The 459530-nt window shown below is 64.1% G+C and carries 405 protein-coding genes, 3 tRNA genes, 1 other RNA gene, 3 pseudogenes and 1 riboswitch (1 of these 413 running past the window's edge); of the genes and pseudogenes, 219 read left to right on the top strand and 193 right to left on the bottom strand.

Translation table 11 applies throughout. The features are described from left to right. Window positions 1-192: 192 nt before the first annotated feature. The 3 genes from AB7008_RS48350 to AB7008_RS48340 form a co-directional block, all read right to left on the bottom strand. The gene (locus AB7008_RS48350) at window positions 193-864 is read right to left on the bottom strand and encodes a dienelactone hydrolase family protein (protein WP_304492131.1); all 672 of its coding nucleotides are present in this window, start codon (window positions 862-864) and stop codon (window positions 193-195) included. Window positions 865-977: 113 nt separating this feature from the next. Further along, on the bottom strand, window positions 978-1313 hold the full coding sequence (locus tag AB7008_RS48345; RefSeq protein ID WP_028151120.1) for a hypothetical protein: 336 nt from the start codon (window positions 1311-1313) through the stop codon (window positions 978-980). A 24-nt stretch (window positions 1314-1337) separates the two neighbouring features. Next, window positions 1338-2102 carry an alpha/beta fold hydrolase gene (locus AB7008_RS48340; RefSeq protein ID WP_304492130.1) on the bottom strand — a complete coding sequence of 255 codons (765 nt, stop codon included), beginning with the start codon at window positions 2100-2102 and terminating at the stop codon, window positions 1338-1340. A gap of 521 nt (window positions 2103-2623) precedes the next feature. Between AB7008_RS48340 and AB7008_RS48335 the strand changes: the two genes are divergently transcribed. From AB7008_RS48335 to AB7008_RS48325, 3 genes are all read left to right on the top strand, one after another. Next, window positions 2624-3115, top strand: a complete 492-nt coding sequence (locus AB7008_RS48335; protein ID WP_304492129.1) for a (2Fe-2S)-binding protein — start codon at window positions 2624-2626, stop codon at window positions 3113-3115. Further along, window positions 3112-5394: a molybdopterin cofactor-binding domain-containing protein gene (locus AB7008_RS48330; RefSeq protein WP_441261167.1), complete on the top strand. Its 2283-nt coding sequence runs from the start codon at window positions 3112-3114 to the stop codon at window positions 5392-5394. Before AB7008_RS48335 ends, AB7008_RS48330 begins: the two co-directional genes overlap by 4 nt. Window positions 5395-5771: 377 nt before the next feature. Then, entirely contained in the window at window positions 5772-6866 is a 1095-nt protein-coding gene (locus AB7008_RS48325; RefSeq protein ID WP_014491025.1) for an HD-GYP domain-containing protein, read from the top strand. Window positions 6867-7028: 162 nt separating this feature from the next. Here AB7008_RS48325 and AB7008_RS48320 read toward each other — a convergent pair whose 3' ends face one another. Beyond that, a complete protein-coding gene (locus AB7008_RS48320; protein ID WP_041957129.1) occupies window positions 7029-7439 on the bottom strand; it encodes a VOC family protein in 411 nt (136 codons plus the stop codon). Between the two features lie 126 nt (window positions 7440-7565). Between AB7008_RS48320 and AB7008_RS48315 the strand changes: the two genes are divergently transcribed. From AB7008_RS48315 to AB7008_RS48290, 6 genes and pseudogenes are all read left to right on the top strand, one after another. Continuing rightward, window positions 7566-8540: a Bug family tripartite tricarboxylate transporter substrate binding protein gene (locus AB7008_RS48315; protein WP_028155356.1), complete on the top strand. Its 975-nt coding sequence runs from the start codon at window positions 7566-7568 to the stop codon at window positions 8538-8540. Window positions 8541-8690: 150 nt separating this feature from the next. Continuing rightward, window positions 8691-8969 (top strand): DUF3551 domain-containing protein, encoded by a 279-nt coding sequence (locus AB7008_RS48310; RefSeq protein ID WP_028155355.1) that lies wholly within the window; start codon window positions 8691-8693, stop codon window positions 8967-8969. 86 nt (window positions 8970-9055) lie between these two features. Then, entirely contained in the window at window positions 9056-9343 is a 288-nt protein-coding gene (locus AB7008_RS48305; protein WP_306328643.1) for a DUF3551 domain-containing protein, read from the top strand. 100 nt (window positions 9344-9443) lie between these two features. Continuing rightward, window positions 9444-9908: an ArsR/SmtB family transcription factor gene (locus AB7008_RS48300; RefSeq protein ID WP_041957127.1), complete on the top strand. Its 465-nt coding sequence runs from the start codon at window positions 9444-9446 to the stop codon at window positions 9906-9908. Window positions 9909-9919: 11 nt separating this feature from the next. After that, a pseudogene (locus AB7008_RS48295) lies at window positions 9920-10252 on the top strand (SRPBCC family protein); the annotation flags it as partial. Between the two features lie 16 nt (window positions 10253-10268). Next, on the top strand, window positions 10269-11006 hold the full coding sequence (locus tag AB7008_RS48290; RefSeq protein ID WP_028155352.1) for a DUF899 domain-containing protein: 738 nt from the start codon (window positions 10269-10271) through the stop codon (window positions 11004-11006). A gap of 237 nt (window positions 11007-11243) precedes the next feature. Here the strand turns inward: AB7008_RS48290 and AB7008_RS48285 are convergent, their stop codons facing one another. Further along, window positions 11244-12488: a S1C family serine protease gene (locus tag AB7008_RS48285; protein WP_041957123.1), complete on the bottom strand. Its 1245-nt coding sequence runs from the start codon at window positions 12486-12488 to the stop codon at window positions 11244-11246. 205 nt (window positions 12489-12693) lie between these two features. Between AB7008_RS48285 and AB7008_RS48280 the strand changes: the two genes are divergently transcribed. The 5 genes from AB7008_RS48280 (at window position 12694) to AB7008_RS48260 (ending at window position 15665) form a co-directional block, all read left to right on the top strand. Beyond that, window positions 12694-13311 (top strand): hypothetical protein, encoded by a 618-nt coding sequence (locus tag AB7008_RS48280; protein WP_038935828.1) that lies wholly within the window; start codon window positions 12694-12696, stop codon window positions 13309-13311. Then, entirely contained in the window at window positions 13298-13672 is a 375-nt protein-coding gene (locus AB7008_RS48275; RefSeq protein ID WP_014491036.1) for a winged helix-turn-helix domain-containing protein, read from the top strand. Before AB7008_RS48280 ends, AB7008_RS48275 begins: the two co-directional genes overlap by 14 nt. Before the next feature lie 29 nt (window positions 13673-13701). Next, the gene (locus tag AB7008_RS48270; protein WP_304492126.1) at window positions 13702-14442 is read left to right on the top strand and encodes a di-trans,poly-cis-decaprenylcistransferase; all 741 of its coding nucleotides are present in this window, start codon (window positions 13702-13704) and stop codon (window positions 14440-14442) included. 121 nt (window positions 14443-14563) lie between these two features. Next, on the top strand, window positions 14564-15100 hold the full coding sequence (locus AB7008_RS48265) for a GNAT family N-acetyltransferase (protein WP_304492125.1): 537 nt from the start codon (window positions 14564-14566) through the stop codon (window positions 15098-15100). Window positions 15101-15176: 76 nt separating this feature from the next. Continuing rightward, window positions 15177-15665 carry a Crp/Fnr family transcriptional regulator gene (locus AB7008_RS48260; RefSeq protein ID WP_028155347.1) on the top strand — a complete coding sequence of 163 codons (489 nt, stop codon included), beginning with the start codon at window positions 15177-15179 and terminating at the stop codon, window positions 15663-15665. Here AB7008_RS48260 and AB7008_RS48255 read toward each other — a convergent pair. Then, window positions 15604-16431 (bottom strand): metallophosphoesterase family protein, encoded by an 828-nt coding sequence (locus AB7008_RS48255; protein WP_304492124.1) that lies wholly within the window; start codon window positions 16429-16431, stop codon window positions 15604-15606. The two genes, AB7008_RS48260 and AB7008_RS48255, sit on opposite strands and share 62 nt — an antisense overlap. 213 nt (window positions 16432-16644) lie before the next feature. Here AB7008_RS48255 and AB7008_RS48250 point away from each other — a divergent pair, with 213 nt between their 5' ends. The 3 genes from AB7008_RS48250 to AB7008_RS48240 all read left to right on the top strand — a co-directional run bounded on the left by AB7008_RS48250 (window position 16645) and on the right by AB7008_RS48240 (window position 18151). Then, complete coding sequence (locus AB7008_RS48250; RefSeq protein WP_304492123.1) at window positions 16645-17334, top strand: DNA-3-methyladenine glycosylase I; 690 nt, start codon at window positions 16645-16647, stop codon at window positions 17332-17334. A gap of 24 nt (window positions 17335-17358) precedes the next feature. Continuing rightward, on the top strand, window positions 17359-17652 hold the full coding sequence (locus AB7008_RS48245) for a DUF1330 domain-containing protein (protein WP_304492122.1): 294 nt from the start codon (window positions 17359-17361) through the stop codon (window positions 17650-17652). A gap of 205 nt (window positions 17653-17857) precedes the next feature. Next, the gene (locus AB7008_RS48240) at window positions 17858-18151 is read left to right on the top strand and encodes a hypothetical protein (RefSeq protein ID WP_441261166.1); all 294 of its coding nucleotides are present in this window, start codon (window positions 17858-17860) and stop codon (window positions 18149-18151) included. Window positions 18152-18276: 125 nt separating this feature from the next. Here AB7008_RS48240 and dinB read toward each other — a convergent pair whose 3' ends face one another. Further along, window positions 18277-19377, bottom strand: coding sequence for a DNA polymerase IV (gene dinB, locus AB7008_RS48235; RefSeq protein ID WP_441261165.1), 1101 nt, complete (start codon window positions 19375-19377; stop codon window positions 18277-18279). A gap of 43 nt (window positions 19378-19420) precedes the next feature. Here dinB and AB7008_RS48230 point away from each other — a divergent pair, with 43 nt between their 5' ends. After that, window positions 19421-19864, top strand: coding sequence for a TspO/MBR family protein (locus AB7008_RS48230; protein ID WP_441261164.1), 444 nt, complete (start codon window positions 19421-19423; stop codon window positions 19862-19864). Between the two features lie 94 nt (window positions 19865-19958). Beyond that, window positions 19959-20168, top strand: a complete 210-nt coding sequence (locus AB7008_RS48225) for a hypothetical protein (protein ID WP_014491045.1) — start codon at window positions 19959-19961, stop codon at window positions 20166-20168. A 36-nt stretch (window positions 20169-20204) separates the two neighbouring features. Here AB7008_RS48225 and AB7008_RS48220 read toward each other — a convergent pair whose 3' ends face one another. Further along, a complete protein-coding gene (locus tag AB7008_RS48220; RefSeq protein WP_441261163.1) occupies window positions 20205-21137 on the bottom strand; it encodes a ferritin-like domain-containing protein in 933 nt (310 codons plus the stop codon). 846 nt (window positions 21138-21983) lie between these two features. Here AB7008_RS48220 and AB7008_RS48215 point away from each other — a divergent pair. The 9 genes from AB7008_RS48215 to AB7008_RS48175 all read left to right on the top strand — a co-directional run bounded on the left by AB7008_RS48215 (window position 21984) and on the right by AB7008_RS48175 (window position 35749). Next, complete coding sequence (locus tag AB7008_RS48215; RefSeq protein WP_441261162.1) at window positions 21984-23243, top strand: hypothetical protein; 1260 nt, start codon at window positions 21984-21986, stop codon at window positions 23241-23243. A gap of 495 nt (window positions 23244-23738) precedes the next feature. Beyond that, window positions 23739-24089, top strand: a complete 351-nt coding sequence (locus tag AB7008_RS48210; protein WP_441261161.1) for a hypothetical protein — start codon at window positions 23739-23741, stop codon at window positions 24087-24089. Window positions 24090-24102: 13 nt separating this feature from the next. Next, entirely contained in the window at window positions 24103-25737 is a 1635-nt protein-coding gene (locus AB7008_RS48205) for a recombinase family protein (protein WP_441261160.1), read from the top strand. A 174-nt stretch (window positions 25738-25911) separates the two neighbouring features. Continuing rightward, the gene (locus AB7008_RS48200; RefSeq protein WP_441261159.1) at window positions 25912-27180 is read left to right on the top strand and encodes a tyrosine-type recombinase/integrase; all 1269 of its coding nucleotides are present in this window, start codon (window positions 25912-25914) and stop codon (window positions 27178-27180) included. Between the two features lie 90 nt (window positions 27181-27270). Beyond that, a complete protein-coding gene (locus AB7008_RS48195) occupies window positions 27271-28023 on the top strand; it encodes a hypothetical protein (protein ID WP_441261158.1) in 753 nt (250 codons plus the stop codon). A 2373-nt stretch (window positions 28024-30396) separates the two neighbouring features. Next, window positions 30397-30990 (top strand): hypothetical protein, encoded by a 594-nt coding sequence (locus AB7008_RS48190; protein ID WP_441261157.1) that lies wholly within the window; start codon window positions 30397-30399, stop codon window positions 30988-30990. Then, window positions 30983-31960, top strand: a complete 978-nt coding sequence (locus tag AB7008_RS48185) for a hypothetical protein (protein WP_441261156.1) — start codon at window positions 30983-30985, stop codon at window positions 31958-31960. The genes AB7008_RS48190 and AB7008_RS48185 overlap by 8 nt, the downstream gene beginning before the upstream one ends. Window positions 31961-32131: 171 nt before the next feature. After that, window positions 32132-34045: a LysM peptidoglycan-binding domain-containing M23 family metallopeptidase gene (locus AB7008_RS48180; RefSeq protein WP_441261155.1), complete on the top strand. Its 1914-nt coding sequence runs from the start codon at window positions 32132-32134 to the stop codon at window positions 34043-34045. Between the two features lie 1032 nt (window positions 34046-35077). Further along, on the top strand, window positions 35078-35749 hold the full coding sequence (locus tag AB7008_RS48175; protein WP_441261154.1) for a peptidoglycan recognition protein family protein: 672 nt from the start codon (window positions 35078-35080) through the stop codon (window positions 35747-35749). A 40-nt stretch (window positions 35750-35789) separates the two neighbouring features. Here the strand turns inward: AB7008_RS48175 and AB7008_RS48170 are convergent, their stop codons facing one another. Continuing rightward, window positions 35790-35984 (bottom strand): hypothetical protein, encoded by a 195-nt coding sequence (locus AB7008_RS48170; RefSeq protein WP_441261153.1) that lies wholly within the window; start codon window positions 35982-35984, stop codon window positions 35790-35792. A gap of 287 nt (window positions 35985-36271) precedes the next feature. Between AB7008_RS48170 and AB7008_RS48165 the strand changes: the two genes are divergently transcribed. Next, window positions 36272-38839: a hypothetical protein gene (locus AB7008_RS48165; protein WP_441261152.1), complete on the top strand. Its 2568-nt coding sequence runs from the start codon at window positions 36272-36274 to the stop codon at window positions 38837-38839. A gap of 853 nt (window positions 38840-39692) precedes the next feature. On the opposite strand, the gene AB7008_RS48160 is transcribed toward AB7008_RS48165, so the two are convergent. From AB7008_RS48160 to AB7008_RS48150, 3 genes are all read right to left on the bottom strand, one after another. Continuing rightward, a complete protein-coding gene (locus tag AB7008_RS48160) occupies window positions 39693-40499 on the bottom strand; it encodes a peptidoglycan recognition protein family protein (protein WP_441261151.1) in 807 nt (268 codons plus the stop codon). Between the two features lie 121 nt (window positions 40500-40620). Beyond that, a complete protein-coding gene (locus AB7008_RS48155) occupies window positions 40621-42315 on the bottom strand; it encodes a hypothetical protein (RefSeq protein WP_441261150.1) in 1695 nt (564 codons plus the stop codon). A gap of 97 nt (window positions 42316-42412) precedes the next feature. Then, window positions 42413-45427 (bottom strand): nSTAND1 domain-containing NTPase, encoded by a 3015-nt coding sequence (locus tag AB7008_RS48150; RefSeq protein WP_441261149.1) that lies wholly within the window; start codon window positions 45425-45427, stop codon window positions 42413-42415. A 771-nt stretch (window positions 45428-46198) separates the two neighbouring features. Between AB7008_RS48150 and AB7008_RS48145 the strand changes: the two genes are divergently transcribed. After that, window positions 46199-46732 carry a hypothetical protein gene (locus tag AB7008_RS48145; RefSeq protein WP_441261148.1) on the top strand — a complete coding sequence of 178 codons (534 nt, stop codon included), beginning with the start codon at window positions 46199-46201 and terminating at the stop codon, window positions 46730-46732. A 353-nt stretch (window positions 46733-47085) separates the two neighbouring features. On the opposite strand, the gene AB7008_RS48140 is transcribed toward AB7008_RS48145, so the two are convergent. Genes AB7008_RS48140 through AB7008_RS48130 form a run of 3 tightly spaced genes read right to left on the bottom strand, consistent with a single transcriptional unit; the run spans window position 47086 to window position 53070 of the window. Next, on the bottom strand, window positions 47086-50262 hold the full coding sequence (locus AB7008_RS48140; RefSeq protein ID WP_441261147.1) for a type I restriction endonuclease subunit R: 3177 nt from the start codon (window positions 50260-50262) through the stop codon (window positions 47086-47088). After that, window positions 50259-51494: a restriction endonuclease subunit S gene (locus AB7008_RS48135; protein ID WP_441261146.1), complete on the bottom strand. Its 1236-nt coding sequence runs from the start codon at window positions 51492-51494 to the stop codon at window positions 50259-50261. The genes AB7008_RS48140 and AB7008_RS48135 overlap by 4 nt, the downstream gene beginning before the upstream one ends. Beyond that, window positions 51484-53070: a type I restriction-modification system subunit M gene (locus tag AB7008_RS48130; RefSeq protein ID WP_441261145.1), complete on the bottom strand. Its 1587-nt coding sequence runs from the start codon at window positions 53068-53070 to the stop codon at window positions 51484-51486. Before AB7008_RS48130 ends, AB7008_RS48135 begins: the two co-directional genes overlap by 11 nt. 410 nt (window positions 53071-53480) lie before the next feature. On the opposite strand from AB7008_RS48130, the gene AB7008_RS48125 reads away from it, so the two are divergent. Together AB7008_RS48125 and AB7008_RS48120 are read left to right on the top strand one after the other, a co-directional pair. Continuing rightward, complete coding sequence (locus AB7008_RS48125) at window positions 53481-53972, top strand: hypothetical protein (protein WP_441261144.1); 492 nt, start codon at window positions 53481-53483, stop codon at window positions 53970-53972. A 76-nt stretch (window positions 53973-54048) separates the two neighbouring features. After that, window positions 54049-54774, top strand: coding sequence for a TIGR02391 family protein (locus tag AB7008_RS48120; RefSeq protein ID WP_441261143.1), 726 nt, complete (start codon window positions 54049-54051; stop codon window positions 54772-54774). A gap of 2 nt (window positions 54775-54776) precedes the next feature. On the opposite strand, the gene AB7008_RS48115 is transcribed toward AB7008_RS48120, so the two are convergent. From AB7008_RS48115 to AB7008_RS48055, 13 genes are all read right to left on the bottom strand, one after another. Then, window positions 54777-55529 (bottom strand): HIRAN domain-containing protein, encoded by a 753-nt coding sequence (locus tag AB7008_RS48115; protein ID WP_441261142.1) that lies wholly within the window; start codon window positions 55527-55529, stop codon window positions 54777-54779. A 1-nt stretch (window position 55530) separates the two neighbouring features. Further along, complete coding sequence (locus AB7008_RS48110) at window positions 55531-56475, bottom strand: HipA domain-containing protein (protein WP_441261141.1); 945 nt, start codon at window positions 56473-56475, stop codon at window positions 55531-55533. Window positions 56476-56549: 74 nt separating this feature from the next. After that, window positions 56550-56626 (bottom strand) — tRNA-Arg (locus AB7008_RS48105). Window positions 56627-56684: 58 nt separating this feature from the next. Next, a complete protein-coding gene (locus tag AB7008_RS48100) occupies window positions 56685-57734 on the bottom strand; it encodes a sensor domain-containing diguanylate cyclase (protein ID WP_441261140.1) in 1050 nt (349 codons plus the stop codon). 1 nt (window position 57735) lies between these two features. Next, window positions 57736-60846: a bifunctional diguanylate cyclase/phosphodiesterase gene (locus AB7008_RS48095; protein ID WP_441261139.1), complete on the bottom strand. Its 3111-nt coding sequence runs from the start codon at window positions 60844-60846 to the stop codon at window positions 57736-57738. A 175-nt stretch (window positions 60847-61021) separates the two neighbouring features. Further along, window positions 61022-62107 (bottom strand): branched-chain amino acid ABC transporter permease, encoded by a 1086-nt coding sequence (locus AB7008_RS48090; RefSeq protein ID WP_028149341.1) that lies wholly within the window; start codon window positions 62105-62107, stop codon window positions 61022-61024. Further along, window positions 62104-63114, bottom strand: coding sequence for a branched-chain amino acid ABC transporter permease (locus AB7008_RS48085; RefSeq protein ID WP_014491075.1), 1011 nt, complete (start codon window positions 63112-63114; stop codon window positions 62104-62106). Before AB7008_RS48085 ends, AB7008_RS48090 begins: the two co-directional genes overlap by 4 nt. Continuing rightward, the gene (locus AB7008_RS48080) at window positions 63111-63833 is read right to left on the bottom strand and encodes an ABC transporter ATP-binding protein (protein ID WP_014491076.1); all 723 of its coding nucleotides are present in this window, start codon (window positions 63831-63833) and stop codon (window positions 63111-63113) included. Before AB7008_RS48080 ends, AB7008_RS48085 begins: the two co-directional genes overlap by 4 nt. Next, window positions 63830-64594 carry an ABC transporter ATP-binding protein gene (locus AB7008_RS48075; protein WP_441261138.1) on the bottom strand — a complete coding sequence of 255 codons (765 nt, stop codon included), beginning with the start codon at window positions 64592-64594 and terminating at the stop codon, window positions 63830-63832. Before AB7008_RS48075 ends, AB7008_RS48080 begins: the two co-directional genes overlap by 4 nt. A gap of 63 nt (window positions 64595-64657) precedes the next feature. Next, window positions 64658-65842: a substrate-binding domain-containing protein gene (locus AB7008_RS48070; RefSeq protein ID WP_354113292.1), complete on the bottom strand. Its 1185-nt coding sequence runs from the start codon at window positions 65840-65842 to the stop codon at window positions 64658-64660. A 345-nt stretch (window positions 65843-66187) separates the two neighbouring features. Then, window positions 66188-67630: a sigma-54 interaction domain-containing protein gene (locus AB7008_RS48065; protein WP_248880548.1), complete on the bottom strand. Its 1443-nt coding sequence runs from the start codon at window positions 67628-67630 to the stop codon at window positions 66188-66190. Window positions 67631-67898: 268 nt separating this feature from the next. Continuing rightward, entirely contained in the window at window positions 67899-69635 is a 1737-nt protein-coding gene (locus AB7008_RS48060; RefSeq protein ID WP_441261137.1) for a putative bifunctional diguanylate cyclase/phosphodiesterase, read from the bottom strand. Window positions 69636-69841: 206 nt separating this feature from the next. Beyond that, a complete protein-coding gene (locus AB7008_RS48055; RefSeq protein ID WP_441261136.1) occupies window positions 69842-70807 on the bottom strand; it encodes a sensor histidine kinase in 966 nt (321 codons plus the stop codon). A gap of 179 nt (window positions 70808-70986) precedes the next feature. Here AB7008_RS48055 and AB7008_RS48050 point away from each other — a divergent pair, with 179 nt between their 5' ends. Continuing rightward, on the top strand, window positions 70987-71826 hold the full coding sequence (locus tag AB7008_RS48050) for an SDR family NAD(P)-dependent oxidoreductase (RefSeq protein ID WP_441261135.1): 840 nt from the start codon (window positions 70987-70989) through the stop codon (window positions 71824-71826). Window positions 71827-72107: 281 nt separating this feature from the next. On the opposite strand, the gene AB7008_RS48045 is transcribed toward AB7008_RS48050, so the two are convergent. From AB7008_RS48045 to sthA, 3 genes are all read right to left on the bottom strand, one after another. Then, a complete protein-coding gene (locus AB7008_RS48045) occupies window positions 72108-73481 on the bottom strand; it encodes a cytochrome P450 (RefSeq protein WP_441261134.1) in 1374 nt (457 codons plus the stop codon). A 150-nt stretch (window positions 73482-73631) separates the two neighbouring features. Next, window positions 73632-74867 carry an LLM class flavin-dependent oxidoreductase gene (locus AB7008_RS48040; protein WP_304492113.1) on the bottom strand — a complete coding sequence of 412 codons (1236 nt, stop codon included), beginning with the start codon at window positions 74865-74867 and terminating at the stop codon, window positions 73632-73634. 270 nt (window positions 74868-75137) lie between these two features. After that, window positions 75138-76529 (bottom strand): Si-specific NAD(P)(+) transhydrogenase, encoded by a 1392-nt coding sequence (gene sthA / locus AB7008_RS48035; RefSeq protein ID WP_441261296.1) that lies wholly within the window; start codon window positions 76527-76529, stop codon window positions 75138-75140. 159 nt (window positions 76530-76688) lie between these two features. On the opposite strand from sthA, the gene AB7008_RS48030 reads away from it, so the two are divergent. Next, entirely contained in the window at window positions 76689-78101 is a 1413-nt protein-coding gene (locus tag AB7008_RS48030) for an MFS transporter (protein ID WP_441261133.1), read from the top strand. Between the two features lie 139 nt (window positions 78102-78240). Further along, on the top strand, window positions 78241-79413 hold the full coding sequence (locus tag AB7008_RS48025) for an extracellular catalytic domain type 1 short-chain-length polyhydroxyalkanoate depolymerase (protein WP_304492111.1): 1173 nt from the start codon (window positions 78241-78243) through the stop codon (window positions 79411-79413). Between the two features lie 44 nt (window positions 79414-79457). Here the strand turns inward: AB7008_RS48025 and AB7008_RS48020 are convergent, their stop codons facing one another. Continuing rightward, a complete protein-coding gene (locus AB7008_RS48020) occupies window positions 79458-79760 on the bottom strand; it encodes a hypothetical protein (protein ID WP_304492110.1) in 303 nt (100 codons plus the stop codon). Between the two features lie 200 nt (window positions 79761-79960). On the opposite strand from AB7008_RS48020, the gene AB7008_RS48015 reads away from it, so the two are divergent. After that, entirely contained in the window at window positions 79961-80329 is a 369-nt protein-coding gene (locus AB7008_RS48015) for a winged helix-turn-helix transcriptional regulator (RefSeq protein WP_304492109.1), read from the top strand. Between the two features lie 3 nt (window positions 80330-80332). On the opposite strand, the gene AB7008_RS48010 is transcribed toward AB7008_RS48015, so the two are convergent. After that, on the bottom strand, window positions 80333-81001 hold the full coding sequence (locus AB7008_RS48010; RefSeq protein ID WP_028155324.1) for an MBL fold metallo-hydrolase: 669 nt from the start codon (window positions 80999-81001) through the stop codon (window positions 80333-80335). A 173-nt stretch (window positions 81002-81174) separates the two neighbouring features. On the opposite strand from AB7008_RS48010, the gene AB7008_RS48005 reads away from it, so the two are divergent. Both AB7008_RS48005 and AB7008_RS48000 read left to right on the top strand, forming a co-directional pair. After that, window positions 81175-82779: an alpha-amylase family glycosyl hydrolase gene (locus AB7008_RS48005; protein WP_441261132.1), complete on the top strand. Its 1605-nt coding sequence runs from the start codon at window positions 81175-81177 to the stop codon at window positions 82777-82779. A 232-nt stretch (window positions 82780-83011) separates the two neighbouring features. Beyond that, window positions 83012-83503, top strand: a complete 492-nt coding sequence (locus AB7008_RS48000) for an MmcB family DNA repair protein (protein WP_028170389.1) — start codon at window positions 83012-83014, stop codon at window positions 83501-83503. Window positions 83504-83829: 326 nt separating this feature from the next. Here the strand turns inward: AB7008_RS48000 and AB7008_RS47995 are convergent, their stop codons facing one another. Together AB7008_RS47995 and AB7008_RS47990 are read right to left on the bottom strand one after the other, a co-directional pair. Continuing rightward, window positions 83830-84384 (bottom strand): ActR/PrrA/RegA family redox response regulator transcription factor, encoded by a 555-nt coding sequence (locus AB7008_RS47995; protein ID WP_014491094.1) that lies wholly within the window; start codon window positions 84382-84384, stop codon window positions 83830-83832. A 102-nt stretch (window positions 84385-84486) separates the two neighbouring features. Beyond that, the gene (locus AB7008_RS47990; protein WP_028155321.1) at window positions 84487-85809 is read right to left on the bottom strand and encodes an ActS/PrrB/RegB family redox-sensitive histidine kinase; all 1323 of its coding nucleotides are present in this window, start codon (window positions 85807-85809) and stop codon (window positions 84487-84489) included. A 106-nt stretch (window positions 85810-85915) separates the two neighbouring features. Here AB7008_RS47990 and AB7008_RS47985 point away from each other — a divergent pair, with 106 nt between their 5' ends. From AB7008_RS47985 to AB7008_RS47970, 4 genes are all read left to right on the top strand, one after another. Then, window positions 85916-86719, top strand: coding sequence for an ABC transporter ATP-binding protein (locus AB7008_RS47985; RefSeq protein WP_041957085.1), 804 nt, complete (start codon window positions 85916-85918; stop codon window positions 86717-86719). 130 nt (window positions 86720-86849) lie between these two features. Next, the gene (locus tag AB7008_RS47980; RefSeq protein WP_441261131.1) at window positions 86850-87668 is read left to right on the top strand and encodes an ABC transporter permease; all 819 of its coding nucleotides are present in this window, start codon (window positions 86850-86852) and stop codon (window positions 87666-87668) included. A gap of 121 nt (window positions 87669-87789) precedes the next feature. Then, window positions 87790-89118, top strand: coding sequence for a polyhydroxyalkanoate depolymerase (locus AB7008_RS47975; protein ID WP_028155318.1), 1329 nt, complete (start codon window positions 87790-87792; stop codon window positions 89116-89118). Between the two features lie 310 nt (window positions 89119-89428). Continuing rightward, entirely contained in the window at window positions 89429-90268 is an 840-nt protein-coding gene (locus tag AB7008_RS47970) for a M48 family metallopeptidase (RefSeq protein WP_441261130.1), read from the top strand. Between the two features lie 355 nt (window positions 90269-90623). Here AB7008_RS47970 and AB7008_RS47965 read toward each other — a convergent pair whose 3' ends face one another. Both AB7008_RS47965 and AB7008_RS47960 read right to left on the bottom strand, forming a co-directional pair. Next, window positions 90624-91289 (bottom strand): hypothetical protein, encoded by a 666-nt coding sequence (locus AB7008_RS47965; protein WP_028155316.1) that lies wholly within the window; start codon window positions 91287-91289, stop codon window positions 90624-90626. Between the two features lie 506 nt (window positions 91290-91795). After that, on the bottom strand, window positions 91796-94012 hold the full coding sequence (locus tag AB7008_RS47960) for a transglycosylase domain-containing protein (protein WP_441261129.1): 2217 nt from the start codon (window positions 94010-94012) through the stop codon (window positions 91796-91798). 168 nt (window positions 94013-94180) lie between these two features. Here AB7008_RS47960 and AB7008_RS47955 point away from each other — a divergent pair, with 168 nt between their 5' ends. Then, complete coding sequence (locus AB7008_RS47955; RefSeq protein ID WP_028149366.1) at window positions 94181-94606, top strand: DUF1330 domain-containing protein; 426 nt, start codon at window positions 94181-94183, stop codon at window positions 94604-94606. Window positions 94607-94742: 136 nt separating this feature from the next. Here the strand turns inward: AB7008_RS47955 and AB7008_RS47950 are convergent, their stop codons facing one another. The 3 genes from AB7008_RS47950 to AB7008_RS47940 all read right to left on the bottom strand — a co-directional run bounded on the left by AB7008_RS47950 (window position 94743) and on the right by AB7008_RS47940 (window position 97969). After that, window positions 94743-95969, bottom strand: coding sequence for an ABC transporter substrate-binding protein (locus AB7008_RS47950; protein WP_441261128.1), 1227 nt, complete (start codon window positions 95967-95969; stop codon window positions 94743-94745). Between the two features lie 269 nt (window positions 95970-96238). Beyond that, window positions 96239-97465 carry an ABC transporter substrate-binding protein gene (locus tag AB7008_RS47945; RefSeq protein WP_248880533.1) on the bottom strand — a complete coding sequence of 409 codons (1227 nt, stop codon included), beginning with the start codon at window positions 97463-97465 and terminating at the stop codon, window positions 96239-96241. A 147-nt stretch (window positions 97466-97612) separates the two neighbouring features. After that, window positions 97613-97969 carry a DUF1304 domain-containing protein gene (locus tag AB7008_RS47940; RefSeq protein ID WP_187388035.1) on the bottom strand — a complete coding sequence of 119 codons (357 nt, stop codon included), beginning with the start codon at window positions 97967-97969 and terminating at the stop codon, window positions 97613-97615. A gap of 97 nt (window positions 97970-98066) precedes the next feature. Between AB7008_RS47940 and AB7008_RS47935 the strand changes: the two genes are divergently transcribed. Continuing rightward, on the top strand, window positions 98067-98597 hold the full coding sequence (locus AB7008_RS47935) for a methylated-DNA--[protein]-cysteine S-methyltransferase (RefSeq protein ID WP_441261127.1): 531 nt from the start codon (window positions 98067-98069) through the stop codon (window positions 98595-98597). Window positions 98598-98739: 142 nt separating this feature from the next. Here the strand turns inward: AB7008_RS47935 and AB7008_RS47930 are convergent, their stop codons facing one another. Next, on the bottom strand, window positions 98740-101529 hold the full coding sequence (locus AB7008_RS47930; RefSeq protein WP_041957072.1) for a [protein-PII] uridylyltransferase: 2790 nt from the start codon (window positions 101527-101529) through the stop codon (window positions 98740-98742). Between the two features lie 188 nt (window positions 101530-101717). Here AB7008_RS47930 and AB7008_RS47925 point away from each other — a divergent pair, with 188 nt between their 5' ends. The 6 genes from AB7008_RS47925 (at window position 101718) to AB7008_RS47900 (ending at window position 106928) form a co-directional block, all read left to right on the top strand. After that, entirely contained in the window at window positions 101718-102689 is a 972-nt protein-coding gene (locus tag AB7008_RS47925; protein ID WP_441261126.1) for an aliphatic sulfonate ABC transporter substrate-binding protein, read from the top strand. A gap of 225 nt (window positions 102690-102914) precedes the next feature. Further along, entirely contained in the window at window positions 102915-103760 is an 846-nt protein-coding gene (locus tag AB7008_RS47920; protein ID WP_441261295.1) for an ABC transporter permease, read from the top strand. A 4-nt stretch (window positions 103761-103764) separates the two neighbouring features. Then, entirely contained in the window at window positions 103765-104550 is a 786-nt protein-coding gene (locus tag AB7008_RS47915) for an ABC transporter ATP-binding protein (RefSeq protein ID WP_441261125.1), read from the top strand. A 54-nt stretch (window positions 104551-104604) separates the two neighbouring features. Next, window positions 104605-105114 carry an OsmC family protein gene (locus AB7008_RS47910; protein WP_014491112.1) on the top strand — a complete coding sequence of 170 codons (510 nt, stop codon included), beginning with the start codon at window positions 104605-104607 and terminating at the stop codon, window positions 105112-105114. Window positions 105115-105294: 180 nt separating this feature from the next. Further along, entirely contained in the window at window positions 105295-106110 is an 816-nt protein-coding gene (locus AB7008_RS47905; RefSeq protein WP_028155305.1) for a hypothetical protein, read from the top strand. 104 nt (window positions 106111-106214) lie between these two features. Beyond that, complete coding sequence (locus AB7008_RS47900) at window positions 106215-106928, top strand: hypothetical protein (RefSeq protein WP_248880527.1); 714 nt, start codon at window positions 106215-106217, stop codon at window positions 106926-106928. A gap of 121 nt (window positions 106929-107049) precedes the next feature. Here the strand turns inward: AB7008_RS47900 and mutS are convergent, their stop codons facing one another. Further along, window positions 107050-109785, bottom strand: a complete 2736-nt coding sequence (mutS, locus tag AB7008_RS47895; protein WP_304492095.1) for a DNA mismatch repair protein MutS — start codon at window positions 109783-109785, stop codon at window positions 107050-107052. Between the two features lie 216 nt (window positions 109786-110001). Here mutS and pcaF point away from each other — a divergent pair, with 216 nt between their 5' ends. The 6 genes from pcaF (at window position 110002) to AB7008_RS47865 (ending at window position 116768) form a co-directional block, all read left to right on the top strand. Then, on the top strand, window positions 110002-111210 hold the full coding sequence (gene pcaF, locus AB7008_RS47890; RefSeq protein ID WP_028149379.1) for a 3-oxoadipyl-CoA thiolase: 1209 nt from the start codon (window positions 110002-110004) through the stop codon (window positions 111208-111210). Between the two features lie 159 nt (window positions 111211-111369). Next, entirely contained in the window at window positions 111370-112314 is a 945-nt protein-coding gene (locus AB7008_RS47885) for a dioxygenase family protein (RefSeq protein ID WP_441261124.1), read from the top strand. A gap of 68 nt (window positions 112315-112382) precedes the next feature. After that, complete coding sequence (gene pcaH / locus AB7008_RS47880; RefSeq protein ID WP_028155300.1) at window positions 112383-113084, top strand: protocatechuate 3,4-dioxygenase subunit beta; 702 nt, start codon at window positions 112383-112385, stop codon at window positions 113082-113084. Continuing rightward, a complete protein-coding gene (gene pcaG / locus AB7008_RS47875; protein ID WP_028149382.1) occupies window positions 113085-113675 on the top strand; it encodes a protocatechuate 3,4-dioxygenase subunit alpha in 591 nt (196 codons plus the stop codon). It abuts the gene before it with no gap. A 264-nt stretch (window positions 113676-113939) separates the two neighbouring features. Further along, the gene (locus AB7008_RS47870; RefSeq protein WP_441261123.1) at window positions 113940-115631 is read left to right on the top strand and encodes a methyl-accepting chemotaxis protein; all 1692 of its coding nucleotides are present in this window, start codon (window positions 113940-113942) and stop codon (window positions 115629-115631) included. Window positions 115632-115679: 48 nt separating this feature from the next. After that, on the top strand, window positions 115680-116768 hold the full coding sequence (locus AB7008_RS47865; RefSeq protein ID WP_441261122.1) for a phosphotransferase: 1089 nt from the start codon (window positions 115680-115682) through the stop codon (window positions 116766-116768). A gap of 198 nt (window positions 116769-116966) precedes the next feature. On the opposite strand, the gene AB7008_RS47860 is transcribed toward AB7008_RS47865, so the two are convergent. Genes AB7008_RS47860 through AB7008_RS47850 form a run of 3 tightly spaced genes read right to left on the bottom strand, consistent with a single transcriptional unit; the run spans window position 116967 to window position 120166 of the window. Continuing rightward, a complete protein-coding gene (locus AB7008_RS47860; protein WP_014491123.1) occupies window positions 116967-118523 on the bottom strand; it encodes an MDR family MFS transporter in 1557 nt (518 codons plus the stop codon). A 4-nt stretch (window positions 118524-118527) separates the two neighbouring features. Next, entirely contained in the window at window positions 118528-119691 is a 1164-nt protein-coding gene (locus AB7008_RS47855) for an HlyD family secretion protein (RefSeq protein WP_441261121.1), read from the bottom strand. Further along, entirely contained in the window at window positions 119684-120166 is a 483-nt protein-coding gene (locus AB7008_RS47850; RefSeq protein ID WP_014491125.1) for a MarR family winged helix-turn-helix transcriptional regulator, read from the bottom strand. Before AB7008_RS47850 ends, AB7008_RS47855 begins: the two co-directional genes overlap by 8 nt. Window positions 120167-120321: 155 nt before the next feature. Here AB7008_RS47850 and AB7008_RS47845 point away from each other — a divergent pair, with 155 nt between their 5' ends. The 4 genes from AB7008_RS47845 (at window position 120322) to AB7008_RS47830 (ending at window position 124260) form a co-directional block, all read left to right on the top strand. Further along, window positions 120322-120816 (top strand): Fur family transcriptional regulator, encoded by a 495-nt coding sequence (locus AB7008_RS47845; RefSeq protein WP_039154954.1) that lies wholly within the window; start codon window positions 120322-120324, stop codon window positions 120814-120816. 34 nt (window positions 120817-120850) lie between these two features. After that, window positions 120851-121804, top strand: coding sequence for a DMT family transporter (locus AB7008_RS47840; RefSeq protein ID WP_441261294.1), 954 nt, complete (start codon window positions 120851-120853; stop codon window positions 121802-121804). 12 nt (window positions 121805-121816) lie between these two features. Further along, entirely contained in the window at window positions 121817-123100 is a 1284-nt protein-coding gene (gene ispG / locus AB7008_RS47835; protein ID WP_441261120.1) for a flavodoxin-dependent (E)-4-hydroxy-3-methylbut-2-enyl-diphosphate synthase, read from the top strand. Between the two features lie 263 nt (window positions 123101-123363). Next, the gene (locus tag AB7008_RS47830) at window positions 123364-124260 is read left to right on the top strand and encodes a TauD/TfdA dioxygenase family protein (RefSeq protein ID WP_304492087.1); all 897 of its coding nucleotides are present in this window, start codon (window positions 123364-123366) and stop codon (window positions 124258-124260) included. 39 nt (window positions 124261-124299) lie between these two features. On the opposite strand, the gene AB7008_RS47825 is transcribed toward AB7008_RS47830, so the two are convergent. Beyond that, window positions 124300-127032, bottom strand: a complete 2733-nt coding sequence (locus tag AB7008_RS47825; protein ID WP_441261119.1) for a hypothetical protein — start codon at window positions 127030-127032, stop codon at window positions 124300-124302. Window positions 127033-127237: 205 nt separating this feature from the next. On the opposite strand from AB7008_RS47825, the gene AB7008_RS47820 reads away from it, so the two are divergent. Together AB7008_RS47820 and AB7008_RS47815 are read left to right on the top strand one after the other, a co-directional pair. Beyond that, window positions 127238-127441, top strand: a complete 204-nt coding sequence (locus AB7008_RS47820; protein WP_441261118.1) for a hypothetical protein — start codon at window positions 127238-127240, stop codon at window positions 127439-127441. A 3-nt stretch (window positions 127442-127444) separates the two neighbouring features. After that, window positions 127445-128260 carry an N-acetylmuramoyl-L-alanine amidase gene (locus tag AB7008_RS47815; protein ID WP_441261117.1) on the top strand — a complete coding sequence of 272 codons (816 nt, stop codon included), beginning with the start codon at window positions 127445-127447 and terminating at the stop codon, window positions 128258-128260. 91 nt (window positions 128261-128351) lie between these two features. Here the strand turns inward: AB7008_RS47815 and AB7008_RS47810 are convergent, their stop codons facing one another. The 3 genes from AB7008_RS47810 to AB7008_RS47800 form a co-directional block, all read right to left on the bottom strand. Continuing rightward, entirely contained in the window at window positions 128352-129962 is a 1611-nt protein-coding gene (locus AB7008_RS47810; RefSeq protein WP_441261116.1) for a Na+/H+ antiporter, read from the bottom strand. Between the two features lie 46 nt (window positions 129963-130008). After that, complete coding sequence (bla, locus tag AB7008_RS47805) at window positions 130009-130878, bottom strand: class A beta-lactamase (RefSeq protein WP_304492083.1); 870 nt, start codon at window positions 130876-130878, stop codon at window positions 130009-130011. A 105-nt stretch (window positions 130879-130983) separates the two neighbouring features. Then, window positions 130984-131358, bottom strand: a complete 375-nt coding sequence (locus AB7008_RS47800; protein ID WP_007598116.1) for a nuclear transport factor 2 family protein — start codon at window positions 131356-131358, stop codon at window positions 130984-130986. A 94-nt stretch (window positions 131359-131452) separates the two neighbouring features. Between AB7008_RS47800 and AB7008_RS47795 the strand changes: the two genes are divergently transcribed. Together AB7008_RS47795 and AB7008_RS47790 are read left to right on the top strand one after the other, a co-directional pair. Next, entirely contained in the window at window positions 131453-131881 is a 429-nt protein-coding gene (locus AB7008_RS47795) for a GFA family protein (RefSeq protein ID WP_014491136.1), read from the top strand. Window positions 131882-132053: 172 nt separating this feature from the next. Beyond that, window positions 132054-133856: a caspase family protein gene (locus AB7008_RS47790; RefSeq protein ID WP_304492082.1), complete on the top strand. Its 1803-nt coding sequence runs from the start codon at window positions 132054-132056 to the stop codon at window positions 133854-133856. A 16-nt stretch (window positions 133857-133872) separates the two neighbouring features. Here AB7008_RS47790 and AB7008_RS47785 read toward each other — a convergent pair whose 3' ends face one another. Together AB7008_RS47785 and AB7008_RS47780 are read right to left on the bottom strand one after the other, a co-directional pair. Beyond that, window positions 133873-134559, bottom strand: a complete 687-nt coding sequence (locus AB7008_RS47785) for a DUF1345 domain-containing protein (RefSeq protein ID WP_304492081.1) — start codon at window positions 134557-134559, stop codon at window positions 133873-133875. A 214-nt stretch (window positions 134560-134773) separates the two neighbouring features. Next, window positions 134774-135697 (bottom strand): polyprenyl synthetase family protein, encoded by a 924-nt coding sequence (locus tag AB7008_RS47780; protein ID WP_441261115.1) that lies wholly within the window; start codon window positions 135695-135697, stop codon window positions 134774-134776. Between the two features lie 161 nt (window positions 135698-135858). Between AB7008_RS47780 and mtgA the strand changes: the two genes are divergently transcribed. The 3 genes from mtgA to AB7008_RS47765 all read left to right on the top strand — a co-directional run bounded on the left by mtgA (window position 135859) and on the right by AB7008_RS47765 (window position 137664). Next, window positions 135859-136533, top strand: coding sequence for a monofunctional biosynthetic peptidoglycan transglycosylase (mtgA, locus tag AB7008_RS47775; RefSeq protein WP_014491140.1), 675 nt, complete (start codon window positions 135859-135861; stop codon window positions 136531-136533). A 169-nt stretch (window positions 136534-136702) separates the two neighbouring features. Beyond that, window positions 136703-136885 (top strand): 50S ribosomal protein L32, encoded by a 183-nt coding sequence (gene rpmF, locus AB7008_RS47770; RefSeq protein WP_007598106.1) that lies wholly within the window; start codon window positions 136703-136705, stop codon window positions 136883-136885. 143 nt (window positions 136886-137028) lie between these two features. Further along, entirely contained in the window at window positions 137029-137664 is a 636-nt protein-coding gene (locus AB7008_RS47765; protein ID WP_028155282.1) for a hypothetical protein, read from the top strand. 22 nt (window positions 137665-137686) lie between these two features. Here the strand turns inward: AB7008_RS47765 and AB7008_RS47760 are convergent, their stop codons facing one another. Then, on the bottom strand, window positions 137687-137947 hold the full coding sequence (locus AB7008_RS47760) for a hypothetical protein (RefSeq protein WP_028155281.1): 261 nt from the start codon (window positions 137945-137947) through the stop codon (window positions 137687-137689). Window positions 137948-138168: 221 nt separating this feature from the next. Between AB7008_RS47760 and AB7008_RS47755 the strand changes: the two genes are divergently transcribed. Further along, entirely contained in the window at window positions 138169-139863 is a 1695-nt protein-coding gene (locus tag AB7008_RS47755) for a bifunctional diguanylate cyclase/phosphodiesterase (RefSeq protein ID WP_248880509.1), read from the top strand. A gap of 217 nt (window positions 139864-140080) precedes the next feature. Here AB7008_RS47755 and AB7008_RS47750 read toward each other — a convergent pair whose 3' ends face one another. Then, on the bottom strand, window positions 140081-140449 hold the full coding sequence (locus AB7008_RS47750) for an antibiotic biosynthesis monooxygenase family protein (RefSeq protein WP_304492078.1): 369 nt from the start codon (window positions 140447-140449) through the stop codon (window positions 140081-140083). Between the two features lie 97 nt (window positions 140450-140546). Here AB7008_RS47750 and AB7008_RS47745 point away from each other — a divergent pair, with 97 nt between their 5' ends. Continuing rightward, complete coding sequence (locus AB7008_RS47745; RefSeq protein WP_304492077.1) at window positions 140547-141011, top strand: MarR family winged helix-turn-helix transcriptional regulator; 465 nt, start codon at window positions 140547-140549, stop codon at window positions 141009-141011. 103 nt (window positions 141012-141114) lie between these two features. Here AB7008_RS47745 and AB7008_RS47740 read toward each other — a convergent pair whose 3' ends face one another. From AB7008_RS47740 to AB7008_RS47710, 7 genes are all read right to left on the bottom strand, one after another. Beyond that, window positions 141115-142623 (bottom strand): tripartite tricarboxylate transporter permease, encoded by a 1509-nt coding sequence (locus tag AB7008_RS47740; protein ID WP_441261114.1) that lies wholly within the window; start codon window positions 142621-142623, stop codon window positions 141115-141117. Window positions 142624-142627: 4 nt separating this feature from the next. Further along, window positions 142628-143113 (bottom strand): tripartite tricarboxylate transporter TctB family protein, encoded by a 486-nt coding sequence (locus tag AB7008_RS47735; RefSeq protein WP_039154928.1) that lies wholly within the window; start codon window positions 143111-143113, stop codon window positions 142628-142630. A 174-nt stretch (window positions 143114-143287) separates the two neighbouring features. Continuing rightward, window positions 143288-144262 carry a tripartite tricarboxylate transporter substrate binding protein gene (locus AB7008_RS47730; protein ID WP_248880504.1) on the bottom strand — a complete coding sequence of 325 codons (975 nt, stop codon included), beginning with the start codon at window positions 144260-144262 and terminating at the stop codon, window positions 143288-143290. A gap of 206 nt (window positions 144263-144468) precedes the next feature. Continuing rightward, on the bottom strand, window positions 144469-147336 hold the full coding sequence (locus AB7008_RS47725; RefSeq protein WP_441261113.1) for a PAS-domain containing protein: 2868 nt from the start codon (window positions 147334-147336) through the stop codon (window positions 144469-144471). 205 nt (window positions 147337-147541) lie between these two features. Then, a complete protein-coding gene (locus AB7008_RS47720) occupies window positions 147542-148417 on the bottom strand; it encodes an acyl-CoA acyltransferase (RefSeq protein ID WP_212095213.1) in 876 nt (291 codons plus the stop codon). A gap of 95 nt (window positions 148418-148512) precedes the next feature. Beyond that, window positions 148513-149493, bottom strand: coding sequence for an amino acid--[acyl-carrier-protein] ligase (locus tag AB7008_RS47715; RefSeq protein WP_028155272.1), 981 nt, complete (start codon window positions 149491-149493; stop codon window positions 148513-148515). A gap of 66 nt (window positions 149494-149559) precedes the next feature. Next, window positions 149560-150777 (bottom strand): acyl-CoA dehydrogenase family protein, encoded by a 1218-nt coding sequence (locus AB7008_RS47710; protein ID WP_441261112.1) that lies wholly within the window; start codon window positions 150775-150777, stop codon window positions 149560-149562. Between the two features lie 359 nt (window positions 150778-151136). Between AB7008_RS47710 and AB7008_RS47705 the strand changes: the two genes are divergently transcribed. From AB7008_RS47705 to mtnA, 3 genes are all read left to right on the top strand, one after another. Continuing rightward, window positions 151137-151409: a phosphopantetheine-binding protein gene (locus AB7008_RS47705; protein WP_441261111.1), complete on the top strand. Its 273-nt coding sequence runs from the start codon at window positions 151137-151139 to the stop codon at window positions 151407-151409. Window positions 151410-151678: 269 nt separating this feature from the next. After that, on the top strand, window positions 151679-152554 hold the full coding sequence (locus tag AB7008_RS47700; RefSeq protein ID WP_014491154.1) for an S-methyl-5'-thioadenosine phosphorylase: 876 nt from the start codon (window positions 151679-151681) through the stop codon (window positions 152552-152554). 18 nt (window positions 152555-152572) lie between these two features. After that, complete coding sequence (gene mtnA / locus AB7008_RS47695) at window positions 152573-153682, top strand: S-methyl-5-thioribose-1-phosphate isomerase (protein WP_441261110.1); 1110 nt, start codon at window positions 152573-152575, stop codon at window positions 153680-153682. A gap of 131 nt (window positions 153683-153813) precedes the next feature. Here the strand turns inward: mtnA and AB7008_RS47690 are convergent, their stop codons facing one another. Beyond that, window positions 153814-154449, bottom strand: coding sequence for an HAD-IA family hydrolase (locus AB7008_RS47690; protein WP_304492071.1), 636 nt, complete (start codon window positions 154447-154449; stop codon window positions 153814-153816). Between the two features lie 108 nt (window positions 154450-154557). Between AB7008_RS47690 and AB7008_RS47685 the strand changes: the two genes are divergently transcribed. Further along, on the top strand, window positions 154558-155316 hold the full coding sequence (locus tag AB7008_RS47685) for a S1 family peptidase (protein WP_304492070.1): 759 nt from the start codon (window positions 154558-154560) through the stop codon (window positions 155314-155316). Between the two features lie 125 nt (window positions 155317-155441). Then, window positions 155442-156944: a flavin-containing monooxygenase gene (locus AB7008_RS47680; protein ID WP_304492069.1), complete on the top strand. Its 1503-nt coding sequence runs from the start codon at window positions 155442-155444 to the stop codon at window positions 156942-156944. 228 nt (window positions 156945-157172) lie between these two features. Here AB7008_RS47680 and AB7008_RS47675 read toward each other — a convergent pair whose 3' ends face one another. Next, a complete protein-coding gene (locus AB7008_RS47675; RefSeq protein WP_304492068.1) occupies window positions 157173-158099 on the bottom strand; it encodes a response regulator in 927 nt (308 codons plus the stop codon). After that, on the bottom strand, window positions 158083-161454 hold the full coding sequence (locus AB7008_RS47670; RefSeq protein WP_304492067.1) for a hybrid sensor histidine kinase/response regulator: 3372 nt from the start codon (window positions 161452-161454) through the stop codon (window positions 158083-158085). Before AB7008_RS47670 ends, AB7008_RS47675 begins: the two co-directional genes overlap by 17 nt. Before the next feature lie 170 nt (window positions 161455-161624). On the opposite strand from AB7008_RS47670, the gene urtA reads away from it, so the two are divergent. The 9 genes from urtA to AB7008_RS47625 all read left to right on the top strand — a co-directional run bounded on the left by urtA (window position 161625) and on the right by AB7008_RS47625 (window position 172823). Continuing rightward, the gene (urtA, locus tag AB7008_RS47665; RefSeq protein WP_028155262.1) at window positions 161625-162884 is read left to right on the top strand and encodes an urea ABC transporter substrate-binding protein; all 1260 of its coding nucleotides are present in this window, start codon (window positions 161625-161627) and stop codon (window positions 162882-162884) included. Between the two features lie 124 nt (window positions 162885-163008). Next, a complete protein-coding gene (gene urtB / locus AB7008_RS47660) occupies window positions 163009-163935 on the top strand; it encodes an urea ABC transporter permease subunit UrtB (RefSeq protein ID WP_304492066.1) in 927 nt (308 codons plus the stop codon). 18 nt (window positions 163936-163953) lie between these two features. Continuing rightward, the gene (gene urtC / locus AB7008_RS47655; protein WP_304492065.1) at window positions 163954-165096 is read left to right on the top strand and encodes an urea ABC transporter permease subunit UrtC; all 1143 of its coding nucleotides are present in this window, start codon (window positions 163954-163956) and stop codon (window positions 165094-165096) included. Between the two features lie 64 nt (window positions 165097-165160). Then, entirely contained in the window at window positions 165161-165916 is a 756-nt protein-coding gene (urtD, locus tag AB7008_RS47650; protein ID WP_011083791.1) for an urea ABC transporter ATP-binding protein UrtD, read from the top strand. Window positions 165917-165986: 70 nt separating this feature from the next. Further along, window positions 165987-166676 carry an urea ABC transporter ATP-binding subunit UrtE gene (gene urtE, locus AB7008_RS47645; RefSeq protein WP_028155259.1) on the top strand — a complete coding sequence of 230 codons (690 nt, stop codon included), beginning with the start codon at window positions 165987-165989 and terminating at the stop codon, window positions 166674-166676. 27 nt (window positions 166677-166703) lie between these two features. Beyond that, a complete protein-coding gene (gene fmdA, locus AB7008_RS47640; RefSeq protein WP_441261109.1) occupies window positions 166704-167933 on the top strand; it encodes a formamidase in 1230 nt (409 codons plus the stop codon). Between the two features lie 94 nt (window positions 167934-168027). Further along, on the top strand, window positions 168028-168405 hold the full coding sequence (locus AB7008_RS47635) for an FmdB family zinc ribbon protein (RefSeq protein ID WP_248880492.1): 378 nt from the start codon (window positions 168028-168030) through the stop codon (window positions 168403-168405). Window positions 168406-168460: 55 nt separating this feature from the next. Next, on the top strand, window positions 168461-169501 hold the full coding sequence (locus AB7008_RS47630) for an aliphatic amidase (RefSeq protein WP_248880490.1): 1041 nt from the start codon (window positions 168461-168463) through the stop codon (window positions 169499-169501). 187 nt (window positions 169502-169688) lie between these two features. Beyond that, complete coding sequence (locus AB7008_RS47625) at window positions 169689-172823, top strand: autotransporter outer membrane beta-barrel domain-containing protein (protein ID WP_441261108.1); 3135 nt, start codon at window positions 169689-169691, stop codon at window positions 172821-172823. Window positions 172824-173021: 198 nt separating this feature from the next. On the opposite strand, the gene AB7008_RS47620 is transcribed toward AB7008_RS47625, so the two are convergent. The 5 genes from AB7008_RS47620 to AB7008_RS47600 form a co-directional block, all read right to left on the bottom strand. Next, window positions 173022-173852, bottom strand: a complete 831-nt coding sequence (locus tag AB7008_RS47620) for an MlaD family protein (protein ID WP_264621648.1) — start codon at window positions 173850-173852, stop codon at window positions 173022-173024. Between the two features lie 144 nt (window positions 173853-173996). Continuing rightward, on the bottom strand, window positions 173997-176216 hold the full coding sequence (locus AB7008_RS47615; RefSeq protein WP_441261107.1) for an acetate--CoA ligase family protein: 2220 nt from the start codon (window positions 176214-176216) through the stop codon (window positions 173997-173999). Window positions 176217-176423: 207 nt separating this feature from the next. After that, window positions 176424-177416, bottom strand: coding sequence for a glycosyltransferase family 2 protein (locus AB7008_RS47610; protein WP_441261106.1), 993 nt, complete (start codon window positions 177414-177416; stop codon window positions 176424-176426). Window positions 177417-177569: 153 nt separating this feature from the next. Next, complete coding sequence (locus AB7008_RS47605; RefSeq protein ID WP_441261105.1) at window positions 177570-178139, bottom strand: class GN sortase; 570 nt, start codon at window positions 178137-178139, stop codon at window positions 177570-177572. Between the two features lie 127 nt (window positions 178140-178266). Next, window positions 178267-180531 carry a marine proteobacterial sortase target protein gene (locus tag AB7008_RS47600; protein WP_441261104.1) on the bottom strand — a complete coding sequence of 755 codons (2265 nt, stop codon included), beginning with the start codon at window positions 180529-180531 and terminating at the stop codon, window positions 178267-178269. Window positions 180532-180718: 187 nt separating this feature from the next. Here AB7008_RS47600 and AB7008_RS47595 point away from each other — a divergent pair, with 187 nt between their 5' ends. Together AB7008_RS47595 and AB7008_RS47590 are read left to right on the top strand one after the other, a co-directional pair. Further along, window positions 180719-181489, top strand: a complete 771-nt coding sequence (locus AB7008_RS47595; protein WP_441261103.1) for a helix-turn-helix transcriptional regulator — start codon at window positions 180719-180721, stop codon at window positions 181487-181489. Between the two features lie 48 nt (window positions 181490-181537). Beyond that, complete coding sequence (locus AB7008_RS47590) at window positions 181538-183028, top strand: glycosyltransferase family 2 protein (RefSeq protein WP_441261102.1); 1491 nt, start codon at window positions 181538-181540, stop codon at window positions 183026-183028. On the opposite strand, the gene AB7008_RS47585 is transcribed toward AB7008_RS47590, so the two are convergent. Next, a complete protein-coding gene (locus AB7008_RS47585) occupies window positions 183025-184245 on the bottom strand; it encodes an ABC transporter substrate-binding protein (protein WP_028155247.1) in 1221 nt (406 codons plus the stop codon). The two genes, AB7008_RS47590 and AB7008_RS47585, sit on opposite strands and share 4 nt — an antisense overlap. 88 nt (window positions 184246-184333) lie before the next feature. Further along, window positions 184334-185884, bottom strand: a complete 1551-nt coding sequence (locus AB7008_RS47580; RefSeq protein ID WP_441261101.1) for an acyl-CoA synthetase — start codon at window positions 185882-185884, stop codon at window positions 184334-184336. A 266-nt stretch (window positions 185885-186150) separates the two neighbouring features. Between AB7008_RS47580 and AB7008_RS47575 the strand changes: the two genes are divergently transcribed. From AB7008_RS47575 to AB7008_RS47540, 8 genes are all read left to right on the top strand, one after another. Next, complete coding sequence (locus AB7008_RS47575; RefSeq protein ID WP_264621642.1) at window positions 186151-187287, top strand: acyl-CoA dehydrogenase family protein; 1137 nt, start codon at window positions 186151-186153, stop codon at window positions 187285-187287. Window positions 187288-187404: 117 nt separating this feature from the next. Further along, window positions 187405-188568: an acyl-CoA dehydrogenase family protein gene (locus AB7008_RS47570; protein WP_441261100.1), complete on the top strand. Its 1164-nt coding sequence runs from the start codon at window positions 187405-187407 to the stop codon at window positions 188566-188568. Beyond that, the gene (locus tag AB7008_RS47565) at window positions 188568-189224 is read left to right on the top strand and encodes a glutathione S-transferase family protein (protein ID WP_212095198.1); all 657 of its coding nucleotides are present in this window, start codon (window positions 188568-188570) and stop codon (window positions 189222-189224) included. Before AB7008_RS47570 ends, AB7008_RS47565 begins: the two co-directional genes overlap by 1 nt. Before the next feature lie 209 nt (window positions 189225-189433). After that, the gene (locus tag AB7008_RS47560) at window positions 189434-190234 is read left to right on the top strand and encodes a helix-turn-helix domain-containing protein (protein ID WP_014491182.1); all 801 of its coding nucleotides are present in this window, start codon (window positions 189434-189436) and stop codon (window positions 190232-190234) included. A 200-nt stretch (window positions 190235-190434) separates the two neighbouring features. Continuing rightward, window positions 190435-191301, top strand: a complete 867-nt coding sequence (locus tag AB7008_RS47555; RefSeq protein ID WP_028155241.1) for a 3-keto-5-aminohexanoate cleavage protein — start codon at window positions 190435-190437, stop codon at window positions 191299-191301. 90 nt (window positions 191302-191391) lie between these two features. Then, window positions 191392-193008: an acyl-CoA carboxylase subunit beta gene (locus tag AB7008_RS47550; RefSeq protein WP_441261099.1), complete on the top strand. Its 1617-nt coding sequence runs from the start codon at window positions 191392-191394 to the stop codon at window positions 193006-193008. Beyond that, on the top strand, window positions 193005-194978 hold the full coding sequence (locus AB7008_RS47545; protein ID WP_441261098.1) for an acetyl/propionyl/methylcrotonyl-CoA carboxylase subunit alpha: 1974 nt from the start codon (window positions 193005-193007) through the stop codon (window positions 194976-194978). Before AB7008_RS47550 ends, AB7008_RS47545 begins: the two co-directional genes overlap by 4 nt. Before the next feature lie 247 nt (window positions 194979-195225). Continuing rightward, complete coding sequence (locus AB7008_RS47540; RefSeq protein WP_441261097.1) at window positions 195226-196044, top strand: hypothetical protein; 819 nt, start codon at window positions 195226-195228, stop codon at window positions 196042-196044. On the opposite strand, the gene AB7008_RS47535 is transcribed toward AB7008_RS47540, so the two are convergent. The 7 genes from AB7008_RS47535 to AB7008_RS47505 form a co-directional block, all read right to left on the bottom strand. Continuing rightward, window positions 196016-197002 carry an ABC transporter ATP-binding protein gene (locus AB7008_RS47535; RefSeq protein WP_038935745.1) on the bottom strand — a complete coding sequence of 329 codons (987 nt, stop codon included), beginning with the start codon at window positions 197000-197002 and terminating at the stop codon, window positions 196016-196018. The two genes, AB7008_RS47540 and AB7008_RS47535, sit on opposite strands and share 29 nt — an antisense overlap. Further along, complete coding sequence (locus AB7008_RS47530) at window positions 196999-198006, bottom strand: ABC transporter ATP-binding protein (RefSeq protein WP_028149097.1); 1008 nt, start codon at window positions 198004-198006, stop codon at window positions 196999-197001. Before AB7008_RS47530 ends, AB7008_RS47535 begins: the two co-directional genes overlap by 4 nt. Continuing rightward, window positions 198006-198899: an ABC transporter permease gene (locus AB7008_RS47525; protein ID WP_041957043.1), complete on the bottom strand. Its 894-nt coding sequence runs from the start codon at window positions 198897-198899 to the stop codon at window positions 198006-198008. Before AB7008_RS47525 ends, AB7008_RS47530 begins: the two co-directional genes overlap by 1 nt. A 9-nt stretch (window positions 198900-198908) precedes the next feature. Beyond that, window positions 198909-199856 carry an ABC transporter permease gene (locus AB7008_RS47520; protein WP_014491190.1) on the bottom strand — a complete coding sequence of 316 codons (948 nt, stop codon included), beginning with the start codon at window positions 199854-199856 and terminating at the stop codon, window positions 198909-198911. Window positions 199857-199891: 35 nt separating this feature from the next. Continuing rightward, window positions 199892-201490, bottom strand: a complete 1599-nt coding sequence (locus AB7008_RS47515) for an ABC transporter substrate-binding protein (protein ID WP_441261096.1) — start codon at window positions 201488-201490, stop codon at window positions 199892-199894. Between the two features lie 364 nt (window positions 201491-201854). Further along, window positions 201855-203405, bottom strand: coding sequence for an AMP-binding protein (locus tag AB7008_RS47510; protein WP_441261095.1), 1551 nt, complete (start codon window positions 203403-203405; stop codon window positions 201855-201857). Between the two features lie 18 nt (window positions 203406-203423). Next, window positions 203424-204578 (bottom strand): iron-containing alcohol dehydrogenase, encoded by a 1155-nt coding sequence (locus AB7008_RS47505; protein ID WP_441261094.1) that lies wholly within the window; start codon window positions 204576-204578, stop codon window positions 203424-203426. Window positions 204579-205054: 476 nt separating this feature from the next. Here AB7008_RS47505 and AB7008_RS47500 point away from each other — a divergent pair, with 476 nt between their 5' ends. The 3 genes from AB7008_RS47500 (at window position 205055) to AB7008_RS47490 (ending at window position 210929) form a co-directional block, all read left to right on the top strand. After that, on the top strand, window positions 205055-206260 hold the full coding sequence (locus AB7008_RS47500) for an efflux RND transporter periplasmic adaptor subunit (RefSeq protein WP_441261093.1): 1206 nt from the start codon (window positions 205055-205057) through the stop codon (window positions 206258-206260). After that, window positions 206257-209427, top strand: a complete 3171-nt coding sequence (locus AB7008_RS47495; RefSeq protein WP_441261092.1) for an efflux RND transporter permease subunit — start codon at window positions 206257-206259, stop codon at window positions 209425-209427. Before AB7008_RS47500 ends, AB7008_RS47495 begins: the two co-directional genes overlap by 4 nt. Window positions 209428-209735: 308 nt before the next feature. Beyond that, window positions 209736-210929 carry an ABC transporter substrate-binding protein gene (locus AB7008_RS47490; protein ID WP_028155231.1) on the top strand — a complete coding sequence of 398 codons (1194 nt, stop codon included), beginning with the start codon at window positions 209736-209738 and terminating at the stop codon, window positions 210927-210929. Between the two features lie 204 nt (window positions 210930-211133). Here AB7008_RS47490 and AB7008_RS47485 read toward each other — a convergent pair whose 3' ends face one another. From AB7008_RS47485 to AB7008_RS47470, 4 genes are read right to left on the bottom strand one after another with little or no spacing between them, the layout of a single operon-like run. Continuing rightward, window positions 211134-211520 carry an MAPEG family protein gene (locus tag AB7008_RS47485; RefSeq protein ID WP_441261091.1) on the bottom strand — a complete coding sequence of 129 codons (387 nt, stop codon included), beginning with the start codon at window positions 211518-211520 and terminating at the stop codon, window positions 211134-211136. Between the two features lie 26 nt (window positions 211521-211546). Further along, window positions 211547-212629: a lipocalin-like domain-containing protein gene (locus AB7008_RS47480; RefSeq protein ID WP_441261090.1), complete on the bottom strand. Its 1083-nt coding sequence runs from the start codon at window positions 212627-212629 to the stop codon at window positions 211547-211549. Then, a complete protein-coding gene (locus AB7008_RS47475) occupies window positions 212619-215081 on the bottom strand; it encodes an FtsX-like permease family protein (protein ID WP_441261089.1) in 2463 nt (820 codons plus the stop codon). The genes AB7008_RS47480 and AB7008_RS47475 overlap by 11 nt, the downstream gene beginning before the upstream one ends. Then, window positions 215078-215731, bottom strand: a complete 654-nt coding sequence (locus tag AB7008_RS47470) for an ABC transporter ATP-binding protein (protein WP_028169958.1) — start codon at window positions 215729-215731, stop codon at window positions 215078-215080. Before AB7008_RS47470 ends, AB7008_RS47475 begins: the two co-directional genes overlap by 4 nt. A 146-nt stretch (window positions 215732-215877) precedes the next feature. Between AB7008_RS47470 and AB7008_RS47465 the strand changes: the two genes are divergently transcribed. After that, entirely contained in the window at window positions 215878-217215 is a 1338-nt protein-coding gene (locus AB7008_RS47465; protein ID WP_304492044.1) for an MFS transporter, read from the top strand. Between the two features lie 188 nt (window positions 217216-217403). Here the strand turns inward: AB7008_RS47465 and AB7008_RS47460 are convergent, their stop codons facing one another. The 11 genes from AB7008_RS47460 to soxX form a co-directional block, all read right to left on the bottom strand. Further along, window positions 217404-219119: an N-acyl-D-amino-acid deacylase family protein gene (locus AB7008_RS47460; protein ID WP_441261088.1), complete on the bottom strand. Its 1716-nt coding sequence runs from the start codon at window positions 219117-219119 to the stop codon at window positions 217404-217406. A 206-nt stretch (window positions 219120-219325) separates the two neighbouring features. Next, on the bottom strand, window positions 219326-220534 hold the full coding sequence (locus AB7008_RS47455; protein ID WP_441261087.1) for an MFS transporter: 1209 nt from the start codon (window positions 220532-220534) through the stop codon (window positions 219326-219328). Between the two features lie 279 nt (window positions 220535-220813). After that, entirely contained in the window at window positions 220814-220981 is a 168-nt protein-coding gene (locus tag AB7008_RS47450; RefSeq protein WP_248880468.1) for a hypothetical protein, read from the bottom strand. 82 nt (window positions 220982-221063) lie between these two features. Further along, window positions 221064-222101 carry an MBL fold metallo-hydrolase gene (locus AB7008_RS47445; RefSeq protein ID WP_212450360.1) on the bottom strand — a complete coding sequence of 346 codons (1038 nt, stop codon included), beginning with the start codon at window positions 222099-222101 and terminating at the stop codon, window positions 221064-221066. 358 nt (window positions 222102-222459) lie between these two features. Next, window positions 222460-222915 carry a DsrE family protein gene (locus tag AB7008_RS47440; RefSeq protein ID WP_304492041.1) on the bottom strand — a complete coding sequence of 152 codons (456 nt, stop codon included), beginning with the start codon at window positions 222913-222915 and terminating at the stop codon, window positions 222460-222462. Further along, entirely contained in the window at window positions 222912-224663 is a 1752-nt protein-coding gene (gene soxB, locus AB7008_RS47435) for a thiosulfohydrolase SoxB (RefSeq protein ID WP_441261086.1), read from the bottom strand. Before soxB ends, AB7008_RS47440 begins: the two co-directional genes overlap by 4 nt. A gap of 56 nt (window positions 224664-224719) precedes the next feature. Beyond that, on the bottom strand, window positions 224720-225025 hold the full coding sequence (locus tag AB7008_RS47430) for a hypothetical protein (protein ID WP_028151965.1): 306 nt from the start codon (window positions 225023-225025) through the stop codon (window positions 224720-224722). Further along, the gene (soxA, locus tag AB7008_RS47425) at window positions 225022-225885 is read right to left on the bottom strand and encodes a sulfur oxidation c-type cytochrome SoxA (RefSeq protein WP_441261085.1); all 864 of its coding nucleotides are present in this window, start codon (window positions 225883-225885) and stop codon (window positions 225022-225024) included. The genes AB7008_RS47430 and soxA overlap by 4 nt, the downstream gene beginning before the upstream one ends. Continuing rightward, window positions 225885-226196 (bottom strand): thiosulfate oxidation carrier complex protein SoxZ, encoded by a 312-nt coding sequence (soxZ, locus tag AB7008_RS47420; protein WP_304492038.1) that lies wholly within the window; start codon window positions 226194-226196, stop codon window positions 225885-225887. Before soxZ ends, soxA begins: the two co-directional genes overlap by 1 nt. Window positions 226197-226292: 96 nt before the next feature. Beyond that, window positions 226293-226778, bottom strand: coding sequence for a thiosulfate oxidation carrier protein SoxY (gene soxY / locus AB7008_RS47415; RefSeq protein ID WP_028155217.1), 486 nt, complete (start codon window positions 226776-226778; stop codon window positions 226293-226295). Between the two features lie 25 nt (window positions 226779-226803). Then, window positions 226804-227160: a sulfur oxidation c-type cytochrome SoxX gene (gene soxX / locus AB7008_RS47410; protein WP_028151969.1), complete on the bottom strand. Its 357-nt coding sequence runs from the start codon at window positions 227158-227160 to the stop codon at window positions 226804-226806. Between the two features lie 247 nt (window positions 227161-227407). Between soxX and AB7008_RS47405 the strand changes: the two genes are divergently transcribed. Then, the gene (locus AB7008_RS47405) at window positions 227408-228079 is read left to right on the top strand and encodes a DUF938 domain-containing protein (RefSeq protein WP_441261084.1); all 672 of its coding nucleotides are present in this window, start codon (window positions 227408-227410) and stop codon (window positions 228077-228079) included. 115 nt (window positions 228080-228194) lie between these two features. Here the strand turns inward: AB7008_RS47405 and AB7008_RS47400 are convergent, their stop codons facing one another. After that, complete coding sequence (locus tag AB7008_RS47400; RefSeq protein ID WP_441261083.1) at window positions 228195-230261, bottom strand: prolyl oligopeptidase family serine peptidase; 2067 nt, start codon at window positions 230259-230261, stop codon at window positions 228195-228197. Window positions 230262-230447: 186 nt separating this feature from the next. Between AB7008_RS47400 and AB7008_RS47395 the strand changes: the two genes are divergently transcribed. Beyond that, the gene (locus tag AB7008_RS47395) at window positions 230448-231695 is read left to right on the top strand and encodes an MFS transporter (RefSeq protein WP_441261082.1); all 1248 of its coding nucleotides are present in this window, start codon (window positions 230448-230450) and stop codon (window positions 231693-231695) included. Between the two features lie 275 nt (window positions 231696-231970). Further along, the gene (locus AB7008_RS47390) at window positions 231971-233209 is read left to right on the top strand and encodes an MFS transporter (RefSeq protein WP_441261081.1); all 1239 of its coding nucleotides are present in this window, start codon (window positions 231971-231973) and stop codon (window positions 233207-233209) included. A 127-nt stretch (window positions 233210-233336) separates the two neighbouring features. On the opposite strand, the gene AB7008_RS47385 is transcribed toward AB7008_RS47390, so the two are convergent. Continuing rightward, window positions 233337-233831 carry a VOC family protein gene (locus tag AB7008_RS47385; RefSeq protein WP_441261080.1) on the bottom strand — a complete coding sequence of 165 codons (495 nt, stop codon included), beginning with the start codon at window positions 233829-233831 and terminating at the stop codon, window positions 233337-233339. A gap of 90 nt (window positions 233832-233921) precedes the next feature. Next, window positions 233922-234467, bottom strand: a complete 546-nt coding sequence (locus AB7008_RS47380; RefSeq protein WP_014491220.1) for a carboxymuconolactone decarboxylase family protein — start codon at window positions 234465-234467, stop codon at window positions 233922-233924. A gap of 136 nt (window positions 234468-234603) precedes the next feature. Here AB7008_RS47380 and AB7008_RS47375 point away from each other — a divergent pair, with 136 nt between their 5' ends. Both AB7008_RS47375 and AB7008_RS47370 read left to right on the top strand, forming a co-directional pair. Next, window positions 234604-235803: an acyl-CoA dehydrogenase family protein gene (locus tag AB7008_RS47375; RefSeq protein ID WP_212107960.1), complete on the top strand. Its 1200-nt coding sequence runs from the start codon at window positions 234604-234606 to the stop codon at window positions 235801-235803. Between the two features lie 123 nt (window positions 235804-235926). Further along, a complete protein-coding gene (locus tag AB7008_RS47370; RefSeq protein WP_028151977.1) occupies window positions 235927-237066 on the top strand; it encodes an acyl-CoA dehydrogenase family protein in 1140 nt (379 codons plus the stop codon). Between the two features lie 290 nt (window positions 237067-237356). Here the strand turns inward: AB7008_RS47370 and AB7008_RS47365 are convergent, their stop codons facing one another. The 10 genes from AB7008_RS47365 to AB7008_RS47320 form a co-directional block, all read right to left on the bottom strand. After that, window positions 237357-238394 carry an amino acid ABC transporter substrate-binding protein gene (locus tag AB7008_RS47365; RefSeq protein WP_028155208.1) on the bottom strand — a complete coding sequence of 346 codons (1038 nt, stop codon included), beginning with the start codon at window positions 238392-238394 and terminating at the stop codon, window positions 237357-237359. Window positions 238395-238479: 85 nt separating this feature from the next. Further along, entirely contained in the window at window positions 238480-239073 is a 594-nt protein-coding gene (locus AB7008_RS47360; RefSeq protein WP_014491224.1) for a L,D-transpeptidase, read from the bottom strand. A gap of 312 nt (window positions 239074-239385) precedes the next feature. Continuing rightward, on the bottom strand, window positions 239386-240360 hold the full coding sequence (locus AB7008_RS47355) for a hypothetical protein (protein WP_264621627.1): 975 nt from the start codon (window positions 240358-240360) through the stop codon (window positions 239386-239388). Window positions 240361-240444: 84 nt separating this feature from the next. Continuing rightward, window positions 240445-241008, bottom strand: a complete 564-nt coding sequence (locus AB7008_RS47350) for a redoxin domain-containing protein (RefSeq protein ID WP_441261079.1) — start codon at window positions 241006-241008, stop codon at window positions 240445-240447. 30 nt (window positions 241009-241038) lie between these two features. Next, on the bottom strand, window positions 241039-241737 hold the full coding sequence (locus tag AB7008_RS47345) for a cytochrome c biogenesis CcdA family protein (RefSeq protein WP_441261078.1): 699 nt from the start codon (window positions 241735-241737) through the stop codon (window positions 241039-241041). A 318-nt stretch (window positions 241738-242055) separates the two neighbouring features. Continuing rightward, window positions 242056-242667 (bottom strand): sigma-70 family RNA polymerase sigma factor, encoded by a 612-nt coding sequence (locus AB7008_RS47340; RefSeq protein WP_014491228.1) that lies wholly within the window; start codon window positions 242665-242667, stop codon window positions 242056-242058. Between the two features lie 433 nt (window positions 242668-243100). Further along, the gene (locus AB7008_RS47335) at window positions 243101-243832 is read right to left on the bottom strand and encodes a response regulator (protein ID WP_028155204.1); all 732 of its coding nucleotides are present in this window, start codon (window positions 243830-243832) and stop codon (window positions 243101-243103) included. A 24-nt stretch (window positions 243833-243856) separates the two neighbouring features. After that, entirely contained in the window at window positions 243857-245602 is a 1746-nt protein-coding gene (locus tag AB7008_RS47330; RefSeq protein WP_028155203.1) for an ATP-binding response regulator, read from the bottom strand. After that, the gene (locus AB7008_RS47325) at window positions 245572-247572 is read right to left on the bottom strand and encodes an ATP-binding protein (protein ID WP_441261293.1); all 2001 of its coding nucleotides are present in this window, start codon (window positions 247570-247572) and stop codon (window positions 245572-245574) included. The genes AB7008_RS47330 and AB7008_RS47325 overlap by 31 nt, the downstream gene beginning before the upstream one ends. Window positions 247573-247655: 83 nt before the next feature. Next, window positions 247656-248627 (bottom strand): TRAP transporter substrate-binding protein, encoded by a 972-nt coding sequence (locus AB7008_RS47320; protein WP_441261077.1) that lies wholly within the window; start codon window positions 248625-248627, stop codon window positions 247656-247658. Between the two features lie 201 nt (window positions 248628-248828). On the opposite strand from AB7008_RS47320, the gene ugpB reads away from it, so the two are divergent. The 10 genes from ugpB (at window position 248829) to AB7008_RS47270 (ending at window position 259957) form a co-directional block, all read left to right on the top strand. After that, window positions 248829-250154: a sn-glycerol-3-phosphate ABC transporter substrate-binding protein UgpB gene (gene ugpB, locus AB7008_RS47315; RefSeq protein ID WP_441261076.1), complete on the top strand. Its 1326-nt coding sequence runs from the start codon at window positions 248829-248831 to the stop codon at window positions 250152-250154. 189 nt (window positions 250155-250343) lie between these two features. Then, the gene (locus AB7008_RS47310) at window positions 250344-251291 is read left to right on the top strand and encodes an aminoglycoside phosphotransferase family protein (protein WP_248880452.1); all 948 of its coding nucleotides are present in this window, start codon (window positions 250344-250346) and stop codon (window positions 251289-251291) included. 245 nt (window positions 251292-251536) lie between these two features. Beyond that, a complete protein-coding gene (locus AB7008_RS47305; protein ID WP_248880451.1) occupies window positions 251537-253159 on the top strand; it encodes an ABC transporter substrate-binding protein in 1623 nt (540 codons plus the stop codon). A 290-nt stretch (window positions 253160-253449) separates the two neighbouring features. Then, on the top strand, window positions 253450-254463 hold the full coding sequence (locus AB7008_RS47300) for an ABC transporter permease (RefSeq protein ID WP_248880450.1): 1014 nt from the start codon (window positions 253450-253452) through the stop codon (window positions 254461-254463). A 3-nt stretch (window positions 254464-254466) separates the two neighbouring features. Then, complete coding sequence (locus tag AB7008_RS47295; RefSeq protein ID WP_014491237.1) at window positions 254467-255366, top strand: ABC transporter permease; 900 nt, start codon at window positions 254467-254469, stop codon at window positions 255364-255366. Between the two features lie 121 nt (window positions 255367-255487). Continuing rightward, window positions 255488-257224: a dipeptide ABC transporter ATP-binding protein gene (locus AB7008_RS47290; RefSeq protein WP_304492026.1), complete on the top strand. Its 1737-nt coding sequence runs from the start codon at window positions 255488-255490 to the stop codon at window positions 257222-257224. A gap of 19 nt (window positions 257225-257243) precedes the next feature. Beyond that, window positions 257244-257423 carry a DUF4089 domain-containing protein gene (locus AB7008_RS47285; RefSeq protein WP_008140250.1) on the top strand — a complete coding sequence of 60 codons (180 nt, stop codon included), beginning with the start codon at window positions 257244-257246 and terminating at the stop codon, window positions 257421-257423. A 7-nt stretch (window positions 257424-257430) separates the two neighbouring features. Next, entirely contained in the window at window positions 257431-258825 is a 1395-nt protein-coding gene (locus tag AB7008_RS47280) for an AtzE family amidohydrolase (RefSeq protein ID WP_028155193.1), read from the top strand. 12 nt (window positions 258826-258837) lie between these two features. Then, window positions 258838-259230, top strand: coding sequence for an oxalurate catabolism protein HpxZ (gene hpxZ / locus AB7008_RS47275; RefSeq protein WP_014491241.1), 393 nt, complete (start codon window positions 258838-258840; stop codon window positions 259228-259230). 4 nt (window positions 259231-259234) lie between these two features. Further along, window positions 259235-259957, top strand: coding sequence for a GntR family transcriptional regulator (locus AB7008_RS47270; protein WP_014491242.1), 723 nt, complete (start codon window positions 259235-259237; stop codon window positions 259955-259957). 152 nt (window positions 259958-260109) lie between these two features. Here the strand turns inward: AB7008_RS47270 and atzF are convergent, their stop codons facing one another. Then, entirely contained in the window at window positions 260110-261915 is a 1806-nt protein-coding gene (gene atzF / locus AB7008_RS47265; protein WP_441261075.1) for an allophanate hydrolase, read from the bottom strand. Between the two features lie 204 nt (window positions 261916-262119). Beyond that, window positions 262120-262626, bottom strand: coding sequence for a MarR family winged helix-turn-helix transcriptional regulator (locus tag AB7008_RS47260; RefSeq protein ID WP_441261074.1), 507 nt, complete (start codon window positions 262624-262626; stop codon window positions 262120-262122). Between the two features lie 149 nt (window positions 262627-262775). Here AB7008_RS47260 and AB7008_RS47255 point away from each other — a divergent pair, with 149 nt between their 5' ends. Next, a complete protein-coding gene (locus AB7008_RS47255) occupies window positions 262776-264626 on the top strand; it encodes a feruloyl-CoA synthase (RefSeq protein WP_441261073.1) in 1851 nt (616 codons plus the stop codon). A gap of 343 nt (window positions 264627-264969) precedes the next feature. Here the strand turns inward: AB7008_RS47255 and AB7008_RS47250 are convergent, their stop codons facing one another. Next, complete coding sequence (locus tag AB7008_RS47250; protein WP_063979940.1) at window positions 264970-265476, bottom strand: MarR family winged helix-turn-helix transcriptional regulator; 507 nt, start codon at window positions 265474-265476, stop codon at window positions 264970-264972. Between the two features lie 83 nt (window positions 265477-265559). On the opposite strand from AB7008_RS47250, the gene AB7008_RS47245 reads away from it, so the two are divergent. The 3 genes from AB7008_RS47245 to AB7008_RS47235 are packed head-to-tail and all read left to right on the top strand — an operon-like array spanning window position 265560 to window position 268368. Then, window positions 265560-266768 (top strand): cytochrome P450, encoded by a 1209-nt coding sequence (locus AB7008_RS47245; protein WP_441261072.1) that lies wholly within the window; start codon window positions 265560-265562, stop codon window positions 266766-266768. Window positions 266769-266780: 12 nt separating this feature from the next. Further along, window positions 266781-267104 (top strand): 2Fe-2S iron-sulfur cluster-binding protein, encoded by a 324-nt coding sequence (locus AB7008_RS47240; RefSeq protein ID WP_208067634.1) that lies wholly within the window; start codon window positions 266781-266783, stop codon window positions 267102-267104. Between the two features lie 52 nt (window positions 267105-267156). Beyond that, the gene (locus AB7008_RS47235) at window positions 267157-268368 is read left to right on the top strand and encodes an ABC transporter substrate-binding protein (RefSeq protein WP_441261071.1); all 1212 of its coding nucleotides are present in this window, start codon (window positions 267157-267159) and stop codon (window positions 268366-268368) included. 205 nt (window positions 268369-268573) lie between these two features. On the opposite strand, the gene AB7008_RS47230 is transcribed toward AB7008_RS47235, so the two are convergent. Continuing rightward, window positions 268574-269836, bottom strand: a complete 1263-nt coding sequence (locus AB7008_RS47230) for an NAD(P)/FAD-dependent oxidoreductase (RefSeq protein WP_038933439.1) — start codon at window positions 269834-269836, stop codon at window positions 268574-268576. Window positions 269837-270152: 316 nt separating this feature from the next. On the opposite strand from AB7008_RS47230, the gene AB7008_RS47225 reads away from it, so the two are divergent. After that, a complete protein-coding gene (locus tag AB7008_RS47225) occupies window positions 270153-271325 on the top strand; it encodes an ABC transporter substrate-binding protein (protein ID WP_248880442.1) in 1173 nt (390 codons plus the stop codon). 209 nt (window positions 271326-271534) lie between these two features. Next, window positions 271535-271825 (top strand): hypothetical protein, encoded by a 291-nt coding sequence (locus AB7008_RS47220; protein ID WP_028155184.1) that lies wholly within the window; start codon window positions 271535-271537, stop codon window positions 271823-271825. Window positions 271826-271866: 41 nt separating this feature from the next. Here the strand turns inward: AB7008_RS47220 and AB7008_RS47215 are convergent, their stop codons facing one another. From AB7008_RS47215 to AB7008_RS47175, 9 genes are all read right to left on the bottom strand, one after another. Then, a complete protein-coding gene (locus tag AB7008_RS47215; protein WP_441261070.1) occupies window positions 271867-273738 on the bottom strand; it encodes a bifunctional sugar phosphate isomerase/epimerase/4-hydroxyphenylpyruvate dioxygenase family protein in 1872 nt (623 codons plus the stop codon). Beyond that, a complete protein-coding gene (locus tag AB7008_RS47210) occupies window positions 273735-274472 on the bottom strand; it encodes an ABC transporter ATP-binding protein (protein ID WP_028155182.1) in 738 nt (245 codons plus the stop codon). Before AB7008_RS47210 ends, AB7008_RS47215 begins: the two co-directional genes overlap by 4 nt. Before the next feature lie 9 nt (window positions 274473-274481). Then, a complete protein-coding gene (locus tag AB7008_RS47205; RefSeq protein WP_028155181.1) occupies window positions 274482-275225 on the bottom strand; it encodes an ABC transporter ATP-binding protein in 744 nt (247 codons plus the stop codon). Further along, window positions 275222-276220 (bottom strand): branched-chain amino acid ABC transporter permease, encoded by a 999-nt coding sequence (locus AB7008_RS47200; protein WP_028155180.1) that lies wholly within the window; start codon window positions 276218-276220, stop codon window positions 275222-275224. The genes AB7008_RS47205 and AB7008_RS47200 overlap by 4 nt, the downstream gene beginning before the upstream one ends. Next, window positions 276217-277092: a branched-chain amino acid ABC transporter permease gene (locus tag AB7008_RS47195; RefSeq protein WP_014491257.1), complete on the bottom strand. Its 876-nt coding sequence runs from the start codon at window positions 277090-277092 to the stop codon at window positions 276217-276219. The genes AB7008_RS47200 and AB7008_RS47195 overlap by 4 nt, the downstream gene beginning before the upstream one ends. 189 nt (window positions 277093-277281) lie before the next feature. Continuing rightward, a complete protein-coding gene (locus AB7008_RS47190) occupies window positions 277282-278412 on the bottom strand; it encodes an ABC transporter substrate-binding protein (RefSeq protein ID WP_441261069.1) in 1131 nt (376 codons plus the stop codon). A gap of 57 nt (window positions 278413-278469) precedes the next feature. After that, a complete protein-coding gene (locus tag AB7008_RS47185; protein ID WP_441261068.1) occupies window positions 278470-279348 on the bottom strand; it encodes a shikimate dehydrogenase in 879 nt (292 codons plus the stop codon). A 144-nt stretch (window positions 279349-279492) separates the two neighbouring features. Further along, window positions 279493-280431 carry a LysR family transcriptional regulator gene (locus tag AB7008_RS47180; RefSeq protein ID WP_038933431.1) on the bottom strand — a complete coding sequence of 313 codons (939 nt, stop codon included), beginning with the start codon at window positions 280429-280431 and terminating at the stop codon, window positions 279493-279495. A 249-nt stretch (window positions 280432-280680) separates the two neighbouring features. Then, complete coding sequence (locus AB7008_RS47175; RefSeq protein ID WP_441261067.1) at window positions 280681-280857, bottom strand: hypothetical protein; 177 nt, start codon at window positions 280855-280857, stop codon at window positions 280681-280683. A 165-nt stretch (window positions 280858-281022) separates the two neighbouring features. Between AB7008_RS47175 and AB7008_RS47170 the strand changes: the two genes are divergently transcribed. From AB7008_RS47170 to AB7008_RS47130, 9 genes are all read left to right on the top strand, one after another. Then, a complete protein-coding gene (locus AB7008_RS47170) occupies window positions 281023-281760 on the top strand; it encodes a helix-turn-helix transcriptional regulator (protein ID WP_014491262.1) in 738 nt (245 codons plus the stop codon). An 83-nt stretch (window positions 281761-281843) separates the two neighbouring features. Further along, window positions 281844-282503 carry an acyl-homoserine-lactone synthase gene (locus AB7008_RS47165; RefSeq protein ID WP_014491263.1) on the top strand — a complete coding sequence of 220 codons (660 nt, stop codon included), beginning with the start codon at window positions 281844-281846 and terminating at the stop codon, window positions 282501-282503. A 1-nt stretch (window position 282504) separates the two neighbouring features. Further along, window positions 282505-282723, top strand: a complete 219-nt coding sequence (locus AB7008_RS47160) for a hypothetical protein (protein WP_014491264.1) — start codon at window positions 282505-282507, stop codon at window positions 282721-282723. Between the two features lie 297 nt (window positions 282724-283020). Then, window positions 283021-283938, top strand: a complete 918-nt coding sequence (locus AB7008_RS47155) for a branched-chain amino acid ABC transporter permease (protein ID WP_028148057.1) — start codon at window positions 283021-283023, stop codon at window positions 283936-283938. Then, complete coding sequence (locus tag AB7008_RS47150) at window positions 283935-284879, top strand: branched-chain amino acid ABC transporter permease (RefSeq protein WP_014491266.1); 945 nt, start codon at window positions 283935-283937, stop codon at window positions 284877-284879. The genes AB7008_RS47155 and AB7008_RS47150 overlap by 4 nt, the downstream gene beginning before the upstream one ends. Then, window positions 284872-285639: an ABC transporter ATP-binding protein gene (locus AB7008_RS47145; RefSeq protein ID WP_028155176.1), complete on the top strand. Its 768-nt coding sequence runs from the start codon at window positions 284872-284874 to the stop codon at window positions 285637-285639. Before AB7008_RS47150 ends, AB7008_RS47145 begins: the two co-directional genes overlap by 8 nt. Then, entirely contained in the window at window positions 285632-286360 is a 729-nt protein-coding gene (locus AB7008_RS47140) for an ABC transporter ATP-binding protein (protein WP_441261066.1), read from the top strand. Before AB7008_RS47145 ends, AB7008_RS47140 begins: the two co-directional genes overlap by 8 nt. A 152-nt stretch (window positions 286361-286512) precedes the next feature. Beyond that, a complete protein-coding gene (locus AB7008_RS47135) occupies window positions 286513-287400 on the top strand; it encodes a helix-turn-helix transcriptional regulator (protein WP_441261065.1) in 888 nt (295 codons plus the stop codon). A gap of 104 nt (window positions 287401-287504) precedes the next feature. Continuing rightward, window positions 287505-289796: a TonB-dependent siderophore receptor gene (locus AB7008_RS47130; protein ID WP_441261064.1), complete on the top strand. Its 2292-nt coding sequence runs from the start codon at window positions 287505-287507 to the stop codon at window positions 289794-289796. A 308-nt stretch (window positions 289797-290104) separates the two neighbouring features. Here AB7008_RS47130 and AB7008_RS47125 read toward each other — a convergent pair whose 3' ends face one another. Beyond that, window positions 290105-291541, bottom strand: coding sequence for a glutamine synthetase family protein (locus AB7008_RS47125; protein WP_028155173.1), 1437 nt, complete (start codon window positions 291539-291541; stop codon window positions 290105-290107). 199 nt (window positions 291542-291740) lie between these two features. Continuing rightward, window positions 291741-293099 (bottom strand): aromatic ring-hydroxylating dioxygenase subunit alpha, encoded by a 1359-nt coding sequence (locus AB7008_RS47120; protein ID WP_014491272.1) that lies wholly within the window; start codon window positions 293097-293099, stop codon window positions 291741-291743. Between the two features lie 112 nt (window positions 293100-293211). Between AB7008_RS47120 and AB7008_RS47115 the strand changes: the two genes are divergently transcribed. The 4 genes from AB7008_RS47115 to AB7008_RS47100 all read left to right on the top strand — a co-directional run bounded on the left by AB7008_RS47115 (window position 293212) and on the right by AB7008_RS47100 (window position 296431). Beyond that, on the top strand, window positions 293212-293997 hold the full coding sequence (locus AB7008_RS47115; RefSeq protein ID WP_248880433.1) for an IclR family transcriptional regulator domain-containing protein: 786 nt from the start codon (window positions 293212-293214) through the stop codon (window positions 293995-293997). Between the two features lie 68 nt (window positions 293998-294065). Further along, entirely contained in the window at window positions 294066-294398 is a 333-nt protein-coding gene (locus AB7008_RS47110) for a PRC-barrel domain-containing protein (protein WP_014491274.1), read from the top strand. An 85-nt stretch (window positions 294399-294483) separates the two neighbouring features. After that, window positions 294484-296220 carry a YbaL family putative K(+) efflux transporter gene (gene ybaL / locus AB7008_RS47105; RefSeq protein WP_441261063.1) on the top strand — a complete coding sequence of 579 codons (1737 nt, stop codon included), beginning with the start codon at window positions 294484-294486 and terminating at the stop codon, window positions 296218-296220. After that, complete coding sequence (locus AB7008_RS47100) at window positions 296171-296431, top strand: hypothetical protein (RefSeq protein ID WP_155255873.1); 261 nt, start codon at window positions 296171-296173, stop codon at window positions 296429-296431. The genes ybaL and AB7008_RS47100 overlap by 50 nt, the downstream gene beginning before the upstream one ends. 109 nt (window positions 296432-296540) lie before the next feature. Here the strand turns inward: AB7008_RS47100 and AB7008_RS47095 are convergent, their stop codons facing one another. Then, window positions 296541-297221, bottom strand: a complete 681-nt coding sequence (locus AB7008_RS47095) for a transglutaminase-like domain-containing protein (protein WP_441261062.1) — start codon at window positions 297219-297221, stop codon at window positions 296541-296543. A gap of 181 nt (window positions 297222-297402) precedes the next feature. Between AB7008_RS47095 and AB7008_RS47090 the strand changes: the two genes are divergently transcribed. Next, window positions 297403-298182, top strand: a complete 780-nt coding sequence (locus AB7008_RS47090; protein ID WP_441261061.1) for a cobalamin B12-binding domain-containing protein — start codon at window positions 297403-297405, stop codon at window positions 298180-298182. A gap of 6 nt (window positions 298183-298188) precedes the next feature. Here the strand turns inward: AB7008_RS47090 and AB7008_RS47085 are convergent, their stop codons facing one another. Further along, window positions 298189-298584: a group II truncated hemoglobin gene (locus AB7008_RS47085; RefSeq protein ID WP_441261060.1), complete on the bottom strand. Its 396-nt coding sequence runs from the start codon at window positions 298582-298584 to the stop codon at window positions 298189-298191. A gap of 219 nt (window positions 298585-298803) precedes the next feature. Further along, a complete protein-coding gene (locus AB7008_RS47080; protein WP_441261292.1) occupies window positions 298804-299721 on the bottom strand; it encodes a helix-turn-helix transcriptional regulator in 918 nt (305 codons plus the stop codon). A 127-nt stretch (window positions 299722-299848) separates the two neighbouring features. On the opposite strand from AB7008_RS47080, the gene AB7008_RS47075 reads away from it, so the two are divergent. From AB7008_RS47075 to boxB, 5 genes are all read left to right on the top strand, one after another. Further along, window positions 299849-301390, top strand: a complete 1542-nt coding sequence (locus AB7008_RS47075) for a benzoate-CoA ligase family protein (RefSeq protein WP_441261059.1) — start codon at window positions 299849-299851, stop codon at window positions 301388-301390. 128 nt (window positions 301391-301518) lie between these two features. Further along, window positions 301519-302337: an alpha/beta fold hydrolase gene (locus AB7008_RS47070; protein WP_441261058.1), complete on the top strand. Its 819-nt coding sequence runs from the start codon at window positions 301519-301521 to the stop codon at window positions 302335-302337. An 18-nt stretch (window positions 302338-302355) separates the two neighbouring features. Next, a complete protein-coding gene (locus AB7008_RS47065; protein WP_441261057.1) occupies window positions 302356-302883 on the top strand; it encodes a DUF309 domain-containing protein in 528 nt (175 codons plus the stop codon). A 116-nt stretch (window positions 302884-302999) separates the two neighbouring features. Then, entirely contained in the window at window positions 303000-304688 is a 1689-nt protein-coding gene (boxC, locus tag AB7008_RS47060) for a 2,3-epoxybenzoyl-CoA dihydrolase (RefSeq protein ID WP_441261056.1), read from the top strand. Between the two features lie 147 nt (window positions 304689-304835). After that, window positions 304836-306287 (top strand): benzoyl-CoA 2,3-epoxidase subunit BoxB, encoded by a 1452-nt coding sequence (gene boxB, locus AB7008_RS47055; protein WP_441261055.1) that lies wholly within the window; start codon window positions 304836-304838, stop codon window positions 306285-306287. 190 nt (window positions 306288-306477) lie between these two features. On the opposite strand, the pseudogene AB7008_RS47050 reads toward boxB, so the two are convergent. Further along, window positions 306478-307280, bottom strand: a pseudogene (locus tag AB7008_RS47050) (SDR family oxidoreductase). Between the two features lie 104 nt (window positions 307281-307384). Next, window positions 307385-308443, bottom strand: coding sequence for a polysaccharide deacetylase family protein (locus AB7008_RS47045; RefSeq protein ID WP_304492006.1), 1059 nt, complete (start codon window positions 308441-308443; stop codon window positions 307385-307387). Between the two features lie 164 nt (window positions 308444-308607). On the opposite strand from AB7008_RS47045, the gene AB7008_RS47040 reads away from it, so the two are divergent. From AB7008_RS47040 to phoB, 13 genes are all read left to right on the top strand, one after another. Then, window positions 308608-310002 (top strand): OmpA family protein, encoded by a 1395-nt coding sequence (locus AB7008_RS47040; RefSeq protein WP_304492005.1) that lies wholly within the window; start codon window positions 308608-308610, stop codon window positions 310000-310002. Window positions 310003-310004: 2 nt separating this feature from the next. Next, the gene (locus tag AB7008_RS47035) at window positions 310005-310301 is read left to right on the top strand and encodes a hypothetical protein (protein ID WP_028155158.1); all 297 of its coding nucleotides are present in this window, start codon (window positions 310005-310007) and stop codon (window positions 310299-310301) included. Window positions 310302-310558: 257 nt separating this feature from the next. Continuing rightward, entirely contained in the window at window positions 310559-311149 is a 591-nt protein-coding gene (locus AB7008_RS47030) for a TetR/AcrR family transcriptional regulator (RefSeq protein WP_304492004.1), read from the top strand. Then, window positions 311146-312078: a haloalkane dehalogenase gene (locus tag AB7008_RS47025; protein WP_304492003.1), complete on the top strand. Its 933-nt coding sequence runs from the start codon at window positions 311146-311148 to the stop codon at window positions 312076-312078. The genes AB7008_RS47030 and AB7008_RS47025 overlap by 4 nt, the downstream gene beginning before the upstream one ends. An 11-nt stretch (window positions 312079-312089) precedes the next feature. Then, a complete protein-coding gene (locus AB7008_RS47020; RefSeq protein ID WP_304492002.1) occupies window positions 312090-312221 on the top strand; it encodes an Rdx family protein in 132 nt (43 codons plus the stop codon). 536 nt (window positions 312222-312757) lie between these two features. Then, window positions 312758-313813, top strand: coding sequence for a lysylphosphatidylglycerol synthase domain-containing protein (locus AB7008_RS47015; protein ID WP_028155154.1), 1056 nt, complete (start codon window positions 312758-312760; stop codon window positions 313811-313813). A 32-nt stretch (window positions 313814-313845) separates the two neighbouring features. Beyond that, window positions 313846-315144, top strand: a complete 1299-nt coding sequence (locus AB7008_RS47010) for an ATP-binding protein (protein WP_014491294.1) — start codon at window positions 313846-313848, stop codon at window positions 315142-315144. Window positions 315145-315288: 144 nt separating this feature from the next. Then, the gene (gene pstS / locus AB7008_RS47005; RefSeq protein WP_014491295.1) at window positions 315289-316302 is read left to right on the top strand and encodes a phosphate ABC transporter substrate-binding protein PstS; all 1014 of its coding nucleotides are present in this window, start codon (window positions 315289-315291) and stop codon (window positions 316300-316302) included. 143 nt (window positions 316303-316445) lie between these two features. After that, window positions 316446-317435, top strand: coding sequence for a phosphate ABC transporter permease subunit PstC (pstC, locus tag AB7008_RS47000; RefSeq protein WP_028148027.1), 990 nt, complete (start codon window positions 316446-316448; stop codon window positions 317433-317435). A 4-nt stretch (window positions 317436-317439) separates the two neighbouring features. Further along, entirely contained in the window at window positions 317440-318285 is an 846-nt protein-coding gene (gene pstA / locus AB7008_RS46995; RefSeq protein WP_014491297.1) for a phosphate ABC transporter permease PstA, read from the top strand. Next, the gene (gene pstB / locus AB7008_RS46990; RefSeq protein ID WP_014491298.1) at window positions 318282-319103 is read left to right on the top strand and encodes a phosphate ABC transporter ATP-binding protein PstB; all 822 of its coding nucleotides are present in this window, start codon (window positions 318282-318284) and stop codon (window positions 319101-319103) included. The genes pstA and pstB overlap by 4 nt, the downstream gene beginning before the upstream one ends. Window positions 319104-319114: 11 nt before the next feature. Further along, a complete protein-coding gene (phoU, locus tag AB7008_RS46985; protein WP_028155152.1) occupies window positions 319115-319831 on the top strand; it encodes a phosphate signaling complex protein PhoU in 717 nt (238 codons plus the stop codon). A gap of 14 nt (window positions 319832-319845) precedes the next feature. Continuing rightward, on the top strand, window positions 319846-320553 hold the full coding sequence (gene phoB, locus AB7008_RS46980) for a phosphate regulon transcriptional regulator PhoB (RefSeq protein ID WP_014491300.1): 708 nt from the start codon (window positions 319846-319848) through the stop codon (window positions 320551-320553). A gap of 103 nt (window positions 320554-320656) precedes the next feature. Here the strand turns inward: phoB and AB7008_RS46975 are convergent, their stop codons facing one another. Next, window positions 320657-321169: a GcrA family cell cycle regulator gene (locus tag AB7008_RS46975; RefSeq protein ID WP_014491301.1), complete on the bottom strand. Its 513-nt coding sequence runs from the start codon at window positions 321167-321169 to the stop codon at window positions 320657-320659. A 456-nt stretch (window positions 321170-321625) separates the two neighbouring features. Here AB7008_RS46975 and AB7008_RS46970 point away from each other — a divergent pair, with 456 nt between their 5' ends. The 3 genes from AB7008_RS46970 to AB7008_RS46960 all read left to right on the top strand — a co-directional run bounded on the left by AB7008_RS46970 (window position 321626) and on the right by AB7008_RS46960 (window position 325020). Next, window positions 321626-322834: an aspartate aminotransferase family protein gene (locus AB7008_RS46970; protein WP_028155151.1), complete on the top strand. Its 1209-nt coding sequence runs from the start codon at window positions 321626-321628 to the stop codon at window positions 322832-322834. Continuing rightward, window positions 322834-323757, top strand: a complete 924-nt coding sequence (argF, locus tag AB7008_RS46965; protein ID WP_014491303.1) for an ornithine carbamoyltransferase — start codon at window positions 322834-322836, stop codon at window positions 323755-323757. The genes AB7008_RS46970 and argF overlap by 1 nt, the downstream gene beginning before the upstream one ends. A gap of 255 nt (window positions 323758-324012) precedes the next feature. Next, window positions 324013-325020 (top strand): Hsp33 family molecular chaperone, encoded by a 1008-nt coding sequence (locus AB7008_RS46960; protein ID WP_304492000.1) that lies wholly within the window; start codon window positions 324013-324015, stop codon window positions 325018-325020. A 168-nt stretch (window positions 325021-325188) separates the two neighbouring features. On the opposite strand, the gene apaG is transcribed toward AB7008_RS46960, so the two are convergent. Continuing rightward, on the bottom strand, window positions 325189-325581 hold the full coding sequence (gene apaG, locus AB7008_RS46955) for a Co2+/Mg2+ efflux protein ApaG (RefSeq protein WP_014491305.1): 393 nt from the start codon (window positions 325579-325581) through the stop codon (window positions 325189-325191). A gap of 179 nt (window positions 325582-325760) precedes the next feature. On the opposite strand from apaG, the gene AB7008_RS46950 reads away from it, so the two are divergent. Genes AB7008_RS46950 through AB7008_RS46940 form a run of 3 tightly spaced genes read left to right on the top strand, consistent with a single transcriptional unit; the run spans window position 325761 to window position 328807 of the window. Then, a complete protein-coding gene (locus AB7008_RS46950) occupies window positions 325761-327026 on the top strand; it encodes an OpgC domain-containing protein (protein WP_028155148.1) in 1266 nt (421 codons plus the stop codon). Next, entirely contained in the window at window positions 327026-327805 is a 780-nt protein-coding gene (locus AB7008_RS46945) for an SGNH/GDSL hydrolase family protein (protein WP_248880419.1), read from the top strand. Before AB7008_RS46950 ends, AB7008_RS46945 begins: the two co-directional genes overlap by 1 nt. A 12-nt stretch (window positions 327806-327817) precedes the next feature. Then, a complete protein-coding gene (locus AB7008_RS46940; protein ID WP_248880418.1) occupies window positions 327818-328807 on the top strand; it encodes an SGNH/GDSL hydrolase family protein in 990 nt (329 codons plus the stop codon). Window positions 328808-328931: 124 nt separating this feature from the next. On the opposite strand, the gene AB7008_RS46935 is transcribed toward AB7008_RS46940, so the two are convergent. Then, window positions 328932-330119 (bottom strand): O-succinylhomoserine sulfhydrylase, encoded by a 1188-nt coding sequence (locus AB7008_RS46935; RefSeq protein ID WP_304494295.1) that lies wholly within the window; start codon window positions 330117-330119, stop codon window positions 328932-328934. A 74-nt stretch (window positions 330120-330193) separates the two neighbouring features. Then, a riboswitch (SAM riboswitch) is annotated at window positions 330194-330273 on the bottom strand. Window positions 330274-330382: 109 nt separating this feature from the next. On the opposite strand from AB7008_RS46935, the gene AB7008_RS46930 reads away from it, so the two are divergent. From AB7008_RS46930 to AB7008_RS46915, 4 genes are all read left to right on the top strand, one after another. Next, window positions 330383-331489 (top strand): 2'-deoxycytidine 5'-triphosphate deaminase, encoded by a 1107-nt coding sequence (locus AB7008_RS46930; protein WP_014491310.1) that lies wholly within the window; start codon window positions 330383-330385, stop codon window positions 331487-331489. 243 nt (window positions 331490-331732) lie between these two features. After that, window positions 331733-332146, top strand: a complete 414-nt coding sequence (locus tag AB7008_RS46925; protein ID WP_304491999.1) for a PAS domain-containing protein — start codon at window positions 331733-331735, stop codon at window positions 332144-332146. A 104-nt stretch (window positions 332147-332250) separates the two neighbouring features. Continuing rightward, complete coding sequence (locus AB7008_RS46920) at window positions 332251-333303, top strand: hypothetical protein (RefSeq protein ID WP_304491998.1); 1053 nt, start codon at window positions 332251-332253, stop codon at window positions 333301-333303. Between the two features lie 162 nt (window positions 333304-333465). Next, entirely contained in the window at window positions 333466-334911 is a 1446-nt protein-coding gene (locus AB7008_RS46915) for an MATE family efflux transporter (protein WP_304491997.1), read from the top strand. Here AB7008_RS46915 and AB7008_RS46910 read toward each other — a convergent pair. The 5 genes from AB7008_RS46910 to AB7008_RS46890 all read right to left on the bottom strand — a co-directional run bounded on the left by AB7008_RS46910 (window position 334908) and on the right by AB7008_RS46890 (window position 337976). Then, on the bottom strand, window positions 334908-335405 hold the full coding sequence (locus tag AB7008_RS46910) for a hypothetical protein (RefSeq protein ID WP_304491996.1): 498 nt from the start codon (window positions 335403-335405) through the stop codon (window positions 334908-334910). The genes AB7008_RS46915 and AB7008_RS46910 overlap by 4 nt on opposite strands. 100 nt (window positions 335406-335505) lie before the next feature. Beyond that, window positions 335506-335907: an SRPBCC family protein gene (locus AB7008_RS46905; RefSeq protein WP_041957366.1), complete on the bottom strand. Its 402-nt coding sequence runs from the start codon at window positions 335905-335907 to the stop codon at window positions 335506-335508. Between the two features lie 143 nt (window positions 335908-336050). Then, window positions 336051-336410 (bottom strand): VOC family protein, encoded by a 360-nt coding sequence (locus AB7008_RS46900; RefSeq protein WP_248880415.1) that lies wholly within the window; start codon window positions 336408-336410, stop codon window positions 336051-336053. Between the two features lie 55 nt (window positions 336411-336465). Next, window positions 336466-337305, bottom strand: coding sequence for a helix-turn-helix transcriptional regulator (locus tag AB7008_RS46895; protein ID WP_304491995.1), 840 nt, complete (start codon window positions 337303-337305; stop codon window positions 336466-336468). A gap of 95 nt (window positions 337306-337400) precedes the next feature. Next, the gene (locus tag AB7008_RS46890; RefSeq protein ID WP_028148010.1) at window positions 337401-337976 is read right to left on the bottom strand and encodes a methylated-DNA--[protein]-cysteine S-methyltransferase; all 576 of its coding nucleotides are present in this window, start codon (window positions 337974-337976) and stop codon (window positions 337401-337403) included. 173 nt (window positions 337977-338149) lie between these two features. Here AB7008_RS46890 and AB7008_RS46885 point away from each other — a divergent pair. Both AB7008_RS46885 and AB7008_RS46880 read left to right on the top strand, forming a co-directional pair. Then, window positions 338150-338223: transfer RNA gene (locus AB7008_RS46885), tRNA-Gly, on the top strand. A gap of 78 nt (window positions 338224-338301) precedes the next feature. Continuing rightward, window positions 338302-339078, top strand: coding sequence for a hypothetical protein (locus AB7008_RS46880; protein WP_441261054.1), 777 nt, complete (start codon window positions 338302-338304; stop codon window positions 339076-339078). 184 nt (window positions 339079-339262) lie between these two features. Here AB7008_RS46880 and benC read toward each other — a convergent pair whose 3' ends face one another. From benC to AB7008_RS46865, 3 genes are read right to left on the bottom strand one after another with little or no spacing between them, the layout of a single operon-like run. After that, window positions 339263-340288 (bottom strand): benzoate 1,2-dioxygenase electron transfer component BenC, encoded by a 1026-nt coding sequence (gene benC, locus AB7008_RS46875; protein WP_304491871.1) that lies wholly within the window; start codon window positions 340286-340288, stop codon window positions 339263-339265. A gap of 20 nt (window positions 340289-340308) precedes the next feature. Next, window positions 340309-340800, bottom strand: coding sequence for a benzoate 1,2-dioxygenase small subunit (gene benB / locus AB7008_RS46870; RefSeq protein WP_304491870.1), 492 nt, complete (start codon window positions 340798-340800; stop codon window positions 340309-340311). Continuing rightward, on the bottom strand, window positions 340797-342134 hold the full coding sequence (locus tag AB7008_RS46865) for a Rieske 2Fe-2S domain-containing protein (RefSeq protein ID WP_304491869.1): 1338 nt from the start codon (window positions 342132-342134) through the stop codon (window positions 340797-340799). The genes benB and AB7008_RS46865 overlap by 4 nt, the downstream gene beginning before the upstream one ends. Window positions 342135-342558: 424 nt before the next feature. Here AB7008_RS46865 and AB7008_RS46860 point away from each other — a divergent pair, with 424 nt between their 5' ends. The 13 genes from AB7008_RS46860 (at window position 342559) to AB7008_RS46800 (ending at window position 354679) form a co-directional block, all read left to right on the top strand. Then, complete coding sequence (locus AB7008_RS46860; RefSeq protein ID WP_304491868.1) at window positions 342559-343524, top strand: helix-turn-helix domain-containing protein; 966 nt, start codon at window positions 342559-342561, stop codon at window positions 343522-343524. Between the two features lie 40 nt (window positions 343525-343564). Next, window positions 343565-344203, top strand: coding sequence for a hypothetical protein (locus AB7008_RS46855; RefSeq protein ID WP_441261053.1), 639 nt, complete (start codon window positions 343565-343567; stop codon window positions 344201-344203). Window positions 344204-344305: 102 nt separating this feature from the next. After that, on the top strand, window positions 344306-344887 hold the full coding sequence (locus AB7008_RS46850) for a helix-turn-helix domain-containing protein (RefSeq protein ID WP_028160282.1): 582 nt from the start codon (window positions 344306-344308) through the stop codon (window positions 344885-344887). Next, entirely contained in the window at window positions 344887-345399 is a 513-nt protein-coding gene (locus AB7008_RS46845) for a GNAT family N-acetyltransferase (RefSeq protein WP_304491866.1), read from the top strand. Before AB7008_RS46850 ends, AB7008_RS46845 begins: the two co-directional genes overlap by 1 nt. Window positions 345400-345401: 2 nt before the next feature. Beyond that, window positions 345402-345866: a GNAT family N-acetyltransferase gene (locus AB7008_RS46840; RefSeq protein WP_304494282.1), complete on the top strand. Its 465-nt coding sequence runs from the start codon at window positions 345402-345404 to the stop codon at window positions 345864-345866. An 88-nt stretch (window positions 345867-345954) separates the two neighbouring features. Next, complete coding sequence (locus AB7008_RS46835) at window positions 345955-346998, top strand: LacI family DNA-binding transcriptional regulator (RefSeq protein WP_304491865.1); 1044 nt, start codon at window positions 345955-345957, stop codon at window positions 346996-346998. Window positions 346999-347082: 84 nt separating this feature from the next. Further along, window positions 347083-348540: a xylulokinase gene (gene xylB, locus AB7008_RS46830; protein WP_304491864.1), complete on the top strand. Its 1458-nt coding sequence runs from the start codon at window positions 347083-347085 to the stop codon at window positions 348538-348540. Then, entirely contained in the window at window positions 348537-349859 is a 1323-nt protein-coding gene (xylA, locus tag AB7008_RS46825) for a xylose isomerase (protein ID WP_441261052.1), read from the top strand. The genes xylB and xylA overlap by 4 nt, the downstream gene beginning before the upstream one ends. A 12-nt stretch (window positions 349860-349871) precedes the next feature. Beyond that, the gene (locus AB7008_RS46820; protein WP_441261051.1) at window positions 349872-350630 is read left to right on the top strand and encodes an ATP-binding cassette domain-containing protein; all 759 of its coding nucleotides are present in this window, start codon (window positions 349872-349874) and stop codon (window positions 350628-350630) included. After that, window positions 350630-351712, top strand: coding sequence for an ABC transporter permease (locus AB7008_RS46815; RefSeq protein WP_028160276.1), 1083 nt, complete (start codon window positions 350630-350632; stop codon window positions 351710-351712). The genes AB7008_RS46820 and AB7008_RS46815 overlap by 1 nt, the downstream gene beginning before the upstream one ends. A gap of 94 nt (window positions 351713-351806) precedes the next feature. After that, window positions 351807-352739 (top strand): sugar-binding protein, encoded by a 933-nt coding sequence (locus AB7008_RS46810; protein ID WP_026312292.1) that lies wholly within the window; start codon window positions 351807-351809, stop codon window positions 352737-352739. Window positions 352740-352845: 106 nt separating this feature from the next. After that, entirely contained in the window at window positions 352846-353823 is a 978-nt protein-coding gene (locus AB7008_RS46805; RefSeq protein ID WP_441261050.1) for an aldo/keto reductase, read from the top strand. Window positions 353824-353827: 4 nt separating this feature from the next. After that, window positions 353828-354679 carry an amidohydrolase family protein gene (locus AB7008_RS46800; protein ID WP_441261049.1) on the top strand — a complete coding sequence of 284 codons (852 nt, stop codon included), beginning with the start codon at window positions 353828-353830 and terminating at the stop codon, window positions 354677-354679. Between the two features lie 182 nt (window positions 354680-354861). On the opposite strand, the gene AB7008_RS46795 is transcribed toward AB7008_RS46800, so the two are convergent. The 4 genes from AB7008_RS46795 to AB7008_RS46780 form a co-directional block, all read right to left on the bottom strand. Then, a complete protein-coding gene (locus AB7008_RS46795; protein WP_441261048.1) occupies window positions 354862-355227 on the bottom strand; it encodes a nuclear transport factor 2 family protein in 366 nt (121 codons plus the stop codon). Between the two features lie 155 nt (window positions 355228-355382). Next, window positions 355383-355733, bottom strand: coding sequence for a RidA family protein (locus AB7008_RS46790; RefSeq protein ID WP_014491332.1), 351 nt, complete (start codon window positions 355731-355733; stop codon window positions 355383-355385). Between the two features lie 80 nt (window positions 355734-355813). Beyond that, entirely contained in the window at window positions 355814-356731 is a 918-nt protein-coding gene (locus AB7008_RS46785) for an alpha/beta hydrolase family esterase (protein ID WP_441261047.1), read from the bottom strand. Window positions 356732-356734: 3 nt separating this feature from the next. After that, complete coding sequence (locus AB7008_RS46780) at window positions 356735-358393, bottom strand: FAD-binding dehydrogenase (RefSeq protein ID WP_304491860.1); 1659 nt, start codon at window positions 358391-358393, stop codon at window positions 356735-356737. 249 nt (window positions 358394-358642) lie between these two features. Between AB7008_RS46780 and AB7008_RS46775 the strand changes: the two genes are divergently transcribed. From AB7008_RS46775 to AB7008_RS46755, 5 genes are all read left to right on the top strand, one after another. Then, complete coding sequence (locus AB7008_RS46775; protein WP_028160270.1) at window positions 358643-359164, top strand: hypothetical protein; 522 nt, start codon at window positions 358643-358645, stop codon at window positions 359162-359164. 121 nt (window positions 359165-359285) lie between these two features. Continuing rightward, window positions 359286-359480 carry a hypothetical protein gene (locus AB7008_RS46770; protein ID WP_441261046.1) on the top strand — a complete coding sequence of 65 codons (195 nt, stop codon included), beginning with the start codon at window positions 359286-359288 and terminating at the stop codon, window positions 359478-359480. A 24-nt stretch (window positions 359481-359504) separates the two neighbouring features. Beyond that, the gene (locus AB7008_RS46765; protein WP_014491337.1) at window positions 359505-360095 is read left to right on the top strand and encodes an SCO family protein; all 591 of its coding nucleotides are present in this window, start codon (window positions 359505-359507) and stop codon (window positions 360093-360095) included. A 217-nt stretch (window positions 360096-360312) separates the two neighbouring features. Then, entirely contained in the window at window positions 360313-361248 is a 936-nt protein-coding gene (locus AB7008_RS46760) for a transporter substrate-binding domain-containing protein (RefSeq protein WP_028160268.1), read from the top strand. A gap of 159 nt (window positions 361249-361407) precedes the next feature. Next, window positions 361408-363051 carry a lysine--tRNA ligase gene (locus AB7008_RS46755; protein WP_441261045.1) on the top strand — a complete coding sequence of 548 codons (1644 nt, stop codon included), beginning with the start codon at window positions 361408-361410 and terminating at the stop codon, window positions 363049-363051. A gap of 105 nt (window positions 363052-363156) precedes the next feature. Here AB7008_RS46755 and AB7008_RS46750 read toward each other — a convergent pair. Together AB7008_RS46750 and AB7008_RS46745 are read right to left on the bottom strand one after the other, a co-directional pair. Continuing rightward, window positions 363157-363249: pseudogene (locus tag AB7008_RS46750) on the bottom strand (carbonate dehydratase); the annotation flags it as partial. Between the two features lie 11 nt (window positions 363250-363260). Further along, window positions 363261-363914: a S24 family peptidase gene (locus tag AB7008_RS46745; protein WP_028160266.1), complete on the bottom strand. Its 654-nt coding sequence runs from the start codon at window positions 363912-363914 to the stop codon at window positions 363261-363263. 293 nt (window positions 363915-364207) lie between these two features. Here AB7008_RS46745 and AB7008_RS46740 point away from each other — a divergent pair, with 293 nt between their 5' ends. Continuing rightward, window positions 364208-364552 (top strand): DUF952 domain-containing protein, encoded by a 345-nt coding sequence (locus AB7008_RS46740; protein WP_441261044.1) that lies wholly within the window; start codon window positions 364208-364210, stop codon window positions 364550-364552. Then, window positions 364549-365646 carry a quinone-dependent dihydroorotate dehydrogenase gene (locus AB7008_RS46735; RefSeq protein WP_441261043.1) on the top strand — a complete coding sequence of 366 codons (1098 nt, stop codon included), beginning with the start codon at window positions 364549-364551 and terminating at the stop codon, window positions 365644-365646. The genes AB7008_RS46740 and AB7008_RS46735 overlap by 4 nt, the downstream gene beginning before the upstream one ends. Window positions 365647-365748: 102 nt before the next feature. Here the strand turns inward: AB7008_RS46735 and AB7008_RS46730 are convergent, their stop codons facing one another. The 5 genes from AB7008_RS46730 to AB7008_RS46710 form a co-directional block, all read right to left on the bottom strand. Next, window positions 365749-367074: an MATE family efflux transporter gene (locus tag AB7008_RS46730; RefSeq protein WP_441261042.1), complete on the bottom strand. Its 1326-nt coding sequence runs from the start codon at window positions 367072-367074 to the stop codon at window positions 365749-365751. Between the two features lies 1 nt (window position 367075). After that, window positions 367076-367810 carry an MBL fold metallo-hydrolase gene (locus AB7008_RS46725; protein ID WP_441261041.1) on the bottom strand — a complete coding sequence of 245 codons (735 nt, stop codon included), beginning with the start codon at window positions 367808-367810 and terminating at the stop codon, window positions 367076-367078. Between the two features lie 21 nt (window positions 367811-367831). Then, window positions 367832-368137, bottom strand: coding sequence for a DUF6460 domain-containing protein (locus AB7008_RS46720; RefSeq protein ID WP_028160261.1), 306 nt, complete (start codon window positions 368135-368137; stop codon window positions 367832-367834). A 72-nt stretch (window positions 368138-368209) separates the two neighbouring features. Continuing rightward, window positions 368210-369898 (bottom strand): cisplatin damage response ATP-dependent DNA ligase, encoded by a 1689-nt coding sequence (locus AB7008_RS46715; protein WP_441261040.1) that lies wholly within the window; start codon window positions 369896-369898, stop codon window positions 368210-368212. Beyond that, window positions 369895-370932, bottom strand: coding sequence for a ligase-associated DNA damage response exonuclease (locus tag AB7008_RS46710; RefSeq protein ID WP_441261291.1), 1038 nt, complete (start codon window positions 370930-370932; stop codon window positions 369895-369897). Before AB7008_RS46710 ends, AB7008_RS46715 begins: the two co-directional genes overlap by 4 nt. 133 nt (window positions 370933-371065) lie before the next feature. Here AB7008_RS46710 and AB7008_RS46705 point away from each other — a divergent pair, with 133 nt between their 5' ends. The 5 genes from AB7008_RS46705 to AB7008_RS46685 all read left to right on the top strand — a co-directional run bounded on the left by AB7008_RS46705 (window position 371066) and on the right by AB7008_RS46685 (window position 377550). Continuing rightward, entirely contained in the window at window positions 371066-371992 is a 927-nt protein-coding gene (locus AB7008_RS46705) for a class I SAM-dependent DNA methyltransferase (protein WP_041957356.1), read from the top strand. A gap of 116 nt (window positions 371993-372108) precedes the next feature. Further along, window positions 372109-373338: an ABC transporter substrate-binding protein gene (locus AB7008_RS46700; protein ID WP_028160257.1), complete on the top strand. Its 1230-nt coding sequence runs from the start codon at window positions 372109-372111 to the stop codon at window positions 373336-373338. 159 nt (window positions 373339-373497) lie between these two features. After that, complete coding sequence (locus AB7008_RS46695) at window positions 373498-376074, top strand: ligase-associated DNA damage response DEXH box helicase (RefSeq protein WP_441261039.1); 2577 nt, start codon at window positions 373498-373500, stop codon at window positions 376072-376074. Between the two features lie 53 nt (window positions 376075-376127). Next, window positions 376128-376799 (top strand): ligase-associated DNA damage response endonuclease PdeM, encoded by a 672-nt coding sequence (gene pdeM / locus AB7008_RS46690; protein WP_441261038.1) that lies wholly within the window; start codon window positions 376128-376130, stop codon window positions 376797-376799. Window positions 376800-377118: 319 nt separating this feature from the next. Then, window positions 377119-377550, top strand: a complete 432-nt coding sequence (locus AB7008_RS46685; RefSeq protein ID WP_014491352.1) for a hypothetical protein — start codon at window positions 377119-377121, stop codon at window positions 377548-377550. A 135-nt stretch (window positions 377551-377685) separates the two neighbouring features. Here the strand turns inward: AB7008_RS46685 and AB7008_RS46680 are convergent, their stop codons facing one another. Beyond that, complete coding sequence (locus AB7008_RS46680) at window positions 377686-378468, bottom strand: DUF2865 domain-containing protein (RefSeq protein WP_038959907.1); 783 nt, start codon at window positions 378466-378468, stop codon at window positions 377686-377688. A gap of 236 nt (window positions 378469-378704) precedes the next feature. Next, a complete protein-coding gene (gene pyrE / locus AB7008_RS46675; protein ID WP_014491354.1) occupies window positions 378705-379268 on the bottom strand; it encodes an orotate phosphoribosyltransferase in 564 nt (187 codons plus the stop codon). Window positions 379269-379439: 171 nt separating this feature from the next. On the opposite strand from pyrE, the gene AB7008_RS46670 reads away from it, so the two are divergent. Continuing rightward, a complete protein-coding gene (locus tag AB7008_RS46670; protein WP_039154700.1) occupies window positions 379440-380066 on the top strand; it encodes a glutathione S-transferase family protein in 627 nt (208 codons plus the stop codon). A gap of 190 nt (window positions 380067-380256) precedes the next feature. Here the strand turns inward: AB7008_RS46670 and AB7008_RS46665 are convergent, their stop codons facing one another. From AB7008_RS46665 to AB7008_RS46655, 3 genes are all read right to left on the bottom strand, one after another. Further along, window positions 380257-380892 carry a LysE family translocator gene (locus AB7008_RS46665; RefSeq protein WP_028160252.1) on the bottom strand — a complete coding sequence of 212 codons (636 nt, stop codon included), beginning with the start codon at window positions 380890-380892 and terminating at the stop codon, window positions 380257-380259. A gap of 180 nt (window positions 380893-381072) precedes the next feature. Continuing rightward, window positions 381073-384153 (bottom strand): DNA polymerase I, encoded by a 3081-nt coding sequence (polA, locus tag AB7008_RS46660; protein WP_304491857.1) that lies wholly within the window; start codon window positions 384151-384153, stop codon window positions 381073-381075. 236 nt (window positions 384154-384389) lie between these two features. Continuing rightward, a complete protein-coding gene (locus tag AB7008_RS46655; RefSeq protein WP_441261037.1) occupies window positions 384390-385457 on the bottom strand; it encodes an acyltransferase family protein in 1068 nt (355 codons plus the stop codon). Between the two features lie 192 nt (window positions 385458-385649). Between AB7008_RS46655 and AB7008_RS46650 the strand changes: the two genes are divergently transcribed. The 4 genes from AB7008_RS46650 (at window position 385650) to AB7008_RS46635 (ending at window position 391920) form a co-directional block, all read left to right on the top strand. Then, window positions 385650-386966: a UDP-glucose dehydrogenase family protein gene (locus AB7008_RS46650; protein ID WP_441261036.1), complete on the top strand. Its 1317-nt coding sequence runs from the start codon at window positions 385650-385652 to the stop codon at window positions 386964-386966. 124 nt (window positions 386967-387090) lie between these two features. Next, window positions 387091-389568 (top strand): ATP-dependent helicase HrpB, encoded by a 2478-nt coding sequence (gene hrpB / locus AB7008_RS46645; RefSeq protein ID WP_304491854.1) that lies wholly within the window; start codon window positions 387091-387093, stop codon window positions 389566-389568. A gap of 129 nt (window positions 389569-389697) precedes the next feature. Beyond that, the gene (locus tag AB7008_RS46640) at window positions 389698-390210 is read left to right on the top strand and encodes a TIGR02281 family clan AA aspartic protease (protein WP_080751989.1); all 513 of its coding nucleotides are present in this window, start codon (window positions 389698-389700) and stop codon (window positions 390208-390210) included. Window positions 390211-390420: 210 nt separating this feature from the next. Continuing rightward, window positions 390421-391920, top strand: coding sequence for a phosphomannomutase/phosphoglucomutase (locus AB7008_RS46635; RefSeq protein WP_085398210.1), 1500 nt, complete (start codon window positions 390421-390423; stop codon window positions 391918-391920). 155 nt (window positions 391921-392075) lie between these two features. Here the strand turns inward: AB7008_RS46635 and AB7008_RS46630 are convergent, their stop codons facing one another. The 13 genes from AB7008_RS46630 to AB7008_RS46570 all read right to left on the bottom strand — a co-directional run bounded on the left by AB7008_RS46630 (window position 392076) and on the right by AB7008_RS46570 (window position 404143). After that, the gene (locus tag AB7008_RS46630; protein WP_212100179.1) at window positions 392076-393545 is read right to left on the bottom strand and encodes a methyl-accepting chemotaxis protein; all 1470 of its coding nucleotides are present in this window, start codon (window positions 393543-393545) and stop codon (window positions 392076-392078) included. Window positions 393546-393561: 16 nt separating this feature from the next. Next, window positions 393562-393894, bottom strand: coding sequence for a hypothetical protein (locus AB7008_RS46625; protein ID WP_304491853.1), 333 nt, complete (start codon window positions 393892-393894; stop codon window positions 393562-393564). 138 nt (window positions 393895-394032) lie between these two features. Beyond that, complete coding sequence (locus tag AB7008_RS46620; protein ID WP_028160118.1) at window positions 394033-394542, bottom strand: Lrp/AsnC family transcriptional regulator; 510 nt, start codon at window positions 394540-394542, stop codon at window positions 394033-394035. Between the two features lie 97 nt (window positions 394543-394639). After that, window positions 394640-395563, bottom strand: a complete 924-nt coding sequence (locus AB7008_RS46615) for a sugar kinase (RefSeq protein ID WP_041956876.1) — start codon at window positions 395561-395563, stop codon at window positions 394640-394642. Between the two features lie 13 nt (window positions 395564-395576). Further along, window positions 395577-396521, bottom strand: coding sequence for an NAD(+) diphosphatase (gene nudC / locus AB7008_RS46610; protein ID WP_304491852.1), 945 nt, complete (start codon window positions 396519-396521; stop codon window positions 395577-395579). Window positions 396522-396530: 9 nt separating this feature from the next. Next, window positions 396531-396950 carry an HIT family protein gene (locus AB7008_RS46605; protein WP_028160121.1) on the bottom strand — a complete coding sequence of 140 codons (420 nt, stop codon included), beginning with the start codon at window positions 396948-396950 and terminating at the stop codon, window positions 396531-396533. Between the two features lie 255 nt (window positions 396951-397205). After that, window positions 397206-398333 (bottom strand): muconate cycloisomerase family protein, encoded by a 1128-nt coding sequence (locus AB7008_RS46600; RefSeq protein WP_441261035.1) that lies wholly within the window; start codon window positions 398331-398333, stop codon window positions 397206-397208. Further along, complete coding sequence (locus AB7008_RS46595) at window positions 398330-399085, bottom strand: SDR family NAD(P)-dependent oxidoreductase (RefSeq protein ID WP_441261034.1); 756 nt, start codon at window positions 399083-399085, stop codon at window positions 398330-398332. Before AB7008_RS46595 ends, AB7008_RS46600 begins: the two co-directional genes overlap by 4 nt. Continuing rightward, window positions 399085-399891 carry an amino acid ABC transporter ATP-binding protein gene (locus AB7008_RS46590; RefSeq protein WP_304491849.1) on the bottom strand — a complete coding sequence of 269 codons (807 nt, stop codon included), beginning with the start codon at window positions 399889-399891 and terminating at the stop codon, window positions 399085-399087. Before AB7008_RS46590 ends, AB7008_RS46595 begins: the two co-directional genes overlap by 1 nt. Next, complete coding sequence (locus AB7008_RS46585) at window positions 399888-400550, bottom strand: amino acid ABC transporter permease (RefSeq protein ID WP_028149000.1); 663 nt, start codon at window positions 400548-400550, stop codon at window positions 399888-399890. Before AB7008_RS46585 ends, AB7008_RS46590 begins: the two co-directional genes overlap by 4 nt. A 123-nt stretch (window positions 400551-400673) precedes the next feature. Further along, window positions 400674-401522, bottom strand: coding sequence for a transporter substrate-binding domain-containing protein (locus AB7008_RS46580; RefSeq protein ID WP_028148999.1), 849 nt, complete (start codon window positions 401520-401522; stop codon window positions 400674-400676). Between the two features lie 441 nt (window positions 401523-401963). Continuing rightward, window positions 401964-403445 carry a catalase gene (locus tag AB7008_RS46575; RefSeq protein WP_441261033.1) on the bottom strand — a complete coding sequence of 494 codons (1482 nt, stop codon included), beginning with the start codon at window positions 403443-403445 and terminating at the stop codon, window positions 401964-401966. A 56-nt stretch (window positions 403446-403501) separates the two neighbouring features. Continuing rightward, on the bottom strand, window positions 403502-404143 hold the full coding sequence (locus tag AB7008_RS46570) for an HD domain-containing protein (protein ID WP_248880386.1): 642 nt from the start codon (window positions 404141-404143) through the stop codon (window positions 403502-403504). A gap of 103 nt (window positions 404144-404246) precedes the next feature. Here AB7008_RS46570 and AB7008_RS46565 point away from each other — a divergent pair, with 103 nt between their 5' ends. From AB7008_RS46565 to AB7008_RS46540, 6 genes are all read left to right on the top strand, one after another. Further along, window positions 404247-405248 carry a GlxA family transcriptional regulator gene (locus tag AB7008_RS46565; protein WP_441261032.1) on the top strand — a complete coding sequence of 334 codons (1002 nt, stop codon included), beginning with the start codon at window positions 404247-404249 and terminating at the stop codon, window positions 405246-405248. Between the two features lie 106 nt (window positions 405249-405354). Continuing rightward, window positions 405355-405451, top strand: an RNA gene (gene ffs, locus AB7008_RS46560) — signal recognition particle sRNA small type. A 94-nt stretch (window positions 405452-405545) separates the two neighbouring features. Beyond that, window positions 405546-407384, top strand: a complete 1839-nt coding sequence (locus AB7008_RS46555) for a DNA polymerase III subunit gamma/tau (protein WP_441261031.1) — start codon at window positions 405546-405548, stop codon at window positions 407382-407384. 122 nt (window positions 407385-407506) lie between these two features. Next, window positions 407507-407827: a YbaB/EbfC family nucleoid-associated protein gene (locus AB7008_RS46550; protein ID WP_441261030.1), complete on the top strand. Its 321-nt coding sequence runs from the start codon at window positions 407507-407509 to the stop codon at window positions 407825-407827. Between the two features lies 1 nt (window position 407828). Next, complete coding sequence (gene recR / locus AB7008_RS46545; RefSeq protein WP_028160129.1) at window positions 407829-408431, top strand: recombination mediator RecR; 603 nt, start codon at window positions 407829-407831, stop codon at window positions 408429-408431. A gap of 27 nt (window positions 408432-408458) precedes the next feature. After that, the gene (locus tag AB7008_RS46540) at window positions 408459-408896 is read left to right on the top strand and encodes a hypothetical protein (protein ID WP_441261029.1); all 438 of its coding nucleotides are present in this window, start codon (window positions 408459-408461) and stop codon (window positions 408894-408896) included. Window positions 408897-409036: 140 nt separating this feature from the next. Here the strand turns inward: AB7008_RS46540 and AB7008_RS46535 are convergent, their stop codons facing one another. From AB7008_RS46535 to AB7008_RS46525, 3 genes are all read right to left on the bottom strand, one after another. Next, complete coding sequence (locus AB7008_RS46535) at window positions 409037-410401, bottom strand: AmpG family muropeptide MFS transporter (protein WP_253572915.1); 1365 nt, start codon at window positions 410399-410401, stop codon at window positions 409037-409039. A gap of 180 nt (window positions 410402-410581) precedes the next feature. Next, complete coding sequence (locus AB7008_RS46530; RefSeq protein ID WP_166348306.1) at window positions 410582-410884, bottom strand: GIY-YIG nuclease family protein; 303 nt, start codon at window positions 410882-410884, stop codon at window positions 410582-410584. A gap of 132 nt (window positions 410885-411016) precedes the next feature. Continuing rightward, window positions 411017-412216 (bottom strand): DNA recombination protein RmuC, encoded by a 1200-nt coding sequence (locus AB7008_RS46525; RefSeq protein ID WP_264621609.1) that lies wholly within the window; start codon window positions 412214-412216, stop codon window positions 411017-411019. 170 nt (window positions 412217-412386) lie between these two features. Here AB7008_RS46525 and def point away from each other — a divergent pair, with 170 nt between their 5' ends. From def to truA, 3 genes are all read left to right on the top strand, one after another. Continuing rightward, entirely contained in the window at window positions 412387-412911 is a 525-nt protein-coding gene (gene def / locus AB7008_RS46520; protein WP_014491383.1) for a peptide deformylase, read from the top strand. 164 nt (window positions 412912-413075) lie between these two features. Further along, window positions 413076-413999: a methionyl-tRNA formyltransferase gene (gene fmt / locus AB7008_RS46515; RefSeq protein WP_264621608.1), complete on the top strand. Its 924-nt coding sequence runs from the start codon at window positions 413076-413078 to the stop codon at window positions 413997-413999. Window positions 414000-414189: 190 nt separating this feature from the next. Continuing rightward, window positions 414190-414927 carry a tRNA pseudouridine(38-40) synthase TruA gene (gene truA, locus AB7008_RS46510; protein ID WP_441261028.1) on the top strand — a complete coding sequence of 246 codons (738 nt, stop codon included), beginning with the start codon at window positions 414190-414192 and terminating at the stop codon, window positions 414925-414927. 133 nt (window positions 414928-415060) lie between these two features. On the opposite strand, the gene dapE is transcribed toward truA, so the two are convergent. The 11 genes from dapE to rpmH form a co-directional block, all read right to left on the bottom strand. Next, window positions 415061-416227, bottom strand: a complete 1167-nt coding sequence (gene dapE, locus AB7008_RS46505) for a succinyl-diaminopimelate desuccinylase (RefSeq protein ID WP_304491844.1) — start codon at window positions 416225-416227, stop codon at window positions 415061-415063. After that, a complete protein-coding gene (locus tag AB7008_RS46500) occupies window positions 416224-416862 on the bottom strand; it encodes a DUF805 domain-containing protein (protein ID WP_248880379.1) in 639 nt (212 codons plus the stop codon). The genes dapE and AB7008_RS46500 overlap by 4 nt, the downstream gene beginning before the upstream one ends. A gap of 240 nt (window positions 416863-417102) precedes the next feature. Further along, entirely contained in the window at window positions 417103-417948 is an 846-nt protein-coding gene (gene dapD, locus AB7008_RS46495) for a 2,3,4,5-tetrahydropyridine-2,6-dicarboxylate N-succinyltransferase (protein WP_248880378.1), read from the bottom strand. A 204-nt stretch (window positions 417949-418152) separates the two neighbouring features. Beyond that, window positions 418153-418842 (bottom strand): pyrimidine 5'-nucleotidase, encoded by a 690-nt coding sequence (locus AB7008_RS46490; protein ID WP_441261027.1) that lies wholly within the window; start codon window positions 418840-418842, stop codon window positions 418153-418155. A 195-nt stretch (window positions 418843-419037) separates the two neighbouring features. Continuing rightward, window positions 419038-420024, bottom strand: coding sequence for a DUF1036 domain-containing protein (locus tag AB7008_RS46485; RefSeq protein WP_304494279.1), 987 nt, complete (start codon window positions 420022-420024; stop codon window positions 419038-419040). A gap of 155 nt (window positions 420025-420179) precedes the next feature. Beyond that, the gene (gene argB, locus AB7008_RS46480) at window positions 420180-421067 is read right to left on the bottom strand and encodes an acetylglutamate kinase (protein ID WP_011090823.1); all 888 of its coding nucleotides are present in this window, start codon (window positions 421065-421067) and stop codon (window positions 420180-420182) included. 191 nt (window positions 421068-421258) lie between these two features. Continuing rightward, entirely contained in the window at window positions 421259-421627 is a 369-nt protein-coding gene (locus AB7008_RS46475) for a DUF423 domain-containing protein (RefSeq protein WP_248880377.1), read from the bottom strand. Then, window positions 421624-422277, bottom strand: a complete 654-nt coding sequence (gene yihA / locus AB7008_RS46470; RefSeq protein WP_038957746.1) for a ribosome biogenesis GTP-binding protein YihA/YsxC — start codon at window positions 422275-422277, stop codon at window positions 421624-421626. Before yihA ends, AB7008_RS46475 begins: the two co-directional genes overlap by 4 nt. Before the next feature lie 117 nt (window positions 422278-422394). Beyond that, on the bottom strand, window positions 422395-424236 hold the full coding sequence (gene yidC, locus AB7008_RS46465; protein ID WP_028160144.1) for a membrane protein insertase YidC: 1842 nt from the start codon (window positions 424234-424236) through the stop codon (window positions 422395-422397). 16 nt (window positions 424237-424252) lie between these two features. Further along, window positions 424253-424654 carry a ribonuclease P protein component gene (gene rnpA, locus AB7008_RS46460; RefSeq protein WP_014491396.1) on the bottom strand — a complete coding sequence of 134 codons (402 nt, stop codon included), beginning with the start codon at window positions 424652-424654 and terminating at the stop codon, window positions 424253-424255. 28 nt (window positions 424655-424682) lie between these two features. Beyond that, on the bottom strand, window positions 424683-424817 hold the full coding sequence (rpmH, locus tag AB7008_RS46455) for a 50S ribosomal protein L34 (RefSeq protein ID WP_008542748.1): 135 nt from the start codon (window positions 424815-424817) through the stop codon (window positions 424683-424685). A gap of 362 nt (window positions 424818-425179) precedes the next feature. Here rpmH and AB7008_RS46450 point away from each other — a divergent pair, with 362 nt between their 5' ends. Both AB7008_RS46450 and AB7008_RS46445 read left to right on the top strand, forming a co-directional pair. Continuing rightward, entirely contained in the window at window positions 425180-426679 is a 1500-nt protein-coding gene (locus AB7008_RS46450) for an ATP-binding protein (RefSeq protein ID WP_028160145.1), read from the top strand. Window positions 426680-426984: 305 nt separating this feature from the next. Next, window positions 426985-427061 (top strand) — tRNA-Arg (locus AB7008_RS46445). 62 nt (window positions 427062-427123) lie between these two features. Here the strand turns inward: AB7008_RS46445 and AB7008_RS46440 are convergent. Continuing rightward, window positions 427124-427540, bottom strand: a complete 417-nt coding sequence (locus AB7008_RS46440; protein ID WP_304491840.1) for a VOC family protein — start codon at window positions 427538-427540, stop codon at window positions 427124-427126. Between the two features lie 249 nt (window positions 427541-427789). Between AB7008_RS46440 and AB7008_RS46435 the strand changes: the two genes are divergently transcribed. The 3 genes from AB7008_RS46435 (at window position 427790) to AB7008_RS46425 (ending at window position 429761) form a co-directional block, all read left to right on the top strand. Next, entirely contained in the window at window positions 427790-428131 is a 342-nt protein-coding gene (locus AB7008_RS46435; RefSeq protein ID WP_441261026.1) for a hypothetical protein, read from the top strand. Between the two features lie 383 nt (window positions 428132-428514). Next, window positions 428515-429297 carry an alpha/beta fold hydrolase gene (locus tag AB7008_RS46430; RefSeq protein WP_304491839.1) on the top strand — a complete coding sequence of 261 codons (783 nt, stop codon included), beginning with the start codon at window positions 428515-428517 and terminating at the stop codon, window positions 429295-429297. A gap of 65 nt (window positions 429298-429362) precedes the next feature. Continuing rightward, window positions 429363-429761 carry a hypothetical protein gene (locus tag AB7008_RS46425; RefSeq protein WP_028160509.1) on the top strand — a complete coding sequence of 133 codons (399 nt, stop codon included), beginning with the start codon at window positions 429363-429365 and terminating at the stop codon, window positions 429759-429761. 137 nt (window positions 429762-429898) lie between these two features. Here AB7008_RS46425 and AB7008_RS46420 read toward each other — a convergent pair whose 3' ends face one another. The 6 genes from AB7008_RS46420 to AB7008_RS46395 all read right to left on the bottom strand — a co-directional run bounded on the left by AB7008_RS46420 (window position 429899) and on the right by AB7008_RS46395 (window position 437984). Continuing rightward, on the bottom strand, window positions 429899-430318 hold the full coding sequence (locus tag AB7008_RS46420; protein WP_304491838.1) for a CBS domain-containing protein: 420 nt from the start codon (window positions 430316-430318) through the stop codon (window positions 429899-429901). Window positions 430319-430447: 129 nt separating this feature from the next. After that, window positions 430448-430918, bottom strand: coding sequence for an aminoacyl-tRNA deacylase (locus tag AB7008_RS46415; RefSeq protein ID WP_028160507.1), 471 nt, complete (start codon window positions 430916-430918; stop codon window positions 430448-430450). Window positions 430919-431193: 275 nt separating this feature from the next. Then, window positions 431194-431445: a hypothetical protein gene (locus AB7008_RS46410; RefSeq protein WP_041956860.1), complete on the bottom strand. Its 252-nt coding sequence runs from the start codon at window positions 431443-431445 to the stop codon at window positions 431194-431196. A 128-nt stretch (window positions 431446-431573) separates the two neighbouring features. After that, window positions 431574-431894, bottom strand: a complete 321-nt coding sequence (locus AB7008_RS46405; RefSeq protein WP_028160506.1) for a hypothetical protein — start codon at window positions 431892-431894, stop codon at window positions 431574-431576. A 51-nt stretch (window positions 431895-431945) separates the two neighbouring features. After that, window positions 431946-436772, bottom strand: a complete 4827-nt coding sequence (locus AB7008_RS46400) for an NAD-glutamate dehydrogenase (protein WP_304491837.1) — start codon at window positions 436770-436772, stop codon at window positions 431946-431948. Window positions 436773-437207: 435 nt separating this feature from the next. Then, complete coding sequence (locus AB7008_RS46395; protein ID WP_441261025.1) at window positions 437208-437984, bottom strand: IclR family transcriptional regulator; 777 nt, start codon at window positions 437982-437984, stop codon at window positions 437208-437210. 159 nt (window positions 437985-438143) lie between these two features. Between AB7008_RS46395 and AB7008_RS46390 the strand changes: the two genes are divergently transcribed. The 3 genes from AB7008_RS46390 to AB7008_RS46380 are packed head-to-tail and all read left to right on the top strand — an operon-like array spanning window position 438144 to window position 442083. Continuing rightward, a complete protein-coding gene (locus AB7008_RS46390) occupies window positions 438144-438935 on the top strand; it encodes an enoyl-CoA hydratase/isomerase family protein (protein WP_028160503.1) in 792 nt (263 codons plus the stop codon). 3 nt (window positions 438936-438938) lie between these two features. Further along, window positions 438939-441026, top strand: coding sequence for an acetate--CoA ligase family protein (locus AB7008_RS46385; RefSeq protein WP_441261024.1), 2088 nt, complete (start codon window positions 438939-438941; stop codon window positions 441024-441026). Window positions 441027-441048: 22 nt separating this feature from the next. After that, window positions 441049-442083: a tripartite tricarboxylate transporter substrate binding protein gene (locus tag AB7008_RS46380; RefSeq protein ID WP_441261023.1), complete on the top strand. Its 1035-nt coding sequence runs from the start codon at window positions 441049-441051 to the stop codon at window positions 442081-442083. 36 nt (window positions 442084-442119) lie between these two features. Here the strand turns inward: AB7008_RS46380 and AB7008_RS46375 are convergent, their stop codons facing one another. Further along, the gene (locus tag AB7008_RS46375) at window positions 442120-442473 is read right to left on the bottom strand and encodes a hypothetical protein (RefSeq protein ID WP_441261022.1); all 354 of its coding nucleotides are present in this window, start codon (window positions 442471-442473) and stop codon (window positions 442120-442122) included. Window positions 442474-442712: 239 nt separating this feature from the next. Between AB7008_RS46375 and AB7008_RS46370 the strand changes: the two genes are divergently transcribed. The 4 genes from AB7008_RS46370 (at window position 442713) to AB7008_RS46355 (ending at window position 447386) form a co-directional block, all read left to right on the top strand. Beyond that, complete coding sequence (locus AB7008_RS46370; protein ID WP_441261021.1) at window positions 442713-444875, top strand: GumC family protein; 2163 nt, start codon at window positions 442713-442715, stop codon at window positions 444873-444875. 142 nt (window positions 444876-445017) lie between these two features. Further along, a complete protein-coding gene (locus AB7008_RS46365; RefSeq protein WP_166104648.1) occupies window positions 445018-445176 on the top strand; it encodes a hypothetical protein in 159 nt (52 codons plus the stop codon). 284 nt (window positions 445177-445460) lie between these two features. Further along, window positions 445461-446780, top strand: a complete 1320-nt coding sequence (locus AB7008_RS46360; protein WP_441261020.1) for an aminotransferase class V-fold PLP-dependent enzyme — start codon at window positions 445461-445463, stop codon at window positions 446778-446780. Between the two features lie 216 nt (window positions 446781-446996). Continuing rightward, entirely contained in the window at window positions 446997-447386 is a 390-nt protein-coding gene (locus tag AB7008_RS46355) for a hypothetical protein (RefSeq protein ID WP_441261019.1), read from the top strand. A gap of 40 nt (window positions 447387-447426) precedes the next feature. Here AB7008_RS46355 and AB7008_RS46350 read toward each other — a convergent pair whose 3' ends face one another. Beyond that, window positions 447427-448449 carry an LLM class flavin-dependent oxidoreductase gene (locus AB7008_RS46350; RefSeq protein WP_441261018.1) on the bottom strand — a complete coding sequence of 341 codons (1023 nt, stop codon included), beginning with the start codon at window positions 448447-448449 and terminating at the stop codon, window positions 447427-447429. Window positions 448450-448479: 30 nt separating this feature from the next. After that, window positions 448480-449409: a LysR substrate-binding domain-containing protein gene (locus AB7008_RS46345; protein ID WP_441261017.1), complete on the bottom strand. Its 930-nt coding sequence runs from the start codon at window positions 449407-449409 to the stop codon at window positions 448480-448482. A gap of 119 nt (window positions 449410-449528) precedes the next feature. Between AB7008_RS46345 and styA the strand changes: the two genes are divergently transcribed. Further along, the gene (gene styA, locus AB7008_RS46340; protein WP_441261016.1) at window positions 449529-450779 is read left to right on the top strand and encodes a styrene monooxygenase subunit StyA; all 1251 of its coding nucleotides are present in this window, start codon (window positions 449529-449531) and stop codon (window positions 450777-450779) included. A 24-nt stretch (window positions 450780-450803) separates the two neighbouring features. Then, window positions 450804-451289, top strand: coding sequence for a styrene monooxygenase NADH-dependent flavin reductase subunit StyB (gene styB / locus AB7008_RS46335; protein ID WP_039154610.1), 486 nt, complete (start codon window positions 450804-450806; stop codon window positions 451287-451289). Window positions 451290-451327: 38 nt separating this feature from the next. On the opposite strand, the gene AB7008_RS46330 is transcribed toward styB, so the two are convergent. Further along, window positions 451328-452398, bottom strand: coding sequence for an AraC family transcriptional regulator ligand-binding domain-containing protein (locus AB7008_RS46330; RefSeq protein ID WP_441261015.1), 1071 nt, complete (start codon window positions 452396-452398; stop codon window positions 451328-451330). Between the two features lie 228 nt (window positions 452399-452626). On the opposite strand from AB7008_RS46330, the gene AB7008_RS46325 reads away from it, so the two are divergent. Together AB7008_RS46325 and AB7008_RS46320 are read left to right on the top strand one after the other, a co-directional pair. Continuing rightward, the gene (locus AB7008_RS46325) at window positions 452627-452965 is read left to right on the top strand and encodes a hypothetical protein (protein ID WP_441261014.1); all 339 of its coding nucleotides are present in this window, start codon (window positions 452627-452629) and stop codon (window positions 452963-452965) included. A gap of 751 nt (window positions 452966-453716) precedes the next feature. Next, complete coding sequence (locus AB7008_RS46320; protein ID WP_441261013.1) at window positions 453717-454463, top strand: hypothetical protein; 747 nt, start codon at window positions 453717-453719, stop codon at window positions 454461-454463. Window positions 454464-454956: 493 nt separating this feature from the next. Here AB7008_RS46320 and AB7008_RS46315 read toward each other — a convergent pair whose 3' ends face one another. Continuing rightward, window positions 454957-455298 carry a cupin domain-containing protein gene (locus AB7008_RS46315; RefSeq protein WP_248883509.1) on the bottom strand — a complete coding sequence of 114 codons (342 nt, stop codon included), beginning with the start codon at window positions 455296-455298 and terminating at the stop codon, window positions 454957-454959. A 158-nt stretch (window positions 455299-455456) separates the two neighbouring features. After that, complete coding sequence (locus AB7008_RS46310) at window positions 455457-456770, bottom strand: serine hydrolase domain-containing protein (RefSeq protein WP_441261012.1); 1314 nt, start codon at window positions 456768-456770, stop codon at window positions 455457-455459. A 287-nt stretch (window positions 456771-457057) separates the two neighbouring features. On the opposite strand from AB7008_RS46310, the gene AB7008_RS46305 reads away from it, so the two are divergent. Together AB7008_RS46305 and AB7008_RS46300 are read left to right on the top strand one after the other, a co-directional pair. Next, window positions 457058-457957 (top strand): alpha/beta fold hydrolase, encoded by a 900-nt coding sequence (locus AB7008_RS46305; protein WP_160300656.1) that lies wholly within the window; start codon window positions 457058-457060, stop codon window positions 457955-457957. Window positions 457958-458409: 452 nt separating this feature from the next. After that, window positions 458410-458703: a DUF718 domain-containing protein gene (locus AB7008_RS46300; protein ID WP_441261011.1), complete on the top strand. Its 294-nt coding sequence runs from the start codon at window positions 458410-458412 to the stop codon at window positions 458701-458703. Window positions 458704-458721: 18 nt separating this feature from the next. Here AB7008_RS46300 and AB7008_RS46295 read toward each other — a convergent pair whose 3' ends face one another. Further along, window positions 458722-459530 carry the end of a YgiQ family radical SAM protein gene (locus tag AB7008_RS46295; RefSeq protein ID WP_441261010.1) on the bottom strand. It continues 1213 nt past the right edge of the window, so 809 of the gene's 2022 nt are visible here — the last part of the coding sequence; its start codon lies off the right edge, out of view; its stop codon occupies window positions 458722-458724.

Below are 459530 nucleotides of genomic sequence, written 5' to 3'. Positions count from 1 at the left end.
ATGCAGCCACCCGTTTCCCGCTTTGAGGAACGGTGCCAATCTCTCGTCTCGTCATTCAGGGGCGCGACGAAGTCGCGAGCTATGATGCGCAATTGCGCATCTGAGAATCCATAACCCCAGTTCGTGGTTATGGATTCCGGGCCTGCACCGCTTCGCGGCGCATCCCGGAATGACGGAAGAAAGATGTGCGCCTTACGTCAGATGCTTCGCGAAAAACGCCAGGCTGCGCGGCCAGGCGATATCCGAGCTCGCCTTGTCGTAGCTCGGTCGCTCGTCGCAATGGAAGCCGTGCTGGGCGCCCGGGTAGATGAAGACCTCCACATCAGGCCGCTTCGCCTTGACGGTCTCGACGTCGGTCAGGGGAATGCCGGCATCCTTCTCGCCGAAATGCAGCTGTGTCGGCACCTTCGGTTTCTCGTCAGCGAAGCGCACCACGGCGCCGCCGTAATAGCCGATCGCGGCCTTCAGGCCCGACAGCCGCGTCGCCGCGACAAAGGCGACGCTGCCGCCCAGGCAAAAGCCGATGATGCCGACCGGCCCGACGCTCTTCACCGCGTCGATCGCGGCCTGGGTGTCGCGCAGCATCGCGTCCCAGTCGGGACTGGCGACGAACTTGCGTGCCTCGGCGATCTCGTCGGGCGTGTAGCCCGACTGGAAGTTCGGCGAGGTCCGGTCGAAGATCGACGGCGCGATGGCGACATAGCCTTCCTTGGCGATGCGGTCGCAGACCGAGCGGATGTGGTGATTGACCCCGAAGATCTCCTGGATCACCACCACCGCGCCCTTCGGGGCGCCTGAGGGATCGGCGCGATAGGCGCCGAGCTGGAAATTGTCGGAAGCCCTCAGCTTGATGTCTTGTCCCACGCGGGTTGTCCTTCTTGGTTGGTCGTCGATCGGGAATTCGCTCGTTCCACGAACTCGTCATGGCCGGGACAAGCCCGGCCATGACGATCCGGAAATGTCGGCGCACAACGCTCTCACTCCCACATCCAGTTCTCGCCGTAGTCTTCCTTCCATCCCGCCAGCCGTCCGTGACGGAATTGCAGGAACAGGCGATGGCGGTAGGGGATCAGTCCGCTGCCGCCGAGGTTGCGAAGCGCGAGATAGATCTCGTTGCCGGGCCGCCCGCGCACATATTGCAGCGGCTGCCCCAGCGCTCGCGCGGTCTGCTCGGCATCCATGCCGAAGGCGAGCGGCGTGTTGTTCGACAAGGTCGCAACGAAGGGCCGGCGCGGCGGCGTGCCGCCGAACGGCTCGGCCTGTGCAGACATCGATAGCAGCACCGCGCTCGCAGCCAGTATCGCTTGCTTCATTGCCAGTGTCCCTGTCCGACCGTCCTATCCCGGCAAGTTCTTCAGGAAAGGCGTCACCGCGTCAATAAAAGCCTTGGGCTGATCGATGTTGACGGCGTGACCGGCGGCGGGGATCACGACCTTTTGTGCGCCGGGGATCTTTGCGGCCATGTAGTCGGACGCCGCGAGGAACGGCGCGTCGTCGGCGCCGACCACGATCAGCGACGGCACCGTGATGTCGGGGAGCAGCTCGATCACGCGGGCGTCGCGCTGGGTCAGCATGCCGCGTGCGGCGAGCGCCAATCCCCTGGCGTTGCGATGGCGCGCAGTGGCGCGCTCGCGTGTCGCCGACTTCAGCATGTCGAGACCTTCATGGTCGAGCTTGTCGGCGGTCGCAAGCGCCCGTGCATTCCAGGCCTCGCGCGCGTCGTCCTTCTTGAAGCCGGGGCCGGTGTCGATGATCAGCAGGGCACGGGCGCGTTGCGGATAAGCGCGATAGAACGCGAGCGACATGTAGCCGCCGAGCGAGAGCCCGCCGATGATCGCGCGCTCGGTGCCGACCGCGTCGAGGATCGCGGCGATGTCGCCGACGGTGAGCGCTTCGCTATAGGCATGGGGATCGTCGGGATAGTCGGACTGGCCGTGGCCGCGCATGTCCCACAGGATCAGCTTGTGGTCCTTCGCGAGCGCGTCGACCTGGCCATGCCACATCGCCGAGGTCGAGGAATAGCCGTGGGTGAGCAGCAGTGGCGGACCCTCGCCGTGAACTTCGTAGTAGATCCCGACGCCGTCCCGATCGATCCTTGGCATTGCTTCCGCCCTTTCTTTTTATTCTAGCCGCGAACTCGGTGCTTCACCTCCCCTGGAGGGGTCCGGGACGAGCGTAGCTCGCCCGTGGGTCGGCTCACATTGAGCGCAGCGAGATGTGAGACGGGGTGGGGTGACGGTCTCTCCATCTCGAACAGTGTTCCTCGCGGAGAGATCACCCCACCCCGCTCGCGCTCCGCGCAATCGACCCTCCCCCTCCAGAGGAGGGTAAGCGTTCGCCCGTGGCTGCACTCTACTTTGCCAAGTTACCTCTGAGAAACTGCCTGAACGTGATGGCACGCATGTGCGACGCGCTCGCTGTTGCGTCCAGTCGCTGCATCAACGCCGCTGTCGCAGCGCACAACGAGCGAGTGCCGCGATAGTTTCGATCGATTCCAAATTGCATTTGCCTCTGGCTGCGAACCCGATCATTCTCGCGCTCAAGGTGGGCGCCAGCCCGGTGGGCGTCCACTGTTCAAGTTGCCGCCGTAAGCGGCTTCATGCACCGGCAGGGGAAGACGCCTATGCCAACTCTCACCATCAACGGGCGGAGTGTGTCCGTGGATGCGGCGAACGACACGCCGCTCCTCTGGGCGATCCGCGAGCAATTGCAGATGACCGGCACCAAGTTCGGCTGCGGGGCCGGGCTGTGCGGTGCCTGTACCGTGCACGTCAACGGCGAGGCCGTGCGCTCGTGCCAGACCATGCTCAGTGATGTCGCCGGCAAGAAGATCACCACCATCGAAGGCCTTTCCGCCAAGGGCGATCATCCGCTCCAGAAGGCGTGGATCGCCGAGCAGGTGCCGCAATGCGGCTACTGCCAGTCCGGGCAGATCATGCAGGCGGCCTCGCTGCTGGCCAAGAATGCCAATCCGACCAAGGAGGAGGTCGTGGCGCATATGGACGGCAATCTCTGCCGTTGCATGACCTATTCGCGGATCCAGAAGGCGATCATGCGCGCTGCCACCGAGATGCGCACCGCATCCGTCTCCGGCAACGAACGGAGGCCCACATGAATAAGCACGTGAACACCATTACAGCCGAGACGACCGATCTCAGCCGCCGCTCCTTCCTGGTCCGCACGGCAGCGACCGGCCTCGTGCTCGGCTATGCCGGCGTGCCCGGCATCGGTGAGGCGCTCGCTGCGCCTTCGAACTTCGAGCCGAGTGTCTGGTATGCGATCGCGCCCGATGGCCTGGTCACCGTGACCTGCGGCAAGGCCGACATGGGCCAGCACATCGCCTCCACCATGGCGCAGATCGTCTGCGAGGAATTGGGCGCGAAGTGGAGCGACATGCGCGTCGCGCTTGCCTCCAACGATCCGAAGTTCAACGACCCCGTGCTGGGTGCGCAGATCACCGGCGGCAGCTGGTCGACCATGATGAACTTCGACGCGATGAGCCGGGCCGGCGCAGCCGGACGGGCGGCATTGACGGAAGGCGCGGCCGCCGCGATGGCCGTGCCGGCGTCGGAGCTCGTGGTGCGCGATTCCGTGATCTCGCATCCGAAGTCGAAGAAGCAGATGTCGTTCGCCGATGTCGTGAAGAGCGGCAAGGCGACCAAGACCTTCACGCCGGACGAGCTGAAGGCGATCAAGCTGAAGACGCCGGACCAGTACACCATGATCGGCGTGTCGGTGCCGCAGCTCGACATCCCCTCCAAGACCAACGGCACGGCCAAGTACGGCATCGACGTGATGCTGCCGGGCATGGCCTATGGCGCGGTGGTGACGCCGCCGGTGCGCTTCGGCGCTACCGTGAAGTCGGTCGACGACTCCGCTGCGAAGAAGGTGCCGGGCTTCATCAAGGCCGTCACCCTCGATGACAAGACCGGCACGACATCGGGCTGGGTCGTCGCGGTCGCCAGCACCTATGCCAACGCCAAGAAGGCGGCGCAGGCGCTGAAGATCGCCTATGACGGCGGTCCGAACGCGAAGGTCTCGAGCGAGTCGCTGCTCGACGAAGCCAAGCGGCTTCAGAAGCTCGACGATTCCGGCCAGTTCTTCGTCAAGGATGGCGATCCCAACGCGGCGTTCGGCTCAGCCGCAAAGGTGCTGGAGGCGGAGTACACCACCAGCATCAACATCCACGCGCCGATGGAGCCGATGAACGCCACCGCGGAGTTCAAGGGTGACATCCTGCACATCTATTCCGGCAACCAGTTCGCGACGCGCTCCGGCGCGATTGCGGCAGGCGCCGCCGGAATCGATCCGAAGTTCGTGGTGATGCACCAGATGTGGCTCGGCGGTGGTTTTGGCCGCAGGCTCGACGCCGACATGATGGTGCCGGCGGTGCAGGCGGCGAAGGCCATCGGCAAGCCGGTGAAGGTGATCTACACGCGCGAGAACGACATGACGATGGATTTCTCGCGTCCGCTCACCTACCAGAAGGTCAAGGCCGGCGTGGACGGCGACGGCAAGCTCGTCGCGCTCAGCCACGACGTCGTCTCGGCCTGGCCGACCGCGCGCTGGGGCATCCCCGATTTCCTGACGCCCTCGGTCGACAAGAAGGGGCCGCTCGATTCCTTCACGGTGAACGGGGCCGACTTCTTCTACACCGTGCCCAACCATTATGTGCGCGCGATCAAGAACGAGCTCGCGCACAATGCGACGCCGTCCGGGCAGCTTCGCTCGGTGGCGCCCGGCTGGACGTTCTGGGCGGTCGAAAGCATGATCGACGAGATCGCGGCTGCGACCGGCAAGGACCCGGCGCAGTTCCGCGTCGCGCTGCTCGACGGCAAGGGCAAGAACGATGGCGGTGCGCAGCGACTGCGCAACACGCTGCTCGCCGCGATGGGTCTCTCAGGCTACGGCACCAAGCAATTGCCGAAAGGTGAGGGCATGGGCGTGGCCTGCGTCTCCTCGCAGGAACGCGCGACCGCGAGCTGGACGGCGTGCGTCGCCCATGTCGCGGTGGCGCCGTCGGGCGAGGTGACCGTGAAGAAGCTCACGGTCGCAACCGACGTCGGCACGCAGGTGCATCCCGACAACATCCGTGCCCAGGTCGAGGGCGCGGCGCTGTGGGGGCTGTCGCTGGCGATGTACGAGAAGGCGACGCTCAAGGACGGTGGCATCGAGCAGACCAATTTCGACAGCTACACGCCCTTGCGCATGAGCCAGATGCCCGAGGTCGCCGTTGCCGTGATCGCCAACGGCGAAAAGGCCACCGGCGTCGGCGAGCCCGCGGTGACGGTCATCGCCCCGGCCATCGGCAACGCCATCTTCAACGCCTCAGGCGCCCGCATCCGGGCCCTGCCGATCACGGCCGAGGCCGTGAAGGGGGCGATGAAGGCGTAAGGCTGAGCGTATTTGCGAGGTAAGTGATCCGCCGGAGGCCAACCTCCGGCGGATTACTTTTGGGGTTTCCTGTATCTCGACATTCACCGTCATGCCCGGCTTGTCCCGGGCATCCACGTTCTTCGTGCCGTGCGTCAAGGCGTGGATGGCCGGGACAAGCTCGGCCATGACGGAGAAAAATTCCCCTTTGTCATCAATGCCCCTTCTACTGTGCATGGGGTTGTTTTCGCCGTTTTGACTGGAAGCAGGGCAGGGACCCCAATTCCCTAAAATTGCACCCAATTCCGGAGGGTTCCGTTGAGCACGCCTCTTAAGGGCCGGAGAACCTGATCCGGCTTAGGCTGACGCCAAATCCAGTCCCGTGCTCTGGGGAAGCCATGAACGCGCCAGCCAAATCCGCCGCCAAACGCCGGCTCTTGCTCGCTTCCGACCGGAGCGACGAGAGCACCGAGCTTGCCAGCATCCTGAAGGCCGTGGGCGACGTTTCGACGGTGACGACGCAGGACATTCCCGAGCAGCCATCGCGCGATCTGTCCGGTCTCGTGGTCGACATCAATCTGCGTTCGCCCGAGAGCGTGCAGCGGGTGCGCAACAAGCTGCGCGGCGACGGTTATCGATCGATGCCGCGCCTGTTCGTGCTCGCCGATGCCCTGCATCACGGCACCATGCAGGCCTGGGCGCTGGGCGCCACCGACACGATCTCGCGGCCGCTTCAGCCCGATGCGATTCTTCAGCGCATCCGCGCCGCATTCCCCGACACCGCCACCTATGACGCGACCGATCGCGGCAAGACGCTCAACCGCGGCGTCGAGGCAGCGCATGCGGTGCTGGCGAAGATGTTCGAGAAGCTGCCGCTCGGCGTGCCCCTGACCTTCGACGACGTCATCGCCGCCGAGAGCAAGATCCTGAAGGCGATCAAGCACTCCTCGCTGCGCGAATGGCTCACCACCGTCGGCTGCCATCATGTCGGCAGCTACCGCCACTGCCTGTTCGTCACCGGCTTCGCCGTCGCCTTCGCGCAGCATCTCGGCATGCGCGAGGACGACCAGCGTCGCCTGACTCGCGCCGCGCTGCTGCACGACGTCGGCAAGGCCTTCGTTCCCTCCGCGCTGCTCGACAAGCCGGGCAAGCTCACCGACGAGGAGATGGCCGAGGTGCGCCAGCACCCGCGCCGCGGCTATGATGCGCTTGCGGAGCAAGGCGGCTTCCCGCCGGAGATGCTCGACGTCGTGCTGCATCACCACGAATTCCTCGACGGCTCCGGCTATCCGAACGGCCTGTCGTCGAACCAGATCAGCGACATCGTGCGGGTCACGACGATCGTCGACATCTACGCCGCACTGGTGGAGAAGCGCGCCTACCGCATGCCCTTCACCCACTCGCGCGCCTTCACGATGATGGAAGGCATGGGCGGCAAGCTGGATCAGCAACTGCTGCAGGCGTTCCGGCCGGTGGCGCTGGGATCGTTCTGAGCGAGATGCCGTAGGGTGAGCAAAGGCGCGCCCTTCGCGCGCCGTGCCCACCATGCTTCGGTTTGTTGACGTGGCATGAAGCCTCCCGTGCAGGCCCGCATCTTGATGGCGGCCGCTTTGGGATGATCGCGTCTTCCTGCCATCGGTTGGCGCCGGAGAGCCTCAATCCTCGTACGACGAAATCTCGATCAGACTGCCATCCGGATCCCGGCAATAGACCGAGCGCAGCGTGCCGCGGGCGCCCTGCTTGGGAACCGGGCCTTCCTCGATCGCGACGCCATGTGCCTTCAAATGCGCCACCACCTCGTCGGGCGCGGCAGAGGTAAGGAAGCACAGATCCTCACTGCCGGCGGTCTGATGGTCCGCGGTGAACCATTCCACCTTGTCGGCATCGCGCGGCCGGACGTTGATCTTCTGGTTACCGAATTGCAACGAAGTCCGCGGCGCTTTGCCGCCGCCGGGGTCGAACACCTTGACTTCCATGCCGAGAATCTTGCGGTACCACTCGGAGGTCACTGCGACGTCGGCGACGTTGATGACGAGATGATCGAGGGCTTCGACCTTGACCGGCATGCCTTATCCTTTCGTCGTGATGCGCCGGGCGCACTTTCCGCCTGCGGCAAGCTTTGTTACAACCGCGTCGACGCCACTTTGAAGCCATCTGGCTTTCAAGAACAACACGTTGGGAGAACCCTTGAGATGATCACTCGCCGTACCGCGCTGGGCCTGCTCGCCGCCAGTCCGCTTGCAGCCACCCCGCTGTCGAAGGCCCTTGCCGCCGACTATCCGGCCCGGCCCGTGAAATGGGTGGTCGGCTATCCGCCGGGCGGAGCCACCGACATCCTGGCGCGGCTGATCGGTCAGCGGCTGTCGGAACGGCTCGGCCAGCAATTCGTGATCGAGAACAAGCCGGGCGCCGGCAACAATATCGGCACCGAATCGGTCGTCAATGCCGAGCCCGACGGCTACACGCTGCAACTGGTCAATCCGGCCAACTTCATCAACGCTTCGCTCTACGCCAACCTCAAATTCAACTTCGTGCGCGACATCGCACCGGTCGCCTCGTTCCAGCGGGTGCCGAACGTGATGACCGTCAACAAGGACGTTCCGGCCAAGAACGTCGCCGAGTTCATCGAATATGTGAAGGCCAATCCGGGCAAGGTGAACATGGCTTCGTCCGGCAACGGCACCTCGGTGCATCTGTCCGGCGAGATGTTCATGGCGATGACCGGCTGCAAGATGCAGCACGTGCCCTACCGCGGCGCGGCGCCGGCGATCACCGACATGCTCGGCGGCCAGGTGCAGGTGATCTTCGACAACATGCCCTCGATCATCCAGCACATCCGCTCCGGCTCGCTTCGCGCGATCGGCGTCACCACCGCGGAGCGCTCGCCGCAGCTGCCCGACGTGCAGGCGATTGCCGAGACCGTGAAGGATTACGAGGCCAGCGCGCTGTTTGGCATGGGCGCGCCGAAGAACACGCCCAAGGAGATCATCGCCAAGCTCAACAATGAGATCAATACGCTCATGAAGGAGCCCGACATGACCAAGCGCCTGGTCGAACTCGGCGGCGAGCCGCGGGTGCAGACGCCGGAGGCGTTCGGCGAGGAGATCAAGGCCGAGACCGAGAAGTGGAAGAAGGTCGTCGAGTTCGCCGGCCTGAAGGTCGAGTAGTGATCTTGTGACCCCTGAGATCGGAGCCCTGCCGCCTGGCAGGGCTTTTTTCTTGCGTACTTCGTTCCGTTGATCTGGAATAAAATGGCGCGGCGAAACCATGATGATACATGGCGCGTATCTCGCGCCGTGCAGAGAGGAGTCTTGATCATGCGCAAGACGCAACTGGCGCTGCTGACGCTGGGCGCGACGGTCCTTGCCGGCTTCGTCACCATCACGCCCGCGGCGGCCCGCGACTATCCCTGGTGCGCCCAGGGCGGCGAGTATGACTATCCCGGCGAATGTGCCTACAGCACCTATGAGCAATGCCAGGCCAGCGTGTCCGGCCGCTTGCTGTTCTGCGGGCCCAATCCGTTTGTGGCCTATGGTCAGGCGCCGCAGCCGCAACCTCGACCGCACCGTCGCGCGCGGCACGTTGCACCGTACTAGCCGCGTGCGCGTTGCGCGGCCGCGTATTTTTGCGCGATCGCTCCGGAATAAACCGGCTCCGCGAGCCTTTCCCTCTATGAGGTCGCATGTCGCGCGGCGAACATGGGAGATCGGTCATGCGCAAGGCGCAATTTGTGCTGGGCACCATAGTCCTTGTGTGGCTCGCTGGCGGGAGCCCGGCGCGCGCGGACTATGATTACGCGTGGTGCATTCAGAACTCGGAATACGGCTATCCCGGCGACTGTTCCTATCAGACCCGCGAGCAGTGCCTGATGAGCGCGTCGGGCCGTAAGGGCTATTGCGCACAAAATCCTGGCTACACGGCCGTGCGGTCTCAGCCGTCACTACGCGGTCGGCGCGTTCCGCCATACTAGTCGCGCCTCACACCGACCTCTGCCTGATCACGCAGTCGTGCAGATCCGGACGCGCGGGTTCCTGCTTGACGCTTTCTCGCTCATGTCTATACTAAACCATATGGTTAAGTATAGAGACGAGACGCTCGACCGGACCTTTGCGGCGCTGTCCGATCCGACGCGGCGTGCCCTTCTCGCGCGGCTCGGCGAGCGGGACGGCCTGTCGGTGAGCGAGCTGGCCGCGCCGTTCCCGGTCTCGCTGCCGGCGATCATGAAGCATCTCGACGTGCTCACGGATGCGGGCCTGATCGTGCGGGAGAAGACCGGGCGCACGGTGTCCTGCCGGCTCACCGCGCAGCCGATGGAGCAGGCGATGAACTGGCTCAATCGCTACGCGCAATTCTGGTCCGAGAAGTTCGACCGCCTCGCCGCTTTCGTGGAGGACAAGACATGGCCAACGCAGCCGTCAACGCCGATCCCGGCACAACCGAGCGTCCAAGCGAACGTCCAAGCCTCACGCTCACGCGCCGGCTCCGCGCACGGCCGGAGAAAGTCTACGCCGCTTGGACGCAAGCCGCGCAGCTAGTCCAGTGGTTCGGGCCGCCGAACATGAAGCCGGCGACGCTGGACGCCGAGCTCGATGTCCGTACCGGTGGCCGCTACCGCATCAGCTTCACCGGCGGCGACGACGAATATTTCGAGGCCGGCGGCATCTATCGCGAGGTCGTGCCGAACGAGCGGCTGGTGTTCACCTGGGCCTGGCATTCGACGCCGAAGCGCGAATCGCTGGTGACGATCACGCTGAAGCCGGATAGCGCCGGCACGCTGATGATCTTCCATCACGCCCAGTTCTTCGACGAGACCGCACGCGACAATCACCAGCGCGGCTGGAGCTCGTCCCTCGACAAGCTCGACGCCTTCGTCGCCTGACACCATGGAGGATACCGTGCAGCAACATCAGATCGTCTCGCGCGAGCAATGGATCGCGGCCCGCAAAGCCCACCTGGCGCATGAGAAGGAGCTCAGCCAGGCCCGCGAGCGCCTCGCCGAGCAGCGCCGCGCGCTGCCCTGGGTGAAGGTCGACAAGAACTATGTGTTCGACGGACCGAACGGCAAGGTGACGCTCGGCGATCTCTTCGGGGGCCGCCCGCAACTCGTGGTGCAGCACGTGATGTTCGCACCCGACTGGGAGGCCGCATGCAAGAGCTGCTCGTTCTGGGCCGACGGTCTCGATCGCATGGTGCCGCACCTCGCCGCCCGCGACACCTCCGCGGTTGCGATCTCGCTAGCACCTAGCGCCAAGCTCGAGGCCTTCAAGAAGCGGATGGGCTGGACCTTCGACTGGGTCTCGTCAGGAGGCAACGACTTCAACTACGACTACGAGGTCTCGTTCACGCGCGAGCAGATCGACAAGGGCGTGCCCAAATACAATTTCGGCACCACGCCGTTCTACGGTCCGGAGCTGCCCGGTATCAGCGTGTTCTATCGCAACGAGGTCGGCGAGATCTTCCATACCTATTCATGCTTCGCGCGCGGTCTCGACATGATGAACGCGGCCTATCAATATCTCGACCTCACCCCGCTCGGTCGTCATGAGGACGGCCTGCCCTATCCGATGGACTGGGTCCGCCTGCGCGACCAGTACGAGCCGCAGGCGGAGAAGGGGACCTGCTGCCACGGGTGAGGGGAGCGGGTGCGCTGTGCCCACACCAACGGTGTCATCGCCCGGCTTGATCGGGCGATCCGGTATTCCGAGTCGTTCGTGGTTCATCGAGAGGCCGCGGCGTACTGGATTCCCCGCTTGCCGCCTACGCTGAAGCTTCGGCGCCCCTAGACTGAAGCCCCGGCGAAGCCTTGGCGTAGCCGGGTCGCGGGGAATGACAGCGGAAGTCGGTACCACGCTGTCCCTTTGCGCTCCACTTCACCGCTTGGCGTCGGCCTGCTCCGTGCCATTGCACGAGATCAGCATCGTGTACGGCCGCGCGTTGCCGGCGATGTCGGTGGTTTTGAGCTCACCCTTCGGCTCGGCGGTCTGGTAGGGCACCACGGAATTGTCGAGAAAGTCGCGCAGCATGCCGGTCTTGATGGCGAAGTTGATGTTCTCCGGAATGTTGCCGGTCGCAGCGACGATGCGCAGTGCGGGGATCTTTGCGGTGACCACGCCCACGATCTGACCGGTGGTGTCGAACAGCGGGCCGCCGCTATTGCCGGGCTGCACGGGCGCGCTGATTTGCAGGAAACGCGTGTCGTTGCGCATGCCGCTGAGCGAGCTCGCGATACCGGTCGTCACGGTGAAGTCCGACGTGAGCAAGCCATGGAAGGGAAAGCCGATGACGATGACGGAATCGCCGGAGCGAATCGAGCGATCGCGGATCCGCGCAAAGTCCTTGAATGTCGTCGTCGACGGCGCCTGCAGCAAGGCGAGATCGTTGTTGACGTCGCTCGATACGACGCGCAGCACCATCGCGGCCTCACCGGTGAGGTTGCCCTTGATGTCGCCGACGCAGCCGTCGATCACATGGTTGTTGGTGACGACGTGGCCGTTCGCGCTGACCACGAAGCCAGTGCCGGTCTTGGTCCTGGCAACTTTGCCGCCGGCCGGCGGCGCCTGCTTGTCCGGCGCAGGCTGCGGCTTGGCGGCGATCCTGGTGAAGTCGCCGGCCTTGTCGAGCCCGTCGGCTTTTACCTTGGTCACGCAATTGGCCAATGCGGCGATCACCGGCCCGGTCGAGGTCAGATCGAAGTTCAGAACGGCGCGGCCGGCCGTCGCCACCATCAGGCTCGCCTTCTGAAACGTACGCACAACATTGACCGGCATGATGGCCGTGAGCATGTTGGGCTGGTACGCCGTGGCGAAAAGCCTGGCTTGCTCCTGCCCGTCAAAGGTCACGTCGATCGCGGCGTTCTCGCCCTTGTTGAAGCGGTAGCTGGGACTCGCAAAGGCGAGCGACCATGTGCCGGCGGAATTTTGGCTCACGACGAGGATGACGCCGTTCGCATAAGGCGTCGTCGCGGCGCAATGGGAGAAAGCGCCCGTCTCGTCATTGCTGAAGGCGCCGCCGATCCAGTTGCCGACATTGACGCTGCCGAATGGTCCCTTCGCATGCGCGATGCCGGCGACGCTCACCTGCAACAGAGACGCAACGATAAATGACTTAAGCCACATACTTCCTTCCCCCCCGGAATGGTTTTGAAGCCATCTTATCCGCCTGCAGTCATGCGGCGCAACCGACAGTTGTCTACGTGGATCGGACCATCCGGCTGCGACTTCCGGGCTTGCCTTTACTTTGCGGTGCGATATACTTTGCGATACAAAGTAACGGGACGGGCGGTCCCGGTTGATTGGGCGGAGCGGGGTTTTGGCGTTGCCAATGCGCGATCTCGACAAGGCACTGGCCGACATCGTGGCGATCCGCAACCAGATTGCGGCGGGCACGGCGTTCCGCGGCTATGGTCCGGCGACGATCGCTGCGACGGGCGCCGTCGCGCTTCTGACCGCAATCCTCCAATTCTGGCTGCTCGGCGATCCCACCAGCGAGCCGGTCGGCTTCTTCTTCGGCTGGTTCATGGCCGCGGTGCTCTCCGTTCTGATGATCGGCATCGAGATGCGCGCGCGGTCGCGCCGTCATCATTCCGGCCTGGCCGATGCCATGATCCACCAGGCGGTCGAGCAGTTCCTGCCCGCAGGCGTCGCCGGCGTGCTGCTCGCGGTGGTGATGTGGAAATTCGCGAGCGAGACGCTGTGGCTGTTGCCCGGCCTGTGGCAGATCCTGGTCTCGCTCGGCATCTTCGCCTCGGTTCGCTCGCTGCCGCGCACCGTCGCGCTCGCCGGCGCCTGGTATTTTGTGTCGGGCTTTGCTGTGCTGGTCCTGGCGAGCCAAACCCACACGCTGTCGCCATGGACCATGGGGCTGCCCTTCGTGATCGGGCAGTCGGTGATGGCAGGCATTCTGTATTTCGCGTCCGGAGACCATGATGTCGAAGACTGACAGCGCACCCTTTTCCTATGAAGGGCTCGACCGCGTCATCCACGAGAAGGCGCGGCTCGGACTTCTGACCTCACTGATGGCGCATCCGAAGGGCCTGGCATTCGCCGACCTCAAGCAGCTCTGCGGCCTCACCGACGGCAATCTCAGCCGGCATCTCGCCGTGCTCCAGGAGGCCGGCCTCGTCGAGGTGACCAAGGGCTATGAGGGCAACCGCCCGCACACGACCTGCCGCCTGACCAAGGCCGGCCGCCGCCGCTTCCTCGACTATCTCGCCGTGCTCGAGCGGCTGGTGCGCGACGCCGCCAAGGCCGCCGGCCGCGACGCGCCGCCGCTTGGCCGTCTCGGTATCGTCTCGACCTGATCCCCCCTTTTTTGACCGGAGACTTTGCAATGCAAAGCGACATGACCTCTCGCAACGAGAAGCTTCACGTCGGCATCATCATGGACGGCAACGGGCGGTGGGCGACGCGCCGCGGCCTGTCGCGCGTGCGCGGCCACGAAGCCGGCGTCGAGGCGATCCGCCGCATCGTCGAGGCCGCGCCCAAGCAGGGCATCGGGACGCTGACGCTCTACGCCTTCTCCACCGACAATTGGCGCAGGCCGAAAACCGAAGTCGCGGCGCTGATGACGTTGCTGCGCTTCTATCTCGCCAACGAGGTGCAGAGCCTCGCGAGGAACGGCGTGCGGCTCACCGTGATCGGCCGCCGCGACCGTCTGCCCGACGGCATCGCCAATGCGATCGCGCGCGCGGAAGCCGCCACCGCGCACGGCAGCACGCTTCACCTGCGCATCGCGGTCGACTATTCCGCCCGCGACGCCATCCTCAACGCTGCAGCGAAGGCGGCGGCACTGACGAGCCTCACCCGTGAAGCCTTCTCGCAGCTCGTCACCGGCGAGGCCGGCCTGCGCGACGTCGATCTCATCATCCGCACCTCCGGCGAGAAGCGGCTGTCGGACTTCCTGCTTTGGGAAGGTGCCTATGCCGAGCTGCACTTCACCGAGCGGATGTGGCCCGAATTCGACGCGAGCGATCTCTCCGCGGCTCTGGCGTCGTTCCACGGCCGCGAGCGCCGCTTCGGCGGCCTCCAGGCGATCATGCCCGACGAGGTGCCGTCACTCTCCCGGGTGTGATGCACGCCACGGGACAACGAGCTGTTCGTTTTCAGCCGCATGATTGGCAGTGGTGTCCAAGCCGCGGACGCGCGGTCTCGGTTAGGTGTGCGGTCCACGCAACCTGCCGAGAGCATCACGCATGTCAGAGCTGTTTCCGGGAGCCGTCGCCGAGCCGGTCGGACTGGCCGAAGCGAAGGGGATGGTCTGTATCAGGACCGCCCGCGTATCCGATGTCGAGAACCTGTCGGTCTATTTCACCGGCCTGTCCACGACGTCGCGCAACAAGCGCTTCATGGGCGCGCGTACCGACTTCGCCCTTGTCGCGGCCGAATGCGTGGCGAGGACGGGCCGTCCCGGTCATTTCACCCTGCTCGCCGAAGTCACGCAGCAAGGGCAGCAGACCATCATCGGCGAAGCGAACTACGCCTATGATGCGACTGCACGGCATGGCGAGTTTGCCATTTCGGTCGCCGATGCGTTCCAGCGCCTGGGCCTCGGCTTGCAGATGATGACGGCGATGGAGACGCGTGCGGCCGATCTTGGCCACGAGACGATCGCGGCCGAGACTGCGCGGACAAATGCCGAGATGCGCGGTCTGGCAAAGAAGGCAGGCTTCCGGGATACCGGTCTCGGAGACTGGCAGTCGGTTCACCTCGCAAAGCGCTTGTCGCGGTAGCCGTCCGCGCGTTGCCGCCTGGCACGGATCGTGCTCTAGTATCGCCTGGATTTCCCCAGCGATGGGAGCTTCGGCGATGCGCGCAGTTTTGGATCATTGCACCGGCGGAACGGAGCGGCAGGTTGCGGCCGGCACGCTCGTCGTCACGGAGGGTGGAACCAGCAGCGGCCACCTCTACGTGCTCGTCGAGGGCAAGCTCGACGTGCTCAAGGGCGACATGGTGGTCGCCACCATCGCCGAGCCCGGCGCCGTGTTCGGCGAGATGTCCGTGCTGCTCGGGCTGCCGCACACCGCGACGGTACGGGCCAGCTCGGATTCGGTCATCTATGAGTTCGAGGACGCGGCGTCATTCCTCATACAGAAGCCGGAGGTGGCGCTGCTGCTCGCGCGCACGCTGGCGCAGCGGCTCAACGCCGCCAACACCTATCTCGCCGATCTGAAGCGGCAATATGCCGGCCACGGCACCCATCTCGCCATGGTCGGCGAGGTGCTCCAGAGCATGATCAACCTGACGCCGCTCGAGGTCTCGCCAGGCTCGGATCGGCAATCCGATCCAAGGATGTGAGCCAGTCCGGCGGCTCCTCGATGGTGTTTGCGGGCCGCTTCAGCGGTGCGCCGAGGTCGATCCATTGCGCTTGGCCCGCGGCCAGCCAGAACGCCTTGTCCGCAGCGAGATCGAGCACGATATGCGTCGGCGGCCGTCCCGGTTGCAGGCCGACGTTGAAGACCCAGGTCTGCCCGAGCCGGTCGAACCACGAGCCGTCGGTGATGAAGGGCGACTGGTGCACATGGCCCGAGATCACCATCGACGGCTGATACTGCATGATCCACTGCACCAGATCGACATCGCCGAAGAAGCGCTTGCCACCCCAGCTGGTCGGCGAATTCGCCGGCGGCGCATGATGCGCCCAGATCCAGCGGCGCGGGCGGCTTTCGGCGGCGGCGCGCAGCTGCTCGACGATGCGCTGCTTGACCAGCGGGCCATCCCACCACGGGCACACCGTGAACAGGGTGTCGCCGATGGTGAGGCTGTCGCCGTCGCAACTGATCCCAATCTCCCGCACCTCCGAGATCCAGCGCGAGATCTTTTCGCCCTCCACATTGCGTTCGTCGAGGTCGTGATTGCCGGAGCAGAGGATCACGCGGGTCTGCGCCGCGAGCAGCGCGAGGTACTTCTTCACCACCACGATCTGCGCGCGAAAATCCACCATCGAGCCGATGTCGAGGGCATCGCCGGCAAAGATCACGAGGTCGAACTGCGGCGCCGCGCTGACCAGCCAGTCGAGCTGCGGCAGCGAGTAGTGCAAATCGGCCACGACCAGGCAGCGCATTGAAAATCCATGGGCGGGTTTGAAAATGTCTGGGAATTCCAAAACGCTATTTATAAAGCAAGAAGCAGACCAGAATGGCGGCCTCTCGTCGTCAAGCCAATGGCCGGCCGCATGCTGCGGCGCATTGGCGTGCGCAGGTGGCCGGGCACCGCAGGGCTGGACCGTGCCATCGAATTCTGATGTCGTGGCGCATCCTCAAACGCCCGTAGCCGCATGACCTCCTTCAAGACCATTCGTGCCCGCGCCGAGAAACGCAAGGGCGGCCCCAAGGCGCTCGACAAGCTGATGCCCGAAAAGCCCGACCTGAAGGGGCTGGCCAAGCTCGGCGACGATCGCATCCTCGCCGAGATGACCAGGCGGGTGTTTTGCGCCGGCTTTGCCTGGAGCGTGATCGATTCGAAATGGGACGGATTTGAAGCGGCGTTCCTGCATTTCCAGCCGGCCAAGCTCACTTTCCAGCCCGAGGACTATTGGGAGGGCCTCTTGCGCGACGCGCGCATCGTGCGCAACGGCGCCAAGATCATGTCGGTGCGCGACAACGCCAGCTTCGTCCAGGAGATCGCGAAAGAGCACGGCAGCTTCGGCAAGTTTCTGGCGAAATGGCCGCCATCCAACGAGGTCGGCCTGCTCGATCTCCTGACCAAGCGCGGCAGCCGGCTCGGCGGTAACACCGGGCAGATGCTGCTGCGCTTCGTCGGTTGGGATGGTTTTGTCACTTCCAGGGATGTCGTCGCCTGCCTGCGCGATGCCGGCCTCGACATCGCCGAAGAGGTCAAATCAAAGGGCGATCTCGCAAAAGTGCAGGCACAGTTCAACGCCTGGGCTGAGGAGACCGGTCTGCCCTACACATATCTGTCGCGCATCTGCGCGCTCTCGGTTGGCGAGAACCGAAGCGAGCATTAGGTCACGAGAACAAGGAGAAGCAAAATGGCAAAAGCCTATTGGGTTGCGACCTACCGCGCGATCAAGAGTTCCGACGCCATGGCGGCCTACGCCAAGCTGTCGCGTCCGGCCATCGAGGCCGCCGGTGGACGCGTGCTCGCGCGCGGGATGCCGGTTGCGGCCTTCGAGCACGGCCTGATGGAACGCGTCGTTCTCATCGAGTTCGACAGCGTCGAGCGCGCCAAGGCGGCGTATGAAAGTCCCGCCTACAAGGCCGCTCACGACCTGCTCGGCGACGGTGCCGACCGCGACATCCGGATCGTCGAAGCCGCCGAATAGCGGCATCGACAGGCGGATCGTGTGCATCGTGTGGCGATCCCGTGCCGTGAGCGCGGCGGATGAAACTCACGATCACGAAATGCATTTTTCCGGAACATTCGTGCGCAACATCCGTTCGGGAATTTGAGCCAGGCGACACAGGCGCAGGGAACGCCCGTTTTGGCTCAATTCACTGAAACCCGGCACGACAGAAACGGAGCAGCTCATGAAGCTCACATCCGAACAGGTGAAGCGGACCGTCAACCAACTCGGCGCCCAGGTGCTGCCCGACGAACATCCCGCCATGCCGCAGCTCAACAGCATGTTCGGCGAGCACACCTTCTTCGTCGACGAGACAGGCTTGAAGGTGCTCGAGCCGACCCCGTCGGTCGGCGCCGAGCGCCAGACCGGCGAAGTCGTCAGCCTCGCCGACTGGAGCGATGCCGATCTCACGCGCCTGATGGCCCATGAGCCGGAGCCGACGGGTGTGATCGTCGTGTTCGAGCATGTGAGGCATTGATTGGCCCGAGCGGATCGGCCTTCATCGGTGGCGGGTCTGAAAATCCCGCCACCTTCTTCATGACGGGTCTGGAGCCGCGCCGCGGGCAGAGGTCTCGCCTTCGCGGCGGGCCTTTCTGGGCTGGTTCAAATACCGAAAGTCAGCTGCGGCTCCGCATCGTCCCCGTCCTGGAGGGCAGACAGCGATACCCCCAGGAGCCTGACGCGCTTGGGCAGCGGCATCTCGGCTTCGAGCAGGCCGCAGGCCAGCCGCTCCAAGTCGTCCCGGCCTGCAACCGGCGCTGTGACGGACCTGCTGCGCGTGATGATCTCGAAGTCGGCGAACTTGACCTTCAGGGTGACGGTTCGGCCGCGGTTGCCGGTCGTCTCGCAATGGCGCCAGACCTTGTCGACGAGCGGCTTGAGCTCGACGGCCAGCGCGCCGTATTCGTCGAGGTCGGTCGAGAACGTCGTCTCCGCGCCGATCGACTTGCGAATCCGGTTGGCCCGGACCGGCCGCTCGTCGACGCCGCGTGAGATCCAGTAATAATAGGCGCCCGACTTGCCGAAATTCGCATTCATGAACTCCAGCGTCTGGTTGCGGATGTCGAGGCCGGTGAACAGGCCGAGCGCATTCATCTTCGCGCTGGTCGCCGGGCCGATCCCGTGGAACTTGCCGACGGGCAGCGTCTCGACGAAAGCGGGCCCCATGTCCGGCGAGATCACGAACTGACCGTTGGGCTTGCGATGATCGGAGGCGAGCTTTGCAAGAAACTTGTTGTAGGAGATGCCCGCCGAAGCGTTGAGGCCGGTCTCGGCCTTGATCTTCTCGCGGATCAGCAAGGCGACGTCGCGCGCCAGCGGGATGCCTTGCAAATTCTCCGTCACGTCGAGATAGGCCTCGTCGAGCGACAATGGCTCGATGATGGGCGTGTGCTCGGCAAAGATGTCGCGGATCTGCCTGGAGATCGCCTTGTAGACCTCGAAGCGCGGCCTGACGAAGATCAGGTCGGGACATTGCCGCTTCGCCGTCACCGACGGCATGGCGGAGCGAACGCCGAACTTGCGGGCCTCGTAGCTCGCGGCCGCGACGACGCCGCGTTCCGCGGAGCCGCCGACGGCAACCGGCTTGCCGCGCAGCTCCGGATTGTCGCGCTGCTCCACCGACGCATAGAAGGCATCCATGTCGATATGGATGATCTTGCGGACGGGCGAGGCGTCGCCAGTCGCCGTGTCGGATTCGCTCATGGGACGATGATACAATTGCCCGAAGAGAAGCGCGAGGTGATGGATGCTTCAGCTATTGGTCTTCGTCGTCGCTGTGGTCGGCATCGGCTGGTTGATCGGTGCGACCAATCTTCCCGGCGCGTGGTACGCCGGCCTCGCCAAACCGGATTTCGTGCCGCCGAACTGGGCGTTCCCGGTGGCGTGGACTATCCTTTACATCATGATCGCGGTTGCGGGATGGCGGACTTTTCGCCGTGAGCGATCGGGTCGAGCGATGCTTGTCTGGGCCGCGCAACTGGCGCTCAATTTCGTCTGGTCTCCGGTGATGTTCACGATGCACCAGATCGGCGCCGCGCTCGTCATCCTCATTTGCCTGTTCGTCGCGATCGTGACCTACATCAGTCTCGAGACATCACGGGACAGGCTGGCAGCCGCGTTGTTCGTGCCTTACGCAGCCTGGGTCGCCTTTGCCGGCGTGCTCAATGCGGCCATCTGGCGCTTGAATTGAGGCAATTTGTCCAAGGTTTATCAAAGAGCAATCTCAGGCTTGTGAGTGGCGAGCCTAGGCCCGCGTTCCTATATCGGAACGCGGAGGACAGCCAATGCAATACAGCTCCGAACTCATTCAGACCATGCGCCAGGCCCTCGAGACCGTGATGGCGAGCGTACCGGCCGATCAGTCGGTGTTCGGTCTGAAAGCCGCTGTCGCCGAATGCATTTTGAAGGCTGCTGCGCACGGTCATACGTCGTATGACGCCCTGGTGACGTCCGCCTCCGATCAGATCCAGTCGATCATCTCGATGCTGACCTGAGTGCTTGCTCTGGGAGGCGGGCGGCAGATCCGGAGTTCATGCCGAGGGAGGCGCCCATAGGAACTCAGGACGAATGCCCTGCTGGATGAGGTCCGTGCCAAGCGACTGAAGTGTGAACATGGCGCCGATGCTGGGTCTTGCACCGCTTGTCCAGCACGTTTGAAGGCCGATCAAGAGCTGCGACAGGGCCTGATTGAACGCAAGCGACGGACTCGGTGTGACGGTCGATTGCTGAAAATCGAACCAGGTCGGAAACGGAATTGGTGCTCCCGTAAAGCTCCAATGGCCAGCCGCATCCCGCACCAGCGTTTTCTCGGTGTAGATTTCCTTGAAGACATAATAGTGGGCGAACGTTGCATTGCCGGTTGGGGGTTGGTTAGGAGAGCCTTCGGTACCTTCACCTTCGCCCTTGATCAGCAAGATCGCCGCCTGCGCATCGGCGATGCTCTTGACCGGCGTTGCTTCCCCCGAATTGACCGCGAAAGCGCTGGCATTGATCGCGGGATTGACTGTGGTGAAACCCTCGGCGATCGCATCGTAGAAATCACCGATCGTCGCGGGTCCCGTTCTTGCGGTGAGCGCGACCGGTGGAAATTCCGGATACTCGATCTGCATGAAGACCTGAACTTGATCTGGCGTAAGCGGCTTCAGATCAACGGGCAACTTTTGCAGAATTCCTCCGGGCAGGACGTTGGTCGGGTAGCTCGGAATGAAGGCCGCATTGGCAATGGATGGCACGCCGCCGATCGCGGTCAGCATGTTGCCTGCCAGGGCAAAGTGATACATCTCCTGCACCACAATGTCCTCAATCATACCGCCGACGCCGCCCGGGTCGCTGTTGATCGACCATTGCGCGCAAAGATAAGGCGGGATGGTGGAGAACTCCAATTGCATCGCGGTCTGGAGTGCGTCTTTCAGGTCGGAAAGCGTCGCAATGCGATCCTCGACGAACTGGGCGATGGTTTTCATCTGAAGCACCCCTCCCGACTCGGTTGATTGCGAAGCCCTGCTCCTGGCGCCGCCACTGGGCCGACGTCGTCAAGCAGGTTCCGTGCTGGCTCATTGCATGCGGGACGAGCGCTCCTGGGTGATTCAGTGCGACAATAACCGGATATCGGTCTGCGACATCACGCCTGCAATCGGGCCTGCCCCGATGATCGCGACCAGAAACATGCTGCGATCAGGCTCATTTTCCGCAACGCATAACCAATAGTACAATTTAAGGGTGCAATCAATTGCGCAGTTGATCAGAGATTTGTGACTGCTTTTCCATTCGACGTGCTTAGCAGCCGGACGCGCGCGCGACGTCGCGAAGGCCAGAGTGCGATCCGCAACATTTGATGGATGGTGCCGTCACAGCGTCAAAAGCCGGCACACAGTCTCGGTAAAGAGCAACTCGGTAAAGAGTAAGGAGACTGGCGCGCCACGGCCGATGAAGATGGGCACTACAGCTTCGCCGTGGCGCTATGATCTCGCAGCCGCTCGAGCGATCTGGCCGAATAGACCGCGACAGACTGCGATCTTGCGCTACTCCTCGTGGGCGGCTGTCTTCCCGATTTCGCAGGAGGTCCGGTTAGCCCTCGACAGCGGCCCTTTCGATCGATCTCGGAAACGGCGCGATGGGCCACAAGCGGACTCGCGGTCTGCGAACAGCGGTCGCTAGCCTTCACAGAGTTTCGCGCATGACATTGGCTAACGATTGGTGAAAACGTAGTCGCAAAAGATCTAATGTCGCCAATCAGTTCCACAACCTCTATTTGCTATGCGGCTGCAGTGCTACATCAGCCTGCCCGCAACCGACCATCATAAGTGGACATGAAGACATTACCCAGCTTGCTCTTCGGAAGCGTTGTCGTTTTACTCGGCTTGGGGCTTATGCTGTTGTTTTCGCAACCTTGGCTCGTCTTCGGCGCCCTTATGAGTTTCACGAAGTCGGTTAAGGTCACCACACCCGACCAGGATCGCGCCTACTATTACAGATTCAAGGCGAGCTACGCCTACAAAGGCGAGCCGCTTGATTTCGATATCGTGGTCGGTTGCCGCGTCAAAACCACCACCTACAAGGATAACGACCGAACAGTCGAAGTTGGCGTTGTCCCCACGATCTTCGGGCTCAAGACAAAAGATGAGCACGGTGTGGTTGTGCACTTGCCTCAAGCCTGCAATGGCGAGACCACACAGAACGGCAGAGTCCCCAAAACATTACTGCCGCTCGTGATCACTTACCAAAGTGCTGATGAGCCATGGTCTGGCGTCGCTTATGCATCGGAGGATGCGTACGACAGTCCGCGTTCCGAATTGAAGTTCCTGGGTGCCACAATTGCTCGAGCAACGCGCGAAGAATGGCAAGTGTGGCGCGAGACCGACGCGCAAAAGAATTTCATCACTTACGAGCTGCTGGGTATCAACCCGGTAAATATGTGGACTTTTCCTAAGTGGAAGCCGGGGCTTCGCGTGATGGCCTCGCAGTGCCTCAGCATCTCAAGAATGAAGCTCTCCGACGCGGTGCGCGATGTCGTGACGTCTGGCTGGCCTCCCAGCAGACCAGCCTATTGGTTTCCTGATGAGCGGACGCGACAATCACTTTGGGATATCGCTTATGGGCCCAACAAGCCTCCGCTCATCGAAGGGAACCGGTTCCAAGATTACTTTTCTGGTGCCTCTTCGGGCAATAACGGATTGGCTCGACGCGAACCCGGCGCGGTCATTTTCTTCAATCGCCAAGTCGAAGGCGATGTTTATCCAGCCCACACAGATCTTTCGATTAACCGGCTGGAGCCTACCGGCGAACTTCCAGCCGAAATGAGCGCAAAAGAACGCTTGGATTATTCGGCAGCCGAGATTAAGCCGGAACTGCGCGGCTTTGCTTTTTGCGACAGTGCAATCGTCTCGATTGACGGCGCGCCACAGTGGCCCCCCCGATATCTTTATCGCAATGCGAACCGGATTAACGGCGAGGCAATCAGCGAACAACTCACGAAGTGGGGCACCAACTACCTCATCGCATTCGAGCGCGACGAGTACATCATCTTTTTGCGAACGTACGAACTTGCAAGCAGCTTTGCAAAGTTGTGAAGGGAGCCGACTAAGTGTGAGCGATCGTACTCGCATGCGCCTTCGACCACGAGTCAGCTATGGGTCATTCGCGTCGATATTGCCACGTCCGCTCTCTCGTCCGCTATCGGCAATACCGGACCAACCGCGTCCGACCCAGCGAAGTCGGCCAGAGAAGACGGCTAGATAAAAGCGACGGTGTCGCTCCGGGCCGTCGGGGGTCGTAAGTGTTTGTCTGCACATTGTTTTGGATGGCACTGCAGCGGCACCGTATGAGGCGGCCTGGTGCCGTTCGAACCGAAAACGCATTCAAAATCAACGTTCCGAGCGCCATCGTTCGCAGCGTAGCGTCGTGTTGCGCAAGCTCGGTATGGATGCCCGCCATGATCGCATGGGAGACCGCTGCCGGACCAACGCAACGCCGTCAAGGCTCGCGCTTCGCGCGCCCGGCTCCGCCGGCTTGCGGCCTTGACTGCGCTCCGATGGCCCGGCTCTTTGCTGCCAAGCGATCATGGCTTGCTCTGCGCGATTGCGCTCACGCGGCAGACGAAGCGCGAGGTCGGAGCACCGCAGCGTGATGTGGCGCGCACTTCGGCTGTTCAGTGGATCGGCCAGGCTTGCCACAATGGCGCCATGGCTCGCTCTCAAGAATCGCAGCGGCGCGTATCGACCAACGCGCAATGCGACGATCTCTACGACTATGCAGTGACGGCCGCGCGTCCTGGCCGGCGACGAGCGAAGCGCACTTCGGTGACATGGACGGTGACGGATGACTGGCCGGAAGACGTGCCGGTTGCTGAAGCCGAGATCGCCGTCTTTGAGGCTTGGTTCGGCGACCTGTTCGACGAGCTGTTTGGAGACGGCTAAGGGGGACATCACCATGGCAGCGGCGGTTCGGGCGGCTCTCTATCTGCGGGTCTCGACGGGACGGCAAGCCGACAGCGATCTTTCCATCCCGGATCAGCGCCGCCAGGCGAAGGGTTATTGCGCGGCGCGTGGGTGGGAGATCGTCGCTGACTATATCGAGCCCGGCGCGTCCGCGACCGACGATCGGCGGCCGGAGTTCCAGCGCATGATCGACGCGGCGACGGTCAAGCCGCCGGCGTTCGACGTGATCCTGGTCCATAGCTTCAGTCGCTTCTTCCGCGACCAGTTCCAGCTTGAGTTTTATGTCCGCCGGCTTGCCAAGAGCGGCGTGCGGCTGGTGTCGATCACCCAGGAACTCGGCGATGATCCGATGAGCAACATGATCCGCCAGATCATGGCGCTGTTCGACGAATATCAGTCCAAGGAGAACGCCAAGCATACGCTGCGAGCGATGAAGGAGAATGCACGCCAAGGCTTCTGGAACGGCGCGCTGCCGCCCATTGGCTACCGCATCGTGGAAGCCAGCGAGCAGCGTGGCCACCGCACCAAGAAGACACTGGAGGTTGATCCCATCCAGGCGGAGACCGTGCGGCTGATCTATCGCCTGGCACGCGAAGGAAACGGCTCCTCCGGGTCGATGGGCGTCAAATCGATTGCCAAGCATCTGAATGAATCCGGCATCCGAACCCGCGACGGCGGCCGCTGGGGCGTCGATGCCGTGCACAAGGTGCTGACGCGAACGACGTATATCGGCCGCCACCGCTTCAACACCAAGTATTGGAAGACTCGCGAGCGAAAGCCCGATGCCGAGATGGTCGAGATGGCAGTGCCGCCAATCATCGATGCGGCCGAGTTCGAGACCGTGCAGACGCTGCTCAAGACGCGTAGCCCCGCAATGACAGCGCCGCGCGTTGTGAGCGGTCCCACTCTCCTTACCGGCATCTGCTTTTGCGCCGCCTGCGGCGGGGCGATGACGCTGAGGACCGGGAAGAGTGGAAGGTACAGATATTACACTTGCTGCACCAAGGCCCGACAGGGCGAAATCGGCTGCAAGGGCCGCACCGTTCCGATGGAAAAGCTCGACAGTGTCGTGGCCAAGCATATCGAGCAGCGCCTGTTGCAGCCCAAGCGTCTCGAGCAAATCCTATCGGCCGTCCTGCATCGCCGGAAAGAACGCGCCGAGCGCCGAACGACGCATATCGCCGAATTGCGCAAGCGTGCGGCCGAAGCAGAAGCCAAACTCAAGCGATTGTACGACGCCATCGAGAACGGAATCGCCGACGTATCCGATCCGATGCTCAAGGAGCGCGTGACCGAGCTGAAATCTGTCCGCGATCAGGCCCGCGCCGACGCAGAGCGGGCTGAGGGTGCGCTTGATCGGGCTGGGCCGAGCATCACACCCCAGGTGCTGAAAACCTTCGCCAGTCAGGCCCGCAAGCGGATGCGGACCGAGGCGGGCGGCTATCGGCGCGACCACCTCCGCGCGCTCGCCCAGCGCGTCGAGGTAGACGCGAAAGAAGTTCGTATCATGGGGTCGAAAAGCGCGCTGCTGGGCACGCTGGTCGCCGCGTCGAGCGCAAAAACGGCAGGTTTTGGAGTGCCCAGTTTTGTACCGAAGTGGCGCACCCGACACGATTCGAACGTGTGACCTTTGCCTTCGGAGGGCAAGGGTGAATAGATTACCCTTGCTTACCTGAAATCCCTTGGAATTGATGGCGCCCGGATATAGGCTGAAATCAGCCTGATTTGGGGGCTACGGTCGTTACCGCAGATTTCCCTCGTTTTCCGGCGCCTGCTTACCCGGTGCTTACCCGAGGGAAAATTGCCGAAGCTTACGAAACGCGCGGTCGATGCTGCGGAAACGATGGGAGCTGACGTCTTCCTCTGGGACGACGAACTGCCGGGCTTCGGGCTGCGCGTGAAAAAGAGCGGCGCCAAATCCTTCCTGGTGCAGTATCGCAACGCCAACGGTCGCAGCCGACGGTTAACCCTGGGCCGGTACGGTGTCCTGACCGCCGAAGAGGCTCGTAGAGAGGCTAGGCTGGCTCTGGCGGATGTTGTCCGGGGCGCAGATCCCGTCGAGAGCAAGAGGCTCGCCCGCGGCGCCATGACGGTGGAAGAGCTATGCAGGGAGTACCTGGACAAGGCCGAACGCGGCCTGATCCTCACCCGCCGGGGCGAGACGAAGAGCAAGACGACCCTGTACAGTGACAAGGGTCGTATCGAGCGGCACATCGTCAAGCTCGTCGGCAAGAAGACGGTGAAGGGCTTCACCTCCACCGACGCCAAGGGCCTTCAGCGCGACATTATTGCCGGCAAGTCCGCCGCCGACGTGAAGACCAAGACTCGAGGCCGTGCGATTGTGACGGGCGGGAAGGGGACCGCGGCTCGCACGATGGGTCTCCTCGGCGGGATATTCAGCTACGCGATCGATGAAGGTTACCGACCGGACAATCCGATCAACGGCATCAGACGGCCGAAGGATCAGACCCGGGAATGGCGTCTGGACGACGTCGGTTATCGTCGTCTCGGGAAATGTCTCACCGCGGCTGAGGCAAACGGCGAGCACTGGCAGAGGATCCTCGCAAGCCGCACATCAGCGATGACAGGTTGCCGCCTGGACGAGGTGGAAAGCCTTCTGAAGACGGAAGTCGATCCAGTCGGGATGGCTCTTCGTCTGGGAAACAGTAAATCCGGAAAGAGCATTCGCCCAGTGGGGCCGGCCGTCATTGCAATCCTGAAGATGGCGATGGCCAGGTCCAAGTCAAAATATGTGTTTCCTGCCATCACAACCGAGGCGAAACACCACACAGGTTTGACGCGATGGCTTCAGAAGGTGTCGGCAAAGGACGTGCCAGGGATCACCAGCCATGGGTTGCGGCATTCATTCAGTTCGACTGCTGACGATCTTGGCTATTCACTTCCAACCATCAAAGCCTTGGTAGGTCACTCCCGCGCAAGCGTTACCGAGGGCTACATCCACAAGATCGACTCTGCATTGTTGGCCGCCGCGGACAAGATTGCGCGCCACATCGAGGAGGCCATGACTGGAAAGAAATCGAGCAAGGTAGTCCAGTTACGATCAGCCTGACCACCAGCCCCGCGGCTCGGGTACTCCCGCAAGGATGGTCCCGCACCAACCTGCCGCACTGGCAACAAGTGCACACCAGCGGAGCTACGAATGTTCCCTTTGTCGGCGAAAAAATTGGCTCTCTACGAAATTGCAGACTTCTGGTCCCGCGAAATCTACCCTCCTGCATCGAAGAAGGAACTGTTGGCTCTGCTGGAATCCGCATGGTGGCTTGGCGAAATCACCGGCGATTCGGCCGGCGCGCGACTGAGATATCTCGGCAAGATTTTCGACTACAGGATGCAATCCGGCCCGCAACCCATCGTTTTCACTACGTCCTCGAACGAAGGACTAGAAAGATACCTTCACTTCGCGAATGGCGAGGTCGTCGTCGACATACGGCCCAGAATAAGCGTGCCCCCGAATAGGCAGAGGTGGTCCGAGGACTCATGTCGCGCCGCGTTCGCTATACTGGCCAAGATGCCTTCCTCTGAGTACTTTCCAGAACTCAGTTTTGGACTGCACTACATCGAGCTTTCCGAAGACGAATTTTCTGGGTGGATCGACAAGCGAGGTTTTGTACCACCGAAGTTTTGGAAAAGAACGGCCGCAGTGCAGGTCACACAGGAGCCGGACGTCTCCATCAATTTGCAGGCCACGTCAACGTTCCCGCCGACTGGGCGGGGCTCAAAAACACGAGCGATTCAGCGGGCGTATGCATATCTGAGATCCAGCGGCAAGATTCATGCGGGGACCCCTTCGAAGCAACGAAATGATTTTATTTTGAACAAGTTGAAAAGCGACGGCTACAACCCGCTACCGCACGAAAGGACGATTGGACGAGCGATCAAGAAGCTTAAGTAAAACTGATCAGCCAGATGTCTTCAAATGCCGTGAAATGCCGCGAACGACCGCATGACGAATACCAGTATTCGCCCCATTACTCCTTTCATCGGCGGGCATTGCTCCGCGAAGATGCGAGGCGCAGATGGATACCCTTCTCAGACATTCTGTTAAACTGGATCGTCTTCTAAGGCGGACGGACGCGGCTAAATACGTCAACGACACATATGGAATTCCCTGTTCGCCTAAAACACTCGCAAAAATTGCCTGTGTAAGCTCTGAAGGTCCGCCCTTTAGGCTTGCTGGTCGCGTGCCATTGTACCCGACGTCCGGCCTCGATGAATGGGCGCAGGGCAAGATCGGGCCGTTAGTTCGGTCAACTTCTGAAGTCCGCCGCCCGCCACATCGCAAGGTCCGCAAGTGATGACGGAGGTCGTCATCATCGTTTCGCCATCGCTCGATGATCGCGGCAAGCGCCGTCATGATCGATTCGACGCTCGCGTCAGGGACACCGACGAGGTGATATGCCGGGCTACGCGGCAACCTGTATTGGATGGGAGTCGAGTTCTACTCGACAAAGGGCATAGGCCTTCCACCGTAATTCGCATGGCCTACGCTCACGCGCCTGCTGTGATTACTGGTTGGGCAATCATCGGCGAAGCCGCTCAATATGACGTCATGGGCGAGAAGTTTGTCCGGCGAAAGACGACTGCAGGGTCTATGCCGAGCGCGCCCATCAAAATCGACGTATCGGCTGGGCCGAGGCAGCCCCTCGGCAAAATGGCGGCTGCAGGGGCTCGGCATAACGATTCGGCTCGATTTACTACCGCGCCGCCGATCACCTCGCGACCAACAGCACTGCCGGTCCCCGTCACGGTCAGAGACCGAAAATGAAAATGCCGACGTGAGAGGAAGCTCACGCCGGCGAAATGTCGTCCCTCAACCGCAAAGCAGAGACACAACAGTGCGGAAGATACTGCGCAATCGGATACCACGCAATCGGGTACAAAGTCAGTCCTCCTTCGATCTGACTCCTCTCGGCCAATATGCAGCCAATCGTGACGCCGTCGTCCTAACGCCGGCCGGGCGATATGTTCAGCGCCGCTGCAACTTGCCAGGAAACCTCGCGAATTTATATGCCGCCATAAACGGCCTTGGCGAGGTGTGATGACCCGATCGATTCGTACACCGAGACGTCAGAATGACAAACCGGCGTGATTACCATCAGCGCACCCGAAAAGACGTGCGAGCGCGCGGGCGCTTTGTCAGTCTTACGGAACACATGCTCGGTTCGGTAGCGTGGCAGGCGCTCGATGGCAATTGCAGAGCGCTCTACGTTGAGCTGGCGAGGCGTTACAGAGGCCCGAACTCTAACAACGGTAAAATCCCCTACAGCGTTAGAGAAGCCGCCAAGGCTCTTAACGTCGGACGTAGTACGGCGCAGCGCTGCTTTCAGTGCCTAGTTGCCCATGGCTTTATTAGGGTAAGCAAGAGAAGCGGTTTCAGCATGAAGGGCCGCGTTTCAACTGAATGGCTACTGACAGAGTTTCCGGATGACACTCAAACCACATTTACGACACCGAGCATGGATTTCATGAGATGGACACCCGATAATTCATTTCACAGTCCCATGTCAGACACGAACAGTCCCATGCCAGGGCCAGGAATGGCCCTCAGGAGGGACCGTGTTGCGTAGGCGCCACTTTTATGGCGCTCAGACGGGACTGTGATGCTGCATTCGTCACTTTCACAGTCCCATCACAAGGACACTACTCAATTTACCATGTGGTGTGTCTTGTTTAGGCTGGGCTGGATCAACGTTGGCCACATCGATTTCCGATGCTGCCGACCTCACGCGCCATCTCTGCCGAATGCGCGCTGGCGTTACGCGACAATCGTCGCGTGCTTGGCTCTCCAGGAGGGCTGGTCGGTTGAAACCATCAGCCATGCTTGGCTCACCACGGACGTACAGGCGTCCAGCCGACTTGGTGCAAGACGATTGCGGCTCACGAAGTCAGACAATGCTTACTCTGATTTGACCGTTCTCAAGTCGCACCGCCATCTGCCCATCATAGGCCGTCTTGGCTTTAGCGGCTTGACGTGCTTTCTCCCGGACTCAGGCGCGGCATTTCCGGTGGCTTCTCTTTGAAGGCCTATGACCAAAGGACTGCTTACTTTGTGCGTAGGTCCGCCCGCGGTGGCCTCATCGACTTGATAGGCATCTTCGAATACTGCGGTTTGGTGTCGGTGACCCTGGTCGCAGCGATTCTTGGCGATGTGCAACGCGATCCGTCTCCATCGGAGTAAGATGAGCCAAGATCGCGCCTGTAACCAACAGTACCCTCTGGTTGCAATCTGCCGCTCGCCAGTCTAAGCTTGCCGGGGGACCATATCATGGGTACTGAGGTTAGCTCAGTTGCAAGTCAGCAGTTTTGGCGCCGTCGGCTCGCGAACCTTCGACGGAGGCGACCAAACGCTTCCTCTCCCGTACTTGCGGCTACCGATGCCAACCAGCGCTCGCACGTCGGTGTGGACGACATCCCTAAAATTCGTCTCGAAGATGTCCCGCACCGGCACGAACTTGAGTTGTCAGACAGGCCAAAAGCGCCGCAGGCGTCACCGCCACTCGCCGGCGATAACCGCGACCGGAAGGCGCCGCGCCCACGTCGCGCGCGCCGGCCGAATACTAGCGAGTCACAACATACCTTACCGATCCTCAGCACGAATGCCCGCGACGTGCTTCTTGCAGAAGACGTAAGAACGCTCAGCGGTTTATTTCAGTTGCTGAAGTACGACATGTTGCATCTGGCCTTGGAGAGCAGGCAAAACCTTTACGATAGAAAGCTAAATGCGCATCTCTATCCAAATCACCAATTTAGCAAGATTCTGCTTTTTGCGTCCATGTTACTATTTCTGTTCGGCGCATCATTAGGCGGTGTCGTTATCTTTCTGGCCGCATTTTTATGGCGAGAACGCCTCGATGGGTAAACTTGCCCTGACTTTCTCTGCTTCTATGGCGCTCGTCGTAACGTTTCTCACCTCGATCATCGGGAAATTCCCGGATTGGGTTACGAACAACATTCTGTCGAAAGGAAGCTCGCTACACTATCTTCTTTTCAGCGAGCTGAAATACGATCTGTTGGCGATTGCTGCTCTCGCAGCGCTCTCACCTCAAATTCTAGCCGCCGCTAAATGGTCACTAGACACCTCTATCAGGCTTACGTTCCACGGTTCCTATTGCCTAATCCGTCGCGAACGAAGACTGACCGGCATTTTTCTGATCGCATCACTACTCATCGCAGCGCTTTCATTGGGCCTATTTTTGCAGGCAGTCGAATCCTACGCTTTCGTGGCGGCGCGGGAATACCACTACAGTGGGCAAATAAACCATAACCGGATGATCGATCAGGCAAACGCTCTGGGTAAGACCCACCTCTCGGACTCGATCGCACTTCTGCGGGAAATAGGAAAATCGGACCCTGACAATCCCGACCGCGCCATCGACGCCTACATCGAAAGATACGAAAAGATCAGATCAAGTTCAGATCAACTCGCTCAAGCCGGTGAAAGTCTCGCTCAGCGGAACAGCTACGCGCTAGCGATTGTCTATTATCAACTGGCCGTCCGAATTTTTAGAGACAACCAATTCGCAAAAGACAGGATCGCCAAATACAAAGACAGATTCGACGGCTCAAAAGCGAATCTGGAACAGTTCTTTCTTCTTTGCAAAGATCAAGGTAATCTTCGTACACTCGTCGACCGTATAGACGATTTTGGATTCGCCGTGCGCGAACCCGCCTCAGTCAGGCGACTGAAGGCCAAAGGCATGGACGACGACACTGCCGGTCGGATCTATCTGCAGCTGTGCGCCGACGCTCTGCATCACAAAAGTCCAGAGGAATACATCGCGAGCCTCCGGACCCAAATTTTCGGCCCTGATCGAAAGGCTGGAACGTGAGGAGAAGTCTTTCAGCGGTATTTGTCTTACTGATACTTGTCGCAGGCACAGCGCTAGTAGTGGCGCCACCGGTCGCGCTCGGATACCGCTACAACGGAGATCTCGTAGTACACAGGGTTCGTTCTTTGATTCCCGCGACGAAGCGTTCGAGCGCGATTGGGGACGTGTCGAGTGAAAGTGGCGCAAAATAGCTCGCTCCTGCGGTTGGCTTTGGCGATTCTCTGCGTCGCTCTTGCGGGAATAGCGGTGAGCGATTTTTTGAGAGAGCACTCACGCACCGTAAGAAAGACTCAGAACCACTACATCGAGGGGAGCGGCGGCGGCGTTGCGGATAACGTAGCTCTCGATGATCAGAACCTAGACGAACCTGCCAGCCTGCGAAAATTACGCGAAGCCAATTTCTTCACCGACACCGTTCGGGAATCAGCCGCCGTGCAAAAAGTGAAGCCGTTTTTGGGAGCGCAGTATCGCGATCGATATTTCGGAACGCTTTGGGACCTGCTTTGGTATTTGGATTTCATGGGCACCGAGCCCGTTTTTTACACGGCAGTAAGATCTGCATTAACATCCGGCGCGTTGAAGGAAAGCAATCCCATCTGCGAAAAGATCACGGACTGCGAGCCCGTCGACAAAACCGTGACACTGAATAACCTGAACGCGCGCACGCTCTTCGACATCCTTAAGAGAAGATACGTCGATCGTGCGGTGAGAGCTTATGAAGACCTTGCATTGGCCGAAGCCCGCCAACTCGTTCTGGACGGGATGAACCTCAGCCGGCTCTTTCGCATCTCGAGCGATACTGACGAGGCAACCGTGGGTGCGTACAACGAGTTGGTAGTTCCGCTCGTGTTTCTCTCCAAGTACGCTACCACGAACTCGCTACCAAAGAGCAGCGATCTTCGTGCACTGACCAATCCGGAGGACCGGAACGTCGACGACATTTTAGATGGCGACATCAAAACATACTACAGCGCCTTGGCGTTGATGTACGAAGGTTGTTTCAGCAAATCGTCCGTGGCATTCGCGCAAGGCGCGGCATCGGCGAACGCGGGCATGGTCAAGGAGCTTTTGTCGTTCATGGCACTGCGCTCGCTGACGACACCCTTTCTAGCGATGCATAGGCGCAAGCATTTGCAAACGGATGAAACCAAACCTGATACGGTGTTTGTCTACGATTGCGAGGAGACGATCGACGCCAGTCATTTCCTGAAAAGCTATTCAGACTTTGGAGCGGCACTTAAGCAAAATATCACCCATCCAGGACTCTCCGCCGACCTCGAATATTACAAGACCCTTGTACCTATCAGCGCCGGTGCACTGGCATCTTTGCGGGCCGACTTATTGAAGACACATCAGCAAAATGCAACTAGCAACAACGGCGACAAAAGGATCGCCGATGATTCAGCCTGGTCCTGGGACGGCGGCCTAGCTTACGTCGTCAAGGGCGACGATACTTTTGATAGCATTTCTAACAAATGGAGCGTTCCGGTTCAAATCCTGAAAAAGCTCAATGGACTGAGCACCGATACAACGCTCGTGGTCGGTTCGCATCTAATAATTCCAAAGAGGGCGAACAAAGCGGATCAACGGTCGGACACATTGGGCAGCCCCACTCAGGTGTCGGCAAAACAATCAAGCGGGCAATCTCCGGAGGCCGATCCGAAACAAACCGATCCTCCTACAAGAGATGACGATGAGGTGGATGTTGCAGGGATGTTTCGCTGGCCCGTGCGCGGAAAGGTCGTCGCTGCCTACCATTCGAAACAAGCTAATAACAAGAACAACGATGGCATTAATCTGGCCGTGCCGGAAGGAACACCCGTTAAAGCAGCGGACGACGGTACCGTCGCATATTCGGGGAGCGAATTGAAAGGCTACGGGAATCTCGTATTAGTTCGTCACTCGAACGGGTTCACTACGGCATACGCGCACAACAGTGATTTGCTTGTAAAACGAGGCGATACCGTCAAACGAGGGCAGATCATCGCCAAGTCAGGCCAATCTGGTGAAGTTTCGGAACCACAGCTGCATTTCGAGATCCGAAAGGGTTCTGCGCCGGTTGATCCCGTTCGGTATCTCAATTGAGCCAAACACATCGCGCGGTGCTTTGCAGTCGAACGGCCTCCACGCCATCAGGTGGCTGAGATAAGCTTACTCTATGATTTCCGCGGCTGCCGTGGGCAGAATTTTCTCAAGGCGGCAGCCGTAGTAGTTTCGGCGTAGCACACTTGGCTGCAAAGAGCTTTAAACTGCTGCTTAAGCTCAGGATGCTTATAGGCTAAATTGCGGTAGTCGCTAGCCTCGCGGATGGTCGTGAATGGTTCGCAGTCTGGCGATGAATTCTCTTCGAGACCGGCGCAATTGCCGAGCAGCTGTTCAATGAACTCGCAATCGCCTCGCGTGTAAGGCGCGCTCGTAACTGATGCCGAAGATAAAGCGAGGGACAAGGTAACGACCACAAGGTATCGCATAACGCGCAGTTCCACATAAGTTGAGTATATGTGACAATAGCGGAACTGCACTGAATATCAAAGCTAGTGACACTCACTCTGAGGCGGGCCGGTCGTCGATAAGTGGAGTGGACGCGGCAGCCGGATGGAGGAAGCTTGATCTGGGGTGCTGCCGTCAAGGCTCGAGTGGGACGCCGGGCAACGGCTGAACCAGTCGAGCACGACCGCGAGATAGACGAAGCCGCGCTCCGTCGTCATGTAGCGGATGTCCATCTGGTCTGCGAAGGCAAAATTGGACAGTTTTGGCTAGAGTTTTCCGACCTGATTCCCAGGCTGACCGGGGCGCAGCGAACAACGATGAAAGCCTCCAAGTTTTCGTACCCCAGAAGGCGTTCATTTCAAAGCAGGGGCCATAACGGCGTTGCCGCTAGCGGCATGGCCCGGTGCCGCTGCGCTCTCCCCGCCTGCAGCCAAGCCAGCGAGTACCGCCAACATCGCCGACGCTCAAGCTCGCTATATCCGTTCTCAAGGCGTTAGCCGGTGACGGGATACAAGCTCGCTCTGCTCGATGGCGTCGTTCAAGATTTGTCCGATAAGGGCGGGCGGCGAAAGAGGCGGGAATGGCGGCATCTGGACATTTCCGTGCGCCTATATTCTAAGTTGTGGGATGACCAAACATTTGACGGCCGTTGTCTACCTATTTGCAATTTGCACGCAGGCCGCGGCGCAGACCGCCGCCGACCCCACACAAGCCATCGGCACTCCAGACATCCCCGGGCTCAACATCGTCTGGCTGGCCCCGTGGGGAAGGCCGGAACTGGCGCGTCCGTGGCGTAACATCATCGTGCACCAGTCTGAAGGCCCGCCCGGTTCGGCGCAGCGCATGGCGCTCAAACAGATGGAGACGCCTGACCGACGCGGCGCGACGGTCTGGGTCGAGACTGACGGCACCGTCTATTGGTCGGTGGTCGAATTCGCCGCGCCTAAGCATGTCAGGGGCAACCGCGACGACAGCAAGTACATCGATAACCGCGCCACCTTCCACCAGATAGACAATGCGGATTCGATCGCCGTGGAATTCGTCGGAAACTATCCTAACGTGCGGCGCCCGGTTACGCAGGCCCAGGCCGACGCCTGGCTGATTTTGGCGAAGGTGCTCCTAGCTAGATATAGTATTCCGGCCGAGAACATTTACGCCCACGCATGGGTCGATTACAAAGACCGGAGGTATTGCGAAGGATGCGAACTTGCGGCGTTGGCTAGGGCTGGCCGGAAGATTCTAGGGTCTCGGCTGGCCAGGGCCCACTCAGGTGGCCCTTCCCCTGAAAGTTTGAGGTAGCTGCGAATCCCTGTCTACATTATTCTATGGACGCGGAAAACTATGCGATCCCGGATGATCTTCCTGACAGACTCTTAGAAAATCGTGGATCGGTATTATACTGGTCCGACGATAAGACCTCAGTCACTTGCATAGAGTCGACAAAATGCCCGGCTCTTCTGATTTTCTTGTCGACGCTGTCAGTGCCGAGTAGCCAGTTTCCAATCTTTGCGTATCGACAAACTTTCGGCTGCAAGTTGCGACGGCACAAAATCCATAGAAGTCCTTCCAGCTTGCCGAGGCCAGCGTCGTCCTCGTAGATGTGACTTATGAAAACGTTCTTCGTAAGCTCTGCTATGGAAATCTGCGAACCTGCCCATAAACAAATCTATTGCTCGCATTGCGCGAATTTCTATCTACCCAAGGATAAGTTGCGTCGAGCGCGCGGCGACGTCGCTAGTCTAGGTATCACCGGCTGAAGTTTAGAAGTCGCCTATCACGTTCACGCTTTTGCACTTGCGGCACATCAAAGGGGGATGTTCATTGGGCGCACCAATTTCTAACGTCACCTGGAGGCAGCATCTCGCAACGCTTGAACCAAAAGTGTCGAACGCGTTTGATGTCGACTTTCACAATCGCTATGGCGACCGCCTGTGGCTCCCGTCTGATGCGGACAAAGTAGCCGCGCACACATTCCATATCGAGCTCGTCTCTCGCGTAGCTACTCAACCCCTTGGTTATTCAAGCGGCGTCGAGCAACAGGCGCTGGCGAGCATCTTCGAGTTGTTCGGTCACGCGAGAGCTACCACACAACAATGGCCCGACTGCCAGACGTTCGAAACCATCGTGTGGTATGTGCTGAATATTTACGTAAGACCGTTCACCGCAAAATGGCACTCGCGAAGCGAGTCGGGGGAGCTCAACGCTCTAGACAGTTCCGATATTTTTCGTGCCGAGCTGGCACTTGTCAGAGGACGCTTGATCGAACTTGATCGCGTCTTGAACTCTATCCGCGATTGCGATGGGTTCGCGACGCTGATCGCGGGCCAATCAATCAATCGCGCGGTCGAGACGGAAATGGACCGAACGGTAGGATGGCGGCCTATGGGCGAAACGATGCACGAGCCTCGTTCGAACTTAAGTGAAATGGAAGAAGAGAAAGTCCGCGAACGGCGAAAGTTTTACGATGTTTGCGAACGCGACTGGGCTGCAGGCTTGGCATTGTCTGGTGGCGGCATCAGGAGCGCAACCTTTGCCATCGGCATCATGGTCGCTCTTTCGAAACGCGGCCTGCTTCCGCAGTTCGATTACCTTTCGACCGTCAGTGGCGGAGGCTACGCTGGCTCCTTCCTGACTCAGCTATTGGGGACCGCTACTTCTGGAAGTAATCTAAGTCTCCGGAGATTGGACCTACCTTTCAAACGAAGTGAAGGAGAATCCGAACTCTTGCGCCGCATCCGACAAAGCTCGAGTTATCTCTCTGGTTCAGTTTGGGAACGTTTCACATTGGTGATGGCTCAAGCACAAGGTATCTTCTTAACCTTGGTCATTGTGCTTTCGTTGATCTCTGTCGTCGCTTTCGGTGATTATTTGCTTCGCTATGAAATTTCAGACGAAATATGGCGGCAAATCGCGCTGTTTTCCTCTGCCGGGCTGATCGCCCTCTTTCTGGTCGTGCCTTTACTTCGCGGGTGGGCCGGTCAGTCACTCTCCGGTGGAACAAACTGGCTGGCTCTTCTCGGAGCGCTGTTTGTGATACCGCCGCTATGGGTTGGCTTGGGCAGCATGCATCACCTGTTCGATGTCCTCCTGTCGGAGAGCTTAGGTGTCGCGCAGCTGATCATCATCTGGACGGTGGTCGGATCATTGGTCATTGTCATCGGCGCCACATTTGGACGAATTAGCTTGTCTCGCCCGATCGTTCTTTCGGCCATTAGCATTGTGATACTCGCGGTGGCTGAAGCATCGGCATACAGAGTCTTCCAAGTAGCGGGCGTTGGTTCAGCCGCGATGTTCACGACGGGATCAGTACTAATCTCGATCGCGCTATGGTTCGTTCTGGATATCAATACGACGTCGTTACACAACTTTTATCGGACTAAGTTGGCAAAGGCGTTTCTGGTTGATGAGCAATGTCAGCCGGCGGAGCCCGCCAAGTTAAGCAATCTTGACTGCTCCCGGTCTTTGTTTCCGATATTGAACTGCGCGTTGAACGTTCCGGGGTCAATTGATCCGAAGATGCGAGGTCGTCATGCTGACATTATGTCATTTACACCTGTGGCAGCCGGGGCTTCTCTCATAGGTTATTCGTCAATAACGGATTGGGAGGAGGCAAATTCGTCGCTTGATCTTGCAACCGCTATGGCTCTGTCCGGCGCCGCGGTTTCGCCTCAGTTGGGCTTGCAAACTCGACGGTACAGTAGCTTCTGGCTGACCGTTCTAAATTTGCGCCTGGGTGCGTGGCTCAGGAATCCAAAGGCGATTGGTCGAAACATCAAACGCCCAACTGTGAAGAACTTGCTTCAAGAACTGCTCGCAATGGCTGACGAGAAGGGGGCCTACGTCCAGATCTCGGACGGAGGGCACATTGAGAATCTCGGGGTGTACGAGCTCTTGCGCCGCAGGTGCCGATTTATCATAACAGTTGATGGAGAGCAGGATGAGAAAATGACGTTTCACGGGCTAACGAATTTGCAACGTCTTGCTTACATCGATTTCGGAATCGCGATCGAAGCTAATCTCGAGGATCTACGAATTAGCAATGAAGGTCTGAGCCGATCTCATTTTCGCTTTTGTCGTATCAAATATCCGACAGGAGAATCGGATCGAGGAGAAGAGATTGGGTATCTCGTCTATCTGAAGCTTTCTTTGACAGGCAATGAAGGGGAGTTCATCAGACGATACAAATTGGATGAGCCGGCGTTTCCTCATCATTCAACAGCGAATCAATTCTTCACCGAGGTTCAATTCGAAGCCTACCGAGCTCTGGGCGAGCACATAGGTGATAAATTGTTTTTGCCGGCCATCACTGGTCTAAGCGACGGTCCTGCGATCGACATAGGGGATTGGTTTATCGGGCTGGGTAGCGCGTTTCTTGATCCGTTGCCGTAGGAACCCAATCAAATTATGCGCGAGAAAAGAGACGCTACGCCACAACGATTAGCATTGTCCATTTTCGAATGTCCGCGCGTACCGCCAGCGGCGGTTGCCCGAAGCAGTTCGTTCGTAATCCCGCAAATTCCATGAAGCCAGCTGGATTAGCGTCGACTTGGTGAGATCTATGATCTGCATCGACGACTTGCAAGGTCGAGTACTTGAGGTGCTATTTCGTTTGGGGGCAGTTCACTTGAGCTCACAGACAAGACGACAGGAATGATACTTCTAACTGAAGGCGTCGACTTGATCTAACTCGGTCAGGCTTTATTTCGATCGCCAATATTGACGTGTCCGCAGTACAAGCATCGTTCTCGAACTATCGATCGCTGTATTTGGTTGCTCGATTAATTGATCGCCGGCCCTGATCTCGCTCGTGTCCATGAAGAGCTTTACGCGCTCACGTCCCTCGCATCGATCGTACCTCACAAAAGCGTCGAAGTCGCACTCGTTGCTTTCGAGCTTCAGATCTCTTGGTTTATCTGCAGCGGTCGTTGCTTCAGCCTGCGAGCCGACTAGCGAAGCCCAGTCTTTAAAATCGCTGGCAAAGAAAAAGGGGAGTTGTGGGGTCGACTAATCCCTGCACTATTGCGGCTAGCGTTTTACCGCCAAAGTAGGAACGCTGAGGGATCTTAAGCTTCTCGACGATGGTTCGAGGATCTGTCGAGCGAGTAAGCCAATCGGCGTAGACTTCTTGGACGCCTCCAAGACCCGTCCATCCATATTTGCGCTTCTTGGACATCTCCCAGATCCGCGCGCTGATGGCCCAGCCAAACAAAGAGCTAAAGCGCGATGAGGACTCGTCCAACGGTCAGCGCGTTTCGGGCAAACCTGGTTTGAGCGGTTGTCCATTTTCTGGCGAGGTATTCGGAGGGGCTGGGCATTGAGACTGTGTCTTTTCGGAACCGGGCCCGGATCGAGGGCAGCTATTCTTGGCCGCGTGTTGAAGCCGGCCCCTAACGTCGGCCAGCAGGGCGGGGAAGATGGCCATGAAGTTTCGCCCGGGGCAATCCGTCGGCGCATGATCCATATGCACGCTGACCCGCTCAGGAGGCAAAGTCCAACTCGTCAACAGCGCTATCAGAAGACTCCGAAGCGCAATCAACTGCGCTTCATCGGGTTTCTCCTTCTCGAAATCCCCTTCAAGCACGACCTGGATATAGCCTTCGGTGTCGTAACCTGTGTTAGTATCGCCCGCAAAATGCACATCACGTCCTTCGGCAATGGTGCCGCGGTCATCGATATAAAAGTGGTAGGGAACGTCGGGCCATGCAGGCTTGTCCTTCTTCGCCGAGACCTTTCCGGGGCGTTGTGAGAAATTTTGGAGGCCGCGCATTTTCGCTTCAATTGAAACGGCTCGATTCATCCGGACGCCCGTATGATGTAGCACGATTCCGGTGACGTGCTGCTCCTTCATGCCCGGAAGCGGCGGCTTGGCGCCCCATTCACCGCGCGTGCGGATTGAAGGGGCCGGCGGCAACGCTTCTGTGGCCCCAACTGGGTACTGCTGATCTTCGGGCTGTTTCGGCTCTGCGGCAAGCGGGGCGGAACTGCAACTGTCGGAAATGCTGAGCAGGAATCCGAAGATTAAGGCGGCCTTCATGAACGGGGCCAACATGCGTCTATCTGTGAGTGAGGCAGTTGCGTTGTGAGCGCCGTCAGTGCGTCGCATTTTACGATACTTCATCCTGGCTAATTTGACTACCGCCAATCGTTCCCAACCAGATCGTGTCGATCGGTCAGCGCTGCGCGAATGGTTTGCCGCATGGGTCCTTCTGTTCCACTCGGAGCACTTTCGTCAGTTGAAATCTGTGCGCCTGCACCAGCGTCCAATAAGGGGACACGTTCTGGAAGCCTGATCGAGTGGGAATCCTGATCTCGAAATGCAAATGCCGCGCGGTCTGATCGTAGAACGTGTTACCGTCCCGCAAGCCTGTCTTTTTATTGTTCTTCGATTCCAGGCCATCAGCATACGCTAACACACACCCCTGTTTGACATCTTTCGGGACCGAACTCGGAATGCCATGCCTTGTCAATTCCGATGGCCTCATGTGACGATAGATGTAGTCAATATTGCTCCCGTTAATGTCGGATATCGTCACGGCCGGTTGATCCGGGAAGCGACGAAAGGCAACACCGTCCACCACGGCCCTGAGCGGAAAATGCGCGGTACGTTTGTTCCAGTTTTTGCCCCATACATCCTGCCCCGCATGCCCGTGGCCGTCGCCATCTGGACAGGTGTACAGCCGATTGGCTTCCCGATCCTCGCAAAAGTTATCACGCCAATTTCCGACTTCAGCTTTTTTGATTTCGATTCCGTTATGCAAGCAGGTGTGACCTTGGTCCTTGTCACCGGGATAGCACCTCTGATCTTTACGATAGATTACGGTCTGTGCCGCCGCACGGAGATCGGTCGGAAACAAAAGTTGGCCATAGAGATGAAAATCTTCCGAGCCACCGCCTCCCTGTACACCCGACCCCGGAAGAAGGTCGCCGGGCCGACTGTAGGACGGTAGTCGGATTCGTCCTGCGTTCGCGGCGTCGTACTCAAGCGAATTCACGGAGTTTGCCAGCTTGTGCAACGGGTCGTTTACGGCGGGGTTTGTCTTCGACCTCGGTGACCCGCCAATGAATGTCAGTCTGCTGAATACTAATCGTGCCAAGTCGCGAACCTGACAGTCTGGATCCCCCGCAGCGTCGCACAGAATGTCGACCTCAATGAGGGCTCCGGCGAATAGGCAAGAAATGGCCGCTTCGCGCGTACCGAAACGTCTGTCGTCTATCAATCCGAGGCGTCGGCTGTATTCGCGAAGATACGTGTAGAATTGTCTATTCGCAGCCTCGTCGTTGCTTGCGGTCTTATGAGCGTTGGTCGCAATAGTTCCGCAACTGTCGAGAATTGGGAGTCGCCCACCGGCGACGTCCGACAAATCGTAGAAGACACTGGATCCGGAAATCACGACGGTCGAGGTGTTTTTCAACCTGAAATAAGCTCTATACCCATAGGGACCAGGGTAGAACGCTAAAGAACCCAGTGGAGCAAAATAAGAGTCCGGCCCATCCTTATTCTTGATCTGACCCGACGCGATTATCTCGCCAGCGAGTCTTTTGAAGTCGATTGGCAGCAGCACAGGTGCACCTGCCAGAAATACGTTTGGCCGAAGAGTTGACGCGATCACGTTTATGGTCTGCAACTCGGTGGACATCACCGCGCCGACAATTGCCGGACCTACTTTCCTCGCTTCCGAGTCATACCCCCTCAATTTCCGAACGGCGGTCAGGATATCTCCATTGGTGTCCACGAAGGTCTTCACGGCAGCGTTCCAGTCGATGTTGGCAAGTTCGTAGGGCGCCATCTCCGCTCGCGCATTGGGGATCAACGAACCAATGATCAGCGCAGCTATAAGCCTCACCAGGGTGCGCAGCAGTTGCATAAAAAATCTCCAATTTAAAGCAACACTACGACAGAGAAAAGAAGATGCGCCAAATGGCGTCGTCAATAACGTCGGGTATATTCGCTACGGGAAGTCACTATTTTGTAGTGCTCGCTTCAACTGGCGATTGTCTACTTTGGACAGTCTTCAGCTTTTCCTGCGCGTCCGAAAGACTGTGCTGCCAAATTTTGTTTTCGGGATCCTTATTGACGAGCTTCTGTCTGATCTTGACGGCCTCATGATAGTATTGAACGGCCTCTTCGAATTTCTTGTCCGCCTCAAAAAAATTTCCTAGAGAAGTGAAGCTGGACGCGAGATGCGTCTGGTACAGGGTATTGCTCTGGTCGTTCTCAGTGAGCTTCTTCCTGATGTCCATAGCCGTGTTGAGTGCGTCGAAGGCGCCGGCACGGTCATTGAGCTTCACTAGAGTTGCCCCAATCCTGCTGTAACGTACCGCGAGAGTGACGCGACGTCCCAGATCTTGAGGCTCACGTTGAGCGACTTCCTTCGAAAGATTCATGGCGGTCCGGTATTGTTCTAGCGCCTTGTTTGAATCGCCCTGATCGGCAATGGCGTCTCCGATCCTGTTCCGAGTCGCTGACATGCGGTGTTTGAACGAAACCTTGTCGGGATACTGCTTGATCAAACGCTCTTCTATCTCGATCGACTTATCATAATGTTCTAGGGCGCCCCTCGTGTCGCCATCCATTCTCAGCGCCTCGCCGAGCTTGTCATGAAGGAAAAGCAGGTGATCCTGCCAGCCTGCGTCGTCTGGTTTTAGAGCGGCAAACCGTTCCGCGATATCCAGCCCCAGTTGGTAATTTTTACGTGCGTTGGCTTTGTCACCCTTTTCGATCAGGGCGTCTCCAACTCGAAAATAGCTTCCCCAAAGAAGTTGTTGCGTTTTTTCGTTGTCGAACCCAGCGTTGGCGAGAAGCTGATTGGCCAGTGAAGCTTTCTCGAGCGCTGTCGTATTGTCTCCCAACACTACATAGACGTCCGAAACCGTTAGCAGAAAACCAATCTGCTGGTCTTTGAGATCTTGCGTCGAGTCGATATTTCTTAATTTACTCAGTGCGGTTTCCGCTATTCCCAACAACTCCTGCACTGCCCTGGTCGAAACGGCGCCACTATCGAGATCTTCGCCAGCCTTCTCGATGATCCCCGTCGAAAATTCTATCGTTATTTTGGCGTGCCGTTCCGCAGTATCTCGCGCGCGGTATGCGACCCATGCCGATAATCCGACGCCAATGGCAAGCAAGATAATTGCGGCCGCAAGGCGCTGCGTTCGGATCAATGCCCGTCGTATCCCGTCCTGCTTCTCCTTTTCCGCTCTTGCAAACCCTTCCTGTCTCGCTTTTTCCGACTTAATCGAGGCGTCGATGTAGGTATGTATCCGGGCTCCGATCCGCTGCGGGCGCTCAGACAGTAGTTCTTCCGCCTCCACGAGACGCCGGCCTGCAGGCAAGAGTAGGCTAGGATCCTGTCCACCCGATTGCCAGACCGCCTCATCTTGCTCGACTCTCCGCAGGGTCCGGAGGAATTCCCGATCCTCGTTGACCCATTGGCGCAACCGATCCCATTCACGGATCAAGGCTTCGTGTCCGACTTCGACGACATCTCTGCCGCTGGGATCTCTCGTCGTTACGAGCAGCCGGTCCGCAGTGAATTTCGCGATGACGGCGCGTTCCGCGGTAGTAAGATCGTTTAAGTCAGCACGACGGCGGGTATCCGCCGTGCCTTCCCCGGGCACGACAAGCGCCGACAGGGCCGACCGTGCAGCCTCTCGCTCGACATCGCTGTTCAGGCGTTCGAACGTTTTTTCGGCCTGTTCGGCGATGGCTCGGCGAACGCCACCGATGGCCTCATATACCGTGAGCTCGAGTTCCAAGCCGTGGCGCTTCTCCCAAAGCTCGGTCAGCAAGAATTCTAAGAGCGGAAGATTGCCCGGCTCCCGTCCAACGTCATCGAGAATGCGGCCGACAAGGCCGTCTTCGAACCGAAGGCCGTTCTTTGCGGCGGGCTCTGTGATCGATCTGCTGAGCTCATCGCGCGTCATCGGCCCGATATTGACGACGCCATCTCCTAATCGATCGGACAACGTTCGATCGTCCACCACGCGGTTGTAGAAGTCGGCGCGCAACGTGAGGATCACAAAGCAACGTCCGCTTGCCATCGCGTCAATGAGGTGAGCGATGAACCGTTGTCGCGTCGTCTCGTCGTTGCAGAGCGTGTAAAGCTCTTCCCATTGATCGACCACCAGCAGCAATCGATCCGTGCCCGGCTGTTTGGCCAGAATCTTCTCGACGACATCGCGCAGGTCCAGGGGGCTGTCCGACAACGAGCCCGCGAGTTTTGCCGTCTCGTGAAGCTGATCGACCTCCGAAAGCTGCGGAGCCAGCAGCGGAATGAGCCCTGCCGCCAGATTGTAGAGAGGGCGGTCCTGCGGCCGGATCGTAATGAATTCCCAGATGAAGTCGCGCCTGCGCCGGAGATTCGGAACGAGGCCGGCACGAACGACCGACGACTTCCCGCTCCCGGAGGCCCCGACAAGCGCGATCAAATTGTGCTTATTTACAACGTCGACAAGTTTGTTCGTGAAGGCTTCCCGACCGCAGAAGAATGCTTCGTCTTCCTCGCGGAATGGGCGCAGCCCTCGGTAGGGGCAAATTGCATTCCAGGTGGCGGCGACGCGCTCCGCAAGGTCAGCACCTGGGGCGTTTCCCTGGACCGCCATTGCGAGAATCTCTAGCGCCTCGGGTGTGACGTCTTCCCGAAGATCAACCCAGGTATTCTGCGACAGGAAGCCGAGCGGCGGATCGGCGCCCGGCAGGAGCACCGGGATAACCGGAAACGAATGATCCTTAGTCTGCCGGTCGAGCGCTAAATCCCTCTCTCGTTGCTGCCATCGTCCAAGGCCGTGGAGGCCTAGAAAGATTGCAGCCGAGCGGCACTTCGCAAGAGGCTTTTCCAATGCATCGACCCAGGATATCCCGGGAACCAAATACCATCGGTCCAGATAAGGTGCGAGCCCGCGACCGCGTAGCGCCTCGGCCACCTTTACGACGGCCTCGTGATCGAGCGAGTTGTAACTTATGAAGACATCGTACATCGGACCAAGTCCCGCACATATCTCCAGTTCAAGCTCCTAGCACTACCAGAGGACGAGCGCCGGCCTCGATGTGCGACAATAAAGGATTGATCCTTTTGTGTTTGTGCGCTCGCCCATACTGCTACCGACCCGAAACGATAGCGCGAGATTCCAAGAGTGAGATGTGAAACAGTTCACAGTTGACCCAATTTTCAGGTCACCGCCCTAGGTCGGCCGTCCGGTCCAGGTCGGCAGTGCAACGCGACTTGGTTATACCACCGTGCGGCCGGCGAGGCCTCAGCGGTCAGCGCTACACGCCGAAAATAAAACAGCGGGCGATGCCCTTCTTGTGCGAGTTTCACTAATTCCATTTCGATCAAATGAGGGTGCGGCGGACCGTCCTCGCATTGGCGGTCTTCACGGCCCCGGCCATTGCGGCGCGCTGAAGATCGACGGCTCTGATTTGCGCGTCAAGGTTTAGTCAAAGCCATTCAAAGTCTCTTGCGTATCGAGACGACCACTTAGACGCACATCTGGCAGCTCGCTATCGAGCGAGCTTTGCTTGATAATCCGCGAAACGCGACACTATCCGGTCTGTCCTAGATAGTCTCCGCTTGGTCAGCGGCTATGGGGCGCGGATTATATCGGTGCTAAGCAATGAAAGGCCCTCGTGGGGTGAGCCGCGCTTAGGACCAGCCGCGACACGTCACTACGTCGCCCGTTGACTCGGAGTGGGAGGACATGGATCAGATAAATTTGTGATAAACGTGGATAAGGACAACGAGACGCCCGATGCCCATACTATCGAAACCGAAGCACGAAATTATCGCCAACGCTCTTGCTTCAGGGAAGAGCCAGGCGGAGGCCTACCGGGCGGCTGGTTACGTCTATAAGCCAGCGAATGCGAGCAGGCTCTGTAGGAAGCCATCCATCGAAGCTCGAGTTCGTGAGATCGTAAGCGAGCGCACCAACAGCGAGGCCAAAGCGCGGGAAATCGGAATAGCGCGAGCCGCTCTTACGGAAGAGTGGATCATTCTCCGACTGAAGCATGTAATTGATTTGTCGATCCGCGGGCTCCCAGTGCGCGACCGGAATGGCGATGCGACAGGAACCTTCAAGCCGGAACTGGATGCAGCCATAAGCGGGTTGAAGCTGGCCGCGAAGATTGCGGGACTTCTTGTACACAGACATGAGATTGACCAGCCTGGAGCATTTGCGCGAATGACGGATGCAGAGCTGGATCGCGCGTTGGCCGAACAGTTTAAAGCGCTCGGCCTGTCCGAACGTGCGATGCTGGAGATTCGGGCATCTGTCTTCGCCGAATGATCGGCAGCCTCAAGGCGTACGGCGGTTCAGGTTGAAGCGTGACGCACGTCCGACGCCTACCACCGAAAGCACAAGTGCTAAGCGACGGACTTGCGTCATTATGGCAGCCTCATAGAGCGTCCGCCGGTGGTGCCCGCCAGTAACCAGCCGCGTTGGAAATGAGCGACGAGAGAGGCTGCCATAGGCCCTAGAACCGGGATCGGAACGAAGCGACCAGCTAAGCCTGTTATGAGAGTAAGCAGACGGGCTCGTTGCGCTCCAGCATCACGGAACGCGCGTCGACCGTCAATTGCGACTTGTGGGCCGGCAGCCGTTGCACCACCGCGAGTACGCGCCAAGGTAGCCATCGACGGCTAGGCGGCCCAGGCCTCCGACAATGCCTCGGCTTGTTTCAGCACCGTCTCAGTCGCCTCTTCCTGCTTGTCCGGCGGGTACTTGTAGCGGCGCAGCAGCGTCTTCACCATCACCCGAATCTTGGCGCGCACCGTTTCTCGCTTGGCCCAGTCGACCGTTACCGACTTGCGTAGGCTGAGCGTCAGCTCTACCGCGATCTTCTTGAGCGTGTCGTCACCCAGATCGCGCACGGCCGCCTCGTTGGTGGCCAGCGCATCATAGAAGGCCAGTTCGTCAGCGTTCAGGCCCAAGTCCTCGCCCCGCCGGGCCGCCTCCTGGAACCTCTTGGCCATCGCGATCAGCTCTTCGATGATCTGCGCCGTCTCGACCGCGCGGTTGCGGTAGCGCGTCAGGCTCTGCTGCAGCAGGTCGGAGAACTTTGCGGACTGCACCACGTTGGTCTTGAAGCGCGACTTGATCTCGCCCCTGAGCAGCCGCTCCAGCAGCTCGACAGCGAGATTGCGCTCCCTCATGTGGCGCACATCCTCCAGAAACTCGTCGGAGAGCACGCCGATATCCGGTCGCTTCAAGCCGGCGGCCGAGAAGATGTCGACCACCTCGTCGCTGACCACTGCGCGGCTGATGATCTGCCGCAGCGCGTGCTCCTTCTGCTCGTCCGTGAGTCTCTTGTCGCTGCCGCCGTGCTTGGTCAGTGCAGCCTTCACCGCCTGCAAGAAGGCAAGTTCGTCGCGGTAAGCCAGCGCGGCGTCCAGCGTGCAGCACAACGCAAAGGCCTTGCTCGCCGCCAGCACCGCATCGGCGAAGCGCTTCTTGCCGTCGTCCAGGCCCAACACGTGGTTGGCCACGGCCGGCAGCAACTGCCATGCCTTGCTGTGGAATTCGCCGTACTCCACTCCGTGCAGCATGCCGTGCAGCACATCCATCTGTTCCCGCAGCACGGCGAGCGCGTCGTGGGCATCGATGGTCGGCTTGCCGCGCCCGTGGGCCTGGGTGTAGTCGGCCAGCGCCGCTTTCAGTTCGTTGGCGATGCCGATGTAGTCCACCACCAGGCCGCCGGGCTTGTCCTTGAAGACGCGGTTCACCCGGGCTATCGCCTGCATCAGGTTGTGGCCGCGCATGGGCTTGTCGACGTACATCGTGTGCAGACACGGCGCGTCGAAGCCGGTCAGCCACATATCCCGCACGATCACCAGTTTGAACGGGTCGGCGGGGTTCTTGAAGCGCGTCTCCAGGCGCTTGCGCACCTCTTTGGGGTAGATGTGCGGCTTGAGCAGCGCCTTGTCCGAGGCCGAGCCGGTCATCACCACCTTGATGACGCCCTGCATGGGGTCTTCGCTGTGCCACTCGGGCCGCAGCGCGACAATGGCGTTGTAGAGGTGCACGCAAATGTCGCGGCTCATCGCCACGACCATCGCCTTGCCGTCCATCGCGGAAAGGCGGTTCTCGAAGTGGGCCACGATATCGGCCGCCACCTTCTGGATGCGCGGCGGCGCGCCGACCAGTTGCTCCAAGGCAGCCCAGCGCCGCAGCTTGGCCACTTTGGCGGCATCGCCTTCCTCGTCCTCGGTCAGCTCTTCGACCTCGCTGTCGAGCTGGGTGACATCGGCCTCCTTCAGCTCCAGCCGGGCCAAGCGGCTTTCGTAGTAGATGGGCACGGTGGCGCCATCCTTCACCGCCTGCTCGATGTCGTAGATGTGGACGTAGTCGCCGAACACAGCGCGCGTGTCGCGATCATCCAACGACACCGGCGTGCCCGTGAAGGCAACGAAGGTGGCACCGGGCAAGGCGTCACGCAGGTACTGGGCGTACCCGTAGCGCACCGCTTTGGAGCCGGCGACGGCTGGCGCTGTCGTGCCCTTGCCCTCACCTGCCGCCGCCTTCATGGCGCCGTTGGACATGGGCTCACCGGAGAGGCGCGCCTCGAAACCGTATTGGCTGCGGTGCGCCTCGTCGCAAATGACGACGATGTTGCGCCGGTCCGAGAGCACGGGAAACGTGTCCTCGTCCTCGCCCGGCGTGAACTTCTGGATCGTGGTGAAGATGATGCCGCCCGAGGGCCGGTTGGCCAGCAGCCGGCGCAGCTCGGGCCGGGTGTCGGCTTGCGCGGGCGTCTCGCGCAGCATCTCGCTCGCAGCCGCGAACACGCCGAAGAGCTGGTTGTCCAGGTCGTTGCGGTCGGTCACCACCACCAGGGTCGGGTTGCCCATGTCCGGGTGCGCCATCAAGGCGCCGGCCAGGCAGGTCATCTCGATGCTCTTGCCGGCGCCCTGCGTGTGCCATACGACGCCACCCTTGCGGGAGCCGCCGGGCGCCGAGGCCTTCAGCACGCTCTGCACCACCGCCCGCACCGCGTGGAATTGATGATACCCAGCCACCTTCTTGACGAGGCGACCGTCGTCCTCGAACAGCACGAAGTGGCGCAGGTACTCCAGCAACAACTCGCGCCGGCATAGGCCCAGCACCAGCGTCTCCAACTCGCGCATTGCGCCCAGCGGGTCGGTGGCCACGCCGTCGATGGTGCGCCAGGCCATGAAGCGCTCGCGGTCGCTGGTGAGCGAGCCTATGCGGGCCTGGATGCCGTCGCTGATGACCTGCAGCGCGTTGGCGTTGAACAGGTCGGGGATGTCTTGCTGGTAGGCCTGCAACTGGTTCCAGGCCGCCCAGATGTCGGCGTCCTCGTCGCCGGGGTTCTTCAGCTCGACGACGACGAGCGGCAACCCGTTAACGAACAGCACCACGTCAGGTCGGCGCGTCAGCTTCGGGCCCTGCACGCTGAACTGGTTGACGGCCAACCAGTCGTTGGCGGCCACGTCGGTGAAGTCGATCAGACGCACGCGGTCGCCGCGTGTCTCGCCATCCTTCTGGAATTCGACCGGCACGCCGTCGACCAGCCAGCGGTGCACCTGGCGATTGGCGTTGACCAGGCCGGGGACGTTTGAATTCAGGACGCGGCGCAGAGCATCGTCGCGGGCACCAGCGGGGATGTGCGGGTTGAGACGAGCGATGGTGTCTTGCAGCCGCCCAGCCAGCACCACCTCGCGGTAGCTGGCGCGCTCGGTGCCCGGCGTTCTGGCGTCTGGCGGAGAGATGTCGGGGCCGTGCGCGGTGGACCAACCCAGGCCCGACAACCATTGGAGCATCGCCTGCTCGACATCATCCTCGCTGATGCCGCTCATTCAGCGGCCTCTTGGAGCTTGGCTTCGGCTTCAGGCAGGCGGAGTTTGCCAGATATGAGGCGGGGGAGCAGGGTGTCTCTGAGGCCCGCAAGCACCCGTTGGCGCGTGTCGTTGCTTAGAATTGCTGCGCGCAATGAGCCGGCCAACTCATTAAATGCGCGTAGGACGGCATCGGACGGACGAACCAGTTCAATCCTATAGGCGTTCTCGCGATTCAATCCTGGAACCGCCGCGTCTGTGTTCATGGTTTCAAGCCCAAGACGCCGCATTGCGTAGTAGCAAAACGTCAGAGGGACTGACTTTGGTCGCACATAGAAGGTCGTATCGATGGGAAAAAAAGGCCCATCTTCCCAGTACAAGCTCCCGACAGTCCCTTTTCTTCCCACGATCACCGAGCCTTCGTGGACTAGGGGCTCGTCGTGGTAGCCAGTGATGCCGCCAGACCCATAGACGGGTATGAGACCTTCGCGGCGCTCCGTCGCCTTGAGTGCCTTGCCGTATAAGAGATCAATGATGCCGCCGAGGCGCGCAGGCGCCCATCCCTTCGGAATCAATCCCAGCGCTGAATCCTCGAACTCTGCCGGAAAAAGCGCTGCCGTGGCAGCATCCATGCCTTCCGGCTCGCGGCCATCCGCTTTCGCACGCACCGGATCGAAGTCGATGAACCAGCTCGTGAACAGCGCTTGGGCGATGGATTCGAGGGTGGCGTTGGTTTGGCGAAGGAGGTCGATACGGTCGTCGATGGCTCCAAGCAGTCCCGAAATGGCCCTCTGATGCCTTGGAGACGGCAGCAGAATCTCGATAGAGCTAAAGGTCGTCTTGTTGACGATGGGAGTGCGTGTTGAAGTGGCGCCTAACTCAAATATCTTGTCTCGGATGGAAGCCAATGAGTAGTAGAGGAAAAGCCGGTCTATCAGGTTCTCATCGGGAACTATGGTGTTGATTTGTTGATTGGTGACTGTCGGCTCGTCGACTAGCACCGATTTCCCCATCTGCCAGCCAATACAGGAAACCGCTACGCCTCGAGGGACGAAGCAGTTTTTCACCAAAGAAGCTCCTTGCCGAGAAAGTGTGCGAGCGGTCTTTACTCGTCTTTGACCATCCACAAAGTCCGATGGGGTGAGGAATGGAATCGTTCCCCCAAAGTTGTCAGCATCTTCCGTTGCCGGCGTCTTACCGGTAACGATTCTTCCAAGCTCTCCGAGGCGTGCGCTCTTCCACTCAGATCGCATACCCCATCCCCCCAAGCTTCTCCCGAATCACCGCATCGAGTTCCGCTCCCTTAGCCATTTGCTCGGCCAGCTGCGCGGTCAGCCGCTCCATCTTCTCGTTGAAGGTCTCGTCGTCGTCTTCAACCTCCTCGGCGCCCACATAGCGCCCTGGCGTCAGCACATGGCCGTGCTCAGCGATCTCGGCCAGCTTCACGGGGCGGCAGAAGCCGGGCGCGTCGGCATAGGGTTCATCGGCGCCGTCCTCGCCATCGGCGCGCCAGCGATGCACGGTCGCCGCGATGCGCGCCACATCTTCATCGTCGAACACCCTGTTCACGCGCGTCGCCATGCGGCCGAGCTTGCGCGCGTCGATGAACAGCACCTCGCCGCGCCGGTCACGCCCCTTCTTGCCGCCCGGCACCGCAGCACCGCTCTTGTCCTTCGCCAGGAACCACAAGCACGCCGGGATCTGTGTGTTGAAGAAGAGCTGCGGCGGCAGCGCCACCATCACGTCCACCACGTCGGCTTCAACCATCGCCTTGCGGATGGCACCTTCGTTGTTCTGGTTTGAGCTCATGCTGCCGTTGGCCAGCACCACGCCGGATTGGCCGCGCGGGCTAAGGTGGTGCAGGATGTGCTGCAGCCAGGCGAAGTTGGCATTGCCGGCCGGCGGCGTGCCATGCGTCCAGCGCCGGTCGTCAGCCAGCCGCTCGCCGCCCCAATCGCTGATGTTGAAAGGGGGATTGGCAAGCACGTAGTCGGCCCGCAGGTCGGGATGCTGGTTGCGGTGGAAGGTGTCCGCCGGCTCCTTGCCCAAATCCGCCGCGAAGCCACGAATGGCGAGATTCATCGCGACCAGGCGCCAGGTGGTCGGGTTCGCCTCCTGGCCATAGATGCTGATGTCGTCGGCCTTTCCGCCGTGCGCCTCGATGAACTTCTCGCTCTGCACGAACATGCCGCCGGAGCCGCAGCAGGGGTCGTAGACGCGGCCCTGGTGCGGCGCCAGCACCTCGACCAGCACCTTGACTACCGACGCTGGCGTGTAGAACTGGCCGCCCTTCTTGCCCTCGGCGCTGGCGAACTGGCCAAGGAAGTATTCGTAGACCTCGCCGAGCAGGTCTTTCGCCCGGTGGCCCTCGCCGAAGCCGATGGTCGAAATGAGGTCGACCAGTTCGCCCAGGCGGCCGGGTTCGAGCTGGGTGCGGCCGAAGCGCTTGTCGAGAATTCCTTTCAAGCGCGGGTTGTCGGCCTCTATGGCTTCCAGCGCGGCGTCGATGCGCACGCCAATGTCGGCCTGCTTGGCCTGGGCGCGGATGGCTTCCCAACGCGCCTCGGCCGGCACCCAGAACACGTTGGCCATGGTGTAGTAGTCGCGCTCCTCCAGCGCGTCCGCATGGTCGGCGGGATCCGGCAGGTGGAGATCACTGGCCTTGTCGCGGAAGGCTTCCAGAAGTTGCGTGCGGCGCTCGTCGAAGGCGTCGCTGATGTACTTGAGGAAGATGAGGCCCAGGACGATGTGTTTGTACTCGGCCGCGTCCATGCTGGAGCGCAACTTGTCTGCGGCCGCCCAGAGGGCTTTCTTGAGGTCTTGATTCATTCAGATGGACACCCCTGCCTGCGCCCATCGATGGGCCCACCTTGCCTTGATACCCGTAGCCGATCTAATAGACCACGAAAAATCGTTAAGCCTTAAGTTGCGTGTCCTCCCACCGCGAGAAGCCGATTTGCCGGCAGACGAGCGCTGCGCCAAGCGAATCTAGACCGCTTGGCCGGAAGCTTGATGCGATAGATGGCGCGTACATTAGTGCCGATCCTGCGCCTGTCGGTCTTCAAATCCAGAGCAACAGGCGAAGAAGCGTATCCGCGGCTTGATTGACCACGTCAAGCATGCAACTGACAAGATCAAAGGCGACTCTTGTTTTGGAAAAGTTTCATGGGAGGAGGGAGTATCCTCGCTACTTCGGATAAAGAACTTATTTGGCGGTCGATATGCTGAGAGGCAGGTGAATGGAGTGGCAAGACGCCGTGTCGATAGCGGGATGGGCCTTCATCGGCCTGATCGTGTTTGATCATTTCGTTGTCGAGGACCCGAGGAAGAGTTCGGACGTCGCGGCGTCAATTATGCGGACAGTCATAATGATGGGTGTCGCGCTTGCGTTGGTCTACACATGGTCAGGCAGGAAAGACATCAAGTTTTGGAATCTGGCCGAAGTCAGTGTCTTGTACGGCTTAGGTTTGTTTGTGCTCCTAAGTGATGCGTTAAGGCATGGCCTTGGTGCAAAACTAACCCGATGGAGAGGATCAAACTGGGTGAAGGAGTTAGACTACGTCTATCTTTGTTTGGGCGGCGTTGGTGCACTGACCTCGCTCAATAGGCTAGAGACGGTGTCGGACAAACTTGGGGTGTCCGACATTTATGGCCCTATTATTTTGACAACAGCTCTAGTGATCAGAGCAATCAAAACGCGATCTGAGATCAATAAGTGGAATGAAGCCTGAGGGCTAAACACGCTCCTTGAAGGTCGATTGGTATTTGGGCCTGGGGCTGAATTAACTACAGCGAGTGAGGCTTATAGTGCCAAAACTTTTCAATCACTCCTTTAAGTCAACTGCGCAGCTGAACCAAGCTTCGCCAGAACAGGTCGGCATCGCAATCGTGCTTCACATGCAGGTGCAGCACGGGCGCTTCTCGCCGCACAACTTTCAGACAGACATCAACCATTGGTTCGCCAACCAGGGTTCTCCGCCTTGGCTCATGCAACGGATTTCGGAAGGCATGATGTGGGCCCAACAGATGCTGCTCGCGGTGCCGGATCTAAGCCAGTCGTCGGGAGCCTGGTACGTCCTCAGCAGGGCGGGGAGTGAGTTTGAACCGGAAGCCGATCTCGAAAGATTTCAGATCGAACGGCTTCTTCCTGAATTTCTATTGCATCCAGACGTGCGAAACGCATCAGCGGAGATATTCAAGATCGGCCGCTACGATGCTGCCGTGTTCGAGGCATTCAAGCTAGTCGAAACCGAAATACGAGAGGCTGCCGGCCTCTCGGCCGAGGCCCATGGCATGCCCATGGTGGCCAAGGCATTCAATGCTGAAAACGGTCCGCTGATGCTCGCCTCCGACCCGGCCGGTGAACGTCAGGGTATGCAGCAATTCATGGCCGGCGCCGTCAGCGTCTTCAAGAACCCGAGAAGCCATAGGAACGTTGACTTATCTGACCCGAAAGAAGCGGCAGAGATGTTGATAATTGCGAGTCATCTTCTGCGCATTGTCGGCAGTAGGCGAGCTCAATCAATCTCGTAAGCTCACGCCGCGATGCTGGAAGCCTTGGGGCGGATTCTTGTGAATATAAACGCGCGCGGCTTAGTTGCAGATCCATTCAAACGTTCGATCACGGCCGATACGCGACGATCTGGGAGCCACCGCAGAAAGGTCTGGCATTGAAGCCGGTTAATGTTGCCGATCTTTCGGCCGTCGAGGCAAACCTTTACGGCGTTCGGGTCGAACTTGCTCTCGGGCTCCGCTGCTATCGTGACGACGTCGCCAATGTTCGGCCTTCGAGGCAGGTCGGCCACATAGTATCTAAAGCCAGCAATTTCGAGCATGAGCTCGCATTCCGTCTCGCCCGCGTCGAGCGGATCCACTAACGAAAAGCCGTCGCTTGGAAGCTTCGCTTCAGTGACGCCTAGTAGGGAGAAATCGGAAAGCATTACTTCGGGAGCAAGCCTGAACTGCTGCTTGTACTCGCCAAAGTCGGACCGTGTGCGTGGTGGGAGCCGACGCATAAAAACGCTGCCGATATCGCCTTTGTAGACTTCGTCCCTTATCTTGAACGCTGGGTATCCATCATAGCCGAGCGATCGAATTTCCGAGAGCGTGCGGCCTTGATTGGCTGCTTCAAACTCTGGACCTTCTTTCAAATAGCGGAAGGCAAAGTCGCTGCCATCACGGCGGAGGACGCCAATTGCCCAACGAAAGCGATCCCCGAACTGATCAGGCGCCTGCCATGCTAGAAACAGTTGGGAGGGCTGGGGGGCCTTCCTGATCCAGTTTTCCATCTCAGTCTCCGAAAGCGACTGATAATTGGCGTCTGCGCTCCAGTATCAATTTCAAGACCATGTCGGCCCTCGGGGGGCTGAATGGAACCGTAACATTGAATTTAGTGCAGGACTCCAGGATCGCGCTGATTTGAGCTTCTTCGAATCGAATCACATTTTTCATCGCTGCGCCAGCCTCCGGAAAGCTAGAGAGGTAGCGCGCACACAGGTCTATATGTGGAGCTCCCTTTATCTCGTCTAGCTCCCAGCCGCAGTGGTGTCGTCCTTTCGCTATGTATTCTTTGAGCCGCTCGGCCGCGGCGGCGCCTTGTAGAGCCTGATCAGTGATTTCGTAAGCTAGGCTTGTGCCGTTATCAAAGGCAGGTGCCATGGTTACGACCAGCTTTTCGCCCGGCTTCCTATCAAACAGAAAGCCCCAATTCTCTGTATGTCGATCGGTGTTGCCTATGAGAGCGTCAAAGGTGAGCGTTCTTCCCCACCACTCGACCTCGGCGCCGACCTTAAATGCGCGCGCGATGAGTACGTTGGCTCTAACGCCGTGCGTTCTTCCTGTGTCAGATCCCAGCTTCAGGCGCCGCATTATGTCGATGCCATGGACCAATCGCTTTGTATCTTGCCCAGGGTATCCAAAGAAGAACTCGATCAGCGCACCGACCTCGCCCGTTTTGCTGTTTATGGCCAAGTAGCAAGGAGGCACATCTAATCCTGCAAGAGCTCCAATCCTGTAGGCAATAAATTCAGACCAAAGCTGTTGAGCCCGCCAGGCGTGAGCGACCTTAAAGAGATATGCGTGTCCAGGGATGAGGAATGGCTGTGGGGCTGGATCGGGACACTGCACCATCCGCTTCGGCTTCGAACCAACAGGATGTACCGCGAAATCTGGGTCGACATTCCAAGCCGCTACATCGACCGGTTCGCTTTGGGGGAATTGGTCAAATGGTTGCAAGTTCTGGTGCTTACCCTGTGCTTACCCGGCCCTGCATTCGGAGCGGCAATATAACAGCAAGTGCTTGATTTTGCTGGCGCACCCGACACGATTCGAACGTGTGACCTTTGCCTTCGGAGGGCAACGCTCTATCCAGCTGAGCTACGGGTGCAGCGGAGTTCATTTAGCCGATTGGCGTGGGGCGGGCAACCGCTTCTCGCCGGCCGTTTTCAGGCCGATTTGCGCGCGGCGTGGCCAGGAACCGGCTCCCGGCCGTGACAGGCGAATTCGGCAAGCAGGCGTTCGGAGCAGATGACGCGGTTGCGGCCGAGCCGTTTTGCCGCATAGAGCGCCCCGTCGGCCGCGCCCAGCAGCCGGTCGGGGCTGCCGTCGGCCTCGGTCGGAATATGACTGGCGACGCCGACGCTGAGGGTGACATGGTCGCCGGCGCCAGCAGCGCCATGAGCGATCCGCAAGGCCATGACGGCAAGGCGGATCGCCTCGGCGATGGCGCAGGCGGCATCCCAATCCATCTCGGGCAGGATCAGCGCGAACTCTTCCCCGCCATAGCGGCTGGCAAGGTCGAGCGGGCGTACGGCATGGCGGCTGACGACATCAGCGACCGCACGCAGGCATTCGTCGCCGCTCTGGTGGCCGTGCCGGTCGTTGAACAGCTTGAAATGATCGACGTCGACGAACAGTAGCGCCATCGGCTTCTGCGTCCGCTGGGCGCGGGCCCATTCGCTCATCAGCACCTGGTCGAAGGCGCGCCGGTTCGACAGGCCGGTCAGCCCGTCCTTGGTGGCGAGCTCCTTCAGCGCCATCTCGGCGCGCTTCTGATCGGTGAGGTCGCGCAGCGTCTCCACCACGGCGATCAGCTGGCCGGCCTCGTCGTGGATGGGGCCGGCGTCGATCGCGAGATAGAGCTGGCTGCCGAGCTTGGGCATCACGCACCAGTTCTCCGCGGAAAAGCCGAGCCCGTTATGGCCGCGTGCGGCATATTCCGAATAAAACTCCGGCAGCTGCTCGGGACGGTCGAGCGCGACCAGGTCGGCGAGGCAGGGGCGCCGGGTCTCGTAGAAGGCCTGCCAGTGTTTCGTCGTGCCGATCACCTCCGCGGCGGGGACGCCGGTCAGCCGCTCGCAGGCTCTGTTCCAGATCACGACGCGGCGCTTGGGGTCGATCACGAAGGTCGGCACCACCAGATGCTGCATCAGCCGCACGGCATAGGAATCCGCGACGTCGACGGCTTTTGCTGACGTTTTCCGCGGCTTCGCCATCTCAGGCCACCGCCGCCACCGGCGCGGCATCGTTCGGACCGAACAGCTTTCGCACCTCGGCGGCCGGCTTCGGCTTGCTGAACAGATAACCCTGCATCTCCGTGCAGCCGAGCGCGCGCAGCATCTCGCGCTGCGCCTCGGTCTCGACGCCCTCGGCGACGGTGGTCATGTGGCTCGCCGCGGCGATGTTCACCACCGCCTGCACGATCACGGGCGCGCCGCTGGTCTCCGCGATGTCGGCGACGAAGCAGCGGTCGATCTTGATCTTGTCGAACGGGAAGCGCTTCAGATAGCTCAGCGAGGAATAGCCGGTGCCGAAATCGTCGAGCGCGATGCGCACGCCGATGGCACGGAGCTGATGCAGGATCGAGAGCGCGGCCTCGTCGTCGCGGATCAGCACGGCCTCGGTGATTTCGAGCTCGAGCCGGGAGGGAGCGAGCCCGGAGGCGGCAAGTGCGCCGGCAATCCGCAGCGCCAGCGTGTCGCATTTGAGCTGCACCGGCGAGACGTTGACCGCAATCCGCACATGCGCCGGCCAGGTCGCGGCCTCGTTGCAGGCCATGCGCAGCACCCAGTCGCCGAGCTCGTTGATCAGCCCGGTATCCTCGGCGATCGGAATGAACTCCGCCGGCGACACCCAGCCGCGTTCGGGATGCCGCCAGCGCAGCAGCGCTTCGCAGCCCGACACGTCGTTGGTGCGCAGGTCGACCAGCGGCTGGTAGTGGATCTCGAAGCCGCCGTTCACCAACGCCTGGCGCAGATCCTGCTCCATGGTCAGGCGCGCCTTGGCGCTCGCATCCATCGCCGGCTCGAAGAAACGATGGGTGCGGCGTCCTTCGGCCTTGGCGCCGTACATCGCAAGATCGGCGTGCTTGATCAGCTGGTCGAGGTCGGTCCCGTCCTGCGGCGCCAGCGCGATGCCGATGCTGGCGTCGGTGGAGAGCTGATGGCCGAGGCAGTGATAGGGCTGGCGGATCGCCTCGTAGATCCGCGTCACGAATGACAGCACATCCGCAGAGGACTGGATTCCGCTCTGGATCACGGCGAATTCGTCGCCGCCGAGCCGTGCGATCAGGTCGCTCTTCTTGAGGCAACCGCGCAGGCGGATCGCGATCGCCTTCAGCAGCTCGTCGCCGACGTGATGGCCGAGCGAATCATTGATGCCCTTGAATTCGTCGACGTCGATATAGAGCAGCGCGAACTGCTCGCCGCCGGCGACCTTCGCCAGCTCGCGTTCGATCTGTTCGCGGAACAGCGCGCGGTTCGGCAGGTCGGTCAGCGCATCGTAATGCGCCATATGCGCGATCTTCTCATGGGCGCGCCGCCGCTCGGTGACATCCTCGACGACGCTGATGAGGTAGCGCGGCTCGCCGGACTTGTCGCGAATGCCGATCCGGGTCGAGGTGATGTAGCGCGGTCCCTTGGTCTGGCTCTGCCAGGCGTGCTCGTCCTTGAACAATCCCCCCGGCGCCTGCAGCGCCTTGCTGTCGTCGTCGGTGACGATCCTGGCGGCGGCCTCCGGATACATGTCGAAAGGAGTCTTGCCGACGATGACGTCACCCGACTGGCCGAACTGCTCCTCGGCGGTCCGGTTGACCAGCAGATATTGCCGCGTCAGGGCATCCTTCACCGTGATCTGCGAGGGGATGTGATCGATGATCTCGCGCAGGAACATATAGTTGCGGTCGCGTTCCTGCTCCAGATTGCGCCGCTCGGTGATTTCCTCGATCGTGGCGACCCATCCGCCCTGCGCCAGCGGGGTGTTGATGACCTGGAAGGCGCGGCCGTTGGGCAGTTCATGGATCCTGCTGGAAACCTTGCCCTCGGCGACGACCCGCATCACATCGGCGCAAAACGTCTCGACGTCGCCGCCGAACGCGCCACGCTCCTTGCGATGCTGCATCGCCTCGCGGATGTGACAACCGGGCTTGATGACGTCGTGGGACAGGCCGAACATCTCGGAGTAGCGGCGGTTGCAGGTGACGATAAATCCGGCGGCGTCGTACAGGATCAGCCCTTGCGACATGTTGTTCAGGGCGGTGTCGAGCCGCAGCCGTTCCGCTTCGATCCGCTCCTGGGCTTCCCGGTTCTGCCGGCTGATCTGGCGGATGATCAGGAAGAGGATCAACGCGATCACGATCGCCGAAAGCGTTGCCGTGGTGACCATGAAGCCGGTCTGCTGACGCCAGTCGGCCAGCGCGGCGCTCGTGGTGTTGGTCGCGACGATGACCAGCGGGAAATGCGACAGCGAGGCCCCCGAGCCGAGGCGGTCCTCGCCGTCGATCGGACCCTTGACGCGCAGCGTGTGCCGGCCGCCCTCGGCCAGCATCTTGCGCATCAGCGGCGCGTCCTTGAAATTCCTGCCGATCAGCTCTTCGACATGCGGATAGCGCGCCAGCATCTTGCCTTCGCGATCGAACAGCGAGATCGCCGTACCCTCGGCAAGCGCGACAGATGCGAAATACTGCTGGTAGCTGTCCGGATCAATCCGCCGGACCATGGCGCCGAGGAAGGTGCCGTCCGCGCCGCTCAGCCGCCGCGCGACGATCGTGGTCCATTTGCCGATGATGAAGCTGCGGACCGATTCCAGGATGACCGGTTCGGCCATCGGATCGGATTTGAACGTCTGGAAATAGGCGCGCGAGGAGACGTTGATCTTGGGCAGCGGCTGGGCCCGCGACCAGTTGATCAGCTCGCCGTCGGCATCGTAGATCGCGATGTCGCCGAGATAGGAGACGGAGCTGATCTTGCTCCGCAGCATCTGGTTCGTCGTGAGCCCGGACATGCGCTCGCGGAACATCGCCGGCGAGGTGATCTCCGGCAGGTTCATCTGCCCGATCAGGTCGGCGGCGACGACGTCGGAATCCTGGAATTGCTGATCGAAGTGCCGCGCGATCAGCTGCACCGTGTTTTCCAGCTCGCGCTCGCGGTTGGCCAGGGTGCGTTCGCGGAATTCGCCGACGGCCATGGCGGTCACGGCGAAGATCCCGGCGACCAGCAATACGCCGCACAGGGTCAGCCACAGGACAGGACCACGCCGCGCCAAGGCCGCCCAGCCGTTGGTCGCGGCTGATGACATTCCGGCTGTCGCCGTGGAAAAGACCTGGCGCATTCCCCCCTCCCTGGAAGGACAGGAATACACCGCACAAATGGCGCAAACCTTAGGAAAGCCAGTTACCTAAGCATTAATCCGGTTGTGTAGTCGCACCCGTATGCAGTAGGGCGAGAATCACGTCGCGGTTGTGCCGCGTCCATCACAACCGCTGCGCTGCATCATTAATGCCGGCTTAATGCGAGGCGCCCGCGCTCTTGTCGCGGCCGGCATTGCGCAGACGTCCGACGACGCCGGTCGGGAAGAAGTAGACGCTGGCGATGAACAGCAGCCCGAGCCACAGCAGCCAGCGGTCGGGATGCAACAGCCCCGGCAGCAACGGCAGGCCGGCTTCGCTCGCCGCCTTGGAGGCGACGCCCATCAGCGATTGCAGATAGTTCTGGGCGAGGATGAAGATGGTGGCGCCGATGATCGCGCCGTAGATCGTGCCCATCCCGCCGATCACCACCATCAACAGAATGTCGAGCATGATCGAGAAGCTGAGCGAGGTGTCGGGGCCGGCATAGCGCAGCCACAGCGCGTTCAAAATGCCGGCGCTGGCGGCGACCAGCGCGGCGAGGCAGTTGGCGTAGGTCAGGTGGAAGACGGTGCGAAAGCCGAGCGCCTCGGCGCGAAAGCGGTTCTCGCGGATCGCCTGGAGCACGCGTCCGAACGGCGAGTTCACGACGCGCAACAGAGCGAGGATCATCAGGGCCGAGACGGCGAACACCAGGTAGAAGGTGAGGATGCGGCCGTTGATCTCGAATCCGAACAGGTTTTTGGAGATCAGCACCGTGCCGGGCCGCAGCAACTCCGGCAGCTGGAAGCTGCGCCCGTCCTCGCCGCCGGTCAGCCAGGAGAGCTGCGAGGCCAGCACCTGGAAGGCGGAGGCAACCGCGAGCGTGATCATGGCAAAGAAGATCGCAGCGACCCGCAGCGAGAACAGGCCGATCGCGAGCGCGAGCAGCGCCGCGAGCGGCAGGCCGACGACGATGCCGGTTGCGACCGCGGCCCAGTTCGGACCCATCCCGTATAGCGCGATCGCGATGGCGTAGCTGCCGATGCCGTAGAACATGGTGTGGGCGAAAGACACCGAGCCGGTATAGCCGAGCAGGAGGTCGTAGGAGGCGACGAGCGCAGCGAAGACGCAGATCTTGGCCGCGACGTTCAGGGCCTTGGCGCCGGGAAACAGGAACGGCGTCGCCGCCAGCGCCAGGATGATGACGATGAGGAGTAACGTGAGCACGCGGCTCTTCGGCGGATCGCCCGACAGGAGCATCATCGGCTGGTCACCGCATAGAGGCCGCGCGGCCGCCACATCAGAATGGCGACCATCAGCAGGATGTTGGAGACGAGGGCGAGTTTTGGCACCAGGAAGCCGCCGTAATTGGCCACCATCGCGACCAGGATGGCGCCGATGAAACAGCCACCGATCGAGCCGAGGCCGCCGATGATGACGACGATGAAAATCAAGACGGTGAGGTCGTCGCTCATGGAGGCGTGGACCTGCTCGCGATAGAGTGCCCACATCACGCCGCCGAGGCCGGCGAGCGCCGATCCCGTCATGAACACGCCGAGGAACAGCCGGCGGATGCGATAGCCGAGCGCCTCGACCATCTCGCGGTTCTCGACGCCGGCGCGGATCAGGAGGCCGAGCTTGGTGCGGTTGAGCACGAGCTGGATCGCGATGAAGACGGCAAGCCCGATCAGCATCGCCAGCACGCGGTATTTGGCGATCGCGACGTCGCCGAGGATGAAGGAGCCTCGCAGCGATGTCGGCAGCGGCATCGGGATGATCTGCGGCCCCCACAGCGCATAGAGCGTCTGTTCGGCGACGATCAGGCCGCCCGTCGTCATCAGAATCTGCTTCAGATGCTGGCCGTAGACGGGCAGGATCAGCACGCGCTCGACGACCAGGCCGAGCGCGCCGGACACTGCCATCGACAGCAGCGCTGCCGGTGCCAGCACTGCGAGGTTCATCCACAGCGAATCCGCCTGCATCGAGGCCGCGAATGGCGCCAGCACGAGGGTCGCGACATAGGCGCCGACGGCGATGAAGGCGCCATGGCCGAAATTGAGCACGTCCATCAGGCCGAACACCAGCGTCAGCCCCGAGGCCATGATGAAGATCATCATGCCCATGGCGAGACTCGCGGCGGTCAGCGTCAGCCAGGTGCTGGGTGACCCCACCAGGGGAATCATCGCAAGCGCCAGCGCGATCGGCAGCAGGATCGGCGCGAGATCGCGCTTCGGCTTCGGCAGCGGATCATTTGCGGCGAGTTCAGTCACTGATGCGCCTCCAGGCTCAGGCCGAGCAGCCGCTCCTGCAGCGGCACGTCGGCGGCGAGCGCCGCCATCTCGCCGCGATGGACGATGGTGCCGTTGTCCATGACCAGCACGTTGTCGCCGAGCTCGCGAGCGGCGAAGAAATTCTGTTCGACCAGCAGGATCGTCGCGCCCTTGCGCTTGATCTCCTTCAGGCACTCGATCAGCGCCATGACGATCGCGGGCGCCAGCCCCTTGGTCGGCTCGTCGATCAGCAGCAGCTTGCGCGGCTCGACGATGGCGCGCGCGATCGACAACATCTGCTTCTGCCCGCCCGAGAGGCTTCCGGCGCGCGACAGCCAGAACCGGCGCAGCGCGGGGAAGAAGCCGAAGATCCAGTCGAGCTGGGTATCGTCGAGCGGCCCGTCGCGCGCTGCCAGCACCAGGTTTTCCTTTACCGTGAGGTCGGAAAACACCGCCATGCTCTCCGGCACGTAGCCGACGCCGAGCCGCGCGATGTCGGGCGTGGCGCGGCTCTCGATGCGCTCGCCTGCGAGCGTGATTTCGCCGCTGGAGGCCTGCCACAGGCCCATGATGGTGCGCAGCGTCGTGGTCTTGCCGGCGCCGTTGCGCCCGAGCAGCATGGTGGTCTGGCCCTGCGGGACCGCGAGGTCGATGCCCTGGAGGATATGGTAGCGGCCGATATGCGTGTGCACGCCGGATAGTTTGAGCAGATCGGTCATGCGGCACTCTTTGGAGCAACGCCGAGATAGGCTTCCTGCACGATCGGCGAGGCGATCACCTCCGCCGGCGGCCCGTCGGCGACAAGTTGTCCGTTGTGCAGCACGATGATGCGGTCGGCGAGCGAGCGCACCACGTCCATCTTGTGCTCGACGAGGAGGATGATCTTGCTCTTGTCCTGCTTGAGCTGCGCGATCAGGTTCAGCACGACCGGCACCTCGTCGATGCTCATGCCCGCGGTCGGCTCGTCGAACATGAACACTTTGGGTTCGAGCGCGATCATCAGCGCCACCTCGAGCTTGCGCTGGTCGCCATGCGACAGCGCAGTGGCGGCGACGCCGCGGCGATTGCCGAGTGCGACCTGGTCGAGGATGGCATCGGCGCGGGCGATCAGGTCGCGGCGGACCATCCAGGGCCGCAGCATGTCGTAATGGGTGCCGCTGGCCGCCTGCACCGCAAGGCGGACGTTCTCTTCGACCGTGAGGTTCGGAAACAGATTGGTGAGCTGGAAGGCGCGGCCGAGGCCAGCGCGGGTGCGCAGGGGTGCGGATTGCTGGGTGATGTCGGTGCCGTCGAACAGGATGCTGCCGTGTGAAGCGCGCAGCTGGCCCGAGATCAGGTTGAAATAGGTGGTCTTGCCGGCGCCGTTCGGCCCGACGATGGCGGTGAGCTCGCCCGGGCGGAACGTGCAGGTGACGTTGTTGACCGCGACATGGCCGCCGAAGCGGATGGTGAGGTCGCGCGTCTCTAGCGTCAGGGCCATCAGGATAACTCTGGAAAAGGGAAGAAGCCTCTCCCCGCCGGTGCGGGGAGAGGAGGTTTGACATCAGCGCTTGTTGCGGACCGGAACGTCCATGTCCTCGATCTTCAGCTCGCGCACCGGCTCGAGCACGGCCCAGGCGACGTTCGGATCGACCTTGACCTTGAAGTGATACATGCTCTGCAGCGCCTGATGGTCCTCCTTGCGGAACACCATCTTGCCCTTCGGCGTGTCGAACTCCAGGCCTTCCATCGCCGTGATCAGCTTCTCGGTGTCGGTCGACTTCGCCTTGGTGACGGCGGCGACGACGGACATCGCGGCGGCGAAACCGCCCGCGGTGAAGAAGTCCGGCGGCGCGTTGAAGCGCTTCTGGTGCTCGGCGACCAGCCAGTCGTTCACCGGGTTCTTCGGGATCTCGTAGTAGTAATAGGTGGCGCCTTCCATGCCGGGCAGGCCCTTATACGCCGCGAGCGCCGGCAGGATGTTGCCGCCGGTCGAGAGCTCGATGCCGTAGCGCTTCGGGTCCATGTCCTGGAGTTTCGCCAGCGGATTGCCGGCGCCGGCCCAGATCACCCAGATCACCTTGCGGCCGGGCTTGTCCTTCAGCGCGTCGAACAGGCGCTGGCCGACCGCGGTGAAGTCGGTGGTGTTGGTCGGGGCGTATTCTTCCGCGGCGAGTGTCGCGCCGGTCTTGGCGAGCGCCTCCTTGAAGGCGGCGACGCCGTCGCGGCCGAAGGCGTAGTCCTGCGCCAGCGTCGCCACGGTGACGCCCTGCTTGCCGATCGCGACCGCGTTCGAGATCGCGTCCTGCGAGGAGTTGCGCGCGGTGCGGAAGATGTAGCGATTCCACTTCTCACCGGTAATCTGGTCCGCGACCGCGGGCTCGACGATCAGGATCTTCTTGTTCTCCTCGGCGACGGGCAGGATGGCGAGCGCCGCGGCCGACGAGGTCGTGCCGATCGCGATGTCGGCCTTGTCGTCCTGATAGGCTTCCGCGAGCGCGGCCTTCGACAGATCCGGCTTGCCCTGGTCGTCCTTGGTGATGACGACGATCTTGCGGCCGTCGAGCATCATGGTGCCCTTGGTGGCGTACTCAAAACCCATCTGCAGGCCGGTTTCGGTCTGCTTGGCATAGGCTTCGAGCGGGCCGGTCTTGCCGTAGATCAGCGCGACCTTGAGGTCGTCGGCCTGCGCGGAGGTGTTCGCGGCCAGGCCGAGGATGGCTGCCGTGAGAATGAGTGATCGACGCACGATGATTTCCTCCTTGAATGAACTGCCTTGATCACAGCGATTTGCACAAGTGTGCATACATTGCAATTCCACCTTCCGGCGGAGCTTGCACGAGGCGCATGTGACAGTCTCTTGACGTGCGCGTGCCGGATCGTCGCAGGCTCGCGACGAGTTCGCGTTAACGATCCCCCGGCTTCACATCAGCCCTTGCGTTTCCTCGGGCCGCCTCAGAGCAAGCCCTGCGCCAGATCCGGAGCTTTGCGCGGAATGCCTGAAAATGCGGCCGATCATGCGAGAATGCCACAGGCGAGTGCCGATATGATGGTGTCAGGAGTCCGAGACTCCGGACACGTGCCGTCTCGAAAGTCAGACAGGCGGCGATCCGGACGCCAGTCCGAACTTGGCGAGCTTCTTGTAGAATGTCGCGCGCGAGATGCGCAGCATCCGCGCGGCTTCCGAGATCTGGCCGTTGCTGGCGGCGAGCGCATGCTCGAGCGTCTGCTTCTCGAACTCCGCCTCGGCTTCGGCATAGGGGACGACTGAGCCGGTCATCTGCGGCGCCGGTCCGGGGCCGGCATCCGCGCTGACCGGCAGGATGTGAACGAAATCGTCGCCGGTCAGGCGACCGGAATCGCTGAGGATCAGTGCGCGTTCCAGAATGTTGCGGAGCTCGCGGACGTTGCCGGGCCAGTCGTAGCGCGCGAGCGCCGACAATCCGCTCGGCGTGATCCTGGCATTGAGGAAGTCGCCGGAGGCGCTGATGTCCTCGATCAGCCGCGCGCAGATGTCGGGCAGGTCGTCGAGGCATTTTCTCAGAGGCGGCAGGTCGATCGAGAGCACGTTGAGGCGGTAGTAGAGATCGGCGCGGAAGGCGCCGTCGCTGACGCGCTTGCGCAAGTCCACATTGGTCGCGGCAATGACGCGCACATCGACCTTGCTGATCTTGTCCGAGCCGAGCGGCTCGATCTCGCGCTCCTGCAGCACGCGCAACAGCTTGGCCTGCAATTGCAGCGGCATCTCGCCGATCTCGTCGAGGAACAGCGTGCCGCCATCGGCGATCCGGAACTTGCCCTCGCGCCCCCTGCGATCGGCGCCGGTATAGGCGCCAGGCGCAGTGCCGAAGAATTCGGACTCGATCAGCGTTTCCGGGATCGCCGCGACATTGACGCTGACGAACGGTCTTTCCGCGCGCGAGGACGCATTGTGGATCGCCTGCGCCAGCAGCTCCTTGCCGGTGCCGGTCTCGCCGGTGAGCAGCACGGTCACGCTCTGCCGTGCCGCGCGCCTGGCGAACTCCTTGGCCTGCGCGATCGCCGGTGTCGTGCCGACGAAATCGGCAAGGGTGAAGCGCGCCGCGCGGGCGTTGGACAATTGCCGCCGCGCCAGCCGCAGATCGCTCTCGAGCTGGGTGACGCGGGCGAGCAGCGGCTTGAGGCTCTCGAGATGATCGTAGAGCACGAAGCCGATCGCGCCGATGACGTTGCGGTCCTCGTCCTCGATCGGCATCCGCGTCACCACGAGCTGCTCGCCGCCGAGCTCCATGATGTCGAGCAGGATCGGCTCGCCGCTCTCGGCGACGTTCCGCATCAGGCTGTTCGGGATGATCTCCTCGATCGGCCGGCCGATCGCTTCGGTGGTGTGCTTGAGGCCGAGCGATGCCAGATATTTCTCGTTGACGTAGATCACCCGCCCGCCGCGGTCGATCGCGATCGCGCCCTCGCACAGATGCTCCAGCCGCTCGAACAGCGTCACCATCGCCCGCGCGCGGACATAGGCGGGATCGCTGACGTTGACAGAGGATGGTGACATGGCGTGCCTCGGGGAGGTCCGCCTGTTTCTTACCAAAAGCGTAGCGATTTCAAAGGGGAATCGGTGTGACGGGGTTAACGCTGCCGGCCGCGCCCTCAATCGTCGTCCCGGGGCGCGAAGCGAACCCGGGACCCATACCCCCAGGACAAGATTTGGCGAAGACTCGGAGTGGGAGCCTCGCGTCGCACTCCTCCCTGTGGTTATGGGTCCCGGGCTCGCGCTTCGCGCGCCCCGGGACGACAGCTGTATGTGCTGCGCCGCTGTCGGCCTACCGCCGATACCCGCTCGCCCGCGAATAGCCCTGGCGGTTCTGCTGCGTCGGGCGGCTGGACACGCCGGGGCGGGCTTCGCTGGAGGCTGGCGTGGCGAGCTTGAGCTCCTCCAGGAAGATCGGCCGGGCGAAATAATAGCCTTGCGCGTAGCGGATCTTGGTCGCGGCCTGCAGATAGGCCAGCTCCTCGTAGGATTCGAGACCTTCGGCGATCACGGTCATGCCGAGCGCCTCGCTCAGGGATTCGATCGCGCGCAGGATGCCCTGGCTGCGCGGACGCTTATGGATGTCGGTGATGAACGAGCGGTCGATCTTGATCTCGTCGGCGGTGATGTCGGCGAGCGCCGAGAGCGAGGAATAGCCGGTGCCGAAATCGTCGATGGAGATGCCGACGCCGAGCTTGCGGAACATCGGCAGGATCTCGGCCTGGAAATGATTCTTGGCGACGAAGGCCTCTTCGGTCAGCTCGATCATGAAGCGCTGCGGAAAGCCGGTCTCGTCCAGCGCTCGCGCGAAACTGCGCATGAATTCGGGGTTGCCGGCCTGCTTGGCGGCGACGTTGATGCTGATGGTCGCTTTCGCCCCGAAGCTGTCGTTGATCAGGTCGATCGACTTGACGATCTCGGCAAGCACGAGATGGGTGAGCTCGTCGATCAGACCCAATTCGCCGGCAAGGTTGATGAACGAGCCCGGCGCCTGGATCACGCCCTCGTCGTCGCGCAGGCGCACCAATGCCTCGATGCCGGTCACGGCCTGGGTGCGGATGTCGACCTTGGACTGGAACGCGCAGCAGAAGCGCTTTTCGAGGATGGCGAGCCGCAGCGACTGCTCGATTTTCATCCGCGCCAGCGCCTCGCGCTCCATGCTGGCGTCGAAGAAGGCCGCCGAGCCCTTGCCGTTGTTCTTGATGCGGTACATCGCAATGTCGGCGTTCTGGCGCAGCGTCTCGAAGCTGCGGCCATGGTCGGGATAGAGGCTGACGCCGACGGAGGTGGAGGCGAAGACCTCCGAATTGTCGATGAAGAACGGTGCGGTCAGCCGCTCCAGCGTCGCTTGCATGAATTCGGCGACTTCCTCCTGGCTCTGGATCGGGGAGAGCAGCAGCAGGAATTCGTCGCCGGAGATGCGCGACAGCATGTCGGAATCGCGCAGGTCGCGCCCGAGCCGCTTCGACAGCTCGACCAGCAGCGCGTCGCCGACGGCGTGGCCGTAATAGTCGTTGATGTGCTTGAAATTGTCGACGTCGAGAAAGGCGAGCGCGAACCGCTCGCCTTTGCCGTCGCGCGCGAGCAGGCTGCCGGCGCGATGCTCGATCACGCGTCGCGAGGGCAGGCCGGTCAGCTCGTCGAAATAGGCCGAGCGGAACAGCTGGTCCTCGAAATTCTTCTGTTCGGTGATGTCGGAGGACGCCGAGATCAGCAGCTCGCGCCCGGCGACGCGGACGGGGCGATGGGTGGTCAGCAGCACCTGGCGTGCAGCTCCGTCGTGGAGCGCTTCCTCGGAGATGACCGCCTCGCCGGACCTCAGTGCCCGCTGGCAGGCTTCCCGGCGCGGCTTCAGATCGGGCGACGGACGGCTGCCGTCCATGCCGAGCTGGGCGGCCGCGACATCGTTAACCAGGAGAAGCTCGCCCTGCGCATCCTGCACGGTCAGACCGGCAGGCAGCATTCTAACGATTTCCTTGAGAAATCCGAGTTCGGCTTCACTCGCGCCGGAATATCTGTTGTCGTTCATAGAAGTCATGAATCTTGTTGTTTCAGCGCGCCTTTGCAATGGACGCGATCTTGCGCAGTTCCCTCTTAGGTTTGGTTAAGGGGTACGGAGAAATACGGGAGTGTTTTGCGGCGATGCGACGCGCCCGACCCATCGTCATTAACGGAGCGTCAACGCGCGCAGCGAAACTGCGAGCGGAGCGTGCGTCGCTTGCGCTCGTATCGCGTCTAACCGTTCTGCGGGATGCGGCATTGCATGATGCAATGCAGGCCGGTCTTGAGATACGAGACCTCGGACTTGCCGTCGAAAGCCGACAGCGCCGACTTCAGCAGCTTCGTGCCGAAGCCGGGCTCGGAGACCTTGTCGATGCTCGGGCCCTCGGTTTCGTCCCAGGTGACGGTCAGACGGTCGCCGCTGACGGTCCACGACACCTGCAATAATCCGCGCGGCGCGGAGAACGCGCCATATTTGCCCGCGTTGGTGGCGAGCTCGTGAAACATCAGCGACAGCGTGACGGCGAGCTTCGGCGGCAGGAACAGGCGGTCGCCGTTGAGCGTGAAGCGGACATGGCCGTAAGGTCCGAGCTCCGCGATCAGGAGATCGCGGATATCGCAGCCGCCCTTGTCGATCCGCGAGATCAGATCGTCGGTTGCGGCCAGCGACCGTAGCCGCGGATCGATCCGGGCCCAGACCTGCGGCTGGTCGTGCAGCACCTGGTGCAGCACGGCGTGCGCGGTCGACAGCTTGTTCTTCAGCCGGTGCTGGAGCTCGTCGACCAGCAGCTTGCGGTATTCTTCTTCCTCGATCAGGCGTTTGGAGATCCGGCGCTGTTCCGCCAGCATCCCGCGATAATGCTCGACGCCCCAGATGGTGAGTGCGGAGACGCCCCAATAAAGGGTCAGCAAGGTGAACCTTGAGCGATCGGCAAAAGCGTCGCTGAAATTGACGACGACGCCGAGCACGCCGCCGACCAGCGCGGTGATGATGCCGATCCGCAAGCCGCCGAATGCGGCGGCAAAGAACACGGCCGGAAAGTACGGGGTGAAGTAGACGTCGGGCCGCACATGCGCGAGACCCCAGCGCGCGACCGTCGCAACCAGCAGGCAGGCGACCGCGAAGCCGAGGCTCAGAGCGAGCGATGGCGGCGCAACGCCCTGCCAGCCCTTGCGGAATTCGTCGATCAGCTTCTCCATGCCCGGCCCGGTTGCGCTATGCGCGCGTAAATCGAGAAAGGAGCGGGAATGTTACGCATGTCGCATGCACAAGCAAAGCTTGCCTTGTCGCGGACCGGCAGGAATAGTGACTGTCGCGGCGCCGAAATCGATCGGCGCCCGCCATTTGGCATCAAATCATTCGAGAACAGGAGCATTCCATGGGTAGGCTGGATGGCAAGGTTGCGGTGATTACAGGCGCGACGAGCGGGATCGGCTTGCGTACCGCGGAAGTCTTCGTTGCCGAAGGTGCCAAAATTGTGATCGCGGGGCGGCGCATAGCGGAAGGCGAGGCGCTGGCGAAGCAGCTCGGGGCCGCCTGCATCTTTCGCCAGACCGACGTGACGGTCGAAGCGCAGATGCAGGCGCTGATCGCACTCGCGGTGGAGAAGTTCGGCCGGATCGACTGCCTGTTCAACAATGCCGGCGGCCCGGCGCAGACCGGGGGCATCGAAGGCCTCGATGTCGAGCGGTTCGACGCGGCGATGGCGACCCTGGTGCGCAGCGTCATGCTCGGCATGAAGCACGCCGCGCCCGTCATGAAGAAGCAGGGGTCTGGCAGCATCATCAACAATGGCAGCATCGCAGGCCGTCTTGCCGGCTTTTCCTCCTCGGTCGTCTACGGTGCGGCCAAGGCGGCGGTGATCCATCTCACCAAATGCGTAGCGATGGAGCTCGGCGAGTCCAACGTGCGCGTCAACTCGATCTCGCCCGGCGCGATCGCGACCGGCATTTTCGGCAAGGCGCTGGGGCTCACGACCGATGCGGCAGAGGCGACGCCCGCCATGATGCGCGAGGTCTTCAAGACAGCACAGCCGATCCCGCGCGCGGGCCTCCCCGATGACATCGCGCAGGCCGCGGTGTTTCTGGCGAGCGACGAATCCAGCTTCGTCAACGGACACGATCTCGTCGTCGACGGCGCCGTCACCGGCGGCCGCAACTGGAGCCAGCAGCAGCAGGGCTACGTCGCCATGCGCAAGGCGTTCGATCAGGGGGCGTAGAAGCGGCAGGCGACAGTGCCGTAGGGTGGGCAAAGCGAAGCGTGCCCACCAATTCTCTCTTCGCGAGGAATCGTGGGCACGGCGCTGCGCGCCTTTGCCCACCCTACGAGACCAGCGCTCGCGGCAGGTCTCGCGCCCCGGACGCAGCGCAGCGCTTCTTCAGCGGTGCGCTGCAGAGCCGGGGCCCATCTCTCCGAGCGGACGGTGTCGCAAGATTCTGGGTCCCGGCTCTGCGCAGCAGCGCTACGCGCTGCAGCGCGCCCGGGACACGAGAGCGGTGCCTACACCGCCTTCACCCGCACCCTCAACCCATCCCGCGGCTTCGGGATCGGCCACATCTGCCAGTCCGGCTTGTAGCCCGGCTCCAGCGACACCTCGATGTTCTGCAGGAAGTGCCGCGCGAAGCATTTTGCCTGCATGTAGGCGAAGTGCAGGCCGAGGCACATATGCGCGCCGCCGCCGAACGGCACCCAGGCGAAGCGATGCCGGTTGCGCTGGGCTTCCTCGGTGAAGCGCAAGGGATCGAAGCGATCCGGCTCCGGCCAGATGTCCTTCATGTGGTGGGTGTAGAGCGGATTGATGCCGACGGCGGTGCCGGCCGGAATCGTAAAGCCCTTGAAGGTGAAATCGCGCATCGCGCGGCGCGGCATCGACGGCACTGGCGGCTTGATCCGCAGGGCCTCCTTGAACGCCATCTCCGACAGCGGCATTTTTTCGAGGTCGTCGAAGCTGCTCGGCGAACCCGGTGCGAGCTCCAGCGCAAGAACCTCCGCGCGCAATCTATCCTGCCAGTCCGGATTGGCGGCGAGCTCGCCGATGAAGGAGGTCAGCGACGAGGTCAGCGTGTCGTGCGCCGCCATCATCAGGAAGCTCATATGGTCGATGATGTCCTGCTCGGAGAGCAGGGCGCCATCCTCGTGGGTGGCGCGGCAGAGTTGCGAGAACAGATCGTCGCCGCCGTGATTGCCGCGTCGCAGCGGGATCTGCTCGCGGAAATAGGCGACGATGCGCTTGCGTCCCTTCACGCCGGCGCCCATTTGCGTGCCCGGCAGCGGCCGGCGGATCGGGGCGACGGCGGCCGCGACCATGTCGACGAACGCGCGGTTGATCTCGTCGACCTCCGGCCCGATATCGGCGCCGAGGAACGACGCCGCCGCGAGGTCGAGCGTGAGCTGCTTCATCGCCGGATAGAGCTTCATCTCGCCAGGCTTCGCCTTCCACTGCGCGACGCGCGCGGCAATGCCGCGGTCGAGATCGCTCAGGTACGACTTCATCGGCCCCGACTTGAACGCGACCGACAGCGCCTTGCGGTGCAGCCGGTGCTCGTCGAAATCGAGCAGCATCAGACCGCGCGGGAACAACAGGCCGAGCACCTTGTTCCAGCCGTGCGTCGAGGAGAACAGCTTCTGCTGGTCGAACAGCACGAGCTCGTTGGCCTCGGGGCCGAGCAGCACGACATTGGTCTCGCCGAAAATATGGGTGCGGTAGACCGGGCCGTATTTGGCGCCGTTCGCCTCGATATGTCCCTTGGGGTCGGCGAGCACCTGAAAGGTTTTGCCGATGATCGGCCAGCCCTCGTCGCCGGGGATGTGCGTCAGCTCGTTGCGCCTGGGGGCGATGAACGGAAGCGCAGGGACGACATTCTGCATCGACATGACGATTGCTCCGGTTGACCGACCGAACAGCCGCGCGAACACAGATGACTGCGGCCCGCGCCAGCTGACCGGGGTCAGCATAGCACAGGCCGGTATGTCTTTCTTATGAACGTCCTTGTGAACGTCGTTACAAGCGTAATTCCGACGGGCCTACCGCTTCGCCGCTTCCTTCTGCAAATCCGGGGCGTTGACGGCGGGAATGGCGACGCGGCCGGCGCCGGTCACCTTCAGTGCCTCTGCAGCCTTCTCGTTCTCCATGATCTTCGCCATCACCGCCTGCCCGGCGCGTTCGAAGATCGCACGGTTCTCGATCACGAACTTTTGCGACTTGCGCAGTCCGTCGATATAGCCGTTGATCTCCGGCACGACGTAACGCGCCACCAGGTCCCAGCTTCGGCGGGTATTCTCGGGATTGGCCCAATCGTGCACGAAGCCGATCACGGCGCCGACGCCGCCCGACACCTGCATCACGTTCTTGATCATCTTGACGAGGTCGTCGGGCGTACCGATCACGGAGGCCGCACCGTCGACGAAAGCGGTCTTGTCCACGGCCTCGTCGGGCGAGGCGAATGCCGTCAGGCCCGGCCGCTGCAGCGTGCCGACATTATATTCGTTGTGCCAGCGCATCAGGCCGGCGCCGGCTTCGCGGCGGGCCTGCTCGCGGGTCTCGGCGAGGTGCCAGGTCAGCAGCACGCGCCAGTTCGCCCGATCCACTTTGGTGCCGTGCTTCTTGGCGGCGTCCTCGGCGAACTGCCATTGCTGTTGCAGAGACATCAACCCCTGCGTCGTCATCGAGCCCAGCGAGATGATGCCGATGCCGTATTTGCCGGCGAGCGTCATGCCCGAGGGAGAGATCTGCGAGGCCACCACGAACGGCATCTCCTCCTGCAAGGGCAGGATCTGGAGCGCGGCGTCGTTCATGGTGAACCAGTCGCTCCTGGCGGTGACGCGCTCGCCGTTGAACAGGCGGCGGATCACGCCGATGGCCTCGTCCTGGCGGTCGCGCTGCGTCATCGGGTCGATGCCGAGCGTGTGCGCGTCCGACGCCAGCGCGCCGGGGCCGGAGCCGAAAATGGCGCGGCCGCCGGTCATGTGGTCGAGCTGCACCATGCGCTGGGCGACGTTGAAGGGATGATGATAGGGCAGCGACACCACGCCGGTGCCGAGCTTGATCCGCTTGGTGCGCTCGCCGGCCGCGGCCAGAAACATCTCGGGCGAGGCGATCATCTCCCAGCCGGAGGAATGATGCTCACCGCACCAGAACTCGTCATAACCGAGCGCGTCGAGTTGCTCGACCAGGTCGAGATCGCGCCGGAACTGCAGCATCGGATGCTCCCCGATCGGGTGATGCGGGGCAAGGAAGGCTCCGAACTTCAGGCGCGCCATGGCGTTCTCTCCGGCTGAATTTTCTGTTTGTTGAGGCGATGAGGCTACGTGCTGGCGATAGCGAACGCAATCGCGCGGTGTCCCGCGCGGCGGAATGCAGGCATGCGCAGCGAAGACCGCTCTGTTCTCCTTCTCCCGATTCTTGCGTGCAGACGCTTCCACACCGTCATGGCCGGGTCTGTCCCGGCCATCCACGACCTTTGCGGCGCTACGAAGAACGTGGATGCCCGGGATAAGCCCAGGCATGACGAGAAGAGGGCGAAGAGAACATCACCGCGTCATCCTGTTCCACGCGTCCAGCCCGGCGATCTTGTACGCCTCCGCCAGCGTCGGATAGTTGAACGTGTTCTGGATGAAATAGTCGATGGTGCCTTTGAGGTTCAGCACGGCCTGGCCGATATGGATCAGCTCGGTGGCGCCTTCGCCGAGGATGTGCACGCCGAGCAGCCGGCGTGTCTTGGTCGAGAAGATCATCTTCATCATGCCGCTGTTCAGCCCCATGATGTGGCCGCGGGAGGTCTCGCGGAAACGTGCGATGCCGACCTCGTAGGGAATGCCGCGCGTGCGCACCTCTTCTTCGGTCAGCCCTGCGGTCGATATCTCCGGCACCGAATAGATGCCGTAGGGGAAGAACTCCGGCCGCGCGAGCGGCTCCATGCCGAGCGCGTGGCAGGCGGCGACGCGTCCCTGCTCCATCGAGGTGGAAGCAAGGCTCGGAAAGCCGATCACGTCACCGGCGGCGTAGATGTGCGGCACGCTGGTCTGCAAGGTCACGGGATCGACGGAGATGCGGCCGCGATGATCGACGACGATGCCGGCGGCCTCTAAGTTGAGCCGGTCGGTCGCGCCGACGCGCCCCGCCGCGAACAGCAGCATTTCCGTGGTGACGTGCCGCCCGTCGGACAAATGCGTGACGATGCCGCCCTGCGCAGTCTTCTCGATCGAGTTGACCTTGGCGCCGAGCCGCAGCGCGACGTTGCGGTCGCGCAGCTCGTGCACGAATTCGTCGATCAATTCCTTGTCGATGAAATCGAGGAAGGTCGGCCGCGGTTCGATCAGGGTCACCGGTACGTCGAGCGCGCTGAAGATGGTGGCGTATTCGACGCCGATCACGCCGGCGCCGATCACAGCCAGGCTGCGCGGCAGCTTTGGCAGCTCGATGATCTCGTCGCTGTCGAGCACGGTGGTGCCGTCGAAAGGCACGTAGTCGGGACGGAACGGGCGCGTGCCGCAGGCGATCAGGATGAAGGCGGCCGACACCACCTTTACCTCGCCAATTGAGCTCGTGATCTCGACCTCGTGCGGTGAGACCAGCCGCGCCTCGCCATTGGCGGTGCGCACCAGATTGCGGCTGAACTGATGCTCCAGCACCTCGACCTCATGGTCGAGCGTCTTCTGCAGACGGATCATCAGGTCGCTCGCCGCGATGTCCTGCTTCACCTTGTAGGAGCGGCCGTAAAAGCCGCGCTCGCGCCAGCCGGAGAGATTGAGCACGGTCTCGCGCAGGGTCTTTGAAGGAATCGTCCCGGTATGGACCGAGACGCCGCCGACCCGCCGGCCCTTCTCCACCACCAGCACGGCCTTGCCGAGCTTGGCACATTGCACCGCGGCCCGGCGCCCCGACGGGCCCGAGCCGATCACCACCATGTCGTAGTCGTACATCCGGAAGACTTCCGAGCCCGCAAAACCAGCGGGAATTGCCATGCAGCAATCGGGCCAAAGCGGCAAGGGGAAAGCAAGTCCTACCTCGGAGGTAATCGCACCAATGACGCCGATCTGCGAGTTTTGCGCGCAAATAAATCGCTGAAAGCTCGCGCGAAAATGCATCAAACCGTCACAAAACAAGTCGATTCGTCGCGGCGCTGGGCCGTGCTGGCGATCGTCGTCGCTGCTCAATTCATGTTCGGCGTCGACGCCTTCATCGTGAACGTCGCCATCCCGACCATCGCGGTCGATCTGCATGCGACGCCGGCGCAAATCGAATCCGTCATCGCGATCTATCTGATCGCCTACGCCACGCTGGTCGTCACCGGCGGCCGCCTCGGCGACATCCATGGCACGAAGAATGTCTTCCTGGCCGGCGTGCTCGGCTTCACGGTGACCTCGCTGTGGTGCGGGTTGGCGCAATCGGGCGCGGAGCTGATCATCGCGCGGCTGGCGCAGGGCGCGACTGCAGCGCTGATGGTGCCGCAGGTGCTGGCGACGCTGCATCTGCTGTTCACCGACGAACAGCGCAGCCGTGCCTTCGCCATCTACGGCATCGTGCTCGGGCTTGCGGGCGCCGCGGGCTTCCTGCTCGGTGGTCTCCTGGTCACGATCGATCTCGCCGGTACCGGCTGGCGCTCGGTGTTCTTCGTCAACGTGCCCTGCGGCCTCGTTATTGCGGTCGCCGCCTGGCGCATCATGCCGTCAGTGCCGCGCCGGGCCGGCACGCGGCTCGACATCAAAGGGAGCATCGTGCTGTTCGCGGGGCTGTTGTGCCTGATCGGACCGCTGCTGTTCGGTCACGATGTCGGCTGGGCGCCGTGGTTATGGGCCGTGATGGCAAGCGGCGGCGCGATCCTCGTCGCCTTCTTGAAGCTCGAGCATGCGGTGGCGCGCGCCGGCGGCATGCCGCTGATCGATCTGACGCTGCTGTCCGACGCAGCCTTCCTGCGCGGGCTCGGCGCGGCGTTCTTTTTCTTCGTCGCCAATCTCTCGTTCTATCTCGTCATGACGCTGTTCATGCAGCGCAGCCTGAAGATCGCGCCGCTCGCAGCCGGCATGGCCTTCATTCCGCTTGCGCTGGCTTTCGTGGTCGCATCGCGTCACAGCGGCGCGCGGGCGCGCCATCGCGGCACCAAGGTGTTGATCGAAGGCTGCATGTTGCAGATCGCGGGCCTCGCGGCACTCGCGCTGGTCACGGGCTATATCGATGCGCCGGCACCGATCCTGCTCGCACTCGTCATGATCATCTTCGGCTACGGGCAGGGGCTGGTGATGGCGCCGCTATCCGGTGCGGTGCTCTCGACGGTGAAGCCTGTCGCGGCAGGCTCGGCGTCCGGCATGTACGGCACGACGGCGCAGATCGGAAATGCGGCCGGAGTGGCCGCAATCGGCGCGGCGTTCTTCGCGGTTGAAGCGTTGCAATCGGCGCGCGCAGGCTTCTTCGTTTCGCTCGCCGCGTTTGCGGCGTTAATCACGATCTGCGCCGCATTTCTGGCGTGGATGCGCCGCGTCTCTGCACGAAGTTGAGGCATTGCGGTTAATTCATGCGGATTCCTGCGGAATTTTGCGTGATTCCGGGTGATAGACAGCACACGGGCTTTTTATTTTGCACCGCAGCAACTATTTGGTTTGGGTGAACGTTGAACGTCGCCTGCCAGGAGTTGCCGTGTCGCTTGCCAAAAATCTCGCTCTCTTGAGACATCTGCCAAAGGTGGATGGTCTGCGCCTTGCCGAATTCGGCCGGAGCGCGGACGTGTCCAGCCCGTTGGAAGAAGTCACGGGCTTCGGCGACAATCCCGGAAACCTGCGCATGTTCGCGTTCGTGCCGGCGCAGCTCCAGAAGCCGCGCGCGCTCGTCGTCGTGCTGCATGGCTGCGGCCAGACCGCCGCCGCGTACGATCTCGGCGCGGGATGGTCGACGCTCGCAAGGCATTACGGCTTCGCGCTGGTGATGCCCGAGCAGCAGCGCGTCAACAACGGCAACACCTGCTTCAACTGGTTCAATCCGGAAGACACTGCGCGGGACGGCGGCGAGGCGCGGTCGATCCGCGAGATGATCGCGCATATGGCCGAAGCGCACCGCATCGATCCCAGGCGCGTCTTCATCACCGGTCTCTCCGCCGGCGGCGGCATGACGTCGGTGATGCTCGCGACCTATCCGGAAGTCTTTGCGGCCGGTGCGATCATCGCTGGACTTCCCTACGGCATCGCGTCGAATTTGCGCGAGGCGCTCGACGGCATGTTTCATTCGCCGCAGCGGCCGGAGCGCGAACTCGGCGACTTCGTGCGGCGGGCCTCGAACCATCGCGGGCCGTGGCCGAAGATCTCGGTGTGGCACGGCAGCGCCGACCGCACCGTCAATCCCGGCAACGCCAGCGAGATCGTCAAGCAGTGGCTCGATTTGCACGACCTGCCGGCCGTGCCGATGGCGGAGACCATTGTCGATGGCTATCCGCGCCAGGCCTGGTGGAACAAGGACGGCGAAACCCTGGTCGAGTCCTACGCCATCACCGACATGGCCCACGGCACGCCGCTCGGCTTGGCCGACAATGATCAGCGCTACGGCATCGAAGGCGCGTTCCTGATCGAGGCCGGTATCTCCTCGTCGTACCACATCGCAAAGTTTTTCGGCCTCACCGGCTGGATTCCGGACGCGGCCGGGAAGAAGGCCGGACCCGCGACGTTGAAGCCGGCGCTTTCACCCGCACCGCATCTCGCCCGCTCGATCCGTGCCACTGTTGCCGAAGAGCCGGCCGAGCCGAAGCGCGAGGCCGCTCGCGGCTTCGATCTCGGCCAGATCATCACGCGCGCACTCACCGCCGCGGGATTGATGAAGTAGCCCTCGTCCCGGGGCGCGACGTAGTCGCGAGCCCGGAATGACGGCTACGCCGTCTGATCGATCCATTCGATCGGCGCCACCGTCACCTCGCCGCCGGCGACCTTCCGCGTCATCTCCTGATAGGCCTTGAAGAAGTCGCGCGATTGCAGCGCTTTTTGCGCGGCCTCGTCGGTGACGCTGGCGAGGTGGAAGTAGCTGGCGTCGTCGCGGTTCTTCAGGACCCGATAGCCGATCCGCCCCTTCAACTCCGGATCGCCGTCGATCGCCTTGATGAAGCGGCCGATCTCCTTGTGCCAGGCTTCCGTCGTGCCGTTCCTGAATTCGTACCTGATCATGAAGTGCTTCATGTGACGCTCCCTGTTCGTCATTTGCGCCATCATCTGCGCCTTGCAGGCGATCCTGCAAGTATGGACAAAATTGATAGTATGGACTTTTTCGACGTCGCTCCTATCCTTATCGCATAGCGTTTTCGAGCGAAGTGGATACCGGTTCGCGTAAAGAAAACGCGTCAAAACAAGAATGGCTGGCTGCGCATGGAGGAGACGACATGGCAAGGGCAAACCCGGCGCGCACCTGTCCGGTTGCGGCCTTTCAGAAGATGATCAGCGGCAAGTACAAGCTCCGCATCGTCTGGGACCTCAGGGACGGCCCGCGCCGCTATGGCGAGATCAGGAGCGGCCTGCTGCGCGGCACGGCCGGCAGCGCCGAGATCACCCCGCGCGTGCTCAGCCGCGAATTGAAGGCGCTGACCCAAAGCGGCCTGATCGACCGCAAGGATTTTGGCGAGGTGCCGCCGAAGGTCGAGTATCGCCTGACCCGCAAGGGCAAGAGTTTTGTGCCGGTCGTTGCGGCCATCCGTGACTGGGGCGAGCGCAACCTGAGCGAGGCGACGGCGCTCGTAGACGCCGCCGAATAAAACTCACATCTCGCCGGTGATGAACGGATTGGTCATCCGTTCCTGGCCGATGCTCGAGCCGGCGCCGTGGCCGCAGATGAAGCCGACGTCGTCGCCGAGCGGCAGGAGCTTGGTCTTGATCGAATTGATCAGCGTGGCGTGACTGCCGCCGGGCAGATCGGTGCGCCCGACCGAGCCCGCAAACAGCACGTCGCCGACATGGGCAAAGCGCAAGTCCTTGTTGAAGAACACCACGCTGCCGGGCGAGTGGCCGGGGCAGTGCAGAATGTCGAACTGCAGGCCGCCGATCGACACGCTGTCGCCCTCGTCGAGCCAGCGGTCCGGCTCGAAGTTGCGGCCGCCGGTCATGCCGAAGCGCGCGCCGCTCTCGACCACGTTGTCGAGCAGGAATTTATCCGCGACATGCGGGCCCTCGATCGGCACCTTCAGCGCGTCGCGCAATTCGGCCGCGCCGCCGACATGGTCGATATGGCCGTGGGTCAGCCAGATCTTCTCCACGGTGACGCCGGTCTGCTTGATCGCGTCCAGGATCTTCGGCACGTCCCCGCCGGGGTCGATCACCACGGCCTTCTTGCCGGGCTCGTCCCAGATGATGGTGCAGTTCTGCTCGAACAGCGTCACGGGGACGATGATCGCGCCGGCCTTGGCTTGAGTATCATTTTGCTCGGTCATGGGCGCCACAATGCCGATTTTTGCCATGCCGCCAAGCAAAAGATTCGTGCCTCGCCCGGGAACAGCCGCACCCGCCGTCACACGGCCGTCCCAATTCGCTTGCTGGTTTGAACCGCAGGGTTCGTTCCGCGTTCGCTCGCGCGAGACGCAGATTTTTGGGTGGGTTTTCCGGCATGGCTCAGGGCGGCGACAATTGGTGGCGCGACGGCATCTTCTATCAGATCTACCCGCGCTCCTTTCAGGACTCAGACGGTGACGGCGTCGGCGATCTCGCCGGCATCTTGCGGCGGCTGCCTTACGTGAAATCGCTCGGCGTCGACGCGATCTGGCTGTCGCCGATCTTTCCCTCGCCGATGGCCGATTTCGGCTACGACATCTCCGACTATACCGGCATCGATCCGCTGTTCGGCACGATGGAGGATTTCGATGCGTTGCTCGCGGCCGCGCATGACAACGGGCTGAAGCTGATCCTCGACCTCGTGCCGAACCACACATCAAGCCAGCATCCCTGGTTCGTCGAGAGCCGGTCGTCGCGCGATAATCCCAAACGCGACTGGTACGTCTGGCGCGATCCGGCCGCCGATGGCGGTGTCCCGAACAACTGGCTGTCCGAATTCGGCGGCAGCGCCTGGCAGTTCGACGAGACGACGGGTCAATATTACTACCACGCCTTCCTTGCCGAGCAGCCGGACCTCAACTGGCGCAATCCGGATGTCCGCGCGGCGATCTACGACGCGATGCGGTTCTGGCTGGAGAAGGGCGTCGACGGCTTCCGCGTCGACGTGATCTGGCACCTGATCAAGGATGCCGAATTTCGCGACAACCCGCCGAACCCGCATTACGTCGAGGGCCGGCCGCCGAACGAGAGGATCCTGACGCAATACTCCACCGACCAGCCGGAGGTGCATGACGTCATCGCCGAGATGCGGCGCGTCACGGGCGCGTATCGCGATCGCGTGCTGATCGGCGAGATCTATCTGCCGCTGCACCGGCTGATGGCCTATTACGGCAACGATCTCACCGGCGCGCAGATGCCGTTCAACTTCGCGCTGCTCTCGACGTTCTGGAGCGCGCGCTCAATCGAGACAATCGTCGAGGATTACGAGAAGGCGCTGCCGAAGGGCGCCTGGCCGAACTGGGTGCTCGGCAATCACGACCGTCCGCGCGTCGCAAGCCGCGTCGGGCCTGAGCAGGCCCGCGTCGCCGCCATGTTGCTGCTGACGCTGCGCGGCACGCCGACGCTCTATTACGGCGATGAGATCGGCATGCATCAGTTGGCGATCTCCCCTGAGGACGTACGCGATCCCTTCGAGAAGAATGTGCCCGGCATCGGGGTGGGGCGCGACGGCTGCCGCACACCGATGCAGTGGGATGGGTCGCCGGCCGGCGGCTTCTCCGGCGTAAGGCCGTGGCTGCCGCTGCCGGAGGACCATATCCACGAGAACGTCGCCAATCTCGAGGCCGATTCGCGTTCGATCCTCAGCCTGTACAGGCGGCTGATTGCTTTGCGGAAGGCTTCTCCGGCGCTGGTCGCGGGCGACTATCATCCGATCGCCGCGCAAGGCGATCTGCTGGTCTATCGCCGCGAGGCCGAGGGCACCGCGATCATCGTCGTGCTCAATCTCGGGCCCGACCCGATCGCCGTGACCACCAGCGCGATCCGTTTCGGCAGCGAGATCTTGCTGTCGACGTTCCTGGATCGCGAGGGCGAGAGGCTGGAAGGCGTGCTGGATCTGCGCGGCAACGAGGGCGTGGTGGTGATGCAGCCACACATCTAGCTGTCGTCCCGGGGCGCGCGAAGCGCGAGCTATGATGCGCAATTGCGCATCTGAGAATCCATAACCACAGGAAGTGGTTTGGCGAAGATTCGGAGTGACCTGCTCGCGCCACACTCCTCCCTGTGGTTATGGATTCTCAGATGCGCAATTGCGCATCATAGCTCGCGCTTCCGTACGCCCCGGAATGACGGATGGAGTGTCCGCGCCCATCGGAATCGGCTAAGCTCCCCCCATGGACAGCACCGCCCGCAACATCGCCCTGGTTCCGCCGCCCGACCGCCGCCAGTCCGAGACGGCGCTGGCGATCGCGCGCGGCACGGCGCGGCTGCTGCGCTCGCTCGGCTTTACCTGCATCAGCGAATTGCCGCTGCCGTCGGGCCGGCGCGCCGATCTGGTGGCGCTCAACGAGCGCGGCGAGATCTGGATCGTGGAGATCAAATCGTCGGTCGAGGATTTGCGTGCCGACCAGAAATGGCACGAGTACCGTGCTCATTGCGACCGGCTGTTCTTCGCCTTCACGCAGGATCTGCCGTGCGAGATCTTCCCGCAAGACACCGGCCTGATCATTGCGGACGCCTATGGCGCGCACATGCAGTGCGAGGCGCCCGAGCACAAGATCGCCGCCGCCACGCGCAAGCAGATGACGGTGCGTTTCGCGATGGCGGCAGCGCTCCGGATCAACCGTCTGGTCGACCCGCAGGGCCACGCGGATTTTTGGGAGTAGGCCGTCTCGTGTCCCGGACGCGCTGCAGCGTGCAACGCTGCTGCGCAGAGCCGGGACCCAGTGCCGTAGGGTGGGCAAAGCGAAGCGTGCCCACCACCTCTTTCCAATCCAGACAGATCGTGGGCACGGCGCTGCGCGCCTTTGCCCACCCTACGATATTACGAATCTGCGCATTCAGCGAGGCTCTATCCCCGTCATCCTGAGGTGCGAGCGCAGCGAGCCTCGAAGGATGCACGGCCGCGATGCAACCGGGCCGTCGCCCTTCGAGGGCCGCCGAAGAGGCGGCCACCTCAGGGTGACGGTGAGGGATTAGTGATTGCCGGAAATTACCGCGGCGCGCGCTTGGCCAGAATCCGCTGCAACGTACGACGGTGCATATTCAGCCTGCGCGCCGTCTCCGAGACGTTGCGGTTGCACATCTCGTAGATGCGCTGGATGTGCTCCCAGCGGACGCGGTCGGCGGACATCGGGTTGGTCGGCAACTCGGATTTCTCCGAGCTGGTCGAGAGCAGCGCGGCGACGACGTCGTCGGCATCCGCGGGCTTCGACAGATAATCGATCGCACCCATCTTCACGGCGGTCACGGCGGTGGCGATGTTGCCATAGCCGGTCAGCACGATGGCGCGGGCTTCGGGGCGCTTCTTCTTCAGCGCGGAGACGACGTCGAGACCATTGCCGTCGCCGAGCCGCAGATCCACCACGGCGAATGCGGGCGCGGCCTTGCCGATCTGCGCGAGGCCATCCGAGACGGTGTCACACGACGTCACCGCAAAGCCACGGGTCTCCATCGCGCGCGACAACCGCTCCAGGAACGGCTTGTCGTCCTCCACGATGAGAAGCGAGCGGTCGGTTTGTTCGTTCAGTTCGGCGATGGCGTTCAAGGTGTTGTCCTCTCTCTGCACATCTACATATGGCGTCGCAATCAGGCGGTGCCAAGGCCGCAAATAGTCGATCGGGCCTCTCGTGCGACGCAAGGTCGCGGCCTATCCTATTGTTTCTTCGAGCGTCTCGATAGTCTCAAAACGCTCTCTCGGCCAAATGATGTGAACCACCGCACCGTGTTCCGGAAAGGTCCGGTTGGTAAACGAGACCTTGGCCCCGGTGCGTTCCAGCAAGGTGCGCGCGATGAACACGCCGAGCCCGAGCCCACGCCGCTCGCCGCCGCCGTCATCCAGATTGCGCCGCCGCGACAAATAGGGCTCGCCGATCCGGTTAAGGATGTCGGGCGGAATGCCCGGGCCGTCGTCGGAGATCACGAGCTCGATCGTGTCCTTGTTCCACCATGCATTCACCTCGACGGTGGTGCGGGCGAAATCGACCGCGTTCTCGACGATGTTGCCGACGCCGTAGAGGATCGCCGGGTTGCGCGAGCCGATCGGCTCGGCGAAGGCCGCCACCGCGATCCGCACCTTGATGTCGACGCCGAAATCGCGGTGCGGGGCCACCACCTCCTCGATCAGCTCCGACATTTTCATGCGGTCGAACGGCGCGCCTTCGGAGGAAAGCTGGGTGATCTTGCTCAAGATGTCGCGGCAGCGCTGGGTCTGCTCGCGCAGGGTCTTCAGGTCGGCGGCGAAGCTCGGGTCCTTCACCGTCTTTTCCAGCTCGCGCGAGATCAGGAAGATGGTCGCGAGCGGCGTGCCGAGCTCGTGCGCGGCTGCCGCAGCCAGGCCGTCAAGCTGGGTCAGATGCTGCTCGCGAGTCAGCACCAGCTCGGTCGCAGCCAGCGCGTCGGCGAGCTTGCGCGCCTCCTCCGTCACCTGGAACGAGTAGAGACTGGTGACGCCGATCGCGAGCACGATCGAGAGCCAGATGCCGATGAGATAGATCGGCGGCAGCACCAGGGGATCGTCGGAATCCCAGGGCAGCGGCAGATGGAAGAAGAACAGGACCGAGGCACAGGCGACCGCGAGCAGGCCGAGGCCGAAGGTGAGGCGGGCCGGCAGCGCCGTGGCCGAGATCAGCACGGGCGCGAGGAACAGGAACGAGAACGGGTTCTGCAGACCGCCGGTGAAGAACAAGAGCCCCGCCAGCTCCACGATGTTCAGCGCGAGCAGTCCGGCCGCCTGCATCGGCTTCAGCCGTTGCAGCGGATTGGACACGGTCTGGAGCGCCAGGTTGAGCGCCGCCGACAGCGCGATGATGCTGACGCAGGGGACGATCTCGACGTTGAACTCCAGCCCCTGCGCCACGATGAAGATCGCGGCGAGCTGGCCGAGCACCGCCAGCCAGCGCAGCCGCAGGATCGTGTCCAGGCGGATATGCCGCTGTGCGTGGCGGAAGTCGGTATCGGCGGTCTCAGTCATCTCGGCCAATGTGGCGGTGCCTTCTCGGTCACAAACGCGGGGCTCGCGGAACCACCCGGATTACAAGCCTTGCGCTATCCGCTGCAATAGCAGAAGAACGGCTAGCATGACCGGGAACGACAAAGCTTCAAGTCCGCCGACTGTCGCGGAGCGCGGCTCCTCTGCGGCCATTGCGGTCGATCACCTCGTCAAGGTCTACAAGCAGACCCGCGCCGTCGACGATATCTCCTTTTCGCTGCCGCGTGGCAGCATCACCGGGCTTCTGGGCGGCAACGGCGCCGGCAAGACCACGACCATCGCGATGATCATGGGCCTGGTGCTGCCGACCTCCGGCCGCGTCAGGGTGCTCGGGCATCGGATGCCGGAGGAGAGCGCGGCGGTGCTGGGGCGGATGAATTTCGAGAGCCCCTATGTCGACATGCCGATGCGCCTCACGGTGCGGCAGAACCTCACCGTGTTCGGCAAGCTCTATGCGGTGAAGGACGTCTCCGATCGCATCGCCAGGCTGGCCGACGAGCTTGATCTCACCGAATTCATCGACCGCGCCAACGGAAAGCTTTCCGCCGGGCAGAAGACCCGCGTCGCGCTGGCGAAGGCGCTGATCAATCAGCCCGAGCTGCTGCTGCTGGACGAGCCCACCGCCTCGCTCGACCCGGATACGGCCGACTGGGTGCGGGCGCATATGGAGCGCTATCGCAAGGAGAACAACGCCACCATCCTTCTGGCATCGCACAACATGCTCGAGGTCGAGCGGCTCTGCGACCGCGTCATCATCATGAAGCGCGGCCGCATCGAGGACGACGACACGCCGGAGGCCATCATGGCGCGCTACAACCGCACCACGCTGGAGGAGGTGTTCCTGGACGTCGCGCGCGGACGCGCGAACGGTGCGAAGGAGGCGGCAAGATGAGCCGTAGCGGTAGTCGTAGCCCGGATGGAGCGAAGCGTAATCCGGGACCCCTGTCGCTCGTGGCACGATTCCCGGATTGCGCTGCGCTCCATCCGGGCTACGGGCTGCGACCGGGCTGCGGATCGCGGCCATGACCGACCTCTCCCTCCACCGCGGCGTTTCCATACATCGCATCGGCGCGATGATCCTGCGCTACTGGTATCTGTTGATGTCGTCCTGGCCGCGGCTGCTCGAGCTGCTTTATTGGCCCGCGCTCCAGGTCATCACCTGGGGCTTTCTCCAGCTCTACATTGCCGAGAACGCCAATTTCTTCGCGCGCGCCGGCGGCACGCTGATCGGCGCCGTCATCCTCTGGGACATCCTGTTCCGCGGCCAGCTCGGCTTTTCCATCTCGTTCCTGGAGGAGATGTGGGCCCGCAACATCGGCAACCTCATGATGAGCCCCTTGAAGCCGATCGAGTTTCTGCTGTCGCTGATGATCATGAGCATGATCCGGCTCGCGATCGGCGTCATCCCGATGACGCTGCTCGCGCTGTTCCTGTTTCACTTCAACGTCTACGCCCTCGGCCTGCCGCTGATCGCATTCTTCTGCAATCTGATCTTCACGAGCTGGGCGGTCGGCATCTTCGTCTCGGGGCTGGTCTTACGAAACGGCCTCGGCGCCGAGAGCATCGTCTGGACCCTGATGTTCGCGATCATGCCGCTCGCCTGCGTCTACTATCCCGTCAGCGTGCTGCCGGGATGGCTGCAATACGTCGCCTGGTCGCTGCCGCCGACCTATGTGTTCGAGGGAATGCGGGCGCTCCTGATCGAGCAAACCTTCAGGACCGATCTGATGTTGCGTGCGTTGGCCATCAATGCGGTGCTGCTGGTTGCATCTTTTGGGGCATTCCTTGCCCTTTTGCGGAGCGCCAAGAAACACGGCTCGCTGCTCTCGAGCGGTGAATAATCTCACTTTCCCGTGGATTCAGGCTGATTTAGCCGTTCCGGCTACGTAGATGTACGGAACCATGCATTGACGCAATATTACGCATTCGGCAGTATGTTGCGATGCGAAGAGGATTTTAGTGATGCCTATTGGTGAGTTCGGCGGCGCGCCGCCCTTGGCGGCCGAAGGCAGTCCGGTCCTGACGACGCCGATGTACTGGATGTACGAGATGGCGCAGGCCTCTCTCAATCCGGCGCGTGCGGTCACCGACGCGACCAGGCTCCTGTTTCAGAATCCCCTCAATCCGTGGACGCGCACCGAGGTCGGCAAGTCCGTCGCCGCGGCCTGCGAATTGTTCGAACGCACCACGCGCCGTTACGGCAAGCCGGAATGGGGTCTCAACGACACCGAGGTCAACGGCATCCGCGTCCCCGTCGAGGTTCGCTCGGTCTGGGAAAAGCCGTTCTGCAAGCTGCTGTACTTCGATCGCAAGTTCGCCCGTCCGTTGCGCAGCCCGCAGCCGCGCGTGCTGATCGTGGCACCGATGTCCGGCCACTACGCGACGCTGCTGCGCGGCACGGTCGAGGCCTTCCTGCCGGCGCATGAGGTCTACATCACCGACTGGGCCGACGCCCGCATGGTGCCCCTGAGCGAAGGCCGCTTCGATCTCGACGACTACATCGACTATGTCATCGAGATGCTGCACGTCCTTGGCGGCAACACCCATGTCATGGCGGTGTGCCAGCCCTCCGTTCCCGTCGTTGCCGCCGTCTCGATCATGGAAGCGCGCCGCGACCCCTTCGTGCCGACCTCGATGACGCTGATGGGCGGCCCGATCGACACCCGCCGCAATCCGACCGGGGTGAACAAGCTCGCCCAGGAGCGCGGCATCGAATGGTTCCGCAACACCGTCATCACCAAGGTGCCGTTCCCGCATCCGGGCATGATGCGCGACGTCTATCCGGGCTTCCTGCAGCTCAACGGGTTCATCAGCATGAACCTCGATCGGCACATGGACGCCCACAAGCGCCTGTTCGCCAATCTGGTGAAGGGCGACGGCGACCTCGTCGACAAGCATCGCGACTTCTACGACGAATATCTCGCGGTGATGGATCTCTCTGCCGAGTATTACCTGCAGACGGTCGACACCGTGTTCGTGAAGCATTCGCTGCCGAAGGGTGAGATGACCCACCGCGGAACACGCGTCGACCCCTCGAAGGTCACGCGCGTGGCGCTGATGACGGTCGAAGGCGAGAACGACGACATCTCCGGGCTCGGCCAGACCGAAGCAACGCACACATTGTGCAGCTCGATCCCCGATCATCGCCGCGTTCATTACGTCCAGAAGGGCGTCGGGCATTACGGTGTGTTCAACGGCTCGCGCTTCAAGTCGGAAATCGTGCCGCGCATCCATGACTTCATGGTCTCGGCTGCGAATCCGAGCTCGTTGCAGGCTCTCGCGGCCGAATAGAGCGTTTTCGAGCGAAGTGGCGACCGGTTCGCATAAGAAGACGCGTCAAAATAGGAATCCAGAGCCGTTCCTATTCCATCGGAACGGCTCTGGGCGCGTTTTTCGGCTTTCCCGCTGAAAATCGACGCCCTGTCGGGGGTTCCGGCAGGGGGTAGTTCCCTCCAGATTCGTGGTATTTAGGTAGCTTTATAGGAGTGAGTCCAACCTCACCCCTTGGGGGTGCCGCATGCGTCCAGCGAGGGCGAAAAAACCGGGTTCCAACCCCAGTCTGTAGGGTCTCCCGGACGCTAGACCGCTGTATATTGGGCAAATGATTTGTTTTTGCGCCGAGCGCTTTCCCTGGCGGCGGTTATGGCAGAATCCGGGCGCCCTCCTGCCCTCCGGACTGACAGACATGGCCACTCGCGCACTCCTCTATCGTCGGCCCCACGAGCCGAAGACCCTGGTCATCACCCATGGATCGCAGTTTTTTGCGATTCGATTGCGCCGGCACCGCCGCGCGCGCCGCTACACGCTCAGAATCCATCCGAGCGATCGCGAAGCCATCCTCACCATCCCGCCGCGCGGCACGCTGGCCGAAGCCAAGGACTTCGCGCAGCGTCACGGCGCATGGATCGCTGCACGTCTCGGCCGTTTGCCGAAGGCCGCGCCGTTCCAACCCGGCACAGTGATACCGCTACGCGGCACGCCTCATCGCATCGTTCATCGTGCCGGCACGCGCGGCACGGTATGGACAGAAGTGCGCGACAGCGGTGAACGCATTCTCTGCGTCGTCGGCGGGGTCGAGCATGTCGACCGCCGCATCAACGACTTCCTCAAGCGCGAGGCGCGCCGCGATCTCCAGCGCTCGGCGGAAGCCTATGCCGTCGAACTCGGCGTCAGGGTCAAGCGCCTCTCGATCCGCGATCAGTCCAGCCGTTGGGGTTCCTGCACCTCGGCCGGCTCGCTGTCGTTCTCCTGGCGTCTGATCCTCGCGCCGCCCTTCGTGCTCGACTACCTCGCCGCGCACGAGGTCGCCCATCTCGTCGAGATGAACCACTCGGCGCGGTTCTGGCGCGTCTGCGGGAAGGTCTGCCCGTCGATGGAGCGCGCCAAGAAGTGGCTCGATACGTATGGCAACGACCTGCACCGGTATGGCGTCGAGGATTAGGGCGCGCTGCTAGCCCAACACTCACTGTCGTCGCCCGGCTTGACCGGGCGACCCAGTATTCCAGAGACCGATGTTGTTGAGCCGCGACGCCGCGGCGTACTGGATTCCCCGCTTTCGCGGGGAATGACAGCGGAGAACGAGGCGACATCAGTGCGTCTCGTGCCACGCTTCCCGATTTTCCCGAACGACCGACCATCTGACTATCCAGGCGAGCAGCTCTCGCCGCGCGACATCGCGGGCGTTGAACGCCGACGACGGCTGCTCGTTGTTCGGCGTTAGCCGGGATGATCTTGCTTGATGTGCTTTGACAAAATTCGTCGCCCGGATGCCGCGCGTCCTCGAACCATCTCTCAGGTCAGGCGCTGATATCTGCGCTTGTCCCCGGCTGCGCGCGTGTGGCGAGATAGGACGATTGCAGTTGCGCGGCGGCCTTCTGGCCCTCGGCCAGCATCGCCTGGAAGGCCGCGTCGAGTTGATCGCGACTATAGGTCGCGGAATTGCTTTGACGCGGTGTCCATTGCGATTGCGTGATCGCGGTGGAAGCTTTTTCGACGGTGCCGCCAAGCAGCCTGGCGTAATTATCGGCCCGCCATTGCGCCAGATCGGGTCCGCTCAGACCGGGAGGATCGTCGAGCTTGCCGATCTTTGCGGCCGCCGCGTTGGTCATCGTCGAGGACCCGCCATTGTACAGTGTGGCCACCACTTTGCCGTCAACCTTCACCTGGGCATAGGTGTTCTCAGGCGCATCGTCCGAGACGGCGGGTTGAGTCGCGTTCGCGCCATGGGTCATCAGCCAATTCGTTGCCATCAGGTCGCGCAGGACCGGGTTATCCGCCACCGAGATCGGCTTGGCGCCTTGCAGCGGCTTGAGTTGCGATACGCTGATTCCGGGGCTGCCGGTCGCAGCGTCATTCGCAGTCGACGCCTCCGGCTGGAGACCTGATGTCGTTGTCGCATTGGAACCGGACGTTGATGCAGGACGCAGATAGGGCAACGCCGCGCTGGATAGACCTGCAATCATGGAACGCTCCTTCCCACTAAACCCGGGTTGTCGGAACTCAACCTAAGAGAGCAATTCCTAGGCCGATGTCGGAGCCTTGAAGACACTGGTGTTTTGGCGTTCAGAGATATTTCGGCATCGGTAAATCTTGCCGTCTTGGGCAGGACTTGCCGAAGCCTAGAAAAATGTCATCGCCCGCGAAGGCGGGCGATCCAGTATTCCAGAGGCTGTCGTGATTGAACCGATAGGCCGCGGTGTACTGGATTCCCCGCTGGAGCCTGTCATCGGGCTCGCCGAAGGCGAGACCCGGTGGCGGGGAATGACAGTTGAGAGTGGTGCGACGTCAGCGCGCTTTGCGCGATCCCCGCCATACTTCGCGACGATTGCGCGGCACGCTCGATTTGTCCCGCCGGATCAAACGTTTCCTACAATCCACCGCGCATCACGCCTGATATCACCGGCTACTGTGCATGGGGTTGTTTTCGCGTTTTTTGTTGTGAGGCCCTCGGGGGGACCTCAGCTCGAAGCTACCGGTTTCCGCCGAACAGCCGGTCCATCAGCCAGCCGTCGAGCCCTGCGGCGGCTTCCGGCCGCACATTGGCGCGCGTCGGAGGCGGGCGATAGCCGCCATTGCTCGCCGGTGCCGGCCCGGACGCTGTCGTTGCCGTCGACGGCGATACCTGCGATGCCGCCTGCGCGAGGTTCGAGAGGCCCCAGCTCGCTTGCGAGTTCGGCAAGGCGGCCACCGCCACACCCTCGTGCGCCGTGCGCATGAAGCGCGACCAGACTTCGACGGGCAGGCCGCCGCCGGTCGCCTTCTTGGTCGGCGAGTTGTCGTCATTGCCGAGCCAGACGCCGGTGACGAGGTTGGCGGTGTAGCCGATGAACCAGGCGTCGCGGTAATCCTGGCTGGTGCCGGTCTTGCCGGCGGCCGGCCAGCCGGGGATCTCCGCCTTCTTGGCGGTACCTGATATCAGCGTCTCCCGCATCATCGTGTTCATCATGCCGACATAGCGCGGGTCGATCACCTGGTTGCGCTCTTCCGCTTGCCGCATGTAGAGCAGCTTGCCGCCGAGCGTCCTGATCCGCGTGACGACGTGCGGCGCCACCGCGAAGCCGCCATTGGCGAAGGGGGCATAGGCGCCGACCAGCTCGACGACCGAGACTTCGGAGGTGCCGAGCGCGATCGAGGCATTGGGCTCGAGCTTCGAGGAGATGCCGAGCCGGTGCGCGGTGCGCACCACGTTCTTCGGTCCGACCTCGAGACCGAGGCGGATGGCGACGGTGTTGAGCGACATCGCCAGCGCCTGCGTCAGCGTCACCGCGCCGAAATATTCATGGGTGTAGTTCTCGGGCTTCCAGCCCTTGACCTCGATCGGCGCGTCCTGGCGCACCGTGTCCGGCGTCAGCCCCTGCTCGAGCGCGGTCAGGTACACAAACGGCTTGAACGAGGAGCCCGGCTGGCGCTTCGCAGTGACCGCGCGGTTGTACTGGCTGTCGGAATAGTTCCGCCCGCCGACCATGGCGCGTACCGCGCCGTCAGGCGTCATCGCCACCAGCGCGCCCTGGCTGACATTGAACTTCACGCTCTTGGCCGCGAGCTCGTCGATGATGGCGGCTTCCGCCACGCTCTGCAGCTTCGGATCGATCGTGGTCTCGACCTTGATGCTCTCGTCGATCTGGCCGACCAGATCGTCCAGCACCTCGCCGATCCAGTCGGCGACGTAGTTGAGCGTGCCGGCGCCGGCCGGCTTCACGTTGTAGGAGGGGTGGCCGATCGAGGCCTGTGCCTGCGCTTCGGTGATGAACTTGGCATCCGCCATCGCCGCGAGCACGATCTGCGCGCGCGCTTCCGCGCCTTCCGGATTGCGATTCGGCGCCAGCCGCGACGGCGATTTGACGAGGCCCGCCAGCAGCGCGGCCTCGGCGACGGTGACGTCCTTCGCCGACTTGCCGAAATATTTCTGCGCCGCGGCCTCGACGCCATAGGCGCCCGAGCCGAAATAGACGCGGTTGAGATAGAGCTCCAGAATCTCGTTCTTGGAATGCTTGCGCTCCAGCCAGATCGCGAGCTCCGCCTCCTGGAGCTTGCGCGCCATGGTCCGCTCCTGGGTCAGGAACAGGTTTTTCGCGAGCTGCTGCGTCAAGGTCGAGCCGCCTTGCGAGACGCCGCGATGGAGCACGTTGGTGACGAGGGCGCGCAGGATGCCGACCGGGTCGATGCCGAAATGCGAGTAGAAGCGGCGATCCTCGATGGCGATGAAGGCCTTCGGCAGATAGGGCGGCAGGTCCTTCAGCGAGACGTTGGCGCCGGCCATCTCGCCGCGCTGCGCCAGCATGCTGCCGTCGATGCCGACGATCTGGATCGTCGGCGGCCGCTTGGGAATCTCCAGCGACTGGATCGGCGGCAGATGGGCGCCGACATAGATCACGACGCCGATCACTGCGATCATGCCCCACAGGCCGAGCACCGCGCCCCAATAGACGAGGCGGCCGAGGCCAAAGCCTCCGCCCGACTTCGGCCGGCGCTTGACGCCGCTGCGGCCGGCTTGTGCCTTCCGCTCGCGCGGTGGCTCGTCGCCGGCATCCTCGCTCTTGCGCTTGGCGGATGCTTTCGTTGATTTCTTCGGCTTGTCCTCGCCGCCGGGGACGCGGTCGGCCGCGGTCAGGCGCAGATCGGCGAGCGCAGCAGGCAAGCCGAACAACGGCTCCTTCCGCCCACCCTTTTTCTTTCCCCACGCCATACGCAAAACGCCCGGTCAGCCCGCCCCACCGCACGCTACCGGTCGCTGTTTAAGGCCCGGTTACCCAGAGCTTAACGCGCGATTAGGAGGTGCGGCATTCGCCTGCCGCAGTTCCGCTCGCCGGGCGGCAGAGCTAGGATCGCCCGCATAAAACAAGAGGGAACCGGCATGGGCCATATCGATCCGAGCAAGGAGATTTTTGCGCAGTTCCGGGACAACGACCGCCCCGGCCCGATCCACATGCTCAATCTGGTGCGTTTGCGCGAAGAGGCGGCCTATCCGGACGGACGCAAGGCGAGCGGCGCGGAAGCCTATGCCGCTTATGGCCGCGAGAGCGGCCCGGTGTTCGAGCGCCTCGGCGGCCGCATCGTCTGGCAGGGCAAATTCGAGCTGATGCTGATCGGCCCGCAAGAGGAGCGTTGGGACCATTGCTTCATCGCCGAATATCCAAGCGTTGCCGCCTTTGTCGAGATGATCCGCGATCCCGTCTATCGCGAAGCGGTGAAGCATCGCCAGGCCGCGGTGGAGGATTCACGGCTGATCCGGCACGCGGTGCTGCCGGTGGGGAAGAATTTCGGGGAGATACCGGAGTAGATGTCTCCGCGCGCATCTCCCTCCGCCGTCATGGCCGGGCTTGACCCGGCCATCCACGCCTTCGTTGTCGCTCCAAGAACGTGGATGCCCGGGACAAGCCCGGGCATGACGTCGTTGAGGCCGTTGTTTTCAACCACTAACCCGCCGGGCCCGAATCCTCCAGGATCGGGCCGAACAGCTCCCAGCGTTCGCCGTTGAACTTCATCATCTGAAGCTGCTTGTTGACACGGTAGTCGGTCGGCGAGGTGTTGGCCTTGATGCCGGGAAGCGCAGTGTCACTGACGACGTCCTTCAGTGACGCGGCCTGCTTCATGACGTTCTCGCGCGTCAGGTCGTCGCCGCACTGCTTCAGCACATGGACCAGGAGCTGCGCCGTGCTGTAGCCGTAGGTGTTGAAGTTCGAGTCCTTGTCGCCATCAGGATAGTACTTCGCCATGAAGTCGAAATACCTCTTCAGGCCGGCATCGTCCTTCCAGGTCGGATCCAGCGGCTCCTTGCCGTAATTGACGCTGATCAGGCCCTTGGCGGCATCGAGGCCAGCGGGCTTCAGCACCGCGCCGACCGAGGTGGCGTTGATGTCGACGATCTGCACCGGATGCCAGCCCATCTCCGCGATCTTCTTGATCGCCTGCGCGGCCTGCTTCGGCGTCGTCGCACTGAAGAACAGATCTGCGCCGGCGTCCTTGATCTTGAGGATCTGGGAGTCGACGGTGGGATCGGACACCTCGTAGGACGCTTCGGTCACGATCATCTTGGCGGCCTTGTCGCCGAGGCCGGCCTTGAGGCCGTTCAGATAGTCCTTGCCGAGGTCGTCGTTCTGATAGAGCACGCCGATCTTCGCGTTGGGATGCTCCTTCAGAATGTACTGGCCGTAGATGCGGCCTTCGACGAAGTAGTTGGGATTGAAGCCCATGGTCCACGGGAAGTTCTTCGGATCGGTGAACCTCGAGGCGCCGGTGGCCGCGAACAGCTGCGGCACCTTCTTGGAGTTGAGATATTTCTGGACGGCCGCGTTCACCGGCGTGCCGATGATCTGGAAGGTCAGCAGCACCTCGTCGCTCTCGACGAGCTTGCGGATCTGCTCCACGGCCTTCGGCGGCGAATAGGCGTCGTCATACTGGATCAGATTGATCTTGCGACCATTGATGCCGCCCTGGTCGTTGATCATCTTGAAATAGGCGGCCTGGGTCTTGCCGATCGACGAATAGGCCGACGCAGGTCCCGAGAACGGCATGGTCTGTCCGACCTTGATCTCGGTGTCGCTGGCGCCAGGATCATATTTTTTCTGGGCACTGGCCGCGGTGACCGACAGCGCCAGGGTCAGCGCCGTTGCCGTGACCAGATGCAGCATTCCATTCCTCATTCGCAATTTCCTCAGCTTGTTATTGCCGATGATCTGCCCGGGTGCTCTTGCGCACAGGACGTCACCGCTGAGGGCGATTGTGGATGAGGCGTTGCTGCAACGCAAGGTGGGTGGAGACGCGCAGTTCGTAGGGTGGGTCAGCCTTGCGGCTGCGCGAAGCGCAGTCCGCCAGGCGTAACCCCTTCTGTTGCCCCGGATGTCGAAGAGGTGGATTACGCCGAGCAGATGCGCTTTGCGCATCTGCAGGGCTAATCCACCCTACGCAGTTACTAACCCGCCGGGCCGTTGTCCTCGATGATCGGGCCGAACAGCTCCCAACGCTCGCCGTTGAACTTCATCATCTGCATCTGCTTGTTGACGCGATAATCGTTCGGTCCGGTGTTGATCTTGATGCCGGGCAGCGCGAAGCTCGGGGTGAAGTCCTTGATGTTGGCGACCTGCTTCATTACGTTCTCACGCGACAGGTCGTCGCCGCACTGTTTCAGCACCTGCGTCAGCAACTCGGCGACCGAATAAGCATAGGTGTTGACCGTGTTGAGCTTGTCGCCTTCGGGGAAATACTTGTCCATGAAGGCGAAGAACGCTTTCACGCCCGGATCGTCCTTCCACTGCGGGTCACTCGGCTCCTTGCCGTATTGGGTCGAGATGATGCCTTTGGAGATGTCGAGGCCGGCCGGCTTCAGCGTCGCCGAGATCGGGCTCGCATTGATGTCGAGGATGTGCACCGGCGTCCAGCCGAGCTCGGCCACCTTCTTGATGGCCTGCGCCGCGAACTTCGGCGTCGAGGCATCGTAGAAGAGATCGGCGCCGAGCGACTTCAGCTTGACCACCTGCGAGTCGACGGTCGGGTCGGTGACCTCGTAGGACACCTCGCCGACGATCATCTTGGCGGCCTTGTCGCCGAGGCCGCTCTTGAGACCGGCGAGATAGTCGCGGCCCATGTCGTCGTTCTGGTAGAGCACGCCGATCTTGGCATTGGGGTGATTGGCGAGAATGTACTTGGCGTAGATGCGTCCCTCGGACACGTAGTTGGGATTGTAGGCGATGGTCCAGGGATAGTTCTGCGGATCGTTGAAGCGTGCGGCTCCGGTGGAGGCCAGCAGCTGCGGGATCTTCTTGCCGTTGAGATATTTTTGCACGGCGGCGTTCGCGGCCGTGCCGATGATCTGGAAGGTGAACAGCACCTCGTCGCCTTCGACGAGCTTGCGCACCTGCTCGACCGTCTTCGGCGGCGAATAGGCATCGTCATACTGGATCAAATTGATCTTGCGGCCGTTGATGCCGCCCTGATCGTTGATCATCTTGAAGTAGGCGGCCTGGGTCTTGCCGATATTGGCGTAGACGGAATAGGCGCCGGAGAACGGCACGGTCTGGCCGATCTTGATTTCGGTGTCGCTCGCGCCGGTGTCATATTTCTTCTGGGCGAAGGCTTGGCTGGCGGAGAACGCGAAGGCGAGCGCCGCCGTGGCAGCTATGAAGGCTCTGCGATTGTTCATCTTGGTTGTTCCTCCTGACGGAATTTTCGGTCGACGGTCTTTTCCCGTTGATTGCAACGGTCGCCATCGCTGCCGAAGAGTGTGGAGGAAGGTCCGGCGCCGCGCAAGGATCGCGACGCTGCGCTGTAGCGTCTCAGGTCAGGAGAATCAGGTCAGAAACAGCGCAACCAGCGCGATCGCCGCCGGCAGCGCCTGCACGAGCAGGATGCGGGTGCTGACGGTCGCCGCGCCGTAGGCGCCGGCCACGATCACGCAGAGCAGGAAGAATGCCTTGATCTGGAATGCGAAGGCCGGGTTGCCGTGGACGAGGCCCCAGATCAGGCCGGCGGCGAGGAAGCCGTTATAGAGCCCTTGGTTGGCCGCCAGCACCTTCGTGATCTCGGCCTTTTCAGGCGTATTGCGGAATGTCTTCAAGCCAAGCGGCTTGTCCCAGAGAAACATCTCCAGGATCAGGAAGTAGGCGTGCAGTGCGGCGACCAGCGCCACCAGGACATTGGTGATCAGAATCAAGTTGAGCCCCCCAAAGCGTCAGCTTTCGGGTGGACGTTAGCACGGCCGGCATGGCAAGTGCGATGGCGTGTTTCGATGGCCTGGTGTCGCAATGCCCGCTCGATCAACCAAACCGCCTGAACGATTCGGCCTCGATCGCCTGACGACGCCGATCGGGATCGCGCTACTCGTCACCGATGCCGAGGGCGCCTTGCGTGCGCTCGACTGGGACGACTACGAGCATCGCATGCGCGAGCTGTTGCGCCTGCAATACGGCACCGTGGATCTGGTTGGTCAGTCCGCGCCGGCGGCGATGAAGACCGCGCTGTCAGCATATTTCGAAGGCGATCTCGGCCAGCTCTCGGGCGTCGCATGGCGTATCGCCGGCACGCCGTTCCAGCAGAAGGTCTGGACTGCGCTCGCAAAGATCCCTGCCGGCACCACGATGAGTTACGGCGCGATGGCCGCAAGGATTGATATGCCAAAAGCCATTCGTGCCGTCGGCCATGCCAACGGCTCCAATCCGATCAGCGTGGTGCTGCCCTGTCACCGCCTGATCGGCGCCGACGGCTCGCTGGTGAAATATGGCGGCGGTCTCGAGCGCAAGCGCTGGCTGCTCAGGCATGAGGGGGTGGAGGTTTAGGTCTCTCCCCTCGTCATTCCAGGGCGCGCGAAGCGCGAGCCCGGAATCCATTTATCCGCGTCACCAGTGGTTCGATGGATTCCGGGCTCGCCGCTGCGCGGCGCCCCGGAATGACGGAGGAGGGAGACGGGCGCGACCGCCCTCACGCCGCCGGCTGCACCGCCTTGTCGCCGGCCATCACGTGGGTCAGCGCGCTCTTGATCGCGGACTGCCGCGTCGGTGCGTTGATCTGCGCGCCGAGGAGGTCGGTGACGTAGAACACGTCGCGGGCGCGCTCGCCGAAGGTCGCGACATGGGCCGAGGCGATGTTGAGGTTGAGCTTCGAGATCGCGGTGGTCAGCTCGTAGAGCAGGCCGGGGCGGTCGAGGCCGGAGACCTCGATCACCGTGTAGCGGTCGGACCACTGGTTGTTGATGGTCACTTCCGGCTCGATCACGAACGGCCGCGCCTTGCTGCGCACCGTGCGCCGCGCCACCACTTCGGGCAGACGCAGCTTGCCTTCCAGCACGTCCTCGATCATCTCGCCGATGCGCGTGGCACGCCTTCCCTCGTCCTCGTCGCGATCGTATTCCCTGGAGATCGAGATCGTGTCGAGCGCGCGGCCGTCGGTCGTGGTGTAGATCTGCGCGTCGACGATGTTGGCGCCGGCCGAGGCGCAGGCGCCGGCGATGATCGAGAGCAGCCAGGGATGGTCGGCGGCGAAGATCGTGAGCTCGGTGACGCCGCGCACCTCGTCGAAGCCGACATTGATCGCGAGCTTGTGGCCGGCCTGTTCGCTGGAGCGGACGAAGCGGGCATGGCGGATCTTTCGCGGCAGCTCGACCTTGAGCCAATAGGCGGGATAGTGCCGGCCGATATAGGCATCGAGCTCGTCCGCCGGCCACTCGGCGAAGGCCATGCGGAATTCGGCGTAGGCGGCCGTCAGCCGCTTGCCGCGGTCGACTTCCGAGAAGCCGCCGGTCAGCACCGGTTCGGTTTCATAATAGAGCGAGCGCAGCAGCTGCGCCTTCCAGCCGTTCCACACGCCCGGGCCGACGCCGCGGATGTCGGCGGTGGTCAGGATCGTGAGCAATTTCATCTGCTCGACCGACTGCACCACGGCGGCGAAGTTTTCGATGGTCTTGCGGTCGGAGAGGTCGCGCGACTGTGCGACCGTCGACATCGTCAGATGCTCCTCGATCAGCCAGGCCACGAGCTCGGTGTCGGCCGCGCTGAAGCCGAGCCGCGGGCACAGCCGGCGCGCCACCTTGGCGCCAGCGATCGAGTGATCTTCCGGCCGTCCCTTGGCGATGTCGTGCAGCAGCGTCGTGATGTAGATCACCGCACGGTGCTCGGGCCGGATCTTGCGGAAGAGATCGCTGGCGAGCGTGAACTCCTCGATGCCGCCGCGCTCGATGTCCTGCAGGAAGCCGACGCAGCGGATCAGATGCTCGTCGACGGTGTAGTGATGATACATGTTGAACTGCATCATCGAGACGATCTTGCCGAAGGCGCGGATAAAATGGCCGAGCACGCCGGTCTCGTTCATCCGACGCAGCACGATCTCGGCGTTGTCGGAGGTCAGGATCTCCATGAACAGCCGGTTGGCTTCCGGGTTCTCGCGCAGCTGCGCGTTGATCAGTCCGAGCGAGCGCGTCACGTCACGCATCGCGTCGGGATGGAAGGCAAGGTTGTTCTTCTGCGCAAGGCGGAAGATCCGGATCAAATTGACCGGATCGTGCTTGAACACGTCGGGCGCGGCGACGTTGATGCGGTTGTTGTCGACGAGGAAGTCGTCGCTGTCGGGGACGCGGCGCTTAGCGGGGGCGGGGCGCAGCCGCGCCATCATCCGGCTCAGCACCGGCGCGGGCTTGGCCTGCTGGTCCTCGAGCTTGGCGCAGAGGATGGCGGTGAGGTTGCCCACTTCCTTGGCGACCAGGAAGTAGTGCTTCATGAAGCGCTCGACGTCCTGCATGCCGGGATGCGAGGTGTAGCCGAGCCGGACCGCGATCTCGCGCTGGAGATCGAAGGAGAGGCGCTCCTCCGCGCGGCCGGAGTAGAAGTGCAGATTGCAGCGCACCGACCAGAGGAAATCGGCGCAGCGGCGGAAGGTGCGGTATTCCTGCGCGTCGAACACGCCGCGCTCGACCAGCTCGTCGGTATCACGGACGCGGTAGACGTATTTGGCGATCCAGAACAGCGTGTGCAGGTCGCGCAGGGCGCCCTTGCCGTCCTTGACGTTGGGCTCGACCAGGTAGCGCGACTGGCCGCCGCGGCGGTGGCGCTCCTCGCGCTCGGCGAGCTTTGCGGTGACGAATTCGGACGCCGTACCCTGCACCACGTCCTTGTCGAAGCGCGCGACCAGTTCGTCATAGAGCGGCTGGTCGCCGGTCAGGAAGCGCGTTTCCAGGATCGCGGTGCGGATGGTCATGTCGCCGCGCGCCTGCCGGATCGATTCATCGACCGAGCGCGTGGCGTGCCCGACCTTCAGCCCCATGTCCCAGAGACAGTAGAGAATGGCCTCAGCCACCTGTTCACCCCAGGCGGTCTGCTTGTAGGGCAGGATGAACAGGAGATCGATATCGGACTCCGGGGCCATCAGGCCGCGGCCATAGCCGCCGGTCGCGACCACCGCCATGCGCTCCGCGCCGCTCGGGATCGGCGAGCGATAGAGATGCCGGGTCGCCGCCGAATACAGGATGCGGATGATCTCGTCCTGCACGTGGCACAGCCGCTCGGCGCAGCGCCTTCCGTGACGGTCCTTCAGCAGGATCGCCTGCGCCGCGGCGCGCGCCGCGATCAGCTCGGCCTTCAGCATTTGCGCCATGGCCGTGCGGAACGTGTCCTCACGTCCCTGATGTTTCTCGGCAAGCGCATCGACCGCGGCGGTGATCCGCGCGGTGTCGAAGCGATCGTCCACCTCTGGCTTATACTCAGTCGCGACGCTGTCCATGTCTCACCGGATATAAGAGGTGACAGGCGCTGTCACCCGCCATTCTCTGGCAATAGTCGTTCCATGCTGGAAAAGGCCGGCCTCGGGCAAAATCGTTCTCGGCCGAGGGGCTTTCGGGATAGCGATTTTCTCATTGACCTCTAGAAATAACTCATTGAAAAACAATGAAGTTTTTGAGGAGGCTGGGCATGACCGGGATTACACGACGCATTCTGTTGGCGGGGGCTGTTGTGCTCGCCATGACCCCTGCAGCACGGGCGGCGGATCCGCTCAAGGAAATCCGCATCGACTGGGCGACCTACAATCCGGTGTCGATGGTCCTGAAGCAGAAGGGCCTGCTGGAGAAGGAGTTCGCCAAGGACGGCATCAGCATCATTTGGGTGCAGTCGGCCGGCTCCAACAAGGCACTCGAATTCCTCAACGCCGGCTCGATCGATTTCGGCTCGACCGCGGGCTCGGCGGCGCTGGTGGCCAAGATCAACGGCAACCCGATCAAGTCGATCTACGTCTATTCGCGCCCTGAGTGGACCGCGCTGGTGACGGCCAAGGACTCCAAGATCGCGAGCGTTGCCGATCTCAAGGGCAAGCGCGTCGCGGTGACGCGCGGCACCGATCCGCACATCTTCCTGGTGCGCGCGCTGCTTGGTGCCGGCCTCACCGAAAAGGACATCACGCCGGTGTTGCTCCAGCACGCCGACGGCAAGACCGCGCTGATCCGCGGCGACGTCGATGCCTGGGCCGGCCTCGATCCGATGATGGCGCAGGCCGAGGTCGAGGAAGGTGCAAAACTGTTTTATCGCAAGGCGGATGCCAACACCTGGGGCATCCTCAATGTGCGCGAGCAGTTCTTGAAGGACTATCCGGACGTCGCCCGCCGCGTGCTCGCGGTCTACGAGGAAGCGCGCAAATATTCGCTGGCGAATTACGATGACCTGAAGAAGACTTTCATCGCCGTGACCAACCTGCCGGACGCCGTCGTCGACAAGCAGCTCAAGGAGCGCACCGAGCTAACCCACAGCCGCATCGGCGCGCCCCAGCGCGAGTCGATCCTCGCCGCCGGCCTTGCCCTGCAGCAGGCCGGCGTCGTCGACGCCAAGGTCGACGTGAAGGCGACGCTGGATGCCCTGATCGACGACCAGGTCCCGCTGCCGACGAATTAGTTCGGCAAGCGCGCGCGGCAAACTCCACTGTCGTCCCGGGGCGCGAAGCGAGCCCGGGACCCATAACCACAGGGCGTGGTTTGGCGCGAAGGCGGTCACTCCGGGTCCCCGTAACCATATCGCCTGTGGTTATGGGCCCCGGATCTGCGCTTCGCTTGTCCGGGGCGACAGTGGAGTTTGCCGCGCGCCCTTGCATTCCCCGACCAGACGCGCTTCCTACCGGCCATGATCTCCGACGCGCCAGTGCTGCAACAGACATCGGAACCGGCCGAGAGCGCCGCCGCGCCCTCGCGGCTGTCGCGCTACGCGCGGCCGGTGCTGGGACTGTTGCTGCCGCTGATCCTCGCGCTCGGCTGGGAGCTCGTGGTCTGGCTCGGCTGGTCCAACGGCCGTCTGGTGCCGCCGCCCTCGCGCGTGTTTGCGACCATCACCGAGCTCGCCCGCTCCGGCGAACTGGTCCGCCACATCGCCGCGACGCTGTGGCGGGTCGGCCTCGGCTTCGCCTTCGGCGTGGTCGCGGGCACCGTGCTCGGCGCCATTTCCGGCTATTGGTCGCTGGCACGCCGGCTGCTCGATCCGACCGTGCAGGCGCTGCGTGCGATCCCTTCGCTCGCCTGGGTGCCGTTGTTCATCCTCTGGCTCGGCATCTTCGAGACCTCCAAGATCGCGCTGATCGCGGTCGGCGTGTTCTTCCCGGTCTATCTCGGCGTGATGGGCGCGATCCTTTCCGTCGATCGCAAGATCGTCGAGGTCGGTCGCACCTTCCGTCTCTCCGGGGTTGCCATGATCCGCCGTATCCTGCTGCCCGCGGTGCTGCCGGCCTATGTGGTGTCCTTGCGTGTCGGCCTTGGTCTGGGCTGGATGTTCGTGGTGGCGGCCGAGCTGATCGGCGCTTCCGAAGGCCTCGGCTATCTCCTGCTCGACGGCCAGCAGCTCGGCAAGCCCGCGCAGATTCTCGCCGCGATCGTCATCTTCGCCATTCTCGGCAAGCTCACCGACTGGCTGATAGAGGTCGCAGCCGCGCCGTTCCTGCGCTGGCAGGACGCCTTCGGGCGTGCGAGGGGAGCGTAACGCGATGCTGGCGCTCGAGCGGGTCAGCAAGACCTATCCCAACGGCGTGCAGGCGCTGGCGCGTTTCTCCGCCGAGATCAAACAGGGCGAGATCGTCGCCATCATCGGCGGCTCCGGCTGCGGCAAGTCCACGTTGCTGCGTGCCATCGCCGGCCTCGATCGCGCCAGCGGAGGTACGGTGACGCTCGACAGCGAGGCGATCAGTTCGCCGCACGCAAAAATCGGCATCATCTTCCAGGAGCCGCGGCTTTTGCCCTGGCTCAGCGTCGCCGACAATATCGGCTTCGGCCTTGCCGACCTGCCCGCGGCCGAGCGGCGCGAGAAAGTGGCGCGCGCGCTAGCCCGCGTCGGGCTCGCCGACAAGGCACAGGCCTGGCCGCGCGAGCTCTCGGGCGGGCAGGCGCAGCGTGTCGCGATCGCGCGTGCGTTGGTGCCGCAGCCCGAAGTGCTGCTGCTCGACGAGCCGTTCTCCGCGCTCGACGCCTTCACCCGACGGGATCTCCAGGATCATCTGCTCGACCTCTGGGCCGACACGCGGCCGACCTTGATCCTCGTCACACATGACGTCGACGAGGCCGTGGTGCTGGCTGATCGCGTTTTGGTGATGCGGCCGCGGCCGGGCCGGCTGTTCGACCAGATCGAGATCAATCTCGGCCGGCCGCGCGACCGCAATTCGCCGCTGTTCGAGAATTTCAAGCGAAGTGTGCTGACGTCACTCGACCGTTCGCTCGACCGCAACGTGCCCGACCGTGACGCAACCCAGGGTCCCGGTCAGGCCATGTGGTGGTGACATTTTCTCTCTGAGCCGGTACATCGAGGGACGATTTTTCCGGGAGAGAACAAGATGGACGCTGCAGCACTGCGCCAGATGCAGGCCCCGATCAAGGAACGCTACAAGACCGATCCCAAGACCGCGATGATCACGCTGAAGGCCAAGGGCTCGACCGACAGCGAAGGCATCGCCTGCAAGGTCGAGACCGGCCGCGCCATCGCAATGGCGGGCCTGCATCCCGCCACCGGCGGCTCCGGCCTCGAGCTCTGCTCCGGCGACATGCTGCTGGAAGCCTTGGTCGCCTGTGCCGGCGTCACGCTGAAATCGGTCGCGACCGCCATCGAGATCCCGCTGAAGACCGGCAACGTCTATGCCGAGGGCGATCTCGATTTCCGCGGCACGCTCGGCGTCGACAAGGAGACCCCGGTCGGCTTCGCCGAGATCCGCCTGCGCTTCGAGGTCGACACCGACGCGCCGCAGGACAAGCTCGATCTCCTGCTCAAACTCACCGAGCGCTATTGCGTGGTCTACCAGACCATCAAGAACGGCCCGAAGGTTTCGGTGTCGATGCAGCGGATCTAGCTCTCTTTACCCTCCCCTGGAGGGGGAGGGTCGACCGCGCGCAGCGCGAGCGGGGTGGGTGACGGTCTCTCCACGTCGCACACTGCCCGTGTTGAGAGATCACCCCACCCCGTCTCGCACCGCTGACGCGCTGCGAACCGACCCTCCCTCTCCAGGGGAGGGTGAAGAGCACCGCGCGGAATGCCCCCCGAGCTCCACTTCATCATCCTCCTCGTCCTGCGCATGGCGATCGCCGCGGCATTTGTCGTGTCAGCGTCGTTCATTGCAGAGCGCACCGGCCCGGTGATCGGCGGACTGGTGGCGACCTTGCCGATCTCGGCCGGTCCTTCCTACGTCTTCCTCGCGCTCGACCATGACGCCGCCTTCATCGCGCAGGGCGCGCTGTCGAGCCTTCCGGTCAACGCAGCGACGATCTTCATGGGGCTCACCTATGTCGTACAGGCGCAGCGGCGCAGTTTTCCGGCGAGCGTCGGCAGTGCGGTCGCGGTGTGGATCGTGCTGGCCTCCATCATCCGTCTGTTCGACTGGACCTTGACGGCGGGACTTGCCGTGAATCTGGTCGCCTTCGGCATCTGCATTCCGCTGCTCGCAAAATATCGCCATGTGAAGATGCCGCTGGTGACACGCCGCTGGTACGACATCCCATTCCGCGCCTCGCTGGTCGCGACGCTGGTTGCGATCGTGGTCTCGACCTCGGGCTGGGTCGGCCCTCGGGTGAGCGGCGTCATCGCGCTCTACCCGATCGTGTTCACCAGCATGATGGTGATCCTGCACCCGCGCATCGGCGGCCCGCCGACCGCCGCCGTGCTCGCCAACTCCGCCTGGGGCCTGCTCGGCTTCGGTCTGGCAATTGCGGTGCTGCACGTCGCCGTCACGCAGTTCGGCTCGGCGATCGGCTTGAGTTGCGCACTCGCCACCTGCATCGGCTGGAACCTGACGCTGTGGTGGATGGGACGACGGAAGAGGCCGATGCATCAGCCGCGCCGCGCTTCCTAAGGCGAGGTACGCTACGCTTGGGACCTCAGCCCTGCGTCAGGATAGTTAGTTACCGGGGCCGGCAGACCCGCTAAGCTGGCGCCAGAGCAAGATCGGGGCGTGCAGTGGAGGGATTGTACAAGGTCGAATACGATATCAACGACGGCTCCGGCCGCAGCGTGCTGTACGCCCATGCCGGGAAAATGCTTGGCGGCAACACGGCCTTCGCCCACCTCGGCACCTACGAGATTGTGAACGGCGAAATCGTCGCCAGGCTCCGGACCAAGCGCCACAGCCGGTCGCCGCAGCACAGGTCGCTGGTCAGTTCCGACGCCGTCACAATCAGCATTCGCGGTCGACAGCAGGGCAAGCTCTACCGCTTTGAGGGAGAAGTGGTCGAGGACGCCTCGGTGTTTCGCGCCGTGATGACGCCGCTCGGCGACGATGACGTTCCGCCGCCCGGTGCGGTCGGCGAGGGAGGCATCGTCAGCGGACTCTATTCGATCGACATCCGGATGCTGGATGGAATTACCGGTGGCCATACCGGCGTGATGTTGCTGCGCCACGGCCGCATCCTCGGCGGCGATGCCTTCTTCTATTATCTCGGCGCCTATTCTTCGGCGAACGGTCGCTGGAAAGGCGAATTCGTCAATCAGGAACACACGCTGGCAAAGAGCGAGCATCCCTTGTTCGGTGGCTATGAGGTGGGCATCGGGTTCTCCGGCCACTGCGATGACAAGGGCGCCGACATGGAAGCGATCGCGCTCGCCGGCAAGCGCAGCATCCGCCTCGCCGCCACCTTGAAGCTGATCGAGCCGTTTGCCAGGGCGGGCCGCTGACGGCCAGGACGCCGGCGAACACGGCGAGGCCTTCGCAATTCCGCCTGCGGCACACAGCATCGCGGCTCGCCTCATGGCTTGTCGGCCAGAGTAACCGCTGGAGGCGGAAGGTTCGCTGGCGCTACTTCGGCAGCTTGGCCTTCAACGCATAGAGCGCATCCAGCGCCTCGCGCGGGGACATCTCGTCGGGGTGCAGCGCCTTCACCGCGTCCATCAACAGTTCGGCCTCGCTCGGCGGCGCGGCTTCGGCGGCGGCGCGCGAGGGTACGGCGAACAGCGGCAGATCGTCGGCCAGCGCCCGCGCGGTCTGGCCGCGATCCTGGGCCTCGAGTTTTGCCAGCACCGATTTGGCGCGCGTGATCACGGCCGGCGGCAGGCCGGCGAGCTTGGCGACCTGGATGCCGTAGGAGCGGTCGGCGGAGCCCGGCAGCACCTCGTGCAGGAACACGACATTGCCCTGCCATTCCTTCACCCGCACCGTCGCGTTGAACATGCGCGGCAGTTTTGCCGAGAGCGCGGTCAGCTCGTGATAATGCGTCGCGAACAGCGTGCGGCAGCGGTTGCTCTCGTGCAGATGCTCGATCGCGGCCCAGGCGATGGAGAGGCCGTCGAACGTCGCGGTGCCGCGGCCGATCTCGTCGAGGATCACGAGCGCGCGCTCGCCGGCCTGGTTCAGGATCGCCGCGGTCTCGACCATCTCCACCATGAAGGTGGAGCGGCCGCGCGCGAGATCGTCGGCGGCGCCGACGCGCGAGAACAGGCGGTCGATGATGCCGATCCGCGCCCGCGTCGCCGGCACGAAGCTGCCGATCTGCGCCAGCAGCGCGATCAATGCGTTCTGGCGCAGGAAGGTCGATTTACCGGCCATGTTGGGACCGGTGAGCAGCCAGAGCTGGCCGGATTTTTGCGCCGGTGTTGGCGAGAGATCGCAGGCATTGGCAATGAACGGCTCGCCATTGCGCTTGAGCGCCTGTTCCACGACGGGATGGCGGCCGGCCTCGATCGCAAAGCCGAGGGAGTCATCCACGTCCGGCCGCACATAATTGTCGTCGACCGCGAGCTTGGCCAGCGAGGTCGCAACGTCGAGCAGCGCAAAGGCGTGGGCGGCGGCGCGCAGATCGTCGCTGATATCAAGCGCCTTCGCGGACAGCCGTTCGAAGATCTCGAGCTCGAGTCCGAGCGCGCGGTCGCCGGCATTGGCGATCTTGGCCTCGATCTCGCCGAGCTCCGAGGTGGTGAAGCGCACCTGTCCGGCCAGCGTCTGGCGATGGATGAAGGTCGCATTCAGCGGCGCCGACATCAGCTTGTCGCCGTGCTGCGCGGTGACCTCGACGAAATAGCCGAGCACGTTGTTGTGGCGGATCTTGAGGCCCTTCACGCCGGTATGATCGGCGTAGCGCGCCTGCATCGAGGCCACCACGAGGCGCGAGGCATCGCGCAGGCTTCGCGTTTCGTCGAGCGCGGGTTCGTAGCCCTGGCGCACGAAGCCGCCGTCGCGCTTGATCAGCGGCAGCTGGTCATCGAGGGCACTTGCGAATTCAGCGGCGAGCTCGCGCGACGGACGCTGCAAGGCCGCCATCACCACCGCGATCTCCTGCGGCGGCTGGTCGAGCTCGGAAAGCCGCATCAGCACCTGGTCGGCGGCGATGATGCCGTCGCGCAGGCCGGCGAGGTCGCGCGGCCCGCCGCGGCCGACCGAAAGACGGGCCAGCGCCCGGGACATGTCGGGCGCGCCGCGCAGGATGCTGCGGATGTCTTCACGCGCAGCGGAGTCCGCAACGAAGGCGCTGACGGCATCGAGCCGCCGCGCGATTGCGGGCGCGTCCGTCAGCGGCGCGGCCAGGCGCTGGGCGAGCAAACGCGAGCCGGCCGAGGTCACCGTGCAGTCGATGGCGTCGAGCAGCGAGCCGCGGCGTTCGCCCGCGAGCGTTCGCGTCAGTTCGAGATTGGCGCGGGTGGCGGGGTCGATCGCCATGGTCGCGCCCGAGGCCTCGCGCGCGGGCGGCGACAGCGGCGGATGTTTGCCGACCTGGGTGCGGTCGACATAGGTGACGGCGGCGGCGGCGGCGGTCGCTTCGAGCCGCGTGAGCTGCGCGAGCCCGTCCATGGTCGCGACGGCGAAATAGTCGCACAGGCGCTTTTCGGCGGTGGCGCCGTCGAAGACATCGCGGGTCAGCGGCGTCACCGCCGGCAGCTCGCGCAAGGTCTGTCCGAGCTCGCTGTCATTGTAGAGCGCGTCGGTGACGATCGCCTCGTTCGGATTGATGCGCGCCAGCGTCGCGGCCAGCTCACTGCCCGAACATTCCATCACCGTGAATTCGGCGGTCGAGATGTCGATCCAGGCAAGCCCAAAACGGTCGCCGCCACCTGAGGCGCGGGCGCGCGCGATCGCCAGCAGATAATTGTTGGCGCGCGCATCCAGCAGCGTGTCCTCGGTCAGCGTACCCGGCGTGACCAGCCGCACCACGCCACGGCGCACCACGCTCTTGTTGCCGCGCGCTTTGGCGGCGGCGGGATCCTCGGTCTGCTCGCACACCGCGACCCGGTGGCCGGCGCTGATCAGGCGATGCAGATAGTCCTCGGAACGCTCAACCGGCACGCCGCACATCGGGATGTCGGCGCCCTGATGCTTGCCGCGCTTGGTCAAGACGATGCCGAGCGTCTTCGAGGCGATCTCGGCATCCTCGAAGAACAGCTCGTAGAAGTCGCCCATCCGGTAGAACAGCAGCAGTCCCTGATGCGCCGCCTTGATCTCAAGGTACTGTTCCATCATCGGCGTGACGCGCGCGATGGCTTCCGCCGGCGGCGTGGGTGCTTCGTCAGGGGGCGGCACAGGTATCGGCTGTTGCATTGTCATGGGCGGCGCAACCTACAAAATTTCGCCCCGTGCTCCTATCGCTTTGGCCGAACGGGGCGGGTTTTCCACGTTGTCCGCACCGCGGCATGCGCTAGCCGCGTGCTCGCCCTCCGGAACACGCAAGAAACCGTCAATTGACCTGCCGCGGGCGCGCTCCTAAAACTCCGCGGACATTGAAGAATTTGGGCCGGACCGCGGCATTCAGGGAGAACAACGATGCGTGACGTCTTTATCTGCGATGCCGTGCGGACCCCGATCGGCCGTTTCGGCGGCTCGCTCGCCAAGGTGCGCGCCGACGACCTCGCGGCGGCCCCGATCAAGGCGCTGATGGCCAAGCATCCCAATCTCGATTGGGCACAGGTCGACGAAGTCTTCTTCGGCTGCGCCAACCAGGCCGGCGAGGACAACCGCAACGTCGCGCGCATGGCCCTGCTGCTCGCCGGCCTGCCGGATTCGGTTCCCGGCCAGACCCTGAACCGGCTCTGCGCCTCCGGCCTCGATGCGGTCGGTGCGGCCGGCCGCGCCATCCGGTCCGGCGAGATCGAGCTTGCGATCGCCGGCGGCGTCGAATCCATGACCCGCGCGCCCTTCGTGATGGGCAAGGCGCAGGAAGCATTCTCGCGCTCTGCCGAGATCTTCGACACCACCATCGGCTGGCGTTTCATCAATCCACTGCTGAAGGCGCAGTATGGCGTCGACGCCATGCCGGAGACCGGCGAGAACGTCGCCGAGGAATTCCAGGTCTCGCGCGCCGACCAGGACGCCTTCGCGATCCGCTCGCAGCAGCGCGCGGGCGCGGCGATCGCGGCGGGTTATTTCGCCGAGGAAATCACGCCGATCACCATTCCCGGCGGCAAGGCCGGCCCGATTACGGTCGACAAGGACGAGCATCCGCGCCCGGAGACGACGCTGGAAGGCCTCGCAAAACTGAAGCCGATCGTGCGCAATCCCGGCACCGTGACCGCCGGCAACGCCTCCGGCGTCAATGACGGCGCGGCCGCGATGATCCTGGCCTCTGAAGCCGCCGTGAAGAAGCATGGCCTCACTCCGCGCGCCCGCATCCTCGGCCTCGCCTCGGCCGGCGTGCCGCCGCGCATCATGGGCATCGGCCCGGTGCCGGCGACCCGCAAGCTGATGGAGCGCCTCGGCAAGAAGATCAGCGATTTCGACCTGATCGAGCTCAACGAGGCCTTCGCCTCGCAGGGCATCGCCTGCATGCGCCAGCTCGGCGTTGCCGACGACGCCGATTACGTCAATCCGCATGGCGGCGCCATCGCGCTCGGCCATCCCCTCGGCATGAGCGGCGCGCGCCTCGCGCTCACCGCCGTCCACGGCATGGAAAAGCGCGGCGGCAAGCTCGCGCTGGCCACCATGTGCGTCGGCGTCGGCCAGGGTGTTGCCGTTGCGATCGAGAAGCTGAACTGACGGGCCACCAAGTGGCCCGTCATCCCGGGGCGGTGCACTTGCACCGAACCCGGGATCTCGAGATTCCCCGGTGCGCAATTGCGCACCTGAGGTCTGGTCCTTCGGACCATCCCGGAATGACAGTGTTGGAGTTACGCAGGTCGCTTCAAGGACCGTCCCATGATCATCGAGCGCGAGCAGGACGTCACGGCCGCTGCACTGGCGGTGATGGAGCGGACGACCGATCCGCGGCTGCGCCAGATCATGGTCTCCCTGGTCAAGCATCTGCACGGCTTCGTCCGCGATGTCCGCCTGACCGAGAAGGAGTTCCGGGACGCGACCGCGATCGTGGCCGAGCTCGGCAAGCTCACGACCGACACGCACAACGAAGTCGTGCTGATGGCGGGCTCGCTCGGCGTCTCACCGCTGGTGTGCCTGCTCAACAACGGCGATCAGGGCAATACCGAAACCGATCAGTCGCTACTCGGCCCGTTCTGGCGGCTGAACTCGCCGCGGGTCGAGAATGGCGGCTCGATCGTCCGCTCGGAAACGCCGGGCGCGCCGCTGTTCGTCAGCGGCCGCGTCGTCGACAGGGACGGCCGTCCCGTCGCCGGTGCGGAGGTCGATGTCTGGCACGCCTCGCCGGTCGGTCTCTACGAGAACCAGGACCCTGATCAGGCCGACATGAACCTGCGCGGCAAGTTCACGACCGACCAGGACGGACGCTTCGCCTTCCGCTCGGTGATGATGGTCGGCTACCCCATCCCGACCAACGGCGTGGTCGGCCGCCTGCTCGAGGCGCAGAGCCGGCATCCCTATCGGCCCGCGCATCTGCACGCGCTGATCTTCAAGCCCGGATTCAAGGTGCTGATCTCGCAAGTCTACGACCCCGCCGACCCGCATATCGACAGCGACGTGCAGTTCGGGGTGACGCAGGCACTGATCGGCAAGTTCCAGCGCCACGACACGCCGCATCCGACCGCACGAGACGTCCCGACCCCCTGGTATTCGCTCGACCACACCTACCGGCTGGAGGCCGGTGAGGCCGTGCTGCCACGTCCGCCGATCAAATACGGCGGTCCTGCCGGGCGCAGGACGCCTGCCAAACCCGCTTCCCTAGATTAGTTATGTTCTATAATGATCGGGGGAAGCGTTGACCGGCCGGAGCAAAATGGCCGGGGAGGAGTTCGCCAATGACATTCATCTATCCCGTCGACAGCAACAAGGCGCATCCGCTGCCGCTGTCGCCCGAATACAAGAGCTCGATCAAGCGCGCGCCGAACAAGCCCTTGATCCCGATGCGCCACACGCTGTCGGAATTGACCGGCCCGGTCTACGGCCACGAGACCGTGCGCGAGGGCGATGCCGATCTCACCACCCAGCATACCGGCGAGCCGATCGGCGAGCGCATCATCGTGCATGGCCATGTGCGCGACGAGGACGGCCGCGGCGTGCCGAACTCGCTGGTCGAGATCTGGCAGGCCAATTCCTGCGGCCGCTACGTCCATGTCCGCGACCAGCACCCGGCGCCGCTCGATCCGAATTTCACCGGCGCGGGCCGCACCGTGAGCGACGCCGCCGGCTACTACCGTTTTGTGACGATCAAGCCCGGCGCCTATCCCTGGGGCAATCACCACAACGCCTGGCGTCCCGCGCATATCCATCTGTCGGTGTTCGGCCATTCCTTCGTCACGCGCCTCGTGACGCAGATGTATTTCCCGAACGACCCGCTGTTCCCGTTCGACCCGATCTTCAATTCGGTGCCGGACGAGAAGGCGCGGGCGCGGATGGTGTCGTCATTCGACCTCGAGAACACCCAGCCTGAATGGGCGCTGTGCTACCGCTTTGACATCGTGCTGCGCGGCAAGAACGCCACGCCAATGGAGAACACTTAAGTGCAGGACAACGGTATTACCCCATCGCAGACCGTCGGTCCGTTCTTCAAGTACGGCCTGACACCGACCGGCGAATACGCCTGGAACGACGCGTTCACCAATTCGACGCTGACGCCCGACGTCACCGGGGATCGCGTCCGCATCGAAGGCCGCGTGTTCGACGGCGACGGCGTCGTGGTGCCCGACGCCATGCTGGAGATCTGGCAGGCGGATGCGCAGGGCCGCTTCGCCGACCCCCAGGACAAGCGCGCATTGCCGAATGCGAGCTTCCGCGGCTTCGCCCGCTGCGGCACCGACAAGGACGGCAATTATTCCTTCGACACCATCAAGCCGGGCGCGGTGCCCGATCCCGACGGCAAGCCACAGGCGCCGCACATCGTGCTTGCGGTGTTCGGCCGCGGCATGCTGCGGCATCTCTACACCCGCATCTATTTCAGCGACGAGGCCGGCAATGCCGCCGATCCCGTGCTGGGACTGGTGCCGGCCGATCGCCGCGCGACGCTGATCGCGGCGCGCGAGGCGGGGAAGGCGGTCTATCGGCTCGACCTGCGGCTTCAGGGCGACGACGAGACGGTCTTCTTCGACATGTGAGGCTGCAACGCGTGGCGGCGATATCGACAGCCGCCACGCGTTTCTCATCCAGCGCAACTGAGCTGGTTGCTGGGTTGCATCGGGCCTGAGACGTTTCTGTTCGTGCCCCGAGTTGGTCTCGCTGACTCAAAACCGACCGATTGACGTTCTGTTTCCGTAATTTTCCGGTGCCCGCGGGATACAATTTCCGCGCGAAGCAATCCCGTGTTTACCGCAGTTGTTTAGGGTCCGTTCGGATTTCGACCTGCGCCATTGGATTGTTCCATGAAAATTCGTCTCTCGCTTTCTTCTGCAGTCATTGCATTCGGGATTGTTCTCGCCATCGGCTTTACTGCTGTCGTCTCGACCAGCCTTTACGCCCTGCGCGAGCTCAAGGTCGGCGGTCCGCTTTATTCCGACATCAAGCTGGGCAACGACCTCATCGCGGACATCCTGCCGCCGCCCGAATATGTGATCGAAGCCTATCTCGAGGCCACGCTCGCCATGCGCGAGCCGGACCAGCTGTCGGCCCATGGCGAACGCCTGGTCCAGCTCCGCAAGGATTACGACGAGCGCAAGGCATTCTGGACGACCTCCAGCCTCTCCACCGATCTGAAGACGGCACTGGTGTCGAAATCCGACGCCGAGGTGCAGAAGTTCTGGAAGCTCTTGTCCGACCAGCTCCTGCCGGCCCTCAAAGCCAAGGACGTGGCCGGCGCCGAACGCGCCTATGCGCAGCTCAAGGGCGCCTATACCGCGCACCGCGCCGTCATCGACAGCATCGTCGAGAGCGCCAACAAGCAGAATGCGGACATGGAGAAGCTGGCCGCCGAGCGCGACAGCTCGATCCTCTACATTCTCCTCGGCGTCTCCGCAGCCGTCCTGGCCTTCATTGCCGCAGGCCTGCTCGGCGTCGCGCTTGGCGTGGTGCGCCCGATCGTGCGCATGACGGACACGATGCAGAAGCTCGCGACCGGCGATCTCGCTGCCGACATTCCGTTCGCGCATCGGCAGGACGAGGTCGGCTCGATGGCGGGCGCGCTCCAGGTGTTCAAGCAGGGGGCGATCGAGAATTCGCGCCTGCGCGAGGAGCAGTTGCGGAAGGAGCAGGAGGCCGCGACGGCCAAGCGTGGCGCCCTGCACCAGATGGCCGAGACCGTCGAGCGCGAGACCGGCCGCTCGGTCGATTCCGCGAGCGTGGCGAGCCAGGGCGTCGAACGGGCCGCCTCCAGCCTGTCCGAGATCGCCCGGTCGCTGTCCGCGGAGTCGCAGGCGGTGGCCTCGGCGTCCACCCAGGCGCTGGGCAGCTCGCAGACCGTCTCGGCCGCCGCCGAACAACTGAGCGCCTCGATCCGGGACATCGCAACGCAGGTGGCGCGGACCAGCACGGTCACGAAATCGGCGGTCGCGGGCCGCGAGCAGGCGCGTTCGACCATCCAGGCGCTGGCGGGCGCGGTGAAGAAGATTGCGGAGGTCTCCGACCTCATTGGCGGCATCGCCGGCCAGACCAACCTCCTGGCGCTCAATGCCACGATCGAGGCCGCGCGGGCCGGCGAGGCCGGCCGCGGCTTTGCGGTGGTTGCGGCCGAAGTGAAATCCCTGTCCGACCAGACCGCCAAATCCACCGAGGAGATCGGGCGCCTGATCGCCGAGGTGCAGGCCTCGACCCAGGCCGCAGTCGATGCCGTCGAGACGATGGGAGGCCACATCGTCGAGATCGACGGCGTGGCGACCTCGGTCGCGGCGGCGATGGAAAAGCAGGACTCCGCAACGCGGGAGATCGCGCGGTCGATTTCCGAATCGGCATCCGCTGCGAAGGAGGTCTCCGCCAAGATCGCCAATGTCAGCCGCGACGCCGCCTCGGTGGACGAGCGCGCCACGGAGGTGAGGCAGGCGATCGCGGGCATGGCGGCCAACCTGGAATCGCTGCGGTCGGTCGTGGTGAGGACCGTTCGCGACTCGACCGCTGCGGCTTGAGTCGGGTGCGAGGTCTGCGGCTGGTGCGCGGGGGCGTGATCGTGCAGTATGGCGCGGGACAGGGGCATCGTGGTCATGACACCTCCACAACTGCCGGCGGTCGTTGAGCCCGCCCAACTGACGGCTGCGCTGCGCAGGGGTGGCGTGCTGGACGCTGGCGCGGTGCGCGAGGTGAAGGTGCTGCATGAGCGTGACACGATCCTGTCGCACATCGTGCGACTCGGCTTGCGCTATGTCGGGGAGTCTGCGGGTGCGCCGCAATCCCTGATCCTGAAGACCGCGCATTCCGCCTTCGCGAAGACGCTCGCAAACGGCGGGCTGCGCGAAGTGGCCTTCTATACGAAGCTTGCGCCGCAGATGCCTCCGGGGCTCGTACCGCGCTGTTTCGACGGTCATTTCGACGAAGAGAGCCAGACCTGGCATCTACTGATCGAGGACCTCACCGATAGTCATGAGATCGCGACGCAATGGCCGCTGCCGCCCTCGCGCGCGCAGGCGATGGCGATCGTCACCACGCTGGCCCGCATGCATGCGACGTGGTGGGACCATCCCGGTCTCGGCGAGACCGTCGGCGCCTGGGCGAGCGCTGAGGACAGCGCAAGCCACATGGAGACCTTCGCCGGCCATTACGATCGCTTCGCCGACCTGCTCGGCGATCGCCTCAGCGAAGAGCGCCGCATCCTTTACCGCCGCCTCATCGATCAGTCGGCCCGGCTATCCCAGCGTTACCACTCTCGCCGCCACGCTACGATCACTCACGGCGACGCGCATACCTGGAATTTTCTGCTTCCGCGAGCCGGCGTCGCGGATAGCGTGCGCATCTTCGATTTCGACCTTTGGGGCATCAACGTGCCGACCACCGACCTCGCCTACATGATGGCGATGCAATGGTATCCGGATCGCAGGCAGGCGCTCGAGCGGGCGCTGCTCAATCGTTACCACGAGACGCTGATAGCCAACGGCGTCAGCAGTTACACGCGCGGCGCGCTCGATCAGGACTATCGTCTGTCGGTGCTCTGGCACATCACCAAGCCGGTCTGGCAGTGGAGCATCAACATCCCGCCGTTGATCTGGTGGAACAATCTGGAGCGGGTGATGATGGCGGTGGACGATCTGGGCTGCGAGGAGTTGTTGTAGAAGCTCGTGCCGCCTGTTCGCTGTCGTCGCCCGGCTTGACCGGGCGACCCAGTATTCCAGAGACGGTCATGGGATTCGGAGAAGCCGCGGCGTACTGGATGCCCCGGTCCGGGCTCCGCCAAGGCTACGCCGGGCCACAAGCTCGCCCGGCCGCCGAAGCTTCAGCGAAGGCGGCAAGCCGGGGCATGACACCTGTGGCTACTCCATCACCGCATGTTCCGGCCCGGCGGCCTGCTTGCGCAGCGTGGCCTTGGTCGAGCCGATCAGCAAGGCGAGCGGGATGGTGCAGAGGATGAAGATCATCACCAGCATATAGTCGTGCGCGAATGCGATGATCTGGGCCTGCACGCTGACCATTCTGTCGGCCATGGCGCGGCCGGCGTCGGTGGAGAGATTGATCATGCCGCTGACGCTGGGCATCTGGAGCGCGTGGTTGAACGGGTTGATGTACTCGGACAGGATCGCGTAGGTCCGCCGCGTTCCCTGCGTCAGCTCGGCGATGACGACGGAGATGCCGACAGAGCTCGCGACGTTGCGCATCAAGGTCAGCATCGCGGTGCCGTCGGTCCGCAGCTCGTTCGGCAAGGTCAGGAACGCCACGGTCGAGAGCGGCACGAAGACGAGGCCGAAGCCGAAGCCCTGGATGACGCTGACGGTGACGATCTCCGGCACCTGGGTCAGGTCGGTCCACCCGGTCATCTGGAACAGCGAGCCCGCGGTCAGCGTCAGGCCGGTGATGATCAGCGTGCGCGCCTCGATATAGCGCATCATGCGGCCGACCAGCATCATGGCGAAGAAGGTGCCGAAGCCGCGGCTCGCCAGCAGCAGGCCGGCGGTGATGATCGGATAGCCGATCACGTTCTGCATGTAGGGCGAGGCCAGCGCCATGGTCGAGAACAGCACGAGCCCCATCACGATCATGAACATGCAGCCGGTGACGAAGTTGCGATCCTTGAACAGCGCGAAACGGATGAACGGCGTCGAGGTCGTGAAGGAGTGCGCGACGAAGAAATAGAAGGCGACGGCCGAGACGATGAACTCCGCGATGATCTCATTGGATTCGAGCCAGCCCAATTGCTCGCCCCTGTCCAGGGCGAGCTGAAGCGAGCCGATCGCGATCGCCAGCGCGGCAAAGCCGAACCAGTCGAATTTGAGGCTGATATCCTTCCTGGTCTCGTCCATGAAGATGATCAGCCCGAGCACGGTGATCACGCCGAACGGCAGGTTGACGAAGAACACCCAGTGCCAGGAATAGGTCTCGGTCAGCCAGGCACCGAGGGATGGGCCCATGATCGGCCCCATCATCACGCCCATGCCCCAGATCGACATCGCCTTGGCGCGTTCCTGGAGCGTGTAATAGTCGAGCATGACCGATTGCGACAGCGGCACCAGGGCCGCGCCGAACACGCCTTGCAGCAGGCGGAACAGCACCATCTGGTTGATGTCCTGCGCGAGCCCGCACAGCACGGACGCGAAGGTGAAGCCGGCCGAGCAGATGATGAAGATGCGCTTGCGGCCGAAGCGGTTGGCAATCCAGCCCACCGGCGCCGTCATGATCGCGGCGGCGACGATGTAGGAGGTCAGAACCCAGTTGATCTGGTCCTGCGAGGCCGACAGCGTGCCCTGCATGTAGGGCAAGGCGACGTTGGCGATGGTGGTGTCCAGTGCCTGCATGATGGTCGCGGTCATGGCGCAGATCGTCACCATGTTCCGGCGCAGGCCGGGGACCATCAGGCTGGCATTGGGGCCGGACATCGGATCAGTCCTTGTCCTGGTTCGCCGTCGCCGACAATCCGAACAGGCCGGCGAGCGAGCGCTTGTGGCCGGTGTCGATGGTGGCGTAGACGCTCATGCCGGCCTTCAGCTTCCGCACGTATTTGTCGGTCTCGTCGAAATAGATCCGGATCGGCACGCGCTGCACCACCTTGACGAAATTGCCGGTGGCGTTCTGCGGCGGCAGGATCGCGAATTGCGCGCCGGTGCCGGGCGAAAGCGAGCCGATCTTGCCCTTGAAGACGTGGTTCGGGAACGCGTCGACCTCGAGGGTCACGGGCTGTCCCTCGGTGACGTAGGTGAGGTCGCTCTCCTTCGGATTGGCGTCGACCCAGGGATGGGCGACGTCGATGATGGAGAACACCGGCGTGCCGGCGGTGACGTAGCGGCCGAGCTGAATCTGCTCGACCTGCGTCGCAACGCCGCTCATCGATGCCCGCACCACGGCGTGGTCGAGATTGCGTTCGGCATTGTCGAGCTTGGACTTGGCCTGCGCGTAAGGCGGGAACTTCTCCAGCGGCAGGTCGGTGTCGCCGAGCAGCTGCGTCTTGGCCGTCGAGATCTGCTGCCTGACATATTGCGCGATCGAACCTGACGTGACCAGCGCGTTCGCCGCGTTGTCGAGGTCGAGCTGCGAGCCGTAGCTGTTCTTCACCAGCGCCTGCTTGCGCTCGACATCGCGCTGCTTCAGGTCGACGCCCTTCTGGGCGAGATCGAGCATGTCGCCATAGATCTTGATGTTGGCGCGGAGGTTGTCATAGGTCGTCTGCGCCTGCATCAGCTGCGCCCTGGCCTCGTCCACCGCGAGGCGGAACGGCACGGGATCGATCTCGAACAGCTCGTCGCCTTGCTTGACGATCTGGCCTTCCCTCACGACGACCTTCTGGATCTTGCCGGAGATGTCGGGCGTCACCAGGACCTTCTGCGCGCCGACATAGGCATCGTCAGTGCCGACATAGCGGCCGCCGTTCAGATAGAAGGTGAGGCCGCCGCCGGCGACGACGAGCGGCAGCACGCCCAGCAGCAGGAAGCGGCGATAGCGGCGAAGGCCCGCCACCAGGCGGCGGCGCGGATCGGTGCCGGCTTTCTTGGTGGGCTTGCCGCTGTCGCTCTTCTGCTCGGGCTGGAACTTGAGGACCTGATCAGCCATAGCGCTGCTCCTTACGCGCTTGTTCCGCGCCGGATGTCTGGATCGCGTTACGCACGTTTTCTTTGATGGATTCGAGTTGGGTGAGGAGACGGTGGGCGTCCGCCGGGCTGATGCCGTCGAGTGCGTTCGCCGTGAGTTCCGATTTCAGGCCGCTCATCTTGCCGAGCAGCGCACGGCCGGCCTTCTTGAGATAGAGGCGCTTGACGCGGCGGTCCGAGGCGTCGCTGCGGCGCTCGATCCAGTCGCTGTCGCAGAGCTTGTCGATCAGGCGCGTCAGCGTGATCGGCTGCATCTCCAGCAACTCGGCGAGTTCCGACTGCTTCATGCCCTCGCTGCGCTCGACCTTGGCCAGGACCGCCCATTGAGCGCGGGTGATGCCGAAGCGCGATGCCTCCTTGTCGGCATAGACCCGCAAGAGGCGGTAGAGTTCACCGAGCGTGAACAGGAAGTTCTGGTCGACGGACCCGCGGGTCATAACGTTGTCTCCAATGAGCTTGACTATAATAAGCAAGCTTATGATTATTTCGTGGCGGATTAGCGGGACGCTGTCCCGCAGCAAGAGCATGGCTGACAGGCGCATTCCCGGTCGCGCTTTGGGTTCCGCGGTCGAAATGCTAGAAGGCAGGCCACATGACCCTCGCAAAGCCGGCCTTTCCTGCGCCCGACCACGATCACGGCCGCTGCACCGCGGACGCGCTGGCGCACGCCGAGACGGTTTGCAAGGCTCGCGCGCAGAAATTCACGCCGATTCGCCGCCAGGTGCTGGGGGCGCTGCTGTCCAGCCACCGCCCGCTCGGCGCCTATGAGGTGATCGACGAGCTCGCCAAGTCGATGCCGCGGCCGGCGCCGATCACGGTCTACCGTGCGCTCGATTTCCTGATGGCCAACGGCCTCGTGCACCGCATCGAAAGCCGCAACGCCTATCTCGCCTGCGCCGCTCACGACCACGACGCGACGTCGGCGGTGGCGTTCCTGATCTGCGAACGCTGTGGCCTCGTCGGCGAGATTCCGTCGGCGTCCTTCGCCAAGGACCTCAATGCCGCGGCGCGCAGCTCAGGCTTCGCACCAAAACTGTCCGTGGTGGAGATCACGGGCGTCTGCGCCCATTGTCAGAAAGCTGCATAAAGCAACAACGGCGCAAGCCGGTATTCGGGAAGAAATGTCCTCACCACAAGCCATACAGTCCGCCGGTCGCCCTCTCAGTGCCGGCGCCATCGCCCTGATGCTCATGCTGTGCCTGACCTGGGGTTTCAATCAGATCGCGGTGAAGCTGGTGCTGCCGGAGGTGCCGCCGATGCTCCAGGCGATGATCCGCTCGATGGGGGCGTTGCCGGTGCTGTTCATCGTCGGCAGCTTGCGCGGCGTCAAATTCTTCGAGCGCGACGGCACGTGGAAGGCCGGCCTGATCGCCGGGCTGATGTTCGGCGTCGAGTTCGTGCTGATTTTCCAGGGCCTGCGCCTGACCTCGGCCTCGCGCGCGGTGGTGTTCCTCTACACGGCGCCGTTTTTCGTCGCGCTCGGGTCCTACCAGGTGCTCAGCGAGCGGCTCGGCGGCACCCAATGGCTGGGGCTGGCCGTGAGCTTTGCCGGAGTTGCGCTCGCGATCGGCGTGCCGCAGCCCAATGTGGATTCGCACATCCTGCTCGGCGACCTCCTGATCGTGGCCGGCGCGGGGCTGTGGGCGGCGACCACGCTGGTCGCAAAGGGCACAAGGCTGCGCTTCGCGGCGCCGGAAAAGGCACTCGGCTATCAGGTCGCGACCTCGATCCCGATCCTGGGCACCGCCGCCTGGCTGTCTGGGGAAACCATCACCCAGACCCCGTCGCCGCTGTCGCTCGGCCTGATGGCCTTCCAGGCGATCTGGGTGGTTGGAACCACGTTCACGCTTTGGTTCGCGTTGGTGAAGACCTATTCGGCCAGCAAATTGTCGGCTTTTACCTTCATCACCCCTTTGTTTGGCGTGGTGGGTAGCTATTTCATCATGCACGACACCTTGAGCCTGACATTCGGGGCCGCTGCGATCCTTGTAATTGCTGGGCTTTTTCTGGTTAACCGTCCCAGCTCAACGGCTGCGGCGCCGCGCGATGCATTGCTCAACGTCACCAAAACCTGATATTTGGACCCCATGAACAAGCTCGAAAACCCTCTCGATTCCGACATCGCGGGCCCGGCGCCCCGGCACCGGACCACCCAGGTCAAGGTCGGCGACGTCGCCGTTGGCGGCGGTGCGCCGATCGTCGTGCAGTCGATGACCAACACCGACACCGCCGACATCGACGGCACCATCGCCCAGGTCGCAGCGCTCGCGCGCGCCGGCTCCGAAATGGTCCGCATCACCGTGGACCGCGAGGAGGCTGCGGCCGCCGTCCCGCATATCCGCGATGGCCTCGCCAAGCGCGGCATCACCACGCCGCTGATCGGCGACTTCCACTATATCGGCCACAAGCTGCTCGCGGCCTATCCGGCCTGCGCCGAAGCGCTCGCCAAATATCGCATCAATCCCGGCAATGTCGGCTTCAAGGACAAGCGCGACACCCAGTTCGCCGACATCATCGAGATCGCGAACAAGAACGGCAAGCCGGTCCGCATCGGCGCCAATTGGGGCTCGCTCGACCAGGAGCTGCTGACCAAGCTGATGGACGAGAACGCCGCGTCCGCCAATCCGCGCGACGTGCGCGCGGTCACGCGCGAGGCGATGGTGCAGTCGGCGCTGCTCTCGGCCGCGCGCGCCGAAGAGCTCGGCATGCCCAAGGATCGCATCATCCTGTCCGCAAAGGTCTCGGCGGTGCAGGATCTCATCGCGGTCTATCAGGATCTCGCCAGCCGTTCCGACTACGCGATCCATCTCGGCCTGACCGAAGCCGGCATGGGCTCGAAGGGCATCGTCGCATCCTCGGCCGCGCTCGGCATCCTCCTGCAGCAGGGTATCGGCGACACCATCCGCATCTCACTGACGCCCGAGCCCGGCGGCGACCGCACCCGCGAGGTGCAGGTCGGCCAGGAGCTCTTGCAGACCATGGGCTTCCGCACCTTCGTGCCGCTGGTCGCGGCGTGCCCCGGCTGCGGCCGCACCACCTCGACCACGTTCCAGGAGCTGGCCCGCTCGATCCAGGATTTCATCCGCGACGAGATGCCGAGCTGGAAGACGAAATATCCCGGCGTCGAAGAGCTCAACGTCGCGGTGATGGGCTGCATCGTCAACGGCCCCGGCGAATCCAAGCACGCCAATATCGGCATCTCGCTGCCGGGCACCGGCGAAGCGCCGGCCGCGCCCGTCTTCGTCGACGGCAAGAAGTTCCGCACGCTGCGTGGGCCCACGATCTCCGCCGACTTCAAGGCGCTGGTGATCGACTACATCGATCAGCGCTACGGCCAGGGCGCCAAGGTCCCGGTGACCGCGGCGGAGTGATTTTGCTCCGCTAGCACCTCACACTCCGCCGTCGTCCCCGCCTAGTGCGCAATTGCGCACGTGGAGCGGGGACCCATAACCACAAGCCGTGGTTATGGCGCGGGATGGTAGTTGCCAGACTTCGTCAAACCCAATCCTGTGGTTATGGGTCCCGGGCTCGCGCTACGCGCGCCCCGGGACGGCGGCTGTGTTTGGAGCGCAGATTGCGTATCTGTCACCGCGCGCTACGATGGCTCCCAATCAAAACGATCGGGAGACACGCCATGAGCTCACTCGCCGGCAAGCAAGGTCCGCGCTACCGCCATACGGCCGAAGACGGCGCGGCTTACGAGACCATCGCGGTCGAAAAGCTCACCCCCATCATCGGCGCGGAAATATCCGGCGTCGATATCGGCAGCCTCGTCGATGGCGATGCTCGCTCCAACCGGCAGATGGACGAGATCCACCGCGCGCTTGCCGAAAACCTTGTCATCTTCTTTCGTGATCAAGACATCACGCCGAAACAGCATCTCGCCTTCGGCCGCAAGTTCGGCGAGCTGCATTTCCATCCCGCCGCGCCGCACGAGGACGAAGATCCGGCGCTGATGAAGATCTACGCCGACAAGAACTCGCCGCGGGCGAACGGCGAGGGCTGGCATTCGGACGTGTCCTGCGATCTCGAGCCGCCGATGGGTTCGATCCTCTACATCAAGCAGTGCCCGCCGCGCGGCGGCGACACGCTGTTCGCCAACATGTACGCGGCCTATGAGGCGCTGTCGGATCGGATGAAGGCCTATCTCGACGGGCTGACCGCGCTGCATGACGGCGAGCCGATCTATCGCGGGCTATACGCCAATTACGGCGTCGCCGATCGTCCGTCCTATCCGAGCGCCGAGCATCCGGTGGTACGCACGCACCCGGTCACCGGCAGGAAGGCGCTCTACGTCAACCGCGGCTTCACCCGTCACATCAACGGCATCCCGCGCGACGAGAGCGATGCGATGCTCGCCTATCTCTACCAGCACGCCGAGAACCCGCTGTTCCAGTGCCGCTTCCGCTGGACCGAGAACGCCATCGCGTTCTGGGACAACCGCTGCACCCAGCACCGCGCGATGTGGGACTACTGGCCGCACACGCGCTCGGGCACGCGCGTGACGGTGAAGGGGGAGAGGCCGGTGTGAGAAATCGGCGAATGTGTTACGCGCGCCTGCGAACACATTCTACCTCCGACACGCCTCCAGCATGTCCTGGATGGTCATTTTTTTCTGGTCGACGCCGTCTCCGTTGATGTTCTCGGTTTCGATGTGCTCCTCGAGAAAATGCGGGGGCGGCAGGTGAAGCATGCTCACACGGGACGGCTTGCTGACCAGGCAGGCTTCCACGATCCGCTGCAGGCTGCGGGCGCCGTGGCGAAGCGGGATCGCCAGTAGAAACTTGCACAAGTCGTCCTCGACGGCCTTGAGAAAGACCGTCTTGCCGATCTTGGAGCCATTGCGGAAGAATTCCCGCAGCAGCACCGCCCGCGCAAGCTTGGAATAATCGTTCCTCCAAGCGGTTCTGAACACCTGGCATCGTTCGCCTGGAGAACAGCTTTCATCTCCGGCCGCCGCCGCAACCTTGCCCTTCTCGTTGGCGCGCTGCTTGTAGAGCTCGATGATGCCGGGCATGTCGAGCGCGGTGTAGAGCCGGCTGTGGAAGTCGCGCGCCTTCAGAAGTACCGCCTCGGATGGTTCGTCGCCTTGTCCGGGCTTTGTCGTTCGGCACGCCCAGATACGAAATTCGTCTGCCGTCGGGAAGGTGCCGCCTATGAAGACGAACACGGCCGTGCCGATCGGCCGCTTCAGGCGGCCGTCGAAGAAGTGTGCATCCTGCATCGGCATCAGGAACCGGGCCAGCCATCCGCCGCGTTTGCCGTCGAAGACGCTGTCGAACTCGTCCCACAGAACGAGCGGCACCTTGCCGCCGACGCTTTTCGAGGCGATCGTGTCGAGCGCGCGCGTAAGCTGCGCCTCTTCCGTGAACTGCGAAAGATTGAATTCGTCGACGTTGAAGATCTCGTTTTTCGAATCAATCAGGCGGGCGATCTCTCGCGACAGAAACGATTTGCCGGATCCGGGGCTGCCGAACAGCGCGAAATTGAAGACCTTTCCGTCTTCCGGCTCATTGTGGCGATGGCTCAGCACGTGCTGCCTGATCCGCTGCGCAAGGTCGAGCATCGGGGCGGCATCCTTCGGATTGGCCATCGCGAAGTTGCCGAACTGCATCGATATCCGTTGCCTTAGCCAGAAGGACTGGATCTCATCCTTGGCAAACGAATCGAGTGGGCATGGCTTGTTCTTGATCTTGGTCCAGTGATCGTTGCTGATCGGCGACCCGTGGCCATTGTCGGCCTTCCAGGCATCGTCGAATTTGAGCTTCAATCGGTCGAAGACCTCCTTGTCCTGTCCCACATCCTTTACGACCTGATAACAATTCTCCGGCGACGCGACGAAATACTCCGATATCTGCTTCTCGATGGTTCGGAAGATACGTAGCAATGCCGACGACCGGTCGGCCGCGTCTTCCGGCCACTGGACCATGCAAATCACTTCGTATGGCCCTGGGCTTTGCCCGGTTTCCTCGTCCTTCACTTCGAGCAGAAGGTCAGTCGCCTCCCGCTGTTGCTTGCTCCATATCTCGGGAGGATAGTTCAGGTGAAACTTGGTTCCGGGCTCTTCGCCAATCAACACCAACTCGTCGGGCTCGCAGTAACCGTGGCTGCGGAGGCGCTTGCATCGCATCAGCCCCTTCCGGATCGCGAGGGCGAGGTTGGGAGTTTTGGGCGATTCCGCCAGATCTTCGAGGATGCCGTAGGTTAGAAGCGCATGAGCGCCGATGATTCGACTGTGCTGCTCGAAGTCCGACAGACCGGGCTGTGTGCCCGGCACAAGGAACAGCTGTCCGAGCGGCCTTGTGTCTTCGCGCAGATATTCCGGCTTCCGATCCGCTGCCTCAATTGGCCAGCAGCCCGGCCCGATCCAGATCACGCCGTCCTCGTAGACGGGAATCACGATATTGAAGCGCCAGTCGTTCCCCGTCGCGTCGAACAGATACTCGTATTCAGGCCGCCTTAGATAGTCATAGGTCTGCGACCAGACGCCGCTCCACGTTCCCGAGCCGCGCAGATCACCATCGCGGATCTGCGCCAACGCGCAGATCAGCACGACCATTGGGGCGCCATCTTTCTTTGCAGCAAGTTTTTTCAGCAGCTGAGCGAAGCGGCCCGGGTCGGCGGTTCGAATCAGGATCGGCGGCTTTCTGCCGTTCTTGCACGACTCCTCATATCGTTCGAAAAGCACCTCCTGCTGCATTTCCCACTCGGCGTGGCTCGGCGCCCGGAAGAAGCCGCGCCCGGTGTCCCAGAAACATACTGCCTCCACAGCTTCGCAATCGTATCGTGGAGTTGCAGCGGTGAACGGAGGAACGTAAGGCACACCACTCTTGCTCAGGAGGTTAGCGGCTGCCCGCCAAGTTTCGTCGCGATCGACGGCGACCTTCTCATTTGATCGCGTCGTGAAAATCTCTCGCCACGGCTGGCTTGGTGATTTCGTCAGATAGGTGCGTGTTCTCTCCTCCTTGGTCTTGCCGGCATTCGAACGCCTTCTGAGAACAAAGATCGAGCCGCGATCCTGCGATGCAAAGGCATTGCTGATCGGGAATGAATTGCCGGCCACGGCAATGCCGTTGGCCGCGAGCAGTGCGTGGATTCCGGCGGCGCCCGCCAGGCATTGGCGCATATCGAAACCAGCCGCATAGTGCCAGTCGTCCCGTGACAAGGGTGAGGTCCATGCGAGCCATTGATCGGCGTCTTCGGCTCGCATGTCATAGATGTGGCAGTCGACAATAGGGTCGCCGAGGACGATCACCTTCGGCTTGTCCGCTTGAAGGTTAGGCGTGTCGTTGCTCGTAACCATCGGTCGCTCCATTTTCCGAAACGACGGGCAACGGGTAGCCTAGCAACGACAAGCGTGGACAAACAACCAAAAATTGTGAATATGAATTTAATCCTGTCGTGCGAGACCTGTTCGGTGGTGAGTTGCGGATACCTGAGATGGTGCGAATTGACGCCCGGCCTTGGCCGCGTCAATCTTCCCCGAAAGCAAATCGGGAGGGCCTGCCATGCTCCGCGCCGAGGACAACAAATTCCTGACCGAGGCCGGCCCCGGGACGGGAATGGGCGAATTGCTGCGCCGCTTCTGGATTTCTGTGCTCCTGCCGAAGGAGCGCCGCGAACCTGATGGCGAACCGAAGAAGATCGTCGTGCAGCGCTTCGGCGATATCGCCCGCTTCGTCGGGAGGCCGCGGATCGCGGCAGCGAAGTAGGACTTGTCGTTGGGACGGGGCATCGTCACAATTCTCCTCGTGTCGCTGGTCGCACTGTTGCTTCCGTCGATCGACGCGGGCCGTGCTGCCTCGGCCCGCAAGGTTGCGAAAGCCAGACTTAAGCCGTCGCCCGCACCAGCCAAATGTGAGATGCCGAAATTCCGGATCGTCGTCGACGTCGGGCACACCCCGGACTCCTACGGCGCGTTGAGCGCGCGCAATGATCCGGAGTTCGGCTTCAACTTCCGGCTCGCAAGGCTGGTCACGGCAAAACTCAAATCCGAAGGCTTTACCGCAACCCGGCTGCTCGTCACGGACGGCAAGGCGCGGCCGAGCCTGTTCAAGCGCGTCGGTGCCGCGAATGACGGCCGGGCCGATCTCTTGCTGTCGATCCATCACGACTCAGTGCCGGACAAGATGCTCGAGACCTGGGAGTTCGACGGCGCTAAGAGTTATTTCAGCGACCGCTTCTCGGGTCACTCGCTGTTCGTGTCCGAGCGCAATCCGCACTTCGCCAGCAGCCTGAAGCTGGCCCGGATGATCGGCAGACAGTTGAAGGAGCAGGGGCTGCACTATGCCAGCCAATACACCCTGCCGGTGATGGGCCGCTACCGGCGCCAGCTGCTCGACAAGGATGTCGGCGTCTACCGCTATGACGGGCTCATCGTGCTGTCGCGAACGAGAAGCGCGGCAGTGCTGCTCGAAGCCGGCTCGATCATCAACCGCGACGAGGAGATGGAGATGAACTCGTCGGAGCGGCAGGAGTTGATTGCGGGCGCCGTTGCGGCGGGGGTCGGGGAGTTTTGCAAGATGCGATAGTTGCCTCTGCCGTCATTGCGAGCGAAGCAATCCAGAGTCATTCCACGGAGGCAGTCTGGATTGCTTCGCTTCGCTCGCGATGACGAAAAGGCTACAGCGGCACCCCCCGATACTCCCTGTTCGCCAGGCTTGCCTCTTCCAGGTCCAGGTCGCGCTCGATCCGGCGCCGCGTCTCGTCGGTGATCTGGCCGTCGCGCAGGAGGTCGTGGATGAACTTTCGCTCGGCCACGATCAGGTCGCGGGTCAGGGCGGTACCGGCGGCGGAGACGTCGTGATGGTTGGGGTCGAGGGAATCCGGAAGCTGGTTGACACGAATCTCGTGACGCGCGCGCAGGAGCCGCATCACCTCGTCCGATACATCCTTTTCCTCGGTCATTGCGTCGAGCGACTTCAGCGCCGCCTCGAGCGCCTGGCGGCGTGCCGCGATCTCGGCCTCGTGCTCGGCGACATGCTCGTTGCGGCCGGCCTCGGCGACACCGAGCCAGCGCACCACCGGCGGAAGCGTCAGGCCGACGCCGATCAGCGTCACGAAGATGACGCCGAAGGCGACGAACAGGATCAGGTCGCGATACGGGAAGGCCTCGCCGCCCGGTAACGTGAACGGCAGCGCCAGCGCGGCCGCCAGCGACACCGCGCCGCGCACGCCGGTGAAGGCGAGCACGAACGGCCATTGCCATGGCGGCGATGGGTCGCGCTTGCGCAGGCTCTTGCTCAATATCCGCGGCAGATAGATCGCAGGATATAGCCAGACGAAGCGTGCGATGACGATGACCGTCAAAACGACGGCGGTCGCGATCATGATATCGTCGAGCGGAAACGCCTTCGACTTCTCGTAGAGTGCCCGCATCTGGAAGCCGGTGAGCAGGAACAGCAGGCCCTCGATCAGGTAGATGATGAGATCCCAGAAGAAGATGCCTTGCAGGCGGGTCGACGCCGAGATCAGCAGCGGCCCGTTCCAGCTCACATAGAGGCCGCAGGCCACGGTCGCGATCACGCCGGAGCCGCCGAGATGCTCGGGCAGCCAGTAGGACACGTACGGCGTGATCAGCGACAGCGTCAGCTCGACCTGCGGATCCCTGGACCATTTGCGGAAGCGAAGGGAGAGCCAGCCGATGCCGATGCCAAAGGCGATCTCGCTGGCGACGATGAGGACAAACTCGCCGGCCGCCAGCGGCAGTGAGAAATGGCCGACCATGATGGCCGCAAGCGCGAAGCGGTAGAGGATCAGGGCGGTCGCGTCGTTCGCGAGCCCCTCGCCCTCGAGGATGACCAGGAGCCGGCGCGGTATGTTCAGGCGGCGCGCGATCGCGAGCGGCGCCACCACGTCGGGCGGCGCGACGATGGCCCCAAGCAGGAAGCCGATGGTCCAGGGCAGGCCGATGACATAATGCGTGGCCGCAGCCACCAGCGCCGCGGTGAAGATCACCGCGCCGACCGCGAGCAGCACGATCGGCCGCAGACTGTTCCTGAACTCGCGCCAGCTCATCGCGACGCTCGCCGAGTAGATCAGCGGCGGCAGCACCATCAGCAGCACCAGTTCCGGCGGCAGTTCCACCGGCGGCATGCCCGGCACGAAAGCGAGGCCGACGCCGGACAGCATCAGGAGAATGGCGGGCGCGATGTTGAAGCGGCGGGCGACCAGCGCGGTGCCGGCCAGCACCGTGAGCAGGATGAGAAAGGTCTGAAATTTCGCTGCGATCATGGCCTGTCTTGGCCCGGAAGCGGCCAAAAGGTCAATGCGTCGCGGCTCATGCCAGCCGTTCGGCCACCATGCGTCCGACGCGCGCGAACGCGGCTTCGATCTGCGCGGCGTTGGGCGTGCCGCCCTGGGTATAGGCCGCGATCAGGATTGGTTCATCCGCCTTGTTGTCGAGCTTGGGCCAGGCGACCGCGATATCGCCCGACGCATCCTTGCCGTTGTTGCCGGTCTTGTCGCCGATCTTCCAGCCTGCCGGCAGGCCGCCGCGCAGCCGGTTGGCGCCGGTCTTGCAACCCACCATCCATTCGGTGAGCTGGGTCCGCGAGGCCGGCGACAGTGCTTCACCCACCACCAGCCGCTTCAGATTGCCGGCCATCGCCGCCGGCGTGGTGGTGTCCCGGGGATCGCCGGGCGGTGAGCGGTTGAGCTCGGGCTCGTTGTGGTCGAGCCGCGAAGTGGTGTCGCCGAGCGATCGCCAGAAGGCCGTGAGCGCGGCGGGGCCGCCGATCCGCGCCAAGAGCAGGTTGGCGCAGGTGTTGTCGCTGAGCTCGACGATGGCCTTGCACATGTCGGTGACCGACATCGCGCCGGCGGCGAGATTTTGTTTGGCGACCGGTGCGTAGTCGAGCAGGTCGGCCTTTCCGTAGGGGATCATGGCCGCAAGCTGCTCCTCGCCGCGATCGGCCCGCGCCAGCACGCAGGCCGCGAGCGAAGCCTTGAATGTCGAGCACATGACGAAGCGCTCCTCGGCGCGCCATGCGAGCTTCGCGCCTGTCGCGAGGTTCTCGGCATAGACCCCGATCCGCCCGCCGGTTTCGCGCTCGTAGGATTCGAGCTCGGGTGGCGCCTCCGCGGCGAGCGCGGGGGAGGCGGCGATCCAGGCGAACGAGGCGAGCAGGGAACGGCGGTCCATTGGCATAAGGGACTTTCAGACATCGTCATTGCGAGCGCAGCGAAGCAATCGCTCGCAATGACGGAGAATGCGGGGCGAGTGTGCCGGATTTCGGGCAGTGCGAGGGTGCCCTCACTCCCTCAGGTCATACCGGTACGACTTCGACACGATCTGCCAGCCGTCGGCGAGCTTCATCGCCACCAGATAATCCGTGAAAAAGCGCGGCGGCAGTTGACACCTCACCTTGATGAAGGCGGTCTTGTCGTCCGAGCGGTCGATGGTGACGATGAAATCCTCGCGCGGCTTGCCTTCGGCCTTGCCGGAAGGGCGCTTGCGGACGCGATCGAGCCAGTCGGGCACGGTCAGCACCTGAAGCTCGCCCTTCTCGACCCAGCGCAAATCGGCGGAGGGATGGAAAATCGCGCCGAGTTTTTCGGCATCGCCCTCGTAAAGTCCGTCGAAATAGGATTGCACGACGGCTTCGACGCTCGAACGGTTCTGGCTCATGGGTCATCCCCTTGAATGATGGCTCGGGGCGAACTTAGTCCTGCACATCAAAATGCGCTATGGGTGTCTGCGCCAATTGCGCGAGGACGCTGGAATGACCGGATCAGAAAATTCGAACGCTCGTATCCTCACCGGCGAATGCTATTGCCGTGCCGTGCGCTATGAGGTCGCGGACGCGTTCTCTTACGCGCTGAACTGCCACTGTTCGAACTGCCGCCGCACCACCGGCTCCGCCTTCAAGCCGTTTGCCGGGATCGTGCAGGACAAGCTCCGCATCGTCCGTGGCGAGGACCAGCGCCTCGTCTATGGCGACGACACAACCCACGACGCGCACTGCGCCCGCTGCGGCTCGCTGCTTTATTCCCGGGTACGCGAGGGAAAATGGGTCCATGTCGCCATGGGAACCCTGGTTGGCGCCCCCTCGATCCGGCCGAGCGCCCATATTTTCGTCGGCTCCAAGGCGCCCTGGCATGAGATCACGGACGATCTGCCGCAGTACCGCGGCCACATCGCCGATGGCTGAGCGCATACTTGGCCTGCGGCAGCGAACCGCTATCGCTCTGGCGAGACTAAAGAGTTCCTTGGCAGTTTGCAGGCATCGTCTTCGTGACCTCCATCACAAGTGCGATGGCGGATTCTGCTAAGGCAATCCCCAAAGGGCGACCGAATTGCTCCCGATCTCTGGAAGTTCTGTCATGCGCAGCCTGCTCGGACTTTGTCCGCTTCTTCTGGCTCTCTTGTTCGGCGCTGCGCCCGCTCTCGCCGGAAAGCGCGTGGCGCTGGTCCTCGCCAACTCGTCCTATCAGTACGCGCCGTCGCTCGCGAACCCCGTCAACGACGGTGCTGTGATGGCGAAGACGCTGAAGGACGCCGGCTTCGAAATGGTGGAGTCCCGGCATGATCTGTCCGCGCTGGAGACGCGGCGCGTGCTGCGCGATTTTGCCGATGCGACGCGCGATGCCGACATCGCCGTGGTCTACTATGCCGGCCACGGCATCGAGGTCGAGGGCTCGAACTATCTGATCCCTGTTGACGCCAAGCTCGAACGCGACACCGACGTCTACGACCAGGGGCTGTCGCTCGACCGCGTCCTGGTTGCGGTCGAGCCCGCCAGGCAGCTGCGCCTGGTGATCCTCGACGCCTGCCGCGATAATCCGTTCGGCAAGACCATGAAGCGCACGGTTGTCTCGCGCGGCATCGGCCGCGGCCTCGCCCAGGTCGAGCCGAACAGCCCCAACACGCTGATCGCCTATTCGGCCAAGGCCGGCTTCACGGCGCAGGACGGCGACGGCGCCAACAGCCCCTTTACTATGGCACTGTCGAAGCATCTGACGACGCCGGGCCTCGACGTCCGTCGGGCGTTCGGCTTCGTACGTGACGACGTGCTCAAATCGACCGGCAACAAGCAGGAGCCGTTCGTCTACGGCTCGCTCGGCGGCGAGGACGTGCCGCTGGTGCCGGTCAAGGTGGTCGCGGCCGCTCCGGTGGCGCCGGTGGCGAGCCCGCAGGCGGCCGATATCCGCCGCGACTACGAGCTCGCGCTCCAGGTTGGCAACAGGCCGGCCTGGGAGGCATTCCTGGCCCAGCATCCTGACGGCTTCTATGCGAATCTCGCGAAGCTTCAGGTCGAAAAAATCGGTGCCGAGCAGGCCCATGCGGCGGCCACCGAGAAGGCGAAGCAGGCCGAGGCCGAACGCGATCGTCTTGCCGCCCTCGGCGCGCAGGAGGATGCGCAGGCCAGGGCTGCGGCTGATGCGAAAGCCGCCGAGCAGGCGCAGCTTAGCGCGCAGAAGGTCAAGGAGCAGGCGCAGCAGCAGGCGGCCGCGGCCGAGCAGCAGCGCGTCAACCTCGCCGCCGCGGCGCCAAGTGCTGCACCCGCCAGCACGGCGAGCCCCGCCGGCACCAGCGTCGCTTCGCTGACGCCGACGACCACGCCGGCCGACCTCAGCCGCTTGGTGCAGACCGAGCTCGGCCGCGTCGGCTGCTTCTCCGGGCAGGCCGATGGCAACTGGAATACGACTTCGCGGCGCTCGCTGTCGCAGTTCAACCGCTACGCCGGCACCAGGCTCGACGTGAAAGTGGCGAGCACCGATGCGCTCGATACTGTCAAGTCAAGGCCGTCGCGCGTCTGCCCGCTGGTCTGCGAGCACGGCTTCAGGGCCGACGGCGACAAGTGTACGAAGGTCGTTTGCCGTGAGGGCTATGCGATCAACGACGACAATGCGTGCGAGAAGCAGCGCATCGCCAAGCCCGCAACCGCCAGGCGCGATGACGGCGATGAGCGTTCCGCACGGCAGCGCCGTCAGGCCGGTGGCGCGGCGGGCGGCTATGGTGCCGCCGCGGGCATTGCGGCTGCCGCGAGCGCCGGCCGCGCCTCGGGTGGCGGGCAGATTTTCTGCAATGGCAGCAGCTGCCGCCCGGTCAACCGCGGCTGTCATCTCGAATATCGCGGCGGCGGCGGCCCCGGCAACGACGCCAATGCCGAGGTGTGCAACTAGGATCGCGCCATCGACGTCAGTTCGAGATCGCGCTTGCCGCGATGTTCACTGTCAGCGCCAGCAGCGCCGTGTTGTAGATGAACGACACGATGCCATGCGCGGTCGCGGTGCGGCGGATGGTCTTGTCGGTGATGCCGACGTCGGAGACCTGCGCGGTCATGCCGATCACGAACGAGAAATAGACGAAGTCCCAATAATCGGCGTGATCTTCCTTGTCGCCGCTCGGGAATTGCAGCCCGCCCGGCGGGTGCCGGTAGTAATCATGGGCGTAATGCAGCGCGAAGATCGTGTGCACGGCGGCCCATGACAGCGCGATGGTGGCGATCGCGATGGTCAACTCCCACGCCCCGCGATGCGGCGTGCCGAGCTCGGACACGATCGCGGCGATGCTGGCGAAGGCGCCGATCGCCGTCACCAGCAGGATCACGAAGCGGCCGTCGTCCTGCATCGCGGCACTACGGCGGATGTGCTGCTGGTCGTTGCACAGCATCATCGCATAGACCAGCACGAGATAAACCGTGATCAACGCATCCCAGCCGAACAGCAGCCGCGTCACCAGCCGGTGCGATCCCGGCAGCAGCAAGCAGACCAGGATGCCGGCGGCGAGCGCGATGAAGGTGCGCGGTCGCGCGTAAATCAGCCGCATCGGCCGCGACATCTTGCGGAAGCGGACGAGGACGGGATCGTCTTTGTCGGCGGCCATGATGGCTCCAGCCCTCTCGCTCAACTCTCGTTGTCGCCGCAGCGGCGGCCTGCTCCCTCGCCCCATTTGCGGGGAGAGGATCGGGGTGAGGGGGCGCCTCCGCAAGGACGGTGAGAGCTGGATTCGCGGAGGCTCCCTCTCACCCGATATTCAAGCCGCGCTTGAATATCGACCTATCCCCGCAAGCGGGGCGAGGTGAAGATCGTGCACTACATCAGTTCTTCCGCTCGGCGACGAAGCGCGCGGCGGCCTGCAGAACGGCGGCGCGGTCGCCGAAGATCGACACGGCGCCGTCGGCTCGTGCGAGCAGGTCGCGCACGCGCTGCTTGGCGCCTTCGATGCCGAGCTGGGTGACGAAGGTGGTCTTGCCGAGCGCGGCATCGGCGCCGGCCGGCTTGCCGAGGGCCGCCGCATCGCCTTCGATGTCGAGCAGATCGTCGGCGATCTGGAAGGCTTCGCCGAGCGCGCGGCCGTAATCGTCGAGCGCCTGGTATTCCTTCTGCGAGGCCTGGCCGAGGAGGGCACCGGCAATGCAGCCGTAGCGCAGCAGTGCGCCGGTCTTCATCTGCTGAATGCGGGCGACGTCGATCGGCTCGTTGCCGCCAAAGCGGCCTTCGCCGGCGAGATCGAGAATCTGGCCGCCGACCATGCCGCCGATGCCGGCGCAGCGCGCCAGCGCGCGCGTCAGCAGGAGGCGCACATTGGCGTCGCGGTGGATCTCATCGCGGGTGACGATGTCGAAGGCGAGCGTCAGAAGGCCGTCGCCGGCGAGGATCGCGGTCGCGTCATCGGTCTTCTTGTGCAGGGTGGGGCGGCCGCGGCGCAGGTCCGAATTGTCCATCGCCGGCAAATCGTCATGGATCAGCGAGTAGCAGTGGATGCATTCGAGCGCGGCGCCCACGAGCAGCGCCGCTTCGCGGGGAACGCCGAACACGGCCGCGCTCTCGACCACCAGGAACGGCCGCAGACGCTTGCCGCCGTTCAGGCTCGAATAGCGCATTGCGTCCATCAGTCGCTTGGGACGGGCGATCTCATCGTGCAGGATGTCATCCGCCAGCAGGCGTCCAAGCAGGGCTTCGGTGTCATCAGCGGTCTTGTCCAGGCGTTTGGCGAAATCGGACGGGGACGTGCCGGTCATCAACAAGGGCTCCAGAACTAAAATTCGGCGGGACAATCCTTTATGCGCCCGCCCCAGTCAATCGTTTGGAAGGCCTAAAAAGTGCTGGAAAAGGCCCGAATTATCACAGACTTAATGGCGGGATCCGTGGCCGCGTTTCATTTTGCGCCGGAAAGGTCGATTTGCGCATCGTCAAGATCCTGCTGGTAGCGCTCGTGGTCGTGGCTCTCGCGCCCTACGTGATCGCGCCGTTCTACCGCACCGGCCATCCCGTTTCGACGCTGATGGCCTGGCGGTCGCTTCGGGGCGCGCCGATGCATCGGGAGTGGATCGATCTGGCCGCGATGTCGCCCTCGCTGCTGCGATCGGTGGTGGCGGCTGAGGACGCCCATTTCTGCAAGCATCACGGCATCGACTGGGGCGCGCTGCGCGAGGCGATCGACGATGCGAAGGAGGACGGTACGCCCTTCCGGGGCGCCTCCACCATCACCCAGCAGGTGGCAAAGAACTTGTTCCTCTGGCAGGGGCGGGATTTCGTCCGCAAGGCGCTGGAATTCCCGCTGGCGCTGTGGATCGATTTCGTCCTGCCCAAGGCGCGAATCCTCGAGATTTACCTCAACATCGCCGAGCTAGGCCCACAGGGCCAGTTTGGGGTCGAGACGGCGAGCGCCTATGCCTTCGGCAAATCGGCGGCCAACCTCTCGCCCCGGGAGGCGGCGCTTCTGGCCTCGATCCTGCCCAATCCGGTCAAACGGAGCGCCCGGACCCCCGGGCCTGGTGTCCGGCGGCTGGCGGGGACCTATGTGGCGAGGGCGCAGGCGAACTCGCTTTTGACCTGCTGGCGGGAAAATCGCTGATTTTGGGCCATTTTCGGACGTATTTTCCGGTCCAAAAGCCTAGATTTACGGCCAGCCTTCCTCTATAAGCCCGGCCTTGATCGGCATTCAGCTCGCCTCGGTTTGCGGGTGCTGAGCCGTCCCCTCGCGGACGATGCCCTGACAACACCAATCCCTAGAGGATATTGAAATGGCCGTTCCGAGAAGAAAAACCTCGCCGTCGCGTCGTGGCATGCGCCGCTCGGCAGACGCCATCAAGAAGCCGACCTATGTGGAAGACAAGGACTCCGGCGAGCTCCGTCGTCCGCACCATCTCGACCTCAAGACCGGCATGTACAAGGGCCGTCAGGTCCTGAAGAAGAAAGAGTCCTGAATTTAGGACCTTTCTCCGGGCAGGATCATTTCGCCTGCCTGATTTCGGCCACCCAATGAGATATGACAATGACGGCGGCGGAGCCAATGCTTCGCGGCCGCATTGTCCTGTCCGGATATCTTGATCGAGAAGGCTTTTCGCCGATGGTCGGTTTCCCGCTGCTCCTGATTCCACTCGCGGTCTACAACATCATCGCCTTCCTGATGCCGAGCGTGTCCTTCACGGACGTGCTGTTCAAGGTGCCGATGATCACGGGCGAGACCTGGCCGGTCACGCTCGCCGACGTGATGCTCGCGCTCGGTATCGTGTTGCTGCTGTTAGAGGTGGTCAAAGGCGCGCGGCCCGGCTCGAAATTCCTGATGGATCATCTGCTGTCACTGATCGTGTTCGGCGCTGCCGCGGCCGAATTCGTGATGTGGCCCAAATTCGGCAACTCCACCTATTTCCTGCTGGTGCTGCTCGCGATGGCCGATTTCCTCGGCGGTATCGCCCAGCGTACGCGCCGCCGCGTCACCTATGTCGCGGAGACGACAGTGCCGGCGCCGCGCAAGGCCAAGCGCCAGGCCGAAGCGGCAACGGACGACGCGGCGCCCGAACCCAGGTTCGAGCCGGTGCCTGCGCCGGCGGTGCCACCCGCGCCTTCAGCGCAGTCGGTCGCCGAATCCGTGCTGAAGGATCATCCCGCGCCGAAGCCGGTGAACCCGCCCTCGCCGGAAATTCCCTCACCGGATTTGCAGCCGGGCAACGGCACGCCGCCGTCTCCCGACGCGCCGCGCTGATCTGCTTCAAGCCACCTCTGCTTCAAGCCACCTGCCGCGTGCGCGCGGTGACGCTTCCGAGCGGGTGCTTGTCGCCATAGGCCATCTGCGCATCCTCGGACGAGGCGCGGCGGAGCCGGCTGGCCTGAGGCAGGTGCTCGGCATTGGCGATGAGTTGGGTGACGAAGCTCGGATCGGGACGGGGCAGCGGCGCCTTGTGGACCCACTGCAACGTCGGCAGCAGCGGTACCAGGTCCGTGCCCGTGCCGTTGTCCGCGCAGTCCGATCGATCAGTACTTAACATCGCAATCACCGTTGATCCGGCGAGGCCTGTCGCGTTTCGAGACGCTGGCGCCGGTGCGTGTCATGTACTCGCAAGGCCTATGCCGGCCGGGCCGGTTTGGTTCCGCGGGCCTGCGAAACATGGTTTCCAAATTGTTTATGAACTTTGCCTAGAGTCGGAGTCGAATCTGGCCGTATTCTGTGCCGACTCAGGACTCCCTGCTGTCCCGAAACGAGGCGATCTTGACCCCTGCATTGCCGCAAGCCTCCGACATCCTGGCCGCTCTTGGTCAGGCCGTTTTCGCCTGGGACATCGCCAGCGATTCCATCGTGTGGGGTGAGCAGGTCGCAAGCGTCTTTCCCGGCATCCCGCCCGAGCGGCTCGCGACTGGCGCCGAATTCGCCAAGCTGATCGAGCCCGCGCAGACGCTGCGGACCGCCGCGCTGGCGCAGACCTCGCCGGTGCACGGCGCCGACGGCACGCCCTACCGGGTCGAATACGGCGTGCGCATGAGCGCTGCCGATCCCGTGGTCTGGATCGAGGAGACCGGCCGCTGGTTCGCCGGTCCCGATGGCCGCCCGGTGCGCGCGATCGGCTCCATCCGCATCAACAATGAGCGCCACGCCCGCGACGAGGAATTGACCAAGCTGGCTCGGCTCGATCCCCTGACCGGCGAGCTCAATCGTTCCCACCTGATCGCGGCGCTGGCCGAGGCGATCGAGGAGACGACCCGCTTCCGCTCGACCGCAGCCTTCATGCTGGTCGGCATCGATCATCTCGCCCGCGTCAACGACGCCTTCGGCTTCGATGTCGCGGACGCCGTGATCCTCGACGTGGCCAAGCGCATCCGCGCCCGCCTGCGCGGCGGCGACGTGCTCGGCCGCTTCTCCGGCAACAAGTTCGGCCTGATCCTGAAGAACTGTACCGTCGATGACATGAACGTCGCCGCCGAGCGCTTCCTTGCCGGCATCCGCGACGAGGTGGTGCCGACCAAATCCGGCCCGGTCTCGGTCACGGCGTCGATCGGCGCGGTCAGCGTGCCGCGCTATGCCCGCAGCACCGACGAGGCCGTCAATCGCGCTCATGAAACGCTGGACGCGGCAAAACAACGCCGCGTCGGTTCGTTCGCGGCGTGGCGCCCGGATGCCGCGCGCGACGCACAGCGCCGCGTCAACATCCGTGTCACCGACGAGATCGTCACCGCGCTGAACGAGCGACGCATCAAGCTCGCTTATGAGCCGGTGGTCTCGGCCGCCTCGCGCGACTGCGCGTTCCACGAATGCCTGGTGCGGATGGACCAGGGTGACGGCCAGGTGCTGCTGGCACCCGACATCGTGCCGGTCGCCGAGCGGCTCGGCCTGATCCGCCTGGTCGATCACCGCGTGCTCGAGCTCGTGGTCGCCGAGCTCGCGGCCGCACCCGACATCTGCCTCAGCCTCAACATCTCGCCTGATACGACGATGGATCCGGACTGGTGGGCTGGAATTGAGTCGCTGATGCTGGCCCACCCCGGCGTCGCCGAGCGGCTGATCGTCGAGATCACCGAGACGGTCGCGATCCAGGACATCGATGACGTGCGCGGCTTCGTCACGCGGCTGAAGAATTTCGGCAGCCGCATCGCCATCGACGATTTCGGCGCCGGCTACACCTCGTTCCGAAACCTGCGCAAGCTCGGCGTCGACATCGTCAAGATCGACGGCGCCTTCGTGCAGAATATCACCCGTTCCGCCGACGACCGCGCCTTCGTGCAGACCCTGATCGACCTCGCCCGCCGCCTCGACATCAAGACGGTCGCCGAGTGGGTGCAGGACGAAGAGGCCGCCGCCATGCTGCGCGACTGGGGCTGCGATTACATCCAGGGCCGCCTGATCGGGCTCGCCTCAGCCGACCGCCCATGGGGCACGCCGCCGGACAGCGCGCTGCCCGCTGCGAGCTGAGACGTCGTAGTGTGGGCAAAGCGAAGCGTGCCCACCATCGACACCACACGGCGAGAGAAATAGTGGGCACGGCGCAAGCGCGCCTTTGCCCACCCTACAATTGCGCTTGTGGGCTCGACTCTCTCCTCCGTCATTGCGAGCGCAGCGAAGCAATCCAGACGCTTTCCGCGGTGGCAGTCTGGATTGCTTCGCTGCGCGGACAATGACGATGTGGCCGCTACGCGACGCAAATACCGGGCACCGCGACCTTCTGGAACAGATGCGGGCTCGCGACTGCGGATGCGGGGTAGGCGGCGATCTTTGCGCGGAATTCCGGGTGGGTGAAAGCGGCGCGAAAATGCGCGTTGGATTCCCACACCGCGTAATTCAGGTAGGTCGGGCTGTCGCCGACACCGCGGTGAAGCTGGGTGGAGATGAAACCGGGCTGGCGCTTCATGAAGGCCGCGTCGTCCTGCCACGTCTTGAGGAAGCCCTGCTCATCCTCGGCGTCGAGCGTGAACACGTTGACGAGCACCACGGGGCCGGCTTCGAGCGCGATCTGACGGTCGATCGGGAAGGCAGGGTCGAGGGGACGCATGAGGGGCATGATATTGCTCCGGTCAATCTGGTGTCATAATGTCAATTTGACAGTCCCGGGTATAATTAATTGACATCATGGTGTCAATACGGATCAGTGGTGCCAAATGAACAAGACCAAACGGAACCCGGCGGGCGAAGCCCTGACCCGCCTCATCCTCGACCTGTTCCGTGCCAATAGCCTGCTTCTGACCGCTGGCGACCGGCTGGTGACGTCGCTCGGCCTCACCAGTGCGCGCTGGCAGATCCTGGGAGCGATCGCTGACGCCGAGCGCCCAGAGCCGGTCGCCTGGCTCGCCCGCAATCTCGGCGCCAATCGCCAGAACGTGCAGCGCATCGTCAACGACCTCGCGCGTGATGGTCTCGTTGTCTTCGAGACGAACCCGCATCATCGCCGGGCGCAGCTCGTAGTTCTCACCGACAAGGGCAGGCAGATCTACGATGCCGCCGGCCGCCTGCAGGTCCCGTGGGTCAACGGCCTGTCCGATGGCTTGTCAGTGAAGGAGATCGAGATCGCCCACCGAGTGATTGGCGCCCTGCGTGATCGACTCGAAGGAACCGGCGAGGATTGATTGCGCATACCGCGAAGTGGCGGGATCTGCGCAACAACAATGGGAGAGATGGTGGGCATGGCGCTAACGCGCCTTTGCCCACCCTACAAACCTGCAGATTTCCTCACGCCCCCTCGTCCAGCGCCACCAGCTCGCGCTTCTTGCGCAGTGCGGGCAACAGGGGCGCGATCAGCAGCACCATCGCCAGCCCGAGGCACGTCGCCGAGATCGGCCGCTGCACGAAGGTCCAGAGATCGCCCTGCGACAGGATCAGCGATTTTCGCAGATTGTTTTCCAGCATCGGCCCGAGCACGAACGCCAGCACCAGCGGCGCCGGTTCGTAGCCGAGCTTGCGCATGAAATAGCCGATGATGCCGAACGCGATCATCACATAGACGTCGAACACGTTGTTGCTCGAACAGTAGACGCCGAGAATCGTGAACAGGATGATCAGGGGGAACAGGATGTTGTAGGGCAGCTTCAGGAGTTGCACCCACATGCCGATCATCGGCAGATTGAGGATCAGCAGCATGACGTTGCCGATATACATGCTGGCGACGATGCCCCAGAACAGGCCGGGGTTTTGCGTGATCAGCAGCGGTCCCGGCTGGAGGCCGTGGATCACGAAGGCCCCTAACAGCAGCGCCATCACCACGTTCGGCGGGATGCCCAAGGTCATCAGCGGAATGAAGGCGCCGCCGGCCGCCGCGTTGTTGGCGGATTCGGGGCCGGCGACACCCTCGATCGCGCCATGGCCAAAACGCTCTGGTGATTTCGACAGCCGCTTCTCCAGCGCGTAGGAGGCGAACGAGGCCACCACCGCGCCGCCGCCCGGCAGGATGCCGAGTAAAAAGCCGAGCAGCGTGCCGCGCGCCACCGGGCCGGCGCTCGCCTGCCAATCGGCCTTGTTGGGCAACAGCTGCGTGATCTTGGCGTTGATGATGTCGCGCTTGATCGCCTGCTCGGTGTTGAGCAGCACCTCGGTGACGCCGAACAGGCCCATCACGACGGGCACGAGACCGATACCGTCGATCAGTTCCATGCGGCCGAATGTCAGCCGCGGCTGCGCGGTGATGCTGTCGAGCCCGATGAGCCCGAGCACGACGCCAATGCACGCCATCAAGAGCGCCTTCGGCATCGAGCCCTGGGTCAGGAAGGTGAGCACCACGAGGCCGAGCACCATCAGACTGAAATACTCGGCCGGGCCGAACGCGATCGCGATGCCGGCAAGTCGTGGCGCCACCAGCATCAGTGCGACTAGTGCAAACGTGCCGGCGATGAAGGAGCCGAACGCGGAGATGCCGAGCGCGGGGCCCGCGCGGCCCTGCTTCGCCATCTGGTGGCCGTCGATGCAGGTGACGACGGAGGCGGCTTCGCCGGGGATATTGACCAGGATCGAGGTGGTCGAGCCGCCATACATCGAGCCGTAGTAGATGCCGGCCATCATGATGATGCCGGATTCCGGCGTGCCCGACAGCGTCACGGGCAGCAGCAACGACATCGCCGAGATCGGACCGATGCCGGGCAGCACGCCGACCAGCGTGCCGATGAAGACGCCGATGAAACAATAGAGCAGGTTGATCCCGGTCAGTGCGACGCCGAACCCATGCGCGACATTGGCAAGCGTATCCATGGGGTCAGCCGATCCCGAACAGGCCCGAGGGCAACTGGATCAGAAGCAGCCGCTTGAGCACCCACCACATGCCTGATGGCACCAGCACGGCGATCGGGATCGCCAGCGTCCAGCGCACGGGATCGATCAGCCGCAACAACAGCAGCAGCAACGGGATCGACGACAGCAGGAATCCCAGCGGCTCCAGGGCGAAGGAGAACGCAGTGAGGCAGGCGATGACGAGAAGCGGCTTGCTCCAGCGCACGTGCTCCCAGCGCGAGGCCAGCGTCGGGCCGCCCTCGGTGATCGCCGAGATGATGATGCTTGTCGCAAACACGCACATCAGGATGCCCGTGTAGAACAGCACGTAGCCGGAGCCGGGATCGTTGATGGTGCCGAGCTTCAGCTTCAGCCCCGACCAGATCACGAAGCCGCCGAGCGCGAGCCCGATCAGCCCGCCCCACAGTTCGGAGTTGTCGAGGCGGAGTTTGACGTTGGTTTGGTCGTTCATGTGAAACACCTCTCGACCACCGTCACCCCTGCACAACGGCGAAGCCGATGTCGCTGGGGTGGCCGCTTCCTCAGCGGCCCTCGAAGGACGGCGGTGCCCCGATCCATCCTTCGAGGCGAGCCGCAAGGGCAGCTCGCGCCTCAGGATAACGCCAGCATATGCGGCAGCAGAACGCTACTTCTTCGCAAGCCCGAGCGTGTCGATCACCTTGCGCTCGGAATCCGTGACCTCGATGACGAATTTCTTGTAGTCCTCGGTGTTCTTGTAATTCGGCACCATGTCGTATTTGGCGAGCGTCGCGATCACCGCGGGGTCCTCGACCGCCTTCTTGAAGGCATCGTGCAGCTTGGCGACGATTTTTGGATCCATCCCCTTCGGGCCGGCGATGCCGAACGGGGAATCGTAGACCATGGGATAGCCGAGCTCCTTCAGCGTCGGTACGTCAGGATAGTTCGGCGATCGCGCGCCGGTCCACACCATCAGCAGCTTCAGCTTGCCGGCATCGACGAGCGGCCGCCAGCCGGTGGAGTCGGCCTGCAGCATGGTGTGCTGGCCGAGCACGGCGGCGTTGGTCTCGGCGCCGCCCTTGAACGGCACCTGCGTCAGCTTGATGCCGGACATCGCCGCGATCTGCTCCATGCCGATGTGCAGTGAGGTGCCGGTGCCAGGCGTCGCGTAGGTCACCTTGCCAGGATTTGCCTTCGCGAACTCGACGACGTCCTTCCAGGACTTGAACTGCGACTCCGCGCTGGTGGTCACGCCGAACGTATAGCCGGTGAGGTGAATGATGTAGGAAAAGTCCTTTGACGGATCCCATGACACTTCCTGCATCAGCGGCAGGCGGAAAACGGTAATGGGGAGCTGTGAGATGGTGTAGCCGTCTGGCTTCGCGGCGGCTGCCATGGTCGCGGGTCCCACCGTGCCGCCGCCGCCGGCCTTGTTGTCGATCACGATCGGCTGCCCCAGCACTTTCGAGGCGCTGTCGGCGATCGCGCGCATGGAGATGTCGGTTGATCCGCCGGCCGGCCAGGGCACGATCAGCGTGATGGGTTTGACGGGATAGTCCTGTGCACCGGCGGCGGTCGCGAGCAGCGCGCCCACAACATGCATGGCGGCAACGGCAATCGTCTTCAGCCCGTATCGCGACATCCAAACTCCTCCCTCGCGGCGGCCTCGTTGGATCGCCGTTTCTCGTTGTTGTGACAACGATTGTTCCTGAAATCATGGGAGAAGAAAAGCGTATTGCGCGGACTGCCCGCAGGGGACGAGACGGCGATCCCGCCGGAAAAGGCACGTGCGACAATTCGTCGTTTGGACGCGTGCCGAGAGGCGGAATTTGGGACGGACCGAAGCCGTTACGCCACGCGCCGGACCGCGTTCAGCGTCTCGATGGTGCGTCCGACCTCGGCTGCCGGGCACGGCCTGCCGAAATAATAGCCCTGAACCGCGGTGCAGCCGCATTCACGAACGAAGTCGAGCTGCTCGAGCGTCTCGACACCTTCCGCCGTGGTCTCGACGCCGAGCACGGAGCCGAGGCTGGCGATGGTGCGGACGATGGCGACGCTCTCCGGGCTTTCGCCGAGCGTGCCGACAAAGGAACGGTCGATCTTGATGCGGTCGAACGGAAACTTGCGCAAATAGCTCAGCGAGGAATAGCCGACGCCGAAATCGTCGAGGCTGACGCGCACTCCAAGCGCGCGGAGCTGGTGCAGGATCTCGATCGTCGCCTCGCTGTCGTCGAGCAGCGCCGTCTCGGTGACCTCGAGCTCGAGCCGCTGCGGCGGCAGGCCGGCTTCCGCAAGCGCGCTCGTGACCATCGCCACCAGTCCGCGCGAGCGGAACTGCACCGGCGACAAATTGACCGCGACAGTGATATCGGGCCAGGACGCCGCGGTCGCACAGGCTGTGCGCAGCACCCATTCGCCGATCGGGACGATCAGCCCGTTCTCCTCCGCGAGCGGAATGAATTCGGCGGGGGAGACGAAGCCGCGCGAGGGATGTTTCCAGCGCAGCAGCGCCTCGAAGCCGGTGAGCTCGGTGGTGTCGAGCCGCACCTGCGGCTGAAAGACGAGGTGAAATTCGCGTGCTTCAAGCGCGCTGCGCAGATCGTGCTCCAGCGCGTGCCGGCTGCGCGCCTCTTCCTCCATCTCGGGCTCGAACAGCTGGTAGGCGCCGCGCCCCTTGGCTTTGGCCTGGTACAGCGCGAGGTCGGCGCATTTCATCAGCTCGTCGGCATCGAGCCCGTGATCGGGCGCGATGGCGATGCCGACGGAAACGCCGACATGGATCGACTGGCTCTCCAGCGGCGGCGGGTGGCCGATGATCTCGACCAGGCGGCGGGCGAGCCGTTCCGCCGACTGCGGCTGCGGTCCGCGCTGGAGAACGGCGAACTCGTCGCCGCCGAGGCGGGCGACGGTGTCATGTTCGCCGACATTCTCCTTCAGCCGTGCCGCGACCCAACGCAGAAGCCGATCGCCGGCGGCGTGGCCGAGGCGGTCGTTGACCGTCTTGAAATTATCGAGGTCGAAGCACAGCACGGCCATCGCACCGCCGGCGATCGCGACCTGGTTCAGTCCCTCGCCCATTTTCTCGCGGAACAGCGTGCGGTTGGGCAGGTCGGTCAGTGAATCGTGCTGCGCCATGTGCGCTACACGGGCCTGGGCCTTGTGGCGCTCGGTGACGTCCTCATAGGTGACGACCCAGCCGCCATGCTCCATCCGCTTGTGATTGAGCTTGATGATGCGGCCGTCGTTCAGGTGGCGGTGCAGCGTGTGCTCGCCCTCGCGCAGCCTCTCGACATAGTCGGCATAGATCTTCGCGGCGGTCGTGTTCGGATGGATGCCGAGATCGCAGCTATGCTGCATGATCTCGCGCATCGAAACGCCGGGCTTCACGATGTCGGGCGACAGCCCATACATCTCGATATAGCGGCGATTGCAGACGATCACGCGCAGGCTCGAATCGAGCATGCACAGGCCCTGGCTCATGTTGTTCAGCGCCGCGTCGAAGCGGCGGTACTGCTCGCTCAGCTCCTCGATCGCGCGCTCGCGGTCGGTGATGTCCTCGTAGGTGGCGACGAAGCCGCCTTCGGGCAGCGCGCAGTAGCGCACCGAGACCACGGTGTCGTTCGACATGCGCCGGCGCATCGGCGAGGAATCGTGGTTCGCGATCCTCGCGCTGGCGGCCTCCAGCAGCTGTTGCGGGCTGTATTCGGAGGCGAACGCCCCGTTCGCCATCGACCGCTCGATCAGCTCGCCGAGATGCGTGCCAGGCCTGGTTTCCTCCGGCGACAGCCGGTAGATCTTGCGGTAGGTGGTGTTGCAGACGCGCAGGCGCATGTCGCTGTCGTAGAAGGCGAGCCCGTGCGCCATGTTCTCCAGCGCCGCATCGAGGATGAAGTTCTGCTGCCGCAGCGTCTCTTCGTACTGCAGCCGCTCGGTGACGTCCTCATGCACCGTCACCCAGCCGCCGTCGGGCAGGAAGCGAGAGACCGCCTGCACCATCCGGCCGTCATAGCGCATCACCAACAGGGTCTTCGCTTTCCCGGCGCGCACGTCCTCCAGGCGCGTGTGGCGGAATTCATCAATCGGCATGCCCGGCAGGTTGCCGCGCGACAGCCAGTGTTCGATGACCGTGTTGTGCGTGACGCCCGGTTTCACGATTTGGGGGTCGAGATTGTAGAGGTTCAGGAACCGCTCGTTGCAGACGACGACACGGCTGTCGGCATCGTACATGATGAGCCCGTGCGACATGTTGGCGAGCGCGTGCTGGCTGCGCTCGGTCTGCACGCGCAATTCCGCCTCGAGCCGGGCGAGGCGGCTGACGTCATCGCAGATCGTCATCCAGCCGCCGCCGGGAAGCGGCTTCAGCTCGAGCGCCATGACGAGTCCGCTTGCCAGTCGCTGCTCCGTGCGGAACGGCTTCCCGCCTGCGATCTGCGCGATCCGCTTGGTATACAGCGCGTCGAGCTCGTGTTGCGGGAAGTTGCCGCGCGCCGCGCTGTGCGCAAGCACTTCGCGGTAGCTCGTGCCGACATGCACGATGTCGGCCGACATGTCGAACAGTGACAGATAGCTCTGGTTGACCAGCACGATCCGGTTGTCGGCGTCGTAGACGCAGACACCCTGCTCCATGTGGTCGAGCGCGAGCTGGCTCAGCGAGACCAGGGCCTGCGGGCCCTGTTCGCGGCGTGCACCAGGTTCGTTGTCGCGGGGCGACGTCATGGGATCGACCGGGTCTCGGCGGGCAATAGACCTAACGCAACTTAATTCAACCGCGGAGGGTAACGAAGAGGCGGGAAAATTCCCTTAAGCGCCGTAGTTTACGGAGGGTGACCGGGGATGGAGAGACGTGTGCCGAGCGCGCGACAAACTCCGCTGTCGTCCCTGCGTCCGCAGGAAGACAGCGCATTCTTGGCCCGAGCGTCCCCTACGGCCCGTACAGCACGAGTTCCGTGTCCGTGAGGTCGCCGAGCTGCGGCCGGTGCGGACCCTTGAAATATTTACGGCCGCGCCGCTCGGTGTAGATGCCGGCGAGGCCGGGAATCGGGCCATTGGAATCGATCGCCACCGAGATCTTGCCGAGTCGCAGCAGCAGCCGGCCGATGCGGCCTGCGCAGGCGGCGTATTCGGCGGCGCTGCGGCAATAGATCAGCTTCATCGCCGGCGGCGCGATGAAGCCGCGGCGGATGCGCACCGGCTGCAGGATGAAGGGGAACGTTCCCTTCGGGGTGCGGCAGACCAGGCTGAGGCAATTGTAGCGGGCATGCCGTGTGAGGAGCTGCGTCTCGTCGTCGGTCAGCCCTTCGATCGTCTTGGCGTGTTGCGAGATGACCTCGATCTTGCTCCAGCGCGGAGGCCGCGCGAGTGCGGGCACCGAGAAGAAGATGCCGTGGCAATAGGCACGAAAGCCCTGCGTCTCGATGATCGGCCAGGTCCACGGGGCCGGGCTGATGTTGAGATAGGTGACATCCTTGTGCCGCTGCGCGATCTTGGTCAGCAACGGGGCGTAGTTGCGGTAGGCCGGATCGACATACCAGCTCGACAGATTGCACTGGATGGCGGTCTCTTCGCCGTGCTTTCGCGCCGTGTAGATCAGCAGCAGCACGCCGACGGGCGCGCCGTCATTGTCGAGCATGTAGCCGAAGCGCGGATAGCCCTCCGGCACGGGCCGGAAGGCCTGCCGGCGCAGACCCTGGATCCAGTAGTTGCGCGAGCGGCCGACGAAGCCGCGCGTCAGCAGGTCCGCGACCGCATCGACATCGGCCTCGGTGATCTCGCGGCATCGGACCTTGGTGTGGATCACGCTGGTTTTACCCGTGGAAATGGCAGGCCTCGTTCGCTCTATCGCTTCAGCACGATCTTTTCGGAAAACCGCCCCGCACTTCTCCGGATCATGCTCTAGCGCCAGCCTTCACCATGGGCATCGGCCGTGGCTAACGGCTGCATGCCCATGATCTCCCGCACCTTGGCGGGCCAGGCGGCGAGATCGGTGCCGTGGGTGTGGAACATGGCGACGGCCAGGCGGTCCATGCCGAAGGCGACGCAGCCGGTGTGGGCCGGTTCGCCATTGGCGTCCTGGATGCCCCAGGTCGTGCCGAAATGCTCGCGGTGATAGTTGAAGCTCATGCAGGCGGTCGGCTGATCCTCCGAGCGGAGCGGGATCAGGAGCTCGAATTTGAGCTGCTGCTGCTTCTGGCTGACCGCCTTGATCTGGCCGACGCGGCCGAAGAACGGGTCGCTGGCATAGTCGACGCGGAAGGTCAGGCCGAGGTCGCGCGCAATCGCCTGCGCGCGCACCATCCAGCGCTCGCGGAAATCCGCAACGTCGTCGGGGCTGCCGATGCAGACATATTCGCGCATCCGGAACGATTGCAGCCGGTCGAGATGTTTCGACGGCTCGCGGCGGAAGCAATCGGCGGCGACGTCGAAGCGCAGGCCGCCCTTCGGCAAAGGTCCGCGGCTCGCCGCGATCGGATAGACCGGGTAGCAGGCGGCGGGCGACAGCACGAGGTCGGCCGGCGAGAGCGATGAAGTCCAGTCGCCGCCGGCATCGAAGCGGCTCACCGCCGCGTTGATCTCGCGTTCGGTGCCGTGCAGGCCGCAAACGCAGCCGAGCAGGTTCGGAAAGCTTTTGAGATAGCCGGATTTCTCGAGCTGGGCCCGGCTCATCACCGGCGGAAAGCGCATGACCTCGGTGCCGGTCTCGCGATGGTTCGTGATCAGCGCGGCGAGACGCTCGACGACGCCCTCATAGAGCGCGGTGCGGGCGTAAACGCCGTCCGATCCCATAGGGTGGAACAGCTTGTCGGCGAGATGATCGAGCGGATCTGCGATTTGCGGCGCGGTCTCGGGCGAGCTGGGGAGAACAGCAATGTTCATTGTTCGACTTCCTGCTATCTGAAATTGTTCTTTTTGGCCGAAAGGCACGTCAGTCGCGAAGGCTTTCTAGTCTCGAAGGCTTGCCGGAATGCCGCTCATCAGCGTCGAAGTGGCGGCGTTGGCGAGAATGCGGTCGTTGTTGATCATGATCGGCGAGGACAGCACGTCGCGCAGGTGGCGGCCCATGGTGAACTCGCCGTCGTTGCGGTAGCCGGAAAGGCCCGCGGTGCGCATCGCATGCATCACGGTCTCGACCGCGAGCTCGGAGGCCTGCACCTTCAACAGCGTGATCGAGGATTGGAAATCGAGCGAGCTCAGCGCGCGCTCGTCATGCTCGGCGCGGGCAAAGGTGTCGACATTGGCCGCGATCAGCGCGCGCAGCTTGGCCAGCGACATCTTCGCGGCCGTGAAATGCGCCGCGGCCGGCGGCATCTGGCCGCCCGAGGTGCGGGCCGCCTTGCGAACGAAGGCCTGCGCACGGGTCACGGCCGCAGCGGCGATGCCGGCCCAGGCCGAGGACCAGCACAGATGCGCGAACGGCGTCATGGTCTGGGCATGGATCTTGTCATAGGATTCCGGGAAGATGCGGTCGGCCGGGCAATCGACCTTCAGCTCGAAGCCGGTCGAGCAGGTGCCGCGCATGCCGAGCGTCTCCCAGCCCTGCGTCTGCTTCAGCGAATAATCGTCCTTGGCGAGCGCCAGCAGAACCTGGTCGGAGGCGGCGGCCTCGGTGGCACGGCGGGCGATGGTGACGAGGCCGTCGGCCTCCGCACCGTAGGAGATCACGGTGGCGTCGCGCACCAGCGTGACTGCATCGCCGGCGTGGTCGACTGCCGCGGCGCTGGCGCGAATGTTGCCGCCGTTCTGGCCTTCGGTGGTGGAGGAGGCGAGCAGCCACTGGTCGCGGGCGACCCGGCGCATCATCGTTTCCATCCAGGGGATGCCATGGCCGTGCCTGATGACACAGGCGACCTTGGTCGTGTGCATCGCATAGATCATCGCGGTCGAGGCGCAGGCACGTCCGAGCGTGTAGCAAATGTCGGTGACGTCGTAGATTGATGCGCCAAGGCCGCCGAACTCGACCGGGATCATGGCGCCGAGCAGTTTCTGCTCACGCGCGACCTCGAAAGCCTTGTGAGGGAAGCGGGCGTCGCGATCGACCCCGTCCGCGTCGGCCGCCGCCGCAGCGGCTGTCAGGGCAGCGCGTTCGATGAGGGAGGGGCCGTGTTCGAGAAAGCTCGTTTGCGTTTCGTCGACAGTGAGGACTGCTTCACGCACGTTCATACCCGTCCGCCTCCGGTTTGCCGTTCAGGATCGCCGGCATCATTCGCGATGCCGTGCAAGCGATCCTCCGACCATCTTTGCTTGTGAGACGAGGCTACGGATTTAATTCAAATTCGTCGATGAAATAGAGGGTAAACAAACCGCAATTCCGAACGAACAGTTAAGTTCGCGTTGTTTGCATCGCCGACAATTCCACGATCGCGTTAGGGATCTGGAAGAACCCGGAATTCCAGACAATCTGAGTCATCGTTTACTAAGAAAGGCGAAGTAATGGTGGCGCCCATTGTGGGATCGGCTCGTCGCGCCCATCGTAGCCGGCAACTGGTCCGACCGTTGAATAGACAGATGGGAATTTACCGATGCAGGCCTTCGATACCGACGTGCGCGATCGCATCATCAAGCTGGTGAAGGGCATCCTCGAGCAGAACTCGCTCACCGCGGACATCACGCCACAGGCGAAGCTCGTCGATGCGGGCCTGACCTCGATGGACATGGTCAATCTGATGCTCGGCGTCGAAGCCGAGTTCGACTTCACCATCCCGCAGTCCGAGATCACGCCCGAGAACTTCCAGTCGGTCGAGACGCTGGAGCGGATGGTCGTAACCCAGCTGCAGCTGGCGGCGGCGGCTTAATCAAGACCACCGGTGTCGTCCCTGCGAACGCAGGGACCCATACCGCGGAATCTATCGACCTGTTGAAGGTCGCGGTCCAGAACGACGAATCCTCGCCAAACTGCGCCCTGTGGCCATGAGCCCCTGCGTTCGCAGGGACGACAGTGATTATGCAGCGCCGCTTTTCCGCTCCTCACAGCACCGGCATCGCCCCACCGCCCCCGTTCCAAAATCGCCGCAAAACTGGCATAGCTTAACCATGTCGCACATGGCGAACAGGTGGAGTAGGCATGACGCAGGCGGTATTGGGCATCATCGGTGGCTCCGGCATCTACGATCTGCCGGGTCTCGAGGGCGCGCGCGAAGAAGTGATCAAGAGCCCCTGGGGCGAGCCGTCGGCCCCCTTGCGGCGCGGCTCGATTGCCGGCCTGCCGATCGTGTTCCTGCCGCGGCACGACAAGGGTCACCGGCTGTCGCCCTCCGACATCAATTATCGCGCCAACATCGATGTTCTGAAGCGGGCCGGCGTCACCGACCTGATCTCGCTGTCGGCCTGCGGCTCGTTCAGGGAGGAACTGCCACCCGGCACCTTCGTTCTCGTCGACCAGTTCGTCGATCGCACCCACAAGCGCGAGAGCTCGTTCTTCGGCAGGGGATGCGTCGCGCATGTGTCGATGGCGCATCCGGTCTCGCCGCGCCTGCGCATCCATCTTGCGGCCGCAGCTGAAGCCGAGGGCATCGCGTTTGCGCGCGGCGGCACCTATCTCTGCATGGAGGGGCCGCAATTCTCCACCTACGCGGAGAGCATGACCTACAAGACATCGGGCTATTCCGTGATCGGCATGACCAACATGCCCGAGGCAAAGCTCGCGCGTGAGGCCGAGATCTGCTACGCCACGGTCGCGATGGTGACGGATTTCGACTGCTGGCATCCCGATCACGACGCCGTCACCGTCCAGGACATTATCCGCGTGCTGACCTCGAACGCCGACAAGGCGAAGGCGTTGGTGGCGCGGCTCGCGAGGGACTTTCCGCGCGAGCACGAGCCGTGCCCGATCGGTTCGGACCGCGCGCTCGACACCGCGCTGATCACGGCACCCGAGGCGCGCGACCCCGAGCTCTTGAAGAAGCTCGATGCGGTGGCCGGGCGCATCCTGCGGGCGTGATACGAAAGGCAGAATGCCATGAGGGTTGACGGCAAGCATTTCCGCAGCATCTGGCGCGAACGCGATGGCTGGTCGGTCGGAGCGATCGACCAGCGCCGGCTGCCGCATGAGTTCATCGTTGCGAAGTTGACTTCATGCGAAGACGCGGCGGTCGCGATCCGCGACATGCTGGTGCGCGGCGCGCCGCTGATCGGCGCGACCGCGGCCTACGGCATGGCGCTCGCCATGCGCGAGGACTCATCCGACGCCGGCCTCAAGCGCGCCTATGACACGCTGGTCGTGGCGCGGCCGACGGCGATCAATCTGAAATGGGCGCTGGACGAGATGCGCACGGCGCTCGCGCCGGTCGATCCGGTTGAACGGGCGGAGGCGGCCTATGCGCGCGCCGACGAGATCGTCGAGCAGGACGTCGAGATCAACCGCGGCATCGCCGGCAACGGCCTGAAGCTGATCGAGGCGATCGTCGCAAAGAAGAAGCCGGGCGAGACGGTCAATGTGCTGACCCATTGCAATGCCGGCTGGCTCGCCACCGTCGACTGGGGCACCGCAACGGCACCGATCTATCTGGCGCATGAGCGTGGCATCAAGGTCCATGTCTGGGTCGACGAGACCCGTCCGCGCAACCAGGGCGCCTCGCTCACGGCCTGGGAGCTCGGCCATCACGGCGTGCCGCACACGGTGATCCCCGACAATGCCGGCGGACACCTGATGCAGCACGGCATGGTCGACCTCGCCATCGTTGGCACCGACCGCGTCGCCGCCAATGGCGACGTCTGCAACAAGATCGGCACATATCTGAAGGCGCTTGCCGCGCACGACAACGGCGTGCCGTTCTATGTCGCGTTGCCGTCGCCGACGATCGATTTCGCCGTTGACGACGGCATCCGCGACATTCCGATCGAGCAGCGCAGCGGCGCGGAGGTCACCGACATGACCGGCCGCACCGCGGATGGCCGGCTGGAGACGGTGCGCATCGTGCCGGAAGGCTCGCCGGTCGCGAATTACGCGTTCGACGTGACGCCGGCGCGGCTGGTCACCGGCCTCATCACGGAGCGCGGTGTGCTGAAGCCGGATAGAGCATCGCTGGCGGCCGCCTTTCCGGAGCGGATCGCCGCCGCGGCGGAATAGTTTACTCTCGTAGGGTGGGCAAAGGCGCATCGCGCCGTGCCCACCATCTTTATTCCGCGCGGCGCCAGCTTTGGTGGGCACGCTTCGCTTTGCCCACCCTACGGCTTCGTGTCTCGCAACGATGAGCCAGCCTACCCCAGCTTCAGCCCCGTCGCCGCCTCAAGCTCCGCAATCGCCTGCGCCCCGCTCGTCACCTTGATCGTGGTCATGCCCATCTCGCGCGCGGGTTTCAGATTGACGCCGAGATCGTCGAGATAGACGCACTTCTTCGGATCGACCTTCAGCGTCTCGACCATCATCCTGTAGATGCGCGGGTCGGGCTTGCGCAGGCCGATCTTGGCGGATTCGATGACGCGGTCGAACAGAACCATCACCTCGGCGATGTAGAGCGAGCGCCCGGTCATGCTGCCGATCGCGTTTGCGGGCAGGTTGTTGGTGATGCAGCCGGTCTTGAATTGCGCCTTGATGCGCTTGAGGGCTTCGACCATCTCGGGACGCAGATCACCCTGAAGCAGCGGCAGCACGTCGCGGCCGCGCACCTCCGCGCCGAGCGCGCGCGATTCGTCCGCGAACAGTTTGTCGAAGGTGTCGATGTCGACCTCGGCTCGCTCGAACTTGGCCCAGGCGTTTTCCAGATGATTGGCGGCGTTGGTGCGCCGGATGATGTCGATGGGCAGACCGCGCTCGGTCTCGTATCGCGCGAAGGCCTCGAATGGCGAGCTCGTCAGCACGCCGCCAAAATCAAAGATCACAGCCTCGATCGTCAAGATCCCGCCCTCGTCAATTCCTTCCCAAGAGCGCTAGCATGGGCTATCGGCAAGGGCCAGTCCGAAGCAATCCCGCCGTCACCGATGCCGACGCCAAGGCGTGTTCCCATGAAGAAGCTTGCAACCCTCATCGCAGCCGCGCTGCTGCTCGCTACGCCCGCACACGCCATCGTCGGCGGCGGCACGCCGCAGGCTGATGGTGTCGCGCGTGCGGTCGTCACCATCGTCGGCTCGCGTGGCAATTTCTGCACCGGCAGCCTGATCGCCCCGAAGGTCGTGCTGACCGTCGCCCACTGTGTGCAGCCCGGCGCGGACTACAAGATCGTCGATCGCGGCACCGACGGTACGCCGCAACTGCTGAACGTGCGCACCGTCGCGATCCATCCCAACTTCAACATGCAGGCGATGCAGGCGCACCGTGCCACCGCGGACGTTGCATTGCTGCAACTGGAAATTCCACTCAAGGGAAAATCGACGGCGTCGGTCGGCGCGCCGACCATTCCAATCCAGGTTGGCAGCCGCTTCGTCATCGCCGGTATCGGCGTCACCGTGCGCGGCGACGGCAAGAGCGGCGGCGCGACGCGCGTTGCCGGGCTCGTGGCCACGGGCCAGCCCGGCACGTTCCAGATCCGGCTGGTCGATCCCGTAACCAACGGTGTTCGCGACGGAATTGGCGCCTGCACGGGCGATTCCGGCGGTCCGGTGTTCGAGGACAAGCCGAACGGTCCGGTGCTTGTCGGCGTCATCAGCTGGTCTACGGGGCCGAATGGTGCCGCCGGCTGTGGCGGATTGACCGGGGTCACGCCGCTCACGCTCTATCGCGATTGGATTTTGCAGATCGCGCGGAGCTGGGGTGCGGCGTTATAGTTTGACCGCGAGTTGATCTATGTCATTTTGAAGTGGAAGCGCGATGGGCGACCATACCCGTCGCGGAGGAAACGCGCCGTCCGGTCAAGGGCGGCCACAAAAACAAGCAAGGCATAGAAGCAACAATGAATGTCGCTGTCCGCAGTCACGCCACAACCAAGCAGGCCTCTGAACATTTCGACGTGCTGATCGTCGGTGCCGGCATCTCCGGCATCGGCAGCGCCTATCACATCGAAAAGCAGCTTCCCGGCACGAGCTACGTCATCCTGGAAACGCAGGCGACGTTCGGCGGCACCTGGAGCACGCATCGCTATCCCGGCATTCGCTCGGACAGCGATCTCCATACCTTCGGCTACAGTTTCAAGCCCTGGGTCGGACCACCGATCGCGACCGCCGAGGAAATCCTCGCCTACATGAACGAGGTGATCGACGACAACGATATCGCCCGGCACATCCGCTACAAGCACCAGATCAATTCCGCGAGCTGGTCGAGCGAGCAAAATTTCTGGACCATCGAGGCGACGACGACGGACACCGGCGAGGCGAAGACCTTCACCGCCAACTTCCTCTGGATGTGCCAAGGCTACTACCGCCATTCGGAAGGCTACACGCCGGAATGGAAGGGCATGGACCGCTTCAAGGGCCGCATCGTCCATCCGCAGAGCTGGCCCGACGATATCGACCTCGCGAACAAGAAGGTCGTCGTGATCGGCTCCGGTGCGACCGCGGCGACGCTGGTGCCAAACATCGCCGACGCCTGCGCGCATGTCACCATGCTGCAGCGCTCGCCGACCTATTTCCGACTCGGCCGCAACGCCATCGAGATCGCCGAGGAGCTGCGCCGGCTTCAGGTCGACGAGGAATGGATCCACGAGATCGTCCGCCGCAAAATATTGTTCGAGCAGGATGCTTTCACAAAGCTCTGCATTGCCAAGCCGGAGCAGGTGAAGAAGGATCTGATCGACCAGATCCGCGCGGTTCTCGGGCCGGACTACGACGTCGAGACGCATTTCACGCCGACCTACCGGCCGTGGCGGCAGCGTATCGCCTTTGTGCCCGATGCCGATCTGTTCAAGGGCATTGCCAGCGGCAAGGCCTCCGTCGTTACCGACGAGATCGAATGTTTCGTCGAGAACGGCATCCAGCTCAAGTCCGGCAAGCTGCTCGAGGCCGATATCGTCGTCACCGCAACCGGCTTCAATCTCGCGGCGCTCGGCGACATCGCCTTCGAGATCGACGGCAAGCCGCTCGCCTTCGGCGACACCGTGACCTATCGCGGCATGATGTTCACGGGCGTGCCGAACATGGTCTGGGTGTTCGGCTATTTCCGCGCCAGCTGGACGCTGCGCGTCGACCTCGTCGCCGATTTCGTCTGCCGGCTGCTCGGCCATATGAAGGCCAAGGGCACGAAGAAGGTCGAGGTCAGGCTGCGGCCTGAGGACCACAACATGCCGATCCTGCCCTGGATCGATCCGGAAAACTTCAATCCCGGCTACATCATGCGCAACATGGACCTGCTGCCCAAGCGCGGCGACAAGCCGGAATGGCAGCACAGCCAGGATTACTGGACCGAGAAGGACGAGATCCCGAAGACGGATCTGGACGACGGGGCGTTCGTTTACGGATGAGGGAGTTCGTGTAAGAGGCGCTCACGATCGCGACACACTCCACTGTCGTCCCGGGGCGCGAAGCGAGCCCGGGACCCATAGCCACAGGGAGTGGCTAAAGGGCGGGCAGGTGACTCCGAGTCTTCGCCAAACATCTCCCTGTGGTTATGGGTCCCGGATCTGCGCTTCGCTTGTCCGGGACGACACTCTTGGTTGGGTGAACGGCGCACCAATTCATCTGCAGCGCGGCTACGAATTCCTTCGCGTCGCATTCGTTGCAATCGCCGCCGCCGCGGTCCGGTTCTCCACGCCGAGCTTGGCGTAGATCTGCTCCAGGTGCTTGTCGACGGTGCGCGGGCTCAAGCCCAGGATCTGCGCGATGTCGCGGTTGGTCTTGCCCTTGCTGAGCCAGGCCAGCACTTCGCCCTCGCGGGTGGTGAGGCCGAGCTCGCTGGTGAATTCTGGCGGCAGCGCAGTGCCGGACTCCTTGGACAGCCGCAGCAGGAACTCGTTCGGCGCGGTTTCGCCCATGTAGTAGAGGCGCAGTTGCGGATTGTCGGGCAGGGGAGCCGCCTGCGACTTCGAGCTGCCCTTGTCCTTCGCTTGCTCCAGCCATTGCAGGAGTGATGGCGGCAGGACGAAGTCGTCGGACTGCGCGCCATGATGATCGGCCAGCAGTTTTTGCGCCTGCGGGGTGGCCCAGAGCACGTGGCCCTGGCGGTTGACCGCGAACAGGAAGCGGCCGGAGACGTCGAGCGCGGCGCGCGCGCTCTGGGTCAGGCGGGCGTTGCCGAGATGGACGCGGATGCGCGCCAGCATCTCCTCGATCACAATCGGCTTTGTCACATAGTCGACGCCGCCGGCCTCCAGCCCGCGCACGATGTGCTCGGTTTCCGCAAGGCCCGTCATGAAGATCACGGGCACGTTGGCAACGCCCGCATCGCGCTTGAGCCGGCGGCAGGTCTCGAATCCGTCCATGCCGGGCATCACGGCGTCCAGCAGCACGATGTCGGGCGTGATCTGGTCGACGATGCGCATCGCGGCAGCGCCGTCGAGCGCCACCATCACCGTCATCCCGGCGCCGTCGAGCGCGTCGGTCAGCAGCCGCAGCGTCTCCGGGGAGTCATCGACAACGAGCGCGACATCGCGCTTCCTCGACTCAATGCTCATGCGCATGCAACGTCTTCAATGTGGCCATGTACCGGTCGAGATCGAAGCGGTCGACCAGCGACCGCATTTCCGCGACGAAGTCGGCATGCTCGGGGTGCTCGCTGCCGATCTCGTCCAGCTTCAACTGGATGCCCTTGACGTAGCCGATCTTGCCCAGCCCCATCAGCGCCTCGATGTGCCGCACCGGGGGCCTTGATCCGCTCTCAAGCCGCCAGAACGGCACCGCGATCTGGTCCGAGCCGTACTGCCATTCGATCTTCAGGAGTTGGCGGATCGTCTCCAGCAGCCGGGGAATGTCGATCGGTTTCATCAGATAGCCGTCGTGGAAGGGCTGCGCCAGCGGCGTGCCGTGAGCCTCCAGCGCGCTCGCCGACACCATCAGGATGCGCGCCTGGTGATGGCCGCTCTTGCGCAAGGCCTCCGCAACGGCCCAGCCGTCCATGGCAGGCATCGAGATGTCGAGCAGGAACAGGTCGGGCCGGCAATGTTGCGCCAGCGCGAGGCATCCTGGCCCATCGGGTGCGCTGAGCAGGATGAAGCCGAGCGGCGCCAGCACCTCGCGCAGGAGGTCGCGATGCACAGGGTCGTCGTCGGTGATGAGGATGGTCTTGCGTGCGCCCCGATAGCCGGAGACCGGCGCCTCCACCGGCGCGATGCGCAGCGGATTGGCGACCTCCGACAGCAGGATCTTGACCTTGAAGGTACTCCCGGTGCCAACCGTGCTCAGGACCTTGATGTCGCCGCCCATGACGCCGGCGAGCAGCCGGCTGATGGTCAGGCCCAGCCCGGTGCCGGTCTGCGGCTGCGAGACGCCGAGCGCGCCACGCTCGAACGGCGCAAAGATGCGTTCGAGGTCGTCGCCCTGGATGCCGGGGCCGGTGTCGATCACTTCGAACTCGGTAACGGGGCTGCGATAGTGCACGACGAACTGCACGCTGCCGGTCTGGGTGAACTTGATCGCGTTGGAGAGCAGATTGATCAGCACCTGGCGCAGCCGCTTCTCGTCGGCGTAGACCACGACCGGCAGATGCGCGGGCCGCCTGAACACGAAGTCGATGCCCTTGGCGGCCGCTTGGAGACGGAACATGCCGACGAGCTGGTCGAGGAAATCGCTCAGCCGCACCTCGTCGCGCGACAGATACAGCCGCCCCGCCTCGATCTTGGAAATATCCAGAATGCCGTCGATCAGGCCGGAGAGGTGATCGGCGCTGCGACGGACGACGCGGACCTGGTCGCGCGGCTTGGTGTTCAGCGTCGCGTCCTGTTCCAGGAGCTGGGCATAGCCGCTGATCGCGTTCAGCGGCGAGCGCAACTCGTGGCTCAGCCCCACCACGTAGCGGCTCTTGGCGAGGTTGGCGGATTCGGCGACCTCCTTGGCGCGCTGAAGCTCGGCGTCGGTGCGCTTGTGCGCGTCGATCTCCTGGATCAGCAGCGTCGTCTGCCGCCGTGTCTCGGCCTCGGCGGCGCGGCGGCTCTGCTGCGCCAGCACGAACAGCCAGGCCACCACGCCGATGATGATGCTGAGCGAGAAGAATACTTTCCAGAGTACGTTCGAGACGAGCAGATTCTCGCCAGGCACGCTCGCCGAGGTTTGAAGATAGATCAGTCCCAGCACCAGCGCGACAAGGCCGGCGGAGACCACGAACACGCCGATATAGTGGCCGAACTGCGAGTTGATCCGCTGATAGATCGGCTGCGGCAAGATCCTGCCGAGCGCTTCGGCGAACTGCACTTGCGCCCGCGCATGCGGTTTGCACAGGTCGTGGCAGCGTGCATCGAGCGAGCAGCACAGCGAGCAGATCGGGCCGGCGTAAGCGGGGCACGACGTCATGTCCTCCGGCTCGAAACCATGCTCGCAGATACAGCACTGGATCGACTCGATGTTGGCCCAGCTCCGCTTCGGCTTGCGCGCGATGTAGTACTTTCCGTCGGTGAGCCAGGCGATGACGGGCGCGGTGACGAAGGCGACCGTCAACGCGACGAAGGCGGCGAGCGCCTTCATGGTTGGGCCGAACAGGCCGTAGAACGCCGCGATCGAGACGATGGTCGCGATCGTCATGGCGCCGACACCGACCGGATTGATGTCGTAGAGATGGGCGCGCTTGAACTCCATCTGCGGCGGGCGCAGGCCGAGCGGCTTGTTGACGACGAGATCGGCGACGAGCGCGCCGACCCAGGCGATTGCAACATTGGAGTAGAGCGCCAGCGTCTGCTCCAGCGCCTTGTAGACGCCGATCTCCATCAGCAGCAACGCCACCATCACGTTGAACACCAGCCAGACCACCCGGCCGGGGTGGCTGTGCGTCAGACGCGAGAAGAAGTTCGACCAGGCGATCGAGCCGGCATAGGCATTGGTGACGTTGATCTTGAGCTGCGACAGGATCACGAACATGCCGGTGAGCGCCAGCGCCAGGTCCGGCTGCGACAGCACGTAGCGAAACGCTTCGAGATACATGTGCGCGGGCTCGGCCGCCAGCTCGCCCGAGAGGCCGTGGCTCAGCGCAAAGAAGGCGAGAAAGGAGCCCAGCAACAATTTCAGTGCGCCGAAGATGATCCAGCCCGGGCCCGCGATCAGCAGGGCGATCCACCACGACGTCCGCGACGTGCGGCGGTCGCGCGGCAGAAACCTGAGGAAGTCGACCTGCTCGCCGATCTGCGCCACCAGCGAGAACACCACGGAGGATGCGACACCGAACAGCAGCAGATCGAAATGTCCGCTCGCGTCGCCGTGCTCGCCGGCGAACTTGCGCCACTCCGTGAACGAGTAGGGGTTGGCCCAGGCGATCGCGGCAAAGGGCAGGATGTGCAGGATGATCCAGATCGGCTGCGTCCAGAGCTGGAAGCGGCTGATCAGCGTGATGCCGTAGGTCACGAGCGGAATGATCGCCACCGCGCTGATGAGGTAGCCGATCGGGCGCGGAATGCCGAAGCACATCTCCAGCGCCGTTGCCAGGATCACCGCCTCGATGGCGAAGAAGATGAAGGTGAAGGAGGCGTAGATCAACGAGGTGACGGTCGAGCCGATATAGCCGAAGCCGGCGCCGCGGGTGAGCAGGTCAATGTCGATGCCGCATTTGGCTGCGTAATAGGCAATCGGCACGCCGCAGAAGAAGATGATGGTGGAGACGACGAGGATCGCGGCGCTGGCGTTGGTGACGCCGTAGTTCAGCGTGATGGTGCCGCCGATCGCTTCCAGCGCCAGAAAGGAGATGGCGCCGAGTGCAGTGTTGGCGACACGGGCGGCAGACCAGCGGCGCGCGCTCTTGGCGGTGAAGCGCAGCGCGTAGTCTTCCAGCGTCTGGTTGGCGACCCACTGGTTGTACTGGCGCCTGACGCGGTCTATTCGCTGCCGCCCTGCCACTCGTTACCCCACCTCCGATACGGACCCGGAGCTCTCGCAATTTCCGTACCAGAAGCCTACGTCGGTATTTTGCGGTGCAGTATACGCGATCTTGCGTATGCTTGCGCTGCACAAATTCGAGCCATCCTCACGGCACCAATCGCGTGTCCTCGAACAAAAGTGGGGTGCTCATGTCAGACGAAGCAAACAAGGGCCTGTTGTCGCCGCTCCGGCGTAAACTATTGATGGGAATGGCCGCCGTGCCGGCCATCACGATGCTGCCGAGGGCCTCCTTTGCGCAGGCTCCCGCAACCTCGGCGGTCAACACCACGGGCCTCGCGGTCACCGACACCGAGGTGACGGTCGGCATCCTGCACTCGGCGACCGGCACCATGGCCATCTCCGAGACCGGCTCGATTGAGGCCGAAAAGCTCGCCATCGAGCAGATCAACGCCATGGGCGGCGTGCTCGGGCGCAAGATCAAGTTCATCCAGGAAGACGGCGCCAGCGATTGGCCGACCTTTGCGGAAAAGGCCAAGAAGCTGCTCGTCAACGACAAGGTCGCGGCCATCATGGGCTGCTGGACCTCGGCCTCCCGCAAGGCGGTGCTGCCGGTCATGGAGCAGTACAACGGCATGCTCTATTACCCGACCTTCTATGAGGGCCTCGAGCAGTCCAAGAACGTGATCTACACCGGCCAGGAGGCGACCCAGCAGATTCTCGCCGGCCTGAACTGGATCGCCAAGGAAAAGGGCGCCAAGTCGTTCTTCTTCATCGGCTCCGACTACATCTGGCCGCGCACGTCGAACAAGATCGCGCGCAAGCACGTCGAGAACGTGCTGAAGGGCAAGGTCGTCGGCGAGGAGTACTATCCGCTCGGCAACACCCAGTTCAACTCGGTCATCAACAAGATCAAGCTGACCAAGCCCGACGTGATCTTCACCGACGTCGTCGGCGGCTCGAACGTCGCGTTCTACAAGCAGCTCAAGGCCGCCGGTATCGACCTTTCCAAGCAGGCGCTGCTGACGATCTCGGTGACCGAAGACGAAATCGACGGCATCGGCGGCGAGAACATCGCGGGCGCCTATGCCTGCATGAAGTACTTCCAGTCGCTCGACAACCCGAACAACAAGGCCTTCGTGCCCGCGTTCAAGAAGATGTGGGGCGAGAAGACCGTGATCGGAGACGTCACCCAGGCTGCCTATCTCGGCCCGTGGCTGTGGAAGTTGACGGTGGAGAAGGCGGGTTCGTTCGACGTCGACAAGATCGCGGCGGCCTCGCCCGGCGTCGAGTTCAAGGGTGCTCCGGAAGGCTATGTCCGCATCCACGAAAACCATCACCTCTGGTCGAAGACCCGGGTGGGACGCGCCAAGCTCGATGGCCAGTTCGAGCTGATCTACGAGACCGCCGATCTCGTCGAGCCGGATCCGTTCCCCAAGGGCTATCAGTAAGCCGCGGCATCAGTCGCGCTTTCTCCCAAGCCTCTCCCTGGCGTGGACAGCAAATCCACGCCCAAGACCCCCGCGTCGCGAACCTGCTCGCGACGCGGGACCTTATCCCTGACGGAGGACATCGATGTTCGGCGACTACTCGCTTGGTGATCTTGGCTCCATCTTCGTCATGCAGGGTTTTGCGGGACTGATCCTGTTCTCGGTCTACGTCCTGATGGCGCTCGGGCTTGCGATCATCTTCGGCCAGATGGGCGTCATCAACATGGCTCACGGCGAGTTCATGATCCTCGGGGCCTACGTCACCTGGATGACGTCGAATTTCTTCCAGGCCTATTTGCCGAGCCTGTTCAGCGGCTACTTCTTCCTGGCGATGATCCTGGCCTTCGTCACATCCGGTGCGCTGGGAATGCTGGTGGAATGGGTGCTGATACGGCATCTCTACAAGCGTCCGCTCGATACGCTGCTTGCGACCTGGGGCCTCAGCCTGATGCTGCAGCAGGCCTATCGTTCCGTGTTCGGCGCGCGCGAGGTCGGTGTCGAGCTGCCGCAATGGATGCTCGGCTCGCTGCACGTCACCGACAGCATCGAGGTGCCGATCAACGGCGTCTTCGTGATGTGCCTCACCGTGCTGATCACCATCGGCGTCGCCTATGTCATGTACAAGTCGCGCTGGGGCCGCCAGGTTCGTGCCGTCGTGCAGAACCGCATCATGGCCGGCGCGGTGGGCATCAACACCGAAAAGGTCGATCGCTATACCTTCGGTCTTGGTTGCGGCATCGCCGGTGTCGCCGGCAGCGCCTTTACGATGATCGGCTCCACCGGGCCAACCTCCGGACAGCTCTACATCGTCGATACGTTCCTGGTGGTCGTGTTCGGCGGCGCCGCCAGTCTGATCGGCACCATCGCCTCGGCCTTCTCGATCTCGCAGACGCAATCCACCCTCGAGTTCTTCATGTCCGGCTCGATGGCGAAGGTGCTGACGCTGCTCGCGGTTGTTGGAATCCTGATGCTGCGGCCGCAAGGGCTGTTCGCCCTCAAGGTCCGCAAGTGAGAAACTGGGGCTGATGCAATGACCGACAATCGCTTCTTCAATCGCTCGGAGTTCATCGGAATCCTGGTGCTCGCGGTCTTCCTGGTGGTGGTCCTGCCGCTCACACTCGATGTCTTCAGGCTCAATCTGGTCGCGAAATATCTGACCTATGCCTTTGTCGCGCTGGGGCTGGTGATCTGCTGGGGCTATGGCGGCATTCTCAGCCTCGGTCAGGGCGTGTTCTTCGGGCTCGGCGGCTACTGCATGGCGATGTTCCTCAAGCTCGAGGCATCAAGCGTGGAGAACACCAAGATCCAGTCGACGCCGGGCATCCCCGATTTCATGGACTGGAATCAGATCACCGCGCTGCCGCTGTTCTGGAAACCATTCAGCAGCCTCACCTTCACGATCGCCGCCATCATCCTCGTGCCCGGCATCTTCGCTCTCATCATCGGCACCGCGATGTTCAAGCGCCGGGTCGGCGGCACCTACTTCGCCATCATCACCCAGGCGGTCGCGGCCATCCTCACCATCCTGATCGTGGGACAGCAGGGCTACACCGGCGGCATCAACGGCATGACCGACCTGCGGACGCTGAAGGGTTGGGACATCCGTCCCGACCACGCCAAGATCGTGCTGTACTTCTTCGAAGTCGGACTGCTGTTCGCCTGCATCATGATCGCGCAGTTCGTCCGGCACTCCAAGCTCGGACGCATCCTGGTCGCGATGCGCGAGAAGGAGGACCGGGTCCGCTTCTCCGGTTACAGCGTCGCGAATTTCAAGATCTTCGCCTTCTGCATCGCCGCCGTGTTCGCCGCGATCGGTGGCGCCATGTTCGCGCTCAATGTCGGCTTCATGTCGCCGTCCTTCGTCGGCATCGTGCCGTCGATCGAAATGGTCATCTACACCGCGGTCGGTGGCCGGCTCTCGATCCTGGGCGCGGTCTACGGCGCGCTGCTGGTCAACTTCGCCAAGACCAGCCTTTCGGAAACCTTTCCCGAATTGTGGCTGTTTGGCCTGGGCGGCTTGTTCATCGCCGTGGTTCTCGCCTTCCCGAACGGTCTCGCCGGGATCTGGGGCGACTATGTGCAGCCGCGCATCGATCGCCTGATCTCGTCGCGCAAACCGAAACCTGACGGCTGGACCGACAGCTCGGTCGCGGACGGCGCCCCGGCGGAGTGAGGAGATCATCATGCTCGTAGGTCACCACGATGCCGATGCCACGCTGGCAGTGAGGAGATAGATCATGCTCGTCGGTCATCAGCCCAAGGAATTCCTGCTTGCCGTCGAGGCACTAACCGTGTCGTTCGACGGGTTCAAGGCGGTCAACGATCTCTCCTTCTATGTCGACGAGAACGAGATCCGCGTCATCATCGGCCCCAACGGCGCCGGCAAGACCACCGTGCTCGATTTGATCTGCGGCAAGACCAAAGCAACGTCCGGCTCGATCCAGTTCCGTGGCAAGGAGCTGACCCGGATGAAGGAAAACGAGATCGTCAAGACGGGCGTCGGCCGCAAGTTCCAGAACCCGTCGATCTACGACGATCTCACGGTGTTCGAGAATCTGGAGATCTCCTATCCGCGCGGACGCTCGGTGTTCGGCGCGCTGACCTTCACCCGCGACGCCGCCGTGCGCGACCGGGTGCATGAGGTCGCCGAAATGATCTTCCTGAAGGACCGGCTCAACGTGAACGCCGACCTGCTCAGCCACGGCCAGAAGCAGTGGCTCGAGATCGGCATGCTGCTGATCCAGGATCCGGACCTGCTGATGCTGGACGAGCCGGTCGCGGGCATGAGCGTGTCCGAGCGCGCCAAGACTGCCGAACTGCTCAACCGCATCATCAAGAACCGTTCGGTGCTGGTGATCGAGCACGACATGAAGTTCGTCGAGGACATCGCGCACAAGGTCACCGTGCTCCACCAGGGCCAGATCCTCTCGGAGGGCACCATGGAGAAGGTGAAGAACGACCCCAAGGTCGTCGAAGTCTATCTCGGCCATTAGCACATGATCCCGGAAAGTGGCGTCCGGTTTCCGGACAAGATCATGTGCAAGAAGTAAGGAGCGCGCGACGATGCTGGCTATTTCCGATCTTCACGTCGCCTACGGCCAGAGCGAGGTGCTGCACGGGCTCAACGTCAAGGTCGCGCCCAACGAGATCGTTGCGATCATGGGCCGCAACGGCATGGGCAAGACCACGCTGATGAAGTCGCTGATGGGCATCCTCCCCGCCAAAAGCGGCTCGGTGACCATGGACGGTGCCGAGCTCGGCGGCTTGCCGAGCTACGAGCGCGTCGCCAAGGGCCTCGCCTATGTGCCGCAGGGCCGCATGATCTTCTCGACCATGACGGTAAAGGAGAACATCGAGACCGGCCTCGTCGTCTCCGGCGGGACCGAAGTGCCGGCCGACATCTACGAATTGTTTCCGGTGCTGCTGGAAATGAAGGGCCGCCGCGGCGGCAATCTCTCCGGCGGACAGCAGCAACAGCTCGCGATTGCGCGTGCGCTCGCGACCAAGCCGAAAGTGTTGCTGCTGGACGAGCCGACCGAGGGCATCCAGCCGTCGATCATCAAGGAGATGGCGCGCACACTGAAGCGCATCCGCGACGAAAAGGGGCTCTCGATCGTCGTGTCGGAGCAGGTCCTGAGCTTCGCGCTCGACATCGCCGACCGCGTGCTGGTGATCGAGAACGGCGAGATCGTGCGCGACGATCCGCGCGACGCCGTCGATGCCGCGCAGGTCTCGAAATATCTGTCTGTCTAACCAACCGTGCAAAAGGGGAGCATCTCGATGCCAGAGACACTGATCAAGGTCGATCTCACCAAATCGGCTTACGAAAACGACATGGTGCACAACCGCTGGCACCCCGACATCCCGATCGTGGCCTGGGTCAATCCCGGCGACGACTTCATCATCGAGACCTATGACTGGACCGGCGGCTTCATCAAGAACAACGATTCCGCCGACGACGTGCGCGACATCGATCTGTCGATCGTGCACTTCCTGTCCGGCCCGATCGGCGTCAAGGGCGCCGAGCCCGGCGACCTCCTCGTCGTCGACCTGCTCGATGTCGGCCCGATGAAGGAGAGCCTCTGGGGCTTCAACGGCTTCTTCTCCAAGCAGAACGGCGGCGGCTTCCTCACCGACCATTTCCCGCTGGCGCAGAAGTCGATCTGGGACATCAAGGGTCTCTACACCTCGTCGCGTCACGTGCCCGGCGTCAACTTCGCCGGCCTGGTTCATCCCGGCCTGATCGGCTGTCTGCCCGATCCGAAGATGCTGGAGACCTGGAATAAGCGCGAGGCCGAGCTGATCTCGACCAACCCGACCCGCGTGCCCGGCCTCGCCAATCCGCCGTTCGCGCCGACCGCCCATGGCGGCCGCGCCAAGGGTGACGTCAAGGCCAAGATCGGCGCGGAAGGCGCGCGCACCGTGCCGCCGCGTGAGCATGGCGGCAATTGCGACATCAAGGATCTCTCGCGCGGCTCGAAGATCTACTTCCCGGTCTATGTGCCCGGCGCCGGTCTCTCGATGGGCGACCTGCACTTCAGCCAGGGCGATGGCGAGATCACGTTCTGCGGCGCGATCGAGATGGCCGGCTGGCTGCATCTGAAGGTCGAGGTGATCAAGGACGGCATGGCGAAATACGGCATCAAGAACCCGATCTTCAAGCCGTCGCCGATCACGCCGAATTACAAGGACTATCTGATCTTCGAGGGCATCTCGGTCGACGAGGCCGGCAAGCAGCACTATCTCGACGTCCACATCGCCTATCGCCAGGCCTGCCTCAACGCGATCGAGTATCTGAAGAAGTTCGGCTATTCCGGCGCCCAGGCCTATTCGATCCTCGGCACCGCGCCGTGCCAGGGCCACATCTCCGGCGTGGTCGACGTTCCCAATGCCTGCGCCACGCTATGGCTGCCGACCGAGATCTTCGACTTCGACGTCATGCCGTCGGCGGCAGGACCGATCAAGCACATCACAGGCGACATCCAGATGCCGATCTCGCCGGACAAATAGTCTCCCTGCGCGACGGGATGCGGGACGGCGCGACCTTGCCGCCCCGCATCCGCCGCGGGAATTCTCTCACAGGCAACAGCGTAGGGATGATGCGATGCCGGTCTATGAATATCTCTGTGACGATTGCGGGCCGTTCAAGGACCTGCGCCCGATGGCGGAATGCGACGATCCGCAAAGCTGTCCGCACTGCGAGACGATGGCGCCGCGAGTGATCCTGACCGCGCCGAATTTCTTCTGCATGCCGGCGGAGAAGCGCAAGGCGCACGCCGTCAACGAGCGCAGCACGCATGCGCCGCAGACGCTCGCGCAATACAAGGCTTCGCACGGTCCCGGCTGCGGTTGCTGTTCGTCGGGCAAGACCGTGAAAGACAAGAGCTCGTCGGACAGAAAGAAGCCTGCGCGACTCATGACCAAGACCAGGAGCGGCGCCAAGGGCTTTCCGACCGCGCGTCCGTGGATGATCAGCCACTAACCCGGTCGCTCGATCGTCGGCAATCTCAAACAAATAAAAGACAGGAGCGCTCAAAATGCTTCACGGTGACATTTCCAGCAGCAACGACACCGTCGGTGTTGCAGTGGTCAACTACAAGATGCCCCGCCTGCACACCAAGGCCGAGGTGCTCGACAACGCCCGCAAGATCGCCGACATGCTGGTCGGCATGAAGGCGGGCCTGCCCGGCATGGATCTCGTGATCTTCCCGGAATACTCGACCCAGGGCATCATGTACGACTCCAAGGAGATGTACGAGACGGCCTCGGCGGTGCCGGGTGAGGAGACCGCGATCTTCGCGGAGGCCTGCCGCAAGGCGAAGGTCTGGGGCGTGTTCTCGTTGACCGGTGAACGCCACGAGGAGCATCCGCACAAGGCGCCCTATAACACCCTGATCCTGATGAACGACAAGGGTGAGATCGTCCAGAAGTACCGCAAGATCATGCCATGGGTGCCGATCGAGGGCTGGTATCCCGGCAATTGCACCTATGTCTCAGACGGCCCAAAAGGGATGAAGGTCAGCCTGATCATCTGCGACGACGGCAACTTTCCCGAGATTTGGCGCGACTGCGCCATGAAGGGCGCCGAATTGATCGTGCGTTGCCAGGGCTACATGTATCCGGCCAAGGAGCAGCAGGTCATGATCTCCAAGGCGATGGCGTGGGCCAACAACGTCTATGTCGCCGTCGCCAACGCCGCCGGCTTCGACGGCGTCTATTCCTACTTCGGTCACTCCGCGATCATCGGCTTCGACGGCCGGACGCTCGGCGAGTGCGGCGAGGAGGACTACGGCATCCAATATGCCCAGCTCTCGAAGCATCTGATCCGTGATGCGCGCCGCAACGGCCAGTCGCAGAACCATCTCTACAAGCTGGTCCACCGCGGCTACACCGGCATGATCAATTCCGGCGAAAGCCCGCGCGGCGTCGCGACCTGCCCCTATGATTTCTACAAGAACTGGATCGCCGATCCGGAAGGGACGCGGGACATGGTCGAGGCAATGACCCGCTCGACGCCGGGGACGGAGGAATGTCCGATCGACGGCATCCCGAATGGGTCGGCCCCGAGCAACTATTGAGCTGTCGGGGCGCGCTTTCTGCGCAAAATGAGAATTTGGCCCCGCAAACCGTGGCGCGGTTGCAACATGACCGCGGGATTCTGCCTCGGTTGTGGGTCAAACGGACGCATTCGGGCGGCGCCTTGGTTCTACGGAGCCTCGTCATGGCCTAAGTTCCCTGCGGAACTGCCGGGAATGGGGGCGTGGCGTGAGGGGCAAGGGGCTATGGAGGCGGCAGGCTCGGCTGCGCCGATGCGGCGCTGCGTCGCTCGCCGGCGCATCGCTGGTCTTCGTTGGCCTCGGCCTTGGCGCGACGCCGGCCAACGCGGCTTGCGCGCCGGATCCGGCCACGAGCGGCCAAACCGTCACCTGTAGCGGCACCGACACGGACGGTTTTCAAGCCGGGGCCGGCGTCGACAGCCTCAATGTCAACGTGCTCTCGGGCGCGATCGTGAACGACAACGGCGCGCTCTCGATCGGCGTCAACGATTTCAACACCGTCACCAACAACGGGACGGTGTCGGCAGGCTCGGGCCTCACCGGTATCGCCGTCGGGAATTTCAACACCGTGATCAACAACAGCACCATCACGGTGCTCGACAACGGCCTCGGCATCCAGGCCATTGATCACAACGTCATCACCAATGCCGGAACGATCACGACGGGCGACAATGGCGCCGCGATCTCGGTTGGCGACAACAACACCGTCACCAATAGCGGTGCTCTGTCGGTCGGTGTGTCGGGTGTCGGTGTCTTCGCCGGCCAGAACAATACGATCACCAATGCCGCGACAGGCACGATCACGGGCGGTGCCGGTGCGAGCGGCATTTTTGCGGTCGGCAGCGCGACCATCACGAATGCAGGCGCGATCACGGTCGGCGATTCCGCCGGCTTCTCCGGCGGCATTCTGGCGATCAGCAACAACAACACGGTCACCAACACCGCCACCGGCACGATCACCGTCGGGCAGAACGCCGCCGGCGTCTTCCTGCAAGGCGACTTTCAGACCGTCAGCAATTCTGGCGCAATCACGGCGGGCGATTTCGGCGTCGGCATCGCCGTGCTCGGTGACGATGCCAGGATCACCAATGCCGGCACGATCACGGCGGGTGATAGTGGAACGGCGGGTATTTCGCTGCAGGGCGACCGGGCCACGATTAGCCAAAGTGGCACGATCAATGTCGGCGTGGGCGGTGCGGGTATCGCCTATACCGGCTCGTTGACCACGATCACCAACAGCGGGCGGATTACGGGCGGCGATTTTGCCGAGGGCATCCTGGCGTTGGGCGATTCCAACACCGTCACCAACAGCGGCACGATCACCGTGGGTGCGGCCGGACTCGGCATCGACGTGAGCTCGTTCAGCACGACGAACCAGGTCGTCAATACCGGCACCATCACCGTCGGCGCAGGCGGCATCGGCATCAGCGTGAGCGGCGGCGGCAACGTCTTCAACTCGGGAACCATCAACGCCGCGACCGGCAACGCTGCGATCGAGTTCTGCAGCTGCGGCCCGAACACGCTCACGCTTGGGCCCGGCAGCGTCATCAACGGCTTCGTGCTTGGTGCCGGCACCGACACATTCCAGCTCGGCGGCGCCGGCAAGGACACGTTCAATCTCGACCTGATCGGCACCGGCCTTCAGTACGACGGCTTCTCGACCTTCAACAAGGTCGACAGCTCGACCTGGACGGTCACCGGCACGGGCAATCAGGACTGGAACGTGCTCGGCGGCACGCTTCTCCTCGCCGGCACCATCAACGGCACCGTATCCGTCTCCGCGGGCGGCACGTTCGGCGGCGTCGGCACGGTCGGTAACACCGTCGTCAATGGCGGCACGCTGGCACCGGGCAATCCGACCGGGACGCTCACCGTGTCCGGCGACCTCTCGTTCACATCCGCGTCGAGCTACATGGTGCAGGTCTCGGGCGCCAGCAATGGCTTTACGGTCGTGACCGGCACGGCGACGCTTGGCGGCGCCACCGTCGTCGTCGTTCCGACCGGCTCGATCGCGAAGCACTACACGATCCTGAATGCGGCAACGCTTCCCGATACCTTCAATCCGGTCGCCGCGGGGCTCTCGTCGAACCTGAAGGCCGTCCTGAGTTACAACACGAACAACGTCTTCCTGGATCTGTCGCTGAGCTACGGCTCCGGCCTCAACGTCAACCAGCAGAACGTCGCCAACGCGCTGGCGCGCTATTTCGACAGCACCGGCAGCCTTCCGGTGGCGCTGGCGAACCTCTCGCCGGCCGGCCTCACCCAGGCCTCCGGCGAATCGGGCACGGGGTCGCAACAGACGACCTTCAACGCGATGAACCTGTTCCTCGGCCTCTTGACCGATGTGTTCGGCTCGGGACGCAGCGGCACATCAGGTGCGACGCCCTATGCCGACGAGCCGGGCGCGAATGCCTATGCCGCGACCGGCAAGGGCGGGCGTGACAAGACCACGCGCGACGCCTTCGCCTCGATCTACCGCAAGGCACCGGCCGCAACCTTCGAGCAGCGCTGGGATGTGTGGGCGGCCGGCTATGGTGGCTCGCAAACCACCGACGGCAATGTCGCGCTTGGTTCGAACAACACCACCAGCAGCGTCTATGGCACTGCCGTCGGCCTCGACTATCGCTTCTCGCCGTCGACGATCGCCGGCTTTGCGCTTGCCGGCGGTGGGACCGGCTTCAACGTCAACGGGCTCGGCTGGGGCCGCTCCGACCTGTTGCAGGCCGGCGCCTTCGTTCGTCACACGGCAGGACCTGCCTATATCACCGCCGCGCTGGCCTATGGCTGGCAGGACGTCACGACCAACCGCGTCGTCACGGCCGCGGGCGTCGATCAGCTGCGGGCGCAGTTCAACGCCAACGCGCTCTCGGGCCGTGTCGAGGGCGGTTACCGCTACGCCACGCAGTGGATCGGCCTCACGCCCTATGCGGCGCTCCAGGCCACCATGTTCAGCCTTCCGAACTATTCGGAGTTCGCGGTGGTCGGCAACAGCACCTTCGCGCTCAACTATGCCGCCAAGGACGTGACCAGCACCCGCACCGAGCTCGGCCTGCGCGCCGACAAATCATTCGCCGCGGCCGGTGGCCTGTTGACCCTGCGCGGCCGCGTCGCCTGGGCGCATGATTACAATCCGGACCGCAGCGTCGGCGCGGTGTTCCAGACCCTGCCGGGATCGGCCTTCGTCGTGAACGGTGCAGCGCAGCCGCGCGATTCCGCGCTGACCACCGCGGCGGTGCAGATGAACTGGATGAACGGCTGGTCTGCGTCGGCGACCTTCGAGGGCGAGTTCTCGAACGTCACCCGCTCCTACGCCGGCAAGGGCGTCGTGCGCTACGCGTGGTAGGGCGCGACCTGCAAGCCACGGCGAGACTGCCATCTTCCCCTGGAGGGGGAGGATCGGTTCGCATGGAGCAAAGCGCAATGCGAACCGAGGTGGGGTGACAGCCTATCCGCATTGCGCGCTGCCCGTGGGGAGAGATCACCCCACCCCGCTCGCGCTGCGCGCGATCGACCCTCCCCCTCCAGGGGAGGGTAAGAGCCTCTACTGCTTCTTCTGCGGAGGCTTGCGCGGCGGGCGCGGGGCGACGGCAGGCGTGGGCGTGCCAGCCATCTTGTTGGCGGCTTCGCTGACGTCGAGCAGCGAGCGGCGGATGTCCTCGACGTAAGCAGCCGACTTCTTCTTCATGGTATCGGCGAGCTCGTGCAGTCCCCTGATCTTCTCGAACAGCTCGTCGGCCTTGCCGTCGGAAAAGCCGGGGACCACGCCTTCGATCTTGGTGACGGCCTTGTCGAAGCCCGCGAAGGCGCTGTCGACCTTGGCCATGACGGAGTCGATTTCGCCGCCCTTGCTTCTGAGATCGGCGGTGTAGTTCTCGAACGTGCGCAGGCCGTCTTTGATCGCAGGGGCATTGCTGACGATCGTGCGATCGACGCTGTGCAGGGTGTCGACGATGGATTCGGCGTCGCTGAGATCGGCGGTCAGCACGGGGACGCCGTCCGTATCCAGCGGCACCGGCGGCGCGGAGGGCGCGCCGCCGATCAGCGAGATCGCGGCGACGCCGGTGAGGCCCTGGAACTCGATGCCCGCAACCGTGTCCTTGCGGATCGGCGCGGTGTTGTCGAGCATCACCAGCGCCACGATCTTGCGCGGATTATCCAGCTTGATCGACAGGATCTGGCCCGCGGGAACACCGTCGAAATTGACCGGCCCGCCGCGGCGGAGTCCGCTGGCGGAGCCGCCCTCGAACACCACGCGCAACTGGCTCCGGCTCTGGGCGGTGCGCCATTTCTGCACGCCGAGCACGCCGCCGAACGCCACGGCGATGACCGCCAGCGTCGCCGTTCCGATTACGAGGTTGCTCGCGCGTGCCATGCAGGGCGATTTTACGGCCAAAGCGGGATGGTTGGAAGGACGATGCTGCGGCCGCAATACTAGAGCGGGCGGGTTAACGACTTGTCCGTCGCGGCTCGAAGCGCGAAGGCGGAAGCGTAACCCGCCAATCTGCCTTACGCGACATCAATGCCCCGCCGCGCGTTTTGCGGCAGCATTGTTCAATACGATCAGGGCGTCGACGGCGACGCCCGTTTTGGTGTTGATCAGGAACGGGTTGACGTCGATCGATGCGATCCGGTCGCCGGCATCTGCGATCAAATTCGACAGGCCGACCAGCGCCTTTACCGCAGAGGCCTCGTGCAAGGCCGGCTTGCCGCGATAGCCGCGCATCTTGATGCCGGCCTTGGTGCGGCCGATCAGGAGCCGGGCCTCGTCCTCGTCCATCGGTGCGCCGGCGAGCGCGACGTCCTTCATCAGCTCGATGTCGATGCCGCCGGTGCCGAACAGCACAACCGGACCCATCTCGGCATCGAGCGAGGCACCGACCACGAGCTCGAGATCGGCCTTGACCTGCTGCGCGATCAGGATGCCGTCGAGCTTCGGCTTGCGCTTCAGCTTCGCCACCCGCGCGGCGATGTCGGCGAATGCCTTCTTCACCTCGGCGGCGCTGTTGAGATTCAGCACCACGCCGCCGATGTCGGATTTGTGCAGGATCTCGGCGCTGACGACTTTTGCCACGACCGGGAAACCGATCTGCTTCGCGATCTTCGCGGCGTCTGCCGCCGTCTGCGCAATCGCTTCCTTCGAGACCGGAATGCCATAGGCCTTCAGCAGCTTCTTCGAGGCGACCTCGTCGAGCGCGGCACCGCTCGCCGATTTCAGCGCCTTCTCCAGCACAGCGCGGGCGGCAGGCTTCGAGCTCGAGACGATGTCGGGCACTTCCTTGCGCAGCTTCGCATAAGCGAGCAGCGACTTGATCGCGGTCACCGCACGGTCCATGCCCTGCATGACCGCGAGATGCGGCAGCGATTTGCGCAAGCCCTTGGTGAACTCGGTGAAGCCGATCGACATCGCGCTGATGTAGATCACCGGCTTCGACGCCCGGCTCGCCATCTCGTCGACGATGCGCAAATTGCGTTCACGAAGTTCGTGCGGGGCCTTTGGCAACTCGGCATCGATGATGACGATGTCGATATCGGGATCGTCGATCATCAGCTTGATCGACTTCATGTAGACGGAGGGATCAACCACCGCGGCGAAGCCGGCATCGAGCGGATTGCCGACGATCGAGCCGGGCCCGAGCATCTTCGCCAATTCGGAGCCGACGTGCGGGCTCAGCGGCGCAAAGTTCAGGCCTTCCGCATAGAAGGCGTCAAGCAGCATGCCGCGCTTGCCGCCTGACAGCGTAACCGCGGCGAGCCGGTCACCCTTGGGGACGGTCGAGTGGACGAAGCATTCGGTAGTCTCGATCAGTTCGTCGAGCCCGCCGACCCGGATGACTCCTTCGCGCGTTGCGATGGCGTCGAAGGTCTCGATCGATCCTGCGAGCGCACCCGTATGCGCCATCGCCGCCGCGCGGCCGCCCTCGGACGAACCGAGCTTGAGTGCGATGACCGGCTTGCTTGCGGCGCGCGCGGCCTTGCAGGCGTCGCGAAACGCCTTGGTGTTGCGCACGCCTTCGAGGTAGACCACGATGACCTTGATGCTCGGATCCTCGGCGAAATAGCGCATCAGGTCCGGCGTCTCGAGCCCGGCCTCGTTGCCGGTCGTCACCATGTAACCGACCCCGACGCCGCGATCCTCCAGCGCCTGCCGGATCGCCATCACGATGGCGCCGGATTGCCCGGCAATCGCCACTGCACCCTGTTCCATGGTGACGACACGGTCGTCGATATTGGTGAAGAGCTTTTCGCCCGCGCTCAAATTGCCGAGGCAGTTCGGGCCGGTGACGGCGAGCCCCGTTTCGCGTATCGCGGCTTGCAATTCGGCAGCGAGCTTCTGGCTCTCCTCATCCTGGAGCTCGCTGAAGCCCGACGTGACGATGGTGGCCGAGCGCGCGCCGGCCGCGGCGGCGTCGCGGATCACCTGCACGGCAAAGCGCGCGGGCACCAGCACCAGCACATGATCGGGCTTTTCCGGAAGGCTCGCAAAATCCTTGTAGCAGGGCACGCCCCAGATCGTCTCGCGCTTGGCGTTGACCGGATAGAGCCCACCCTCGTAGCCGTACTTGACGAGGTTGTTCCAGATGCGCTCGGCATAATTGCCGGGTTTGTCGGTCGCGCCCACCAGCACGATGTTGTGCGGGTGCAGCATGGCGTGGATGCCCTTGACGACGTCGCCGGCATCGGGCGCTGGAGACCATGGACGCGGAGAAACGGACGCAGCAGGTACCTGGGCTTCCATGGCGCTTTACCTCTTGTTCTTGTTGCAGCGCCCTGTCTTGCGCCGGCGTATGGCGGGACTGATCGTGATGGCTTCATGCCGCGTGGCGGAATGGTGCGTGCTTCACGACAAGGCTAGCATCACCAGACTTTTGGCGAAAGTGCGAACGACGTGCCACGACTCCGTGACGCTCATTCATTCAAATCGTGATCATGCCTCTGCCGTCGTTCAGTAACGCAGCAGGCGCAGCTTGTAGGCGTAGTGATAGGCCAACTGCTTCGCGAGATAGGAAGCGATGGCGCGCCGGATCTGCATCTGCGTCGGATCGAAGCCGAGAACGCGGCGCCGCAGGATGCCCATCTCCCTGACGCCGAGCGCGTAGGTCGAAGCCGTCTTCTGTGCATCGTGGATGCGGAAGCAGGCGAGAAATCGCGGCAGGCGCACGAACTTGAATTCTGCGGCTTGCGCCCGCAGGATGAAATCCCAGTCCATCGCGTAGTGGAAGCTCTCGTCGATCGGCCCGATCCTGTCCCACACGCGCTTGCGCCAGAACATCGTCTCCTGCGGGATGTAGTCGGCATATTGCAAAGCCTTGCCGTCATGGGGCGGCAGCACGGCGCGTCCGACCTCGAGCCCCTCGCGGTCGACGAAAACGCGATGGCCGTAGACGATGTCGACATTGGGATGCGACATGAAGTAGTCGGCGACATAGGCGAGCGCCCCGGGAAGCAGCATGTCATCGCTGTTGAGATAGGCCATGATCTCGCAATCGGCACCGGCGAAGCCGAGATTGATGGCGTTCGACTGCCCCTTGTCCGGCTCGCTCGTCCAGCTGATGCCTTCGCCTCGGCTCTTCAGCAGATCGAGCGTGCCATCGATCGAGGCGCCGTCCTGCACGTGATAGGTCAGCTTCGGATAGTTCTGACTGACGATGCTCTCGATCGTGGCGTCGAGATATTGCGCCTGATTGTAGCTCGGCGTGACCATCGCGATCCGCGGCGCATTCGCCGGGATCCCACGCGCAGGCGGAAAGGCAGTCAGGTTGAGCAGGCGCGGCGGATATTGCTCGAAGGTCCACATCGGAGGGCGACGCCAGAGGCTCCGCAGCGAGGATCGTCTCTGTCCGGCGGCAATGAGGTCCTGATTCCGTTCCAGGAGCGCGACACGATTTTCGAGTTGCTCGAGCCGCTGTTCGAGGCGCTGCCTGAACTCGTCGTCCATTACAGGTTGTCCTGAAAATTACGGCGTCAAAAGATCAATCCAGTATTCTTACAGGTCTATGGGAGACGACGCCAGTTCAGCGGTTCCATCAAGCGCGGTTGCCCGGCTGTTCGGCGCGGTCTCTACCGATCCCGGATGGCCGATTGCGAACCGCTATTCACCTGTTTCGATCAAGGTGGCATGCAGGACGTAGCGCTCGGGTCCGGGTGTGACGGCGTCGAAGGGCCAGCAGGTTGTGAGCACCAGTTCGACATCTTGCGCCGCGGGATCGATGCCGGACTCATCGAAGCGAACCACGGCGGAGGAATCCGCTCGATAGCGAAAGTGCTTTCCGTCACGGCGTGTGACATCGATAACGTCACCAATGGCGACATTCCGCAGGAAGCGGAAATGTGTATCGCGGTGCGCAGCATATACCGCAATGCCGCGCTCGCCGGCATCAGCCGATTGGTGGATATGGCCGGGTCCGAAAGCGAGGGCCTGGCCGCTGGTGCCTTCCAGCACGATCGCGCTGGCACCGATCCGCTTCACCTCGATCCGTGCGACCGGCCAGGTGTCGGCCCATGACCATGGCTTGACCACGCCGCCGGTCGTAACGCTCCCGTCGAACGCGCGCTCCAGCAGCACCTGGGCGAGCCATGCCTTGGCATGAATGTAGGCGCCGTCGCCGAACAGGATGAGGCCGACAAGTGCAACAGCGAGGGGGGAGATGAGGCGGGGCATAATGGTCCTTCCCCCGTCATTGCTTCGTCGCTCCTCGCAATGACGGCTGATAAAAAGGCGCGCGCGGCCGTTGGTATGGGACGGGCAGCCGCGCGCGCTAACAGAGGAGTTCGGGGAGGCTCCTCTCTCAAGCAGCGTCAGTGAGCAAGGGCTGACGCCGGTTGAACACGTACAGGATCAGGGCGAGCACGATCAGGATGAAGCCTGCGATCATCTTGAGCTCGGCCGAGGTCGCGGTCTTCGGCAGGCGGATCGCATCCGGCGCGGCGGGCGTCGGCCGCTTCGTCGACGGCTGGTTGCGCGCATCTGCATGGCGTTCGCGCCACTGTGTGGGCGTCAGATGCAGCCGCTCGCCAAACACCTTCTCGAAATCCCAGCCGGCCGGCAGGTTGAGCGGCAGCTCGCTGAGCTTGAGCGGTGCTCCCTCGGGGCGGCTCGGCGTCTTGTCGACCGCGACGAGGCTGGTCAACCGCGTGACGATCTGATGGTCGAGCGCCAGCGTCAGGATCGCCTTGTCGGAGTCCTCGGGCGTCCTCTCGCGCATGGCACGCGCTACCTCGGCGTCGCCGATCTTGCGCTTGGCCCAGAGTTTTGACAGGCCCTTGCCTTCGGCGGCGTTTTGCAGCGGCAGCGTCACCGACCACGGGCGGTCGCCGACGCGTCCCTTGATCTCGAGCGAGCCCGCGAGCTTGTCGAGCTTTGCCGCCAGCACCAGCGGCTCGTCGCGATAGACGTCGGGAATGATCGCCGGCGTGACGTCGGCCTTGGCTTCGGAGAATTTTGCACTGAGGCCGGTCACTGCCGGGTTCTCGAGCTTGGCGAACAGGCCACGCATGCGCTCCTCGACCTGTTCGACGGAGCCGATATGGGTGAAGGCGCCGCGGCCGAGCTCGGCGGCGCGCGTCATCAGATAGGTGTTGGGCGCGGATCCGATGCCGACCATGAACACGCGCGAGCGGCCCCGCATCGCCGTGATCGTTTCGAACAATTGCTGCTCGTTGCCGATCGCGCCGTCGGTCAGGAACACCACCTGGCGCACCATGCTGGTGTCGCCAGCCTTGTCGGTCAGCGCCGCGCGCATCGCCGGCACCATCTCGGTGCCGCCGCGGGCCTGCAAGGCACTGACGAACGAAGTGGCTTCACCGACATGCGTGGCGTCGGCCGGCACGGAGGCCGGGAACAGCACGTCCATGGTGTCGTCGAAGCGGATGACGTTGAACCGGTCGTTGGGTTGAAGGCGAGAGAGGGCGTAAGTCAGGCTGGCCTTGGCCTGAACGATCGACGTTCCGCCCATCGAGCCCGAATTGTCGATCACGAACACGACCTCGCGCGGCAGCGGCTTTTGCGTCGTCTGCTCGGCACTGGGCGGGGTGACGAAGGCGAGCAAATAATCGGCCCCGCCGACACGCTCGCGGAACAGGCCAACCGACGGTGCCTTCTCCGCGGCCGGCTTCCAGGTCAGCTCGAAATCGCGGTCGGCGGCCACGGCGCCGTCAGCGAGCGTGACGATTCGCGTCGCATTGTCCGGGCTCTCGACCTTGACGTTATGGTGGTGACTCCTGACCTCGCCGAGCGCGAAGCCTGCCTTCAGGCGCACCGTGATGCTGGTCGGATTGACCGGCGCGTTCCCGGCGGGATCCAGCACCGGCGGCGAGATACGGTCGCGGTCCGGCACCGGCTCCGAATTGGTTGCGCCCCAGCCCGAGCCGTCTTTGCGGAAGTCGACGCTCTGCACGATCGGCGCCGGATTGTAGCGCGGCCCGACCACCAGCGGCAGCCGCAGCGAATATTCATTGCCGGATTGATGTACCGGCTCCTGATATTCGATCTGCACCAGCACGGTTTCGCCGGGACCGATATTGGCGACCGAATTGGTGAAGATGTTCGGCCGCTCCTGCTCGGTGAGCGCGGCCTTCTGGCCGGCGCGGCGCGCCTGCTCGTAGATCACGCGTGCCTGCTGCCGCTCCTTGATGTCGCCGATGATGACGCGGTCGCCGACCACCATCTTCAACGTGTCGACGGCGCCGCCGGCGGGAAGCGGATAAACGTAGGTCGCCTCGACCCAGTCCTTGGTGGGATTGCGGAAGGCCTGGGTGACGCGGGCGCGCAGCGTCGGGCCTGACACTGTGATGTCGACGTCGATGCCGAGGCGGATCGCCTCCGTGCAGGCGCCGTCCTCCTTCAGGAGAAGGGTGCCGGATTTGGCCTCGCCGGGCTGGAGCAGGCTGGCCTGCTCCGTCGTCGCCGACCATCCGGGCTCAAAACTCACGAGCAGGGCCACGAAGGCGACCAGCATCACCGCGATGCCCTGCACCAGAAGAAACAATCCGAGCTTGATCAGCCGCCCCAGCATGGGGTGCTCGTCGCTGTCGGCTGTGTCGTAGCTATCCATTTCGCCTGCTCCCGAAGGGTGTTCGCTGACTCGGAGCATCCGTCGGGAGCGCCTGAATGCGCGAGCAGAATGATCGGCAATGTTCCGCCACGGCCGGCCCGGGCGGGCCGCGGCCAGAATGGCCATGTACGGTTTTGTGCTGGTTTGTCCGCCCTGCTAGACTGGCGTCCGTGGAGCAGGGTTGACGATGCAGACGCAGGATAAAGTCACCGACAGGCAGCTTTCGGACGAGCAGAGCCGCGAGGTCGCGGAGACCATTCGCGAGGAGCTCGCCAGGCGCCGGATTTCCCGGCAGGCGTTGGCCGAGCAGGCCAAGCTCAGCCTGTCGACGCTGGAGAAGGTGCTCGGCGGCCGGCGGCCGTTCACGCTGGCAACGACCGTGCGGCTGGAGCAGGCGCTGGGCGTCTCCTTGCGCAAAAGCGCCGCCGTGATGACGCCTCCGGCCGCAAACGATGTCGCGCCCGACAGCCTCGGCTCCTATGCGCATCGCGCGGTGACCTGGCTCGAGGATGTCTACATCACGCTGCGGCCGTCCTTCGGCGACAAGGATGCGATCTTCGCCTATCGCACCGAGATCGTATGGGAGCCGAAGGTGTCTTCGCTGGTGTTCCGCGAGGGCGAGCGGACCGATGCCGCCTATGAGCACACCGGCGAGGTTGCGGTGCCGCATCAGTCCGGCTTCATCTATCTCGTCATCATCAAGCACGGCCAGCATCGCGTGATCACGGTGTCGCGGCCGACGGTCGCCGGCGAGATGTACGGCATCATCTCGACGCTCCGCGCCGGACCCGGCTCGCAACTGACGCCGATCGCGGCGCCGATCGCCTATGTGCCGCTTCGTAACGTCGCGAAGCCGTCGCTGGGACGGGTCGGCCCCGACGATGCCAACCACGCATTGTATGGAAAGCATCTGCGCCGCACGGTGGAGGAATCGTTCGCGTTGTTTCTGTCGGTATAGTCCGCGAGAAAGAGTCCGGAATGGCGTCGCGTGCGTCTATAAGGGAACATGCAGGACGTGCCCGCACCATACGGCGGTGAATCTCCGCTGTTCTCCATCATCATCCCGCTGGAACAACACCGCGGGCAGTGGGAGCTGTCCTGGCTCGGGTGGACGTCGCAGACCGCCGACAAATCGCTTTACGAAATCATTCTGGTGGTGCCGCCTGATTTCAAGGCACTCAACGAGCTGAAGGCGCTGGCCGGCGGCAAAGCACGTCTCGAATTCACCAATTCGGACCATGACATCGGGCTCTGCGCCTTCGGCGCCGCCAAGGCCCGCGGCAAATATCTGTTCTTCACGGAATCGCATTGCCGACCCGAGCCTGACGTGATGGAGGCCTGCATCCGCGCGATCGACGCGCGTCCCGACTGGGCTGGGTTCTCCTGCCAGTCGGTGCCGATCTGCCATAACCGGCTGTCCGTGGCCGAGGCCGCCATGTACCAGGCCGACATCGAGTTCGGCATGAAGCAGCATCCCTGGCGCAAGGTGCTGGACCAGTGCTTCGTGACGCGGCGCGACGTCTATTGGGAATGCGGCGGCTTGCGTGAGGAGCTCGGCCATTTCGCCGAATGGGTGCTCGCCGCCACGTATCACGCGAGGGGCCATACGATCGGATATCTCGAGGAGGCGCGCTTCCATCATTACTATATCGGTGAAATCGGCGAACTGAAGACATTCACGCTCGATTTCGTGCGGGGCGAGATCCGCTATCTCAGCGAAGCGCGCAATGATCCCGGCAGCGAGCTGCTCGACATTCCGATCGAATGGAGCAGCCGCGGCGATTTCAACGTCGCGCTGGCGCGCGGCGCCTTTGGTGCACGGATGCGCGCCGGCGGCGTGACCGGCGAAGGCCTGCAGGCGATCGTGCGTTGGGGCGCGATCGCACTGGCCGGCGACCGCCTTGCGCTTGGTCTTGCACGTGTGTCGGCAGGCTATGCGCGCTGCAGCCTGACCCTGCTCACCATGAGCGGCTCTCGCGGCAGCATCGCGCGCTGGCTGAAGCGTTATATCGCCGCGCTGATCCACTATCAGCGCCTCTATTGTATCCGTGGCATTCGGGGACGCCTTGGCAGAGCTGCGCAAAGTCTCGGCGATCAGATGGTCGCACAGGCCGGCTTCCATGCCTGGGAGGTCTGGCAGGGCCGCAGCTTCCGCTGGAGCGAGCCGGAAGCCGCCGTGCGGATCGAGGCACCGCCTGGGCGCACCATCATTCGTATCGCGTCGCCGGAAATTCGCGGGCCGCTGGATCGGATCGGCGTGCAGTTTTATCTCGACGGCGTGCGCGTTGCGGATGCCGCGACCGCGATCGACGCGGGTGCCTTTATTCTTCAGCTCGATCTGCCGCCATCGGGCGGGGCGATCCTGGCATGGGCATGTCCGCGCTTTGCGGCCATCGATGACCCGCGCCGGCTCGGCCTGCCGGTCGCGGGGATCGACGTCAGCGCGGGCGAAGACGTCAGCTGCACGTCTCCGCCCGTTGCTGCGATGCGTGGCTAGCCGCCCGTTTCGGCGCTGATGATGTCGCCGAACAGCTCCCACTGGCCCTTCTTGAACCGCCACATCTTGAGCTGCTCGATCGGCGCGAAGTCGGTGGCCGAGGTGTTGATCTTGATCCCCGGGATCAGCGTATCGGGAACGAAGTCCTTCAGGCTCGCGGCCTGCTTCATCACGTTCTCGCGGGTCAGATTGTCGCCCGACTGCTTCAGCACCTGCACCATCGTCTGGGCCGCGGCATAGGCGTAGACCAGATTGGCGTCCGAGATGTTCGCACCGGGCATGTACTTGTCGATGAAGGTCATGAACTTCTTCATGCCCTCGTCGTCCTTCCACTGCGGATCCGACGCATCCTTCAGATAGCCGGCCGACAGCACGCCCTCGGATGCCTCGAGGCCGGCCGGCTTCATCACCGCGCCGATCGACACCGAGACGTCCGTCATCAGGTGCATCGGCTTCCACTCCAGCTCCGCGATCTTCTTGATGGCCTGGGCCGCGAATTTCGGGGTCGCGATGTTGACGAAGACATCGGCGCCGGTGCCCTTCAGCTTGACGATATGGGCGTCGATCGACGGCTCCGAGGTCTCGTAGCTCTCCTCGGCCACGATCAGCTTCGATGCCTTGTCGCCGAACACGTCCTTGATGCCGGCGAGGTAGTCCTTGCCGAAATCGTCGTTGGCATAGAAGATCGCGACCTTCGCGTCCGGCTTCTCCTTCAGAATGTATTTTGCGAAGATCTGTGCCTCGACCCGGTAGCTGGGCTGGAAGCCCATGGTCCAGGGGAAGTTCTTCGGGTCGTTCCATTTGCTGGCGCCGGTGGCCAGGAAGAGCTGCGGCACCTTCTTGGAATTGTGATACTTCTGCACCGCAGTCTGGGTCGGTGTGCCCAGCGCGTTGAAGACCAGGAAGACCTCGTCGCTCTCGATCAGCTTGCGGATCTGCTCCACGGTCTTCGGCGGCGAGTAGCCGTCATCATAGGAGATCCAGTTGATCTTGCGGCCGTTGATGCCGCCCTGGTCGTTGATCATCTTGAAATAGGCTTCCTCGGTCTTGCCGATGATGCCGTAGGCGGAGGCGGGACCGGAATAGGCCTCGACATTGCCGATCTTGATCTCGGTGTCGGTGACGCCGGTGTCGTACGCCTTCTGCGCATACGCGGACGGGGTCGCAAGCAGCGTCAACGCCGTTGCTGCGGCAAGCAGGGAGAGTTTCTTGTTCATGAAAATTCCTTGGGGTTTTCTTTGCGGTTTCTTCTGGGTTGGAGCAGGCACGTCAGAAACGAAGAAGCGCCCGCAAGGGGCGCTTTGATCAGGCGTTGGCGACTTTCTTGTCGACTTCGGAGGCCACCGAGAATTCCTTCCGCAAGGTCGGCTTGTGGATCTTGCCGGTGGCGTTGCGCGGCAGCGCATCGACGAAGCGGACCTGTCGCGGGCATTTGAAGCGCGCGAGGTTGGCCGCGCAATGGGCGAAGACATCCGCCTCGGTCAACCGCTGACCGGGCTTGGCCGCGACGATGGCGAGGCCTACCTCACCCCATTGCGGATCGGGAATGCCGATCACCGCGGCTTCCGCGATCGCGGTGAGCTGATGCAGGACATTCTCGACCTCGGCCGGATAGACGTTCTCGCCGCCCGAGATGTACATGTCCTTCCAGCGGTCGACGATATAGTAGAAGCCTTCCTCGTCGACGCGCGTCGCATCGCCGGTGTGCAGCCAGCCGTCGGTGAAGGACGTCTTGTTCGCCTCCGGCCTGTTCCAATAGCCCGGCGTGATGTTCGGGCCCTTGACCCAGAGCTCGCCGAGTTCGCCGACATCGGCATCGCTGCCGTCGGGGCGCACGATGCGGACTTCCGTGTGCAGCACCGGCTTGCCGGCCGAGCCCGCCTTGCGTGCCGCATCCTCGCGATCCAGCACCAGCACGGCCGGCGAGGTCTCGGTCATGCCGTAGCCCTGCTGCAGCGCGACGCCGCGCGCCTCCCAGACTTTGAGCAGCGGCACCGGCATCGGCGCGCCGCCGACACCGCAGACGATCAGCCGGGTCAGGTCAGTTGTCGTGAAGGCAGGATGCCGCGCCATGAACTGGTAGATCGCGGGCACGCCGAAAAAGACGTTGATGCCCTGCGCGGGATCGTTGATCAGGCCGAGCGCCGTGCCGGGATCGAAGGCGCGCATGATCATCACCGTGCCGCCGGCATGCAGCACCGGGTTGGTGTAGCAATTCAGCCCGCCGGTGTGGAACAGCGGCAGCACGGTGAGCAGCGCCGAGGCCGGCCCGATGCAGGCGGGGCCGCCGAGATTGACGCAATTCCAGAACGTCATGCCATGGGTGATGGTCGCACCCTTGGGATGGCCCGTGGTGCCCGACGTGTACATGATGGTCGAGACGTCATCGAGCGTGACCTCCTCGGCGCGGGCGAGCGGCTTGGCGGCCGCGATGCCGGCCTCATAGCTGCCGCCGGGGCCGAGCAGCAGGCTGGTCGTGACGTTGCAGAGCTTTGCGACGGCGAGCGCGGTCTCGGCGAGATCGGTGTCGTGGATCATCACCTTCGGCGCGCAATCGCCGGTGATGAACTGGAGCTCGGGAACGGTGAGGCGGGTGTTCAGGGGGACGAAGATCGCGCCTAACCGTCCGCAGGCGAACTGCACCTCCAGCGTATCGGTCGTGTTCAGCGCCAGCACCGCGACGCGGTCGCCGCGCGACACCTTGAGCGCGTCACGGAGAAATCCGGCCAGGCGCGAGACGCGGTCGTCGAACTGCGAATAGGTGAAGCGGCGCGCGCTCGCGAGGTCGATCACCGCGACCTTGTCAGGCGTGCGGCGGCCGTGATGGACGATCCAGTCGTAATAGCGAACGGCCAAAAATCCCTCCCTCGGCGGTCTTGTGCCGCCTGCGTCCCTATTTGCCGGCACCATGCCCGGCGTGGCCCTGGGGCCAGCCGGAGTTTGTGCGCCACGTCTTTTTTTGACCCGGAGTTGGCCTGCGGGGGGCGAAAATCGTCTTGCGTTGAGTTGCTAGGCCTTAGGCTGCGTGGGGTGGTTCCCCCGGTCAGCCACTCTGCGCAAGTGAACGGCAGATGTTCCGGCCATGGTGGCCAACACGAATCCGCCAGCAGGGCGAGACGACCATGAAGAGCCCGTTCTATACCGCCGAGCATGACGCCTTCCGCGAGGTGATGCGCCGCTTTGTCGAGAAGGAGATCACGCCCTTTGCCCATGAATGGGACGAGGCCGGCGAATTTCCTCGCGTGCTCTATCGCAAGGCGGCCGAGATTGGCCTGCTGGGGCTCGGATTCCCCGAGGAATATGGCGGGATCGCCGCCGACCAGTTCATGAAGATCGTCGCGAGCCAGGAATTGGCGCGTGCGGGGGCCGGCGGGGTCAGCGCCAGCCTGATGAGCCATACCATCGGCTCGCCGCCGATCGCGCGGGCGGCGCGCCCGGAAGTGAAGGCGCGCGTGCTGCCGCAAGTGCTGTCGGGCGAGAAGATCTCCGCGTTGGCAATCACCGAGCCGGGCGGCGGCTCGGACGTCGCGAACCTCCGCACCAGGGCGCGACGGGACGGCGATCACTACGTCGTGAGCGGCGAAAAGACCTTCATCACCTCGGGCGTGCGCGCCGACTATCTGACCGTTGCGGTGCGCACCGGCGGCGAGGGCGCCGGCGGCGTCAGCCTGCTCCTGATCGAGGGCGACACGCCCGGCCTGTCCAGGACAAAACTGAAGAAGATGGGCTGGTGGGCCTCCGACACCGCGACGCTGCATTTCGACGAATGCCGCGTGCCGGTCGAAAACCTGATCGGTGAGGAAGGCCAGGGCTTCAAGATCATCATGCGGAATTTCAACAGCGAGCGCATGGGCATGGCGGCCGGGTGCACCGCCTTCGCGCGGGTCTGCCTCGACGAGGCGATCGCCTATGCCAAGGAGCGCAAGACCTTCGGCAAGCCGCTCGCCCAGCACCAGGTCATCCGGCACAAGATCGTCGACATGGCGCAGAAGGTCGCGGCATCCCAGGCGATGCTCGAAATGCTGGCCTGGCGGCTGGAGCAGGGCGAGAGCCCGGTCGCCGAGATCTGCATGATGAAGAACCAGGCGACGCAGACCATGGCGTTCTGCGCCTCGGAAGCCGTGCAGATTTTTGGTGGTGCCGGCTTCATGCGCGGCATCAAGGCCGAGCGCATCTACCGCGAGGTCAAGGTCAACGCCATCGGCGGCGGCACCGAGGAGATCATGAAGGATCTGGCCAGCCGGCAGATGGGCTTGTGAGCCCGTCATTCCGGGGCGCGCGTAGCGCGAGCCCGGAATCCATCGGGCCGCGTGAACCGTAGAGAAATGGATTCCGGGTTCGCGCTACGCGCGCCCCGGAATGACAAAGGGACCAGAATGCTATTCAGCGCCGACCACGACGATATCCGCCGCTCCTTACAAAAATTCATCGCCAACGAGATCAATCCTCATGTCGATGAGTGGGAGAAGGCCGACATCTTCCCGGCGCATGAGCTGTTCAAGAAGATGGGCAGCCTCGGTTTCCTCGGCTTGAACAAGCCGGTCGCGTTCGGTGGCTCGGGCCTCGACTATTCCTATGCGCTGATGATGGCGGAGGAGCTGGGCGCCATCACCTGTGGCGGCGTGCCGATGGCGATCGGGGTGCAGACCGACATGGCGACGCCGGCGCTGGCGCGGTTCGGCTCGGACGAGGTGCGGCGCGAATTCCTCAGCTCGTCGATATCAGGCGATTACGTCGCCTGCATCGGCGTCTCCGAGCCCGGCGCGGGCTCGGACGTCGCCTCGATCAAGACAAATGCACGCTCTGACGGCGACGACTACGTCATCAACGGCGGCAAGATGTGGATCACCAACGGCACCCAGGCCGACTGGATCTGCCTGCTCGCCAACACCGGCGAGGGGCCGGTTCATCGCAACAAATCGCTGATCTGCGTGCCCATGAAGAGCAAGGGCGTCACGGTCGCGCGAAAGCTCGACAAGATGGGCATGCGCTCGTCCGACACCGCGCAGATCTTCTTCGACAATGTCCGCGTGCCCAAGCGCAACCGGATCGGCGAGGAGGGCAAGGGCTTTACCTACCAGATGATCCAGTTCCAGGAGGAACGGCTCTGGGGCGCGGCGGCCTGCCTGAAGGCGCATGAATACATCATCAACGAGACCATCGAGTACACAAGCAACCGCAAGGCCTTCGGGAAGTCGATCCTCGACAACCAGGTCGTGCACTTCAAGCTCGCGGAGATGCAGACCGAAGTCGAGTTGTTGCGCGCGCTGATCTATCGCGCCGCCGAGCAGCTCGTGGCCGGCGAGGACGTGACCAGGCTTGCGACCATGGCCAAGCTGAAAGCCGGCCGGCTCGGCCGCGAGCTCACCGACGCCTGCTTGCAATATTGGGGCGGAATGGGCTTTACCAACGAGACGCCGGTCAGCCGTGCCTATCGCGACAGCCGGTTGACATCGATCGGCGGCGGTGCCGACGAGGTGATGCTGATGGTCCTGTGCAAGATGATGGGCACGCTGCCCGGCAGTAAAGGTATTTCCTGATGATCACGCTCTATCACTGCGACGCCGCGCGCTCGTTCCGTCCGCTCTGGATGCTGGAGGAGATGGGGCTTCCGTATGAATTGAAGATGCTGCCATTCCCGCCGCGGGTCTTCGCCAAGGAATATCTCGCGCTCAATCCGCTGGGCACGATTCCCTTCATGGTCGACGGCGAGACCAAGATGACGGAGTCCTCCGGCATCTGTCATTACCTCGGCACCAAATACGCCCCGACGCCGCTGATGGTGGACGTCGCCGATCCCGCCTATGGCGCGTTCCTGAACTGGATGTATTTCAGCGATGCCACGTTGACGTTCCCGCAGACGCTGGTGCTCCGCTACACCCAGCTCGAGCCGGAGGAGCGCCGCAATCCGCAGGTCGCCACCGACTATGCAAAATGGTTCCTGGGGCGGCTGCGCGCCGTCGAGGCAGCGACGGCGAATGCCGAAACATTGTGCGCGGGCCGCTTCACCGCCGCTGACATTGTCATCGGCTACGCGCTCCGCCTCGCCAGCAACATCGGGCTCGCCAAGGATTTCGGGCCAAATGTCGCAGCCTATTGGGCGCGGTTGCAGCAGCGCGACGGCTTCAAGCGCGCGGTTGCTGCGGAGCAGAAGGCCGGTGCCGAGCAGAATGTTGCGCCGCGTGTGAGGGCGTAACCTGCGAACACTGTCATTCCGGGGCGCGCAATAGCGCGAACCCGGAATCTCGAAGTTGCAGCGCGAGGTTCCGGGTTCGCCCTTCGGTCGACCCGGAACGACGATTTTTTGCGCGTCATGACAGCGCTATCGCGCCGTGACAGCGCCCAAATTTCCGCTAAGGTGACCTCCGTCCGCAGCGGCCAAAGAGCCGCGCGAGGAGGATCCCAATGGAAGATAACGGTCGCGAATCCGACCATCTGATGCTGATCACGCCGGAGCGGGTATTCTATGCCGGCCTGCTCGGCCGCCCCCGCAAGCGCACCCCCGGCTGCTGCCACGTCTATGTCGCGGTGAAGGGCAGCTTGCATCTGACGATCGACGACGTTCTCGCCACCGGCGAGCTGTTCGTGACCCTGCCGAACCAGCGGCATTCCATCGCCAGCGACTACCGCACTGCAATCAGCGTGACGCTCGAGCCGGAAAGCATGCCGGACGGCGTGATCGAGGCCCTGGCCGAGCGGCTGACCGGACCCGACCGGGCCGTCTATGCCCGCAAGATCCTCGCCGCCTACGCTCTGCTGCGCCAGCGCCGCTATGGCGACATCACCACCGCCGAATTCGACGAGATGTGCTTTGGCGAGGCGTTGCCGCGTCGCGTGCTCGATCCGCGCGTGATGCGCGCCGTCGCCCGCATCGGCCGCTTCTCCGGTGAGCCGGTGACGGCGGATACGTGCGCAGCCGAAGCGGGCCTCTCGGCCTCGCGCTTCCTGCATCTGTTCAAGGAGGAGACCGGCATCTCGTTCCGCTCATTCCGCGCCTGGAAGCGTGCGCGGCATTTGCTGCACTTCGCCAACCAGGACCTCAACCTCGCCCACCTCGCGCAGGACATCGGCTATCCCGATAGCACCCATTTCAGCCATTCGATCCGGCGCTTCTACGGATTGAAGCCGCGTGCGATCTTCGTCGGTTCGCGCGACCTTGCGATCTACCGCAGCACCGAGACGGTGCGGCTGGCGGAGGCCAGCTAGGCGCGCTCTCTTAGGGTGGGCAAAGCGAAGCGTGCCCACCATCTTCGCCAGGCGTTGAGACGTGTGGTGGGCACGGCGCAAAGCGCCTTTGCCCACCTACGATAGCTCGTCTTTTAGCTAGCTTCTCCGCGCAAGAAGCCGCATGCCGCGCGTCACATGATCGCAAGCGTTGAATTCTCAACGTGCGAGATATTAGTGGCATGAGCGACAAGGCCGTCATCACCTGCGCGCTGAACGGCGTGCTCACCGACCCGAAGCAGCACAACGTGCCTGTGACGCCCGAACAGATGGCACGCGAAGCCAAGGCTGCGTTCGATGCCGGCGCCAGCATCATGCACATCCATCTGCGCCAGCAGGCGCCGGACAAGGGACATCTGCCGTCCTGGGACGTGAGTGTCAGCAAGGAGATTCAGCAGGCCATCCGCGAGGCCTGTCCCGGCGTCATCATCAATCACACCTCGGGCGTCTCAGGGCCGAACTACAGCGGCGCACTCGACTGCATCCGCGAGACCAGGCCGGAGATTGCGGCCTGCAACGCCGGCTCGCTGAACTATCTGAAGGTCAAGGCCGACAACACCTGGGCCTGGCCGCCGATGATGTTCGACAACGCGGTCGAGAAGGTGAAGGACTATCTCGACGTCATGAACGCGGTCGGGACCATCCCCGAGTTCGAATGTTTCGACGTCGGCATCGTCCGCTGCGTCGGCATGTACCACCAGGTCGGCATGTACAAAGGCCCGCTCGAGTATAATTTCGTGATGGGCGTTGCCTCCGGCATGCCGTCCGATCCTGATCTCTTGCCGATCCTGATCAAGCTGAAACGGCCCGAGGCGCATTTCCAGGTCACGGCGATCGGCCGCGAGGAGATCTGGCCGCTGCATCAGCGCTGCGCCGAGCTCGGAGGCCATCTCCGCACCGGTCTGGAGGACGCCTTCTATCTCGCCGACGGCAAGAAGGTGACGTCGAACGGTCAGCTGATCGAGGCCATCGCCGCCTGTGCCCGCCGCGCGGGCCGCGAGATTGCAAGCCCCGCCGAGGCGCGGAAGATCTTTGGGACGAATCGGTAATTGTCGTTCCGGGGCGCGCATAGCGCGAACCCGGAACCTCGAGATTCCGGGTTCGATGCTGCGCATCGCCCCGGAATGACGGAGTAAACTGTGTCCATTCTCGACAACACCATTTCCCCCGGCAGCACTGCCTATCACGCCAACCGTGACGGCATGCTCGCGCTGATCGACCGCATGCGCGCGCTGGAAGAGCGCACGCGTGCGGCGTCGGCGGCGGCAAAGGATCGCTTCCACAAGCGCGGCCAGCTGCTGCCGCGCGAACGCGTCGCGCTGGTGCTCGATCCCGGCGCGCCCTTCATCGAGCTGTCGACGCTTGCCGGCTACATGTTCGACGTGCCGGATGCGAACAAGAGCGTGCCCGGCGGCGGCGTCATCGCCGGCATCGGCTTCGTCTCCGGCGTCCGCTGCATGGTCAGCGCCAATGATGCCGGCATCGATGCCGGCGCGCTCCAGCCTTACGGCCTCGACAAGACGCTGCGGGTGCAGGAGCTCGCGCTGGAGAACAAGCTGCCTTACGTTCAGCTCGTCGAAAGCGCCGGGGCCAATCTGCTGCGCTACCGCGTCGAGGACTTTGTCCGCGGCGGCAACATCTTTCGCAATCTCGCGCGGCTTTCGGCGGCCGGGCTGCCGGTCGTCACCGTCACGCACGGTTCGTCCACCGCGGGCGGCGCCTACCAGACCGGCCTGTCCGACTACATCGTCATGGTCCGCGGCCGCACCCGCGCCTTCCTTGCCGGGCCGCCGCTGCTGAAGGCCGCGACAGGCGAAATCGCGACCGAGGAAGAGCTCGGCGGCGCCGAGATGCACACGCAGGTTTCCGGCCTTGGCGATTATCTCGCGGAGGACGATCGCGATGCGCTGCGCATCGCGCGCGAGATCATGGCGGCGCTGGAATGGCAGCGACCAGGCCGAGCGGCTCCGCAATTCAAGCCGCCGCGCTACGACCAGGACGAGCTGCTCGGCATCATGCCGATGGACCACAAGCGCACCGTCGACATGAAGCAGGTGATCGCGCGCATCGTCGACGATTCCGACTTCACCGAGATGGCGCCCAATTACGGCCCCGCCACCGTCTGCGGTCACGCCCGCATCGAGGGCAAGGCGATCGGCATCATCACCAACAACGGCCCGCTCGATCCCGCCGGCGCCAACAAGGCGACGCATTTCATCCAGGCCTGCTGCCAGACCCGCACGCCGCTGCTCTATCTCAACAACACCACCGGCTACATGGTCGGCAAGGCCTATGAAGAAGCCGGCATGATCAAGCACGGCTCAAAGATGATCCAGGCGGTCACGTCTGCGACGGTGCCGCAGATCACCATCTATTGCGGCGCCTCGTTCGGCGCCGGCAATTACGGCATGTGCGGACGCGGCTTCCATCCGCGCTTCTGCTTCTCCTGGCCCAACGCCAAGACCGCTGTGATGGGCGGCGAGCAGGCCGCCGAAACCATGGCGATCGTGACCGAGGCCGCCGCCGCGCGCCGCGGCAAGCCGGTCGAGAAAGAAAAGCTCGACGCGATGAAGGCGCAGATCATCGGCGTATTCGACGGCCAGATGGACGTGTTCTCGACCAGCGCGCGCGTGCTCGACGACGGCGTGATCGATCCGCGCGACACCCGCGCGGTGCTGTCCGAGGTGCTGGCGATCTGCCGCGAGGGCGATGCGCGCACGCCCCAGCGCATGCAATTCTCGGTGGCCCGCCCATGAGGAACGGATCAGTGCAACACCGGCCGTTCTTCAGGGTCTTGGTCGCCAACCGCGGCGAGATCGCACTGCGCGTGATGCGCAGCGCGCGGCAGCTCGGCCTCGGCGTCGTTGCGGTCTATTCGGATGCCGATCGCGATGCGATCCATGTGCGGCAGGCCGACCAGGCCGTGCGCATCGGCGAAGCCCTGCCGGCGCAATCCTATCTCAACATTCCCGCGATCATCGCCGCGGCCAAGGCGAGCGGCGCGGATGCCGTCCATCCCGGCTACGGCTTCCTCGCCGAGAACGAGGACTTTGCGCAAGCGTGCAAGGACGCCGGCCTCGTCTTCATCGGCCCCTCGCCGCAGGCGATCGAGGCGATGGGCAACAAGGCCGGCGCCAAGGAGATCATGAAGAAGGCTGGCGTGCCCTGCGTGCCCGGCTATCAGGGCGCCGACCAAAGCGACGAGGTCATGCTCGCGGAAGCCAGGAAGATCGGCTTCCCCGTGATGATCAAGGCGGTCGCCGGCGGCGGCGGACGTGGCATGCGGCTCGTCACCGATGCCGCATCCTTCCCCGATGCGCTGCGCAGCGCGCGGTCGGAGGCGAAGGCCGCGTTCGGAGATCCCACGGTCATCCTCGAACGCGCCATCCAGAATCCCCGCCACATCGAGATCCAGGTGTTCGGCGATAGCCACGGCAACGCCATCCACCTCGGCGAGCGCGACTGCTCGGTGCAGCGGCGACATCAGAAGCTGATCGAGGAGGCGCCGTCGCCGGCGGTCACGCCGGAGCTGCGCGCGAAAATGGGCGAGGTCGCTGTCGCCGCGGTCAAGGCGCTGCGCTATGAGGGCGCCGGCACGCTGGAATTTTTGCTCGACGCGAGCGGCGAATTCTACTTCATGGAGATGAACACGCGGCTCCAGGTCGAGCATCCCGTCACCGAGGCGATCACCGGGCTCGATCTCGTCGAGCTGCAGCTGCGTATCGCGCGCGGCGAGCCATTGCCGGTGAAGCAGCAGGACATCAAGTTCTCAGGCCACGCCATCGAGGTGCGGCTGTGCTCGGAAGATGCCGCGCAGGATTTCATGCCGCAGTCCGGCCGCATGGCGTGCTGGCAGGTGCCTGACAGCGTCCGCGTCGAGCACGCGCTGCAATCGGGCGCGGAGATCCCGCCGTTCTACGATTCCATGATCGCCAAGGTGATCAGCCATGGCGCGACACGGGAGGAGGCGAGGGGGCGGCTGATCGTCGGCCTGGAGCAACTCACTGCGTTTGGCGTGACCACCAACCAGGCGTTCCTGATGTCCTGCCTGCGCCATCCCGGATTTGCCAGGGGCGAGGCGACGACTGCCTTCATCGGCGCACATCGCGACGAACTGTTGGCGCCGCCGGCGAATGCTGCATTCGATACGGCGCTGGCGGGCCTGCTGCTCTATGTCACCAATCCGCGCGCGCCGTCGTGGCAAGGTGGCCGGAGCCTGGCGGCAACATTCCCGCTGCCGGCGAAAGTCGAGATCGCCGGCCACACCCACGAGCTCGAAGTCACGCGTGAGCGTGATGGCGGCTACATCGTCGCCGCCGACGGCCGTCGGGACAAGTTCGAGATCGACCAGCTCGATGCCGACGCCATCCGCTTCCGCCACGACGGCGTAATGGACAGCGCAAAATTCCTGCGCGACGGCGACCGGCTCTACCTCCAGCATCGCGGCATCCCGCTTGCGGTCACCGATCTCACCCTCGCCGCGCCGAAGGCGGCCGCGACCAATGGCGGCGATGGCAAAGTCCGCGCCGCCATGAACGGCCGCGTCGTCGCCGTGCTGGTCAAGCCCGGCGACCGCGTCACCGCCGGTCAACCGGTGATGACCTTGGAAGCAATGAAGATGGAGCACGTCCACAAGGCCGGCGTCGACGGCGTGGTCGCCGCGATCGACGTCGCCGAAGGCGAGCAGGTCACGACGGGCAGAATCGTCGCGGAGATCGGGACTTAGTCGGCGGCGAGCGCCGCACGCGTAGGGTGGGCAAAGGCGCGAAGCGCCGTGCCCACCAACGTCCGGCGATCGCGATGGTGGGCACGCTACGCTTTGCCCACCCTACGCCACTGCACGCGGGTGTCCCAATAAAACCAAATAATTCCAATATGATATGCCTTATTTTGTCTCACTCACAATTATTATTGAACATTGTTCAGTTTTGAGCTACCAATATTGAGCGATGTCAAATCATGTGGAGGCCTGCATGTTGCGCGCAAATCACCACGCCCGAGAGACCGATGCCCTGCTGCCGTCAGCGTCCCGCCGGCTCTCGTTCGCCGCGCCGCAAGTCCGCGAAAAATATCTGATCGCCGCGCTCTCCGTCCTCACGCTGGTGGCGCTCCTCGCGCCCGCGCTGCCCGCCTCCGCATGGCACACACCGCATTTCGTCGACACCCGCACGTGGCTGGGTCTGCACAACGCCGGCGATGTGCTGAGCAATCTTGCCTTCCTGGCAATGGGCGTCTGGGGCCTAGTGCGCCTGCGAGCCCGCAATGATGCGCCCGTGGGTGCACGCTTCCTCTTTGTGGGACTGATCCTCACCTGCATAGGATCGAGCATCTATCATCTCGAGCCCGACGCGCCGCAGCGGCTCGTCGCCGATCGTCTCGGCATGGCGGTGGCCTTCGCCGGCTTTCTGGGCATCGCCGCCGGCGAGCGCGTCAGCGTGCGTGCCGGTCAGGCGGTGGTGGTGCTGGTGACGGTTGCAGGCCTGCTCGCAGCCTGGGTCGCACGCGAAAACCTCACGCCATGGGTGGTCGTGCAGTTCGGTGGCATGGCACTCGCTGTAGGACTGGCGTTGACCCCGCCTCGGCCCGGCGCACTTGGCGTGCCGTTCGGCGGCGTGATCTTCTTTTACGCGCTGGCCAAGCTTTTCGAACTGGGTGACGTGACCATATTTGAAGCGACAGGCCACATTGTCTCGGGCCACACCCTCAAGCATCTGGCCGCCGCGCTGGCGGCCTGGCCGGTGATCCGGGCGTTGCGGCCTGTTGCTACTGGCCCCGCCCCGTCCCCTCGTTGAGCAGACACGCCACCTGATGCCTATCACCAGCGTTCACCAGCGCCGGCCGCTCCGTCTTGCACCGCTCGATCGCAAACCGGCAGCGGGTGTGAAACGCGCAGCCGGAGGGCGGATTGACCGGGCTCGGCACGTCGCCGTCGACCAGCGGCGCGAGCTTCTTGGCAAACGGGTTCGCAACCGGCACTGACGCGAGCAGCGCCTGCGTGTAGGGATGGCGCGGATTGCGGAACAACTCGTCCTTGTCGGCGATCTCGACGATGCGGCCGAGATACATCACGGCGACGCGGTGGCTGATATGGGCGACCACGGCGAGGTCATGCGCGATGAAGAGGTAGGAGAAGCCGTGCTGCTTCTGCAGGTCGATCAGGAGATTGATCACCTGCGCCTGGATCGAGACGTCGAGCGCGGAGACCGGTTCGTCGCAGACGATCAAACGCGGCCCGAGCGCCAGCGCGCGCGCGATGCAGATGCGCTGGCGCTGGCCACCGGAAAATTGATGCGGGAAGTTGCGCATCTGATCGGGCCGCAGGCCGACCTGCTCGAACAGTTTTGCGGTACGCGCTTCCAGCTCCTTGCCGCTTGCGAGCCCATGCACGGCGAGCGGCTCGCCGACGATGTCGCCGGCGGTCATGCGCGGATTGAGCGAAGCGAACGGGTCCTGGAACACGATCTGCATCGAGCGGCGATGCGGCCGCAGCGCGGTCTTGGAGAGACGGGTGATGTCTTCTCCATCAAGGCGGATCTGACCCGAAGTCGGCTCGACCAGCCGCAGCACGCTGCGCGCCACCGTCGACTTGCCGCAGCCGGACTCGCCGACAAGGCCGAGCGTCTCGCCGGTATGAACCGAGAACGAGACGCCGTCGACCGCATGCACGGTGCCGACCTGCCGCCGCAACACGCCGGCGCGCACCGCGTAGTGCTTCTTGAGATCGGTGACTTCGAGCAGCGCCTCGGTCATGCCACCTCCGCCACTTCGGCTGCGCGCCAGCACGCGGCGAGATGGCCGCCGCCCCAGTCCGCCAGCGGCGGATATTCGGCCTCGCAGCGCTTGATCGCGAGCTTGCAGCGTGGTGCGAAGGCGCAGCCTTTCGGCAACCGCACCAGCGACGGCACCGTGCCGGGAATTTCGTTCAGCCGAGCCTGCGCCGGCATGCCGGACGCCGGCACCGCCGGGATCGAGGCCATCAGCCCGCGCGTATAGGGATGCTTTGGCGCCGCGAACAGCGCCTCCACCGTTGCCTCCTCCACCTTCTTCCCCGCATACATCACGATCACCCGCTGCGCGGTCTGCGCGACGACGCCGAGATCATGCGTGATCAGCACGAGGCCGGTGCCGAGCTCCTTCTGGAGGTCGAGGATCAGCGCCAGGATCTGTGCCTGGATGGTGACGTCGAGCGCAGTGGTCGGCTCGTCCGCGATCAGCAGCGCCGGCCTGCAGGCGAGCGCCATCGCGATCATCGCGCGCTGGCGCATGCCGCCGGAGAGCTGATGCGGATATTCCCGCGCGCGCCGCGCCGGTTCGGGAATGCGTACCAGCCGCAGCATCTCGACCGCGATGTCGCGCGCCTCTCTGGCCGGCATCGCCCGGTGCAGCCGCACCGCCTCGACGATCTGGTCGCCGATCCGCATCACCGGATTGAGCGAGGTCATCGGCTCCTGGAAGATCATGGAGATGCGATTACCCCTGACGGCGCGCATCTCGGCTTCATCCAGCGCCAGCAGCTCGGTGCCTTCGAGCGTGACCGACCCGCCGACGATGCGGCCGGGCGGATCGGGCACCAGCCGCATCAAGGACAGCGCGGTGACGCTCTTGCCGCAGCCGGATTCGCCCACGATCGCCAGCGTCTCGCCGCGCCTCACGGTGAAGGAGACATCGTCGACGGCTTTGAACAGACCGGAATTGGTGAAGAACACCGTCTTCAGGTTCTTCACATCGAGCACGAGATCGGATTTGTCTGCCATCAGCCGCGCTGCCGGGGATCGAGGATGTCGCGCAGGGCGTCGCCGAACAGATTGGCGCCGAACACGGCGAGGCTGATCGCGATGCCGGGGAAGATCACCAGCCACGGTGCGGTGCGGACATATTCGGCCGCGGATTCCGACAGCATGCGGCCCCACGACGGATAGGGCTCGGGAATGCCGAGGCCGAGGAAGGACAGGGAAGCCTCGGTGAGGATGGTCGAGCCGAGCTGCGCGGTCGCGAGCACGATCAGCGGCGCCAGCGTGTTCGGCAGCACGTGGCGCAGCGCGATCCGCACCTCGCTCATACCGATCGACTTGGCGGCTTCGACAAAGGGCAGTTCGCGCAGCGCCAGCGTGTTGGCGCGAATGACGCGCGACACCGTCGGGATCAGCGGAATGGCGATGGCGATGATGACGTTCGGCAGGGACGGACCGAGCGCGGCGGTCATGATCAACGCCAGGACCAGCAGTGGAAGCGCCTGAAGAATGTCGGAGACGCGCTGGAATACGAGATCGACCCAGCCGGAGAGATAGCCGGAAGTCAGCCCGACGATGACCCCGATGGTGCCGCCGAGTGCCGTCGAGCCGATGCCGACCGCGAGCGAAATGCGCGCGCCGTGGATGATGCGGCTGAACACGTCTCGGCCGAAGGAATCCGTGCCCATCCAGTGCGTCGCGCTCGGCCGTGCCAGCGCACGGGCGGCGTCGATGGTCAGCGGATCGTAACGCGCGATGAAATCGGCGAAGATCGCCGTGAGCACGAACAGCGTCATGATGATCAGCCCGGCAGCGCCCAGCACGTGCCGCTGCGCCAAATACAGCACGCGTCGCCAACCGCCGGTCGCATGCGCGCCGGCGCGTCTCAGTTCAACGTCATAGTCGATTGCAGCCAAGCTGATCTCCTAATCCGTATACCGGATACGCGGGTCGAACACCGCGTAGAGCATGTCGACGATGAAATTCGCGCTCACCACCACGACCGCAATCAGCATCACGAGGTTCTGCACGATCGGGTAGTCGCGCCAGCGGATCGCCTCGACCAGGAAGCGCGCGACGCCGGGGATGTTGAACACGGTCTCGGTGACGATCAGGCCGCCGATCAGGAATGCCGCCTCGATGCCGATCACGGTGATGACCGGCAGGATCGCGTTCTTGAGCGCGTGATGATAGTTCACCGCGGCATCGGACGCGCCCTTGGCGCGGGCGGTGCGAATATAGTCCTGCCGCAGTACCTCGAGCATCGAGGATCGCGTGATGCGCATGGTCAGCGCCGCGCTGCGGAAGCCGACGGCGGCGGCCGGCACGGCGTAGGTCGCGAACGCTTCGAGCCAGGTCTTCGGATTCGGATTGAAGATCGGCATCTGGTTGAACATCGCCACCGACGCGGTGAGGATCAGCAGGCCGAGCCAGAACGAGGGCAGCGACAAGCCGCTGAGGCTGACGACGCGCAACGCGTAGTCGAGCCGCGTGCCCTGCTTCACCGCGCTGATGACACCGAGCGGAATGCCGATCGATGCCGAGAACAGCAGCGCCAGCCCGGCGAGCCGCGCGGTGATCGGGATCCGCGGCAGGATCTCCTGAAGCGCGGGCTTCTCCGAAACATAGGAGTAGCCGAAATCGCCGCGCAGAAAGCCGCTGATCCAGTGCCAGTACTGCACCACCAGCGGCTGGTCGATGCCGAGCTCCTTCTCCAGATTGGCCTTGTCGGCGGGATCGACGTAGCCGGCCGCGGCAAACAGGATGTCGACGATGTTGCCGGGCACGATGCGCAGCAGGAAGAAGATGACGACCGAGATCCCGAACAGGGTCACGAGCATCAGGAACAGGCGCCGCACCAGATAGGCAAACATGCATCGCCTCCTGTCGAAACCGTCAGCCGCCTGCGCTACTTGTCCATCCAGACGTCCTCGTAGCGATACCCATTATAGGAGCTGTTCGACATCACCGTTACGCCCTTGACATAGGGCTGCCAGCAGGAGCCGGTGCGCGCGTGGAAGATGATCGGGCGGGCGACGTCCTCCTGCAGCTTCTTGTCGATGTCCCACACCATCTTCTTGCGCTTGTTGACGTCCGTCTCCTGCGACTGCACGTCGAACAGCTTCTCGATCTCTTTGTTGCAGTAATTGGTGTAGTTGCGCTCGGAGCCGCAGGAATAGTTCTCGTAGAACGACTGGTCAGGATCGTCGACGGCGTTTCCGGTCAGGTTGAGCCCGAGCATGTAGTCCTTGCGTGCGATCTTCGGGAACCAGTTCGCGGTCTCGACCACGTCGAGCTCGCCGTCGATATAAATGCTCTTGAGCTGGTCGATCAGGATCACCGCGGGATCGCGGTAGACTGGGATATTGCGGGTCGAGACCTTGACGGCGAGATGCTTGTCCGGCCCGTAGCCGGCCTTCTGCATCAGCTTCCTGGCTTCCTCGCGGTTGGCGTTCACGTCGGGGCCATAGCCGGGAATGCTCTCGAGCATCTCCTTGGGCATGCCCCACAGCCCGTTCGGCGGCGGCAGCATGGTGCCGCCGACATCGCCCTGGCCCTCGAACATGATCGAGATGAACGCCTTGCGGTCGAGCGCCAGCGCCATGGCGCGGCGGATGTCGATGTTGTCGAACGGCGGCGCGGAGGAATTGACGATGATGTTGGTGGCGACATTGTTGGGCTCGACCACGCAGACCGCGTTCGGCGCCTGCGATTTGACGTCCTTCAACAGCGGAATGCTCACTTCGGTCGGGAACGCCATGTCGAACTTGCCGGCGACGAAGGCGAGGATCGCGGTCGAACGGTTCGGGATGATGGTGAACTCGATGCCGTCGAGATAGGGCCGCCCCTCGCGCCAATAGTCGGGATTGCGGGTCAGCTTGATCGATTCATTGGCCTTGAACTCGACGAATTTGAACGGGCCGGTGCCGATCGGGTGCGTGCGCATGTCGCCGGGCGAGACGTGACAGGGATAGACCGGCGTGTAACCCGAGGCGAGCAGGGCCAGCAGCGACGGCTGCGGCCGCTTCAAGTTGAAGGAAACTTCGAGGTCGCCCTTGGTGGAGACGTCGTTGACCTGTTCGTACCAGGTCTTGCGCGGATTCTGCCGGAACTTCTGCTGCGACTTGCCCATCAGCATGTCGAAGGTGCATTTGACGTCCGCGGAGGTGAAGGGCTTGCCGTCATGCCATTTCACGCCCGGGCGCAGCTTGAAGGTCAGCGTCTTGTTGTCGTTGACCCAGGCCCAGCTCTCGGCGAGTTCCGGAACGATGTTGTCCATCCTGTTCTGCGCCTCGTCCTGCTTGTAGATGACGAGGTTGTTGAACACAGGCATGAAGGGAACATTGAGCGAATAGGTCGCGCCCTCATGGATCGAAGCATTGCCGGGGCTGTCGCGGTGGTACATCCGCAGGATTCCGCCCTGCTTGGGCCCGCCGGCGAGCGCGGTCGTCGAGGCCGTCAGCACAGATAGCGCCGCCACTGCGGCGAGCGCCCACACGCTCCGCATCTCATCCTCCCTGGACATTCGTCTTTTGGGCCTTTGCGGCCTGTTTGTCAGACGATAGCGACGCGCGTGCAGCGAGGCAACCGGCAAGGCCGCTCGCCGCCTCGACAATTCGGATGACGGAAGGCCGCAGGCGTTCACACTCTCTTCATGTGAGAGTGCAGGTGCGAAGGGATGGTCCCTGCGCGCGCAGGTGCCTCAACAAACTCCGCTGTCGTCCCGGACAAGCGAAGCGCAGATCCGGGATCCATAACCACAGGAAGTCGTTTGATGAAGACTCGGAGTTGCCTGTTCGCGTGACGGCTTCCGCCGGTGGTTATGGGTCCTGGGTTCGCGAGTTCGTCGCGCCCCGGGACGACAGTGGGGCTCACACGATCCGAGACGTCTTGTTCCCCCAATAGCGGTCCCGCAGCAGCCGCTTGTACAGCTTGCCCGTCGGCAGCCGCGGCAGTTCCTTCTCGAAATCGACCGAGCGCGGCACCTTCTGCCGCGACAGCGATTGGCCGCAGAAGACGATCAGTTCCTCGGCGAGCGCCTCGCCCGGCACGACGCCGGGCATTGGCTGCACCACCGCCTTCACCTCTTCGCCGAGATCGGGATTGGGCACGCCGAACACCGCGGCATCGGCGACCTTCGGATGGGTGATGAGCAGGTTCTCGCATTCCTGCGGATAGATGTTCACCCCGCCGGAGATGATCATGAAGGTGGCGCGGTCGGTCAAATAGAGGAAACGATCTTCGTCGACATAGCCGACATCGCCGACCGTGCTCATGCTGCCGTCGGCCGAGCGCGCCTCCCTGGTCTTCTCGGGGTCGTTGAAATATTCGAACGGCGATCCCGTCTTGAACCAGACCTGGCCCGGCGTGCCGGTCGGGCACGCCTTCATGTTTTCGTCGAGGATATGGAGGTCGCCGAGCAGCACCTTGCCGACGGTGCCGCGGTGGCTAAGCCATTCCGAGCTGTTGCAGGCGGTGAAGCCGAGGCCCTCGGTCGCGCCGTAATATTCGTGGATGATCGGCCCCCACCATTTGATGATGTCGTCCTTGACCAGCGCTGGGCAGGGCGCTGCGGCGTGGATCGCGATCTCAAGCGACGACAGGTCGTAGCGGTCGCGCACCTCCTCCGGCAGCTTCAGCATGCGCGAGAACATCGTCGGCACCAGCTGGGTGTGGGTGATGCCCCATTGCTGGACGAGCTGGAGGTAACGCTCGGGATCGAACGTCTCCATGATGATCACGGTGCCGCCCATGCGGATCGTGAGGTTCACCGCGGCCTGCGGCGCTGAGTGATAGAGCGGGGCAGGCGACAGATAGACCATGCCCTCGCGGTAGTGCCAAAGCTTTGTCAGGAAATCGAACAGCGGCAGATTGTGTTTGGGCGGCTCCTCCGGCAGCGGGCGCAGGATGCCTTTCGGCCGTCCGGTCGTGCCGGATGAATAGAGCATGGCGGTGCCGAGCCATTCATCGGCGATCGGAGCCCTGGGCAGGTCGGCCGTCACCTCGGCAAGGCCGACGATGCGGTCGCTCTCGCCGGGGCCGTCGGCGACGATGCAGAGCTTGATGTCCGGACAGGCCTTGATCGCCTCGCGGGCGATATCGAGTTTCGCGACGGACGTGATCAGGATTTTCGACTGGCTGTTGACGAGGAGATAGGCGAGCTCGCCCGGCGTCAGGAATGAGTTGATGCAGGTGTAGTACAGCCCGGAGCGCTCGCCCGCGCCGCAGGCTTCGAGGTAGCGCGAATTGTTCTCCATGAAGATCGAATAATGGTCGAGCCGCTTCAAGCCGTGCCTGCGGAACAGATGCGCCAGGCGGTTGCTGCGCGCATCGAGCTCGCGATAGGTGACGGCCTCGCCGGTCGCAGCCATGATGAAGGCGGGCTGGAGCGGGCGTAGACGGGCATGCTGACCTGGATACATCAGTCCTCCGGCTTGAAATTATGCGGCGAGAAGCAGGATTTCGCGAATGTCGGCGGGGCCGTCGATCTTGCGCGGGTTGCGCGGGATCCAGTTGGTGCGCATCGCCTGTTCGGCGATGGCGTCGAAATGCTCAGGCGAGACGCGCACGTCCGATAGGCTGCGCGGCATGCCGAGCGAGCGGATGAAGGCATCGAGCACGTCGCCGGCGTTGTGGCCGGGAAAACCCATCGCGGCGGCGACGATCGTCTGACGCTCGGCGTTGTCGCGCGCATTCCAGCGCATCACCGCCGGCAGCATGATGCAGGAGGTGTAGCCGTGCGGCACGTCGAAGGCCGCACCGAGCACATAGCCGATGCCGTGGCTCGCGCCCATCGGCACGCCGGCGGCGAGCGCGCCCATCGACAGCCAGGTGCCGATCTGCGCATCCATGCGGGCGTCGAGGTCGGCAGGGTCGGCCTTCACCCGCGGCAGCGCGTCGGCGAGCATGGCCAGCCCCTTCACCGACTGCGCATCGGCATAAGGGTGCGTCTCGCGCGAGCAGATCGCCTCGACGCAATGGTCGACGGCGCGGATGCCGGTGGAGAGAAACAGCCATTCCGGCGTGTGCACGGTGATGGCGGGATCGAGGATGGTCGCGCGCGGCACCGTGAGCGGATGCCGCAGCATCTGCTTCACATGCGTGGCGCGGTCGGTGACGCCGGCGATCGCGCTGAACTCGCCGCCGGCGATCGTGGTCGGCACGCTGACCTGGCGCACGTCAGGGGCGGTCATCTCGGGCGCGACGCCCTTGTGGACGCGGATGCGCTCGATGCCCTCGACGTCGTCGATGCCGTTGGCAAGGCAGAGCTGCACCGCCTTGGCGCCGTCGGTGATCGAGCCGCCGCCCACGGTGACGATCAGGTCGGCGTTCACTTCGCGTGCGGCATTGGTGGCGGCGATCACCGCCTCGCGCGGTGTATGCGCCGGCATGGCGTCGAACAGGCCGGCGCAGCGCGCGCCGAGCGCCTGTTTGATCTTCGCGATTTCGTCGGTCTGTCGGTTCAGCGTGCCCGAGACCATCAGGAAGGCGCGGCGCGTTCCCAGCCGGTCCATCTGCGCAACGACGGCCTCGGCCGCGGGATGGCCGAACACGACCTCCTCGATCGCGCCGTAAACGACACGTCCCTGGTGCACGCCTGTCCTCCCAGGACAATTCGGCTTTGTTTTTCTGGGAGTAATCTAGCCGAGTGGACGGTGTCCGTCATGTGTGAAGACGCTGGCCACGCTCCCACCCTCCCCTGGAGGGGGTCGACTCACATTGAGCGTAGCGAGATGGGAATCGGGGTGGGGTGACGGTCTCTCCACATCGAACAATGCCCGTGTTGAGGGATCACCCCGCCCCGCTCGCGCTGCGCGCGATCGACCCTCCCCCTCCAGGGGAGGGTGGCGAGCGCCGCGTCTTAATTGCTGACCTTACGTCGACGCGCATGCGCATCAGCCGCCGCTTGCCATCATCTCGCTCGCTGTCAACCCGCCATCCGGCCAGGGCATTCTTCGAAGCATTGCGCGTGGATTGGTCTTGAAGAGTTCATCATTGCCAACCATCTTGTGGCGCCCGCGGGTAGAGGCGTACCCTGCGTTTTTCGGCGGCTCTTATGCGAGGACCTGGGATGACTGAACCGGACGGAAGCGAGCAATTTGACAAAAAGCACGATTTCGTTCAGTCGCGGCCTTATGCAATTGCCGGCATTCTCGCAGTGGCGTTCGCGCTCGCCGGTTGTGGGCAGCCCGCCTCGCAAGCGTCGGCGCCACCGCCCGCGCCGGTGACCGTCGCCCAGCCCGTCAAGCGCACCGTTACTGATTGGGACGAGTTCACCGGCCGCTTCGAGGCGGTCGAGGAGGTGCAGGTGCGCCCCCGTGTCGGCGGCTTCGTCAACTCGGTCGAGTTCCAGGACGGCGCGATCGTGCGTCAGGGTGACCTGCTCTACGTCATCGACCCGCGCCCGTTCGAGGCGGTGGCCGAGCAGGCGGACGGCCAGTTGTCCGACGCGCGTGCCAAGGTGGAGCTTGCCAAGCGCGAGCTCGACCGTGGCCTGAACCTGGTCCAGACCAGCGCGGTCTCCGAGCAGGCCGTCGACCAGCGCCGCCAGGCCCTGCAGGCGGCGCATGCCGCGGAGACGCAGGCCGCAGGTGCGCTGAAGGCCGCCCGGCTCAATATCGAGTTCACCCATGTGACCGCGCCGCTCACCGGCCGCGTCAGCCGCCATCTCGTCAGCCCCGGCAACCTCGTGCAGGGCAGCGATACCGGCACCTCGACGCTGCTCACCTCGATCGTCGCGCTCGACCCGATCTACGTCTATTTCGACATGGATGAAGCGACCTTCATCAAATACAGCAGGCTGTGGTTCGAAGGCCGCCGCCCGAGCTCGCGCGACACCGCAAACCCGGTGCAGGTGACGCTCGCCGGCGAGACCAAGCCGTCGCATGAGGGCACCATCAACTTCCTCGACAACCGCCTCGATGTCTCCACCGGCACGCTGCGCAGCCGCGCCGTGATCAAGAACACCGATCTCTCGATCCTGCCGGGCCAGTTCGGCCGTGTCCGCCTGATCGGCAGCGCGCCCTATGAGGCGCTGCTGATTCCCGATGTCGCGGTCGCGACCGACCAGTCCCGCAAGATCGTGTTTGTCGTGAAGCCGGACGACACCGTGGAGGCGCGCCCCGTGGTGCTCGGTCCGCTCGATGACGGCCTGCGCGTGATCCGCGAGGGGCTGAAGGCGGAGGACCGCGTCATCGTCAACGGCATCCAGCGCGCCCGTGTCGGCGCCAAGGTCGCTCCGCAGACGGCTCCGGCCCCGGTTGGTGGCAAGTCATGAATCTTGGCCGTCTGTCCATCAACCAGCCCATCCTGGCGATGGTGCTGTCGATCGTGCTGCTGATCGTCGGCGCGCTCGCCTACACCACGCTGCCGGTGTCCGAATATCCGCAAGTGGTGCCGCCGACCGTCGTGGTCACCACGCAGTATCCAGGCGCCTCCGCGCAGACCGTGTCCGACACCGTGGCGGCTCCGATCGAGCAGGAGATCAACGGCGTCGAGGACATGCTGTATCTCTACAGCCAGGCCACCTCGAACGGCCAGCTCACCATCACCGTCACCTTCAAGCTCGGCACCGACCTCGACAAGGCCCAGGTGCTGGTGCAGAACCGCGTCGCGATCGCCCAGCCGCGGCTTCCCGAGGAGGTCCAGCGCAACGGCGTCACCACGCGCAAGAACTCGCCCGACATCCTGATGGTCGTGTTCATGCTGTCGCCGGACGATACGTTCGACCAGCTCTACATCTCCAATTACGCGCTGCTCCAGGTCCGCGACCAGCTCCTGCGCCTCGACGGCGTCGGCGACATCCAGATCTTCGGCGCACGCGACTATTCGATGAGGTTGTGGCTCGACCCCGACCGTATCGCCAATCTCGGCCTGACCTCCACCGAGGTGATTGCCGCGATCCGCGCGCAGAACATCCAGATCGCAGGCGGCCAGGTCGCCGAGCCGCCGATCACCGATCGCGCCTTCCAGCCGAACCTCGTCTTCACCGGACGGCTGAAGGACCAGAGACAGTTCGAGGATATCCTGATCAAGGCCGGCTCGGACGGCCGAACCGTGCGCCTGCGCGATGTTGCCCGCATCGAGCTCGGTGCGCTCTCCTACTCCACCAACAGCTTCCTGTTGCGCAAATCGGCGGTCGGCATGCTGGTGACGCAGCGGCCCGGGTCGAACGCGCTGGCGACCGCGAAAAGCATCTCCGACACCATGGCCAAGCTGAAGGAGAGTTTTCCGAGGGGCCTCGACTACAATATCGGCTACAATCCGACCGAGTTCATCGCGCAGTCCGTCCATGAGCTGATCAAGACCATCTACGAGGCCATGCTGCTGGTGGTCGTCGTCGTGCTGGTGTTCCTGCAGGGCTGGCGGCCGGCGATCATCCCGATCATCGCCATTCCGGTCTCGCTGGTCGGCACCTTTGCGGTGATGGCGGCGCTTGGCTTCTCCATCAACAATCTCACGCTGTTCGGCCTCGTGCTCGCCGTCGGTATCGTCGTCGACGACGCCATCGTGGTGGTCGAGAATGTCGAGCGGCATCTCGAACATGGCCTCAGCCGGCGCGATGCGGCACTCAAAACCATGGAGGAGGTCGGCGGCGCGCTGGTCTCGATTGCGCTGGTGCTCTGCGCCGTGTTTGTGCCGACGGCATTCCTCGGCGGCATTTCCGGGCAGTTCTTCCAGCAATTCGCCGTCACCATCGCGGTTGCGACCGCGATCTCCTGCTTCTGTTCGCTGACGCTGTCGCCGGCGCTGGCCTCGCTGATCCTCACGCCGCACGAGGAGAAGCGACCGCCGGCTGCCTGGAACGTCATCGCGCGGGCGTGGGGTGCCTTCACCGGCGTCTTCAACCGCGTGTTCGACCGGCTCTCGCATGGCTATGCGGGCCTTGCCAATTTCGTGATCCGTCATTCCGTCGCGATGCTGCTGATCTACGTCGTGCTGATCGGCAGCGCCGGCTGGCTGATCGGGACCACGCCGCAGGGCTTCATCCCCGCGCAGGATCGCGGCTACGTCATCGTCTCCGTGCAATTGCCCGGCGCGGCGTCACTCGCGCGCACCACCGAGATAGTGCGCGAGATCGAGCGGATTGCGCTGGATACCCCGGGCATCATCCGTGTTGCCGTCTTCGCCGGATTCTCGGGGGCCACGCGCACGCAGCAGGGCAACGCAGCGGCGCTGTTTCCGGTGTTCGACGAGCCCGAAGCGCGGCTGAAGAAGGGGCTGACGGCGAACGCCATCACGGCCGAGCTGCGCAAGCGGCTCGCCGCGCTCCAGGGCGCGTTCATCATCGTCATTCCGCCGCCGGCCGTGCCCGGCATCGGCACCGGCGGCGGCTTCACCATCCGCATCCAGGACCGCCAAGGCCGCGGGCCCGAGCTGCTCGCCGCAGCCACCGACGAGCTTGTCGCCGCGGCGCGCAAATCGCCGTTGCTGCTCGGCCCCACGGTGTTCTCCCCGTTCACGGCCAACACACCGCAGCTCTTCGTCGACATCGACCGCACCAAGGCGCAGAAGCTCGGCGTGCCCATCGCCAGCATCAACGACACGATCCAGACCTACTTCGGATCGACCTATGTCAACGACTTCAACCTGTTCGGTCGCACCTATCACGTCACCGCGCAGGCTGACTTCCCGTTCCGGAAAGAACCAAGCGATCTCTCGCGGCTGCGAACGCGCAACGCCACCGGCGACATGGTGATGCTCGGCAGCGTGGTCGAGTTCAAGGACGTGTCCGGCCCCGACCGCGTCGCGCGCTACAATCTCTATGCGGCATCGGAGCTCCAGGGCGAGCCGGCGCCGGGCGTCAGTTCGACCACGGCGCTCAACACCATCAAGAAGCTCGCGGACGATACCTTGCCGAGCGGCTTCACCTTCGAATGGACTGACCTCTCCTACCAGCAGGTCATCGGCGGCAATGCGGGCCTGCTCGTGTTCCCGATCTGCGTGCTGTTCGTCTATCTCGTGCTCGCCGCGCAATATGGCAGCTGGACCCTGCCGTTCGCGGTGATCCTGATCGTGCCGATGTGCCTGTTGGCCGCCACCATCGGCGTGCGCATCATGGGGCAGGACGTCAACATCCTCACCCAGATCGGATTCGTCGTTCTGGTGGGGTTAGCTGCAAAGAACGCGATCCTGATCGTCGAGTTCGCACGCGACATCGAGAACGAAGGCAAGCCGCGGCTGGAGGCCGTGATCGACGCCTGCCGCCTGCGCCTGCGGCCGATCCTGATGACGTCCTTCGCCTTCATCCTCGGCGTGCTGCCGCTGGTGATATCGTCCGGCTCCGGCTCGGAGATGCGGCAGGCGGTCGGCGTCGCCGTGTTCTTCGGCATGATCGGCGTCACCCTGTTCGGCCTGCTGTTCACCCCGATCTTCTATGTGGTGGTGCGGAACCTGGCGGAAGGGCGGAACGAGGGGAAGAAGCCGGAGGTGGCTGCCTCTTAGTGCAAGTGGTGACCGCCAGCGTACCCTCAATCACGGTGTCGTCCCCGCCTAGTGCGCATTTGCGCACGGGGGCGGGGACCCATATCCACAGGAAGAGGTTTAGCGACGGCTGGCAACTGCTAGCCCGTACCAAACCTCTCCCTGTGGATATGGGTCCCGGGCTCGCGCTGCGCGCGCCCGGGGACGACAGCGGTTGTTTGGCGCGCAGAATCCCATACTAACGACCAACATGAAATGGATGGGCAGGCGCGGGGTTCTTCACTAGTATCCGCGCGATTTCAAAACAGAAAACTGCTGGGAGCCAACATATGAAATCAGCACTTTTGGCCGCTGTCGCAACGTCTGCTCTGTTGCTCGCCGCGCCGGCCTCCGCGCAAGGCGTCAAGATCGGCATTCTCAACGATCAGTCCGGCGTCTATGCCGACTACGGCGGCAAATACTCGGTCGAAGCCGCCAAGATGGCGATCGAGGATTTCGGCGGCGAAGTGCTTGGCCAGAAGATCGAGATGGTCACCGCCGATCACCAGAACAAGCCGGATCTCGCCACATCGATCGCGCGACGCTGGTACGACGTCGAGCACGTGGACATGATCACGGAGTTGACGACCTCCTCGGTCGCGCTCGCGATCCACGAGCTCTCCAAGGAAAAGAAGAAGGTCGACATCGTCGTCGGCGCCGCGACCTCGCGCCTCACCGGCGATGCCTGCCAGCCCTACGGCTTCCACTGGGCCTATGACACCCGTGCGCTTGGCGTCGGCACCGGCGGCGCGCTGACGAAAGCGGGCGGCGACACCTGGTTCTTCCTCACCGCCGACTATGCCTTCGGCTATGCGCTTGAAAAGGACACCAGCGAGATCGTCACCGCCAATGGCGGCAAGGTGCTCGGCTCGGTCCGCGTGCCGCTCAACTCGTCGGACTTCTCCTCCTTCCTGCTCCAGGCGCAGAGCTCGAAGGCGAAGATCGTCGGCCTCGCCAATGCCGGCCTCGACACCACCAACTCGATCAAGCAGGCGGCCGAGTTCGGCATCGTCTCCGGCGGCCAGAAGCTTGCCGGCCTCCTGATGACGCTCGCCGAGGTGAATGGTCTCGGCTTGCAGGCCGCGCAAGGCCTGGTACTGACCGAGGGCTATTACTGGGACCTCAACGACCGCACCCGCAAATTCGGCGAACGCTTCTTCAAGCGCACCAGCCGGATGCCGAACATGATCCAGGCCGGCACCTATTCAGCGACGCTGAGCTATCTCAAGGCGGTCAAGGCGGCCGGCACCAAGGACCCCGACGCTGTCGCCAAGAAGCTGAAGGAGCTGCCGGTCGACGACGACTTTGCGCAGGGCGGCAAGGTGCTCGAGAACGGCCGCATGGTCCACGACATGTATCTGTTCGAGGTCAAGAAGCCGTCGGAATCGAAGAAGCCGTGGGACTATTACAAGCTGCTCGCAACCGTTCCCGGCGACAAGGCGTTCTTCGCCGCCAAGGACAGCGGCTGCCCGCTGACGAAGTAGCGGGAAGAGGCGGGGTCAGCGCCACGATCTCCCTGTCGTCCCCGCGAACGCGGGGACCCATAACCCCAGGGAGAAGTGTGGCGCGAGATTCCCACGACGAGCCTTCGCGAAACTACTCCCTGTGGGTATGGGTCCCGGATCAGCGCTCCGCTTCGCTGCGCTTGTCGGGGACGACGGTGGAATTTGTGGCCGCAGCTCGTCTCCTCACACCAGCCGTAGCACCACCGCCCCCAGCGCCCCAGCCCACAGCGCAATCGCTGCGATGCCCTGGATCGCAAAGCCCGGGCCGCGCTTTGCCGCCGCCTGCGAATAGCCGATGAAGTAGACGATGCGGCCGATGATCCAGACCGCGCCGATTCCCGCTGCAATGGCGTCGCCGATATAGATCGCGAACAGCCACAGCGCCGGCAGGAAGACCGGCATCCATTCCAGCGTGTTCGCCTGGATGCGGAAGGCGCGCTCGAAATCCGGATGGCCCGACATCGCCGGCACCTTGACCCCGGTCCTGGTGCGCGCGCGCGAGACGTTGATGCAGGTGAACATGTAAAATGCGATCGCCAGCAGCGTGACGAGGGCGGTGAGATGATACATCACTGTTTCCCTGAAGAGGTCGCGCCTCAATAGCCGGTCAGCTCGAGATAGCCAACGCCGTCATGCGTGCCGGCAAAGCTGATTGGTCCTTCCCAATAGGAGAAGCCGGTCCCCATCCAGGCTTTCGGATTAAGCGGCTTGCAGGCAATCGAGAGCGATCGTGATGGGATCGCGATCTGCCATTCCACCGGCAGCTTGCGCCCCGCGATCTCGGCGGTCGCTTTAGGACTCATCTGGATATCGCCACCCGCGATCATCTGCGTGTCGCCCGCGGCGCTGATCCAGTTGCCGAACGGATACTCCTGGCCGTCCTTCTGCCGCAGTCGGTACAGCATCAGCTTGTCGCCGGATGCGAGATGGAGCGACAGCCAATCCCAGCCGGTCTGGTCGGCGTCGAGCGGCTGGCTGCTCCATTCGCGGTCCATCCAGGCCTGGCCGGAAACATCGACCGGCCTGTCGTCGATGGTGAGCGTGCCGCGCGCGCGGTAGAACGGCTGGCTGTAGTAGTAAGAGGCTTGCCCGCGCTCGGACTTGCGGCTGAAGCCGCGATCGCCTTGCAATACGACGGGACGATCGGCCTCCAGCGTCAGCGCGTAGCTGAAGTCGGTGCCCGCCGCCTTCAACAGCAGCGGCGCCAAAATGCGATCGTCGGTACGCTCGGACCCTTTCATCTCCCAATCGTCGATCCACGCCGCAAATGGCTTTGCAGTGACGCCGGCCTGTCCAATGCCGCCGCGCGCAAACACCTCGTTGAAGCGGTGGGTGTCGGCGCGCGTCACTGCCGCATGCGCCATCCAGATCTGCTGATTGGCCCAGCCCTCTCCTTGCGGCCCTGGCCGCGCCGCCTGGCGGAACAGCGTAAATTGCAGGCCGCAAGCCGCGCCGCTGCCATCGACGAGGTTCGCCGTGAGATACCACCATTCGATGCGGAACTCCGGATGCGGGCCGTGATCGGCCGGGAAGCTGAACATCTTTCCCGGCGTCACCTTCGCAAATCCATCGGCGGTCTCGCCAAGCCCGGCATAGCCTTGCGCGCTGGCGCGGCGGGCAGCCGCGAGGGCGGCGATGCCGCCGGCGAAGGCGCGCCGCGTGATTTTATCAGCGCTCATTGGCAAACACCTTGACGAGGCTCGCCGGCTGCATCCGCGCCAGTCGTATCATCGGCAGCAACGCGGCAAGCAGCGAAGCGATCAGCGCGACCGCGACCAGCTCCACCAGCTGCAGCGGAAACACGTGGAACGGCAGCCGCCAGCCGAACGCCTTCACATTGACGATCGCGATCAGGCACCACGCCACCAGCATTCCGAGCGGCACGGCCAGCAGCGCGGTAAACAGCGCAACCGACAGCGTCTTGGTCAGTTCGATCGCGGCAAGGCGCGGCCGCGTGATGCCGATCGCCCACAGCGGCGCGAGCTGCGGCAGGCGTGAATTCGCCAGCGTCAGCAGGCTGGTCAAGAGCGCGATGCCGGCCACGCCGAGCGTGAAGGCATTGAGCGCCGACGTCACCGCAAAGGTGCGGTTGAAGATGCGGATCGATTCCGCCTTCACCGTCGCCTGGTCCGCGACGCTGCGGTCGTCGAGCGCGAATTGCTTCTGCAACGCCACGATCAGGCCGGGGATATTTTCCTTCGCGACGATCAGGCCGATCCGCGTCTGCGGCGTCTGCGGGAAGTGCCGGATCAGCGCCGCGACGTTGACGGCGAGCTGCCCCTTGGGGTTGCCGTAGTCGGCATAGATGCCGGCGATGTCGAGCTCCCAGGTGCCGCCCGGCGCCGGCACCTCGATGACATCGCCGACGCGGACGTTGAGGCGGCGGCTCAGCTGCTCGCTGATGAAGGCGGCGTTGCCGGGCACGAGCTGGGTCCAGGCGCGCGGCGCGGTCTCCAGCAGCGGCCAGCGTTCGCGATAGAGCGCGTGATCGGGCAGGCCGAGCAGCTCGACCGGCTGCCCCTGAACCTGCGTCTCGGCGCGTCCGCCCGACAGGATCGCCTGCACATCGCTGCGCTCCTTCAGCCAATTCCGGATCGCCACGCCTTGCGCATTGTCGGAGGCGCTGATGTAGACGTCGGCGGCAAGCCGGCCGTTGAGCCAGCCGACGAAGGTGCGGCTGAAGGTTTCCACCATGGTGGACACCCCGACATTGACGGCCAGCGCGAGCAGCAGCGCCATCAGGGCCAGCGACAAGCCGGAGAGCTGTTGCCGGCTGTCGGCCCAGAACCACAGCGCCAGCGGCCCCTTCGCCCAGCGCTGGCCCACGAGCAGGATGATCTCGAGGAATGCCGGCAGGATCAGCGCCGCGCCCAGCATCAGCGCTCCGAGCACGCCGAATCCCGCAATCAGCGATTGCCCGTAGTGCAGGAGCAGCAGCGCGACCGCGAACACGGCGCAGGCCGCACCGCTCTGCAGGACCAGCCAGCGGCGCTGCCGCTGCTGCCAGGCGTACGGCTGTGCAGTTGCCAGCACCGGCATCCTGATTGCCTTGATCAGGCTGGTCGCGGCGGCCACGATCGCGCCGGCGATGCTGATGCCGATGCCGGCGAGCCACCATTCGGAGCGCAGTGTGAGCTGTCCCGGGATCTGCGCGCCATACAGCCCCCGCAGCGACGCCGCGACGTCGGGCAACAGCGCAGCCGCGATGAAATAGCCGCAGACCAGCCCGATCAATCCGGCGACCAGCGCCAGCGCCACCAGCTCGACCACCAGCACCGTGTTGACCAGCCGCGCCGAGGCACCGCAGGCCCGCAACGTGCGCAGCATCGGCAGCCGCTGCTCGAAGGCGAGGCCGACGGCGGAGTTGACGATGAAGAGACCGACGAAGAACGACAGCAGGCCGAAGGCGGTGAGGTTGAGATGGAAGCTGTCGGTGAGTCGCTCCAGCTCCGTCTCCGCATTCGGCTCGACCCGTTGCAACTGCTCGCCGACGATACTGGCCAGCGGCGCCGGCTTGCCCTTCGGCTTGCCGATCAAAAGCCGCGACACCTGGTCCGGCTTGTTCAGCAGGTGCTGCGCGACGCCGATGTCGACGACCAGCACGCCGGGCACGAGCTGCGGCAGCACGCGCAGCGGCGGCAGTTTTGCGCCGTTGCTGATCGGCGGTGCCGCGCCTTCCTGTTCCTGCAGATCGGTCAAGGTCTCCCGCGCCGCCAATGTCTGGCCGGGCGGCGCAACGAAACTGCTCAAATCCGAGGCGCCGAGGCGTGGCGCGTTGCCGACGTCGGCCGGCATCGTCACCGGCTCGATGCCGAGCAGCCGCACCGAACGCCCGTTGACCTGGACGCGGCCTTCCAGCACCGGCGAGACCGGCCAGCCCGCGCGGCGGAGTTTTATGAACAGCTCCTGCGAAAAGGTCGCGGCATCAGGCGCCACCAGCATCGCCGTGCGCACGCCGCCGAACGTCGCCGCCGCGCGGTCATAGGCATTGCGGGCCTGCTGGTTGATCGCCTGCACGCCGCTCCACAATGCGGTCGCCGCGATCAGCCCGATCAGGAGCGTCGCGAACTGCATCTTGTGCCGTCGCCAGTGGCTCAGCAGCACCGCGAGGACCCAGAGCGCGCGCCTCATGCGATCCGTCCCGCATGCAAGGTGACGTGGCGGTCGAGCGTGCCGGCCAGATGCAGGCTGTGCGTCACCATCAGGAAGCCGCAGCCGGTGCGCGTGACGAGGTCGCGCGTCAGCGCCAGCACGTCGTCGGCGGTATCCTCATCCAGATTGCCGGTCGGCTCGTCCGCGAGCAGCAGTGAGGGCTTTGTCGCCAGCGCCCGGCCGATCGCGACCCGCTGCTGCTGGCCGCCCGATAATTGCTCTGGATAACGCTTGAGCAGATTGCCGAGCCCGAGCCGCTCGACCAGCTCCTTTGACCATGCCGCATCATGCCGGCCGGCGATCCGCGCCTGGAAGGCGAGATTGTCCGCGACTGACAGGCTCGGGATCAGGTTGAACTGCTGAAAAACCAAGCCGATCCGGTCGCGCCGCAGCTCGGCCCGGCCCGCGTCCGAGAGCTTGGTGACCTCGGTGTCCTCTAGGCGAATTGTGCCGCTGTCGGCGGCATCGAGACCCGCGATCAGGTGCAACAGCGTGCTCTTGCCGCTGCCGGACTCGCCGGTCAGCGCGACACGCTCGCCGGCCTTGAGGTCGAGGTCGACACCGCGCAGCACATGGACCGGCTCGCCGGCCGAGGAGAAGGTCTTTGAGAGGTTTCGGATGCTCAGCAAGGTCAATGCGCCGGACGGAATTAACTCAATGCTGCGTAGCACACTTGCCGTGGAAATGCCGGGGTTGCGTTGGCCTTGAAGCCGTTGTTAGCTCCCAAGACGGCCAAATCAAAAACGTGCCGACAAAAAGACATACGGGGAGATTGATGAGCGCTCAGGGAACGCCCGACGTTGCGGGCAGGACGGCAGGGGAAGGCAAGGCAACGCCGAAGGGCGCCTGGACCGTCACTTTTCTCCTCTTTCTCTTCATGGTGGTGAACTTCGCGGACAAGATCGTCGTCGGTCTCGCCGGCGTGCCGATCATGACCGACCTGAAGCTCGACGCCGAGCAATTCGGCCTGCTCGGCTCCTCGTTCTTCTTCCTGTTCTCGATCTCGGCCATCGTGGTCGGCTTCATCGTCAACAAGGTGCCGACGCGCTGGGTGCTGCTGACGCTGGCGGTGATCTGGGCGCTCGCGCAGTTCCCGATGGTCGGCACCGTCTCGTTCACCACGCTCCTGATCTGCCGCATCGTGCTCGGCGCGGGCGAGGGACCTGCCTTCTCGGTCGCAGCGCACGCCATCTACAAATGGTTCCCCGACGAGAAGCGCACGCTGCCGACCGCGATCCTGTCGCAAGGATCGGCCTTCGGCGTCATCCTCGCCGTGCCGGCGTTGAACTGGGTCATCGTCAATCATTCCTGGCACTACGCCTTCGGCGCGCTTGGCGTCGTCGGCCTGCTCTGGGTCTGTGCCTGGCTGATGTTCGGCAAGGAAGGCCCGCTCGAGGACACGCAGGTTCTCGCCGTCACGGAGCCGAAAATCCCTTATGTGCAGCTGCTGACCTCGCGCACCTTCCTCGGCTGCGTGATCGCGACCTTCGGGGCCTATTGGGCGCTGTCGCTCGGCCTCACCTGGTTCACGCCGTTCATCGTCAAGGGCCTGGGCTTCTCGCAGAGCCAGGCCGGCTTCGTCTCGATCCTGCCCTGGGTGTTCGGCGCCACAATCGTCATCCTCACGGGCTGGATCTCGCAGGTGATGATGGCGCGCGGCTACACGACGCGCATCTCGCGCGGCGTGCTCGGCTCGGTGCCGCTGATCATCGGCGGGCTGATCCTGGCGATGATGGCGCATGTTCAGGGCGCGGGCCTGCAGATCGCGATGCTCGTCGTCGGCTCCGGCCTGTGCGGCGCGATCTATGTCGTCTGCCCGCCGATGCTCGGCGAGTTCACCCCGGCCTCGCAGCGCGGTGCGGTTATCGCGATCTACGGCGCGCTGTACACGCTGTCGGGCATCATCGCGCCGAGCGTGATGGGCGCCGTGATCCAGCGCGCCGGCAACATGGTCGACGGCTACCTGACCGGCTTCACCATCAACGCGGTGGTGATGGTCGGCTCTGGTGTCATCGGCCTGCTGCTGCTGTGGCCAAACACGGAAAAGGCCAGGCTGACCCGCGGTGCGGCCCCGCAAGGCGCAGCACTGAAGGGCGCGGTCTCGCCGACGTAAGGAGGCGCTTTCTTACCCTCCCCTGGAGGGGGAGGGTCGATCGCGCGCAGCGCGAGCGGGGTGGGGTGATCCCTCCGCTCGGGCACTGTTGGATGTGGAGAGACCGTCACCCCACCCCGTCTCACATTTCGCTACGCTCCATGTGAGCCGACCCTCCCCCTCCAGGGGAGGGTAAGCGGCAAGCTCGCTTAATTCATCCCCTGCGCACCCCGGATCAACTTCCCCGGCCGGCGTCCCGTGGCCTCACCGTGCCGCCGCGTCACCACGCCCGACACGATCGTCGCCTCATAGCCGTCGACATCCTGCAACAGCCGCCGCCCGCCGACCGGCAGATCGTAATGCACTTTCGGCGGATGCAGATGCAGCCGATCGTAGTCGATCACGTTGACGTCGGCTTTGGAGCCGGGCGCGACGAGCCCGCGATCGGTGAGGCCGACCGAGAGCGCGGTCTTGCGCGACTGCGCGGCGACCACGAAGGGGATCGTGAGCTTCTCGCCGCGCGTGCGGTCGCGGGTCCAGTGCGTCAGCAGATAGGTCGGGAAGCTCGCGTCGCAGATGATGCCGCAATGCGCGCCGCCGTCGGAGAGGCCGGGCACCGATTGCGGATCGATCAGCATCTCCCGTGTCGCGTCGAGATTGCCGTCGGCATAGTTGAGGAAGGGCACGTAGAGCATGCCCTTGCCCTCATCCGACAGCATCGCATCGTAAGCGAGCTCTTCCGGCTGGCGGCCCTGCTTGCGCGCCTGCGGGCCCAGCGCGTTCTCCGGCGGCTGCTCGTAATCGGGGGGATCGCCGAGCAGGAACATCTTGTCGTAGTTGGGCCGGAAGAACAGCGGATCGTCGGTCGCGGTCGCCGTCTCGCTCAGGATCGCCTTGCGTACCTCCGGCTGATGCAGCCGCGCCAGCCGTTCCTTCAGCGGCAGATGTGCGATCGCCTTGTAGCTCGGATGGGTCTGGAACGGATTGCGCGACAGCTCGAGCCCGAGCAGCAGGCCGACCGGGCGCGCCGCGATCTGCGCGGTGATGGAAAGGCCGCGCCTGGCGGCCGCATTGATCTCGTCCAGCGTCTGGCGCCAGCGCTGTGGCGCCTTGTCGTTCTGCGTGATCGAGAACGAGATCGGGCATTTGGTGGCGTCGGCCACCCGCAGCATCATCGGCAGATCTTCGTGGAGGGTGGAGAGGTCGAGCACGAATTGCAGCACGCTGCGGCCCTCGCGATGCATCGCGCCGGCAATCGCGGTGAGCTCGTCCTCGCCGGCCTTCAGCGTCGGCGTGAAATCGCCGGTCGAGGTGCGGTGGTTGAGCGTGCGCGAGGTCGAGAAACCGAGTGCGCCGGAGCGCACCGCCTCGCCCGCGAGCTTCGCCATCGCCGCGTTGTCTTCCGCCGTCGAAGGATCGCGGCGCGCGCCGCGCTCACCCATGACATAGACGCGTAGCGCGGCATGCGGCAGCTGCGCGCCGACGTCGATATCGAAATCGCGCTTCGACAGCCAGTTCATGTAGTCCGGAAAGCTCTCCCAGGCCCAGGGAATGCCGGCGCTCAGCACCGGCTCCGGAATGTCCTCGACGCCCTCCATCAGCTGGATCAGGCGGGTGTGGTCGGCGGGCTTGCACGGCGCGAAGCCGACGCCGCAATTGCCCATGATCGCCGTGGTGACGCCGTTCTGCGACGACGGCGTGATGTCCTGGCTCCAGGTGACCTGGCCGTCGTAATGGGTGTGCACGTCGACGAAGCCCGGTGTCACCAGTTTTCCGCGCGCGTCGATCTCTTCTTGTCCCTTCGTGGAGATCTTCCCGACCTCGGTGATCTTGCCGGCAGTGATGGCGACATCCGCCTCGAACAATTCGCCGCCGCTTCCATCCGCGACGGTGCCGCCGCGGATCACGAGATCAGGGGTGCTCATGGTGTTTCTTCCCAGTTTGTTGTTTTGCGTTTCTCTATCCGTCGTCCCGGACAAGCGGAGCGCAGATCCGGGACCCATAACCACAGGGAGTAGCTTCGCGAAGACTCGGAGTGACCAGCTTCGCGCGATGATTGCTCCCTGTGGTTATGGGTCCCTGCGTTCGTGCGCAATTGCGCACTAGGCAGGGACGACGACTGAATTCTTGGCTACGCCTTGGATTGCGGCTTCCGCTCCGTGAACGGCGACAGCACCACGGTTGCGACCATGAAGATCACGGACGCCCCGAACACCCAGTGCGGCGCGCTCTGGTCCATGATCCAGCCGAACAGCAGCGGGCTGACGATGCCGCCGAGATTGAAGCCGGTGGAGACGATGCCGAAGGCGCGGCCGGCCGCGCCCGGAGGCGCGGCATTGCGCACCAGCATGTCGCGCGAGGGCGCGATCACGCCGGAGAGGAAGCCCGCCATCATCATCGCGGCCGTCAGTATCCAGCCGGGCAGCGTGACCAGCGCGATCAGCAGCACGATCGCTGCGTTCGCGGCAAAGCAGGCGGCTGCGACATAGCCGTGGCGCGCGGTGTGGTCGGCCAGGAAGCCGCCGGCGAGCACGCCTGCGGCGCTGGCGGCGAGGAACGCGGTGAGCGCGACGTTGGCGGCGGAGTAGGACGCGCCGTAGCCGCTCATCAGCGCCACCACGCCGAAATTGTTGATGCCGGCGACCGACAGGCTGAGCAGCATGAACAGGGCGGTGAGCGTGATCAGCGCCGGCGTGATCACGGCCTGCTTCGGCGCGTTCTCGTTGCCCGGCTTGGTCTTGTGCGCGCCGGCGTCGGGAATGTTCATGACGACCAGCAGCAGGGCCACCAGCACGGCGATCGCGCCCGACGCGATCAGCGCACCCGTGCCGCCGGAGACGGTGACGAGCGCGGCGACGATCGCCGGCGCCACGGCGCCGCCGAGATAGCCGGCAAAGGTGTGGACCGAGAAGGCGCGGCCCATCCGCGCTTCATCCATGTGCTCGGCCAGGATGGCGTAGTCGGCGGGGTGGTAGACGCTGTTGGCGAGACCCAGCAGCACCGCGCAGGCAATCAGCGAGGCATAGCTGAGATGTAGGCCGAGCAGGATCAGCGCGAAGCCGCCGAGCGCGAGCCCGCCCAGCAGGATCTTGCGTGCGCCAAAATGGTCGACGAGATAGCCGGTCGGCGCCTGCGTCAGGCCGGATACGACCGCTGATACGGTGAGCGCGAAGCCGAGCTCAATATAGCCGACGCCGAGCTGGCTCTTCAGGAACGGAAACAGCATCGGCAGGACCAGCAGATGGAAATGGCTGACCCAATGCGCGATCGAAATCCCGGTCAGCGTGCGCAGCGCGCTGTCCGCCTTGCCTTGTTGCGGTGCAGCGAGAACGTCGACCATTGCAGTTCCGTTTCACGTCCTAAGGGGGACGCGCAAACTATCGGGCAGAGCCGTTATTTGTCCATGAACGCGGGCGCATGGCAGGTAGCGCGCACGCATCCCGCTGTCGTCCCTGCGAACGCAGGGACCCATACCGCGGGATCCATCGATCGTGGTTGGTCGCAGTACCGAACGACGACCCCCCGCCAAACTACTGCCTGGGATTATGGGTCCCTGCGTTCGCAGGGACGACAGCGGAGAGTGTGGCGTCAGGGTCGGGTCAAAACCAGCACCGATCCCTCACAACGGCTCGTCATCATTGCCGTAGCGGTCGCGTTTCGGCGTCGCGATGTCGCCGTCGTCGCAATCGTCGTCGTCGAGCGGAGGCGGGGGCTTCTTCGCCCTGTCGTCCGCTTGCTTGTCATCAGCGACTTTGGGCGGCTTGCCCGGCTTGCCAGTCTTGGCCATGGGTGATCCCGGATGGTGATGCCTCACCCGCTTCTACCCCGAAAATATGTGCGGTTCCTGACTTACCGCAAGAAGGGGGGCGTCAGTGCACCACAGGCCCGCCGGCCTTCTTCCAGGCATCGATGCCGCCGGCGATGTGGGCGGTGTTGGAAAGACCGGCTTCCTTGGCGGCGGCCACCGCCATCGCCGAGCGTTCGCCGAAGGCGCAGAAGAACACGACGCGGCGGCCGGTGGCGGCCGCGACCTCGCGCAGCATGCCGCCGGGCTTCAGGCTGTCTTCGACGGACGGGTAGGGCGTATGCAGCGCGCCTTCGAGCATGCCGTGCTTCAACCGCTCATTGGTCTCGCGCAGATCGACCAGCAGGATATCGGGACGGCCGAGGATGCGGATCGCCTCGACGGCGCTGACTGCGCGGCCCTCTTTCTCCAACTGCTCCTGATGCAGGCCGACATGCATGTTGGCGGGCACCGCGACGTCCATCATCTTCGGATTGGGCAGCTTCAGGTTCGCCATCAGCTCGATATATTCGTCGACCGAACGCACCTGGAGCCGCGGATTGTAGCGCCTCTCCTCGCCGATGGTGGAGACGGTGTCGCCCTTGTAGTCATGCGCCGGGAACACCATCGTCTCGTCCGGCAGCTTGAGCAGGCGATTGAAGATCGAATCGTATTGCGCGCGCGACGAGCCGTTCTGGAAATCGGTGCGGCCGGTGCCGCGGATCAGAAGTGTGTCGCCGGTGAAGACGCGGTCGCCCATCAGGTAGGAGTAGGAATCGTCGGTGTGGCCGGGCGTGTACATCACGTCGAGCGACAGGCCCTCGATCGTCACCTTGTCGCCGTCGGCGACCCGCATCGCCACCACGTCAGCCTTGGTCTGGTCGCCCATCACGGTCATGCAATGGGTGCGGTCGCGCAGCTCGCCGAGGCCGGTGACGTGGTCGGCATGGAGATGGGTGTCGACGGCTTTCACCAGCTTGAGGTCGAGCTCGCGCAGCAGCTGGCAATAGCGGTCGACCTTCTCCAGCACGGGATCGAGGATCAGCGCCTCGCCGCCGGGGCGGCTGGCGAGGACATAGCTGTAGGTGCCCGAAACGCTGTCGAAGAGCTGGCGAAAGATCATGGCAAGACCCGGCGTGGATTGATTTCGAGGATTCTACTACGCCGCTGGCCAAAAAGAGAAGCAATTCACTGTGTAGAGAGTGAAATTTAGAAAATTCTTACTTTGCGTGATGGGGTGGGGGGCGGTTTTGCCGCAAATCCTCGCCCCACCACCGCTGTCATCGCCCGCGAGGGCGGGCGATCCAGTATTCCAGAGGCAGTGGTGGGATACGGAGGGGCCGCGGCGTACTGGATTCCCCGCTTGCCGCCTGCGCTAAAGCTTCGGCGCCCCTAGACCTCAGCCCCGGCGAAGCCTTGGCGTAGCCGGGTCGCGGGGAATGACACCGAGGGTGTCGCGGCGTCGTGCCACGGCCGAAGGCTCAGGGCCGCACCACCGTGTACCCATTCTCAGCCAGGAACAGGATCTGCCCGACCCCCACCTGCACCGGCGTCGCAGCGGGGATGAACTCCGGCCGTTTTCCGCTCTCCCGCTCGATCGTGTCGAGCGTGTTGAGGCAGATATCGAAGCGCACGCCCTGTGCGATCAGGCTTTCGACCTGCTTGCGGCGTTCGCTGCCGGTGAACAGGAGATCAATGCCGGGGCCGAACGCCACCACCTCGATCGCGACCTTGTCGGGATCGTAGGCCTTCAGGAGATTGTTGGCGACGCTCAGCACCAGCGCGTGCTTCTTCACATCGCCGTCGGAGAGCTGAAGCACGATCCTGTGCTCGGCGAACGGCTTGTCCTGGAGCGGCACCTGCTGTGCCGAGGCCCATGGCGTGGCGAAGGTGAGCGCCGCCAGCAGCATCGCGCGACAGATCTGCCACCGCATCATCCCTGTCCTGCAATGCCTGGATTGCCCTCGACGCCCTTCAGCGTCACGCCGGAGCCGAGTCGCTCCTGAAACATCCGGCCCGAGCGCAGATATTTGGCGACGACATCCCACACGGGTGCGCCCTGCTGGCCGTTGACCGAGGCCCAGCCCGCGACCTTGTAGCGGTGGCTCGCGCTGAGCGCCTTGCCGCCATTGAGCTTCAGCTCGGAGATGCGGCTGCCGACCGTACCCGTTGGCGTGCAGGTGTAGCTGAGCCCGCCGGCGCGCACCATGTCGCCGCCCTGCTGGTAATAGGGGTCGGGGTTGAAGAGGTTGTCGCAGATGTCCTCCAGCACATCCTTGATCTGGGCGCCGGTCATCTCCTGCACATAGGTCTCGGGATAGGTGATCGCGGTTTCCGCGAGCACATCCTCCATGGTCAGCGGCTGGCCGGACAGTGCGGTGACGCCCCAGCGGAAGCCCGGCGACAGTGCGATCTCGGCGTCGAGCTCGCTGCGCAGCGCGGTGCAGATCAGCTCGTCGACGGGGCCGGCGAAATTGTCGCGGCGATACAGCAGGCGGTCGGGCGTTGCGATCTTCTCCGACCAGTCGGTCACATGCGGCGCGCGCACCCGGCCGATCAGCTCGGCCATGCCAGGGTCGGGCTTCAGCAACTCGGAATAGACCGGCAGCAGATGGTACCTGACATCGCCGACCTTGCCCTTGTCGAGCGCAAGATCGAGGACGCCGAGGAATTTTCCGTTGGAGCCGGCATTGGTGACGAGCGTCGTGCCACTGGCGTTCTTCACCGCGATGGGCTGCGGGATCGCATCATGGGTATGGCCGCCGAGGATGACGTCGATGCCGGTGACGCGGCTCGCGAGCTTGAGATCGACGTCCATGCCGTTGTGCGACAGCAGGACGACCGCATCGACCTTCTCGGTGGCGCGCAAGGCATCGACATGCTTCTGCAACTCCTCCTCGCGGATGCCAAAAGTCCAGTCCGGCGTGAACCGCTTGGGATGCGCGATCGGCACATAGGGGAAGGCCTGGCCGATGATCGCAACGCGATGGCCGCCGAGCTCCTTGATCATCGAAGGCTTGAACACGCGCCCGCTCGCCTTGTCGAAGGCGGGAGCGTCGTTGAACGCGGCTTCCTCGGTCAGGAAGACGTTCTGCGCCAGAAATTCGCCCTTGAAGCGCTCGAGATTGTCGCGCAGCGCCTGCTCGCCATAGGTGAATTCCCAATGCCCGGTCATCGCCTCGATGCCGAGCAGATTGGCGACCTCGACCATGTCGCGGCCCTGCATGACGTTGGCAAGACCCGTGCCCTGCCAGAGGTCGCCGCCGTCGACGAGCACGGAGTGCTTTTCGCCGGCATCGCCGCGCAAGCGATCGATCAGTGTCTTCAGATGGGCGAAGCCGCCGAGCTTGCCGAAGCGGCCCGCGGACTTCTCGAATTCGAAACAGCTGAAGGCATAGGCATCGGCGCTGTCCGAGCGGATCCCGAACCGTTCGAGGAAGGCGCGGCCAACCAGATGCGGCGGCCGTCCTGCCATCTCACCGATGCCGATATTGACGCTGGGCTCGCGGACATAGACTGGGTTGAGCTGCGCATGCGTGTCGGTGGTGTGCAGGATGCGCGCATTGCCGAACCGTTCGAGGTCGTAAATGCTCGCGGTCTCGGCGCCGCGCGCGAGCCGCGGCAGGCTGAGCGATGTGGCGACAGCAGCGGTGCTCTTCAGGAAATCGCGGCGGCGGATGGCCATCCAGAAATTCTCCGCGCCTCTCAACGGCAATTCGACGGTTCCACGAGATTTTTAGTCTAGCGGATTTCCATCGCCTTCCACGCCTCTTTTTCAGACGTGGCCTGGAAGATCGAGGCCTTCGCCAGCGCCTCGGCCTCCTTCGAAGCGGCAACCGCGCGGTCGAAATCGCCGCCGTCGGCCGCCTTCTTGGCTGCCGCCAGCGCAGATACGGTCACGGTCCACTGGTTGCGCATGCCGGCTGCCTCCTTGGAGGCGGCCTCCGCGGCGGCATAGGCCGCTTTGTAGTCCGCCTCGTTTGCCGCGCGCGCTGCCGGCGCGAGGCTCAATGCGAGCAACATGGCGAGAGGAAGTGACAGCTTCATGGCCGCGCTCCCGGCCCTGAAATCGGCAGGCCGTTGGCGACGTAGGACAGGAAATATTCGACGTCGCGATATTCATCGGCCTGCGGCTCCAGCGGAACCGCGCGGGTCTGGCTGTTACAGGTGACGAAGCGGCGGCTGGTGGTGCCCATGCCGCTCCATTCGGAGCGGTAGATCGGCATCGCGTTCAGAATGCCGAGCGCCGGTGCCAGGATCTCGGCGCGGATGCGCTCGCCCGGGCTCTGCACATGGCAGCTCGCGCAGGAGAAATTCATCTGGCCGCGGCGCGTATAGAAGTAGCGCTTGCCGTTCTCGTACGCGGCGAGCGCGCGGGGATCATCGGGAATCTTGATGTCCATCGGCTTGCCGCGCGAGGTGAACGCCATGTAGGCGGTCAGCGAGGCCATCTCGTCCTTGACGTAGGAGTAGGGCGCCTCGCCATTGGCCTCGCGGCAGCGGTTGAGCGCGAGCTCCAGCGTGACGACCTTGCCTTCCCCAGTGTCGAAGTAAGGATAGTTCTGGCGGATGCCGATGCCGCCGTTCGGGAAGCAGTCGGCATAGGTCTTGCCGTTCCTGAACGGGGTCGCGAACATCTCCTTGCCGGCGTCGAGCGCGAACTCGTAGGGCGGGAATTCCTCCTTCTCCTGCCACTGCCGCTTCATGTCCTCGTTCATCGAATAAGGACCGTTGACGAAATCCTCGTGCTTCACGGTCGGAAACTTCTGGAAGAAGAAGTTCTGGAACGCTTTCGCATCGGCGACGGGATCGACCTTGTCGGCCGCGATCACGCGCGGAGAGGTGAGGGCGAACGCGACCAGCGCGGCGCTCACCGAACCAAGCAGGAGACAGAAGCGGACATTCATCACGAAATCTTCGCGGTGGTCGTGTCCGACCCGCCCTTGCTGTCGGTCCAGGAGACCTTGAGCTCGTCGCCCTTCTTGGCGCCCTTGAAGCTGAACTTGACGTAGGGGTCCTTGGAGACCGCGGTGCCCCAATCGGCGACGAAGACGTCCTTGCCGTTACATTCGAACTTCAGTCGCTGGATGAAGTGCGCCGGAATCACCTCGCCCTTGGCGTCCTTGACCAGGCCGGTGTCCATGGGGTGCTGGATCAGCGCCTGCACCTCGGTGATGTCGCCGTTGGCCGTGGCGCGGACGCGAATGCTGGATGCCATCTCGATTCTCCTTCAGAGCATGATCCGGAAAAGTGTGAAGCGGTTTTCCGCCCAGATCATGCTCAAAATAAAAAGCTAAAGCGCAAGCATCGCGCTTTAGCCGCCGCAGCCGCCGACTGTGACTTTGACTTCCTTGGTCGCGCTGTAGAGCTTGCCGTCGGCTTCCACGATCGCGGTCACGTTGGTGGTCTTGGCCATCTTCAGGCGGTTGGCGACAGCGGGGACCGTGCCATCGGGAATCTTGTAGCTTGCCGCGAGCGCGTTCGGATTCTCGGCCACGAAGAACGAGATCGAGGTGACCTTGTCGAGCGTCGTCGTCACCGAGATCGGCACCACGCCGCCGTTCTCGGCGATCTCGGGTGCGTCGAGCTTGACCTTGTCGGACGGCTCGGCGGTCTTGCCGTAGAGCGCCTTGATCGCGTCCGCCTCGCTCTTCTGCTTGAATGCCTCTTCCGGATATTTGTCATTGGCCGCTGCACGCGCCGGCGCGAACGGCAGGTTGCCGAGGCCGAGCAGCGCGACGCCGGCTGCGCCCTGAAGGATCAGGCGCCGCGTCGGATGAGGGCCGGTGGTCGTGGTCATCGGAGGTCTCCTGGCGTGCCTGAAGTCACAAGGTCTGGAGGAAATCAACGATCGCGCTGATCTCCTGCTCGGTCAAAATCCGGTTCCGGCCGAACGGCGGCATCATGGTCTGCGGATTGCGCTTGGTCTCGTCGAAGATGATCGCGACCAGCTCGTTGCGATCAGGGTATTTTGACTTGATGTCCTTCAGCTCCGGCCCGATCGTTCCCGGCAGGTCGCCGCCCTTGATGACGTGGCAGGTCAGGCAATTGCCCTTGCCGCGGTCGAAGGCGAGCTTCTGGCCGTCGGCCACGGCGGATTGCGCCCGTGCAGGGCCTGCGGCAAGGCCGGCGGCGATCGCCAGCAGGACGTAAAGGACGGGCGTCCGTGGAAAGGCGGTCAAGGCGTCATTCCGAGGCGTTATGTCGATGATCTCGTTCGCGGAAATATAGTGTTCCAAAGCACAAAGGGCATCGGCTGACAATCAAGACTATGCGCGCGGCAAAATGGAGTTAATATCTTCCGCATTGCAACTAAAGAGACTACTTGTTCGGCGGATTCAGGCTAGGAGCGCTGGCCGGCTGTTTTCGGGGCGTTTGGGCGCCCATCGTGTTTTTTTCCCGTTCTCGTTTTTTTCAAGGGGACCTCAATTGGCTGAATATGTCGTCGAATTTGGCAGGGACGGCGGACGGGTCGAGCCGGATGGGCGGCTCGATGCACCGGCATTTCATCGCAATCACGAGCCGCTCTGGGCGGCGCTGGAAAAGCATCTCGCCGGCCTGACCGGCGACGTCGTCGAGCTCGGCAGTGGAACCGGCCAGCACGTGGTCCATTTCGCCCAGCACACGCCCGGCCTGATCTGGTGGCCGAGCGACCTCAACCAGCGCCACCTCAAGAGCATCGAGGCCTGGCGCGTTCATTCGGGCCTGCAAAACATCCGCTCGCCGCTGCGGATCGATCTCACTGACCCCGACTGGTGTCCGGAGATGCGAAGCGGGGAGGGCCCGACGAGTCTGGCCGCATTGTTCTGCGCCAACGTGATCCACATCGCACCGTGGAGCGTGGCCGAGGGCCTGTTCGCCGGCGCCGGCCGCTACTTGCGGGCCGACGGCAAGCTGTTCCTCTACGGCCCGTTCAAGCGCGACGGCAAGCACACCGCGCTCAGCAATGCCGTGTTCGACACCTCCTTGCGCGAAGGCAATCCCGAATGGGGCGTGCGTGATATCAGCGACGTCGAGACGCTCGCGCGCAGCGCCGGCCTTCGCCTCGTCGACACGATCGAGATGCCGGCGAACAATCTGACGCTGGTGTTTGCGCGCTAGGAGTTCGTCATGCCCGGGCTTATCCCGGGCATCCGCGTTTTTCGTGCGGCGGGGTAAGGCGTGGATGGCCGGGTCAAGCCCGGCCATGCGATGCGGAAGCATCAGCGCCCGAACGCTAGTCTTCGTCCTTCCACCCGATCCTGTCCTTCAAGAACCGGAAGCCGATCACCTCGAACCCCGCGCGCTCCTTGTTGTCCTTGCCGTAGCCGTGGCCGCCCGCTTCCGGCTCGTAGAACCAGGCCTCGTAGCCCATCGCCTGCAGCTTTGCGGCCATCTTGCGCGCGTGGCCGGGATGAACGCGGTCATCGCGCCGTGTCGTGGCGATCAGGATCGGCGGATAGGACTGGCCGGCCTTCACATTGTGATAGGCCGAGTAGGTCTTCAGCCACTCCCACTCTTCGGGCTTGTCTGGGTCGCCATATTCCGCGATCCAGCTCGCGCCCGCGAGCAGTTTCGTGTAGCGGCGCATGTCGATCAGCGGAATGGTGCAGAACAGCGCGCCGAAGCGCTCGGGGTAACGCACCAGCATGTTGGTGATGAGGATGCCGCCGTTCGACCCGCCCTGCGCCGCGATCCGCTTTGGCTTCGTCACGCCGCGTCGCACGAGATCGGCGGCGACGGCCGCGAAATCGTCGTGCGAGAGTTTCTTGCCGGCGAGGCGCCCGGCATCGTGCCAGCGGGTGCCGAACTCGCCGCCGCCGCGCAAATTCGCCTGCACGATGGTGCCGCCGCGCTCGAGCCACAGCTTGCCGAGCGAGGGGTTGTAGTACGGCTTCACCGCATGGGCGAAGCCGCCATAGGCGCTCATATAGACCGGCGCATCGCCGGTCTCGCCGGTGGGACCCGTCTGGACATAGGGAATGCGCTCGCCGTCGATCGAGATCGCCTCGTGCTGTGTGACCGCGAGGCCGTCGGCGGTGAACGTCTTCGGCGCCTGCTTCAGCACGGTCGGGCTTGCGACGCCGCGCTCCAGCAACAGCAGCGACGGCGGCGTAAGCGGATCCTGCACATTGGCGAGCAGGTCGCCATTGCTCTCGGACGGATGGCGATCGAGCGGCCAGATGTCGACGACGCCGATCTCGGGGAGGCCGGGAAGCGTCTCGCGGCTCCAGCCCGTCGCTGATGGCGTGCAGATCTCGAAGCGCGGCCTGAGTTCGTCGAGGATCGACAGCACCAGCTTGCCGTCCGCCCAGAACAGGCCTTGCAACGCGCGTCGCGGCGCCGGCTCGAACAGGACCGCGAAATCGCGGTGGCCGGCGAGGAACGCGGAGAGCGAGATGCCGAGCACGGTGTCGGTGGCATAGGTCCGCCCCTCGACCTGCCAGTCCTTGCGCAGCTTCATCGCGAACCAGTCGCGATGGGCCTGCATCCAGATGCCGGTCGGCAGATCGAGCTTCGTCGTCGTGCCGGCCGCATCGCGCAGCCAGATCGCGTGATTGAAGAAATCGATCTGGTCGACGATCCACACCCGCGGCGCCGGTCCCGTGTCGTCGGCCATGCCTGACATCGCCATGTGATCGGCCGTGGTCTCGAGGATCATTTGCGCCTGATCGAAGGGCTGGCCGCGCCGCCACACGCGAACGGTCCGCGAATATCCGGAAGCAGTCGCCATGCCCTCGCCATGGGCGCTCGACAGCAGCAGCGTATCGGCATCGATCCAGTCCACGCCGCCCTTGGCCTCCGGCAGCGTAAAACCGCCCGCGACGAAGCTTTTCGTGTCGAGGTCGAATTCCCGCAAGGTGACGGCGTCGCTGCCGCCGCGCGACAGGCTCAGAATCGCCCGCGGGCGTCCCGGCATCGTGGCGATCCCGCTCAGCAGCCAGTCCTCGCCTTCGCTCGCCGCGAGCTGGTCGATGTCCAGCATGATCTCCCACGCCGGATGCGGTTTGCGAAATTCCGTCAGCGTGGTTCGCCGCCACAGGCCGCGCGGATTGGTGGCGTCCTTCCAGAGATTGTGCAGGTCGGCGCCGCGCCGGCTGACATAGGGGATGTTGTCGGGACGATCGTAGATCGCCGCGAGGACATCGCGGTCGCGCTCGAACGCCGCGCCCCCGAACGCGGCGAGCGTCAGTTGATTCTGCCGCGCGACGAAATCGAGCGCCTGCTTGCCTTCGATCTCCTCCAGCCAGAGCCAGGGATCGTCATCGGGAGCGCTGAGCGTGGGCCGGTCGTCGACGGACATGAACGATACTCCCAAGGATCGCGGCGGATAGGATTTGATCGAGCGCAAGCCGTCAAGCGCGCGGGCGGGTATCATCCGCCCGATTGCGTCAGCGGCATGGCCTGCGCCCGTTTGCGCCGGTTGCCCGCCCTCCCACGCCCCTCCATAGTGCCGGGAATCAACAAGTCCTCACGGGCGGAAATGCCGATGTTAGACGTGACTACAGCCCACCAAATCGCTGCCGACGCCCGCGTGCGTGCCAATGTGGTGCGCCTTGCCGCGGCGCAAGCGCTGACCGGCGCCAACTCGGCGGTGATCTTCGCCACCGGCTCGATCGTCGGCGCGACGCTCGCGCCCGACATGTCGTTCGCGACGGTGCCGATCTCGATGTATGTGCTGGGGCTTGCCGCCGGCACGCTGCCGACCGGTGCGATCTCGCGCCGCTTCGGCCGCCGCGCAGCCTTCATCGTCGGCACGGGTCTGGGCACGCTCACCGGCCTGTGCGGCTCGTTTGCGATCCTGCATGCATCGTTCGCGCTGTTTTGCGTCGCGACCTTCCTCGGCGGCCTCTACGGCGCGGTGGCGCAATCCTATCGCTTCGCCGCCGCCGACGGCGCCAGCGCGGCCTACCGACCCAAGGCGGTGTCCTGGGTGATGGCGGGCGGCGTGTTCGCCGGCGTGCTCGGTCCGCAGCTCGTGCAATGGACCATGGACGTCTGGTCGCCCTATCTGTTCGCCTTCAGCTTCCTGGTGCAGGCTGCGGTGGCGCTGGTGGCGATGGGCATCGTCGCCGGCGTCGACATGCCGAAACCGGCACCGGCAGATCTGCACGGCGGCCGGCCGCTGCTCGACATCGTGACCCAGCCGCGCTTCATCGCGGCCGCGCTGTGCGGCGTCATCTCCTATCCCATGATGAACCTGGTGATGACCTCGGCGCCGCTCGCCATGAAGATGTGCGGCCTCAGTGTCAGCGATTCCAACTTCGGCATTCAATGGCACATCGTCGCCATGTACGGCCCGAGCTTCTTCACGGGCGCACTGATCTCCCGCTTCGGCGCGCCTGTCATCGTGGCTGCCGGCCTGCTGCTGGAGGCCGTGGCCGCCGGCATCGGTCTCTCCGGCCTCACAGCGATGCATTTCTGGGCCACGCTGATCGTGCTCGGCGTCGGCTGGAATTTCTCCTTCATCGGCGCCTCCGCGCTGGTGCTCGAGACGCACCGGCCGCAGGAGCGCAACAAGGTGCAGGCCTTCAACGATTTCCTGGTGTTCGGCATGATGGCGATCGGCTCGTTCTCCTCCGGCCAGCTGCTGGCGAATTACGGCTGGTCCGCGGTGAACATGGTGGTATTCCCGCCGGTGGTGCTCGGCCTCGCCGTGCTGTCGCTGGCGTCCTGGGCCCGCCGCCGCAAGGCACGGCTGGACGCGGCGATGGGCGAGTTCCCGGATGCGATCTGACGCATGATCCGGAAAAGTGCGCAGCGGCTTTCCGATCAGATCATGCTCAATAGGTTGGCGGGAGGCTGTCAGCAGCGTTGATACTTCGATCGCGGTCGAAGTGATTTTCTGGAGCGCGGTTGTTACATGATTCTCGTCATGAACCTGCTTGTCGGGCCATCAACGTCCTTCAATTTCTGCCGCCATTCCGGGGCCCCCGAAGGGTGAACCCGGAATCTCGAGATTCCGGGTTCGATGCTTCGCATCGCCCCGGAATGACGGCGAGGAGCAAAGAAATGCTCGACAATCCGCGTCCCCCCGCGCCCATCGACGAATCTTCCCTCCGCTACGAAGGCTGGCGCATCGTCGCGGTCTGCTTCCTGCTCGCGACCTTCGGCTGGGGGCTCGGTTTCTACGGCCAGAGCGTCTATGTCGCCGAGCTCCAGCGCGCGCGGGGCTGGCCGGCCTCGCTGATCTCCTCGGGCACGACGTTCTTCTATCTGTTCGGTGCGCTGCTCGTCGTCTTCGTCGGCGAGGCCGTCAGAAAATATGGCCCGCGGCTCTGCCTGATCGCCGGCACGCTGGCGATGGCGGCGGCCGCGGTCGCGATCGGCGCGGTGCGCGAGCCCTGGCAGCTCTATCTCGCCGACGCCGTGCTCGCCTTCGGCTGGGCCGGCACCAGTCTCGCCATGATCACCAACACGATCAGCCTGTGGTTCGACCAGAAGCGCGGCATGGCGATCAGCCTGGCCCTCAACGGCGCCAGTTTCGGCGGCATCGTCGGCGTGCCGCTGCTGGTGACCCTGATCGGCCACATCGGTTTCGCCAGCGCGATGTACGCGGCCGCCGGCGCCATGCTGGTGTTGCTGCTGCCGGTGATCCTCCTTCTCGTCGGCCGGCCGCCCGATCTTCACGGCTGGCACGCGACGGCGAGGGCGAAGCCGCAATCGTCAACGGAAATCCGCGCATGGGCATTGCGCGACGTCGGGTTCCTCACGGTGACGATTGCGTTCGCGCTGGTGCTGTTCGCGCAGGTCGGCTTCATCGTGCACCTGATCTCGTTCCTCGATCCCGTGATCGGCCGCGAGCGCGCGGCGGTGGCGGTCGCGGTGCTGACCGCGATGGCCGTGATCGGCCGCGTGCTGTTCTCGATGGTGATCGATCGCCTCAACCAGCGGCTTGCCTCGGCGCTGTCGTTCCTCAGCCAGGCGGCGGCGCTTTGCGTCGTCATCAATTTGCACAACGACTATGTGCTGATCGCGGCCTGCGCGGTGTTCGGCTTCTCGGTCGGCAATCTCATCACGCTGCCGTCGCTGATCGTGCAGCAGGAATTCGACTCCGCCTCGTTCGGCGTGCTGATCAGCCTCAATACGGCGATCAACCAGGTGACCTACGCGTTCGGCCCCGGCGTCGTCGGCTTCCTGCGCGATTGGTCCGGTGGTTATACGTTGCCGTTCTATCTGTGTATTGCGCTGGAGGTGGCGGCCGCGGCGCTGATCATGGTGCGGGCGAGGCCGCGAGCGAAAACGGCGTAGAGGCGCGACGGCGCCTCAACACACTCCGTCATTGCGAGCGCAGCGAAGCAATCCAGACTGCCACTGCGGAAAGATTCTGGATTGCTTCGTCGCTTCGCTTCTCGCAATGACGAGGAGAGAGCGGAGTTTACGTCTCGCGCTGCTTCAGCAACGCCTCGACATCCAGCCGCTTCGTGAACATCGCAAGCTTGCCATCCGGCCCGAGCGGCCATTGCTCTCTCGGCTTGTCCCAGTAGAGCTCCACGCCGTTCTCGTCGGGATCGCGTAGATACAGCGCTTCGCTGACGCCGTGATCGCTGGCGCCGTCGAGCGCAATGCCGGCCGTGAGCACGCGATGCAGCGCGTCCGCCAGCGCCGGCCGCGTCGGATAGAGGATCGCGGTGTGGAAGAGGCCCGTCGTGCCCGGCGGCGGCGGCGAGCCGCCCTTGCTCTCCCAGGTGTTGAGCCCGATGTGGTGATGATAGCCGCCGGCCGAGATGAACGCCGCGCCCGAGCCCATGCGCTGCATCAGCTCGAAACCAAGCACGCCGCAGTAAAAGCCGAGCGCACGATCGAGATCGGCGACCTTGAGATGAACGTGGCCGATCCTTGTGCCGGCATGGACGGCTGGGCTTTGCGACATGGTGCTGCTCCGTTGACCAACTCCAAATAAGGCCGGCTCCGGGACAGTGCTACCTGCCTGTCCCGAAACCCATCGTTTCCGGATACGAAACTATGAGAGCTCCGGCACCTCGCCCTCCGGCAGCTCGAACTCGAACGTGTTCAGCGTCATGGACACCATTGTGTAATAGCCGCACAGCCCGATCACCTCGACCACGCCGCGCTCGCTGAGGACCTTCACCGCGGCATCGTAGAGGCCCTTCTCGACGCCATGGCCTTCATGCAGCGACTTCGCGACGTCGTAGATCATCTGGCCCTTGGGATCGTCGAAGACAGGCGTGCGGCGGTCGCGGATCGCGTCGATGATCTCAGGATCCATGCCGCCCTGGAGCGCCAGGCGCTTATGCGCATACCATTCGTAATGTGCAGTCCAGTGCCGCGCCGTCACCAGGATCGCGATCTCCGAAAGCTTGGCGGGGAATATCGTGTCGTAGCGCAGCACTTCGCCGAGCCGCGTGGCGTGACGGGCCATGTCGGGGCTGTTGAGCCAGGCCATCATCGGCGCCGGCGGCTTGCCGCGCTTGCCGGCAATCGACTCGTCATAGGTCTGCCGCTGGCTCTCGTTCATTTCGCCAGGCGAAAGGAGTTTCAGGCGCATTGTTATTTCCTCTTTGTTTTCAAGCTCGCCGTGGCGGCGACTATAGCCGAATGCAGCGCCACGGAAGTGGTTGAATTCCACGGTGCGATGGCCCAGAGTCGCGCCCAACAAGTCTTTTTGATTGATGGAAACGACCATGAGCGAATCTGAAGCCGCCGATCTCGAACAATTCCGCGAGCAAACGCGCGCCTGGCTGGAAGCCAACTGCCCGCTGGAGATGCGCAAGCCCGTGACCTCTGATACCGACGTGTTCTGGGGCGGACGCAATACGAAATTCGCGTCCGAGCCGCAGCGCATCTGGTTCGAGCGCATGCGCGACAAGGGCTGGACCGTGCCGGACTGGCCCAGGGAATACGGCGGCGGTGGCCTCAGCGCCGCCGAGCACAAGGTGCTGCGCGCCGAGATGGCCAGGATGGGCGCGCGGCCGCCGCTGTCGAGCTTCGGCATCTGGATGCTGGGGCCGGCGCTGCTCAAATACGGCAACGAGGCGCAGAAAAAGGAGCACCTGCCGAAGATCGCGGCGGGCCTGATCCGTTGGTGCCAGGGCTATTCCGAGCCGAACGCCGGCTCCGATCTCGCCTCGCTCCAGACCCGCGCCGAGAGCGACGGCGACGATTTCGTCATCACCGGCTCGAAGATCTGGACGTCTTACGCCAATTACGCCGACTGGATCTTCTGCCTGGTCCGCACCGATCCCGCGGCGAAGAAGCACGACGGCATCAGCTTCATCCTGTTCGACATGGCCTCGAAGGGCGTCTCGACCAAGCCGATCCTTTTGATCTCGGGCTATTCGCCGTTCTGCGAAACCTTCTTCGACGGTGTCCGCGTGCCGAAGTCGCACGTCGTCGGCACCGTCAACCGCGGCTGGGACGTCGCAAAATATCTGCTCCAGCATGAGCGCGCGATGATCTCAGGCATGGGCGAGCGCGGCGTCGGCCGACCGCTCGGCCAGATCGCGGCGGATTCCGTCGGCACCGATGCACAAGGCAAGCTCGACGATTCCATGCTGCGCGGCCGGATCGCGAGCTTCGACGTCGACGAGGCCGCGCTCGCCGCCTGCGCCGAACGCGCGGTCGATCTCGCCAAGGCCGGCCAAGCGCATCCGGCGTTCTCGTCCGCGATGAAATATTACGGCACCGAGCTCAACAAGCGCCGCCACGAGATCCTGATGTCGGCCGGTGGCGTCAACGCGCTGGAATGGGAGAGCGAGCGCTCCCGGCAAGGCGCCCGCCCGCGCGCCTGGCTGCGCACCAAGGCCAACTCGATCGAGGGCGGCACGACGGAGGTGATGCTCGGCATCGTCGCCAAGCGCATCCTGGATTTGCCGGGGGCCTAACCGTCGTTCCGGGGCGGTCCGCAGGACCGAACCCGGAACCTCGAGATTCCGGGTTCGATGCTGCGCATCGCCCCGGAATGACAGCAACAATATGCATTCCACGCGATACCAGAGACTTTGCACATGGCCCTCGTCCTCACCGAAGAACAATCGATGCTCCGCGACTCCGCGCGCGGGCTGATCAGCGATAAGGCGCCGGTGTCGCACCTGCGATCCCTGCGTGACGCCAAGGATCCGACCGGCTTCTCCAAGGAGCTGTGGCATTCCTTCGCCGAGATGGGCTTTGCCGGCCTCCTGGTGCCGGAAGAGTTCGGCGGCAGCGGTCTCGGCTTCATGGAGGCCGGTGTCGTGATGGAAGAGATCGGCCGCACCTTGATGCCGTCGCCGTTCCTTGCCACCAGCGTGGTCGCGGCCTCGGCGCTGAATCGCGGCGGCAATGCCGCGCAGAAGTCGGAATTCTTGCCGAAAATTTCCAACGGCTCGCTGCTCGCGACGCTCGCGATCGACGAAGGCGCCAAGCACCGCCCGCTTCAGACCAGCCTGCAGGCGGTGCGCGCCGGCAACGGCTTCAAGCTCTCCGGCGCCAAGGCGCTGGTCGTCGACGGCCACGTCGCGGACCTCTTCATCGTCGCGGCGCGTACCGCCGGCGCCGCCGGCGAGCGTGAAGGGCTGACGCTGTTCCTGGTCAACCCCAAGGCCAAGGGCGTTGCGATCGAGCGTACCATCATGGTCGATGCGCACAACGCGGCACGGATCGAGCTTGCCAATGTCGAGGTCAACGCCGATAGCGTGCTCGGCGAGGTCGATCAGGGTGCAGCGCTGCTCGACGGCGTGCTCGACATCGGCCGCGGCGCGGTCGCAGCCGAGATGGTGGGCTTGAGCGAAGAAGTCTTCAACCGCACTGTCGAGTACCTCAAGAACAGAAAGCAGTTCGGCAAGCTGATCGGCGAATTCCAGGCGCTGCAGCACCGCGCAGCCGAACTCTATGTCGACATCGAGATCACCCGCGCCGCCACGATGAAGGCGCTGCAGGCACTCGATGCCGACGTCGCCAAGGCCGCATCGAGCGTCGCCGTGGCCAAGGCCCGCGCCGGCACCACCGCCACCCGCGCGGTGCAGGAAGGCGTGCAGATGCATGGCGGCATGGGCATGACCGACCAGTTCGACATCGGCTTCTTCATGAAGCGCGCCAGGGTGTGCGAGGAGCTGTTCGGCGACGCGAATTACCACACCGAGCAGCTGGCAAGAGCGCGGGGGTATTGAGGCGAGTGGATGTGAGGCGCGAGGACGTGCCTCACACGCAGTGTCGTCGCCCGGCTTGACCGGGCGACCCAATACGCCGCGGCCCCTCCGGATACGATTGACGTCTCGGAATACTGGATCGCTCGGCCAAGCCGGGCGATGACAGTTGAGAGTGTGGAGAGCGCCTGCGCCCGGGCTCCGTCATGGCCGGGCTTGTCCCGGCCATCCACGTTCTTACGGTGCCTCAAAAACGTAGATGCCCGGGACAAGCCCGGGCATGACGGTTGAGAGCGTGGCTGAGCCGGAAGCTGTTACCGCATCGGCGGCGCGTACTGCACGCCGCCGGCATTCCACAGCTGGTTCATGCCGCGCGGGATCTTCAGCTTGGACTTCTCGCCGATGTTGCGTTCGTACATCTCGCCGTAATTACCGACGTGACGGATGATGCGGACGACCCAGTCCTTGGTGAGGCCGAGCTGCTCGCCATAATTGCCCTCGGTGCCGACCAGGCGCATCACTTCCGGCTTCTTCGACTTCAGCGCCTCGTCGATGTTCTCCGAGCTCACGCCGAGCTCCTCGGCGTTGATCATCGCGTAGAGCGTCCACTTCACGATCATCATCCAGTCGTCGTCGCGCTGGCGCACCACGGGCGCGAGCGGCTCCTTGGAGATCATGTCCGGCAGGATCATGTTGTCGCCGGGCTTGGAGAGGTTCAGCCTGAGCGCATAGAGCTGGGAGACGTCGGCGGAGAGCGTGTCGCACTTGCCGGTGTCATAGGCCTTCACGACCTCGTCCAGCTTGTCGAACTTCATCTCTTCATACTTCATGTTGTTGGCGCGGAAGTAATCGGCGACGTTGAGCGCCGTCGTGGTCCCGGACTGCACGCAGACCTTGCTGCCGGTCAGGTCCAGCGACGTCTCCTTGTTGCGCGAACGCGGCAGCATGAAGCCTGCGCCGTCGTAATAGGCGACCGCCGGGAAGTAGAGGTCGTAGTCGAGCTCGCGCGCCATGCTCCAGGTCGAGTTGCGCGAGAGAATGTCGACTTTCCGGCTCTGCAATTCCTTGAAGCGCTCGTTGGCGTCGAGCGCGACGAACTTCGCCTTGCTCGGATCGTTGAAGATCGCGGAGGCCACCGCACGGCAGAAATCGACGTCGAAGCCGGTCCAGTTGCCCTTGTCGTCGGGGATCGAGAAGCCCGGCAGGCCCTTGTTGACGCCGCACAGCACCTCGCCGCGGCGCACGGTGCGCTTCAGCGTGCGGGTATCGTAGAATTCATAGATGATGGCCAGGACGGCGACCAGCACGGCGACTGCGAGCCCGATCAGCAGGCCGCCTCGAAATGTGCGCATCATGTTGCTCTCTCGAAAAATCGGGAAAAGGAATTGGGAGGAGGGCGCAGAGCATGATCCGGAAGATCGTGCTCAAACGATGAACTTAGAGCTCGGGCTTCTGCCGGATGACCACCTTGGTGCCGACAGGGACGCGATCATAGAGATCGGCGACGTCGCGATTGACGAGACGGAAGCAGCCTGAGGACACCTTGGTGCCGATCGTATCAGGACGGTTGGTGCCGTGGATGCGGTAGACGGTAGTGCCGAGATACATGGCGCGGGCACCGAGCGGATTGCCGGGGCCTCCGGCCATGAAGCGCGGCAGATAGGGCTGGCGCTGGATCATCTCCGGCGGCGGCGTCCAGTCCGGCCACTCCTTCTTGTTGGTGATGGTCACCAGCCCCTGCCACTGGAAACCGTCGCGGCCGACGCCGATGCCGTAGCGGATCGCGCGCCCGCCGGGCTGCACCAGATAGAGGTGCCGTTCGGCGGTCGAGACGATGATGGTGCCCGGCACTTCAGTGGTGCGGAAATAGACCACCTGCTTCTGCCATTCCGGCTCGAGCTGGTAGGCGTCGTCGGCGACCAGCCCCGGCTCGTCGCCGCGGTCGGGCTGCTGGGCGGAGGCGTATGAGGTGGTCAGGACCAGGCCCAGCGCCGCGATGAACGCCCCGGTCAGGCGACGATAATCCGTCATTTCAAGCTCTCCCCGCTGCCACAGCGAAATTTTCAGGAACCATCAAATCTCAGGGGCATGTTCATGGCAAGTTGATGGCGCGCCCGGCTGGTATGTCACGAGAATGCTTTGGTTTTTTGACGGGCCTCCCGCAATGCCACAAACAGGGGATGGCGCGAAAAGCAGTGATGGTGACATTTCCGGGGAGATGGTCCGTCAAATCCATCTCCGTGATGCCCGGGCTTGTCCCGGGCATCCACCTTCTTCGCGCCGCGGGCAAAGACGTGGATGGCCGGGTCAAGCCCGGCCATGACGATGTGGACATAGCGCGCGTCAGATCTTGTTGCTCTCCGCCGCGATCCCGAGCCGCCGCACGATCTCCGTTCCCACCGCCCGGGCCTCGATCCGCGAGCCGATGCGCGGGCTGCGAAAGCGTCGCCCCGAGCGCAATCGGATCGTGACGATGCAGTGCTCGTCCTCGGATCGGCCGCGGCGGTCGACGGTGATCGTCTTCACGTCGTGCCCCTCGATATGGTCGGCGCGCGGCGTGCCGTCGCCCCACAGGCGTTCGACGCGGATATCGCTCTCGCGGATGATCCAGAACGCGCCGGTCACGAGGTTGGCGTATCGGTAAACCGCGAAAGCGGCGATCGCGCCGAGCGGCAGCAGCAGGATATCGACATGGCTGGGCGGCCATCCACGCCAGAGCTTGTAGGCGTAGGGAACGGCGGACAAGGCCACGGCGATCAGCGCGACGATCCTTATGTCCCGTGCGGAAAACGCCTCGAGCGGCTCGCCGAGACGCATTTCGGAATTGCTGGCATCGAGCGGATTGACGGGTGACTCGACGTCGGGGACATCGAACTGCGCGGCGATCCGCGCCACGGTGTCGCGTACATGCGTGACGTCCGAGATCGGCGGGGAAGTCAGGCGTTCCCCCGAGGCCAGCGTGAAGGCAAGCTGGAAACGGGCTTTCGCCCGCTTGCTGCCGGGAACCTGTAATCCCCTGATGTCGTCTTTCGCGACGATCCTGGTCCGGAGCTTTCCGAACGGTCGCTGTTGCCCGATCAGGATCTCGTTCGGCGTGATGATCCACACCACCGCAGGCGCCAGCATGATGCCGACGACGAACGCTGCTCCGACGAGCAGCGCGGCCACCGAGACGATCACCTCCAAAGTGTCGTGCGTGAACAGGCCCGGCGTGAAGCACAGCGCCACGGCGGCCGCAAAGCCGGACATGACCAGCCGCTGCGCGATCGAGGCGCCTTCGCGAAGGCGAATGTCGGTGCTGGTGGTCGCGTCGTCCATTGCGGGCGCTGATTCCGTCGCTCGCGAAACTCCACGGACGGGTCCGTGGAGTCAAGCAACAACGGCGGCCGCGGCGATCCGGTATCAGCTATTGGCGTTCAGCAGCTTTGCCACGGTGCGGTCGATCTCGTCGTAACGGCCCTCGCCCTCGTGCTGGAACACGATCTTGCCGTTCTGGTCGATGATGTATTGCGCCGGCCAATACTGGTTCTGGTAGGCGTTCCAGGTCTTGGAATCATTGTCCTGCGCCACCGGATAGGTGATGCCGTGGCGCTTCAGCGCGGCCTGCACATTGGCGGCGGAGCGCTCGAACGGGAATTCCGGCGTGTGCACGCCGACCACGACGAGGCCCTTGTCCTTGTACTTGGCATAGAGGTCGGTGACGTGCGGCAGCGTGTTGACGCAGTTGACGCAGCCATAGGTCCAGAAGTCGACCAGCACGACCTTGCCGCGGAGGTCGGCGATGCTGAGCGGTTTCGAGTTGAACCAATTGTTGATGCCGGTGAAGTCGGGCGCGGTCTGCTGGCTTGCGGCAGCGGTGACGACAGGGGTGGCGCGCGCGGCCTCGTCGCAGATGCCGGGGATGACGGCGCCTGTCACGGCCATGCCGATCAGTGCGGCGGAGACGGCGAGCAGTTTGAAAGTCATGGAAGCGTCCTCCGGTGAAGTGAGGGGTGATCACAGGCCGATCTGGCCGGTGGGATAGAATCCGGTGAGCCACGCCACGATCAGCGTGTCGTATTGGAAATAGGCCGCGACCGCGAAGGCGATCACGACGACACCAAAGCCCTGCTGCAGCCGCGGCGAGATCCGCGCGAGGCTGCGCACCCGCGTGGTCGCGGCCTGTCCGCCATAGGCGATCGCGAGCATCGGGATCGCTGCGCCGATGGCATAGGCAATCAACAGCACGCCGGCCCAGCTGGCGTTCTTCGACGTCGCGACCAGCGTCAGGATCGAGCCGAGCACGGGGCCGGCGCAGGGCGTCCAGACCAGGCCGAGCGTGGTGCCGAGCACGAGGCCGCCGAGCGCGCCCTCGCGCTGCACGGCGCCGGCATTGCCGAGATCGAGCCAGCCATTGAGCCGGATCGAGAGCCATTCGAACGGCGCCGGCCACAGCATCAACAGGCCGAAGCCGAGCAGCAGGATCGACGCCGCCTCGCGCAGCACGTTCGGATCGAAATCGAACAGCCGCGTGATCGCGCCCAACAGCAGCGCGGTCGCCGAGAACGAGACGACGAAGCCGAGCGCGATCATCGCGGGCCGCAAGTGCCCCACCCGCCCGATCGAGGCGCCGAGCAGGATCGGCAGCATCGGCAGCGTGCAGGGCGCGGCGATGGTCAGGATGCCGGCAAGGACGGCGAAGACAAGTTCGAGCATCGGGCACTCGTGAGGGAGGTCACGAGGGCAGTTCGGGATGGATGCGCGGGTTGTTACGTGGCGTCACGCCTTCGTGAGGGGCGGCTGCGAGCCTGCCGCGGCTTTATCAGCCCCAAACACAAAACGACCCGGAGGGGGGCATCCCGTCCGGGTCGCTGGAAGTCTTGGGAGGTTTAACGAAACCGTATGCGAGCTTTGTAGGGGGGAAGTTTTTCCGCGTGATGTTGTGCTTTGTTTCAATTGTGTCGTCGGCGGTAACACTTCCGTGTCCCGGGACAGGGCCAAAAATGCGGTCCTATCCCATTGAAATCCTTGGCCTTAGGCGGCGAAACGGTCGACGCCGGCGCCCTTAAGCAAATCGGCCAGCTGCTTGCGGGCATAGAACATCCGGGTCTTCACCGTGCTCTGCGGGATGCCGATGATCTGACCGACCTCCTCCACCGACTTCTCATGGTAGTAGACGAGATTGATGATCTCGCGATGCGCGGGCGACAGCTTCTGCACGCAGGCGCGCAGGATGGCGCTGGTGTCGCTGCGGTCGAGCGAGGTCTCGGGCGTCTCGGCATCGTCAGGAATCTGGCGCACGTCGTCCTGGTCGATGTCCTCGAAGCGGCGCTGGCGCATCGCGGTCAGCGCTTTGAAGCGCGCGATCGAGAGCAGCCAGGTCGAGACCTGCGACCGGCCCTGGAATTGGCCTGCGGTGCGCCACACGTCGAGGAACACCTGGCTGACCAGGTCTTCCGCCGTGGTCGCGTCACGCACGATGCGCAGGATGAAGCGATAAACCCGCACATTGTGCCGGCAATAGAGGATGTGCATCGACGTCCGGTTGCCGTCGGCAATGCTTTCCAGAAGCATCTCGTCCGAGGTCGCCTGCGCCGCAATGATGCTCTGGCTGGCTTGGGCGTTGATGGCGATGACGTTCGGCATTGACTTGCTCCCCGTAGCGCCGCAACCGAGCGGCGTTTCCTTGGACCAAAGTGTTAATCAGCGAACGTTTCGGGACGTCTGCACCAAAAGCGGAAAATGGTTTCGTGCGCCGCCAAATTGTTTCGTCGGACAGGCCGCGACGAAACATTCGGAGCGAAAAGCCGTGGAATTTCAATGTACGGAAAATACGGGGGTGGGGATTGGGGAGCGCCCGGGGCAGTCGGGAACGAAATTCGGGGCTTTGCGTTCGGTCGCGGCAAACTCACCGCCGTCGTCCCGGGGCGCGAAGCGAACCCGGGACCCATAACCACAGGATGCAGTTTGACGGAGACTCGGAGTTACCGGCTTCGCGTCACAACGTCTCCCTGTGGTTGTGGGTCCCGGGCTCGCGCCGTGCGCGCCCCGGGACGACGGCTTGTGCTTGCCGCGCGCCCTACGCCTTCTCGCCCGCGGGCGAGAACAGATAGCCGCCGCCGCGGATGGTGCGGATCACGGCCGGCTTGGTCGGGTCGGGCTCGATCTTGCGGCGGATGCGCATGATGCGCAGATCCACGGCGCGGTCGAAGGCTTCGGCGTCGCGCGCATTGGCCAGTTCGAGCAGGCGTTCGCGCGACAGCACGCGCTTCGGATTGGCCGCAAACACCTTCAGCAGCCCGAACTCGGACGCGGTGAGCGGATGCTCGTTGCCTTCGTCGTCGCGCAAGGCCTGCGCTTCGAGGTCGAGCCATTTGGTGCCGAAGCGCACCAGTTGATCCTTGTCCGATTTGGCGGGCGCGGTCTCGACCGCCTTCACGGGTGCGCTCCGCCGCAACACCGAGCGGATGCGCGCCATCAGCTCGCGCAGCTCGCAGGGCTTTGCCACGTAATCGTCGGCGCCGAGCTCGAGACCGACGACGCGGTCGATCGGGCTCGCGGTCGCCGTCAGCATGATCACGGGCACGTTGATGCGGCTCTTGAGGTCGCGGATGATCGAGAGGCCGTCTTCCTCGGGCATGTTGAGGTCGAGCACGACGAGGTCGGGCATGCTGCCGTCGATCGCGGTGCGCAAGCTCTTGCCGCCGTCGCACAGCGTCACGGTGAAGCCGTGCATCTTGAGGTAATCACCGACCATCTCCCGGGCCGGGGCCTCGTCGTCGACGATCATGATGTGCTGGCTTTGGGTCATGTCACTCAGATCTCGGTACTCGAATCACGGCAACTCGGTCGCGGGCAGGGTGATGGTGAAGGTCGATCCCTTGCCGGGACCGTCGCTCTCGGCCGTCACCTCGCCGCCATGCATGTCGATAATACGCTTGACGATGGAAAGCCCAAGCCCCGTCGAGCTCTCGCCGGCGGTCGGTTTGGCCGACAGCCGCTGGAACCGGCCGAACAGGCGGCCGAGATCCTCCGGCGACAGGCCGGCGCCCTCGTCGCTGACGCGGACGACGGTATCGCTGGCCTCATGGGTGACGGCGACGGTGATCTTGCCGCCAATCGGTGAGTATTTGATGGCGTTGCTGATCAGATTGTCGATCGCCTCGCGGATGCGGTCGGTGTCGCACATGGTGACGATGTTGGGCGGCGCCGTGACGTGGATGGCTTGCTGCTTGTTGACCGCAAGCGGCTGGTTGGCGTCGGCGACCTCCTTGACCAGCGCCGCGACGTCGACCGGCTCGCGGCGGATGGTGATGTCGAAGGCATCGGCCATCGCGTCCGAGATCAGATGATCGACCATCGTGGTCAGGCGCTTCGTGGCATCGCGGATGTGATCGACCTGGGCGACCACGCCGTCGGACGAGGCGCCGGTCGAGATCAGCTCCTTCAGCATCTCGGTACGGCCGAGGATGACGCCGAGCGGGTTCTTGAGGTCATGGGCGACGGTGCCGAGAATCTCGTTCTTGAAGCCGTTGGCGCGCTGCAGCCGCAGCCATTGCGCCGAGAGGCGGCGGTTGGCCTGCATCAGCGCGCGGGTGCGCTGGGCGACGCGGTCCTCGAGCTGCGTGTTGGCGTCCTGGAGCTGCTGGTAGAGGATGACGTTGTCGAAGGCGATCGAGAGCCGGCTGGAGAAGATCTCGACCAGCGAGCGGTCGGTCTCGGACAGCTCGCGCTCGGCCTGCAGCAGCACCACCACCTCGCGGCCGGAGCCGGTCCGCAGATAGATCACGCTGCGGTGGTCGGCGAATTCGTTCTTGCGGCCCTGGAACGCGGCTTCCACCATCGTCCGCAGATCGGGGTCGAGCGCCTTCGACGAGGTCGTGCCGATGAAGCGGCTGTAGCAGCCGCTGCCGGCGAGCACGGAGAGCTCGGGGTCCACGCCGCCATTGTCGCGCAGCACCAATATGCCGGCGCAATCGACATTGAGCAGCGAGGCGAGCTGGGTCAGCACGCCCTCGGCGAGCCGCTGCATCGACTTGAAGTCGTACAGCGTCGAGGCGGCGTCGATGATGATCTCGAGCCCGCGCCGCGTCTGCACCATGCGCTCGAGCTGCTGATACGAGCGCAGCGCCGCGGTCAGCGACGTGAACAGCTTGTCGGCGGTGAGCTCGGTCTTGGCCTTGTAGTCGTTGATGTCGTACTGGACGATCACGCGCCGCTCCGGCGCCTGGCCGGGCTGTCCCGTGCGCAGGATGATGCGCACGGTCTCGTTCTTGAGCTCGTTGCGGATGAACTCGACCAGCTCGAGGCCGGCGACATCGGTCTCCATGATGACGTCGAGCAGCACGGCGGCGATATCGCCATGCGCGGCCATCAGCTTGCGACCTTCCGCCGCGGAATGGGCGGAGAGGATCTCAAGCCCCTGGCCGTTGAGGCTGTAGTCGGACAGTGCGAAGCGGGTGCCGTCATGCACGGCCGGATCGTCGTCGATGACGGCGATCTTCCACTTCCGTGCGTTCTGGTCCTCCGGTGCGGTACCGGTATCGTCGATCAGGTGGAGGACATCGTCCTGTTCGGCCATTGAGAAGTCCCGTCAGTCTCTGTGCCTTGCGCGCCGCCCTTGGCGACCCGGGGCATGATAATGCGAAAAGTAGTGCCTTGTCCCAGCTTGGATTCCAGCATCATGCGCCCGCCGAGCTGCTGGGTGACAAGGTTATAGACGATATGAAGCCCGAGTCCCGTACCACCTTCATTGCGCCGGGTGGTAAAGAATGGGTCAAAGGCCTGGCGCTGCACGTCAGGGGTCATGCCGGCACCGTCATCGGCGAAGATGATCTCGATGTCGTCGGTCCCGCGCGGCCGCGCCGAGATCGTGATCGTGCCGGCGCGGCCGTCGGCAAAGGCGTGGTTGGCGGCGTTGAGGAAGAGGTTGGTCAGGATCTGGCCGTAGGAGCCGGGATAGCCGTCGAGCAGGAGCCCCTCGGGCACGTCGGCCTGGAGCGTGATCGGCGAGCGCTTCAGGACCGGACGCAGGCTGGCGATGATCTGGTCGGTAGCTTCGCTGAGTGAGAACTGCCGCCGCTCGGCATGCGAGCGGTCGACCGCGACCTGCTTGAACGACTGGATCAGCTCGCCGGCGCGGGTGAGGTTGGCGACGAGCTGCTGCGAGGCGTCGCGCGAGGACTGCACGAACTCGTCCAGCTGCGAGCGGCGCAGGCCGCCGTCGCCCTTGAGCTGGGCCTCGAAGATCTCGGTGCGCCGGGCAAAGCTGGAAGCGACGGTCAGGCTGATGCCGATCGGGTTGTTGACCTCGTGCGCGACGCCGGCGACGAGGCCGCCGAGCGCCGCCAGCCGTTCGGCGTCGATCAAATTCTGCTGCGCGGTGTTGAGCTCGAGCAGCGCGCTCTCGGCCTTCTCCTTGGACGCGCGCAGCTCGTCCTCGGTCTCGCGCTTCGCGATCGCGTTCTCGCGGAACACCTCGACCGCGCGCGCCATGGCGCCGACCTCGTCGCGTGCCTTGGTGCCCTGCACCTCGCGGTCGAGGTCGCCGAGCGTGATCGCGCGCATCGCGGTCATGATCTGCTGCAGCGGCAGGCGGATCGACAGCGCGATCAGCACGCCGGCGGTGAGGATGATGCCGAGGAAGATCACCGCGATCGACAGCACCCGCCGCGAGATATCGGCCAGGGTACGATCAAACGTCTCCTGCGCCTTCTGCTCGCGCTGGCGCATCTTGGTGGAGAGGTCGTCGATGGCGCCGATCGCTTCGGCCTGGCTGGCGTCGATGGTGTTGCGCAGCAATTCGGTGCGGCTCGTCAGCTGTTCGGAGAGTTTCGCGAAACCCTCGCGCAGCGCCATGGTGCGGGTCCCGAGCCGTTGCAGCGCCATGCGCTGCAGGTCGTTGTCGGCGAGATCGATCATGACCGGGATGGTCTTCTCGATCGTCTCGGTGTTGCGGCGCGCATCGTCGGCGGCACCGGGCGAGAGCGACAGATAGTAGGAGTTGGCGGCCACCAGCATCGCGGTGAAGGCCTCGCGCGACTTGCCGAGCGAGGGCCAGATCAGGGCGTCGCGATGGCCGGTGGCGCCCTCGATGATGGAATAGAGCCCGGCCATGTCCCTGGCTGGGCCCTGCACCTGTTCCTCATAGGTCTTGGCGATGGTCGCCTGCACGCTGCGCAGCTCGCCGAAGCCGTTGAGGAAGCGGTCGGTGGTGCGCTCCAGCTCCTCGACCGAGCCCGAGAGCATCGGGTCCTTGGCGGCACGGTCGGTCAGCGTGCCCAGCACCGCCTCGCGCAGCAGCAGGATCTCGGCGAACAGGTCCGGGCTCGGCTGGTTGATGTAGCGGTGGATCAGATTGTGCAGGCGCCCGGTCTCGCTCTCGAGCAGCGCCAGGATACGGTCGGACTCGCGGACCTGGCGGACGTCGCCCCAGGCCGAGCCCAGCACCTGCGTGCCGTTCCAGATCAGCCCCACCAGCACCACGACCACGGCCGAGTTCAGCGCCGCGATCGACAGGATGCGCCAGCGGATCGGCACCGCGCGGAGCATCCCGACCAGGCGTGCGCGCAGCCGCCCGAGCGGGCCGGGCGGCCTGTCTCCGTGCTCGCTGGGTCCAGGTGCAGCCAAGCGGCTCACTCCACCTTGCGAATGCGTTCGATCAGCGCGGCCGCGGCGGGATCGCGCCCCGCCTTGGCATAGATCGCAGCCATCGCGTCCTCGAACGGCTTGCGGTCGATATCCCTGGCGACGGTGATGCCGGCAGCTTCAGCCTTGTGCTGCGACTGCTCCTCGAGGTCGTGCCACTTCTCGCGCATGAACCGGCTGGAGCGAGCTGCGGCCTCGCGGAAGATCTGCTGGTCGTCGGCCGACAGGCTTTTCCAGGCCTTCAGCGAGATCACCAGCACTTCCGGGCTCATCGTGTGTTCGGTGAGCGCGAGGTGGCCGGCATGTTTGTAATGGTCTGTCGTCACGAAAGATGGCCAGTTGTTTTCGGCGCCGTCGATCAGATGGTTGGCAAGCCCGGTGAGCACCAGCCCATAGGGCATCTCGACCGGCTCGGCGCCGAGCGAGCGAATCATCTCGCTCATCAACTCCGACTGCTGCACCCGGATCCGCAATCCCCTGAGGTCGGCAACGCTTCTGATCGGACGGACGCCGTTGTAGATCGACCGCGCGCCGGAATCGTAGAAGGCGAGCCCGACGAAGCCGTAGGGCTCGAAACTGCCGAGGATCTCGCTGCCGATCGGCCCGTCCAGCACCTTCTGCATGTGCTCGATGGACCGGAACAGGAACGGCATGGCGAGCACGTTCAGCGCCACATTGGTCCGGTTGAGGTCGATCGCGCCGACCCTGGTCTGCTCGATGGTCTCCTTCTCTTCGCCGAGCTGACGGGAGTGGAACACCTTGATCTCGTGCCGGTGGCCGGTGCGCTCGGCAATCAGCGCGCCCATGTAGCGCAGCGCCTGGACGGTCGGGTAATCCTCGGGCTGGGTGTCGGCGGCGCGGAATTCGCGCGCAGCAGCGCTCGTCGCGCAGACCGCGAGCAGAAGCGCGACGAAGATCACCCCGGTCCGCGTGAGTTCGGCACGGTTCAGCACTGGCACACTCAACCCCTCAGTGGTGGAGTCTATGGCGGAGCCAAAAGGTTCAACGCAATCTAGCAGATGGTTAAGGGAAGGCCATCCCGCCGCACCCGGCGGGGCGATTGTGCGGCGCGGCCGCCGTTCATTCCCGGTTGAAACAGGAAATGCAGCGCCTTAAGCAGGTATGGTCGCCTTTTGCCGCGCGACACGGGAAGAGCCATCGTGATTTCAGCATCGCGTCTTTTGCGGATCGTCGCCGCTTTCATCGTCCTCGCAATGCCTCTTCAGGCGCGCGCCGCCACCGACATCGCGCTGTGGCACGCCATGTCCGGCGAGCTCGGCCGGCAGCTCGAGAAGCTCGCCGCCGACTTCAACGCCTCGCAATCCGATTACCGCATCGTGCCTGCTTACAAGGGCAACTACACCGAGACCGTGACGGCGGCGATCTTCGCCTTCCGCTCGCGCAGCCAGCCCGCGATCGTCCAGGTCAACGAGGTCGCGACCGCCACCATGACCGCGGCCAAGGGCGCGATCTATCCCGTGTTCACCATGATGCGGGACATGAACGAGCCGTTCTCGCTGGGCGATTACCTTCCCGCAGTCTCCGGCTATTACACAGATGCGGCCGGCAATCTGTTGTCCTTCCCGTTCAATTCCTCGACGCCGATCCTCTATTACAACAAGACCATGTTCCGCGACGCGGGCCTCGATCCGGAGACGCCGCCGAGGACATGGCCCGAGCTTGGGCTTGCCGCAAAGCGCCTGCGCGACCGCGGTGCGGTCTGCGGCTTCACCACCTCCTGGCCGTCCTGGATCCACATCGAGAATTTCTCCGCCTTCCACAATCTGCCGCTCGCGACGCGGACCAATGGCTTTGCGGGGCTGGATGCCGAGCTGACCATCAACAACCCGGTCGTCGTGCAACACATCGCCCAGCTCGCCGAGTGGCAGAAGGACAAGGTGTTCGACTACGGCGGCCGCGGCCAGTCGGCCGAGCCGCGCTTCCAGAAGGGCGAATGCGGCATCTTCATCGGCTCCTCGGCGACGCGGGCCGACATCAAGGCGAATTCGAAGTTCGATATCGGCTACGGCATGATGCCGTACTGGCCCGATGTGAAGAACGCCCCGCAAAACTCGATCATCGGCGGCGCCACGCTGTGGGTGCTGCGCGACCGCCCGCGCCAGGAATACAAGGGCGTGGCGCGGTTCTTCGCCTATCTGTCGCAGCCCGGCGTGCAGGCCGCCTGGCACCAGAACACCGGTTATCTGCCGGTCACCCGCGCCGCTTTCGAGCTGACGCGCGCGCAGGGGTTTTACGAGCGCAATCCGGGCTCTGCGATCTCGTTCGAGGAGATCACGCTGCATCCGCCGACGGAGAATTCGAAGGGCATCCGGCTCGGCTCCTTCGTGCTGATCCGCGGCGCAATCGAGGACGAGCTGGAGCAGGCTTTTACCGGCCAGAAGGGCGCGCAGGCTGCGCTCGATGCCGCGGTCGAGCGCGGCAACAGGCTGCTGCGCCAGTTCGAGCGCGCCAGTCCCGATCGGTAGCGATGGGAAGGTTGGCGTTGGTTGGAGCGCGAGACCCTTTCCACGTCGTCATGGCCGGGCATAGTCGTCCGAAGGACGGCGTCGCTTCGCTCGCCTATGTCCCGGCCATCCACGCCTTGCCCGCAGCACGAAGAACGTGGCTGCCCGGGACAAGCCCGGGCATGACGGACTCAAACGATTAAGCTCGCGATGTCGATGACACTTCCTCAATTCGCCGACGCTGAGGTCTTTCGCGCCTTTCGCTCCGATTCTCCGCGATGGCTGCCGATCGCGCTCGATATCGCACGCAGCCACGGTCTCGATACCAGCGCGCCGCACGTGTTTGCGACCGGCACCAATCTCGTCGTTGGCCTCGGTGACCGGCTGATCCTGAAGATCTTCCCGCCGCTCTTGCGCGCGCAGTTCGTCTCCGAACGCGGATCGTTGGCGCAGCTTGCCGGCCGCCTGCATCTGCCGATCCCGGAGATCGTCGCGGAGGGTGAGCGCGACGGCTGGCCTTACCTCGTCATCACGCGCCTTGCCGGCACGCTCGGCTCGGAGGTGTGGCCGCAGCTGGCGGAAGACCAGAAAGAGCGCCTGCTGCGCCAGATCGGTGAGACCATCGCCGCCGTGCAGCGCGCCCCGCTTGGATCGCTGGCGGAGATCGAGCCGCGCTGGGATGCGTTCATGCACATGCAGATGCAGGGCTGCAAGGCGCGGCACACGCGCCTTGGCCTTGCGCCGAAATTCCTCGAAGGCCTCGACGATCTCCTGCGTGACGCTGCAAAATTGATCCCGATGGATGCGCCGCCGGTGATTCTGGTCGGCGAATATATCCCCCAGAACTTCCTGCTTGCCTGCGACGACGGCAACTGGTCGCTCGCCGGCCTGTTCGACTTCGGCGACGTGCTCGCGGGATGGCGCGATTACGATTTGCTCGGCCCCAGCGCCTTCATGGCGGCCGGCCGGCCGGGGAGGGTGCGCAGCCTGCTCGAGGGCTTTGGCTATGCGAAGCTGGATTTCGCACTGAAGCGCCGGCTGATGGCGCTGATGCTGCTGCACCGCGCCAGCGATCTCAACAGCCACGTCTGTATTGAGGGCTGGCAGGACAGGGCGAGCGATCTCGTCGAACTTCAGGATCTGATCTGGCCGGGCTGAACGGTCCGGGGCATCTGCGACGGTCTGCTCAATCTGGCAGCGCTCAATCTTTCAGCTTATTTTTGGAGCAGAATCGCATCTTTGTATGCAATTGAGCGGCTTGCTCGAAACGCGTCCAATCGCCGAAGAATCAGAAATATTATTCAAAATCAGTGCCTTATGTGGAAATTAAGGTCTCGTTAAGCGCTGGCACGAACCTTGCGAATCCCTGTTCCAACCAGAAACTTTTGCGTTGGAGCAATTTCATGAAGCGCCGCGATTTTCTCAAGTCCGTGTCCGGATTGGCCGCAGGCGCGGCGCTTCCGGCGATGCCGCAGGTCATCTCCACCGCCTATGCCGATGCGCGCTCGGAGACGCTGCTGATCGTCTCGGAAGGCGGCCCGAACAATCTCGACATCCACGGCGTCGGCACCAACGTGCCCGGCTATGAAGTCTCCTGGAATTGCTACGATCGCCTGATCAGCCACGAGATGAAGACCGGCCCCGGCGGCGTGCCCTATTACGACCGCGACAAGTTCAAGGGCGAGCTCGCCGAGGAGATGAAGATCGACGACATGTCGGTCACCTTCAAGCTGCGCAAGAACGCCAAATTCCACGACGGCACGCCCGTCACCGCGAAGGACGTGAAGTGGTCGCTCGACCGCGCCGTCAGCGTCGGCGGCTTCCCGACCTTCCAGATGAGCGCGGGCTCGCTGACCAAGCCGGAGCAGTTCGTCGTGATCGACGACTATACGGTGCGCGTCGACTTCCTGAAGAAGGACAAGCTGACGATCCCCGATCTCGCGGTCATCGTGCCCTGCATCGTCAATTCCGAGCTGGTGAAGAAGAACGCCAGCGAGAAGGACCCCTGGGGTCTCGAATTCACCAAGCAGCAGACCGCGGGCTCCGGCGCCTACAAGGTGACGAAGTGGACCGCGGGCACCGAAGTCATCATGGAGCGCAACGAGGATTGGGTCTGCGGTCCGCTGCCGAAGATCAAGCGCGTGATCTGGCGCATGGTGCCGCAGGCCGGTAACCGCCGCGCGCTGCTGGAGCGCGGCGACGCCGACATCTCCTACGAACTCCCGAACAAGGATTTTCAGGAGATGAAGGCGAACGGCAAGCTCAACGTCGTGTCGCTGCCGTTCTCCAACGGCATCCAGTATATCGGCATGAACGTCACCAAGCCGCCGTTCGACAACCCGAAGGTCCGCCAAGCGGTCGCCTATGCGCTGCCCTATCAGAAGATCATCGACGCGGTGATGTTCGGCCTCGCCAACCCGATGTTCGGCGCGCCCAAGGACAAGCCGACCGAAGTCGCCTGGCCGCAGCCGCACAAATACAACACCGACATCGAGAAGGCGAAGGCGCTGATGGCGGAGGCAGGCCTCGCCAACGGCTTCGAGACCACGATCTCGTTCGACCTGAATTTTGCCGGCGTCAACGAACCGCTCTGCGTGCTGGTGCAGGAGTCTCTGGCGCAGATCGGCATCAAGACCACCATCAACAAGGTGCCGGGCGCCAACTGGCGCACCGAGTTGAACAAGAAGGAGATGCCGCTCTTCACCAACGTGTTCTCGGGCTGGCTCGATTACCCCGAGTACTTCTTCTACTGGTGCTATCACGGCAACAATTCCGTCTTCAACACCATGAGCTACAAGTCGGCGGAGATGGACAAGCTGATCGACGGCGCCCGCACGGCCGCGGCCACCGGCGACACCGCGACCTACGATACCGACGTGAAGGGCTTCGTCGATCTCGCTTTCACCGACATCCCGCGCATTCCGCTGTACCAGCCCTTCGTCAACGTCGCGATGCAGAAGAACATCAGCGGCTACCAATACTGGTTCCACCGCCGCCTGGATTATCGCGCGCTGGCGAAGGGGTGAACCGTCATGGCGCGCGACTTGGCCGCGTCTCTCTGGGTGTCTTGGTCGAGTGAGGTGAGCGCAACTCTCTCATTCCCTCTCCCCTTGTGGGAGAGGGGCAGGGTGAGGGGTAGCCACGAACTCCGATCTTGCTCGGGGCTACCCCTCACCCCAGCCCTCTCCCACCGCAAGTCGGGCCTGCCCGACTTGCGCAAATCAACGATGCGCAACCGGGGTAAACCCCGGTTGCGTGGGAGAGGGGGCGCAGCGGAGTGCGCGGCGTTACCTCATTTCCACATTAGGAGCACCCCATGCTGACCATGATCGGCAAGCGCCTGATGTTCGCGATTCCCTCGCTGATCGGGGTCGTCATCGTCACCTTCCTGCTGACGCGCGCGTTGCCCGGTGATCCCGCCGCCTACTTCGCCGGTCCCGCAGCGACCAAGGAAGCCGTCGAGCAGATCCGCAAGAAGCTCGGCCTCGACAGGCCGCTGATCGAGCAGTTTTTCCGCTACACTAACGACCTCGCACACGGTGATTTCGGCAACTCGCTCACCACGGGACAGCCGGTCGCGGCCGAAATCCGTAACCGCTTGCCGGCCTCCGCCGAACTCACGCTGCTCGGCCTTATCGTCTCGGTCGTGATTGCGATCCCGCTCGGCGTGCTGGCGGCGACGCGGCCGGGATCATGGGTGGACCACCTCTGTCGTGTCACGACGACGGCGGGCGTGTCGCTGCCCGTGTTCTTCACCGGCCTCGTGCTGGTCTATGTGTTCTATTTCCGGCTCGGCTGGTCGCCGGCGCCGCTCGGCCGCCTCGATGTGTTCTACAGCGCGCCGGCGACCGTGACCGGCTTCTACCTGATCGATACCCTGATTGCGCGCGACTTCGAGGCGTTCCGCTCCGCGCTGAGCCAGCTCATCCTGCCGGCGACGACGCTTGCGATCTTCTCGCTGGCGCCGATCGCGCGCATGACGCGCGCCTCGATGCTGGCGGTGTTGTCGTCGGAGTTCGTCCGCACCGCCCGCGCCAGCGGCCTGTCGCCGACAACGGTCATTGTCACCTACGCGTTCCGCAATGCGATGCTGCCCGTGATCACCACGCTCAGCATGGTGTTCTCGTTCCTGCTTGGCGCCAACGTGCTGGTGGAAAAAGTGTTCGCCTGGCCCGGCATCGGCTCCTACGCGGTGGAAGCGCTGATCTCCTCGGACTTCGCGCCGGTGCAGGGTTTCGTGCTGACCATGGCGGTCATGTACGTGCTTTTGAATCTCGTGATCGACATTCTCTACGGCGTGATCGATCCGCGTGTCAGGTTGGAGGGCTAAATCATGAGCTCCGTTGCGCCTGCTGTCGAACCCGTCGGTCCCGCGCGGACATCAGGGCTGGTCGCGATCCTCGAACAGACCCGCTATGTTCTTGGCGAGAACAAGGTCACGGGCTTCGCCTTCGCGCTGCTTATTGTGATCCTTATTGCCGCGATCTTCGGCCCCTATGTGGTGCCGTATGATCCACTCGCCTCGGATACGGCCGCCGCGCTGAAACCGCCGTCGATGGCGCACTGGTTCGGCACCGACCAGCTCGGCCGCGACATCTTTAGCCGCGTCATCGTGGCGACGCGGCTCGATACGTTCATCGCGGTCGCCTCCGTCGTGCTGGTGTTCCTGATGGGCGGCCTTGCCGGCATCGCGGCCGGCTATTTCGGCGGCTGGACCGACCGTATCGTCGGCCGCATCGCTGACACCATCATGGCGTTTCCGCTGTTCGTGCTGGCGATGGGCATCGTCGCCGCCCTCGGCAACACCGTACAGAACATCATCCTGGCCACGGCCATCGTGAACTTCCCTCTCTACGCCCGCGTCGCGCGCGCCGAAGCCAATGTCCGCCGCAATGCCGGCTTCGTTCAGGCCGCGCGGCTGTCCGGCAACGGCGAATTCCGCATCCTGCTGGTGCACATCTTGCCGAACATCATGCCGATCATGATCGTGCAGATGTCGCTGACCATGGGCTACGCCATCCTCAATGCCGCGGGCCTCTCCTTCATCGGCCTCGGCGTTCGTCCGCCGACCGCCGAATGGGGCATCATGGTCGCGGAAGGCGCGGGCTTCATGGTGTCGGGCGAATGGTGGATCGCGCTATTCCCGGGCCTCGCGCTGATGATCGCCGTGTTCTGCTTCAACCTCCTCGGCGACGGCCTCCGCGACATCGTCGACCCCCAGCGGAGGACGTGATGATGGTTTCCAGGCACACAGCCGCCTCACGTTCAAATTCCCCGCCGAAATTCGTCAATGATTCCAGCCCCGTTCTACTGTGCATGGGGTTGTTTTCGACATTTTTGATCGGGAGGCCTTCATGACCGCCCAGCCCCTGCTCGACGTCCAGGACCTCACGGTCGAATTCTCCACCCGCCGCGGCATCGTCAAGGCCGTGCAGCACGTCAACATCTCCGTCGCCAAGGGCGAGACGCTCGCCATCGTCGGCGAGTCCGGCTCGGGCAAGTCGGTGACGTCCTATGCGGTGATGCGCATCCTCGATCGCGCCGGGCGGATCGCCGAGGGCTCGGTGATGTTCTCCGGCATCGACGTGAAGGCCGCCACCGAAGACCAGATGCGCGATCTGCGCGGCCGCGAAGTCTCGATGATTTTTCAGAACCCGCGTGCTGCGCTGAACCCGATCCGGAAAGTCGGCGACCAGATCGAGGACGTGCTGCGCACCCATGTGCAGCAGGCGATGGTTTCGGACCACGGCGAAAAGGCGATCGAGGCGCTGGAGCAGGTCAAGATCGCCCGCCCGCGCGAGCGCTACCACGCCTATCCGTTCGAGCTGTCCGGCGGCATGTGCCAGCGCGTCGTCATCGCGCTCGCGCTCGCCTGCAATCCGCAGCTCCTGATCGCGGACGAACCGACGACGGGTCTCGACGTCACCACCCAGAAAGCGGTGATGGACCTGATCGTCGAGCTGACCAAGCGCAAGGCGATGTCGACCATCCTGATCACGCACGACCTCGGCCTCGCCGCCGCCTATTGCGACCGCGTCGTCGTGATGGAAAAGGGCCGCGTGGTCGAGACCGCGAAAGCCGCCGACATCTTCGCCAACCCGCAGCACCCCTACACCAAGAAGCTGATGCGCGCGACGCCGCGGCTCGGCGTGAGCTTGCGCGATCTGTTGCCGGAAGAGGAGGGGGCAACCTCATCTGCATCCGTTGCCGCCGCGCCTGACCAGCACGCCTCTCAAAGCGAAGGGAAGAGCGACCAGCCCCTCCTCGTGATCGAAAAGCTCGTCAAGGAATACCCCCGCCAGGGCGCCACCGCCACGCTCGGAAAACTGTTCGGCCGCAAGCCTCCGGTCGAGCCGGATGTGTTCCGCGCCGTCGACGGCATCAGCCTCTCCATCGGCCATGGCGAGAGCGTCGGCCTGGTCGGCGAATCCGGCTGCGGCAAATCGACCACGTCGATGATGGTGATGCGCCTCCTGGACCAGACCTCGGGCCTGATCCGGTTCGACGGCGAGGACATCGGCGCCATCGCGCCTGCGTCCTTCGCCCGGCTGCCGCAGCGCAGCCGCATCCAGATGGTGTTCCAGGACCCGACCGACAGCCTCAACCCGCGTTTCACCGCCGCCCGCGCCATCGCCGACCCCATCATGCAGCTCGGCGACATCAGGGGCCGCGATGCCCTGCGAACGCGCTGCGAGGAGCTTGCGACCATGGTCGGGCTGCCGCACAATCTGCTGGATCGGTTTCCGCACCAGCTGTCCGGCGGCCAGAAGGCCCGCGTCGGCATCGCCCGCGCGATCGCACTGCATCCAAAACTCGTCATCCTGGACGAGCCGACTGCGGCGCTGGACGTCTCGGTGCAGGCCGTGGTCCTCAATCTGCTTCAGGACCTGAAAGCGCGCCTAGGTATGAGTTATCTGTTCGTCTCGCATGATTTGAACGTAGTGCGCTTGTTGTGCGATCGTGTCATTGTCATGCGGACAGGTCGAATCGTCGAAGAGGGCTCTTCCGAAAAGGTCCTCAGCGATCCGCAGGACGACTACACCAAGGAGCTGCTGACGGCGATCCCGCATCCGCCGTTGCCGGTTCACTGAGAGATTGTTTGGGAGCGTGATGGCCGAGCCGCTGGACGACTATATCGACGCCGTATCGAAAGCGCTGGCGCTGCCGATCGAGGAGGCCTGGAGGCCGGCGGTGCGCGCCAATCTCGAAGTCTCGCTCCGGCTTGGCCGACTGGTCGACGAATTCGCGCTGCCGGACGAGACCGAGCCGGCGCCGATCTTCACGGTCTGACGTCGCCATGACCACCAAGCCAGAGATGACGGCTGCGGACATCGCCAAGGCTGTGGCCGGCGGCAAGATGTCGGCGCTCGATGCCACCGAAGCAGCGCTTGCGCGCATCATGCGGCACGATGGCGTCCTCAATTCCTTCACCGACGTCACCGCGGATCGCGCCCGTGCAAAGGCGCGTGCGATCGATGCCGACATTGCGGCCGGCAAGGAGGTCGGCCCGCTCGCCGGTGTTCCCTTCGCGGTGAAGAACCTGTTCGACGTTGCCGGCCTCTCGACACGCGCGGGCTCGAAGATCAACCGCGACCTCGCGCCCGCCAAGCGCGACGCCACGCTGATCGAGCGGATGGAGGCCGCCGGCGCCGTGCTGGTCGGCGCGCTCAACATGGGCGAATACGCCTACGACTTCACCGGCGAGAACGTCCATGACGGTCCCTCGCGCAATCCGCATGACACGACCCGGATGACCGGTGGCTCTTCCGGTGGTTCGGGGAGCGCCGTTGGCGGCGCGCTGGTGCCGATCGCGCTCGGCTCGGACACCAATGGTTCGATCCGCGTGCCGTCCTCCTTCTGCGGCATCTTTGGTTTGAAGCCCACCTATGGCCGGCTGTCGCGGGCGCGCTCGTTCCCGTTCGTCGCGAGCCTCGATCATCTCGGCCCGTTCGCGCGCTCGGCGACCGATCTCGCGCTCGCCTACGACGCGATGCAGGGGGGGGATGCGGACGATGCCGCCTGCACCACGCGCGGCCTCGAGCCGACGCTGCCGCTGCTCGCCAATCCGGTGTCGGACCTGCGCATCGCGATTGCCGGCGGGCACTTTCAGAAGAACGTGTTTCCCGAGGCCGTCGAAGCGGTGAGCCGCGTCGCCAAGGCGCTCGGCGCGACGAGGATCGTTGACGTGCCCGAAGCCTCGCGCGCCCGCGCGGCGGCCTATGTCATCACCACCACCGAAGGTGCCTCGCTGCATCTCGATCGCCTGCGCAAGCGCCCGAACGATTTCGATCCCGCCGTGCGCGACCGGCTGATTGCCGGCGCGATGGTGCCGGCACCGCTGGTCGACCGCGCGCAAAAATTCCGCCGCTGGTATCGCGCGCAGCTTGCCGAGATCTTCAAATCCGTCGACGTGCTGATTGCGCCGGCCACGCCCTGCACCGCGCCGAAGCTTGGCCAGGTGAATTTCACGCTCGACGGCGTCGAGTTGCCGGTTCGCGCCAATATCGGCATCCACACCCAGCCGATCTCGTTCATCGGATTGCCGGTGGTCGCCGTGCCGGTGCCGCTCGAGCCGCTGCCGATCGGCGTGCAGATCATCGCCGCGCCCTGGCGCGAGGACATCGCGCTGCGCGTCGCGCACGCATTGGAGAAGATGGGCGTGGTCTCCGCGCCGTCGCCAAGGGGACTTTGAGAGGGACTTAAAATGGAGATCGATCTCCCCGAGGTGATCGCGGAAGTGAAGGCCGCGTTCGAGCGCTACGAGCAGGCCCTGATCACCAACGACGTCGCCGTGCTCGGCGAACTCTTCCGCAACGATCCCCGCACGCTGCGCTACGGCATCGGCGAGAACCTCTACGGCTATGAGGCGATCTCCGGCTTCCGCGCCGGACGTTCGCCGGTCGGCCTCAACCGCCGCACCGCGAAGACCGTGATCACCAGCTATGGCCGCGACACGGCCGTGGCCTCCACCCTGTTCTACCGCGATACGGCTCCCGGCAAGGTCGGCCGGCAGATGCAGACCTGGATTCGCTTCCCGGAGGGCTGGCGCGTCGTCGCCGCCCATGTCAGCATCATCGACGAGTCGAAAGAGACCTGACCGTATGACGCTTGACGATCTTCCGCCCGGAACACTGCCGGCCGAGCCGGTGGTGCCGCGCGTCGACCGGGCGCAGCCCAGCGTGCACAAGATCACGCGCGCCGAGGAATTGCGGCTTCAACTCGCCGACGAGATCGTGCGCGGAACCCTGGCCCCCGGCGCGCCGCTTGATGAAACCGACATCGCGCGGCGCTTCAGCGTCTCACGCACGCCGGTCCGCGAGGCATTGCGCCAGCTGGTGGCGAGCGGCCTCGTCGAATCGCGCGCCCATCGCGGCGCGGTGGTGGCGCAGCCATCGGTCGAGCGTCTCAAGAGCATGTTCGAGGCAATGGCGGAGCTCGAGGCGCTGTGCGCCGGCCTTGCCGCGGAGCGCATGTCGGCGGCCGAGCGCCACGGTCTCGAAGCCATCCACGAAGAGCTGCGCGTGCTCAGCTACGCCGGCAATCCCGATCGCTTCCACGAGGTCAACGAGCGCTTCCACAACGCGATCTATGCGGGATCGCAGAACGGCTACATCGCCGAGATCACGCTGGCGACGCGCGTCCGCGTGCAGCCGTTCCGCCGCGCCCAGTTCCGCAACCTCGGCCGATTGGCAAAGTCGCAAGCCGAGCACGACCGCGTCGTCGTTGCCATCATGCGCGGCGACAAGCAGGGCGCCGCAGCAGCGATGCGCGCGCATATCGAGCTGGTGCGCGGGGAGTATGAGATTTACGCGGTGTCGGTTTAGGGCGGCAAACGCGCCCGTGTCCCGGACGCGGTGCAGCGCGTAGCGCTGCTCCGCAGAGCCGGGACTCATCTATCCACTTCGCGCAGCCATTTCGATGGGTCCCGGTTCAGCAGCGCACCACTGCGTGATGCGCTGCGCCCGGGACACGAGACCTACGCCTTCGCGGCCTCCGCCATGAACTTCCGCCAGCCGCCATACGCGGTGATATCGCGCGCCTCGCCCAGCACCTCCGGCTCGACGAGAAAGCCCTTCACGCTGCGGCCGTCCGCAAGCCTGATTGTGCCGATCGCCATCGGCGCTGGAATCGCATTCACGAACTTGCCGAAGGCGGATGACGACAGCGACCAGATCTCCAGCTCGATCGACGCGCCCGCGCCCGCCTCGACGCGCAGCATGCCCGGCTTCGGGGGCGTGGTCTTGAGTGCGTAGAGCTTGTAGTCGGGCGCGGTCTTCGTTGCCTCGATCAGCCTTCCGTTCAGCGCCGTCAATTCGCCGTTCAGCGCCATGCCGGAGAGATGCGCGCCGACGACCGCGATCGGAATCTCGTCGCTGCCGTTTGCTGCGAGCGGCGCGAGCGGGGCCTGCGCCACGCCCTTCGCTCCAACGGTCAGTTTCGTATCCGCATGGAAAACGCGGCCGATGCTCGCAAGCAGCGCATCGCACCCCACAGGCGCGAGCAGCGTGATGCCGAACGGAATGCCATCCGCGCGCATCGACGCCGGCACCGCAAGACCACAGAGATCGAGCAGATTGACGAAATTGGTGTAGGTGCCGAGCCGGCTGTTGAGCTCGATCGGATTGGTGAGCACCTGCGCGGTCGTATACGCGGTCGGCGCGGTCGGCAGCACCAGCGCGTCGATGTTCGCAAAGGTCCGCTCGGCGATCTTGCGCAAGCCCTGCAGGCGATAGAGTGCAGAGAATGTCTCCGCCGCCGTCAGCCGCGCGCCGGCGACGGTGATCTCGCGCGTCACCGGATGAATCGAATCAGGCGCGGACGCCAGCAGATCCTTGATCACGAGATAACGCTCGGCGACCCACGGCCCCTCATAGAGCAGCCGCGCCGTCTCGTAGAACGGCTCGAGGTCGAACTCGACCAGCTCAGCGCCGAGCGCGGTCCAGCGCTTCAGCGCATCGCCGTAAGCGGCTTCCGCCTTCCTGTCGCCGAAGAAGATCAGCTGCCCGTTGCGGGGCACGCCGAGGCGCAAATTCGCGGGGAACGGCGTGATCGCGCCCAGCGGCCGGTCGCGCGAGAACGGATCGGCCTGGTCTGGACCCGCCATCACGGAGAGCGCGAGGGCGGCGTCGTCCACGGTCAAAGCGAATACGGAGATGCAGTCGAGCGTGCGGCAGGCCGGCACCAGGCCGGCAGTCGAGATCATGCCGAGGCTCGGCTTCAGGCCGATGATGTTGTTGAGCATCGCCGGCACGCGGCCGCTGCCGGCAGTGTCCGTGCCCAGCGACAGCGGCACGAGTCCGGCACCGACCGCGACCGCCGAGCCCGAGCTCGAGCCTCCGGGAATGAGATCCTCGCGGATCGAATTCTTTGGGATGCCATAAGGCGAGCGCACGCCGACGAGGCCGGTTGCGAACTGGTCGAGATTGGTCTTGCCGATGATGATCGCGCCAGCCGCGCGCAGGCGTTCCACCGCGGTCGAATCATGCGTCGGCGTATACGAGAAGGCCGGGCAGGCCGCGGTGGTCGGAAATCCCAGCGCGTCGATATTGTCCTTCACCGCAACCGGCACGCCGTAGAGCGGCAGGCTGGAGGCATCCCTTGGGGCAAGCTTCTCGGCTTCCGCGATCGCTTCCTTCTCGTCGCGCAGGCTGATGAAGATTGCGGGATCGTTGTGATCGCGGATGCGCTGATAGGTTCGCGCGACGGTCTGCGCAGGCGTGATCGTGCCCGCGCGATGCGCGGCCACAATCGCGGCGATCGTTTCAGGCTGCTCAGCCCCCATTCCAGCCCTCATGGCGACAAAACTCCGGCAACAGGTCTTACCCGGATTGAAGCAAGCGATGTGCCATTGTGTACACAATCCGGGCAGGCGCGTTGCCTCAGATATTATCGAGAGATCAGTGACTTGTAAGATATTTCGAGGATTGTCGGGTCGTCGTGCCAGCGCCCTGATACGGGCATTTGCGCAAATATTGGGCAGCTTCGATCAGGTGAAGCCGGCGAGGATCTGGAGCAGCCGCTCCCGGTTCTCCTTGCCGATCTTCTCCACGACATGCCGCTCGTGCTCGGCGGCGAGGCACTTGAACTTCGCCAGCGCCGTCTCACCCGGTGCGGTGAGGTGCAACGCGTGGGAGCGGCGGTCCGCCTTCGACTTGACCCGCTTCACCAGCTTGCGCTGTTCGAGGCTGTCGAGCAGATGCACCAGCCGGGCGCGCTCGATGCCGAGACGCTTCGCCACCGCCATCTGGGACAGGCCCGGATTGGCGCCGATGACCGTCAGCACGGAATACTGCGTCGGCTTGATGTCGACCTCGCCGAGCGTCTTGATGAAGTCCTGAAAGATCCAGATCTGGAAGCGACGCACGGCATAACCGGCGTGCCCGACCAGGGCGTCGAGGCCGATCTCGTCCGCGTCGTTCGGCCGTGCCGCGCCGTTGCCGGCTCGCTTGCGTGGGGAGGGGCGGGGCTCAGTTCGGGCTGCGCTGGCTGTCACGTGATCTCTCCTGCCGTGCAACCTTAGCGCCCCGGAGGCCTTCGCGGAATATTGTTGTTGACGACAACAATTGTCATGCCCAACAATATGGCCAAAGCGGCCCGGAACGAGGCTGCCGCCGATCCGGACGTCCGGGCGAGGAGGAAACCATGACAACCGCCGCACGCGGTGACGCTTCGAGCCTGTTCGCAACGCCCAAGACCGTCGCCGAACATCGCGCCGACGGCAGCATCGTGCTGCGCTCGCCAGAACCCTTGCGCGACGGCGCCCGCTGCATCGGCGACTGGCTGGAGCATTTTGCGCGGCAGACGCCTGACACGATCTTCCTCGCCGAGCGTGACAGCGCCGACACGCCCTGGGCCACCATGACCTATGCGGGCGCCCTGCGGCGGGTACGCGCAGCGGCGAGCTGGATTTTGGCGCAACAGCTCAGCGCCGAGCGTCCCGTCGTCATCCTCTCCGACAACAGCATCGACCATGCGCTGCTCGCGCTTGCGGCCCAGCATGTCGGTGTGCCCTCGGCCGCGATCTCGCCGGCCTATTCGCTGATGTCGAAAGATTTCGACAAGCTCAAGAGCATGATTTCGCTGCTGGAGCCCGGCGCGATCTACGTCTCCGCGACCAAGCCATTCGCTGCCGCGCTCGCGGCGATCAAGCCGCTGCACAAGGCGCAGATCATCAGTGGCAATGCCGGCGATGCCGATGCGCTGGCCTTCCGTGACATCGCGGCGACGCCCGAAACGGGCGACGTCGCAAAAGCCTTCGCCGCGGTGACACCGGACACGATCGCAAAATTCCTGTTCACCTCGGGCTCGACCGGCACGCCGAAAGCCGTCATCAACACCCAGCGCATGCTGACCTCGAGCCAGCAGGCCAAGGCGCAAACCTGGACGTTTCTCGAACCGGGCCGCGGCGATCTCGTCATTCTCGATTGGCTCCCCTGGAGCCACACGTTCGGCGCCAACCACAATTTCAATCTCGTGCTGCGTAACGGCGGGGCGCTCTATATCGACGGTGGCAAGCCCGCGCCCGGTCTCTTCGCAACGTCACTCGCCAATCTGAAAAGCGTGATGCCGACGGTCTATTTCAACGTGCCGCGTGGCTTCGACATGCTGATCGCAGCGCTGCGCGGCGATGAGGAGCTGCGCCGCCGCTTCTTCGACGAGGTGAAATTCGCCTTCTATGCCGGCGCCGCGCTGCCGCAGAACCTCTGGGACGCGCTCGAGCAGCTTTCGGTGGAGACTGTTGGTCGTGCGCTGCCGATGGTGTCGGCCTGGGGCTCGACCGAGACGTCGCCGCTGGCGACCGACTGTCATTTCTTCGCGGAGCGCTCGGGCAATATCGGCGTGCCCATTCCCGGCACCGAGCTGAAGCTCGTCACGTCGGGCGACAAGCTGGAGGTGCGGGTGCGCGGCCCCAATGTCACGCCGGGTTACTGGAAGGCGCCGGAGCTGACGAGGCAGGCTTTCGACGACGAGGGCTTCTATCTGATCGGCGATGCCGTGAAGCTTGCCGATGCGGAACGGCCTGAGCGCGGGTTGTTCTTCGACGGCCGCGTCGCGGAGGACTTCAAGCTCAATTCCGGCACCTGGGTCAGCGTCGGTACGCTGCGCGTCGCCGGCATCGCGGCACTCGCGCCGCTGGCGCAGGACATCGTCGTCACCGGCCATGGCGGCGACGAGGTGCGGTTTCTGGTGTTCCCGAACATGGCGGCGTGTCGTGCCCATGCTGGCTTGCCCGAGACGGCAGGCGTCAACGATGTGCTTGATGATGGGAAGGTCAGAGCGGCAATCGCGCAGGGCCTGGCGAAGCTGAAACAGCAGGGCGCCAACTCCTCCGGCCACGCCACGCGCGCGTTGCTGCTCGCCGAGCCGCCGTCGGTGGACGGCGGCGAGATCACCGACAAGGGTTACATCAACCAGCGCGCCGTGCTGACGCGGCGTGCCGATGCGGTGGTGCGGGTGAATGATGATGCGTCGGGTGAGTGGATCGGTCTGTAGCGGCCGCGTTAGCGAAGCCACATTCCGCTGTCATTCCGGGGCGCGCCCTTGGCGCGAGCCCGGAATCCATTCCACCGCAGGGGGTGTTGCACGATGGATTCCGGGTTCGCGCTACGCGCGCCGCGGAATGACGAGCGAAGTACGCCAGCCATTCTGCCGCAATATCCTGCATGATTCTTTTGTTGCTTAAGCAACTAATTTATGCGAACCGTTCCAGGCAGGGATGACGGCGGGGGAACCGCTGCGCCTGATCCTGGAGGAAACGATGATCGGCAGAGAGGGTGCCGCGGGCAAATGCCGGCGTATGCCTGGAGGCGGCGATGCCGCGCGCTTCACGCGCGCGTCAACTGGTGCTGCTGCCGGTCACTGCGCCGAGATTTTCGTGCAGCCGGCGCAGCAGATCGATCAGGACCTCGCGCTCGTCCTTGCTCAGGCAGGACAACAGCCGCCGCTCGCGGTCGAACGCCGCGACGATCACCTTGTCATGGGTGGCGCGGCCTCTGGCCGTGAGCGCGATGGAATGGGTGCGGCCGTCGTTCGGGTCAGTGCGGATCGACACCAGCCCGCGCTTCTCAAGGCCGGCAAGCGTCCGGCTCACCGGCCCCTTGTCAAAACCGATGACGTGGCAGATCCGCGAGGCGGGAATGCCGGGCTCGATCGCCAGCAGCGACATGATCCGCCATTCCGTGACGTTGACGCCAAACTCGCGCTGGTAGAACGCGGTGGCGCTGTTCGAGAGCTTGTTGGCGATGAAGGTGACGAAAGCCGGGACGTAACGGTCGAGATCGAGCGTCGGCCCGGTTTCGGCGGGTGCGGGCCTTTGGCGGGCTCTGGTCGAAGACGGCGGCATATCGGCTTTTTGTCTCGCGGCGTGTCCGAAGACCTAAGGCCAAGCGCGGCCCTTTCACAAGATCAAAATAAGGGAGGACTTCAATGAGCGCACCCGGCTCCGCCGTATCAGGTGTCCCGCATCTCGACGTCGATCCCTTCGACATGAACTTTTTCGCCGACCCGTATCCCACGCACGAGCTGCTGCGGGAGGCAGGGCCGGTCGTCTATCTCGACAAGTGGAACGTCTATGGCGTGGCACGCTATGCCGAGGTCCACGCCGTGCTGAACGATCCCGCGACGTTCTGCTCCAGCCGCGGCGTCGGCCTCTCCGATTTCAAGAAGGAGACGCCGTGGCGGCCGCCCAGCCTGATCCTCGAGGCCGATCCGCCCGCGCATACGCGGACCCGCGCCGTGCTCTCGAAGGTGCTGTCGCCGACGGTGATGAAGCAGGTGCGCGACCGCTTTGCCGCGGCGGCCGAGGAGCGGGTGGACGCGCTGATCGAAAGGCGCAGCTTCGACGCGATCGCCGACCTCGCCGAGGCCTATCCGCTCTCGATCTTCCCGGATGCGCTTGGGTTGAAATCCGAGGGGCGCGAGCATCTGATTCCCTACGCGAGCGTCGTGTTCAACGCATTCGGGCCGCCCAATGAGCTGCGCCGGGAGGCGATTGCGCGCTCGACGCCGCATCAAGCCTATGTTGCCGAGCAGTGCCAGCGCGAGAACCTTACGCCGGGCGGCTTCGGCGCCTGCATTCATGCCCAGGTCGACGAGGGTGCGATCACGGCCACCGAAGCGCCACTGCTGGTGCGCTCGCTGCTGTCGGCCGGTCTCGACACCACTGTCAACGGCATCGGCGCGGCCGTCTATTGCCTCGCGCGCTTCCCCGAGCAATGGCAGCGCCTGCGCAACGATCTCACGCTCGCGCGTAGCGCCTTCGAGGAAGCGGTTCGTTTCGAAAGCCCGGTGCAGACCTTCTTCCGCACCACCACACGTGAGGTCGAGCTGTCGGGCTCGTCGATCGGCGAAGGTGAGAAGGTGCTGATGTTCCTTGCTGCCGCCAATCGCGATCCGCGCCGCTGGGACAAGCCCGACAGCTACGACATCACGCGCCGTTCGTCCGGCCATGTCGGCTTCGGCTCCGGCATCCACATGTGCGTCGGCCAGCTCGTCGCACGCCTCGAAGGCGAAGTGATGCTGACGGCGTTGGCGCGGCGTATCGCGAAGATCGAGATCACGGGCGAGCCGAAACGCCGCTTCAACAACACGCTGCGCGGGCTCGACAGCCTGCCGGTCACCATCACCCCGGCCTGACGAGGAGCCTTGATGCCAGCCATTACTTTCATCCATGCCGACGGCAAGTCCGACCGTGTCGAGACCTCAGGCGACGAAAGCGCCATGCAGGCCGCGACCCGCCATGGTCTCGACGGCATCCTGGCCGAGTGCGGTGGCAATGCCATGTGTGCGACCTGCCACGTCTATATCGACGCAGCCTGGCTCGCGCGCCTGCCCGCGATGGCTGATGACGAAGACGCGCTGCTCGACGGCACCGCCGCCGAGCGGCTGCCGAACAGCCGGCTGGCCTGCCAGATCATGATCACGCCCGCGCTCGACGGGCTGGTGCTGAGATTGCCGGAACGGCAGGTCTGAATTCCAGAACGTGCCGGCGCCGACCGGCGCGACACACAAAGGGGAGGGAACGATGAAACACCTGAAATGGACGCTTGCGCTGGCGGCGAGCCTGATGAGCGGCGCGGCAAGCGCCGAGATCTCCGACAATGTCGTGCGTGTCGGCGTGCTCAACGACATCTCGGGCATCTTCCAGGACACCAACGGCATGGGCTCGGTCGAGGCCGCGCGGATGGCGGCGGAAGATTTCAACGGCGGCGGCAAGAACATCAAGGTCGAGATCGTCTATGCCGACCACCAGAACAAGGCCGATGTCGGCAACGCGATCGCGCGCAAATGGCTCGATGTCGAGGGCGTCGATGCCATTGTCGACGTGCCGAATTCGGCCGTCGGCCTCTCCATCAACACACTGCTGCGCGACAGCCGCATGACGTTCCTGGCGTCGTCGACCGCAAGCTCGGATCTCACCGGCAAGGCCTGCTCGCCCAATACGATCCAATGGGTCAACGATGCCTGGGCGACCGGCAACACCACGGCGGCCGCGATGATGTCGCGCGGCGGCAAGGACTGGTATTTCCTCACGGTCGATTATGCGCTCGGCAAGGGCATCGAGGCGGAGGCTCAAAAATATATCGAGGGCCACGGCGGCAAGGTGCTGGGCTCCAGCAAGCACCCGCTCGGCACCTCCGACTTCGCCTCGTTCCTGTTGCAGGCGCAGGGCTCGAAAGCGCAGGTGATCGGCCTCGCCAATGCCGGCGGCGACACCATCAACGCGGTGAAGCAGGCGGCCGAATTCGGCATCCAGCAAGGCGGGCAGAAGCTCGTCGCCTTCCTGCTCTTCATCAACGACGTTCATGGCATGGGTATCAAGGTCGCCCAGGGCCTCCAGCTCATGGAAGCGTTTTACTGGGACTTGAACGACGACACGCGAGCCTTCGCCAAGCGATTTGCGGCGCGGCCCGGCATGAACGGCAAGATGCCGAGCGGCAACCAAGCCGGCGTCTATGCCTCGACGCTCGCTTATCTGAACGCGGTCGCGGCGACCGGCAGCGACAATGCGAAGGACGCCGTGCCCGAGATGAAGAAGTTCAGGGGTAAGGACAAGCTGTTCGGCGACACCACGATCCGCCAGGACGGTCGCGTCGTGCATCCCATGTATCTGTTCGAGGTGAAGAAGCCGGAGGAGTCGAAATATCCGTACGACTATTACAAGCTGGTCTCGACGATCCCTGCGGACCAGGCGTTTAGGCCGCTGGCCGAGGGCGGGTGCGAGCTGGTGAAGTAGTGCCGCGAGCGCGGCCTTCCTTCACCCTCCCCTGGAGGGGGAGGGTCGATCGCGCGTAGCGCGAGCGGGGTGGGGTGATCTCTCCACTCGGGCAGTATTCGATTAGGAGAGACCGCCACCCCCCGCGTCGCATTTCGCTTCGCTGCATGCGTAGCGACCCTCCCCCTCCAGGGGAGGGTAAGAGGAGCGCGCCGCGGCAGCGTCCCTACGCCACCTTGCTGCTCCCCTGCGTGATCAACCGCGCCGCGCGCTGGTCGCGGGCGTAAATCCAGAGCCAGCTCAGGGCGACGCTGAGACGGTGGCGCAGCCCGATCAGGAAGTAGATGTGGGCGATGCCCCAGATCCACCATGCGATGGTGCCGCGCAGCTTGACCTTGCCGAAATCGATCACGGCGAGCCGCTTGCCGATCTGTGCGAGGCTACCGGAGTGCTTGTAACGGAATGCACCCTTGTTCTCGCCACGCAGGCGCGCCTTGATGGTCTCGGCGACGTGCCGGCCCTGCTGCTTGGCGGCCGGCGCAATGCCGGGCACCGGCTTGCCCTCCCAGGCGTTGATCAACACGGTGTCGCCGATCGCAAAGATCTCGGGATGACCGGGTATCGTCAGGTCGTCTTCGACCTCCACGCGCCCGGCGCGATCGCTTGGTGCGCCCAGCCATTCGGCGGCGGGCGAGGCGCGCACGCCGGCGGCCCAGATCCGCGTCTTTGCTTCGAGCAGCTTGCCGCCGAACACGACGCCCTCACGGTTGATCTCGGTGACGGCCTGGCCCAGCACGACCTCGACGCCGATCTTTTCCAGCGAGGCCTGCGCATAGGCCGAGAGATCATCGGGAAAGCCCGCGAGCACGCGCGGTCCGGCCTCGATCAGCACCACGCGTGCCTTGTGGGTGTCGATGTTGCGGAAGTCGGCGGGGAGCGTGTGGTGCGCCATTTCGGCGATGGTGCCGGCGAGTTCGACGCCGGTCGGGCCGGCGCCGACGATGACGAAGGTAAGCCGCGCCGCGCGTTTGGCCGGATCGGTCTCGCGCTCGGCGCGCTCGAATGCCACCAGGATGTGACGGCGCAGCGTGGTCGCGTCTTCCAGCGTCTTCAGGCCGGGGGCGAACTGCTCCCACTCGTCATGGCCGAAATAGGCATGGCGGGCGCCGGTGGCGAGCACCAGCGTGTCGTAGGGGACCTCGCTGCCGTCGTCGATCAGCACGCAGCGCCGGTCGGCATCGACGCCGCTCACCGTCGCGAACAGGGTCGTCACCTCGCGCCGGTCGCGCATCAGGTGCCGGACCGGCCAGGCGATTTCGCTGGTCGCGAGCGAGGCGGTCGCGACCTGGTAGAGCAGCGGCTGGAACAGATGATGGTTGCGGCGGTCGATCAGCGTGATCTCGACCGGCGCGCCCGCAAGCCGGTAGGTCGTCTCCAGCCCGCCGAAGCCGGCTCCGACGATGACGACGCGGTGGGGATTTGCGGCCATGATGACACCCTCGAATCTCGCTGCTGCTCTCTCCTTCATGTAAGTGCGCTTTGGGCGCCGTAGTCCAATAGCCGTCATCAATCGCGGCATAGGCCGGGCGTATCGGTATGCCCTGTGAAAAAGCGCCGCAGCCTTGGACCGGTCTTGGCCGAAGTGAGTAGAATTATATTTCTTGCCATCCTCAATTGGGGCGAAATATGGTGCAGGGGCGGGCGCTGAGCCATTGGCGGCGCGACAGATTTTGCGTTCAATAGAGACAGACCCGGGGGCGGCGATCACCCCGTTTCCGGGATCAATAATAAGGAGGGGAGTGGTTATGAGGACGGCATTCTGGCTGGCGGGCGCAGCGGCGCTGGTGCTGGCAAATCAGGCTTTCGCCGGCGACACCATCAAGATCGGCTTCGTTTCGACCTTCAGCGGCCCGACCGCCGTGATCGGCAACGACATGCGCAATTCCTTCGAGCTCGCGCTCGATCACATCGGCCGCAAGATGGACGGCAAGCCGGTCGAGGTGATCTACGAGGACGACGGGCAGAAGCCCGATGTCGGCAAGCAGAAGACCGAGAAGCTGGTGCAGTCCGACAAGGTCGATTTCATCGTCGGCTACATCTGGTCGAACGTGCTGCTGGCCTCGCTCAAGACCGCGGTGGATTCGAAGACCTTCCTGATCTCGGCCAATGCCGGTCCGTCGCAGCTCGCCGGCGAACTGTGCTCGCCTTACGTGTTCTCGACCTCCTGGCAGAACGACCAGACGCCCGCCGCCATGGGCCTCTACATGAACCAGAAGGGCGTCAAGAGCGTGTTCCTGATCGGGCCGAACTACGCGGCCGGCAAGGACATGCTCGCCGGCCTGAAGAGCACGTTCAAGGGCGAGGTCAAGGGCGAGGAATACACGGTCTGGCCGAGCCAGCTCGACTTCTCCGCCGAGCTCTCCAAGGCGCGCGCATCGGGCGCCGAGTCGATCTTCGTGTTCTATCCCGGTGCGGCCGGCGTGCAGTTCCTCAATCAATATGCGCAGGCCGGCCTGAAGAGCACGATGCCGCTCTACACCGCCTTCACGGTCGACGAGCTGTCGCTGCCGCTCCAGAAGGAGAACGCGCTCGGCGTGCCCGGCGCGCAGGAATGGGTCAACGACCTCCCGAACGAGCAGAACAAGCGCTTCGTCGCCGACTACCGCAAGAAGTACCCCAATCTGCGCCCGACCTATTACGGCGCGCAGGCCTATGACGCGGCCCAGCTCATCAACAGCGCGGTGGTCGCTGTGAAGGGCGACACCAGCAAGAAGGACGCGATGAAGGCCGAGATGGAGAAGGCCAACTTCAAGTCGCTGCGCGGCGCGTTCAAATACGGCAAGAACCACATCCCGGTGCAGAGCTTCTATCTCCAGGACGTGGTCAAGGACGGCGAAGGCCAGCTCTCGCTGAAGACCGTCGCGACCATCGTTGAGAACGACCAGGACCGCTTCCACGACAAGTGCGCGATGAAGTGAGGTCTCTTCTTCCCCTCTCCCCGTTCTCGGGGAGAGGGGAATCTCTCGCGTCGTATGCGCCGATGTGCTGCGACCGATTCATGACGGCATTCATTCGACCTGCGCCCGCGCAAGGTCGCGCGCCGGTCTGATTTTGGACTCAAATCCGCCCACGACTCATTCGAACCTGGCTGGATAAGGTCGGGGGCATGTCCTCGGGGGACTTGCCGATGAGTGATAAATATTTGCCGCCGCACAGCAAGACGCGGAAAATCAATTCGACTGCGGACGACGTTATGTCCGACGATGCACTCGAACGTCTGTCGCCACAGCTTCTGGAAGAATTCGACGACGATGAATCGCCGTCGAACGAAGTGATGCGATTGCTCGAGGAGAATGCGCGGCTTCGAGCGCTCGCGGTCGAGCTCTCGAACCTGCTCGGCGATCTGCCGAGCGGCGAGTGGGGTGCTGCGTTGTCTCCAGACGCGATCCGTTCTATTCGCCGAAAGATTGCGACATAGCCGTTGCAGCGAGAGGCGGCGCGACCTCCGCCGTACCGCCTTCACACCCGCGGCATGCTCGCGGGTCTTACCTCGCGGGCCTGCGCCGCGAGCCTGATCCCGGCATTGGCTGCGCCAAATCCCTGATAATCCCGTCGCTCCACGATCTCGAAGAAGAAGCGCTCATCGAAGATGTGCGTGTAGACCTGGAAGAACTCGCCGTCGCCTTCGCGGTCGTAGAGGATGTGGTTGGCGCGCAGCTGCGCCATCAGGTCGGGCGCGAGATCATATTTGGCTTCGATGTCGTCGTAGTAGTTGTCAGGGATATCCAGGAAATCCGCGCCACGTTTGCGCATCGCGGCGACCGTCGCAAAAATGTCCCGGCAGGAGAACGCGACGTGCTGCACGCCCGAGCCGAAGAACTCCGAGATGAAGCGCGCCGGCAGGGTGCGGTTGGCGGATGAGCCGTTGAGCACGAAGCGCAGGCTCTGGTCGGCGTTGATGACCGCCTGGCTCTGCACGAGGCCGCGGGGATCGGCGATCTCCATCTGCGGCAGCCGCTTCAGGTCGAGGATGCCGGTGTAGAACAGCAGCCAGGACAGCATCTCGTCGTAAGGCATCGACTGCGCGATGTGATCGACGGCGAGCAGGGCGTCGGCGTTCGCGTCGCTTGCGACCGGTTCGAAATCGGTATCCCAGTTCTTGCCGGCCTGATCGAGGAAGTAGAGCAGGCTGCCGCCGACGCCATGGATCGCGGGAATCTCCAGCTCGCCCGGCCCGACCGGCTGGTAGAAGGTGCGCGCCTTCAGCGCTTCGGCGCGCTGCATGGCAAGGCCGGCATTGTCGACGTCGAGCGCAATCGCGCAGACGCCGGGGCCGTGCGTGACGTAATGCGAATGCGCAAAGCCGTCGGTCTCGCAATTGATCACGAGCTCGACCTTGCCTTGCGACCAGCGCTCCACGGCCTTGCTGCGATGCTTGCCGGTCCTGCGGAAGCCGAGCTGCGCGAGCAGGCGGGCGAGGTCGACCGCCTTGGTCTCGTTGACGGCAAACTCGATGAAGCCGGTGCCATGGCTCCTGGCCTTCGGCGCCAGCGGCTTGCCGACAAGCTTCGGCCAATCCGGTGCGAGCTGGTCCTCCAGCAGGATCAGCGAACGCAGGCCGTCGACCGCGGTCTGCGCGGACGAGCCGGCGCGGAACTGGTCGTTGAAGATTTCGAGCGACAGCGGCCCGGCATAGCCGGTCGCTGCGATGGCCTGCATGAATTCGCCGACCGGCAGATCGCCCTGGCCGGGGAAGGAGCGGAAGTGCCGGCTCCACGAGAGAATGTCGAGCTCGAGCTTCGGCGCGTCGGCGAGTTGCACCAGAAAGATCTTGTCGCCGGGGATCGAGGCCATGGCGCGAACCGGAAAGCCGGGCGCCAGCGCGTGAAAACTGTCGAGGATGACGCCGATCGCGGGATGATCGGCGCGGCGCACGATCTCCCAGGCGTCGCGGTAGTCGTTGACATGGCGGCCCCAGGCCAGTGCCTCATAGCCGACGCGCAAGCCGCGCTTGGCCGCGCGCTCGCCGAGCTCGCGAAAATCGTCCGCGGCGCGGTCGATGCCGCCGAGCGAGGCGGGCGAGACGTTGGAGCAGATCAGCAGCAGGTCGGTGCCGAGCTCCTGCATCAGGTCGAACTTGCGCTCGGCGCGGGCAAAGTTGCGTGTCCGCTGCGGCTCCGGCATGCCCTCGAAATCGCGGAACGGCTGGAATGCGCAAATCTCGAGATTGAGATCCTTGCACAGCTGCGCCACCTCGCGCGGGCCCGAGCCGAACGACAGCAGGTCGTTCTCGAAGATCTCGACCGAGTCGAACCCGGCTGATGCGATGGCGCGGAGCTTCTCGTCCAGGCTGCCCGAGAGCGAGACGGTCGCGATCGAACGCTTGTTCATGCTGCGTTGTCCTCCATGGCGCCGCCGAGAAAGAGCTGGCCGATGCGCGGATCGTTCAGAATTCGCTTCGCGCCATCGACCATGCGGGTCTGGCCGAGCTCGAGCACGATGCCGATGTCGGAAATCTCCAGCGCCGAGCGCGCGTTCTGCTCGATCATCAGGATGGTGACGCCGCGGTCGCGCAAGCCTTTCAGGATGTCGAAGGTCTGCTGCACCATCAGCGGCGACAGGCCGATCGAGGGCTCGTCGATTAGCACGAGCTTTGGCTCGAGCAGCAGCGAGCGCGCGATCTCGAGCTGCTTCTGCTCGCCGCCGGAGAGTGTGGAGGCCTGCTGCGCCGACTTGCGGCGCAGCGCGGGAAACAGGTCGAGCGCGGCTTCGATCCGCACGGGCAGGTCGATGCCTTTCCCAGCCGAGACCCCGCCAAGCTCGATATTGTGGCGCACCGACAGCTCGGGAAAGATGTTGCGACCCTGCGGCACGTAGCAGATGCCGGCATTGAGCAGCGCGCGCTGGCTCAAATTGGTGACGTCGCGGCCCGCAAAGCTGATCTTGCCTTCGCGCAGCTTCAACAAGCCGAAGATCGCCTTGAACACCGTGGACTTGCCGGCACCGTTGGGGCCGATGATGGTGGTGATGGTCGCCTGCGGCACGGCGAAGGTGGTGCCGTTCAGGATCGTCATCTTGCCGTAGCCGCCGACGAGATTGTGAACCGAGAGGATCGGGTCGCTCATGATGGCTTCCTAATGTCCGAGATAGGCTTCGATCACGGCGGGATTTTTCCGCACTTCGTCCGGCCGCCCCATCGCCAGCACCTTGCCCTCCGCCATCACCATCACGCGCGAGCACAGCGACATCACGAATTCCATGTTGTGCTCGATCACGACGAAGGTGGCGTTCTTCTCGCGGTTGATCGCGACCAGGCGATCCTTCAGGTCCGACAGCATCGACGGGTTGACGCCGCCGGCGGGCTCGTCGAGCAGCACGAGGCGCGGCCCGCCCATGAAGGCCATTGCGGCGTCGAGCAGTTTTTGCTGGCCATAGGAGAGCCCGCCGGCCGGCTCGTCGGCGAGATGGTCGAGCTTGAAGAAGCCGATCATTTGGTTGGCGGCCTCGGTCAGCCCGGCATCGGAGCGGCCGACCAGGCGCGAGGCCATATTGCCCTGGTGCTCCTGTCCCGCGAGGATCAGGTTCTCGCGCACCGAGAGCTTTGGGAAGACCTGCAAGAGCTGGAAGGTGCGGCTGACCCCGAGCTTGTTGAGCTCGGCGGGACGCAGGCCCGTGACCAGCTTGCCGTCGAGCTTGACCTCGCCGCCTGATGGTGTGAGCTGGCCGAGGATGCAGTTGAACAGGGTCGACTTGCCGCAGCCGTTCGGGCCGATCAGGCCGAGGATCTCGCCCTCGCGGACGTCGAATGAGACGCCATCGACGGCGCTGATGCCGCCGAAATTCTTCTTGATGCCGGTGACTTCCAGGACCGCGCTCATTGCACCGTCTCCAGCCGGGACTTCGCGACGGCGCGCAGCGCGGAGGCCGCCTTGGTGCGGCGCTCGGCGAGGTAGCGATCGAGAATTCCCAGAATGCCGGTTGGCGACCAGATCAAGAGCAGCATCACCGCGACCGCGTAGAGCATCAGATAATACCCTTCCGTGAAGCGCAGCCATTCCGGCAACAGCACCGCGATCATCGCGCCGAGGAAGGGGCCGAAATAGAAGCCGGCACCGCCGACGATCACCATCATCAAGAGGTCGAGCGAGAGCGACAGGTTGAACGGCACGGGATCGATATATTGCGTCAGCGGCGCATAGAGCGCGCCGGCAACGCCGCCGAGCGCCGAGCCGATCGCGAAGGCCATCAGCGTATAGCGCCTCGTGTCGACGCCGAGCGACTGCGCGCGCAGCGGATTTTCGCGCAACGCCATGAAGGCGCGGCCCCAGGGCGAGCGGATCAGCCACCACACCGCGAGCGACACGATCGCAAGCGAGCCGAGGCAGACATAGTAGAAGGGCAGGGGCTTGTTGGTCGCGATGCCGAAGATGTGCGGCCGCGGAATGTTGGAGATGCCGTAGATGCCGCCGGTGAGCCAGCTTTCGTTGCGGAACACCAGGAAGGCGAGGGTGGAGAAGGCGAGCGTGACGAAGGCGAGGTAATGATGCTGCACGCGCAGCGCCGGATAGCCGAGCACCCAGCCGACCGCGAAGCTCAAGACGATCGCGACCAGAATCGCCGCCGGCAGCGGCCAGCCATGGGTGGTCATGATCGCGGCGGCATAGGCGCCGATGCCGACGAAGGCGCCTTGCGCCAGCGAGACCTGGCCGGCATAGCCGAGCGTCAAATTGAGCCCCATGGCGGCGATGCTCATCACCGCCCATTGGCTCAGGATGAACAGGCCGTAGCGGTTGAAGTTCATGGGCACGAAGATCAGGCCGGCAATGACGATGAGGCCGAGCGCGATCTTCAACGGTTTGGCGAAGCCGCTCATACGGTGCGCTCCTCGGCGCGGCCGAGCAAGCCCTGCGGCCGGAACAGGATGACGGCGATCAGGAAGATCATCGGCACGGCGGCGCGGTACTGCGTCGAGACATAGGCGGCCGCGAGATTGTCGAGCACGCCGATCAGGAGGCCGCCGGCGATGGCGCCGCGCACCTGGTTGAAGCCGCCGACGATCGCGGCGATGAAGGCGGCCTGGCCGAGCACCTCGCCGGAGGAGAATTTTGCGAGGTAGATCGGCGTGATCAAAAGCGACGCCAGCGCGACCAGGAAGGCGTTGATCAGGAACGTCAGCAGGATCATGCGCTCGACCGGCACGCCGATGATGCGCGCCACCGTCGGGTTCTGCGCCGCTGCCTGCATCTGGTGACCGAGCGACGTGCGGTTGAGAAGGCTCGTCAGGCCGAAGACGGCAAGAATGGCGAGGACGAGGACGCCGATGCTTTGCAGCGACACCGCGTGTCCAAGGATAGAGATATCACCGGTCGGCACGATCGAGGGGAAGGGCGAGGCCTCCGCGCTGAAGAACTGCTTCACGGCCTCCTTGATGCCGATCGCGAGCGCCATCGTCGCGATCGCCAGCGGCAGCACGCCATGGCGCATCATCGGATCGACCAGCAGCATCTTGAAAGCGAGGCCCAGCAGGATCATCGAGAGCAGGATGCCGAGGATGATCGCGAGCCAGAACGGCGCGCCGGCATGCATCGTCGCCAGCATCAGGAATGCCGGCAGCATCACGAACTCGCCTTGCGCAAAATTGATGGTTTGCGAGGTCTGCCACAGCAGCGTGAAGCCGACCGCGACCAGCGCATAGATCGCGCCGGTGGCAAGTCCCGCGACCAGAAGATCGAACAGATTGGACATTTTCCCCTCTCGCCGCTCCGTCGTCTCCCCCCGCCTTCTTATTTCTCCCTCTCCTCGTTCTTACGGGGAGAGGGCGGGGTGAGGGGCTCTCTCCGCAAATTCAACTGTCACCGCGACTGCAGAGGCGGCCCCTCACCCCGGCCCTCCCCCCGCGGAGAGCGGGGCGAGGGAGAGGAGAGGCGAAGATCGTCACTTCACCTTCGGCAGGACCTGCTTCACCACCTGCTTGCCTTCGACCACCTCGACCAGAAAGCTCTGCCGGTCGATGTCGCCGGTCTCGCTGAAGGTGACGTCCATCAGGATGCCCGGCTCGTCCGCGGCCTTGATGGTCAGGCCGTGCAGCGTGTCGGCGAACGCCTTGCTGTCGACCTTGCCCATCTTCTCGGTGGTGGCCTTCACCATGTAGACGGCGAGATAGCCCTTCAGGCCGTTATGGTCGGGCACGTAATTGTACTTCTTGGAAAACTTGTCGCGGAACGCCTTGATCAGGTCGACCGGCGCGTCCGTGGTGAGGCCGACATGGCCGCGCGCGCCGTTGGCGGCATCGCCGGCGAACTCGATCACCTTCTGGCCGATCAACGTGGTCTCGCCCATCAGCGGCGCGGTGACGCCCTGGCGCTTCAATTCTTTCAGGATGCGCGCGCTCTCTTCTTCATTCAGGTAGACGAACACCGCATCGGGGTTGGCTGCCTTGATCTTGCCGACGTCGGCGGCGAAGTCGGCTTGTCCCGCTTCAGTCGAGAGATCGGCGACCACCTTGGAGCCAAGCCGGTCGAGTTCCTTGACGACGACGTCGCGGCCGCCGCGGCCGAAGTCGTTGTTGACCCAGACCACCGCGACCGTCTTCGCCTTCATGTCGTCGTGGATGTACTTTGCGACCTTCGGCATCGACGATTGCTGGCCGAACGAGGTGCGGAACAGGAACTTGTTGCCGGCCTGCGTCAGCTCGGCGGCTTCGCCGCCCATGATTTGCGCGATGCCGGCTTCGGCCGCGAGCGGCGCCGTCACCTTGACCGAGCCGGAATAGCCGGGCCCGAGCAGCACATAGGGCTCGGCGTCGAGCGCCTTCTGCACCTGGGCGCGCGCAACGCCGGGGTTGGACTGCGAATCGGCGTGGGTGACCTCCAGCTTGCGGCCGAGCACGCCGCCCTTGGCGTTGATCTCCTCGATGGCGAGGTCGATGCCGTTCTTCCAGTTGGTGCCGACGGTGGCGCCGCCGCCCGAGAGCTCGGCGACGTCGGCGAGCTTGATCGCCTGCGCGTGGACGCTGGTTGCAGTCGCGAAGGCAAGCAAGGCACCTGCCACTAGGGTCGATTTCATGGTCACTCCTCCCATTTTCGTTGATATGGTCCGCGGCCTTGTGTCCGGCCGCTTCGGTTACGCGGCGTGGTAGGCTGCGCTTCGTGCCGCCATCACCTCGTCGAATGCCTCTCCCATAACCTCGGTCGATGGGGCAAGTCCTGTGAACAGTTCGAAGGCGTCGGCGGCCTGGTAGATCGCGAGCTCCCGCCCGGTCATGATCCGCGCGCCCTTGGCCTGTGCCGCTGCCAGCAGCGGCGTGATCAGCGGCGAATAGACGGCGTCCGCGACCCACATTTTCTCGTGCAGCAAGGCCGCCGGCACCGGCATGCCCCGGTTCGGCAACATGCCGACCGGCGTGCCGTTGACGAGGCCGGTTGCGCCATCGAGCGCGTCCTCGACGCTTTTCGCCACCGTGGCGCCGCCGTGCCTGGCAAGCAATGAAGCGAGCTTTTCGGCGCGCGCCGTCTCGCTGTCGAAGATGCGGAGGCCGGAGACCTTCAGGCTCGCGAGCGCAAAGGCGATCGCCTTGCCGACGCCGCCCGTTCCGATCACGGCGACTGCATTTCCGGACGGTGCCAGCAGCGGCGCGACCGCGCGCGCAAACCCGGTCGTGTCGGTGTTGTGGCCGATCAGCCGGCCGTCCCTGACGACGACGGTGTTGACCGCGCCCATGGCGGCCGCGCCCGGCGCCAGCTCGTCGAGCAGCGGGACCACCGCTTCCTTGTAAGGGTAAGTCACGTTGACGCCGGCAAAGCCGAGCCGCCGCACGCCCTCGAGCATCATGCGGAGCCCGGCCGCATCGGCGCCGGCGACCTCGATGAGCTGGTAGTGACCGCGCAGGCCGAGCGCCTCGGCGGCCCGCTCGTGCATTGCGGGGGAGGCGGAGTGCGCAATCGGCGCCCCGATCAGGCCGGTGAGAAGCTTCTTGCTGGCGGTGTATCCGCGCTTGGACATGGTTGGCTATCGTCTCGTTGGGAGCGTTGGGTCCTGGCCATTAGCGGGGAAATCCGCACAATTCCAAGGGGGCTTCCAGTTGCGACGATAGCCTTTCCCGTGCCTAACACAATTACCCATTTATTGGGCAAACCTAACATAATGTTATTTCTTTCGCCCGCGTGCCGGGGCGGCCTTGTCCTCGCTGCGGGAGGGCTCCACCGTGCGCATCTCGGCGCGCAGGGACTCGATGAAATACTCGACATGGAGCGACAGCGGCGCGCCGCGCTTCACCGCGATATAGGTCTCGAACCGCGTCGGCTCGGTGATCTTCAACAGCTCGATTCCCGGATAGCCGCCATGGGCCACCGTGAACTGGTCGATGATGGCGATGCCGAGCCCTGCCTTCACCAGCGCACACACCGTGGTGCCGAAGCGCGCGCGGATCGTGATGTTGTAGTCGAGCCGGTGGCGCGCAAAGATCCCAGCCATGATCCGGCCGTAGGGATCGTTCGGATCGATGCCGATCAGCGGATAGCGGGTGATCTCGGCCGCCGAGACCTGCTTGCGGCCCGCAAGCTCGTGACCCGGCGGCACGATGCAATAGAGCTCACCCGAGGCGAGCGGCATGAAGTCGAGCCCGGAATGCTCGAGCCGATAGCTCATCGCCACGCATTCGCCGCGGCCGAGCAGGAGGTAGTCGATGGCCTCCTCGAGCTTGAGGATGTTGATGTCGATGCCGAGATCGGGATAGCGGCGCCGGACGCGCTCGATCGCACGCGGCACCATCACCTGGGAGATGCTCGGCACCGAGCCGATGCGCAATTCCGACAAACCGCCGCGGCCGATCTTGGAGATGAGCTCGGAGAGGTCGTCGACCTTCTTGTAGACGCCGTTGATCTGCTCAAAGATGTTCTCGGCTTCCGGCGTCGGGAAATAGCGCCCGTTCTGGCGCTGGAAGAAGCGGATGCCGAGCGTGCGCTCGGTGTATTTGACCAGCCGGCTGATCCCCGGCGCCGACACGTTGAGCAGCTTCGCCGCGCCGCCGATGGTACCCGTCACCATCACGGCACGGATCACTTCAACCTGGCGCAACGTCATCATGTTGTGGGCATCCCAAAGAGGATCTTGGTGGCGATCATCTCACGAGAGCCGTGATGTCATCCAGCGGCAAGTGTGCGACGGAGCGGGCGGCGCTTCACCCTCCCCCTCCAGGGGAGGGTAAGAGCGCAGCTCGCTCACCGGCAACAATTGCTGATTAACTTCGCAGTCAGAATGTTTCGGCCAAAATCGGCACGTTCGAATGGACGGGCGCCGCTCGCCCGGAGCCTACGCCTGATCTGTAACTGCGTTCTAGCTCGCCGGGCTCTCGGGCGACGCGCTGCCGGGCCGCTCCGCGCGTTCGCGCTGCAGCACGTCGCGCGCGTACTCGATGATCTTCTGCTTGTTTGCCGTTTCGCGGACGGCGAAAAACACGCGGTTGAGTTCCAGGCCGAGCACGCTGTTGAGGGCGATGTCCTCGTCTTCCATCGTGATTTTCCCGCTTAAGACGGCATAGGTGTAACTTGACGTCACTTCCTCCACAAGTAGATTAAATCTGCGGTGCAGACGAGGGCCGGTAAACTACGGAAGCAGCGAATTGAGGCAGCTCCCAAATACGTGCTATACCGACGGCGAGGCTCAGGAAACGCACCGATGTCCGCCGTAGACGCCGTAGATTATGGCCGGGAAGCGCTCGACTTCATCGAAGGCCTTGGGACCTATCGCAAGGTACCGGACGCCATGAATGCGCTTGAGGCGGCGTTCGGTCGCTTCGGCTTCGAAACCATCATCGTGACGGGGTTGCCGAATCCCGATCAGCGGTTCGCGCAGATGGTGCTTGCCAAGCGCTGGCCGGCAGGATGGTTCAATCTCTACACCCAGAACAATTACGACCGCGTCGACCCCGTGGTGCGGCTGTGCCGGCAATCGGTCAATCCGTTCGAATGGGCGGAAGCGCCTTATGATGCCGAGCTCGAGCCGGACGCGGCCGAGGTGATGAACCGTGCCACCGATTTTCGAATGTCGCGCGGCTTCATCGTGCCGATCCACGGGCTCACCGGCTACGAGGCGGCGGTGTCGCTCGGCGGCGTCCATCTCGACCTCAATCCCCGCAGCAAGCCGGCGTTGCACCTGATGGCAATGTATGGCTTCGACCATATTCGCCGCCTGCTCGATCCCGCGCCGCATCTCTCGACGCGTCTCACGCCGCGCGAACGTGAGGTGATCGCCTGGGCCTCGCAGGGCAAGTCGGCTTGGGAAATCGGCGAGATCCTGCACATCACGCAGCGTACCGCCGAAGAGCATCTTGCAACCGCCGCGCGCAAGCTCGGTGCCGTCAACCGCACGCATGCGGTTGCACTGGCGATTCGCAACAAGATCATCAATCCCTAAGCGACGTACTGGGAAATTTCCCAATATCGATCCTGCCGCTTTTCGCGGAGGCTGCCCCTCATTCAGGCTGAATGGGGGTTTTCATGATTCACGCAATTTCTTCGGTCAATCGCCACCTTTACGAAGACGTACTCGAACAGCACTTCCGACTACGCCACGACATCTTCGTCGAGGAGCGGCACTGGGAGACGCTGCGCCGGCCTGATTGCCGCGAGGTCGATTCCTACGACGACGAGGACACCGTCTATCTGCTCGCGCTGGAAGGCCGGCGCGTCGTCGGCGGTCACCGGCTCTACCCCACGACCAAGCCCTCGATGATGAGCGAGGTCTTCCCGCATCTGGCGTCGGTTCGCGGTTGCCCTGCGAATCCGCTGGTCTGGGAATGGTCGCGCTACTTCGTCGTGCGCGATCGCCGCGACGGCGCTCTCAACCTGCAACTGATGGCAGCGGTGCAGGAGTTCTGCCTCAATCAGGGCATCGCGCAGGTCAGCGCGATCATGGAGACCTGGTGGCTGCCGCGCTTCCATGAGGCCGGCTTTGTCGTGACGCCGCTTGGTCTGCCCGCGCTGGTGGAGAACGCCTGGACCATGGCGGCGACCATCGACATTCGCCGCGAGACCCTCGATGCCCTGCATGATCGCATCGGCATGGATTCGATCGTACAACAGGACGGCCCGCGTCTGGACGCCGTCGCCCGTGCCAACCTCTGCGGCCTTGCTGCCGCGCAACGAAAGAGCGCCTGAGATGTCGAACATGATGCGGGACAGCCAGATCATGGCGCAGACCAAGGACGAGAATCTCGGCTACATGTCCGACATGGCGCTCGAGCTGGCGCAGATGGCGGAAGACACCGGATTGGCAACGCTCGCCTATCTGTTCCGGATGGCGGCGCTGGAAGCCTCGACGGCCGACAGCGTGCTGGCCGAGCCGGATGATCTTCCCCGGCAGATGACGTCGCACTAGACGCCTTCTCCGACTTCCGTCGACCTTCGCGCCCTCTCCCAGGCATGCCTTGGGGGAGGGCGATCGTTTGGGTGCGGCAGGTTGACCCATGCTGCGCGGCAGCCTTCTTGCAGGGCCAATTTCGATCGCATGCACCGGCATGCAACAAAGTGCATGTCTGGTGTTGAATCGCTCTTGCCTCGGAACGATACTGCCATTACCCATTTTTCCGCCTTGAAGAGGCAGGGGGAGCTCTTTCACTGATGGCGACCGTGTTCGAACTTCGGCGCGACACCGCGTGCGCCTGAAAGAGTTTTGATGCTGCTCGTCGTCGAACAATTCTTGAACGGATTGCAGTTCGGCCTGCTCCTGTTCCTGCTCGCCGCCGGCCTGACGCTGGTGTTCGGGATCATGGATCTCGTCAACCTCGCGCACGGCTCGCTCTACATGATGGGCGCCTATTTCGCCGCGACCTTTGCGGCCTGGACCGGCAGCTTCCTGCTCGGCGCGCTGATGGCGCTCGGTGCGACTTTGGTGCTCGGCATCGTGCTGGAGATGACGGCGCTGCGGCATCTCTACGGGCGCGACCATCTCGACCACGTGCTCGCGACCTTCGGCCTGATCCTGTTCTTCAATGAAGCGGTGCGGCTGATCTGGGGGCCGGCCGGGCTTGCGCTGCCGCTGCCGGCCTGGCTCACGGTGCCGGTGCCGATCCTGCCCGGCATCCACTATCCCGCCTACCGTCTCGCCATCATCGTGGTGGCGCTGCTGGTCGCGCTGCTGCTCTATCTCGGCGTGATGCGCACCCGCATCGGCATGCTGATCCGCGCCGGCGCCTCCAACCGCGAGATGATCGGCGCGCTCGGCATCAACATCAAGCTGCTCTATACGCTCGTGTTCGGCCTGGGCGCCGCGCTCGCCGGCCTCGCCGGCCTGATGCAGGCACCGATCCTCACCGTGCAGATCGGCATGGGCGAGAACATCCTGATCCTCGCCTTCGTCATCATCGTGATCGGCGGCATCGGCTCGATCCGCGGCGCGTTCCTCGCCGCGATCTTCGTCGGCATGATCGACACGCTCGGCCGCGCCTTCCTGCCCAACCTGCTGCGGCAGGTGCTGAGCGGCGCTGCCGCCTCCACCGCGGCGCCCGCGCTGTCGTCCATGCTGATCTATCTGCTGATGGCGATCGTGCTGGTGGTGCGGCCGGAGGGGCTGTTTCCGGCCAACCGTCGATGAAGGCTTTCACGGTGAGCAAGGCCGTCACGGCCCTGATGCTGGCGGGCCTCGTGCTGCTGCCGCTTTACTCGCAGCTGTCCGGCAACATCTTCATCCTGACGCTGTTCACCCGCATCGTCATCCTGGCGCTGGCGGCCGCGAGCCTCAACCTCATTATGGGTTTTGGCGGCATGATGAGCTTCGGCCACGCCGCCTATCTCGGTATCGGCGGCTACGCGGTCGGCATGCTCGCGCAGGAAGGCGTCGGCTCCGGCTTCATCCAGTTCCCGGTCGCGCTCGCAGCTTCCGCGATCTATGCGCTGGTGATCGGCGCGCTCTCGCTGCGTACGCGTGGCGTGTACTTCATCATGATCACGCTGGCGTTTGCGCAGATGGCCTACTACGTCGCCTCTGGCCTCGCACGTTACGGCGGCGATGACGGTCTCACCGTCTACAAGCGCAGCGACTTCTCCGGCCTGATCAACCTGTCGAACCGCACGCAGTTCTATTATCTCTGCCTCGCCTGCCTGTTCGCCGTGATCGTCCTGATCTGGCGCATCGTCAATTCGCGCTTCGGGCTCGTCTTGCAGGGGCTGCGCTCCAACGAGCAGCGGATGCAGGCGATCGGCTTTCCGGCAAAACGCTACCAGCTCGTCTGCTTCGTCATCTCAGGCACGATGTGCGGCCTTGCCGGCGCGCTGCTCGCCAACAACACCGATTTCGTCAGCCCGGCCGTGATGTACTGGACCCGCTCCGGCGACCTCATGGTGATGGTGATCCTTGGGGGCATGGGCACGCTGTTCGGCCCGGTGATGGGTGCGGTGGTGTTCTTGCTGCTGGAAGAATTCCTGTCGCAGATCACCGAATACTGGGCGCTGATCATGGGCCCGCTGTTGCTGCTGATCGTGCTGTTCGGCCGCGGCGGCATCATGGGCCTGCTCGGGAGGCTCAATCGTGGCTGAACCGCTGCTCCGCGTCGAAAAGCTGGTGCGCCGCTTCGGCGGCATCGTTGCGACGGACAACGTCTCGCTCGACGTCGCGGCCGGCGAGCTGCACGCCATCATCGGCCCGAACGGTGCCGGCAAGACCACGCTGATCAGCCAGCTCACCGGGCACCTCGAACCGCATTCCGGCAGCGTCTCGCTGGCGGGGCGCGACATCACCTATCTGCCGGCCTATCGCCGCTGCGCGCTGGGGCTCGCCCGTTCGTTCCAGATCACCTCGCTGCTGCTCGACTTCACCGCCGCCGACAATGTCGCGCTGGCGGCGCAGGCGCATGCAGGCCACTCGTTCCGCTTCTTCGCCAACGCGCGCAAGGAAAAGGGTTTGCGCGATGCCGCGCATGCCGCCCTCGACCGCGTCGGCCTGTTGCACCGCGCCGACGTCGTGGTGTCCAGGCTCAGCCATGGCGAGCGGCGCGAGCTCGAGCTTGCGGTCGCGCTCGCCAGCAAGCCGAAATTGCTGCTGCTCGACGAGCCGATGGCAGGGCTCGGCGTCACCGAGTCCCAGCGCATGGTGAAACTGCTCCAGGAGCTGCGCAAGGAGGTCTCGATCGTGCTGGTCGAGCACGATATGCCGGCGGTGTTCGCGCTCGCCGACCGCATCTCGGTGCTGGTCTATGGCCGCGTCATCGCCTCGGGCGATCCGGCCGCGATCCGCGCCAACGAGGACGTCAAGCGCGCCTATCTCGGCGACCAGCACGTGGTGACGCACCATGTCTGAAGCGGTGATGACTGACACGCTGCTCGACGTCGACGGCATCGAGACCTGCTACGGCCTTTCCCAGGTGCTGTTCGGCCTGTCGCTGTCGATCAAGCCGGGCGAGATGGTCTCGCTGATGGGCCGCAACGGCATGGGCAAGACCACGACCATCCGCTCCATCATGGGCCTCACTCCGGCGCGCGCCGGAACGATCCGCTTCGCCGGCGCGGAAGTCCGGCAGCTGCCGTCCTACAGAATTGCAAAACTCGGCGTCGGCCTCGTTCCCGAGGGGCGCCAGATCTTCCCGAATCTCACGGTGCGCGAAAATCTCGTCGCGGCCGCAGCCGATCGGTTCGGCAGCAGCAATCCCTGGACGCTCGCCGCCATCTACGTGATGTTTCCGCGCCTTGCCGAACGCGCTTCCAACATGGGCAACCAGCTCTCCGGCGGCGAGCAGCAGATGCTGGCGATCGGCCGCGCGCTGATGACCAACCCAAAGCTGCTGATCCTCGACGAAGCGACCGAAGGCCTCGCTCCGCTGATCCGCGAAGAAATCTGGAACTGCCTGTCGCTGCTGAAGAGTCGGGGACAGTCGATCCTGGTCGTCGACAAGAACGTCGATCACCTCGCCCGCATCTGCGACCGCCACTACATCATCGAGCGCGGCAAGACGGTGTGGAGCGGCACGTCCGTCGAGCTGATGGCGGAGCCTGATCTGCAGCACAAATATCTGGGCATCTGACGCGCTCCCAGATCTGACTGCCGTATCGTCCGTGCAGATCGCCGCGCGCGCAGAACCTCGTCGAGGACGTCAGTTTCGAAGCTCTCCAAACTGCGCGCAGAGATCTTGAGTGCGTCGCCGCCAGCCGCCAATGTCGCGGCGTAGCGGATTCGATGCAGGACTTTTACAATCAAATTGCCGGACGGCCTGACGACGACATCATCGGCCCCGCACAGCGAGGCGCTTCGACAGCGCCTCAATGGCTGGATTTCCCGGGCTGTGTGTTCATCAGAGGTGAGTTTCGCGCCGATCCCGATCGGCCCGCGATCGTAGCGCCGGGCTTGTTCATCTCCGTCGCACTCGATGAAGGCGCAGGCCGCGGCATTCTGACGCGCGCAACCGGCGAAAGGCAGATGACGGCGATTGCGGTGCGCGAATCCCTTTCCGTGGGAGGCTCGGTTCGCTGCGGCGAACGTCCTGCGATCGGCCTGGCGCTTCCCCAAGCCTCCATCGACGGGCTTGGACTCGGCGACGAGGTTCGGGCGCTGTTCAGGACTGACGCGTTGGGCACGGCTATCGTCTCTCTCACGGCGTCTCCGCGTGTGCAGGCCCTCGCGGCAGAAATGTTCTCGCCACCGGTGGCCGGAAACGCGACGCAATTGCTGCTGTCGGCGCATGCCGCCGAGATCGTGGTCCACGCCTTGTTCGGCGAGCGCGGGATCGTGCTCGATCCTGCGGCCGACCTCCAGCGGGTGCGGTTGCAATCGGTCAAGGCGCGCATGGATGCCGATCTCGCTTATCCCTGGAGCATCGACGAGCTGGCGCGGAATGCGGGGCTGAGCCGCCGGTCCTTCAACCAGAAATTCCAGATGGCGTATGGCGAGAGCGCGATCGACTATTTGCGGGCTCGTCGGCTCGATGCCGCACGTGACCTTCTGATTCATCAACGCTTGTCGGTCACCGAGGCGGCCTTTCGGGTCGGCTATGCCCATCCGGCTAATTTCGCGACGGCCTTCCGCAGGCGCTTCGGCCATTCGCCGAGCCGCAGCCAGTCAATTTGAAAGCCTCCACGCGCGATCAAAGGTGATTTGCGCGCGCGCAAAGGCGGCGTGCGCCTCGATCTGGTTACTCCCGGGTTGTTCGAACACGGAACTCGGGGAAGACGATGACGCGCAACGACGGGCGGACGCTCGGCTGGGAACGAATGGCGAGAACTGGTCTGGGAGCGGCCGGCCTGGGAATAGTCCTGCATGCGGCGCCGTCGGTCGCACAGACCTCCGGGACCAATTCGACGTCGACCGCGGCGACATTGCCTCCCGTCACGGTGGAGGCACCGATCCCGGCGCGTCCGCGCACCCAGCCCGCGCAGCGAGCTTCGCAGTCGTCGCGCGGCCGCGTCGCGACGCAACGCAATGCCGGGTCCGCGCCAGCCGGAAATCCGGGCGTGCGTGAGGCCGGTGCCGGTCGCGCCAACGCGTCGAGCGAGAGCAGCTATGTTGCAGACAGCAGCTCGGCGGGCACGAAGACCAACACCCCGTTGCTCGAGACGCCGCAGTCGCTCTCGGTCGTGACGCGCAAGGAACTCAATGATCGTGCCGTCCAGTCGCTGACAGAGGCGGTTGGCTATGAACCCGGCGTCCGCATCGATGCGTCCGGCTTCGATCCGCGGTTCGACGCCATCGCGATCCGCGGCTTCGACATCACCTATAACGGCGTTTATCTCGACGGCTTGCGCCTCGTCGGAGCCGGTCTCAGCGTGTTCAAGACCGAGCCTTATGGGGTCGACAGCATCACCGTGGTCCGTGGACCGAGCTCGGCCCTCTATGGCCTCGGCTCCCCCGGCGGACTGATCGACCTGTCGAGCAAGCTGCCGACCAGCCAGCCGTTTCACGAAGTGCAAACGGTGTTCGGCGACCGCGATCGCATTCAGGGCAATTTCGACCTTTCGGGCCCGGTCGATGCCAACGGTCAATTTTCGTATCGGCTGACCGGCGTGGTGCGCGACGCGGACGTATTCGTGCCGGGCGGCAAGGACAATCGGACCTACATCGCTCCCGCCGTGACTTGGAAGCCGGATCAATCGACCACGCTCACGATTCTCGGGTCCTATCAGAAGTCGAAGACGCCCGGATCGATGTTCACCTATTCCACGGGCACCGGCACCACCACGGACATCTTTACGGGCAGTCCGTCCTACAATTCGCTCGATCAGGAACAGGGACGTGTGGGCTACCTGTTCGAGCATGCATTCAACAACGACGTGACCGTCCGCCAGAAATTCCGCTACGTCGATGTCGATGCGGTCACCCGCTATGTCGGCTTTCTCGGCGCTCCCGTGGGCAATGTCGTCTCGCGCTACACCGGCTATGTCCACGACACGCTGCAATCGGCCATCATGGACAACCAGGTCGAGGCCAGGCTATCGACCGGACCCGTGCAGCACACACTCCTGATCGGCACCGACTACACCGCGTCGAAGTTCAACGACAAGCAGGGATTCGGCTTCGGCGTCTCCGATCTCAACCTGGCCGCGCCGGTCTACGCGCCGGAATCCATTCCCGATCCGGCGATCTCGTCCTCGACGCAGCAGCGACAGACCCAGTCCGGCGTGTACATCCAGGACCAGGCCAAGCTCGACCACTGGATCCTGACATTGAGCGGCCGCAGCGACTGGGTCAGCACCACGGGTGAGGATCTGTTCGCGCTGACCCGGCAGACGCAGTCCGATCAGGCCTATAGCGGGCGAGCCGGGCTGACCTATGTGTTCGATTCCGGCGTTGCGCCTTACGTCGCCTATTCGACCTCGTTCTTTCCCAATCTCGGCGTCGATCCGTCGGGCGCGTTCTTCAAGCCGACCACCGGCAAGCAGACTGAAGTCGGTGTGAAGTACCAGCCGCAGGGGACAAGGAGCTTCATTACCGCGGCGGTGTTCGATTTGACCCAGGACGGCGGCCTGGTCACGACGGGGACGGGCGTGACGGTCCAGCGTGGCGAGATTCAAAGCCGCGGCTTCGAATTGCAGGCGCTTGCAAGCCTGGGTGGTGGTTTCGACATCACCTCGTCGTACACCTATCTCGACATGGTGACGAAGCAGGCCGCTGACGACTCGCTGATCGGCAAGTTTCCCTCGGGCAATCCTCCGCATACCGCGACGCTGTGGGCGAACTATGCCCTGCCGCTGGCCGGACCGTTCGCGGGATTGAGCGTCGGTGGCGGTGCGCGTTACATGTCCTGGAGCTACGGCGATGATGCGAACACGTTCAAGAACAGCTCGGTAACCCTGATCGACGCGGCGCTGAAATATGATTTTGGCCAGGCGGCGAAGGAGCTGAGGGGCCTTCAGTTCCAGGTCAATGCCAAGAACCTGTTCAATCTGCACTACACCACGTGCCAGGTCGGTTATTGCTACCGCGGCGCGCCGCTGACCGTCATCGCAACGCTCGGCTATCGCTGGTGAATCAGCTTGCGGATGAGAACCCCGGTTATCCGGTCAATATGTATTACCCAAATCGCTGGGCGACTAACGCGCCAGGTGGTGCGTGCCGATCTCAACCAAGGTGGTCCGGCAGGACAGACGGTAGATCAGGCTGAACAATTGAACCCACATGATCGAACTCCGCTGTTGATCACATGTGGGGATGCTAGGCCCCGAGTCTTTCCGGCCGTTTTCGAGGGACAGGGAAAATGGCTTCGTCGGCGGGCGCCGTGATGTCGTCGGAACAGACCGGACGAAGTCGCCTCACGCGGGCGTGAGACGTATCCCCGTCAAAACACCTCGAAATATTCGCGGTGCTCCCAGTCGGTCACCTCTGACAGGAAGCGGTCGATCTCGGCATTTTTGATGTGGGTGTAGTAGTCGACGAACTCAGGCCCGAACTTCTCGCGGAAGAACGGATCGTCCTTCAGCGCGGCGACCGCATCGCGCAAGCTTTTCGGCAACGGCGGCGCTTTGGTCTCGTAGGGCGTGTCGGCGGACGGGCCGGGGTCGAGCTTGCGGTCGACGCCGTCGAGGCCCGAGAGAATCTGGGAGGCCATGTAGAGATAGGGATTGGCGGCGGGCTCGCCGATGCGGTTCTCCAGGCGCGTTGCGGCATCATTGGCGCCGCCGAGCACGCGGATCATCACGCCGCGATTGTCGCGGCCCCAGATCGCGCGGTCCGGCGCCAGCGAATAGGAGCGGTAGCGTTTGTAGCCGTTGATGGTCGGCGTGGTGAACACGGTCGAGGCGCGGGCGTGGTCGAGCAGGCCGGCAAGGTACGCCCGGCCGAACGCGCTGAGCGGCTCGCTGCCGTCCTTCGCCATGAACTGATTTTCGCCGGACGCGCGCGAGACGATCGACTGATGCAAATGCCAGCCGCTCGCGAACACGTTCGGCAGTTTCGGCCGGCACATGAAGGTGGCGTGATACCCGTGGCGGCGCGCGATCTGCTTCACGGCAGAGCGGAACAGCACCATGTTGTCGGCGGGCTCCAGCCCCTTCTTCGGCGCGAAGGTGAATTCGCACTGGCTCGGCCCGAACTCGACCTCGACCGAGCGCAAGGGCAGTCCGAGCGCGACGATATCGCGGCGCAGGATCTCCAGCACCGGCTCCATCTGATCGAAGCGCTGCTCGGTGAGGTATTGATAGCCGTGGCTGAGCAGGCTCACCGACGGCGGCGTGCCGGGCTGGCCGGCATCCTCGGGCCGCATATGCGCGTCGTCGAGCTTGAAAATGTGGAACTCAACCTCGAGGCCGGCGACGAAATCGTGGCCGCGGCCGCTGAGATCATCGAGCACCTTGCGGTAGAGGCCGCGGGTCGCGAACGGCACGGGACGGCCGTCGCCAAAATGGAGATCGCAGAGCACCCAGCCCGTCGCGGGCGCCCATGGCAGCACGCGGAAGGTGGTTGGGTCGGCGACCATCAACACGTCGGCCGCGCCCTCCATCTCCTTCATGCCGAATCCGCCGCCTGACGTGAACACCGGAAACACCGTGCGGTGCGAGGTATCCTTGGCGAGCATGGTCGTGGTGATGGAGCAGCCACTCTCCAGCGAGGCGATCGCCTCGGCGGCGATGATGGTCTTGCCGCGTAAAATGCCGTGCTGGTCCGGGAAGGCGAGGCGGATGACCTCGAGGTTCTTTTCCTCGACGATGCGGCGCAGGCGCGCTGCGGCGTCCCTCTGCTCATCCGACCACAGCGCATGACGCGCGACGAAAGTCACTGCTATCTCTCCTTGATGCTCGGTGCGAGCATAGCCCACGCTGTCATCGTCCGCCTTGTGCGCGTTGCGCACTGGGGCGGACGATCCAGTATTCCAGAGGCGGTAACGTATCCGCGAGAGGCCGCGGCGTACTGGATGCCCCGCCTTCGCGGGGCATGACAGCGGAGTATGCGGCGCCCGCCGCTGATTGACGGCATTATCACTCCGCCGCCGTCAGCCGGTGCACGTTGTCCGCGATCTCCTTCGGCACCGGCGCGGCCCAAGGTGCGCCGCGGCGGCGCTTGACGTCGACCTCCATCCAGTAGAGCTCCCAACCCTGGGTCGGCCCGATGCCGTCCATGGTGGCCGGTCCCTGGATGCTGCGCGCCCTGCTCTCGTCCAGGAACAGCATCGGCTTCTCGCCGCCGCCGACCTTCTCGATCTCCTGCCGCAGCAGGCGGCGGTACTGCACGATCGCCTTGTCGCTCGAGCCGAGATGCTCCTTGGTGCGGTCCTGGATCGCGCCCATGGATTCCACCGCCCACTGGTCGTGGACGTTGATGTCGGTGCCCATGCCGGTATAGGTCGCGGTCGCCTGCTCGTGCGGATCGAAGCCGTAATCGTTGCCGCTGTTCTTGCGCGACTTGTAGTCGGGCAGCTCATAGAGCTCGAGCCGCTGATCGCGCATCTTCTGCTTGTCGACCGCGTTGGTGTAGCTGGTGAAGATCGCGTACCAGTAGCAGTTCTCGTCGTCGACTGGCACGTGCCACTGCGTGATCGTCATTTCCGTGCTCATGGGGATGACGAAGCCGTGCGGGAAGAGCTGATTGGTGACGCGCACATGGGTGCGCTCCTCGTCGATCTCGCGCAGCGCGATCAGCCGCAGGCCATATTCGGTGTGCTCGACATTGATGATCGGACGGTCGTATTCGCGCAGGATCTTTGTCATCGGCAGATCAGAGCCGGCGGAGGCGCCGCGGAACTGCTTGCCGTAAGCCGTCGACGTATCCTCGTCCTCGAAGAAGCGGTGCAGATAGGAGGCGTGCGCAGGATCGATGCCGACCTCGAGGGCCTGAAGCCAGTTGCAGGCCATGTGGCCCTTGAACGCAAAAGTGTGCGTGCCGGGCGCGACAAAGCAGTCGAGCTCCGGAAAGGCCGGGGGCTCACCCTCGCCGAGATAAGCCCACAGGATGCCGCTCTTCTCGACCACGGGATAGGAACGCTGGCGGATGTTCTGGCAGAGTTTTGAGTCCTTCGGCTCGGCCGGCGTCTCGATGCACTGGCCGGTGGCGTCGAACAGCCAGCCATGGAAGGCGCAGCGCAGGCCGCCATGTTCGAGACGTCCGAAGGCGAGGTCGGCGCCGCGATGGGCGCAGTGACGGTCGATCAGGCCGTAGCGTCCGCTCTCGTCGCGGAACAGCACCAGGTTCTCGCCGAGCAGTTTGACGGGGCGGATCGGGCGCGCGCCCTCCAGCTCGTCGACCAGCGCCGCCGGCTGCCAATAGCTCCGCATCAGCTTGCCGCAGGGGTCCTTCGGACCGGTACGGGTGATCAGGTCGTTCTGCTCCTGGCTCATCATGGCGGCTGTGTCCTTTGTCGGAGAGGCGTTGTTCGCCTATTGAACGAATGGGCGAATTATGCCATGCCTTGGTCCGGCGGCAAGCAATATTTTGCAGGATGTTCCCGGACCTATGCCCAAGCTGAAGCGCAGCGAAAACGACGAGCGGGCGACGGATTTCGTCGAGAGCCTCGATCGCGGCCTGCGCCTGCTGCAATGTTTCGGCACGACCACCGGCCCGATGACGCTGAGCGATCTCGCCAGGGCCGCAGAGCTGCCGCGCGCCACCGCGCGGCGGATGCTGTTCACGCTCCAGCGCGGCGGCTTCGTCGCCGGCGACGGCAAGCTGTTCTCGCTGACGCCGCACGTGCTGACGCTCGCGGCGTCCTACCTGCGCTCCAGCCAGCTCGTCGCCGTGCTTCAGCCGGTGCTCGATCGCGTCGCCACGGCAGCGCAGGAAATCTCCTCGCTCGCGGTGCTCGACGGTGACGACGTCGTGTTTGTCGCACGCAGCAGCCCCGCGCGGATGTTTTCTGGTGGGCTCGAGATCGGCTACCGGCTGCCGGCGTTCTGCACCTCGGTCGGACGCGCCATGCTCGGGCAGTTCGATGACGCAGCGCTTGCCGCACGCCTGAAGACAATGAAGCGCGAGATGTTGACGCCGCAGACGGTGACCGATCCGAAGGCGCTGCTCGCCATCATCACAGCCGATCGCGACCAGGGCTATTCGCTGGTCGATCGCGAGGCAGAGCCGCATTTCCGCTCGATCTCGGTTCCGGTGCGCCGCTACGACGGCGTGATCGTCGCCGCGATCAACATGGGCGCCCATGTCGACCGCGTGCCGGCAGGGGAGCTGGTCGACCGGTTGCTCCCGCTGCTCCGCGAAGGCGCGGAGTCCGTGCGGTCGCAGCTGTTATAGCAACGATCGTTGGCGCCGCGCGCCCGCGGGCTTATAATCTCGTCACGCAAGACAACAGGGAGGACGCCATGAAACACACCATGGTTCCCAGTGATCGCGTGGAGCACGTCTGCGTCTACGGGCGCGACGGCGCGAAGCTCGGCTCGATCGAGCGGCTGATGCTCGACAAGGTGACCGGCACGGTCGCCTACGCCGTGATCAGGACTGGCGGGCTGCTCGGCACGCACCACCATTATCCTGTGCAGTGGGGCGCGCTGAAATACGATCCTGCGCGGCAGGCTTTTCGTGTCGAGGTGACGCAGGACGAACTCGCCAGCGGGCCGTGCGAGTTCGACGGCGACGAATTCGACTGGGGCGATCGTTCGCGGCCCTACGCGCACCCGAATTATTGGTCGATCTGACGGCGCGATTGCGGCAGGCGTCGCGCGCTGAGCCGCCTCACTTGGTCGCGGTGCGCCGGCGCGCTCGCTGTGTCAAAAGGCAAAAATGCCGCATGACACACCTCTCATCGCCACCATCGTCGTCGGACTCGGACTAGCTTTCGTACTCGGAACTATAGCGCAGCGGTTCCGCATTCCGCCGCTTGTCGGCTATCTGCTCGCCGGCGTCGCCGTCGGCCCGTTCACGCCGGGCTTCGTCGCCGACCAGGCGCTTGCGACCGAGCTCGCCGAGCTCGGCATTATCTTGCTGATGTTCGGCGTCGGCCTGCATTTTTCGCTCGAGGATCTGCTGCGCGTCCGCAACATCGCCGTTCCCGGCGCCGTCGTCCAAATCGCCGTTGCGACGCTGATGGGGCTCGGCCTTGCATGGCTGATGGGCTGGAGCGTCGGTGCGGGACTCGTGTTCGGCCTGGCGTTGTCGGTCGCGAGCACTGTCGTTCTGCTCCGCGCGCTGCAGGAGCGGCGCCTGATGGAGACCGATCGCGGCCGCATCGCGGTCGGCTGGCTCATCGTCGAGGACCTCGCGATGGTGCTCGTCCTGGTGCTGTTCCCGGCGATCGCAAGCCTTCAGGGCGCCGGCGGCGACAAGCCAGCCTTCGAGCCGCTGGCCGCGCAGGCCGGCTTCGGGCTTGCCGGCATCGTGATGCTGACCCTGGCCAAGATCATCGTGTTCATCGGGCTGATGCTGGTGGTGGGGCGCCGGGTGATTCCCTGGATCCTGCACTACATCGCGCATACCGGCTCGCGCGAATTGTTCCGTCTTGGCGTGCTTGCGATCGCGCTGTGCATTGCGTTCGGTGCGACGAAGCTGTTCGACGTCTCGCTGGCGCTGGGCGCGTTCTTCGCCGGCATGATGCTGCGGGAATCGCCGCTCAGCGCGCGCGCCGCGCAAGAATCGCTGCCGCTGCGCGATGCCTTCGCGGTGCTGTTCTTCGTCTCGGTCGGCATGATGTTCGATCCGATGAGCGTGGTTGGCGAGCCCTGGCCGCTGCTGGCGACGCTGGCGATCATCATGCTCGGCAAATCACTCGCGGCGTTCCTGATCGTGGTGCTGTTCCGGCATCCGGTCGCGACCGCGCTGACGATCTCGGCGAGCCTGTCGCAGATCGGCGAGTTCTCGTTCATCCTGGCCGAGCTCGGCGTCGCCTCGCAGATCCTGCCCAGCGACGGCCGCGACCTGATCATGGCCGGCGCGATCCTCTCCATCATGCTCAACCCGCTGATGTTCGCGGCCGCCACCTGGCTCGCGCCGCGTCTCGACCCGCGCCGGGATTCACCGCAGGCCGCGGCCGCCGTGCCCGAACCGATCCGCACCACCGACCTGACCGACCACACGATCGTGATCGGCTATGGCCGCGTCGGCGCGCTCGTCGGCGATGCCCTGAAGCAGCGGCAATTGCCGTTCCTTGTCGCCGAGGTCGGCGAGAGTGCGCTGGCGAAGCTGAAGCAGGGCGGCATCGAGACCGTCATGGGCAATGCCGCGCAGCCCGAAATTCTCGGCGCCACCAATCCGTCACGGGCGCGGCATCTCGTGATCGCGATCCCCGAGGCGTTCGAGGCGGGGCAGATCGTGCAGCAGGCGCGCGCGGCCAATCCGGACATCCGCATCATCGCGCGAGCGCATGCGGATGCCGAGGTCGATCATTTGAAGGGGCTGGGGGCGGATGTGGTCATCATGGGCGAGCGGGAGATCGCGCGCGGCATGATCGAGGAGCTGGAGAGGAGATATCCGGATGCTGCCCAGCAAGATCCCCGTGCGCTCGCGGTCGGTTCGGTCGTTTGACCTGATCACGCCACAGGGCCGGACCTACCGCTTCCCGCCGCCGACATTGTCGCAGCGGTTGTTGCGGTTGCTGTTCGCGCATGCGGAGACGGTGGCGATTTCGGCGGCGATCCTGGCGTTGATTTATGTGGCGGGCTTTGCCGCCGAAGCACTCGACCGTTCGGTGTTCGATGCGTGCAACGATCGGGTTGGCGTGCGCAGGGTGGGTTAGTCTCGGTGTCGTGAGATGTGCAGTCGCGCCGTCGAGCACACTGCGCTCCCTCCGACTTTGCAGGGGAGGGAGCAGAGCGCACGCTCAGTGAGAGGACTGCCCCAAAATCTCACTGCCCCTCCGCCTCGCGCTCCATGTCACGGCCCGACAGATCCTCGCCCTGCATGTTGGCATAGTCCCTCGCCATCTCGTGCATCAGGAACTTGGCCGGCACGTCGTGATAGGTGCCGCGGTCGTTGACATATTGCATGTAGGCGCGGCCCTCGCCGTCAAAGGGGTGCAGCAGCGCGTCGGTGTGGCCGTCGAAATCGAGCGGGACGACGCCGACCTTGGCGCAGAGCGTGTCGTTGAAGGTCGGCGTCGCCTTGCGCCAGGCTCCGTCGACATGCACTTCCGTAAAGCCATGCCAGGTGAAGATGTCGGTGCCCATGCTCGCGCGCAGCTTCTCGGTGGTGAGGTGGTTCTTCACATCCGCAAAGCCGACCCGGGCGGGAATGCCGTGGACGCGGCAGGCGGCGGCATAGAGCGAGGCCTTGCCGACGCAATAGCCTTGCCCTGCGGCAAGCACGCTCGATGCGCGAAACGTGTCGGCGACGCGCATGCTGACGTAAGGGTTGTAGCGGATGCCGTCGCGCACCGCCTTGTAGAGCACACTCGCCTTCTCGCGGGCGCTGGCGTCCGCGCGCACGGCGGTCTCGGCGAATTGCCGCACGGCGGGATGATCGCTGTCGATGTACTCGCCGGGATCGGTATAGAGGCGGCGTATCGTGTCGGGCAGGGGTGCTGTCATGCGTCAAGCTTAGCAGGCAGCCTCCGCGGGACTCAAATTCGTTCGTTGCAAGCCGCCTATGCCGCACGCGACACTACCCGGTCACCACTTGCGTTGAGACGTTGCCGCTTTCGAAAGCGGCAATGCTGCGTTACGCTTACCGGAGCCGACGCCCTTAATGTGGCCCTTGGGGAGTCAGAGCGTGCTGAAATGGTGTGCCCATTGCCAGCAATTCATCGGCGAGATGCGGCCGTACGCCGACTTCAGCATCACGCACGGGCTGTGCCGGAAATGCTCGGGTGAACAGCCCGATTTGCTCAGCGGCGATGAATATGCCCATGCGGTCGCGCTGCGGGACATCTTTCAGGCGCTGTTTGCCGCGGGTCGCAGGAGCGATTTCGACGCGGCCGGGCCGCTGGTCGACAACGCCATCGCCGTCCATTGCCGGCCGGTCGACATACTCATCGGCATGATCGCGCCGATGCTCTACGAGATCGGCAACGCCTGGGAGCGCGGCACGCTCACCGTCGCGGGCGAGCACGAATTCACCGCCTTCGCCGAGCGGGTAGTCGATCTTGTCGAGGCCAAGATGAGGCAGGCCTGGTCGCAGCCGGCGCGGCATGCAGGCGACGGCTGCTATCTCCTGATGAACGCACCGGGCAATATCCACGTGGTGGGCATTCGCATCCTCGGCCTCTGGCTGCAAAACCAGGGATGGCGGACGCGCCATGTCGACGATCTCACCGTTCTCGATGTCCTGTCCGAGCCGGCGATCGCGGGTGAGCCCAAGACGCTGCTCGTTTCGATCGCCCTACGCGAGCAGTGCGATGCCGTCGCGTCGCTCATCGAGCGCGTGCAAGCATTGCCGGCGCCCAGCCGTCCAGACATTTTCCTCGGCGGCTACGCCGTCAAAACCCACCTGGTGCCGCGGATCCCAGGAGTGAAGCTTGCCGCCGACATCAGCGCACTCGGCCTCGACTGAACGCGGCTAGCTGCGGTTGCGCATCCAGTCGGCCAAGCCCGATATCGCGCGATCGAGGTCCTGTCGCGCGGCAGCGTCGACGACCGTCTCCTCCATCGCGCCGCGCATGCAGAGCAGCCACGCATCGCGCTCGACATCGCCGATGGCAAAACCAATATGCCGCTGCCGCAGCCGCGGATGGCCCTTCTCGGGAGTATAGAGCTTTGGGCCGCCGGTCCATTCGGTGAGATAGCGCTTCAGCACGTCCCTGATCAGGCCGAGATCATCCGCATGCATGGCGCGGATCATCTGCGCCTCCGGCAGCGTGTCCATGCGGTCGTAGAAGCGGTCGACGAGAGCGTCGATCGTGGCGCTGCCGCCGATCCGCTCGAACATGGAGGTGGTGACGTCGCTGGAGGTCATGAGTGGTCCCAAGGCTTATTGCTGTGCCCTGATATAGTGACATTGCGTTTGCCTACAAACTCCGCTGTCGTCCCTGCGAACGCAGGGACCCATAGCCAAAGGGAGGAGTTTGGCGAAGTCTGGTCGTTCGGGATTAGCCGCGATCACAATCGATAGATCGCGCGGTATGGGTCCCTGCGTTCGCAGGGACGACAGCGGAGAGTTTGATTAGGGCGCGCCCTACAGCGCCACGCTGCGCAGCCCAAAGCTGCGGGCTTCGTTCTGCAGCACCGGCCGCACCGCATCGATCAGCCTTGCAGCCGCCGCATCGACCGACAGCCCTGCCGTATCCACCACCGCCGTCGCGCGCGAATACAGCGGTTCGCGGCTCAGCAGGATGTTGCGCAGCTCGGCCATTGCGGAGCGGTCGTCCGCCATCGGGCGAAGATCGCCTTGGCGGCGCACGCGGGCCATGTGCTCCTCGGGCTCGGCCTTCAGCCAGATCGTGTAGAACGACGAGAGGATCTGGTCGAAGGTCAGCGGCTCCGACACGATGCCGCCGCCGGTCGCCAGCACCATCAGCTCGTTGCGCGCGAGCAGCTGTTGCAGCGCTGCCTGCTCCATGCGGCGAAAGCCTTCCTGGCCGTAGAGCGCGATGATCTCGGCGACCGAGAGCCCGTTCTGCTGCTCGACCTCCTTGTTGAGCTCGACGAAGCTCCAGCCGACCTTCTTCGCCAAAATCTTGCCGAGCGTGGATTTGCCGGCGCCGCGCAGGCCGATCAGCGCAATGCCGCAGAACGGTGCTCGCCGCGGCGCTGACGCGCTGCCGCCGGCGAGAACGTCCTTGGCCTGAGCGATCTGCGACGGCGTCGCCTTGCGCAGGAGATCGCGAAACATCTGCCAGTCCGGCGTCGGATCGGCCGAGGGAAGCAGATCTTCCAGATGCGCGCCCATCGCGTCGGAGACGCGGCGCAGCAGCACGATGGAGACATTGCCCTTGCCGCTCTCGAGCTGCGCGATGTAGCGCTCCGAAATTCCCGATACCTTGGCGAGCACCTTGCGCGACATGCCGCGCAGCGCGCGCATGGTGCGCACGCGCTGGCCGAGCTGTTCGAGAAATCGGGATTCGGCGTCGGGACTGTCGGTCATGGACTGCAGATCATGGGCCTTCTTGAGAGGGTGTCCTGCGGCGCATTTTAATGAAACATAGTGCCTGCCGGCATTGACAGCAAGCCGCTGCGGTGTCTTTCTATGAATTATAATTCTAAATTCGGGGGAGAAGTCCGTGAGCGAGGGATCCTATAACGCGGTGACCTGGCTGCTCGACCGCAACGTCGAGGACGGCAGGGGCAGCAAGCTCGTCTTCGACGACACCGTTTCGCGGCTCACCTATGGCGAGCTCCAGCGCGAGACCCGGCGTGCCGCCAACATGCTGCGCCGGCTCGGCGTCCGCCGCGAGGAGCGCGTCGCGATGATCATGCTGGACACGGTCGATTTCCCGATCGTGTTCCTGGGCGCGATCCGCGCCGGCATCGTGCCGGTGCCGCTCAACACGCTGCTGACCGCGGACCAATACGCCTACATCCTCGCCGATTGCCGCGCGCGCGTGCTGTTCGTCTCCGAGGCGCTCTACCCCGTTATCAAGGACGTCGTGGGCCGCATGCCGGATCTCGAGCACGTCGTGGTCTCCGGCGCTAAGCAGAACGGTCACAAGCAGCTTGCTGAAGAGATCGCTGATGAGAGCGACCAGTTCACCACCGCCGCCACGCATCCGGACGAGCCGGCGTTCTGGCTCTATTCGTCCGGCTCGACCGGCATGCCCAAGGGCGTGCGCCATCTGCATTCGAACATGCAGGCGACCGCCGACACCTACGCAAAGCAGGTGCTTGGCATCCGCGAGAGCGACGTCTGCCTGTCTGCCGCAAAACTTTTCTTCGCCTATGGCCTCGGCAATGCGCTGACGTTTCCGATGTCGGTCGGCGCCACCGTGGTGCTGAACAGCGAGCGCCCGACGCCGGCGCGCATGTTCGACCTGATGAACAGGTACAATCCCTCGATCTTCTACGGCGTGCCGACATTGTTCGCGGCGATGCTCAACGACGAGACGATGAAGGCCGAGCGCGGCGGCAAGTCGCTCCGCATCTGCACCTCCGCCGGCGAGGCGCTGCCGGAATCCGTCGGCAACAGCTGGAAGGCGCGCTTCGGCGTCGACATCCTCGACGGCGTCGGCTCGACCGAGCTCTTGCACATTTTCCTGTCGAACGCGCCCGGCGACATCAAATACGGCTCCTCCGGCAAGCCGGTGCCGGGCTATGCGGTGCGGCTCGTCAACGAGGCCGGCCAGGATGTCGCCGACGGCGAGGTCGGCGAGCTCCTGGTCGATGCGCCCTCTGCCGGCGAGGGCTACTGGAACCAGCGCCACAAGAGCCGCCGCACCTTCGAAGGTCCGTGGACCCGCACCGGCGACAAATATGTCCGCGATGGCGAAGGCCGCTACACCTTCTGCGGCCGCGCCGACGACATGTTCAAGGTCTCCGGCATCTGGGTCTCGCCGTTCGAGGTCGAGAGCGCGCTGATCACGCATCCCGCCGTGCTCGAAGCCGCCGTCGTGCCGGAAGCCGATCCGGAAGGCCTGCTGAAGCCGAAGGCCTTCGTCGTGCTGCGCTCGGGCGCGGCGACCACGGACTTGCAGGAGATGCTGAAGGAGCACGTCAAGCAGAAGATCGGCCCGTGGAAATATCCGCGATGGATCGACGTGGTGGAGTCGCTGCCGAAGACCGCGACGGGGAAGATCCAGCGGTTCAAATTGCGCGAGGGCGCGAATTGAGTGGTTCCGTCATTCCGGGGCGCGCGAAGCGCGAACCCGGAATCTCGAGCCTCCAAGACAATCTCGAGATTCCGGATCAACTCGCGCTGCGAGCTGTCCGGAATGACGGAAGGAACGGGAACGACAGCATGACCAACCTCACCCCCACCGGCTTCCTCAGCATCGGCGGCGCCAGCCTCGAATACAAATGGCTTGCCCCGCAGGACGCCGATGCACCGACCATCGTCATGCTGCACGAAGGCCTCGGCTCCGTCGGCCTGTGGGGCGACTTGCCCGAGAAGCTGCAGCAAGCCACCGGCGCCGGCATCTTCGTCTATTCGCGCGCGGGCTACGGCCAGTCGAGTCCGGTCACGCTGCCGCGGCCGCTCGACTACATGCAGCGCGAGGCGCTGGATGTGCTGCCGAAGATCCTCGATGCGATTTCCTTCAAGCGCGGCCTCCTGCTCGGCCATTCCGATGGCGCCTCGATCGCGACGATCTATGCCGGTGCGCATCAGGATCACCGCTTGAACGGCCTCGTGCTGATGGCGCCGCATTTCATCGTCGAGGACATCTCGGTGAAATCCATCGCAGCGATCAAGACGACCTTCGAGACCACCGACCTCAAGGCGAAGCTGGCACGCTGGCACAAGGACGTCGACAACGCCTTTTACGGCTGGAACCGTGCCTGGCTCGATCCGAAATTCCGCGACTGGGACATCTCGGAATACCTCGCCTACATCCGCGTTCCCGTCCTGATCGTGCAGGGCACGGACGACCAATATGGGACACTGCGACAGGTCGATATTGCGCAGGAAGAATGCTACTGTCCGGTAGATTTGAAAATTATTTCAGACGCGGGACATTCCCCGCATCGTGAAGCGCCGGGGGCGACGCTTGACGCTATTGAGCAATTTGCAAAAGCGGCCCTGCGCGACGATCAGGGACTTCAAGGACGCGCCGCATGATCCTGCGGAGGCACATCCATGAATGTGCCTTCGGGTGCGAGCGGCCCGTTACCGTGGCCGCGATGGGCCTATGTGCCGGGCGAGACCGACGGGGTCGACGCGGATTACGAGACGCTTGATTTGGCCAAGGCGCTGGTGCCCCCGGCGTTCCGCGGCTACGTGCCGGCGCGCCATCCGGCGCTGCGCTACGGGCTCGCGCTCAACGACCGCGGCTATTTCTGGGAATCGCAGGAGGTGCTGGAAGCGGTCTGGGCCGCGGCTCCGCAAGGCGGCCGCGAGCGCATTCTGCTGCGCGCCTGCATTCACATCGCCAATGCCAATTTGCGACTGCGCATGCAGCGGCTGCATTCGGCCGCGCGGCTGTTCGGCGATGCGATGGCGGAGCTGCGGGCGCTGAACTCGCGCAAGGCGGCCGCGGGCGGCGACGGCTTTGTCGAGAGCTTCCCCATTCCGGCGCTGACGGCTCTGCTCCAGGCCAAGCTGGGCCGTCCCCAACTCTCCAAGGCGGACTGGATCACCCTCGGCGCCATTGTGCGGTCTCAATAGGCCTCATGAAACAAAGTGCATGCGGCACGCGTTAAGGGCTAGACGCTTTCGAAAAGATGCACTATTGTGCATCTAACGCTACAGCCAAAACGCATAATCAAGCTCAAGGGTGGCCCATGGCCGGGGAAGATCGGCGCCTCGCAGGCGGCGCGACATTCATCGATTTCCAGACCGAACCGTCCCGCTACAAGCACTGGAAGCTCGCGGTCGATGGCGACGTCGCCACCCTGACCATGGACGTCGACGAGAATGGCGGCCTGTTCGAGGGCTATCTGCTCAAGCTCAATTCCTACGATCTCGGGGTCGACATCGAGCTGGCGGACGTCGTCCAGCGCCTGCGCTTCGAACACCCCGAGGTGAAGGTCGTGGTGATGCGCTCGGCCAAGAACCGCGTGTTCTGCGCCGGCGCCAACATCCGCATGCTCGCGGGCTCGACCCATGCCCACAAGGTGAACTTCTGCAAGTTCACCAACGAGACCCGCAACGGCATGGAAGACTCGTCGGAGAATTCCGGCCAGCGCTTCATCACGGTGGTGAACGGCTCGGCCGCCGGCGGCGGTTATGAGCTGGCGCTCGCGACCGACCACATCATCCTTGCCGATGACGGCTCGTCGGCCGTTGCGCTGCCGGAAGTGCCGCTGCTCGCGGTGCTGCCGGGCACCGGCGGCCTCACCCGCGTCGTCGACAAGCGCAAGGTGCGCCGCGACCACGCCGATTTCTTCTGCACTATCGAGGAAGGCGTGAAGGGCAAGCGCGCCGTGCAGTGGCGCCTCGTCGACGAGATCGCGCCGAACTCGAAGCTCGAGGCCAAGATCGCCGAGCGCGCCAACGAGTTCGCGGGCCAATCGAAGCGCAAGGGCAGCGGCAAGGGCATCGCGCTGACGCCGCTCAAGCGGGTCATCGACGAGACCAGCATCCGCTACGGTTTTGTCAGCGTCGACATCGATCGCACGGCGCGCATCGCCACCGTCTCGATCAAGGCGCCCGAGGCCGCGCCGCCGGCCGACATCGACGGCATGATGGCGCAGGGGCCTTCGTTCTGGCCGCTCCAGGTCGCGCGCGAGCTCGACGACGCCATCCTGCATCTGCGCATCAACGAGCTCGAGATCGCGATGCTCGTCTTCAAGAGCCATGGCGACCGCGCCCATGTGCTGGCATCCGATGCCTTCCTCGAAGCCAACAAGGCGCACTGGCTGGTCAATGAAATCAGGCACTATTGGAAGCGCGTGCTGAAGCGCATCGACGTCACCTCGCGCACGCTGGTGACGCTGGTCGAGCCCGGCTCCTGCTTTGCTGGCACGCTCGCCGAGCTCGTCTTCGCCGCCGACCGCTCCTATATGCTGATCGGCACGCGCCAGGGCGACAATCGTCCGCCGCCGTCGATCGAGTTGTCGGCCATGAACTTCGGTCCGTATCCGATGAGCCACGGCCTGACCCGGCTGGAATCGCGCTTCCAGGCCGATCCGTCCGACGTCGAGCGTGCGGAAGCCACCCTGGGCACCGCGCTCGACGCCGAGCAGGCGGAAGAACTCGGCCTCGTCACCTTCGCGCTCGACGACATCGACTGGGACGACGAAGTTCGTGTCTTCCTCGAGGAGCGCGCCAGCTTCTCGCCCGACAGCCTCACCGGCATGGAAGCCAGCCTGCGCTTCGTCGGCCCCGAGACGATGGAATCAAAAATCTTCGCGCGCCTCACCGCGTGGCAGAACTGGATCTTCCAGCGCCCGAACGCGGTCGGTGAGGAAGGCGCACTGCGCCGCTACGGCAGCGGCCAGAAGCCGAAATTCGATATGACGCGGGTTTGATGACTCTCGCGTCCCGGGCGCGCTGCGGCACGAAGTGACGCTGCGCAGAACCGGGACCCACAGGACCAGACATAGGTCCCGGCTCAGCAGTGCAGCACTTCGCGCCGCACTGCGTCCGGGACACGAGACAGATCAAGGAGCACGGCCATGAACATAAACATCATGAACGTCGACTACTCGACCAAGATTCCCAACAACGTCAATCTTGCCGAAGACCGCCAGGTGCTGAAGGCGCTGGAAGGCTGGCATCCCGGCTATATGGATTGGTGGAGCGACATGGGGCCGGAAGGCTTCCAGGAGTCGCTGGTGTATCTGCGCACCGCCTATTCCGTGGACCCGCGCGGCTGGGCCAAGTTCGATTATGTCCGCATGCCCGACTATCGCTGGGGCATCCTGCTTGCGCCGCAGGAGGAAAATCGCGTCGTTCCGTTCGGCGAGCATTTCGGCGAGCCGGCGTGGCAGGAAGTCCCGGGCGAGTATCGCGCCATGCTGCGCCGCCTGATCGTGATCCAGGGCGACACCGAGCCGGCTTCCGTCGAGCAGCAGCGCCACCTCGGCAAGACCGCGCCCTCGCTCTACGACATGCGCAACCTGTTCCAGGTCAACGTCGAGGAAGGCCGCCATCTCTGGGCGATGGTCTACCTGCTCCAGAAGTACTTTGGCCGCGACGGCCGCGAGGAAGCGGATGACTTGCTGCGCCGTCGCTCGGGCGATGCCGATGCCCCGCGCATGCTGGGAGCCTTCAACGAGGCGACGCCGGACTGGCTGTCCTTCTTCATGTTCACCTATTTCACCGACCGCGACGGCAAGATGCAGCTGCACTCGCTCGCGCAGTCGGGCTTCGATCCCCTATCGCGCACCTGCCGTTTCATGCTGACGGAAGAGGCGCACCACATGTTCGTCGGCGAGACCGGCATCACCCGCGTCGTGCAGCGCACTTGTGACGCGATGCGCGAAGCCGGCATCACCGATCCCACCGACATCGCCAAGGTTCGCGCGCTCGGCGTGATCGACCTGCCGACGATCCAGAAGAAGCTAAACCTGCACTATACGCTGTCGCTCGACCTGTTCGGCTCGGAGGTCTCGACCAACGCGGCCAACGCCTTCAACACCGGCATCAAGGGCCGTTATCACGAGACCCAGATCGACGACGATCACCAGCTCAAGAACGCTACCTATCCGGTGCTCAAGTTCATCAACGGCGAGATCAAGCTGGTCGACGAGCCGGCGCTGACCGCTCTCAACATGCGCCTGCGCGACGATTACAGCCAGGACTGCGTCAAGGGCATGCTGCGCTGGAACAAGGTGATCTCGACGGCGGGCTATGATTTCAAGCTGACGCTGCCGAACGTCGCCTTCCACCGCCACATCGGCGAGTTCAAGGACGTGCACGCGACGCCCGACGGCATCTTGATCGACGATGCCATCTGGGCGAAGCGCAAGGATGAGTGGCTGCCCTCGACCGCCGACGGCGACTTCATCACCTCGCTGATGCAGCCCGTCACCGAGACCGGCAAGTTCGCCTCCTGGATCTCGCCGCCGAAGGTCGGCATCGACAACAAGCCCGGCGATTTCGAGTACGTGAAGATCGAGTCGTAAGCGGGACGAGCGCTCGCGCCACACGAATGCTGTCATCACCCGCCTTGTGCGCAATTGCGCACTGGAGCGGGTGATCCAGTATTCCAGAGACGGCTGTGCTTTGGCCGAGAGGCCGCGGCGTACTGGATGCCCCGGTCAAGCCGGGGCATGACAGTGGGTGTGAGGCTCGCTCCGTGCTGATGCGCGCCGCCTACCCCGCAATCTCCAGTCCCGCATTCGCGTATACCACGCCGCCATCGACGGCGATGGTGTTGCCGACCACGTAATCACCCGCGCGCGAGGCGAGGTAGATCGCCACGCCGGCCATGTCCTCATCGGTTCCGATACGCCGCGCCGGAATGCGCTTGGCGACCTCGTCCGCATGGTCGCGCGCGGCGCGGTTCATGTCGGACTTGAACGCGCCCGGCGCGATCGCGGTGACGTTGATGTTGTCCTTGATCAGCTTCGTCGCCATGCGCCGCGTCAGATATGGATCACGGCGGCCTTGCTGGCGGCGTAGGAATAGGTCTCGCTGGGATTGACGAAGATGCCGTCGACCGAGGCGATGTTGATCACCTTGGCGGGCCGCTCGTGCGAGGCCGCGGCGCGCAGCGGCTTTGCCAGCGCCTTGGTCAGGAAGAACAGCGACTTGACGTTGAGGTCCATCACCTTGTCCCAGCCGCTTTCGGGGAATTCGTCGAACTCCGCGCCCCAGGCCGCACCCGCATTGTTGACGAGGATGTCGAGCTTCGGCTCCAGCTTGATGATTTCGGAGGCCAGCCTGTCGCAGCCTTCGATGGTCGAGATATCGATCGGCAGCGCGATGCATTCGCCGTCATATTGGGCGGAGAGCTCTTTCGCCGTGGCCTCGCAGGGACCGGCCTTGCGCGCGGTGATGTAGACCTTCGCCGCGCCTTGGGCGAGGAAGCCCGCCGCGATCATCTTGCCGATGCCGCGCGACCCGCCGGTCACGAGCGCGACACGGCCTTTGAGCGAGAACAGATCGTTGAACATGGTGCCTCCCTTGGTTGTCGACGTTTTGAGCGCGGCGGAGAGGGGAGTCAATCTCCGCCGTCGCTGTTGCGGAGCGGTTCTCAGGATGAGGTCTGAGTGATGGATCAGGCCGCGGCGATCCGGCGAAAGCCGTTCCACATCGCGGTCGCGGCGCCCGAGGTCAGCACCGGCAAAATTCGCGCGTCCTGGTAATTGCCGTTGAGCGAGACGCGCGGCAGCGCGGTCATTTGGCCGGCATTTTCTGCGAACAGCATGCCGGGCCGGGTCGTCACCGCGGTCTTGAAGCCGGCCGATGCGGCGAGAGCGAATTCGCGGTCGCCCGCCGCTTCGCGGTCGCCATAGGGGTAGGCGAAGTGCAGCACGGTACGGCCGAGCGCCTGCTCGATCCGCGCGCGGCTTACCGCCATCTCCTGTGCGGCGATCTCCTCGTTCTGCCTGGCGAGATTGCAATGGCTGATGGTGTGCGCGCCGATCGTGACCAGCGGATCGGCGGCAAATGCCTTCACCTCGTCCCAGGACAGGCACAGGCTGCGGCACAGTGCGGCCATGTCGACGTCGTATCTGGCGCAGAGCGCCTCGATCTCGCGCTTGAGATCATGTTCGCTCGGCAACGCGCGCAGCCAATCGTGCAGGCGGTCGAACGCCATTTGTTTTGCGGCTGGGGTCGTTGCGTCCAGCCGCAGCGCGGAATTGCCGATCTGGATGTCGATCTGTTCGGCCTTGGCGATGACGGCCTCCAGCGCGGTCCACCACAGACGTCCGGTGCCCTCGGCAAACTCGCTCGCGATATAGACGGCCAAGGGCGCGTCAAATTCGCGCAGAACCGGCAGCGCGAATTCGAGATTGTCGCGGTACCCGTCATCGAGGGTGAAGGCGGCGAAGGGGCGGGTGAACCGGCCCTGCACCAGCCGCTCATGCAGCTCGTCCATGCTGACGATGTCGATCCCGCGCGAGCGCAAATGGCTCAGCGTGGCGCGCAGGAAATCGGGAGTGACTTCGAGATGCCGGTTCGGCTGGAACGCGGCCTCGCGGGCCGGCCGCACATGGTGCAGCATGAAAATGGCGCCGACGCCCGACAAGAGCGGGCGCAGCAGGTGGTGCGCCCCGCTGAAATAGAGTGCCCCCAGCCCGGCGCGGATGACGTTGTTTCGGAGTTGTTTCATGACCGGCTGGCGAACTCTGGCATTCCACTTTCAACTTACGGAAGAACCCTTGAAGAAAAAGTTATTCCAATTGTCGACGCATGGCCTTCGGAAGGGCATCATTTCCGGTTTGACAGCCCGCCAAGGGTTTGTTTTGTCTCCGGTTCCAGAGTTCGGGTCGTTGAATGCAGAAGCTTTTCAGATGGGCCAGCAAATGGTGGCCAGGGCTGATTCCCCTGGCCGTCATGTGGGGATTTGCGGCCTGGAATAATACCTTGCCGGTCGAGGCGGACCTGTCCGCCCGCAGCTCGGCGGCACTCAAGGAGACCGTGCTGGACAAGACCCGGATCGCGGTGGACGGCCGGGACGTCAGCCTGGCCGCGGATGCCTTTTCCGAGGAGGGGCGCCGCGATGCCGTGATGGCGGTCGAACTCGTCCCGGGCGTGCGCCTGGTCGACGACCGGACCCGCCTTGTTCCCGAAGCGACGCCCTTCGTCTGGAATGCCGAGCGTGACGTGGTGCGGGTGACGCTGTCCGGTTCCGCGCCCCTGCCGTCGATGAAGGCGCGCCTGACCGAGGCCGCGCGCAAGGAGGTCGCCGGGACCGAGGTCGCCGATCAGATGGGCCTCGCGCGCGGCGCGCCGCCGCGGTTCGAGGCCGCCGCGATGCTGCTGCTCGACCAGATCGGCAAGCTCAAGGACGGCAAGATCACGATCACCGACACCAAGGTCAATCTGTCGGGCATGGCGCGCGATCTCGGCGGCCGTGAGGCGATCGCGGCCGCGCTCAAGAACCTGCCCGAGGGCTTTTCGGTCGCCGCCAACGATGTCAAGGCGCCGCCCTACATCTTCCAGGCCTACAAGGATCCGGTTGCAGCGACCGTGACGCTGACGGGCTACGTGCCCGACAACAGCGTGCACGCGGCCATTGCAACGAGTGCCTCGCGAAAGTTCTTCACCGAAAAGGTCGTCGACAATCTCAAGGCCAGCGTTGGCGCACCCGGCTCTTTCAATACTGCCGTGGTCGCAGCGCTCGGCGCGTTGTCGCGCCTGTCGACCGGTACGCTCGTGGTGTCCGATCGCGAGGTGAAGCTGTCGGGCGATGCGCTCTATGAGGGGGCCGCCAACGACATCCGCGCAGGCCTCGGCAAGGACTTCCCGAAGAACTGGCAGTACAAGCCGGAGATTACGGTGAAGCCTGCCGCGGGCCCGGTCGACGGCACCGTCTGCCAGCAATTGTTCTCGGAGCTCCTGAACAAGGGCAAGATCCGCTTCGCAACGAAACGCGCCGACATCGACCCGGATTCCGCCGGTATTCTCGACCATCTGATCGAGACGGCGCTGCGCTGCCCCACCACCAATATCGAGGTGGCCGGCCACACCGATGCCGACGGTGAGGACTCCTTCAACCAGGCCCTCTCGGAGAAGCGTGCGCAGGCCGTGATCGACTATCTGGTCAAGGCCGGGCTGCCGGTGACCCGCTTCACTCCGGTCGGCTATGGCGCCACGCAGCCCCTCGCCGGCAATGACACCGACGAAGGCAAGGCGCAGAACCGCCGCATCGAATTTCTGGTGAGGTGACGATGCCCTATCTCGTCTCGTTCCATCTGGGCTGGCTGATCGGCTCGCTGCTGCTGGGCTTTTGCATGGGCTGGATCTCGGTGGTCCAGCGCGGCAACGGCACTTCGAAGGTGACCGCGCGCTGGCTCGCCTTGCTTGCCGTCGCCCTGGTCGCAGCCTCCTTCACACATGCGGTGCCCGGCCGCTTCGGCTATTGGCTCGATCTCGGGCTGGTCATGTTCGCCTGCTACCTCGTCGGCTGCACCATCGGCGCCTGGCTGCGCGACAGGGTGGTATCGCGGAGCCAGCCGGCGGCCTGAGCCCTTGGGCTCGGTGAGAGATCGACAGTCGCCGCCGCGACGCATCGGAAAGTTTGGTTCGGGTGATTTGGGTGAGGCGGCCATCGCTCTCTCGCTCCCTCCCCCCTTTGCTGGGGAGGGGAATGCACCTCCATTGGGGCGCCGAACGAGACACAACCCTTTCGATCCAACCTTGCGATAACGGCCTGACCGGCAAGCAAATTGCCGAACGATCAGAATGCGCTTGACATCAATACGTACGTACGTATTATTCTCCGATGCCAAAGCCCTCACTCAAAGACGCCATCCTCGATGCCGGCCTGAAGGTCATGTTCAGGACCGGCTATCACGGCACCAGCGTGCGCGACGTCACTGCTGCGGCAGGCGCGCCGCAGGGGTCCTTCACCAACCATTTTCGCTCCAAAGAGGTATTCGCCTCCGAGGTGCTCGACCGCTACTTCGACACCACGAGGGGATTGGTCGCGGAGGCGCTCGATGACACCTCGCTGACGCCGCGCGCGCGGCTGCGCCGCTATCTCGACATCATCACCGGCCGGCTCGAGGCCGACGGCTATGGCCGCGGCTGCCTGATCGGCGATCTCAGCCTGGAGGCATCAGCCAGCAGCGAAATGCTGCGCGCGCGTCTCGCCGAAATCTTCGCCGAATGGCGCGCGCCGTTCGCCGCCTGCATCAGGGACGCCCAGACGTGCAGCGAGATCGCATCCGATTTCGCGCCCGAAGAGCTTGCTGATTTCCTGCTCGCGTCCTGGCAGGGCGCGATCCTGCGCATGAAGGTCGACCGCAATCCCAACGCCCTCGAACGTTTCAAGACCATCGCCTTTCAAACCGTCTTCAGGGAGCTGACATGAGCAAGCCAACTGAAATCGAGATTCTCCAAGCGTCTGTGCTGGGAAGCACGATGGCCTATCGCGAGGCGGGAGATCGCGATGCGCCCGCTGCCCTGTTCCTGCACGGCAACCCGACGTCGTCGCATATCTGGCGCAACATCCTGCCGCTTGTATCGCCGGTCGCACATTGCATCGCGCCCGATCTCGTCGGCTTCGGCCAATCCGGCAAGCCCGACATCGGCTATCGCTTCGTCGACCACGTCCGCTATCTCGATGCATTCATCGAACAGCGCGGCATCAAATCGGCCTATCTTGTCGCGCAGGACTGGGGCACCGCGCTCGCGTTCCATCTCGCCGCGCGCCGGCCGGATTTCGTGCGCGGCCTTGCCTTCATGGAGTTCATCCGCCCGATGCCGACCTGGCGGGACTTTCACCACACCGAGGTCGCGGAGGAGCAGGACCACGCCGAGGCGGCGAGGGCGGCGTTCCGCAAATTCAGGACGCCGGGCGAGGGCGAAGCGATGATCCTCGAGGCGAACGCGTTCGTCGAACGCGTGCTACCCGGTGGCATCGTCCGCAAGCTCGGCGAGGACGAGATGGCGCCTTACCGTGCGCCATTCCCCACGCCGGAGAGCCGCCGGCCCGTTCTCGCCTTCCCCCGCGAACTGCCGATCGCAGGCGAGCCTGCCGACGTCTACGAGACGCTCCAATCCGCGCATGCCGCGCTCGCTGCATCGTCCTGTCCGAAGCTGTTGTTCTCGGGCACGCCCGGTGCGCTCGTTGCGCCCGAATTCGCCGAGCGGTTCGCAGCCTCGCTGAAGCACTGCGCATTGGTCCGCCTCGGACCCGGCCTGCACTTCCTCCAGGAGGATCACCCCGAGGCGATCGGCCGCTCTGTCGCAGGCTGGATCGCCGGCATCGAAGCCGTGCGCCAGCAGCGCGCTGCCTGAAGGTGGGCGAGATGGCTGATGTGACCATCATCTATTGCCGCCCCTGCGGCTACGAGAGGCGCGCCAAGGACGCCGCTGCTGCGCTGCAGCAGCATCTGACGCCGGAGCCGTCTCTCGTGCCCGGCAAAGGTGGGATCTTCTAGGTCAAGGTCGGCGACAGCCGCAGCAAGGGTCACTTTCCCGGTACCGACGAAATCGTAGCCGCCGTTACTTCCGCGTGGCGCTGATCCGGGACGGAATCTGACCGCCTCCTGAGGCCGCGGCCGTCGCCGCGGCCTTTCGGCCCACCTGAAATCCCTGAACAACAGCGCCAATCACCCCTCTTTCGCCAGGCGGCGGCCGCCCATAGATTGACGTCGGCTTAAGTCGTGACGGAACATTGTGCGGCCGAAATCATCAAAACTTCATGGCGACTGCGCAGGATTGCCATGGAGATTCGCGTCGGTCTTGCCGCCGAAAGCGCCAATCCGTGCATCAGGAGCTCGCAACCCTGCCTAAAATATTGAAGGCACGAGTTTTTGTTCGAATTGCTGAATTCCACTCCGCCGCAAAACGCGCTAGTGGAAGGGCATGGGGCATGCGCGATGCCGGAGCCGGCGGCAAGGGTTCGTTGAATGCCTGTGCGTCGTCCGCCTGTCCGCCGGCCACCCCGGCCGCTGAAGCGTTGTTCGAGGTCTAGATGCTGGAAGCCATACGCAGGGCGACGACGTTTCTGCGCCAGAAGCAAGTCCTGCATAAGCTTGGAGTTGTGATCAGCGTCGCGGTCATCGGCATCGCTTGCTATGTGCTCTACCACATGCTGCGGGGCATCGACGTCAACGAGGTCCTCGAAGCGATCAAGAGTACCGAGCCGAGCCAGATTGCGATGGCTGCGCTGTTCGTGGCCGCGGGCTATTTCACCCTGACCTTCTACGATCTGTTCGCGGTGCGCGCGATCGGCCACGCCCATGTGCCCTACCGCATCAATGCGCTCGCCGCCTTCACCAGCTATTCGATCGGCCACAATGTCGGCGCCAGCGTCTTCACCGGCGGCGCGGTGCGCTACCGCATCTATTCGGCCTATGGCCTGAACGCGATCGACGTCGCAAAGATCTGCTTTCTCGCCGGCCTGACCTTCTGGCTCGGCAATGCCGCGGTGCTCGGCCTCGGTATCTCCTACCATCCGGAAGCCGCAGCCTCGATCGACCAGCTTCCGCCCTGGCTGAACCGGATGCTGGCGATGATGATCATCGTTGGGCTGGTCGCCTATGTGGTCTGGGTCTGGACCCAGCCGCGGGTGGTCGGCCGCGGGCCCTGGACCGTGGTGCTGCCGGGCGGCCCGCTGACGCTGCTCCAGATCGCCATCGGCATCATCGATCTCGGCTTCTGTGCGCTCGCGATGTACGTGCTGGTCCCGGACGAGCCCAATCTCGGCTTCGTCGTGGTGGCGGTGATCTTCGTCTCGGCGACGCTGCTCGGCTTCGCCAGCCACTCGCCGGGAGGGCTCGGCGTGTTCGATGCCGCCATGCTGGTCGGCCTCTGGCAGATGGATCGCGAGGAACTGCTGGGTGGGATGCTCCTGTTCCGCGTCCTCTATTATCTCTCCCCCTTCGTCATATCTGTAATCTTGCTGACGTTTCGCGAGGTTATAATCGGCGCTCGATCGAAGCGCTTGCAGCAGGCGGCGCTCAAGCTCGACCCCGGCCCGGCGCGTGAAGCCGCCTATGTGAGAGAGCGCAGCGACAGCGGCGCCTGACCGGCGCATCCCCTTAGGAGAAGCCCGCCCCGATGGCGATCGACGCCCCATCTTCTCCCTCGGCGCAGCCCTGGTCCGACCGGCTGCGGCACTCGACCGTTATCCTGATCGCCGCGGCGCTGGCGCTGTCGGTGGTGGTCTCGCTCGGCGAATTGTCAGTGATGCGGGCGGCGACGGTATTCCTCTGCATCGCAGCCGCGGCGCTGATCCCCTGGCGCCTGCACGACAATGCCGCCTCGCGCGACGACACCCGCCGCGTCAACCCGGTCGAGAGCGCGGCGGTGGCCGCGGTCGTCGCCGGCATGCCGGATCCGGCCGTGCTGCTCGACCGCGCCGGGCGCGTCATCCATCTCAATGCCGCCGCCGCCCAGCTGGCGCCGGCGCTGCGCAAGAACGAGCTCGCCCAGTTCGCGCTGCGCTCGCCGGAGATCATCACCGCGCTGCGTGAATCGATCGCCACCACCGAACCGCGGCGCGCGACCTATCTCGACCATGTCCCGGTCGACCGCTGGATGGAGCTGATCATCACGCCGGTGCCGGTGCCGACCTCCTTCGGCGGCGCCGACAAATGCATGCTGATGACCTTCCACGACCAGACGCCGCTGCGCCGGGTCGAGGAGATGCGCGCGGACTTCGTCGCCAATGCCAGCCACGAGCTGCGCACGCCGCTTGCCGCGCTGTCGGGCTTCATCGACACGCTCCAGGGCCAGGCCAAGGACGATCCCAAGGCGCGCGAGCGGTTCCTCGGCATCATGCACAACCAGGCGACCCGGATGGCGCGCCTGATCGACGATCTGCTCTCGCTGTCGCGGGTCGAGCTGTCGGCCCATGTGCGGCCCGACACCCTGGTCGACCTGCTGCCGATCATCTTCCAGGTCGCCGACGGGCTCGAGCCGCTGGCGCGGGAGCGCCAGGTCGAGGTCGAAACCCATCTGCCCGAGACCCCGGTGATGATCGCGGGCGACCGCGAGGAGTTGCTCCGCCTGTTCGAGAACCTGATCGAGAACGCACTCAAATACGGGGCGTCGGGCGGACGTGTCATCGTGTCGCTGGCCGCGGCGGCAGCCACTGATGGAACTCAGGAAATCCGGGTCATGGTGCGCGATTTCGGCCCCGGCATCGCGCCCGAGCACCTGCCGCGACTGACCGAGCGGTTCTACCGGGTCGACGTCGGCGACAGCCGCTCGCAGGGCGGGACGGGGCTCGGATTATCGCTGGTGAAACATATTCTTAACCGCCATCGCGGCCGGCTTTTGATCGAGAGCGTGCCAAAGCAGGGCGCCGTTTTCACGGCCTGTTTTCCCCAAGCGAAGACCGCGGCTTCGACTTGATATTCAAGCGATTTCAATCGCTTGGATGTGTCATCCAGCTGTCACGAAACCTTCGTAAAAGCACAGCCGACCGCTCCTAAAGGGGCGGCACGGGGAGCGCGATCGGGCGCGGATGGCGCTTCGCTCCCCTGTATGGAGACCACCATGAATTTCATCAAAACGATCGTCGCTGCCGGCTTGGTCGCCGCATCGGCGACGGCGGCTTTTGCTGCCGACATTACGGGTGCCGGTGCGACGTTCCCGTTCCCGATCTATTCCAAGTGGGCTGACGCCTACAAGAAGGAGACCGGCAACGGTCTGAACTACCAGTCGATCGGCTCCGGCGGCGGCATCAAGCAGATCCAGGCCAAGACCGTGACCTTCGGCGCCAGCGACGCGCCGCTCAAGGCCGAGCAGCTCGAGAAGGACGGCCTCGTCCAGTGGCCGATGGTGATGGGCGCCATCGTTCCGGTCGTCAACATCGAGGGCGTGAAGCCCGGCGAGCTGGTGTTCGACGGCGAGACCCTGGCCAGCATCTATCTCGGCAAGATCACCAAGTGGGACGACGCCGCGATCAAGAAGCTCAATCCGAACGTGAAGCTGCCGTCGGACGCGATCACCGTGGTCCGCCGCTCGGATGGTTCGGGCACCACCTTCAACTTCACCAACTACCTCTCCAAGGCCAGCGCGGACTGGAAGAGCAAGGTCGGTGAGGGCACCGCGGTCGAGTGGCCGGTCGGCGTCGGCGCCAAGGGCAACGAAGGCGTGTCGGGCAACATCAGCCAGACCAAGAACTCGATCGGCTACGTCGAGTACGCCTATGCCAAGCAGAACAAGCTGACCTACACTGGTCTCGTCAACAAGGCCGGCAAGCCCGTGCAGCCGACGGTCGAGGCCTTCCAGGCCGCGGCTTCCAACGCCGACTGGGCCAAGGCTCCCGGCTACTACGTCATCCTGACCGACCAGCCCGGCGACAAGTCCTGGCCGATCACGGCGGCGACCTTCATCCTCATGCACAAGGATGCCACCGACAAGGCAGCCTCGCAGGAAGCCATCAAGTTCTTCCGCTGGGCCTTCAAGAGCGGCGGCAAGGCGGCTGAAGAGCTCGACTACATCCCGATGCCGGACCCGGTCGTCCAGCTGATCGAGAAGACCTGGGCTGCCGAGATCAAGAGCTAAGCGCTCTTGTCCCGGACTGGGCGCCGGGGTCTGACAAGACCTCCGCTCCGGATCGGCCTCGCGCCGCATCCGGAGCGTAAGACCAACAACAAGACCGACAACAAGCGTATATCAAACGGGCACAGGGGATCGGCGTGGCAGAGATGGCCGTTCAGAGCGATGTAATCGACGACGCCGGACCTTATGATCGCGCCAAGGCCTTGAGCGCCTTCAAGCTCGGCGACGTGACCTTCTACTGGATCACGCGGCTCTCCGCGATCTCCGTGCTGCTGATCCTCGGCGGCATCATCATTTCGCTGATCGTCGGCGCCTTCCCGGCGATGAAGGAATACGGCCTCTCCTTCCTGTGGACGCAGCGCTGGGCGCCGTCCGCCGATCCGCCGGTGCTCGGCGCGCTCGGACCGATGTACGGCACGCTCGTGACCTCCTTCATCGCGATGCTGATCGCCATTCCCGTGGGTCTCGGCATTGCGATCTTCCTCACCGAGCTCTGCCCGCAATGGCTGCGCCGCCCGATCGGCATGGCGATCGAGCTGCTCGCCGGCATCCCCTCGATCATCTACGGCATGTGGGGCTTCTTCGTGCTGGGCCCGTTCCTGGCCAACACTTTCCAGCCCTTCATGATCAAGATCTTCGACGGCGTCCCCGTGCTGGGCGCCATCTTCGCAGGTCCCCCGTCCTATCTCAGCCTGTTCAACGCCGCGCTGATCCTCGCGATCATGGTGCTGCCCTTCATCACCTCGATCTCGGTCGACGTGTTCAAGACGGTGCCGCCGGTGCTGAAGGAAGCCGCCTACGGCGTCGGCTGCACCACCTGGGAAGTCGTCCGCAGCGTGGTGATCCCCTATACCCGCGTCGGCGTCATCGGCGGCGTCATGCTGGCGCTGGGCCGCGCGCTCGGCGAGACCATGGCCGTGACCTTCATCATCGGCAACTCGTTCCGCATCTCCTCCTCGATCTTTGCCCCGGGCACCACGATCTCGGCGGCGATCGCATCCGAGTTCGCCGAGAGCGACGGCCTGCACCAGTCCGGCCTGATCCTGCTCGGCCTGCTGCTGTTCGTGCTGACGTTTTTCGTGCTCGCAGCGGCGCGGTTGATGCTGATGCGGCTGGAAAAGAAGGCGGGGAACTAGCGCCATGAACCCGATCTATTCACGCCGCCGCCGCAAGGATATCGTCGTTCGCGGTCTCTGCATGGCCGCCGCCGCCTTCGGTGTCACCTGGCTTGCGCTGATCCTGATCACGCTGCTCTACAACGGCATCGCCGGTCTGAACCTGGAGATCTTTGTCGCGGACACTCCGCCTCCGGGCTCGACCGAAGGCGGCCTGCGCAACGCCATCGTCGGTTCGATCATCATGACCGTGCTCGGCGTCGGTATCGGCGCGCCGCTCGGCCTGTTTGCCGGCACCTATCTTGCCGAGTACGGCCGCAACGATCGCCTGACCTCGGTGATCCGCTTCATCAACGACATCCTCCTGTCGGCGCCCTCGATCATCATCGGCCTGTTCATCTATGGTGCGGTGGTGGTGCCGATGCGCGGCTTCTCGGCGATCGCAGGCGCGCTCGCACTCGCGGTCATCGTCATCCCGGTGGTGCTGCGCACCACCGAGGACATGTTGCTGCTGGTGCCGAACGCGCTGCGTGAGGCGGCGTCCGCGCTCGGCCTGCCGCGCTCGCTGGTGATCAAGCGCATCGCTTATCGTGCCGCGCGTTCCGGCCTCATCACCGGCGTGCTGCTCGCGACCGCCCGCGTCGCCGGCGAGACCGCGCCGCTCCTCTTTACTGCGCTGTCGAACCAGTTCTTCAGCCTCGGCCTGAACAAGACGATGGCGAACCTGCCGGTCACCATCAACAACTTCGTCCAGAGCCCCTACGCCTATTGGAAGCAGCTCGCCTGGAGCGGCGCGCTGCTGATCACGATTACCGTGCTTGCCCTGAACATTGGCGCGCGCATCCTTGGCGCCGAGAGGACCGCAAAATGAGTGAGCTTTCCGTATCGATGAGCGCGGCCGGTGGTTTGCCGCAGGCGCCGGTGTTGCCCGAGGCTCCGGCCAAGGTGACGGTGCGCAACCTGAACTTCTATTATGGCGAGCACCACGCGCTGAAGAACATCAATCTGGCGCTCGGGACCAACCGAGTCACGGCGTTCATCGGCCCGTCGGGCTGCGGCAAGTCCACCCTGCTGCGCATCTTCAACCGGATGTACGATCTCTATCCGGGCCAGCGCGTCACCGGTCAGCTCATGCTCGACCAGACCAACATCCTCGACCCCAAGCTGGACCTCAATCTGCTGCGCGCCCGCGTCGGCATGGTGTTCCAGAAGCCGACGCCGTTCCCGATGACGATCTACGAGAACATCGCCTTCGGCATCCGTCTCTACGAGAAGATCTCGAAGTCCGAGATGGACGACCGCGTCGAGAAGGCGCTGCGCGGCGGCGCGCTGTGGAACGAGGTCAAGGACAAGCTCAACGCCTCCGGCCTGTCGCTCTCCGGCGGCCAGCAGCAGCGCCTCTGCATCGCCCGCACGGTCGCGGTGCGGCCCGAGGTGATCCTGTTCGACGAGCCCTGCTCGGCGCTCGACCCGATCTCGACCGCCAAGGTCGAGGAGCTGATCCAGGAGCTGTCCGAGAACTACACGATCGCGATCGTCACCCACAACATGCAGCAGGCGGCGCGCGTCTCCGACAAGACCGCCTTCATGTATCTCGGCGAGCTGATCGAGTTCGACGACACCAGCAAGATCTTCACGTCGCCGACCGACCGGCGCACGCAGGATTACATCACCGGCCGGTTCGGCTGAGGAGACGGAACATGGGTTCTGAACATACCGCAAAGGCCTTCGACACCGACCTCCAGGAGCTCACGCGCCTGGTCGCCGAGATGGGCGGCATCGCCGAGCGCATGATCGTCGACTCCGTCGACGCCCTGATCCGCCGCGACGTCGCGCTCGGCCAGCGCGTCGTGACCATCGATGCCGAGCTCGACGCGCTCCAGAAGAAGATCGAGGAGCGCGCCGTGCTCACCATCGCGCGCCGCCAGCCGATGGCGGTGGATCTGCGCGAAATCGTCGGCGCCATGCGCGTCGCGACCGATCTCGAGCGGATCGGCGACCTCGCCAAGAACATGGGCAAGCGCGTTGCGGCGCTGGAGACCGATTTCCACCCGCTCAAGCTGTTCCGCGGCCTGGAGCACATGACCGACCTCGTGCAGCAGCAGGTCAAGTCGGTGCTGGACGCCTATGCCGCGCACGATCTGCCCGCGGCGATGGCGGTGTGGAAGGGCGACGAGGAAGTCGACGCCATCTGCACCTCGCTGTTCCGCGAGCTGCTCACCTACATGATGGAGGATCCGCGCAACATCTCGTTCTGTATCCACCTGATGTTCTGCGCCAAGAACATCGAGCGCATCGGTGACCACGCCACCAACATTGCCGAGACCGTGTTCTACATGATCGAGGGCCAGGCGATCACCGACAAGCGGCCGAAGGGCGACATGACGACCTTCGCCACGACGGTCCCGAACACTTAAGGAGCGACGACACCATGGGCGCACGCATTATGGTGGTTGAGGACGAGGAAGCTCTCACCGAGCTTCTCCGCTACAACCTCGAAGGCGACGGCTATGACGTCGAGACGGTGATGCGCGGCGACGACGCCGACACCCGCCTCAAGGAGCACATCCCCGATTTGATCGTGCTCGACTGGATGCTGCCGGGCCTCTCCGGCATCGAGCTGTGCCGGCGGCTGCGCACCCGGCCCGAGACCAAGCAGCTCCCGATCATCATGCTCACCGCGCGCGGCGAGGAGAGCGAGCGGGTGCGGGGTCTTGCGACCGGCGCCGACGACTACATCGTCAAGCCGTTCTCGGTGCCGGAGCTGCTGGCACGCGTGAAGGGCCTGCTCAGGCGCGCCAGCCCGGAGCGGCTCGCCACCGTGCTCGCCTATGGCGACATCGAGCTCGACCGCGACAAGCGCCGCGTGGCGCGCTCGGGCCGGCCGATCGATCTCGGCCCGACCGAATATCGCCTGCTGGAGTTCTTCCTGGAGCATCCCGGCCGCGTGTTCTCGCGCGAGCAGCTGCTCGACAGCGTCTGGGGCCGTGACATCTACATCGATGAGCGCACCGTCGACGTCCATATCGGCCGCCTGCGCAAGCTGCTCAATCTCGGCCGCGAGCAGGACCCGATCCGCACCGTCCGCGGCGCGGGCTACGCACTGGATGATCGCTTTGCGAAGGCGGAGCAGGCGTAAGGTCCGCTGCAAGCCGGCAAACAAAAAGCGCGCCGGGTGGCGCGCTTTTTTCTTGCTCGATCGTCCCGGCTCTGTGCCGGGACAGGGTTGTCTGGAACTGTACTCAGCGCGGACCCGGCTTCGCCGGCGCGCGCCGGCGATCGGCCGCGGGCTGATACGCCACGCGCGAGTGCTGGGCGCAGTAGGGCAGGCCGGAGAGCGCCTTGCCGCCGCAGAAGAAGAAATCCGGGCTCGAGGGATCGCCGACCGGCCAGTGGCAGGTGGCCTCGTTCAGCTCCAGCAGCGACAGCCGCTGGCTCATCGGCACGACGTTGTCGTAGGTGACCGGTTCGGCCTCGACCTCGACTTCGAAGGCTTGTGCCAGCGCGGTGTTGCCGCGTGCGATCGGGCGGGTCACCCGCATCATGTGCTGGGCGGGGCGCGCCTTGCGCGGCCGCGGCGCTGCCGATGAAGGGCTCTTGGCGCGGCCCGACAGGCCGAGCCGGTGCACTTTGCCGATTACGGCATTGCGGGTCACATTGCCGAGTTCAGCGGCGATCTGGCTGGCCGAAAGTCCGGCCTCCCAGAGCTTTTTCAGCTGCTCGACGCGATCATCCGACCAGGTCAAAACGGTCATTGCACCCTTTCCTCCGCCGGCGCCTGCCATCCTGGCGGCCGCACGGCGAATGCCTAAGCCTCGAAAAACCCGTGCCGCCAGAATCCCTTAAGGCTCGCCGGGCGCGCCAGATGCGCCCGAACGCTTACGCCGGTACATGAGGACTTAGAGGATCAGAACTGCTGCACGAGATGTCGTATCTGACAAGCCAAACGCTACAATATGGCGTGACTCACGCGCAAGAGTCCGCCGACTCGCTTCCACATGTTCCGTGGCGGAAATACGCAAAATCGCCACCGCAAGACTACGGATTCTGCGTTTCGCGAGGCTTTCCGGGCGGCATTGACACCGGTTTCACCAGGCATAAGATAGTCACACGTGCCGCCCTTAAAAGGCGGCACGTTTCGTTTTCCGGGCCGGTCAATGGTGCGTTGCGCAATGCACGCTCACGCCGTCCGCAACATTCAAGTGATCGTCATGACTAACAGCGCAGCGCCGCATTTGCTCCCCGTTTTCGCCAGGGCCGACCTCGGTTTCGAGCGCGGTGAAGGCTGCTGGCTGATTGCGACCAATGGCGATCGCTATCTCGATTTCACCTCGGGCGTGGCGGTGAATGCGCTCGGCCATGCTCATCCTGCGTTGGTCAAGGCGTTGCAGGAGCAGGCCACCAAACTCTGGCACATGTCGAACCTGTTCCAGAGTCCGGACGGCGAGAAGCTTGCCGCGCGTCTGTGCAACGAAAGCTTCGCGGACTTCGTGTTCTTCTGCAATTCCGGCGCCGAAGCGCTGGAAGGTGTGATCAAGCTGGTCCGCCATCATCACTTCTCCAAGGGGCATCCGGAGCGTTACCGCATCATCACCTTCGAAGGCGCCTTCCACGGCCGCACGCTGGCAACGCTCGCCGCGACCGGTTCGGCAAAATATCTCGAAGGGTTCGGCCCGCCGATGGATGGCTTCGACCAGGTCCCGCATGGCGACATCGAAGCCGTCAAGAAGGCGATCGGTCCGCAGACCGCCGGCATCCTGATCGAGCCGATCCAGGGTGAGGGCGGCGTACGTTCGGCAACGCCCGCCTTCCTGAGGGCGTTGCGCCAGCTCTGCGACGAGAAGGGCCTGCTGCTCGCGTTCGACGAGGTGCAGACCGGCATGGGCCGCACCGGCGATCTGTTCGCGCATCGCCGCACCGGCGTCACGCCTGACGTGATGTCGCTGGCCAAGGCGCTCGGTGGCGGTTTCCCGATCGGCGCGGTGCTGGCGACCGCGGACGCGGCTGCCGGCATGGGTCCCGGCTCGCACGGCTCGACCTTCGGCGGCAATCCGCTCGCGATCTCTGCTGCCAACGCCGTGCTCGACGTCATGCTCAAGCCCGGCTTCTTCGACCACGTGCAGAAGATGTCGCTGCTGCTCAAGCAGAAGCTCGCCTCCGTGATCGATCGTTATCCCGACATCGTCAGCGAAGTGCGCGGCGAAGGCCTTCTGATCGGCATCAAGGCCGTGGTGCCGTCAGGCGATCTCGGCGCGGCATTGCGCAACGAAAAATTGCTCACGGTCGGCGCCGGCGACAATGTCGTGCGCTTCCTGCCGCCCTTGATCGTCACCGAAGCCGAGATCGAGGACAGCGTCGGGCGGCTCGAGCGCGCCTGCGCCGCGATCTCGTCCAGTCAGACCAAGCGGGCGGCAAGCTGATGAGCAAGTCCCCGAAGCACTTTCTGGATATCAACGAGCTCCCGTTGTCGGAGCTCAAGAGCATGCTCGCGGCCTCCTCCGCCATGAAGGCGAAGCAGAAAGCGCACCAGCCGGTGAAGCCGCTGGAAGGCAAGACGCTGGCGATGATCTTCGAGCGTCCGTCCACGCGCACCCGCGTCTCGTTCGACGTCGCCATGCGCCAGCTCGGTGGCGAGCCGATCATGCTGACCGGTGCCGAGATGCAGCTCGGTCGCGGCGAGACCATCGCGGACACGGCGCGCGTGCTGTCGCGCTATGTCGACGCCATCATGATCCGCATCCTCAATCACGAGGCCCTGCTGGAGCTGGCGGAATATGCGACGGTGCCCGTCATCAACGGCCTGACACGGCGCTCGCATCCTTGCCAGGTGATGGCCGACCTCATGACTTACGAAGAGCATCGGGGCCCGATCGAGGGCAGGACGGTGGCCTGGACCGGCGACGACAACAACGTGCTGGCGTCCTGGGCGCATGCCGCCGAGCGTTTCAAGTTCAAGCTCAATGTCGCGACGCCGCCGGAGCTCGCGCCGAAAAAGGTGATGCGGGACTTCATCAAGGCTACCGGCGCGCCGATCGTGCTCGGCACCGATCCCGAGGCCGCCGTGAAGGGCGCCGACTGTGTCGTCACCGACACCTGGGTGTCGATGGGCGACAAGGAGGGCGAGCACCGTCACAACGTGCTCAAGCCCTATCAGGTCAATTCGAAGCTGATGTCGCTGGCCAAGCCCGATGCGCTGTTCATGCACTGCCTGCCCGCCCATCGCGGCGAGGAGGTCACCGACGAAGTGATCGACGGCCCGCAATCGGTCGTGTTCGACGAGGCCGAAAACCGCCTGCATGCGCAGAAGGGCATTCTGGCCTGGTGCTTTGACGCGGTGAAGTAATCTCACTTGTAGCCCGGATGGAGCGCAGCGAAATCCGGGTTCGTGTCCGCAGTTGGAGTGGTCCCGGATTGCGCTACGCTCCATCCGGGCTACGCGGGCTATCGCGTAATCCTGTGGCTATGGGTCCCGTATCAGCGCTTTTCGCGCCCCGGGACGACATCGAATTTGCAGGATCCTGTGCGATCATAAGTGCATCCGGAACACACCACCCTTGCGCCCCTTCCATTTTCGCCCTCCGACCCCAGATAAAGCGCCATGGTTTCCCAATCCCCTGACATGAATACCGGGCCTGAAGGCCCGGTTCGCGCACCATCAGCGGTTCCCATCGATGACGCTGTGCTGCCTTACGAGGTCGACGCACTCGACGTGCGCGGCCGTCTCGTGCGGCTCGGTCCCGCGCTCGACGAGATCCTGACCAAGCACGACTATCCCGCTGCCGTGGGCAAGCTGCTCGGCGAGGCCATCTTGCTGACGACGCTGCTTGGCTCGGCGCTGAAGTTCGAGGGCCGCTTCATCCTCCAGGCCCAGACCGACGGTCCGGTGTCGTTCCTGGTCGTCGACTACATGGCGCCGGATCGCCTGCGCGCCTATGCGCGCTACGATGCCGAGCGCCTCGGCGAGACGAAAGATTCCGGCACGCTCCTCGGTAACGGCCATCTCGCCATGACCATCGACCAGGGGCCCGACATGAGCCGCTACCAAGGTCTGGTCGCGCTCAACGGCGGCAGCCTGGAAGATGCCGCCCACGAATATTTCCTGCGCTCCGAGCAGATCCCGACGCGCGTGCGTCTCGCGGTCGGCGAGGAGTGGCGCTCGAACGACGGCGGCAAGCATCGCTGGCGCGCCGGCGGCATGCTGATGCAGTTCCTGCCGAAGGCGCCCGAGCGCGCGCGTCAGGCCGATTTGCATCCCGGCGATGCGCCCGAAGGCGCGGAGGTGCATGCTGTCGCCGAAGACGACGCCTGGGTCGAGGCGCGTTCGCTGGTCGAGACCGTCGAGGACGTCGAGCTGATCGACCCCGAACTCTCCGGCGAGCGGCTGCTGTTCCGCCTGTTCCACGAGCGCGGCGTACGTGTGTTCAATCCGCTGGTGCTGAAGGCGCAATGCTCCTGCTCGCGCGACGCGGTTGGTGCGATGCTGAAGAGCTTCTCGCCCGACGACCGCGCCGCCATGGTCAAGGACGACAAGGTCGTCGTGACCTGCGAGTTCTGCTCGTCGGTGTACCAGTTCACGCCGCATGAGGCGGGCGTGGAAGACGCGTAGGCGTCGCATCCTCCGTCATTGCGCGCCACACACTCGGTGTCATCGCCCGACTTGATCGGGCGATCCAGTCGTAGGGTGGGCAAAGCGCAGCGTGCCCACCATCTTATGCGCCACGTTCGGAATGGTGGGCACGGCGCTTTGCGCCTTTGCCCACCCTACGGCGCCGCGCTAGTTCAACACGCGCTTGTTGTCCGGGCTGTCCAGCGAGAATGTCGGCACGTCGATCTCGAAGCGTTCCCCGCTTTCGCTGACCATCTGGTAGCGGCCGGTCATGAAGCCCGAGGCGGTCGCGAGCGGCACGCCGGAGGTGTATTCGAAGCGCTCGCCGGGAGCCAGGGTCGGCTGCTCGCCGACGACGCCCTCGCCCCTGACCTCCTGCTGGCGGCCGGTGGCGTCGGTGATGATCCAGTGCCGCGTCTTCAGCTGCACGGTTTCGTCGCCGGAATTGGTGATGACGATGGTGTAGGACCAGAAATAGCGGGAGCGGTCGGCCGACGACTGCTCCGGAACAAAGTTCGGCTCGACGGTCACTTCGATCTGGCGGGTCACGGCGCGATACATGGCTGCCATCATAACGAAAACCCGGCCGGGAACCAACGCCCGCAGGCGGTTTTGGCGACATCGTGCCGCCAGAATTGCCGAGGAAGTAGACCCAATGTGATCCGACCGCTTTGCGAGACGACGGCCGGACCTGTACACTCCTTGATACGTCGCGAATTGCGGAAGGGTTTCGGGCCCCGATGACCATTGCCGACCAAGTGACGGGATCGACGATCGCGGGAACCGGCAAGCCTGCGGAGGCCAGACCTGCGGAGGCGAAGCCGCGCTCCGCCGCGCCGGCCATCACGCTGCCCGCCATCGGCGAGCGCGAGCTCCGGCTCGACCTGTTCCGTGGACTCGCGCTGTGGCTGATCTTCGTCGACCATCTGCCGCCGAGCCTTTTGACCTGGTTCACGATCCGCAATTACGGCTTCAGCGACGCCACCGAGATCTTCATCTTCATCTCCGGCTACACCGCGGCGTTCGTCTACGGTCGTGCCATGCTCGAAAGCGGCTTCGTCGTCGCCACCGCGCGCATCCTGCGGCGCGTCTGGCAGATCTATGTCGCCCACGTCTTTCTGTTCACGATCTTCCTCGCCGAAATCTCCTACGTTGCGACCAGGTTCGAGAACCCGCTCTACACCGAAGAGATGGGCATCATGGATTTCCTCAAGCAGCCCGACGTCACGATCGTGCAGGCGCTGCTGCTGCGTTTTCGTCCGGTCAACATGGACGTGCTGCCGCTCTATATCGTGCTGATGCTGGCGCTGCCCTTGATCTTGTGGCTGATGAAATGGCGGCCCGACGTGACGCTCGGCCTCTCGGTCGTGCTCTACGCGGTGACCTGGGAATACGACCTCTATCTGTCGGCCTATCCGAACGGCTTCTGGGCGTTCAATCCCTTCGCCTGGCAATTGCTTTTCGTATTCGGTGCATGGTGTGCGCTCGGAGGTGCGCGACGGATGTCGCGCATCCTGGCGTCCCGCGTCACGATGTGGATATCGATCGCCTATCTGGTCGCGGCGTTCTACGTGACGCTGACCTGGTATGTGCCGCAGCTCTCCCACTTCATGCCGAGGCGGCTCGAGCAGTGGATGTATCCGATCGACAAGGCCGATCTCGACGTGCTGCGCTTCACGCATTTCCTGGCGTTCGCCGCACTCACCGTTCGCTTCCTGCCCCGGGAATGGCCGGGCCTGAAATCGCCCTGGCTGCGGCCGCTGATCCTCTGCGGCCAGCATTCCCTGGAGATCTTTTGTCTCGGCGTCTTCCTCGCCTTCGCCGGGCATTTCATCCTGGCCGAAGTCTCCGGCGGCGCAGCCATGCATGCGCTGATTAGTCTCTCCGGAATCCTGATCATGTGGGGCGTGGCCTGGGTGATTTCGTGGTACAAGCGCGTGGCTGACAAGAGCGGTGCGAAAACCAAAAACGCCGTCGGCAACGCCGATCTGGCGGGAGGGGGCTGATGAAGGCGAAGGTTCTCCTGAGCCTGGTCCTGCTGTGCGGTAACCTCGCCGCGCCCCTGGCGCGCGCGGGAGATGCCGTGTCGGCTGCTCCGGCCGCGCCCCCGGCCTGCGAATTGCCATCCTATCTGCTCACCACCGAAAGCCAGCTTCCGAGGGTCGCCGATGCCATCAAGGCCGGCAAACCGCTCGAAATCCTGGTCATCGGCAGCCGTTCGACCACGATTCCGGCTTCGGAGGACAGCTCCTATCCGGCGCGCATGCAGGCCATCCTGCAGGACAGGCTGCTGCCGTCGGAGACCGTGCACGTCTCCGTAGAAATACAGAGCAAGAAGACGGCCGAGGAGGCGGCCGCCACCTTCGTTAAGCTGATGGAAGCAAAAAGGCCTACTTTGGTCATCTGGCAGACCGGGACTGTGGATGCTATCCGAGCGATTGATCCCGATGATTTTCGCGGGGCGGTGACCGAAGGGGTTTCCGCGTTGCAAAAAGCAGGGGCTGACGTCGTGTTGATGAACTTGCAGTACAGCCCGCGTACCGAAACCATGATCTCGGTGCCGCCCTATCTCGACAATATGCGGGTGGTGGCGCAGGAGCATGACATCCCGCTGTTCGACCGTTTCGCGATCATGCGGCAGTGGAACGATCAGGGTCAGTTCGACCTGTTCAGCCCGTCCCGCGGGCCAGAGCTGGCGAAACAGGTCCATGATTGCCTTGGCCGGGCGTTGGCACAGTTCGTGATCGACGCAGCCCATCTGGGGCCGGCTGAGCAGCAAAATTGAGGTCTAGCGTTAATGAGTTCTCTCCGCCCTTTTTGCCTGACGGCATGGCTGGCTGCCCCCGCGGCGGCTCTGGTGTTGCTGACGCCGGTGTCGCTGGCACCGGTGCAGGCGCAGGCCACGCAGGCAACGCCCGCGCCGCAGCAGGCCGCTAGTCCGGCTTCCACTTCGCCCTCCCAGACCACCGTCGCCGCGACGTCCCACGAGCAGCGCGGCGTGACCGCGCGCGCCATCGACAAGGTGAAGCAGGTCGCGAAATCCGCCGGCGACATTTTCAGCCGCGTGCCCTGCCTCACGCCGAAGGGTGGCTCGAAGACCATGGGCTCGCTGCCGCATGTCGCGGGCAAGCTCGCCGCCGGCAAACCCGTCGTGATCGTCGCGTTCGGCTCGTCGTCGACGGCCGGCTATGGCGCGAGCTCGCCTGATTTCAACTATCCGAACCGTCTCGCCGCGCAGCTCCGCCGGCAATATCCGACTGCCGACATCACCGTCATCAACGCCGGCGTCGGCGGCGAGGACGCGCCCGAGATGATGAAGCGCCTCCAGAAGGAGGTGATCGACGTGCATCCGGATCTCGTGATCTGGCAGGTCGGCACCAATGCGGTACTGCGCAATCTCGATCCCGGTGATACCGCCAAGATGGTCGAGGACGGCATCTCCCGCATCCAGGCCGCCGGCGGCGCCGACATCGTGCTGGTCGATCCGCAATATTCGCCGGCCGTGAACCAGCGCAAGGAGAGCGCCGGCAAGATGGTGCAGCTGCTCGGCAAGGTCGCCGAGCTCCGTCACGTCGGCATCTTCCCCCGCTTCGAGGTGATGCGCGACTGGCACGAGAATCAATCGATCCCGGTCGAGAGTTTCGTGATCGCCGACGGCCTGCACATGAACGATTGGGGCTATGCCTGCTTCGCCCAGCTCCTCGGCGACGACATCATCCGCTCCGTCGGCCAGATCAAGCTCGGCGTGAATGTGCCCGCGGACGTGCGGACGTACCGGCCGATGTGAGCTTCCGTAGGGTGGGCAAAGGCGCGCCCTTCGCGCGCCGTGCCCATCATCTATCGGCGATATGATCGTGAATCGTGGGCACGCTCCGCTTTGCCCACCCTACGATTCCGATCTCGTGGAGCCCTCACGCCTTCTCCAGCGCCGCGGTCAGATCCTCGATCAGATCATCCGCATGCTCGAGCCCCGCGGAGAAGCGGATGAAGCCCTCGCTGATGCCGAGCGCGACGCGCTCTTCCGGCTTGAGGCGCTGATGCGTCGTGGTCGCCGGATGCGTGACGAGGCTCTTGGCATCGCCGAGATTGTTCGAGATTTTTGCAAGCTTGAGCTCGTTGAGCACGCGGAACGCACCCTGCTTGCCGCCCTTGACCTCGAAGCCGACCAGCGTCGAGCCGCCGCGCATCTGCTTCTTCACGAGAGCTGCCTGCGGATGATCGGCGCGGCCGGGATAGACCAGCCGTGAAATCTTCGGATGGCTCGCCAGCACGTCGGCGATGCGTCCCGCCGTCTCGGTCTGCGCGCGCACGCGCACACCGAGCGTTTCCAGGCCCTTGAGCAGGACCCACGCGTTGAACGGCGAGATCGACGGGCCGGTCTGGCGCATGAAATTGTGGATGTGCTCGGCGATGAACGCTTCAGACGACAGGATGATGCCGCCGAGACAACGGCCCTGGCCGTCGATGTGCTTGGTCGCGGAATAGACCACCACGTCGGCCCCTAGCGCGAGCGGGCTCTGCCAGATCGGCGTCGCGAACACGTTGTCGACGACGAGCCGCGCGCCGCCGCTGTGCGCGATCTCGGCGATCCCTGGAATGTCGAGCACGTCGAGCGTCGGATTGGTCGGGCTCTCCAGGAAGAACGTCTTGGTGTTCGGCCTCAAGGCGCGCTGCCATTGGTCGAGATCGAGACCGTCGACCAGCGTGGTCTCGATGCCGTAGCGCGGCAAGAGATCCTGGATGACGTAGAGACACGAGCCGAACAGGGCGCGGGAAGCGACCACGTGATCGCCGGCCTTGAGCGGCGCCAGGATCGCGGTCGTCACCGCGGCCATGCCGGTCGCCGCCGAGCGGGCGGCTTCGGCGCCTTCGAGCTCGATCATGCGGCGCTCGAACATCGCGATGGTCGGGTTGGAATAGCGCGAATAGATGAAGCCGGGATCTTCGCCCTTGAACCGCGCCTCGCACTCCTCGGCGCTGTTGTAGACGTAGCCCTGGGTCAGGAACAGCGCCTCCGACGTCTCGCCATATTGCGAGCGCAGGGTGCCGGAATGGACCAGGCGGGTTTCGGGACGGTAGTTGGCGGTCGACTTCGACATAGGTACCTCCGACATGACCGTCTCGTCGAAAACGGTCACAAAAAAACCGGCCTGGATATCTCCACGGGCCGGGATCACAGAGGTCCCCGGCCTGTTTAGCGACTTATTTAACGTGGCTGCAAGCCGGCCGGCTCAAATCACCACGGGATAAGTCATGCTCATATTCCGCAATGCCCTTTTCGTCAAGGCGTCCATCGGATAGCCGTAAAAGGCTGTATTTTCCGCATGTCCGGATACATTTGCCCCCTGACGAGGACCCAGGTTTGACGTTCACGGTCGCCGCCGACGCCAATGGTATCCTGCCCGACCGCATGATCGCGGCGATGGCGGAAGCGGGGCTGATCCTGCCTGCCTACGATTTCGTCGAGAGCCAGATCCAGCCGGCGAGCCTCGACCTTCGCCTCGGCGACATCGCCTATCGGGTTCGCGCCAGCTTCCTGCCCGGTCCCGGCGCGACCGTCGCCGAGCGCATCGACGAGTTGAAGCTGCACGAGTTCAGCCTCACCGACGGCGCGGTGCTGGAGACCAATTGCGTCTACATCGTGCCGCTCCTGGAAAGCCTGGCGCTGCCGCCGGAGATCGTCGCGGCCGCGAACCCGAAAAGCTCGACCGGCCGGCTCGATGTCTTCACCCGCGTCATCGCCGACGGCACCCGCCGCTTCGACATGATCGGCGCCGGCTATCACGGCCCGCTCTACGCCGAGATCAGCCCGAAGACGTTTCCGGTCCTGGTCAGTGAGGGCTCGCGCCTGAGCCAGGTGCGCTTCCGCACCGGCGATGCCATCCTCAACATCGATGATCTCGAGGCGCTGCACGCGACCGAGCGTCTCGTCGATCTCGACGATGCCGATCTCACCGGCGGCGTCGCCGTCTCCGTCGACCTCTCCGGCGAGAAGGCCAACGGCTTCGTTGGCTATCGTGCCAAGCGCCACACCGGCGTCGTCGATGTTGATCGCCGCTCCGGCTATGCGGTGGAGGATTTCTGGGAGCCGATCTCGGCACGTCCCGACGGCAGCCTGATCCTCGATCCCGGCGAGTTCTACATCCTCGCCTCCAAGGAAGCCGTGCAGGTGCCGCCCGATTACGCCGCGGAGATGGTGCCGTTCGATCCCCTGGTCGGCGAGTTCCGCGTGCACTATGCCGGCTTCTTCGATCCCGGCTTCGGCTATGCCGGCGCCGGGGGGCAGGGCGCGCGCGCCGTGCTCGAAGTGCGCTCGCGCGAGGTGCCGTTCATCCTCGAGCACGGCCAGATCGTCGGCCGTCTCGTCTACGAGAAGATGCTGGCGCGCCCCGACGCGATGTACGGCCAGCGCATCGGCTCGAACTACCAGGCGCAGGGCCTCAAACTATCGAAGCATTTTCGGGTGTAGTGCTGGCCTCACTCTCCGCCGTCATGCCCCGGCTTGACCGGGGCATCCAGTACGCCGCAACCTATCGGCTCTACAACAGATGCCTCTGGAATACTGGATCGCCCGATCCCGTCTCCGCCAAGGCTTCGCCGGGCCAAGAACTCACTCGGCCGCCGAAGCTTTGGCGAAGGCGGCAAGTCGGGCGATGACACCGAATGTGTGGCAGGGTGCGAAACAAGTTCCGGCTACGTGCGAGGCTTCCCGATGCCCCATCCATCCGAACTCGACGCAAGGATCCTCGATGATGTCGCGGACGCGCTGATCTATTCGGATCGCGCCGGCACGATCACGCGCTGGAATCGGGCATCGACCGCCTTGTTCGGCTTCTCCGCTGGCGAAGCGCTCGGCCAGAACCTCGATCTGATCATTCCCGAACACCTGCGCGCAGCGCACTGGAAGGGCTTCGAAGCTGCGCTTGCCAGCGGGTCGATGAAGCTTGCGGGCAGGCCGACGCTGACCCGCGCGCTGCACCAGAGCGGACGCAAGCTCTACATCGAGATGACCTTCGCGCTGGTGCGCGATCCCGGTGGTGCCGTGGTCGGATCGGTCGCGATGGCGCGCGACGTCACTGAACGCGTCGAGCGCGAGCGCGCGGCTAGGCTTGCGCAAAATTCGTGATGCGGAATTGACGGGCTGGCGTGCAGGGCGCTCTGCCTGAGCGTCAGGTTGCCTCGTACCGGGCGCAGTGACACACTCGATCAAAACAACGATCGGGAGTGAACATGACCGCCGCACCAGACGCCGCACAGGAAGCGCAATGGAAGCGCTGGCGCGCGGTCGCCGACCTCTATCACGCCTACTTCACCGGCCTCATCCTCACCGTCGTCACACGGCGCGGCACGGCGGATGCTGCCGAATTCGTCTTCCGCGTGTTTCGCCGCCAGCAGCAGGAGCGCTTCCTGCCGGGGCTTGAAAAGCTCGGTCTCAGTCATCTGCCGCCGGCGGTGGCCGCCGCGCAATATCACTATCTCTCCAACTGGATCGGCGGCGTGCATGTCGAGTACATGTATGAGAGCGACCGCAAAGCCTGGATCCGCTATCCGCCGCCGCGCTGGATCTGGAAGGGCACCGCGATCTGCGGCGTCCCGGGCGAGGTGAGCCGCGCGATGCTGCGCGGCTGGCACGCCAACAATGGCGTCGCGCTCGGCGATCTCAGGCTCGGCTTCGTCTGCACCAAGCAGAGCGTCGACGGTCAGGACGGGCTCGAAGGCTATTATCATCAGTACGGCCACCCGCTCGAGCTGGACCAGCGCCTGGTGTTCGCGCGCCATCTGGAAGCGCCGTCGTTCGACGCCAAGACCGCGCCTGCCTTGCCCGTCGCGAGCTGGCCGAAGCCGCGGCTGGAAAAAGCCTACCGCAACTACGCGATGGAGTACGTGCGCACCGCCGCGCCCGTGATGGTGCAATTGTTCGGCCCGGAAGACGCCGGCTATCTCCTGCACCTCACCGGCAAGCTGATCGGGATGCAGTATTTTGACGAGGTCGCGGCGGCGCTGTCTATGCGCCGTGGTGGCGCCAGCGAGTTCGCAGCGTTCCTGAATGCGCTGTTTGCCGCGCAGGATGACGCTGCCGAGACGATTGCATCAGAAGGCACGTTTGAATTTCGCCAGCAGAGCTGGAAGCTGATGGATGACGTCGCCGACTATCATCGCGCCTGCACCAGGGTGCTGGAAGGGTTGTTCGAGGGGCTCGCTGCCGGATGCGGGCGGCACATCGGCGTGCACCTGCGCCCGACAGCGGGCGGTCGGCCGCCGCTGGTCTGGACCATTGAGTAATTCCACCACTTGAAATGCGCTGCCGCAGGGCACGCCTGCATCCGGCGCAGGAGGAATCGGCAATTGCCGTGCTAAGCCTTTCATCGCGCTTTCCGCGCGAAGAAATTTATTGGCACACCTACGCATTGCCGCGCCGCAAATGGCCTGTGCCCGGGAGAGGACATGTCCGACATCGCCGAAATTCCGGTCGATGAACAAGAGCGGCCGCTGCCGCTGCCTCCGCGCCCGGTGCGAAGCGCGCTGATGGACGGGCCGATTCTGCGCACGCTGCTCGGCCTCGCTTGGCCGAACGTGGTCGCGCTGTCGGCCGGCACCTGTGTGGTGATCGCGGAGACCTCCTATATCGGCCGGCTCGGCGTCGAGGCGCTGGCGGCAATGGCGCTGGTGTTTCCGACAGTGATCCTGACCATGACGATGTCCGGCGGCGCCATGGGCGGCGCCGTGGCGTCGGCCATCGCACGGGCGCTCGGTGCAGGCGATCGCGAGCGCGCCGGCACGCTCGCCGCGCACGCGCTGCTGATCGGCATCACCTTCGGCCTCGTCTTCATGCTGGGCATGCTGATCTTCGGGCCGCGCGTTCTGGAAATGCTCGGCGGCCGCGGGGATGTGCTGACGCATGCGGTCGCCTACACGCAGGTGTTTTTCGGCGGGGCCGTGCTGCCCTGGCTGCTCAACACCATGGCCGGCGTGTTGCGCGGCACCGGCAACATGAAGCTGCCGTCGTTCCTGATTCTCAATTCGGCGGCCTGGCAGGTCGTGCTCGGCGGCACGCTGGGCCTCGGGCTCGGCCCGGTGCCGCAGCTCGGCATGCGCGGCGTCGCCGCCGGCGCGCTGATCGCCTATTCGATGAACATCTGCGTGATGGGATGGTACCTGTTCTCCGGCCGCGCCCGTGTCGTGCCAAGACTGCGCGGCCTGCGCATCCAATGGGCGATGTTCTTCGATATCCTGAAGGTCGGCGCCATTGCCTGCTTCTCGCCGCTGCAATCGGTGCTGACGATCTCGATCTTCACCCACATGCTGGCGAAGTTCGGCACCGCGATTCTCGCCGGTTACGGCATCGGCGCGCGGCTCGAATTCCTGCTGACCTCGATCGCGTTCTCGTTCGGCATCGCCTCGGTGCCGATGATCGGCATGGCGGTCGGCGCCGGCCGCATCGCCCGCGCGCGGCGCATCGCCTGGATCGCCGGCGCGAGCGCATTCGTTGCGGTCGGCGCGCCGGCGTGCCTGGTCGCGACCTTCCCGGATCTCTGGGTCAACATCTTCACCGACAGCGCCACCGTGCGCGCGACCAGCCATCAATATCTGTCGACGGTGGCGCCGTTCTACGCCTTCATCGGGCTCGCCTCGACGATGTATTTCTCGTCGCAGGGCGCGGCCAAGGTGATCGGGCCGGTGCTGGCGCAGACCGCGCGCCTGATCTACATCGCAGCGATTGGCTGGTGGCTGTCGACACATGACGCCACCGCGCAGAGCTTCTTCTGGCTGGCCGCCAGCTCGATGGTCGTGCTCGGCCTGCTCTCGTGCTCCAGCGTGGTGCTGACACGCTGGGGGCCGCGTGAGAGCAAGGCTGCGATCAGGCCTGCTCTCTCCGGTATTGCAGACTAGCGGTGCCTGTGGCGGCGATGGCCGCCACCGCCGACATTGGCGAGCCGCATCAATTGCGGGATCATCGCCATCATGTCGCCGCCGCCGGAGCCGCCGAGCATGCCCATGATATCGCCGCCGCCCATTCCGGTCGGCATATAGCCGCCACCGCCCATCGGCGTGTAGCCGCCGTAGTTCGGCGCGCCAAAGCCCCCGCCGAGATTGCCGCCGCCGAGGCCACCCAGGCCGCCGCCCCCCATCATGCCGCCGAGCCCGCCGCCGCCGTTCTCCATCATGCGGCTCATCATCGGACCCATGGTCTGCATCAGCATGGCAAAGCGGCGCTTGCCCATCTTCGCCTTCATCATCTCCAGCATCGGCGCCATCTGGGTCATCATGTCCTCGCCGCCGGCGCCTCCGCCGCCGAGGAACTGCGCCTTTGCCGGCGCGCTCGAGATCGAAAACAGCAGCAGCACGGCGGCCGCCTGGCAGATCACCTTGTCCGCACCTCTCATGGCCTGCTCCTCGCGTGCGTGGCTCCGCCGGGAGAGCGGAGCCGACCGGACGCACGCGGCCATGATTAAGGCCGGCGAGGGCGAGGCTCTGTGAGAGAGATCACGCAGCCGCGGCCGGGAACGCCCGGTGTATCGCGGCGACGGCGTCCCTGGTCTGCCCCTGGACGTAAGCTGCAAGCTCATTCGGCAGCATGTCGATGATCCAGACAAGGCGGCAGCTCGCCTCGCCCTCGGCGATCACCTGCACCGAGGCGCTGTAATGCCTGAGCCGCTCGTTGTTGATGGCGTAGACCAGCCGCTGCCGCGCATCGTCGCAATCGACCAGCACCTCGCGCGCCACTGATCCATTGGCGAAGGTGACGATGCGTGCATCGCCGTCGAGCGTGCAGGCGGTGACGAAGCCCGGCGCCAGCCGCTGCGGCAGCGCGCCGAAATCGCGTACGGCGTCCCAGACGTCGCGGGCGGGAACGGGAAGGGAGATGTCGTTGTGGATGGAGGCCATGAAGGTGTCCTTGATTGAGAAGTTCGTAGGGTGGGCAAAGGCGCGCTCTTTGCGCGCCGCGCCCACCATTCATCGGCACTGTTGCACGGGATGGTGGGCACGCTACGCTTTGCCCACCCTACGAGTGCTCGTGCGCGGCGGCTCTACGTGCAAACCGCCTCGATGTTGTTGCCATCGGGATCAATGAGGAACGCCGCGTAGTAGGTCGGGCTATAGTCCTTGCGCGGGCCGGCGCCGCCATTGTCGCGGCCGCCGCTGTTCAGGCCCTCGCTGTGGAATGCCTTGACCGCATCATGGTCCTTGGCGCGAAACGCGATATGCACGCCGTCGGCCTTGCGTCCCTTGTTCAGGTGCAGCCAGAGCGCCGGCTCGCCCTTCGGCCCGAATCCCGCATAGCCGTCGCCGCTGGAACACAGGGCGTAGCCGAGCGGTGCCAGTACCGCGGTGTAGAAGCGCGTGGCGGCGTCGAGGTCGGCAACGCGCAGTCCGATGTGGTCGTACATGATCGTCTCCATTGCAAAGCGCGCCGCAACTGGCGCGCGCCGGAGACGAATCTATTCAGTTGAGGGTCGCGCGCTCTTGGAGAATCTTGCGCTCGCCCTTCGACGCCTGCCGGAACTTCGTCGGTGACACGCCGGCCGCGCGATGGAAGGTTCGGACGAAATTGGAGAGATCGCCGAAGCCGACGTCATAGGCGATGTCGGTGACCGCGATGTCATCATCTGTCAGCAGCCGCGCCGCATGGCGTAGCCGCGAGCGCACCAGATATTGATGCGGGGTGACGCCGAGCACGGCCGAGAACAGCCGCAGGAAATGGAACGGGCTGAGGCCCGCCTGCCGCGCCGCCTGTTCGAGGTCGACCTCGGCATGCGAGTTGGCGTCGATCCACAGCGCGGCTTCGACTGCACGGCGGCGGTCGCGTGCGGTGGGCGTGGCCGGCTTGCGCGCCTTGCCCGAGACGACATCGATGAAGCGGCCGGCCAGAATTTGACCGACCTCGTCGAGACCGAGGTCGCTGTTGCCATCTGCCGCCGTCTGGGCGAGCTCGCCCAGCACCATCAGCTCGGGCAGCGGCGGTGTCGCGCCGACCTGCCAGATCTCGCGCCGTCCCCCGAGGGCATCGACCAGGTCTTCGCTGAAGAAGAAGCCCAGGCAGACGTCGCCGCTGACATGCTCATGCGTGCAGGTGTATTCCTCGCGGGGAGCCCCGACCAGCATCGAGCCCGCCACCAGCTCGAAGAAGCCGGCGCGGCACCGGCAGCCGAAGCTGCCGGAGCGGACATAGGCAATGGAATGCCCGGTGCGGCACTCCGCGAACGGCTTGTCGTCCGGTCCCGCATCGCAGCGAAACTCGGAGACCGTGATCGATTGCGTGGTCAGCAGCGTGGTCGCGTCCATGCCACCTATCTAGGCATGATCCGGACAAGTGTGTAGCGGCTGTCCGACAGGATCATGCCCAAAAAACAAAGCTAAGGTGCGCTTGCGATCGCGCCTTAGCTGGGCCTCGGTGGGGCAACGGGCAGCAGCACCTCGAACAGCGTCTTGCTCGCGACCGGATGGGCGCCCTCGAGCGCCAGCAGCCGCCGCTTGGAGATCACCCCGCCGTAAGGCGAGAGCCGGTCGGCGTAATTGCCGGCCTCCAGCACCCGGTGGCAGGGCACGATCAGCATGTAGGGATTTTTGGCGATCGCCTGCGCCACCGAATGCGCGGCGCCGGAGGCGCCCAGCGCCTTGGCGATCTCGTGATAGGTGCGGGTCTCCCCGCGCGGAATGGCGCAGGCGGCTTCATAAACGCGCCGGTGGAAGCCGGGGACGCCGCCGGCGTCCAGGCTGACCTCGGAAAAATCAGGGTCGCCGCCCTGCAGCAAGCCCGCGATGCCCTCGATCGCAAGCTCGGCATTCAGCGGAGGCTGCTGCTCGCGCGCCTCGGGATGGACCGCGAAAATCCGGCGGCGGGTGTCGATCTCCCGCGCCTCCGGCAATTGCACGGCAACCACGCCCGTGCTGCTCCAGACGATGCCGCAGCGCCCTATGGCCGTGTTGAATATCGCGTAGCCACGCCCCACCATGCACACGCCCCACTCAGTGCACGTCTCTCCCCAGACACGTGATCATAACACCGCCACAATCCGGCGCACCCAAAATCTTGCCAGGACGTTAACAACCGTCCGGCCGGCCGCGCCAAAGCGCTTGGCGAGCGGCGCCGTCTCGGCTAATCAGGGTTGGCGTGAGACGCGCATTCGCGGGCGTAGTTCAATGGTAGAACGGCAGCTTCCCAAGCTGCATACGAGGGTTCGATTCCCTTCGCCCGCTCCAACACTCCAACTACCTTTAAACAAAGCACTTTCGCGGCGTATTGAGAGTGACGCACTCGCTCTGCGGTCGCAGTTCGGCATGCCGACCGAGATCAAGTTCTCGCTCGAGACCGAGGACCGTGACGGGGCGCTTCTGCGCTGTCAGGAACACAATCTGCGGCTCGAGCGCGAATGGCGCGCCAACCTGGTCGGAACGCCGCCGGACGAACTCTCTCATCTCCAGATCGTCGCGCTCGCCGGCGAGTTGTACGCCGAGATGATCGCGGCCAACCGCGACGAGCAGGGGCGCGCAATCGACTGGGGGCAATCGCTCGGGGAGACCGATCGCCGGAAGCGCTTCTACATCGGTAGGCTCGGAACGCATCTCCGCATGACGTTCGGCGGCGAAGCGCAGGCGTTCCTGCGGAAGAGGGGCATCCTTCTGGTCGGCGACCGCCTGGAGACATTCGTGCGTGCGTACGTAGCGGCCAAGCAAAACACGATGCGCGAGCTGCTCCGCAACGCGCAGGGCGACTACAGGCCCAACCCCGAAGCCGCGCGCTATCCCAAGTTCGCGCCGCCGAATTCGGTGCGGAAGTTCGAGACGCTCTGGGCGGAGTTCTGCGACGCCCGGATGATCTCATCCGCCACCCACAAGAAATGGAAACCGTACTTCGAGCAATTGACGGCTGCCGTCAGCATGTCCGGGCAGGCCGAGGTCGCGACGGTTGCACTGCAAGCGCTGCGCCGTGTGCAGCCCAACATCTCGCTTGCCTGGATTGCAAACCAATTACCGTGGAACTTACACGCCGATCGCGAGCACTATCTGGAAGCCTTCTGCCGCGCGGGGTTGGACCAGGCCTCACTCACGTGGTGAATACAGCTTTTTAAGCATCCGTTAACCATAGCTTTCATGAATGCTGCTCCTGTGTGTTCGCGACGGGACTTGAATGACATGGCGCAGCGGATCCATTGGGCGCGGAGAGGTTCATTTTTCCACGCGTGGCCCCAAGGCTCGAGGCGGCCTTCATTATTTGCAGTGATGGCCCATGGCCCATTCATCAGATCGCGAAAGACTCGCTCGCGGCAGCGAACTTCTCGAAATGGATATTTGTGGGCAATAGACCGAACTTCGCGACATGCCGGCGCCCGCTCTCGACCATCTCGGGCGGCCCGCACAGATATACGTCCACGTTGCCGTTATTCAGCACGCTGGCGCTCAAATGATCGGTGACGTGGCCGGTCAGCGGATGCCGGCTTTCCCGGCCCGAACAGGTAGTGTCATAGGTGAAGTTCGGGATACGCGTTCCGAGCGCCTCGATCCGGTCGACCTCGACAAGATCGGCGTCATCGCGCACGCCGTAAACGAGTCGCACGGGCTGATCGTTGGCACCCCATGCAGCCAGGTACTCGAGCATCGACAAGATCGGCCCAACGCCGGTCCCTCCAACAAGGAACAGGATCGGCCGTCGCAGCGCACGAAGGTAGAAACTTCCGAACGGGCCGTCGAGAACCAACTTGTCCCCCGTCTTGGCCTTCGCCTCAAGATAGCCGCTCATCTTCCCTCCTGGCACATTGCGGATCAGGAAGGTCGCCACATCCGCGCCTGGCGCGGACGTAAAAGAATAGGGCCGCTTCGCCCTCGCATTCGGAGCGGTGACGTTAACATATTGCCCCGGCAGGAACATCGGAAGCGCACCGCCCAGCGGCCTGACCGATAGCCTTATGCGGTGGGCCGACAAGGCTTCGACCTTGAGTATCTCGGCCATTGTCTCCTTGGGCTTGACTTTGCACGCGCCGGAGGAAGCCAAGATATCGATCACCATGTCGGTCTTCGCCTTTGCCTGACAACAAAGGAAATAGCCTTCGGCCGCTTCCGCATCGCTCAACGCATCCTCGATATAGGATCCAGCGTCGAACGCACCCGACTGACGAAAGGCCTTGCAAGTGCCGCAAACTCCGTTGGTGCAGTCGAGCGGCACGTTGATGCCCTGGCGATAAGCGGCGTCGGCGATGCTTTCGCTTTCGGTTGCATCGATGAACCTGGTGATTCCATCTTCAAAATTGAGGGCAATCTTGTGTGACACGCATCACCCGTCGGCCATGATCAGATGTGATAGATGTCGATGACGTGGTGGATGTAGTCGTTCTTCAGAATCACCTTTTTGGCTTTGATCAGGGGGCGTTCGCCTGCAGTTTCGAGCGTGTAGAGGGAAACCCCGAAATAGGTGTCGACGATTTTGTAACGATAGCTAAGCGTCAGCCAATTGAAGCGGAGTTCGACTTTGCTGTCGCTCTGGGAGAGGATTTCGACATTTGATATGTTGTGCGACGTCCGCGGCTCCGGAGTGCTGGCGGTCGACCGTTCGGTCTTGATGCGAAAGACTCGGTCCTCGAGGCCGCTGCGACGGGCATAGTACATCAGCGAGATCTCTGCTTGAGGGTCTTCGACGAGTCTGTCGTGGTCGTCCCAGGCTGGCATCCAGAAGCTCGCGTCGGGCGCGTAGAAGGCCAGCCACGCGTCCCAGTCCCGATCGTCGAGGGCGCGGGCCTCGGCATAGAGAAATGCTTCGGCCCCGGACAAGGGGATCGTGCTCATGCTCTCTCTCCCTTGATCACGGCCGTGCGCAGCGCGTCGGACCAATAGCCGTGCTGAACAAGGAAGAGGCCTTCGTCCTCGATCTTTACGCCGCTTCGCAGCGGATGCAGGTCGATCGCCTGCGCCTCCTCATCGGCTCCCTCGACCCAGTGCGTCGCGCCGCGCGACAAGTCATTCCAGCGCATCGCCTTGGCCATGTATGCCTGCTGACAGGCGCGGAATTCCTCCAGATCGTCGGGCGTCGCCATACCGCTGACATTGAAGAAATCCTCGTATTGGCGAATGCGGCGCGCCCGCTGCTCTGCCGGTTCGTTCTTCGGCGCGATACAGTAGATCGTCACCTCGGTCTTATCCACCGCCAGCGGACGGAACACGCGCACTTGCGAGCTCATCTGGTCCATCAGATAGACGTTCGGATAGAGGCAGAGCATCCGGAGGTTTCCGACCATCCATTGAGCCTTGGCGCGCCCATGTGTCGCCGTGAGCTTGTCGAATTGCGCGTAGACGGGCCGGGACGTCGGGTCGGCAACCTGGGACCAGACCGCCAAATGGCCGTTCTGGAACGAGTAGTAGCCGCCCTTTTGCTTGGCTATCTTGCTGATGTCCATTGCCTTTATGTCATCCGTCTCCGCTTTGCGACGACTGATGGTGGCGATGTAGTTCCAATGCAGCGACGACACGTGATAGCCGTCGGCGCCGTTCTCGGCCTGCAGCTTCCAATTGCCGTCGTAGATGTAGCTGGACGAGCCGCGCAGGACTTCGAGTCCGTCGGGCGCCTGATCGACCATCAGGTCGATCATCTTCGTGGCCTCGCCCAGATGTTCGGCCAATGGCTTCACATCCGGGTTGAGGCTTCCGAACAGAAAGCCACGATAAGCCTCGAACCTCGCGACCTTTTTTAGATCGTGCGAGCCTTGGCTGTGGAATTGCTCGGGATAACCCGCGCCGTCGGGATCCTTCACCTTCAGCAACTTGCCGGAATTGCCGAATGTCCAACCATGGAACGGGCAGGTAAACGTCGACTTGTTGCCGCGCTTGTAACGGCAAAGCATCGCGCCACGATGACTGCAGGCATTGATGAACGCGTTGAGCCGGTTGTCCTTGCTTCGGGCGATAAAGATAGGCTGTCGTCCGATCCAAGTGGTGAAGTAGTCATGCTTGTTCGGAATCTGACTCTCATGCGCAAGATACACCCAGTTTCCCTCAAACAGGTGCTTCATCTCCAACTCAAAGAACTCTACATCGGTAAACATTGCGCGATCGCAACGAAACAGACCGTTAGCGGAATCTTCGACCAATGCTGCATCGAGACGTTCAATGATGCTTGATGTCATAGCTTGTCCTCTAACAAGTATCGATCTGGCTGTTGACTGGATGACGACGTTCGCAATCATCGTCGAGATCACCAGAATGTATGGCAACTCAGATAGACGTCACGAGACGATCGCGCCCTTTCTGCCTGTACGGATGCGCACTGCGCCAATCATGGATCTCGAACCTTGTCCGCATCCTCGCCTCCATTCTTGGAGCCCGGCTCGTCCATGACAGGCCAGGCCGAGCCGAACGCTTGACAGTCTGAAACGAAGTCTCAGCGGTGTGATCAATCGTGATCCAACGTTCAGTTCATGTCACTGCTATCGTGGATATTTCTGTCCGGTTACCTGTAAGAGCCTGTCTCGGCGATACGGGCATTGAACAACGGCTTCCTGCTGGACCGAGAAGACTCTCTAAAGTCAAGCGCCGTTGACGGAGGCGATCATGGATTCACGCGACGATTTTCTCGGCACCCAGAACCTGGATTACGAAGGGTGGCGAGATACGGTCCGCTCGATCTGTGGCCGGTACACGCCTAGCGGAATCGAACCCAAGAGCTTTTTTGGCAGAGCGCGTGCCCGAAGCGTTTGCGGATTCAGATCAGTGGACCTTAGTTTCAATGCTCAAATCGATCGCACGCTCCAGGATGTCCGCGCTGATGCTGTGGATCACTACTGCGCATTATTTCAGATCAATGGTCAGTCCAGAATTATTCAGAACGACCGGATCGTGGAAGTCACGGCCGGTGATATCGCTCTTGTCGACGTGGCCCGGCCCCTGACGTGCGCATCCGAGAAGGGGAGCGACCAGTGGTGGAGGTCTTTGCAACTGCCGCGCCGATCGCTGCCGGCTCATCTGGGCTCAGAACCGCGGTGCCCTTCTCGATGCAGCGGAGCGGCCGCAGCCCGACCGCTGCGTCAACTCCTTCAGGATGCCGTCGAGGATGAGCAATCAATGTCTGTCTCGGCCAAAGCCTACATGCGCCTCGCGTTCTACGATTTATTGGGTGCACTATTCGCACTCTCGGGCCCGGAAAATGCTTCCGTTCATACCGACAGAATTTTCGCGCGTGTCCGCGATATCATCAAGGATCACTTTTCCAATCCGGACTTCGGTCCTTGCGAGGCGGCAGCCGAGGCGGGAATCTCGTTACGCTACCTTCAGAAGCTCTTTACGGTGAGAAAATCCACCTGCAGTCATTTCATAAATTCGGTTCGTCTGGATCACGCTGCGCGTCTATTAGAACGCCGGTCATTTCTGAAAACAGGCCAGCCCATCAGCGAGATCGCCTACGCCAGCGGTTTTGGCGACTACACTTACTTCAGCCGAAAATTTCGGCGTCGCTTCGGTCATACACCAGGCTCCCATTGCGAAGATTACACCGAGCCCTGGGCGTTTCCACAGCGCTGAAGTGCGTCATTGGTTCACGATGTCTCCGCCGGACTCATGCTTGCCGACAAAGCAGGAATCGCGCGGCGCATTGCACGCGAAGACCGACAGCGCCGTTTTCAACACATTTGGAACGATCACCGCCGATCAGGGCGGCGCGATCGATTTCAAGGGTGGCCTGACCAATGGCGGCATCGTCAATGTGCACACCGGCAGTGAGGTGGATGTCTCGGGCAACCTCGTCAACAACGGCACTGTCCTGGACAGTGGCATGCTCAAGGTCGATAATTTGAGCGGGACTGGTACTGTCAACGTCAACAACGGGACATTGGTGGTCACTGGTAATCTAGGCAGCAATGTCGTTCTGGCGGGTGCGGACACATTTGTCTTCGGACCCGATGCCAAACAGATATCCGGTGTCATCTCAAACTATACGCCGGGCACAACGCTGGTGCTGGATGGCTTCGACGCCAAGGTGAACCCGGCCTGCGACACTCAGACCAAATATCTTGACGCTGACCGATGCGGATCATCATGCGATGACGCTTCACCTCGCGCCCGGGTCCCTGATCCCGCAGGCCCACGGTGCGGCGCCGGATTTTCTGGTCTAGCGAATTTCCCCAAGGACACTCTGTCGAGCCCGCCATGTCCAGGCGGGCTGTGGCAAGACGCCAGAGAACTCGCCGCGCAAAAATTCTAATATATTAGCTCCTCGTTCCCGGCACGCGCGGCTCGCCCGGCTTAAGCTCCGCTCGCCCTGATGGGTGCGGTCCTCGTGTCGGGCAATGTTTGGATGACAACCATGGACCAGCAGAAACTCGATCGTGCGATCGGTCGTCGCTTGAAGACGTTGAGGACGCAGGCGGGCATGACGTTGAACGAACTCGCGACGCGCTCCGGTGTCAGCCGGGCCATGATCGGGAGGGTGGAGCGGGCGCAGAGCAGCGCCACCGCTGCGCTGCTCAACAAGCTCTGCGCCGCGCTCGATGTCACCCTCAGCGACGTCGTCGCGCTGGCCGAGAAGCCGCCGGAGCGGCTGATGCGGCTTGCCGACCAGCCGCTTTGGCGCGATCCCGACAGCGGCTATCGGCGGCGTCACGCCTCGCCGCCGGATGCGGCAAGCGGCATCGAGATCATCGTCGTCGATCTGCCGGCCGGCGCGCGTGTCTCCTACAGCCCCTGGGGCCGCAACGCGTTCACCCAGCAGCTCCTGATGCTGGAGGGGGCGGTCTGCGTGCACATCGACGCCAAGACCGTGCGGCTGCGCGACGGCGATTGTCTCGATTTCGACGTGATGCGGGCGGTGACCTTCGAGAACGAAACCAAACAGGATGCGCGCTACGTCATCATCACGCGGCGCGGCACATCGTACGGGAAAATGTGATGTCGCTGATCGTGCGGGACGCCACGCTGGAGGACGCCGAAGATATTTTGGCCATCTACAATTACGCCGCGATCAACACCACGGCGGTGTGGACCGACGGACCGGCCGATCTGGATTCGCGGCGCGAGTGGATGCGCGCTCGGCAAGCGGCCGGCTATCCCGTGCTGGTCGCGATGAAGGGCAGGGACGTCGTCGGCTTCGCGTCATTCGGCGATTTCCGTCCGTTTCCCGGCTATCGCCACACCGTGGAGAATTCGGTCTATGTCGGCGTGCAGCATCATCGGCTCGGCGTCGGCCGCAGTCTGATGGCCGCGCTGATCGAGCGCGCCACTGCGCTCAACAAGCACACGATGGTCGCCGCGATCGAGGCCTCGAATTCCGCCTCGACCGGGCTGCACGCGTCGTTCGGCTTTGCCGAGGTTGGCCGTATGCCTGAGGTCGGCTGCAAGTTCGGCCGCTGGCTCGATATGGTCCTCATGCAGAAGCGGCTTTCAAGTGAGGTGAGGCCGTGACGATGCAGGTCCGCACCGGCGACACCTTTGATCCGCGCGTCGTTGCGCTGCTCGACCATCACGTCACGGCTGCGCGGGCACAGACCGCGCCGGGCAGCGCCCATGCGCTCGATCTCGCGGGGCTCCGCGCGAGCGACGTTGCGTTCTGGACCGGCTGGGACGGCGAGACGCTGGTCGCCACCGGCGCGCTGAAGATGCTCTCGGCCGACCATGGCGAGGTGAAGTCGATGCACACGCTGCAAACCACGCGGAGGCGCGGCTTCGGCGGCCAGATGCTCCGCCACATCATCGCGGAGGCCCGCGCGCGTGGCTTGAAGCGGCTCAGCCTCGAGACCGGATCCTGGGATTATTTCAAGCCCGCGCATGCGCTCTACCAGGCGCACGGTTTTGTGCTCTGTGGCCCGTTCGAGGGCTATGTCGAGGATCCCAACAGCCTGTTCCTGACGCGCGACCTGACGGGAGGCTGAGGCGGCGCGGCGCAACCTGGGCCCGAAAACATCGCCGTGCGCATCAAAATGAGTTGCGCACCTCAAAACACCTCGATAACCTTCAGCCATGGCCGATACCCTCACCGCGACCGCGCTGACGCTGAAGGACATCGCCCGCGAGGCGGGCGTCAGCCTCGCGACGGTCGACCGCGTGCTGCACAACCGCCCGGGCGTGCGGCCGGATACGGTCCGACGGGTCAAGGCGGCGATCGAGCGCAACGCCTTCCAGCCGCACGTCGCCGCCGCCGAGCTCGCCCGCAGCCGTGCCCGCCGCTTTGCCTTCGTGATGCCGGCGGGGCCGAACCCCTTCATGCAGCAGATCGAGGCCTATCTCGGCGAGATGTCGGCCTGGCTCTCAGCCCGCCGTCTCGGTGTCGAGGTCGTCGCCACGGATGTGTTCGACCCGTCCGTGCTCGCGGCCTCGCTGGAGGCGCTGTCCGGCGATTACGACGGCGTCGCCGTGGTGGCGCTGGACCACCCCGAGGTCCGCGCCGCGATCAACGATCTCGTCGACGCCGGGACGCGGGTCGTGACGCTGGTCTCGGACGTGCCGTCCTCACGACGCCACCATTATGTCGGCATCGACAACATCGCGGCGGGGCGCACCGCCGGCGCGCTGGTCGGTCGGCTGGTCGGCCAACGGTCCGGCAAGGTCGCGATCGTTGCGGGCTCGCAGGGCCTGCGCGACCATTCCGAACGCATCTTCGGCTTCAGCCAGGTGATGGCGTCGGAATTCCCCGATCTCAGCGTGCTGCCGGTGCTGGAAGGACGCGACGAAGACGGCCGTTCGGAACAGGTTCTGGCGCAGCTGCTCGGCAGGCATGCTGACATTGTCGGCCTTTATAACGTCGGCGCCGGCACGCAAGGCGTCGCCAAAGCGTTGAGCGATGCCGGCCGCGGCAAGCAGGTGGTGTTCGTCGGACACGACGTCACCGCCCTGACGCGCCGGCTGCTGTTGCAGGGCGTGATGGATGCCGCGATCTCGCAGAACCCCGGGCATGAAGCGCGCGCCGCCGTGCGCGTGCTGCTCGCGCTTGCGCGCGGCGAGCCGATCTTGCGCGAACAGGAGAAGATCAGGATCGACATCGTGATGCGGGACAATTTGCCCTAGGGGCGGGTGGATTTTCAAAAGCGGCCGGCTGCGGAAAGGGCGACTCTGAGATCGCGCACCGCAACAGGCGAAAGGGAGGATAGCGTGTATCTCGGTATCGACATCGGCACATCCGGTGTGAAAGCGGTGCTCGTGAGCGAAGCCGGCGCGATCGTCGCGACGGCCGCGCGCGAGCTTGCGCTGTCGCATCCTGCGCCGCTGTGGTCCGAGCAGGATCCCGACGCCTGGGTCGATGCGGCGGTTGGCGCCGTCGACGATCTCGCCGCCCGCCATCCGCGCGAGGTCGCGCAGGTGCGCGGCATCGGGCTGTCCGGCCAGATGCATGGCGCGACGCTGCTGGACGAGGATGGACGGCCGCTGCGCCCCGCTATTCTGTGGAATGACGGCCGCTCGCACGCCGAATGCGTCGCGCTCGAGCGGCGCTGCCCGTCGCTGCACACGATCGCCGGCAATCTGGCGATGCCCGGCTTCACCGCGCCAAAGCTGCTCTGGGTCGCGCGGCATGAGCCGCAGATCTTCGAGCGCGTGGCAAAGGTGCTGCTGCCGAAGGCCTATGTGCGTTATCGCCTCACCGGCGAGATGGTCGAGGACATGTCCGACGCCGCGGGCACGCTGTGGCTCGATGTCGGTCTGCGCCGCTGGTCGGCGCTGCTGTTGCATGCCGTCGGGCTCGATCTCCACCACATGCCCCGCCTCGTCGAGGGCAGCGAGGTCAGCGCAGTGCTCGCGCCGGAATTCGCACGGCGCTGGGGCATGGCCAATGATGTCGTGATCGCAGGTGGCGCCGGCGACAATGCCGCGAGCGCCATCGGGCTCGGCGCGATCGCGCCGGGCGATGCATTCCTGTCGCTCGGCACCTCCGGCGTGGTGTTCCGCGTCACCGATCGGTTTACTCCGGCACCGGCGTCGGCCGTGCATGCGTTCTGCCATGCGCTGCCCGGCCTCTGGCATCAGATGGGCGTGATGCTGTCGGCCGCGGCTTCGCTGGCCTGGCTCGCCGGCGTGATGGAGACGCCGGCCGCCGCGCTCCTGGCGCCGCTCGGCGAGCGTGTCGACGGACCGAGCTCGATAAAATTCCTGCCCTATCTCGACGGCGAGCGCACGCCGCACAACGATGCCGCCGCCAGCGGCGCCTTCGTCGGCTTGCGCGGTGCGACCGGGCGCAGCCAGATCGTGCAGGCCGTGCTGGAAGGCGTCGCCTTCGCCGCGCGCGACAACCTCGCGGCGCTGAGCGCGGCCAGCGGGCCAATCGCGGAGGTCGATCTCGTCGGCGGCGGCTCGCGCTCGCCGCTGTGGGCGCAGATCTGCGCCGACGTGCTCGGCATTCCCGTCCACCGCGTCGAGGAGGGCGAGGTCGGGGCCGCGCTCGGCGCCGCACGGCTCGGCCGGCTCGCCGCCACCGGCGAGGATCCCGCGGAAGTGTGCAAGCGCCCGCGGCGGCTCGCGAGCTTTGCGCCCCGCGCATCCGTCACTGCGGCCTATGACGAGGCCTATCGGCGGTGGCGCGAACTTTATCCTGCGTTGAAGGAGAGCCTTAAGTGAACGCATCCGCCAAATTCTTCGATGCAAGCGCCCCTGTCGCCTTCGGCGGCAATGATGCGGGAAACACGCCCGTCTTCCGCTGGTACGACAAGGACCGGCTCGTGCATGGCCGCAGGCTTGAGGATCATCTGCGCTTTGCGGTCTGCTACTGGCATTCGTTCTGCTGGCCGGGCGGCGATCCCTTCGGCGGCGAGACCTTTCTGCGCCCCTGGCATCAAGGTGCCGATGCGATGGCGCAGGCGCGCGCCAAGGCCGATGTCGCCTTCGAGCTGTTCCGCCTGCTGGACGTGCCCTTCTTCACTTTCCACGACGTCGATGCGGCGCCGGAAGGCACATCGCTCAGCGAGTCCGTCGCCAATCTCAACGCGATCGCCGATCTGTTCGAAGCGAAGATGGCCTCCGCAAAAGTCCGCTTGCTCTGGGGCACGGCCAATTTGTTCACGCATCGCCGCTACATGGCGGGTGCCGCGACCAATCCGGACCCCGAGATCTTCACCTACGCCGCCGGCCAGGTCCGCGCCGCGCTGGAGGTGACGCACCGGCTCGGCGGCCAGAACTATGTGCTGTGGGGCGGCCGCGAGGGCTACGAGACGCTGCTCAACACCGATCTCAAGCGCGAGCTCGATCAGCTCGGCCGCTTCGTCTCGCTGGTCGTTGAGCACAAGCACAAGATCGGCTTCAAGGGCCCGATCCTGATCGAGCCGAAGCCGAAAGAGCCGACCAAGCATCAATATGATTTCGACGTCGCCACCTGCTACGGCTTCCTGGAACGCTACGACCTCCTGAACGACGTCAAGCTCAACATCGAGCAGAACCACGCCATTCTTGCCGGCCACTCCTTCCATCACGAGGTCGCGCTCGCCGAGGCGCTCGGCATCTTCGGCTCGCTCGACGTCAATCGCGGCGACGATCTGCTCGGCTGGGACACCGACCAGTTCGCGATGAACGTGCCGGAGCTGGCTCTGGTGTTCCACGAGATCCTGAATCGCGGCGGCTTCACCTCGGGCGGGCTCAATTTCGACGCCAAGATCAGGCGGCAGTCGATCGACCCCGACGATCTGATCCATGCCCATGTCGGCTCGATGGATGCCTGCGCGCGCGCGTTCCTCGCCGCCGCCGACATGCTCGATGCCGGCGCCCTCACCGCGCCGCTCGCGCAGCGCTACGAGGGATGGGCGGGACCCGAGGGCCGGGCCATTCTCGGCGGCCAGCGCTCGCTCGCCGAACTTGCCGACCGTGCGCTCAGCCCCGGCTTCGACCCGCGGCCGCGCTCGGGGCGGCAGGAATATCTGGAATCCCTGGTCAACCGCTACGTCTGAGGAAAGCCGCTGATGACAAAGGCTGAAGCGACACCGGTCCTCGAGCTGACCGGCATCGGCAAGGAGTTCGGCGCAATCCGCGCGCTGCACGGCGTCGACCTGCAGGTCCAGCCCGGTGAGGTCGTCGGCCTGATGGGCGACAACGGCGCGGGCAAGTCCACGCTGGTCAAGATCATCGCCGGCAATTTCCGTCCGAGCCATGGCGAGATCCGCTTTGCCGGCAACGCGGTCCATTTCAACCGGCCCGTCGATGCCCGCGGCGTCGGCATCGAGGTCGTCTACCAAGACCTCGCGCTCGCCGACAATCTGACGGCTGCTGCCAACGTCTTCCTCGGCCGCGAGTTGAAGCGCAGGTTCGGCCCGCTGGTATTGCTCGACCACAAGGCGATGGCGGCGCGTGCGCTGGAGCTGTTCGGCGAATTGCGCTCGGAGACGCGCCCCGACGATCTCGTCAAGCAGATGTCCGGCGGCCAGCGCCAGGCGGTTGCGATCGCGCGGACGCGGCTCTCCAACGCGCGGCTGGTCATGATGGACGAGCCGACTGCCGCGATCTCGGTGCGCCAGGTCGAGCAGGTGCTCGGCCTGATCCACCGGCTGAAGGAGCAGGGCGTCGCCGTCATGCTGATCTCGCACCGCATGCCCGATGTGTTCGCGGTGTGCGACCGCGTGATCGTCATGCGCCGCGGCGAGAAGCGGGCCGACAAGCCGATCCACCAGACGTCGCCCGAGGAAGTCACCGCACTGATCACCGGCGCGAAGGAGGCGGCGTGATGGCCATGCCCTTGGAATCTCCGATCAGCTTCACCAATGTCGGCCGGATCAGATGGTGGCAGCGCGGCATCTTCGCCTCCCAGACCGGCTATGTGCTGCTCGCGCTGGCGATGCTGCTTGTGGTGATGCATTTCGCCAGCCCCTATTTCTTCACCGAAGGCAACATGCAGAACGTGGCGAAGAATTTCTCCTTCATCGCCATCGCCACCCTCGGCGTCACCTTCGTGATCATCACCGGCGGCATCGATCTGTCGGTCGGTTCGATGATGTGCTTCTCCGCCATGATCACCTCGATGGTCATGACCGAGCTGTCGGCGCCCGGCTCGCCGGCAGGCTCGCTGTTCGTGCATATGGCCGCCGACGGCAAGACCGTGCTGGCCAACGTGCCGGGTCTGATCCTGCTGATCTCGATCCTCGCGGGGCTCGGCGTCGCGCTGATCGCGGGCCTCGTCAACGGCTTCTGTATCGCCGTGCTCGGCCTGTCGCCCTTCGTCACCACGCTCGGCATGCTCTCGATCGTGCGTGGGCTCGGCTATGTCGTCTCCAACGGCCGCGGCAGTTTTCCGGGCGGGCCCGACGCTGATTACTTCTATGCGCTCACTTCCGGCGATGTGCTCGGCGTGCCCGTGCCCTTCATCTACCTCGTGGTCCTCGCGCTGGCGATGGCCGTGGTCCTGCACCACAGCTCGTTCGGCCGCCACGTGTTCGCGCTCGGGGGCAACGAGAAGGCCGCCGAACTCACGGGCATACCGGTCGTGCGGGTGAAGATCGAGGTCTATGTGATCTGCGCGCTTGCGGCAGGGCTCCAGGGCATCATCATCTCCGGCTGGCTCGGATCGGCGCCCGCCAACATGGCGACATCCTACGAGCTCAACGTGATCGCGGCGGCCGTCATCGGCGGCGCCAACCTCGCCGGCGGCATCGGCGGTCCGTTGGGGGCCATCGTCGGCTGCGTGCTGCTGGAAGTGATCCGCAACGGCCTCGTGCTGGCACAGGTCAGCTCCTACTGGCAGCAGACGCTGGTCGGCGTGATCATCATCCTGGCCGTGCTGGTCGACCGCATCCGCTCGCGGATGACCTGAAATGACGTCGTTCCGGGAGGGCAACGAAAATGTCGCCTGTCCGCTCCCCGGACGATCCTGAGAGGATGGGCGCCAGATAAGGGTGGAGGAAACAATGAGGAAACTTCTTCTTGCCGGCATCGCCGTCGCGATGATGGCGACGCCGGCGTTTGCCGCGAACTACCGTTTCGTGATCGTGCCCAAGGCGATGAACAATCCGTTCTTCGATTTCGCGCGCGACGGCTGTCTGAAGCGTGCCAAGGAGCTCGGTAACATCGAGTGCATCTACAAGGGGCCGGTGGAGCATGAGCCGGCGACGCAGGCGCAGATCATCCAGGACTTCGTCACCCAGAAGGTCGACGGCCTCGCCATCTCGGTCGCCGACGTTGCGGCCATGACCAAGTCGATCGAGGCGGCGACCGCGGCCGGCATCCCCGTCATCACCTTCGATGCCGATGCGCCTGGCTCCAAGCGGATCGCCTATATCGGCACCAACAACAAGGAGTTCGGCGTCGCGCTCGGCAAGGAGCTCTTGAAGCTGCGGCCCGATGGCGGCAAGTACGCGATGGTCTCGGGCGGTCCGGGCGCCAAGAATCTCGCCGAGCGTGTCGACGGCGTTCGCGAGGCGCTGAAGGGCTCGAAATGGACCGAGGTCGCGGGCTCGCCGACCTTCTGTAACGACGATCCGGCGCTCGCGGTCCAACAGATGACGGATATGCGCACCGCAACGCCCGACCTCGCCGCCATTGTTCCCATCGGCGGCTGGCCGATGTTCGCTCCCGAAGGCTTCAAGGCCTTCGCCTCCAGGAACAAGAAGGATATCGACTCCGGCAAGTTCACGCTGGTCGTCGCCGATACGCTGAAGATGCAGCTCGAACTGCTGCGCGACGGCTATGCCAATGCACTGGTCGGCCAGCGTCCGTTCGAGATGGGCGAGAAGGCGATGGACACGCTGCTCGCCATCAAGAAGGGCGAGAAGGTGCCCGAGATCGTCTATACCGGCCTCGATCTCGTGACCAAGGACAACGTTGCGCAGATGTTGAAGTAGGAGCGCTGCCAGCCCCGTGCTCCTGCGAGACTCTCCCGCTTGCGGTTTCCGCAAGCGGGAGAGATGATTGGACGGTTGGAAGGAAGACTTTTGGAAGGCAATGGGAATGAAACGGTCGCGGCTCGGCTCCCTCGACGTCACCTCAATCGGTCTCGGCTCGGCCCCGCTCGGCGGATTGTTCACCGCCGTCAGCGATGCCGATGCGCTCGCCACGATCGAGCGCGCCTGGTCGGCCGGCATCCGCTTCTACGATACAGCGCCGCTCTACGGCTTTGGCCTCGCCGAACGGCGGATCGGCGCTTTCCTGCGGCAGCAGCCGCGCGACTCCTACTTCATCTCGACCAAGGTCGGTCGTCTGCTGCGCGCGCCTGATGACGCCGCCGCCGAGGACGCGCACTACAAGGGCACGTCGCGCGAGCGGCCGGTGTTCGACTTCTCCCATGACGGCGTGATGCGTTCGGTGGAGGAGAGCCTGACGCGCCTTGGGCTCGACCGCATCGATGTCCTGCTCGTGCATGATCCCGACGATCACTATGACGACGCCGTGGCCGGCGCCTTCCGCGCGCTCCAGCGCCTGCGCGCCGACGGCACGGTCAAGGCGATCGGTGCCGGCATGAACCAGTCGGAAATGTTGGTCCGTTTTGCCCAGGCCGTTCCGGTCGACTGCTTCCTGCTCGCCGGCCGCTACACGCTGCTCGACCAGGGCGCGCTGGATGCGCTGTTTCCGGTCTGCCGCGAGAAGAACATCGGCATCCTGCTCGGCGGCATCTACAACAGCGGCATTCTGGCCAATCCGCATCCTGGCGCGAAGTTCAACTATCAGGACGCCGACGCCGCGCTGATCGCGCGTGCGCGCGAGCTCGACGAGCTCTGCCGCAAGCACGGGACCGAGCTGAAGGCCGCTGCGCTCCAGTTCTGCATGGCCCATCCGGCGGTCACAATTGCCGTGCTGGGCGCGCGCAACGCCGCGGAAGTTTCCGACAACATCGCGATGTCGGAGAAGGCGGTGCCACAAGCCTTCTGGCAGGAGCTGCGTGCGCGCAAACTCGTCGACACGCGCGCGCCGTTGCCGGGCGGAGCGTGAGGGCATGATCATCGACGGCCATCAGCATTTCTGGGACCCGTCGCGCGCCGACTATCCCTGGATGGACGCGCCGGAATTGGCCTCGATCCGCCACGCCTTCGGGCCCGCCGATCTCGCGCCGCTGTTGAAAGCAAACGGCATCGACGCGAGCATATTGGTGCAGTGCCGCTCCGCGCTGGAGGAGACCGAGGAATTCTTGCGGATCGCGCATGCGACGCCCTCGGTGATTGGCGTCGTCGGCTGGGCCGATCTGACGGACGGTGCGCTTGGCGATACGCTCGACCGCTTGCGCGCTTCGCCCGGCGGCGACAAGCTGGTCGGCATTCGTCACCAGGTGCACGACGAGGCCGATCCGGACTGGTTGCTGCGCGAGGACGTTCAACGCGGCCTCACCGCAACGTTCGCCCGCGATCTCGCCTACGATTTCCTCGTCCGCACCCGCGAATTGCCCGCCGCGATCGCAACCGCGCAGGCCTTTCCACAAGCGCATTTCGTGCTCGACCACGCCGCAAAACCGCCGATCGCCGGTGGCGGAAGTGCCGAATGGGCCGATCGCATCGCGGCTCTCGCGGCCTGCGGCAATGTCTGGTGCAAGATTTCGGGCCTCGCGACGGAAGCGGTGTGGCGTGACTGGGATGCGGAGCGGCTGTTTCCGTTCGTTCAACATGCCGCAACATGTTTTGGCGAGGATCGCCTGATCTTCGGTTCGGACTGGCCGGTGTGTCTGCTTGCCGGGAGCTATGGCGAGATCAAGCGGGCGCTGGAAGCGTGCCTGGCGAAGCTTGGGCCGCAGGTGCGGAACAAGGCGTTCGGAGTGAATGCGAAGAGAGCCTATCGGCTGGCAACTGCAAGCTAAGGCCGGGCTCTTGCTTACCCTCCCCTGGAGGGGGAGGGTCGATCGCGCGCAGCGCGAGCGGGGTGGGGTGATCTCTCCACTCGGGCACTGCCTCAATGGATAGACCGTCACCCCACCCCGTCTCACATTTCGCTGCGCTCAATGTGAGCCGACCCTCCCCCTCCAGGGGAGGGTAAGAGATCTCACGCGCCCGCGGGCACCTGGTCCAGAAATCCCGTGATGCTCCTGATGCGGCCGTCCTTCAGCACGGCGAAGTCGGTGCCCTTGATCGGGCTGTCGACACCGTCGGGACCCAGGCCCCACGAAAAGCGGACATGCTCGCCATAGCCGTTGGGCTCGCCAATCAGCGTGAACTTGAAGTCGGGGAAACGCTGCTGCACGCCCGCGATCAGCGCGTCGATGCCGTCCCGGCCGTCGCCCTTCATCAGGGGATCGACATAGCTCGCATCCGCCGTCCAGTTTTCGCTGAGCAGTTCGCGACGGCGGCCTGCGGCGCGCTCGTTCCAGAGCTCGATGTAGCGGCGGGCGATGGTGACGGGGGCGGTCATGGTGCTCTCCTTCGATGGCGCCGTGTTCGGCTGTCTCGACTATCGAAGGTTCGCACGCGCGGATCGATTACCTCGGAGGTCATGCGTACGCAGAAAAGAAGCGCGATGATGCTCTCATCGCGCTTCGGACGTTCGCAACGATGTCAGCGCGAAACTTACTTCGCCGCGGTGACCATGATCTCGACGGTGTACTGAGCCGCCGCGAGCTTGGCTTCGACGGTGGCGCGAGCCGGGGTGTTGCCGGGCGAGACCCAGGCGTCCCACACCGCGTTCATCTCGGCAAAGGTCTTCATGTCGGTGATGTAGATCGTGGCCGAGAGCAGCTTCGACTTGTCGGTGCCGGCCTTGGCGAGATGGCTGTCGATGGTCGCCAGGATGTCCTGGGTCTGCTTCGTGACGCTTTCACCGGCGGCCTTGTTGGCGACGACGCCGGCGAGATAGACGGTGTTGCCGTGCACGACGACCTGGCTCATGCGCGGGCCGGTTTCGAAACGCTGAATGCTCATTGGGGGATCTCCTGGTGGGAATGGCGGCCCTGTCTAACCCAGCGCTCTACTGTATGCCACCCCGCCAATGCATGCGTCGTTTACGGAAACTGACTGAAGAACGACCAGATCGTTTCGGCGCCGTCGATGTCGCGGTTCTGCGGCCCGAGCAGGCTGGTTGCAATCTTCGGGAAGCGGGCATCCGGAGCGAAGCCGGGCATGCGGTGGCCGCCATGGTTGATGCGATAGAGCACGACGTCGTGCCCTTTGGGACAGCGTGAGGAGATCCGTGTGACCGTGGACTGGTCCGCCGGCGCTTTCTCGGGCAAGTCGGTCACCTCGGCGTCGTCGGTCTCGCAGCCATTGAGCTTGCGCCAGAAGGCCAGCGTCTCTTCGGTGGACCAGAATCCGTCTGCGGCATAATAGCTCGATCCGCGTCCGCCCTCGTAGGGGACCAGCGGGTCGGCCGTGCCGTTGATGAGCAGCATCGGCAGCGGCCGCGATGGATGACAGGTGACTGCGGTCTCATCCGTGAGATTCATGATCACGCTCGCGCCCGCCGCAAACAGATCGGCGCGCGCGCAAACCAGCGTCATCGCCATGGCGCCGCCATTGGAGATGCCGGCGACATAGACGCGCTTCGGGTCGGCGGTGCCATTCGTCACCAGCGTCTCGACCAGCTTTGCGATGAAGGCGACGTCGTCGGTGCCCTCGGGCGGGCCGCGGAGCGCCGGTCCAGCCTTCGTCCGCGCATCGGCCCAGGCATGGTTGAGCCCGTCGGGAAAGACCACGGCAAAAACTTCGCGCTTGGCGACCTGCGGCCACGCCGTTCGCGCGACCATGTCGGCGCCGCGCTGGGTCTTGCCGTGCAGCACGACCACGAGCGGCACCAGCCGCTTCGCCGGCAGTTGCGCGGTGTACGATCGCTTCACGCCGTTGACGTCAATTGTCTCGGCGGATGCAGCAGAAGCTGCGGCCAATGCCGCAAGAAGCGCCCCGATCTGCATCCACCTCCGCATGATCTAGCCCACGGCCTTCGCCGCGGCACGGCCGGCATTGCGGCCCGAGAACAGGCAACCGCCGAGGAAGGTGCCTTCCAGCGAACGATAGCCGTGCACGCCGCCGCCGCCGAAGCCTGCGGCTTCGCCGACCGCATAGAGGCCGGGAATGACGCTGCCCTCGCTGCCGAACACGCGCGAGTCGAGATCGGTCTCGAAACCGCCGAGCGTCTTGCGGGTGAGGATGTTGAGCTTGACCGCGATCAGCGGCCCCTGCGCGGGATCGAGGATGCGATGCGGAGAGGCGGTGCGGATCAGCTTGTCGCCGATATAGCGCCGCGCATTGTGGATGTTCATCACCTGCGCATCCTTGACGTAGGGATTGGCGATCTCGCGGTCGCGCGCCTCGATCTGCATCCTGACGTGCTCGAGTTTGAGGAGGTCGCTGCCGGCGAGCTTGTTCATGGCCGCGACGAGATCCTCGATCTTGTCGCGTACGATGAAGTCGACACCATGGCTTTTGAATGCCTCCACCGGCGCCGGCGCGCCCTTGTTGGTGGCGCGGCGCAGGGTCATCCGCCAGCTCTTGCCGGTCAGATCAGGATTCTGCTCCGAGCCCGACAGCGCAAATTCCTTCTTGATGATGCTCTGGGTCAGGATGAACCAGGAATAATCATAGCCGGTGGACATGATGTACTGGAGCTGGCCGAGCGTGTCGGAGCCGGGAAACAACGGCGCCGGCAGCCGCGTGCCTGTTGCGTCGAACCACATCGAGGACGGGCCGGGCAGGATGCGGATGCCGTGGCGCGGCCAGATCGGATTCCAGTTCTGGATGCCTTCGACATAATGCCACATACGGTCGCGGTTGATCAGCCGCGCGCCCGATTTCTCGGTAATGCCGATCATGCGGCCGTCGACATGCTCGGGCACGCCGGAGATCATGAACTTCGGCGGCTTGCCAAGCCGCTTCGGCCAGTTCTGCCGCACCAGCTCGTGATTGCCGCCGATGCCGCCGGACGCCACGATCACGGCCTGCGCCTTCATCGCGAACTCGCCGACCACGTTGCGCGACGAGCTCTTGCCACGCTCGACATTGTCAGGGGCGAGCACGGCGCCGCTGATGCCGTCCACCGTGCCGTTGGTGATGGAGAGCGCATCGACGCGATGGCGGAACCTGAAGGTCAGCCGGCCGCTCTTCATGGCCTCGCGCGCGCGGCGCTCGAACGGCTCGACGATGCCGGGGCCGGTTCCCCAGGTGACGTGGAAGCGCGGCACCGAATTGCCGTGGCCCATCGCGTCGTAGCCGCCGCGCTCGGCCCAGCCGACCACCGGGAAGATGCGATGCCCCATCGCGCGCAGCCAGTCGCGTTTCTCGCCCGCCGCAAACGCCACATAGGCCTCGGCCCACTGGCGCGGCCAGAAATCCTCGTCGCGGTCGAAGCCGGCGGTGCCGATCCAGTCCTGCATGGCGAGGTCGAAGGAGTCCTTGATGCCGAGCCGACGCTGCTCCGGCGAATCGACCAGGAACAAGCCGCCGAACGACCAGAACGCCTGGCCGCCGAGCGACTGCTCGCCCTCTTGGTCGACCACGATCACGCGCTTGCCGGCGTCGGCAATCTCGGTTGCGGCCACCAGTCCCGATAGTCCCGCACCGACGACGATGACGTCTGTCTCTTCCGCCATAGGTTCCCCCCTGTAGTTGTCCGGATTGAAGCCAGCCGTTGCAACTGAGATCAAGGGCTTGGCGCGTAAGACATCGTTAACTTGTTCCAGTTTGGGACCGAGTCGGACCTGGTGCAGCGCGGGCGCAACACTGGATTTGAATTTGTTTTGAGCCAGCCGGCGTGCCTAGACAAAACCACGGTTACGACGGACGCTAGCAACACATCACCACCTGACACGCAGATTCGAATTCGACTGGGGCGGGGGACAATGAAGTTTCTGACGGGGTTGCTCGCGGCGGTTCTCCTGATCGCGGGCATGGGGGCTTCCCACGCAGTGGTTCGGATTGCGGATGACCGCGGCGGACGGATCGGAACCTACGTCGACAAATACCAGGACCTGCGCCAGTCAGGCGACACCGTCATCATCGACGGTCTCTGTGCCTCGGCCTGCACCATCGTCCTCGGCGCCATTCCGCGCGACCGCATCTGCGTGACGTCACATGCCACGCTCGGCTTCCACGCCGCCTGGGATTTCGGCACCAACGGCCGCGCCGTCACCAATCCCGAAGCGACCCAGATGCTCTATGCGATGTATCCCTCGCAGGTGAAGCGCTGGATCAACCAGCGCGGTGGCCTCACCCCGCACATGCTCTTCCTGAGGGGCAAGCAGCTCCAGGCCATGTACAAGCCGTGCTACCTCGACGCGCAGGCCTCGACCAACCGACCCCTGCGCCGGGCTCTCCCGCAATCGGAAGAGCTGGAGTCCGCTCGAGGCCAGCTGCTTCGCTGACGTCATCGGCGCGATCTGATTCAAGGAAGCATTCCTTGGAACACCCGCGGCGCTTGCCCGGGCCCGGGCCAACGCCTATTTGAATGGCAAGGGAACCGGGGCCTTCGCCCCGATCGTTGTCATGGCTCAACCACTGCACCCGGCCCAACCGCTACAGGACAATTCGCCCACTGCCGGCCGGCTGCCGTTCGTGCTGCTGTTGGCTGGCGCGGGGATCGGCGGTCTGGTCGTGCTCGGCGCGCTGGCGCTCTGGTTCCACTACGGCAGCCAGGTGTTCTTCGAATTGATCAGGACCGGCTTTGCCGCCTGCTTCTGACCTGCGACAGGAAGTTTACCGCTCATGAGCTCCACTGCCCGTCCGCTGGTGATCGCGACCGCCTTCGCTGCAAGCCTCGTCGTCGGACTGCTGATCGTGTTCTGGGCGATGGGCGGGGTCAGCAAGGTGGCGCAGCCCGCCGCGATCGGCGGCCCGTTCCAGCTCACCGACCAGCACGGCAAGGCCGTCACCGACAAGAACCTGAAGGGCAAGCCGACCCTGATCTTCTTCGGCTACACCCATTGCCCCGACGTCTGCCCGACCTCGTTGTTCGAGATTTCGGAGGTGCTGCGCGCGATGGGCAAGGATGCCGACAAGGTCAATGCCGTCTTCATCTCGGTCGATCCGGAGCGGGATACGCCGGCGACGATGAAGGACTATCTGTCGAGCTTCGACCCGCACCTCGAAGGGCTCAGCGGCGACCCCGCCGAGACCGCCAAGGTGATCACGTCCTACCGGGTCTATGCCAAGAAGGTCCCGACCAAGGACGGCGACTACACCATGGACCACACCGCGCTGATCTATCTGATGGACCGCGACGGGCGGTTCGTATCGCCGTTCAACATGAAGCGGACGCCGGAAGAGGCCGCGGCTGATTTGAAGCGGTATCTTTGAAGGCTTCGTCCGGCGCAGCTGTCCCCACATCGTCATAGCCGGGCTTGTCCCGGCCATCCACGTTCTTGGGCGGGCCAGAAAGTCTCGTGGATGCCCGGGACGAGCCCGGGCATGACGGCTGAGAGACCTTCACCCAACCCGCAATCGGCGCTCGCGTTCCCGGCGGGATGGTCTATAACGCCCTCCGATCCCAACGAAATTTGTTCATTTCCCGCCGATGGCCCCGTCGCGACAGGCAAAATCGTCCAAAACCGTGCGCCGTGTCCTGACCGGGCTGGTCGTCGGTGCTTGCCTCCTCGCAGGCCTGCCTTCCGCAAAGGCGCAGGCGCCCGCCAAGCAGCCTCCGGCGGCGCCCCAGGCCACGCCGCAGGCCGCCCCTCAAGCCGCTCCCCAGGCCGTGCCCGGCTTCTGGGACCCGCGGCGGCGGCCGGAGCGGCCCGACCTGTCGCGCCTGACCGTGATCCGCTTCCTGACCGAGACCGACTATCCGCCGTTCAACTACACCGGCGCCGACGGCAATCCGGCCGGTTTCAACGTCGATCTCGCCCGCGCGCTGTGCGAGGAGATCAAGGTCACCTGCACGGTGCAGATGCGCCGCTTCGAGACGCTGGTCGACGCGCTCTCCTCCAACCGGGGTGATGCCATCATCGCCTCGATGGCGGTGAGTCCGCAGCTCCGCGTCCGCGTCGATTTCACCGATCCCTATTACCGCGTGCCGGCGCGCTTCGCCTCGCGCAAGGATGCGGTGATGCCGGAGATCCGGCCCGAATATCTCGAGGGCAAGAAAGTCGGCGTCATCGCCGGCTCCGCGCACGAAGCATACCTCAAGGCGATGTTCACCGACGCCGAGCTGCATCCCTATCCCAACGACGACGCGATGCGCGCAGCCTTGCGCAAGGGCGAGGTCGACTTCATCTTCGGCGACGCCATCTCGCTGGCGTTCTGGATCAACGGCACGGATTCCGGCGATTGCTGCGCCTTCTCCGGCGGCCCCTTCGTCGAGAGCCGCTTCTTCGGCGAGGGCATCGGCATCGCCGTGCGCAAGGGCAACGACGTGCTGCGCCAGGCCCTGAACTGGGCCCTGTTCCGCGTCTGGGAGAAGGGCCGCTACACCGATCTGTGGCTGCGGTATTTTTCGGTGAGCCCGTTCTAGTGCCGTAGGGTGGGCAAAGGCACGCTAGCGCCGTGCCCACCGTCTTTGGCAGTGGTGGGCACGCTTCGCTTTGCCCACCCTACGATTCCACGATAAAGGCGCTGCTACTTTTGCATTCTGCCCGGAAATCGCTATTTTCCGCGGCCCGGAGGCCCCTGAATGTCTGTCATCGATCTTGCCGCGAACCCGAGCGATTTGCGTGCGCTCGCCGAACAATCCAACGCCTGGCCGTTCGAGCAGGCGAAGGCCATTGTCGCGCGGCTGAAGAAAAGCTCGAAGGACGAGGTGCTGTTCGAGACCGGCTACGGCCCGTCCGGCCTGCCGCATATCGGCACGTTCGGTGAGGTCGCGCGCACCTCGATGGTGCGCCATGCCTTCCGCGTGCTCACCGAGGACAAGATCAAGACGCGCCTGCTTGCCTTCTCCGACGACATGGACGGGTTTCGGAAAGTGCCCGACAACGTCCCCAACAAGGAGATGCTTTCCGCGCATCTCGGCAAGCCGCTGACGCGGGTGCCGGATCCGTTCTCCAACGAATACCCGTCGTTCGGGCACCACAACAACGCGCGGCTGCGCGCGTTCCTCGATCATTTCGGCTTCGACTACGAGTTCGCGAGCTCGACCGATTATTATACGTCCGGCCGCTTCGACGCGACGTTGCTGAAGATGCTCGCCGCCTACGACAAGGTGATGGCGATCATCCTGCCGACGCTCGGCCCCGATCGCCGCGCGACCTATTCGCCGTTCCTGCCGATCAGCAAGACCACCGGTGTCGTGTTGCAAGTGCCGATGATCCGCCGCGACGTCGCGGCCGGCACCGTGACCTATGTCGATCCCGATACCAACCAGGAAGTCGAGACGCCCGTCACCGGCGGCAACGTCAAGTGCCAGTGGAAGGCCGACTGGGCGATGCGCTGGGTCGCGCTCGGCGTCGACTACGAGATGGCCGGCAAGGATCTGATCGACTCCGTGAAGCTGTCCGGCGCGATCGCCAGGGCGCTCGGCGCCACGCCGCCCGAAGGTTTCAACTACGAGCTTTTCCTCGACGAGAAGGGCCAGAAGATCTCGAAGTCGAAGGGCAACGGCCTCACCATCGACGAATGGCTGCGCTACGCTTCGCCGGAATCGCTGTCGCTGTTCATGTATCGCGAGCCGAAGGCGGCCAAGCGGCTGTATTTCGATGTCATCCCGCGCAATGTCGACGACTACCAGCAGTTCATCGACGGCTTTGCGAAGCAGGATGGCAAGCAGCAGCTCGGCAATCCGGTCTGGCACATCCACAACGGCCATCCGCCGAAGGGCGACATGCCCGTCACGTTCCAGCTCCTCTTGACTCTGGTGTCATCGTCGAACGCGGAGAATGCCGAGACGCTATGGGGCTTCATCGGCCGCTATCGTCCCGGCGTCAGCCCGCAGACGCATCCGAAGCTCGATGCGATGGTCGGTTACGCCATCAACTATTATCGTGACTTCGTGGCGCCGACGAAGCAGTTCCGCGAGCCGACCGAGGTTGAGCGCGCCGCGTTGCAGGATCTGCGCGATGCGCTGTCGCAGCTTCCGCAGGAATCCTCGGCCGAGGACATCCAGAACGTCGTCTACGAGATCGGCCGCCGCGAGCCGTTCCTCGACCAGGTCAAGAAGGGCAAGGACGGCCGTCCGGGCGTGACGCTCGACTGGTTCAACATGCTCTACCAGGTGCTGCTCGGCCAGGAGAAGGGCCCGCGCTTCGGCTCCTTCGTTGCGGTCTACGGCGTGCAGAACGCGGTCAACATGATCGACGGCGCGCTGGCGCGAAGCGCGTAGGGAGCGCGTAGCCCGGATGGAGCGAAGCGAAATCCGGGGTCTTTACGAGCAGCCCCAGCAGTCCCGGATTGCGCTGCGCTCCATCCGGGCTACGGGTCTCGCGCCTCAGATCGAGCGCAGCACGAAGCGCCGGTTGTCCTTCTGCACCGGGCGTGCGTTGATCGGATAGAGCTTTGCGAATGCGGCGACGTCGGTGGCTAACGACGCAATCACTGGCTCGCCCACACGATTCGCGCGATCCAGCCGACGTCGCTCGGCGCCATCGTGTGCTCGGTCTGCGATGCATCGAGGGGCTGCAATTCCAGTGCCTTTGCCGTGCGGCGCTTCAGCGTCGCGACCGTCACCTCGCCCGCCTTGGTCTTCACCACCACGCGATCGCCTCTGCGGATCGGTGCGCGGGGAGAGATCAGGATGACGTCGCCGTCGCGATAGGCCGGGGCAAGCGCATCGCCGGAAATCTCCAGCGCAAAAGCGCGACTGTCCTCGGCGGTGGGAAGCGAAAGCTCGGTCCAGCCCTTGCCGGATGGAAAGCCGGACTCGTCGAAAGCGCCGCTCGCGCCGGCTAGCGCGAGGCCGAGCAGCGGCACCGAGCGGCCGTCGCTGGCGTCGTCACCGATCAACCCGGCAAAGGTGTCCATCGAGGAGCCGGCCGCCGCCAGCGCTTTCGCGATCGATTCGGTGGATGGCCAGCGCTCGCGCCCGTCGGGGGTGACGCGCTTGGACTTGTTGAAGGTGGTGGGATCGAGCCCGGCCCGCTTGGCGAGGCCGGACGGCGACAGGCCGGCACGCTCCGCCAGCCGATCCAGCGCTCCCCAGATCTGGTCGTGAGTCAGTATCCTCTGCGCTTTGGCCTGTCTGACCATGGAAGGTCCAGCCCGTCGCAACTCAGGAAAACTGTCCTTAAATCAACCGGTTTTCCGTTTTTCGCGCAAGGGGTGGTGGGGGAAGCATTTTCAAGCGAAGCGGATACCGGTTCGCGTCAGGAAAACGCGTCAAAACATGAATTTGAAGCCCCGTTCCGATTTCATCGGAGCGGGAATGGCTCTAAGCCTTGAGTTCGGAGGGGGCGGCCATTACGGTCGCGCCCGGGTTTTGAGGACCCGCACGAGACGAAAAAACCCAAAAGACTCAAAGAGCAAACAGGGCTGCGTGAGCGGTGGTCAAGATCTACAAAATCTGTCCGGCCTCGGCCTGGCGCGAGGCGGAACGGCAGGGTGTCTACCAAGGCAGCGCGGACGATTCGCGCGACGGTTTCATCCATTTCTCGACCGCGCCCCAGGTTCCCGAGACCTTGCGCAAGCACTATTTCGGGCAGCGCGCGCTGTTCCTGGTCGAGGTCGACGGCGACGCGCTCGGCAGCGCCTTGCGCTGGGAGCGCTCGCGCAATGACGAGCTGTTTCCGCACCTCTATGGCGAGCTCGATCTCGGCGCGGTGCTGTCGGTGATGAACCTCAACATGCGTTCCGATGGCGGCCACGACGTTCCGGGGCTTAACCCGTGATCCGCGCCTTCGACGCCTTTTCGCTGCCGGTGCTGCGCTGGCTTGATCCGGAAGATGCGCATCGCCTCGCGATCCAGGGCCTGCGCTTCCTGCCGCCGGTCAAGCCGCGGCCTGACGATCCCAAGCTCGCGGTGCGTGCCTTCGGGCTCAACTTCCCCAATCCGATCGGCATGGCCGCGGGCTTCGACAAGAGCGCCGAGGTGCCGGATGCGTTGCTGCGGCTCGGCTTCGGCTTCGTCGAGATCGGTTCGGTGACGCCGAAGCCGCAAAGCGGCAATCCGCGGCCGCGGCTGTTTCGTCTGGAGCGCGACGAAGCCGTGATCAACCGCATGGGCTTCAACAATGACGGCGCTGAAGTCGCGCTGCGCAGGCTCGCGGCGCGTGCGCAGCACGGCGGCATCATCGGGGTCAATGTCGGCGCCAACAAGGATTCGCCGGATCGCGTCGGCGATTACGTCAAGCTGATCGAGACCTTTGCGCCGGTCGCGAGCTATTTCACCGTCAACGTCTCCTCGCCGAACACGCCGGGCCTGCGCAATTTGCAGGAAGGCGCGTTGCTGGACGATCTCCTCGGACGCGTGATCGACGCGCGGGAGCGGGTACGGCAAAAGGCCGGCGACACGCCGGTACTGCTCAAGATCGCGCCGGACCTCAGCCTCGCCCAGCTCGACGACGTCGTGCAGGTGGCGCGCTCGCGCCGGGTCGACGGCATGATCGTGTCGAACACGACGATCGCGCGGCCGAGCACGCTGCGCGAGGAAATGCGCGCCAAGGAGCAGGGTGGCCTGTCCGGCCGGCCGCTGTTCCGCCTGTCGACGCGCATGGTTGCGGAGACCTATGTGCGCGTCGAGGGCGCGTTCCCCTTGATCGGCGTCGGCGGCGTCGATTCCGGCGGCGCCGCGCTGACCAAGATCCGCGCCGGCGCGAGCCTGATCCAACTCTATTCGTCACTGGTCTACAGGGGCCTCGGCCTCGTCGACGAGATCAAGCGTGATCTCACCTCGACGCTGCTCCGCACGGGGCGGGATTCGCTATCCGAAATCGTCGGTGCCGACGCGGCGACGCTCACGGCGGAAGACTGGCCGGGATTGTAGCCGAGGTCCCGTAGCCCGGATGGAGCGAAGCGCAATCCGGGAATCTATCGGCGGGCACGAAGGCCCCGGATTACGCTGCGCTCCATCCGGGCTACGATTCGTCTAGGCTTTCGGAAACGTCGCCCGGTACAACGCCGGATAGCGCGCGCCCTGCAATCCGCCGCGTGCCACGTAGAACGCGATCAGCGCGCTCCACAGCCCGGCATTGCCGAACGATTGCAGCGCCCACCAGGCGCCAAGAAAGATCGTGAACGATAACAGCATCAAATTGCGCATCTCGCGCGCCCAGGTCGCGCCGACATAGATGCCGTCGAAGCCGAACGCGAACACGCCGGGGATGGGCGCAAGCACGATGAACGGCAGGAATTCGCGCGCGGCGCGGCGGACGTCCTCGCTCGCTGTCATGACATTGATCAGGTTCGGCCCGAACAGCGCGAACAGCACCGCGACGACCACTGCAAAGCCGAGGCCCCACAGCAGCACCAGCCGGGTCGAATCCGCAAAGCCCCTGGCATCGCGTGCGCCAAACGTGCGCCCGCAGAGCTGCTGGGCTGCGTTCGCAAGACCGTCGAGGAAGAACGCGCTGACCAGCAGGAAATTGTTCAGCACGGAATTCGCCGCGAGCGTGACGTCACCGGCGCGTGCACCCTTGGCGGTGAAGAACAGGAACACGGCGATCAGCGCCGCGGTGCGGATCATGATGTCGGAGTTCACCGCCAGCAGCCGCATCAGTTTTGCCCGGTTCAACAGCGTGGCAAGGGGCACTGCAAAGCCGCCATCCGCATAGCGCCGGCAGACGATCACGCCGAGCACGAAGCCAATCGTCTCCGAGAGCAGTGCCGCGATCGCTGCGCCCGCAATGCCGGTGTCGTAGACCAGCACCAGCAAGATCGTCGCCGCCATGTTGATGAGGTTGATGACGACCTGCAGCAGCAGTGCCGGATTGGCGCGCGCCTGTCCCACCAGCCAGCCGAGAATGACATAGTTGGCGAAGGCGAACGGCGACGACCAGATCCGGATCATGAAATAGGTCTTTGCCGCGCGCGTGACGCCTTCGCTGCCGCCCATCAGGTCGAACAGCGCGGTGGCCAGCGGCAGTTGCAGCACGATCAGCGCGGCTCCGATCAGGCCCGCGACAATGAAGCCGCGCACCAGGATCACGGTCTGCTCGCGCGTCTCGCTCGCGCCCAGCGCCTGCGCCGTGAAGGCGAGGGTGCTCATGCGCAGGAAGCCGAACAGCCAGAACAGGCAGTCGAAGATGACGGAGGCCATCGCGACGCCGCCAAGCAGCGCGGCATCGTCGAGCCGCCCGATCGCGGTGGTCGAGACCACGCCGATCAGCGGCGTGGTAAGATTCGCGACCATCGCGGGACCGGCGATGGCGAACACCTGGCGGGAGCCTATCCCTAAGTGAACGGGTGCGTGCATGTCAGAACACGAGCACCATGCCGTCTTCGGCGGCGAGATGCGGGACGTCGTCCAGGCGCGACAGCATGTCGTCGCTCATATGGGTGAGGACAAGCCGCTTGGCGCCGATGGCGGGGAGGTGCTGTTCCAAGGTCTTCAGGCTGAGATGGTTCTTGACCACCTTCTCGTACATATAGGCTTCCGCAATGAAAAGGTCCGCGCCATGCGCCAGCGGAATGAGCGTCTCCGTCCATTCGGTGTCGGCGCTGTAGGCGAGCGTGCGGCCTTCGGCCTCGACGCGGTAGGCCAAGAACGGCCCGCCGGATTCGCCGTGCACCACCGGGTAGGGCGTCACATTCACCGCGCCGAAGGTTTGGCTTCGCCCGGGCGCAAGTTCGATGAGGTTCAGTTCGAAACGCTGCTTGGTCTTCGAGGAGTGCTCGAACAGCGCCTCCATCACTTGGCGGAGGCGCGTCTCGAGGCCTTGCGGGCCCGCGATCGTCAGCGGCCGGGTCCGCCGCGAGAATTGCGCATCGAGCAGGACAAACGGTAGCCCGGCAAAATGGTCGGCGTGGAAATGCGTGATGAGAATGAGGTCGATCTCGTTGCGGTCGATCTCAAGTCGCTTCAACGCCGGCAGCGCCGACGCGCCGCAATCGATCAGGAAGTTGGCCGCGCGCCCCGAGATGTGGAAGCAGGTGTTGAGCCTGCCGCCCGAGCCGAAGGCGTCGCCGCAGCCGACAAAGCGCAATTGCATCGGCTGCGGGCTCCCAAATTCTTACCTGTTGCGCGGTGCGCCGAAGACGCGCGAGAGCAGCCAGATCGGGATCACGATGACCGCGCCGAGCAGGAAGTAGCGCCACAGCCAGTTCACCGCGTCGAAGCCGAGATCCCACAGACGCTGGAACAGCAAGCGGATGCTGTAGATGATGTTCCAGGGATCGAAACCGATCGCGGCGAGCACGACGCCGACCAGGATCGAGAGCAGGACCAGGCGAAACGCCACCGCCAGCGGCGAGCCGCCGAGAAAGCGGTTCAGCCCATCGCTGCGGCCGGCCGGCAAATCTCTGGCGTCTTGGACCATCTCAAACTCCTCGCGGGGATTCGACCCCATTATAGGTCACGGCGGGGCACATGGGGAACCCGCATTCCCTCGTCAATGGCTGTCGGCGGAAGCCGCAACCTTAATTGTTGGTAGGGATTCGTCAGCCTTCAGCATGTTTTCCAGCGTTTCCAGCCGGTCGGCCTCGCGCGGCGGCTTGTCCCAGCGCAGCCGGCTGATGCGGGGAAAGCGCATGGCGACGCCGGATTTGTGCCGCTGGGAACGCTGCAGCCCCTCGAACGCCACCTCCAGCACCAGTCCCGTGTCGGGCTCGTGCACGACGTGGCGCACGGGGCCGAATTTCTCGGTGGTGTTGCGGCGGACGAAACGGTCGATCTGCAAGAGCTCCTCGTCGGTGAAGCCGAAATAGGCTTTTCCGACCGGCACCAGCTCGTCGCCGGCTTCGCCTGCGGTCCAGACGCCGAAGGTGTAGTCGGAGTAATAGGACGAGCGCTTGCCGTGGCCGCGCTGGGCATACATCAGCACGGCATCGATGATGTGCGGATCGCGCTTCCACTTCCACCACTGGCCCTTTGGGCGCCCCGGCAGGTAAGGCGCATCGCGCCGCTTCAGCATGACGCCTTCGACGGCATCGGCATCTTCGCCCGCGCCGGCACTCGCGGGATCGGCGCGCGCCGCGGTCAGCGCCTGCCAGCTTGCGAAGGGTACGGTGGGTGACAGGTCGATGCGGGGATCGTCGAGCTTGCCGATAAACGCCTCCAGCCGTTCGCGCCGTTCCGCGAAGGGCAGCTCGCGCAGATCGTTCTCGTCGTCACCGAGCAAATCGTAGGCGCGCAAATGGATCGGAAATTCCTTGATCAGCTTCGGCGAAACGACCTTGCGGTTGAGGCGCTGTTGCAGAACATTGAAACTCTGCACGCGTCCTTCGCGCAGGATCAGAAGCTCGCCGTCGATCGCGCCTGCGAGCCGCAGCGACGGCACGAGGTCCGGGAAGCTTCCCGTGATGTCCTCGCCGGTGCGCGAATAGAGCCGCGCCGTGATCTGCCCGCGCTCATCGCGGCCCGCCACTGCCTGCACGCGGATGCCGTCCCATTTCCATTCGGCGACGTAATCGGCGGGATCGAGCGCGGCGAAATCCGTGTCCTCGATCGCGTGCGCGAGCATCACGGGGCGGAACGGCGCGGGATCGCGATTGACCGGCTTTTCGCCGCGGCCTTCCAGCCAGGCGAACAGGTCGAGATAGGGCGGGCTGAGCCCCGGCCAGATCAGCTCGACTTCGTGCGGGTCCTTGTCGCCGAGCGCAGCAGCCGCGGTCTTCGCCAGCCGCGCGGAGATGCCGATGCGCAGCGCGCCGGTGACGAGCTTCAGCAGCGCCCAGCGGCCGGTCTCGTCGAGCTCGTCGAGCCAGCGTTCGAGCTGCTTCGGCAGCTCGGTCTTGCCGAGCGTGCGCAGCGTGGTGACGACGTCCGTGAGGGTCGGGGGAGGTGGGTTGTTGTGGGCTGCCATGGCCGCTTTCGGCCACATCAGCGCCACGGTCTCCGAGAGATCGCCGACGTAATCGTAGCTCAACCCGAACAGCACCTCATCCGTGCGCGACGCGATCAAATCGCGGATCAGGGCGGGCTTGGCATGCTTGAAGCTCAGCGCGCCGGTCAGCGCGGCCAGCGCGTAGCCGCGGTCGGGATCGCCGACCTCGCGGAAATAACCGGTGATCAGCCGCAGCTTGTTGTTGCGGCCGGGCTCATAGGCGAGGCGATCCAGCAGTTCGGCGAAGCGGTTCATGCTTCGGCCTCATCTTGAAGCGGCGTCTCGCTCTCCTCCTCGTCGCCATAGCCGACGAGATCGAGCGGCTGCGCGCGAAGACCTTGCGACTTGCACCAATGCACCAGCGCGTCTTCCTGGCCGTGGGTGACCCAGATCTCGCCGGCGCCGGTCGCGGCGATGGTCGCGGTGAGGCCGTCCCAATCGGCGTGGTCGGAGATCACCAGCGGCAACTCGATGCCGCGCTGCCGTGCGCGGGCACGCACCCGCATCCACCCCGAGGCAAAGGCGGTGACGGGGTCGGGAAAGCGCTGCGTCCAGAGGTCCGAGGTGGCCGACGGCGGCGCCAGCGTGATCGTGCCGGCGAGCGCCGCCTTCTTCACGCCCATCACCGGCTTGAGCTCGCCGAGATCAATCCCGCGGCTCTGATAATACTCGGTGATCTTCTCCATCGCGCCATGCAGGTAGATCGGTGCTTCATAGCCGGTCTGCCGCAACAGCGCGATCACGCGCTGCGCCTTGCCGAGCGAATAGGCGCCGACCAGATGCGCCCGCTCGGGAAACAAGGCAACGGAGGCCAGCAGCTTCCTCACCTCGTCGGCGGCATCGCCGTGGCGAAACACCGGCAGGCCAAAGGTGGCCTCGGTGATGAAGACGTCGCAGGGCACGAGCTCGAACGGCGTGCAGGTCGGATCGGGCGCATCCTTGTAGTCGCCGGAGGCGACGATGCAGGTGTCCTTGCAGGTCACGGCGATCTGCGCCGAGCCCAGCACATGACCGGCCGGGTGAAACCTCACGCGGACGTCGCCGAGCCGGATCTCCTCGCCATAGCGGATCGCCTGCGTCGAGCCGGCAAAGTTCTCGCCATAGCGCAGCCGCATCATGTCGAGCGTTTCCTGCGTCGCCAGCACCGCGCCATGGCCGGCGCGGGCATGGTCGGAATGGCCGTGGGTGATCACGGCCCGCTCGACCGGGCGGACAGGGTCGATGTGGAAGTTGCCGGGCTTGCAGCACAGGCCGTCAGCAGTTGGCAGCAGGATGTCTTGCGGACGCATGTGCGTCATATAGGGAGCGGCCACCCCAAATGAACCCGTCATGCGCGGGCTTGACCCGCGCCTCCATCCTTTTAAACAGTTCCCTTTTTGATGGATTGCCGGGTCGAGCCCGGCGATGAAAATCGGTTCCCAGATGCCCCTGCGCCTGTTCCACTCCTCCGGCGATCTCATGGCCGACCGCCGTTTCGAATTCGCGCGCGATCTCCAGCTCAAGGGCGATCTGCCCGCCGCCGCCGACCTCATCGAGCAGGCGATCGAGCTCGCGCCTGACTTCACTTCGGCCTGGTTCACGCTCGGCGAGATCCGCCAGCAGCTCGGCGAGCGCGACAAGGCGATCGCGGCGTTCCGGAAGGCATGCGACTGCGACCCCGAGGACCAGCACGGCGCCGGCCTGCATCTGATGCGGCTCGGCGACGCGCAGATGGCGGAGATGCCCAAGGCCTATGTGCAGGCGTTGTTCGACCAGTACGCACCGCGCTTCGAGCATGCGCTGATCAACGACCTCGGCTACCGCGCGCCGTCGCTGATCTTCAAGGCGGTGCTGGCCGCGCGCGTCGCCGCGAAGAAGCCGGCCTTCTTCAAGCGCACCATCGATCTCGGCTGCGGCACCGGGCTTGCGGCCGCCGCCTTCGCCAAGCAGGTCGATCATTTCATCGGCATCGATCTGTCGCCCGGTATGATCAAGGAGGCGCGCGCCACCGAGCTCTATGCCGAGCTCGAAGTCGCCGACATGATCGAAGGCCTGCGCACCAAGGGCGATGCGAGCGCGAACCTCGTCGTCGCCGCCGATGCGTTCGTCTATCTCTCCGATCTCGCGCCGGTGCTCATCGAGGCGAAGCGCGTGCTCGTATCCGGCGGCGTGCTCGCTTTCACGCTGGAGACGCATGACGGCAGCGGCATCGTACTTGGCGAAGGCCTGCGCTATGCCCATTCGGCGGAATATGTGCGTGGCGCGATGGCGAAGGCCGGGCTCAAGCTGCTGACATTGGAGCCGGCATCGCCACGCATCGAGAACAACGAGCCGGTGCGCGGTCTCGTCGTCGTCGCCGAGAAAACTTGAGTCTAGGCGCTAGATACCCGGCAATTTAAGCGTCATTGCGTCGCAAAGCGGCGTCTTCCTACTTGCGAGCCGTGCTGCGTTGCCAGCACAATGCGCGCACTAGGGAGAAACAAATAATGACCAAGAATCCATCGCGGCGCGATTTCAGCGCCGGTGTGCTCGCAACCATGGCAGCATCCACATTGCCCGCGCCTTACGTCTGGGCCGCCGAGAAGAAATACGATGCGGGCGCCAGCGACACCGAAATCAAGATCGGGCAGACCGTGCCGCATTCCGGGCCCGGCTCGCTCTACGGCGTGTTGGGGCGCATCGGCGAAGCTTATTTCCAGATGCTGAACGAGAAGGGCGGCATCAACGGCCGCAAGGTCAAGTTCCTCACCATGGACGACGCCTACAGCGCGCCGAAATGCGTCGAGGCGACGCGGCGCCTGGTCGAGCAGGAAGAGGTGCTGGCGCTCTATGGCTCGCTCGGCACCGCGCCGCAGACCTCCGTGCACAAATACCTGAATTCGAAAGGCGTGCCGCAACTGCTGCTCAACACCGGCGCGTCGAAGTGGAACAATCCGAAAGAATTCAAATGGACGATGGCAGGCCTGCCGCTTTATCCGACTGAGGCGCGCATCCTGGCGCGGCACGTCGTCGCCGTGAAGCCGAACGCCAAGATCGGCATCCTCTACCAGAACGACGACTTTGGCCGCGACTTCCTCGGTCCGTTCAAGAAGGTGCTGGAAGACGCCGGCGGCACCGCGAAGGTGATCATGGAGCAGACTTACGATCTCACCGATCCGACGGTCGATTCCCAGCTCATCAATCTCTCGAAGTCGGGCGCTGACGTCTTCTACAACATCACCACCGGCAAGGCGACGTCGCAGTCGATCCGCAAGGTCGCCGAGCTCGGATGGAAGCCGCTGCAATTGTTGTCGGCGGGCTCGACCGGCCGCTCGATCCTCAATGCCGCGGGCCTGGAGAACGCGACCGGCATCGTCGCCATCCGCTACAACAAGGAAGTCGGCCTGCCCAAATGGGAGAAGGACCCGGACGTGATGGCGTTCGAGGAGTTGCGCAAGAAGTACACGCCGGCGATCGATCAGGACAACACCATCGCCTTTGCCGGTTATGGCCAGGCCGTCACCATGGGCGAGATCCTGCGCCGCTGCGGCGACGATCTCACCCGCGCCAACGTGCTGAAGCAGGCGTCCACGCTCGCGGGCTTCCACTCGCCCTATTTCCTCGACGGCGTCACCTACAGCTACACGCCGGAGGACTACACGCCGATGAAGACGCTCTTCATCTCCACCTTCAGCGGCAAGGACTGGGACATCTCCGACAAGCCGATGTCGGAGTAGGTGCGGGCAGAGTGCCGTAGGGTGGGTAAAGGCGCGTAGCGCCGTGCCCACCATCTCTCCCGGTGCTCGGGGCGAATGGTGGGCACGCTTCGCTTTGCCCACCCTACCGGACCTCCCACCCCCTCGACGAACCCACCTGCACGGCTTACCTGTGATGCCGTGCCGCCCCGCATCCTCAAAATCCCGGCCGAGCCGGCCACGCTGCTGCCCGACCGCTTCCAGGCGTGGTTCGCGGCCCGCGGCTGGTCGCCGCGTGAGCATCAGCTCGCGCTGCTGGACAAGGCGCGCGAGGATCGTTCCGCACTGCTGATCGCGCCCACCGGCGCGGGCAAGACGCTGGCGGGATTTCTGCCGACGCTGGTGGAGCTCTCGACGCAGCCGGTCGAACGGGGCGCAGGGGCGAAGCAAAGCCCCGTCTCCACCGGCCGCGATGTTCGCCGCAGCGATGGCCTGCACACGCTCTATATCTCGCCGCTGAAAGCGCTCGCAGTCGACATCGCCCGCAATCTCGAGCGGCCGATTGCGGAGATGGGGCTGCCGATCAAGGTCGAGACCCGCACCGGCGACACACCGGTGTCGCGGCGGCAGCGCCAGCGGCGCTATCCGCCCGATATCCTGCTGACGACGCCTGAGCAGGTCGCGCTGCTGCTCTCCTCCGATGACGCGCCGTTCCTGTTCTCCTCGCTGCGACGCATCGTGCTCGACGAGCTCCACGCGCTGGTGACGTCCAAGCGCGGCGATCTGCTTTCGCTGGGTCTGGCGCGGCTCTGGCGGCTGGCGCCGCAGCTGCGCGCGATCGGCCTGTCGGCGACCGTGGCCGAGCCGGACCAGCTTGCACGCTTCCTGGTGCCGCAGCCCGGCGGGAAGCAGGCGGCCGCCGACATTGTCGTCGCCGGCGGTGCCGCGCCGCCGCAGGTGGAGATGCTGGACACCCGCGAGCGCCTGCCCTGGGCTGGCCACAGCGCGCGCCACGCGCTTCCCGAAATCTACGAGTTGATCAAGGCCAACAAGACCACGCTCGTCTTCGTCAACACCCGCAGCCAGGCCGAGATGCTGTTCCAGAATCTCTGGAGCATGAACGACGACAACCTCGCGATCGCGCTGCATCACGGCTCGCTCGACGTCGCCCAGCGCCGCAAGGTCGAGGACGCGATGTCGGCGGGCAGACTGCGCGGCGTGGTCTGCACCTCCTCGCTCGACCTCGGCGTCGACTGGGGCGATGTCGATCTCGTCGTCAATATCGGCGCGCCAAAAGGCTCTTCGCGTCTGATGCAGCGGATCGGCCGCGCCAATCACCGCCTTGATGAAGCCTCGCGCGCGGTGCTGGTGCCGGCCAACCGTTTCGAGGTGCTGGAGTGCCGCGCCGCGATCGATGCGATCGCCGAGAATGCGCAGGATACGCCACCCTTGCGCACAGGCGCACTCGACGTGCTGGCCCAGCACGTGCTCGGCCGCGCCTGCGGCGAGCCGTTTCTGAGCGATGATCTCTACGGCGAGGTGCTCACGGCCGCGCCATACTCAGATCTCGCCCGGCAGGATTTCGACGACGTCGTCGATTTCGTCGCCTCCGGCGGCTACGCGTTGAAGACCTATGAGCGCTTCGCCCGCATCAAGCAGGACAAGCAGGGGCGCTGGCGCGTCGCCAATCCAAAGGTGCGGCAGAGCTATCGTCTCAATGTCGGCACCATCGTCGAGGAGCCGATGCTGAAGGTGCGGCTCGTTCGTGGGCGCTCCAGCGGCAGCGGCTCGACCGGCGCCATCGCGCGCGGCGGCCGCGTGCTCGGCGAAATCGAGGAATATTTTATCGAGGGCCTGACCGCCGGCGACACCTTTGTGTTCGGCGGCGAAGTCGTGCGCTATGAGGCGTTGGCCGAGGATCAGGTCTATGTCTCCCGCGCCAACGACAAAGACCCGAAAGTGCCGTCCTATATGGGCGGCAAATTTCCGCTCTCGACCTATCTTGCCGAGCGCGTGCGGCGCCTGCTCGACGACCGCCGTGCATGGAACGGTCTGCCTGAGCAGGTGCGCGACTGGCTGTCGTTGCAGAAAGACGTCTCACGTGTGCCGGGCGTGCGCGAACTGCTGGTCGAGACCTTTCCACGCGGCAACAAGCATTATCTCATTTGCTATCCCTTCGAGGGCAGACTCGCGCACCAGACGCTGGGCATGCTGCTGACGCGGCGGCTGGAGCGGATGCGCGCCCGGCCGCTCGGCTTCGTCGCCAATGAATATGCGGTGGCGATCTGGGGGCTTGGCGATGCCTCCTTCATGATCCGCAACGGCCAGCTCGATCTCGACGCGCTGTTCAACCCGGACATGCTCGGGGACGATCTCGAAGCCTGGCTCGCGGAATCTGCGCTGATGAAGCGCACCTTCCGCAATTGTGCGCTGATCTCCGGCCTGATCGAGCGGCGCTTCACCAGCGAGGACAAGAGCCGCCGCCAAGTGCTGTTCTCGACCGATCTCGTCTACGACGTCCTGCGAAAGCATCAGGCCGATCACGTGTTGCTGCGCGCCGCCCGTGCCGATGCAGCCACCGGCCTGCTCGACCTGCGCCGTCTCGGCGCCATGCTCGCTCGCATCCAGGGCCGTATCACCCATCGGGAACTCGATCACGTCTCGCCGCTCGCCGTCCCCGTGATGCTGGAAATCGGCCGCGAGTCAGTTTATGGCGAAGCTGGCGACGAGCTGTTGGCGGAAGCCGCCGATGAGCTTGTCAAAGAGGCGATGGGATAAGGGTAGGTTTGGACGTGACGATTGGCGCGCTGGTTTCAGAGGATGTGGAAGACATGCGCGTTTCCAAAGTCACCATCAGTGATGTGACCTTCGCAACCGATCTCTCCGGTGCGCTGTTCTGGGAAGAGCAGCGCCTGCTCGTCGTCTCCGATCTGCATCTGGAAAAAGGATCCAGCTTCGCCACGCGCGGTGTGCTGCTGCCGCCTTACGATACGTTGGCAACGCTGAGCCGTCTCGCTGCTGTCATCTCCCGCCATAATCCCCGAGCGGTCATCGCGCTCGGCGACAGTTTTCACGACCGAACCGCGCATGAGCGGTTGTCGTCCGACGATCGCGATGCTGTTGCCGCACTCCAGACCGGCCGCGACTGGATCTGGATCTCGGGCAATCACGATCCGATGCTGCCGCGCGATCTGGGCGGGACCGTCGGCGACGAAGTCACGATCGGTCCGATCACCTTCCGCCATGAGCCGACCGGTGCGCGCGGCGAGATCGCCGGCCATCTGCATCCGAAGGCGCGCGTCTCCGCACGCGGCCGCTCGATGGAACGCCGCTGTTTCGCCAGTGACGGGATGCGCGCCGTGATGCCCGCCTTCGGCGCCTATGCCGGCGGTCTCAGCATCCGCGATGCCGCGTTCGCAAAGATCTTTCCCAGCAATGGCTTTGTCGCCCATCTGCTCGGTGATCGCCGCGTCCACGCCATTGCGGCCTCGCGCTGTTGTTGAGATCCCGGCCTCGTGCGAACCGGATCCATCGGGCCCGTCAACGAAAAATAGGACAGGACTACATCCAGTACTTATCCGGAATCGCCTAAGTTCATAGGTACCTCTAACTTACCAACTTGCCGGGGCTGGATTTCATCCCGAACACGATTGCAACCGGCAAAGGGGTCGCTGCGAGGCGGCCCCTTTCGATTCCGCCAGCTGGATTTCTCCCCTGTTGCGGAACAAATTAAGAACACTTTAGCAAGTCTTTGATATATCATTGTGATTCGGCGCGTTGCCGACACAATATCTAGCGTCTGTCAGACTTTGCGAGGACTACATGTCCACCATCGCCTTCGATCAATTTGCCCTCACCCGGATCGCCGATTTCGCGCGGTCGCTGTCGCGGCTGCATCAGGCGGCGCGGCGCTACGCGGTCGATGACGACCAGTTCGACCGCGAGTTCAACGCGGTGTGCCAGTCGATATGGGGCTACACCATCGACGACGTCAGCGACGATCTGTTCTCGACCGAGGATCATCTGTTCCTCGACACGCTGGACGAAGCGCATGCGCGCATCTTCGCAGCCGAGCAGGGTTACGATCTCATCGGCGAGGCGGGCATGCTCACCGACTGGTGGGGTTTCTGCTGGATGATCCTGGCCGAGAAGCGCGGCCTGCTGACTCAGGAAAACCGCGCCGCTGCGCGCGCGGCGATCGAGGAAAAATATCTGGCGGCGCCGAACGTGATCGGGGTGATCATCGGGAGATGATGGTCTCGTGCCCCGGGCGCGGCGCAGTACGTCAGTGATGCGCTGCTGAACCGGGGCCCATGCTTGCGGCATTCCGGGTTCCGGCTCTGCGTCGCGTCATTGCATGCCGCGCCGCGTCCGGGACACGAGAGCAAGCTAATCCAGCCCCGCCCGTTTCGCCGGCTTCTGTGCAGGGGTCTTCGGCACCGTCACGTCAGGCAGCGCCTCGCGCACGATCTCGACCGAGGCCGGCGCATCTGCCGCGACCGTCTCTGCGCGCACCGGTGCCACCTTCATCTCGCCGAGCCGCGCGCGGACCTGCGCGGTGAGTCCGGGGTAGGAGGCAACCGGCGTGAAGTCCGCGGCCTGGTCATTGCCGACGCGGATGCCGGTATAGGCGACGAGGCCGTCGCTGGTCGCGATCACGTCACCGGCTTTCAGCGAGGAATCCAGCGCGAGATCGACCGGGGCGAGGCCGACTGGCTCGCGGCCGTTGCAGGTGCAGTCGGCACGCAGCGCCTTGCGATAGGCGAACGCGTTCTCGCTGTCTGCGTAGCGCTCGCCGGTCTGCGAAGCGGCGCCGTCGATCGAAGAGCCGAAATAGACCTTTGTCGTGGTGGCAGGACAGAACGCCTGACACATCTGGGCGGGCGACGCGAGGCCCCGCATCAGCGGAAAATATTTGCCGTCGCAGGTGCGCACGCAGAAGGCCGGGCCCGAGCCGCCGGCCGCCGCCGCGCGGGTCGGGGGCACATATTGCGGGTTTGCGGGATTCTGCTGGCTGGCGAAGGGATCGGCAAAGGAGTTCGACTGCTGCGGCACCTCACGCTGCGGCCGGGGCCGCTGCATTCCGCCGAAGAAGAAGTCGAACAGGCCTTCGGCCGAAGCCGGGGCTGGAACCGCAAGCAGCGGGGCCGCCAGGCTGGCGGCCACAAGCATCGCGCGACGCGCATGGGACAAGGCTGTACGCAATGCTCACTCCGACGCTACTGAATCGGCCGGAACCTTCCGAGGTCTCGGCACATGATTCACCATAGTGCTGGATGGTAAATGAGCAGTTGCGCGGAGGCGATTTCAAGTCGAGGCCGTGACCTCTTCAAGGCCGGGCACAGCTTCCCGCGGATGGTTGCTTCCGGGCAACGCCCGGCATGGACGGCCAGGACCGTCTCGCGGCCTTAAGCCTTCAAGAACTCCGACGCCTTGTACAGCGAGCGGAACGGCAGGCCGGCCGCGCCGAACGTGTCGGTGGCGCCTTCCTCGCGGTCGACCATGGTCAGCACCAGCACCACCTCGGCGCCGGTCTCGCGTACGGATTCCACCGCTTTCATCGCCGAGCCGCCGGTGGTGGTGACGTCCTCGACGATCACGACGCGCTTGCCTTCGAGCGTCTCGCCCTTGGGCAGGCCTTCGATCGCGAGCTTCGCGCCGTGCTCCTTCGGCTTCTTGCGCACGAAGAACGCCGCGATCGGATGGCCCTTGATCCAGGAGATCTGCGCCAGCGCGCCGGCCAGCGGAACCGCGCCCATCTCGAGCCCGCCGATGAAGTCGAGTTGGTCGTCCTTCAGCGCCTCATAGGTCAGCTCGGCGAGCAGGGTCGCGCCCTCGGGGTCGAGCATGGTCGGCTTGAGGTTGAAGTAGAAATCGCTCTTGCGACCCGACGCGAGCGTGACGTCACCGCGGCCGAAGGAGCGCCGGCGGATGATTTCGAACAGGCGGGCGCGGGAGGCAGATTTCGACACGGCGGTCCCTCGGGGCTTTTTGGAGGTGGCGGAATTTATCCGCGACGGCCGCGACATTCCAGAGGGGACCGGTCGAGTCAACAGGGATCGGCCATCCCGGTCCGCCAGTTGTGGGGGTGCAACCTTCTGGAGTAGTTGGATGCCAGATATCTCGGGGAAGGAAATGCCTGAATGACCATCGAGCTGCACACCTGGAACACGCCGAACGGCCGCAAGATCTCGGTCGCGTTGGAGGAAATGGGGCTGCCTTACAAGGTGGTCCCGGTGAACATCACCAAGGGCGAACAGATGGCGCCGGGGTTCCTGAAGCTCAGCCCCAACAACAAGATCCCCGCGATCGTCGACCCCGAGGGGCCGGACGGCAAGCCGGTCAGCATCTTCGAGTCCGGTGCGATCCTGCTTTATCTCGGCGAAAAGACCGGCAAATTCCTGCCGAAATCGCTCTCGGAGCGCATCCCCGTCTATGAATGGCTGATGTGGCAGATGGGCGGCTTCGGCCCGATGCCCGGCCAGGTGCACCATTTCATCGCGCTCGAGAACGAGCAGGATCGCGCCTATGGCCTGAAGCGCTACATGGCGGAGACGCGCCGGCTCTACGGCGTGCTGGACCGCCGGTTGGAGGCTCACGACTTCGTCGCCGGCGACCTCTCGGTTGCCGATTTTGCCATCCTGGGCTGGGCCTGGCGCCACCCTCGCCACAAGGTTGAGCTGGCCGATTTTCCTAACGTCAAGCGCTGGTATGAGGCGCTGATGGCGCGTCCCGCGGTGAAGCGGGGCATGGACGCGAAGCTGGATTGATCTCTCCCTTACCCTCCCCTGGAGGGGGAGGGTCGGCACGCGATCGAGCGAAGCGAGATTGCGTGACGGGGTGGGGTGAAGGTCTCTCCGCGTTGAACAGTGCTCGTGGGGAGAGATCACCCCACCCCGCTACGCATTCCGCTTCGCTACATGCGCAGCGACCCTCCCCTCCAGGGGAGGGTAAGAAAGTTCACACCTTCTTCGCTTCCACCGCCATCCGCACCGCAAGCCCGGCCAGCACCGTGCCCATCAGCCAGCGCTGCACCAGCATCCAGCTCGGCCGGCTCGCTAGGAACAGCGCGATCGACCCTGCGGCAAGTGCGATCATCGCGTTGACGCTGACGCTGATCGCGATCTGGATCGCCCCCAACACCACCGACTGCGTCAGCACGCTGCCGGCGGCGGGATCGATGAACTGCGGCAGCAGCGCCAGATACAGCATCGCGATCTTCGGATTGAGCAGATTGGTGACAAAGCCCATCGCGAACAGTTTGCGCGGGCTGTCGATCGTGAGCTGCTTCACCTGGAACGGCGAACGTCCGCCCGGCTTCACCGCCTGCCAGGCCAGCCACAGCAGATAGCCCGCCCCGGCGAAGCGCAGCGCGTCATAGGCAAAGGGAATGGCGAGCAAGAGCGCGGTGATGCCGAACGCCGCGCACAGCATGTAGAACACGAAGCCGAGCGCCACCCCGCCGAGCGAGACGATGCCCGCCGCCGGCCCCTGCGTGATCGAGCGCGAGATCAAATAGATCATGTTCGGTCCCGGCGTGAGCACGAGACCGAGGCAGACGAGGGCGAAGCCGAGCAGGGCGGAGGTGTGGGGCATGGGTGAACCGGTGCGGGAGACGGCACGGTTCTAATATGCGCCGCGCGGCGGAGCCATCGCGCAATTGCACGGAGGACAATTCGATTCCCGCAGCTCACCCCAACGTCGTCCCCGCTTTCACCGGGACGACACCGTGTTCGCGGCATCAGTGAAGCGTCAGCGGGCAGAGGTGAAGAGACATCAATGCGCCTCGTCCCAATTGTTCGCCGCGCGCGCATCGACATGCAGCGGCACCGACAGGTCCACGGCCGGGAACGGCGCGTCCTGCATCACGTGCTGCACCACCGGGAGCGTCGCCGCGACCTCGGCATCAGGCACCTCGAAGATCAGTTCGTCGTGCACCTGGAGCAGCATCTGCGCTGTCAGCTTCTTCTGGACCAGGGCGTCCTCCATCCGCGTCATGGCGCGGCGGATGATGTCGGCGGCGGTGCCCTGGAGCCGCGCGTTGATCGCGGCGCGCTCGTTGAAGGCGCGTACCGAGGCGTTAGAAGCCTTGATGTCGGGATAGTACATCTTCCGGCCGAACAGCGTGGTGACATAGCCGTTGCTCCGGCAGAAGTCGCGCGTTTCGTCCATGTAGGCGCGGATGCCGGGGAAGCGCTCGAAATACTTCTTGATGTAGGCGGAGGCTTCCTCGCGCGCGATGCCGAGCTGGTTGGCGAGGCCGAATGCCGAGATGCCGTAAATGATGCCGAAATTGATCGCCTTGGCGCGGCGGCGGATTTCACTCGGCATGCCCTCGATCGGCACGCCGAACATTTCGGAGGCCGTCATCGCGTGAATGTCGAGCCCGTCCTTGAACGCCTGCTTGAGGACGGGAATGTCGGCGATCTCGGCGAGCAGCCGGAGCTCGATCTGCGAATAGTCGGCGGAGACGAGCTTGTGCCCGGGCGTCGCGATGAAGGCGCGGCGGATCTTTCGGCCGTCCTCGGTGCGCACCGGGATGTTCTGCAGATTCGGCTCGTTCGACGACAACCGGCCCGTCGTGGTCGCGGCCAGCGCGTAGGTGGTGTGGACACGATGGGTCTGCGGGTTGACGTAGGTCGGCAGTGCGTCGGTGTAGGTCGATTTCAGTTTCGAGACCTGGCGCCACTCGAGGATCTTCTTCGGGAAGTCGTGGCCCTGCTCGGCGAGCTCGTCGAGCACCTGCGCAGTCGTCGACCACGCGCCGGTCTTGGTCTTGGTGCCGCCGGACAGCCCCATCTTGCCGAACAGGATGTCGCCGATCTGCTTGGGGCTGCCGACATTGACGGGCTCGCCCGCGATCTCCTGGATCTCGGCTTCGACGCGCGCCGCGGTCTGGGCGAAGTCGCCTGATAGCCGCGACAGGACCTGACGGTCGATCGAGATGCCGCGCCGCTCCATGCGGGCGAGCACCGACACCAGCGGCCGCTCCAGTGTCTCGTAGACGGCGGTCATGTGCTCGGCGACGAGGCGCGGCTTCAGCACGCGCCACACGCGCAAGGCCATGTCGGCGCCTTCCGCCGACAGCGGTGCGGCCTTATCGATCGGCACCTGGTCGAAGGTGATCTTGCCCTTGCCGCTGCCGAGCAGCTCGCTCTCCTTCAGCATGGCGTGGCCGAACCAGCGCTCCGCGAGCGCTTCGATCGCGTGCGAGCCGCGGCCGGCATCGAGCACATAGGAGATCAGCTGCGCATCGTCGACGTTACGCAGCGTGATGCCGTGCTGCGCCAGCATCACGGCGGCGAACTTGACGTCGAAGCCGATCTTGAGAATGCCCGCCGATTCCAGCACCGGCCGCAGCGCCTCGATCGCGTCGGCATGCTTGACCTGGTCCGGCGCGAGACCCGCGTCGAACAGGCCGGCGCCGCCGCCGGACTGCTTGTGCGCGAGCGGCACGTAGCGGGCCTCGTTCGGCGCCAGTGCCAGCGCGATGCCGCAGAGATCGGCCTGCATCGGATCGATGGAGTTGGCTCGCGTCTCGATCGCGACATGGCCGGCGTCATGGATGCGCGCGACGAAGGCGTCGAGCTCCTTGAGCGTCTTGATCGCCTGGTATTTGCCGCGGTCGACCGGCAGCTTGCGCAGCGCCTCTTCGCGCGCGGCGGCCAGTGAAATCGGCGCGCCCTTGAGGCCGGCCGACTTATCGCCCTTGTCGCCGCCCGTTGCGGTCGCGGCCGGAGCGGCGAAAAGATCGCCGGAGGTCTCTGACGTTTTTGCCCTGGCGGCGTCGCCGCCGGCCCTGGCGCCGCTGCTGTTCGACGCATCGGCATCGACATTGGCCGGATCGATCTGCGAATAGTCGGCGACGCGGCGCGTCAGCGTGGAAAATTCCATCGCCTTCAGGAAGGCAATCAGCTTGCGCGCGTCGGGCTCGTGTACTGCGAGGTCGTCCAGCGGCACCTCGAGTTCGACCTTGTCGTCGAGCAGCACCAGCTGGCGCGAAATCCGCGCCTTCTCGGCATTCTCGATCAGCGCCTCGCGCCGCTTCGGCTGCTTGATCTCGGTGGCGCGGAACAGGAGCTGTTCGAGGTCGCCATATTCGACGATCAGTTGCGCCGCGGTCTTGATGCCGATGCCGGGCACACCGGGCACGTTGTCGGTGGAATCGCCGGCCAGCGCCTGCACTTCGACGACTTTCTCCGGCGGCACGCCGAACTTCTCGATCACCTCGGGAATGCCGATGCGGCGATCCTTCATAGTGTCGTACATCATGATCTTGTCGTTCACGAGCTGCATCAAATCCTTGTCGGAGGACACGATGGTCGTGTGGGCGCCGCGATCGCTGGCCTGCCGCGCATAGGTCGCGATCAGATCGTCGGCCTCGAAGCCGCCCTGTTCCAGGCAGGGCAGATCGAAGGCGCGCACGGCTTCGCGGATCAGCGCGAATTGCGGAATCAGATCATCGGGCGCGGGCGGCCGGTGTGCCTTGTATTCGGGATAGATCTTGTTGCGGAACGTCACCTCCGACTTGTCGAACACGATCGCCAGATGCGTCGGGCGGTTGTCCTCGGGCATGTCGCGCAACAGCTTCCACAGCATGTTGCAGAAGCCGAGCACGGCATTGACCTGCAAGCCATCGGACTTGCGGTTCAGCGGCGGCAGCGCGTGATAGGCGCGGAAGATGTAGCCGGAACCGTCGACCAGGAAGATGTGGTCGCCCTTGCCGGCCGCCTTCGCCGCGACTGGTTTGGCAGCAGCTGTCGCAGTGGACTTGGCGTCAGCGGCCTTGGGCGCAGCAGCCTTGGTGTCAGCTTTGGCGGTGGTCTTCGGGGATGTCGTTGGGGAGCTTTTGGGCATGGCCGCAATGTATGAATTTTTGCGGGCTTTGACAGCCTTGAGAGGGGGATTTTTGGGCCGCTGGTGTCGCTATCCCCACTGTCGTTCCCGCATCCACAACTGTCACTCCCCGCATTCCCGCTGTCATTCCCCGCGAAAGCGGGGAATCCAGTACGCCGCGGCTTCTCGGCTCAATCACTGGCGTCTCGGCGTACTGGGTCGCCCGGTCGAGCCGGGCGACGACACCGGGAGGGTCGCTACTCCGCCGCCTGCAACACTGGCCCGGCCTTCTTCGGCGCGATCCAGAACGTCTGCGGCCGTTCGAACAGGAAGCGGGCATTGAGCCGCAATGCGACGTACCAGATCGCGAGCGATCCGATCACGCCGACGATGGTGACGATCAACGACACCGTGCCGATGTCGGGAATGACGCCGGTGCGCAGCAGCAGCGTTCGTGTCGCCGCCATCGGCAGGAAGAAGGCGAGGTAGATCACGATCGAATGCTCGCCGCAGAAGCGGAAGAAGTTCAACCGCTGTGCGCGGGCGAGCAGCGTGCCCATCGTAATGATGGCGCCGGCGCCGGCGAAGCCGAGCGCGAGCGAGACGATCTTCCATTCGCTGGCGCCGAGCGCGACGAGGCCCGCATTGACCAGCGCCCAGGTCGCAAGCGCCGCCAGCGCGAGTGCGGGATGGTTGCGCGCGCGATCGGACAGCGCGAACACGTAAGGCGCAAACAGATATCCCGAATAGAAATAGACGAAGCGCGCGCAGAATTCGTCGATCGCGGTCCAGCCGGTCGAGATGCGCGCCGTCTCCAGCGCGGCAGCGATGAGCCAGATCGCCAGCGGCGGGACTCGCCGTGTCAGTTTCGTGACGACGAAGAAGATCGGCAGCAGGTAGATGAACCAGAGCGTGCCGAACGGCTCGACGAAGGATTCCAGATACAGCAGGCCCGCCTCGCGCCAGCTCGTCTCCGCCGCGAACGCCGGTGCCTTGAAGCCGAACTGGATTGTCACCCAGACGACATAGAAATAGGCGAAATGCACCACCTTGCGGTCGAGATAGGTTCGCCAGTCCCGATCGATCACCAATGGCAGGAACAGGCCCGAAATCAGGAAGAAGTCCGGCATCCGGAACGGCTTTGCGAAGGCCACGGCGACATGCATGAAACCGGTCTGGCCGGCGGCGATCTCCACCCCCAGCACCGAGTGCATCATCACGACCATGACGATGCAGATGCCCTTGGCATAGTCGACCCAGTCGACACGCGCGGCCGAGGGGGCCTTGGGAAGCCCGCTCGCGGCGATTGTGCCTGATAAAGCCATGGTGTCCCGTTTCGAGGCGCGGTCCGCCCGGCTCTGTGCGGGCGTGGTGCAGTGTGAAGCCTTGCGGTTTAAGGTTTCTTTACCGGTACAATTCGCGTGCCGGTTTTTGCATCCGGGCTGTTCTCTCCCCTCAGGAAAATGCTAAACCGATCGAGTTGGGGTTTCGTTAACCAAGCTGGAGCAGGGTTTTTCATGCGAATCGCGATGATCGGAACGGGCTATGTGGGACTGGTGTCCGGAGCCTGCTTTGCGGATTTCGGTCACGACGTCACCTGCGTCGACAAGGACGAGAAGAAGATCGCGGCGCTTCATCGCGGCGAGATTCCGATCTACGAGCCCGGGCTCGACGAGCTGGTCGCGACCAATGTGAAGGCCAAGCGGCTCGACTTCACCACCGATTTGTCGAAGCCGGTCGCGGACGCCGATGCCGTCTTCATCGCGGTCGGCACGCCGTCGCGCCGCGGCGACGGTCACGCCGATCTGTCCTATGTCTACGCCGCCGCGCGCGAGATCGCGCAGTCGCTGTCGGGCTTCACCGTCGTCGTGACCAAGTCCACCGTCCCGGTCGGCACCGGCGACGAGGTCGAGCGCATCATCCGCGAGACCAACCCCGCGGCCGACGTCGTCGTCGCCTCCAACCCCGAATTCCTGCGCGAGGGCGCCGCGATCCGCGACTTCAAGTACCCCGATCGCGTCGTCGTCGGCACCTCCGACGAGCGCGGCCGCAAGGTGATGGGCGACATCTATCGCCCGCTGTCGCTGAACCAGGCCCCGTTGATGTTCACGGCGCGCCGCACCGCCGAGATGATCAAATACGCCGCGAACGCGTTCCTCGCGACCAAGATCACCTTCATCAACGAGATCGCCGATCTCTCGGAAAAGGTCGGCGCCAACGTGCAGGAAGTCGCGCGCGGCATCGGCCTGGACAACCGCATCGGCACCAAGTTCCTGCATGCGGGTCCCGGCTTCGGCGGCTCCTGCTTCCCGAAGGACACCAAGGCGCTGATCAAGATCGCGCAGGACTACGACGTGAGCTTGCGCATCGTCGAATCCGTGCTGGCCGTCAACGAGAACCGCAAGCGCGCGATGGCGCGAAAAGTGAGCCAGGCGCTCGGCGGTAGCTTGCGCGGCAAGACCATCGCCGTGCTCGGCCTCACCTTCAAGCCCGACACCGACGACATGCGTGATGCGCCGTCGATCCCGCTCGTCACCGGCCTGATCGACATGGGCGCGACGGTCAAGGCTTTCGATCCCGTCGGCATGGAGCAGGCCAAGGGCGAGCTGCCGCACATCACCTATTGCGAGGATGCCTATTCCTGCGCGCAAGGCGCCGATGCGCTGGTCATCGTCACCGAATGGGTGCAGTTCCGCGCGCTCGATCTCCACCGGCTGAAGGAGGCCATGACCCAGCCCGTCGTGGTCGATCTCCGCAACATCTACCCGCCCGAAGAGATGCAAGCCGCCGGCTTCACCTACGAGAGCATCGGCCGTCCGCCGGTGCAGGGCTGATAGCCACGCATTGTTGTCATACCCCGCGAAGGCGGGGTATCCAGTATGCAGAGATCCTCGGAATGGCCGGGATGTGAGTTGACTGGATCGTCCGCCCTGCGCGGACGATGACGGACCGAGACTTTTGCCCCGCAGCTTCGACACGCCCCTCCCGATCGATGCCGTGCTCGACGACCTCTCGCGCACGCTGGAGGCGCATAATTCGGCTGTGCTGGTGGCGCCGCCCGGCGCCGGCAAGACCACGCGCGTACCGCTGGCGCTGCTGGATGCGCCCTGGGCCGCGGGCAAGAAGATCATCGTGCTGGAGCCGCGGCGTATCGCTGCGCGGGCGAGTGCCGAGCGCATGGCCAAGTCGCTTCGCGAGCGGGCCGGCGAAACCGTCGGATACCGCGTCCGCTTCGGCTCGAAGATCTCGCGCACGACGCGCATCGAGGTGGTGACCGAGGGTATCTTCACCCGCCTGATCCTCGACGATCCCGAGCTCTCCGGCATCGCGGCCGTCCTGTTCGACGAATTCCACGAGCGCTCGCTCGACGCCGACATGGGCCTCGCGCTGGCGCGCGACGCGCAAACCGGCCTGCGCGAGGATCTGCGCATCCTCGTGATGTCGGCAACGCTCGACGGCGCCCGCGTGGCAAAGCTGCTCGGGGAAGCGCCCGTTGTCGAGAGCGAGGGCCGCGCTTTTCCGGTCGAGACGCGCTATCTCGGCCGCAAGGCGGATGCGCCGGTCGAGCGGCAAATGGCGGATGCGATCGCGTCCGCGCTGCGCGCCGACAGCGGGTCGGTGCTGGCGTTCCTGCCGGGCGCCGCAGAAATCCGCCGCACCCAGAATTTCCTCAGCGAGCGCGTCCAGGATGCCTCCATCGAGATCGTGCCGCTTTTCGGTGCGCTCGATGCCGCCGTGCAGGACCGCGCGATCGCGCCCGCGCCGAAGGGCACGCGCAAGGTGGTGCTGGCGACCTCGATCGCGGAGACCTCGCTCACCATCGAGGGCGTGCGCATCGTGGTCGATTCCGGTCTTGCCCGCGTGCCGCGCTACGAGCCCGACATCGGCCTGACGCGGCTCGAGACCGTGCGCGCTGCGCGGGCGGCGGTGGACCAGCGCCGCGGCCGCGCCGGCCGCACCGAGCCCGGCGTCTGCTACCGGCTCTGGGACGAGCCGCAGACGGCCTCGCTTGCGCCCTACACCCAGCCGGAGATCCTCAGTGCCGACCTCTCCTTGCTGGTGCTCGACCTCGCGCAATGGGGCGTCGCCGATCCCGCCGCCCTCTCATTCCTCGATCCACCGCCTGTGCCTGCTTGGAAGGAGGCGAAAAGCCTTCTCTCCGAGCTCAACGCGCTCGATGGCGACGGCCGCATCACCGCCGAAGGCAAAAGCCTGCGCGCATTGGCGCTGCCGCCGCGGCTGGCGCGCATGATCGTGGATTCGCATCGCGCGGGCAGCGGCGAAGCCGCCGCCGAGATCGCGGCCATCATCACCGAGCGCGGGCTCGGCGGCGACAGCGTCGATCTCGAGTACCGGCGCGATCAGTTCCGCCGCGATCGCTCGCCGCGCGCCGCGAGCGCGCGCGATCTCGCGCGGCGCTGGGCTTCGCAGGTGGCGGCGTCGGAGAAGGCCGCAACCGGACAGGATGATCTCTCGACCGGCCTGATGCTCGCCTACGCCTTCCCGGACCGCGTCGCGCGCAATCGCGGCAATGGCACCTTCGTGCTCGCCAATGGTCGCGGCGCCGCGGTGGAGCAGACCTCGTCGCTCGCCCGCGCGTCCTACATCGCGATCGGCGAGATGACGGGCACGGCGGCGAGCGGCCGCGTTCTGCTGGCAGCGCCGATCAGCGAGGACGACATCGAGCGGCATTTCGCCGAGCATATCGAGACCGTCGACGAGATCTCGTTCGACCGCGGCGCGATGGCGCTGCGCGCGCGGCGCAAGCGCGCGCTGCATGCGATCACGCTGTCGGAGGCAACGCTCGCGGTGTCGCCTTCGGAGGAGACCGCGCGCATCTTCGCCGATGGGCTGATTGCCGTGGGTCTCGACCGGCTGCCCTGGTCGAAGGCCGCAAAGCAGTGGCGCGACCGCGTGATGTTTCTGCGGAAGGCCGAGGGCGACAGCTGGCCCGATTTGTCCGACGACGGACTGATCGCGCGGCGCGACGACTGGCTGGTGCCGGCGCTCTACGACAAGATCGCGCTGAAAGACATCTCGGCCGGCGATCTCTCCGACGCGCTGATGGCGCTGTTGCCCTGGGAGATGCGCGCAAGGCTCGATCGCGAGGCGCCGACGCATTTCGAGGCGCCGACCGGCAGCGTGCTCGCGATCGACTACGAGGCCGAGCAGGGGCCCACCATCGCGGTGCGGCTCCAGGAGTTGTTCGGGCTCAACACCCATCCGTCGATCGCGGCCGGCAAGGTGCCGCTGGTGCTGGAATTGCTGTCACCGGCGCAGCGCCCGGTGCAGGTGACGCGCGATCTCCCCGGTTTCTGGCGCGGCAGTTACGCCGCCGTGCGCTCCGACCTGCGCGGCCGCTACCCGCGTCATCCCTGGCCGGAGGATCCGGCAACCGCGCTGCCGACCCGGCGCGTCAAGCCGCGCGGGACGTGAGAAGCCACGAAGGCGCATTAACCCTCCGCTCATCCTTTTCGTCAAAATAGCGACGCTCTGACCGCGGCCTCGCTCGCGGCCGGGCCTGTCGCGTGGTGAAATCGAGCTCTCCGGCTCGGAAGTGGTGTGATGCGTAACATAATGATCCTCGCGGCCATCATGATCGGCCTCGGCACGTTCATGGCGCAGATGGCGGACAGGATGAGTTCTGCCTCCGCGACGTCAGCGCCACGCACGACGATCGCGGTTGCTGCGACGGCGCCGGCCGGTGGGCGCAGCCTCGCCATCTCCCGCGATGGCCGTGGCCATTTTCAGGCCGAAGGCCGCATCGACGGCCAGCGGATCGGCTTCATGATCGACACCGGCGCCTCCGTGGTCGCGCTGAACGAGACCTCGGCCGCCCGCTTTGGCCTGCGTCCCTCGCGCGGCGAGTACAACGCCACCGTCTCGACCGCCAACGGCACCATCAAGGCGGCACGCACGCGCATCGCCATGCTCGAGGTCGGCGGCCTCGTCGTGCGCGACGTCGACGCCATGGTGTTGCCGGACGAGGCACTGTCGGAGAACCTGCTCGGCCTCTCCTTCCTGTCCCGCCTGAAGCGCTTCGAATACGCCAACGGCCAGATGGTGCTGGAGCAGTAAGTTCGCGCCAAAGGCTCTCACCGCGCCGACGAACGGTCGTTCGCACGGATTTTTTCAGGACGGCATTGGCGGAAGTCTCGCGCCGGGCCGCGTTTTCCCGTTACCAAACTGCCGCAATTATAAGCCATAAGCTGCCATTCCCGCCTTCCGCTGCGGCCCGGCATTCGCTAAGGCTGCATCAATTCCCGCCATTTTCACGAGACCGTCTCAATGTTCCCCAAGCCGAAATCCGTCTTGTTGCCCAACACCTATGCCTTCGAATCAGAGCCGATGGTGAAGGCCACGGGTTTTCGCGAATACGACGCGCGCTGGTTGTTCCAGAAGGAAATCAACCTGATGGGGATCCAGGCGCTCGGCATGGGGCTGGGCGCGCTGATTGCGGAGCTCGGCGTCAAGCAGGAGATCGTCACCGGCCATGATTTCCGCGGCTATTCGGCCTCGATCAAATATGCGCTGATTTCCGGCCTGATGGCTGCGGGCTGCAAAGTGCACGACATCGGGCTCGCGGTGACGCCGATGGCCTATTTCGCGCAGTTCGACCTCGACGTGCCCTGCTGCGCCATGGTCACGGCCTCGCACAACGACAATGGCTGGACCGGCGTGAAGATGGGCGCCAACCGCCCGTTGACCTTCGGCCCCGACGAGATGACGCGGCTGAAGGAGATCGTGCTCAACGCCGAATTCAAGAACAAGGCCGGCGGCTCCTACCAGTTCCACGAGAATTATCCGGCGCGCTACATCGCCGATCTCACCGGCCGTCCGAAGCTGACCCGCAAGCTCAAGGTCGTCGCCGCCTGCGGCAACGGCACGGCCGGCGCGTTCGCGCCGCAGGTGCTGGAGGCGATCGGCTGCGAGGTGATCCCGCTCGACACCGAGCTCGACCACACCTTCCCGAAATACAATCCGAACCCGGAAGACATGGAAATGCTGCACGCGATCCGCGACGCGGTGCTGCATCACAAGGCCGATGTCGGCCTCGGCTTCGACGGTGACGGCGATCGCTGCGGTGTCGTCGACAACACCGGCGAGGAAATCTTCGCCGACAAGGTCGGCGTGATGCTCGCCCGCGACATGTCGGCGATCCACAAGGACGCGCATTTTATCGTCGATGTGAAGTCGACCGGCCTGTTCGTCACCGATCCCGTGCTGCAGAAGCAGGGCGCCAAGGTCGCCTATTGGAAGACCGGTCATTCCTACATGAAGCGCCGCACCCACGAGACGGGTGCGCTCGCGGGCTTCGAGAAGTCCGGCCACTTCTTCTTCAACAAGCCGTATGGACGCGGCTATGACGACGGCCTGGTGTCGGCGCTCGCGATCTGCGACATGCTCGACCGCGCGCCGGGCAAGTCGATGGCCGATCTGAAGAACGCGCTGCCGAAAACCTGGTCGTCGCCGACCATGTCGCCGCATTGCGCCGACGAGACCAAGTACGGCGTCATCGACCAGGTGGTGAAGCATTTTGAAGGCTTGCAGGCCAAGGGCGCCAAGATCGGCGGCCAGGCGATCCGCGATCTCGTCACCGTCAACGGCGTACGCGTCACGGTCGAGGACGGCAGCTGGGGCCTGGTGCGCGCGTCCTCCAACAAGCCCGAACTTGTCGTCGTGGTCGAGAGCCCGGTCTCCGAGCAGCGCATGCACGACATGTTCGAGATGGTGAACAGCGTGCTCCGTACGCATCCCGAAGTTGGCGCGTACAATCAGACGATTTGAGCGGGTCCGGAGCGCTCGCGCTTGCCGCATCCACCGCTGGATCACCCGCGAAAGCGGGTGATCCAGTGCGCTGCGGCCTCTCGATTCAATCACTGGCGTCACGGAGTACCGGATCGCCCGGTCAAGCCGGGCGATGCCCGCGTTCGGGCCGCGCCTCACGCCGTTCGCAGCGAGCCCAGGAAACCGTCGACCTCGGCCTTCAACCGCTCGGACTGCGATGACAATCCGGCGGCCGCCTGGTGCATCTTCGAGGCGGCGGCGCCAGCCTGCTCGGATGCCTTGCTCACGCTCGCGATGTTGTTGTTCACCTCGCGCGTGCCGGTGGCGGCCTGTTGCAGGCTGCCGGCGATCTCGCGCGTGGCGAGGCCCTGCTGATCGACGGCAGTCGAGATCTGGCCGGAGATCTCGTCGATCTCGGCGATCGTAGCCCCAATCGCCTGGATGGCGTTGACGGCATCGCCGGTCGCGCTCTGGATGCTCTGGACCTGCGCCGAGATCTCCTCGGTGGCTTTCGCGGTCTGGTTCGCCAGCGCCTTCACTTCGCTTGCGACCACCGCGAACCCCTTGCCGTGCTCACCGGCGCGGGCCGCCTCGATGGTGGCGTTCAGCGCGAGCAAATTGGTCTGGCTCGCGATGCTTTGGATAAGGGTGACGACCTCGCCGATCTTCTGCGTGCCGCTGGCAAGGCCTTCGACCACCTGATTGGTGCGGCGGGCCTCGTCCGCGGCCCTGGCCGCGATGTTCGCGGAGCGTGCGACCTGCTGCGTGATGCTGCTGACCGACGCGGTGAGCTCCTCGGTCGCGGCGGCGACGGTCTCGACATTGCTCGAGGCCTGGTTCGACGCTGCGGCCGCCGCACTGGTCCGGCGCGCGGTGTCGGCGCTGTTGCTGCTCATCGCGGACGACAGATGCTGCACCTCGCCGGCGGCGATCGCAACGGCCTCGACGATGCCGCCGATGCTGCGCTCGAAATTGCCGGCCAACCGCTGCTTGGCGGCTTCGCGATCCTGCTTGGCGCGCTGCTCGACCTCGCTGCGCTCGCGGTTGGCGCGCGCTTCCGCCGCCATCGCAGCCTGTGCTTCCGCGGTCTTCACGGCGGTGGTCTCGAACAGCTCCTGGAGCTTGTGCGCCAGCGCGATCAGCACGCCGGCCTCGATCAGCAGGATCGCCGCATGCAGCACGACGCGGCCGAAATCGGAGCCGCCGGGATAGATCGCAGCGGGCAGCACGAAGTTCAGTGCGATGTGATGCAGCGCCACAGCGACCGTCGCCGCGGCGATCGCGCGATAGTCGCAATAGGCGACGATGCACGCCAGCGCGGCGAAGAAATACATGTGCATGTCGATCTGCCAGGGATTCCCCTCGAACTGCCAGGTGAACATCGATACGCCGCTCATCAGGGCGACGGAGAACACGAGGCGGGTGGAGAGGCCGTTGCCCGACATGCGCCAGGACAGGGTCGCGGCGAGCGCGAAGATCGTCATGAATATCGCGGGGATCAGCCATGCCTTGCCCAGTGCGAGCCCGATCGTCACGCTGATCGGCACATGCAGCCAGAGCACCGCGACGAGGATCCTGCTGGTGGTTTGGCGCAGCGATTCGAGTCCGTCGTTCTCGACCATCATTTCGTATTCCCCGGAACTATTTGCCAATGCATGCTGACACCGCTTGCGCGTCCATCACGAACCAGGCGCCGGCCTCATGCAGGCGCGTCAGTCCGTCATGGTCATCCGGGCGGACGACGAGAAGGGTGGGAAGGGCGGTTGCCCCGACGATCGCCGCTTGCGCCGATCCCGCACCCTGAAACACCTGCTGCGTGCTCCACCAGGGCGGAAACACAACTGCGACGACTGTCGCACCCGGACGAACCTGTAAGGTGAGGATTGCGAGCGTGATCCAGCCTGCGACCAGCAAAGCCGTCGCATTCGCCCAGGCAGGCCACCGCCGAGACGGAATCGCCGTTGTCCCCTCCATGCCACGATCGTAGGTGAACGGAGCTAATTCTCGGTAAATGCTTCCTTACCGAGGTACCGAAATCGAGCAAGGGGGCCACACGGAGATCAGCGGTGATCTGCCAATCTCAATTCAAGTGATGTGGGTTGAGGGCGGCTGTCAGGCCGCCACCACTGCCGGGATCGGCAGCGCCGTGACCGACTTGATCTTCTCCATCGCGAAGCGCGAGGTGACGTTCTTCAGCGGCACGGCGCTGATCAGCTTCTTGTAGAACACGTCATAGGCCTGCATGTCGGCGACCACGACGCGCAGCATGTAGTCGACGTCGCCGGCCATGCGGTAAAACTCCATCACCTCGGGCATGGCGCTCACGGCCTCGGCGAACTTCTTCAGCCAGGCGTCCGAATGGTCGGCGCTCTCGACTGACACGAACACGGAGATGCCGAGCCCGATCTTGTTCTGGTCGACCAGGGCGACCCGCTTCAGGATCACGCCGTCGGCCTCGAGGCGCTGGATGCGCTTCCAGCAGGGGGTGGAGGACAGCCCGACGCGGTCGCCGATCTCGGCGACGGAGAGGGAGGCATCCTCCTGGAGCACCATCAGGATCTTGCGGTCGATGGCATCGAGGCGGCGGCTGGTCTCGGGGAGCTGGACGGCGAGTTCAGTCATTTGAAGAACTTTGTTCCATTTCAGGGGCTGATTTCCCTGATATAGAGAAAATCTTTCCACGGCAAGCCCATAATCTCGGCGCAACAGTGGAACCGCTCTAAAGCCCGCCTCGTAAAAGCTCTTCAACTTCAACGCGTTGTGGGGCGGCCAAGCCGCCACCATGGCGAGTGCATTTCAGCGCGGCGGCGGCCGCGGCGAATCGCAGCGCCTCCCGCACCTCCTCGCCCTCGGCGAGGCGAAGCGTGAACGCGCCATGGAAGACGTCGCCGGCCCCAAGCGTATCGACCGCCTGAACCGGGAGGGCCGGTGTCTCCTCCAGCTCGCCCGCCTCGTTCAGCCAGATCGTGCCACGCGGGCCGCGCGTGGCGGCGAGGAAGGCCGGCGTCAGTCCTGCAAGGCGCTTCAACGCGCCACCGTCATCGGCGACACCGGCCGTCTCCTGCACCTGGTCGCTGGCGAACAGCAGGTGCGAGGCGGCCGTGAGCAGGCTGTCCTGCAACGACATCGCGCGATCGACGCCGACGATGACGGGAATGCCGCGCCGTTGCGCCTCGGCGCAGAGATCGATGCAAAGGGCGCCGCAGCGGCTCTCGACGAGGACCGCGCGGCAATCGGCGAGCAGTGCGTCACCGTCCGCCAGCTTCACGCTCCACAGAGCGGGATCGCGATAGATCGTGAGCGTCCGTTCGCCCGAGGGCTCGATCAGGATCGCCGAGACCGGCGTGGTCAGGCCGGGCATGGGCACGACGTGCGTCGTGTCGATGCCTTCTGTGGCCATCTGTTCGAGAATGAAGCCGTTCGACGCCTCCCGTGCATCGCCCATCGGTCCTGCGAAGGAGACCCGGCCACCGAGCCGTGCGATGGCGATCGCAGCATTGAGCGCGTTGCCGCCGCAGATCTCGGCCAGATGCGTGGCGTTGGCCTTGCTGCCGCGCGCGGGCAAGGCCTCGACGCGAAAGGTGAGGTCGCGCACGGGAATGCCGATGCAGAGGATGCGCGGCGCGGTCCCTGATGTGGCCACCGGCGGCCCCAGCTTACGCGCCGGTCTTGGCGTGCACCCAGCGGCCGAGCAGGTGGTGGGCGATCGCGAACGGATGCGGGCCGGCGAGCCCGTCCGGATGCGTTCGCGTCAGCATCAGCGCGGCCTCCTCGCGCGTGAACCAGCGCGCGTCCTCCAGCTCGGAATGATCGACGACGACGTCCTCGTTCAGCGCCCGCGCGCTGCAGCCGATCATCAGCGACGACGGATAGGGCCAGGGCTGCGTCATGTAATACTGCACGTCAGTGCAGCGGATTCCGGATTCTTCGAGGATTTCCCGGCGTACCGCGTCCTCGATGGTCTCGGCGGCCTCGACGAAGCCGGCGAGGCAGGAATACATCCCCGGCGGGAACTGCTTCTGGCGGCCGAGCAGGCACTTCTCGCCGGAGGCGACCAGCATGATCACGACGGGATCGGTGCGCGGAAAATGCTCGGCCTTGCAAGCAGGGCACTCGCGCTTCCAGCCGCCTTCCTTCATCGCGCTGCGCGCACCGCAATTGGCGCAATAGCCGTGGCGCTGATGCCAGCTCACCATCGACTTCGCCATCGCGATCGCCGAGAGCTCGTCGGGCGGAATCGCGCCCTGCATCGCCATGCCGCGCAGCTCGGTGACGGTGTAGTCCTCGCGGCCGATCAGCGTCTCGGCCGCCGCCTGCGGCATCCCCATGCCGAACACCGCGGCGCCGTCGCGCAACCCTAGGAAGATCGTGCCGGGATTGGCACCGCATTTCAGCGCCTCGTCGATTCCGAGCAGCGCGCGCGTCTTGTCGCCCTCGCGCTTCACCAGCAGCGAGTCGCGGTAGACGACATAGGCACGTGACGATGGCTTCTGCTCCATCGCGAACAGTTTTTCGTCGTCGCGGCGCAGATGCGCGGCGCGATCGAGGACGTTGGTGACGAAGGCCGGCCGTCCCAGCGGAAACGAGTCGAATGCTGACATTTCTTGTTCTCAACCCAACCAGATTTTGCGGCGAAGCGCGCTGATGAAAGTCTGCACCTCGGTGGCGTCGTGCGCCAAGGGCGGCATCACGCCCCAGACCGGCCGCGGCCAGGCGGCGTCACCGGTGCGGCGTGCGATGATGTGGACGTGAAGCTGCGGCACGAGGTTGCCGAGCGCGGCGACATTGAGCTTGTCGCATTTGGTGATCTCTTTCAGCGCGCGCGAGACGCGGGAGATCTCCGTCATCAGTTGCGCCTGCTGCACCTCGTCGAGATCGATGATCTCGACCGCATCGGGCCGCCGCGGCACCAGCAGCAGCCAGGGATAATGCGCGTCCTTGATGACCAGTACCTTCGACAGCGGCAGGTCGCCGATGTCGATGGTGTCCTCTTTCAGGCGGGAGTGCAGCGACCAGGCGGGATCAGACATGAAGGTTTCCGAATGGCCCGATGGGGGCGGGCTTGTTGGCTCCGACCATACGATACGGGGTCAGCCAGGGGAAGGATCGGGGCCGCGGGGGCGGCATGCTCCGCTGTCGTCCCGGGGCGCGCAAAGCGCGAACCCGGGACCCATAACCACGGGGAGAAGTTTGGCGAAGATGCGTGGTGACCAGCTCGCGCGAAAACCACTTCCTGTGGTTATGGATTCCGGGCTCGCGCTTTGCGCGCCCCGGAATGACGGAAACTACGCCTCCGCAAGCACCCGCGCATTGGCGCGGACGGAGGCCTCGCTGACGCGGATGCCGAGGCCCGGGCCGTCGGGCACCACGACATGGCCGGCGCGGTTGGCAACGCGCTCTTCCAGCACGTCCTCGGTCAGCACGTGATGCGGCATGTAGAATTCGCAGCCGAGCGAGATGCCTGGCGTTGCCGCGATCAGCTGCGTCCCGGCGGCAAGCCCGATGCCGCCCTCCCACAGCGTGCCGCCATATCCGGGCAGGCCGGCGATGTCGGCGATCGCCATGATCGCCTGCGCCTCGAACAGGCCGCCGGCCTTCATCAGCTTGATAGAGACGGCATCGGCGGCCTCGCGGCGCACCACCTCCATCATGTCGCGGCGGTCGAAGCAGCTTTCGTCGGCGAGAACCGGTGTTTCCAGCGCCGCGGTGAGCTGCGCCATCACGTCGAGATATTTGCGCGGCACCGGCTGCTCGATGAAGGTCGGCGCGAACTCCTCGACATCGCGCAGGATCTTGATGGCGCCGAACGGCGCCAGCGCCTGGTTGTAATCGACGCGCAGGTCGACCTTGTCGCCGAACTCCTTGCGGATCGCTTCGAGATGATCAAGTTCCTCGCGATGCGGCTTCACGCCGGTCTTGACCTTGTAGATGACGTTGCCGTCCGGAACCATCTTTCGCATGCGCTCGAGATCGGCGGCGAAATCGGGATCGGCGATGGAGAACGACAGCGGGATGGTGTCGCGCACGCGGCCGCCGAGCAGGTCGGCGACCGACAATCCCGACGATTTGCCGACGATGTCGAGCAGCGCCATCTCGATTCCGACCTTGGCCTCGGCATGACCGACCAGCGCACGGTCGAGCTCGGCCATCAGCGCGCGGATACGGCGCACCGGTTTGCCGAGCAAGATCGGTCGCAGATAGATGTCGAGCGCGGAGAAGGCCGCTTCCGGCGTCCCCGTGAACACTTCCCACGGTGCCGCCTCGCCCCAGCCGATCACGCCGTCGCTCGCGGTGAGCTCGATCAGCACGCGCTTCACCGTGCCCTTGACGTTGCCGACGCCCTGGAGGCGCGCCATCTTGATCGGGCTCTCGATCAGGAACAGCCTGATGCGTTCGACGGTCGCTTCGGTCATGTCAGGCCTCCATTGACGTGCCAGACCTGGCCGGTGACGTAGGACGCCTTCGGTGATGCCAGGAAGGCGATGATCTCGGCGACTTCCTCCGGCCGCCCGCGTCGCCGCATCGGGATCAGCGCTTCGGTCGCGGCGATCTGCTCGGGCGAGAGCCGGCTCTCGCTCGGCTTGTCCTTGATGATGAGGCCGGGTGACACTGCATTGACGGTGATGCCGTCTTTTGCGAGCTCGATCGCGGTGAGACGCACCAGCGCTTCGAGCGCGGAGCGGCTTGCCGCCGTTGCGGCAAAGGGTGCGAATTCGGGCCGTATCGCATGCGCGACGAAAGAAGACACCGCCACGATCCGCCCATCGCGCCAGGCCCGTAGCAGCGGCAGCGCGGCGTCAACGAGCCGCGTGAACGCCAGCGCCGATTCGTCCATCGCTTGCCGGAACTGATCCGTCGGCGTGCCGATCGCGCTGCCGCGGCGGGCATGACCGCCGACCAGGATTAATCCGTCGAGCCGTCCGAAAGCGCGTTGCGCGGCGGCGACGGCGTCGGAGACGGCTGCTTCCTCGGCGAGATCGCCGAGGCATTTTGCGACCACAGCGCCTTTCGCTTGGGCTTCGGCCGCGGCGGCATCGAGACCTTCCGTGTTCGAGCGGGTGTGGAGCAGAAGCGCGGTGCGGGGGGCCGCGAGCAGCTTTGCGGTGGCGCGGCCGATGCCGCTGGCGGCACCGGTGACGAGATAGGCGCGGTCGATATCAGGCATCACGGTGCTACGTTGGCCGGCGGCAACGCGCCGGTGCGGTGGAAATGGCTGAGGAAGGCGCGCGTTGCGGCTTCCTGCGGATTGTCGATCACCTGCCGCGCCGGACCTTCCTCGACCACGATCCCGTCGCGCATGAAGATGAGGCGGTCGGCGACCTCGCGGGCGAAGGCGATCTCATGGGTGACGATCACCATGGTCATGCCTTCCGAGGCCAGCTGCTGGATGACGGCGAGCACCTCGCCGACGAGCTCGGGATCGAGCGCCGAGGTAGCCTCGTCGAACAGCATCACGTCAGGCTCCATCGCCAGCGCGCGTGCGATCGCGACGCGCTGCTTCTGCCCGCCGGACAGCGTCGCCGGATATTGGTCGGCCTTCTCCGCAAGGCCTACCTTGGCAAGCTGCGCGCGCGCGAGCTTCTCGGCGTCTGCCTTGGCCATGCGGCGCACGGTGACGGGGCCCTCCATGACGTTCTGAAGCGTCGTCATATGCGGGAACAGGTTGAAGTGCTGGAACACCATGCCGGTGGTGGCGCGGAATCTTGCCAGCGTCTTCACATCGGGCAGTTTTGCGCCGTCGCCGAACGCAAAGCGCGTGTCGCCGACGCGGACGCTGCCGCCGTCGGGTACGACCAGCAGATTGATGCAGCGGAGCAGTGTCGATTTGCCGGAGCCGGACGGGCCGATCAGCGCCACCACGCCTCCCTTGGCCACGTCGAGGCTGATGTTCTTCAGAACCTCGTTGCTGCCGAAGCTCTTGCGAAGGCTGCGGATCTCGATCTTCGCAATGTTCCTGGATGGCTCGCTCATTCGCTGACCGCCAGTCGCTTCTCGCCGCGGCGGACGATGATGGTCAGGGGAATCAGGATCGCTGCATACGCGACCGCGACCGCGGTGTAGGTCTCGAGCGGCCTGTAGCTGTCATGGGCGGCGACCTGGCTCTGGTAGACGAGGTCGGGCACGGCGAGCACCGAAACCAGCGAAGTGTTCTTGAACTGGATGATCGACTGGTTCATCAGCGCCGGGATCATGCGCTTGATCGCCTGCGGCAGCACGATGCGCCGCATGCTCTGGCCGGGTGTCATGCCGAGCGCGGCACCGGCTTCGGACTGGCCCTTGTCGATCGAGATGATGCCGCCGCGGATGATCTCGGAATAGAACGAGCCGCCATAGAGCGAGAGCGCCAGCGCCGAGGCGGTGATCGGCGTCATCTCGACGCCGGCCAGGATCGGCAGCGCGTAATAGAACCAGATCAGCTGCACCAGGATCGGCGTGCAGCGGAATGCCTCGATGAAGGTGAGGGCGACCAGACGCACCGCCTTGAAGCGCGACAGGCTGCCGAACGCGCCGAACAGGCCGAAGACGAGACCGAGCACGACGATGACCACGGTGAAGCCGACGGTGACGCCGAGCCCGTTGAGAAAGAGCCAGCGATAGCTCCAGAGGATGCCGAAGTCCCACTGATACATGCGTGTTTGACTCGTCGTGGGTGCCGTTGGCACCGTCGTTCCGGGGCGATGCGGAGCATCGAACCCGGAACCTCGAGATTCCGGGTTCTCCCTGCGGGCGCCCCGGAATGACAGTGGGAAAGCTTACAGCGAAACGCCCGGCGGAATGTCCGCTTCGGTCACGCCCACCAGCTCCATGTTGGTGATGATCGCGTTGCGGATGAAGCCGAGGCCCTTGTTGAAGTCGATCCAGGTGTTGACGTAGTCGCGGAAGGTCTTGTCGTTCTCGCGGCGGAAGCCGGCATTCGACGTGGTGGCGAAGATCGGCGTCGGCAGCACGAACTGGCCGAGCGAGGGATTCTTCTTCAGCACGGTCAGCGACAGCATGGTGATCAGGCACTGCGCGTCGACGCGGCCGGTCTGCAGCGCGGCGGTGGCATCGTCGGCGGTCTTCAGTCGCGAGATCTGCGCCTTCGGCGTCAGGCGGCTGACGACCTGGTCGTGCGACGAGCCCTGGTCGACGGCGATCTTGACGTCGGGCGAGTTCAGCTCGGCCCAGCTCTTCGGCTTGAAATCCTTCTTGCAGAGGATGCCGAAGGCGTTGTTGAAGACCGGCACCGAGAAGTCGACCACCAGCGCGCGCTTCGGGGTCGGGTTGAGGCCGAAGAAGATGTCGATCTTGTTGGACTGCAGATCGAGCACCGAATTGCCCCAGGTCGTCTCGGTGATCTCGAGCTCGGCTTCCATGTCGTCGGCCAGCCCTTTAGCGATGTCGATGTAGAAGCCCTTCCACTGGCCGCTGGCGAGGTCCTTCATGTAATAGGGTGCGCCGCCGCCGACCGCGCCGATCCGCATCTTCTTGGTGCGGCGAATGCGGGCAAAGGTCGATTCGTTGGGATCCGCTGCGGTCTGCGCCACGGCCGGTGAGGCCAGCGTGGCCGCAGCCATCGCGCCAAGTCCGACAATCGATGCGACATCACGACGTGTAACCATTTTGAGGAATCGCTTTTCTGGTTGGATGAAGGTGTGTGGTTGATCTCGCGCGAAAAATTCACCCATCAATCGGCGTCAGCCGGCTGAAAAATGCTCTGGATCGGATTTTCGCGCACCCTTTGTTTCGGTTCCGGCAGGATTTCATAGAAAGGCGCTGCCGGGCGGGCCCTGTCAAGACTCGATTGCCTCAGGGATGTGCGGGGCCTCGAAGATAGGCAGGGAGCCTATCGGCTTGACGCATTCGGAGGCGAGCGTCCGCATCGGCACTTCGCGACAGGCGTGCCGCGGCGATGCACGAGGGAAGGCCCGGCAAGCGCGTCGGCTCTAGCTATTTTCGCGAGAAAATTGAGAGGCTTCGGCGGTTCGCTTTAAAAATGCGAACGGCGCCCTGTCGGCGCCGTTCGCCGAAGACGGCGAGAAGTCGGTGCGGATCGACCGACCCTATTCTGCGGCTTTTTCCGTAGCCTTGGCACGAACGGTCGCGGGGCGCGTCAGCGCGTCGCGGACGCCGGCGCCATAGGCGGGATCGGCCTTGGTGCAGTTGGCGATGTGCCGTTCCTGGATTGCGATGGCCGCCGCTCCGACGGCGCGCGCCGTGTTGTCGAACAGGGCCTGCCGCTCGGCTGCGTTCATCTTGCGAAAGAGGTCGCCCGGCTGCCGATAGTGATCGTCGTCGATGCGGTGATCCCAATGGGCCGCTGCACCATCGATCTCGAGCGGCGGCTCGTTGAGGTCGGGCTGGTCCGTCCACTCGCCGCGGCTGTTCGGGAAATAGGTCGGTGTCCTCCCGAGATTGCCGTCGGTCCGCATCGCGCCATCGCGATGGTAGCTGTGATACGGGCATTTCGGCGCGTTGACCGGAATCAGATGATGGTTGACGCCGAGGCGATAGCGCGCCGCGTCCCCGTAGGAGAACAGCCTCGCCTGCAGCATCTTGTCGGGCGAGAAGCCGATGCCCGGAACGACATGGGCCGGCGAGAAGGAGGCCTGTTCGACCTCGGCGAAGACGTTTTCCGGATTGCGGTTCAGCTCGAAAGTGCCGACCTCGATCAGTGGGAAGTCCGCCTTCGGCCAGACCTTGGTCAGGTCGAACGGGTTGAAGGGAAACGCCTTGGCCTGGTCGTCGGTCATGATCTGCACGAACATCGTCCAGCGCGGGAAATCGCCGCGTTCGATGCTTTCGAACAGGTCGCGCTGGTGAGTCTCGCGGTCCTTGCCGATGAGGGCTTCGGCCTCGGCGTCGGTCAGGTTTTCGATGCCCTGCTGGGTCCGGAAGTGAAACTTCACCCAGGTCCGCTCATTGGCGGCATTGATGAAGCTGTAGGTATGGCTGCCGAAGCCATGCATGTGCCTGAAGCTCCTGGGAAGGCCGCGCTCACTCATCACGATGGTGACCTGGTGCAGAGCCTCCGGCAGCAGCGTCCAGAAATCCCAATTGTTGTCGGCGCTGCGCATTCCGGTCCGGGGATCGCGCTTGATCGCGTGATTGAGGTCGGGAAAGCGCAAGGGATCGCGGAAGAAGAACACGGGCGTGTTGTTGCCCACCATGTCCCAATTGCCTTCCTCGGTGTAGAACTTCAGCGCAAAGCCGCGGATGTCGCGTTCGGCGTCGGCCGCGCCGCGCTCGCCCGCAACCGTCGAGAAGCGCGCGAACATCGGCGTGACCTTGCCGATCTCCGAGAAGATCCTGGCCTTGCTGTAGCGGGAGATGTCATGGGTGACCGTGAAGGTCCCGAAGGCGCCGGATCCCTTGGCGTGCATGCGTCGCTCGGGAATCACCTCGCGATCGAAGTGAGCCAGCTTCTCGATCAGCCAGACATCCTGCAACAATGCGGGGCCGCGGGGGCCGGCGGTCATGATGTTGAGATTGTCGCTGACGGGAGCGCCCGTCGCGTGCGTGAGATGGGGTCGTTTGTCGCTCATGTCGTAAGTCCTGGTCGATGATTGGGGCGGGGATTCGCAACGGCAGCAAATTGCGTTCAGCCGTGCCAATGCGAGTTGCGGATGACGCTGCAGAAATTGCCGCGATGGAAATGCGGCTCCTTGTCGGCGATGACGTCGGCCTTGACGTTGCCGAACGTCGTGTCAGGCCGGTGCTTGATGCCGTCGTAGAAGGCCTGGATGATGTCTTCCTTGAAATGTGGCGGGCGCGGAAACGCCTTCACGACCGCCTCGCGCTCCGCGTCGGAATATTCGCTGTAGGTGAGCCCGAGCACGTCCATCTCGACGCCCGCGGTCACCAGCGCGACGACGGGGTGCATGTGCTGGGGAACGCCCGGCGTGGTGTGCAGGGCGATCGCGGTCCACACCGTGTAAGCATCGGCTTCCGAAATGCCGTGGCTGCGCAGGAAGTCGCGCGCGGCGTGCGCGCCGTCGACCTCGAACCGCTCGTGCTGGCTGCCATGGCCCGGCATCAGGCCGATGTCGTGAAACATCGCGCCGGCGTAAAGCAACTCGCGGTCGAAGGTCAGCCCACGGCGGACGCCGGCCATCGCGCCGAACTGGTAGACGCGGCTGGAATGGTTGAAGAGCAAATCCGTTTCGGTGTCGCGGATGTATTCGGTGATGGCACGCGCCAGCTTGCTGTCGGGGATGACGGCGGCTTCGGTGATTTCTGACATGGGCAGCTCCTGAAATTTAGGTGGCTCCCACTGTAAATCCGGGCTACGTTGTCTTAAATCGACGTAATACGTCTAAAACGGACAAATCCGGATCGAGGCGGACATGGGCGCAAAGCCGAAAGCAAGGACGGTTGTGATCGTGGCGCTGCCAGGGGTGCAGCTGCTCGATGTCGCAGGGCCGCTCGACGTGTTCGCCGAGGCAAACGTCCAGGCCGGCTATCCGGCCTATGCGCTGTTCGTGGCCGGCGCCGAGCCAGGACCGATCCGCAGTTCCTCAGGTATCCGGCTGATGCCCGACCGAATCGTCGACCGCGACTTCCAGGAGCCCATCGACACCTTGCTGGTGGCGGGATGCCCGAACGCGGCCGAAGTCCCGGCGGATGGGAGCGTGATCGACTGGCTGCGGCGGCGGGCTTCGCGGACCCGCAGATTCGGCTCGGTGTGCAGCGGGGCCTTCTTCCTAGCCGCCGCCGGTCTCCTCGATGGCAGGCGGGTCACCACGCATTGGGCGGTCGCGGACATGCTGGCCAGCAAATTCCCGTCGGTCACCGTGGACAAGGATGCCATCTACGTCACCGACGGCAAGCTCCGCACGGCCGCCGGCGTGACCGCAGGGCTCGACCTCGCGCTGGCACTGGTCGAGGAAGATCTCGGGCGCGATACGGCCATGAAGGTCGCAAGCCAGCTCGTGATGTTCTTCAAGCGCCCCGGTGGGCAGATGCAGTTCACCCGCAAGGGCGAGGCTGTTCCCGCCGGCCGCGCCGCATTGCAGGAGCTGCAGCGCTGGGTCGCCGCCAACCCCTCGCTTGACCACAGCGTTGCGAGCCTGGCGATGCGCATGGAGCTCAGCCCGAGGCATTTTGCACGGCTGTTCCGCGCCGAGGTGGGCGTCACGCCTGCGACCTGGGTCGAGGAAGCCCGCGTCAATGCCGCGAGGCGGCTGCTCGAGTTTGGCAATGAAGCCCCGAAGCAGGTGGCGCTCCATTGTGGATTCGCCGATGCCGATACGCTGCGTCGCGCGTTCAATCGTCACGTCGGCGTGACGCCCGCCGAGTATCGCAAGCGGTTTGCACGAATCTCGGAGGTTCCAGCTCGCCAGCACTGAGCCGGCTTCCGCGTCCAAATGGGCCGGCGGGGGCCCTCCAGCGGGGTGTGCGGGACCCACGGATACCCGCTTGCTTTCCCGACCTTTTAGCCCCAAATAGGGACCGGGAGATTGGCGGTGGACGAGCCACTCGCCAACCGGGTCAGGTCCGGAAGGAAGCAGCCCTAACGAGGTCCGGATCGGGTCGCTCGTCAGTCTCCTACCTGTTTTTCCGAGCGAATTGCGCCGGCGGGCTTCCCGCCAGCGCGCTCCTTTCCGCAATAGCAGGGCGAAAGACATTCCATTGCGGATCGACCGATGACCGACGCTGGCGCCCCTCCCAACCCCGACAGCGCCGGCCAGGCCAGCACGCCCTACCGGGTGCTGGCGCGCAAATACCGGCCCTCCAGCTTCGACGATCTGATCGGCCAGGAGGCCGTGGTCCGCACCGTCTCGAACGCGTTCGAGACCGGGCGCATTCCGCAGGCGTGGATCCTCACCGGCGTCCGCGGCGTCGGCAAGACCACCACCGCGCGTATCCTTGCCCGTGCGCTCAACTACGAGATGCCGGATGGATCGGTGAAGGGCCCGACCATCCACATGCCGACCCTGGGCGTGCATTGCCAGGCGATCATGGAAAGCCGGCACATGGACGTGCTGGAGATGGACGCGGCCTCGCACACCGGCGTCGACGACGTCCGCCAGATCAATGACAGCGTGCGCTACGCGCCGGCCAGCGCCCGCTACAAGGTCTACATCATCGACGAAGTCCACATGCTGTCGACGGCGGCGTTCAACGCCTTCCTGAAGACGCTGGAGGAACCGCCGGAGCACGCCAAATTCGTGTTCGCGACCACCGAGATCCGCAAGGTTCCGGTCACCGTGCTGTCGCGCTGCCAGCGCTTCGACCTGCGCCGGGTCGAGGCCGACGTGCTGATGAAGCACCTCGCCAATATCGCAGCGAAGGAGAGCGTCGAGATCGAGCCCGAGGCGCTCGGCATCATCGCGCGCGCCGCAGAAGGCTCGGTGCGCGACTCCCTGTCGCTGCTCGACCAGGCGATCGCGCACGCGGCAGGCACCGTGAAGGCGGATGCGGTCAGGCAGATGCTGGGGCTCGCCGACCGCACCCGCGTCATCGACCTGTTCGATTCGCTGGCGCGCGGCGACATCGCGAGCGCCTTCAGGGAGTTCCGCGACCAGTACGACGTCGGCGCCGATCCGATCGTCGTGCTGTCGGACCTTGCCGAGTTCGTCAATTTCGTCACCCGCGTGAAGATCGTGCCGGCGACCGCCGACAACGTCGCCTATGGCGAGACCGAGCGCGTGCGCGCGCGGGACTTCGCCTCGAAGATCTCGATGCGCGTGCTGTCGCGGATGTGGCAGATGCTGCTCAAGGGCATCACCGAGGTGCAGGCTGCGACGCGCCCCGCAGCGGCCGCCGAGATGGTGCTGGTGCGCATCGCCTATGTCGCCGATCTGCCGACGCCGGATGAAGCGATCAAGATGCTGGAGCAGAACGGCGGCGGCTCGCCGGTCGTGGGCGGCGGAAGTGCCGCGCGCGGCGGCGCGCCGGGTGCGCCGGTGGCCTCGGCGGCGCCGGTTGCTTCGGCTGCGCCCATGCGCGCGCCGACCTCGTCACCGTCCGGGTTCGGCGGCGGCGCCGCCCGGCCGCAGATGGCGGCGCCCGCGCCGGATCCGCAAGGGGCCGCGCCCCAGCTGCGCATCACGAGCTTCACCCAGCTCGTCGCGGTCGCCGGGCAGAAGCGCGATCTCATGACCAAGGGCGCGCTCGAAGGCGACATGCGCCTCGTCCGTTTCGAGGAGGGCCGGCTGGAAGTCGCGCTCGAGCCCAACGCCTCCAAGACCATGATCTCCGAGCTCGCGCGAAAATTCGAGCTCTGGACCGGCCGGCGCTGGACCGTGATCGTCTCGAACGAGCAGGGCCAGCCGACGCTGCGTTCGGTGAACCAGGCGGCGAAGCAGGAACATGCCCGCTCCGCCGAAGCCGATCCGCGCGTGCAGGAGGTGCTGTCACGTTTTCCCGGTGCGAAGGTCGTCGAGGTCCGCAGGCTTGCCCCCGAGGCGCCGGAAACCAATATGAATGCGGACTATGGCAGTGACGATCCGCCCGATGGTTCCGACGGCGACGATCTCTAGAGCATGATCCGGACCCGAAGGCTGCGTAGCGCAAAGTGTGAAGCGGCTTTCCGATTAGATTACGCTCAAATCAAAAGTTAAGGCGCGATGACGAGTCATCGCGCCAACCAAGGACAGCACCGATGGTCGATATTTTCGGCATGATGAAGCAGGCGCAGCAGCTGCAATCCAAGATGCAGGAGATGCAGGATCAGCTCTCCAACGTCGAGGTCGAAGGCATTTCCGGCGGCGGTCTCGTCACCGTGCGCATGACCGCGAAGATGGACGTGAAGGGCATCAAGATCGATCCCTCGCTGATGAAGCCGGAAGAGCGCGAGGTGCTCGAGGACCTGCTCGTCACCGCACTCGGTGATGCCCGCCGCAAGGCCGAGACGGCCGTGCAGGAGAAGATGCAGGCGCTCACGGGCGGGCTCAGCCTGCCGCCGGGTATGTTCGGCCAATAAGATGGGTTCGGTTGCAGGTCCCGAAATCGAGCGGCTGGTCCAGCTTCTCGCGCGGCTGCCGGGCTTGGGCCCGCGATCCGCGCGACGTGCGGCGCTGCATCTGATCAAGAAGCGCGAAGCGCTGATGATGCCGCTGTCTTCGGCCCTGCAGGTCGCGCTCGACAAGGTCCAGGTCTGCAAGACCTGCGGCAACATCGACACGCAAAATCCCTGCACGGTCTGCACCGATCCGAAGCGCGATCCCGCCATCATCGTCGTGGTCGCCGATGTCGCCGACCTCTGGGCGCTCGAGCGGGCCAATGCCACTCAAGGACGCTATCACGTGCTGGGCGCGACCTTGTCGCCGCTCGACGGCGTCGGCCCTCAGGACCTCACCATCGACGCGCTGGTGGCGCGCGCGCACGCTGCCGAGGTAAATGAGATCATCCTGGCGCTGAACGCGACGGTCGACGGCCAGACCACGGCGCACTACATCACCGACCTGCTTCAGGACGCCAACGTAAAAGTAACCCGGCTGGCCCATGGTGTGCCGGTCGGTGGCGAGCTTGATTATCTCGACGAAGGTACGCTATCGGCCGCGATGCGGCAGCGGACCCTGTTCTAGCCATCCAGACTTACGGAAACGGACGACATGACGAAACTTTTCGCCACACGATCGGCTTTGGTCGCGACGTTGATGCTGCTGGCGACCCCGGCCATCTCCGCGCAGCAGGACGACGGGGCGACGCCGCCGCCGAAGCCCGGCAAGCCGATCAACGCCGGCGAGGTGCTCTCGGGCGAATTGAACGCAATGAAGGTGCGCGACGTCAAGAACGCCGGCAAGCGGATTGCGATGTACCAGATCACCTCCGAGCCGCGTCGACTGCCGGCGCCGAACGGGCTGTGCAATCTCGAGACCGGTCCCGAGACGTTCCAGCTCGTCACCTCCAGCGACGCGCAGGCCACGCAGCTGAAATCGTTCGTCGGCAAGGAGATCTCGGTCAAGGTCGATGAAGTCGCCTGCGCCAGCGATCCCGGCCAGATGAGCGAGGCCGTGATCACGAAGTGGAGCTTGATCAGGAAGCAGTAGGGGGCGGCTCCAGCCGAGCTACCGTAGGGTGGGCAAAGGCGCAAAGCGCCGTGCCCACCATTCTCACGGCGACGATTCAGGTGGTGGGCACGCTTCGCTTTGCCCACCCTACGGCATCGCGGGCGTGGCGCGTGCCGAGTTTACACCCTTACCGGCCCCAGCGTCTCGAAATGCCCGCGCTTCTGCAGCCAGGCGAGCAGCACAAGGCTCGGGATCGCCACCAGCACGCAGATCACGAAGAACAGCGGCCAGCCCGTCGTGTCCGCCACGAAGCCCGCACTCGCTGACAGATATGTGCGCCCGACCGCGGCGAGCGCGGTGAGCAGCGCGTATTGCGTCGCCGTGTGCAGCGGATTCTGGCACAGCGCGGAGAGATAGGCGACGAAGATCACGGTGCCGATGGCGCTGGTGAAGTTCTCGCAGGTGATGGCAAAGGCCAGCGCCCATTGGCTGGTGCCGACGAATGCCAGCCAGGAGAAGGAGAGATTGGCGAGCGCCTGCACCACGCCGCCGATCCACAGGCTCGTCGCCAGCGAATAGCGCCGCGCGAGGAAGCCGCCGGCAAAGCCGCCGATCAGCGTTGCCGCGAGGCCGACGCCCTTCACGATCGCCGCATAATCGTTGCGGGAGAAGCCGAGGTCGATCACGAACGGCGCGGTCATCGTGCCGGAGAAGGCATCGGTGAACTTGAACAGCACGACGAAGGCGAGCGCGGCGAGCGCGTCCTTGCGCGTCAGGAATTCCGAGAAGGCTCCGATCGCCGCGTGCAGCACGCGCGCGAACGCCGTCTCGGTCTGTGTCGCGGCTTCCGCGCGGACCGATTGCTCGGGCTCGGTCGCGGCCAGCGCGGTGATCGTGCCGATCAGCACCATCGCCGCCATCACCACATAGCCCCACATCCAGGCCGACGCGCGCGGAATGCCGGTGCCCTCGAAGCCGGACACGATGAACAGCGCGCCGGCGGTCGAGACCAGCATGCCGATGCGATAGGCCGCGACATAGGAAGCCATTCCGGCCGCCTGCTCGCTCTCCGGCAGGCTCTCGACGCGGAAGGCATCGACCACGATGTCCTGCGTCGAGGACGTCGTCGCGACCAGCAGCGCGCCGAGTGCGACGTAGAACGGCGAGCGCGCGGGATCGGTCAACGCCAGCAGCAGGATCGCGATGATCAGCAATAGCTGCGAGAACAGCAGCCAGCCGCGCCGCCGCCCGAACGCGCGGGTGAACAGCGGCACATGCAGCGCATCCACCAGCGGCGCCCACAGGAATTTCAGCGTGTAGGGCGTGCCGACCAGCGCAAACAGCCCGATGGTCTTGAGATCGACCCCGGCCTCGCGCATCCACACCAGGAGCGTCGAGCCCGACAGCGCCAGCGGCAGCCCGGACGAGAAGCCGAGGAACAGCACGATCAGCACCCGCGGTTGCAGGTACACGGCCAGGCCGTCACGCCATGAGGTCGGGGCCGTGTCGGGGCTGGCAGGGGAGGTCGCGTCGGGTGCGGTCATGGGGAGGTGTTAGCAGATTCTGAGGGAAAAGCCTCGTGGTAGCCGGTGAGGCGGGAGACGCCTCAACACCCTCGGTGTCATCGTCCGCGAAGGCGGACGATCCAGTAATCACCAGCGTTTTAGTTCAATCACAACTGCCGCAGCGTACTGGATACCCCGCCTTCGCGGGGTATGACAGCATCATGGCGGCCCGGCTATGCCGGGATACAAATCATCCCAATTCGGATTGTGCTGCTCAATCAACCGGACCTTCCAGGCCCTGTTCCACTTCTTGAGCCGCTTCTCCCGCTTGATCGCATTCTCAGGATCGTCGAACTGCTCAAAATAGACCAGCCTTGCGACGTCGTACTTCTCTGTAAAGCTCTCAACGACCTTCGACTTGTGCTCCGCCACTCGGCGAATGAGGTCATTCGTCACACCGATGTACAGCGTGCCGCCAATCTTGCTGGCAAGAATGTAGACGTAGTAATGGCGTCCGCCCATGCGACCACCCCAACGGTGTCATCGTCCGCGAAGGCGGATGATCCAGTAGTCACCAGCGTTTCAGTTCAATCACAACTGCCGTAGCGTACTGGATACCCCGCCTTCGCGGGGTATGACAGCGTGCCTCAAAACTCACTCCCCCGCCTGGAGCTTCCTCGGGAACAGCTCCGCGGCTCCGGTTGCCACCAGATGCGGACCCTCCGGCGCATCGGTCTTGCTGAAATCGAGCTCCTCGATTCGCCCGGCGCGCTTCTCGATCTTGTCGGCGGAGATCAGCACCTGCCGCACGTCCTCGTTCGCGTCGGCAAAATGCTTCTGCAATTTCAGCACGCGGTCGCGCAGGCGTCCCAAATCGTCGCCGAGCTTGATCACCTCGGTGCGGATCTGGTCGGCGGCGTCGCGCATGCGCGCGTCTTTCATGATCTGCTGCATCACCTGGATCGCGAGCATCAGCAGCGACGGCGACACCAGCACGACACGGGCGCGATAGGCCTTCTGGATCACGTCGTCGAAACCGTCATGGATCTCGGCATAGACCGATTCCGACGGCACGAACATCAGCGCCATCTCCTGGGTCTCGCCGGCGACGAGATATTTTTCGGCGATGTCGCTGACATGCTTCATCACGTCGCCGCGCAGCCGCTGGGTGGCGACGCGCCGCTCCTCGTCGGTGCGGGCGTCGTGCAGTGCGGTCATCGCCTCCAGCGGAAATTTTGCGTCGATGCAGAGCGGGCGCTGGTCGGGCAGGAACACCACGCAATCCGGCCGCTTTCCGGTCGAGAGCGTGAACTGGAACTCGTAGGCGCCCTTCGGCAAGCCATCCTGGACGATCGCCTCCATCCGCGCCTGGCCGAAGGCGCCGCGTGACTGCTTGTTGGCGAGCACGTCGCGCAGGGTCGTCACCTGCGTGGTGAGGTCAGTGAGGTTCTTGTGCGCGTTGTCGATGATGCCGAGCCGCTCGTGCAGCGCGCGCAGGCTCTCCATGGTGTTGCGGGTCGAATGTTCCATGGACTGGCCGACCCGATGGGTCACCGAATCCAGCCGCTCGTTGACCGCGCGCGCCATGTCGGCCTGGCGGCCGGCCAGCGCCTGGGTCATGGCGTCGGCTCGGCCGGCAGCTTCGCTCTGGGCGTGCAGCACCTGGCTCAGGCGCTCCTCGAGTTCGTCCGCGCGGATGGCATTGGCCATGGCGAGTTCCGCACCGCGCCGCCCCGAGCGCGCGATCACCACCGCAATCACCACCAGCAGGATGACGACGAGGGCGCCGAAGCCGATCAGCGCATCGATGGTGCGGACCGGCCAGTCGCCAGCCAGGAAAATGATCTCGTTCATGGCGGCCCTTGTAGCCGATTCGACACCCTCCGCGAACGAATAGCGAACACTTATGGTTAATGGCCCCTAATTTTTATGGTTAACGAAACCTGAAGTTTTATGGTTAGCGGAGGGTTAACGGAGTTCCTCGCCGCATTGACCGCATCCGGCATGCGGCTTAAATCGCGGCCATGGCCCTCAGAGAAATCATCATCCTGCCCGACAAGCAGCTGCGTCTGGTCTCCAAGCCGATCGAGAAGGTCACGACGGAGATCCGCAAGCTTGCCGACGACATGTTCGAGACCATGTACGACGCGCCCGGCATCGGGCTCGCGGCGATCCAGATCGCGCAGCCCTTGCGGCTGATCACCATGGACCTCGCCAAGCCTGACCCGGACGGCGAGACCAAGCCGGAGCCGCGCGTCTTCATCAACCCCGAGATCATCGCCTCCTCCGAGGACCTGTCGGTCTACGAGGAAGGTTGCCTCTCGATTCCCGAATATTACGAGGAGGTCGAACGTCCCGCCAAGGTGCGCGTGCGCTTCACCGATCTCGACGGCAAGGTGCACGAGGAGGACGCCGAAGGCCTCTATGCCACCTGCATCCAGCACGAGATCGACCATCTCAACGGCGTGCTGTTCGTCGACTATCTGTCAAAACTCAAGCGCGACCGCGTGATGAAGAAGTTCGAGAAAGCCGCAAAGCGCGCGGAGTAATCACGTCCTCCGCCGTCATGCCCGGCCAAAGCGCGGAGCGCGTCTCCAAGCTAACGTGCCGGGCATTCACGTTCTTTGCCGCCGTGAGCAGGAAGAACGTGGATGGCCGGGACAAGCCCGGCCATGACGAGTACCTTGCTCCTTTCCGAGGATTGTGTAGCTCAATGCCCCTCCGCCTGATCTTCATGGGCACGCCCGATTTCTCCGTGCCGACGCTGCTCGAGCTGGTCTCGCACGGCCACGAGATCGCGGCGGTCTATACCCGTGCGCCAAAGCCTGGCGGGCGGCGTGGCCTGCAATTGCAGCCGACCCCGGTCGAAGAAGCCGCGCGAAAGCTCGGCGTACCCGTGCTGACGCCGAAATCGTTGAAGACGCCCGAAGCGCTCGACGAGTTTCGCGCGTTCGACTCCGATGCCGCCGTCGTCGTCGCCTATGGCATGATCCTGCCGCAGGCGATCCTCGATGCGCCGAAGCTTGGCTGCTACAATCTGCACGCCTCGCTGCTGCCGCGCTGGCGCGGCGCCGCGCCGATCAACCGGGCGATCATGGAAGGTGATGCCGAGAGCGGCGTGATGGTGATGAAGATGGATGTCGGCCTCGACACCGGCGACGTCGCCATGGCCGAGCGCATCGCGATTTCCGACAACATGACCGCGGTCGATCTGCATGACCGTCTCTCCCGGCTCGGTGCCGATCTGATGGTGCGCGCGATGGCCGCGCTCGCCCGCGGCGGGCTCCAGCTCAAGAAGCAGAGCGAGGATGGCGTCACCTACGCCGCCAAGATCGACAAGGCCGAAGCCCGGATCGACTGGACCAGGCCCGCGCGCGCCGTGCTGCGCCACATCCACGGCCTGTCGCCGTTTCCCGGCGCCTGGGCCGAGCTCGAGAACGGGCGCGTGAAAATCCTGCGCTGCGAGCTTGCCAAAGGATCGGGCGAGCCTGGTGCGGTGCTGGACGATCAGCTCACCATCGCCTGCGGCGAGGAGGCGATCCGCATCGTCGAGCTTCAGCGCGAGGGCAAGGGCCGGATGCAGGCCGCGGACTTCTTACGCGGCGTGCCGCTGAAAGCAGGCGTCAAATTCACCTGACGCTGTCATACCCCGCGAAGGCGGGGTATCCAGTACGCCGAGGTTTCTCGGTCGAACCGATAGGCCGCGGCGTACTGGATCGCCCGGTCCCGGCTCCGCCAAGGCTACGCCGAGGCCCACACGAGCGCTCGGCACGCCGAAGCTTCAGCGAAGGCGGCAAGCCGGGCGATGACAGCAGAACTGGAAACTGATGCCCCGCTACAAGCTCACCATCGAATATGACGGCGCGCCGTTCTTCGGCTGGCAGGTGCAGGACACGCTGCCGTCGGTGCAGGGCGCGTTAGAGGCGGCGGTGAAGGCGATGACCGGTGCGGATCTGCGCGTGCACGGTGCGGGCCGGACCGACGCCGGCGTGCATGCGCGCGGCCAGGTCGCGCATGTCGACATCGACAAACAGTTTCCGCCGGGCCGGTTTCGCGACGGGCTGAACGCGCATCTGCGCCCGCATCCGATCGCGGTGTTGGAGGCCGAGATCGTCCCTGACACCTTCGAGGCACGCTTCTCGGCCGTGAAGCGGCACTACCGCTACCGCGTCGTCAACACCCGCGCCAATCTCGCGCTCGATATCGGCCACGCCTGGCGCGTGCCGCGCCGGCTCGATGCCGATGCGATGCATGCGGCGGCACAACGTCTGCTCGGCAAGCACGATTTCACGACGTTCCGCGACACCGAGTGCCAGGCCAAGTCGCCGGAGAAAACGCTCGACCAGCTCGACGTGCACCGCGACGGCCGCGAGATCACGATTGTCACCTCGGCGCGCTCGTTCCTGCATAGCCAGGTGCGCTCGATGGTTGGATCGCTGGTCTGGGTCGGCGAAGGCCGCTGGACCGCGGACGATCTCTCCGCAGCGCTCGCAGCCCGCAACCGCGCGGCGTGCGGCATCGTCGCGCCGCCTGACGGGCTGTATCTGATGAAGGTGGATTATTAGCGCACGCCGCCGCCATAGACGTCATGGCCGGGCTTGTCCCGGCCATCCACGATCTTCTTCTCGGCTTGCAAAGACCGTGGATGCCCGGGACAAGCCCGGGCATGACGGCGGTGGGTTGGGCGGCGATTAGCGCTTACCCAAAATACCGCGTCAGTATCCCCCGATACACCTGCGTCAATCTCTCCAGATCCACGACCGGCACGCGCTCGTCGACCTGGTGCATGGTCTGGCCGACCAGGCCGAACTCGATCACCGGGCAGTAGCTCGAGATGAAGCGCGCATCCGAGGTGCCGCCCGAGGTCGACAGCTCGGGCTTGCGCCCCGTTACCTCCTCGATCGCGGAGACCGCGAGGTCGGTGAACGGGCCGGGCTTGGTCACGAACACATTAGAGTTCGAGGGCTCCCAGACGATGCGGGCCTTGATGCGGTTGCCGCAGGCTTTCGTCAGTCGCGTCTCGACCAGCTCGCGCAAGGATGCCTGGGTGTGGTTGTCGTTGTAGCGGATGTTGAACTTTGCGCGGGCCTCGCCGGGGATGACGTTGCTGGCCTTGTTGCCGACGTCCACCGAGGTGAATTCGAGATTGGAGGCCTGGAACTGCGCGCTGCCATGGTCGAGCGGCTCGTCACTGATCGCCACGATCAGCCGCGAGATATCAGGCACCGGATTGGCCGCGCGGTGCGGATAGGCGACATGGCCCTGCACGCCGTCGACATAGAGCGTGCCGGATTGCGAGCCGCGGCGGCCGACCTTGATGGTGTCGCCGAGCGTCTCGACATTGGAGGGTTCGCCGAGCACGCAATGGTCGAACTTTTCGCCGCGCTCCGCGGCCCATTTCAGCAGCTTGATGGTGCCGTTGATGGAAACGTCTTCCTCGTCGCCCGTGATCAGGAACGAGATCGAGCCCTTTCCATCGGCCCGCGGCGTGCCGCCGTTCGCGGCGAGATGCTCGAGCACGGCTGCGACCGAGCAGGCGATGCCACCCTTCATGTCGACCGCGCCGCGGCCGTGCAGAAAGCCGTCCTTCACCTCGCCCGAGAACGCGCCGACGCTCCAGGCGCTCTCGTCTCCGGGCGGCACCACGTCGGTGTGGCCGGCGAAGGTGATGTGCGGCCCTTCGCTGCCGATCCGCGCATAGAGATTGTCGACGTCGGCTGTGCCTGCTTCGCTGAAGGTCACGCGGTGGCAGGTGAAGCCGGCGGCGTTGAGGGCTTGCTCAAGCACCCCGAGCGCACCGGCGTCGGCCGGAGTTACCGAGGGGCAGCGGATGAGATCACGGGCAATCGAGAGAGCATCGGTCATGCGCCCCGCTTAACATGCATGCCGCCGGGTGGGCTAGCGCTGGGCGGCACCAATTCGAGCTCGCTTTGCTGGTCCCAGCTTTTTGCAGGGGACGAGCCGTCCTCGGTCTTGGCCAATGGATCAGGACCGAACCGGTTATCGCCGACGCTGCCTGATACGATGAACATCTCGACAAACCCCCACAGCCACAGGATGGACGCGACCAGCCAGAACGGAAGCATCCAGGTGGAGTTCGGCAACAGGTCCGAGAACTGGTTGTACAGGCCGGGCAGGAAGAAGAACGGAACGAGCCACCAGCCACTCCTGTCGCGATCATGCAGCCGCTTGATCGCCGTCGCGAGATAGATCCAGAGGAACAGCGACAAGCCGAACGCCTTCAGGATCAGGTTGGTGCGATCAACGGGCGTCAGCGAGCGATAGGCCCGGGGATCGACCAGCTTGAAGAGGTCGTCGAGGCCGAAGTCGAAATCGAGTTTCAGGGATAGCTTCAACGCCCCCTCGGCATCGATGAGGTGGATCACCTGACCGATCACGCCGAGCAGGGCCGCCAGCAACGCGACGATCAGCAGCGCCTGCCACAGCAAAGCGCGGTTGATGCGGCCGTCGAAACGAAAGAGGTACCAGGTCCAGTCCATGGCGAAGGTTCCGGGCAGCGGAGGCCGTCCGGTGATTGGTCGCGATGGAGGGATAGAGGGTTCGATACGGTCGCAAGCCCGTCATCCTGAGATGCGAGTGGCGCGATGCAAAGCATCGCGCCGGGAGCCTCGAAGGATGGGCGGCCGGGACGTCGCGGCAGCCGGGCCGTCGCCCTTCGAGGGCCGCCGAAGCAGCGGCCACCTCAGGGTGACGGTAAGGGATTGGGCTCGTGGCGCCGATCAATCCCGCAGCAGCTCGTTGATGCTGGTCTTCGAGCGCGTGCGCTCGTCGACGCGCTTGACGATCACGGCACAGGCCGTGCTCGGGCCGATCTGGCCGTTCTTCATCGGCTTGCCGGGCAGCGCGCCGGGCACCACCACCGAATATTCCGGCACCTCGCCCATGAAGACCTCGCCGGTCTCGCGGTCGACGATCTTGGTCGAGGCGCCCAAAAACACGCCCATCGCCAGCACCGCGCCCTTGCGCACGATCACGCCTTCGGCGACCTCGGAGCGCGCGCCGATGAAGCAGTCGTCCTCGATGATCACGGGCTCGGCCTGCAGCGGCTCGAGCACGCCGCCGATGCCGGCGCCGCCGGAGATGTGCACGCGCTTGCCGATCTGCGCGCAGGAGCCGACGGTCGCCCAGGTGTCGACCATGGTGCTCTCATCGACATAGGCGCCGAGATTGACGAAGGACGGCATCAGCACGACGTTCTTGGCGATGAAGGCCGAGCGGCGGACGACCGAACCCGGCACCGCGCGAAAGCCGGCGTCGCGAAAACGGTTCTCGCCCCAGCCCTCGAACTTCGAAGGCACCTTGTCCCACCAGGTCGCCTTGCCGGAACCGCCGGGAATGACGCCCATGTCGTTGAGGCGGAAGGACAGCAGCACGGCCTTCTTCAGCCATTGATTGACCTTCCACTTGCCATCGGCTCCGCGCTCGGCGACCCGCGCCTCGCCCTTGTCCAGGATCTCCAGCGCCTGGTCCACGGCCTCGCGCACCTCGCCCTTGGTCGAGGTCGAGATGCCGTCACGCGCGTCGAAGGCGCTGTTGATAGTGGATTCGAGGGCGGACAGGGACATCGGGATTTCCTCTGGGAAATGAGAATTTTGATGGATTGGGGCGCTTTTTCGGGATTTGGCGGGGAGGAGTCAAGGCATACTCCACCGTCGTCCCGGACAAGCGCCGCATGAGGTCGGTAGCCCGGATGGAGCGAAGCGCAATCCGGGGCAGTGCCTCAGCGGCGAGAAGCCCCGGATTACGCTGCGCTCCATCCGGGCTACGGGTTACAGAGACAGCTTGCCCAAAAACCCCGCCAGATCATCCGTGACGTGGTCGACATGGGGCGCGTCCCGGCCCTCCAGCTCCCAGTCCTCCCGCACCACTTCCTTGGTACCGTCAGGTACCACCAGCACGGTGGTCATGCCGAGCGCGTGCGGGACGGTGAGGTTGCGAGCGAGGTCCTCGAACATCGCGGCTTTGGTCGGATCGACGGCATGGTCGGCGAGGAATTTCTGATAGGTCAGCGGCGACGGCTTCGGCTCGAACCCGGCGGCGATGATGTCGAACACGCCGTCGAAATGCGTGGCGAGGCCGAGCCGCGCCAGCACGGCATCGACATGGTCGACCGAGCCGTTGGTCAGGATCAGCTTGCGGCCCGACAGTTTTGCGATGGCCTCGCCGAGCGCCGGGTTCGGCTCCAGCGGCGAGTGGTCGATCTTGTGGACATAGGCGAGGTAGTCGTCGGCGCGCACGCCATGCAGGGTCATCATGCCGCGCATGGTGGTGCCGAAGCGCTGATAATAATCCTTCTGGATCCTGCGCGCCTCCTCCGGGCCGATGTTCAGCCAGTTGCAGACGAACTCCCCGATCCGCGCGTCGACCTGCTGCCACAGATTGACGTGATGCGGGTAGAGCGTGTTGTCGAGGTCGAACACCCAGGTGTCGACATGGGCAAAGGTGCGGGGGGAGGTCATATCAACATTCTCTACTCGTCGTCCCCGGGGCGCGCGAAGCGCGAGCCCGGGACCCATAACCCCAGGGAGGAGTTTGGCGAAGACTCGGGGTTACCAGCTTCGCGCCATAACCACTCCCTGGGGTTATGGGTCCCCGCCTTCGCGGGGACGACAGCGGAGCCTGTAGACGCTTGCGTGCTGATCATGACGCCAATCTCACGGCATCGCAAAGCGCAGCGTCTTGCCGCCGCTCGACATGTCCACCACGCCAAAACCCGTTGCCGCGAAGCCGCGCGCGCCGCAATCGGCCTGCTCGCTGGTCTCGAACTTGGTCTCGCGCGTGCAGAGCTGCTTGTCGCCGCCCCAGTTCAGCGGCTTGTCCTTCAGCTTGATGACGCGGTTGTCGGCGTCGATGGCTTCCGCGAAGCTGAAAATCTGCTTCGGCTGCCCGGTCACATCGGGGTGCAGGCAGGTCTTGGGATCGATGCGATACCAGCCTCGGCTCGTCACCGACTTGCCGTCGTCGGTGGCGACCGCCGCCATCACCTTGTGCGGCGTGTCGTTGCACCAGGTCAGGCCGGTAGCAGAAGGCGTCTGCACCGCATCGACCATGGTCTTGAAGAAGTTCGGCGACGACATGATGTCCGCCGCCAGTCCGCGGCTCTTCAGGAAGGCGGCCAGTGCTGCCTGCGTCTTCGGCCCGTCGACGCCGTCGATCGGCGCGGCGTCGTAGCCCGCGATCACCAGCAGCCGCTGGATGCCGGCGAGGCGGGCCTGCTCGTCGTCATATTCGGAATCCTCGGCGAGATAGGCCGTGAAATTGCCGTCCGCGGCTTGCGTCGGCGTGATCTGGGTGAACGCGGTCGGGGTCTGGCCGCTGCGGCATTGCCGCGCAGCCGCGATGACGAAATTGTCCTGCGCCACGCACAGCATGTCGCTGCCGTTCTGCGGGATCGGCGAGGCGCCGTAGACGCCGAGCGCGCGGGCATTGAGCAGGATGCGGTCGGCGGTCAGCGTGCCCTGCACCACGACGCGGCAGGCGGCGGGATCGATCCTGAACCAGCCGCGCGTCGCGGTCGCCGCCTTGTCATCGATGCCGATCGCGGCCTCGACGACATAGGACATGCGGTTGCAGATTTTCAGGTCGGCCAGGGCAGGCGCGGAGGAGAAGAAGAACGAGACGGCCGCGGCGGGCAGCGTCATCAGGAAGCGGGTCAGGAATGAGCGGTGATGTCGCCGAGCCCTCAACTCGTCATGCCCGGGCTTGTCCCGGGCATCCACGTTCTCAGCGCGGGTCCAAAGGTCGTGGATGGCCGGGACAAGCCCGGCCATTACGGCTTTCCTTGGCCCGCTCTTCCTCACTTGTGGATCAGCGTTCCCGTGCCCTGGTTGGTGAAGAGCTCGAGCAGCACCGCGTGCTGCATCTTGCCGTCGATGATGACGACGCCCTCCACGCCCTGTTCGAGCGCGTAGATGCAGGTCTCGACCTTCGGAATCATGCCGCCGGAAATGGTGCCGTCGGCGATCAGCTTTCGCGCGTCCTTCACCGAAAGCTGCGGGATCAGCTTCTTCGACTTGTCGAGCACGCCAGGCACGTCGGTGAGCAGCAGCAGGCGCTTCGCCTTCAGCGCGCCGGCGACCGCACCGGCAAAGGTGTCGGCGTTGACGTTGAGCGTCTGGCCTTCCTTGGAGGTCGCGAGCGGCGCCAGCACCGGGATCAGCTCGTAGCCGATCAGCTGGTTGAGCAGCGTGAGGTCGACCTTCTCGGGATCGCCGACGAAGCCGAGATCGATCGCCTTCTCGATGTTCGAACCCGGATCGACGATGGTGCGCGTCGTCTTCGACGCCTTCACCATGTTGGCGTCCTTGCCCGACAGGCCCACGGCCTTGCCGCCGGCTTCGTTGATGTAGCCGACGATCTGCTTGTTGACGGAGCCGGCCAGCACCATCTCGACGATCTCGATGGTCGCGGCATCGGTGATGCGCAGACCTGCCGCGAACTCCGACTGGATGCCGAGGCGCTTGAGCATGGTGGCGATCTGCGGTCCGCCGCCATGCACCACCACCGGGTTGATCGCGGTCTGCTCGAGCAGCACGATGTCGCGGGCGAAGTTCTTCGCGGTCTCTTCGTCGCCCATGGCATGGCCGCCATATTTGATGACGATGGTTTCCTCGTCATACTGCTGCATGTGCGGCAGCGCTTCGGACAGGATGCGGGCCTGGTCGAGCGGAGAGATGTCGGTCATGAGGCGGATCTCGCTGGCGGGACTGTCGGTGCGCGTTCTATCCGATTGGCGGGCGCGGCGCAAAGTGTGACTGGCATGTCGCTCTCGTGTCCCGGACGGAGCCTCGTAGCCCGGATGGAGCGCAGCGTAATCCGGGTTTCTGACCGTAGGCACCGGCCCCGGATTACGCTGCGCTCCATCCGGGCTACAGGTCAGCGCTTCGCCACCACGGCCGCGAGCGTCACCACCAGCCAGCTCAGGATCATCACCGTCCCACCCGTCGGCGCGGCATACGGAAACAGCGAGTGCCCCGCATATTGCCGCACGGTGAGATCGCCCGCGAACAGCGCCGCGCCGATCACGAAGCCGAACGCCGCGACGAGGCCAATTCCGCCGTGCAGAAGGCCGCGCGCGAGCAGGGCGACGCCTGCGAGTATGGCAGTTGCGTGAAACAGCAGCATGGCGCTGGCGGAGGCGAGCCGGCTGGCGTCGGCGCCGTGGGCGGAGGCGGCGGCCAGTGCGACGCCGGCGGCGCCCATCAAACCGGCAAGCCCAATCAGCAGGCGGAATGCGAGCGTCACGAGGTTCGCTCTTCCAGCAGCTTCGCCATCGCGGCGCGCAGCTCGGCCATGCCGGTCGAGCTTCGCGATGAGGTCGCGAGCACGTTCGGAAACGCCGCCGGATGTTTTGCCAGCGCGGCCTCGGTCTCGGCGATGCGGGACTGAAGCTCGGACGCCTTCACCTGGTCGGCCTTGGTCAGCACGATCTGGTAGCTCACCGCGGAACGGTCGAGCGTCCCCAGGATTTCGAGATCGACGTCCTTGAGGCCGTGCCGCGCGTCGATCAGCACGTAGACGCGTGCGAGCGAGGCGCGCCCCAGCAGGAATTTGTGGATCAGCTCGGTCCAGGACGCGACTTGCGTCTTCGGCGCCTTGGCGTAGCCGTAGCCGGGCATGTCGACGAGGCGCAGGTCCTTCTTGCCGGGGACCTCGAAGAAGATCAGTTCCTGGGTGCGGCCCGGCGTATGCGAGGTGCGCGCAAGCGCGTTGCGGCCGGTCAGCGCGTTGATCAGGCTGGACTTGCCGACATTGGAGCGGCCGGCAAAGGCGATCTCCAGCCCATCCATCGGCGGCAGCGTCGCAATCGAGGGCGAGGCCCAGATGAACTGCCAGTCGCGGGTGAACAGCTTTCGCCCGGTTTCGATCAGCTTCGCATCTTTGTCTTCGGTCATGCGAAGGCTTTCAGTTGTTTACCTTCGTCATTGCGAGCGAAGCGAAGCAATCCAGAAATGCATCCGCGGAGGCACTCTGGATTGCTTCGTCGCTTCGCTCCTCGCAATGACGGAGAGCTACGTCGCCTTCTTCGCGAACGTCGCCTTGAGATTGTCGAACAGCTCCACCTTCACGCCGTTGCGGCGCATGATGAAGCTCTGCTGGAGCACCGAGAGCGTGTTGTTCCAGGCCCAGTAGATCACGAGGCCCGCCGGGAAGCCCGCCAGCATGAAGGTGAAGATCAGCGGCATCCAGTTGAAGATCAGCTGCTGGGTCGGATCCGGCGGCGTCGGGTTCAGCTTCATCTGGAACCACATCGTGATGCCCATGATGATCGGCCAGATGCCGAGCGCGAGGTAGTGGCCGAACACCGGGATCGTCGTCGGATCGAACGGGATCAGGCCGAACAAGGTGAACAAATTGGTCGGATCCGGCGCGGAGAGGTCCTTGATCCAGCCGTAGAACGGCGCGTGCCGCATCTCGATGGTGACGAACAGCACCTTGTAGAGCGAGAAGAACACGGGGATCTGGATCACCACGGGAAGACAGCCGGCGACCGGATTGATCTTCTCCTTGCGGTAGATCTCCATCATCTCCTGCTGCTGCTTCACCTTGTCGTCGGGAAAGCGCTCCTTCAGCGCCTGAAGCTGCGGCTGGATCGACTTCATCTTCGCCATCGAGGCGTAGGACTTGTTGGCCAGCGGGAAGAACAGCAGCTTGACGATCACGGTGACGAGCAGGATCGAGATGCCGAAATTGCCGAAGAAGCGGTAGAAGAAGTCCAGCCCGAGGAACATCGGCTTGGTGATGAAGTAGAACCAGCCCCAGTCGATCAGCAGATCGAAATGGTTGAGGCCGAGCTCCTTGTTGTAGCCGCCGAGGCCGGCGAACGGGAACACGCCGACGACGCCGGCTTCCTTGGCGCCGGCGAACAGCCGCGCGTTCGCCGTCGCGGTGCCGCCGATTGCGACGGTGACGGGATCGAGCAGATAGTCGGTCTGGTAGGTGTGGACGTTGCCGACGGGGTTCGACGAGAAGCGTGCCTGCAGCTGCGCACTGGTGTCGGGCAGCAGTGCCGAAGCCCAGTACTTGTCGGTGATGCCGAGCCAGCCATTGGTGGCCTTGAAGTTCACCGCCTTGGCTTCGTCGATCTTCTTGTAGGCGTATTCCTGCAAGCCATCGAGATAGCCGATCAGGCCTTCATGCAGGATGTAGTAGCCGGAGACCTGCGGCGTGCCGTGGCGCGAGATCAGCGCGAACGGGTAGAGCGTGACCGGCGCGTTGCCGACATTGCTCACCTCGTCCTTGAGCGTGAAGAGATAATGATCGTCGACCGCGATGGTGCGGCGGAAGGTGAGGCCCTCGCCATTGTCCCACTTCAGCACCACCGGCGTCGTCGGCGTCAGGCTGCCGCTGCCGTCCTGCTGCCAGAGGGTCTGGGCGTCCGGCAGCTTGGCCGTCACGCCCGTCGCCGGCACCCAGCCGAACTCGGCGTAATAGGGCTCCGCCGTGCCCGAGGGCGAATAGAGGATGATCGGCGGCGACTTCGGGTCGACCGTTTCGCGGTATTGCACCAGCGCGATGTCGTCGATGCGGCCGCCCTTCAGCGAGATGCTGCCGGCAATTCGCGGCGTGTCGATCTTCACGCGCGGGCTGGCTGCGATCGCGCTTTCGCGGGCAACGACCGGCTGGGCCTGGTTCGCGGCCGGTGTTGACGGCTGGGCAGCGCTGCCGGGCTGCGGCGCGGCGCCCGGCGTTGCGGAGGCCGTCGGCTGCGGCGTGTTCTTCTGGAGCTCGGCCTGCGCCTGCTGCTGGGCGCGCTGCTTCTCCATCGCCGGCACGTTATAGAAATACTGCCAGGCGATCAGCACCAGGCCGGATAGAATGACGGCGAGGATGGTATTGCGATTGTCGGTCATCACTATTGTCTCGTCATCAATCCGGTTTGCGGCTGGTCGCAGGAGCGGGGCCGGGCCTTGAGCCGTCGGTTCTTGAGCCGCGTCCCTTGTGCGTATGCCGCGCAGGTTTCGTGAACGCTATGCGCAGATCGTCGAGCATGGTGGCGAAGTCGCGCGAGAGCGCGTCCCTTCGGCCAACCAGTACATAGTCATGATGGGGCTGCATCGACACCGGATCGAGCCGCTTCACCAATTCGCGAAGCCGGCGCCGGATGCGATTGCGCTCGGGGGCGTTGCCGTTCTTTTTGGTAACGGTGAAGCCGATCCGGATCGGGCCGCTGTCGTCGCGGCGGCGGCTTTGCAGGACGAATGCGGGACTATTCGCCCGCGCGCCATTGGCAACGGCGAGGAAATCCGCTCGCTGCCTCAGCCGATCCATGATGAAATCCCAAAAATGGGGGTCCGGCTCAGGCGCTCAGACGCTTGCGGCCGCGGGCGCGGCGGGCGGCGAGAACCTTGCGGCCGCCGGCAGTGGCGAGACGGGCACGGAAGCCGTGACGGCGCTTGCGCACCAGTTTGCTGGGTTGATAAGTCCGCTTCACGGGTTTTTCTCCGCTGACCGGGCAATTTGCCTGTAGAATTGATGATAAAGTCCGGAAGATGCGGCCCAAAACGGGCCCTTTTCGGCCCCAAGAGAGCCGCTCCCGGCGTGCGCACCGGGTCATCGCGGACAATTTGCGCGGCTTATAAGGGAGCGTCTTCTTTTCGTCAACGTCGCAAGACCGCGCTGTTCCGGTGAATATCGCTGTTTGTGTGGGGTTTTTAACCCAAGAGGTGGCGACTCGCGATATCCGAGCTTACATCCCACCTTGAGAGATTAGCGATCCGTAATTTGACCGGCCCCCGGCCGGGTCGCATCTTCCATCAGCCAGGCTCTATTACAAAGCCAATAGGGGCGAACTTCGTGGCAGCGACAGACCTCCAGCCGGTCCATGATACGGATCAGCCGGGCCAGCCGGCGATGCGGCCGCGTGGGCCCAGCGGGCTCGGCCTGTCCGGCAAGCTGCTGCTGCTCACCGTCCCCCTGGTGATGATCGCCGCCGTCCTGCTCTATGTGCCCGCCATCGCCAACTTCTGGGTCAACCGGCTCAATGACCGCGTCGCGGCGGCCAACACCGCCGCACTGGTGCTCGACGCCGCCCCGCTCGGCATGGTCCCCGAGTCGCTGTCGCGCGAGATCCTGAAAAGCATCAATGCACGTGCCGTCGCCATCAAGATGGGGCAGCAGCGACGGCTGCTCGCCAGCGACAACCTTCCCACCGCCATCGAGCATGACATCGACCTGCGCGACATGACGGTGTGGGAGGCGATCACCGGCTCGTTCCGGATGATGCTGGAGACCGGCAACCAGGCCATCCGCATCGTCGGGCCCGGCGTCGGCAACGCCCAGTTCATCGAGATCGTGACCGATGAGCTGCCGCTGCGGCAGCAGATGTATCGCTTCTCCCGCAACGTCGTGGTGGTCGCGCTGATCATCGCGGTGCTGACCGCGGGCCTCGTCTACCTCGCGCTGCATTATCTCTTCGTGCGCCCGATGCGGCGGCTGACCGCGAGCCTGGTCGGCTTCCACGAAAACCCCGAGAGCTCGGCGCGGATCATCGTGCCGAGCCAGCGCAGCGATGAAATAGGCGTCGCCGAGCGCGAATTGTCGGACATGCAGCGCGACCTGATGTCGATGCTGCACCAGAAGAGCCGGCTCGCCGCCCTCGGCCTCGCCGTCTCCAAGATCAACCACGATCTGCGCAATCTGCTCGCGTCGGCCCAGCTTCTGTCCGACCAGCTCGCCAGCGTGCCGGATCCGCGGGTGCAGCGCTTTGCGCCGAAGCTGGTGCGCTCGCTCGAGCGCGCCATCGCCTTCTGCCAGTCGACGCTGTCCTACGGCCGCGCCCAGGAAGCGGCGCCCGACCGCCGCATGATCATGATCGAGCCCGTGGTGCTGGAGGTGCGCGAAACCGCGGGCCTCGCCAGCGACGCCTCGATCGCCTGGGTCGCCGCGATCGAGCGCGGGCTCGCGGTCGATGCCGATCCCGACCAGCTCTTCCGCGTGCTGCTCAACCTCGTCCGCAACGCCGCGCAGGCGCTGGAAAGCCATTCGTCCGGCGACGGCGGCGCGCAGCAGATCCGGATCACGGGAAAGCGCGAAGGTGCCGTCGCCATCCTGGAGGTCTCCGACACCGGCCCCGGCGTCCCCCAGAAGACCCGGGACCATCTGTTCGAGGCGTTCCAGACCTCCGGCCGCCCCGGCGGCAGCGGGCTTGGTTTGGCCATCGCCGCCGAGCTGGTCCGCGCCCATGGCGGCGAGATCCATCTGGTCGAGGGCACTATCGGCGCCACCTTCCGGATCGTCATCCCCGACCGCCCCGTGGAACTCCTCTCCATTCGCAACGAGCGGCAGAGGGCGTAGTCGGCCAAAGGCCGACTGAGCGACCTCGGCAATCTCCACCACTCTCGTCATTCCGGCCCGAAGGGCCAGGCCCGGAATCCATAACCCCTGCTGTTGGTTATGGATTCTCAGGTGCGCAATTGCGCACCATAGCTCGCGACTTCTTCGTGCCCCGGAATGAGGTGAGAGGGGCAAATACGCGAAAATCTCTCGAATCCAGACCTTGCCAATCAAGGCAAGAGCGGTTAGTCAGAGCGCTCTTTCGCACCCCTCCGGCGCTGTCCGGAGGCTGCCTGCGGGCCCAGCCCGCACTGTTCGCGAAAAACGCGCCCGTAGCTCAGCTGGATAGAGCATCAGACTACGAATCTGAGGGTCGGACGTTCGAATCGTTCCGGGCGCGCCATTCTACGCCAGAGCAAGTCAGGACGCGCTGGGGCAAACCGCCTCTTGGCGCGGCGGCGTCGGCTAAGGACTGGTTTCGCAGGCGTGCGTCGACTTGCGCTGGATCAGGTCCCAACGGTTGCCACAGAGATCCTCGAAAACCGCGACGACGCCATACGCCTCATGCCGCGGCTCCTCAACGAACCGCACGCCGGCCGCGATCATGCGCGCATGATCGCGATCGAAATCATCCGTCTCCAGGAACAGGAAGACCCGCCCCCCGGTCTGGTCACCAATGCGCGCCACTTGGGTCGGACTGTCAGCCCGCGCCCATAGCAGACCGGAGCCGCCACCGCCCGGTGGGCGCACGACTACCCAACGCTTTACGCCGCCGAACGGCGTGTCCTCGCAGAGCTCGAAATCCAGGGCGCCGGTGAAGAAGGCGATCGCCGCGTCATAGTCCGCGACGACGAGGCTGACGAGGGACAGATGCTGTTTCATCGGTCATCCCAAGGCGAATGCGACAAGCTGGCCGTCACGTCGCAAGGTGTCGCAACTTTACCAACAGGAGCGCTCGCGGCGGCGGAAACTTGGCTGCTTTGACAATTTTGGATTGGCAGCAGCCCAACTTGCATCGGAACGTGATATTTTGCGTTCAGGGATGGAATTGGCTGTCCCCGCATTCGGGAGGGCTTAGCTATGAGGTTTTCGCCACTCTTCGCTGCAAGTCGGGCCGTCGCTGTCTCATCGATGACACTGGTGCTGTACGGCCTGAGCGGCACGGCGATGTCGCAAGCCGCAACCCCCTCGGGCCGCGCCACCTCCTCGCTTCATAACGTCGTGGTCGAAGCGCCGGAGCAAGCCGCCAGGCCACAGAAGCCGAAGCAGCACGCGGTTGCCCGCAGCACCGTATCAAGCTTCCAGTCGGGCAACAAACCCTGGGTCGGATGCTCCGCCTCTGCTGGCTCGACAATTTGCAGAAACGTATACAACTATAAAAACTACGCAGAATGCACCCAGGCGGGAGTGAGAATGGGTTGGAACGGGACTGAATCCTATGGGTATTGCAGCGCCCTGGCGTTAAAGGAATGAAGATCGCGCCCAGCCGGCGATGATCGGCCGGGCTAGGCAGGCTTTGGCGCCAGCGGCGCCGAATTGGATGCTCCATCATAGCGCCACGGCGATGCAGTATTGCCCATCTTCATCGGCCGTGGCGCGCCATTTCGCTCCAAAACTGAGCACCCCAAAACCTCCCATTTCTGCGCCGGACGACGTCGTCGCACGACAGCTCACTATTCGTAATTGCGTAGGCCTGGAGCAGGTAACGGACGCCTTCCTGGCGAGGCGTAGCCCGGAGCGCTTGGTCGGCCGCAGCATCGCGGGCACCACGGCCATCTTCACCGGCCGTGATGGCCCGCTTAGATTAAGGTCTCGCCAGAGACGCCTGGACATTTCGGTGAATAGGGAGATGACCCATGAAGCTCGCGCATGACGGCATCCAGCTGTCCTTCGACATTGCCGGCGCGGGACCGCTTCAATTCCTGTTCGTCCATGGCCTCGGCGGGGATCGCACGCATTTTGCGCCGCAGATGGAGTATTTCGCGCGTCAAGGTCGGGCGTTGAATGCCGAGCTGCGGGGGCATGGTGAGAGCGACAAGCCGCAACAGGCGTATTCGATCGAAAGCTTCGCCGATGATCTCGTCTTTCTGTGCAACCGACAGCAGATCACAAGGCCGGTCATCGTGGGTCAAAGCATGGGTGGCAACATGGCGCTCGAAATCGCCGCCCGCTATCCGGACTTTCCTGCAGGCCTGGTGCTGCTCGATTCAGGGGTGCTCTTCCCTGCCACGGCAGGGGCGGTGTTCGCCGGGTATCTGGAGGGCTTGAGGGGCGCGAATTTTGCGGACGAGGTCCGGAAAATCGTCGCGGACTCCTGTCTGCCGACCGACGGATGCCGCGCCCATGTCGAACAGACCTTTCTGGCGACGCCACAGCACGTGCTGGTGTCCACGTTTACAAGTCTGTTCCCCTGGGATGTGCATCGGGCGCGTGAGTGCGCCCAGGCGTGCCGGGTCCCGGTGCTCTACATCGAAGCGGCCCATCGGCTCGCGGATCTGGATCGTTTTGCGGAGCTGTGCCCGCAACTGGTCACGGCCAAGGCGGTCGGCTCCGGGCATTTCCTGTCGCTGGAAGTGCCGGAGCAGATCAACCCGATGATCGATCGGTTCATCTCGCTCTACGTGCCGACACCCGGGTAAGCTTCGTCAACCCGGCCTAACCTTCCCCGAGCTTTCCCGACCAACCCGATTCAAGGGAGGATCTCATGAAAGCAGCGCTTCTGGTCCTGCCGCTTCTTGGCCAGCCCGCGATGCCGATTTCGGACCGTGTACCCGTCTTCAACGTGGAAGCCCTCTGCCGCGACGTTTCCGCTGACGACAAGGCCTCAGGGCTCACCCTGGCGCAGGACGCCGGCGAATGCGTGCGTGACGAGACAATTGCGCGGCAACAGCTGAGCTCGACCTGGCTGACCGTTCCGGGCCCCGCGCGCGATAGTTGCGAAGGCGAGGCCGCGGCAGGGGGAATCCAAAGCTATGTCGATCTGCTCACCTGCCTGCAGATGGCAGGCTGGGCGAATCCGACTCCGCCGCCGAAGCCCCCGCTCAGGGGAGCGAGCAAGATGCGGAACGCCAAGAATGAGCTGAAGAACGAATTGAAGAATTAGCTGCGCGGGTGACAATGGGGGAGAGAAGGCTGCGGAGCAGCTTCTTGGCAGGTCGCGCATCATGGCGTGCGCGTTCGCCGGCAGCGGAGTCCTGCGAGCGATGCGACGAAGTTCCAGGCGCCGGGTCGCAGTCGCCATCAATGATGGGCCGACACGCCCTTGACGCATTGGGTCAACAGATCACCGGTGGCGAATTGGCTGACATCGCCCAAGCTGATCATGCCGACCATCCGCTTGCTCTTGTTGATCACGGGCAGCCTGCGGATTTTCAGCGTCTCCATGTGATGCACGGCTTTCGCCAGATCGTCGTCTTCCCGGCAGCAATGGATGCCTTCGGTCATCACGTCCCGCGCCGTCATGCGCGCGGCGTTGAAGCTCTTGCTCGCGAGGCCTTTGCAGACGATGTCGCGATCGGTCACCATCCCGACCAGATGGTCGTCATCGCCGATCGGAATGCAGCCGATGTCGTGCCCTTGCATCAATTTCGCGATCTCGGTGATCGGGGTGTCCGGGCTGACCCAATCGACACCCTTGTGCATCACGTCCTTGACCTTCATGGAGGACCTCCGTTGCGAACGCAGCCCCCGTGACGCGATCATACTACGAACCGGGCGCGACCGCACGCGCGCCGCGACGAAGGCGCAGGAAAAATCATCCCGTAAAAATCATCCCGCCGCCATGCTGCGTCAAGCGTGCGTGCTGAAGCGTCCATGCGGCGCATTGGCCGTCAGCCGTTCGAACTGTGCATGCGTCAGGTGAAGCAGCGTCTCATGGTCGCCGGCTTCGATATAGATCTCGGGCTGCGCGCGGATGCTGTCATCGACGATGAGATCGAGCCCGTAACACCGGCCTACCGCCGGAACGGCGCCATGCGCGCAGTCCGCGAACAGCCTGTTGATCTCGGTTTCGTTCGCCATCACGAGATCCGCGCCGAGCTTCTCCTTCAAGTCCGGCAAGTTGAGACGGTGCGATGCCGGAACGATCGCGAGCATGTAGCCGCCGTCATGGCGCAGCACGACGGCCTTGGCGTAACGATCGCCCGAGACGTGGCAGGCCTGCGCCGTGCGCGCGGATGACATGGTGAAAACGTGCGGGATCTCGACATACTCGATGTTCTCGGCAGCCAGGTATCGGTGGAGCGTGGGGGCAATGGTCATGGCATAGCCTTTCGGATGGATATGCGAGCCATCCACCGTGAGGCTGCCCCGCCGCACGATGGGCGGCCGCGTGATTGCCGGATGCCAACATAGGCCTCGCGCTCGAGAGCCGCAATCGGGTCGGACGTTCAATCATCTTCGTCGACCGTGGCGCGCCACTTCGGTACAGAGGGCTGAATAGGCTGCCACCGAATTGCGTGCGCAGCCGAACCACTAAGCCGGCTTGCACTTCGCAAGCGCCTGCCCTTTCCAAATGATAATTTTGAATGCTCGTATCAGCGGTGCCGCAGACCGCCATGCACATTCGGAGAGTGGGCCGTAATCAGGTTCTTGTGCTTCCGGGCCGCCGCTTCGGCCTCGCGAGCAAGTCGTTCAGCCTTTAACCTCTGGCGGTTCGCATGAAACGCCGCTTGGATGCGTTCATACTCGGAAATTGCTACTTTGGCATCGGTTTCCTTGAAGACCCTTTGCGCCTCACGTTGGGCGGCAGTGGGCGGCTTCCATCCGTAATTCTTATAAGCGGTCATTCCCTCCTCCTTCGGTGATAGCCGTGGGGGGCTTGTTGGGTCCGACCGTCAAAGTCTCCCCCTGTTTTTCAATTACCGCAATCAAATATTCGCCAGTCGTTCCCGCGCCGGCCATAGATCCGCGCGGCTTACGGGATCCTTGCCGCAACGTCTGGCCGGTTTTTCTCGAGCCAGGCGACGGCCTCCGGTCCGTCAACGACGCACTCGAAGGTTTCCCAGGCCGGATCCTCGATTGTGTCGGGTTGCAGGCGGCTCGCCGCATACTCGACGAGATCGTGCAGGCCCTCGTATCCTCGTCGGTGCTCGAGGGACTCTGCAATCGCCGTGCTGGTCCAGCCTCGTCGGGCCAAATCGACAATGCTCGGAACGTCAGCCTCGCTGAACCAGGGTGTGGCATCGAACTCGAGGCAGCGGATGTTATCGGCGGTGTGGCAAGTGGCGTGGATCATGGGCTTCCTCCGTTCGCCGGCTAGGTTTTCACATCGCTGCCTCGCACGCTCTCAGACTTTGACCAGGTCCCCCAGCAGGTTCGCCGCCACCGTCAGCTTGGCGAGCGTCAGGCCGCTGGCGGCAATCTCCTCGACCGAGCGGCGGATACGCGCCGCTTCGGGGTGAGCCGCAAGCCAGGTCTCGACAGCCTGCTGACCGGACTGGCCGGTTGCCAGCATATCCGCGGCCAGTCTTCTCTCGGCGCCGGCGATCTGCTCGACGGCGCGATCGATCGCCATGCGTTCGAAATAATCGTTTGCCGGCACGCTGCGCGCGGCCGCGATGATGCGGTCGAGACGGAAATTCGCCTCGGCGGCGAAAAAGGTCGCGGCGGCATCGCCGATGGCGCGGGAGGTGCGCTCGGTGACCGTCACGATATCGGGTGCCGCAATCAGAGGGTCGAGATCGGCGAGCTCGCCGGCGAGGCCGGCCGGGACGCCGGCATCGGTGAGTTCCTGGCGCCGCTTGCCGCGCGCGGCCTGCAGGTCCGGCGGCAGGGTGGTGTCGAGGGAGGCCGCGATCTCGCGGATACCCGGGCCAAAACGCCCGATCACCGCCTCGAGGCCGTCCTTGAAATCGACATTGCGCACGTACCAGACCATGCGGGAAATCAGGAGGTCCTGGACCGTCGCGTAGAGGCCGAGCTGCACCTGCCCGTCGATGCGGGTGTCGAGCGCGTCGATCGCGTCATTGAGCCGCCTGAGCTCGTAGATCGCGTCCACCGCCACCTGCGCCATGACGATGGTGGGGATCTCGGCGTCGGTCTCGTCGGTCAGGCGCACGATACACGCCGGGCCGCCGCGGTTGATCACGGCATTGACGAGACTGGTCGCGATGATCTCGCGTCGCAGGCGATGGAGCTCGACCGCGGTCGGGAATTTATCGGGAACCTCGCGCGGAAAATACAGGGACAGCCTGCGGGCGAGATAGGGATCATCAGGCACGCTGGTGGCGAGGAGGTCCTCGTAGAGCGTCAGCTTGGCGTAGGCGAGCAGCACGGCGAGCTCGGGCCGTGTCAGGGCCTGGCCGCGCCGGGTCCGTTCGGTGAGCGCGGCGTCGTCGGGCAGGAACTCCACGGCGCGGCTGAGCAGGCCGCGCTGCTCGAGCGACTGCATCAGGCGGGTGAGGAAGCCGGTCTCGGCCACGCCCTTCCGCTCGGCGAGCGAGAGCGCCAGCGTCTGCAGATAGTTGTTGCGCAGCACCAGCGTGCCGACCTCGTCGGTCATCGCGGCCAGCAGGCTGTTGCGGTCGGCGAAGCTGAGGCGTCCCTCGCGCTCCGGGCGCGCCAGCGCAACCTTGATATTGACCTCGACGTCGGAGGTGTTGACGCCGGCCGAATTGTCGATGGCGTCGGTGTTGAGCTTGACGCCCTTCTGTGCCGCTTCGATGCGGCCGCGCTGGGTGACGCCGAGATTGGCGCCTTCGCCGATCACCCGGGCGCGAACGTCGGTGCCTGCGATGCGGATCGGATCGTTGGCGCGGTCGCCGGCCTGATCGTCGCTCTCTGCCGACGCGCGGATATAGGTGCCGATGCCGCCAAACCACAACAGGTCCGTGCGCGCTTTCAGGATCGCCGTCATCACCTCGAACGGCGTGGCCTGCTCCTTGTCGAGATCGAGCAGGCTGCGGACTTCCGGTGCGAGCGGGATCGCCTTGAGCGTGCGCGAGAACACGCCGCCGCCCTGCGAGATCAGCGACTTGTTGTAGTCCTGCCAGCTCGAGCGCGGCAGGTCGAACAGACGCTTGCGCTCGGCGAAGCTGGTCGAAGGGTCGGGGGAGGGATCGATGAAGATGTCGCGGTGATCGAACGCCGCCACGAGCCTCGTCGCCGGCGAGAGCAGCATGCCGTTGCCGAACACGTCGCCGGACATGTCGCCGACGCCGGCGACGGTGAACGGCATGGTCTGAATGTCGGTGCCGAGCTCGCGGAAGTGGCGCTTGACCGCCTCCCAGGCGCCGCGCGCCGTGATCCCCATCTTCTTGTGGTCGTAGCCCTGGCTGCCGCCGGAGGCGAAGGCGTCGCCGAGCCAATGGTTCTTCTCGGCCGAGATCGCGTTGGCGACATCGGAGAAGGTGGCGGTGCCCTTGTCGGCGGCCACCACCAGGTAGGGGTCGTCGCCGTCATGGCGCACGGTGGAATCCGGCGGCACGACGGCGTCGCCGTCGAGATTATCGGTGAGCTCGAGCAGCGAGCGCACAAAGATGCGATAGGCCTCGGTGCCTTCCGCGAGCCAGGCGTCGCGATTGGACGGCGGCGGCAGGCGCTTGGGGACAAAGCCACCCTTGGCGCCGACCGGCACGATCACGGCGTTCTTGACCTGCTGCGCCTTCACGAGACCCAGGATCTCGGTGCGGAAATCCTGCGGCCGGTCGGACCAGCGCAAGCCGCCGCGCGCGACCTTGCCGAAGCGCAGGTGAATGCCTTCGACCCGCGGCGAGGAGACGAAGATCTCGTAGAGAGGCCGCGGCGCCGGCAAATCGTCGATCCGCCGCGCGTCGAACTTGAATGAGATCACCGGACGCGGATGTCCATCCTCGCCGATCTGCCACAGATTGGTGCGGATGGTCGACTGCACCAGATTGGTGAAGCGGCGCAGGATGCGGTCTTCATCGAGCGAGGCGACGGATTTGAGCTGCTCCTCGATCTCGGCAAGCAGGGCCGTCTCGCGCGCCGAACGCTCGCGATCAGTAAGCACGAGGCGTGGATCGAGGCGGGTCTGGAACAGCGCGACGAGGGTGGCCGTGATCGCGGCGTTCTTGCGCAAGGTCTCCCACATGTAGTCCTGGGTGAACGGAGCGCGGATCTGGTGCAGATAGCGCGACAGCGCCCGGATCGTCGAGACCTCGCGCCAGCCCAGCGCGGTGCGCAGGATCAGGGCGTTGTATCCGTCGGATTCGGCGCGGTCCGTGACCACCGCCATGATCGAGGCTTCCAGCCGATGGCTGAATTCCGGGTTGATCTCGATCGGCTGGCCGTCGCTGGTCTCGATCGTCATCTCGTGCAGCCAGACCGGCTCCGGCCTGTTGCCGGGCACGATCTGATAGGTGCGTTCGTCGACCACGCGCAGGCCGTGATTCTCGATCACCGGCACCCGATAGGACAGCGACAGCGGCGCGGCGTCGGAGAACACCTTCAGGCCGAAGCGCCTGGGATCGTCCTCGTCCTTGTCGCGGTGTACCGAAATCGTCACCGGGCGGGCCGGCGTCAGCCTTTCGATGGTGGCGATATCGGCGATGGCCTGCTCCGCCGTGAAGACCTCGGTATAGCCGCCGCTAAAGGCCTGGGCATAACGATTGGCGATCATGCGCGCCCGCATGCCGTCGGTCGACGCCGTGAGCGCGGCCTTCAGTTTGTCGATCCAGGTCGCGGCAATGGCGCTGATGCCGGCTTCGAGCGCGGCGCGCTCGACGACGGGCGTTTTGCCTTCATAGCGCCCGATGATGAAATGGACCCGCGCAAGCGCGCCTTCAGGGAATGATACGTAGGACGCCGACAGGGTCCCCTTGTAGACCTGCGCCAGGAAGGCTCCGACGCGCGTGCGGACTTCGGTGTCGTATTTGTCGCGCGGAATGAAGGTGAGGATGGAGACGAAGCGATCGAACTTGTCGACCCGCGCCAGCGCCCGGACGCGCGGGCGCTCGTAGAGGATCAGGACCTCGATGACGAAATTATAGAGCGTGTCGACGTCGATCTGGAACAGTTCGTCACGCGGATAATCTTCCAGGATATGCATGAGCGCCTTGCCCGAATGGCCGTTCGGGTCGAAGCCGGCGCGCTGCAGCACCCGCGAGACCTTGTGGCGCACATAAGGGATCTGCCGCACCGAGCGGGTATAGGCGCCGGAGGTGAACAGGCCGACGACGCGCAATTCGCCCTCGAGCCGGCCGTCGGGTGCATAGAGCTTGATGCCCACATAATCCATCCGGATGCGCCGATGGACGAGGCTTGAGACATTGGCCTTGATGACGATCAGTAGCGTCGGCTCGTGCATGAACTCGCGGATTTCCGACGTCATCACCACCATTTCGGTGCCGCGGCGCAGGACCTTCACGTCGGGATCGCGCAGGATGCCGAGGCCTTCGCCGGTCGTGATGTCGTCGGAGGCATCGCTGTCGGGCGAGAAGCGATATTCGCGCACGCCGAGGAAGGTGAAATTGTCCGCGCAGAGCCATTGCAGGAACTGATTGGCTTCGGCGACCTCGTCGATCGGCAGCGGCGGCGGATTGGAGGAGAACGTCTTGATTGCTTCCTCGACGCGGTCACGCATGGCGCGCCAGTCGGTGACGCAGGCGCGGACGTTGTTCAACGCCCTGGTGAGTCCGTCGATCAGCTTCTGGCGATCGGCGTCGGCGTCCAGGCGGGTGATGTGGAGGTGAATCAGGCTTTCGCGAGTGCCTCTTGCTCCCTCCGGCAGTGCTTCGCCGTAGAACCGCAGCAGCTTGCCCTCGGCATCGCGCTCCACGGCGATGATCGGGTGGGCGACGAGGCTGACTTCGATGCTCTGCTCGGCGAGCTCCGCCATCGTGGAGTCGTAGAGGAAAGGCATGTTGTCGTTGAGAATCTCGAGCACGGAAATCTCGCGCCCGTTCGGCAACGTCGGATTGACAACGCGGATATCGGCGCTGCCCGACGTGCGCCGCTGCACATGCTCCCAGGCTTGCTCCGCCAGGACGGCAAGCGAGGCGGCATCGTAATTGTCGAGATCCTCGATATTGCTGTAGCCGAACAGGGGCTCGGCAAAGGCCCGCGGGCTCTTGCCCGGCGGCACGCTGCCCGCTGCATCGCGGATCAGGGTTGCCCGGGCCTTGTCGTCACGCCACGCCATCATGTCCTCCATTTGCCGCGCCGTCCGACCGCAGTCGCGATCCTCAGCCTAAGTCTGGAGTGCATCTCGTCGAGCGCCGCGATCGCGTGGATGCGCAAGATCCTCGGTCTCGTGCGTCGGCGGTTTCCGGCGACAATACTACGATCCCGGAGCGAAAGGCGCACGCTGTTGTGAGGCGTGCTGAAATTCCCGACGGCAGCGGGCGAGGCCGAGGTCGGCGCCGACGGCCGTAGAATCATGAGGGCGATAAAAATCACGAGCAATTTCAAATGTGTATGAGCTCGTGGTTTCATTCGGAATGGCGCGCGCCATGTCGGCATGAATCACCGCAGCCAGGATCGACGGGTCCTCGCGTGGATTCGCCGGCGCCGCGCGTTATCTGGCCGCGCTGGACCTGCAATATGGCGCCTTGTGGTTTCGAGGCCGGAACCGTCAGCCTGCGAGGCTTCAGCGGCCTGCCAGTGCCTCCTTGCACTTGGCTGCGAAGGCGTTGAGGTACGAGCCGATCTCGCTCGCCAGCGCATCCGACCGATCGACATTTTGCAGACTCATGTTGAGCGCGTAGACTGGAAGCCCCTCCAGCACGATGGGTGTTGCGACGGCAAGAACGGCAGGCTGCCACGACACCGCGCAATAGCCGTCGCGTTCGACGGAGCTGATCGATGTCCTGACGCCCGCGAGCAGCGCCTTCGTGGCCGCAGCGCTGCGCCGTTTGAACAGCTTCAGCAATCGCTCTCGCTCGGCCTCTGCAATGCCGGCCAGATATGCACGACCGAGCGACGTCAACTCCATCGGTACCTGCTGCCCGGCGACCACGTTGCGCAGCGCCGCGCGGGGGCTGTAGCGGATCGATTCGAGATAGACCATCATGGTGCGGTCCGCGGTCGCGAGCCCCACGTTCAGCCGGCGCTTCGCCGATTCTGCCCGCATCATCGCTCCGATCGCATTGAGCACGGGTGATCCTGTCCGCATCGCGTGACCGATACCGATGACGGAGGCGGCAAGGCGGTAGGTCCTCTCGGCACGAACTTCGTCGAGCATTCCAGAATTGACCAGCGTTCGCGTCAGCCGGCTGACCGTCGATCGCGGTAGTCCGGTTCGCTCCGCGATCTCGCCGTTGCCCAGCGTGTCGACGCCGGGCCGGAAGGCGCGAAGGATTTCCACGCCCCTTTCGAGCGACCGATTGCCGTCTACCCCGCCCGCATATCTGCGTAGCTTCGCCACATCGAGCCTCCCACCGCATTTCCACTAAGTGGAATTAGGGGGATGTTCCGGAAGGTGCAAGCCGATATCACCGGGAAGAAGAATGCTTGGCCGCACACGGCTCAACGAAGAATCGGTACGGTCTGAAATCGGCATTCGGGAGCCCGCACGGAGCCTGCCATGTCCTATCAGCTCATCGAATTTTCCGTCGGAGCCGGTGTCGCGACGATCGCGTTCAACCGGCCGGAACGGCGCAACGCCATGAGCGACGAGATGCGCGCCGAGTTCGTCAGTGCGCTGGAAACCGTCTCCCGAGACAAGGCGATCAAGGCCCTGGTGCTGACCGGGCGCGGCAACGCCTTTTGTGCCGGCGGCGATATCAGCGGTATGAAGCGCCGGCTCGAGGCGCCTCAGGGCGAAGTTGCATTCAACGGATGGAGCCGCCAACAGGGCGTGCACCACGTGCAGTCTTTCCTGCTGGGCCTGCCGAAACCGACGATTGCCGCTGTCAACGGCGCCGCGGCGGGCCTCGGTGCGGATACCGCGCTTGCCTGCGACTTCGTCATGGGAACGGAACGGTCGAAGTTCACCTGGTCCTACATCAAGCGAGGCCTGATACCCGACGGCGGTGGCCTGTATTTTCTGCCTCGCCGGGTGGGGCTTGCCAAGGCAAAGGAGCTGATCTTCACCGGGCGCGTCGTCGAGGCCGACGAAGCGCTCTCGCTCGGCATCGTCGATCGCAAGGTGGCCTCGACCGAGCTCCTGACGGCCGCGCAGACCTGGGCGGCCGAACTGGCCCAGGGGTCTCCAACCGCGCTCGCGCTGGGCAAGAAGATCCTGAATGAAACTTTCGAGCATTCCGCGCATGACATCTTCAGTCTCGGCAGCCAGGCGCAAGCCATCTGCTACACCAGCGCGGAGCATCGGGACGCCGTGACGGCGTTCCTTGCGCAATCCTCGTCGAAGGGTTGAGCGATGGATGCTATCGAGCGGCTGATCCGACCACGCAGCGTCGCCATCATCGGCGCATCGGCGGACCCAAGCAAGACATCGGGGCGACCGGTCTCTTATCTCCAGAAGCATGGCTTTGCGGGCGAGATTTATCCCGTCAATCCGAAGGTCAGAGAAATCGGCGGTCTGGCCTGCTACGCCGACATCGCCTCGCTGCCTGATGTGCCTGATGTCGGCATTGTCCTGCTCGGCGCGGAGCGGGCGCACGCCGCGGTGCGCGAATTGTCCGAGCGGGGAGCTGCGGCGGCGATCGTTCTTGCCAGCGGCTTCACCGAAACAGGCGCGGAAGGCGCCGAGCGTCAGAAGCAGCTCATGGAAGCCGCCGGATCCATGCGCCTTCTCGGGCCGAACACGATTGGGCTGGTGAATCTCACCGACAATATCGTGCTTTCGGCATCCGGCGCGCTGGCGATGGATCACTTCCCGACTGGCTCGATCGGGCTGGTCTCGCAAAGCGGGGGTATTCTCGGAGCCTTGCTGTCGCGCGCTGCGGCGCGCGGGGTAGGGCTGTCCAAGCTGGTGTCGACCAGCAACGAAGCCGATCTCGAGCTCGCTGATTTCATCGACTTTCTTGCCGACGACGGCGCGACCAGGGTCATCGCGCTCTATATCGAGGCGATCCGCAATCCGGCTCGCTTTCGGGAGGCGGTCCTCAAGGCGCGACGCGCCGGTAAGCCCGTTGTCGCCTTCAAGATCGGGCGATCGGAGGCGGGTGCAAAGGCGGCCGTCTCGCACACGGGTGCGCTTGCGGGCTCCGACCGCATGTACGACGCCTTATTCAGGCAGCTCGGTGTGATCCGCGCGAAAACGTTTGATGACCTGCTCGACATTTCCGCAGCCCTTGCGGCGGAACGGAAGCTGTCCGGCAGGCGCGTGGCGATCCTCACCTCGACCGGCGGCGCCGGCACGATCGTTTCCGACAGTCTCGGCGTCGCCGGCTTTGCAACACCCGCTCCCGACACTGAGACGGCCGCGCAATTGCGCGCCTTGCAGTCGGGATCGCACGCCACGCTCGACCGCAATCCGATCGACGTGACCTTGGCCGGTCTGCAGCCGGATCTGCTTCGCTCGGCAATTCGCATCCTGCTCGCAAGTCCATCCTACGATGCGCTGGCCATCATTGTCGGCTCGTCGGCGGTGGGATCGCCAACTTTGATGGCTGATGCCATCCACGACTGTTTGCCGATGAGCGACAAGCCCGTCATTGCCTATGTGAGTCCCTACGCGCCCGACGTCGTCTCCATCCTCACCCGGCGAGGTGTCCCGGCTTATACGTCTGCCGAGAGCTGTGCTGCCGCGCTCGACGGGCTCGTGCAGGCCGGGATGCCGAAACAGGTCCAGACATCCGGCTCGATTGAGCCGGCAGTCGATATCAGCGACTTCCCGGCGGGATCGCTGGATGAGGCACAAGCCAAGGCGCTGTTCGCCCGCTTCGGCGTTCCGATCGTCGCAGAGAAGGTGGTCGCATCTTCAGGCGAAGCGGAACTGGCGGCACGCGGCTTCGGCGGCCGGGTCGTGCTCAAGATTCTCTCGCGCGAGATTGCGCACAAGAGCGATGTCGGCGGCGTCGCGGTTGGCCTGACCACTGAAACGATTGGCGGCCGTCTGACGGTGATGGCCGAGGAGGTCGAGGAGAGGGCGGGGAAGCGGCCCGAACGGTTCCTGGTCCAGGAGATGGTCTCAGGCGGCGTCGAGATCATTCTCGGGATGCACCGCGATCCCCTGGGCACTGCGATCCTTCTCGGAATGGGCGGCGTGTCCGCCGAACTGTTCAAGGACACGACGATGCGTCTGCTCCCGCCGGAGGGCGGCCTCGGTCTGGCCGAAGCCAAGGCGATGGCACGCGATCTCGTCACATGGCCGTTGCTGGACGGATTTCGAGGCCGGCCGAAATGCGACGTCGAAGCGCTCGCAGAAACGATCGTCGCTTTCTCGCGCATGGTTGCGCAACTCGGCGACCGCCTCGCCGAGGCTGAGATCAATCCCGTGTTCGTGCTGCCGGCGGGCCAGGGTGTGAAGGCCGCCGACGGACTGGTCGTTCTCAATGTCTGAACAAAAAACGAGGGAGGCCCATATGGCCATCGGCGAAATCGTCAATCACGAAGGCACTCGCGAGAGCCGTTTCGCCGTGCGGCGCCGGCTGAATCTCGCCGTCCTCGCCTGTGCCGTCTTGCCGGTGGTCGCGGGACTGGGAGTTGCGCCGGCGTGCGCCGAATATCCCGAAAAGATCATCAAGATCGTGGTGCCCTTCGCTGCCGGTGGCGGGACCGACATCATCGCGCGAACGACGGCGCAGGAAATCTCAACGGATTTGGGCAAATCCGTCATCATCGAGAACAAGCCGGGTGCCGGGACCATCATCGGAACCCAGACAGTGGCCACCGGCGAGCCCGACGGCTATTCGCTGCTGATGGCGACCTTCGCACACGCGGTCAATCCGAGCCTGTACAACAAGCTGCCGTTCGATCCGCACAAGGATTTCGCGGCCGTCTCGCTGATCGCGCGGTCCTTCAATATCGTCGTCGTCAACCCCGCGTCCAAGATCAATTCGATCGCCGATCTGATTGTCGAGGCCAAGGCCAATCCGGGCAAGCTCAATTTCGGTACGTTCGGCACCGGCACCTCGGCCCACCTGGCCGGCGAGTTGTTCAATTCGATGGCGAAGGTCAAGATGACGGCGGTGCCATATAAGGGCGCGGCGCCTGCGATCAGCGATCTCCTGGGTGGGCAGATCGACGTGATGTTCACCACCGTGGCCAGCGCGGCCTCGCTGGTGGCCGCGGGTCAGCTCCGGGCGCTGGCCGTCACGTCCGCCGAGCGTTCGGCGGCGTTTCCCCAATTGCCGACCGTCGCCGAGGCCGGGGTGCCTGGCTACGCTGCCGAGTCGTGGTACGGATTATACGCTCCGGCCAAGACACCCGCTCCCGTGATTGCGCGCCTGAATCAGGCGGTCGCCAAGGCCGTTCAGTCCGGTGGTTTCAAGCAACTCGAGGCGAACGAAGGCCTCATCATGGTTGGCGGCTCTCCGGAGGAGCTCGATCGCTATGTTGGTCGCGAGGAGGAACGCTGGCGCAAGCTGGTCAAGGACGCGAATATCGAAGTGCAATAGGCTCCGTTCGACACTCAGGGCCCGGATTCTGATCCGCTACGGGCTACGCGTCAGCTCCACGCCATCGACCACCATTTTCCAGATTCCCGCCTCCCGGTGAGGCGGCGTCGACACCTCGAATGTCGTCGAGAGGAATGCAATGCCGACGACGAAATTATCGCCCTCGAGCCGCCGCAACGGGGCGTTGATCGACGTCGTGGTGGTGGCGCCTGCCGTGGTGTTCCTGACGCGCTTGTAGCGGACGGTCCCGTCCTTGGTGAGCTCCACGTCCATCGCCTGCGCGTGCCACTCGCCGACATAAGCGGCCTTGTCGTCGGCGACCGGTTGTCCGCACGCCGACAGCATCGGCAGGGCCGCAACCAGAATCACCAATGCAATCGGCTTTCTCATTGTCGTTCGCCATTCGGCAGTCGGGGGCGCCACGGAGATGCAGCGGGGGCTCATCTTCGTCGGGTGTCGCGCCGGCCCGGTTCAACCGGACGCGCCGATGCAGCGCGGCGCATCGGCACGCGCGTTAACAGATTGTTCATTGACCATTGCGCGCCAGCCGTAACCGCCGGTTAACCATGGATATTTACGGTGTAGCAAGCCTCTGAACGGGGCTGTCAGTTGATTTCGAGTCCAACCCTATGGCGTTCGGTAGAGGCGCATCTCCGCGAAGCATCGCCCCGACGGAGCCTGCGGCTTCGTGGGAAGCGCCGCGGGCTGCGACGGCGAAGCCTGATCGCGCCGCTTCTGCGCAGATCAAGGGATCGCTGACCGTCACCGGTGCGCTCTCCTTCCTGCGCGAGAATGGCCGGCGCATCCTGACGCTGGCGCTGGCGCTGTTCGCCCTGGGCGTCATTGTCTTGATAGTCTTGCCGGTCCGGTATGCCGCGACGGCGCTGGTCGTCCTCGATCCCCGCGAACTGCGCGTGACCTCGGAGCAGGACGTGCTGCCGGGCATCGGTCAGGATGCCGCGGCACTTCAGAGCCAGATCGAGATCGCCAAATCGGACGGCTTTCTCCGGCCCCTGATCGAGCAGCTCAAGATCGCCGACGACCAGGACATCGCAGGCGGTTATACCGACATGACGCGCCTGCTCGAAAAATTCCGCAACCGTCTCGATATCTCGCGCCGCGGACTGACCTACGTCATTGCGATTTCATTCACCTCGAACAATGCGGAACGGGCCGCGCATTACGCCAATGCCATCGCCGAGGCGTTCGTCGCGAGCCAGGGCCGGGTCCGCACCGAGGCGACGGACGAGGCGGCCGACTGGCTCAAGGACCGGCTGAAGGCATTGAACGAGCGCCTGCGCGCATCGGAAGATGCCGTTGCCGCCTTCAGGTTCGAGCACAAGATCCTCAATGCCGGCAAGGATTCCACGACCCAGCAATTGCGGGTGACCGATCTCAACCAGCAGGTCTCCGCCGCTCGCGCGCGCACCGAGGAAGCCAGGGCGCGTTACGAGCAGGTGCAGCGCGACCTCAAGGCCAACGTCGAAGGTCCGGTGAAGCAGGACCTCCTGAGCATGCTGCGCGCGCAGCGCTCGACCCTGAACGATCAGATCGCGCAGAAGAAAGCGGTGTACGGCGACCGTCACCCCGACCTCGCGATCTCCTACAGCCAGCTGGCTGACATCAACAGGCAGATCGAGGTCGAGCGGAAAAAGAACATCGACACGGCGAAGTCCGAATATGAGGCTCAGCTGGAGCAGCAGAACGCGCTGGAAAAGCAGCTCAAGACGGTCGAGACGCAGATGCTGGTCGACGGCCAGGCGCTCGTGAAGCTGCAGGAACTGCAGCGCGACGCCGATGCCAACAAGAACATCTACGAGCAGTTCTTGTCGCGGTTCAAGACGACCAGCGAGCAGCGCCAGCTGCAGAGCTCTCAGACCAAGATCGCCTCGCTCGCGATCCCGCCGATGCGCTCGACGCGTCCGCCCCTCGCCCTGCTGCTCGCGGCGCTTGCGATCGGCTCGATCCTGACCTCGACGGCCGCCGTTGCGGCGATGGGAAACACGTTCGACGGGCCCGCGCCTGCCGAGGCTGCTGCTCAAACTCTTGCTCAAACTCCTGCTCAAACTCTTGCGCGTGCGGAAGCGGCGGACGCGCAAGTCCAGCGTCCGGCCCCGGCCGCGCGCCAGCCCGAGGCGACGCCGAACCTGCCTGTGTGGGGTCGCATTCCCGATCTGGCGCCTGGCGCCGTGCCCAACACTGTGTGGCAAAGGCCGATCGCCGCGACGGCCGAGCTCGATCTTGGCGCATATCTGCGTCCGCTTCTCGAGCGGATCGATCGCGCGCCGGTGCGTGGCTGCAAGGTCGCCCTCGTGCTGTCGGTCGGCAAAGGTGCCGGCGGCAACACCGTTGCGCGCTCGCTCAATCGCGCGGCGGTGAATCGGGGCATGATGAGCGTGCTGATCCGGCTCCAGCCGGAATTCGCCGGTCACCAGCCTCCGGTGACCGAATGGCAGGACGGCTCCACCACGGCAGGGCTGCAGTCGATCGACGAGCTGTTGAGCGCCGGCAGAAAAGCCGATGCACGGCCCGAGGACGATATTCGCTCGGAGTTCGATCTGATCGTCGTCCATGCGAGCAATCTCGCCTTGCAGCCCGACGCCATCGCGCTGGCCGCGCACGCGGATCTGATCATCCCGGTGGTGCGCGCCGGCGAGCTCGGTTCGGCGGCGATGCGGCGGGTCACCGCAGCGCTGTCGAGGTACAACACCGCGCCGACCGGTCTCGTCGTCAATCACGCGCCCGCAGGTTCAGTGGCGCCTGAGGGCAGTGCGTTAAGCAGAGCGGTTTGACGATGCCGACCGCTGACAAGGCTGCGGTCATGCCTGAGGCGCAGCCCGAAAGCGCACCTGTAATCTGCTTCACACGCAAACGCGCCCAATGACGCTAGATGAATCAGGGCCTGCCACCGCGCGGCCCGGTTCGGAGCTGGCGATGATGGCTGCACTGGCAAAGGCGATATCCCGCGCGACGAGAACCAACGTTGATGTCGAAACCGTAAAGGTGCTCGTGATTTTCTCGGGCGCGGGCTTGCTGCTCTCTCTCGTGGCCGCGATGATCTACGGACAGGCCCTCAACGCCGCCTTGTTCTGATATCGCGCGAGGCGACTCCCTTTCGACCCGAAGCAGGTCCTCAGCCCCAGGAGCGTGCCCAAAGCGGGCATCTCGAAGGTATCCGCCTTCTGTTCGAGCCGTCATTGACGCCGCGAGGCGGCGACCGCAGGACGCAGCATCACCAATGCGCGACCATCTCGGCTCGGGATTGCGGCAATGACCGAGATGTAACCGGGCGCGCCGGGGATCATCGAACTGTCATCGCTTCGTCATGCGCGCTCTATGGATCGCTGCTCCCTTCGCCGCGCATCGTGGGGGCTGATATGCATCTGACTGAGACAATGTCGTCCGACCGCCGGTCGATCCTGAAGGGCCTCGCGGCCGCAGCCGTCACATCCCTGGCGGCACCGGCCATGGCAGCCGACGGCCTGCCGGCGCAGCCGACCGGAGCGGCGGCCGCCATCGCCACCGACAATGCCTACTGGGCGGCGGTGAGGGGGCTCTATGCCGTGACGCCGGATGTCGTCAATCTGGAGAACGGCTTCTGGGGCATCATGGCCGAGCCGGTGAGGCGCGAGTTCATTCGCCAGACCGACATGGTCAACTATCAGAACACCTACTACGCGCGGCAGCGCGCGGGTGCGGATTTCGAGGCCGTGCGCATCAAGGTGGCGCAGGCCGTCGGCGCGGCGCCCGAGGAGATCGCGCTCACCCGCGGTGCGACCGAAGCGCTGCAGCTCCTGATCGGCGGCTACAACAAGCTGAAGCCCGGCGACAGCGTGCTCTACGCCGACCTCGACTACGATTCGATGCAGTACGCGATGAACGCGCTGAAGGCGCGCCGCGGCGTCGACGTGGTCAGGTTCGATGTGCCGGAGCCGGCCACCCGCCGGGCCGTGCTCGACGCCTATGCCCGCGCCCTCGAGGCGAATCCCAAGACCAGGCTCCTCCTGCTCACCCATGTCAGCCATCGCACCGGCCTCGTGATGCCGGTCGCCGAGATCGCCCGCATGGCCAGGGCCAGGGGCATCGACATCATCGTCGACGCCGCCCATTCCTGGGGGCAGATCGACTTCAGGGTGGGTGAGCTCGACGTCGATTTCGTCGGCTTCAACCTGCACAAATGGATCGGCGCGCCGCTCGGCGTGGGCTTCCTCTACATCAGGAAGGACCGTCTCGCCGACATCGACCGCGACATGGGCGACGAGGACTTTGCAGAGACCGATATCCGCTCGCGGGTGCACACCGGCACGGTCAATTTCGCGACGGTCCTGACGGTGCCCGCGGCCGTGGCGCTCCATCAGCAGATCGGCGCGGCGGCAAAGCAAGCCCGGCTGCGATATCTGCGTGATTACTGGGTGAGCCGCGCCCGCGGATTCAAGGACATCGAGATCCTGACGCCGGATGAGGTCGGCTCATATGGTGCAATCACGTCCTTCCGTCTCGCCGGTAAGACCAGCAAGGCGGACAACGAGGCCATCGTCGTGAAGCTGAGGGACAGCCACAAGGTCATGACGGTGCGCCGGGCGGGCGTCGCCAAGGGCCAATGCATCCGTGTGACGCCGGCGCTCTTTACCGACGAGGCCGATCTCGATCGTTTCGTCGAGGCGCTCGCCGTCATCACGGGGACGAAAACGGGGTAGGTCCGGGCGCGGGACTGACGTCACCACGAATTCACGGGACTTCATCCCCCGCGCATCTGACAAATGTCGGATGCGGGGCGTCCATGAGCCTCGGTCGCCCCATTTTATCGGCCCACGGTCTGGTTTATCTCTGTCACTCCGGTGCCCTGCGCAAGGAGGAGACGCGTGCTCGAGCATATTCTCAGATTCATGACGCTCGGATCGATCATCGTTGGCATGGCCGCGATCTATGCGGCGCTACACACCAACAATCGGCGTCTGGGCGCGGACATCTTCCTTCGATATTCCGACCGGGTCTCCGACCTGCGACGCCGCCTTCCGGTCGCGGCATTCCTCGAGCGAGGGGCTGCCGGCGACATGGAGATCACAGCGGAAGAGCGCCGCGCGATACACGAGATCATTCACGCGATCTTCGAGCTCTACGAACTCAAGGTGCATGGCTACTTTCCGCCGGCGATCTGGAAGATCAGGGAACCCGATATCGAACGGCTGCTCTCGCTGCCGGTCTTTCAGCAGGAACTGGCGGGCCTGGAGGGCCGGTATACGCGACATCCGCGTTTGACAGCCTGGCTTGAGAAGATCAGGGGTCAGCAAGCGACGACCTGACTTGCGCAGTGAATCGGTCGCAGTGAACCGGTCGATGGTCTCACCGCCAGCCAAGCGCCGGCGCGACGTGCGTCAAGATCGCCTCGATCGCATGGGCACAATAGTCGACGCCGAGCTGGTTCGGGATCGTCAGCAGCAGCGTGTCGGCCTCGGCGATAGCCTCGTCCTGCTTGAGCTGCTCGATCAACGCCTCCGGCTCCGCGGCATAGGAGCGACCGAAGATCGCGCGCGTTTGCGGGTCGATGAAGCCGATCTGGTCTTCGCCGCCGCGCTCCCCGCCGAAATAGGCGCGGTCGCGATCGTTCATCAGCGCGAAGATGCTGCGGCTGACGGACACGCGGGGCTCGCGGGTGTGGCCGGCTTCCGTCCATGCGGCGCGATAGCTACGGATCTGGGCTGCCTGCTGCACGTGAAAAGCTTCGCCGGTCTCGTCGTTCTTCAACGTCGAGCTCTGCAGATTCATGCCGAGCTTCGCCGCCCACACCGCGGTCGCGTTCGAGCCGGCGCCCCACCAAATCCGTTCGCGCAGGCCTGCCGCATGCGGTTCGAGCCGCAGCAGTCCCGGCGGATTGGGAAACATCGGTTGCGGATTGGGCTCGGCAAAACCTTCACCGCGCAACAGGTCCAGAAAGACCTCCGCGTGGCGCCGGCCCATGTCGGCATCGCTCTGGCCGTCGGCCGGGCGATAACCAAAGTAGCGCCAGCCGTCGATCACCTGCTCCGGCGAGCCGCGGCTGATGCCGAGCTGGAGCCTCCCGCCGGCGATGAGATCGGCGCTGCCCGCATCCTCGATCATGTAGAGCGGGTTCTCGTAGCGCATGTCGATTACGGCCGTGCCGATCTCGATCGTGCTGGTTTTTGCGCCGACGGCGGCGAGCAGCGGGAAGGGCGAGGCCAGCTGGCGCGCGAAGTGATGCACGCGGAAATAGGCGCCATCCGCACCGAGCTGTTCCGCCGCGACGGCCAGCTCGATGGATTGCAGCAGCGTGTCCGCAGCCGAGCGGGTCTGCGATTGCGGCGAGGGCGTCCAGTGTCCGAAGGACAGAAATCCGATCTTTTTCATGGGCGTCATTTAATGATGGCGGGGGCGGCGTCAACCGCCTGCTCTGGCGGCGGGGGTATGCGACGGGGCCGGCACGAAATGCTCGGCGCGGTCGACCAGGAGATCCAGAAAGCTTCGCGCGCGCAGCGACATCCACTGCGTCTCCGGATAGACCGCGTGCAGGGGCAGCGCGGCGATGGTGTAGTCCGGAAGCACATGTTCGAGCTCGCCGCTGCGAAGCCCCTCCGCGGCATTCCATTCGGGCAGGATCGCGATGCCGAGATGCTGCATCGTCGCCTCCTGCATCGCATCGGCGTCGTCGACGTGAATGGGCCCGTTGATCGATGCGACGTGACGGCCATGCTCGGATTCGAAGGCCCATTGGTGCGCCGGCGACATCCGTGAATAGACGATGCATTGGTGCGAGCCGAGATCGTCAGGTGTCCGCGGCAGCGGGCGGCCGTGCAGATAGGTGGGCGTCGCGACCAGATGGCGCTGCACGGTCCCGAGCCGGCGGGCGACCAGCGTGCTCGCCTCCAGGTTTCCAATGCGCAGCGCCAGCTCGATGCCTTCTTCCACCAGATTGACGAACCGCTCGCTGAAGCGGATGTCGACCCGCACTTCCGGATAATTCCGGACGTACTCGGCGATGACGGGCATCATGTAGCGCCGTCCGAACGACGACGGCACGCCGATCCGGAGCGTGCCGGTCGGGCGTGGCGCGGCCTGTTCGACACTCGACCGCGCCATGTCGAAGCTGTCGAGGATCTGCCGCGCAAGATCGTAGATCCGGTGCGCCTCGGCCGTCGGCTTCAGCGTGCGCGTCGTGCGCGAAAACAGCTGCGTGCCGAATTCGCTTTCAAGCATCGCAATGCGCTTGCTGATCGCGGGCTGGCCGATCCCGAGCTCCTTGGCCGCGGCCGAGAAGCTGCCGCCCTCCAAGGCGCGAACGAAAGCGCGCAGGCAATCGATCCGGTCCATAATTCATTCCAATCTGGAATAAATTATATCCCATTTATTCCGTAGTGCGCAACACGGGGGGCCGCTAGGCTCCCTCAAAACAAGCCATCACAGGGCAAGGAAACAGGGGAGGAGACCACGTGGCACGCAACATCGGAATCGTCGGCGCCGGCATCGCCGGCCTGCATCTCGCGCTCTACCTGCAGAAACATGGCGTGGACGCCACTGTTATCACCGACCGGCCGCCCGAGGACTATCGCGACATCCGCCTGCTCAACACAGTCGCGCATCACCACGTGACGATCGCGCGCGAGGACTATCTCGGCGTCAATCATTGGAGCGATCCGAAGGACCATTATTACTACCACGATCACGTCTTCAATTTTCCGCAGCCGCTGAGCTTTCGCGGCGATTTCTCGAAGCCGAGCCGCGCCGTCGACTACCGGATCTATCTTCCTGTCCTGATGCAGGACTTCGTGAAGCGAGGCGGTAGAATCGAATATCGCCGCATCGAGGAGCGCGACATCCGTCCGCTGGTCGCCCGTTTCGATCTCCTGGTCGTCTCGAGCGGCAAGGGTCCGCTGGGCCAGCTCTTCACTTACCGGCCGGAGCACACGCCCTATTCACAGCCGCAACGGCGGCTGTGCGTCGGGCTTTACACCGGCGTGCGGCAGCCCGATCCCATGAACGTCACGCTCTCGGTGTCTCCAGGCCATGGCGAAATGATCGTGATCCCGACCATTACGTTCGGCGGTGTCGCCAACGCGCTGCTGATGGAGAACGTGCCGGGCGGCGACATGGAGGAACTGGCCACGCTCAGCTACGACGACAACCCGAAGCACTTCTTGAAGGTGCTGCTCGGCAAGCTCGAGAAGCATCACCCGACGACCTACGACCGCATCGACACCGCGCGGTTCGATCTCGCGCAGCCGCAGGATCTGCTGCAAGGCGGCGTGGTCCCGACGGTGCGCAACACTGTGGTCGAGTTCGACGACGGCAAATGCGCGATCGCGCTTGGCGACGTCCACGCGATCGTCGATCCCATGATGGGCCAGGGCGCCAATGTCGCCTCCTATGCGGCCTTCGTGCTCGGCGAGGAGATCGTCAACGCGGACGCGCTCGACGTGCGCCTGTGCGAGAAGATCGAACTGAAACGACAGGATCGCGTGCTGGCGGCCTCGCGCTGGACCAATGTGATGCTGCAGCCGCCGACGGAAGCGCTGGGCATGCTGATCGGCGCGATGAGCCAGAACCCGGCGCTGGCCAACGAGTTCACCGAGAATTTCAACTACCCGGACCGGCAGTGGGACCGCATCTGCACACCGCAGCGCATCCAGGCCTGGATCGAGCGCATGTCGGCGCCGCCTGAGCCGGTCAGGGCGATTGCGTGAGGACCGATGCGAGTGGGGACTGACATGCCGCGCGCCAATCCGGCCTCGTTCCGCGAGGCCGCATCGCGCTTCACGACCGGCGTCGCGGTGCTGACCGCGCTGGACGAGCACGGCCGCGTCTGCGGCATGACCGCGAACAGCTTTGTCACCGTCAGCCTGTCTCCGCCGACCGTGCTGGTGTCGGTCATGCCGGGACGCATGCACCGGGCGATCTCGGCGACCGGACGTTACTGCGTCAACGTCCTGCCCGAGCACGGCCGGGACCTGTCGCGGCACTTCGCGAGCCAGCCGAACACCGGTGCGACGCCGGATTACGACATCGTCGACGGCCTGCCGCGTCTCTCCGGCTGCATGGCCTGGTTCGCCTGCGAGGTCACACGCCACGTCGACGTCAGCGACCACACGCTGATCATCGCCGAAGTCTCGAACTGCGACTATCGCGACACCACGCCGCTGGTGTTTTTCTCAAGCCGGTATCATCTCGGGCCGGGTGTGCCGGTGGATCGGTGAGGGGTGCGGGTGCAAGCGACGAACATTTCCGTATTCTGTCAGCTCCGGGCGGAGTTCGCGCGTGCGCGCTTTCCACGAAGCGGCGTATCGTCGAGGCCACCGGCGTTCTTGGGATCCCCGGCGGCGCGCCATTGTCTCGGCGTCACCCCGGTCCACCGCCTGAAAGCGTGCGTGAATGCGCTCACTTCCCCGTAGCCGAGGAGCCACGCGGTTTGTGAAATCGACAGTTCATCTTTCTTCAAATAGCTCTTGGCAAGGTCGATCTTCATCTCGTCGAGGATGCCACTGAAGGTCAGTCCCTCCAAGGCGAGGCGTCGCACCAGCGTGCGATGACTCATCCCCAGTCGGCGGGCGATCTCTTCGACCCGTGCCTCACGATGCGGGAGCAATGGGGCGATTGCATTCTCGACGCTCGATCTGAGCGAGACTTCGCCGGATTTCCGGTGTGCGAGCGCCTGCTCGCAATACGTCACCAGCAGATCGTTCAGATAGTGGTCAGCGCTTTCGATTGGCATCGGCCCCACGGATACCGGGAAAGCGATCTCGTCGACATCGGACCCGAACTCGATCTCGCACCCCAGGAACGACCTGACCTCCGTGGGCGTCGTTCGACGGCGATGTACCATTTTGAGTCGGCTCGGGATCAGGCGGCGGTTGGTCAGGGCGCGGTTCATGCGAATGATTGAGGTCAGCCAGAATTCGATCTGGTGCCGATCCGAGCGCCGTTCCACGCCGATATATTTCAGCGTGATCGTCATCTCTTTCGCGGCGAATCGCAGCGAAATCCCCTCGTTGGCGAGACGGCAATAGCGCTCGGCCTTTGCGAAGGCTTCGGCAATCGTCCCGGAGGATGCTGCCACGTAATAGAGCAGGCCAATTTCACGAAGGTCGAAGTCTCGTGCCAGGTGGAAGCCGAGGCTGTCGTCCTGCAACGCCTCGGCCCCAAGTTCCAGAAACCTGATCTGGCTCTCGGCGCTCAGGCGCGCCTTGCGATCCTTGATCTGCTCGAGAGTCAATCCGGCGCTGGATAGCAGATCGTCCGCCTCGATGCCGGCGGCCTGCAGGCGTGCCCAAACCAGGCGGGCGATTCCGCCGGTCGCACTGGGCATTGTTTCAGGATGGGGCGAATGGGCAGCCGGCACACCGAACCCTTTCGTCGTTGCCGCTGCGGGTTTCGCTCTTTGGGCGAGCCGGTCGTGACCACGGCATGAAAAATCAACTAATTGGCTCACGATAACAAGAAACCGCGGGTCTTGTGACTTAAATCGCTTGTCTGCCCTCAAACTGGTCTTGCGTTGTCGGGGCAGCCCCTTTCCCCGAAAGCTACGATGGCCTTGATGTCCAGCAGTGACGGCGTCGTGCCGCCCATAAACGTGAAGATTTTACGAGGTTACGGAACGTTACTCGGAATACCTCATATCGCCCATGGCTCCCGGACGGTTGCACTCGAGCGGGTCGGGGATTGCGAGATCAGCATGTTCGAAGCGCTTGGGGCCGGCTCGTCCGAGAGCCCGCTCTTCTGGATCGAGCTGTTCGACCTCAGCGTTCATTCGTCGCTCGACAGTCGCGGCTGCCACAACATGCGTGATGCAGTCGCAGCGTTCGAGGACTTTGCTTCGCAGGCGAGCCGTTTGGCGGAGGCGCCGCTTTGTGCAGAGAGTGAAACGGCGGGCTGACAATCGCCGCGCAGACCGCCAGCTCCCGGCTAAGCGGTGCAGCTGATTTGCCTCAGGCGTACGCCACCCAGCCGCGGACCATGAAACCGGCGTAGAGCAGCGTCGAATTGGAGAAGCCGGCATCGCGTAAAATCACCTCGTCCTTCTCTGGCGCCAGAATACTCCACTGCCCGTCGACGGCCTTTCTCGCGGCGGTAGCCCTGTCGGGTTCGACTCCGGATGTGGAACACAGAGCTGGATGTGGCCGGTGGAGTGATCGAATAGGGTGGATCGGGATCGCTGCGATAACTCGCCAGCTTGTCAGGTTTTGATAGGATAGCGGAAGCTCTTTGCCCGGCCGGTGACTGCCGCTTTTGACCCGAAGCGGACATCACGCCTTCAATCCGCAGAGCTTCAATAAAATCGCTATGGCAGCCGCGCGACGCCCAAATGGAGTAGGCCGAGGCGAGTAGCCGCAGAGGCCTTCAAATCGCACGACGCTCTTGCTTGCGCATGCGTCCATCTCAAAGACGGGGTGACGATGGTGTGTCGAACCGAGTTGCTTGGTGGTTCAGCCCTCATTCCCCAGAAATAGCGTTTGGGATCAGCTCTTCGCAGGTGTGGTCCTGAACTGCAGATTGAACCTATCGTGGGTCGTCGACGACGAACGGCGAGTCTACGGGCGCCGCCCAATGCAGCGAAGGCCCGCTTCTGGCCAATTTCGGACGTTTGACGATGTTGTGCCTTTCTTCATCGCAGGAGATAGACTGACGTGTCCGACACCCGGAAACTGACGCCCGCACTCTCGACGCCTGGGCGCGACCTGCTCAGGCGAAGAATATATAAAGGACTGGCGGACAGAGCGGATGGCCGCGTCAAAGACCTCAGAATTGATGGCCGAAAGACGCTCTTCTTGCTGTTTCTCCTTTTCGCGATCCCCACGAACGACTGCGCCGCGCAGACACCGCCGCCGCCAGTCGACGAACATGCGTTCGAGCGCGTGCCGCCGACGGTCGTGAAGAGATTGGCGACCCGCTTTTCGCTGGGCGCATTCGCCGGCCGCTTCGAGGAGACGCGGCTCGGCGCGGTCCGCGAAGCCGTGGGCGAAGGGACCATCCAACACCAGGGCGACGCTGGAGGTAGCATCTATTGGCTGTGTTATAGGCGCGCACAGCATCGACTATGGGTCGTGTCCAGCGGGGAGATGGGCGGTCCGGACCATCTCGTCACAGAGATCGTTGAAGAGCTCACCGAGAAGGACACCGAGACCTCGACCGATTGCGCCATCATCCCGGAAAAGTTCGCGCCCGTCGTCTTCGACAGCAAGCTGCATTTAGGTATGTCGCGTCAGGCGGTAATCACGGCGTTGGGACGGCCGTCGAAGTCGGAAGCTGCTCAGATCGTGTATTCCCACGCGGGAAAGCTCGCAGACGGTTTCGATGAGACCGCTTGGCTCATTCTCGGATTTCGTGGGGAAAAGCTCGTGTCCATGCGCGGCGGCAAGACCACCACGAATTGAAGTGGCTGCGAGCAGCGTTCAAGCTTCACGGCGCGATGCGAGCGAGTCACGCTCGCTCCCCCACGATTCCCATCACATACCCCAGCTTCTCCACCACCTTCGGCGAAAGCAAGCCAAGGGCACTTGGTCATCCATTTTGGTTTCGATGCCCCCGAAGCATCGGCCGAACTGACCCAAGGTGATGAGCACCGGGATCAAAAGTTCGACGTTTGCGGATGCGATTGAATCCGTCTGTCGCCTCATGTTGCCTTTGAAGGGTAGATCGGACCTGCCTAAGAGCGGTCCAAATCGACGCGATTGGCCCTTGGCCGAAGGTCGGTTGAGCCGTGCCATGTCGGTTGTCAGGGGCAAACCGGATGCCGATCCAACTTGGCGTCCACCACTGCTTTTGACCCAAAGCGGTCCTCATCCACGGCGGTGCATCACCGTGCGCGGATGCGGACCAATAGACTGGTCGATCTCCGCACTCGGCTGATCCGATTGCGATAAGCGCTCACTCGAAATGGACGGCGAGCCAGACCGTTGGCTGTTGCGGCTCCGTCCACTCGACGCGATGGCGTTTCCTTGCAGGGATGAAGACGTAATCCCCCACGCCCAGCGATCGCGCGGCAAGCTCATCTTCGAACTGCAACGTGGCGCGCCCTTTCAGCACGATCACCCACTCGTTCCACGCCTGATCATACCAGAAGCCCGGCGGACTGGTTTGCCCCTGCGATATGATGCGCTCGATCTTCAAGCCAGGCCGCGCGAGGATTTCGCTGAACGTCTCTTCCCCTGTGTTGGCGGCCGAAACATCCGCCACATCCGCGAATAGATTGCCTGGCTGGATTGTCATCGATATTCCCACGCCTTTCCAGAGCAGAATTACCTACAAGCCCACGTAGCGCCCCATTCAGGTCCGTTCAACTGAGCATGGCGGACTGGATTTGCTCACGTTGAGTTCTTCGCATTTTGACCCAAAGCGGTCGATGCCGAGCTTGTCCCGAGCTGTTATCAGCCTAGCTGATCGACCAGTGCCGACCATAGAGCCCATTGTTCGCCTCGATGTACCGGGTCCTCAATTGCAGTGTGCACCATGACGACCTTAGAGGTCGGATCAACGCAAATATACTGGCCCTTGAATCCTAACAACGCGAACTGCCGCCTCTTACCGGGAAACAACCACAAGAGATAACCGTAGCCCAATTTCTTCGTCGCCACGACCGGTCGCAGATAGTCATCCGAATCTCGAACGGTGGTTGCATCGATCATCCATTGCGTCGGAACGATCTGCTTGCCATCCCATGCGCCATCATGCGCCAGCAAACGTCCTAGCCGGGCGTAATCGCGCAGAACGGCATTGAAGCCAAAGTGCCCCAGTTCGAAGCCTTCTGCGTCTACCAGCCAATTGGCATCCGCTTCCGCGCCGATCGGCTCCCATACTTTCTCGCGTAGATAGTCAGATGCTGACTTGTTGACAGCACCGTGAAGCACCATGCCGAGCACGTCGGCTTCTATGCTCGCGTAGTAAAATCTCGTTCCCGCTGGGGCGACACGCTGATTGAATTGCACGATGCTCTTAACCGTACCTGACTTTGAGTCCGGGAACGCGATCCCCATGCCGTTCCACAGGCGATTGAGGTCACGTCCTCCGTCTCTTGTTTCACCGAAATCGACGCCTGAGGACATGTGCAGCAGATCGCGAATTGGCGTCCTGCCGTACTCGCTACCCATAAAACCCGGCACATAACTTTCGGGGATATCATCGACCGACTTAATCGCCCCCTCCGAGATGGCGATCCCGATCAACAGTCCGGTTATCGTCTTGACCATCGACTGGGATACGAACCGATCTTGATCAGTTCGCGCGTACTGATAGCCCTCGAAGATAATCTGGTCGTCCTTGGCGATCAGCAGGCCAGTGGCCGGATTGCGCGACATGTAGTCGAGGGGCGAAAACTTGCTTCCCTGAAAATGGTAGTAAACGTCTGCCCTCGAGCACTTGAACTTCCAAGGCGTCACAGCTCGCCTGATGAGCCGCGTTGGATAGATGTGATCGATATGGGTGAATGCGCCGACACGGTATTTTGGTTCCCAAGGGTCGCCTTGCCTCCGCGCCTCCGTAATGTCGGGAAGAGGATAACCATCTTTGGCGCCGTAAAGCTCGGCGTTTGGACCTGTTGTGGAGAAAATCGGACCGGCGCAGTCTTGCGTCTCGCCGGGTGAAACTGGTTCTGCGGTTGCGGGAATGGGACCGGCAAACGCACAGGCGACCGTAGCAGCCAGTGATGACACAGCCTCGCGACGGGAATATTGCGCCGCCGACATGACGTCCCCCAAAGATTCTCGCAAGTAGAGATCAAATTGGGTGGAAACTTCAAGGAGTATGTCTCCTATTGGCCCTTAGCGGACCGATTGAGGATCGTTGGGGCAATGTCAGCTTTGAGCCAAATCGGACGTTGCAGACATATCCTACCGTCGTAGCGGGTTTCATCGAGGTCCTGCTCGCTCTGGCAGTCCAACCTGCGGTTTATTGAGAGGTGCAACGCAACGTCGCATGGCGGAGCTTACGTCACCGGGATATTCTGGTCTGACTTGAGATGCAGGGGGTCACCATGCACTTCGGTCTCAAAGCCCTGATAGCCGGACTCATTCTCTGTCCTTGGCATTTGGCACCAGCTATCGGAGCTGACGTCAAACAGGTGAACGTCAACGGCACGCAATTCGCCTATATCGAGGCTGGGCAAGGCGATCCCGTTGTTTTGGTCCACGGCGGACTTCAGGATTATCGTTTTTGGAATGCGCATCTTCCGGTACTCGCGAAATCCTACCGTGTCATCGCCTATAGCCGGCAGAACCATTTTCCGAACGCAACGAGTGGGGACGGTCTGCCTGATGCGGCGGCAGACGTTCACGGTGAGGATTTGGCCGGCATCCTGGCAGGGCTCGGCGTGAAACGAGCTCACATAGTTGCTCACTCGGCCGGCGCACATGCCGCGCTGTTCTTTGCGTTCAATCATCCTGAGATGGTGCAAACGCTGATCATCAATGAACCCCCGGCTACAGGCTTGCTCGCCGGAACACCCGGAGGCGCGGAGGTCTTGAAGGAATGGAACGTTCGATTTGCGTCCACACGGGAGGCGTTCCGAAAAGGCGAGATCGATGCCGGGCTGCGGCTCTTCGCCGAAGCTGTCGGCGGGCCCGGCACCTACGACCGACGGCCCGAGAGTGATCGCAAGATGATGTCGGACAATGCGCTGTCTTCTGTCGCGGACGTGATAGCCACCCGCCCGCGTCCGGTGTTCACCTGTGACATGGCAAAGCGCATTTCGGTACCGACGCTTGTGACGAATGGTGAACGCAGCCCCGAGTTCTTCCAACGCATCGTGGACGAACTGGAACGATGCCTGCCTCAACGCACTCGGGTCAAAATTGCCGGCTCATCTCACACCGTTCCAGGAGAGGCGCCTCACGCCTATGACGAGGCCGTGCTTGCCTTTATCGCGAGCCACTAGCGACGTGCGGATGCCCGTGTGCCCACCGAGGAGTCTTAGTCTAGTAACCGCCGGGGCGCTCTGCTTCTCCCTTTCGCCTTCGGCGGTATCGGCTGCTGATGAAGTCATTGAATAAAGCAGCGCATGCGCACGACGTGGAAGTCGCCTGAGAGATCGCGGCGCTCGCAAACGGCGATCTGCGCAAAGCCCCCACGACGCCATCATGCGCCTGTTTTGCCCGACGGGTCAAATGAATTTCCGTTTTTCGGAAATGTCGTGTGAAATCAACCGGCTCAGGCGCGATGAGGATCCAGCCCAACCTCGTTGCGCTTTAAGCCCTTGATTTCGCTATCGCCGGCTACTGTGTATGGGGTTGTTTTCGACTTTTTATCGCGGGGGTGCAAAAATATCCGTCCGAACCCGACCTGGTCCGACGCTCGCCTTTTCATCAATCCATTTTCGGGAGGCGCATCATGCAAGTCTATAACGTGGTGAAGTTCAGGGTGAAGCCGGGTGAAGAAGCTGCCTTCCTCGACGCGCATCGGGGCGGCAAGGCCAAATGGCCGGGCCTCGAACATGGCGTCATCATCAGGACCGGCGAGCAGACCTTCTGCCTCATCGGCACATGGGCCAGTCAGGATGCGATGGTCGCGGCGCGATCGGCGATGATCAAGACGCTTGACAGCTTCAGGTCGGTGCTCGAGGACCAGGGCAACGGACGCGGCGTGACGGATGCCGCGTCGGGCGCGGTCGTGCTCGCGTTGTAGCAGGCGGCTAGCCGCCCGCTACTTCATCACCCGCAGGCCCTTGGTCGTGAACTTCTGCATCTTGCCGCCGGGGCGCACCGGTCGCCGCGTGCCGGCGGCCTTGCCGGTACCGGGAGGCTGATGCGCGGGGACGAGCTGGTCGGGGCGGGAGCCGATCAGATCGGCGCGGCCCATCTCCTTCAGCGCTTCGCGCAGCACCGGCCAATTGTCGGGGTCGTGATAGCGCAGGAACGCCTTGTGCAGGCGGCGCTGGCGCAGGCCCTTGATCGCCTCGACCTTGTCGCTGCCGCCGCGGCGCACGCCGCGCAGCGGGTTGACGCCGGTGTGGTACATCGCGGTCGCGGTCGCCATCGGCGAGGGCAGGAAGGTCTGCACCTGGTCGGCGCGATATCGGTTCTTCTTGAGCCAGAGCGCGAGGTTCATCATGTCCTCGTCGGTCGTGCCGGGATGCGCCGCGATGAAATAGGGGATCAGATAGTACTTTTTGCCAGCCTGCTCGGCTGCGGCATCGAACATCCGCTTGAACTGGTTGTAGGCGCCGATGCCCGGTTTCATCATCTTGTCGAGCGGGCCGCGCTCGGTATGTTCAGGGGCGATCTTCAGGTAACCGCCGACGTGATGGGTGACGAGCTCCTTGATGTATTCGGGGCTCTCGACCGCGAGATCGTAGCGCACGCCGGAGGCGACCATCACCTTCTTGATGCCCTTGGTCTCCCGCACCTTGCGGTAGAGCCGGATCAGATCGTCATGCGAGGTGTTGAGGTTCGGGCAGATCTCCGGGAAGACGCAGGACGGCCGCCGGCACGCGGCCTCGACCTTCGGATCCT

It is taken from the genome of Bradyrhizobium sp. 521_C7_N1_3 (assembly GCF_052075975.1).
Taxonomy (GTDB): Bacteria; Pseudomonadota; Alphaproteobacteria; order Rhizobiales; family Xanthobacteraceae; genus Bradyrhizobium; species Bradyrhizobium japonicum.
This window is presented reverse-complemented; position numbering and strand designations above follow the sequence as displayed.

Excerpts from the sequence above, each read along its gene's own strand:
- AB7008_RS46315 (WP_248883509.1), bottom strand. The coding sequence starts at position 455,298 with ATGACAATCCAGCCAGGCAATCTATTCGCGGATGTGGCGGATGTTTCG.
- AB7008_RS47295 (WP_014491237.1), top strand. The coding sequence starts at position 254,467 with ATGAGCTCCGTTGCGCCTGCTGTCGAACCCGTCGGTCCCGCGCGGACA.
- AB7008_RS47985 (WP_041957085.1), top strand. The coding sequence starts at position 85,916 with ATGACCGGGAACGACAAAGCTTCAAGTCCGCCGACTGTCGCGGAGCGC.
- AB7008_RS46900 (WP_248880415.1), bottom strand. The coding sequence starts at position 336,410 with ATGTACGACCACATCGGACTGCGCGTTGCCGACCTCGACGCCGCCACG.
- AB7008_RS47930 (WP_041957072.1), bottom strand. The coding sequence starts at position 101,529 with ATGGACAGCGTCGCGACTGAGTATAAGCCAGAGGTGGACGATCGCTTC.
- AB7008_RS47210 (WP_028155182.1), bottom strand. The coding sequence starts at position 274,472 with ATGAGCGACCCGATCCTCTCGGTTCACAATCTCGTCGGCGGCTACGGC.
- AB7008_RS47855 (WP_441261121.1), bottom strand. The coding sequence starts at position 119,691 with ATGGCTGATCAGGTCCTCAAGTTCCAGCCCGAGCAGAAGAGCGACAGC.
- AB7008_RS46895 (WP_304491995.1), bottom strand. The coding sequence starts at position 337,305 with ATGGACGCGACCACGCTGCTGACCACGCAATCGATCACGGTCTCCGAG.
- AB7008_RS46865 (WP_304491869.1), bottom strand. The coding sequence starts at position 342,134 with ATGACATCAAGCATCATTGAACGTCTCGATGCAGCATTGGTCGAAGAT.
- AB7008_RS46345 (WP_441261017.1), bottom strand. The coding sequence starts at position 449,409 with ATGGACCGGATCGATTGCCTGCGCGCTTTCGTTCGCGCCTTGGAGGGC.
- AB7008_RS46550 (WP_441261030.1), top strand. The coding sequence starts at position 407,507 with ATGGTCGATATTTTCGGCATGATGAAGCAGGCGCAGCAGCTGCAATCC.
- AB7008_RS47430 (WP_028151965.1), bottom strand. The coding sequence starts at position 225,025 with ATGAAGCTGTCACTTCCTCTCGCCATGTTGCTCGCATTGAGCCTCGCG.
- AB7008_RS48030 (WP_441261133.1), top strand. The coding sequence starts at position 76,689 with ATGCATCAAACCGTCACAAAACAAGTCGATTCGTCGCGGCGCTGGGCC.
- AB7008_RS48335 (WP_304492129.1), top strand. The coding sequence starts at position 2,624 with ATGCCAACTCTCACCATCAACGGGCGGAGTGTGTCCGTGGATGCGGCG.
- AB7008_RS46590 (WP_304491849.1), bottom strand. The coding sequence starts at position 399,891 with ATGAGCGAGCCATCCAGGAACATTGCGAAGATCGAGATCCGCAGCCTT.
- AB7008_RS47255 (WP_441261073.1), top strand. The coding sequence starts at position 262,776 with ATGACAACCGCCGCACGCGGTGACGCTTCGAGCCTGTTCGCAACGCCC.
- AB7008_RS46795 (WP_441261048.1), bottom strand. The coding sequence starts at position 355,227 with ATGACCGCCCCCGTCACCATCGCCCGCCGCTACATCGAGCTCTGGAAC.
- AB7008_RS47495 (WP_441261092.1), top strand. The coding sequence starts at position 206,257 with ATGAATCTTGGCCGTCTGTCCATCAACCAGCCCATCCTGGCGATGGTG.
- AB7008_RS48155 (WP_441261150.1), bottom strand. The coding sequence starts at position 42,315 with ATGCAACTGCTGCGCACCCTGGTGAGGCTTATAGCTGCGCTGATCATT.
- polA (WP_304491857.1), bottom strand. The coding sequence starts at position 384,153 with ATGCCCAAAAGCTCCCCAACGACATCCCCGAAGACCACCGCCAAAGCT.
- AB7008_RS46770 (WP_441261046.1), top strand. The coding sequence starts at position 359,286 with ATGGCTCAACCACTGCACCCGGCCCAACCGCTACAGGACAATTCGCCC.
- AB7008_RS46425 (WP_028160509.1), top strand. The coding sequence starts at position 429,363 with ATGAAAGCAGCGCTTCTGGTCCTGCCGCTTCTTGGCCAGCCCGCGATG.
- AB7008_RS47530 (WP_028149097.1), bottom strand. The coding sequence starts at position 198,006 with ATGGCAGACAAATCCGATCTCGTGCTCGATGTGAAGAACCTGAAGACG.
- AB7008_RS47735 (WP_039154928.1), bottom strand. The coding sequence starts at position 143,113 with ATGAACGACCAAACCAACGTCAAACTCCGCCTCGACAACTCCGAACTG.
- AB7008_RS47120 (WP_014491272.1), bottom strand. The coding sequence starts at position 293,099 with ATGATGAGCCAGGAGCAGAACGACCTGATCACCCGTACCGGTCCGAAG.
- AB7008_RS46535 (WP_253572915.1), bottom strand. The coding sequence starts at position 410,401 with ATGACCGCACCCGACGCGACCTCCCCTGCCAGCCCCGACACGGCCCCG.
- AB7008_RS47450 (WP_248880468.1), bottom strand. The coding sequence starts at position 220,981 with ATGGCCAAGACTGGCAAGCCGGGCAAGCCGCCCAAAGTCGCTGATGAC.
- AB7008_RS48220 (WP_441261163.1), bottom strand. The coding sequence starts at position 21,137 with ATGAAAACCATCGCCCAGTTCGTCGAGGATCGCATTGCGACGCTTTCC.
- AB7008_RS47380 (WP_014491220.1), bottom strand. The coding sequence starts at position 234,467 with ATGCGCCTGAAACTCCTTTCGCCTGGCGAAATGAACGAGAGCCAGCGG.
- AB7008_RS47970 (WP_441261130.1), top strand. The coding sequence starts at position 89,429 with ATGATTTGTTTTTGCGCCGAGCGCTTTCCCTGGCGGCGGTTATGGCAG.
- AB7008_RS46890 (WP_028148010.1), bottom strand. The coding sequence starts at position 337,976 with ATGGTGGGGCGTGGCTACGCGATATTCAACACGGCCATAGGGCGCTGC.
- AB7008_RS46745 (WP_028160266.1), bottom strand. The coding sequence starts at position 363,914 with ATGGTCAGACAGGCCAAAGCGCAGAGGATACTGACTCACGACCAGATC.
- AB7008_RS47085 (WP_441261060.1), bottom strand. The coding sequence starts at position 298,584 with ATGACCTCCAGCGACGTCACCACCTCCATGTTCGAGCGGATCGGCGGC.
- AB7008_RS46805 (WP_441261050.1), top strand. The coding sequence starts at position 352,846 with ATGAAACGGTCGCGGCTCGGCTCCCTCGACGTCACCTCAATCGGTCTC.
- AB7008_RS47680 (WP_304492069.1), top strand. The coding sequence starts at position 155,442 with ATGAATGTCGCTGTCCGCAGTCACGCCACAACCAAGCAGGCCTCTGAA.
- AB7008_RS47630 (WP_248880490.1), top strand. The coding sequence starts at position 168,461 with ATGCTTCACGGTGACATTTCCAGCAGCAACGACACCGTCGGTGTTGCA.
- AB7008_RS46850 (WP_028160282.1), top strand. The coding sequence starts at position 344,306 with ATGGACCAGCAGAAACTCGATCGTGCGATCGGTCGTCGCTTGAAGACG.
- AB7008_RS46845 (WP_304491866.1), top strand. The coding sequence starts at position 344,887 with ATGTCGCTGATCGTGCGGGACGCCACGCTGGAGGACGCCGAAGATATT.
- AB7008_RS46365 (WP_166104648.1), top strand. The coding sequence starts at position 445,018 with ATGATGGCTGCACTGGCAAAGGCGATATCCCGCGCGACGAGAACCAAC.
- AB7008_RS47850 (WP_014491125.1), bottom strand. The coding sequence starts at position 120,166 with ATGACCCGCGGGTCCGTCGACCAGAACTTCCTGTTCACGCTCGGTGAA.
- AB7008_RS48275 (WP_014491036.1), top strand. The coding sequence starts at position 13,298 with ATGTCGAAGACTGACAGCGCACCCTTTTCCTATGAAGGGCTCGACCGC.
- AB7008_RS47950 (WP_441261128.1), bottom strand. The coding sequence starts at position 95,969 with ATGAGGAATGGAATGCTGCATCTGGTCACGGCAACGGCGCTGACCCTG.
- AB7008_RS48250 (WP_304492123.1), top strand. The coding sequence starts at position 16,645 with ATGACCTCCTTCAAGACCATTCGTGCCCGCGCCGAGAAACGCAAGGGC.
- AB7008_RS47565 (WP_212095198.1), top strand. The coding sequence starts at position 188,568 with ATGATCACGCTCTATCACTGCGACGCCGCGCGCTCGTTCCGTCCGCTC.
- AB7008_RS46420 (WP_304491838.1), bottom strand. The coding sequence starts at position 430,318 with ATGAAGGTCAAGGACGTGATGCACAAGGGTGTCGATTGGGTCAGCCCG.
- AB7008_RS48150 (WP_441261149.1), bottom strand. The coding sequence starts at position 45,427 with ATGTACGATGTCTTCATAAGTTACAACTCGCTCGATCACGAGGCCGTC.
- AB7008_RS46950 (WP_028155148.1), top strand. The coding sequence starts at position 325,761 with ATGACCATTGCCGACCAAGTGACGGGATCGACGATCGCGGGAACCGGC.
- AB7008_RS48300 (WP_041957127.1), top strand. The coding sequence starts at position 9,444 with ATGGTTAAGTATAGAGACGAGACGCTCGACCGGACCTTTGCGGCGCTG.
- AB7008_RS46905 (WP_041957366.1), bottom strand. The coding sequence starts at position 335,907 with ATGGCCTCCATCCACAACGACATCTCCCTTCCCGTTCCCGCCCGCGAC.
- AB7008_RS47980 (WP_441261131.1), top strand. The coding sequence starts at position 86,850 with ATGACCGACCTCTCCCTCCACCGCGGCGTTTCCATACATCGCATCGGC.
- AB7008_RS46595 (WP_441261034.1), bottom strand. The coding sequence starts at position 399,085 with ATGCCTGATATCGACCGCGCCTATCTCGTCACCGGTGCCGCCAGCGGC.
- AB7008_RS46390 (WP_028160503.1), top strand. The coding sequence starts at position 438,144 with ATGTCCTATCAGCTCATCGAATTTTCCGTCGGAGCCGGTGTCGCGACG.
- AB7008_RS47400 (WP_441261083.1), bottom strand. The coding sequence starts at position 230,261 with ATGTCCGTCGACGACCGGCCCACGCTCAGCGCTCCCGATGACGATCCC.
- apaG (WP_014491305.1), bottom strand. The coding sequence starts at position 325,581 with ATGTATCGCGCCGTGACCCGCCAGATCGAAGTGACCGTCGAGCCGAAC.
- AB7008_RS46945 (WP_248880419.1), top strand. The coding sequence starts at position 327,026 with ATGAAGGCGAAGGTTCTCCTGAGCCTGGTCCTGCTGTGCGGTAACCTC.
- yihA (WP_038957746.1), bottom strand. The coding sequence starts at position 422,277 with ATGACCGAAGACAAAGATGCGAAGCTGATCGAAACCGGGCGAAAGCTG.
- hpxZ (WP_014491241.1), top strand. The coding sequence starts at position 258,838 with ATGGAGATCGATCTCCCCGAGGTGATCGCGGAAGTGAAGGCCGCGTTC.
- pcaH (WP_028155300.1), top strand. The coding sequence starts at position 112,383 with ATGACATTCATCTATCCCGTCGACAGCAACAAGGCGCATCCGCTGCCG.
- AB7008_RS47040 (WP_304492005.1), top strand. The coding sequence starts at position 308,608 with ATGCAGAAGCTTTTCAGATGGGCCAGCAAATGGTGGCCAGGGCTGATT.
- AB7008_RS46625 (WP_304491853.1), bottom strand. The coding sequence starts at position 393,894 with ATGGAGGGGACAACGGCGATTCCGTCTCGGCGGTGGCCTGCCTGGGCG.
- AB7008_RS47520 (WP_014491190.1), bottom strand. The coding sequence starts at position 199,856 with ATGTTTGCCTATCTGGTGCGGCGCCTGTTCCTGATGCTCGTGACCCTG.
- AB7008_RS47115 (WP_248880433.1), top strand. The coding sequence starts at position 293,212 with ATGCCCAAGCTGAAGCGCAGCGAAAACGACGAGCGGGCGACGGATTTC.
- AB7008_RS46630 (WP_212100179.1), bottom strand. The coding sequence starts at position 393,545 with ATGATGGTCGAGAACGACGGACTCGAATCGCTGCGCCAAACCACCAGC.
- AB7008_RS47870 (WP_441261123.1), top strand. The coding sequence starts at position 113,940 with ATGAAAATTCGTCTCTCGCTTTCTTCTGCAGTCATTGCATTCGGGATT.
- AB7008_RS46715 (WP_441261040.1), bottom strand. The coding sequence starts at position 369,898 with ATGAACCGCTTCGCCGAACTGCTGGATCGCCTCGCCTATGAGCCCGGC.
- AB7008_RS47130 (WP_441261064.1), top strand. The coding sequence starts at position 287,505 with ATGACGCGCAACGACGGGCGGACGCTCGGCTGGGAACGAATGGCGAGA.
- AB7008_RS48075 (WP_441261138.1), bottom strand. The coding sequence starts at position 64,594 with ATGGCCCTGACGCTAGAGACGCGCGACCTCACCATCCGCTTCGGCGGC.
- AB7008_RS48100 (WP_441261140.1), bottom strand. The coding sequence starts at position 57,734 with ATGGCGAAGCCGCGGAAAACGTCAGCAAAAGCCGTCGACGTCGCGGAT.
- AB7008_RS48205 (WP_441261160.1), top strand. The coding sequence starts at position 24,103 with ATGGCAGCGGCGGTTCGGGCGGCTCTCTATCTGCGGGTCTCGACGGGA.
- AB7008_RS47480 (WP_441261090.1), bottom strand. The coding sequence starts at position 212,629 with ATGAGCGCTGATAAAATCACGCGGCGCGCCTTCGCCGGCGGCATCGCC.
- rpmF (WP_007598106.1), top strand. The coding sequence starts at position 136,703 with ATGGCCGTTCCGAGAAGAAAAACCTCGCCGTCGCGTCGTGGCATGCGC.
- AB7008_RS46325 (WP_441261014.1), top strand. The coding sequence starts at position 452,627 with ATGTCCAGCAGTGACGGCGTCGTGCCGCCCATAAACGTGAAGATTTTA.
- AB7008_RS46670 (WP_039154700.1), top strand. The coding sequence starts at position 379,440 with ATGACCATCGAGCTGCACACCTGGAACACGCCGAACGGCCGCAAGATC.
- AB7008_RS46440 (WP_304491840.1), bottom strand. The coding sequence starts at position 427,540 with ATGAAACAGCATCTGTCCCTCGTCAGCCTCGTCGTCGCGGACTATGAC.
- styB (WP_039154610.1), top strand. The coding sequence starts at position 450,804 with ATGCCGCGCGCCAATCCGGCCTCGTTCCGCGAGGCCGCATCGCGCTTC.
- AB7008_RS47110 (WP_014491274.1), top strand. The coding sequence starts at position 294,066 with ATGAAACACACCATGGTTCCCAGTGATCGCGTGGAGCACGTCTGCGTC.
- rnpA (WP_014491396.1), bottom strand. The coding sequence starts at position 424,654 with ATGGATCGGCTGAGGCAGCGAGCGGATTTCCTCGCCGTTGCCAATGGC.
- AB7008_RS48160 (WP_441261151.1), bottom strand. The coding sequence starts at position 40,499 with ATGTTGGCCCCGTTCATGAAGGCCGCCTTAATCTTCGGATTCCTGCTC.
- AB7008_RS46785 (WP_441261047.1), bottom strand. The coding sequence starts at position 356,731 with ATGCGGAGGTGGATGCAGATCGGGGCGCTTCTTGCGGCATTGGCCGCA.
- AB7008_RS47030 (WP_304492004.1), top strand. The coding sequence starts at position 310,559 with ATGCCAAAGCCCTCACTCAAAGACGCCATCCTCGATGCCGGCCTGAAG.
- AB7008_RS46405 (WP_028160506.1), bottom strand. The coding sequence starts at position 431,894 with ATGATCCACGCCACTTGCCACACCGCCGATAACATCCGCTGCCTCGAG.
- AB7008_RS46410 (WP_041956860.1), bottom strand. The coding sequence starts at position 431,445 with ATGACCGCTTATAAGAATTACGGATGGAAGCCGCCCACTGCCGCCCAA.
- AB7008_RS47290 (WP_304492026.1), top strand. The coding sequence starts at position 255,488 with ATGACCGCCCAGCCCCTGCTCGACGTCCAGGACCTCACGGTCGAATTC.
- AB7008_RS47790 (WP_304492082.1), top strand. The coding sequence starts at position 132,054 with ATGCGCAGCCTGCTCGGACTTTGTCCGCTTCTTCTGGCTCTCTTGTTC.
- AB7008_RS47180 (WP_038933431.1), bottom strand. The coding sequence starts at position 280,431 with ATGATGACGTTGCGCCAGGTTGAAGTGATCCGTGCCGTGATGGTGACG.
- bla (WP_304492083.1), bottom strand. The coding sequence starts at position 130,878 with ATGCCAATGGACCGCCGTTCCCTGCTCGCCTCGTTCGCCTGGATCGCC.
- AB7008_RS47860 (WP_014491123.1), bottom strand. The coding sequence starts at position 118,523 with ATGTCCGGCCCCAATGCCAGCCTGATGGTCCCCGGCCTGCGCCGGAAC.
- AB7008_RS48340 (WP_304492130.1), bottom strand. The coding sequence starts at position 2,102 with ATGCCAAGGATCGATCGGGACGGCGTCGGGATCTACTACGAAGTTCAC.
- atzF (WP_441261075.1), bottom strand. The coding sequence starts at position 261,915 with ATGGGGGCTGAGCAGCCTGAAACGATCGCCGCGATTGTGGCCGCGCAT.
- AB7008_RS47310 (WP_248880452.1), top strand. The coding sequence starts at position 250,344 with ATGTCGATGACACTTCCTCAATTCGCCGACGCTGAGGTCTTTCGCGCC.
- AB7008_RS47035 (WP_028155158.1), top strand. The coding sequence starts at position 310,005 with ATGCCCTATCTCGTCTCGTTCCATCTGGGCTGGCTGATCGGCTCGCTG.
- AB7008_RS46780 (WP_304491860.1), bottom strand. The coding sequence starts at position 358,393 with ATGGCGGAAGAGACAGACGTCATCGTCGTCGGTGCGGGACTATCGGGA.
- ybaL (WP_441261063.1), top strand. The coding sequence starts at position 294,484 with ATGCCGCATGACACACCTCTCATCGCCACCATCGTCGTCGGACTCGGA.
- AB7008_RS47345 (WP_441261078.1), bottom strand. The coding sequence starts at position 241,737 with ATGCTCGAACTTGTCTTCGCCGTCCTTGCCGGCATCCTGACCATCGCC.
- AB7008_RS48045 (WP_441261134.1), bottom strand. The coding sequence starts at position 73,481 with ATGTCGATGCAGAATGTCGTCCCTGCGCTTCCGTTCATCGCCCCCAGG.
- AB7008_RS48285 (WP_041957123.1), bottom strand. The coding sequence starts at position 12,488 with ATGTGGCTTAAGTCATTTATCGTTGCGTCTCTGTTGCAGGTGAGCGTC.
- AB7008_RS47335 (WP_028155204.1), bottom strand. The coding sequence starts at position 243,832 with ATGACCCAAAGCCAGCACATCATGATCGTCGACGACGAGGCCCCGGCC.
- AB7008_RS46705 (WP_041957356.1), top strand. The coding sequence starts at position 371,066 with ATGCCCCTGCGCCTGTTCCACTCCTCCGGCGATCTCATGGCCGACCGC.
- AB7008_RS46350 (WP_441261018.1), bottom strand. The coding sequence starts at position 448,449 with ATGAAAAAGATCGGATTTCTGTCCTTCGGACACTGGACGCCCTCGCCG.
- AB7008_RS47500 (WP_441261093.1), top strand. The coding sequence starts at position 205,055 with ATGACTGAACCGGACGGAAGCGAGCAATTTGACAAAAAGCACGATTTC.
- AB7008_RS46435 (WP_441261026.1), top strand. The coding sequence starts at position 427,790 with ATGACACTGGTGCTGTACGGCCTGAGCGGCACGGCGATGTCGCAAGCC.
- AB7008_RS47535 (WP_038935745.1), bottom strand. The coding sequence starts at position 197,002 with ATGACCGAGGCGCTGCTCGAAGTCACCGATCTCAAGAAGCACTACGCG.
- AB7008_RS47820 (WP_441261118.1), top strand. The coding sequence starts at position 127,238 with ATGCTCCGCGCCGAGGACAACAAATTCCTGACCGAGGCCGGCCCCGGG.
- AB7008_RS47250 (WP_063979940.1), bottom strand. The coding sequence starts at position 265,476 with ATGCCGCCGTCTTCGACCAGAGCCCGCCAAAGGCCCGCACCCGCCGAA.
- AB7008_RS46605 (WP_028160121.1), bottom strand. The coding sequence starts at position 396,950 with ATGTCTGATCCCGCCTGGTCGCTGCACTCCCGCCTGAAAGAGGACACC.
- AB7008_RS47270 (WP_014491242.1), top strand. The coding sequence starts at position 259,235 with ATGACGCTTGACGATCTTCCGCCCGGAACACTGCCGGCCGAGCCGGTG.
- AB7008_RS46640 (WP_080751989.1), top strand. The coding sequence starts at position 389,698 with ATGCGTAACATAATGATCCTCGCGGCCATCATGATCGGCCTCGGCACG.
- AB7008_RS47780 (WP_441261115.1), bottom strand. The coding sequence starts at position 135,697 with ATGACCGGCACGTCCCCGTCCGATTTCGCCAAACGCCTGGACAAGACC.
- AB7008_RS47710 (WP_441261112.1), bottom strand. The coding sequence starts at position 150,777 with ATGAACGTGCGTGAAGCAGTCCTCACTGTCGACGAAACGCAAACGAGC.
- AB7008_RS47740 (WP_441261114.1), bottom strand. The coding sequence starts at position 142,623 with ATGGATACGCTTGCCAATGTCGCGCATGGGTTCGGCGTCGCACTGACC.
- AB7008_RS46790 (WP_014491332.1), bottom strand. The coding sequence starts at position 355,733 with ATGAGCATTCAGCGTTTCGAAACCGGCCCGCGCATGAGCCAGGTCGTC.
- AB7008_RS46880 (WP_441261054.1), top strand. The coding sequence starts at position 338,302 with ATGCCGACCGAGATCAAGTTCTCGCTCGAGACCGAGGACCGTGACGGG.
- AB7008_RS46565 (WP_441261032.1), top strand. The coding sequence starts at position 404,247 with ATGGGCGCAAAGCCGAAAGCAAGGACGGTTGTGATCGTGGCGCTGCCA.
- AB7008_RS47795 (WP_014491136.1), top strand. The coding sequence starts at position 131,453 with ATGACCGGATCAGAAAATTCGAACGCTCGTATCCTCACCGGCGAATGC.
- AB7008_RS46810 (WP_026312292.1), top strand. The coding sequence starts at position 351,807 with ATGAGGAAACTTCTTCTTGCCGGCATCGCCGTCGCGATGATGGCGACG.
- yidC (WP_028160144.1), bottom strand. The coding sequence starts at position 424,236 with ATGACCGACAATCGCAATACCATCCTCGCCGTCATTCTATCCGGCCTG.
- AB7008_RS47990 (WP_028155321.1), bottom strand. The coding sequence starts at position 85,809 with ATGACTGAGACCGCCGATACCGACTTCCGCCACGCACAGCGGCATATC.
- AB7008_RS48280 (WP_038935828.1), top strand. The coding sequence starts at position 12,694 with ATGCGCGATCTCGACAAGGCACTGGCCGACATCGTGGCGATCCGCAAC.
- AB7008_RS46730 (WP_441261042.1), bottom strand. The coding sequence starts at position 367,074 with ATGCACGCACCCGTTCACTTAGGGATAGGCTCCCGCCAGGTGTTCGCC.
- AB7008_RS47395 (WP_441261082.1), top strand. The coding sequence starts at position 230,448 with ATGTTAGACGTGACTACAGCCCACCAAATCGCTGCCGACGCCCGCGTG.
- AB7008_RS48305 (WP_306328643.1), top strand. The coding sequence starts at position 9,056 with ATGTCGCGCGGCGAACATGGGAGATCGGTCATGCGCAAGGCGCAATTT.
- pdeM (WP_441261038.1), top strand. The coding sequence starts at position 376,128 with ATGCGCGTTTCCAAAGTCACCATCAGTGATGTGACCTTCGCAACCGAT.
- AB7008_RS47220 (WP_028155184.1), top strand. The coding sequence starts at position 271,535 with ATGAGTGATAAATATTTGCCGCCGCACAGCAAGACGCGGAAAATCAAT.
- AB7008_RS47515 (WP_441261096.1), bottom strand. The coding sequence starts at position 201,490 with ATGCGGAGCGTGTGGGCGCTCGCCGCAGTGGCGGCGCTATCTGTGCTG.
- AB7008_RS48050 (WP_441261135.1), top strand. The coding sequence starts at position 70,987 with ATGGGTAGGCTGGATGGCAAGGTTGCGGTGATTACAGGCGCGACGAGC.
- AB7008_RS46935 (WP_304494295.1), bottom strand. The coding sequence starts at position 330,119 with ATGTCGAAGTCGACCGCCAACTACCGTCCCGAAACCCGCCTGGTCCAT.
- AB7008_RS46960 (WP_304492000.1), top strand. The coding sequence starts at position 324,013 with ATGGTTTCCCAATCCCCTGACATGAATACCGGGCCTGAAGGCCCGGTT.
- AB7008_RS47765 (WP_028155282.1), top strand. The coding sequence starts at position 137,029 with ATGGTCGGTTTCCCGCTGCTCCTGATTCCACTCGCGGTCTACAACATC.
- AB7008_RS47745 (WP_304492077.1), top strand. The coding sequence starts at position 140,547 with ATGAACAAGACCAAACGGAACCCGGCGGGCGAAGCCCTGACCCGCCTC.
- AB7008_RS47975 (WP_028155318.1), top strand. The coding sequence starts at position 87,790 with ATGCCTATTGGTGAGTTCGGCGGCGCGCCGCCCTTGGCGGCCGAAGGC.
- AB7008_RS46800 (WP_441261049.1), top strand. The coding sequence starts at position 353,828 with ATGATCATCGACGGCCATCAGCATTTCTGGGACCCGTCGCGCGCCGAC.
- AB7008_RS46370 (WP_441261021.1), top strand. The coding sequence starts at position 442,713 with ATGGCGTTCGGTAGAGGCGCATCTCCGCGAAGCATCGCCCCGACGGAG.
- AB7008_RS46635 (WP_085398210.1), top strand. The coding sequence starts at position 390,421 with ATGTTCCCCAAGCCGAAATCCGTCTTGTTGCCCAACACCTATGCCTTC.
- recR (WP_028160129.1), top strand. The coding sequence starts at position 407,829 with ATGGGTTCGGTTGCAGGTCCCGAAATCGAGCGGCTGGTCCAGCTTCTC.
- AB7008_RS47635 (WP_248880492.1), top strand. The coding sequence starts at position 168,028 with ATGCCGGTCTATGAATATCTCTGTGACGATTGCGGGCCGTTCAAGGAC.
- AB7008_RS47560 (WP_014491182.1), top strand. The coding sequence starts at position 189,434 with ATGGAAGATAACGGTCGCGAATCCGACCATCTGATGCTGATCACGCCG.
- AB7008_RS46575 (WP_441261033.1), bottom strand. The coding sequence starts at position 403,445 with ATGAGCGACAAACGACCCCATCTCACGCACGCGACGGGCGCTCCCGTC.
- AB7008_RS47010 (WP_014491294.1), top strand. The coding sequence starts at position 313,846 with ATGGCGATCGACGCCCCATCTTCTCCCTCGGCGCAGCCCTGGTCCGAC.
- AB7008_RS47540 (WP_441261097.1), top strand. The coding sequence starts at position 195,226 with ATGTTGCGCGCAAATCACCACGCCCGAGAGACCGATGCCCTGCTGCCG.
- AB7008_RS46300 (WP_441261011.1), top strand. The coding sequence starts at position 458,410 with ATGCAAGTCTATAACGTGGTGAAGTTCAGGGTGAAGCCGGGTGAAGAA.
- AB7008_RS47620 (WP_264621648.1), bottom strand. The coding sequence starts at position 173,852 with ATGGCACGCGCGAGCAACCTCGTAATCGGAACGGCGACGCTGGCGGTC.
- AB7008_RS46555 (WP_441261031.1), top strand. The coding sequence starts at position 405,546 with ATGACCGACGCTGGCGCCCCTCCCAACCCCGACAGCGCCGGCCAGGCC.
- AB7008_RS46490 (WP_441261027.1), bottom strand. The coding sequence starts at position 418,842 with ATGACCTCCCCCCGCACCTTTGCCCATGTCGACACCTGGGTGTTCGAC.
- AB7008_RS46400 (WP_304491837.1), bottom strand. The coding sequence starts at position 436,772 with ATGGAGGACATGATGGCGTGGCGTGACGACAAGGCCCGGGCAACCCTG.
- AB7008_RS46975 (WP_014491301.1), bottom strand. The coding sequence starts at position 321,169 with ATGACCGTTTTGACCTGGTCGGATGATCGCGTCGAGCAGCTGAAAAAG.
- AB7008_RS48005 (WP_441261132.1), top strand. The coding sequence starts at position 81,175 with ATGGCTCAGGGCGGCGACAATTGGTGGCGCGACGGCATCTTCTATCAG.
- AB7008_RS48175 (WP_441261154.1), top strand. The coding sequence starts at position 35,078 with ATGACCAAACATTTGACGGCCGTTGTCTACCTATTTGCAATTTGCACG.
- sthA (WP_441261296.1), bottom strand. The coding sequence starts at position 76,529 with ATGTACGACTACGACATGGTGGTGATCGGCTCGGGCCCGTCGGGGCGC.
- AB7008_RS47475 (WP_441261089.1), bottom strand. The coding sequence starts at position 215,081 with ATGAGGCGCGCGCTCTGGGTCCTCGCGGTGCTGCTGAGCCACTGGCGA.
- AB7008_RS47300 (WP_248880450.1), top strand. The coding sequence starts at position 253,450 with ATGCTGACCATGATCGGCAAGCGCCTGATGTTCGCGATTCCCTCGCTG.
- AB7008_RS47100 (WP_155255873.1), top strand. The coding sequence starts at position 296,171 with ATGCTGCCCAGCAAGATCCCCGTGCGCTCGCGGTCGGTTCGGTCGTTT.
- soxA (WP_441261085.1), bottom strand. The coding sequence starts at position 225,885 with ATGAATGTCCGCTTCTGTCTCCTGCTTGGTTCGGTGAGCGCCGCGCTG.
- AB7008_RS47440 (WP_304492041.1), bottom strand. The coding sequence starts at position 222,915 with ATGATGCGGTGGCAGATCTGTCGCGCGATGCTGCTGGCGGCGCTCACC.
- AB7008_RS46760 (WP_028160268.1), top strand. The coding sequence starts at position 360,313 with ATGGCCCCGTCGCGACAGGCAAAATCGTCCAAAACCGTGCGCCGTGTC.
- AB7008_RS48255 (WP_304492124.1), bottom strand. The coding sequence starts at position 16,431 with ATGCGCTGCCTGGTCGTGGCCGATTTGCACTACTCGCTGCCGCAGCTC.
- AB7008_RS47240 (WP_208067634.1), top strand. The coding sequence starts at position 266,781 with ATGCCAGCCATTACTTTCATCCATGCCGACGGCAAGTCCGACCGTGTC.
- AB7008_RS48040 (WP_304492113.1), bottom strand. The coding sequence starts at position 74,867 with ATGGCGCGCCTGAAGTTCGGAGCCTTCCTTGCCCCGCATCACCCGATC.
- urtB (WP_304492066.1), top strand. The coding sequence starts at position 163,009 with ATGTTCGGCGACTACTCGCTTGGTGATCTTGGCTCCATCTTCGTCATG.
- AB7008_RS46665 (WP_028160252.1), bottom strand. The coding sequence starts at position 380,892 with ATGCCCCACACCTCCGCCCTGCTCGGCTTCGCCCTCGTCTGCCTCGGT.
- AB7008_RS47810 (WP_441261116.1), bottom strand. The coding sequence starts at position 129,962 with ATGATCGCAGCGAAATTTCAGACCTTTCTCATCCTGCTCACGGTGCTG.
- AB7008_RS47020 (WP_304492002.1), top strand. The coding sequence starts at position 312,090 with ATGGCTGATGTGACCATCATCTATTGCCGCCCCTGCGGCTACGAGAGG.
- AB7008_RS48015 (WP_304492109.1), top strand. The coding sequence starts at position 79,961 with ATGGCAAGGGCAAACCCGGCGCGCACCTGTCCGGTTGCGGCCTTTCAG.
- AB7008_RS48010 (WP_028155324.1), bottom strand. The coding sequence starts at position 81,001 with ATGACCGAGCAAAATGATACTCAAGCCAAGGCCGGCGCGATCATCGTC.
- AB7008_RS47375 (WP_212107960.1), top strand. The coding sequence starts at position 234,604 with ATGAGCGAATCTGAAGCCGCCGATCTCGAACAATTCCGCGAGCAAACG.
- AB7008_RS46755 (WP_441261045.1), top strand. The coding sequence starts at position 361,408 with ATGTCTGTCATCGATCTTGCCGCGAACCCGAGCGATTTGCGTGCGCTC.
- AB7008_RS47935 (WP_441261127.1), top strand. The coding sequence starts at position 98,067 with ATGCCCGCTCGATCAACCAAACCGCCTGAACGATTCGGCCTCGATCGC.
- AB7008_RS48095 (WP_441261139.1), bottom strand. The coding sequence starts at position 60,846 with ATGCGCCAGGTCTTTTCCACGGCGACAGCCGGAATGTCATCAGCCGCG.
- AB7008_RS47725 (WP_441261113.1), bottom strand. The coding sequence starts at position 147,336 with ATGACGTCGCCCCGCGACAACGAACCTGGTGCACGCCGCGAACAGGGC.
- AB7008_RS48060 (WP_441261137.1), bottom strand. The coding sequence starts at position 69,635 with ATGAACGACAACAGATATTCCGGCGCGAGTGAAGCCGAACTCGGATTT.
- AB7008_RS47960 (WP_441261129.1), bottom strand. The coding sequence starts at position 94,012 with ATGGCGTGGGGAAAGAAAAAGGGTGGGCGGAAGGAGCCGTTGTTCGGC.
- AB7008_RS47715 (WP_028155272.1), bottom strand. The coding sequence starts at position 149,493 with ATGAACATTGCTGTTCTCCCCAGCTCGCCCGAGACCGCGCCGCAAATC.
- AB7008_RS47825 (WP_441261119.1), bottom strand. The coding sequence starts at position 127,032 with ATGGTTACGAGCAACGACACGCCTAACCTTCAAGCGGACAAGCCGAAG.
- AB7008_RS47885 (WP_441261124.1), top strand. The coding sequence starts at position 111,370 with ATGATCATCGAGCGCGAGCAGGACGTCACGGCCGCTGCACTGGCGGTG.
- AB7008_RS47925 (WP_441261126.1), top strand. The coding sequence starts at position 101,718 with ATGACCGGGATTACACGACGCATTCTGTTGGCGGGGGCTGTTGTGCTC.
- argB (WP_011090823.1), bottom strand. The coding sequence starts at position 421,067 with ATGACCGACATCTCTCCGCTCGACCAGGCCCGCATCCTGTCCGAAGCG.
- AB7008_RS47195 (WP_014491257.1), bottom strand. The coding sequence starts at position 277,092 with ATGTCCAATCTGTTCGATCTTCTGGTCGCGGGACTTGCCACCGGCGCG.
- AB7008_RS47185 (WP_441261068.1), bottom strand. The coding sequence starts at position 279,348 with ATGTCCAAGCGCGGATACACCGCCAGCAAGAAGCTTCTCACCGGCCTG.
- AB7008_RS48130 (WP_441261145.1), bottom strand. The coding sequence starts at position 53,070 with ATGAATCAAGACCTCAAGAAAGCCCTCTGGGCGGCCGCAGACAAGTTG.
- urtA (WP_028155262.1), top strand. The coding sequence starts at position 161,625 with ATGTCAGACGAAGCAAACAAGGGCCTGTTGTCGCCGCTCCGGCGTAAA.
- AB7008_RS46600 (WP_441261035.1), bottom strand. The coding sequence starts at position 398,333 with ATGACCGAAGCGACCGTCGAACGCATCAGGCTGTTCCTGATCGAGAGC.
- AB7008_RS46710 (WP_441261291.1), bottom strand. The coding sequence starts at position 370,932 with ATGCGTCCGCAAGACATCCTGCTGCCAACTGCTGACGGCCTGTGCTGC.
- AB7008_RS47685 (WP_304492070.1), top strand. The coding sequence starts at position 154,558 with ATGAAGAAGCTTGCAACCCTCATCGCAGCCGCGCTGCTGCTCGCTACG.
- AB7008_RS46915 (WP_304491997.1), top strand. The coding sequence starts at position 333,466 with ATGTCCGACATCGCCGAAATTCCGGTCGATGAACAAGAGCGGCCGCTG.
- soxY (WP_028155217.1), bottom strand. The coding sequence starts at position 226,778 with ATGACCACGACCACCGGCCCTCATCCGACGCGGCGCCTGATCCTTCAG.
- AB7008_RS47280 (WP_028155193.1), top strand. The coding sequence starts at position 257,431 with ATGACCACCAAGCCAGAGATGACGGCTGCGGACATCGCCAAGGCTGTG.
- AB7008_RS47585 (WP_028155247.1), bottom strand. The coding sequence starts at position 184,245 with ATGAACAAGAAACTCTCCCTGCTTGCCGCAGCAACGGCGTTGACGCTG.
- AB7008_RS48195 (WP_441261158.1), top strand. The coding sequence starts at position 27,271 with ATGTTCCCTTTGTCGGCGAAAAAATTGGCTCTCTACGAAATTGCAGAC.
- AB7008_RS46765 (WP_014491337.1), top strand. The coding sequence starts at position 359,505 with ATGAGCTCCACTGCCCGTCCGCTGGTGATCGCGACCGCCTTCGCTGCA.
- AB7008_RS48125 (WP_441261144.1), top strand. The coding sequence starts at position 53,481 with ATGGAGTGGCAAGACGCCGTGTCGATAGCGGGATGGGCCTTCATCGGC.
- AB7008_RS47205 (WP_028155181.1), bottom strand. The coding sequence starts at position 275,225 with ATGAGCGCGGTCCTGGAAGTCACCGGCATCAAGAAGAATTTCGGCGGC.
- pstS (WP_014491295.1), top strand. The coding sequence starts at position 315,289 with ATGAATTTCATCAAAACGATCGTCGCTGCCGGCTTGGTCGCCGCATCG.
- phoB (WP_014491300.1), top strand. The coding sequence starts at position 319,846 with ATGGGCGCACGCATTATGGTGGTTGAGGACGAGGAAGCTCTCACCGAG.
- AB7008_RS48245 (WP_304492122.1), top strand. The coding sequence starts at position 17,359 with ATGGCAAAAGCCTATTGGGTTGCGACCTACCGCGCGATCAAGAGTTCC.
- AB7008_RS46385 (WP_441261024.1), top strand. The coding sequence starts at position 438,939 with ATGGATGCTATCGAGCGGCTGATCCGACCACGCAGCGTCGCCATCATC.
- AB7008_RS48240 (WP_441261166.1), top strand. The coding sequence starts at position 17,858 with ATGAAGCTCACATCCGAACAGGTGAAGCGGACCGTCAACCAACTCGGC.
- AB7008_RS46860 (WP_304491868.1), top strand. The coding sequence starts at position 342,559 with ATGGATTCACGCGACGATTTTCTCGGCACCCAGAACCTGGATTACGAA.
- pcaF (WP_028149379.1), top strand. The coding sequence starts at position 110,002 with ATGCGTGACGTCTTTATCTGCGATGCCGTGCGGACCCCGATCGGCCGT.
- dinB (WP_441261165.1), bottom strand. The coding sequence starts at position 19,377 with ATGAGCGAATCCGACACGGCGACTGGCGACGCCTCGCCCGTCCGCAAG.
- ispG (WP_441261120.1), top strand. The coding sequence starts at position 121,817 with ATGAACAAGCTCGAAAACCCTCTCGATTCCGACATCGCGGGCCCGGCG.
- AB7008_RS46620 (WP_028160118.1), bottom strand. The coding sequence starts at position 394,542 with ATGACTGAACTCGCCGTCCAGCTCCCCGAGACCAGCCGCCGCCTCGAT.
- phoU (WP_028155152.1), top strand. The coding sequence starts at position 319,115 with ATGGGTTCTGAACATACCGCAAAGGCCTTCGACACCGACCTCCAGGAG.
- AB7008_RS47595 (WP_441261103.1), top strand. The coding sequence starts at position 180,719 with ATGCAGACGCAGGATAAAGTCACCGACAGGCAGCTTTCGGACGAGCAG.
- AB7008_RS46720 (WP_028160261.1), bottom strand. The coding sequence starts at position 368,137 with ATGGTCCAAGACGCCAGAGATTTGCCGGCCGGCCGCAGCGATGGGCTG.
- AB7008_RS46835 (WP_304491865.1), top strand. The coding sequence starts at position 345,955 with ATGGCCGATACCCTCACCGCGACCGCGCTGACGCTGAAGGACATCGCC.
- AB7008_RS47230 (WP_038933439.1), bottom strand. The coding sequence starts at position 269,836 with ATGGCCGCAAATCCCCACCGCGTCGTCATCGTCGGAGCCGGCTTCGGC.
- AB7008_RS47225 (WP_248880442.1), top strand. The coding sequence starts at position 270,153 with ATGAGGACGGCATTCTGGCTGGCGGGCGCAGCGGCGCTGGTGCTGGCA.
- AB7008_RS47465 (WP_304492044.1), top strand. The coding sequence starts at position 215,878 with ATGAGCGCTCAGGGAACGCCCGACGTTGCGGGCAGGACGGCAGGGGAA.
- AB7008_RS48270 (WP_304492126.1), top strand. The coding sequence starts at position 13,702 with ATGCAAAGCGACATGACCTCTCGCAACGAGAAGCTTCACGTCGGCATC.
- AB7008_RS46840 (WP_304494282.1), top strand. The coding sequence starts at position 345,402 with ATGCAGGTCCGCACCGGCGACACCTTTGATCCGCGCGTCGTTGCGCTG.
- AB7008_RS47750 (WP_304492078.1), bottom strand. The coding sequence starts at position 140,449 with ATGCCCCTCATGCGTCCCCTCGACCCTGCCTTCCCGATCGACCGTCAG.
- AB7008_RS47730 (WP_248880504.1), bottom strand. The coding sequence starts at position 144,262 with ATGTCGCGATACGGGCTGAAGACGATTGCCGTTGCCGCCATGCATGTT.
- AB7008_RS46685 (WP_014491352.1), top strand. The coding sequence starts at position 377,119 with ATGTCCACCATCGCCTTCGATCAATTTGCCCTCACCCGGATCGCCGAT.
- AB7008_RS47590 (WP_441261102.1), top strand. The coding sequence starts at position 181,538 with ATGCAGGACGTGCCCGCACCATACGGCGGTGAATCTCCGCTGTTCTCC.
- mutS (WP_304492095.1), bottom strand. The coding sequence starts at position 109,785 with ATGACAATGCAACAGCCGATACCTGTGCCGCCCCCTGACGAAGCACCC.
- dapD (WP_248880378.1), bottom strand. The coding sequence starts at position 417,948 with ATGTCCCTGTCCGCCCTCGAATCCACTATCAACAGCGCCTTCGACGCG.
- soxZ (WP_304492038.1), bottom strand. The coding sequence starts at position 226,196 with ATGGCATCCAGCATTCGCGTCCGCGCCACGGCCAACGGCGACATCACC.
- AB7008_RS46650 (WP_441261036.1), top strand. The coding sequence starts at position 385,650 with ATGCGAATCGCGATGATCGGAACGGGCTATGTGGGACTGGTGTCCGGA.
- AB7008_RS48135 (WP_441261146.1), bottom strand. The coding sequence starts at position 51,494 with ATGCGATCTGAGTGGAAGAGCGCACGCCTCGGAGAGCTTGGAAGAATC.
- AB7008_RS47340 (WP_014491228.1), bottom strand. The coding sequence starts at position 242,667 with ATGCCGAACGTCATCGCCATCAACGCCCAAGCCAGCCAGAGCATCATT.
- AB7008_RS47215 (WP_441261070.1), bottom strand. The coding sequence starts at position 273,738 with ATGAACAAGCGTTCGATCGCGACCGTCTCGCTCTCGGGCAGCCTGGAC.
- AB7008_RS46360 (WP_441261020.1), top strand. The coding sequence starts at position 445,461 with ATGCATCTGACTGAGACAATGTCGTCCGACCGCCGGTCGATCCTGAAG.
- AB7008_RS47070 (WP_441261058.1), top strand. The coding sequence starts at position 301,519 with ATGACCAACCTCACCCCCACCGGCTTCCTCAGCATCGGCGGCGCCAGC.
- AB7008_RS46530 (WP_166348306.1), bottom strand. The coding sequence starts at position 410,884 with ATGGGCGGACGCCATTACTACGTCTACATTCTTGCCAGCAAGATTGGC.
- AB7008_RS48190 (WP_441261157.1), top strand. The coding sequence starts at position 30,397 with ATGGGTACTGAGGTTAGCTCAGTTGCAAGTCAGCAGTTTTGGCGCCGT.
- AB7008_RS48065 (WP_248880548.1), bottom strand. The coding sequence starts at position 67,630 with ATGTCACCATCCTCTGTCAACGTCAGCGATCCCGCCTATGTCCGCGCG.
- AB7008_RS47955 (WP_028149366.1), top strand. The coding sequence starts at position 94,181 with ATGGGCCATATCGATCCGAGCAAGGAGATTTTTGCGCAGTTCCGGGAC.
- AB7008_RS47455 (WP_441261087.1), bottom strand. The coding sequence starts at position 220,534 with ATGGTCGACGTTCTCGCTGCACCGCAACAAGGCAAGGCGGACAGCGCG.
- AB7008_RS46940 (WP_248880418.1), top strand. The coding sequence starts at position 327,818 with ATGAGTTCTCTCCGCCCTTTTTGCCTGACGGCATGGCTGGCTGCCCCC.
- AB7008_RS47370 (WP_028151977.1), top strand. The coding sequence starts at position 235,927 with ATGGCCCTCGTCCTCACCGAAGAACAATCGATGCTCCGCGACTCCGCG.
- AB7008_RS47325 (WP_441261293.1), bottom strand. The coding sequence starts at position 247,572 with ATGCTCCGCGCGGTGCCGATCCGCTGGCGCATCCTGTCGATCGCGGCG.
- AB7008_RS46380 (WP_441261023.1), top strand. The coding sequence starts at position 441,049 with ATGGCCATCGGCGAAATCGTCAATCACGAAGGCACTCGCGAGAGCCGT.
- AB7008_RS46310 (WP_441261012.1), bottom strand. The coding sequence starts at position 456,770 with ATGTCGGCGGCGCAATATTCCCGTCGCGAGGCTGTGTCATCACTGGCT.
- AB7008_RS48055 (WP_441261136.1), bottom strand. The coding sequence starts at position 70,807 with ATGGAGAAGCTGATCGACGAATTCCGCAAGGGCTGGCAGGGCGTTGCG.
- AB7008_RS48215 (WP_441261162.1), top strand. The coding sequence starts at position 21,984 with ATGAAGACATTACCCAGCTTGCTCTTCGGAAGCGTTGTCGTTTTACTC.
- AB7008_RS47135 (WP_441261065.1), top strand. The coding sequence starts at position 286,513 with ATGCAGGACTTTTACAATCAAATTGCCGGACGGCCTGACGACGACATC.
- AB7008_RS48230 (WP_441261164.1), top strand. The coding sequence starts at position 19,421 with ATGCTTCAGCTATTGGTCTTCGTCGTCGCTGTGGTCGGCATCGGCTGG.
- AB7008_RS46540 (WP_441261029.1), top strand. The coding sequence starts at position 408,459 with ATGACGAAACTTTTCGCCACACGATCGGCTTTGGTCGCGACGTTGATG.
- AB7008_RS47760 (WP_028155281.1), bottom strand. The coding sequence starts at position 137,947 with ATGTTAAGTACTGATCGATCGGACTGCGCGGACAACGGCACGGGCACG.
- benB (WP_304491870.1), bottom strand. The coding sequence starts at position 340,800 with ATGAGCACGATCCCCTTGTCCGGGGCCGAAGCATTTCTCTATGCCGAG.
- AB7008_RS47095 (WP_441261062.1), bottom strand. The coding sequence starts at position 297,221 with ATGACAGCACCCCTGCCCGACACGATACGCCGCCTCTATACCGATCCC.
- AB7008_RS46375 (WP_441261022.1), bottom strand. The coding sequence starts at position 442,473 with ATGAGAAAGCCGATTGCATTGGTGATTCTGGTTGCGGCCCTGCCGATG.
- AB7008_RS48310 (WP_028155355.1), top strand. The coding sequence starts at position 8,691 with ATGCGCAAGACGCAACTGGCGCTGCTGACGCTGGGCGCGACGGTCCTT.
- AB7008_RS46700 (WP_028160257.1), top strand. The coding sequence starts at position 372,109 with ATGACCAAGAATCCATCGCGGCGCGATTTCAGCGCCGGTGTGCTCGCA.
- fmt (WP_264621608.1), top strand. The coding sequence starts at position 413,076 with ATGCCCCTCCGCCTGATCTTCATGGGCACGCCCGATTTCTCCGTGCCG.
- AB7008_RS48185 (WP_441261156.1), top strand. The coding sequence starts at position 30,983 with ATGGGTAAACTTGCCCTGACTTTCTCTGCTTCTATGGCGCTCGTCGTA.
- AB7008_RS47605 (WP_441261105.1), bottom strand. The coding sequence starts at position 178,139 with ATGCCCCGCCTCATCTCCCCCCTCGCTGTTGCACTTGTCGGCCTCATC.
- AB7008_RS47705 (WP_441261111.1), top strand. The coding sequence starts at position 151,137 with ATGCAGGCCTTCGATACCGACGTGCGCGATCGCATCATCAAGCTGGTG.
- AB7008_RS46570 (WP_248880386.1), bottom strand. The coding sequence starts at position 404,143 with ATGTCAGAAATCACCGAAGCCGCCGTCATCCCCGACAGCAAGCTGGCG.
- AB7008_RS47025 (WP_304492003.1), top strand. The coding sequence starts at position 311,146 with ATGAGCAAGCCAACTGAAATCGAGATTCTCCAAGCGTCTGTGCTGGGA.
- AB7008_RS47965 (WP_028155316.1), bottom strand. The coding sequence starts at position 91,289 with ATGATTGCAGGTCTATCCAGCGCGGCGTTGCCCTATCTGCGTCCTGCA.
- AB7008_RS46305 (WP_160300656.1), top strand. The coding sequence starts at position 457,058 with ATGCACTTCGGTCTCAAAGCCCTGATAGCCGGACTCATTCTCTGTCCT.
- AB7008_RS46585 (WP_028149000.1), bottom strand. The coding sequence starts at position 400,550 with ATGTATCAGTGGGACTTCGGCATCCTCTGGAGCTATCGCTGGCTCTTT.
- urtE (WP_028155259.1), top strand. The coding sequence starts at position 165,987 with ATGCTGGCTATTTCCGATCTTCACGTCGCCTACGGCCAGAGCGAGGTG.
- pstC (WP_028148027.1), top strand. The coding sequence starts at position 316,446 with ATGGCCGTTCAGAGCGATGTAATCGACGACGCCGGACCTTATGATCGC.
- AB7008_RS47945 (WP_248880533.1), bottom strand. The coding sequence starts at position 97,465 with ATGAACAATCGCAGAGCCTTCATAGCTGCCACGGCGGCGCTCGCCTTC.
- AB7008_RS47065 (WP_441261057.1), top strand. The coding sequence starts at position 302,356 with ATGAATGTGCCTTCGGGTGCGAGCGGCCCGTTACCGTGGCCGCGATGG.
- AB7008_RS47610 (WP_441261106.1), bottom strand. The coding sequence starts at position 177,416 with ATGGACGACGAGTTCAGGCAGCGCCTCGAACAGCGGCTCGAGCAACTC.
- AB7008_RS47910 (WP_014491112.1), top strand. The coding sequence starts at position 104,605 with ATGGACGCTGCAGCACTGCGCCAGATGCAGGCCCCGATCAAGGAACGC.
- AB7008_RS46925 (WP_304491999.1), top strand. The coding sequence starts at position 331,733 with ATGCCCCATCCATCCGAACTCGACGCAAGGATCCTCGATGATGTCGCG.
- AB7008_RS48145 (WP_441261148.1), top strand. The coding sequence starts at position 46,199 with ATGCCCATACTATCGAAACCGAAGCACGAAATTATCGCCAACGCTCTT.
- mtnA (WP_441261110.1), top strand. The coding sequence starts at position 152,573 with ATGAGGGTTGACGGCAAGCATTTCCGCAGCATCTGGCGCGAACGCGAT.
- AB7008_RS47785 (WP_304492081.1), bottom strand. The coding sequence starts at position 134,559 with ATGGCCGCCGACAAAGACGATCCCGTCCTCGTCCGCTTCCGCAAGATG.
- AB7008_RS46725 (WP_441261041.1), bottom strand. The coding sequence starts at position 367,810 with ATGCAATTGCGCTTTGTCGGCTGCGGCGACGCCTTCGGCTCGGGCGGC.
- AB7008_RS47700 (WP_014491154.1), top strand. The coding sequence starts at position 151,679 with ATGACGCAGGCGGTATTGGGCATCATCGGTGGCTCCGGCATCTACGAT.
- AB7008_RS47865 (WP_441261122.1), top strand. The coding sequence starts at position 115,680 with ATGGCGCGGGACAGGGGCATCGTGGTCATGACACCTCCACAACTGCCG.
- AB7008_RS47155 (WP_028148057.1), top strand. The coding sequence starts at position 283,021 with ATGCTGCTCGTCGTCGAACAATTCTTGAACGGATTGCAGTTCGGCCTG.
- AB7008_RS47510 (WP_441261095.1), bottom strand. The coding sequence starts at position 203,405 with ATGTATCCAGGTCAGCATGCCCGTCTACGCCCGCTCCAGCCCGCCTTC.
- AB7008_RS46500 (WP_248880379.1), bottom strand. The coding sequence starts at position 416,862 with ATGGACTGGACCTGGTACCTCTTTCGTTTCGACGGCCGCATCAACCGC.
- AB7008_RS47045 (WP_304492006.1), bottom strand. The coding sequence starts at position 308,443 with ATGAAACAACTCCGAAACAACGTCATCCGCGCCGGGCTGGGGGCACTC.
- AB7008_RS48080 (WP_014491076.1), bottom strand. The coding sequence starts at position 63,833 with ATGACCGATCTGCTCAAACTATCCGGCGTGCACACGCATATCGGCCGC.
- AB7008_RS46330 (WP_441261015.1), bottom strand. The coding sequence starts at position 452,398 with ATGCCCAGTGCGACCGGCGGAATCGCCCGCCTGGTTTGGGCACGCCTG.
- AB7008_RS46485 (WP_304494279.1), bottom strand. The coding sequence starts at position 420,024 with ATGACGCTGCCCGCCGCGGCCGTCTCGTTCTTCTTCTCCTCCGCGCCT.
- AB7008_RS48020 (WP_304492110.1), bottom strand. The coding sequence starts at position 79,760 with ATGAAGCACTTCATGATCAGGTACGAATTCAGGAACGGCACGACGGAA.
- AB7008_RS47485 (WP_441261091.1), bottom strand. The coding sequence starts at position 211,520 with ATGTATCATCTCACCGCCCTCGTCACGCTGCTGGCGATCGCATTTTAC.
- AB7008_RS48000 (WP_028170389.1), top strand. The coding sequence starts at position 83,012 with ATGGACAGCACCGCCCGCAACATCGCCCTGGTTCCGCCGCCCGACCGC.
- AB7008_RS48225 (WP_014491045.1), top strand. The coding sequence starts at position 19,959 with ATGCAATACAGCTCCGAACTCATTCAGACCATGCGCCAGGCCCTCGAG.
- AB7008_RS47490 (WP_028155231.1), top strand. The coding sequence starts at position 209,736 with ATGAAATCAGCACTTTTGGCCGCTGTCGCAACGTCTGCTCTGTTGCTC.
- AB7008_RS47285 (WP_008140250.1), top strand. The coding sequence starts at position 257,244 with ATGGCCGAGCCGCTGGACGACTATATCGACGCCGTATCGAAAGCGCTG.
- AB7008_RS47360 (WP_014491224.1), bottom strand. The coding sequence starts at position 239,073 with ATGACGGATTATCGTCGCCTGACCGGGGCGTTCATCGCGGCGCTGGGC.
- AB7008_RS47175 (WP_441261067.1), bottom strand. The coding sequence starts at position 280,857 with ATGGAAGACGAGGACATCGCCCTCAACAGCGTGCTCGGCCTGGAACTC.
- AB7008_RS47330 (WP_028155203.1), bottom strand. The coding sequence starts at position 245,602 with ATGGCCGAACAGGACGATGTCCTCCACCTGATCGACGATACCGGTACC.
- AB7008_RS46580 (WP_028148999.1), bottom strand. The coding sequence starts at position 401,522 with ATGGTTACACGTCGTGATGTCGCATCGATTGTCGGACTTGGCGCGATG.
- pstB (WP_014491298.1), top strand. The coding sequence starts at position 318,282 with ATGAGTGAGCTTTCCGTATCGATGAGCGCGGCCGGTGGTTTGCCGCAG.
- AB7008_RS48265 (WP_304492125.1), top strand. The coding sequence starts at position 14,564 with ATGTCAGAGCTGTTTCCGGGAGCCGTCGCCGAGCCGGTCGGACTGGCC.
- AB7008_RS47235 (WP_441261071.1), top strand. The coding sequence starts at position 267,157 with ATGAAACACCTGAAATGGACGCTTGCGCTGGCGGCGAGCCTGATGAGC.
- boxC (WP_441261056.1), top strand. The coding sequence starts at position 303,000 with ATGGCCGGGGAAGATCGGCGCCTCGCAGGCGGCGCGACATTCATCGAT.
- AB7008_RS47390 (WP_441261081.1), top strand. The coding sequence starts at position 231,971 with ATGCTCGACAATCCGCGTCCCCCCGCGCCCATCGACGAATCTTCCCTC.
- AB7008_RS46970 (WP_028155151.1), top strand. The coding sequence starts at position 321,626 with ATGACTAACAGCGCAGCGCCGCATTTGCTCCCCGTTTTCGCCAGGGCC.
- fmdA (WP_441261109.1), top strand. The coding sequence starts at position 166,704 with ATGCCAGAGACACTGATCAAGGTCGATCTCACCAAATCGGCTTACGAA.
- AB7008_RS47905 (WP_028155305.1), top strand. The coding sequence starts at position 105,295 with ATGCCCCCCGAGCTCCACTTCATCATCCTCCTCGTCCTGCGCATGGCG.
- AB7008_RS48325 (WP_014491025.1), top strand. The coding sequence starts at position 5,772 with ATGAACGCGCCAGCCAAATCCGCCGCCAAACGCCGGCTCTTGCTCGCT.
- AB7008_RS47460 (WP_441261088.1), bottom strand. The coding sequence starts at position 219,119 with ATGAGCACCCCTGATCTCGTGATCCGCGGCGGCACCGTCGCGGATGGA.
- AB7008_RS47570 (WP_441261100.1), top strand. The coding sequence starts at position 187,405 with ATGCTATTCAGCGCCGACCACGACGATATCCGCCGCTCCTTACAAAAA.
- AB7008_RS46415 (WP_028160507.1), bottom strand. The coding sequence starts at position 430,918 with ATGACCATTGCCCCCACGCTCCACCGATACCTGGCTGCCGAGAACATC.
- dapE (WP_304491844.1), bottom strand. The coding sequence starts at position 416,227 with ATGACCGATGCTCTCTCGATTGCCCGTGATCTCATCCGCTGCCCCTCG.
- boxB (WP_441261055.1), top strand. The coding sequence starts at position 304,836 with ATGAACATAAACATCATGAACGTCGACTACTCGACCAAGATTCCCAAC.
- AB7008_RS47140 (WP_441261066.1), top strand. The coding sequence starts at position 285,632 with ATGTCTGAAGCGGTGATGACTGACACGCTGCTCGACGTCGACGGCATC.
- AB7008_RS48330 (WP_441261167.1), top strand. The coding sequence starts at position 3,112 with ATGAATAAGCACGTGAACACCATTACAGCCGAGACGACCGATCTCAGC.
- urtC (WP_304492065.1), top strand. The coding sequence starts at position 163,954 with ATGACCGACAATCGCTTCTTCAATCGCTCGGAGTTCATCGGAATCCTG.
- AB7008_RS48345 (WP_028151120.1), bottom strand. The coding sequence starts at position 1,313 with ATGAAGCAAGCGATACTGGCTGCGAGCGCGGTGCTGCTATCGATGTCT.
- AB7008_RS48260 (WP_028155347.1), top strand. The coding sequence starts at position 15,177 with ATGCGCGCAGTTTTGGATCATTGCACCGGCGGAACGGAGCGGCAGGTT.
- AB7008_RS47615 (WP_441261107.1), bottom strand. The coding sequence starts at position 176,216 with ATGGAAGCCCAGGTACCTGCTGCGTCCGTTTCTCCGCGTCCATGGTCT.
- AB7008_RS47840 (WP_441261294.1), top strand. The coding sequence starts at position 120,851 with ATGTCCTCACCACAAGCCATACAGTCCGCCGGTCGCCCTCTCAGTGCC.
- AB7008_RS46525 (WP_264621609.1), bottom strand. The coding sequence starts at position 412,216 with ATGAACGAGATCATTTTCCTGGCTGGCGACTGGCCGGTCCGCACCATC.
- AB7008_RS47015 (WP_028155154.1), top strand. The coding sequence starts at position 312,758 with ATGCTGGAAGCCATACGCAGGGCGACGACGTTTCTGCGCCAGAAGCAA.
- AB7008_RS47385 (WP_441261080.1), bottom strand. The coding sequence starts at position 233,831 with ATGTCGCAAAGCCCAGCCGTCCATGCCGGCACAAGGATCGGCCACGTT.
- AB7008_RS47245 (WP_441261072.1), top strand. The coding sequence starts at position 265,560 with ATGAGCGCACCCGGCTCCGCCGTATCAGGTGTCCCGCATCTCGACGTC.
- AB7008_RS48115 (WP_441261142.1), bottom strand. The coding sequence starts at position 55,529 with ATGGAAAACTGGATCAGGAAGGCCCCCCAGCCCTCCCAACTGTTTCTA.
- AB7008_RS47915 (WP_441261125.1), top strand. The coding sequence starts at position 103,765 with ATGCTGGCGCTCGAGCGGGTCAGCAAGACCTATCCCAACGGCGTGCAG.
- truA (WP_441261028.1), top strand. The coding sequence starts at position 414,190 with ATGCCCCGCTACAAGCTCACCATCGAATATGACGGCGCGCCGTTCTTC.
- AB7008_RS47830 (WP_304492087.1), top strand. The coding sequence starts at position 123,364 with ATGAGCTCACTCGCCGGCAAGCAAGGTCCGCGCTACCGCCATACGGCC.
- AB7008_RS47800 (WP_007598116.1), bottom strand. The coding sequence starts at position 131,358 with ATGAGCCAGAACCGTTCGAGCGTCGAAGCCGTCGTGCAATCCTATTTC.
- AB7008_RS47190 (WP_441261069.1), bottom strand. The coding sequence starts at position 278,412 with ATGAAATCGACCCTAGTGGCAGGTGCCTTGCTTGCCTTCGCGACTGCA.
- AB7008_RS47170 (WP_014491262.1), top strand. The coding sequence starts at position 281,023 with ATGTCCGCCGTAGACGCCGTAGATTATGGCCGGGAAGCGCTCGACTTC.
- AB7008_RS46815 (WP_028160276.1), top strand. The coding sequence starts at position 350,630 with ATGGCCATGCCCTTGGAATCTCCGATCAGCTTCACCAATGTCGGCCGG.
- AB7008_RS46910 (WP_304491996.1), bottom strand. The coding sequence starts at position 335,405 with ATGAGAGGTGCGGACAAGGTGATCTGCCAGGCGGCCGCCGTGCTGCTG.
- AB7008_RS47305 (WP_248880451.1), top strand. The coding sequence starts at position 251,537 with ATGAAGCGCCGCGATTTTCTCAAGTCCGTGTCCGGATTGGCCGCAGGC.
- AB7008_RS47200 (WP_028155180.1), bottom strand. The coding sequence starts at position 276,220 with ATGAGCGGCTTCGCCAAACCGTTGAAGATCGCGCTCGGCCTCATCGTC.
- AB7008_RS46655 (WP_441261037.1), bottom strand. The coding sequence starts at position 385,457 with ATGGCTTTATCAGGCACAATCGCCGCGAGCGGGCTTCCCAAGGCCCCC.
- AB7008_RS46680 (WP_038959907.1), bottom strand. The coding sequence starts at position 378,468 with ATGCTTGTGGCCGCCAGCCTGGCGGCCCCGCTGCTTGCGGTTCCAGCC.
- AB7008_RS48140 (WP_441261147.1), bottom strand. The coding sequence starts at position 50,262 with ATGAGCGGCATCAGCGAGGATGATGTCGAGCAGGCGATGCTCCAATGG.
- AB7008_RS46775 (WP_028160270.1), top strand. The coding sequence starts at position 358,643 with ATGAAGTTTCTGACGGGGTTGCTCGCGGCGGTTCTCCTGATCGCGGGC.
- AB7008_RS47355 (WP_264621627.1), bottom strand. The coding sequence starts at position 240,360 with ATGGACGACGCGACCACCAGCACCGACATTCGCCTTCGCGAAGGCGCC.
- AB7008_RS47365 (WP_028155208.1), bottom strand. The coding sequence starts at position 238,394 with ATGCGCACATTTCGAGGCGGCCTGCTGATCGGGCTCGCAGTCGCCGTG.
- AB7008_RS48315 (WP_028155356.1), top strand. The coding sequence starts at position 7,566 with ATGATCACTCGCCGTACCGCGCTGGGCCTGCTCGCCGCCAGTCCGCTT.
- nudC (WP_304491852.1), bottom strand. The coding sequence starts at position 396,521 with ATGTCAGCATTCGACTCGTTTCCGCTGGGACGGCCGGCCTTCGTCACC.
- soxB (WP_441261086.1), bottom strand. The coding sequence starts at position 224,663 with ATGGCCATCCGCCGCCGCGATTTCCTGAAGAGCACCGCTGCTGTCGCC.
- AB7008_RS47350 (WP_441261079.1), bottom strand. The coding sequence starts at position 241,008 with ATGACTTTCAAACTGCTCGCCGTCTCCGCCGCACTGATCGGCATGGCC.
- AB7008_RS46820 (WP_441261051.1), top strand. The coding sequence starts at position 349,872 with ATGACAAAGGCTGAAGCGACACCGGTCCTCGAGCTGACCGGCATCGGC.
- AB7008_RS47150 (WP_014491266.1), top strand. The coding sequence starts at position 283,935 with ATGAAGGCTTTCACGGTGAGCAAGGCCGTCACGGCCCTGATGCTGGCG.
- AB7008_RS47555 (WP_028155241.1), top strand. The coding sequence starts at position 190,435 with ATGAGCGACAAGGCCGTCATCACCTGCGCGCTGAACGGCGTGCTCACC.
- AB7008_RS47845 (WP_039154954.1), top strand. The coding sequence starts at position 120,322 with ATGACCCTCGCAAAGCCGGCCTTTCCTGCGCCCGACCACGATCACGGC.
- AB7008_RS46355 (WP_441261019.1), top strand. The coding sequence starts at position 446,997 with ATGGCCGCGATCTATGCGGCGCTACACACCAACAATCGGCGTCTGGGC.
- def (WP_014491383.1), top strand. The coding sequence starts at position 412,387 with ATGGCCCTCAGAGAAATCATCATCCTGCCCGACAAGCAGCTGCGTCTG.
- AB7008_RS46430 (WP_304491839.1), top strand. The coding sequence starts at position 428,515 with ATGAAGCTCGCGCATGACGGCATCCAGCTGTCCTTCGACATTGCCGGC.
- AB7008_RS48090 (WP_028149341.1), bottom strand. The coding sequence starts at position 62,107 with ATGATGCTCCTGTCGGGCGATCCGCCGAAGAGCCGCGTGCTCACGTTA.
- pstA (WP_014491297.1), top strand. The coding sequence starts at position 317,440 with ATGAACCCGATCTATTCACGCCGCCGCCGCAAGGATATCGTCGTTCGC.
- AB7008_RS47165 (WP_014491263.1), top strand. The coding sequence starts at position 281,844 with ATGATTCACGCAATTTCTTCGGTCAATCGCCACCTTTACGAAGACGTA.
- AB7008_RS47600 (WP_441261104.1), bottom strand. The coding sequence starts at position 180,531 with ATGGATAGCTACGACACAGCCGACAGCGACGAGCACCCCATGCTGGGG.
- AB7008_RS46920 (WP_304491998.1), top strand. The coding sequence starts at position 332,251 with ATGACCGCCGCACCAGACGCCGCACAGGAAGCGCAATGGAAGCGCTGG.
- AB7008_RS48320 (WP_041957129.1), bottom strand. The coding sequence starts at position 7,439 with ATGCCGGTCAAGGTCGAAGCCCTCGATCATCTCGTCATCAACGTCGCC.
- AB7008_RS47545 (WP_441261098.1), top strand. The coding sequence starts at position 193,005 with ATGAGGAACGGATCAGTGCAACACCGGCCGTTCTTCAGGGTCTTGGTC.
- AB7008_RS47675 (WP_304492068.1), bottom strand. The coding sequence starts at position 158,099 with ATGCGCATGAGCATTGAGTCGAGGAAGCGCGATGTCGCGCTCGTTGTC.
- AB7008_RS47920 (WP_441261295.1), top strand. The coding sequence starts at position 102,915 with ATGATCTCCGACGCGCCAGTGCTGCAACAGACATCGGAACCGGCCGAG.
- AB7008_RS47575 (WP_264621642.1), top strand. The coding sequence starts at position 186,151 with ATGAAGAGCCCGTTCTATACCGCCGAGCATGACGCCTTCCGCGAGGTG.
- AB7008_RS47160 (WP_014491264.1), top strand. The coding sequence starts at position 282,505 with ATGTCGAACATGATGCGGGACAGCCAGATCATGGCGCAGACCAAGGAC.
- urtD (WP_011083791.1), top strand. The coding sequence starts at position 165,161 with ATGCTCGTCGGTCATCAGCCCAAGGAATTCCTGCTTGCCGTCGAGGCA.
- AB7008_RS47445 (WP_212450360.1), bottom strand. The coding sequence starts at position 222,101 with ATGATCTTTCGCCAGCTCTTCGACAGCGTTTCGGGCACCTACAGCTAT.
- argF (WP_014491303.1), top strand. The coding sequence starts at position 322,834 with ATGAGCAAGTCCCCGAAGCACTTTCTGGATATCAACGAGCTCCCGTTG.